414 protein-coding genes, 2 tRNA genes and 7 pseudogenes (2 of these 423 only partly in view) are annotated in these 461,373 nt (G+C 69.8%); 181 read left to right on the top strand and 242 right to left on the bottom strand.

Translation table 11 applies throughout. The features are described from left to right. Nucleotides 1–167 carry the 3' portion of a hypothetical protein gene (locus OG587_RS01555; protein ID WP_329086103.1) on the top strand. It extends 274 nt beyond the left edge of the window, so 167 of the gene's 441 nt are visible here — the last part of the coding sequence; the start codon falls outside the window, past its left edge; it ends in the stop codon at nt 165–167. A gap of 2 nt (nt 168–169) precedes the next feature. Further along, the gene (locus OG587_RS01560) at nt 170–1,642 is read left to right on the top strand and encodes a cation:proton antiporter (protein ID WP_329086105.1); all 1,473 of its coding nucleotides are present in this window, start codon (nt 170–172) and stop codon (nt 1,640–1,642) included. Nucleotides 1,643–1,769: 127 nt separating this feature from the next. Here the strand turns inward: OG587_RS01560 and OG587_RS01565 are convergent, their stop codons facing one another. The 4 genes from OG587_RS01565 to OG587_RS01580 all read right to left on the bottom strand — a co-directional run bounded on the left by OG587_RS01565 (nt 1,770) and on the right by OG587_RS01580 (nt 5,474). Then, on the bottom strand, nt 1,770–3,248 hold the full coding sequence (locus tag OG587_RS01565) for a CYTH and CHAD domain-containing protein (protein WP_329086107.1): 1,479 nt from the start codon (nt 3,246–3,248) through the stop codon (nt 1,770–1,772). 160 nt (nt 3,249–3,408) lie between these two features. Next, a complete protein-coding gene (locus OG587_RS01570) occupies nt 3,409–4,638 on the bottom strand; it encodes an MFS transporter (RefSeq protein ID WP_329086109.1) in 1,230 nt (409 codons plus the stop codon). A gap of 199 nt (nt 4,639–4,837) precedes the next feature. Then, a complete protein-coding gene (locus OG587_RS01575) occupies nt 4,838–5,062 on the bottom strand; it encodes a hypothetical protein (protein ID WP_329086111.1) in 225 nt (74 codons plus the stop codon). 67 nt (nt 5,063–5,129) lie between these two features. Next, on the bottom strand, nt 5,130–5,474 hold the full coding sequence (locus tag OG587_RS01580) for a MerR family transcriptional regulator (protein ID WP_329086112.1): 345 nt from the start codon (nt 5,472–5,474) through the stop codon (nt 5,130–5,132). A 59-nt stretch (nt 5,475–5,533) separates the two neighbouring features. Between OG587_RS01580 and OG587_RS01585 the strand changes: the two genes are divergently transcribed. Then, complete coding sequence (locus tag OG587_RS01585; RefSeq protein ID WP_329086114.1) at nt 5,534–5,656, top strand: hypothetical protein; 123 nt, start codon at nt 5,534–5,536, stop codon at nt 5,654–5,656. Nucleotides 5,657–5,820: 164 nt separating this feature from the next. Next, nucleotides 5,821–6,882: an alkene reductase gene (locus tag OG587_RS01590; protein ID WP_329086117.1), complete on the top strand. Its 1,062-nt coding sequence runs from the start codon at nt 5,821–5,823 to the stop codon at nt 6,880–6,882. 156 nt (nt 6,883–7,038) lie between these two features. On the opposite strand, the gene OG587_RS01595 is transcribed toward OG587_RS01590, so the two are convergent. Then, nucleotides 7,039–7,803, bottom strand: a complete 765-nt coding sequence (locus OG587_RS01595) for a trans-aconitate 2-methyltransferase (protein WP_329086119.1) — start codon at nt 7,801–7,803, stop codon at nt 7,039–7,041. A 56-nt stretch (nt 7,804–7,859) separates the two neighbouring features. Between OG587_RS01595 and OG587_RS01600 the strand changes: the two genes are divergently transcribed. Continuing rightward, nucleotides 7,860–8,456, top strand: coding sequence for a MarR family winged helix-turn-helix transcriptional regulator (locus tag OG587_RS01600; RefSeq protein WP_329086121.1), 597 nt, complete (start codon nt 7,860–7,862; stop codon nt 8,454–8,456). 371 nt (nt 8,457–8,827) lie between these two features. Here the strand turns inward: OG587_RS01600 and OG587_RS01605 are convergent, their stop codons facing one another. The 3 genes from OG587_RS01605 to rsmA all read right to left on the bottom strand — a co-directional run bounded on the left by OG587_RS01605 (nt 8,828) and on the right by rsmA (nt 12,856). Continuing rightward, nucleotides 8,828–10,639 carry an ABC-F family ATP-binding cassette domain-containing protein gene (locus OG587_RS01605; RefSeq protein ID WP_329086123.1) on the bottom strand — a complete coding sequence of 604 codons (1,812 nt, stop codon included), beginning with the start codon at nt 10,637–10,639 and terminating at the stop codon, nt 8,828–8,830. A gap of 261 nt (nt 10,640–10,900) precedes the next feature. After that, the gene (locus OG587_RS01610) at nt 10,901–11,803 is read right to left on the bottom strand and encodes a 4-(cytidine 5'-diphospho)-2-C-methyl-D-erythritol kinase (protein ID WP_329086125.1); all 903 of its coding nucleotides are present in this window, start codon (nt 11,801–11,803) and stop codon (nt 10,901–10,903) included. A gap of 180 nt (nt 11,804–11,983) precedes the next feature. Further along, a complete protein-coding gene (gene rsmA, locus OG587_RS01615; protein ID WP_329086127.1) occupies nt 11,984–12,856 on the bottom strand; it encodes a 16S rRNA (adenine(1518)-N(6)/adenine(1519)-N(6))-dimethyltransferase RsmA in 873 nt (290 codons plus the stop codon). Nucleotides 12,857–13,081: 225 nt separating this feature from the next. On the opposite strand from rsmA, the gene OG587_RS01620 reads away from it, so the two are divergent. From OG587_RS01620 to OG587_RS01630, 3 genes are all read left to right on the top strand, one after another. Next, nucleotides 13,082–15,127, top strand: coding sequence for a serine/threonine-protein kinase (locus tag OG587_RS01620; RefSeq protein WP_329086128.1), 2,046 nt, complete (start codon nt 13,082–13,084; stop codon nt 15,125–15,127). Continuing rightward, complete coding sequence (locus OG587_RS01625) at nt 15,124–16,563, top strand: FG-GAP-like repeat-containing protein (protein ID WP_329086130.1); 1,440 nt, start codon at nt 15,124–15,126, stop codon at nt 16,561–16,563. The genes OG587_RS01620 and OG587_RS01625 overlap by 4 nt, the downstream gene beginning before the upstream one ends. Nucleotides 16,564–17,235: 672 nt before the next feature. Then, the gene (locus OG587_RS01630) at nt 17,236–17,886 is read left to right on the top strand and encodes a uridine kinase family protein (RefSeq protein WP_329086132.1); all 651 of its coding nucleotides are present in this window, start codon (nt 17,236–17,238) and stop codon (nt 17,884–17,886) included. An 888-nt stretch (nt 17,887–18,774) separates the two neighbouring features. On the opposite strand, the gene OG587_RS01635 is transcribed toward OG587_RS01630, so the two are convergent. The 4 genes from OG587_RS01635 to OG587_RS01650 all read right to left on the bottom strand — a co-directional run bounded on the left by OG587_RS01635 (nt 18,775) and on the right by OG587_RS01650 (nt 23,678). Next, nucleotides 18,775–19,296 (bottom strand): hypothetical protein, encoded by a 522-nt coding sequence (locus OG587_RS01635; protein ID WP_329086134.1) that lies wholly within the window; start codon nt 19,294–19,296, stop codon nt 18,775–18,777. Nucleotides 19,297–19,597: 301 nt separating this feature from the next. Continuing rightward, nucleotides 19,598–20,458 (bottom strand): TatD family hydrolase, encoded by an 861-nt coding sequence (locus OG587_RS01640; RefSeq protein WP_329086136.1) that lies wholly within the window; start codon nt 20,456–20,458, stop codon nt 19,598–19,600. Between the two features lie 69 nt (nt 20,459–20,527). Beyond that, complete coding sequence (gene metG / locus OG587_RS01645; protein ID WP_329086138.1) at nt 20,528–22,309, bottom strand: methionine--tRNA ligase; 1,782 nt, start codon at nt 22,307–22,309, stop codon at nt 20,528–20,530. A gap of 97 nt (nt 22,310–22,406) precedes the next feature. Then, nucleotides 22,407–23,678, bottom strand: a complete 1,272-nt coding sequence (locus OG587_RS01650) for a glycosyltransferase (protein WP_329086139.1) — start codon at nt 23,676–23,678, stop codon at nt 22,407–22,409. 101 nt (nt 23,679–23,779) lie between these two features. On the opposite strand from OG587_RS01650, the gene OG587_RS01655 reads away from it, so the two are divergent. Continuing rightward, entirely contained in the window at nt 23,780–25,564 is a 1,785-nt protein-coding gene (locus tag OG587_RS01655) for a hypothetical protein (protein WP_329086141.1), read from the top strand. Here OG587_RS01655 and OG587_RS01660 read toward each other — a convergent pair. After that, nucleotides 25,512–27,041: a dolichyl-phosphate-mannose--protein mannosyltransferase gene (locus tag OG587_RS01660; RefSeq protein ID WP_329086142.1), complete on the bottom strand. Its 1,530-nt coding sequence runs from the start codon at nt 27,039–27,041 to the stop codon at nt 25,512–25,514. The two genes, OG587_RS01655 and OG587_RS01660, sit on opposite strands and share 53 nt — an antisense overlap. Before the next feature lie 54 nt (nt 27,042–27,095). Continuing rightward, on the bottom strand, nt 27,096–27,950 hold the full coding sequence (rsmI, locus tag OG587_RS01665; protein ID WP_329086144.1) for a 16S rRNA (cytidine(1402)-2'-O)-methyltransferase: 855 nt from the start codon (nt 27,948–27,950) through the stop codon (nt 27,096–27,098). A gap of 97 nt (nt 27,951–28,047) precedes the next feature. Between rsmI and OG587_RS01670 the strand changes: the two genes are divergently transcribed. The 4 genes from OG587_RS01670 (at nt 28,048) to OG587_RS01685 (ending at nt 33,423) form a co-directional block, all read left to right on the top strand. Continuing rightward, entirely contained in the window at nt 28,048–29,664 is a 1,617-nt protein-coding gene (locus tag OG587_RS01670) for a dolichyl-phosphate-mannose--protein mannosyltransferase (protein WP_329086146.1), read from the top strand. 110 nt (nt 29,665–29,774) lie between these two features. After that, nucleotides 29,775–30,989: a hypothetical protein gene (locus OG587_RS01675; protein WP_329086148.1), complete on the top strand. Its 1,215-nt coding sequence runs from the start codon at nt 29,775–29,777 to the stop codon at nt 30,987–30,989. 358 nt (nt 30,990–31,347) lie between these two features. Beyond that, complete coding sequence (locus OG587_RS01680; RefSeq protein WP_329086150.1) at nt 31,348–32,547, top strand: AI-2E family transporter; 1,200 nt, start codon at nt 31,348–31,350, stop codon at nt 32,545–32,547. 231 nt (nt 32,548–32,778) lie between these two features. Next, on the top strand, nt 32,779–33,423 hold the full coding sequence (locus OG587_RS01685) for a hypothetical protein (protein WP_329086152.1): 645 nt from the start codon (nt 32,779–32,781) through the stop codon (nt 33,421–33,423). 64 nt (nt 33,424–33,487) lie between these two features. Here the strand turns inward: OG587_RS01685 and OG587_RS01690 are convergent, their stop codons facing one another. The 15 genes from OG587_RS01690 to OG587_RS01760 form a co-directional block, all read right to left on the bottom strand. Further along, complete coding sequence (locus OG587_RS01690) at nt 33,488–34,600, bottom strand: Gfo/Idh/MocA family protein (RefSeq protein ID WP_329086154.1); 1,113 nt, start codon at nt 34,598–34,600, stop codon at nt 33,488–33,490. A 59-nt stretch (nt 34,601–34,659) separates the two neighbouring features. After that, a complete protein-coding gene (locus tag OG587_RS01695; protein ID WP_329086155.1) occupies nt 34,660–35,508 on the bottom strand; it encodes a carbohydrate ABC transporter permease in 849 nt (282 codons plus the stop codon). Next, nucleotides 35,505–36,446 carry a carbohydrate ABC transporter permease gene (locus OG587_RS01700; protein WP_329086156.1) on the bottom strand — a complete coding sequence of 314 codons (942 nt, stop codon included), beginning with the start codon at nt 36,444–36,446 and terminating at the stop codon, nt 35,505–35,507. The genes OG587_RS01695 and OG587_RS01700 overlap by 4 nt, the downstream gene beginning before the upstream one ends. Nucleotides 36,447–36,481: 35 nt before the next feature. Continuing rightward, nucleotides 36,482–37,792: an extracellular solute-binding protein gene (locus OG587_RS01705; protein ID WP_329086157.1), complete on the bottom strand. Its 1,311-nt coding sequence runs from the start codon at nt 37,790–37,792 to the stop codon at nt 36,482–36,484. A 96-nt stretch (nt 37,793–37,888) separates the two neighbouring features. Next, a complete protein-coding gene (locus OG587_RS01710; protein WP_329086159.1) occupies nt 37,889–39,388 on the bottom strand; it encodes a xylulokinase in 1,500 nt (499 codons plus the stop codon). Between the two features lie 103 nt (nt 39,389–39,491). After that, nucleotides 39,492–40,589 carry a zinc-dependent alcohol dehydrogenase gene (locus OG587_RS01715; protein WP_329086161.1) on the bottom strand — a complete coding sequence of 366 codons (1,098 nt, stop codon included), beginning with the start codon at nt 40,587–40,589 and terminating at the stop codon, nt 39,492–39,494. A gap of 206 nt (nt 40,590–40,795) precedes the next feature. Next, the gene (locus OG587_RS01720) at nt 40,796–41,626 is read right to left on the bottom strand and encodes a class I fructose-bisphosphate aldolase (protein ID WP_329086163.1); all 831 of its coding nucleotides are present in this window, start codon (nt 41,624–41,626) and stop codon (nt 40,796–40,798) included. 297 nt (nt 41,627–41,923) lie between these two features. Beyond that, nucleotides 41,924–42,940: a zinc-binding dehydrogenase gene (locus tag OG587_RS01725; RefSeq protein ID WP_329086165.1), complete on the bottom strand. Its 1,017-nt coding sequence runs from the start codon at nt 42,938–42,940 to the stop codon at nt 41,924–41,926. Between the two features lie 150 nt (nt 42,941–43,090). Next, a complete protein-coding gene (locus OG587_RS01730; protein WP_329086166.1) occupies nt 43,091–44,056 on the bottom strand; it encodes an acetylxylan esterase in 966 nt (321 codons plus the stop codon). A gap of 43 nt (nt 44,057–44,099) precedes the next feature. Next, nucleotides 44,100–45,035 carry an amidohydrolase family protein gene (locus OG587_RS01735; RefSeq protein WP_329086167.1) on the bottom strand — a complete coding sequence of 312 codons (936 nt, stop codon included), beginning with the start codon at nt 45,033–45,035 and terminating at the stop codon, nt 44,100–44,102. 10 nt (nt 45,036–45,045) lie between these two features. Continuing rightward, nucleotides 45,046–45,711, bottom strand: a complete 666-nt coding sequence (locus OG587_RS01740) for a type 1 glutamine amidotransferase domain-containing protein (RefSeq protein ID WP_329086169.1) — start codon at nt 45,709–45,711, stop codon at nt 45,046–45,048. Between the two features lie 34 nt (nt 45,712–45,745). After that, nucleotides 45,746–46,786, bottom strand: a complete 1,041-nt coding sequence (locus OG587_RS01745) for a phosphotriesterase family protein (protein ID WP_329086170.1) — start codon at nt 46,784–46,786, stop codon at nt 45,746–45,748. A 363-nt stretch (nt 46,787–47,149) separates the two neighbouring features. After that, nucleotides 47,150–47,590, bottom strand: coding sequence for a DJ-1/PfpI family protein (locus tag OG587_RS01750; RefSeq protein ID WP_329086172.1), 441 nt, complete (start codon nt 47,588–47,590; stop codon nt 47,150–47,152). Between the two features lie 35 nt (nt 47,591–47,625). Further along, on the bottom strand, nt 47,626–48,099 hold the full coding sequence (locus OG587_RS01755; RefSeq protein WP_329086174.1) for a GlcG/HbpS family heme-binding protein: 474 nt from the start codon (nt 48,097–48,099) through the stop codon (nt 47,626–47,628). A gap of 25 nt (nt 48,100–48,124) precedes the next feature. Further along, the gene (locus OG587_RS01760; protein ID WP_329086176.1) at nt 48,125–48,874 is read right to left on the bottom strand and encodes an SDR family NAD(P)-dependent oxidoreductase; all 750 of its coding nucleotides are present in this window, start codon (nt 48,872–48,874) and stop codon (nt 48,125–48,127) included. 199 nt (nt 48,875–49,073) lie between these two features. Here OG587_RS01760 and OG587_RS01765 point away from each other — a divergent pair, with 199 nt between their 5' ends. Both OG587_RS01765 and OG587_RS01770 read left to right on the top strand, forming a co-directional pair. Then, nucleotides 49,074–50,195, top strand: a complete 1,122-nt coding sequence (locus OG587_RS01765; RefSeq protein WP_329086178.1) for a C45 family peptidase — start codon at nt 49,074–49,076, stop codon at nt 50,193–50,195. Between the two features lie 89 nt (nt 50,196–50,284). Continuing rightward, complete coding sequence (locus OG587_RS01770; protein WP_329086179.1) at nt 50,285–51,019, top strand: FadR/GntR family transcriptional regulator; 735 nt, start codon at nt 50,285–50,287, stop codon at nt 51,017–51,019. Nucleotides 51,020–51,251: 232 nt separating this feature from the next. On the opposite strand, the gene OG587_RS01775 is transcribed toward OG587_RS01770, so the two are convergent. The 3 genes from OG587_RS01775 to OG587_RS01785 are packed head-to-tail and all read right to left on the bottom strand — an operon-like array spanning nt 51,252 to nt 52,679. After that, complete coding sequence (locus OG587_RS01775; protein WP_329086180.1) at nt 51,252–51,578, bottom strand: hypothetical protein; 327 nt, start codon at nt 51,576–51,578, stop codon at nt 51,252–51,254. A 16-nt stretch (nt 51,579–51,594) separates the two neighbouring features. Then, nucleotides 51,595–52,035, bottom strand: a complete 441-nt coding sequence (locus OG587_RS01780; RefSeq protein ID WP_329086181.1) for a hypothetical protein — start codon at nt 52,033–52,035, stop codon at nt 51,595–51,597. Continuing rightward, a complete protein-coding gene (locus OG587_RS01785) occupies nt 52,032–52,679 on the bottom strand; it encodes a hypothetical protein (RefSeq protein ID WP_329086182.1) in 648 nt (215 codons plus the stop codon). Before OG587_RS01785 ends, OG587_RS01780 begins: the two co-directional genes overlap by 4 nt. Nucleotides 52,680–52,830: 151 nt before the next feature. On the opposite strand from OG587_RS01785, the gene OG587_RS01790 reads away from it, so the two are divergent. The 8 genes and pseudogenes from OG587_RS01790 (at nt 52,831) to OG587_RS01825 (ending at nt 59,492) form a co-directional block, all read left to right on the top strand. Then, entirely contained in the window at nt 52,831–53,610 is a 780-nt protein-coding gene (locus OG587_RS01790; protein ID WP_329086184.1) for a GntR family transcriptional regulator, read from the top strand. 262 nt (nt 53,611–53,872) lie between these two features. Continuing rightward, nucleotides 53,873–54,352: a hypothetical protein gene (locus tag OG587_RS01795; RefSeq protein WP_329086186.1), complete on the top strand. Its 480-nt coding sequence runs from the start codon at nt 53,873–53,875 to the stop codon at nt 54,350–54,352. A gap of 125 nt (nt 54,353–54,477) precedes the next feature. Continuing rightward, nucleotides 54,478–54,786, top strand: coding sequence for a 4a-hydroxytetrahydrobiopterin dehydratase (locus tag OG587_RS01800; RefSeq protein ID WP_329086188.1), 309 nt, complete (start codon nt 54,478–54,480; stop codon nt 54,784–54,786). A gap of 175 nt (nt 54,787–54,961) precedes the next feature. Continuing rightward, on the top strand, nt 54,962–55,129 hold the full coding sequence (locus OG587_RS01805; protein ID WP_329086189.1) for a hypothetical protein: 168 nt from the start codon (nt 54,962–54,964) through the stop codon (nt 55,127–55,129). A gap of 60 nt (nt 55,130–55,189) precedes the next feature. Further along, nucleotides 55,190–57,931 (top strand): helix-turn-helix transcriptional regulator, encoded by a 2,742-nt coding sequence (locus OG587_RS01810; RefSeq protein WP_329086190.1) that lies wholly within the window; start codon nt 55,190–55,192, stop codon nt 57,929–57,931. A gap of 3 nt (nt 57,932–57,934) precedes the next feature. Continuing rightward, nucleotides 57,935–58,813 (top strand): alpha/beta hydrolase, encoded by an 879-nt coding sequence (locus tag OG587_RS01815; protein WP_329086192.1) that lies wholly within the window; start codon nt 57,935–57,937, stop codon nt 58,811–58,813. A 13-nt stretch (nt 58,814–58,826) separates the two neighbouring features. Then, nucleotides 58,827–59,144, top strand: a pseudogene (locus OG587_RS01820) (S1 family peptidase); the annotation flags it as partial. A gap of 27 nt (nt 59,145–59,171) precedes the next feature. Continuing rightward, entirely contained in the window at nt 59,172–59,492 is a 321-nt protein-coding gene (locus OG587_RS01825; protein WP_329093701.1) for an RICIN domain-containing protein, read from the top strand. A gap of 77 nt (nt 59,493–59,569) precedes the next feature. Here OG587_RS01825 and OG587_RS01830 read toward each other — a convergent pair whose 3' ends face one another. Next, on the bottom strand, nt 59,570–59,704 hold the full coding sequence (locus OG587_RS01830) for a hypothetical protein (protein ID WP_329086194.1): 135 nt from the start codon (nt 59,702–59,704) through the stop codon (nt 59,570–59,572). A 17-nt stretch (nt 59,705–59,721) separates the two neighbouring features. Continuing rightward, nucleotides 59,722–60,537 carry an NAD(P)H-binding protein gene (locus OG587_RS01835; protein WP_329086196.1) on the bottom strand — a complete coding sequence of 272 codons (816 nt, stop codon included), beginning with the start codon at nt 60,535–60,537 and terminating at the stop codon, nt 59,722–59,724. An 85-nt stretch (nt 60,538–60,622) separates the two neighbouring features. On the opposite strand from OG587_RS01835, the gene OG587_RS01840 reads away from it, so the two are divergent. Then, nucleotides 60,623–61,522, top strand: a complete 900-nt coding sequence (locus OG587_RS01840) for an AraC family transcriptional regulator (protein ID WP_329086199.1) — start codon at nt 60,623–60,625, stop codon at nt 61,520–61,522. Nucleotides 61,523–61,642: 120 nt separating this feature from the next. Here OG587_RS01840 and OG587_RS01845 read toward each other — a convergent pair. After that, a pseudogene (locus OG587_RS01845) lies at nt 61,643–62,835 on the bottom strand (RNA-guided endonuclease InsQ/TnpB family protein); the annotation flags it as partial. Between the two features lie 349 nt (nt 62,836–63,184). On the opposite strand from OG587_RS01845, the gene OG587_RS01850 reads away from it, so the two are divergent. The 7 genes from OG587_RS01850 to OG587_RS01880 are packed head-to-tail and all read left to right on the top strand — an operon-like array spanning nt 63,185 to nt 71,048. Next, nucleotides 63,185–64,528, top strand: coding sequence for a purine-cytosine permease family protein (locus OG587_RS01850; RefSeq protein WP_329086203.1), 1,344 nt, complete (start codon nt 63,185–63,187; stop codon nt 64,526–64,528). An 11-nt stretch (nt 64,529–64,539) separates the two neighbouring features. Next, nucleotides 64,540–66,099: a hydantoinase/oxoprolinase family protein gene (locus tag OG587_RS01855; RefSeq protein WP_329086205.1), complete on the top strand. Its 1,560-nt coding sequence runs from the start codon at nt 64,540–64,542 to the stop codon at nt 66,097–66,099. Further along, nucleotides 66,092–67,180, top strand: coding sequence for a DUF917 domain-containing protein (locus OG587_RS01860; protein WP_329086206.1), 1,089 nt, complete (start codon nt 66,092–66,094; stop codon nt 67,178–67,180). Before OG587_RS01855 ends, OG587_RS01860 begins: the two co-directional genes overlap by 8 nt. Continuing rightward, nucleotides 67,177–68,280 (top strand): DUF917 domain-containing protein, encoded by a 1,104-nt coding sequence (locus OG587_RS01865; RefSeq protein ID WP_329086207.1) that lies wholly within the window; start codon nt 67,177–67,179, stop codon nt 68,278–68,280. Before OG587_RS01860 ends, OG587_RS01865 begins: the two co-directional genes overlap by 4 nt. Before the next feature lie 4 nt (nt 68,281–68,284). Continuing rightward, nucleotides 68,285–69,352: a DUF917 domain-containing protein gene (locus OG587_RS01870; RefSeq protein ID WP_329086209.1), complete on the top strand. Its 1,068-nt coding sequence runs from the start codon at nt 68,285–68,287 to the stop codon at nt 69,350–69,352. Next, nucleotides 69,349–69,495, top strand: coding sequence for a hypothetical protein (locus tag OG587_RS01875; protein WP_329086211.1), 147 nt, complete (start codon nt 69,349–69,351; stop codon nt 69,493–69,495). The genes OG587_RS01870 and OG587_RS01875 overlap by 4 nt, the downstream gene beginning before the upstream one ends. Next, nucleotides 69,492–71,048, top strand: coding sequence for a helix-turn-helix domain-containing protein (locus OG587_RS01880; protein ID WP_329086214.1), 1,557 nt, complete (start codon nt 69,492–69,494; stop codon nt 71,046–71,048). The genes OG587_RS01875 and OG587_RS01880 overlap by 4 nt, the downstream gene beginning before the upstream one ends. On the opposite strand, the gene OG587_RS01885 is transcribed toward OG587_RS01880, so the two are convergent. Further along, a complete protein-coding gene (locus OG587_RS01885; protein WP_329086216.1) occupies nt 71,045–71,308 on the bottom strand; it encodes a hypothetical protein in 264 nt (87 codons plus the stop codon). The genes OG587_RS01880 and OG587_RS01885 overlap by 4 nt on opposite strands. A gap of 350 nt (nt 71,309–71,658) precedes the next feature. Between OG587_RS01885 and OG587_RS01890 the strand changes: the two genes are divergently transcribed. Genes OG587_RS01890 through OG587_RS01905 form a run of 4 tightly spaced genes read left to right on the top strand, consistent with a single transcriptional unit; the run spans nt 71,659 to nt 76,852 of the window. Next, complete coding sequence (locus tag OG587_RS01890; protein WP_329086217.1) at nt 71,659–72,015, top strand: YbaB/EbfC family nucleoid-associated protein; 357 nt, start codon at nt 71,659–71,661, stop codon at nt 72,013–72,015. Next, the gene (locus tag OG587_RS01895) at nt 72,012–72,350 is read left to right on the top strand and encodes a hypothetical protein (protein ID WP_329086219.1); all 339 of its coding nucleotides are present in this window, start codon (nt 72,012–72,014) and stop codon (nt 72,348–72,350) included. The genes OG587_RS01890 and OG587_RS01895 overlap by 4 nt, the downstream gene beginning before the upstream one ends. Nucleotides 72,351–72,362: 12 nt before the next feature. Next, nucleotides 72,363–76,133, top strand: coding sequence for a hypothetical protein (locus OG587_RS01900; RefSeq protein WP_329086220.1), 3,771 nt, complete (start codon nt 72,363–72,365; stop codon nt 76,131–76,133). Then, nucleotides 76,130–76,852: a hypothetical protein gene (locus OG587_RS01905; protein WP_329086222.1), complete on the top strand. Its 723-nt coding sequence runs from the start codon at nt 76,130–76,132 to the stop codon at nt 76,850–76,852. Before OG587_RS01900 ends, OG587_RS01905 begins: the two co-directional genes overlap by 4 nt. Nucleotides 76,853–77,098: 246 nt before the next feature. Here the strand turns inward: OG587_RS01905 and OG587_RS01910 are convergent, their stop codons facing one another. The 6 genes from OG587_RS01910 to OG587_RS01935 form a co-directional block, all read right to left on the bottom strand. Next, nucleotides 77,099–83,764 (bottom strand): discoidin domain-containing protein, encoded by a 6,666-nt coding sequence (locus OG587_RS01910; protein ID WP_329086225.1) that lies wholly within the window; start codon nt 83,762–83,764, stop codon nt 77,099–77,101. After that, complete coding sequence (locus tag OG587_RS01915; RefSeq protein ID WP_329086226.1) at nt 83,761–86,379, bottom strand: glycoside hydrolase family 2 protein; 2,619 nt, start codon at nt 86,377–86,379, stop codon at nt 83,761–83,763. Before OG587_RS01915 ends, OG587_RS01910 begins: the two co-directional genes overlap by 4 nt. After that, the gene (locus OG587_RS01920; RefSeq protein WP_329086229.1) at nt 86,376–87,206 is read right to left on the bottom strand and encodes a carbohydrate ABC transporter permease; all 831 of its coding nucleotides are present in this window, start codon (nt 87,204–87,206) and stop codon (nt 86,376–86,378) included. Before OG587_RS01920 ends, OG587_RS01915 begins: the two co-directional genes overlap by 4 nt. Then, a complete protein-coding gene (locus tag OG587_RS01925; RefSeq protein ID WP_329086230.1) occupies nt 87,203–88,096 on the bottom strand; it encodes a carbohydrate ABC transporter permease in 894 nt (297 codons plus the stop codon). Before OG587_RS01925 ends, OG587_RS01920 begins: the two co-directional genes overlap by 4 nt. A gap of 63 nt (nt 88,097–88,159) precedes the next feature. Continuing rightward, a complete protein-coding gene (locus OG587_RS01930) occupies nt 88,160–89,479 on the bottom strand; it encodes an ABC transporter substrate-binding protein (protein ID WP_329086232.1) in 1,320 nt (439 codons plus the stop codon). Nucleotides 89,480–89,628: 149 nt separating this feature from the next. After that, entirely contained in the window at nt 89,629–90,492 is an 864-nt protein-coding gene (locus tag OG587_RS01935) for a LacI family DNA-binding transcriptional regulator (RefSeq protein ID WP_329086234.1), read from the bottom strand. A 96-nt stretch (nt 90,493–90,588) separates the two neighbouring features. Here OG587_RS01935 and OG587_RS01940 point away from each other — a divergent pair, with 96 nt between their 5' ends. Beyond that, on the top strand, nt 90,589–91,818 hold the full coding sequence (locus OG587_RS01940) for an ROK family transcriptional regulator (RefSeq protein ID WP_329086236.1): 1,230 nt from the start codon (nt 90,589–90,591) through the stop codon (nt 91,816–91,818). Between the two features lie 45 nt (nt 91,819–91,863). Continuing rightward, nucleotides 91,864–92,463, top strand: a complete 600-nt coding sequence (locus OG587_RS01945; protein ID WP_329086237.1) for a hypothetical protein — start codon at nt 91,864–91,866, stop codon at nt 92,461–92,463. A 353-nt stretch (nt 92,464–92,816) separates the two neighbouring features. On the opposite strand, the gene OG587_RS01950 is transcribed toward OG587_RS01945, so the two are convergent. Genes OG587_RS01950 through OG587_RS01995 form a run of 10 tightly spaced genes read right to left on the bottom strand, consistent with a single transcriptional unit; the run spans nt 92,817 to nt 105,823 of the window. Continuing rightward, the gene (locus OG587_RS01950; protein ID WP_329086238.1) at nt 92,817–94,904 is read right to left on the bottom strand and encodes a golvesin C-terminal-like domain-containing protein; all 2,088 of its coding nucleotides are present in this window, start codon (nt 94,902–94,904) and stop codon (nt 92,817–92,819) included. Nucleotides 94,905–94,907: 3 nt separating this feature from the next. Further along, nucleotides 94,908–95,825 carry a dihydrodipicolinate synthase family protein gene (locus tag OG587_RS01955; RefSeq protein WP_329086239.1) on the bottom strand — a complete coding sequence of 306 codons (918 nt, stop codon included), beginning with the start codon at nt 95,823–95,825 and terminating at the stop codon, nt 94,908–94,910. Beyond that, nucleotides 95,825–97,429, bottom strand: a complete 1,605-nt coding sequence (locus tag OG587_RS01960; RefSeq protein ID WP_329086241.1) for an FAD-dependent oxidoreductase — start codon at nt 97,427–97,429, stop codon at nt 95,825–95,827. Before OG587_RS01960 ends, OG587_RS01955 begins: the two co-directional genes overlap by 1 nt. After that, nucleotides 97,426–99,504: an MGH1-like glycoside hydrolase domain-containing protein gene (locus OG587_RS01965; RefSeq protein ID WP_329086243.1), complete on the bottom strand. Its 2,079-nt coding sequence runs from the start codon at nt 99,502–99,504 to the stop codon at nt 97,426–97,428. The genes OG587_RS01960 and OG587_RS01965 overlap by 4 nt, the downstream gene beginning before the upstream one ends. Beyond that, complete coding sequence (locus tag OG587_RS01970; RefSeq protein WP_329093703.1) at nt 99,501–100,277, bottom strand: ABC transporter ATP-binding protein; 777 nt, start codon at nt 100,275–100,277, stop codon at nt 99,501–99,503. The genes OG587_RS01965 and OG587_RS01970 overlap by 4 nt, the downstream gene beginning before the upstream one ends. Beyond that, nucleotides 100,270–101,328, bottom strand: a complete 1,059-nt coding sequence (locus tag OG587_RS01975; protein ID WP_329086244.1) for an ABC transporter ATP-binding protein — start codon at nt 101,326–101,328, stop codon at nt 100,270–100,272. The genes OG587_RS01970 and OG587_RS01975 overlap by 8 nt, the downstream gene beginning before the upstream one ends. A gap of 11 nt (nt 101,329–101,339) precedes the next feature. Beyond that, the gene (locus OG587_RS01980; protein WP_329086246.1) at nt 101,340–102,860 is read right to left on the bottom strand and encodes an ABC transporter substrate-binding protein; all 1,521 of its coding nucleotides are present in this window, start codon (nt 102,858–102,860) and stop codon (nt 101,340–101,342) included. A gap of 28 nt (nt 102,861–102,888) precedes the next feature. Beyond that, entirely contained in the window at nt 102,889–103,764 is an 876-nt protein-coding gene (locus OG587_RS01985) for an ABC transporter permease (RefSeq protein ID WP_329086248.1), read from the bottom strand. Continuing rightward, entirely contained in the window at nt 103,761–104,690 is a 930-nt protein-coding gene (locus OG587_RS01990; RefSeq protein ID WP_329086250.1) for an ABC transporter permease, read from the bottom strand. Before OG587_RS01990 ends, OG587_RS01985 begins: the two co-directional genes overlap by 4 nt. Beyond that, nucleotides 104,687–105,823, bottom strand: coding sequence for a LacI family DNA-binding transcriptional regulator (locus OG587_RS01995; protein ID WP_329086252.1), 1,137 nt, complete (start codon nt 105,821–105,823; stop codon nt 104,687–104,689). The genes OG587_RS01990 and OG587_RS01995 overlap by 4 nt, the downstream gene beginning before the upstream one ends. 144 nt (nt 105,824–105,967) lie before the next feature. Here OG587_RS01995 and OG587_RS02000 point away from each other — a divergent pair, with 144 nt between their 5' ends. After that, nucleotides 105,968–106,819, top strand: coding sequence for a phytanoyl-CoA dioxygenase family protein (locus OG587_RS02000; protein ID WP_329086254.1), 852 nt, complete (start codon nt 105,968–105,970; stop codon nt 106,817–106,819). A 10-nt stretch (nt 106,820–106,829) separates the two neighbouring features. Continuing rightward, the gene (locus OG587_RS02005) at nt 106,830–107,780 is read left to right on the top strand and encodes an AraC family transcriptional regulator (RefSeq protein ID WP_329086256.1); all 951 of its coding nucleotides are present in this window, start codon (nt 106,830–106,832) and stop codon (nt 107,778–107,780) included. 248 nt (nt 107,781–108,028) lie between these two features. Here the strand turns inward: OG587_RS02005 and OG587_RS02010 are convergent, their stop codons facing one another. Then, nucleotides 108,029–109,327, bottom strand: a complete 1,299-nt coding sequence (locus OG587_RS02010; protein WP_329086258.1) for an epoxide hydrolase family protein — start codon at nt 109,325–109,327, stop codon at nt 108,029–108,031. Nucleotides 109,328–109,390: 63 nt separating this feature from the next. Between OG587_RS02010 and OG587_RS02015 the strand changes: the two genes are divergently transcribed. Further along, entirely contained in the window at nt 109,391–110,350 is a 960-nt protein-coding gene (locus tag OG587_RS02015) for a helix-turn-helix transcriptional regulator (RefSeq protein WP_329086259.1), read from the top strand. 22 nt (nt 110,351–110,372) lie between these two features. Here OG587_RS02015 and OG587_RS02020 read toward each other — a convergent pair whose 3' ends face one another. The 3 genes from OG587_RS02020 to OG587_RS02030 all read right to left on the bottom strand — a co-directional run bounded on the left by OG587_RS02020 (nt 110,373) and on the right by OG587_RS02030 (nt 113,395). After that, nucleotides 110,373–110,579, bottom strand: a complete 207-nt coding sequence (locus tag OG587_RS02020; RefSeq protein ID WP_329086261.1) for a hypothetical protein — start codon at nt 110,577–110,579, stop codon at nt 110,373–110,375. A gap of 14 nt (nt 110,580–110,593) precedes the next feature. Beyond that, entirely contained in the window at nt 110,594–112,063 is a 1,470-nt protein-coding gene (locus tag OG587_RS02025; RefSeq protein WP_329086263.1) for a condensation domain-containing protein, read from the bottom strand. A 471-nt stretch (nt 112,064–112,534) separates the two neighbouring features. Continuing rightward, nucleotides 112,535–113,395, bottom strand: coding sequence for an NAD(P)-dependent oxidoreductase (locus OG587_RS02030; protein WP_329086264.1), 861 nt, complete (start codon nt 113,393–113,395; stop codon nt 112,535–112,537). A 73-nt stretch (nt 113,396–113,468) separates the two neighbouring features. Here OG587_RS02030 and OG587_RS02035 point away from each other — a divergent pair, with 73 nt between their 5' ends. Further along, nucleotides 113,469–113,876, top strand: coding sequence for a MerR family transcriptional regulator (locus OG587_RS02035; RefSeq protein ID WP_329086266.1), 408 nt, complete (start codon nt 113,469–113,471; stop codon nt 113,874–113,876). 120 nt (nt 113,877–113,996) lie between these two features. Here OG587_RS02035 and OG587_RS02040 read toward each other — a convergent pair whose 3' ends face one another. The 6 genes from OG587_RS02040 to OG587_RS02065 all read right to left on the bottom strand — a co-directional run bounded on the left by OG587_RS02040 (nt 113,997) and on the right by OG587_RS02065 (nt 123,304). Next, the gene (locus tag OG587_RS02040; protein WP_329086268.1) at nt 113,997–114,404 is read right to left on the bottom strand and encodes a hypothetical protein; all 408 of its coding nucleotides are present in this window, start codon (nt 114,402–114,404) and stop codon (nt 113,997–113,999) included. Nucleotide 114,405: 1 nt separating this feature from the next. Next, nucleotides 114,406–118,830, bottom strand: coding sequence for a polymorphic toxin type 27 domain-containing protein (locus OG587_RS02045; RefSeq protein WP_329086271.1), 4,425 nt, complete (start codon nt 118,828–118,830; stop codon nt 114,406–114,408). Between the two features lie 48 nt (nt 118,831–118,878). After that, nucleotides 118,879–119,760 carry an FG-GAP-like repeat-containing protein gene (locus tag OG587_RS02050; RefSeq protein ID WP_329086272.1) on the bottom strand — a complete coding sequence of 294 codons (882 nt, stop codon included), beginning with the start codon at nt 119,758–119,760 and terminating at the stop codon, nt 118,879–118,881. Between the two features lie 298 nt (nt 119,761–120,058). Then, a complete protein-coding gene (locus OG587_RS02055) occupies nt 120,059–121,198 on the bottom strand; it encodes an NAD(P)/FAD-dependent oxidoreductase (RefSeq protein ID WP_329086274.1) in 1,140 nt (379 codons plus the stop codon). A gap of 274 nt (nt 121,199–121,472) precedes the next feature. Further along, nucleotides 121,473–122,888: an MFS transporter gene (locus OG587_RS02060; RefSeq protein ID WP_329086275.1), complete on the bottom strand. Its 1,416-nt coding sequence runs from the start codon at nt 122,886–122,888 to the stop codon at nt 121,473–121,475. A 26-nt stretch (nt 122,889–122,914) separates the two neighbouring features. Further along, nucleotides 122,915–123,304: a RidA family protein gene (locus OG587_RS02065; protein WP_329086277.1), complete on the bottom strand. Its 390-nt coding sequence runs from the start codon at nt 123,302–123,304 to the stop codon at nt 122,915–122,917. Nucleotides 123,305–123,372: 68 nt separating this feature from the next. Between OG587_RS02065 and OG587_RS02070 the strand changes: the two genes are divergently transcribed. Further along, complete coding sequence (locus OG587_RS02070; RefSeq protein ID WP_329086279.1) at nt 123,373–123,975, top strand: CGNR zinc finger domain-containing protein; 603 nt, start codon at nt 123,373–123,375, stop codon at nt 123,973–123,975. 237 nt (nt 123,976–124,212) lie between these two features. On the opposite strand, the gene OG587_RS02075 is transcribed toward OG587_RS02070, so the two are convergent. From OG587_RS02075 to OG587_RS02110, 8 genes are all read right to left on the bottom strand, one after another. After that, the gene (locus tag OG587_RS02075; protein ID WP_329086281.1) at nt 124,213–127,008 is read right to left on the bottom strand and encodes a glycosyl hydrolase family 95 catalytic domain-containing protein; all 2,796 of its coding nucleotides are present in this window, start codon (nt 127,006–127,008) and stop codon (nt 124,213–124,215) included. Between the two features lie 203 nt (nt 127,009–127,211). Then, the gene (locus OG587_RS02080; RefSeq protein WP_329086283.1) at nt 127,212–127,616 is read right to left on the bottom strand and encodes a DUF5360 family protein; all 405 of its coding nucleotides are present in this window, start codon (nt 127,614–127,616) and stop codon (nt 127,212–127,214) included. Further along, nucleotides 127,600–128,148: a TetR/AcrR family transcriptional regulator gene (locus tag OG587_RS02085; RefSeq protein WP_329086284.1), complete on the bottom strand. Its 549-nt coding sequence runs from the start codon at nt 128,146–128,148 to the stop codon at nt 127,600–127,602. Before OG587_RS02085 ends, OG587_RS02080 begins: the two co-directional genes overlap by 17 nt. Nucleotides 128,149–128,530: 382 nt before the next feature. Further along, nucleotides 128,531–132,310, bottom strand: coding sequence for a type I polyketide synthase (locus OG587_RS02090; protein WP_329086287.1), 3,780 nt, complete (start codon nt 132,308–132,310; stop codon nt 128,531–128,533). A gap of 48 nt (nt 132,311–132,358) precedes the next feature. After that, nucleotides 132,359–133,402, bottom strand: a complete 1,044-nt coding sequence (locus OG587_RS02095) for a ketoacyl-ACP synthase III family protein (RefSeq protein ID WP_329086289.1) — start codon at nt 133,400–133,402, stop codon at nt 132,359–132,361. 19 nt (nt 133,403–133,421) lie between these two features. Further along, on the bottom strand, nt 133,422–133,697 hold the full coding sequence (locus OG587_RS02100) for an acyl carrier protein (protein WP_329086291.1): 276 nt from the start codon (nt 133,695–133,697) through the stop codon (nt 133,422–133,424). Further along, complete coding sequence (locus OG587_RS02105; RefSeq protein ID WP_329086293.1) at nt 133,694–134,704, bottom strand: ketoacyl-ACP synthase III family protein; 1,011 nt, start codon at nt 134,702–134,704, stop codon at nt 133,694–133,696. Before OG587_RS02105 ends, OG587_RS02100 begins: the two co-directional genes overlap by 4 nt. Nucleotides 134,705–135,115: 411 nt before the next feature. Next, nucleotides 135,116–136,438 (bottom strand): cellulose binding domain-containing protein, encoded by a 1,323-nt coding sequence (locus OG587_RS02110; protein WP_329086295.1) that lies wholly within the window; start codon nt 136,436–136,438, stop codon nt 135,116–135,118. 554 nt (nt 136,439–136,992) lie between these two features. Between OG587_RS02110 and OG587_RS02115 the strand changes: the two genes are divergently transcribed. Next, nucleotides 136,993–137,211 (top strand): hypothetical protein, encoded by a 219-nt coding sequence (locus tag OG587_RS02115; RefSeq protein ID WP_329086297.1) that lies wholly within the window; start codon nt 136,993–136,995, stop codon nt 137,209–137,211. A gap of 64 nt (nt 137,212–137,275) precedes the next feature. Here the strand turns inward: OG587_RS02115 and OG587_RS02120 are convergent, their stop codons facing one another. The 4 genes from OG587_RS02120 to OG587_RS02135 form a co-directional block, all read right to left on the bottom strand. Beyond that, nucleotides 137,276–137,437 (bottom strand): hypothetical protein, encoded by a 162-nt coding sequence (locus tag OG587_RS02120; RefSeq protein WP_329086299.1) that lies wholly within the window; start codon nt 137,435–137,437, stop codon nt 137,276–137,278. A gap of 210 nt (nt 137,438–137,647) precedes the next feature. After that, complete coding sequence (locus OG587_RS02125; RefSeq protein WP_329086300.1) at nt 137,648–138,250, bottom strand: response regulator transcription factor; 603 nt, start codon at nt 138,248–138,250, stop codon at nt 137,648–137,650. Between the two features lie 17 nt (nt 138,251–138,267). Next, nucleotides 138,268–139,386: a sensor histidine kinase gene (locus OG587_RS02130; RefSeq protein ID WP_329086301.1), complete on the bottom strand. Its 1,119-nt coding sequence runs from the start codon at nt 139,384–139,386 to the stop codon at nt 138,268–138,270. Between the two features lie 26 nt (nt 139,387–139,412). Further along, nucleotides 139,413–139,646, bottom strand: coding sequence for a hypothetical protein (locus OG587_RS02135; RefSeq protein WP_329086303.1), 234 nt, complete (start codon nt 139,644–139,646; stop codon nt 139,413–139,415). Nucleotides 139,647–139,808: 162 nt separating this feature from the next. Here OG587_RS02135 and OG587_RS02140 point away from each other — a divergent pair, with 162 nt between their 5' ends. The 6 genes from OG587_RS02140 to OG587_RS02165 all read left to right on the top strand — a co-directional run bounded on the left by OG587_RS02140 (nt 139,809) and on the right by OG587_RS02165 (nt 145,533). Then, the gene (locus OG587_RS02140; RefSeq protein ID WP_329086305.1) at nt 139,809–140,693 is read left to right on the top strand and encodes an ABC transporter ATP-binding protein; all 885 of its coding nucleotides are present in this window, start codon (nt 139,809–139,811) and stop codon (nt 140,691–140,693) included. A 39-nt stretch (nt 140,694–140,732) separates the two neighbouring features. Then, nucleotides 140,733–141,452, top strand: a complete 720-nt coding sequence (locus OG587_RS02145; RefSeq protein ID WP_329086307.1) for an ABC transporter permease — start codon at nt 140,733–140,735, stop codon at nt 141,450–141,452. A gap of 63 nt (nt 141,453–141,515) precedes the next feature. Next, entirely contained in the window at nt 141,516–142,247 is a 732-nt protein-coding gene (locus tag OG587_RS02150; RefSeq protein WP_329086308.1) for a CPBP family intramembrane glutamic endopeptidase, read from the top strand. A 264-nt stretch (nt 142,248–142,511) separates the two neighbouring features. Continuing rightward, nucleotides 142,512–143,663, top strand: a complete 1,152-nt coding sequence (locus tag OG587_RS02155; protein ID WP_093175770.1) for a tyrosine-type recombinase/integrase — start codon at nt 142,512–142,514, stop codon at nt 143,661–143,663. After that, nucleotides 143,660–143,995: a helix-turn-helix domain-containing protein gene (locus OG587_RS02160; RefSeq protein WP_093175773.1), complete on the top strand. Its 336-nt coding sequence runs from the start codon at nt 143,660–143,662 to the stop codon at nt 143,993–143,995. Before OG587_RS02155 ends, OG587_RS02160 begins: the two co-directional genes overlap by 4 nt. Next, the gene (locus tag OG587_RS02165) at nt 143,992–145,533 is read left to right on the top strand and encodes a hypothetical protein (RefSeq protein ID WP_329086312.1); all 1,542 of its coding nucleotides are present in this window, start codon (nt 143,992–143,994) and stop codon (nt 145,531–145,533) included. The genes OG587_RS02160 and OG587_RS02165 overlap by 4 nt, the downstream gene beginning before the upstream one ends. A 30-nt stretch (nt 145,534–145,563) precedes the next feature. Here the strand turns inward: OG587_RS02165 and OG587_RS02170 are convergent, their stop codons facing one another. Next, entirely contained in the window at nt 145,564–146,193 is a 630-nt protein-coding gene (locus OG587_RS02170) for a class I SAM-dependent methyltransferase (RefSeq protein WP_189122621.1), read from the bottom strand. Between the two features lie 234 nt (nt 146,194–146,427). Here OG587_RS02170 and OG587_RS02175 point away from each other — a divergent pair, with 234 nt between their 5' ends. Next, a complete protein-coding gene (locus OG587_RS02175; RefSeq protein WP_329086316.1) occupies nt 146,428–146,763 on the top strand; it encodes a zinc-binding dehydrogenase in 336 nt (111 codons plus the stop codon). A 295-nt stretch (nt 146,764–147,058) separates the two neighbouring features. Here the strand turns inward: OG587_RS02175 and OG587_RS02180 are convergent, their stop codons facing one another. The 6 genes and pseudogenes from OG587_RS02180 to OG587_RS02210 all read right to left on the bottom strand — a co-directional run bounded on the left by OG587_RS02180 (nt 147,059) and on the right by OG587_RS02210 (nt 151,692). After that, nucleotides 147,059–147,745 (bottom strand): hypothetical protein, encoded by a 687-nt coding sequence (locus tag OG587_RS02180; RefSeq protein WP_329086318.1) that lies wholly within the window; start codon nt 147,743–147,745, stop codon nt 147,059–147,061. Further along, the gene (locus OG587_RS02185; RefSeq protein ID WP_329086320.1) at nt 147,738–148,325 is read right to left on the bottom strand and encodes an RNA polymerase sigma factor; all 588 of its coding nucleotides are present in this window, start codon (nt 148,323–148,325) and stop codon (nt 147,738–147,740) included. Before OG587_RS02185 ends, OG587_RS02180 begins: the two co-directional genes overlap by 8 nt. A gap of 139 nt (nt 148,326–148,464) precedes the next feature. Further along, a pseudogene (locus tag OG587_RS02190) lies at nt 148,465–148,554 on the bottom strand (TetR/AcrR family transcriptional regulator); the annotation flags it as partial. A gap of 208 nt (nt 148,555–148,762) precedes the next feature. Continuing rightward, nucleotides 148,763–149,959 (bottom strand): tetratricopeptide repeat protein, encoded by a 1,197-nt coding sequence (locus OG587_RS02200; RefSeq protein ID WP_329086321.1) that lies wholly within the window; start codon nt 149,957–149,959, stop codon nt 148,763–148,765. After that, nucleotides 149,953–151,338 (bottom strand): AAA family ATPase, encoded by a 1,386-nt coding sequence (locus OG587_RS02205; protein WP_329086322.1) that lies wholly within the window; start codon nt 151,336–151,338, stop codon nt 149,953–149,955. The genes OG587_RS02200 and OG587_RS02205 overlap by 7 nt, the downstream gene beginning before the upstream one ends. 228 nt (nt 151,339–151,566) lie before the next feature. Further along, nucleotides 151,567–151,692 carry an imine reductase family protein gene (locus OG587_RS02210; protein WP_329086324.1) on the bottom strand — a complete coding sequence of 42 codons (126 nt, stop codon included), beginning with the start codon at nt 151,690–151,692 and terminating at the stop codon, nt 151,567–151,569. A gap of 102 nt (nt 151,693–151,794) precedes the next feature. Here OG587_RS02210 and OG587_RS02215 point away from each other — a divergent pair, with 102 nt between their 5' ends. The 3 genes and pseudogenes from OG587_RS02215 (at nt 151,795) to OG587_RS02225 (ending at nt 152,947) form a co-directional block, all read left to right on the top strand. Further along, nucleotides 151,795–152,448, top strand: coding sequence for a Pr6Pr family membrane protein (locus OG587_RS02215; RefSeq protein WP_329086325.1), 654 nt, complete (start codon nt 151,795–151,797; stop codon nt 152,446–152,448). A gap of 155 nt (nt 152,449–152,603) precedes the next feature. Next, a pseudogene (locus OG587_RS02220) lies at nt 152,604–152,773 on the top strand (transposase); the annotation flags it as partial. Between the two features lie 42 nt (nt 152,774–152,815). Further along, a complete protein-coding gene (locus OG587_RS02225) occupies nt 152,816–152,947 on the top strand; it encodes a hypothetical protein (protein WP_329086326.1) in 132 nt (43 codons plus the stop codon). Between the two features lie 82 nt (nt 152,948–153,029). Here OG587_RS02225 and OG587_RS02230 read toward each other — a convergent pair whose 3' ends face one another. Both OG587_RS02230 and OG587_RS02235 read right to left on the bottom strand, forming a co-directional pair. Next, on the bottom strand, nt 153,030–154,013 hold the full coding sequence (locus OG587_RS02230) for an asparaginase (protein WP_329086327.1): 984 nt from the start codon (nt 154,011–154,013) through the stop codon (nt 153,030–153,032). Then, complete coding sequence (locus OG587_RS02235; protein ID WP_329086329.1) at nt 154,010–155,458, bottom strand: purine-cytosine permease family protein; 1,449 nt, start codon at nt 155,456–155,458, stop codon at nt 154,010–154,012. Before OG587_RS02235 ends, OG587_RS02230 begins: the two co-directional genes overlap by 4 nt. A 337-nt stretch (nt 155,459–155,795) precedes the next feature. On the opposite strand from OG587_RS02235, the pseudogene OG587_RS02240 reads away from it, so the two are divergent. Both OG587_RS02240 and OG587_RS02245 read left to right on the top strand, forming a co-directional pair. After that, nucleotides 155,796–156,260 (top strand): annotated as a pseudogene (locus tag OG587_RS02240) (transposase); the annotation flags it as partial. Nucleotides 156,261–156,375: 115 nt separating this feature from the next. Further along, a complete protein-coding gene (locus OG587_RS02245; protein ID WP_329086330.1) occupies nt 156,376–157,935 on the top strand; it encodes a PucR family transcriptional regulator in 1,560 nt (519 codons plus the stop codon). A gap of 38 nt (nt 157,936–157,973) precedes the next feature. Here OG587_RS02245 and OG587_RS02250 read toward each other — a convergent pair whose 3' ends face one another. The 7 genes from OG587_RS02250 to OG587_RS02280 all read right to left on the bottom strand — a co-directional run bounded on the left by OG587_RS02250 (nt 157,974) and on the right by OG587_RS02280 (nt 162,787). Beyond that, entirely contained in the window at nt 157,974–158,840 is an 867-nt protein-coding gene (locus OG587_RS02250; RefSeq protein ID WP_329086332.1) for a polysaccharide deacetylase family protein, read from the bottom strand. Between the two features lie 8 nt (nt 158,841–158,848). Next, nucleotides 158,849–160,006, bottom strand: a complete 1,158-nt coding sequence (locus OG587_RS02255) for an NADH:flavin oxidoreductase (RefSeq protein WP_329086334.1) — start codon at nt 160,004–160,006, stop codon at nt 158,849–158,851. Nucleotides 160,007–160,013: 7 nt separating this feature from the next. After that, complete coding sequence (locus tag OG587_RS02260; protein WP_329086336.1) at nt 160,014–160,658, bottom strand: urea carboxylase-associated family protein; 645 nt, start codon at nt 160,656–160,658, stop codon at nt 160,014–160,016. 137 nt (nt 160,659–160,795) lie between these two features. After that, nucleotides 160,796–160,927, bottom strand: a complete 132-nt coding sequence (locus tag OG587_RS02265) for a hypothetical protein (protein ID WP_329086326.1) — start codon at nt 160,925–160,927, stop codon at nt 160,796–160,798. A 349-nt stretch (nt 160,928–161,276) separates the two neighbouring features. Then, the gene (locus OG587_RS02270; protein WP_329086337.1) at nt 161,277–161,936 is read right to left on the bottom strand and encodes a dihydrofolate reductase family protein; all 660 of its coding nucleotides are present in this window, start codon (nt 161,934–161,936) and stop codon (nt 161,277–161,279) included. Beyond that, nucleotides 161,936–162,442 (bottom strand): SRPBCC family protein, encoded by a 507-nt coding sequence (locus tag OG587_RS02275; RefSeq protein WP_329086339.1) that lies wholly within the window; start codon nt 162,440–162,442, stop codon nt 161,936–161,938. Before OG587_RS02275 ends, OG587_RS02270 begins: the two co-directional genes overlap by 1 nt. A gap of 3 nt (nt 162,443–162,445) precedes the next feature. Continuing rightward, a complete protein-coding gene (locus OG587_RS02280; protein ID WP_155354941.1) occupies nt 162,446–162,787 on the bottom strand; it encodes an ArsR/SmtB family transcription factor in 342 nt (113 codons plus the stop codon). A 263-nt stretch (nt 162,788–163,050) separates the two neighbouring features. Here OG587_RS02280 and OG587_RS02285 point away from each other — a divergent pair, with 263 nt between their 5' ends. From OG587_RS02285 to OG587_RS02295, 3 genes are all read left to right on the top strand, one after another. Beyond that, nucleotides 163,051–163,800 (top strand): ADP-ribosylglycohydrolase family protein, encoded by a 750-nt coding sequence (locus OG587_RS02285; RefSeq protein WP_329093704.1) that lies wholly within the window; start codon nt 163,051–163,053, stop codon nt 163,798–163,800. A 1-nt stretch (nt 163,801) separates the two neighbouring features. Beyond that, the gene (locus tag OG587_RS02290) at nt 163,802–164,773 is read left to right on the top strand and encodes a zinc-binding dehydrogenase (RefSeq protein ID WP_329086342.1); all 972 of its coding nucleotides are present in this window, start codon (nt 163,802–163,804) and stop codon (nt 164,771–164,773) included. 429 nt (nt 164,774–165,202) lie between these two features. Then, on the top strand, nt 165,203–166,429 hold the full coding sequence (locus tag OG587_RS02295; RefSeq protein WP_329086344.1) for a glycosyltransferase: 1,227 nt from the start codon (nt 165,203–165,205) through the stop codon (nt 166,427–166,429). Between the two features lie 222 nt (nt 166,430–166,651). On the opposite strand, the gene OG587_RS02300 is transcribed toward OG587_RS02295, so the two are convergent. From OG587_RS02300 to OG587_RS02315, 4 genes are all read right to left on the bottom strand, one after another. Next, the gene (locus OG587_RS02300; protein WP_329086346.1) at nt 166,652–167,968 is read right to left on the bottom strand and encodes an FtsX-like permease family protein; all 1,317 of its coding nucleotides are present in this window, start codon (nt 167,966–167,968) and stop codon (nt 166,652–166,654) included. Further along, on the bottom strand, nt 167,965–168,627 hold the full coding sequence (locus OG587_RS02305) for an ABC transporter ATP-binding protein (protein ID WP_329086348.1): 663 nt from the start codon (nt 168,625–168,627) through the stop codon (nt 167,965–167,967). Before OG587_RS02305 ends, OG587_RS02300 begins: the two co-directional genes overlap by 4 nt. 267 nt (nt 168,628–168,894) lie before the next feature. Continuing rightward, nucleotides 168,895–169,845, bottom strand: coding sequence for a hypothetical protein (locus tag OG587_RS02310; protein WP_329086350.1), 951 nt, complete (start codon nt 169,843–169,845; stop codon nt 168,895–168,897). After that, entirely contained in the window at nt 169,842–170,174 is a 333-nt protein-coding gene (locus OG587_RS02315; RefSeq protein ID WP_329086352.1) for a PadR family transcriptional regulator, read from the bottom strand. Before OG587_RS02315 ends, OG587_RS02310 begins: the two co-directional genes overlap by 4 nt. Before the next feature lie 579 nt (nt 170,175–170,753). On the opposite strand from OG587_RS02315, the gene OG587_RS02320 reads away from it, so the two are divergent. Next, the gene (locus tag OG587_RS02320) at nt 170,754–171,035 is read left to right on the top strand and encodes a hypothetical protein (RefSeq protein WP_329086353.1); all 282 of its coding nucleotides are present in this window, start codon (nt 170,754–170,756) and stop codon (nt 171,033–171,035) included. Beyond that, nucleotides 171,032–171,373, top strand: coding sequence for a hypothetical protein (locus tag OG587_RS02325; RefSeq protein ID WP_329086355.1), 342 nt, complete (start codon nt 171,032–171,034; stop codon nt 171,371–171,373). Before OG587_RS02320 ends, OG587_RS02325 begins: the two co-directional genes overlap by 4 nt. Before the next feature lie 39 nt (nt 171,374–171,412). Here OG587_RS02325 and OG587_RS02330 read toward each other — a convergent pair whose 3' ends face one another. The 5 genes from OG587_RS02330 to OG587_RS02350 all read right to left on the bottom strand — a co-directional run bounded on the left by OG587_RS02330 (nt 171,413) and on the right by OG587_RS02350 (nt 175,173). Continuing rightward, the gene (locus OG587_RS02330) at nt 171,413–171,976 is read right to left on the bottom strand and encodes a type VII secretion system-associated protein (protein ID WP_329086356.1); all 564 of its coding nucleotides are present in this window, start codon (nt 171,974–171,976) and stop codon (nt 171,413–171,415) included. Next, the gene (locus tag OG587_RS02335; RefSeq protein ID WP_329086358.1) at nt 171,973–173,046 is read right to left on the bottom strand and encodes a scabin-related ADP-ribosyltransferase; all 1,074 of its coding nucleotides are present in this window, start codon (nt 173,044–173,046) and stop codon (nt 171,973–171,975) included. Before OG587_RS02335 ends, OG587_RS02330 begins: the two co-directional genes overlap by 4 nt. 63 nt (nt 173,047–173,109) lie before the next feature. Beyond that, nucleotides 173,110–173,271: a hypothetical protein gene (locus OG587_RS02340; protein ID WP_329086360.1), complete on the bottom strand. Its 162-nt coding sequence runs from the start codon at nt 173,269–173,271 to the stop codon at nt 173,110–173,112. Next, on the bottom strand, nt 173,268–174,071 hold the full coding sequence (locus tag OG587_RS02345; RefSeq protein WP_329086362.1) for a hypothetical protein: 804 nt from the start codon (nt 174,069–174,071) through the stop codon (nt 173,268–173,270). Before OG587_RS02345 ends, OG587_RS02340 begins: the two co-directional genes overlap by 4 nt. Before the next feature lie 637 nt (nt 174,072–174,708). Further along, nucleotides 174,709–175,173 (bottom strand): GNAT family N-acetyltransferase, encoded by a 465-nt coding sequence (locus OG587_RS02350; RefSeq protein ID WP_329086364.1) that lies wholly within the window; start codon nt 175,171–175,173, stop codon nt 174,709–174,711. A gap of 26 nt (nt 175,174–175,199) precedes the next feature. On the opposite strand from OG587_RS02350, the gene OG587_RS02355 reads away from it, so the two are divergent. Further along, nucleotides 175,200–175,727 carry a CGNR zinc finger domain-containing protein gene (locus tag OG587_RS02355; RefSeq protein ID WP_329086366.1) on the top strand — a complete coding sequence of 176 codons (528 nt, stop codon included), beginning with the start codon at nt 175,200–175,202 and terminating at the stop codon, nt 175,725–175,727. Here OG587_RS02355 and OG587_RS02360 read toward each other — a convergent pair. The 3 genes from OG587_RS02360 to OG587_RS02370 form a co-directional block, all read right to left on the bottom strand. Beyond that, the gene (locus tag OG587_RS02360; protein ID WP_329086368.1) at nt 175,706–175,936 is read right to left on the bottom strand and encodes a hypothetical protein; all 231 of its coding nucleotides are present in this window, start codon (nt 175,934–175,936) and stop codon (nt 175,706–175,708) included. The genes OG587_RS02355 and OG587_RS02360 overlap by 22 nt on opposite strands. A gap of 307 nt (nt 175,937–176,243) precedes the next feature. Continuing rightward, nucleotides 176,244–177,158 carry a CU044_5270 family protein gene (locus OG587_RS02365; RefSeq protein WP_329086371.1) on the bottom strand — a complete coding sequence of 305 codons (915 nt, stop codon included), beginning with the start codon at nt 177,156–177,158 and terminating at the stop codon, nt 176,244–176,246. A gap of 35 nt (nt 177,159–177,193) precedes the next feature. Beyond that, complete coding sequence (locus OG587_RS02370) at nt 177,194–177,784, bottom strand: RNA polymerase sigma factor (RefSeq protein ID WP_329086374.1); 591 nt, start codon at nt 177,782–177,784, stop codon at nt 177,194–177,196. Nucleotides 177,785–178,206: 422 nt separating this feature from the next. Here OG587_RS02370 and OG587_RS02375 point away from each other — a divergent pair, with 422 nt between their 5' ends. Next, a complete protein-coding gene (locus tag OG587_RS02375) occupies nt 178,207–181,266 on the top strand; it encodes a S8 family serine peptidase (protein ID WP_329086376.1) in 3,060 nt (1,019 codons plus the stop codon). 132 nt (nt 181,267–181,398) lie between these two features. Here OG587_RS02375 and OG587_RS02380 read toward each other — a convergent pair whose 3' ends face one another. The 3 genes from OG587_RS02380 to OG587_RS02390 all read right to left on the bottom strand — a co-directional run bounded on the left by OG587_RS02380 (nt 181,399) and on the right by OG587_RS02390 (nt 183,330). Beyond that, nucleotides 181,399–181,923 (bottom strand): hypothetical protein, encoded by a 525-nt coding sequence (locus OG587_RS02380; RefSeq protein WP_329086379.1) that lies wholly within the window; start codon nt 181,921–181,923, stop codon nt 181,399–181,401. A gap of 157 nt (nt 181,924–182,080) precedes the next feature. Beyond that, nucleotides 182,081–182,719 carry a DUF6461 domain-containing protein gene (locus OG587_RS02385; protein ID WP_329086381.1) on the bottom strand — a complete coding sequence of 213 codons (639 nt, stop codon included), beginning with the start codon at nt 182,717–182,719 and terminating at the stop codon, nt 182,081–182,083. Nucleotides 182,720–182,919: 200 nt separating this feature from the next. Beyond that, nucleotides 182,920–183,330: an Imm10 family immunity protein gene (locus OG587_RS02390; protein ID WP_329086383.1), complete on the bottom strand. Its 411-nt coding sequence runs from the start codon at nt 183,328–183,330 to the stop codon at nt 182,920–182,922. A gap of 246 nt (nt 183,331–183,576) precedes the next feature. Here OG587_RS02390 and OG587_RS02395 point away from each other — a divergent pair, with 246 nt between their 5' ends. Together OG587_RS02395 and OG587_RS02400 are read left to right on the top strand one after the other, a co-directional pair. Further along, entirely contained in the window at nt 183,577–184,029 is a 453-nt protein-coding gene (locus OG587_RS02395; protein ID WP_329086384.1) for a hypothetical protein, read from the top strand. Between the two features lie 681 nt (nt 184,030–184,710). After that, entirely contained in the window at nt 184,711–189,018 is a 4,308-nt protein-coding gene (locus OG587_RS02400; protein WP_329086386.1) for an nSTAND1 domain-containing NTPase, read from the top strand. A 565-nt stretch (nt 189,019–189,583) separates the two neighbouring features. Here OG587_RS02400 and OG587_RS02405 read toward each other — a convergent pair. From OG587_RS02405 to OG587_RS02420, 4 genes are all read right to left on the bottom strand, one after another. Then, nucleotides 189,584–190,276 carry a WD40 repeat domain-containing protein gene (locus tag OG587_RS02405; protein WP_329086387.1) on the bottom strand — a complete coding sequence of 231 codons (693 nt, stop codon included), beginning with the start codon at nt 190,274–190,276 and terminating at the stop codon, nt 189,584–189,586. Between the two features lie 394 nt (nt 190,277–190,670). Then, nucleotides 190,671–191,546, bottom strand: a complete 876-nt coding sequence (locus OG587_RS02410) for an SDR family NAD(P)-dependent oxidoreductase (protein WP_329086389.1) — start codon at nt 191,544–191,546, stop codon at nt 190,671–190,673. Between the two features lie 126 nt (nt 191,547–191,672). Beyond that, nucleotides 191,673–193,148 carry an MFS transporter gene (locus OG587_RS02415; RefSeq protein ID WP_329086391.1) on the bottom strand — a complete coding sequence of 492 codons (1,476 nt, stop codon included), beginning with the start codon at nt 193,146–193,148 and terminating at the stop codon, nt 191,673–191,675. Between the two features lie 92 nt (nt 193,149–193,240). Continuing rightward, nucleotides 193,241–193,687, bottom strand: coding sequence for an Rrf2 family transcriptional regulator (locus tag OG587_RS02420; RefSeq protein ID WP_329086393.1), 447 nt, complete (start codon nt 193,685–193,687; stop codon nt 193,241–193,243). A gap of 1,241 nt (nt 193,688–194,928) precedes the next feature. On the opposite strand from OG587_RS02420, the gene OG587_RS02425 reads away from it, so the two are divergent. Further along, nucleotides 194,929–196,170 (top strand): barstar family protein, encoded by a 1,242-nt coding sequence (locus tag OG587_RS02425; RefSeq protein ID WP_329086396.1) that lies wholly within the window; start codon nt 194,929–194,931, stop codon nt 196,168–196,170. Nucleotides 196,171–196,289: 119 nt separating this feature from the next. Here OG587_RS02425 and OG587_RS02430 read toward each other — a convergent pair whose 3' ends face one another. Both OG587_RS02430 and OG587_RS02435 read right to left on the bottom strand, forming a co-directional pair. Then, nucleotides 196,290–197,432, bottom strand: a complete 1,143-nt coding sequence (locus tag OG587_RS02430) for a WD40 repeat domain-containing protein (protein ID WP_329086398.1) — start codon at nt 197,430–197,432, stop codon at nt 196,290–196,292. 257 nt (nt 197,433–197,689) lie between these two features. After that, complete coding sequence (locus OG587_RS02435; RefSeq protein ID WP_329086400.1) at nt 197,690–198,460, bottom strand: GntR family transcriptional regulator; 771 nt, start codon at nt 198,458–198,460, stop codon at nt 197,690–197,692. Between the two features lie 115 nt (nt 198,461–198,575). Between OG587_RS02435 and OG587_RS02440 the strand changes: the two genes are divergently transcribed. The 4 genes from OG587_RS02440 to OG587_RS02455 all read left to right on the top strand — a co-directional run bounded on the left by OG587_RS02440 (nt 198,576) and on the right by OG587_RS02455 (nt 201,851). After that, entirely contained in the window at nt 198,576–199,106 is a 531-nt protein-coding gene (locus OG587_RS02440; RefSeq protein WP_329086402.1) for a hypothetical protein, read from the top strand. Between the two features lie 547 nt (nt 199,107–199,653). Beyond that, nucleotides 199,654–200,010 (top strand): hypothetical protein, encoded by a 357-nt coding sequence (locus OG587_RS02445; RefSeq protein WP_329086403.1) that lies wholly within the window; start codon nt 199,654–199,656, stop codon nt 200,008–200,010. After that, nucleotides 200,007–200,852, top strand: coding sequence for a reverse transcriptase domain-containing protein (locus OG587_RS02450; protein ID WP_329086405.1), 846 nt, complete (start codon nt 200,007–200,009; stop codon nt 200,850–200,852). Before OG587_RS02445 ends, OG587_RS02450 begins: the two co-directional genes overlap by 4 nt. A gap of 114 nt (nt 200,853–200,966) precedes the next feature. Continuing rightward, a complete protein-coding gene (locus OG587_RS02455; RefSeq protein WP_329086406.1) occupies nt 200,967–201,851 on the top strand; it encodes an IS3 family transposase in 885 nt (294 codons plus the stop codon). A 58-nt stretch (nt 201,852–201,909) separates the two neighbouring features. Here the strand turns inward: OG587_RS02455 and OG587_RS02460 are convergent, their stop codons facing one another. The 3 genes from OG587_RS02460 to OG587_RS02470 are packed head-to-tail and all read right to left on the bottom strand — an operon-like array spanning nt 201,910 to nt 203,303. Continuing rightward, nucleotides 201,910–202,404 carry a YxiG-like protein gene (locus OG587_RS02460; RefSeq protein ID WP_329086408.1) on the bottom strand — a complete coding sequence of 165 codons (495 nt, stop codon included), beginning with the start codon at nt 202,402–202,404 and terminating at the stop codon, nt 201,910–201,912. A 9-nt stretch (nt 202,405–202,413) separates the two neighbouring features. Next, the gene (locus OG587_RS02465; protein WP_329093705.1) at nt 202,414–203,088 is read right to left on the bottom strand and encodes an HAD family hydrolase; all 675 of its coding nucleotides are present in this window, start codon (nt 203,086–203,088) and stop codon (nt 202,414–202,416) included. Nucleotides 203,089–203,093: 5 nt separating this feature from the next. Further along, nucleotides 203,094–203,303 carry a hypothetical protein gene (locus tag OG587_RS02470; protein ID WP_329086410.1) on the bottom strand — a complete coding sequence of 70 codons (210 nt, stop codon included), beginning with the start codon at nt 203,301–203,303 and terminating at the stop codon, nt 203,094–203,096. 26 nt (nt 203,304–203,329) lie between these two features. On the opposite strand from OG587_RS02470, the gene OG587_RS02475 reads away from it, so the two are divergent. Next, the gene (locus OG587_RS02475; RefSeq protein ID WP_329086413.1) at nt 203,330–203,452 is read left to right on the top strand and encodes a hypothetical protein; all 123 of its coding nucleotides are present in this window, start codon (nt 203,330–203,332) and stop codon (nt 203,450–203,452) included. A gap of 256 nt (nt 203,453–203,708) precedes the next feature. Beyond that, complete coding sequence (locus OG587_RS02480) at nt 203,709–204,242, top strand: site-specific integrase (RefSeq protein WP_329086415.1); 534 nt, start codon at nt 203,709–203,711, stop codon at nt 204,240–204,242. 669 nt (nt 204,243–204,911) lie between these two features. Here the strand turns inward: OG587_RS02480 and OG587_RS02485 are convergent. Together OG587_RS02485 and OG587_RS02490 are read right to left on the bottom strand one after the other, a co-directional pair. Continuing rightward, nucleotides 204,912–205,505: a hypothetical protein gene (locus OG587_RS02485; RefSeq protein WP_329086416.1), complete on the bottom strand. Its 594-nt coding sequence runs from the start codon at nt 205,503–205,505 to the stop codon at nt 204,912–204,914. After that, the gene (locus OG587_RS02490) at nt 205,502–206,053 is read right to left on the bottom strand and encodes an RNA polymerase sigma factor (protein ID WP_329086418.1); all 552 of its coding nucleotides are present in this window, start codon (nt 206,051–206,053) and stop codon (nt 205,502–205,504) included. The genes OG587_RS02485 and OG587_RS02490 overlap by 4 nt, the downstream gene beginning before the upstream one ends. A gap of 275 nt (nt 206,054–206,328) precedes the next feature. Here OG587_RS02490 and OG587_RS02495 point away from each other — a divergent pair, with 275 nt between their 5' ends. Beyond that, complete coding sequence (locus OG587_RS02495) at nt 206,329–206,820, top strand: hypothetical protein (protein ID WP_329086420.1); 492 nt, start codon at nt 206,329–206,331, stop codon at nt 206,818–206,820. 281 nt (nt 206,821–207,101) lie between these two features. Here OG587_RS02495 and OG587_RS02500 read toward each other — a convergent pair whose 3' ends face one another. After that, entirely contained in the window at nt 207,102–207,416 is a 315-nt protein-coding gene (locus OG587_RS02500; protein ID WP_329086422.1) for a helix-turn-helix domain-containing protein, read from the bottom strand. Between the two features lie 72 nt (nt 207,417–207,488). Here OG587_RS02500 and OG587_RS02505 point away from each other — a divergent pair, with 72 nt between their 5' ends. Further along, on the top strand, nt 207,489–208,412 hold the full coding sequence (locus tag OG587_RS02505) for a hypothetical protein (protein ID WP_329086424.1): 924 nt from the start codon (nt 207,489–207,491) through the stop codon (nt 208,410–208,412). After that, nucleotides 208,409–210,202: a hypothetical protein gene (locus OG587_RS02510; protein WP_329086426.1), complete on the top strand. Its 1,794-nt coding sequence runs from the start codon at nt 208,409–208,411 to the stop codon at nt 210,200–210,202. The genes OG587_RS02505 and OG587_RS02510 overlap by 4 nt, the downstream gene beginning before the upstream one ends. Before the next feature lie 244 nt (nt 210,203–210,446). Here the strand turns inward: OG587_RS02510 and OG587_RS02515 are convergent. From OG587_RS02515 to galU, 7 genes are all read right to left on the bottom strand, one after another. Beyond that, nucleotides 210,447–210,523, bottom strand: a tRNA-Ala gene (locus OG587_RS02515). 57 nt (nt 210,524–210,580) lie between these two features. Then, nucleotides 210,581–211,318: a divisome protein SepX/GlpR gene (sepX, locus tag OG587_RS02520; RefSeq protein WP_329086428.1), complete on the bottom strand. Its 738-nt coding sequence runs from the start codon at nt 211,316–211,318 to the stop codon at nt 210,581–210,583. A 124-nt stretch (nt 211,319–211,442) separates the two neighbouring features. Continuing rightward, nucleotides 211,443–212,096 carry a GNAT family N-acetyltransferase gene (locus tag OG587_RS02525; RefSeq protein WP_329093706.1) on the bottom strand — a complete coding sequence of 218 codons (654 nt, stop codon included), beginning with the start codon at nt 212,094–212,096 and terminating at the stop codon, nt 211,443–211,445. A gap of 47 nt (nt 212,097–212,143) precedes the next feature. Next, nucleotides 212,144–212,617, bottom strand: coding sequence for a MogA/MoaB family molybdenum cofactor biosynthesis protein (locus OG587_RS02530; protein ID WP_329086429.1), 474 nt, complete (start codon nt 212,615–212,617; stop codon nt 212,144–212,146). A 167-nt stretch (nt 212,618–212,784) separates the two neighbouring features. Beyond that, entirely contained in the window at nt 212,785–213,279 is a 495-nt protein-coding gene (gene moaC, locus OG587_RS02535; protein WP_329086430.1) for a cyclic pyranopterin monophosphate synthase MoaC, read from the bottom strand. Next, entirely contained in the window at nt 213,276–214,463 is a 1,188-nt protein-coding gene (glp, locus tag OG587_RS02540; RefSeq protein ID WP_329093708.1) for a molybdotransferase-like divisome protein Glp, read from the bottom strand. The genes moaC and glp overlap by 4 nt, the downstream gene beginning before the upstream one ends. Nucleotides 214,464–214,468: 5 nt before the next feature. Then, the gene (galU, locus tag OG587_RS02545; protein WP_329086432.1) at nt 214,469–215,368 is read right to left on the bottom strand and encodes a UTP--glucose-1-phosphate uridylyltransferase GalU; all 900 of its coding nucleotides are present in this window, start codon (nt 215,366–215,368) and stop codon (nt 214,469–214,471) included. Between the two features lie 25 nt (nt 215,369–215,393). Between galU and OG587_RS02550 the strand changes: the two genes are divergently transcribed. The 3 genes and pseudogenes from OG587_RS02550 to OG587_RS47025 form a co-directional block, all read left to right on the top strand. After that, nucleotides 215,394–215,975 (top strand): 5-formyltetrahydrofolate cyclo-ligase, encoded by a 582-nt coding sequence (locus tag OG587_RS02550; RefSeq protein WP_329086433.1) that lies wholly within the window; start codon nt 215,394–215,396, stop codon nt 215,973–215,975. A gap of 246 nt (nt 215,976–216,221) precedes the next feature. After that, nucleotides 216,222–217,727 carry a potassium/proton antiporter gene (locus OG587_RS02555; RefSeq protein ID WP_329086436.1) on the top strand — a complete coding sequence of 502 codons (1,506 nt, stop codon included), beginning with the start codon at nt 216,222–216,224 and terminating at the stop codon, nt 217,725–217,727. Nucleotides 217,728–217,788: 61 nt separating this feature from the next. Then, nucleotides 217,789–218,031, top strand: a pseudogene (locus OG587_RS47025) (FmdB family zinc ribbon protein); the annotation flags it as partial. Nucleotides 218,032–218,045: 14 nt separating this feature from the next. On the opposite strand, the gene OG587_RS47030 reads toward OG587_RS47025, so the two are convergent. Continuing rightward, on the bottom strand, nt 218,046–218,285 hold the full coding sequence (locus OG587_RS47030) for a hypothetical protein (protein WP_443075653.1): 240 nt from the start codon (nt 218,283–218,285) through the stop codon (nt 218,046–218,048). A 351-nt stretch (nt 218,286–218,636) separates the two neighbouring features. Between OG587_RS47030 and OG587_RS02565 the strand changes: the two genes are divergently transcribed. Beyond that, nucleotides 218,637–219,446, top strand: a complete 810-nt coding sequence (locus OG587_RS02565) for an S-methyl-5'-thioadenosine phosphorylase (RefSeq protein WP_329086440.1) — start codon at nt 218,637–218,639, stop codon at nt 219,444–219,446. Between the two features lie 216 nt (nt 219,447–219,662). Further along, on the top strand, nt 219,663–220,268 hold the full coding sequence (locus tag OG587_RS02570) for an RcpC/CpaB family pilus assembly protein (RefSeq protein ID WP_329086442.1): 606 nt from the start codon (nt 219,663–219,665) through the stop codon (nt 220,266–220,268). Between the two features lie 22 nt (nt 220,269–220,290). Here OG587_RS02570 and OG587_RS02575 read toward each other — a convergent pair whose 3' ends face one another. Beyond that, nucleotides 220,291–221,247: a D-alanyl-D-alanine carboxypeptidase family protein gene (locus tag OG587_RS02575; protein ID WP_329086444.1), complete on the bottom strand. Its 957-nt coding sequence runs from the start codon at nt 221,245–221,247 to the stop codon at nt 220,291–220,293. Between the two features lie 251 nt (nt 221,248–221,498). Continuing rightward, a complete protein-coding gene (locus OG587_RS02580) occupies nt 221,499–222,341 on the bottom strand; it encodes a hypothetical protein (protein WP_329086445.1) in 843 nt (280 codons plus the stop codon). Between the two features lie 259 nt (nt 222,342–222,600). Here OG587_RS02580 and OG587_RS02585 point away from each other — a divergent pair. Together OG587_RS02585 and OG587_RS02590 are read left to right on the top strand one after the other, a co-directional pair. Further along, nucleotides 222,601–222,673 (top strand) — tRNA-Arg (locus OG587_RS02585). 447 nt (nt 222,674–223,120) lie between these two features. Then, nucleotides 223,121–224,062 (top strand): recombinase family protein, encoded by a 942-nt coding sequence (locus OG587_RS02590; protein ID WP_329086447.1) that lies wholly within the window; start codon nt 223,121–223,123, stop codon nt 224,060–224,062. Here the strand turns inward: OG587_RS02590 and OG587_RS02595 are convergent. The 4 genes from OG587_RS02595 to OG587_RS02610 form a co-directional block, all read right to left on the bottom strand. Beyond that, on the bottom strand, nt 224,016–224,423 hold the full coding sequence (locus OG587_RS02595; RefSeq protein ID WP_329086449.1) for a TSUP family transporter: 408 nt from the start codon (nt 224,421–224,423) through the stop codon (nt 224,016–224,018). The genes OG587_RS02590 and OG587_RS02595 overlap by 47 nt on opposite strands. Before the next feature lie 317 nt (nt 224,424–224,740). Continuing rightward, nucleotides 224,741–225,613, bottom strand: coding sequence for an SAM-dependent methyltransferase (locus OG587_RS02600; protein ID WP_329086451.1), 873 nt, complete (start codon nt 225,611–225,613; stop codon nt 224,741–224,743). A gap of 35 nt (nt 225,614–225,648) precedes the next feature. Then, nucleotides 225,649–227,274, bottom strand: a complete 1,626-nt coding sequence (locus OG587_RS02605) for an FAD-dependent monooxygenase (RefSeq protein WP_329086453.1) — start codon at nt 227,272–227,274, stop codon at nt 225,649–225,651. An 83-nt stretch (nt 227,275–227,357) separates the two neighbouring features. Beyond that, entirely contained in the window at nt 227,358–227,966 is a 609-nt protein-coding gene (locus OG587_RS02610) for a TetR/AcrR family transcriptional regulator (RefSeq protein ID WP_329086455.1), read from the bottom strand. 96 nt (nt 227,967–228,062) lie between these two features. Between OG587_RS02610 and OG587_RS02615 the strand changes: the two genes are divergently transcribed. Continuing rightward, nucleotides 228,063–228,431, top strand: a complete 369-nt coding sequence (locus OG587_RS02615; RefSeq protein ID WP_329086457.1) for a DoxX family protein — start codon at nt 228,063–228,065, stop codon at nt 228,429–228,431. A 412-nt stretch (nt 228,432–228,843) separates the two neighbouring features. Here the strand turns inward: OG587_RS02615 and OG587_RS02620 are convergent, their stop codons facing one another. The 3 genes from OG587_RS02620 to OG587_RS02630 form a co-directional block, all read right to left on the bottom strand. After that, on the bottom strand, nt 228,844–231,930 hold the full coding sequence (locus OG587_RS02620; RefSeq protein ID WP_329086458.1) for a Tn3 family transposase: 3,087 nt from the start codon (nt 231,928–231,930) through the stop codon (nt 228,844–228,846). Between the two features lie 347 nt (nt 231,931–232,277). Then, the gene (locus OG587_RS02625; RefSeq protein ID WP_329086460.1) at nt 232,278–234,170 is read right to left on the bottom strand and encodes a hypothetical protein; all 1,893 of its coding nucleotides are present in this window, start codon (nt 234,168–234,170) and stop codon (nt 232,278–232,280) included. A gap of 223 nt (nt 234,171–234,393) precedes the next feature. Beyond that, on the bottom strand, nt 234,394–235,152 hold the full coding sequence (locus OG587_RS02630; protein ID WP_329086462.1) for a helix-turn-helix domain-containing protein: 759 nt from the start codon (nt 235,150–235,152) through the stop codon (nt 234,394–234,396). A gap of 313 nt (nt 235,153–235,465) precedes the next feature. Here OG587_RS02630 and OG587_RS02635 point away from each other — a divergent pair, with 313 nt between their 5' ends. Then, on the top strand, nt 235,466–235,729 hold the full coding sequence (locus tag OG587_RS02635; RefSeq protein ID WP_329086464.1) for a hypothetical protein: 264 nt from the start codon (nt 235,466–235,468) through the stop codon (nt 235,727–235,729). 213 nt (nt 235,730–235,942) lie between these two features. Here OG587_RS02635 and OG587_RS02640 read toward each other — a convergent pair whose 3' ends face one another. Continuing rightward, complete coding sequence (locus tag OG587_RS02640) at nt 235,943–237,781, bottom strand: protein kinase domain-containing protein (RefSeq protein ID WP_329086466.1); 1,839 nt, start codon at nt 237,779–237,781, stop codon at nt 235,943–235,945. A gap of 344 nt (nt 237,782–238,125) precedes the next feature. Here OG587_RS02640 and OG587_RS02645 point away from each other — a divergent pair, with 344 nt between their 5' ends. Next, the gene (locus OG587_RS02645) at nt 238,126–238,356 is read left to right on the top strand and encodes a hypothetical protein (RefSeq protein WP_329086468.1); all 231 of its coding nucleotides are present in this window, start codon (nt 238,126–238,128) and stop codon (nt 238,354–238,356) included. A 28-nt stretch (nt 238,357–238,384) separates the two neighbouring features. Here the strand turns inward: OG587_RS02645 and OG587_RS02650 are convergent, their stop codons facing one another. Further along, nucleotides 238,385–238,813 carry a hypothetical protein gene (locus OG587_RS02650; RefSeq protein ID WP_329086470.1) on the bottom strand — a complete coding sequence of 143 codons (429 nt, stop codon included), beginning with the start codon at nt 238,811–238,813 and terminating at the stop codon, nt 238,385–238,387. Between the two features lie 756 nt (nt 238,814–239,569). On the opposite strand from OG587_RS02650, the gene OG587_RS02655 reads away from it, so the two are divergent. Both OG587_RS02655 and OG587_RS02660 read left to right on the top strand, forming a co-directional pair. Continuing rightward, nucleotides 239,570–240,661: a winged helix DNA-binding domain-containing protein gene (locus OG587_RS02655; protein WP_329086472.1), complete on the top strand. Its 1,092-nt coding sequence runs from the start codon at nt 239,570–239,572 to the stop codon at nt 240,659–240,661. A 288-nt stretch (nt 240,662–240,949) separates the two neighbouring features. After that, nucleotides 240,950–241,267 carry a DUF427 domain-containing protein gene (locus tag OG587_RS02660; protein ID WP_329086473.1) on the top strand — a complete coding sequence of 106 codons (318 nt, stop codon included), beginning with the start codon at nt 240,950–240,952 and terminating at the stop codon, nt 241,265–241,267. On the opposite strand, the gene OG587_RS02665 is transcribed toward OG587_RS02660, so the two are convergent. Beyond that, nucleotides 241,165–241,671: an alpha/beta hydrolase gene (locus tag OG587_RS02665; RefSeq protein ID WP_329086474.1), complete on the bottom strand. Its 507-nt coding sequence runs from the start codon at nt 241,669–241,671 to the stop codon at nt 241,165–241,167. The genes OG587_RS02660 and OG587_RS02665 overlap by 103 nt on opposite strands. Between OG587_RS02665 and OG587_RS02670 the strand changes: the two genes are divergently transcribed. Then, on the top strand, nt 241,559–241,942 hold the full coding sequence (locus OG587_RS02670) for a transposase (RefSeq protein WP_329086475.1): 384 nt from the start codon (nt 241,559–241,561) through the stop codon (nt 241,940–241,942). The two genes, OG587_RS02665 and OG587_RS02670, sit on opposite strands and share 113 nt — an antisense overlap. Before the next feature lie 151 nt (nt 241,943–242,093). Here the strand turns inward: OG587_RS02670 and OG587_RS02675 are convergent, their stop codons facing one another. Further along, nucleotides 242,094–242,624 (bottom strand): hypothetical protein, encoded by a 531-nt coding sequence (locus OG587_RS02675; protein WP_329086477.1) that lies wholly within the window; start codon nt 242,622–242,624, stop codon nt 242,094–242,096. A gap of 136 nt (nt 242,625–242,760) precedes the next feature. Here OG587_RS02675 and OG587_RS02680 point away from each other — a divergent pair, with 136 nt between their 5' ends. Further along, nucleotides 242,761–243,003: a hypothetical protein gene (locus OG587_RS02680; RefSeq protein ID WP_329086479.1), complete on the top strand. Its 243-nt coding sequence runs from the start codon at nt 242,761–242,763 to the stop codon at nt 243,001–243,003. Between the two features lie 161 nt (nt 243,004–243,164). Here OG587_RS02680 and OG587_RS02685 read toward each other — a convergent pair whose 3' ends face one another. Next, nucleotides 243,165–243,983, bottom strand: coding sequence for a class I SAM-dependent methyltransferase (locus OG587_RS02685; protein ID WP_329086481.1), 819 nt, complete (start codon nt 243,981–243,983; stop codon nt 243,165–243,167). A 210-nt stretch (nt 243,984–244,193) separates the two neighbouring features. Here OG587_RS02685 and OG587_RS02690 point away from each other — a divergent pair, with 210 nt between their 5' ends. Continuing rightward, on the top strand, nt 244,194–244,490 hold the full coding sequence (locus OG587_RS02690; RefSeq protein WP_329086483.1) for a hypothetical protein: 297 nt from the start codon (nt 244,194–244,196) through the stop codon (nt 244,488–244,490). Nucleotides 244,491–244,743: 253 nt separating this feature from the next. Here the strand turns inward: OG587_RS02690 and OG587_RS02695 are convergent, their stop codons facing one another. The 3 genes from OG587_RS02695 to OG587_RS02705 are packed head-to-tail and all read right to left on the bottom strand — an operon-like array spanning nt 244,744 to nt 247,114. Continuing rightward, nucleotides 244,744–245,187 carry an acyl-CoA thioesterase gene (locus tag OG587_RS02695; RefSeq protein ID WP_329086485.1) on the bottom strand — a complete coding sequence of 148 codons (444 nt, stop codon included), beginning with the start codon at nt 245,185–245,187 and terminating at the stop codon, nt 244,744–244,746. Nucleotides 245,188–245,200: 13 nt separating this feature from the next. Then, nucleotides 245,201–245,575 carry a YybH family protein gene (locus tag OG587_RS02700; protein WP_329086487.1) on the bottom strand — a complete coding sequence of 125 codons (375 nt, stop codon included), beginning with the start codon at nt 245,573–245,575 and terminating at the stop codon, nt 245,201–245,203. Between the two features lie 45 nt (nt 245,576–245,620). Beyond that, complete coding sequence (locus OG587_RS02705) at nt 245,621–247,114, bottom strand: FAD-binding protein (protein WP_329086489.1); 1,494 nt, start codon at nt 247,112–247,114, stop codon at nt 245,621–245,623. Nucleotides 247,115–247,477: 363 nt separating this feature from the next. Between OG587_RS02705 and OG587_RS02710 the strand changes: the two genes are divergently transcribed. Beyond that, nucleotides 247,478–247,753 (top strand): hypothetical protein, encoded by a 276-nt coding sequence (locus OG587_RS02710; protein ID WP_329086490.1) that lies wholly within the window; start codon nt 247,478–247,480, stop codon nt 247,751–247,753. 88 nt (nt 247,754–247,841) lie between these two features. Here the strand turns inward: OG587_RS02710 and OG587_RS02715 are convergent, their stop codons facing one another. From OG587_RS02715 to OG587_RS02735, 5 genes are all read right to left on the bottom strand, one after another. Then, the gene (locus OG587_RS02715; RefSeq protein WP_329086491.1) at nt 247,842–248,036 is read right to left on the bottom strand and encodes a hypothetical protein; all 195 of its coding nucleotides are present in this window, start codon (nt 248,034–248,036) and stop codon (nt 247,842–247,844) included. An 88-nt stretch (nt 248,037–248,124) separates the two neighbouring features. After that, entirely contained in the window at nt 248,125–249,348 is a 1,224-nt protein-coding gene (locus OG587_RS02720; RefSeq protein WP_329086493.1) for an acyltransferase domain-containing protein, read from the bottom strand. A 308-nt stretch (nt 249,349–249,656) separates the two neighbouring features. Further along, the gene (locus tag OG587_RS02725; protein ID WP_329086495.1) at nt 249,657–250,427 is read right to left on the bottom strand and encodes a 3-oxoacyl-ACP reductase family protein; all 771 of its coding nucleotides are present in this window, start codon (nt 250,425–250,427) and stop codon (nt 249,657–249,659) included. After that, the gene (locus OG587_RS02730) at nt 250,424–251,425 is read right to left on the bottom strand and encodes a 3-oxoacyl-ACP synthase III family protein (protein WP_329086496.1); all 1,002 of its coding nucleotides are present in this window, start codon (nt 251,423–251,425) and stop codon (nt 250,424–250,426) included. The genes OG587_RS02725 and OG587_RS02730 overlap by 4 nt, the downstream gene beginning before the upstream one ends. A 13-nt stretch (nt 251,426–251,438) precedes the next feature. Beyond that, nucleotides 251,439–251,717, bottom strand: coding sequence for a phosphopantetheine-binding protein (locus tag OG587_RS02735; RefSeq protein WP_329086498.1), 279 nt, complete (start codon nt 251,715–251,717; stop codon nt 251,439–251,441). 553 nt (nt 251,718–252,270) lie between these two features. On the opposite strand from OG587_RS02735, the gene OG587_RS02740 reads away from it, so the two are divergent. Both OG587_RS02740 and OG587_RS02745 read left to right on the top strand, forming a co-directional pair. Next, nucleotides 252,271–254,226: an AAA family ATPase gene (locus tag OG587_RS02740; RefSeq protein ID WP_329086500.1), complete on the top strand. Its 1,956-nt coding sequence runs from the start codon at nt 252,271–252,273 to the stop codon at nt 254,224–254,226. 2,697 nt (nt 254,227–256,923) lie between these two features. Continuing rightward, nucleotides 256,924–257,316: pseudogene (locus tag OG587_RS02745) on the top strand (BTAD domain-containing putative transcriptional regulator); the annotation flags it as partial. Between the two features lie 43 nt (nt 257,317–257,359). On the opposite strand, the gene OG587_RS02750 reads toward OG587_RS02745, so the two are convergent. The 10 genes from OG587_RS02750 to OG587_RS02795 all read right to left on the bottom strand — a co-directional run bounded on the left by OG587_RS02750 (nt 257,360) and on the right by OG587_RS02795 (nt 265,992). Continuing rightward, nucleotides 257,360–258,076, bottom strand: a complete 717-nt coding sequence (locus OG587_RS02750) for an indole-3-glycerol-phosphate synthase (RefSeq protein WP_329086502.1) — start codon at nt 258,074–258,076, stop codon at nt 257,360–257,362. Beyond that, complete coding sequence (locus OG587_RS02755) at nt 258,076–258,780, bottom strand: phosphoribosylanthranilate isomerase (RefSeq protein ID WP_329093709.1); 705 nt, start codon at nt 258,778–258,780, stop codon at nt 258,076–258,078. The genes OG587_RS02750 and OG587_RS02755 overlap by 1 nt, the downstream gene beginning before the upstream one ends. Before the next feature lie 2 nt (nt 258,781–258,782). After that, entirely contained in the window at nt 258,783–259,919 is a 1,137-nt protein-coding gene (locus OG587_RS02760; RefSeq protein ID WP_329086504.1) for an acyl-CoA dehydrogenase family protein, read from the bottom strand. Nucleotides 259,920–259,929: 10 nt separating this feature from the next. Beyond that, entirely contained in the window at nt 259,930–260,304 is a 375-nt protein-coding gene (locus OG587_RS02765; RefSeq protein WP_329086506.1) for an ectoine synthase, read from the bottom strand. A 13-nt stretch (nt 260,305–260,317) separates the two neighbouring features. Continuing rightward, a complete protein-coding gene (gene trpA / locus OG587_RS02770) occupies nt 260,318–261,124 on the bottom strand; it encodes a tryptophan synthase subunit alpha (protein ID WP_329093711.1) in 807 nt (268 codons plus the stop codon). 1 nt (nt 261,125) lies between these two features. Then, on the bottom strand, nt 261,126–262,172 hold the full coding sequence (locus tag OG587_RS02775) for a hypothetical protein (RefSeq protein WP_329086507.1): 1,047 nt from the start codon (nt 262,170–262,172) through the stop codon (nt 261,126–261,128). 3 nt (nt 262,173–262,175) lie between these two features. After that, complete coding sequence (locus tag OG587_RS02780; protein ID WP_329086508.1) at nt 262,176–262,436, bottom strand: phosphopantetheine-binding protein; 261 nt, start codon at nt 262,434–262,436, stop codon at nt 262,176–262,178. Further along, nucleotides 262,433–263,971, bottom strand: coding sequence for an AMP-binding protein (locus tag OG587_RS02785; RefSeq protein WP_329086510.1), 1,539 nt, complete (start codon nt 263,969–263,971; stop codon nt 262,433–262,435). The genes OG587_RS02780 and OG587_RS02785 overlap by 4 nt, the downstream gene beginning before the upstream one ends. A gap of 732 nt (nt 263,972–264,703) precedes the next feature. Continuing rightward, nucleotides 264,704–264,835 carry a hypothetical protein gene (locus OG587_RS02790; protein WP_329086513.1) on the bottom strand — a complete coding sequence of 44 codons (132 nt, stop codon included), beginning with the start codon at nt 264,833–264,835 and terminating at the stop codon, nt 264,704–264,706. Between the two features lie 323 nt (nt 264,836–265,158). After that, entirely contained in the window at nt 265,159–265,992 is an 834-nt protein-coding gene (locus OG587_RS02795) for an NmrA family transcriptional regulator (RefSeq protein WP_329086515.1), read from the bottom strand. Between the two features lie 82 nt (nt 265,993–266,074). On the opposite strand from OG587_RS02795, the gene OG587_RS02800 reads away from it, so the two are divergent. Further along, a complete protein-coding gene (locus OG587_RS02800; protein WP_443075409.1) occupies nt 266,075–267,016 on the top strand; it encodes an AraC family transcriptional regulator in 942 nt (313 codons plus the stop codon). A 190-nt stretch (nt 267,017–267,206) separates the two neighbouring features. Here the strand turns inward: OG587_RS02800 and OG587_RS02805 are convergent, their stop codons facing one another. Next, entirely contained in the window at nt 267,207–267,527 is a 321-nt protein-coding gene (locus OG587_RS02805) for a hypothetical protein (RefSeq protein ID WP_329086519.1), read from the bottom strand. 240 nt (nt 267,528–267,767) lie between these two features. Between OG587_RS02805 and OG587_RS02810 the strand changes: the two genes are divergently transcribed. Genes OG587_RS02810 through OG587_RS02820 form a run of 3 tightly spaced genes read left to right on the top strand, consistent with a single transcriptional unit; the run spans nt 267,768 to nt 268,779 of the window. Continuing rightward, nucleotides 267,768–268,244: a hypothetical protein gene (locus OG587_RS02810; RefSeq protein ID WP_329086521.1), complete on the top strand. Its 477-nt coding sequence runs from the start codon at nt 267,768–267,770 to the stop codon at nt 268,242–268,244. Continuing rightward, nucleotides 268,241–268,393, top strand: a complete 153-nt coding sequence (locus OG587_RS02815; RefSeq protein WP_329086522.1) for a hypothetical protein — start codon at nt 268,241–268,243, stop codon at nt 268,391–268,393. The genes OG587_RS02810 and OG587_RS02815 overlap by 4 nt, the downstream gene beginning before the upstream one ends. Continuing rightward, the gene (locus OG587_RS02820; RefSeq protein ID WP_329086524.1) at nt 268,390–268,779 is read left to right on the top strand and encodes a hypothetical protein; all 390 of its coding nucleotides are present in this window, start codon (nt 268,390–268,392) and stop codon (nt 268,777–268,779) included. Before OG587_RS02815 ends, OG587_RS02820 begins: the two co-directional genes overlap by 4 nt. A 9-nt stretch (nt 268,780–268,788) precedes the next feature. On the opposite strand, the gene OG587_RS02825 is transcribed toward OG587_RS02820, so the two are convergent. Then, nucleotides 268,789–269,403, bottom strand: coding sequence for an SDR family oxidoreductase (locus tag OG587_RS02825; RefSeq protein WP_329086526.1), 615 nt, complete (start codon nt 269,401–269,403; stop codon nt 268,789–268,791). A gap of 678 nt (nt 269,404–270,081) precedes the next feature. Here OG587_RS02825 and OG587_RS02830 point away from each other — a divergent pair. After that, nucleotides 270,082–271,044 (top strand): hypothetical protein, encoded by a 963-nt coding sequence (locus tag OG587_RS02830; RefSeq protein ID WP_329086528.1) that lies wholly within the window; start codon nt 270,082–270,084, stop codon nt 271,042–271,044. A gap of 332 nt (nt 271,045–271,376) precedes the next feature. Then, nucleotides 271,377–271,853, top strand: a complete 477-nt coding sequence (locus OG587_RS02835) for a hypothetical protein (RefSeq protein ID WP_329086529.1) — start codon at nt 271,377–271,379, stop codon at nt 271,851–271,853. Between the two features lie 442 nt (nt 271,854–272,295). Here OG587_RS02835 and OG587_RS02840 read toward each other — a convergent pair whose 3' ends face one another. From OG587_RS02840 to OG587_RS02860, 5 genes are all read right to left on the bottom strand, one after another. Further along, nucleotides 272,296–272,760, bottom strand: coding sequence for a VOC family protein (locus OG587_RS02840; protein ID WP_329086531.1), 465 nt, complete (start codon nt 272,758–272,760; stop codon nt 272,296–272,298). A 93-nt stretch (nt 272,761–272,853) separates the two neighbouring features. Beyond that, a complete protein-coding gene (locus OG587_RS02845; RefSeq protein WP_329093713.1) occupies nt 272,854–273,342 on the bottom strand; it encodes an SRPBCC family protein in 489 nt (162 codons plus the stop codon). Continuing rightward, a complete protein-coding gene (locus OG587_RS02850; RefSeq protein ID WP_329086533.1) occupies nt 273,342–273,737 on the bottom strand; it encodes an ArsR/SmtB family transcription factor in 396 nt (131 codons plus the stop codon). The genes OG587_RS02845 and OG587_RS02850 overlap by 1 nt, the downstream gene beginning before the upstream one ends. 383 nt (nt 273,738–274,120) lie before the next feature. Further along, a complete protein-coding gene (locus OG587_RS02855; RefSeq protein ID WP_329086536.1) occupies nt 274,121–274,807 on the bottom strand; it encodes a DUF305 domain-containing protein in 687 nt (228 codons plus the stop codon). Nucleotides 274,808–275,131: 324 nt separating this feature from the next. Then, on the bottom strand, nt 275,132–276,190 hold the full coding sequence (locus tag OG587_RS02860) for a helix-turn-helix domain-containing protein (protein WP_329086538.1): 1,059 nt from the start codon (nt 276,188–276,190) through the stop codon (nt 275,132–275,134). 976 nt (nt 276,191–277,166) lie between these two features. Here OG587_RS02860 and OG587_RS02865 point away from each other — a divergent pair. Beyond that, on the top strand, nt 277,167–278,267 hold the full coding sequence (locus OG587_RS02865) for a lytic transglycosylase domain-containing protein (protein ID WP_329086539.1): 1,101 nt from the start codon (nt 277,167–277,169) through the stop codon (nt 278,265–278,267). Between the two features lie 66 nt (nt 278,268–278,333). Here OG587_RS02865 and OG587_RS02870 read toward each other — a convergent pair whose 3' ends face one another. Both OG587_RS02870 and OG587_RS02875 read right to left on the bottom strand, forming a co-directional pair. Continuing rightward, on the bottom strand, nt 278,334–278,627 hold the full coding sequence (locus OG587_RS02870; protein ID WP_329093715.1) for a helix-turn-helix domain-containing protein: 294 nt from the start codon (nt 278,625–278,627) through the stop codon (nt 278,334–278,336). Nucleotides 278,628–279,300: 673 nt separating this feature from the next. Then, nucleotides 279,301–279,672, bottom strand: a complete 372-nt coding sequence (locus OG587_RS02875; RefSeq protein WP_329086541.1) for an STAS domain-containing protein — start codon at nt 279,670–279,672, stop codon at nt 279,301–279,303. Between the two features lie 152 nt (nt 279,673–279,824). Here OG587_RS02875 and OG587_RS02880 point away from each other — a divergent pair, with 152 nt between their 5' ends. Next, nucleotides 279,825–280,187 (top strand): MEDS domain-containing protein, encoded by a 363-nt coding sequence (locus tag OG587_RS02880; protein WP_329086542.1) that lies wholly within the window; start codon nt 279,825–279,827, stop codon nt 280,185–280,187. A gap of 45 nt (nt 280,188–280,232) precedes the next feature. Here OG587_RS02880 and OG587_RS02885 read toward each other — a convergent pair whose 3' ends face one another. The 7 genes from OG587_RS02885 to OG587_RS02915 all read right to left on the bottom strand — a co-directional run bounded on the left by OG587_RS02885 (nt 280,233) and on the right by OG587_RS02915 (nt 287,770). Further along, nucleotides 280,233–280,850, bottom strand: coding sequence for a class I SAM-dependent methyltransferase (locus tag OG587_RS02885; RefSeq protein ID WP_329086543.1), 618 nt, complete (start codon nt 280,848–280,850; stop codon nt 280,233–280,235). Between the two features lie 132 nt (nt 280,851–280,982). After that, nucleotides 280,983–281,801 carry a glycerophosphodiester phosphodiesterase gene (locus tag OG587_RS02890; RefSeq protein WP_329086545.1) on the bottom strand — a complete coding sequence of 273 codons (819 nt, stop codon included), beginning with the start codon at nt 281,799–281,801 and terminating at the stop codon, nt 280,983–280,985. Nucleotides 281,802–282,123: 322 nt separating this feature from the next. Then, nucleotides 282,124–282,717 carry a GNAT family N-acetyltransferase gene (locus tag OG587_RS02895; RefSeq protein WP_329086547.1) on the bottom strand — a complete coding sequence of 198 codons (594 nt, stop codon included), beginning with the start codon at nt 282,715–282,717 and terminating at the stop codon, nt 282,124–282,126. Beyond that, on the bottom strand, nt 282,714–284,186 hold the full coding sequence (locus tag OG587_RS02900) for an APC family permease (protein WP_329086549.1): 1,473 nt from the start codon (nt 284,184–284,186) through the stop codon (nt 282,714–282,716). The genes OG587_RS02895 and OG587_RS02900 overlap by 4 nt, the downstream gene beginning before the upstream one ends. Before the next feature lie 30 nt (nt 284,187–284,216). Further along, nucleotides 284,217–284,852, bottom strand: coding sequence for a GOLPH3/VPS74 family protein (locus OG587_RS02905; protein ID WP_329086551.1), 636 nt, complete (start codon nt 284,850–284,852; stop codon nt 284,217–284,219). 558 nt (nt 284,853–285,410) lie between these two features. Then, nucleotides 285,411–286,184, bottom strand: a complete 774-nt coding sequence (locus OG587_RS02910) for a MerR family transcriptional regulator (RefSeq protein ID WP_329086552.1) — start codon at nt 286,182–286,184, stop codon at nt 285,411–285,413. 386 nt (nt 286,185–286,570) lie between these two features. Further along, entirely contained in the window at nt 286,571–287,770 is a 1,200-nt protein-coding gene (locus tag OG587_RS02915) for an esterase-like activity of phytase family protein (RefSeq protein ID WP_329086554.1), read from the bottom strand. Nucleotides 287,771–288,412: 642 nt separating this feature from the next. Between OG587_RS02915 and OG587_RS02920 the strand changes: the two genes are divergently transcribed. The 5 genes from OG587_RS02920 to OG587_RS02940 all read left to right on the top strand — a co-directional run bounded on the left by OG587_RS02920 (nt 288,413) and on the right by OG587_RS02940 (nt 293,814). After that, nucleotides 288,413–288,664, top strand: a complete 252-nt coding sequence (locus tag OG587_RS02920) for a hypothetical protein (protein ID WP_329086556.1) — start codon at nt 288,413–288,415, stop codon at nt 288,662–288,664. A gap of 118 nt (nt 288,665–288,782) precedes the next feature. Further along, the gene (locus OG587_RS02925; RefSeq protein ID WP_329086558.1) at nt 288,783–289,799 is read left to right on the top strand and encodes a glycosyltransferase family 4 protein; all 1,017 of its coding nucleotides are present in this window, start codon (nt 288,783–288,785) and stop codon (nt 289,797–289,799) included. Nucleotides 289,800–289,989: 190 nt separating this feature from the next. Then, a complete protein-coding gene (locus OG587_RS02930; RefSeq protein ID WP_329086560.1) occupies nt 289,990–291,129 on the top strand; it encodes a glycosyltransferase in 1,140 nt (379 codons plus the stop codon). Next, on the top strand, nt 291,126–292,181 hold the full coding sequence (locus tag OG587_RS02935) for a glycosyltransferase (protein ID WP_329086562.1): 1,056 nt from the start codon (nt 291,126–291,128) through the stop codon (nt 292,179–292,181). Before OG587_RS02930 ends, OG587_RS02935 begins: the two co-directional genes overlap by 4 nt. A gap of 148 nt (nt 292,182–292,329) precedes the next feature. Further along, the gene (locus OG587_RS02940; protein WP_329086563.1) at nt 292,330–293,814 is read left to right on the top strand and encodes a glycoside hydrolase family 130 protein; all 1,485 of its coding nucleotides are present in this window, start codon (nt 292,330–292,332) and stop codon (nt 293,812–293,814) included. 106 nt (nt 293,815–293,920) lie between these two features. On the opposite strand, the gene OG587_RS02945 is transcribed toward OG587_RS02940, so the two are convergent. Continuing rightward, complete coding sequence (locus tag OG587_RS02945; RefSeq protein ID WP_329086565.1) at nt 293,921–295,045, bottom strand: M12 family metallopeptidase; 1,125 nt, start codon at nt 295,043–295,045, stop codon at nt 293,921–293,923. Between the two features lie 157 nt (nt 295,046–295,202). Between OG587_RS02945 and OG587_RS02950 the strand changes: the two genes are divergently transcribed. Further along, entirely contained in the window at nt 295,203–297,407 is a 2,205-nt protein-coding gene (locus tag OG587_RS02950; protein ID WP_329086567.1) for a LuxR C-terminal-related transcriptional regulator, read from the top strand. Nucleotides 297,408–297,588: 181 nt separating this feature from the next. Here OG587_RS02950 and OG587_RS02955 read toward each other — a convergent pair whose 3' ends face one another. Beyond that, nucleotides 297,589–300,216 (bottom strand): CHAT domain-containing protein, encoded by a 2,628-nt coding sequence (locus OG587_RS02955; RefSeq protein WP_329086569.1) that lies wholly within the window; start codon nt 300,214–300,216, stop codon nt 297,589–297,591. Between the two features lie 277 nt (nt 300,217–300,493). On the opposite strand from OG587_RS02955, the gene tnpB reads away from it, so the two are divergent. The 5 genes from tnpB (at nt 300,494) to OG587_RS02980 (ending at nt 305,288) form a co-directional block, all read left to right on the top strand. Next, nucleotides 300,494–301,870, top strand: a complete 1,377-nt coding sequence (gene tnpB / locus OG587_RS02960; RefSeq protein WP_329086571.1) for an IS607 family element RNA-guided endonuclease TnpB — start codon at nt 300,494–300,496, stop codon at nt 301,868–301,870. 87 nt (nt 301,871–301,957) lie between these two features. Next, nucleotides 301,958–303,418, top strand: a complete 1,461-nt coding sequence (locus OG587_RS02965) for a S8/S53 family peptidase (protein WP_329086572.1) — start codon at nt 301,958–301,960, stop codon at nt 303,416–303,418. A 66-nt stretch (nt 303,419–303,484) separates the two neighbouring features. Continuing rightward, nucleotides 303,485–304,063: an RNA polymerase sigma factor gene (locus OG587_RS02970; protein WP_329086573.1), complete on the top strand. Its 579-nt coding sequence runs from the start codon at nt 303,485–303,487 to the stop codon at nt 304,061–304,063. Next, a complete protein-coding gene (locus OG587_RS02975) occupies nt 304,060–304,494 on the top strand; it encodes a hypothetical protein (protein ID WP_329086574.1) in 435 nt (144 codons plus the stop codon). Before OG587_RS02970 ends, OG587_RS02975 begins: the two co-directional genes overlap by 4 nt. Before the next feature lie 203 nt (nt 304,495–304,697). Beyond that, a complete protein-coding gene (locus OG587_RS02980) occupies nt 304,698–305,288 on the top strand; it encodes a hemerythrin domain-containing protein (protein ID WP_329086576.1) in 591 nt (196 codons plus the stop codon). A gap of 205 nt (nt 305,289–305,493) precedes the next feature. On the opposite strand, the gene OG587_RS02985 is transcribed toward OG587_RS02980, so the two are convergent. Together OG587_RS02985 and OG587_RS02990 are read right to left on the bottom strand one after the other, a co-directional pair. Further along, nucleotides 305,494–306,723 (bottom strand): iron-containing redox enzyme family protein, encoded by a 1,230-nt coding sequence (locus tag OG587_RS02985; RefSeq protein ID WP_329086579.1) that lies wholly within the window; start codon nt 306,721–306,723, stop codon nt 305,494–305,496. A gap of 247 nt (nt 306,724–306,970) precedes the next feature. Continuing rightward, the gene (locus OG587_RS02990; RefSeq protein WP_329086581.1) at nt 306,971–312,694 is read right to left on the bottom strand and encodes a non-ribosomal peptide synthetase/MFS transporter; all 5,724 of its coding nucleotides are present in this window, start codon (nt 312,692–312,694) and stop codon (nt 306,971–306,973) included. Between the two features lie 312 nt (nt 312,695–313,006). On the opposite strand from OG587_RS02990, the gene OG587_RS02995 reads away from it, so the two are divergent. Next, nucleotides 313,007–313,462 carry a hypothetical protein gene (locus OG587_RS02995; protein ID WP_329086583.1) on the top strand — a complete coding sequence of 152 codons (456 nt, stop codon included), beginning with the start codon at nt 313,007–313,009 and terminating at the stop codon, nt 313,460–313,462. A gap of 258 nt (nt 313,463–313,720) precedes the next feature. Then, entirely contained in the window at nt 313,721–314,191 is a 471-nt protein-coding gene (locus OG587_RS03000; RefSeq protein ID WP_329086584.1) for a MarR family winged helix-turn-helix transcriptional regulator, read from the top strand. Nucleotides 314,192–314,386: 195 nt separating this feature from the next. Here the strand turns inward: OG587_RS03000 and OG587_RS03005 are convergent, their stop codons facing one another. Next, on the bottom strand, nt 314,387–315,322 hold the full coding sequence (locus OG587_RS03005; RefSeq protein WP_329086586.1) for a sensor histidine kinase: 936 nt from the start codon (nt 315,320–315,322) through the stop codon (nt 314,387–314,389). A 286-nt stretch (nt 315,323–315,608) separates the two neighbouring features. Here OG587_RS03005 and OG587_RS03010 point away from each other — a divergent pair, with 286 nt between their 5' ends. Beyond that, complete coding sequence (locus OG587_RS03010) at nt 315,609–316,586, top strand: NAD-dependent epimerase/dehydratase family protein (protein ID WP_329086588.1); 978 nt, start codon at nt 315,609–315,611, stop codon at nt 316,584–316,586. 304 nt (nt 316,587–316,890) lie between these two features. Here the strand turns inward: OG587_RS03010 and OG587_RS03015 are convergent, their stop codons facing one another. Both OG587_RS03015 and glyA read right to left on the bottom strand, forming a co-directional pair. Continuing rightward, nucleotides 316,891–317,250: a DUF3140 domain-containing protein gene (locus OG587_RS03015; RefSeq protein WP_329086590.1), complete on the bottom strand. Its 360-nt coding sequence runs from the start codon at nt 317,248–317,250 to the stop codon at nt 316,891–316,893. A 436-nt stretch (nt 317,251–317,686) separates the two neighbouring features. Then, complete coding sequence (glyA, locus tag OG587_RS03020; RefSeq protein ID WP_329086592.1) at nt 317,687–319,024, bottom strand: serine hydroxymethyltransferase; 1,338 nt, start codon at nt 319,022–319,024, stop codon at nt 317,687–317,689. A 414-nt stretch (nt 319,025–319,438) separates the two neighbouring features. Here glyA and OG587_RS03025 point away from each other — a divergent pair, with 414 nt between their 5' ends. From OG587_RS03025 to OG587_RS03040, 4 genes are all read left to right on the top strand, one after another. Next, nucleotides 319,439–320,050 (top strand): TetR/AcrR family transcriptional regulator, encoded by a 612-nt coding sequence (locus tag OG587_RS03025; RefSeq protein WP_329086594.1) that lies wholly within the window; start codon nt 319,439–319,441, stop codon nt 320,048–320,050. A 275-nt stretch (nt 320,051–320,325) separates the two neighbouring features. Then, nucleotides 320,326–322,059, top strand: coding sequence for an ABC transporter ATP-binding protein (locus OG587_RS03030; RefSeq protein WP_329086596.1), 1,734 nt, complete (start codon nt 320,326–320,328; stop codon nt 322,057–322,059). Nucleotides 322,060–322,163: 104 nt separating this feature from the next. Next, entirely contained in the window at nt 322,164–324,053 is a 1,890-nt protein-coding gene (locus tag OG587_RS03035; RefSeq protein WP_329086598.1) for an ABC transporter ATP-binding protein, read from the top strand. 631 nt (nt 324,054–324,684) lie between these two features. After that, nucleotides 324,685–325,545, top strand: a complete 861-nt coding sequence (locus tag OG587_RS03040; protein WP_329086600.1) for an NAD(P)H-binding protein — start codon at nt 324,685–324,687, stop codon at nt 325,543–325,545. Between the two features lie 14 nt (nt 325,546–325,559). On the opposite strand, the gene OG587_RS03045 is transcribed toward OG587_RS03040, so the two are convergent. After that, nucleotides 325,560–326,750: a hypothetical protein gene (locus OG587_RS03045; RefSeq protein WP_329086602.1), complete on the bottom strand. Its 1,191-nt coding sequence runs from the start codon at nt 326,748–326,750 to the stop codon at nt 325,560–325,562. 407 nt (nt 326,751–327,157) lie between these two features. Here OG587_RS03045 and OG587_RS03050 point away from each other — a divergent pair, with 407 nt between their 5' ends. From OG587_RS03050 to OG587_RS03065, 4 genes are all read left to right on the top strand, one after another. Beyond that, nucleotides 327,158–327,529: a ClpX C4-type zinc finger protein gene (locus OG587_RS03050; RefSeq protein ID WP_329086603.1), complete on the top strand. Its 372-nt coding sequence runs from the start codon at nt 327,158–327,160 to the stop codon at nt 327,527–327,529. 92 nt (nt 327,530–327,621) lie between these two features. Further along, nucleotides 327,622–328,476: an NAD-dependent protein deacetylase gene (locus OG587_RS03055; RefSeq protein WP_329086605.1), complete on the top strand. Its 855-nt coding sequence runs from the start codon at nt 327,622–327,624 to the stop codon at nt 328,474–328,476. Between the two features lie 102 nt (nt 328,477–328,578). Beyond that, on the top strand, nt 328,579–328,863 hold the full coding sequence (locus OG587_RS03060; RefSeq protein WP_329086607.1) for a hypothetical protein: 285 nt from the start codon (nt 328,579–328,581) through the stop codon (nt 328,861–328,863). Between the two features lie 28 nt (nt 328,864–328,891). After that, complete coding sequence (locus OG587_RS03065) at nt 328,892–329,626, top strand: phytanoyl-CoA dioxygenase family protein (protein ID WP_329086608.1); 735 nt, start codon at nt 328,892–328,894, stop codon at nt 329,624–329,626. Between the two features lie 78 nt (nt 329,627–329,704). Here OG587_RS03065 and OG587_RS03070 read toward each other — a convergent pair whose 3' ends face one another. Beyond that, nucleotides 329,705–330,730 (bottom strand): endonuclease/exonuclease/phosphatase family protein, encoded by a 1,026-nt coding sequence (locus OG587_RS03070; RefSeq protein WP_329086610.1) that lies wholly within the window; start codon nt 330,728–330,730, stop codon nt 329,705–329,707. Between the two features lie 649 nt (nt 330,731–331,379). Here OG587_RS03070 and OG587_RS03075 point away from each other — a divergent pair. After that, nucleotides 331,380–332,273: an alpha/beta hydrolase gene (locus tag OG587_RS03075; RefSeq protein WP_329086612.1), complete on the top strand. Its 894-nt coding sequence runs from the start codon at nt 331,380–331,382 to the stop codon at nt 332,271–332,273. Nucleotides 332,274–332,489: 216 nt separating this feature from the next. On the opposite strand, the gene OG587_RS03080 is transcribed toward OG587_RS03075, so the two are convergent. From OG587_RS03080 to OG587_RS03090, 3 genes are all read right to left on the bottom strand, one after another. After that, nucleotides 332,490–332,948 (bottom strand): tetratricopeptide repeat protein, encoded by a 459-nt coding sequence (locus OG587_RS03080; RefSeq protein WP_329086614.1) that lies wholly within the window; start codon nt 332,946–332,948, stop codon nt 332,490–332,492. Nucleotides 332,949–333,040: 92 nt separating this feature from the next. Beyond that, nucleotides 333,041–334,252 (bottom strand): MFS transporter, encoded by a 1,212-nt coding sequence (locus OG587_RS03085; protein WP_329086616.1) that lies wholly within the window; start codon nt 334,250–334,252, stop codon nt 333,041–333,043. A 225-nt stretch (nt 334,253–334,477) separates the two neighbouring features. After that, nucleotides 334,478–334,864 carry a winged helix-turn-helix transcriptional regulator gene (locus OG587_RS03090; RefSeq protein ID WP_329086617.1) on the bottom strand — a complete coding sequence of 129 codons (387 nt, stop codon included), beginning with the start codon at nt 334,862–334,864 and terminating at the stop codon, nt 334,478–334,480. A 59-nt stretch (nt 334,865–334,923) separates the two neighbouring features. Between OG587_RS03090 and OG587_RS03095 the strand changes: the two genes are divergently transcribed. Continuing rightward, nucleotides 334,924–335,331, top strand: coding sequence for a YybH family protein (locus OG587_RS03095; protein WP_329086619.1), 408 nt, complete (start codon nt 334,924–334,926; stop codon nt 335,329–335,331). 135 nt (nt 335,332–335,466) lie between these two features. Here OG587_RS03095 and OG587_RS03100 read toward each other — a convergent pair whose 3' ends face one another. Continuing rightward, entirely contained in the window at nt 335,467–336,234 is a 768-nt protein-coding gene (locus tag OG587_RS03100; RefSeq protein ID WP_329086621.1) for a MerR family transcriptional regulator, read from the bottom strand. Between the two features lie 347 nt (nt 336,235–336,581). Here OG587_RS03100 and OG587_RS03105 point away from each other — a divergent pair, with 347 nt between their 5' ends. Both OG587_RS03105 and OG587_RS03110 read left to right on the top strand, forming a co-directional pair. After that, nucleotides 336,582–336,917 (top strand): PadR family transcriptional regulator, encoded by a 336-nt coding sequence (locus OG587_RS03105; protein ID WP_443075420.1) that lies wholly within the window; start codon nt 336,582–336,584, stop codon nt 336,915–336,917. Then, nucleotides 336,917–337,855 (top strand): HAAS signaling domain-containing protein, encoded by a 939-nt coding sequence (locus OG587_RS03110; RefSeq protein WP_329086623.1) that lies wholly within the window; start codon nt 336,917–336,919, stop codon nt 337,853–337,855. The genes OG587_RS03105 and OG587_RS03110 overlap by 1 nt, the downstream gene beginning before the upstream one ends. A gap of 303 nt (nt 337,856–338,158) precedes the next feature. Here the strand turns inward: OG587_RS03110 and OG587_RS03115 are convergent, their stop codons facing one another. Together OG587_RS03115 and OG587_RS03120 are read right to left on the bottom strand one after the other, a co-directional pair. Beyond that, nucleotides 338,159–338,662, bottom strand: coding sequence for a calcium-binding protein (locus OG587_RS03115; RefSeq protein WP_329086625.1), 504 nt, complete (start codon nt 338,660–338,662; stop codon nt 338,159–338,161). A 207-nt stretch (nt 338,663–338,869) separates the two neighbouring features. Beyond that, nucleotides 338,870–339,652 carry a hypothetical protein gene (locus OG587_RS03120; protein ID WP_329086627.1) on the bottom strand — a complete coding sequence of 261 codons (783 nt, stop codon included), beginning with the start codon at nt 339,650–339,652 and terminating at the stop codon, nt 338,870–338,872. Between the two features lie 713 nt (nt 339,653–340,365). Here OG587_RS03120 and OG587_RS03125 point away from each other — a divergent pair. Next, the gene (locus tag OG587_RS03125; protein ID WP_329086628.1) at nt 340,366–341,091 is read left to right on the top strand and encodes a dienelactone hydrolase family protein; all 726 of its coding nucleotides are present in this window, start codon (nt 340,366–340,368) and stop codon (nt 341,089–341,091) included. 201 nt (nt 341,092–341,292) lie between these two features. On the opposite strand, the gene OG587_RS03130 is transcribed toward OG587_RS03125, so the two are convergent. Continuing rightward, entirely contained in the window at nt 341,293–342,366 is a 1,074-nt protein-coding gene (locus OG587_RS03130; RefSeq protein WP_329086629.1) for a phosphotransferase family protein, read from the bottom strand. Nucleotides 342,367–342,368: 2 nt separating this feature from the next. Beyond that, nucleotides 342,369–342,839, bottom strand: coding sequence for a glycine-rich domain-containing protein (locus OG587_RS03135; RefSeq protein WP_329086631.1), 471 nt, complete (start codon nt 342,837–342,839; stop codon nt 342,369–342,371). Nucleotides 342,840–343,110: 271 nt separating this feature from the next. Here OG587_RS03135 and OG587_RS03140 point away from each other — a divergent pair, with 271 nt between their 5' ends. The 3 genes from OG587_RS03140 to OG587_RS03150 are packed head-to-tail and all read left to right on the top strand — an operon-like array spanning nt 343,111 to nt 344,918. After that, the gene (locus OG587_RS03140) at nt 343,111–343,524 is read left to right on the top strand and encodes a hypothetical protein (RefSeq protein ID WP_329086633.1); all 414 of its coding nucleotides are present in this window, start codon (nt 343,111–343,113) and stop codon (nt 343,522–343,524) included. Beyond that, nucleotides 343,493–344,035, top strand: a complete 543-nt coding sequence (locus tag OG587_RS03145; protein ID WP_329086634.1) for a DUF6879 family protein — start codon at nt 343,493–343,495, stop codon at nt 344,033–344,035. Before OG587_RS03140 ends, OG587_RS03145 begins: the two co-directional genes overlap by 32 nt. A gap of 25 nt (nt 344,036–344,060) precedes the next feature. Beyond that, entirely contained in the window at nt 344,061–344,918 is an 858-nt protein-coding gene (locus OG587_RS03150; RefSeq protein WP_329086635.1) for a helix-turn-helix domain-containing protein, read from the top strand. 22 nt (nt 344,919–344,940) lie between these two features. Here OG587_RS03150 and OG587_RS03155 read toward each other — a convergent pair whose 3' ends face one another. Next, nucleotides 344,941–345,690, bottom strand: a complete 750-nt coding sequence (locus OG587_RS03155; RefSeq protein WP_329086636.1) for a DUF429 domain-containing protein — start codon at nt 345,688–345,690, stop codon at nt 344,941–344,943. A 46-nt stretch (nt 345,691–345,736) separates the two neighbouring features. Next, the gene (locus tag OG587_RS03160; RefSeq protein ID WP_329086638.1) at nt 345,737–348,781 is read right to left on the bottom strand and encodes a DUF3427 domain-containing protein; all 3,045 of its coding nucleotides are present in this window, start codon (nt 348,779–348,781) and stop codon (nt 345,737–345,739) included. Between the two features lie 369 nt (nt 348,782–349,150). Here OG587_RS03160 and OG587_RS03165 point away from each other — a divergent pair, with 369 nt between their 5' ends. Next, on the top strand, nt 349,151–349,507 hold the full coding sequence (locus OG587_RS03165; protein WP_329086640.1) for an effector-associated constant component EACC1: 357 nt from the start codon (nt 349,151–349,153) through the stop codon (nt 349,505–349,507). Further along, entirely contained in the window at nt 349,504–351,186 is a 1,683-nt protein-coding gene (locus tag OG587_RS03170) for a caspase, EACC1-associated type (protein ID WP_329086642.1), read from the top strand. The genes OG587_RS03165 and OG587_RS03170 overlap by 4 nt, the downstream gene beginning before the upstream one ends. Before the next feature lie 68 nt (nt 351,187–351,254). On the opposite strand, the gene OG587_RS03175 is transcribed toward OG587_RS03170, so the two are convergent. After that, nucleotides 351,255–351,467 (bottom strand): DUF397 domain-containing protein, encoded by a 213-nt coding sequence (locus OG587_RS03175; RefSeq protein WP_329086644.1) that lies wholly within the window; start codon nt 351,465–351,467, stop codon nt 351,255–351,257. Nucleotides 351,468–351,478: 11 nt separating this feature from the next. After that, nucleotides 351,479–352,330, bottom strand: a complete 852-nt coding sequence (locus OG587_RS03180; protein ID WP_329086646.1) for a helix-turn-helix domain-containing protein — start codon at nt 352,328–352,330, stop codon at nt 351,479–351,481. A gap of 335 nt (nt 352,331–352,665) precedes the next feature. On the opposite strand from OG587_RS03180, the gene OG587_RS03185 reads away from it, so the two are divergent. From OG587_RS03185 to OG587_RS03225, 9 genes are all read left to right on the top strand, one after another. Then, nucleotides 352,666–353,139, top strand: coding sequence for a hypothetical protein (locus tag OG587_RS03185; RefSeq protein ID WP_329086648.1), 474 nt, complete (start codon nt 352,666–352,668; stop codon nt 353,137–353,139). Then, nucleotides 353,136–353,588: a hypothetical protein gene (locus tag OG587_RS03190; protein WP_329086650.1), complete on the top strand. Its 453-nt coding sequence runs from the start codon at nt 353,136–353,138 to the stop codon at nt 353,586–353,588. Before OG587_RS03185 ends, OG587_RS03190 begins: the two co-directional genes overlap by 4 nt. Beyond that, entirely contained in the window at nt 353,545–354,150 is a 606-nt protein-coding gene (locus OG587_RS03195; RefSeq protein WP_329086652.1) for an ATP-binding protein, read from the top strand. Before OG587_RS03190 ends, OG587_RS03195 begins: the two co-directional genes overlap by 44 nt. Before the next feature lie 174 nt (nt 354,151–354,324). After that, nucleotides 354,325–355,575: a methyltransferase, FxLD system gene (gene fxlM, locus OG587_RS03200; protein ID WP_329086655.1), complete on the top strand. Its 1,251-nt coding sequence runs from the start codon at nt 354,325–354,327 to the stop codon at nt 355,573–355,575. Between the two features lie 148 nt (nt 355,576–355,723). Further along, nucleotides 355,724–356,932, top strand: coding sequence for a hypothetical protein (locus tag OG587_RS03205; RefSeq protein WP_329086657.1), 1,209 nt, complete (start codon nt 355,724–355,726; stop codon nt 356,930–356,932). A gap of 248 nt (nt 356,933–357,180) precedes the next feature. Next, entirely contained in the window at nt 357,181–357,693 is a 513-nt protein-coding gene (locus OG587_RS03210; protein WP_329086658.1) for an RNA polymerase sigma factor, read from the top strand. Then, the gene (locus OG587_RS03215; RefSeq protein ID WP_329086660.1) at nt 357,690–358,613 is read left to right on the top strand and encodes a hypothetical protein; all 924 of its coding nucleotides are present in this window, start codon (nt 357,690–357,692) and stop codon (nt 358,611–358,613) included. Before OG587_RS03210 ends, OG587_RS03215 begins: the two co-directional genes overlap by 4 nt. 68 nt (nt 358,614–358,681) lie before the next feature. Then, nucleotides 358,682–358,975, top strand: coding sequence for a hypothetical protein (locus OG587_RS03220; protein WP_329086662.1), 294 nt, complete (start codon nt 358,682–358,684; stop codon nt 358,973–358,975). Between the two features lie 379 nt (nt 358,976–359,354). Continuing rightward, nucleotides 359,355–359,795 (top strand): ester cyclase, encoded by a 441-nt coding sequence (locus OG587_RS03225; RefSeq protein WP_329086664.1) that lies wholly within the window; start codon nt 359,355–359,357, stop codon nt 359,793–359,795. A 177-nt stretch (nt 359,796–359,972) separates the two neighbouring features. Here the strand turns inward: OG587_RS03225 and OG587_RS03230 are convergent, their stop codons facing one another. After that, nucleotides 359,973–360,416 carry a hypothetical protein gene (locus tag OG587_RS03230; protein WP_329086666.1) on the bottom strand — a complete coding sequence of 148 codons (444 nt, stop codon included), beginning with the start codon at nt 360,414–360,416 and terminating at the stop codon, nt 359,973–359,975. Nucleotides 360,417–360,586: 170 nt separating this feature from the next. Between OG587_RS03230 and OG587_RS03235 the strand changes: the two genes are divergently transcribed. Further along, nucleotides 360,587–361,315, top strand: coding sequence for a winged helix-turn-helix domain-containing protein (locus OG587_RS03235; RefSeq protein WP_329086668.1), 729 nt, complete (start codon nt 360,587–360,589; stop codon nt 361,313–361,315). 68 nt (nt 361,316–361,383) lie between these two features. Here the strand turns inward: OG587_RS03235 and OG587_RS03240 are convergent, their stop codons facing one another. The 7 genes from OG587_RS03240 to OG587_RS03270 all read right to left on the bottom strand — a co-directional run bounded on the left by OG587_RS03240 (nt 361,384) and on the right by OG587_RS03270 (nt 369,301). Further along, nucleotides 361,384–362,844, bottom strand: a complete 1,461-nt coding sequence (locus OG587_RS03240; RefSeq protein WP_329086669.1) for a serine/threonine-protein kinase — start codon at nt 362,842–362,844, stop codon at nt 361,384–361,386. Between the two features lie 288 nt (nt 362,845–363,132). Next, nucleotides 363,133–363,780 carry a TetR/AcrR family transcriptional regulator gene (locus OG587_RS03245; protein WP_329086671.1) on the bottom strand — a complete coding sequence of 216 codons (648 nt, stop codon included), beginning with the start codon at nt 363,778–363,780 and terminating at the stop codon, nt 363,133–363,135. Between the two features lie 267 nt (nt 363,781–364,047). After that, on the bottom strand, nt 364,048–364,893 hold the full coding sequence (locus OG587_RS03250; protein ID WP_329086672.1) for a class I SAM-dependent methyltransferase: 846 nt from the start codon (nt 364,891–364,893) through the stop codon (nt 364,048–364,050). A gap of 376 nt (nt 364,894–365,269) precedes the next feature. After that, nucleotides 365,270–366,106 carry a hypothetical protein gene (locus OG587_RS03255; protein WP_329086673.1) on the bottom strand — a complete coding sequence of 279 codons (837 nt, stop codon included), beginning with the start codon at nt 366,104–366,106 and terminating at the stop codon, nt 365,270–365,272. A gap of 421 nt (nt 366,107–366,527) precedes the next feature. Then, the gene (locus tag OG587_RS03260; RefSeq protein ID WP_329086675.1) at nt 366,528–367,160 is read right to left on the bottom strand and encodes an AAA family ATPase; all 633 of its coding nucleotides are present in this window, start codon (nt 367,158–367,160) and stop codon (nt 366,528–366,530) included. 158 nt (nt 367,161–367,318) lie between these two features. Next, nucleotides 367,319–367,702: a VOC family protein gene (locus tag OG587_RS03265; protein ID WP_329086677.1), complete on the bottom strand. Its 384-nt coding sequence runs from the start codon at nt 367,700–367,702 to the stop codon at nt 367,319–367,321. A 222-nt stretch (nt 367,703–367,924) separates the two neighbouring features. Further along, on the bottom strand, nt 367,925–369,301 hold the full coding sequence (locus OG587_RS03270; RefSeq protein WP_329086679.1) for an alpha/beta fold hydrolase: 1,377 nt from the start codon (nt 369,299–369,301) through the stop codon (nt 367,925–367,927). A gap of 266 nt (nt 369,302–369,567) precedes the next feature. On the opposite strand from OG587_RS03270, the gene OG587_RS03275 reads away from it, so the two are divergent. The 3 genes from OG587_RS03275 to OG587_RS03285 all read left to right on the top strand — a co-directional run bounded on the left by OG587_RS03275 (nt 369,568) and on the right by OG587_RS03285 (nt 372,375). Beyond that, nucleotides 369,568–370,149 carry a MarR family winged helix-turn-helix transcriptional regulator gene (locus OG587_RS03275; RefSeq protein WP_329086681.1) on the top strand — a complete coding sequence of 194 codons (582 nt, stop codon included), beginning with the start codon at nt 369,568–369,570 and terminating at the stop codon, nt 370,147–370,149. Nucleotides 370,150–370,173: 24 nt separating this feature from the next. Next, nucleotides 370,174–370,659: an SRPBCC family protein gene (locus OG587_RS03280; RefSeq protein WP_329086683.1), complete on the top strand. Its 486-nt coding sequence runs from the start codon at nt 370,174–370,176 to the stop codon at nt 370,657–370,659. 225 nt (nt 370,660–370,884) lie between these two features. Then, entirely contained in the window at nt 370,885–372,375 is a 1,491-nt protein-coding gene (locus OG587_RS03285; protein WP_329086686.1) for a glycosyltransferase family 39 protein, read from the top strand. 98 nt (nt 372,376–372,473) lie between these two features. Here OG587_RS03285 and OG587_RS03290 read toward each other — a convergent pair whose 3' ends face one another. From OG587_RS03290 to OG587_RS03325, 8 genes are all read right to left on the bottom strand, one after another. Then, nucleotides 372,474–372,698: a hypothetical protein gene (locus OG587_RS03290; RefSeq protein ID WP_329086687.1), complete on the bottom strand. Its 225-nt coding sequence runs from the start codon at nt 372,696–372,698 to the stop codon at nt 372,474–372,476. Nucleotides 372,699–373,106: 408 nt separating this feature from the next. After that, nucleotides 373,107–373,913 (bottom strand): SDR family NAD(P)-dependent oxidoreductase, encoded by an 807-nt coding sequence (locus tag OG587_RS03295; RefSeq protein WP_329086689.1) that lies wholly within the window; start codon nt 373,911–373,913, stop codon nt 373,107–373,109. A gap of 370 nt (nt 373,914–374,283) precedes the next feature. Further along, nucleotides 374,284–376,269, bottom strand: coding sequence for a discoidin domain-containing protein (locus tag OG587_RS03300; RefSeq protein ID WP_329086691.1), 1,986 nt, complete (start codon nt 376,267–376,269; stop codon nt 374,284–374,286). A gap of 232 nt (nt 376,270–376,501) precedes the next feature. After that, entirely contained in the window at nt 376,502–377,491 is a 990-nt protein-coding gene (locus tag OG587_RS03305) for a substrate-binding domain-containing protein (protein WP_329086693.1), read from the bottom strand. Nucleotides 377,492–377,529: 38 nt separating this feature from the next. Next, a complete protein-coding gene (locus OG587_RS03310; RefSeq protein WP_329086695.1) occupies nt 377,530–378,588 on the bottom strand; it encodes an ABC transporter permease in 1,059 nt (352 codons plus the stop codon). Between the two features lie 166 nt (nt 378,589–378,754). Then, complete coding sequence (locus tag OG587_RS03315) at nt 378,755–380,497, bottom strand: sugar ABC transporter ATP-binding protein (protein WP_329086698.1); 1,743 nt, start codon at nt 380,495–380,497, stop codon at nt 378,755–378,757. Further along, a complete protein-coding gene (locus OG587_RS03320; RefSeq protein WP_329086700.1) occupies nt 380,494–381,909 on the bottom strand; it encodes an aldehyde dehydrogenase family protein in 1,416 nt (471 codons plus the stop codon). The genes OG587_RS03315 and OG587_RS03320 overlap by 4 nt, the downstream gene beginning before the upstream one ends. 65 nt (nt 381,910–381,974) lie before the next feature. After that, nucleotides 381,975–382,757, bottom strand: coding sequence for an IclR family transcriptional regulator (locus tag OG587_RS03325; protein ID WP_329086702.1), 783 nt, complete (start codon nt 382,755–382,757; stop codon nt 381,975–381,977). 310 nt (nt 382,758–383,067) lie between these two features. On the opposite strand from OG587_RS03325, the gene OG587_RS03330 reads away from it, so the two are divergent. After that, on the top strand, nt 383,068–384,933 hold the full coding sequence (locus OG587_RS03330) for a CASTOR/POLLUX-related putative ion channel (protein ID WP_329086704.1): 1,866 nt from the start codon (nt 383,068–383,070) through the stop codon (nt 384,931–384,933). A 311-nt stretch (nt 384,934–385,244) separates the two neighbouring features. On the opposite strand, the gene OG587_RS03335 is transcribed toward OG587_RS03330, so the two are convergent. Then, on the bottom strand, nt 385,245–386,336 hold the full coding sequence (locus OG587_RS03335) for an alanine racemase (protein WP_329086706.1): 1,092 nt from the start codon (nt 386,334–386,336) through the stop codon (nt 385,245–385,247). Nucleotides 386,337–386,683: 347 nt separating this feature from the next. Between OG587_RS03335 and OG587_RS03340 the strand changes: the two genes are divergently transcribed. Further along, nucleotides 386,684–387,100: a VOC family protein gene (locus OG587_RS03340; protein ID WP_329086708.1), complete on the top strand. Its 417-nt coding sequence runs from the start codon at nt 386,684–386,686 to the stop codon at nt 387,098–387,100. Between the two features lie 85 nt (nt 387,101–387,185). Here the strand turns inward: OG587_RS03340 and OG587_RS03345 are convergent, their stop codons facing one another. Further along, nucleotides 387,186–388,847 (bottom strand): alpha-amylase family protein, encoded by a 1,662-nt coding sequence (locus tag OG587_RS03345; protein ID WP_329086711.1) that lies wholly within the window; start codon nt 388,845–388,847, stop codon nt 387,186–387,188. 117 nt (nt 388,848–388,964) lie between these two features. On the opposite strand from OG587_RS03345, the gene OG587_RS03350 reads away from it, so the two are divergent. The 3 genes from OG587_RS03350 to OG587_RS03360 all read left to right on the top strand — a co-directional run bounded on the left by OG587_RS03350 (nt 388,965) and on the right by OG587_RS03360 (nt 392,462). Further along, nucleotides 388,965–389,351: a hypothetical protein gene (locus OG587_RS03350; protein ID WP_329086713.1), complete on the top strand. Its 387-nt coding sequence runs from the start codon at nt 388,965–388,967 to the stop codon at nt 389,349–389,351. 126 nt (nt 389,352–389,477) lie between these two features. Further along, complete coding sequence (secD, locus tag OG587_RS03355) at nt 389,478–391,754, top strand: protein translocase subunit SecD (protein ID WP_329086715.1); 2,277 nt, start codon at nt 389,478–389,480, stop codon at nt 391,752–391,754. Nucleotides 391,755–392,105: 351 nt separating this feature from the next. Then, complete coding sequence (locus tag OG587_RS03360) at nt 392,106–392,462, top strand: four-helix bundle copper-binding protein (RefSeq protein ID WP_329086717.1); 357 nt, start codon at nt 392,106–392,108, stop codon at nt 392,460–392,462. Nucleotides 392,463–392,666: 204 nt separating this feature from the next. Here the strand turns inward: OG587_RS03360 and OG587_RS03365 are convergent, their stop codons facing one another. Continuing rightward, the gene (locus OG587_RS03365; RefSeq protein WP_329086719.1) at nt 392,667–393,638 is read right to left on the bottom strand and encodes a GlxA family transcriptional regulator; all 972 of its coding nucleotides are present in this window, start codon (nt 393,636–393,638) and stop codon (nt 392,667–392,669) included. Between the two features lie 72 nt (nt 393,639–393,710). On the opposite strand from OG587_RS03365, the gene OG587_RS03370 reads away from it, so the two are divergent. From OG587_RS03370 to OG587_RS47035, 3 genes are all read left to right on the top strand, one after another. Continuing rightward, the gene (locus OG587_RS03370) at nt 393,711–394,916 is read left to right on the top strand and encodes an MFS transporter (RefSeq protein WP_329086721.1); all 1,206 of its coding nucleotides are present in this window, start codon (nt 393,711–393,713) and stop codon (nt 394,914–394,916) included. A gap of 222 nt (nt 394,917–395,138) precedes the next feature. Continuing rightward, entirely contained in the window at nt 395,139–395,354 is a 216-nt protein-coding gene (locus tag OG587_RS03375) for an EF-hand domain-containing protein (protein WP_329086723.1), read from the top strand. A gap of 701 nt (nt 395,355–396,055) precedes the next feature. Then, on the top strand, nt 396,056–397,729 hold the full coding sequence (locus OG587_RS47035; protein WP_443075424.1) for a tRNA ligase subunit PheS family protein: 1,674 nt from the start codon (nt 396,056–396,058) through the stop codon (nt 397,727–397,729). A gap of 27 nt (nt 397,730–397,756) precedes the next feature. Here the strand turns inward: OG587_RS47035 and OG587_RS03390 are convergent, their stop codons facing one another. Beyond that, nucleotides 397,757–399,082: a hypothetical protein gene (locus tag OG587_RS03390; protein ID WP_329086726.1), complete on the bottom strand. Its 1,326-nt coding sequence runs from the start codon at nt 399,080–399,082 to the stop codon at nt 397,757–397,759. A gap of 484 nt (nt 399,083–399,566) precedes the next feature. On the opposite strand from OG587_RS03390, the gene OG587_RS03395 reads away from it, so the two are divergent. Continuing rightward, nucleotides 399,567–400,313: a sensor histidine kinase gene (locus tag OG587_RS03395; protein WP_329086727.1), complete on the top strand. Its 747-nt coding sequence runs from the start codon at nt 399,567–399,569 to the stop codon at nt 400,311–400,313. 275 nt (nt 400,314–400,588) lie between these two features. Here the strand turns inward: OG587_RS03395 and OG587_RS03400 are convergent, their stop codons facing one another. Next, nucleotides 400,589–402,433 (bottom strand): sensor histidine kinase, encoded by a 1,845-nt coding sequence (locus OG587_RS03400; RefSeq protein ID WP_329086729.1) that lies wholly within the window; start codon nt 402,431–402,433, stop codon nt 400,589–400,591. A 177-nt stretch (nt 402,434–402,610) separates the two neighbouring features. Here OG587_RS03400 and OG587_RS03405 point away from each other — a divergent pair, with 177 nt between their 5' ends. Further along, nucleotides 402,611–403,270, top strand: coding sequence for a response regulator transcription factor (locus tag OG587_RS03405; protein ID WP_329086731.1), 660 nt, complete (start codon nt 402,611–402,613; stop codon nt 403,268–403,270). 55 nt (nt 403,271–403,325) lie between these two features. On the opposite strand, the gene OG587_RS03410 is transcribed toward OG587_RS03405, so the two are convergent. Next, the gene (locus tag OG587_RS03410; protein ID WP_329086733.1) at nt 403,326–403,727 is read right to left on the bottom strand and encodes a LytR/AlgR family response regulator transcription factor; all 402 of its coding nucleotides are present in this window, start codon (nt 403,725–403,727) and stop codon (nt 403,326–403,328) included. Between the two features lie 371 nt (nt 403,728–404,098). On the opposite strand from OG587_RS03410, the gene OG587_RS03415 reads away from it, so the two are divergent. Further along, the gene (locus tag OG587_RS03415; protein ID WP_329086735.1) at nt 404,099–404,731 is read left to right on the top strand and encodes an IclR family transcriptional regulator; all 633 of its coding nucleotides are present in this window, start codon (nt 404,099–404,101) and stop codon (nt 404,729–404,731) included. Nucleotides 404,732–404,854: 123 nt separating this feature from the next. Here the strand turns inward: OG587_RS03415 and OG587_RS03420 are convergent, their stop codons facing one another. Further along, nucleotides 404,855–408,121, bottom strand: a complete 3,267-nt coding sequence (locus OG587_RS03420; protein WP_329086738.1) for a helix-turn-helix transcriptional regulator — start codon at nt 408,119–408,121, stop codon at nt 404,855–404,857. 379 nt (nt 408,122–408,500) lie between these two features. On the opposite strand from OG587_RS03420, the gene OG587_RS03425 reads away from it, so the two are divergent. The 15 genes from OG587_RS03425 (at nt 408,501) to OG587_RS03495 (ending at nt 427,502) form a co-directional block, all read left to right on the top strand. Continuing rightward, complete coding sequence (locus tag OG587_RS03425) at nt 408,501–409,958, top strand: amidase (RefSeq protein WP_329086739.1); 1,458 nt, start codon at nt 408,501–408,503, stop codon at nt 409,956–409,958. A 139-nt stretch (nt 409,959–410,097) separates the two neighbouring features. Continuing rightward, nucleotides 410,098–411,414 carry a Na+/H+ antiporter NhaA gene (gene nhaA, locus OG587_RS03430; RefSeq protein ID WP_329086741.1) on the top strand — a complete coding sequence of 439 codons (1,317 nt, stop codon included), beginning with the start codon at nt 410,098–410,100 and terminating at the stop codon, nt 411,412–411,414. 290 nt (nt 411,415–411,704) lie between these two features. Further along, nucleotides 411,705–412,874, top strand: coding sequence for a homogentisate 1,2-dioxygenase (locus OG587_RS03435; protein ID WP_329086742.1), 1,170 nt, complete (start codon nt 411,705–411,707; stop codon nt 412,872–412,874). Between the two features lie 65 nt (nt 412,875–412,939). Beyond that, complete coding sequence (locus OG587_RS03440; RefSeq protein ID WP_329086744.1) at nt 412,940–413,980, top strand: hypothetical protein; 1,041 nt, start codon at nt 412,940–412,942, stop codon at nt 413,978–413,980. Continuing rightward, nucleotides 413,980–415,116 (top strand): fumarylacetoacetase, encoded by a 1,137-nt coding sequence (fahA, locus tag OG587_RS03445; RefSeq protein ID WP_329086746.1) that lies wholly within the window; start codon nt 413,980–413,982, stop codon nt 415,114–415,116. The genes OG587_RS03440 and fahA overlap by 1 nt, the downstream gene beginning before the upstream one ends. Before the next feature lie 112 nt (nt 415,117–415,228). Continuing rightward, on the top strand, nt 415,229–415,666 hold the full coding sequence (locus OG587_RS03450) for an NfeD family protein (RefSeq protein ID WP_329086747.1): 438 nt from the start codon (nt 415,229–415,231) through the stop codon (nt 415,664–415,666). Nucleotides 415,667–415,670: 4 nt separating this feature from the next. Continuing rightward, nucleotides 415,671–416,759, top strand: coding sequence for an SPFH domain-containing protein (locus OG587_RS03455; RefSeq protein WP_329086749.1), 1,089 nt, complete (start codon nt 415,671–415,673; stop codon nt 416,757–416,759). Between the two features lie 231 nt (nt 416,760–416,990). Beyond that, entirely contained in the window at nt 416,991–418,019 is a 1,029-nt protein-coding gene (gene tdh, locus OG587_RS03460; protein ID WP_329086751.1) for an L-threonine 3-dehydrogenase, read from the top strand. A 55-nt stretch (nt 418,020–418,074) separates the two neighbouring features. Continuing rightward, nucleotides 418,075–419,247, top strand: a complete 1,173-nt coding sequence (locus OG587_RS03465) for a glycine C-acetyltransferase (protein WP_329086753.1) — start codon at nt 418,075–418,077, stop codon at nt 419,245–419,247. Nucleotides 419,248–419,417: 170 nt separating this feature from the next. Continuing rightward, the gene (locus OG587_RS03470; protein WP_329086756.1) at nt 419,418–420,914 is read left to right on the top strand and encodes a S1 family peptidase; all 1,497 of its coding nucleotides are present in this window, start codon (nt 419,418–419,420) and stop codon (nt 420,912–420,914) included. Nucleotides 420,915–421,083: 169 nt separating this feature from the next. Next, nucleotides 421,084–422,568, top strand: a complete 1,485-nt coding sequence (locus tag OG587_RS03475; RefSeq protein WP_329086758.1) for a S1 family peptidase — start codon at nt 421,084–421,086, stop codon at nt 422,566–422,568. A gap of 313 nt (nt 422,569–422,881) precedes the next feature. Then, nucleotides 422,882–424,387, top strand: coding sequence for a S1 family peptidase (locus OG587_RS03480; protein WP_329086759.1), 1,506 nt, complete (start codon nt 422,882–422,884; stop codon nt 424,385–424,387). A 384-nt stretch (nt 424,388–424,771) separates the two neighbouring features. Then, nucleotides 424,772–425,773 (top strand): YVTN family beta-propeller repeat protein, encoded by a 1,002-nt coding sequence (locus OG587_RS03485; RefSeq protein ID WP_329086761.1) that lies wholly within the window; start codon nt 424,772–424,774, stop codon nt 425,771–425,773. Nucleotides 425,774–425,898: 125 nt separating this feature from the next. Continuing rightward, the gene (locus OG587_RS03490; RefSeq protein ID WP_329086763.1) at nt 425,899–426,813 is read left to right on the top strand and encodes a LysR family transcriptional regulator; all 915 of its coding nucleotides are present in this window, start codon (nt 425,899–425,901) and stop codon (nt 426,811–426,813) included. A 524-nt stretch (nt 426,814–427,337) separates the two neighbouring features. Further along, nucleotides 427,338–427,502 carry a DUF397 domain-containing protein gene (locus OG587_RS03495; protein ID WP_329086766.1) on the top strand — a complete coding sequence of 55 codons (165 nt, stop codon included), beginning with the start codon at nt 427,338–427,340 and terminating at the stop codon, nt 427,500–427,502. Between the two features lie 191 nt (nt 427,503–427,693). Here the strand turns inward: OG587_RS03495 and OG587_RS03500 are convergent, their stop codons facing one another. Together OG587_RS03500 and OG587_RS03505 are read right to left on the bottom strand one after the other, a co-directional pair. After that, nucleotides 427,694–428,011: a hypothetical protein gene (locus OG587_RS03500; RefSeq protein ID WP_329086768.1), complete on the bottom strand. Its 318-nt coding sequence runs from the start codon at nt 428,009–428,011 to the stop codon at nt 427,694–427,696. A 2-nt stretch (nt 428,012–428,013) separates the two neighbouring features. Further along, nucleotides 428,014–428,172: a hypothetical protein gene (locus tag OG587_RS03505; protein ID WP_329086770.1), complete on the bottom strand. Its 159-nt coding sequence runs from the start codon at nt 428,170–428,172 to the stop codon at nt 428,014–428,016. Nucleotides 428,173–428,220: 48 nt separating this feature from the next. Here OG587_RS03505 and OG587_RS03510 point away from each other — a divergent pair, with 48 nt between their 5' ends. Continuing rightward, complete coding sequence (locus tag OG587_RS03510) at nt 428,221–428,886, top strand: maleylpyruvate isomerase N-terminal domain-containing protein (protein ID WP_329086772.1); 666 nt, start codon at nt 428,221–428,223, stop codon at nt 428,884–428,886. 8 nt (nt 428,887–428,894) lie between these two features. Here OG587_RS03510 and OG587_RS03515 read toward each other — a convergent pair whose 3' ends face one another. Next, the gene (locus tag OG587_RS03515; protein WP_329086774.1) at nt 428,895–429,614 is read right to left on the bottom strand and encodes an aspartate/glutamate racemase family protein; all 720 of its coding nucleotides are present in this window, start codon (nt 429,612–429,614) and stop codon (nt 428,895–428,897) included. 20 nt (nt 429,615–429,634) lie between these two features. Then, nucleotides 429,635–431,215: an NCS1 family nucleobase:cation symporter-1 gene (locus OG587_RS03520; RefSeq protein ID WP_329086776.1), complete on the bottom strand. Its 1,581-nt coding sequence runs from the start codon at nt 431,213–431,215 to the stop codon at nt 429,635–429,637. A 346-nt stretch (nt 431,216–431,561) separates the two neighbouring features. Here OG587_RS03520 and OG587_RS03525 point away from each other — a divergent pair, with 346 nt between their 5' ends. Continuing rightward, on the top strand, nt 431,562–432,182 hold the full coding sequence (locus OG587_RS03525) for a helix-turn-helix domain-containing protein (protein ID WP_329093719.1): 621 nt from the start codon (nt 431,562–431,564) through the stop codon (nt 432,180–432,182). Here OG587_RS03525 and OG587_RS03530 read toward each other — a convergent pair. Beyond that, entirely contained in the window at nt 432,166–434,001 is a 1,836-nt protein-coding gene (locus OG587_RS03530; RefSeq protein WP_329086778.1) for a hypothetical protein, read from the bottom strand. The genes OG587_RS03525 and OG587_RS03530 overlap by 17 nt on opposite strands. Next, nucleotides 433,986–434,741: an ABC transporter ATP-binding protein gene (locus OG587_RS03535; protein WP_329086779.1), complete on the bottom strand. Its 756-nt coding sequence runs from the start codon at nt 434,739–434,741 to the stop codon at nt 433,986–433,988. Before OG587_RS03535 ends, OG587_RS03530 begins: the two co-directional genes overlap by 16 nt. Nucleotides 434,742–435,214: 473 nt before the next feature. Between OG587_RS03535 and OG587_RS03540 the strand changes: the two genes are divergently transcribed. Next, nucleotides 435,215–435,589, top strand: coding sequence for a hypothetical protein (locus tag OG587_RS03540; protein ID WP_329086781.1), 375 nt, complete (start codon nt 435,215–435,217; stop codon nt 435,587–435,589). 323 nt (nt 435,590–435,912) lie between these two features. On the opposite strand, the gene OG587_RS03545 is transcribed toward OG587_RS03540, so the two are convergent. The 7 genes from OG587_RS03545 to OG587_RS03575 all read right to left on the bottom strand — a co-directional run bounded on the left by OG587_RS03545 (nt 435,913) and on the right by OG587_RS03575 (nt 440,815). Further along, entirely contained in the window at nt 435,913–436,650 is a 738-nt protein-coding gene (locus OG587_RS03545) for an SRPBCC family protein (protein WP_329086783.1), read from the bottom strand. Nucleotide 436,651: 1 nt separating this feature from the next. Next, entirely contained in the window at nt 436,652–437,281 is a 630-nt protein-coding gene (locus OG587_RS03550) for an ArsR/SmtB family transcription factor (protein ID WP_329086785.1), read from the bottom strand. A gap of 261 nt (nt 437,282–437,542) precedes the next feature. Next, complete coding sequence (locus OG587_RS03555) at nt 437,543–437,941, bottom strand: hypothetical protein (RefSeq protein WP_329086787.1); 399 nt, start codon at nt 437,939–437,941, stop codon at nt 437,543–437,545. Beyond that, on the bottom strand, nt 437,938–438,318 hold the full coding sequence (locus OG587_RS03560; protein WP_329086790.1) for an SgcJ/EcaC family oxidoreductase: 381 nt from the start codon (nt 438,316–438,318) through the stop codon (nt 437,938–437,940). The genes OG587_RS03555 and OG587_RS03560 overlap by 4 nt, the downstream gene beginning before the upstream one ends. Before the next feature lie 116 nt (nt 438,319–438,434). After that, complete coding sequence (locus OG587_RS03565) at nt 438,435–439,037, bottom strand: PadR family transcriptional regulator (RefSeq protein ID WP_329086792.1); 603 nt, start codon at nt 439,035–439,037, stop codon at nt 438,435–438,437. 159 nt (nt 439,038–439,196) lie between these two features. Then, nucleotides 439,197–440,336: a hypothetical protein gene (locus tag OG587_RS03570; RefSeq protein WP_329086794.1), complete on the bottom strand. Its 1,140-nt coding sequence runs from the start codon at nt 440,334–440,336 to the stop codon at nt 439,197–439,199. A 23-nt stretch (nt 440,337–440,359) separates the two neighbouring features. After that, entirely contained in the window at nt 440,360–440,815 is a 456-nt protein-coding gene (locus tag OG587_RS03575) for an ATP-binding protein (RefSeq protein WP_329086796.1), read from the bottom strand. 222 nt (nt 440,816–441,037) lie between these two features. Here OG587_RS03575 and OG587_RS03580 point away from each other — a divergent pair, with 222 nt between their 5' ends. Together OG587_RS03580 and OG587_RS03585 are read left to right on the top strand one after the other, a co-directional pair. Then, nucleotides 441,038–441,874 (top strand): helix-turn-helix domain-containing protein, encoded by an 837-nt coding sequence (locus OG587_RS03580; RefSeq protein ID WP_329086797.1) that lies wholly within the window; start codon nt 441,038–441,040, stop codon nt 441,872–441,874. Continuing rightward, nucleotides 441,862–442,074 carry a DUF397 domain-containing protein gene (locus OG587_RS03585; RefSeq protein ID WP_329086799.1) on the top strand — a complete coding sequence of 71 codons (213 nt, stop codon included), beginning with the start codon at nt 441,862–441,864 and terminating at the stop codon, nt 442,072–442,074. Before OG587_RS03580 ends, OG587_RS03585 begins: the two co-directional genes overlap by 13 nt. Nucleotides 442,075–442,296: 222 nt before the next feature. Here OG587_RS03585 and OG587_RS03590 read toward each other — a convergent pair whose 3' ends face one another. Continuing rightward, nucleotides 442,297–443,124 (bottom strand): SRPBCC family protein, encoded by an 828-nt coding sequence (locus tag OG587_RS03590; RefSeq protein ID WP_443075431.1) that lies wholly within the window; start codon nt 443,122–443,124, stop codon nt 442,297–442,299. On the opposite strand from OG587_RS03590, the gene OG587_RS03595 reads away from it, so the two are divergent. From OG587_RS03595 to OG587_RS03610, 4 genes are all read left to right on the top strand, one after another. Then, complete coding sequence (locus tag OG587_RS03595) at nt 443,023–443,469, top strand: MarR family winged helix-turn-helix transcriptional regulator (RefSeq protein WP_329086804.1); 447 nt, start codon at nt 443,023–443,025, stop codon at nt 443,467–443,469. The two genes, OG587_RS03590 and OG587_RS03595, sit on opposite strands and share 102 nt — an antisense overlap. Before the next feature lie 49 nt (nt 443,470–443,518). Continuing rightward, nucleotides 443,519–444,751 (top strand): epoxide hydrolase family protein, encoded by a 1,233-nt coding sequence (locus tag OG587_RS03600; RefSeq protein WP_329086805.1) that lies wholly within the window; start codon nt 443,519–443,521, stop codon nt 444,749–444,751. Nucleotides 444,752–445,086: 335 nt separating this feature from the next. Next, nucleotides 445,087–445,296, top strand: coding sequence for a hypothetical protein (locus OG587_RS03605; RefSeq protein ID WP_329086807.1), 210 nt, complete (start codon nt 445,087–445,089; stop codon nt 445,294–445,296). 3 nt (nt 445,297–445,299) lie between these two features. Then, the gene (locus tag OG587_RS03610; RefSeq protein WP_329086809.1) at nt 445,300–445,644 is read left to right on the top strand and encodes a DUF1036 domain-containing protein; all 345 of its coding nucleotides are present in this window, start codon (nt 445,300–445,302) and stop codon (nt 445,642–445,644) included. A 281-nt stretch (nt 445,645–445,925) separates the two neighbouring features. Here the strand turns inward: OG587_RS03610 and OG587_RS03615 are convergent, their stop codons facing one another. From OG587_RS03615 to OG587_RS03645, 7 genes are all read right to left on the bottom strand, one after another. Continuing rightward, complete coding sequence (locus tag OG587_RS03615) at nt 445,926–447,884, bottom strand: GTPase family protein (RefSeq protein WP_329086811.1); 1,959 nt, start codon at nt 447,882–447,884, stop codon at nt 445,926–445,928. Continuing rightward, on the bottom strand, nt 447,881–449,749 hold the full coding sequence (locus OG587_RS03620; RefSeq protein WP_329086813.1) for an ABC transporter: 1,869 nt from the start codon (nt 449,747–449,749) through the stop codon (nt 447,881–447,883). Before OG587_RS03620 ends, OG587_RS03615 begins: the two co-directional genes overlap by 4 nt. A gap of 261 nt (nt 449,750–450,010) precedes the next feature. After that, on the bottom strand, nt 450,011–450,709 hold the full coding sequence (locus OG587_RS03625) for a response regulator transcription factor (protein WP_329086815.1): 699 nt from the start codon (nt 450,707–450,709) through the stop codon (nt 450,011–450,013). Between the two features lie 200 nt (nt 450,710–450,909). Continuing rightward, nucleotides 450,910–451,482 (bottom strand): hypothetical protein, encoded by a 573-nt coding sequence (locus OG587_RS03630; RefSeq protein ID WP_329086816.1) that lies wholly within the window; start codon nt 451,480–451,482, stop codon nt 450,910–450,912. 37 nt (nt 451,483–451,519) lie between these two features. Next, a complete protein-coding gene (locus OG587_RS03635) occupies nt 451,520–452,809 on the bottom strand; it encodes an ABC transporter permease (protein ID WP_329086818.1) in 1,290 nt (429 codons plus the stop codon). Further along, the gene (locus OG587_RS03640; RefSeq protein ID WP_329086819.1) at nt 452,806–453,606 is read right to left on the bottom strand and encodes an ABC transporter ATP-binding protein; all 801 of its coding nucleotides are present in this window, start codon (nt 453,604–453,606) and stop codon (nt 452,806–452,808) included. Before OG587_RS03640 ends, OG587_RS03635 begins: the two co-directional genes overlap by 4 nt. Beyond that, complete coding sequence (locus OG587_RS03645; RefSeq protein WP_329086821.1) at nt 453,603–454,784, bottom strand: efflux RND transporter periplasmic adaptor subunit; 1,182 nt, start codon at nt 454,782–454,784, stop codon at nt 453,603–453,605. Before OG587_RS03645 ends, OG587_RS03640 begins: the two co-directional genes overlap by 4 nt. 147 nt (nt 454,785–454,931) lie before the next feature. Here OG587_RS03645 and OG587_RS03650 point away from each other — a divergent pair, with 147 nt between their 5' ends. Beyond that, on the top strand, nt 454,932–456,803 hold the full coding sequence (locus tag OG587_RS03650) for an efflux RND transporter periplasmic adaptor subunit (RefSeq protein ID WP_329086823.1): 1,872 nt from the start codon (nt 454,932–454,934) through the stop codon (nt 456,801–456,803). 156 nt (nt 456,804–456,959) lie between these two features. Here the strand turns inward: OG587_RS03650 and OG587_RS03655 are convergent, their stop codons facing one another. From OG587_RS03655 to OG587_RS03670, 4 genes are all read right to left on the bottom strand, one after another. Continuing rightward, entirely contained in the window at nt 456,960–458,348 is a 1,389-nt protein-coding gene (locus OG587_RS03655; protein WP_329086825.1) for a HAMP domain-containing sensor histidine kinase, read from the bottom strand. Beyond that, nucleotides 458,348–459,055, bottom strand: a complete 708-nt coding sequence (locus OG587_RS03660) for a response regulator transcription factor (RefSeq protein WP_329086826.1) — start codon at nt 459,053–459,055, stop codon at nt 458,348–458,350. Before OG587_RS03660 ends, OG587_RS03655 begins: the two co-directional genes overlap by 1 nt. 34 nt (nt 459,056–459,089) lie before the next feature. Continuing rightward, complete coding sequence (gene lhgO, locus OG587_RS03665; protein ID WP_329086827.1) at nt 459,090–460,280, bottom strand: L-2-hydroxyglutarate oxidase; 1,191 nt, start codon at nt 460,278–460,280, stop codon at nt 459,090–459,092. A 70-nt stretch (nt 460,281–460,350) separates the two neighbouring features. Continuing rightward, nucleotides 460,351–461,373 carry the 3' portion of an NAD-dependent epimerase/dehydratase family protein gene (locus OG587_RS03670; RefSeq protein WP_329086829.1) on the bottom strand. 3 nt of this gene lie beyond the right edge of the window, so only the last 1,023 of its 1,026 coding nucleotides appear in the window; its start codon lies beyond the right edge, outside the window; it ends in the stop codon at nt 460,351–460,353.

Raw genomic sequence — 461,373 nt, forward strand, 5'->3', positions numbered from 1 at the left:
CCGTGTCCCTTGTCGCCATGGGGGCGCTCGCCTTCGCCATCGTGCCCTGGGCGGGCGCGCTCGGCACGGTGTCCGTACTCGGCTGCGGCGAACTCGTCCACGCGGCCGTCGTCCTGCGCCGGCTCACCCCGGGACGGTCACAACCCCAGCCCACACCAGGAGTGTGACCATGCGTCCGGAAACGCCGCTCGAAGAGACGGAACAGCGGCTCATGCCCGCGCCCGCGCGAGGTGTCGCGGTCGCCGTCGGCCTGACCGCGGCGGCCGTGCTGCTGCTCGTCGTCGTCGGGCTCTCCGTGTCGCCGTCCGCGGCCCACCAGGCGACCGCGGGCGCGGCGCACGCCTCGTCCCCGATCCAGCTGGCGGCGAGGCTCTTCCTCGCGATCGCCGTGATCGGCGGCCTGGCCTCGCTCGGCGGCATGCTGGCCAGGCGCGTCGGCCAGCCTCCGGTGATCGGCGAGATCATGGCCGGCCTGGTCCTCGGGCCGTCCGTGCTCGGTTCGCTCGCCCCGGGCGTGGTGTCCGCCGTCCTGCCGGCCACGATCCTGCCGCACCTGAACCTCATCGCCCAGGCCAGTCTCGCGCTGTTCATGTTCACCGTGGGCGCCGAGTTCGACCACGGCGTGCTCGGCCGCCAGCGGGGGGTCATCGGAGCGGCGAGCCAGGCGATGATGGTCGTCCCGTTCGCCCTCGGCGTGGTCGCCGCGCTGCCGCTGTTCGACATGTTCGCGGGCGATTCGGTCGGGCTCGTCCCGTTCGCCATCTTCGTCGGCACCGCGCTGAGCGTCACGGCGTTCCCCGTACTCGCCCGGATCGTGCAGGAGACCGGGCTGGGCGGCACCCGGCTCGGGTCGCTCGCCATGATCTGCGCGGCCGTCGCCGACGTGCTCGCCTGGTGCGCGCTGGCCGTGGTGCTCGCCATCCTCCGCGCGGAGGGCGCGTCCGGCGTGGTGGTCGCGCTCTCGCTCACCGCCGCCCTGTGCGCGGTGCTCCTCCTGGTGGTGCGACCGGCGTTGCGAACCCTCGCACTGCGGTACGCGCACGTGAGACTGCCCGCTCCCGTCTGCCTCGGCCTGGTGCTCGGCCTCGTCTTCGCGCTGGCCTCGATCACCGACCTGATCGGCGTTCACGCGATCTTCGGCGGTTTCCTCGCCGGTATCGTGCTGCCGCGCGAGGCGAGGGCGCTGGGCACCATGCCGGCCCGCCTGGGCACGTTCAACCAGGTACTGCTGCTCCCGGTCTTCTTCGCCTCGATCGGCCTCCAGGTGGACGTCCGGTTCGCCGTCACCCATCCCGGGGTGCTGCTGGGCGGCGCGCTGCTACTGGTGGTCGCGATCCTCGGCAAGCTCGGCAGCGCGTGGCTGGTGACCCTGGCCGGAGGCATGCCCCCCAGGCTCGCCCTCGGCCTCGGGGTGCTGATGAACGCCCGCGGCATCACCGAGATCGTCGTGCTCAGCTCGGGCCTCAGCATCGGCGTCATCAACGGCAACGCGTTCACCGTACTGGTGATCATGGCGCTCGTCACCACCGTCATGACCGTTCCCAGCCTCCGCCTGCTCGGCCTCACCCGGCCGGCGGCAGGGCGACCTCCCGCCTCGGAACGCCAGGTCATCGCGACCGGCGAAAAGGAATTCCCGCTATGACGATCACTTCCCTGGTCACCGGCGGTGCCGGGCTCAGCAGCCTCACAACCGGGCCCACCCGGACCCAGAGGAGTTTCACGACCGGGCCCGCCCGGCCCCACCCGGACGAGGCGAACGGCCGGGAACGTCAGAGGAGCTTCGCGACGGCGGCCCTGGTCTCCTCCCAGACCCGGGGGAACTCCTCCCACGCGCGCGCGGCCCCGGCCCGCTCCACCCCGGTCAGCACGCCGTAGGTGAACGTGTCCTCCCCGACCAGGCGGGCGTTCGCGGCCTCGGCCGCGAGCCGCTCCTGCGCGACGACGCCGTCCATGTGGGTGCCCAGCACCTCCTGGACGGCCTCCGCCCGCTTGGCCAGCTTGTTCATGCCGAGCACCTCGGCGGTGTAGCGGGCCCGCTTGGCCGCCTTGCGCACGTCGTGCATGGCGATCTCGCGCTCGGACTCGTTCTCGATGGCCTGGGCGGTGTCGTAGGTCCCGGTGACCCGGCGCCAGCTCTTGGCCGCGACGACGTCCAGGGTGTCGGCGGGCTTCCCGGCGGCCTTGGTGAGCACCGGGGTGCCGGTCAGGTCGTCGAGGGCGTCGAGCAGGGCGAAGTAGCGCTCCCCGCCGAGGGTGTCCCTGATCCGGTCGAGGGCCTCGTGTTCGTCGTCCAGCAGGTCGGAGCTGAGGCGTGCCCTGACGGGCCCCACGATCAGCGCGTCGTCCAGGCTGTCGAGCCTGCGCGCGAACCGCTCGCGGATGACCTCCAGGTCACGGGCCTCGCCGAGGACCGTACCGAGCCACTTGAGCTCCTCCTGAAGGTTCTCGGTCCCCTCGACGACCGTCCTGAACGACTTCAGCGCGCTGCGGAGCCGCCGGGCGGCGACGCGCATCTGGTGTACGGCGTCCTCCTCCGCCTTCCTGACCCGAGGGTCCTGCGCGAGCAGCGCGCCGACCTGGGAGGTGAGGTAGCCGACGACGACCTCGCCCGCCGACCCGGGAGCGGTCTCGGCGCGCGGGTGCTCCGAGACCGCTCCGGCGCCGCCGAGCAGGCGCGCGAGCTTGCTGGCCGAGTCGGCGGGGGTGGCTCCTGCCTTGCCCAGCCGCTTGCCGACCTTCCTCAGCAGCTTCTCGTCGCCCTCCAGCAGCTCCGCCTCGACCTCGCGCCAGCGCTCGACGTGGGGTTCGTCGCCGAACACGGTGCCCTTGACCCGGTCGTCGGCGATCTCGACCAGCCCCACCCCGGCGCCGTTGACCAGGGTGGTGACGGCGCGGCGGGTGTCCAGCTCGGCGATGGGCCCGAGCGGGGCGCCCCGGGTGTAGGCGAGCACCAGGTCCGCCAGCTCGGCGGGGACGATCTTCGCGCTCCGGGTCAGCGGATGGGTGATCTCCTGCCGGACGCCCTTGGCCTTGGGAAGTTTGAGGTGCCAGCCCGGATCGGTGCCGCCCCTGCGTCTGCGCAGGGTGATCCCCCTCGCGGCGAGCCTCAGGTCGGGCGTGTCGAAGTAAAGGGCGACCAGCTGGTGGGTTTTCGGCCCCACCACCTCCGTCGAGCCCGGCAGGCCCGTGAGGTCCGGCAGCTGGTAGTCCGCCGATACGTCGAACTTGTCCTCAATTTCTATCGCCACAGGTCATCCCCTGATTTGCCCAGATATCTACCATGTCTTCGCAGTATTTATTGATGCCCTGTTATCCGTCCAGGAACCCCAGTCGATTGCCTCCGAGGTCACCGGGACGGCCCTCCGGCCGGGCGGCGGGTCACAGGGGATCAGCCGGGCAGGCGACATGTCACGGATCGGGGGCCGCGTTCTCCGGATGCCTCCCGCGTACGGGGGTGAAGAGGGCGGTCACCGCGATCAGCAGGCAGCCGACGCCCGCGAGGACGAAGACCGGGGTGGTGCCGTAGCGGGCCGCGCCCCAGGTGAGGACGGCCGCGCCGACGGGCCCCATCGAGAAGTGGATGGTCCAGAACGCCGAGGTGACCCGCCCGAGCAGATGGTCGGGGGTCACCTGCTGGCGCAGGGACATGGAGCAGATCCCCGCGACGCTCACGCAGCCGAGATAGAGGGCCACGATGACGGCCACCCCCCAGACGGAGCCCGCGAACCCGACGGCGACGATCGCGAGCCCGGCCACGGCCTGCGCGCCGATCCACGCGGGGCCGAACCCCACCCGCCTGCGCAGGCGCGCGACCAGGAGGGAGCCGATCACCGTGCCGACCGCGGCGATGCCGAGGACCACTCCGATGGCGGAGTCCGGCTGGCCCAGATCGTGCTTGAGCCGGTAGATCACGAGGTCGGTCAGGCCGAGCGTCAGGAAGATGAAGAACGACAGCAGGACGGTGAGGACGCGCAGCACCGGATGGCGCCACAGGAACACCGCCCCTGCCAGGATCTCGCGCCACGGCCGCTCCCGCGCGGCGGGTGCCGCGGGCCCGCCGGTGTTCCGGGGGATGCGGATCAGGTAGACCCCGATCGCGGACACCGCGAAACTCACCGCGTTGACGCCGATCGCGGCGGTCAGGCCGAACGCGCCCGCCACCACCCCGGCCAGCATCGGGCCGAGGATCCCCGCCGCCGCGGCGGTCGCGTAGAGCTTGCCGTTGGCGTCGGTGACGCGCCCGTCGCCGACGAGGTTGCGCACCGCGGTCACGTAGGTGACCTGGAAGACCATGCCCACCGCCTCGGCCAGCGGCAACACCACGTACAGCAGCCAGATGTGCGGCCCCGTCGTCCAGGCCAGCGGGATCAGCGCGTACAGGACGAGCCTGACGAGGTCGCAGACGATGAGCAGCGTGCGCCGGTCGAACCGGTCGACGAGGACCCCGGCGAACACTCCGGCGACGACCGAGGCCGCGCCCGAGACACCGGTCAGCAGGCCCATCTGCGCGACGGATCCCGTCACGTTCAGGATGAGCAGGGGAACGGCGATGAGAGCGAACGAGTCACCGGCCACGGAAAGGGTCTGCGCGCCCCAGAAGACGCCGAAGTTACGATCCCGCCACAGAGGCCGGGGCACTCCCGGTTCGGAACCCGCCGCTTCCTCCACCGGCCCCCTGACGCTCGTCCGACACATCGCCGTGTCGCATTCTCCGGCCGGCCATGACCGCGTCCGCGCGGGAGCTTGTGAACCGGCCCGCATCCACCGAATCACACCGTCCACGGCCGGATCAAGAAATCTTCCGATATCGCCGGACAAGGACACCGGCGGCCGGTGCTCACCTCCGGGTGACCGTGAAGATCCTGCGGAAGGGGAAGAGCGTGCCGTACGGGCCGCGCGGGTAGGCCTCGCGAAGCGGGGCGGCGCAGTCGGCGAGGAAGGCGGTGGCCTCGACCGGATGCAGGCGGTCGAGCACGGGGCGCAGGGCGGTGCCGGTGATCCAGGCGAGCACGGCGTCGTCGCCGGGCAGGACGTGCAGGTAGGTGGTCTCCCACGCGTCCACCCGGCAGCCCAGGCCGGTGAGCAGGCCGAGGTAGACGGCCGGGTCGGCGCGTTCGCCCCTGGGACGGCTAGGGCTGCGCCAGGTAGTCGGCGAGGGTGCCGCGGCTACGTTGGAGGCCGTCGATACGCTCGTCCATGACCGCCAGCTCCCGGTCCATGAGGGCCCGCAGGTCCGCGCACCAGTCGAACCCCGGCTGCTCGCCCCGGGTGCACGGCAACACCACACGGATCACCTCGGTGGACAGGCCCGCGTTCAGCAGGGCGCGGACCTTCCGCACAGTGATCACCGAGTCCTCGTCGTAGTCGCGGTAACCGTTCGAACCGCGCCTCGCGTCAAGCAATCCCTGCGCCTCGTAGTACCGCAGCAACCGCGGGCTGACCCCGGTACGCCGGGACAACTCCCCGATCAGCATGTGACCCCGCCCTATCCGAGGTTGACCTTCCAACTGATGTCAGGCCTTAACGTCGCCCCATGAGCAAACATTCCGCGCACGTCGTCCGCGGCATCGGCGTCGGGCTCCTGCTCGCGCACGGTGGTGACGGCGACATCGACGGCGACATCGCCCGCGCGCGCACCGCGATCAGGCCGGATTGACCCGGCTCCGATAGCACCCCGCACAGCGAATCCTCGCCCGTCCCGGACGAGGTGGCCGACGAACTGATCGCCGGGACCGTTGTCCCGTTCACTCGATCTCGCCCCCAGGCCGCGGCGGGCACCTCATCACATACATGCATGCCACTGCAACTTTAAGGAGAACCGTGAACTCCCCTCTGCTCGAGCCCTACCGCGGCCCCGCCCTCCATCTGCCCAACCGGGTGGCCATGGCCGCGATGACCCGCTCCCGCGCCGACGACACCACCGGCGTCCCCACTTCGATCATGGCCGAGTACTACGCCCAGCGCGCCACCGCCGGCCTCATCGTCAGCGAAGGGATCTGGCCGCACTTCCTCGGCAAGGGCGGACCCGGCGTCCCCGGCCTGACCGAGCCGGCCCACGTCGAAGGCTGGCGCCGGACGACGCAGGCCGTGCACGCCGCCGGCGGTCGCATCTTCGCCCAGTTGTGGCACGTGGGCCGGGTCAGCCACCCCGACATCCTCGGCGGAGAACAGCCGGTCGCCCCCTCGGCCCTGGCGATCTCGGAGGACCAGATCTTCACCGCCTCCGGCCTGAAGGACTACGTCGTCCCGCGTGAACTGTCCACGGCCGAGGTCGCCGAGGCCGTCGAGTTTCACGCCGTGGCCGCCCGCAACGCCGTCGACGCCGGTTTCGACGGAGTCGAGATCAGCGCCGCCTATGGCTATCTCATCGCCCAGTTCCTGTCCGACAGCGCCAACCTGCGTACCGACGGCTACTCCGACCACGTCCGCTTCGCGGTCGAGGTGGTCGAGGCCGTCGCCGCCACGATCGGAGCGGACCGGACCGCGTTGCGCATCTCCCCCGGCAACGCGCTCAACGACATCATCGAGAACGATCCGGCCGCGCGCTACCACCGGCTGCTGGGCGCGCTCGACGAAATGGGCCTGGCGTACCTGCACGTGGTCCAGTCAGGAGAGTACGCCGCCCTGGAAGATCTGCGCCCCCACTGGAACGGCACCCTGGTGGCCACCTACGACGGCCCCGAACCCGGCGGCCGGGAACAGGCGGAAGAGGCGCTGCGCGCCGGCCTCGCCGACGTCTACTCCTTCGGACGGCTGTTCCTGGCCAATCCGGATCTGCCACGGCGCGTCGCCCTCGACGCCCCGCTCAACCCGGTGCGCGAGAGCGGCATGTACGGGGGCGGCAGGGAAGGGTATCTGGACTACCCCTACCTCGTCGGGTAGACACCGGGAGGGCATTGGCCGACCAGTCACCCGGGATCGCCTACAGGGGCGGCGGTTTCCAGGTGCTCGCCGACCAGGGGCTGCGTGCACCTCGTCGAACAGGGTCGCCGGTGTGTGCCGAGAGTGGTCAAGCGCGCAGTGCTCAACAGCCGCCTCTCACCTCCGGGCGACCGCGAAGATCCTGCGGAAGGGGAAGACCGTGCCGTACGGCCCGCGCGGGTAGGCCTCGCGGAGCAGGGCGGCGCAGTCGGCGAGGAAGGCGGTGGCCTCGACCGGATGCAGGCGGTCGAGCACGGGGCGCAGGGCGGTGCCGGTGATCCAGGCGAGCACGGCGTCGTCGCCGGGCAGGACGTGCAGGTAGGTGGTCTCCCAGGCGTCCACCCGGCAGCCCAGGCCGGTGAGCAGGCCGAGGTAGGCGGCCGGATCGTCGACCGGGGAGGGCCGGACCAGGTCGCCCAGCCGGTCGCGCCACTTCGTACGGCACAGCTCGCGGACCAGGGCGTGGCTGGGGGCGTCGAAGTTGCCCGGGACCTGGAAGGCGAGCCAGCCGCCGGGGTTGAGGGCCTCCACCCAGCGCGGCAGCAGCTCGCGGTGCTCGGGCACCCACTGCAGGACGGCGTTGGACACGATCACGTCGACCGGGCGCTCCGGGCGCCACCGGGTGACGTCGTCGACGGAGAAGCTCAGCGAGCCGCCCGCGGGGGCCTTCTCGATCATGGCGGGCGAGGAGTCGAAGCCGTGGACGCGGGCGCCGGGCCACCGCCTGGCGAGCTCGGCGGTGAGCTCGCCGGTGCCGCAGCCCACGTCGACCACGTGGCCGGGCCGCTCCGCGGCTATCCTGGAAACAAGATCGAAGAACGGCCGCGAACGCTCGTCGGCGTAGCGGCCGTAGACCAGGGGATCCCACATATCTCTTGACATCAAGATAAGTGATATCCGGCAAGGTATCTCGATGTCAAGACAGATACACTCGCGTCATGACCCTGCACCACGCGGACCAGGACTCCGGGCGACCGCCTGTCGCGAAGGACGAGACCGCCGCGGCCGACGCGATCGACAGGGACCTCGACAGGGACGAGGTCGACCTGCTGGTCGCCGCCTGGCGTCAGGAACGCCCCGACCTCGACGTGGAGCCGCTCCAGGTGCTCAGCCGGGTCTCCCGGCTGGCCCGCCACCTCGACCGCGCCCGCCGGGCCTCCTTCGCCGAGCACGGCCTGGAGACCTGGGAGTTCGACGTGCTCACCGCCCTGCGCCGGGCCGGGGAGCCGTACGAGATGAGCCCGGGAGCCCTGCTCCGCGCGACGCTGGTGACCTCGGGGACGATGACCAACCGGATCGACCGGCTGACCGCGGCCGGGCTGGTCAGGCGGCGCCCCGACCCCGAGGACCGGCGCGGCGTCCTGGTCTCCCTGACCGACGCCGGGCGGACGCGCGTGGACGGCGCCTTCGCCGACCTGCTGCGCCGCGAGCGCGATCTCCTGTCCGGCCTCGGAAAACGCGAACAGCAGGCCCTTTCCGGCCTGCTGCGCACGCTACTCGTTCCTTTTGACGCGACCGGGAGTGGAGCTCCCTGAATCCGGTCACGCTTTGATTTTCGAACCGCGACCGGGGCCGCCGAACACCCCGCCGCAACGTCGGTAAAAACGCCGGACAAGATATCGGATAACCGCCCGACAACGATGTGCGGATCGAATGTCAGGCTGAGCGAATGCGGTCAGAGATCTGGCGAGACCTCACGGCCCGGATGGTGAACCGTACTTTTCGGGAAGTGCGGCCGGCAGGCGACCGATCCGCTACGCGGGCCGCCGATACTCGCCGACCATCGGTTGAAGCGCTCCCCATGGCTAAAGCCAGGGGTCCGCGCCCGGCATCTCCGATCGAGCGCTTCCGGCGCTCGATCGACCTTCGGTCCGGCCACAGACCACTCGTCGCAATCCGGCGGGGCTCAGTCGCCCAGGCGGTCGGCCAGCTCCAGCCACTCGCCCTCGATCGACTCCTTCTCCGCGAGGATCTCCTTCAGCTGCGCGTCGAGCGAGGCCAGCCGCTCGTAGTCGGCGGCGGCGTCGGCCATGGACGCGTGCAGCTTCGCCTCGCGGCCACTCAGCTTGTCGAGCTGGCGCTCCATCCGGGAGAGCTCCTTGCGGAGGTCGCGCTCGTCCTTCGCGGACAGGCCGGGAGCCGTCTCCTTCGCTCCGGTGGACGAGGTCGCCGAGGCCGTGCCGGACACCGCGCCGGACGCCGCCCGCGCGGACAGGGCCGCCCCCGAGGCGCGGCGGGCGAGGTATTCGTCCACGCCGCCGGGGAGCATCGACAGCTTGCGGTCGCCGAGCAGGGCGACGGTCCTGTCGGTGACCCGCTCCAGGAAGTAGCGGTCGTGGCTGACCAGGATCAGCGTGCCCGGCCAGCCGTCGAGCAGGTCCTCCAGCTCGTTGAGCGTCTCGATGTCGAGGTCGTTGGTCGGCTCGTCGAGCAGCAGCACGTTGGGGTCGTCCATGAGGAGGCGGAGCAGCTGCAGGCGGCGCCGCTCGCCACCGGACAGGTCGCCGACGACCTTCCACTGCGCGTCGCCCTTGAAGCCGAGGCGCTCCAGCAGCTGGGAGGCGGTCCACTCCTTCTTGCCGACCTGGATGAACTTGCGGATCTCCTCGACGGTCTCCAGCACCCGGCGCTCCGGGTCGAGCTCGCCCAGCTCCTGCGACAGGTGCGCCAGGCGGACCGTCTTGCCGCGTACGAGCCTGCCCGAGTCGGGGTGCACGGTACCGGCGAGCAGGCGGAGCAGCGAGGACTTGCCCGACCCGTTCACGCCGATCAGGCCGACCCGGTCGCCGGGGCCGAACTGCCAGGTCGAGTGGTCGAGGACCATCGGGCCCTGGCCGGGTCCTCCGGCGTGCAGGGTGACGTCCTCAAGGTCGTAGACCGTGCGGCCCAGCCGGGCGGCGGCGAACTTGACCAGCTCGACGCTCTCCCTGGCGGGAGGCTCGTCGGCGATCAGCGCCTGGGCGGCGTCGATGCGGAACTTGGGCTTGGACGTACGCGCGGGCGGGCCCCGGCGGAGCCAGGCGATCTCCTTGCGCATCAGGTTCTGGCGGCGGGCCTCGGTGGAGGCCGCGACCCGGGCGCGCTCGGCCTTGGCCAGCACGTACGCGGCGTACCCGCCCTCGTAGCGCTCGACCGCGCCGTCCACGACCTCCCACGTCCTGGTGGAGACCGCGTCCAGGAACCACCGGTCGTGGGTCACGACCACCAGCGCGGTCCTGCGGCCCGCCAGGTGCCTGGCGAGCCAGTCGATGGCCTCGATGTCGAGGTGGTTGGTGGGCTCGTCCAGGATGATCAGATCGTGCTCGTCGATGAGCAGCTTGGCCAGGGCCGTGCGACGCCGCTCACCGCCCGACAGGCTCCCGGCGAGCGCCGTCAGGTCGATGTCGCCGAGCAGGCTGGCGAGGATCTCGCGGATGCCCGCGTCTCCCGCCCACTCGTGCTCGGACCTGTCACCGAGAACGATCTCGCTCACCGAGCGCGCCGGGTCGAGGTCGTCGCCCTGCGACAGCGATCCCACCTGGAGCCCCCGGTTATGGGTGACCCGTCCGGTGTTCGGCTTGAGGTCACCGGCTATCACCGAGATGAGAGTTGTCTTGCCGCCGCCGTTGCGGCCGACCACACCGATGCGGTCGCCCACCTCGATGCCGAGGGAGACGTCGCTGAGCAGGGGCTTGGGACCGTAGGAGTGGGAGACCGACTCAAGATTGACCAGATTCATCGCCACACAAGCGTATCCGCTCCCGACCGGCGCGACCCCCATCGGAAAAACGGCCCCACCCGCGCGACCCCTCATCGGGGAACGGCTCCCGCCACGCGACACCTGTCGGGAGAACGCCCCCCGGGGACCCTTGTCGGAAACGCCCCCGGCCGCCCCCACGGGAAAACGGCCTCGCTCGCGCCCCTCATCGGGGAACGGCCCGAGGGAAGCCCCGCCTCCGCCCGTGCGACGGTCCGGCCCCGGTCGTCGGGGCACGAACGGCTACACGATCACGGGGCCGGGGACGGGGCCGTGGGCGGTGATGACGTCACGCGCCACCCCGGTGTCCTTCAGGGAGGCGGCCAGCTCACCCGCGTGGGACTCGGAGCGGGCCAGGAAGGCGCAGGTGGGCCCGGAGCCGGAGACCAGCGAGCCGAGGGCCCCGTATCCGCGTCCGGCGTCCAGGGTCCGGGCCAGGGAGCCGCGCAGCATCACGGCGGCCGGCTGCAGGTCGTTGCGGAGCTCGGTGCCGAGAGTTTCCGCGTCCCCCTCGCGGAGCGCGGCCAGCAGCGGCTCGGCGGCCTGGGGCCAGGCGACCCGCTCGCCGGTCGCCTGGCGGATGCGGTCGCACTCGGCGTAGACCGTGGCCGTGGACAGGCCGCCGTCGGCGAGCGCGAACACCCAGTGGAAGGTGCCCGCGACGTCCAGCGGGGTCAGCCGCTCGCCCCTGCCGGTGCCGACGGCCGTACCGCCGAGCAGCGCGAACGGGACGTCGCTGCCGAGGTCGGCGGCGATCTCCATCAGGTCCTCGAGCGGCAGCCCGAGGCCCCACAGCTCGTTGCAGGCGACCAGGGTCGCGGCGGCGTCGGCGCTGCCGCCCGCCATGCCGCCCGCCACCGGGATCGACTTGCGGATGAGCAGGTTCACGCCGTACGAGCGGCCCGCGTGCCCGGCCAGCGCGAGCGCGGCCTTGATCGCGAGGTTCTCGTGGTCCTCAGGCACCTGGTCGGCGGACTCGCCCTCCACCCGGACGCTCATCCCGGTCTTCGCGGTGGCCGTGACCTCGTCGAAGATCGAGACGGCGTGGAAGACGTTGACGAGGTCGTGGTAGCCGTCATCCCGCAGCGGCCCGACGGCAAGCTGCAGGTTGACCTTCGCGGGCACGCGGACGGTCACGGAGTTCATGCGTCCCCCATCGAGGCTCGCTCACTGGGCAAAACGAACTTGAAGTGATCAACGTCCTGTGACGTGCCGGGCTTACCCCGCCCTGAAGGACGGGGCCTGCGCCCTTTAACGAGTCTGGTCACGACCTCAGATCGTAACGGGATCCTTCCGCCGCGCATGCGAACGGACCGGCGAATCACGCTACGCACCGCTTTCCGCCGTGCTTTCCGCCGTACGGTGCTCGGCGATCCGCGCGAAGTCCTCGACGGTGAGCTGCTCGCCGCGCTCGGAGGGGTCGATCCCCGCGGCCCGCAGCGCCCGCTCGGCGGCGGGGGCCGTACCCGCCCAGGAGGCGAGGGCCGCGCGGAGGGTCTTGCGGCGCTGGGCGAAGGCGGCGTCCACCACCGCGAAGACCTCCTCGCGGGTGGCCACGGTCGTGGGCGGCTCCCGCCGGACCATCGCGACCAGGCCTGAGTCGACGTTGGGGACCGGCCAGAAGACCGTACGGCCGACGGGACCGGCCCGGCGGACGTCGGCGTACCAGGCGGCCTTGACCGAGGGGATGCCGTACACCTTGGAACCCGGGGCGGCGGCCAGCCGGTCGGCGACCTCGGCCTGGACCATGATCAGGACCTTGTTCAGCGACGGCTGCGTCTCCAGCAGGTGCAGCACCACCGGCACGGACACGTTGTAGGGGAGGTTGGCGACCAGCGCGGTCGGCCTCTCCTCCGGCAGATCCGCGGGCAGCACGCGCATGGCATCGGCGAGCACCACGGTGAGACGGTCGGCGAGCTCGGGGGCGTGCCCGGCGACGGTCAGCGGCAGCTGGGCGGCGAGAACGGGGTCGATCTCCACGGCGATCACGCGGCGGACCTCGGGAAGCAGCGCGAGGGTGAGCGAGCCCAGCCCTGGGCCGACCTCGATGACGACGTCGCCGGGCTCAAGCCCGGCCACCCGCACGATCTTGCGGACCGTGCCCCCGTCGATCACGAAGTTCTGGCCGAGCTTCTTCGTGGGACGAATATTGAGCTTGTTCGCCAAAATACGTATTTCCGCTGGACCAAGAAGACTCATGCTGGTTCCCCGCACGGCGGCTCGAACCCGGCATCCACCGGTCCGCTGTGGTCTTTGACTCGTTTGCCTCGATCACCCAAGGTTGCTCTCCCATGCCATCCGACCAGTTTCCCGCACCGAAGACGATGCAAAGACGCCTGTTGAAGCGCGAGGGGTTCCGTTGTGGATAACGTTGCCGTACGGGGGCCCAACGGTGAGAAGGGGAATCTTCCCGGTGAAGAGGACGTGAACCAGCCCGGTGTGGAGGGGCTGCGACCCGCCGACCCTGAGCAGATCGGGAGTTACCGCCTGCTCGGACGTCTCGGCGAGGGCGGGATGGGAACCGTCTACCTGGCGCTGGCGCCGACGGGACGACCTGTCGCGCTCAAGGTGGTGAAGGCGGAGTTCGCGATCGAGGACGGCTTCGCGGCGAGGTTCCACACGGAGGTCGAGAACGCCCGGCGGGTGGCCTCGTTCTGTACCGCGCAGGTGCTCGACAACGGCAACGACGACGGCCGCCCGTACATGGTCACCGAGTACATCGCGGGCACGCCGCTGTCCCGCCAGATCATCGAGCACGGCGCCCTCGAGCAGGGGACCCTGCACGGCGTCGCCCTGGGGGTGGCGGCGGCGCTGGCCGCGATCCACGTCGCCGGGCTGGTGCACCGGGACCTCAAGCCCGCCAACGTGATCCTGTCCATGTCGGGGCCCCGCGTGATCGACTTCGGCATCGCCAGGGCCCTCGACTCCACGCACAGCTTCACTCGCTCGGGCGAGGTGCTCGGCAGCCCCGGCTGGTGGGCCCCCGAGCAGGTGCGCGGCCTGGAGATCACCCCGGCCGCCGACGTCTTCGCCTGGGGCTGCATGGTCGCGTACGCGGGCAACGGCCGCCACCCCTACGGGCGGGGCGACATGATGACCATGGCCACCCGGCTGCTCACCACCCCACCCGACCTGGGCGCGCTTCCCGCCCCGCTGAACGACCTGGTCCGCCTCGCGACCGAGATGGACCCCTACCAGCGGCCCAGCGCCCAGGACCTGCTGATCGCCCTGGTCGGCGGCGGGATCGCGGCACCGGCCGCTCCGGCTCCCGTCCGGGCCGACCCGCCGACGCTGATCGCCACGGACATGCTGAACGAGTCCTGGGAGCCGCCCGCCAACGTGGAGCCCGACTCCACCCAGACCCTCAGCGCGCTGAACCTGGAGGCGGGGTTCGCCGACCCGGCCACGGCGCCGACGCCCATCCCCGGACTGCTTCCCGGCTGGGATCCGGCGGCCTCGGCCTCCGTACCGGCCCCGTCCGCCCCCGGGGCGCCCCCTTCGCCCCCGGAGAGCCCGGCACCCTCGGCACCCGGTCCGTCCACCACACCGGCGGCGGCCCCCGGGTCCCGGACGACACCGGCGCCCCTCACGGCGCCGACCGCACCGCCGGGGTCGCCGGGGCCGCAGACGGCACCGGAGCGGACCCCGCCGCCGAATCCGCTCCCGTACCCCATGCGGGCCGAGCCCACGACCTCACCGTCACGCCCGTTCACGAGCCCCCTCCAGGCCCGGCCGTCCGGCCAGGAACCGAGGATCGCACCGGGCCAGGCGCCAGGGCGGGCACCGGGCCACGCGTCGGCTCAGGCGCAGGGTCAGGCGCAGGGTCAGGTGCCCACCCTGCCCCCCTCGCCCCTATCTCCCCTGTCGCGTCCGTCGCCCTCGACCGGCCTCCAGGACCCACCCGGATCGGACGCGCCGGACACCGGGCGATCGGCGCCCCGGCGGCGCTGGCTGTTCGCCGGGCTGGCCGTGCTCGCGGCGCTGGCCGTCACGGTCGTCGTCCTGCTGAACACCGGTGGGGGAAACGCGAACGGCGACCAGGGGCAGGCGCGGCCGGGCACCACCGGCGACCTCGCCGGTACCGGCGGCACCGACGTGGGCCGCACGATCACGACCGGCTCCTTCATCGAGGACCCGCGGCTGATCATCCCGCGGACCCCGGCCTGCGGGCTCACCTCCTACGGGAACGCCACCCCGGTGAACGGCCGGTTCTGCACGGTCCCGCTGACGCTGATCAACACCGGCGCGGAGCTGGTCCCGCTCGGTGACACCACCGCGATCACCCTGACCGACGATCGCGGCGGGACGCACAAGCCCGAGAGGGTGTCGACGGCCCTGCCCGCCGCCCTGCCCCCCGGGACGAAGGTGGAGGCCGTCCTGGTCTTCGACCTGCCCCCGGCCCGCAGGCCCGCCAAACTGACCGGCGTGGTGATCGAAGGAGGCAGGAACATCGAGGTGAGGTTGTCTTGAGGCTGCTACTCTCCCTCGCGGCGACGGCCGCGATCACGCTCACCTCCACCGGGGCCGCCGAGGCGCTCGCCACGCCCGGTGGAATCCTCGCGGCCGGATCCGGCGCCGCTCCCGCCGCCTCCGCCGCCTCGCCCGCCGACTGCACCGGGGCGGGCGTGAGCGACTTCGACGGCGACGGTCTGGAGGACGCCGCGGTCGGTGACCCGTTCGCCAACCCCGGCGGGCTCGCCGGAGCGGGGGCCGTCCACGTGCTCTTCGGCCGGGGAGAGAGCGGGAAGGCCGTGACCGTCCCCGAGACGAAGGCGGGGGACGGCTTCGGGTGGTCGGTACGGCTGGCCAAGGTCGACGGCGACGGCTGCGCGGACCTGCTCGTCGGCGCCCCGTACGCGGACGTGGCGGGCTCCGCGGACGCGGGCGCGGTCTACGTGGTGTACGGCGGCCCCGGGGGCAGGACGGCCCGCCTGGTCGCCCCGGAGCCGGAGGCCGACGCCCACTTCGGCTGGTCCCTGACCTCCGGCGGGACGATGGTGGCGGTCGGAGCCCCGCACGAGGACGCCGAGGGTACGGCCGACTCCGGCGCGGTCTACCTCTTCGGCACCGCGACGCCCGGCACGGGCCGGCGGATCTCCCAGGAGACCGGGGGCGTGACGGGCAACGGCGAGGTCGGCGACATGTTCGGCTGGTCACTGGCGATCGGCAGGCTCGGCGGCACCCGGGACGAGCCGGATCTCGCGGTCGGGGTGCCGTACGAGAACGACGACGGGGCGGGCCGCCAGGTCAACGCGGGCAAGCCCGACTCCGGGTCGATCGCGGTGATCTACGACGTGCGGGAGCCCAGGGACGAGTACGGAAGCAGGAAGTGGGACCTCCGCGAGGTGGCCCGGTCCGAGGCGGGCGACCGGTTCGGCTACGCGATGGCCTACGCCGAGCGGGACGACATCGGCTACCTCGCGGTGAGCGCACCGCTCGGCGACGGCGGGGCGGTGAAGGACTCCGGCCTCGTCCAGCTGTTCCAGGCCTCCGGCACCCGGGTGGTCACCCCCCTCGCCACCTTCCACCAGGGCTCCGAAGGGGCCCCGGGCGAGGGCTACGGGTTCTCGCTGGCGTTCACCGGCGAGGGTGGCGAGGGGGAGGTCAGGCTCGCCGTGGGCGTGCCCTTCGACGCCGACGGGCAGGGCGGCGTCCGGCTGATCACGATAGGCGAGCAGGGAACGGGCAGGCTGGTCACCCAGAGCGGGACGGGTGACCACTTCGGCTGGTCGGTCGGGTTCAGCGGTAACCGGCTGGTCGCCGGTGCGCCCGACAGGGGAGGCGCGGGAGCGGTCGTCCTGCTGGGCCGCAACGACACCGAGGGCGTCCAGCTCTCGCCGGGCACCGGCAAAATCCCCGCCCTCGAAGGCGCAGCCTCCGCCGACTTCGGCGCCGCCGTGGGTTGAGACTCCCGGCTCGGTCCCGCCCCGAGCCGAGATTCCCGCCCTCGGCCTCACCGTGGGTAGGCTGTGACGCGCGCGTCACACTTTCAGGCACCCCGCCGGGGCGATCCGAGGCGACTTCCTCGACCTCCTCGCTCACACTCGCCGGTTCTTCTCTAAGGTCTCGCGTCGTCCGCCAGCTCGTCCACGGACGACGGCCAGCGGCACTCCGGTGTGCAGGACGGTGGTGGCGGCCGCGACTCGCGCGGCGTGAGGAATAACCCCGCAGTTCCCTGAGCCCTCCATCGTCGCCATAGCTCCAGGACCTGGGCGTTCTCCGTACAGAAGGCGTCGGTCCAGCAGTTGGCTATGTCGGTGACTACGAGAACCAGATATCAGCCACTTTGAGAGCCGGGCTACGGTCCTGGGACCAGATTTGTGTCGGCGAGTCTGGGAGCCACTCCGACCTTCCTCGTCGCCGAGTATGGCCGTCGCTCGCCCCACCTCCTGGTAGGGACTTGAGGACTATGGCTTGAGAAAGTCGCGCTGAGGGTGATCTCGTGGATTGTGAAATGGATCGAGCGTCGCCGGCAGACACCGGCATGGCCTCTGGACCATGACGTCGATAAGGTTGGGCGGCGGCGGTCCGTCCGGGCAGGCCGGACCTGTGTCCTCGCCTCCAGAGACAGGTTGTCGATGCGTCTACATGCAGGCGAGACCGAGGCCGTCGGCTGGCGGGTGGTGACCGTGCTCGACGCCGTCCGGCAGCTGCGCGACGCATCACCCGACGTCACCGGACGTCCGCGGGTGATCGCGATCGACGGCCGGGGCGGCGCCGGCAAGACGACCCTGGCCGAGCGGCTACGCAAGCTGGTGCCCAACTCCGCCATCGTGCACACCGACGACATCGCCTGGAACCACGCCTACTTCGACTGGGGCGCCGTGCTCGCCGAGAACATCCTGCGACCCCTGCACCGGGGTGAGGCGGTGGACTTCCGCCCCGATGCCTGGATCACCCACGACCGGCCCGGATCGATCACCATCCCCGCCGGTGCCGACTTCATTTGGGTCGAGGGCACCGGCGTCATCCGCGAAAAGCTCGCCCCCTGGTTGGACGCCTCGGTATGGATGCAGGGTGACCTCGACGAGCAAGGGCGCCTGTTGGTCGTCCGCGACGGTGACTCCCCCGAGCAGTTGGAGCACGTGGCGAACTGGCTGCTGGAGGAACTGCCGTTCCTGCTGCGAGAACAGCCGTGGGCCCGAGCCACCATGATCGTCGCTGGCCCTCCGCAGATCGACCACGACCCGGACACCGAGTTGGTCGTCGCCCCGCCGACCAGCCCTTAGCCGGCCGACCCACCCGCAGAACGCGGGTGAGCGGTTGGCGGACGCCGAGACGAGATCCTCGGCCTGAAGCCGGAACACGCGCGCGCTTTTTCCGAGCGATAGTCCTCAAGCCCCAGGCAGTTGTCCCTCGCTCCGCTCAGGCCGCTCCACCTGGACCTGGGGCTTCGTCGACAGCGGGGTCGGCACCTATGGAGTAAGGCCAGGGACTGCCATCGGGCAGGCCAAGCTATCGAGGTGGCTCCCAAACTCACCGACACGGCTTCCCGAACGATTCGATCAAGTGAGCCAGTCAGCAATATTCGGCTCTGCTTCTCACCGACATAACCAAGGCAGTTGAAGGGATCTCGGGATCGGTGAAGCCTTTTCCTCTTCGTTGAGGTTTTTGTAGTGGTGGTGAAGACGAGGAGGCGCGTGGCCGGCCTGCCCATGGACGCCTTGGTCCGGTGTCGAGCGTTGCCCTGACAAAGAACGCCTGCTCACGCGGGGGTCGGCTCCGTACACCAGCTCAGGCGTCCCAGCCACTCGCCGGGCCGGGCCGGCCGCCGTCGCCTTGTCATGAGCACCGCCTGGTACCGGCTGGCCATGAACGGCCTTGGGTTCCGGTGAACCCAAGGGCGTATAACCTCCCAGGCCACCCCAGCGGTCCAGCGTCAACCCTTGGGTTCACGCGAACTCTGGGCTTTCTGGGGGCATGACGAGCATCCGAACGAAAAGTCCCGTTAGCGGGTGGCTCCAGATGGCGAGAGCGCTGCCGGGCGGCCAGGTTCGCTGGATCCCGCGCGGGACGCCTGCCCCGTAGCGACTCCGGGCCCCGGGCGCGGCGTGCTCCTGATCGTCATCGACCGGTACGACCTCAATGCCGGGTGTGGCCTTCACATCGGCCGAAGGTCACTTCTCAGCAGGGCTTTGGGGTTGCCCCGCCGCTTCCTTTCTGCGGCGATGGCGTTCTTCACAGTCAGCCAGCAGCTTCGCGGGGAAGATACCGGCAGCGACCCGGGACCGCAGGTCCGCGATCGCCTCCTCATCCCCCCGGTTGGCCAGCATCCACGTCAACTTCTCGGCCTCCATGAACCCCCAGTCCTCGGGGTCACAGTATTCAGCCTCCATCCGGTCTTCGTGATCCAGGGTGTTCAGGTACTCCTGATGAAGACCTTCCGGGTTCTGCCACACGATGTCCGAGAACTTCCATGTCGACACCGCATCGTCCAAGTCGCCGTCCTCGACCTTCAACTCAGCCAGCCGCCTCGTCGTGGGTCGGGAGTCGCCATAGGCTTCGGCCCACACCCGCAGCGCGCCTTCCCTGTCGCCGCTCTTGGCGAGCAGTTCTCCTAACCGTCCTGCCGCGTTCTTGTCGCCGGCCTCGGTCCGAGCCCGTAACTCCGTGATGTGATTCGGGTATCGATGTTCCATTGCCAGGTCACCTCATCCGAGAACCCTGGGAGCGCGGCAAGAGCCGCCGCCCACTCAAGGTACGTCCGCGCGCTGTTCCCTGCCAGTGGCCGATGGCCTTACCGAACGGCGGGACCGACTGTGACGCGCGCGTCGCAGGTAGGCACTCCCGACCTCGCCATGGGCCAAGCCTCCCGGACCGGTCCCGCCCCGAGCCGAGATTCCCGGTTTCGGCCTCGCCGTGGGTAGGCACTCCCGACCTCGCCGTGGGCCGGGACCGCACGGATCCCGGGTCCCGCCGTACGCGGGAGCCGAGCCCCGGTCACCAGGAGCCGAAGACGGTCTCCCCGTTGGCGCTGACGGCGGTGGCGAGCTCGGTGAGGTCGGCCCCCCTGACCTCGGCGAGGCAGCGCAGCGTGAGCGGTATGAGGTAGGGCGCGTTGGGCTTGCCCCGGTGGGGGGTGGGCGGCAGGTAGGGCGCGTCGGTCTCGACGAGGATCAGCTCCTTCGGCGCGACCCGCGCGGCCTCACGGAGGTAGGCGGCGTTCTTGTAGGTAACCGGACCGGAAAATGACATGAAATATCCGGCATCTGTGCACTGTTTCGCCATTCCCGCGTCACCGGAGAAGCTGTGGAACACCACGACCTCGGGAGCGCCCTCCTCGGCCAGCACGCGCAGCACGTCGTCGTGGGCCTCGCGGTCGTGGATCACCAGGGCCTTGCCGGTCCGCTTGGCGATCTCGATGTGCGCGCGGAAGCTGGCGTGCTGGTCGTCCTTCGACGCCCAGTCGCGGTAGTAGTCGAGCCCGGTCTCCCCCACCGCCCTGACGTGCGGCAGGCGGGCCAGCCGCTCGATCTCGGCGAGGGTCTCCGGCGTCGAGGCGTGCGCCTCGTTGGGGTGGATGGCCACCCCGGCGTAGACGTCCGCGTGGAGGGCGGCCGTCTCGGCGTTCCAGCGCGAGGACGGCAGGTCGTAGCCGATCGTGACGAGCCGCGTCACGCCGACGGCACGGGCCTCGTCGAGGATGCCCTCGACGCTCGTCCTGGCCGCCTGCGCGGCCTGGGCCACCGGGTCCCCCGAGGACGCCTGGCGGTTGCCCACCATGATGTCCAGGTGGCAGTGGCTGTCGAACACCTCTGCCGGCAGAGGTCTGGGCGCGGCGGGAAGATTCGGCGTGCTCACGGCGTCCAACCTACCGAGAAGCAGGTGCGGCCCGCGCCCGGCACCGGGCGGGCGCGGGCCGCGATCGTCCTACTCGGCCAGGCGGGCCAGCTCCTCCTCGACGATCTTGGGGTCCAGCTTGACGAACAGCGGGGTCGGCGGGGCCAGCGGGAAGCCCACCCGGATCGGGAACGGCTCCCAGCGCGCGGCGCCGTCGTAGGAGCCGGTGATGATCGGGTAGGTCCGGCCGTCGTCGTCGGTGACCTCCTGGATCTCCGGCATGCCCGACCAGACGCCGGTGCCGCCGAGCATCGCGTAGATCTTGTTGGAGGAGTTGGGCAGGATCGGGGTCAGCAGCGTCTTGGCGTCGTCCACGACCTGGAGGGCGACGTGCAGGATGGTCTTCACCCGCGCGGGGTCGTCCTTGATCTTCCAGGGCTCCTGCTCGGCCAGGTATCGGTTGGCCTCGCGGATGACCTCGAACGCCTCGTTCGTCGCGTTCTTGAAGCGGCAGTGCTGGAGCTCGGCGGCGACCTTCGGGAAGGCCCCTCGGCTGCGCTCCAGCATGGCGCGGTCGGCGTCGGTGAACTCGCCCGCCTCGGGGATGACCCCGAAGTTCTTGGCGGCCATCGAGATCGAGCGGTTCACCAGGTTGCCCCAGGCCGCCACCAGCTCGCCGTTGTTGCGGTTGAGGAACTCCGACCAGGTGAAGTCGGTGTCCTGGTTCTCCGGGCCCGCCACGGCGATGTAGTAGCGCAGCGCGTCGGCGTCGTAGCGCTCCAGGAAGTCGCGCACGTAGATGACCACCGAGCGGGAGGAGGAGAACTTGCGCCCCTCCATCGTCAGGAACTCGCTGGAGACGACCTCGGAGGGCAGGTTCAGCGCGCCGAGGGAGCCCGGCTCGCCGTCACGGGCCCCCTGGCCGTTGTAGCCGAGCAGCATCGCCGGCCAGATCTCCGCGTGGAAGACGATGTTGTCCTTGCCCATGAAGTAGTAGCCCAGGGCCTCGGGGTCCTGCCACCACTGACGCCAGGCCTCGGGGTCGCCGGAGCGGCGGGCCCACTCGATGGAGGCGCTGAGATAGCCGATGACCGCGTCGAACCAGACGTAGAGCCGCTTGTTGGCCTGGTCGTTCCAGCCCTCCAGCGGGATCGGCACGCCCCAGTCGAGGTCGCGGCTGATCGCGCGGGGGTGCATGTCGCCGAGCATGTTGAGGGCGAACTTCAGCACGTTGGGCCGCCAGTCGCCCTCCTTGGAGCGCAGCCAAGACGCCAGGACCTCGGCGAACGCGGGCAGGTCGAGCATGAAGTGCTCGGTCTCCACGAAGACCGGCGTCTCGCCGTTGACCTTGCTCACCGGATTGATCAGCTGGATCGGGTCGAGCTGGTTGCCGCAGTTGTCACACTGGTCGCCGCGGGCGCTCTCGTAGGCGCAGATCGGGCAGGTGCCCTCGATGTAGCGGTCGGGCAGGGTGCGCCCGGTGGAGGGCGAGATGGCGCCCATCGTGGTCTGGGGGAAGATATAGCCGTTGTCGTGGAGTCCCTTGAAGATCTCCTGCGTGACCGCGTAGTGGTTTTCCGTGGTGGTCCGGGTGAACAGGTCGTAGGAGAGCCCCAGCGCCTGGAGGTCCTCGACGATCACCCTGTTGTAGCGGTCGGCGAGCTCTCGGGCGGTGAGGCCCTCCTTGTCGGCCTGGACCTGGATCGGGGTGCCGTGCTCGTCGGTCCCGCTCACCATGAGGACCTTGTTGCCCGCCATCCGCTGGTAGCGGCTGAAGACGTCGGACGGCACGCCGAATCCGGAGACGTGCCCGATGTGGCGAGGGCCGTTGGCGTAGGGCCAGGCGACCGCGGTCAGGATGTGCTGGGACATGGTGCAAGCCTAAGGGACGCGACCCCGGGCCTTGGTGCTGTCACCCTTCTCCGGGGCCTTCCGTTTCCCGGGGTCCCACCCCGGGCCGCCGTGACGCTCAGGGCAGCTGCGACGACACCGGCGCGGCACCGTCGGCGGGGGTGGCCACCGGCTCGCCCGCGGCGGCGCGGCTGACGGCCTCGGCGGCCTCCTCGGCGGCGGAGGCGGCCACGTCGATGGGCGTCTCCTTGGTACGGCGGATGCCGAGAATGCTGATGAACAGCGCCGCGAAGATCGTCTGGAAGCTCACGATCAGCGCGGTGGCCGAGGGCACGACGATGCGCAGCGACTCCGAGGGGATCAGCGGGCCGAAGCTGCGCGTCTGCCAGTGGACCAGCGAGGCGACCAGGCCGCCCAGACCGCCCAGGGCGAGCAGGCCGCCGACGATCAGGCCCCTCTCCAGGCTCACGATGTCGACGAGCTTGCGCACCCTCCTGTCCTCGGGAAGGAAGCCCTCCTCGGCCGCGTACACCTTGGTGAACAGGGCGAACAGGGACGCCTGGAAGCCGATCACCACCATGGCCGAGGCGCCGACCAGGGTGTCGACGTCGAAGGCGAGCTTGCCGATGTAGACCGGGCCGAAGGTCAGGGCGGCGCCCGCGACCAGGCCGAGGGTCATCAGGACCAGGCCGGGGATGAAGAACAGCCAGCGCGGGCTGTAGAGCATCAGGAAGCGCAGGTGGCGCCAGCCGTCACGCCAGGAGCGCAGGTGCGGCGGGCGGGAGCGGCCGTCGGGCGACAGCGTGGTGGGCACCTCGCGCACGTCCAGCCCGGACAGCGTCGAGCGGACCACCATCTCGCTGGCGAACTCCATGCCGCCGGTCTGCAGGCCGAGCTTGAGGATGGAGTCGCGCCGGAAGCCGCGCAGCCCGCAGTGGAAGTCGCCGATCGCGCTGGGGAAGAACAGGCGGCCGATGAAGGAGAGCACCGGGTTGCCCAGGTAGCGGTGGAGCGGGGGCATGGCGCCCGGCGCGATGCCGCCCTTGAACCGGTTGCCCATCACCAGGTCGGCACCGTCACGGAGCTGCTCGACGAACGGCAGCAGGGCGGTGAAGTCGTAGGAGTCGTCCGCGTCGCCCATGATGACGTAACGGCCGCGCGCCGCGCGGATCCCCCCCATCAGCGCGTTGCCGTATCCCTTGGCGTCGACGTGCACGACCCGGGCTCCGGCCTCGCGCGCGAGCTGCTGTGAGCCGTCCGTGCTGCCGTTGTCGGCGATCAGGACTTCCCCGTCGATCCCGTGCTCCCGCATGCAGGCGAGCGCCTTGCGTACGCAGGTCTCCACGGTCTCCGCCTCGTTCAAGCAAGGCATGACCACGGTCAGTTCCACGTCTCAACCCTTCACTCACTGCACAAACCAATCTCACCATGATGCCCTCTACAGTCCCCTGCCCGGGTCAACTCCCTGAAACGGCTGGCATCCTGTAATGCATGGTGACCGTCGCCGACCGCCCTCGCCTGGACGCGCCTCCGCCCGACCGGGTCGCTCGCCTGCGGGCGTTCCTCTACCGGCATCGCCTCTTCGTGGGTGCCCTCGCGCTGGCCTTCCTGCTGCGTGTGGTCACCATGCTCGGGTACGGCCCGGCCCAGTGGTTCAACGACTCCTACGAGTACGTCTCCGGGGCGGTGAACCCCGACCGGCCCAGCGCCCTGCGGCCGAACGGTTACTCCTTCCTGCTCCTGCTGCTGAGGCCGCTGCACAGCTTCGGCCTGGTGGCCTTCGTCCAGCACCTGATGGGCCTGGGCGTCGCGGTGCTGATCTACTCCCTGCTGCGCGTCAGGTTCCGGCTGCCCGGCTGGGGGGCGACGCTGGCCGCGCTGCCGGTGCTCTTCGACGCGTACCAGATCCAGCTCGAACACCTGGTCATGTCCGACGCGATGTTCATGCTGCTGGTCGTGGGGGTGATCACGCTGGTGCTCTGGCACCGGCGGATGTCCTGGCGGCTCGGCGCGGTGATCGGGCTGCTGCTCGCCCTCACCGCGCTCACCCGGTCGATCGGCCTGCCGATCCTCGTGCTGGTCGTGATCTACCTGATGGTGAAGCGCACGGCCTGGAAGACGATCGTGGCCATGGTGGTCGCGTGCGCGCTCCCGGTGACTGGATACATGGCCTGGTTCGCGTCCGCGCACGGCAACTTCGCGATGACCAACAGCGACGGCGCGATCCTCTACATGCGGACGGCGCTGTTCGCCGACTGCCGGAAGATGAAGATCGACCCTCGCGAGGAGCTGGAGCTGGCGCTGCTGTGCATCAGCGCGCCGCCGGGCCAGCGCGGCTTCTCCGGGCAGAAATACCTCTGGTGGGCGCAGAACGGCCAGCGCTTCCACGCCTTCGGGGTGGGCAGCACGTTCACCCCCGAGACGAACAAGACCGCGGGCGCGTTCGCCCAGCGGGCCATCCTGTCCCAGCCGCTCGACTATCTCAGCCTCGTGGCCGGCGACTTCTTCCGCGCCTTCCACTGGGGCCGGCCGCGCTTCCCCGACTTCAACACCTACCGGCAGTACGAGTTCCTGCCGGAGACCAAGGTCCTTCCCGCCTGGTCGTCGTACCGGGGCAGCACCGACACCGACGCGCAGAAGTACGACCCGGGCCTGCGGACCGCGCCGATCCAGGGCAAGATCCGCGTGATCGGCACCGACGTCACCGACCCGTGGGCCGGTTTTTTGCAGGTCTACCAGCGGATCGTCCGGCTGCCCGGCATCGTGCTCGGCGTGCTGCTGCTGATCGGGCTGGCCGGGGTGGCGGTGCGCTGGCGGAAGCTGGGCGGGCCGGTGCTGCTGCCGTGGCTGGCCTCGTTCGGCCTCATCCTGGCCCCGGCGGCGACGGCCGAGTTCGACTACCGCTATCTGCTGCCCGCGGTGCCGCTGGCCTGCCTGGCGGCGGCGATCTCGCTGCGCCACGGGTTCTCCGGGCCCGCCACCGCCGCGCCCGCCGCCGTCACCCCCGGCGACGTCGCCACGGGCGACATCACGTCGGGCGCCGTCACGAGCGGCGACGCCACGGGCGACCCGGCCGAGGGCGACCCCGCCACGACCGGCCCGGTCATGATCGGCCCCGCGGTGCCGCCCGCCGTCGCGAGCGGCTCCGACGCGACCGCCCCCATCACCCCCGGACCCGCGAACCCCGGACCGGCCACACCCGGACCGGCCACGCCCGGACCCGTCACACCCAGCTCCGGAACAGCATCCGCGCCCACCACTGGGAGTGCGGGATGAGCTCGGCGACCAGCACCGGATAGAGCCACCCGAGATTGATCAGCGCGAGGAGAGTGAAGGCCCCGACGACCGCGGCCCCCACCGCCCTGCGGTTGGGCGCGGCGTCCGCCCGCCCGATGATCAGCCCGGCGGCCAGGGTCAGCGCGAGGATCATGAAGGGGAGCATCGTGATCGCGTAGAACAGGTACATCGTCCGGTTGTCGGCGAGGGCGTAGTAGAACCAGGGGAGCCAGCCGGCGGCGTAGCCGAGGAGCACGGCTCCGGCCCGCCAGTCGCGGGTGGCGACGTACCAGGCGATCATGGCGATGAGGGCGGCCAGGCCCCCGTACCAGATGACCGGGGTACCGACCCCGAGCACCGCCTCGGCGCAGCTGCCGGCGCCGCATCCGGTCTTGTCGGGCGGGTAGTGGAACGCCACCGGGCGGGAGAGGAGGGGCCAGGTCCAGGGGGCCGACTGGTAGCTGTGCCCCTCGTCCAGCCCGGTGTGGTAGCCGAGCACCTGCACCTGGTAGCTCAGCCACGACCGGATCGAGTCGAAGACGAAGAACCCCGGTCCCTGCGAGGTCGCCTGGGCCCAGTTGCGGCCCCAGCCCAGCGGCGAGGCGAACCAGCCGGTCCAGGAGGCGATGTAGGTGACGGCGGGCAGCAGGCCCATCACCAGCACGACGCCGGTCAGGTCCCTGTTCAGCGCCCCCGCGTACGGTCTGCGCAGGCCGATCGCCCGGCGGGCGCCCGCGTCCCAGACCAGCGACATCACCGCGAAGGCGACGAGGAAGAAGACCCCCGACCACTTGACCGCGCAGGCCGCGCCCAGGCACAGGCCCGCCGCGATCCGCCACGGCCGCGCCCCAAGGCCTGGCCCGTGGTCGCTGAGCGGCGAGGTCTCGTACCAGGCCACCAGCCGTCCCCTCGCCCAGTCGCGGTCGGCGACCAGGCAGGCGAAGGCCGCCAGCACCCAGAACATCAGGAAGATGTCGAGCAGCGCGGTGCGCGACAGCACGAGGTGGAGCCCGTCCAGCGCGAGAAGCAGCCCGGCCAGGCAGCCCAGCATGGTCGAGCGGGTCATCCGGCGGGCGACCCTGGCCAGGATCAGGATCGACAGCACCCCGACCACCGCACCGGCGAACCGCCAGCCGTAGGGGTTCATGCCGAAGATCTGCTCGCCCAGGCCGATCATCCACTTGCCCAGCGGCGGGTGGGCCACGTAGAGCGGGCAGGGGTCGGCCTCCGGCGGCGTGCACTTGACCAGGAAGTCGGTCTTTCCCGCGATGATCATCCGATCGGCGATCGGGTCCTCCACGGTGCCGAGCGAGGCCCGCTCCACCCCGTAATTGATCAGCGTCCAGGCGTCCTTGGCGTAGTACGTCTCGTCGAACACGACCGCGTGCGGCCGCCCGAGATTGACGAAACGCAGGACCCCTCCGAACGCCGCGACCAGCAAAGGTCCCAGCCAACCCCAGGCCACGCTTCCCTGCATGGGCGGCAAGAGGCGATCCCGTATCAATCCCATTCGGGCAATTATGGTGATAAATCAGCCGCGATGGACAGCGTCATAAAGATCGCGTTTGGGAATTCCCGCCGCCTTCGCCACATCCACGATCGCCTGCTTTCTCGGCACCCCCGTCTCCTCCCGGCGTGCCACCTCCTCGACCAGGTCCCCGATCACCGGCGGCAGGGCCTGCCCGGCGTACCCCGCGACGACGACCGTGATCTCCCCCCTGACACCCCCGGCGGCCCACTCGGCCAGCTCCCCGAGACCGCCCCGCCGCACCTCCTCATACGTCTTGGTGAGCTCCCGGCAGACCGCCGCCCCCCGGTCGGCGCCGAACGCCTCCGCCATCGCCGCCAGCGCGACGTGCAGCCGGTGCGGCGCCTCGAAGAAGACCATCGTGCGCTCCTCCTCCGCGAGCGCCGAGAGCCTGCGGGAGCGCTCACCGGACTTGCGCGGCGGGAAGCCCTCGAAGCAGAACCGGTCGCTGGGCAGCCCCGAGACGGCCAGCGCCGTGGTCACCGCGGACGGTCCCGGCAGCGAGGTGACCGTGATCCCCGCCTCGACCGCCAGGTGGGTGAGGCGGTAACCGGGGTCGGAGACGCCGGGCATGCCCGCGTCGGTGATCACCAGCACGGTCTTGCCGTCCTGGAGGGCCTGGAGGAGCTCCGCGGCCCGCCCGGCCTCGTTGGCGTCGTAGTAGGAGACGACCCGGCCGCCGATCTCCGCGCCCAGCTCACCCGCCAGGCGGCGCAGCCTCCGGGTGTCCTCCGCCGCGACCACGTCGGCACTCTCCAGCGCCAGCCGCAGCCGGGGCGAGGCGTCGCCCACCTGCCCGATCGGAGCCCCTGCCAGCACAAGCCTGCCGTTGTCCGTCACCGCTCCATCCTCCCGCATTTCGGATGGCCCCCCGGCCTGGGGAGAAGTTCCAGAATTGGGCATCCGGCAGATTTTTCCTGAGCTGGGGGCGGTGAGAGGACCGTACGATGTCCGGGTGGCCGTGACCGACTTCACCAATCAGGCGCCAGAGCAGCCGGAGCCCAAGCCGCCCGGCGGGTGGCGGGGCTCGGCGCGCGACCGGCTGGTGCCGCCGATGCCCGGTGGCGCCCTGTGGGGCTGGCTGGGTCCGCTGCTGGTCACGGCGTTCGGGGCGATCCTGCGCTTCACGAACCTCGGCCATCCGCGCGCGGTCATGTTCGACGAGACGTACTACGCCAAGGACGCCTGGGCGCTGCTCAACTTCGGTGCCGAGCACAACGTCGTCAAGGACGCCGACAAGATCCTGATGGGGGGCGGCACCGGGATCTGGCAGCAGTGCGCGCCCGCCGAGCTCGACAAGTGCGCCTCCTACGTGGTCCACCCGCCGCTGGGCAAGTGGATGATCGGCCTGGGCGAGCAGATCTTCGGCATGAACCCCTACGGCTGGCGGTTCGCCGGCGCGGTGGTCGGGGTGCTGTCGATCCTGATCCTGGCCAGGGTCGCCCGCCGGATGACCCGCTCGACCATGCTGGGCTGCCTGGCCGGGTTCCTGCTGTCCCTCGACGGCCTGCACTACGTGCTGTCGCGCACCGCGCTGCTCGACATCTTCCTGATGTTCTGGGTGCTGGCGGCCTTCGCCTGCCTGGTCGCCGACCGCGACCAGGCCCGGGAGCGGCTGGTGGCCTGGTACGAGACCTCGCCGATGAGTGACCACGGTCCGTGGCTGGGGGTGCGGCCGTGGCGGATCGCGGCCGGTCTGTGCCTGGGCGCGGCCTGCGCGGTCAAGTGGTCGGGGGTCTTCTTCCTCGTCGCCTTCGCGGTGATGTCGCTGGTCTGGGACGCGGGCGCCCGCCGGGCGATCGGCCTGCGCAGACCGTACGGCGGGGTCTTCAGCAAGGACCTGCCGAGCGCCCTTCCGGCCCTCGCCCTGCTGCCCGCCGTCACCTACATCGCCTCCTGGGCCGGCTGGTTCGCCTCCGCGGGCGGCTGGGGCCGCAACTGGGCGCAGGCGACCTCGCAGGGCCCGGTGTTCTTCGTCTTCGACTCGTTCCGGTCGTGGCTGAGCTACCACTTCCAGGTGCTCGGCTTCCACACCGGGCTGGCGACGCCGCACAACTACGAGTCCGACCCGTGGAGCTGGCCGCTGCTGCTGCGCCCGGTGGCGTTCTTCTACGAGAGCCCCAAGGGCGCCTGTGGCGCCGACAGCTGCTCGCAGGCCGTCCTCGGGGTCGGCACCCCGGTCATCTGGTACGGGGGCCTGGCCGCCCTCATCGCCATGATCGCCTGGTACGTCGCCACCCGCGACTGGCGGGCCGGAGCCGTGCTCCTCGGCTACTCCGCCGGCTGGCTCCCCTGGTTCTACTGGGCGATCGCCGACAGCCGGACCATGTTCCTGTTCTACGCGATCCCCATGGTCCCCTTCATGATCCTGGCGATCGTGCTCGCGGCCGGGCTGATCCTCGGCCCGGTGAGCGCCCCGCAGGGGCGCCGGATCGTCGGCGCCGCGGTCGTGGGAGCCTTCGCCCTGCTGGCGCTCGTCAACTTCTGGTGGCTCTACCCGGTGCTCACCGCCGAGATCATCCCGTACGCCGAGTGGAGTTCACGAATGCTTTTCAAGAAGGGCTGGATCTGAGCGTCCGCATATGAGCCACTTAGAAGACATTTCCTAGGGTAGGCACCGTGCAGGATCCATTACGTCACGTTCATCGTCAGAGCAGGCCCGCATACGGCAGACTTCGAAGCATGCCTGCACCGGACGTGGCCGCACTCCTGTTGGAGCTGGAGCGTTCCGAGCCCGCCTCCGCCGAACACGCCCGCAGCGCGATCGACTGGCTGACCGGCGGCGAGCCACTGGAAACGATCACCGAGCTCAACGTGTGCGAGTTTCTCTGGTACACCCTGCCCTCCAAGGTCACCGGAGACCGCCCGGCGATCGCCCGCGCGCTGGGCCGGTTGCTGCGGCTGGGCGGCCTTGAGCGCTACGCCGCCCTCTGCTCGTCGTCCACGACCACCCAGATCCTGCGCACCTACGCGCGCCTGGGCGAGGACGCGGGGATGGCCGCGTACCAGGCCGCCCTGGACGCGACGGGCGTGCTCCCGCCCGACGTGCCCGAGCTGCGGTGGAGCTCGATCATGGGCCCCGAGGAGCTGGGCGCGCACGGCGCCTGCTCGGCCGCGCTGGAGCTGGCCATCGTCTCCGGTGAGCTCGTCCCCGACCCCGCCGAGCGGCAGAAGCTCACCAGCCACTGGCTCACCACGTCCCGCCCCGAGCTGGGCGGCGACAACTGGCTGCACCGGGTCCAGGGCGAGCGGCTCAACCGCTGGGTCCTCGGCCGGGGCACCGCCTGGCGCGAGCTCGCCCAGCCCTTCGAGGTGCGGCTGCACGCGCCCATCCCCGCACCGGACGAGGCCCACCTGGGAGCGCTGCGCTGGCTGCTGACCGTGGGCCGCCGCCCCGGAGGCATTCCGCTGACCCAGCGGCACAACCTCGCCCGTTCCGTGCTCGCCGAGAGCACCTGGAGCGGCGCGGAGCTCGCCACCGTCCGCGAGGTGGCCCAGGGCCAGATGGGCGCGCTGCGCCAGACCGGCAGGCGTCTGGTGACCACCCCGGCGGGCGAGCGCCTGCTCGGCGACGCCGACCTGCTCTGGGAGACCGCCGCCGCGGCCCTGCTCGCCCCCGCGTCGGGGGAGAACGGCTTCCGCGCCTCGGCCAGGGAGGTGGCGCTGATGCTGCTCGCCGACGGCGCCCCCGCCGACCTCGACCACGTCACCGCCGTGATCGACTGCGCGGAGTGGCAGACCCTGGAGGTCGACGCCTCGCTCACCGAGCTGGGCAAGCGCCTGGACGCCTTCGGCCTGCGCGTCGACGGCCGCCTCACCCCCGCCGGCCGCTCCGCCGCCCTGGCCGCGCTCCGCGGCCACGCCCTGCGCCCCCGCCAGTACGTCAACATGACCTGACGGCGCCCCCGGGGCCCCATCCCGCTCGGAACCATGCGGCGACCAGGGAAAGTACGGTGGGCGGAAGCCGACTATCTCTCCATGGAAAGGGCAGTGGCTGCTGGTGCCCGAGCCCATCTCCGCTGACCGCGCCACAGCGGCGGCGACATCCCCGCCCGCCCCCCGCGTTCCGTCGACGGAGGCGGGCGCCCCGGCTTCACCCGCCGGAGCCGCCGAACCCGCCACATCGCCCGGCTCGACCGGATCCCCCCGGCCGGCCGAGCCTGCGGGATCGGCCGGACCGGCTTCACCGGCCGGAGCCGCCGCGGCCGCCGCGCCAACCGCGTCAGCCGGATCGACCGGGGCCGGACCGGCCGCCGTGCCCGCGGACCCCGCCGAGCACGAGCCGATCCTGACCTCCGCGGGCCCCCTGGTCCTGCCGGACACCCCGCCCGCGGGCCCCGGCGGCTCCGCGGGCGCGGCGGCCGCATCCGCGAGCACGACCGCGCCCCCGGGGGCCGCGTCGGGTCTCCCGTTCGGCCGTCCCGGTCGCGCGATGAGCAACAACCCGTTCGTGTTCGGCTTCACCGCCGCCCTGGGCGTGCTCACCGCCTGGTGGCTGGTGCAGGCCGTCGCGAGCGCGAGCTCGGTGCTGATCCTCATCATCGTCTCGCTCTTCCTGGCCATCGGCCTGAACCCGGCCGTCGAGGTCCTCCAGCGGTGGAACGTCCCGCGCGTGGGGGCCATCACCATCGTCTTCCTGGGCGTCATCCTCGTCTTCGTCGGCTTCGGCCTGGCCGTGGTGCCCCCGCTGACCACCCAGTCCACCCAGTTCGTCGACCAGCTTCCCCAGTACGTCCAGGAGCTGCAGAACAACCCGATGATCCGCGACCTGGACCAGCGCTTCCAACTGCTGGAGAAGCTCCAGCAGTACGTGACGAGCGGCGACTTCGGCACCCAGATGTTCGGCGGCGTGCTCGGCATCGGGTCGGTCCTCATCGGGGCGGTCTTCAACTCGCTGACGGTGCTGGTGCTGACGCTGTACTTCCTGGGCTCGCTGAAGTCGCTCAAGAAGATGGCCTACCGCCTCGTCCCCCGGTCCCGCCGGACCCGCGCGACCCTGCTCGGCGACCAGATCATCGACAGCATCGGCGGCTACGTCGCCGGGAACCTGATCATCTCGCTCATCGCCGGTGTGACGACCTTCTTCTTCCTGAGCATCATGCAGGTCCCGTACGCCCTGGCGCTCGCCCTGATCGTGGCGCTCACCGACCTCATCCCCCTGGTCGGCGCCTTCATCGGCGCGGGAGTCGCCTCCCTGGTGGGGTTCTTCGTCTCCCCGACCGTCGGCATCGTCTGCCTCGTCTTCTTCACGATCTACCAGCAGATCGAGAACTACTGGATCGCCCCGGCCGTGATGAAGAGCTCGGTCGACGTGCCGCCGCTCGCCACGATCGTGGGCGCCCTGCTGGGTGGCGCGCTGCTCGGCGTGGTGGGCGCGCTGCTCGGCATCCCGCTGGTCGCGGCCATCCTGCTCATCCTGCGGGAGGTGGTCCTGCCCCGGCAGGAACGCGCCTGACCGTCGCGGGACGTGACCGCACCGGGACCTCTCCCCGTCGCGTGTCCTCCGGGCCTCGGGGGCCCTCCGAGACCCGGGCCCCGGGGTGTCGTCGTGGCGGAGCCGTGACCCTCACTCATCCGTACACAACGCCACAAAAAGATTTTTTCCCTCTTCGCCGCAAAAATACATAGATCGCGGCAGCATGCGATAAAAGATCACTTGTACCTATTGTCTCCCCTTGGGGTGTACGTGAAGAAGCACCTTCGACTCCTCGCGACCCAGCTGCTCGCCGCGGCCCTCGTCCTTACCGCCTTCTCCGGCCCCGCCCGCGCGGAGACCCCCGAGAGCGACCCCCAGCTCGCCGCCGAGTGGCAGACGGCGTGGGACACCTACAAGTTCTACAAGAACACGCCGCCCCTCCCCGGATCAGGACGGAGCCGGGCGAAGGACAGCATCTCCATCACGATCGACGCCCCCGTCAAGCACGTGTTCTCGGCGTACTCGAACATCAACAACCACCTCGGCATGCACTCGTTCCTGAAGCGGGTCGTCACCCACAAGGACTGGACCCAGGCCGGTAAGCGCAACATCAACTTCACCGCGGTCGAGGAGATCCCGTACGAGGGCTCGATCGTCGTCAGCAACACGCACGCGCAGCAGCGCATCGACAAGGCCGGCCTCTACTACGAGACGGACACCTGGTCGCTGCCCAACGTCGTCACGCACCAGAAGATCGTCTTCAAGAAGCTGACCCCGGAGAAGACCCAGGTCACCGAGTACCTCACCTTCGACGCGGACACCGCACTGATCGACTTCGTCGTCGCCGGCGGCGTCTCCTCCCACGAGGCGACGCAGGCGGGCCTGAAGCAGGCCATCGAGAACGGCGACCTCTGACCCACCCCGGCCGGGACGCGCCCTCCAGGCGCGTCCCGGCCGTCTCCCCCACCGCCGGAGCCGGTCACCAGGCGAAGGTGGACTCCAGGTCGAGGACCCGGCCCGCGCGTGCCGACTCGTGGGCCTTGAGCATGATCTCCAGTGCGTGCCGGGCCACGTCGGCTCCCATCACCGGGGTCGCCGTGCCCGCCACCAGGTCGGCGAGGTGGTCGACCAGCAGGGCCCGGCGCAGCCTGTCGACCCGCTGCTGGGCGGGCTCCAGGTGGACCAGGTCGAGGTCGACCCAGCCGCTCAGTCCCCCGGCCGCGTCCAGCCGGAACAGGTCGATGCCGCGCCCGCCGTTCTGGTTGAGGTTGTTGGGCAGGTTGAGCGTGCCCGACCGGCCGAACACCTCCAGCCGAGGCCCCTTGGCCGCGTTGACGTTGAACGTCCCGTCGATCACCGCGAACGTGCCACCGCCGAAGTCCAGCATGATCAGGGTGTTGTCGTCGGTGGTCACCGTGATCTCCTTGCCCGCGTACGGCCCCGAGCGGACCGTGCGGGTCGGCTCGGTGATCGCGGAGAAGGCGCTCACCCGCCTGGCGGGACCGAGCAGGCCGAGCGCCTCGTGGATCCCGTACACGCCGACGTCCATGAGCGGCCCCGAGCCCTCCTGGTAGAACCAGGTCGGGTCGGTCGGCCAGTTCATCATCGAGGCCGGGCCGCCGTGGGACGCGCGGATCTTGGCGAACGCCACCTTGCCGATGACGCCCTCGCGGATGAGCCGCGCGGCCTCGATCCGGGTGGGGTAGAGCATGTTCGGCGGGGAGCAGACCACCCGCAGGCCCCCGGCCTCGGCGGCCTCGATGATCGCGTCGGCGTCGGCCATCGTGGTGGCGAGCGGCTTCTCGGTCGCCAGGTGCTTCCCGGCCCGCAGGATCCGCAGCGAGGTCGCGCCGTGCGCCGGGATCGGGGTCAGGTTGAGCACCGCGTCGATGTCGGACTCGGCCAGCATCGCGTCCAGCGAGCCGTACACCTCCGCCGCACCGAAGCGCTTGGCGGCGTCGGTGGCGCGTTCCTCCACCGGGTCGCAGAGCGCGACGAGGTCGACCTTGTCCTTGATGTGGTGCAGGTTGGGCAGGACGCCGTAGTCGACGGTCGCGATCGCGCCCACACCGAGCACTCCGAGCTTCAACACTGTGTGAATCCTTTCTTGGCGTACGGGGAGTACGAGGAGGGGCCCGGCGCGGGAGGGTCCTAGCCCTTCACGGCGCCCGCGACCATGCCCTGCATCAGGCGCTTCTGGACCAGCAGGAAGAAGATCACCACCGGGATCGTGAAGATCACGCTCGCGGCCATCACCCCGCCCCAGTCCGAGTAGTAGCTGGAGAAGTACTGCTGCAGCGCGACCGGCAGGGTCTCCCGCGAGGACTGCTGCATGTAGGTGGCCGAGAACATCAGCTCGTTCCACGAGGTGATGAACCCGTAGATGGAGCTGGCCGCCAGCCCCGGCCAGACCAGCGGGAAGACGACCAGCCGGACGGCCTGCATCCGGGTCGCCCCGTCCACCATCGCCGACTCCTCGATCTCCACCGGGATGTCGAGGTAGAAGCTGCGCAGCATGTACGTCGCCAGCCCGACGGTGAGCGCCAGGTGCGAGATGACCAGGCCCTGGTAGGTGCCCAGCAGGTCGGTGTTGCGCAGCACCACGAACAGCGGGATGACCAGGACCGTCTGCGGCAGCATCTGGATCGACAGGATCACGATGAGCAGGTGCCTGCGCAGCGGGATCTTGAACCGGGCCAGCGCGTAACCGGCGAGGAGCGCGATCAGGCCGGTGATGACCGTGGTAGCCCCCGCCACGATCAGCGAGTTGAGGAACTGCCGGGGCACCGCGCCCTGGAACAGGGCCGTGTAGCGGTCCAGGATCGGATCCGTCGGCAGGAACTGCGGGGTCCTGGTGAAGATGTCCGGATCCGGCTTGAGGGAGGTGACCACCATCCAGAAGAAGGGGAAGAGGCTCACCACCACGATTCCGGCCATCGCCACGTAGAGGAGGACCCTGGCCGGGTGCCGCCGGGTGTCGTCGTGCGCCACCGCGCTCACTTGTCCTCCTTCGTCAGCCTGACGTAGATCGCGGTGATACCGGCCAGCAGCACGAACGTGACGACCGCCATCGCCGCGGCGGTGCCCTGGTCGAGCACGGTGAACGCCTGCAGCCAGGTGAGCAGCGAGAGCACCTCGGTACTGTGACTGGGACCGCCCGGCGGGGTGGTCATCACCACGAAGTGGTCGAACGACTGGTACGCGAAGATCGTCGACATCACGCCGAGGATGGTCAGCAGCGGCTTCATCATCGGCAGCCGGACCCGCAGCAGGCTCTGTGTGAAGGTGGCCCCGTCGACCCTGGCGGCCTCCAGCACCTCGCCCCGGGTGGCACGCAGCCCGGCCAGCATCGAGATCGCGATGAACGGCACCGAGTGCCAGACCACCGCGATCGTGATCGCCACCAGCGAGGTGAACCCGCTGTTGAACCACGCGTACCCCTCGAACTGATCCAGCCCGATGCCGACCAGCAGCCAGTTCGCTATGCCGTACTGGTCGTTGAAGATCCACTTCCAGACGATGCCGGAGGCGACCCTGGGCATGGCCCAGGGCAGCAGCACGATCACCGTGACGACCCGCGCCATCCACGGCCCCGCGTCGAGCACCAGCGCGACCGCCAGGCTGACCAGCAGCGTGCCGCCCACGCAGACGATCGCGAAGATCGTGGTGCGCAGCAGCGCGGCGAGGAAGTACGGATCGGTGAACAGCTCGCCGTAGTTGGCCAGGCCGTTCCACGGGCCGGTGCGCAGGTACTCGCCCTCGTGGAAGGAGAGCCAGATCGTCCGGACGATCGGGTAGCCGACGACCCCGATCACGACCACCAGCAGCGGCGCGAGCAGCAGGCCGGGCAGCCCGTGCCGGTCGAAGCGGAACCGGGGGCGCCGACCGGCCGGGGGCGGTGTCCCCGGGGGTCCGCCCCGGGGGGCGGGCGCGTTCACACGCGCCCGCCTACCGAGTTTGGAAGCGGTGGACGTCATTGCTTGCCGATCGCCGCGTCGATCTGACCGGCCAGTTCCTGCATCGCCGCCTCGGGCGTCTTCTGGCCGTTCATGATCGCCTGCATGGCGTTCACGATCGCGCCGGTCCCCTCGACCTTGCCCCAGGTCGCCACCGGCGGGATCGAACGGGTGTGCGGCGCCTGCTCGGCGTACGCCTTGAGCAGCGGGGTGGAGAACGAGCCGGTCGTACGCTCACGCTCCAGCGCGTCCGTGGTGGCCGGCAGCAGGCCGATCTTCGTCGTGACGGAGACCAGGTTGTCGGTCTCCAGCATGAAGTCCACGAAGCTCTTCGCGGTCGCCTTGTTCTCGCAGCCCTTGAAGATGGCGAGGTTGCTGCCCCCGGCGAAGGTGTCGTTGTTGCCACCCGGACCGCTGGGCAGCGGCGCCGTGCCGAGCTGCTTCTCCATCTCGGGGTTCTGCGCCAGGATCGTCTTGAGGTCCCAGCTGCCGCCCACCATCATCGCGACCTGGCCCAGCGCGAACGCCTTGGCCGCGTCGGCGCCCTGCCAGGTGACCGACCCCTTCGGCGAGAGGTTGTGCTTGGTCAGCAGCTCCGCGTAGAAGGTGAACGCGGCGGTCGCCTCGGGCGAGGCCACCTGGGCCTTCCAGGCGCCGCCCTCCTGGGTGGCGATGTCACCGCCCCACTGCCAGACCATCGGCAGGTAGTACCAGGCGTTGCCGCCGATGATCCCGTAGCCGTTGACACCCGGGTTGGCCTTCTGCACCGTGGTCGCCGCCGTCAGCAGCTCGTCCCAGGTCTTCGGCGCGCCGAGCCCCTCCTTGTCGAGGAGGTCCTTGCGGTAGATGAGGGCCCGGACTCCGGTGTCGTAGGGCACCGCGTACGAGACGCCGTCGAGCACGGTCGAGTCGATCATGCTCTGCGTGTACTTGCCCTTCATGGACGTGGGATCCTGCGCGATCGGCTCCAGCGCCTGCAGTCCGGCGAACTCCGGGCTCCAGGTGTTGCCGATCAGGGCGACGCAGGGCACGGTCCCGCCCGCGATGCTGGTCAGGTAGGTCTGGTGGGCGTCGGCGCCGAGGAACCTCAGGTTGACCTTGGTACCGGCGTGGGCGGCCTCGTAGTCCTTGGCGAGCTGGACGATCGTCGGCTGCTGGGTGGTGCCGATGGGGTCGCCCATCCACACGTCTATCGCACCGGTCACCTCTCCGGCGGTCCCGCTCGCGGCCTCGGGGGTGTCATCCCCGCAGGCGGACACCGTCAGCAGTAACGCCACGGCGGTCGCGGTGGTGGTGACCTTGACTGCGCTTCTCCACGGTCGTTGCATTTTCACTCCTGGCATGGCTGTCTCGGTAGCGTTGTATGAGCGCCCCCGCGCGCTTGCTCCTGTTGTCGTCGCGCAGCACAGTCCGTGAGGGCCGGGCTACCGGTGACGCCCACGTCCGGGGACCGGCCGTGGAGGTTCGTGGGGTTCCCAGCGGTCGGCGTCGGCCGCGACGGCCAGCGCCTCGACCCGCAGGAACTCGTCGTAGAGCGGTTGGTAGTCCTTCACCAGGCCCGGTTCGGCGGGCACGGTCCTGACGGCCCGCACCCACCGGTCGCGGCGGTCCGCCAGGCCTGAACCGCCCTGGCCCTCCTGACCTTCCTGACCGCCGAGGTCGACGGCGGTGGCCGCGATGAGCGCGCCACCGAGCAGCCCCGCCTCGGTCGTCTCGGGTACGGTCAGGTCGCGGTCCAGCACCGCCGCGAGGACGCGCAGCCACAGATCGCTCCGCGCGCCTCCTCCGACGGCGACGAGCTCGGCCGGGTCGCGGCGTTCCAGCTCGACACCGGCGATCGCCCGCAGCCACATCGCGGTGCCCTCCAGCACCGCGCGGGCCAGGTCGGCGCGGCCGTGGGCCAGGGTGAGCCCGAGCACCGCGCCCCGCGCGGCGGGCCGTGGCCCGTCGCCGCGTTCTCCCATGAGGTGCGGCAGGAAGACCACGCCGCGCGCCCCTGGGGGGACCTCTCCGGCCGCCTCGGCGAGCGCACCGGCCCCACCTCCACCGCCGTCGTCGTCGGTGACGAGGCCGGCGAGCCAGTCCAGAGCGGAGCCGGTGGCCGTGGCGGCGGCGAAGCAGAGCGGCTCCGCCAGGCGCGCGGCGGCGGACGGTGACGCGAACCCGCCGATCGCCCCGGCAGTGCCGAGGTAGACGCAGGCCCTGCCCGGCAGGACGGCCGCCGAGCCGAGCAGCGTCGCCATCCAGTCGCCGGTACCGACCGCGACCGGCGTACCGGCGACCAGCCCGGTCAGGGCCGCGGCGGCCTCGGTCACCTCGCCCGCGATGTCGAGCGGCCCGCGGATCGGCGGGAGCCTGTCCACCGTGATCCCCGCGTGCGCGGCCGTCGCCGGAGACCAGGTGCCGGTGGCCGCGTCGACGAAACCGGTGCCACCCGCCTCGTAGGCGTCGGTGCCCACCGTCCCGGTCAGCCGCAGCCGCAGGAAGTCCTTGACCGGCAGGTACCAGCGCGTCCTGGCGGCGGCGCCCGGGTTGCCTGCCGTCCACCAGCGGATCCGCTCGACACACGAGCCGGACGCCGCCGCCGGTGGGGCGTCCGCCAGCGGTCGCTGGTCCGGCCAGAGCAGCGCCGGTCCGGTCACCGCGCCGTCGTCGCCGACCGGCACCAGGGTGTGCATGAAGCCGCAGAGCGCGACCGCCTCGATCCGGCCGGCCGGCACCGGCCCTTCGAGGACCTCTCCGACGCACTCGACCAGCGCCCGCCACCAGCCCTCCGGGTCGGCCTCGGCCGCCACGACCTCGGGGTGGGCGACCGCGGTACGGCGCCGGGCCTGCCGCAGCGGGCGTCCGGTGTCGTCGAAGACGGCGGCCTTCGTACCGCTGGAACCCTGGTCGACGGCGAGTACGTAACGGCGCTGGGACAACGGGATCACCTCCTTCGGTGGGCGAGGGCTTCGCGGGGATCTTCGGTGGGCGGGGCTCTGAGGGACCTTCGGTGGGCGAGGGCCTCGCGGGGCTGCGGGCGGGTCAGGGTTGGATGATGACCTTCATGGCGAGCGAGGCGTCCTTCTCGTCGGCGGCGACGAACGCCTCGCGTATCCGCTCCAGCGGGAACCGGTGGGTGATCAGCGGATCGGCCGCCACCGCGCCGGAGGCGACCAGCTCCAGCGCCGTGACGTACTCCGACCCGCCCCGGTGCGTGCCGTAGCTGTTCGACCAGTGCAGGGAGACCTCCTTGACGTACGCGAGGTGCGGGTCGAGCCGGGGCGGCGTGGCGAAGACGCCGAGCACGCAGACCTGCCCGCCGGGGGTGACCAGCTCCACGGCCTGCTGGAGCGTGACCTGCGGGATGGCGACCGCGTCGACCACCACGTCCGCGCCGCGCCCCTCGGTGAGGGCGGCGACGGCCTCGGCGGGGTCCTCGGACCCCACCAGCACCACCTCGTCGGCGGCACCGGCCCTGAGCGCGAGGTCGAGCGACTCCCGGCTGGTGCCGGTCAGCAGCACGCGTAGCCCGTGGGAGCGAGCCACCTGGCCCATGGTGAGCCCCATCGTCCCGGCCCCCAGGATCACCATGACCCCGCCCGGCGTCTCCGCCAGGGCGGTCTCCACCAGGTTGTAGGTGTGGACCCCGCAGGCGTAGCAGTCGAGGATCGCGCCCGCGCCGAGCGAGACGTGGCCGGGCAGCGGGTGGGCCCGCTCCGCCGGGCACAGGTCGTACTCGGCGAAGCCCTCGCTCGTCACGTGCCGGTCGCCGACGTACCCGCGCCTGCGGCACAGGTGGGCACGCCCGGCCAGGCACGGGGGGCACTCGCCACAGGCGATCAGGTGTCTGGGCTCGACGGCGACCCGCTGTCCCACGGCGAGCCCGGTGACCCCGGGACCGAGCGCGGCGACCTCGCCCGCCAGCTCGTGCCCGTCCCGGCCGGGGGCGTCGGCGCTGTGCTGCCACGGGCCCAGGCCGCGGAAGGCCAGCACGTCGCTGCCGCAGATCCCGGCGGCGCCGACCCGGACGAGGACCTCACCGGGTCCCGGCAGGGGGACCGGCACGGACTCGACCCGGATGTCCCGGCCGCCGTGGAAGACGGCGGCGCGCATCCGTTCGCCTGTGGGCTCGGTGGTCATCGGCTCCCCTTCGGTCGGGTCGGTCGGGCCTGAGGTCCGCTCAGTCGGTCACGTCAGGTCTCGTCAGGTCAGGTCGGTCGGGTCGGTCGGGTCGGTCGGGTCGGTCAGGTCGGTCGGGTTGGGTCGGGGCGGGTCCGTCGGGGCGTGGGCCGGTCGGCTGTGGGGGTGATCCGCCGGGTCGTGGATCGGCCGGGCGTGCGGGGTGTTCAGAGCGGGGCGTTGAGGTGCTTGGCGGCGGCCCGTACGCTGGCGCCGCCGTGGACGATCTCCACCAGCGCGGCGACCATCCGGTCCGGGCGCTCGGCCTCCACGATGTTGCGGCCGTAGACGACACCCCGGGCACCGGCCTCGACGGCGTCGGCGGCCATCTGCAGGGCGTGCACCGGAGTCGGCTTCATCGGGCCGCCCAGGGCCAGCAGCGGCACGAGGCAGCCGTCCACCACACCGCGGAACTCGTCGACGGTGCCGACGTACTGCGCCTTGACGAAGTCGGCGCCGGCCTCCGACGACAGGCGCGCGCCGTTGGCGACGTTGGTCACCGTGTGCGCCTCGACATCCTTGAACGACACCGGGATCGGCTCGGCCATCACCGGCATCCCGAAACGGTCCGCCTCCGCGCACAGCTCGCGCAGCTCGCCGAGCTTGGTGACCTGGGGGTTCCCGGGGAAGACCTTGAGTTCGAGGGCGTCGGCACCCCACCGCACGGCCTGCTGGACGCCGTAGCCGGCCGACGGGATCTCGCTGTCCAGCGCCAGGATCAGGCCGGTGCCGCCGAGCTCGTCAGAGGCCGCGCGGGCCAGTCCGATGGTGGCGAGGATCGCGTCGACCCCGCCGTCCACGATCCGCCGGACGGCCGCCCTGCCGTCCGCGAGACCGGGGGCGACCCCCTTGATCCCGGCGTCCATCGCGGCGATGACGGCCCTGCCGTCGCGGGCGAAGACGTGGTGCATCCGGCGGCGCGGCCAGGAGGCGGTGGAGGCGGTCGAGGTATCCGGCTGTCCGTTGGTCTGGAGGGATTCGGCGAACGACGTGGTCATGACTTCCTCAGGCGGTCGGAGGGACGAGCGGTGCGTCATGTCGAGGTGGTGCTTCACGGGCCCGGCGCCGAGGGCGGCGGGGGTGCTCCGCGCGGGGCCGGTAAGTGGTGTCGGTGGGGGGCGGGTACGAGGGGGTGGTGCGAGGTGTTCGTGGAGGTGCGGGTACGAGGGGACGGTGCGAGGTGTTCGTGGAGGTGCGGGTACGAGGGGACGGTGCGAGGTGTTCGTGGAGGTGTGCCACTAGGGGACGGTGCGCGGTGTTCGTGGAGGTGTGCCACTAGGGGACGGTGCGCGGTGTCAGTGCCCGGCGACGACGAGCGACTTGAGCCCCTTCTGTTGCCGGGTGGTCTCGAAGGCGTCGACCACCGAGTCCAGCGAGAAGCGGTGGCTGATCAGCGGGGCGACGTCGACCATGCCGAACCCCAGGAGGCGCAGGGCCGTGGCGAAGTCGTCCGGGATGAAGTCGTGGCTGCCGGTGATGGCGACCTGGTCGTAGTGGGGGACGTCCGGGTTCAGCTCGACGGTCCCCTTGGGGTGGGTGCCGGCGAAGAGGTTGACGGCACCGTTGCGGGCGACCAGCTCGAAGGCCGACGAGATGACAGCCGGGCTGCCGACGGTGACGATGACGACGTCGGCGCCGCGCCCCTCGGTGAGCGCGCGGACGGCCTGCCGGGTGTCCCCCGCCGAGGCGTCCACGACGTCGTGGGCACCGAGGGCGGTGGCGGTGGCGAGCCGGTCGGCCTTCATGTCGGCGACGATGACCCGGGCGCCGCGGGCGCGGGCCACCTGGGTGTGCAGCAGTCCGATCGGGCCCGCGCCGACCACCAGGACGTTGCGGGCCAGCGGTACGGCGAGCCCGCGGTGGGCGTTGACGACGCAGGCGAGGGGCTCGCAGAACGACGCCGCCTCCAGGCTCAGCCCGTCGGGCACGGTACGCAGCTGGCCGACCGGCATCACGGTCGCCTCGGCGAACCCGGCGATCGGGAACTTGACGAGGTTCTCGCAGAAGTTGGCCGCGCCCCGGGCGCACTCGTGGCACCGGCCGCACACCCCGCGCCAGTCCAGGACGACGCGGTCGCCGACGGAGAACCCGCCGGTCGGGCCGCCCCCGAGTTCGGTGATCACTCCGGCCACCTCGTGACCGGGGGTCCACGGGTCGCGCTTGGCCGTACCCGAGCCGGTGTAGCTGCGGATGTCGCTCGGGCAGACGCCGGAGGCGTGGATCTCGACGACCGCCTCACCGGATCCGGCGCGCGGGTCCGGCACGTCCTCGATACGCAGGTCGTCATGTCCGTAGAGCCGGGCTGACTTCACTCCGGCCTCCTTTCCCCAACCATCCAGGCTGTCCGCTTGTCTGGCAGGATTGAATCCTGGCTTCCGATGCCAGAGCCGAGCAAGACCCTGGATGTTGCTAATTTGTCACGACATAGCCCTCAAAGAGGCTTTTGTCATAGATCGAGCTGTTTAGCCGAATAAATCGTGCAAAACCCGGATCGTTCGGAGCTGGTCCTGGGGTCCGCCGCCCTCGTGGTTGTTGTACGGCCACACGGTGATGTCCTTCTCGCCCCCGTACACGTTGTAGGCGGCGAAGACCGTGGACGGCGGGCACACCCCGTCCATGAGCGCCACCGAGAACGAGCCCCGGCAGGTCGCCCTCGTCGCGAAGGACGTGCCGTCGAAGTAGGCCAGGGTGGCGAACGCCGTCTCGTGGCCGGTGCGGTGGATGGAGCACCAGCGGACGATCTCCGCGTACGGCTCCCTGTCGGTGATCGCGGTGGCCCGGCGGAACGCGCTGAGGAACGGCACGTGCGGGATCGCCCCCGCCACGTCGTCCCTCAGCCCGGCCGCGACCAGCGACAGCGCACCGCCCTGGCTGCGCCCGGTGACCGCGATCCGGCCGCCGTCCACGTCGGGATGAGCCGCCGCCGCGTCGACGGCCCGTACGGCGTCGACGAACAGTCGCCGGAAGTAGTAGTCGTGCGGATCGGTGATGCCGCGCGTCATGTAGCCGGGCACGGCGGGGCCACTCGCCGACGGGTCGGCCGTGTCACCCGCCCGCCAGCTGCTCCCCTGCCCCCTGGTGTCCATCACGAAGTGCCCGAACCCGGCCGAGGCGTAGGCGAGGGACTCCAGCGGGATGCCTCGCCCGCTGCCGTAGCCGAGGTACTCGACGACCGTCGGCAGCGGACCCGGCCGGGCCGCCGGGAGTATCAGCCACCCCTTGATCGGGTGGCCGCCGTAACCGGCGAACGTCACGTCGAAGGCGTCGACCGTGCGCAGCTCGCCGTCGTACCGGGTGAAGACGGGGTCGAGCGGGAAGTGCCCCGCCTCCTCCATCGTCAGCGCCCAGAACTCGTCGAAGTCGGCCGGCTCGGGGCCCGGATAGCGGTACGCCCGGAGCTGCTCCAGGGGGAGGTCGAACTGCGGCAACGTGTCACCTCGTCTCGGTTCTTGGAAGCGCCTGCTTGAAGATCTAGTTCGTGAGGGTGGGGAAGAGTCGCGCCGGGTTCTCCCTGGCCACGGTGTCCATCGGCCCGGCGCCGAGCACCTCCGCCGCCTCCGCGAGGCAGGCGCGCACCGTGCGCTCGTCGACGAACGGGAAGTCGGAGCCGATCAGCAGCCGCTCGGCGCCGACCAGCCGCTCCACCGAGCCCAGCGCGTACGGTGTGGTGGCGAGCGCGATGTCGTAGTGGAACGAGCGCATCGCCCCGTGGACGCCGCCGTCGCCGACCCGGGCCAGCTCGGGCAGCGGCTCGGCGATGGCGAGCCTCCCCGCCAGGTACGGCGCGGTGCCCCCGCAGTGCGAGAAGATCCAGGTGATCCCGGGGAACCGGTGGTGGACCCCGTTCAGCGTGAGGTTGACCAGCGCCCGCGTGCTGTCGAAGACGTACTCGATCAGGGACGGCCGCAGGTCGATCTCGGCGGCCGGGTAGTGGGCCGGCAGCGTCGGGTGGACGTGGACCACCGAGCCCCGCCGGTCGAGCTCCTCCAACACCGGGTCGAAGGCCGGGTCGCCCAGATAGCGGCCCGCGTAGTTGGTGAGCAGCCCGACCCCGACGAACGCCTCGCCCGCCGCCACCCGGTCCAGCTCGGCGAGGGCGTCCTCGACGGAGGGCAGCGGCAGCGCGACGAAGGCGCGGAACCGCCGGGGATGCGCGCCGACCGTGGCGGCCAGGTCGTCGTTGGTCTTCCGGCACAGCTCGCGGGCCAGGCCGGCGTCACCGAAGTAGAACCCCGGTGAGCCGACCGACAGGACCGCGAGATCGATGCCGAGCCGGTCCATCATCGCGAGCGAGTCCGCCGCCGACCAGCCGGGCAGCGGGATGCCGGGCTGCGCCCCGATCCCGAGCCCGGCCAGGCGGCTCATGTAGTCCGGGAAGATCGCGTGATGGTGGACGTCGATGCGCATCGTCGGCCGGTCAGGCGTCGAGGACCGCGTAGGCCCGGTAGTTGGCCGACGCCGGGCCCGCGGCCCGGTTCTTGAGCACCGCGCTCGCCGTGTAGGCGGGCGACGAGGCGGGCGGGTCCGCCGCCGCCGGCAGGGCGCCGCCCTTGGCCGGTTCCCGCCCGGCCAGCGCGTCCTTGATCGCCGCGCAGAACTGCGGCAGGTCGTTGGGGAGCCTGGAGGTGATCAGGTTGCCGTCGACGACCACCGGCTCGTCGGAGTAGCGCGCCCCGGCGTTGATCACGTCGTCCTTGATGGTCACGACGCAGGTCGCGGCGCGTCCCTTCACGATCCCCGCGGTGGCGAGCAGCCATCCCGCGTGGCAGATGGCCGCCACCAGCAGGCCCTTGGCGTCGGCCTCGCGGACCAGGTTGACCATGTCGGGGTTGCGGCGCAGATACTCCGGTGAGAAACCGCCGGGGATGATCAGCGCGTCGTACGCGTCGAGGTCGACGTCGGCCACCGTCAGGTCGGCCCTCGCGGGGTAGCCGAGCTTGCTGGCGTACACCTCCGAGACGGAGGGACCGACCACCCGCACGTCGGCGCCCTCCTCACGGAACCGCAGCACCGGGTACCAGAGCTCCAGCTCCTGGTACTGATTTTCCACTAGCACGATGATTCGCGCCTCGGTGAGCTGCACCGGACTTCCTCTCTTCCACTGCTTACTGCGCGGGTCAGACCTTGATCGACAGGATGCGGCGCGGGTTGTCGACGAGGATCGCCTGGATCTGCTCGTCGGTGACGCCCTTGCCCTTGAGCCGCGGGACGAAGTGGGTGAACAGGTAACCCAGGTCGACCCGCTCGTTGGCGAGCTGCGGGTCGGACTCGGTCACGTCGGAACGCGGGTTGTAGAACCAGCGGTCGAAGGAGAGCACGATCTGGCTGCCGAAACCGTCGTCGAGCAGGCTCACCAGCGCGGTGGCCATCAGCTCGTCGAGCTCCTCGGCGGTGTCCACCCGCCACGGGATGCCGATGTGGTCGATCTGCACGTTGGCGCCCCGGTTGAGGATCTCGCGCAACTGGACGTCGTTCGGCTCGACGAACGCGTGCCCGATGATCACCTTGGCGGGGTCGGCCCCCTCCTCCTCCAGGATGTCGAGCTGCTCGATCCCCGGGTTGGTGACCCGGTAGTCCATGGGGTCGGTGTGCGTGTTGACCGCGCAGCCGACGATCCTCGACGCCCGCCCCGCGGCCCGGATGACCCGGTCCTCGACCTCGTGGATGCGCCGCCCGTTGGGACCGACCGGGCTGGGCATCGGCGTGACGCTCTCCTGCCCGGTGGCGATCTTGATGGCCCCTGCCCTGTACGGCGTCTGCTGCCAGGCGAAGACCATTCCCTCGGTCAGGTCGCGGACGAAGAAGTCGGTCAGCTCCTCCACGGTCTGCCGCCGCCAGTAATAGGGAACGCCCATCCGCTCCGGGAAGAACCCGGTGATCGCGATGACGTTCAACCCGGTACGGCGGGCGACCTCGGCCATCAGCTCGGGGTGCCGCCCCACCTCCGGCGGGGTCATGTCGACCAGCGTGCCGTAACCGTGGTCGGCCATGCCCTTGCTGACCTGCCCGGCGATGAACGAGACGTTGGCGTCGTAGTCGAGCACCGTGCGGTGGTCGAGCTCGGCGCCGGGGTATCCGTAGAGCAGGTGCTCGTGGGTGAGGACGACACCGGACTTCTCCGGCGACACGTCGCCCAGTACGGTCCTGAAAACTTCCATGGGGGCTACTCCAACCTCGTACGACTACGGTCGCGCTCGCTTCGCGCCCGGGTGACGCGTGGGTGATCTCGGCGGACGTCCGGGCGATGTGGTGACGGTCGGCCGACCGGCGGCCGGCCGGTCGGTCGAGCGGGCTCGGTGATTCAGACGGACCGGCGATCAGGCGGGTCTGGGGTTCGGGCGGCTCTGTGGTTCGGGCGGCTCTGTGGTTCGGCCGAGTCTGTGGTTCGGCCGGATCGATGACGCGGGACCGCGGTTCAGGCGGGTCTGCGGCTCGGATCTGCGGTTCAGATGGATCGGTGACGCGAGTCTGCGGCTCGGATCTGCGGTTCAGGTGGATCGATGACGCGGGCGGGTGGGCGATCAGGCGGGCGCGGCGAGGGCGGCCCGCACCGCGCCGAAGAAGGTGGCGAGGTCGTCGGTGCCGGCGGCCCTGACGATCCGGTCGCTCGCCCCGGGCAGTGCCGTGCCGACGACCTCGGCCCCGTTTCCGACTGCGGCGACCAGCCCGCCGGCCGCGTGCACCGCGGACACCAGGGCGATCTGCTCGGCCGAGGCGGCGGGCCCCTCACCGGCGGCCACTCCCGGGACGACGATCAGCCCGACGCCGGCCGGGTCGACGTCCGAGGACGCGGTGTCCGGGACGACCGGGTAGCCGAGGATGCTCTCGCACCCCTCCGGCCCGGCGGCGACGATGTGAACGGTCGCGCCCTCCTCGCGGCCGCGCAGCACCGGATACCAGAAGTCGAGTTCCTGGTATCGGGGATAGGCGAGCACAACGACGTTCTGCTGGGCCAGTGACATGAACTCTCCCGAATGTTGTCTGGCTGCCTGGCAGGCTAGTTGGTGGGCTGAAGTGTGACAAGGCCTTCTATTTCGTCCAGTGGACCGAGGCCGGCACGCAGGCCGGCGACGGCGCACGCCAGGTCGACCGGCGGTGCGGCGCCACTCACCCCGATCCCGCCGACCAGCCGTCCTCCGGCACGTAACGGCAGGCCACCGGCGAGGATCACGATGCGACCGCCGAGCGCGGAGGTGAGTCCCCAGTCGGCGCCGCCCGGCCGGGTCACCTCGCCCCACGCGTCGGTCCTGGCGTCGAACGCCGCCGCGGTGAACGCCTTGTCGACGGCGAGCTGCAGGGCAGCCGGACCGGCTCCGTCCATCCGTACGGCCAGGAGCACCTGCCCGCCGCGGTCCACCACGGCGATGCCCATCGGCTTGCCCTGGCGCAGCGCCTCGCTCTCGGCACCGGCCGCGAGCCGGCGGACCAGCTCCAGCGACGGGGTGAGCTCGGTACGCAGGTCTTCGGTCATCGCGCTCTCCGAACGAGAAGGGGGATCAGGACGCGAGCAGGCCGCCGTCGACGACGACCGCCTGTCCGGTGAGGTAGCGGGAGCCGGGAGAGACCAGGAAGGCGATCACGTCGGCGACGTCTTCCGGGCGCCCCTGCGCGCCGAGCGGTATCCGGGCCCGCAGCGCGTCGAGGGCGCCTTCACGCCCCCCGACGCGCTGCCAGTACGGGTCGTTGAAAGGGGTGTCGATCCAGCCGGGGCAGACACAGGTGACGCAGGTCCCGTCCGGCCCCATCGCCACGGCGAGCGACCTGGTGAGCGCCACCAGGCCACCCTTGGAGGCGGCGTAGGCGAACGACCCTCCGCCGCCGCGGAACGCGGCCGTCGACCCGGTCAGCACTACCCGGCCGTGCGGCGAGGCGGCCAGAGCGGGCGCGGCGGCCTGCGCCACGAGGAAGGGGGCCCGCAGGTTGAGGGCCATCGTGCGGTCCCACTCGTCGACCGTGAAGTCGGGCAGCGCCGTCTCGACCAGCAGCCCGGCGCAGAACACGACGGCGTCGAGCCGGCCGTGCGCGTCGAGCGCCTCGGCGACCGCCTGGCCAGGACCGTCCGCGGTGGCCAGGTCGCAGTAGCCGGCCGTTCCCGAACCGGGATGGTGGGCCTGTGCCTGCACGACCTCCGCGGCGCCCGCCGGGTTGATGTCGGCCACGTGGACGTCGGCTCCCGTGGCGCGCAGCCGGGCCGCGGTGGCGGCACCGATGCCACTGGCGCCGCCGGCGATGAGGACGGATGTCACGTTTGTCCCTCCAACCTGTCTGACTGCCTGACATCATGACCCTAGATATCGGCGTATGACAAGGCATAACACCCATAAAACCCATATTTGACACCCATAACCCCTCGGGTCACAATCAACATGTCCGGCAGCCAGGCATCCTGATTCCCTGCCTGCATGACGTATCGGAGTAGAGCCACAAGAGGGAGCGGTCTCTTCCATGCACCGCACGAGCGGCATCGCGTTCCCGGTGGTCCGCGTGACCGGACCCCCCGCCGAGCGGGGTCGGCAGTACGGCATACAGGCCCGCGACGGAATCCGTCGCTCGCTCTCGGCCTACGAGCGGGTCTTCGAGCACTACGCGGGCTGGGACTGGGCCACCGTCCGGCGGCACGCCGGACGCTTCGCCCCGATCGTCGATGACTTCTCCCCGGCCCTGCTCACCGAGATGCGCGGCATCGCCACCGGCGCGGGCGTGGAACTGGACGACGTCCTGGCCCTCAACACCCGCAGCGAGATCATGTTCGCCGCGAGCGGCCAGAAGGACGGCGCACCGCCCATCCCGCACGAGTGCACCTCGTTCGCGCTGCTACCGCACCGGTCGGCCACCCACACCACGGTCATCGGCCAGAACTGGGACTGGCTCCTGCACGCCCAGGAGACCTCGACGGTCCTCGAGGTGACCCGCGACGACGGCCCGTCCTTCGTCACCCTGGTCGAGGCCGGGTTGCTGGCCAAGGTCGGCATGAACGAGACGGGCGTCGGACTGTGCACCAACACCCTGGTCAGCGACGGTGACGAGGGGCGCAGGGGCGTGCCGTACCACGTGCTGCTGCGGGCCGCGCTGGACAGCGAGTCCGCCCGCGCGGCGGCCGACGTCATCTCCTCCGCCGACCGGGCGCTGTCCGCCAACTACCTCCTCGCCGACGACACCGGCTTCGCCGTCGACCTGGAGACCGCCCCCCGCGCCGACGGCGTCCGCAGGCTGACCCCGCAGGACGGCCAGATCACCCACGCCAACCACTTCCGGTGCACCGACCTGACCGGCGAGGATGTGTACGCCCGGCGCAAACCGCACACCGTCGCGCGGCTGCGCAACGTCACCGAGAGCCTGAGCGCGGTGAGCAGCCTGTCGGTGGACGACCTGCGGACGGCACTCGCCGACCACAGGGACCATCCGTCGAGCGTCTGCCAGCATCCCAACGAGACGGTCCACGTTCGCGAACGCACCGCCACGATCGCGGGCATCATCATGGATGTTTCCCGTCGCACCATGCATCTCGCCGCGGGGCGGCCCTGCGTGGCACGGTGGGAGACAAGACATTTGGCACCGAAGCCGTGAACGGCGTGATCTCCCCCATCGGCCGGCCAGCGGTGAGTACGATGGCCGATCGAGTCGATGTCTGGCAGCCTGGAAAGGAATTGTCCGGAATGAAGGTTGTCCCGGTCGCGCACCGGAGTGCGGCGGAGCATGTCCGCTCCCAGCTCATCGAGCTCATCGAGTCGAGATACTTCGCGGTCGACGACAGGCTGCCGTCCGAGGCGGACCTGGCCCAGTCGTTCGGGGTCAGCAGGTCGGTGATCAGGGAGGCGCTGCACAGCCTCAACGCTCTCGGCCTGACCAAGTCGTACGCCGGCAAGGGCACGTTCGTCGCCGCCACCCAGGTGCAGTCCCAGCTGCTGATCGGGCGCTACCTGCCGGCCCAGCTCAACGAGGTGCGCCGCCACTTGGAGGTGCCGGCCGCCCGGCTGGCCGCCGAGCGCCGTACGCAGGAGGACATCGACGGGCTGGCCGAGCTGATCGAGGAGTTCGACCGGACCGACGACCCGGCCGAGCGGATCAAGGTCGACGCCCGCTTCCACATCGGCATCGCCCAGGCGACCGGCAACCCGCTCTTCTCCCGGCTGGTGGAAGACTTACGGGCCGTGCTCCAGGACCAGGCGCTCGCGGTGTCGGCCTCCCCCGGCCGTGCGGCCCAGGCCCGCGCCGAGCACCGCGCGATCTTCGAGGCCATCAGGGACGGGGACGCGGAGCTGGCCGACCTCTCGATGCGTCGCCACCTCGCCGCGGTCGCCTCCGTCGCCGCCGCCTCCTCCGCCACCTCCGACGCGGCCACGCCGGAAGCGGTCGCCTCCACCCCGGGCGGCCTCGACAGCGAGGGCTGAGCCCCCGCGGGGGCCTCACCCCTCGTCGGCGATGGGCCGGAGCCTTCCTGAGTGCCTAATATGCGGTGTTCCCGCCGGGAGAATGTGACGGGAACACCGCGGCGACCGGCGACGCCTTGCCCGAGGCGTCATCCGGTCGCGCATGGCCCCGCGAGCGGCCCCTGGTCGCGCACCACCGCTCGCGGGAGTCGGACGGCGGCACGGGAGTCGATCCCTCCGTGGCGCCGACTGCTCACTGCGGGCTGTCCGGCTCGGTGTAGTGCTGCCCGAGCTGTTCGGCGATGCGTCGGGCGACCTTTGGCAGGTCGTCGGCCGGGGCGTGGTCGGCAGGTTGTTCCAGGTGGATGGTGCCCCAGCAGAAGAACATGCCCTCGCGATCGGCCCAGACGGTCAGCGTGTCGTTGCCGATCACCAGGCGGGGCTGTCCCTCGTCGTAGACGATGGCGGGGTAGATCCGGTGGCTGTGCAGCTCGGTCCGCAGGTGCTGGAGCGCGGTGACGGCGCCGCGCCGCAGGGCGGCCGCGCTCAGCCGTCCGCTCACTGGCGTGCCGGGGAACATGGCTAACTCCTTTCGGTCAGCGCGGGACGACATCATCGGCGTCGTCGGGCAGGAGGGCATCGGCCAGCAGCGGCAGCTCGCTTCCCAGCACGCCGGTGGCGGGGCGGGCGCGCAGGATCGCGTAGTGCTCGGCGAGCTGCTCGGCGGCGAGGGGCAGCGTCAGCTCGGAGCTGAGCAGCGGGCTGCCGGAATTGCTGAGTTCGGGGCTGGTCCACCAGAACGTCTCGCCGTCGGTGTAGGCCAGGAGCCCGAGGAAGACGGACACGATGGCGTTGCCGGAGCGCAGTTCGTGGACATCGGCCTCGATGCCGTAGACGTCGCCCAGGATGGCGGCCAGGTCTCCGGCGCGCTGCAGGGCGGGCGACGGTTCGGTGGTCGACGGCGTGGTGGCGCACGCCTGGGAAGGGGACACACCGCCGCGCCTGCTCATGGGTGCGCCCTGCGGGGTCGCGTTCATGCCGCGGCCTCCCGCCGGTAGGGCTGGTGCCGTAAGGGCGGAGGGATGTCCGGGGAGTGGCCCCGGCCGAGGGCGACGGCGGGCCTCGGCCGGAGGGTCTGGTGCTGGTGCTCGGGCGGCGCCGGCAGCCGGGTGAGCGGTGGCCGGGCGGCTGGCTGGCCCGTGCTCGGGGGTGGGGCGCTGTGCTCGTGCGTGCGGGCTGCGGTGCGGGCCCGGCGGTGGGCGAGGGAGTCGCGGGCGAGCGCCAGGCGGGCCGCCCGGTCCTGGCGCGTTTCGATCGGCCGGTGCGGGCGGGCGGCGGGGGTTGCCGGGCGGCGGGTGTCGGTGCGTCCGGCGGGCCGGGTGCGCGTCGGCGTCGCCTCGGGGTCGGCCTGGCGGGGCGCGGGCACGAGCGTCGGCTGTGCGGGCTCGAAGGTCGGCAGGGTCCCGAGGCCGAGCTGGCGGCGTGCGCTGAAGCGCTCGGCCATCAGGACGCCGGACGGCTGCACGTACTCGTGATCGGCGATCTGGCCGGGGCAGCCGTGCGCGTAAGGGGCGTGTCCGCAGTCGGCGCATCCCATCGGCAGGGGCGGGGCGTCGGCGAAGCAGCCGCAGGCAACTTCTCCCGCTGTTGGCCGATCGAGGACGACACTAGGGTTGCTCATGGGTCAGGACCACCTCCTGATCAAGGGCCCGTCCGGACGTCGCAAGCACCGGGCGGGTCCGCTGTGAAAGTGTCGTAGGACACTAGACGTTAAGGGAGGTCGAGGCGACCGTCAAGGAAATGGCGTACGACACTTAGGTAGGGTGTTTCTCATGCACATAGATCAGCATTCGCCCGCACGTCGCATAGCGGCCGATCTGCGGGCCGACATCACTGCCGGCCGCTTGCCCGCAGGTGGGAAGCTGCCGTCCGTTCGGGATCTTGCCGATCGCTACAGCGTGTCCCGCAATACGGCCAGCAAGGCATTGATCCTGCTCAAGACGGAAGGATTGGTGGTCACCCGGCACGGCTCGGGTGCCTACGTACGCGAGTCGCATCCGATTCGGCGCCTCGGACCGGACCGTTACGCCCGGCACCGCTGGGAACGGACCACGGTCGAAGTGTTCGCCACTGAGCAGCTGGAAAGCGGATCGGCCCAGCAGCAGGGACATCAGACGCAAGACGTCTCTCTGGTCGCCGCCGACGAGCTGACCGCCGCCGCACTCGGCGTCGAGGTCGGATCTTCTGTGTACGAGCGGGCACGCGTCATGACCCGCGACGGCATCCCCACTCATACGATGACCTCGTACTACCGGCCCGGCGACGTCGAAGGCACACCCCTGGTCGATTCTTCACCGGGAATCGCCGGGCAAGGCGGTGGGTTCCGAGTGCTGGCCGACAAGGGCCTCTCGCCCCACGAGATCGCCGAAGAACTCCATGCTCGAATGCCCACGGCCGACGAGACACTACTTCTCGATCTTCCGTCAGGTGAACCTGTCGTCGAGGTGCGCCGGGTGACTCGTACAGCTGACGGCAGGGTGGTCGAGTATGCCCGGGGCGTGCACGCGGCGAGCCGGTTCGTATGGTCGTACGCCTTCACCATCCCTGACTGATGCCTCCTTTGTGAAGCGCACGGCGGGCGCTCCTGTGCCGTTCATGTGTGCCCTCGCACAACGCGGCGGCGTACGCCTGGAAAGCTTGACCGCCGCCGCGGACACGGCCGGGCGGGTGCGGTCCGATCGAGTCCGCGTTCAGCCGCGCGAGCTGCATGCAGAGATCGCGACGCGGCGAGACCCTGTGATGGCTGGCCTGAGAGAGCAGATTCAGGAGACACTGGCGCGCTGAGAAGATCGCCGTCGATCAGGAGACGCTCTGATGGTGCGTATCGGTGTGACCGGCCACATGAACCTGACCTCGGATACGGCTCGCCTCGTGTCCGATGCGCTTCGCTCGCACCTGGAAGCGGTGGCCGATGACGTGACAGGAGTGTCCTGCATCGCTCGCGGGGCCGACTCGCTGTTCGCCGAGGCCGTCCTGCAGTCCGACGGCGCGCTCGAAGTCGTCCTGCCGTCCCGGGACTACCGGGAGGCCAAGGTCAAGCCAGATCACGCTGAGCAGTTCGACCGGCTGATAAGCAAGGCCGCCCGGGTCCGTGTCATGGATTTCGACCACGCCAACCGGGACGCGTACGTCGCGGCCAACGAGGCGATGCTGGGTTCGGTCGACGAGCTCGTGGCGGTGTGGGATGGCGAGTCGCCTGTGGATGCGGGCGGGACGGCGGGCGCTGTGGCAGAGGCCCGGCGTCGTGGCGTGCGGGTGGTCGTGATCTGGCCCGAGGGTGCCGCCAGGGAGTGATCGGCGTCCGGCGGGGCTTCGCTTTCACCACATGAGCCGGTACGGGGCCGGGTGACAACTCCATTCCCGTACCACTGGTTGGCTGAGATCATCTCTCAGTTCGCTTAGCCCCCCTGGAGATGCCGATGACCCCTCAGCCATTGTCCGAAGAGGAGATCGCCGCCCATCTGGCCGGGCTGCCGGGATGGGAGCGCGAGGATCACACCATTGCCCGCACCTTCGAGCACACGTATCACGAGTGCGTACATCTGGCTGTGTACGTCGCGGCCAAGGCTCGCGAGATCGGCCACCACCCTGACATCCACATCACCTGGCAGCGGATTCGGTTCGTGATCACCACTCACGACGCCGGGAACCGCCTCACGGCCAAGGACTTCGAGCTTGCCCGTCACATCGACACGATCGCTGTTGGCCACGGCGCCGAGGGGATCTGATCACACCGTGCTTCGTGCGGCGCGACGGCGCACGCCTGGGAAGAGAGATCGCCGCCGCGGACCCGGCCTCTCGGGCCGGACAGAGCCCACGACGAGATCGGTGGCCAGCGCCGTGATCGGACCGGCGCCGAGGCCGACGACGGGGAGTGGCCGCCCCCCGCCCGCGGCCAGCTCCTTGCGACGAACATCGCAGACCAACGTGGTCGTCGAGCTGACCGAGCCGGTCATCGTGGTCCGTCCCCTCGGCCGCCGTGCCGAGGCCACCACGATCCGCTTCTTCACCGACACCCCGGACGCCGTACTGAACGCGCTGCGGCCCTTCCCGCACCACAGCGCCTCCTGACGCCCCGGCCTCCGCTCCGTGAGGACGGGGCGGCGCGGAGGTCTCCTACAGTGGGTATTCGTGCTCTACGGCAGATCTGCGGAAATCAGCGCGCTCGACGAGGTGATCGCGCGGGCTCGCGACGGCTCCGGCGGCGCGGTGGTGCTGCGGGGCGAGGCGGGCGCGGGCAAGACCTCCCTGCTCGACGCGGCGGCCGGGCGAGGCGGCACGATGCGCGTGCTGTGCGCCACCGGTGTCGAGCCCGAGTCCGACCTCGCGTTCGCGGCGCTGCACCAGGTGCTGTGGCCGGTGACCGGCTCGCTCGACGCGCTCCCCGAGCCGCAGCGCGACGCCGTGCGCGCGGCCCTGGGACTCGCCGCGGGCAGTGCCGGCGATCGGTACCTGCTGGGCGCCGGCGTGCTCTCGCTGCTGGCCGAAGCCGCCGCGCCGGACGGGCTGGTCTGCGTGGTCGACGACTTCCAGTGGATCGACCGGGCCTCGGCCGACGCGCTGCTGTTCGCCGCCAGGCGGCTGGGGACGGAAAGGATCGCGATGCTGTTCGCCGTGCGCGGGGACGCTCCGGTCAAGGGTGTGCCGCTGACGGTGAACGTGCGTGGCCTGCCCGGGGCCGCGGCGGCCGAGATGCTGGAGTCCCGCCACGGTGTATCGCCCGGTGTGGCACGGGAACTCATCACGCTGACCCGCGCGAACCCGCTCGCCCTGGACGAGATCGCCGCCCGCCTGACGCCCGCGCAGCTCGCCGGACGCGAACCGCTGCCCGACCCGCTGCCCGGTGGTACCCGGCTGTTCGGCGATCGGGTGGCCGCGTTGTCCGCCTCCGCCCGGCTGCTCGCCCTGGCCGCCGCCGTGGAGACCGACCTCACCCCGGTCCTGCGCGCCACCAACCGGCTGGAAGCCGACCCCGACCTGGTCCTGCGCGCCACCGACCGGTTGTCCGCCGGGCGGACGGTACGGCCCGGGGACGACCCGGGGGCCTGGACCGGGCGGACGGCGCTGGCCGAGCTGGAGGAGTCCGGGCTGGCCGACCTGTCCGGCACACGCGTGCGCTTCCGCCATCCGCTCGTCCGGTCGGCGGTGCACGAGGCGGCCACCCCCGCCGACGTCCGCCGGGTGCGTGCCGCACTGGCGGAGGTGACCGAGGGCGACAGCCGCGCCTGGCACCTGGCCGGAGCCGCCGTGGGCCAGGACGAGCGGGTCGCCGCCGAGCTGGTCGCCGCCGCGGAGCGGGCACGCGACCGCGGCGGGTACGGCACCGCCGCCACCGCCCTGGCCAGGGCCGCCGAGCTGACCCCCGAGCCGCGCGCCCGTACCACCCGCCTGAAGGACGCCGCCGTCGCGGCCTGGCTCGGTGGCCGCCCGGGGCAGGCGGAGTCGCTGCTGGCCGAGGCCCGCGACCGGGCCGGCGCGGACGCCGGCCTCGCCATGGAGATCGCCCAGCTCCGGGGCCGGTTCGAGCTGAACTCCGGCGACGCCGCCGAGGCCGTGCGGATCCTGGCGGCGGGCGACAGCCTGGACATGCTGGCCGATGCCGTGGAGGCCGCCTCGTACGTCGGCGACACGGTGGCCATCGTCGAGCTCGGGCGGAGGGCGGCGGCGTACCCCGAGGGGTTCCTGCGGGACACGGTGGCCGGGATCGGCCTGACGCTGGACGGCGACGCTGCCGGGCCGGGCCTGCTGCGGCGGGCACTGGCGCGGGCCGGCGAGCTGGGGGAGGCGGCGGAGTACCTGTGGGCGACGGCCGCAGCCAGCGCTCTGGGCGAGTCGGATCTGGCCACCGAGATGGCCGTCCGGGCCGGGCGAGTGGCCAGGGTGTCGGGGATGACCGGGCAGCTGCCCGTGGTGCTGGAGTTCGTGGCGACGGCCGAGCGCATAGGCGGTCGGCTGGCGCTCAGCCAGGCCGTCTCCGAGGAGGGCTTGGCGCTGGCCCGGGAGGCCGGCTACGAGAACACGGTGGCGGCGCACCTGGCCAACCTGGCGGTGCTGGCGGCGCTGAGGGGCGAGGAGGAATCCTGCGAGCGGCAGGCCCGCGAGGCGCTGGCCATCGCCGTCCCGCACCGGGTGGGTCTGCGGGCGGGAGTGGCCGCGTACGCGCTGGCGCTTCTCGACCTGTGCCTGGGCCGCTACGCGGCGGCGCACGACCGTTTCACGGCCATCACCGCGGCGCGGCCGGGCGCCGGACATCCGACCGTGGTGTGGCGGATGGCGCCGGACCATGTGGAGGCCGCCGTGGGCGCGGGCGACGAGGCGGCCGCGCGGGCGGTGCTGGAGGCGTACCGGCGGTGGTCGGCGCATGCCGCGACGCCCGAGTCGCGCGCTCTGCTGGCCCGCTGCCGAGGTCTGGCCGAGTCGTCCGAGGACGCCTTCGTCGAGGCGTTGCGGCTGCACACCAACCCGTTCGAGGCGGCCAGGACGGCTTTGCTGCTGGGTGAGCGCCTGCGCCGCGCGCAGCGGCCGGGCGAGGCGCGGGCGCATCTGCGGAGGGCGTGGGAGACGTTCGAGCGAGCGGGCGCGGGGCCGTGGGCGAGGCGCGCGCGGGGTGAGCTGCGGGCGGCGGGCGAGAGCGGGCAGGCCCCGCGCCCGGCCGTGCTGGACGCGCTCACCCCGCAGGAACTGCGTATCGCGGGCCTGGTCGCCGACGGGTCGTCGAGCAAGCAGATCGCCGCCCGGCTGTTCCTGAGCCCGCGCACGGTCGAGTACCACCTGTACAAGATCTATCCGAAGCTGGGCATCGGCTCCCGTACGGAACTGGCGCGACTAGTAGTTCTACAGAAGGCACCCGTGACGGGACAGGACATGCTCTGAGACATGCATGACGTGAACATCTGGAGTGAAGAGTTCGGCGCCGCGACGGATGCGCCGATCCTGTTGATCATGGGGTCGATGTCACAGGGCGTCCTGTGGCCGGACGAGTTCGTCGGCCGTCTCGTCGCCGGAGGCCGCCGGGTGATCCGGTACGACCACCGTGACACCGGCAGGTCGGACACCGTCGACTTCGCGGCGGAGCCGTACACGTGGGACGACATCAAGAACGACGTCTACCGCGTGCTGGACGCCCACGGCCTGGAGAGCGCGCACCTGGTCGGCCACTCGGCGGGCGGGCTGCTCGGCCAGTTCGTCGCGGTGGAGCGGCCGGAACGGGTGCGCTCGCTGACCGTCATCGGCTCCTCACCACTCGGCGGCGGCGAGGGTCAGGTGCTCATGCGGGCTCTGATGGGGCAACCGCAGCCCGAGGGGAGCCTGCCCGAGCCGACGCCGGAGTTCGTGGCCTTCTACCGCGCGCTGATGGCCGCCGCGCCACCGGAGGACCGGCGCGCCCGGATCGACGGCATGATCGCCGAGCAGCGCCTGCTGCACGGAACCGGGCTGCCGTTCGACGAGGACGCGGCGCGCCGGCTGCAGGAACGGATCCACGACCGGGCCCGCGACCTGTCGGCGGTGGCCAACCACCGGCTGGCCGCGGCGGCCAGACCGGACTTCGAGCCGGTGGGCGTGCTGCACCGGGTGAAGGCGCCCACGCTGGTCGTCGAGGGCAGCCACGAGCCGGTCAAGCCGGGCCACGGCCCGATCATCGCCGAGCGGATCCCGGGGTCGCGGCTGATGATCGTGGCGGGCATGGGCCACACGCTGCCGCCGGAGGTGCACGAGGAGCTGGCCGCCGCCGTCCACGCTCATACGGCCGGATGACGTTCGCCTGGGCGGCGGCAACATCGCCGTGGCGGGCTCCCAGGAGGCCGTGGTGGGCGCCTCCATCTGCCGGTCCGGGCGCACCACCGGCTGGCGCTGCGGCGTCATCCAGGCCAAGAACGTGACCGTCAACTACTCCGGGTCGCTGGTCCACGGGCTGACCCAGACCTCGGCCTGCGCCGAGGGCGGCGACTCGGGCGGCGCCTGGATCACCGGCGACCAGGCCCAGGGCGTCACCTCCGGCGGCTCCGGCAACTGCTCGACCGGCGGTAACACCTTCTACCAGCCGGTCAACGAGATCCTCGGCGCGTACGGCCTGACCCTGACCACCACCGGAGGGAGCGGCGGCGGCCGGCTCATCGGCTGGCAGGACAAGTGCATCGACGTACCCGGCAGCAACGGCGTCGCGGGCCAGCGCCTGCAGCTGTGGGACTGCAACGGCACCGCAGCGCAGAACTGGACGTTCCCCGGCGACGGCACCGTCCGCGCCTTCGGCCTCTGCATGGACGTGGCCTGGGGCTCCACCGCCAACGGCGCCGCCATCCAGCTCGCCACCTGCAGCGGCAACCCGGCACAGCAGTTCGTCCTCAGCGGCGCCGGCGACCTGGTCAACCCGCAGGCCAACAAGTGCGTGGACGTCACCGGCTGGGGTGGCGCCGGCACGCCGTTGCAGCAGTAGGAGTGCAACGGCGGCGCCAACCAGAAGTGGCGGCGAGGCTGACCGTCCGCGGGACACCGCCGGGGCGGTGAGCGTCCTCACCGCCCCGGCGCCGCGCCGGCCCTGCCCCCGCCGGACAGGCCGATGAACACACTGCCGGACACGCGATGAACGCCCCCGCGCCGCACCGCGCCGACCCGTCCGCCGCCGAACAGGCCGATGAACGCCCTCATCGCCTGTCCGGCGGGCGTCACGACCAGGCGCCGGTGGCGGCGATCCGGGTCGCGTAGGACTCGAACGCGATCGGCGGGCGGCCGAGCACCCGCTGGACCCCGTCGGCGGGCTCGGCCGTGTGACCGGCGCGGTGCAGGGCGAACAGGGCGCTCAGCGCGTCGACCACGACCTGCGGGTACCCCTCGGCGAGCAGCTGGGCCCGGTAGGCCTCCGGGGTCAGCTCGACGTACTCGATGGGCCGGCCGGCGGCCCGCGCGATGATCTCGACGGCCGCGCCGAAGGTCATCCCGCGCGGTCCCGACAGGTCGTACGTCAGCCCCGCGTGCCCGTCCCTCGTCAGTGCCGCCACGGCGACCGCGGCGACGTCGTCGGCGTCGATGAACGGCTCGGGCACGTCGCCGATCGGCAACGCCAGCCTCCCCGCCCGCAGCGGCGCGTACCACAGGTCCTCGTCGAAGTTCTGATTGAAGTTGTTCGCCCGCAGGATCGTCCACTCCGCCCCCGAGTCGCGTACGGCCCGCTCCGCGGCGGCCATGCCCTGCCCGAAGTCCTCACCGACCAGGTCCAGGCCCCGGCCGGACAGCACCACGAAACGCTTGACGTCCACGGCCCCCTCGACGAAGTCGCGGATCGGGGTGGGGTCGTCGGGCGCCACCAGGTACACCGCCTCGGCGCCTCGCAGCGCGTTCTCCCAGGTGGCGGGCTCCGACCAGTCGAAGCGCACCTCGCTGGAACGGGACGCGGGCCGTACCCGCTCTCCCTCCGCACGTAGCTGCCGCACCACTCGGCGGCCGGTCTTGCCTGTCGCGCCCAGAATCAGGATCTCGTTCATGGCACCCAGCCAATCGCACGGGGAGCCGACCGCACATGGCCGTGCGTACGCCGCGCCTGTCCGATCGTCCCGTTATCGTGGCGCCATGGATCCGTACGACGACCTGTTGCGGAGCGTGCGCGGCGAGGGTTCCGTCTTCGGCGCGTCGGTGCTGTCGCCACCGTGGGCGCTCAGGTTCGCCGACGGCCCCTCCCTGACGCTCGTCGTCCCCCTGCGCGGCGAGGGGTGGATCATCCAGGGAGACGACGCCCGGCAGGTGCGGCCGGGCGAGGCGGCGATCGTGCGCGGGCCGGAGCCCTTCGTGTTCGCGGACACCGACACCCCGCGCCCGGCGCTGGACGTCCACCGTGACGGCGCCGTCGCCGGGGACCTGACCGGTCGGACCATCCTGCTGACCGGGTCGTACCGGGTCGGCGGCGAGGTCGCCCGCCGCCTGGTCCGGGTGCTGCCCCCCGTGCTCGTCGTGCCGGACGATCACGACTGCAGCAGCATGGGCGCGTACCTCGAGGCACAGATCCTCTCCGGTCGCCCGGGTCACCAGATCGTGCTGGACCGGCTGCTCGACTGGCTGCTGGTGTGCACGCTGCGCGACTGGTTCGACCGGCCGGAGGCGGTCAGTCCCGGCTGGTACACCGCCCTGAGCGACGACGTGGTCGGCCCGGCCCTGCGCGCCATCCACGACACCCCGGCCAGTCAGTGGACGCTCGCCTCCCTCGCCACCGCCGCGAGCGTCTCGCGCACCACCCTGGCCAGGCGGTTCACCGAACTCGTGGGCGAGCCGCCGATGACGTACCTGACGGAGTGGCGGATGGCGCTCGCCGCCGACATGCTGGCCGAACCCGCCGCGACGGTCGCCACGGTGGCCCGCCGGGTGGGGTACTCCGACGCGTTCGGCTTCAGCTCGGCGTTCAAGCGCGTCCTGGGCGTGAGCCCGAGCGCCTACCGCACCGGCGACGGAGCTCGCTCCTCCCTGTGGAACGCCTGACGGGAACACCTCTCCAAAGAGACATCCGGCCGTATCGATCGGACGATGTGAGCCCGCCGTGCGCGCGGCGAGGATGCTCCGCTTGACCTCCTCCCCCTCGTAAACGAGGGGGATTCCCACGGTCGCCCGTGAGGCTTCCTGCTTCATCGCCGCTCGCCCGCCAGAGAGGACTCTCTGTGAGGTCTTACACCGGCTCCACAGGCGTTTCACCTCTCCGCCAGCCCGGCGGCGAGGATGTTCTTCGCGGCGTTGACGTCCCGGTCATGGACGGCGCCGCAGGCACACACCCAATCGCGGACGCCCAACGGCATCGACGCGGTGATGCTCCCGCACGCCGAGCACAGCTTCGAGGAGGGGAACCACCGGTCGACGACCAGAAGTTCCCGCCCGTACCAGCCCGCTTTGTACTCCAGCATGGACCGCATCTCCCGCCAGGAGGCATCCGAGATGGCGCGGGCCAGGTTGTGGTTCTTCACCAGGTTGCGCACGGTGAGGTCTTCGATCGCGACCGTTTGGTTCTCACGGACGAGACGAGTGGTGACCTTGTGCAGGTGATCGCGGCGCCGATCACTGATGCGGGCATGCACCCGGGCGACCTTGAGCCTGGCCTTGGCCCGGTTCGCCGACCCCTTCTCCTTGCGGGCGAGGTTTCGCTGAGCCCTGGCGAGCTTGCGCCGGTCGGCCCGCTCATGCCTGGGGTTGACGATCTTCTCCCCGGTGGAGAGCGTCGCCAGCGCCGTGATCCCCGCGTCCACCCCGACCACGTTCGCGGTCGAAGGGAGCCGCCGGATGGGGTCCTCGCAAAGGATCGAGACGAACCAGCGGCCCGCCGCGTCCTTCGACACGGTCACCGTGGACGGCTGCGCCCCCTCGGGAAGGGGACGCGACCACACGATGTCCAGCGGACCGTCCATCTTCGCCAGCGTGAGCCGGCCGCCCCGGTAGGTGAACGCCGAGCGGGTGTACTCGGCCGAGTGCCGGGACTTCTTACGGGACTTGAACGTCGGGTACCTCGCGCGCTTGGCGAAGAAGTTCGCGAACGCCACCTGCAGATGCCGCAGCGCCTGCTGCAACGGCACCGACGACACCTCGTTCAGGAAGAGGAGCTCATCGGTCTTCTTCCACTGCGTCAGCGCGGCCGACGACTGCACGTAGGAGACCCTGCGACCTTCCAGCCTGTAGGCGCGGGTCCGCTCCTCAAGAACCTTGTTGTAGACGAGACGGGCGCAGCCGAACGTACGAGACAGCTCCGCCGCCTGCTCATTCGTCGGATAGAAGCGGAACTTGAACGCCCGCTTCACGATCTGCGCCACGCCTCATACCCTGCCGCAAGATCAGCTGACTGTGGACGTGTATTCGATTTCGGCCCCGTGCGACACCGCGCCGCGTTTCCTCCCCGGCCTGAAGGCCGGGGTATCCACGCTGGAGATATTCGATGACGAGGGAAAGACGAGCCACCCCCGGACCTCCGCCGACCGAACCTCCGCCCGTTGCCTTCCGGCCGGTCGCCAACCGGTCCGCCACCGCCGTGCACCATGCACAGCCTGCGGCAATGGCTTGTGCATGTGGCACCGTGACGGGTTCCGGGCCGCTTCCTACACTCGGCGCTACCACAGTCTGGCCAAGGCCAGCAGGCGCTCCCCGCCCCCTTCGGAGGCAACCATGGCTTCTCTCGGTACCGACGACTACGCGATAGCCCGAGTCCCCGCCCGCGCCCGATACTCCTGGGTGTCCGTCGCGGTCCAGCGATTCGGCCAAATCTCCGCCCTCAGCCAGTTCCTGCTCGGCGCGACCCTCGGGTTCGGCATGGACTTCTGGGGTGCCTTCTGGGCTCTCACCTTCGGCGCGGTCATCCTGGAGGTCGTGGCCATCGCGCTGGGCGTGATCGGCATGCGGGAGGGGCTGACGACCTCCATCCTGGCCCGGTGGTGCGGCTTCGGCCAGGCGGGGGCCGCGCTGATCGGCCTGGCCATCGGGATCAGCCTGGTCGGCTGGTTCGGCATCCAGTCCGCGGTGTCGGCCGAAGGGCTCCACGAGCTGATTCCGGCGCTGCCGGTCTGGGCGTGGTCGCTGCTGTTCGGGCTCGCGGTGACCGCCATCGTCGTCAAGGGCTTCCACTCGATGGCGTGGACCGCCTATCTCACGGTGCCCGCCTTCGTCCTGCTGGTCGCCTGGTCGGTCGGCACGGAACTGTCCAGGCACTCGCTGTCCGAGCTGGCCACCGCCGCCCCCGCCGGCCCGGCGCTCACCCTGTTGCAGGGCACGACACTGGTCGCCGGCGGGTTCATCGTGGGCGCGGTGATCACCCCCGACATGACCCGGTTCAACCGGTCGGTCGCCGACGTGGTCAAGCAGACCCTGCTGGGAATCACGCTCGGCGAGTACGTGATCGGCCTGATCGGGGTGCTGCTGGCGCACGCGATCAAGTCGGCGAACATCATCACGATCGTCACCTCCACCGTCGGCTGGGTCGGGGTGCTGATCATCGTCGTCGGCACCCTGAAGATCAACGACTGGAACCTGTACTCCTCCGGGCTCGGCCTGGTGAACTTCGTCGGCTCCGTCTTCGGCCGGAAGGTCAACCGCGCGGTGGTGACGCTGCTCCTCGGCGTGGTGGGCAGCGTGCTGGCCGCGGCCGGCATCCTCGGCAGCTTCACCGACTTCCTGATGGTGCTCGGGGTCGCCTTCCCGCCGATCGCCGGCATCATGATCGCCGAGTACTTCGTGGTCAGAACCTGGCGCCGGGAGCTGGACGACACCAGGGCCTCGGGCGGGATACCGGCTCAGGCGCCGCGCTGGGTGCCAGCGACCTTGGTGATCTGGCTCGCGGCGAGCCTGATCGGACAGTTCGTGACGTGGGGCCTGCCCAGCATCAACTCCCTGGTCGTCGCCTTCGTGCTGTACGTGGTCGCGGGCAAGCTCGGCCTGATCCGGGGGTACGGCACCGCACACACCGAGACCGCCGACGAGGAGCCGGTCACGGCCCCCACGCCGTCGGCCGCCTGAAAGGACCTGATATGCGGATCGGAATCGACGTCGGCGGCACCAACACCGACGCCGTGCTCATGGACGGGCAGAGCGTCCTGGCCGCGGTCAAGACCGCGACCACTCGCGACGTGACGAGCGGCATCACCACCGCGCTCGCCGAGCTGCAGCGGCAGCGAGCCTTCGATCCCGTGCTGGTGGACGCGGTGATGATCGGCACCACGCACTTCATCAACGCCCTGATCGAGGCGGACCGGCTGGCACCGACCGCCGCCGTCCGCCTCGGCCTCCCCGCGACGGCGTCGCTGCCGCCCATGGTCGACTGGCCGGAGCGGCTGGTGACCGCCATCTCCGGCCGGGCCTACCTGTGCCACGGGGGACACGAGTTCGACGGGCGCCACATCTCGGAACTGCGCGAGGACGAGATCCGGCAGGTGGCCGAGGACCTGCACCGGCACGGCATCCGCAGCGTGGCGATCTCCAGTGTCTTCTCCCCCGTCAACGCCGAGTTCGAGCAGCGTGCCGCCGACATCCTCAGCGAGCAGCTGCCGGGACTGGCCGTGTCCCTGTCGGCGGAGGTCGGCCGGATGGGACTGCTGGAACGGGAGAACGCCACCATCATCAACGCCTCACTCCGCGAGCTGGCCACCCAGATCGTGGACGGGCTGGCGGCCTCCCTGGAGGGGGCGGGCATCCACGCGCCGCTCTACCTCAGCCAGAACGACGGCACCCTGATGGACGTCGACTTCGCCCGCCGCTACCCGGTGGCCACGTTCGCCTCGGGGCCGACCAACTCGATGCGCGGCGCGGCGTTCCTGTCGGGTGTGGAGACCTGCGCGGTCGTCGACGTGGGCGGCACGACCAGCGACATCGGCCTGCTGCGGCACGGTTTCCCCCGGGAGGCCACCACCGAGGTGAGCGTCGCCGGCATCCGCACCAACTTCCGGATGCCCGACGTGCTGAGCCTCGGCATCGGCGGGGGCAGCCGGGTACGGGAGGAGGACGGCACGGTGACGGTGGGACCCGACTCGGTCGGCTACCGCCTCGCCGAGGAGGGGCTGGTCTTCGGGGGGTCCACCCTCACCGCCACCGACGTGGCGGTGGCGGCCGGCCGCGCCGCGATCGGCGATCCCGGCGCGGTACGGAAACTGGACCCCTCGCTGGTGAGGGCGGCGCTGGAGCGGATCGCCCGCGACATCGCCGACACCATCGAGCGCATCCGCACCTCCCCCGACCCGCTGCCCGTGGTCGCGGTCGGCGGCGGGTCGATCCTGCTGCCGGACGAGTTCGGCGGGTCGGGGCCCGTACACCGGCCCGAGCACTTCGCCGTGGCCAACGCGATCGGCGCGGCCATCGCGCAGATCGGCGGGGAGGTCGACCGGATCTTCCCGGTGGAGCCGGGACAGCGGCAGGCCGTACTGGACGACGCCAAACAGGAGGCGGTGGACAGGGCGATCGCCTCGGGGGCCAAACCGGGCAGCGTCCGGGTCGTCGAGGTGGACGAGGTTCCCCTCGCCTACCTGCCGGGGAACGCCACGCGGATCCGCGTCAAGGCGGTCGGGGACCTGAGGCTGGAGGCCGGCCGTGGCTGAGCGACTGATCACCGAGGCCGGCCTGGACGACCTGGCGGCCGGCGCCGCCATCCTCGGCACGGGAGGTGGCGGGGATCCGCACATCGGCCGGATGCTGGCGCGGGCGGCGATCCGGGCCGGCGGCCCGGCCCGGCTGGTCCCGCTGGAGGCGCTACCCGACGACGCGGTCACCGTGGTGGTCGCCATGATGGGCGCCCCCACGGTGATGCTGGAGAAGGTGCCCTCCGCCGAGCAGGCCGCCCTCGCGGTGCGGGCGCTCGCCACCTACCTGGGGAAGTCCCCGACACACCTGGTGTGCGCGGAGGCCGGCGGCGTCAACGCGCTGGTGCCGCTGGTGGCCGCCGCGGAACTCGGGCTGCCCGTGGTCGACGCCGACGGGATGGGACGCGCCTTCCCCGAGCTGCAGATGGTGATGCCCACGCTGTACGGGCTCGCCGCCACCCCGATGTCGATCGCCGACGAGAAGGGCAACCAGGGGATCTTCGACACGGTGGACAACCACTGGGCGGAACGGCTGGCCCGGTCGGCCACGATCGACATGGGCTGCTCGGCGATGATCGGTCTTTTCCCGATGACCGGCGCGCAGGCACGCGAGGCGCTCGTCCCCGGCACCCTGTCCCTCTGCGGTGAGCTGGGCCGGACCGTCCGCGAGGCACGCGCCGCGCACCGCGATCCGGTCACGGCGCTCGTCGCCCGGCTGGGCGGGGCCGAGCTGTTCGGCGGCAAGGTGGTGGACGTCAGCCGGCGCACCGAGGGCGGATTCGCCCGTGGCGAGGCCGTCCTGGAGGGATCCGGGGACCGGCAAGGTGAGCGGATGGTGCTGCGGTTCCAGAACGAGAACCTCGTCGCGGTCCGCGACGGGACCGTGGTGGCGACCGTCCCCGACCTGATCTGCGTGCTCGACGCCGAGACCGGCACCGCCGTCACCACCGAGACGCTGCGCTACGGGCACCGGGTGCGGGTCATCGCGGCGCCCTGCGACCCGCGCTGGCACACCCCCGCCGGGCTGGAACTGGTCGGCCCCCGCTACTTCGGCTATGACCACGACACCGTCCGCGTCGATCCGGGAGTGCCCGCGTGAGCTACACGATCGACCGCCGCGACCTGGCCGACCTCGCGCGCGGGGCGGCGCTGCTCGGCACCGGAGGCGGCGGTGACCCCTACATCGGGCGGCTGCTGGTGGAGCAGGCGCTGCGCACCGGACCCGGGACGATCACCGTGCTCGATCCCGGCGAGCTCGGCGACGACGACCTGGTCATCCCGACCGCGCAGATGGGCGCCCCGACGGTGATGGTGGAGAAGATCCCCCGGGGTGACGAGGCGGTGACGGCGCTACGGGCGCTGGAGAGGCACCTGGGACGGCGTGCCGACGCGACGATGCCGATCGAGTGCGGCGGCATCAACTCGATGATCCCACTCCTGGTCGCGGCCCAGACGGGGCTGCCCGTGGTGGACGCCGACGGGATGGGACGCGCCTTCCCCGAGCTGCAGATGGAGACGTTCTCGGTGTACGGCGTACCGGGTTCCCCCCTCGCCCTGGCGGGCGAGAACGGCGAGACCGTGATCGTCGACACCGGCGCCGACAACGGGCGCATGGAATGGCTCGCCCGCGGGCTCGCGATCAGGCTGGGCGGGGTCGCGCACATCGCCGAGTACGCGATGAGCGGCGCGGACGTCAAGCGCACCGCGGTCCCGAACACGCTCAGCCTCGGGCTGCGGATCGGCCGCGCGCTGCGCGAAGCGCGTGACGAGCACCGCGACCCGGTGTCCGCGCTCGCCGACACCATGGCCGGCACGCTGTACGACAAGGTCCGGGTCCTGTTCCACGGCAAGGTCGTGGACGTCGAGCGGCGTACGGTCGCCGGTTTCGCCCGCGGGCGGGCCGCGCTGGCCGCGTTCGACGGGAACGGCGAGCTGGAGCTGGTCTTCCAGAACGAGAACCTGGTGGCGCGGGTCGACGGGGAGGTGCGGTGCGTGGTCCCCGACCTGATCTGCGTGCTGGAGGCCGACACCGGGGAACCGATCACCACCGAGGGACTGAGGTACGGGCAGCGGGCCGTCGTCGTCGGCATCAGCACCCCCGGCCTGATGCGCACCCCGGAGGCCCTGGCGGTGTTCGGCCCGGAGGCGTTCGGTCTCGACGTGCGGTTCCGCCCGGTGGAGGATCTCGTGTCACTCTGAGTACATGCCTATCCGCTATCTCGGCGAACCGGACATCGACCACCTGGCACGCGGTGTGACGCTGCTCGGTTCCGGTGGCGGCGGGCAGACCGAGACGGCGGCCCGGCTGCTGCGGCGGAGCCTCGGGGCCGGCCGGATCGAGCTGCTGGGCCGCGACGAGCTCGACGGGGGCCACGTGGTGCCGGTCGGGCTCGTCGGGGCGGTGTCGGTGTTCACCGAGAGGCTGCCCTCCGGCGGGGAGTGGGCGCCGGTGCTCGCCGCGATCGTGGAGCGGACGGGGATCGACCCGGTCGGGCTGATCCCGATCGAGGCGGGCGGGATCAACGGCATCGTGGTCTTCGTCGCCGCCGTCGAGCTGGGCCTTCCGGTGGTCGACGCGGACCTGCAGGGCCGGGCGCTGCCACGCCTCGACCAGATGTCGGTGGCCGCGCTCGGCGAGCCGCTCACCCCGCTGGCCATCGGCGACGTCAGCGGCCGGCTGCTCGTGCTGGACCGCCTGTCCGCCCCGGCCGCCGAGCGGATCGTGCGGTCGGCGCTCAGCGAGTTCGGCGGGTGGGCGGCGATCGCGATGCGCCCGCTGCCGGTGGCGTCGCTGGACCGCCTGACCATCCTCGGCTCGCTCAGCCGGGCCCTGAGGCTCGGAGCCCACCACGCGGCCTGGACCCGGACCGCCGACCCGCGCGAGGTCGCGGCGTCGCTCGGCGCCCGCGTCCTGGTCACCGGCCGTGTCGTCGAGGTGGTCCGGTACCGGGCCGAGGCGGGGTTCGGGCGCGGCTCGGTGATCATCCGGGCGGACCGAGGGGGCAGCCTCGTCCGGCTGGAGATGGAGAACGAGTATCTGCTCGCCCTCGTCGACGGCAGGCCCGTGGCGTCCACCCCGGACATCCTGTGTGTCGTCGACCGTGCCGGCGGGCTGCCCGTCTCCTGCGACACGGTGCGCGGCGGTGCCGAGGTCGTCGCGCTGCACCTTCCCGGGCCTCCGTTCTGGTGGCGTCCCGAGGTGGTGGGCGCCGTCGCTCCGCGCGCCTTCGGACTGGACATCGAGCCGGTCCCACCCGGGGAACCGGCATGAAGGACATCACCACCGGGCCCGCCTTCTCGGCCGGCCCCAGGAGAGACAGGACGGACACCACCCTCTCGGCCACCCCCAAGGGAAACAGAACGGACACCACCACCGGACCCATCGTCCTGATCGTGCTCAAGGGGGAGACATGACGGACGCCACCCCGACCCTGCGCGAGCTGCTCGGCCACCCCCTGCTGGCCGCCGCCGCGCCGCTGTCCGGAGACGGGGACCTGGATCGTCCCGTCACCGGGATCACGCTGATCGACCCAGCCGAGGCCGGACTCGCCGGGACCGACGAGATCGCGGTGTGCCCGGTCCTGCCCCCGGGGTACCTCAGCGGCTGGCGGCTGGACGTGACGATCCGCCGCCTGCACGACCAGGGGGCCGCGGCCCTCGCCCTCCCCGTCACGGTGCCCGGCGAGACACTCCTGGACAGCAGCGGCCGCCTCGCGCGGCACCTGCGCCTGCCGGTCCTGGGCATCGGCGCGGCGCCACTGCGGTGGGCGGGGGCGGCGACGGCGCTGGTGCACGCTCCCGCCGTGGACGCGGCCGACCGGCTGCGCCGCGCGCACCGCGCGCTCACCCGCGGCCTGCTGAGCCCGCAGGACGTGGCCCGGGTGCTCACCGGGATCCTGGACCGGCCGGTGGGGGTCTTCGGCCCGGACGGGGCGCCGATCACGCCGTCCTTCGGCCTGCCCGCCGATTTCACCCCCCACGCCGCGGTGCCGCAGATCCTCATCGAGGGGGGCAGGACGACCGTCGCCGTACCCGTACCGGGCACGACGAGCGGGACGGTCGACCTGTGGATGGCGGTCGCGCTCGGGTACGCGCCGACCACCTGGGCCCGCAGTGCCCGCGACGTGCTGCAGGCCGGGACCCTCGCCGTCCAGCACTGGCAGGCGACCCGCCGCGTCGTGCTGGAACGCGACGCCCGGTTGCGCGCCGGCCTGTTCGGCGACCTCCTGGAGGGGAGGCTGGAGGACGGCGGCACCCCGCAGGGGCGCGCGGCCGAAGCCGGCTGGCGCCTGGACGGCTGGCATGTGGCCTTCCATCTCGCCGTCCTCGGACAGGTCGACCTGCTGCGGCACACGGACGCGGTGGCCGCCGCCATCACGGCGGAACATCTCGACGCCACCCTGGTGGAACGCGGTGACGGCTGGTCGGCATGGACGACCAGCCGGACCGAACCGGGCCAGGACACCAGCCGTGACCTCCTCGTCGCCCTCCAGCGGATCCGGCACCGGCTCGCCACCCGGTTCGACTGCGCGATCGGGGTCGGCCGCGGCTACCTCGACGCGGGCGGGCTGACCAGGAGTCTCGCCGAGGCATGGGACGCCGCCAGGCTCGCCCGCGGGCGACCGCAGACGGGCCGCCTGGTGCACATCGACCGTCTCGGCCTGGCCCAGCTCCTGGTCGCCTGGGCGAGCACCGAGACCTTCGCCCCCACCGCGACCCGGCTGCTCAGACCGCTGGAGGCGCAACCGGGCGAGCTCGTCGCCACGCTCTCCGCCTACCTCGACGCCGGAGGATCGGCCGCCGACACCGCGGCGGTTCTCGGCGTGCACCGCAACACCGTCGCGGCGCGGCTGCACCGGATCGAGGAGTTGCTCACCGTCGACCTGCACAACCCCGACGACCGGCTCGCCCTGCACCTGGCCTGCAGGGTCACCCTGGACCGGCAGACCGACTTCCCGGATGCCTAGCTGTCTCGTCTGGTGAGGATCACCACGTCACGCGCCACCTGCAGCTGCACCCGAGCGCGTTCCGCCTCCCTGGCGGTCGCGATCTGCCTCCCGGCTGCGGTACCGAGTAACCAGGCGACGCTCACCGCGGCGACGGCGAGGACCAGTCGCTGCCCGGCCTCGCTCGCGGCAGGGGACCGGATGCCGGCGAACACGCGGCGCAGCAACAGCCGACCTCGGAACCGGGCCCGCAACGCGTCCCCGTCGTACCGGCTCAGCACGCGTCGGTCGCCTGTGCGCAGGTACCCGGCGGTGACCGCCGCAGCCAGCTCGGGCTCACGCCGATGTCGTCATCGTCCGGGATATCGTCCGGGATAGGGAGAACGGGTGGGCGGTTTCGCGGTGGACGTCGTCACTCTCTCGGCGGATCTCTCGCCCTACCGTGTGCTCAGGGGTCGCCGTCCGAGCCGCGGCCTGTCCCAGGCCGTGCGGGCAGATGATCTTTACGTTACTCAAAGGTTGATCGCATGTGGCCGGATGGCCACATGCGTGTCACTTGAACTCAATAGTTTTGCCCTGGCCGCAGTCCCGACACGAGGGGTGGATCACCGTGGGGGAGCCGTTCCGTTTGATGCTTGACGAGCTGACCGCGGAGTACGAGCAGCAGGCGCGCCGAGTCAAGGACGCCTACGGCACGCTCGCCGACCTGGAGGTCACCGCGCGGTCGGACGACGGAATGGTCACGGTGAAGGCGGGACCGCGCGGAGAAGTGCGGGCCATCGAGCTGAACCCCAGGGTCTACCGCAAGCTGTCCCCGGCGGAGCTCTCACATGCGATCATGACACAGATCGACCGGGCCACCGCGGCCGTGGCGGCTCGTACGAAGGAGCTGATGGGACCCTTGGTCCCTGACGACGTGCCGGTCGAAGAGCTGCTCGGCAAGGGGGCGGTTCTTGAGCCGTTCGTGTCTCGAGCGGGTCGGGCATGACCCGGGATGGATACTTCGCCGAGTGGGAGGCACTGCGGCGCGCGAGCTTGGTCGTCAGGGATCGCCGCGACGGAGTGGCGGAGGCCAAGGAGGCGCTCCGGCAGGCTTTCGACCGGGATCGGGCCGCCCTGGGCCACGACGCGTACGGAGTGGAGCTGGCCAGACAACTCCCCGGGATCGAGGAAAGGATCTTCGCCGCCTTCGACGCGTACCTTGCCGAGCTCGACGGGACGAGTGAGGGCCTGAGCACGTCCGCGGCCAACTACCAGTCGGTCGAGCTCGCTGAGCGGAAGAGGTACGACCACATGGACGTCTCGCCTACGCCGACGATCTGACAGTGGTCGGAGGTGAAATTCGACGGGTGTGTGGTGCCGGAGGCGCTGCGGCCGTACGTGGACTGGGTGACCGGGATGGCCTGGCCGGAAGGGGAGGCGCAGGGCTGCTTCCGGATGGCCGACGCCTGCGTGGTCGCGGCGCACCGGGTGGTGGCCGGGACTACGGCGGAGGCCGGCACGGCGAAGCTGATCGGTGATCGATGGGACGGCGCCGCCCACGAGGCGTTCGTCAGGCACGTCGAGCAGAAGGTGGGCGGCCGGCAGGCCGGCCTGGTCAAGCAGCTGATCGACGCGGCGATCGCGCTGAACGGCGCGGGCGTCGCCATCCAGTACGCCGAGCGCATGATCACTCTGGTCGTGTTGCTCCTGCTGGCGGTGTTGCCCGTGGTGATCTGGCAGGCGCCCTGGTTGCTCAGGTCGGTCCTTCAGGTCGCCCGGATGACGGTGCTGCAGATCGCGAAGTACACCGCGATCCTGATCGCCGTCTTCGCCGGGTTCGGTGCGGCGCTGGATTTCGGGACGCAGTACTCCCAGGTGCAGGGGGGACGGCGGGATGAGATCGACGTGCGCCAACTGGCGACCATGGCACGCGACGGCGCGATCAACGGGTTACTGACCGGCCTGCTGGGCGGAGGCCTGGGCCGGCTGGCCACGCCGGCGCTGCGGGCGGGAGTGTCGCGGGCGGAGGCGGCGCTGGGAGAGAAGCTGCTGGCTTATCTCACGGGTACCCTGCCAGGGCACGCGTTGCAGTACGGCGTCGCCGGGGCGGCGACCACCGCCATCAGCCTGACGTTGGACGATCACCCGCTGGACTGGGACCTGATCCTCAAGAGCGGGGTCGCCGCCGCCCTGGGCGCCGACGGTCAGCACCTGATCGCCCCGCGCCTCCGCCCGGAGGACGCGGTCCCACCCCCTGCCGGTTTCGGTGCGATCGTTCCCGATCCGGCACAGGGCCACGCCCGGGTCGCCGTACGCGGCGACGCGACTCCCGAAGCGGAAGGCCACACTGCCTTGAGCGGTGGAGTGGACCGGTCTGTCCCTTCAGGTACGGACGGTCAGGGCAGCGTCCGGACGCATGCCGTACCGGACCGCGACTTCACCGGGTATGCGACGGGGCGCTCCGAGCACGGCGCCACCAGGACGGCGCCGCCGGCAGAGGAGCGGGGCCGCCCCGCGTCCGCGGGCACGCCAGGTGCGCCTCGTACGACGGTGCCCGGGGAGCCGGCCCTGCCGCACCGCGCACCAGCCGGGCCGGACAAGACCGGCGGCGGTGCCCCTCCAGCGCCTCAGCGGGACGCGTCAGGCGGTGCGCCGCCGCCTCGTGGGAAGACACCGGCCGATGAAACCTCGCTCGGCCAGGCCGAACGGTCGCCTGACCACGGCTCGCGGCCGGACCGATCCGCCGGCCAGACCGCGGTCGCGTCCCCCTCGCCGGCCCACCACGGACCGGCTGCGGACACCGCGCCCCCGCCCGCCAACCCTGCGGGCGCCACGCACACCCTGTCCCGCGTCCCGTTCGCCTTCGAGGGGTTCTTCACCGATCCCCGATGGGCGGCCGACGTCGAACGGTTCGAGCAGCGGCTGGGCGCCCACTACTTCAATGATCCACAGACCTTGGAGGCGGCCCGCACAGCGGTGCGGAGGATGCGAGACGTCCTCACAGAGCTCACCCTACGGGCGCCGGACGAGAGCCCCGCCGCCTTCGCACGACGGGTCGAGCAGGTATTCTTCCGCGACGACGCCCCAAGCAGCGCTGGACAGGTCGGCACCCGAGTCAGGCTCGACGAGCTGCTCGCACACGGAAACCTGCGGGAACTCATGACGGCCTTCTACAACGCCGCCTACTTCAACGAAGGCCATCCGCGGACCCTGACGAAGGCCATCCTCGACGTCTTCGACAGCGACCTTTGGGAAAAAGCGCGGGCTGCCGGCATGGACCTCGACCGGCTGGTACAGGCGCAGCGGCAACTGGACGGCAACATCCACCGGGTGATCCTCGGAAAGCTCGACGAATGGCTGACGGGCACATCGCGGTTCACCCGCGACGCGCTGCAGACCGGCAACGTCCTTCTGATGTCCGAGCGGAGCTTGCGCGACCTCGCGGACGCGCTCCAGAGCCAGGCGCGCCGGCAGGACCGCAGCCCCGAAGAGCAGCAGCGGCTCGGGCTCATCACGACTCCGGCCCACTACGAGGGCCTGCGTACGCCTCTCGGCCGGTTCGAGCGGGCGTTTGTCGAGTCGCTGGTCGACGGGCCCCTGCGCCCGGGCGATCCGCTGCCTTGGCGCGAGGGCCGTACCGCACACGAGAACACCTCCGGCCGATGGGCCAGACTGACCGCCGACGACGGTCACAACGTGATCGACGGTGTCTCGCTGACGACCACCAGGATGATGGTGGCGGCCGAGCTCCTCGGCCTGGACCTGGTCGCGAGGGAGCGTTTCCTCGGCGCGTTGATGGGCTGGATGCTGCCGGGCCTGGATCACTCCCTGTTCGAGATCGTACGGGGCGCGCAGTTCGCCGACCTCGAACACCTGGCCGCCTGGCCATCCGCCCGCGCCAGCGCGGTGGACCTGTACCGCGGCCTGCCGGGCATGGACCTGCGCACGTTGCGCGCCGAGATCCTTCCCGACGGACTGTTCCCGCACGAGGCCGGATATCTCCACCGCGCCACCGATCCCGACGGCTTCGCCGAGACGCAGTTCGCGGTGGTGCGGGACATCGCCGAACGACTGGGGGAGCAGCTCGGCAGCGGGCGCGTCACCGATCCGGCGCTCGCGGAATGGCTACGCCGCAATGGTGCCGACCCGCTGGACCCGGCCAGTGTGCGGGCCATCGGGGAGCGGCTGTCGCCGGGACACATGATGGCGCTGACCGTGTACACCCGGCCCAGCCACGATTTGATCAACAACGTGACGCGGACGAGATTGTGGACCGCCGGCGTGTCCGAGGCAGCCGTACAGAAGGTCATGGATCTGAAGGTCGAGAGGCGGCTGGCCGGCTATCTCGGAGAGCTCGCCGAAGGCAGTGGCAAGGGGCGGGCGCTCTCGTTCCTGCTGCGGCCGTTGCTGCACGAGGGTGATGGTCCCCTGACCCCCAAGTCACCGCTGAACCCGACGGCCCGGAAATGGGTGGACGCCGCTCACGCGATGGAGGAGGCGAAACGTGAAAGGGAGGAGCATCGGGCGGCAGGCCGCAGGGCGGAGGCACGACAGGCCGAGAACCGGATCCGGGAGGCCCGCAGCGTGCAGCGCGCGGCCTGGCGTGAGATCCGCGAACGCCTCGGCGAGGTGATGCCGCGCCTGTCCACCGAGATGCGCTGGCACGCCGACATGGCGTACGACGCCCTGATGCAGCTTCCCCCCGTCGGATCCCCCGACAAGCCCGTGCTCACCTTCCGGGGAGACTGGCTGACCCCGGTGCACTCGCCCATCTACGGATCGAGGTTCTTCCCGCACGGGACGACACGCGAGTTCCTGAGCCTGAGCCGGAGCCTGGAAGTAGCCGTGAAGTACGTTTCGAAGAACCTGGTGGGAGAGCAGGGCGTGCTGGTCGTCTGGCAGCTCACCGGTGGCAACGGGCGGGATATCTCGATCTTCGCCAGCCACCCTGAGCAGCAGGAGGTCCTGCTGCCACCCCACACGCGCGGCCGGCAGGTGCGCAACCCGGAGCTGGAGGCGCAGATCCGCGAATCACTGGACCGGACCGCGGAGGACCTGGTCCGGCGAGGCGAGCTGGACAAGGTTCCGGACAGGTACAACATCCTCATCATGGAGGAGGAATGACGGGCGGCGACATGGCCGCCGAGTCGCGCGAGCCCGACGAGGCGGTCAGGCGGACCTTCGAGGGTCTGCACCGGCTACTGCTGCGGCTGGCCGGCCGCGTCCCCGACGAGTTCGTCTCCCACGCCAGGTCCATGCTGGCCGAGGGCGACCTGGACTACCTCCCGGACGCGCTGTCGGGCGCGACGGCCGGCCTCGGAGTGTCATTGACGATGGCTGACGCCGAGCTCCTGCGTGATGTGCTCCAGGCGCTCGGAGGCGGGGAGAATCCGGCCGCGATGGAGCGGACACCGATCTCCGACGTCATCCCGGAGACAGGTCACCTCTTCGCCCCGGCGTTGCCGGAGGTCCTGGCGTCCGCCGGGACCTCCGTACCGGCCGCTCTTGACCTGGAGGGTGACCTGGGCGGGCTGACCGATCTCACGGACGATCTCGTGGTCGACGCCCTGATCGAGCACGCCGGCGTCGTCGCGGTCTGGCGGGCCTGGCGGTTCGGGCCGGGAGAGCCGCCACAGGCATGGCGGCGCGTCTACCTCGCCGAGGTGGAACCCGGCATCCCGGCCTGGGAGCTGACCATGGACGCCCAGCGCGAGCTGGTCCAGATGCGGGTGGCCGCTCCACAGGTCGAGGTGTACTGGAGCGGTGACGACCTGCCGTCATACCACCGGAGGGCACGCACCGCCGCCACGCTCCTGTGGCGGCGTCCGGAGGACGCGTCGTAGACGCCATGCCGACGGCGGCCGGCTCACAGTGACCGGCTGAGCCGGCGCCGCATTCGGACGATGTGCCATGAAGCCATCCGTCCCCTGAGCGCCGAACAGGCGTGCGACAACCGGTCGATGAGGTGTTCCCCGCATCGAGATCCGATGGGCTCCGAGATTACGAAAGGGGTGCCCCGCGGATCGCGGGGCACCCCTTGGTGAGGTTTCGTCAGGAGGGATGCCGGGGCGGAGGCCCGGCACCCCCGATCAGGTCTGGACGGGCGTGCCGCCGTTCGCCACGATCAGCGCGTTGGCGTCGCGGATGAGCGTCGCCCGCACCGCCGCGTCGGAGACGGTCTTCGGGTCGTTGACCGCCTCGATGAAGCGGGTGAGCTTCTTGACGATCTTCTTCTTGTCGCGCTCGCGTTCCTTGTCCTCGGAGACCATGACCTTGGAGATCTTGTCCTGGAGCTTCGCGGCGCCGGTGGGCGACAGCTGGCTGACGGCCTGGAAGCGCTCGATCAGGGCGGAGATCTCGTCGGTCGAGGTGACGGTGGTGAACTTCACCGACTGCTCGTACGTGCCGCCGGACTGGGTCGCGACGGTGACGGTGAGCGTGTGCTCGCCCAGGGCCAGCGTGTGGAGCCGCTGGACGGTCCCGGACGTGAACGGCAGGCCGTCCAGCGTGCCGGTCACGGTCTTGACGCCGGTGCCGGCGACCTCCCAGGCGATGGTCACGTCCTGGCTGTTGCCGTACTCGGTGCCGTCCGTGACGCCGGAGATGAGGATGGTGGCCCCGCTGTCCGGGAGAGCACCGTAGACCTTCATCTCGTATATCGAGTAGCCCCACTGGCCGGACTTCGCGGTGCCCTGCATCCGGATGTACCGGGTGTCGGTGTTCAGGTCGACGAGGTCCGTGCCGCCGTTGCTGTTGGTCTCGGTGAACCTGTCGGTCCACGTCTCGCCGTCGGGAGAGGTCTGCACCTTGTATCCCTTGGCGTAGGAGTCCTCCCAGTCGATGGCGACCTGGTGGACCGTGTACGTGTCACCCAGATCCACCTGGAGCCAGTTGTCGGCCGACTCGCTCGCGCCCCAGCGGGTGGTGCCGTCGCCGTCGAAGGCGGCGATGGCCGTCTGCTGGGCGTTGGACGCCGACGACGCGGTGGCCGTCTTGCCGAGGGCGATGTTCGGCGCCTCCTGGCCGTAGACCTCCATCTCGTGGAGCGAGTAGCCCCACTGGCCGGACTTCTCCACGCCCTGCATCCGCACGTGGCGGCCCAGCGCGTTCACCGGGATCTTCTCGGTGCCACCGGAGGAGTTGGCCTGGGTGTGGATGTCCTTCCAGGCCGTGCCGTCGATCGACACCTGGAGCTTGTAGCGCTTGGCGTAGGAGTCCTCCCAGCGCAGGTCGACCTCGTTCAGGGCGTAGATGCCGCCCAGGTCCACCTGGAGCCAGTTGTCGGCGCTCTCGCCGGCGGCCCAGCGGGAGACAGGGTCGCCGTCGAACGCCTTGGCGGCCGACTGGTCGGCGCTGGACTGCGAGAGGGCGGTCGCGGTCTTGTTCAGGGCCAGGTTGACCCGCGACGTGTCCTTCAGGGTCAGGTCGAGCGTGACCGTCTGGTCCTTCTTCAGGGGAAGGACGCGGGCGATGTCGCCGAGCGGCGAGTTCTGGATCTGGATACCGGCGCCGGTGATCTGCTCGATGCCGGCGCGCTGGATCAGGGTGAGGTTCTGGTCGACGTCGGAGGTCAGCGTCACCTTCACCTTGTGGGTGTCCATGTCCCAGTCGAGGTCGTCGATGGTGAACCGGCTCTTGCCCAGCATGCCGGAGATGGAGCCCTTCTTCAGGCCCTTGGGCAGCGCGGGAAGCAGTTCCAGCGTGCCGGGGTCGGTCGTGGCCAGCATCTCCATCATGATCGTCGGCACGGAGTTGACGACGTCGGTGGCGAACACGCCCTTGTTGTTGTAGTGCGACGTCGACAGGCTGCTGTAGTAGTAGTCGTCCCTGGCGAACCGCATCAGCTTCGCGTTGACGGATTCGGCGTTGTTCAGGTTGGCGGCGATCAGCGCACCGTGCAGCAGGCCGTGGCCGGCGTTCTCGTAGCTGCCGCCGTCCTTCTTCTGCAGGAACACCTTGGCCGCGTCGTACAGCGCCTTGTCCTTCTCCGGCGTGACCTCTCGGTACGGCCAGACGGGCATCAGGCCGCTGGAGTGCCGGTGCTGGTAGGCGTTCTTGTTCGCCAGGTCGGGCCAGGCCCACTCGGCCAGCGCGCCGTCGTTGTTGATCAGGTACGGCGGCAGGTTGTCGAGCTTCTCCTGCCAGAGCGCGATCTTGTCCTGGTCCTTGCCGAGCGTCTTGCTCGTCTCGATCAGGGTCGACAGTGCGAACCGGGCGCCGGCGATGTCGTACACCGAGTTGACCGAGAGCGGCACGCCGCCGGCCGGCCGGTTCTCCGGCGAGATGGACCCGGAGAAGATGTACTTGCCGTTGGCGTCCTTCTCCACGAGGAAGTCCTCGTAGAAGTCACCCATGTCCCTGATCAGCGGGTAGTACTGCTCCTCCAGGAACTTCCTGTCGCCGGTGATCTGGTACTGCTCCCAGAACGGGTAGAGCAGCCACGACTCGCCGCCCGTGACGTACTGGTACGGGTAGTCGAAGTTGATGTTGGAGATGAGGCCTTCGCCGTTGGGCGTGTTGCCGCCCGTCAGCATGCCCCGCGTGCCGAGCAGCTTCTGGGCGTTGGTCCGGAAGTCCTTCTGCCACGCCTTGTTGATCGACCAGTAGCCCGCCATCACCTCCGGCAGGTTGCCGATGTTGCCGCCGGAGATCTGCAGGTTGAGGTTGGCGTCCAGATGGTAGTAGCCGTCCCAGCCGACGTTGCTGTCACCGGTCCAGTTGCCGAGCAGGTCGGGCGGGGCCGTCGCGCTGCTCGAACCGATCAGGTGGTAGCGGCCGGAGTTGAACATGCGCTCGAACAGCGCCAGGTTCGGCGTGGTCGCGGTCTTCTGCTGGGCGAGCAGTTCCTCGTTGGACTTCGAGCGGTCCTCGGGGGCGGCCCCGAAGTCGACGGAGACGCGGTTGAACATCTCGCTGTGCTTGGTCACGTGGCGGTTCAGGAGCGTCGGGTAGTCGCCGGAGAGCGCCGCCAGCTTCGTCTGCAGGAGCTTCTTGTTCCAGTCCTGCTCGGCGGGCACGCCACCCTCGTAGGTGCCGTCGTAGCGCTGGGTCAGCGACAGCAGCGTCACGTAGGTCGCGCCGGTGACCTGCACGTCGGTGCCGGCCATCGTCTTGACGCCGTCCGTCACGATCCGCGTGACGCCCTCGTACCCGGCGTTGTAGCTGCCGTTCGGGTACTTCACCCGCAGGTTGAGGTAGTCGACGGTGGAGGCGTTGACGGCCGTGATGCCCTTGTTGAGCAGGTTCATTCCGGGGTCGATGGACAGGCCGAGTTTGACGTCGAGCTTCTGCCCGGCCGGGGCCGGCAGGTGCTGGACGGTGACGCCGTCGGTCTGCGACACGAAGGCGTCGCGCTTCCAGTCGCCCTTGTCGTCGGTCCAGTTCACCGAGACGACGCCCGAGGAGTAGTCGGTGGACCGGACGTAGTTGACGACCTCGCCGGCGGCCGGCGTCTGGAGGGTCATCTTGAAGCCCGGGTGCTTGCTGCCCTCGCCGCCGCCCTGGTAGCCCTGCACGTCGGCCGCGAGCTGGTTGGCCTCCTGATACTTGCCGGCGATCAGCAGGTCCCGGATCTTCTTGATGTTCTCCTGGCTGACGGTGTTGAACGTCCGGTGGGGACGGTTCTCCGACCGCGCCATGAAGAAGTCCCGGTCGGTGAAGACGACCGTCTCGTCACGCGGGTTGCCGAAGACGATGACGCCCTGCTTCCCGTCGCCCGCGAGCAGGCCCTCCTCCCAGTCCGCGTAGGCACTCGGGTAGGAGGTGGACAGCGCCCTCGTCGCCGGGTTGCCGGGCGTCGTGAAGGTCTTCGTCAGGCCCTGGCTCTCGTTGCCTCCTGCGTCGAGCGCCGTCACCTTCACGGTGTAGGTCCGGCCGACGGCCAGTCCCGTCACGGCGTAGGTGCGCGCGTCCGCTCCCAGCGTGTCCTTCAGCGCCTGGCCGAGGTAGACCTTGTAGCCGGTCACCGCCTGGCCGTCGGTCGCGGCGGGCCAGGTGAGCTTCGCTCCCGCGGCCGTCACCTCGCTCACCTGGAGCTGCGCCGACGCCGGCCAGTTCGGGGCGGTGTCGGCCGGCTTCACCTTGCCGTACACCTCGAACTCCCAGAGCGACAGGCCCCACTGGGTCGCCGCCTTGGTGCCCTGCACGCGGACGTAGCGTCCCTCCGCCGGCGAGTCGAGCGTGATCTCGTCCGTGTGGTCGCCGGTGGGGGTGGAGTCGTCGTGGGAGTGGACGTCCTTCCAGGTGCTGCCGTCCTCCGACGTCTGGATCTTGTACGTCGAGGAGTAGGCGGCCTCCCACTTGAGCACGACCTTGTCCAGGACGTACGACTTGCCGAGATTGACCTGGATCCAGTGGTTGTCCCCGCCGTTGGAGCCCCAGCGCGTGGCGGTGTTGCCGTCGAAGGCGCGGAACGCGGAGCGGTCGTTCTGCGGCTGGCTGTTGGTCTCGCCGCTGCCGTCGTTGGACTGCGACGACGCCGTGTACGCCGACGGCGGCAGGTTCAGCGCGATGTTGACCGGGACCTCCGGCACGACGGGGGTGCCGTAGATCTCGAACTCGTACAGGGAGTATCCGTACTGCGTCTGCGGCAGGACGCCCTGCATGCGGACGTAGCGTGCCTTCTTGCGGATCTGCACGGTCTCGACGCCGCCGGCGCCGGTCGTGGTGGAGAAGGCGTCCTCCCACTGCTCGCCGTCGCTCGAGATCTGGATCTTGTACGCCTTCGCGTAGGCCGCCTCCCAGGACAGGACGGCCCTGGACACGTCGTACTCGTCGCCGAGGTCGACGTGGATCCAGGCGTTGGGGTCGTTGCTGTGGTCGCTCGACCAGCGCGAGGAGCCGTTGCCGTCGATCGCGTTCTCGGCCGGCAGGTTGGCGTCCTCGTAGGAGGCGACGGCCTTCGCGTCGGGGTTGAGTGACAGGTTGACCGGGACGTCGGTCGGCGGCGCCGGCGGCTCCGGCACGGTCTGGCCCGCCGGGGGCCACAGCGTGAAGGAGTTGGCGCCGTCCTTCGCGGCGGCGAACGGTCCGGCCATGACGTTCGCGGCGTTGACCGGCTCACCGAAGAAGTCGGTGGTCACGTCGGCGGCGATGCTCTCGCCCGCGAGCGGGATGATCCCGACCCTGGCCTTCGTGGCGGGCGTCAGGCCGCTGATGCCGGAGGCGTCGAGGTCGAAGCCGAGCTTCATCTCCCGGTTGGTCGCCGTGACCTGGACGTCGGACAGGACGCCGGTGGAGTTGCCCTCCTTGACGTGCGTCTTGCCTGCCGCGTCGTCCGGCAGCGTCGAGCCCTGGACCACGTTGTTGTACCAGAAGAACTTCTGGATCGGGTTGGGCGCGTTCGTCTCGTTCATCGTGCCGGGCGCGAAGTAGTAGTTGTCCCTGCCGCCGCCGTCCACCGCGATGCGACCGTTGTCGATGAACATGTTGTTGGCGTACACGACGCCGGTGGCGTCCAGCATCCGGATGTCGCTGTTGCCGATGAAGACGTTGTTGTCCACGAGGATCGGGCCGTGGACGGCCTCCGCGTAGTAGCCCCACGGGCTGTTCAGGACGATGTTGCCGGTGACGCGGACGTTCTGGTTGCCCCAGTCCGTCCAGATGCCGGCGGAGTTACCGCCCTTGGAATTCTTGAGGTAGTTGCCCTTGATGAGCCCCTCGTTCATGTAGTGAACCTTGATCGGGGCCGTCTCCGCGCCGCTGAACTCGCCGCGGTAGTTCGTGTCCTCGATGAGGTTGTACAGAATGTCGGAGTTCCAGGAGAAGACACCGGCGATGCCGGACTGGCCGGACTTCGCGATGTAGTTGTTGCGGACGATGTGCGAGCCGTACTTGGCGGTGTCGCGGAAGTGCGTCCGGGTCTGGCCGGGCCGGTTGCCGGCCCATTCGTCACAGCCGAGGCCGATGTCGATGGCGATCGTGCGCGCGTTGACAACGGTGTTCTGCTCGATGATCCACTTCAGGCCGCCGTTGACGCTGATGGCGCCCGCCTGCCGCCGGGAGGGGCTGCTCGGGAAGTCGGAGTAGGTACCGGCCGCGTGCTTGACGGTGAACCCGTGGACGGTGATGTAGCCCAGGCCCCACGCGTCCGGCGCGAACACCTGGCGGCGCACGTTGATCTCCGCCAGCTTGGCGTTCGGGTCGGCGCCGTCGAAGTTGGCGTAGATGGTGGTGTTGCCGCCGGACACCTCGGTGAACCAGGTGCCCGCCGCCGACTGCACGTTCGCCAGCGACGCCTTCTCGTAGTAGGCCTGCTCGTTCAGGTAGACGTCACCCGCGGTGTAGCCGGGGAAGGTGCCGTCTCCGCCGCCCTGCGGCTGCCCGGTGGCGTAGGGGTTGTAGCCGCCGAAGAAGGTGGCCGGCAGCGTGACCTTCCATACGTCGCCGCTGTGCTGGGCCCAGGTGTCGATCTCCTCCGAGCCCTTGATGACCACCTCGCCGTCACCGGCGTTGGTGTAGGTGATGCGGCTGGTCTCGCCGTCGCCGCCGCGCGCCGGCTTGACCGTCTCGCGGTACAGCCCGGCGTGGACGACCACCGTGTCACCGGGCTGCGCCTCCTGCGCGGCGTGGTTGATCGTCAGGTACGGTTCGGCCGCCGTACCGGCGTTCGTGTCCTTGCCGTCCTTGGCCACGTGGATCTGGCGGCCGGCCTGGGTCACCTGCACCGCCGCGATCGACGGCACCGCCGCCGCTGTGACCACGACGGCGCTCAGTATCGCGCCGAGCGCGATTCTCAGGGTCCTTCGGAGTTTCATGAGGTTCCTTTGTTGCGGATCGACTTCCCTATGGGGCCGGTGACCTCGCCGAAGGACCGGACCGACAGATCGAACAGGGCACTGGGGAGGGCGGCGGCGCGGTCCGAGGGGATCGCGCCGCCGTCTCGACGGGTGATGCGGAATACGTGACTCTCGCCCGGCAGGAGCGTGACGAGGGCGTCGTCCACGACGAGCGAGGGCGGCTCCAGGCCGAGCGGCTCAGCGAACCGGTCGGCGAACACGCACACGTCGCGCAGCAGGGTCACCGCGGTGACCGCGACGTGCAGTGCGCCGTCGACGACGGTGACGTCGACGGTGCGCTCGGGTCGCGGGGCCGCCAGCTCCCGCTCCGGGCGGTAGGTCCAGGTGGTCCGCACCCCGTCGGCGTCGACGACGAGCATCTCGGCCCGCGGGTCGGCGGGCAGGCCGACCGCGGGGTCGACGGCGAGCCGGACGAGGCCGTCGGCCGGGCAGGCGGCCCGCACCCGCGTTCGCGCGTGCTCGTGGCCGTCCAGCCCGACCCGCCGCAGGAGGACGTCGGGACGCCAGTCGGCGTCCGCGTCGTTCACGAGCACGAGCACGAGACCCTCGTCGCCGGTGGGGTCGTGGGTCGGTCCGGGGCTCACCGGCTGGATCGTGGCCAGCCGGGGGGCGAACGAGTGGCGCAGGGCGTGCCAGAGGGGCTTCTCGATGCCCGCGCCGTCGACGGCCGACCAGCTGATCACCGGCCAGCAGTCGTTGAGCTGCCACACGACGACCCCGCCGCAGCGCTCGCGCGAGCGCAGCCACTCGACGCCGGCCGAGACGGCGCGGGCCTGGACCACCTGGGTCGCGAAGTGCCAGTCCGCGTCGTCGCGGGGGGTGGGCACGTGCGGTTGGAGGCCGCGGGTCAGCTTGTGCACCCCGTCGATCGCGCGCAGGTGGTGGCGGGTCTGCGGCGAGTCGGGGCCGGGCGTCTCGCCCACGACGACGCGCTCGAGCGTGGTCCACGCGGGGGGAGCGCACCAGCCCATCTCCGCGACGAACGCCGGGTCGTGGTAGCGGTAGTGGGCGTAGTCGCGCTCGTTCCAGGCGTCCCACAGGTGGCTCAGGCCGTGTGTGTCGTCGAGCGGATCCCGGTCGACGGTGCCCGACCAGGGCGAGTTGGGCACGTAGGGCCGTGTCGGGTCCAGTCGGGCCAGGACACCGGGCAGCACGTCGAGGTAGTAGCGCGCCCCCCACCCGCGCACCCCGACCTGGTCGGCCCACCCCCAGTGGTGCCAGCCGAGGACCGTCTCGTTGCCGCCGCACCAGAGCACCAGGCTCGGGTGGGCCGACATCCGCGCGACGGCCTGTTCCGCCTCGGCGGTCACCAGCTCGACCATCTCGTCGTCCTCGCTGTAAGCGGCACACGCGAAGAGGAAATCGTGCCATACCAGGACACCGCGCTCATCACAGGCGTCAAGGAACTCTTCACTCGCGAAGTGACCGCCGCCCCAGACGCGCAGGAGGTTCGCGTTCCCCGCGACGGCCTGGTCGATCCGGTGCGCCACCCGTTCGGGCGTGGCACGGCTGGCGAGGGTGTCGTCGGGGATCCAGTTGTAGCCGCGCACCCGCACGGTCCGGCCGTTGACGACGAGCGCCCAGCGCGTCCCGAGCGGGTCGGGGGTCTCCTCGACCGCGACGCTGCGCAGGCCCACCCGGACGGCGGTGGAGTCGAGCACCACACCGGCGTGCTCGAGCTCCGCGTGCAGGCGGTACAGCGGCTGCGCGCCGAGGCCGACCGGCCACCACAGGTCGGGGTCGTCGACGCGCAGGACGATCACCGCCTCGTCTCCGGCGACCGTGCCGGTGACCGACCCGGCCCGCCGACCGGCCGGGTCGGTCAGCTCGACGCGCACCTGCGAACCCTCGGGCGCGTCCACGCGCACGTGCGCCGTCACGTGGGCGACGGTGTGGCCGGGGTCGAGGTGGACGAGCGGCCGGACGTGGTCGATCCGGCCGGTGTAGGTCTCCAGCCGGATGTCGCGCCAGATACCGGCGGTGACGTAGTGCGGCCCCCAGTCCCAGCCGAAGTTGGCCGCGGCCTTGCGCACGTGCGCGTAGGGCTCGTCGTACGGGCTCGGCAGGGGGCCGTGCGCGCGTTCGTGCTCGCGGGCGGCCTCCCACGCCGAGGCGAAGCGCACCTCGACGAGGTTGTCGCCCGGCACCAGGACTTCGTCCACCCGCCACCGGTACGCCAGGTGCTGGTCACGCGCGACCCCGACCCTTCGGCCGTTGACGTGCACGTCGGCGATCGTGTCGAGGCCGTCGGCCACGAGGTCGGTGCGGGCCCCGGGCGTCGGCGACCACTGGAGGTGGCGCCGGTAGATCCACTGGGAGTGGCCGACCCACCGCTGGGCCAGCTCGCCCCACCCGACGTCGGGATCGGCGAGGAGACCGGCCGCGAGGAGCGCCGTGTGCACCTCGCCGGGCACCTGGGCCGGGATGACCGCCGTACGGACGGCCTCCGGGACACCGTCGAGGACGCTGTCGGGGACGCCGTCCGGGCCCGCCGACCAGGTCAGCTCCCACTCACCACCGAGGTCGAGCCGGGTGGCGGCGGAGGTGGTTACCTGCGTGGTGATCTGCGTCATCCCTTGACTGCCCCTGCGGTGAGTGCTTCTTGCATACGACGGTTCATGATCGAATAGACGACGTACACCGGCAGGACGGTGAGCACGGTGCCGGCGGCGAGAACGCCGAGGTTGGTCGCGTCGGAGACGAGCGTCGGCAGGGCGACCTGGACCGTCCGCACGTCCGGGCTGGTGCCGGTGATGGTCAGTGAGAACAGGTACTCGTTCCAGAAGGTGAGGATCTGCAGGATCGTCACGCTGACGACGCCGGGCATCGCGATGGGCACGAAGACCTGGGTCAGCAGCCGCCAGTGCCCGGCGCCGTCGAGGGCGGCCGACTCCACCAGTGCCTGTGGCACCGTGCGCATGAACTGCGTGAGGAGGAGCACGGACAGCGGAAGCGCGCTCGCGGGCAGGAACAGCATCTGGAACTCGCGGGTGCCGTAGAGCCCCATCTCGATCGCCAGGACCACCGTGGGGATCAGCGCGGCGAACGGCGGGATGAGGAACCCGGCGGAGAACGTGCCCGTGATCACGCGGGCGAGCCGGTTGTCCGTCCGGGCCAGCGCGTACGCCGCGGGCACCGCGAGACCCAGGGTCAACGCGACGGCCACGAACGAGACGAGGACGGAGTTGAGCAGGGCGCGCCCCAGGTCGGCGGTCTGCCAGGCGGTGCCGAAGTTCTCCCACAACCAGTTCGCCGGCAGCGCGAACGGCCGGGTGAAGATCTCGATGTTGGACTTCAGGGCGCTGATCGCGAGGTAGTACAGCGGGGCCCCCAGGACCAGCGCGTACGACCAGGACAGGACCGTCGCCAGAGGGGTGCGGGTGCGGCGTGGCTCGCTCATCGGGAGTCCTCCTCCGAGCCGCGCAGCAGCGCGCGGATGAGAAACATCCCGGCGACGCCGAGAAGGAGCAGCGCGACGCCGACCACCTGGCTGTAGCCGAGGTCCCGCTGGGAGAAGGCCTTGGCGTAGACCAGGTACGACAACGTGGTCGACGAGGTGCCGGGCCCGCCCTTGGTGAGCAGGAGGATCAGGGCGGCCGAGGTGAACAGCGTCCAGAGGAACTGCAACATCGCCAGCGTGCGGACGTAGTCCTTGACCATCGGGAAGGCGATCCGCCACATGATGCGCAGCCGTCCGGCGCCGTCGATCTGGGCCGCCTCGATCACCTCGGCCGGCAGGCTCGCCAGGCGGGCGGAGAACAACACCGCGGTCCAGCCGATGCCACGCCAGAGGTCGATCGCGATGAGGCTCGGCAGCGCGGTGCTCGGGTCGGCGAGCCAGGCGGTGGCCCAGGAGTCGAGGCCGATGCCGCGCAGCAGGCCGTTGACCCCGCCGTTCGGGGACAGCACCCCGTAGAAGATCATCCCGGTCATGGAGATCGAGATGAGGCCCGGCGAGAAGTAGAGCACCGACAGGATCCGGTAGCCGCGCGGCTTGGTGGTGAGGTGGTAGCCGAGCATGAAGGCCAGCGGGATCATCACCGGGATCGCGATGGCGACCTGGATCACGCTGTTGCGCACCGCGGCGTGGAACGTCGGGTCGGCGAGGACGCGTCCGATGTTCTCCAGGCCGACGTACGTGGGCTCGTACAGCAGCCCCTTCCACCGCAGCGTGGCGATGACGAACATGGCGGCGAGCGGGCCGACCGAGAAGACGGCGAACCACACGAGAGACGGGGTGGTCAGCCAGAGGACCCGGGGCGACCGCACGCGGGGGCTGGTCAGTGACATCGTGCGTTTCCTTCGGGCAGGGTGGGGCCGCCGCGTGCGGCGGCCCCACTCGGCGATCGGACCTCAGCCCTTGGTGGCGGTGTCGAGGCTCGCGCAGATCTCCTGCGGGGTCGCCTCGCCGTAGGCTCCGGTCAGGACCTGGGTGATCGGGTCGGACGCGGAGCCGATCCAGACGTCGGGCAGGACCGCGTAGTCGACCTCGGCGTCGAGGCCGAGCGAGGCCTTCAGCAGCGGGTCGGTCGCGGACGAGGCGAAGTCGCCGGTGACCGGGGGCAGGATGCTGGCGTCCTTGACGAAGTCGCCGACGGTCGGCTGGTCGTAGAACTTCGTCACGAGCCGGCGGACCTTGTCGAGCTTGTCGGGCTCGGCGCCCTGCTTCGTGATCATGAATCCGACGCCGGTGAAGCCCTGGTAGGCCGTCGGCTTGGGGTAGGCCGAGCCGTCCGGGACGGGGAAGCCGCCGAGGGCCGTGCGCGTCTCGATCCCGGTGCCCGAGGCCTTCGACTCCGTGTACGCCCACGAGCCCGCGGACATGATCGCTGCCTTGCCGGAGTAGTAGGAGGCGTACATGTCGTCGGCGCTGAGGCCGGCGACGTTGTCGACGAACACCTTGGCGTCGCGCAGGTCGGTGAAGAGCTTGATGCCGTTCACGACCGACGGCGTCGCGCAGTAGCCGCCCTCCTTCATGACCTTCTGCATCGTCGCGGCGTCGGTGAACGACTGCGCGATCTGGTAGAAGAGCTTCTGCCCGCTCCAGTCGTTGCCGCCGACGGCGACGGGCCCGACGCCCGCGGCGCGCAGCTTCTTGGCTGCGGCGATGAGCTCGTCGGTGGTCTTCGGGACCTCCGCGACGCCGGCCTTGGTCAGCAGCTCGGTGTTGTACCAGAACGGCCAGCTGAACCCGGAGAACGGCAGGCCCTGGATCTGGCCGCCGGCGACGCCGCCGACCCGCCACTCGTCGAGGGCCTGCGGCTTCATCTTGTCGGCGAGGCCCCAGTCCTTGACGTACTGGTCGACGGGGACCGTGACGCCCGCGTCCAGCCAGCCCACCGTCTTGTCGAACAGGTTGACGATCACCAGGTCGGGGGACTTGCCCGCCGCCACGGCGGTCTCCACCTGGTCGTCGATGGCCTCGAGGCCCTCGGTGAGGTTGATCTTGATGCCCGTCTCCGCGGTGAACGCGTCGAAGACGCGCTTCTGGGCCGCGGCGGCCGAGTTGCCCGCCGTCCAGCGGGTGACGACGTCGATGGAACCGCCGTCGCTCGCCGCGGGCGCCGGGCCCGCCGCCGGTTCGTCGGAGCCGCAGGCGGCGAGGGAGAGAAGTAGGGCTCCGGCGGCGAACGCGGCCACCCCGCGTATGGCCCGAGGCGTGGTGCGGTGCATGGGGCTTCCTTTGCTCATGTTCCGGGGGGTGGTCGGGAAGCGTGTGTCCCGGGAGTTACTCGTGGGTTGCGTGGAGATTGCGGAGGCTGCTCGCACCACAGCGTGCAGGACATGAAGTCCGAAAGTCAATAAGAAAGATTAGTAATCTATTAAATGCTCGAGCCGCGGACGACGAGCGTCGCCGGCGCGGCCGTGATCACACGCGGCGTCACCCCCGCGAGAACCTCGGCCACGATGTCGCCGACCAGCTCACCGAGTGCCTGCACGTCATGGCTGACGGCGCTGAGCGGCGGCTCCGCGAGCTGGCAGAGAGCAGAATCGTCCCACGCCACCAGGGACAGGTCGGAGGGGACCCCCAGACCGAGACGGCGCGCCTCGTGGAGCGCGCCGAGCGCCATGACGTCGTTGTCGAAGACCAGCGCCGTCGGCCGGTCGTCGATCCCCGCGAGGGCGGTGACGGCACGCACCCCGGCCGCCTCGGAGTAGTCGCCGTCGAACGTCGTCGTACGCACGCCGTGTTCCGACGCGACGGCGTGGAACGTGCGGCGGCGGATGATCGTGTGCGCCATCTCCGCAGGCCCGGCGACATGGCCGAGATGCGTGTGCCCGCCCGCGACCAGCGAGGCGACGACGTCGCGCATGGCCACCTCGTCCTGCGTCCACACCGCCGGCAACCCCCCGGCGGTGACCGGGTCGCCGATGACCACGGCCGGCATGCCCAGCTCGCCGACGAGCGCGACCCGCTCGTCGCCGGGAAGCAGGTCGATCAGGATCACCCCCTGCACCTGCCCCTGGGCCGCCCACGCGCGCATCCGGTCGCTCGCCTGCTGGACGGTGGCGACCACCTGGAGGAGCACGGGCACACCCAGCGGGACGAGGACCCGCTCCATGCCCGCGATGAACTCGTGGAAGAACGGCTCGGCGCCGAGGACCTCGGCGTCGCGTACGAGGGCGAGACCCACCGGCGCGCCCGTCCGCGGACGTGTCTCCGTGCCCGTCCATGCCGCGACCATCGGTGCCCCTCCCTCGTGCGCTGCCTGCGTGAACTAACCTCGTGCCCTGTAACGTAGTGCCGCCGTACCTACGGCCGGGGCGAGAGGCGGTTGAGCGTGGCCCGACGAGAGTCCGCGGCCGCAGGGCCCGGGAGCCGTGCGCTCGTCGTCGACCTCATCCGGTCCTCCGGGCCGATCAGCCGGGTGGAGCTCGTCGAGGCGACCAGGTTGACCCAGCCGACGATCTCCAACATCGTCCGGCGCCTGATCGACGACGGCGTCGTGCGCGAGACCGGCGCCACGGTCGCGACCGGGGGCAAGCCACGGACCCTGCTCGTGATCAACTCCCGATCAGCATACGGCGTCGGGATCCGCGTCGGGGCCGACACCATCACGTGCGTCGTGACGGACACGCGTGGCGGCACGATCGGGCGCGAGCTCGTCTCCGTGACTCCCGCCGAGGGGCCGGAGGACATCGTGGCCCAGCTGGCCGCGCTCTACAACGACGTCACGCAGGGGCTGGGCCTGTCGCCGCAGAGCGTCGCGGGGCTGGCCGTCGTCGGCCCGGGTCCGGTCGACGTGGCACGGGGCAGGTTCCTCGCGCTCCCGGGGCTGGAGCGGTGGGCCGACCTCGACCTCGGCCAGGCCCTGACCCTCAGGCTGGGCGTGCCGGTGCTCGTCGACAGCGACGCCGCCGCGGCCGCCGTGGGCGAGTTCTGGGGGCGGCAGGTCTCGCGGGAGCGGACCTTCGGATGCCTCTACATGAACTCGGGAATCGGCTCGGGGGTCGTCCTCGACGGCGCCCTCCATCGCGGCGCCAGCTCCAACGCGGGCGAGATCGGGCACGTCTCGGTGCTCCGCGACGGTGAGCGGTGCCGCTGCGGCGGCCGGGGCTGCCTCGAGCTGTACGCCGCGCCCTCCGCGCTCGTCGAGCGTGCCCGGTCCACCCCGGACCTGGCGGGCCGCCTGGGGATCCGTCCCGACGACCCGGACGCGCGGGCGTTCGACGTCCTCGCCCGTGCGGCGATCTACGGCGACGGACAGGCCCGCGCGCTGGTCGACGAGTCGGCCCTGTTCCTCGCCGACGGCGCCCTGACGCTCGCCAACCTCTGGGACCTCGACACGCTCGTGCTCGCGGGGCCGGGCTTCGCCATCGCCGGTTCGCTCTACGTGAGCGAGATCCGCCGCCGCCTCGCGGAGCGGGCCTTCTCACGGGCGGTGCACACGGTGGAGGTCGACCTGTCGAGCAACCCCCGCGACGCCGCGGCCATCGGCGGGGCGGCCCTCGTGCTGCAGGGATCCGTCGCGCCCGGCCACGGGCCACAGGTCGCCGCGCCACAGGCGTAGACGGGGAGTCACCTGATCTCGAACGAAACGCCACTGCTGCCGGACGTGGTTCGGGCCTACCCGTTCTCCTGGGACTTCGGTTTCATCTGGCCACCGGAGACAGAGGAGAGCGAGGAGAATCTGACCTACGCGCGGGCCGTGCTCGAAGCGTGCCTGCCCCCGGTCGCGCTCGCCTCGCCCGAGCCCCCGGAGCAGCCGATCGTCTACGAGTACCGGGACGACGACCGCCCCGAGTGGCTCGGGATCCGGACCATTCTGCGCGAACGCATGCCGTACGCCCGGCACGTCACCGCCGAGCGCATGGCCGATGCCAAGGCCGAGTGCGCCCGCCGGAGCATCGACACCACGGACTTCGAGGAGATCTGGACCCGGCGCGTCATCGCCTGGATCGCCGAGCAGACCCTGTACTGGTGCGGCCTCATGGTCGATGACGAAAAGGCGCTCACCCCCTGGCTCATGGACCTCGCGGAGCTGTATGTGCGACGGGGGATGGCCGGCGAGAAGGGCGTGGGGGCGCTCTGCCGCACCAAGGCCGTGCCCGAGAGCCGCGCCGCTCTGGCGCGACTGGCCACGCATGAGGGACTACCGGACGAGATCCGTGAGCTGATCCTGTACGAGCTCCGTTCATGCCCCGACCGCCGGTAACGCCCGCTCCAGCCGCCTCACCTGCCGTACTCGCCGCGCTTCTCCGGCCGGCCGCGATCCCGCGGACGGCATGCACGGAGCGGGAAGACCGACTCCAGACCGGGGTGGTCAAGGACAGGACGGCGGGTCGGGGGCGCTGTGAGAGTTCTGGCGGCGTCCGTCACGTCCCGCCGCCCCCGGGTGGCGGCGGGACGTTCCTCACCTGACCGCCGCGACCGCCTGAACGACCCGGCCGACCCGGACGACCCGGACGACCCGGACGACCCGGCGCGGCCGACCGGGCTCGGGCCGTGGCGCGTCGCCCGCGTCCAGGTCGCCGGCAGGCCGTCGCCGCGTGCTCGGTCGCCGCGTGCTCAGGGGAGCAGCCGGACGGCGTCGGCGATGACGAATCCGTTGGCGGCGTTGCTCAGCTCGATCCTGGCCGGCCCCGCGGTCATCCGGTACTTACCGAGCGACACCCAGGAGCCGCCGCGCGGCTCCGTCGTCCCGGGCTTGCGCTGATCGATCCGTACCACGCTGGTCCCGCCAGCGTGGACGATGGTGAAGGGCGCGTTGCTCGCGCGGTTCTCGTGCGCGGTGTACGAGACCTGAACCTCGTAGTCGCCGTCGTGCGGCACCACCGGCCGCCACCGGACGACCCGCTCGCCCGTGCCGGCGGGCGCCGAGCGGTAGTTACCGCCCCGGTAGCCGGCCACGCCCGTTGCCGCCGACCAGACGCCGCTGACCACCTCGTAGCCGAGTTCGTCGTTGTCGACCACCACCTCGCCGCGCACGTCGGCCTGCGACGGCGCGTCGATCAGGCTCAGCGTGTCCAGCGAGACCAGCCTGCCGCCCCCGCGACCCACCCCGGACGCGGTGAACCGGATCTTGTGCTGGCCGGCCTTCAGCTGGACGGCGCCGAGTTGCGCGACGTCGTAGCCGTCGGCCCGGTCCGCCGTGGTGTCCAGCACCGCGTTCGGGACCCGGCGACCGTCGACCGTGACGGTGACCAGACCGCCGGCGGCGACCCGGAAGTAGCGAAGCAGCAGTTCGTAGGACTCCGTCGTCGGGACGTTCACCGTGTACTCGACGTGGGCGCCGGTCTGGTTCGAGGTGAACACCGCCCGGTTTCCCCCTCGTGCCACCGGATCCGCGACCGTCGACACGGTGCCGCCGGTGGCCTGTGCGCCGGTCGAGAGGTCGACGAGGCGTTCGTTGTAGCGGGGGCCGGTGCGCAGGTAGTCCCGGCCGTCGGTCAGCCATTCGAGGGTGAAACGGCAGAGGACCACCCGGCGCGGGAAGCTCGGGTTGTCGCCGTCGCAGCCGTAGACCAGCAGGATCGTACCGTCGGAGAGCCGGGCCAGCTCGGAGTAGTACGACCGGCCCTCATTGATCACCCGGCTGTAGCGGAACGAGTGCGCCTCGTCGTAGCTGATCGAGACGGTCATGTTGGTACGCACCGGCGAGTCGGGGCGGCTGAACAACACCCGGCTCGGTTCGGACGCGCCCGGTCCGCCGGTGTAGCGCAGCAGGCTCGCGTCCACGGCGTTGAACGTACCGGTGGACCCGTCCAGGCGCGGCGGTGACCAGGTCAGCCCGCGGTCGGCGCTGACCGACACGATCCGCTGCCGGTTACCGCCCGCCGCGGCGCGGCCGTTGACCAGCACCGTGCCGTCGGATCGTTGGACCACCCTGGCCTCGTTGATCGGGTAGGCCACGGAGACCGGCACCTCCGCGGTCGTCTGCCAGGTCTCGCCGTGGTCGTCGCTGTAGATCGACGCCACGCCGTAGTACCGCTGCTCGACGGTGTTGCCCATGATCACCCGACGGTGGGAGCAGTTGAGCAGCAGCCGGCCGTTGTCCAGCTGGATGCCGTGGCCGGGGCCGGGGCCGTGCAGCGCCCAGTCGTAGGGGAAGTGGTCGAACAGGCCGGACATCTCACGCGGCTCGCTCCAGGTCCGGCCGCCGTCGGCGCTGGAGATCATGTAGAGGTCGCCGATGTCGCCGGAGCAGCCGGTGTTCTCCGGCAGCAGGATGGACAGCATGTAGAACAGGAAGATCCCGCCGGTGACCCGGTCGACGACGAACGTCGGGTTGCCCCACGACTGGCCGTCGACCGAGGCGACCAGCGTCTGCGTCGGCTCCCAGGTGTCGCCGCCGTCATTGCTGCGACGCATCACCAGGTCACGGGGGCCCGCGTCGCACACCTCGTGCCGTCCTTCGGTGGCGACGAGAATGGTGTCGTCCGGCAGCACGGCCAGCCCGTGGACGTGGTAACTCTCCAGCGGGTCCACGGTGTTGTCCCACAGCGTGGTCTCGTCGAAGGGATTCCGCGGCCGCCAGGGGGGCGCCGCGCTCGCGGGTGAGGCCGTGCCGAGCGCGGTGGCCAGTGACGCCGCGGCGACCCCGATGCCGAAGGTCCTGCGGCCGATGTTGACACGGCGGGGATCTGGTTGTGCCACGTGCTACCTCCGAGGTAAGAGATGTTTGTCGTCGTTGCCGAGTAAGACGATCAGGTCGCGCCGTTCGGCCTCGGTGCACGGCGCGAAGGGCGCGGCCACATGCGGCGGGCACAGCCCGAGGTGGTCGAGCACGGCCTTGATCGCGGGCACTCCCGGCCGTACGGAGTGCAGGGCGAGCAGCCGGTCGAGCACTCGCTGCGCGTCCTCCGCGTCGGCGTCCCGCCCGGACTCGTGGGCCGTGACGAGCTCGACGGCGAGCCGGGGCGCCAGGTTGGCGATGCCCGGGACGATGCCGTCGGCGCCGAGCCGCAGCGCCGCGAGCAGGTGGTTCTCCGCCCCCTGGCTCACGCCGAAGTCCGGCCGGCTCCTGGCGGCGGAGACGATGTGACGCAACAGGTCCAGGTCGCCGGAGCTGTCCTTGATGCCCACCACGTGCGGCATCGCCACCAGCCGGTCGATCGCCGCCGGGCCGAGCGGGTTGCTGTAGCGCGGCGCGTTGTAGGCGACCAGCGGGATGCCGAGATCGGCCAGGGCCGCGTAGTGAGCGGCGATCTCGTCGTCGCGGTGCCGGAAATAGATGGGTGGGCTGAGCACGAGCGCGTCGGGCCTGGCCGGTGCGACCGCCGCCGCGCGCTCAAGCGCCTCCGCGGTGCCGGCCGCCGTGACGTTGCACAACACCGGCCCGCCGGTGAGTTCGCGCCACTGCCTCGCCATCTGCTCGGCGAACCCGGCGAGCCTGGAGACCGGCAGCAGCGGGCCCTCCCCGTTGCTGCCGAACAACATCAGGCCGCGCGCACCCGCCGCGGCGAGCCCCTGGAGCAGCGCCGTCGCCGCCGCCGCGGACGGTGTTCCCGGCTCGCTCATCGGGGTGACGACGGGGATCATCACCCCGCTGAGGAGCCGCCGGCCGTCGGTCCCCATCAGTACCCCTTGATCTCGGGCCAGGCGAGCTCGACGCCGTCGGCGACCAGCTCGTCCTGGAACGCCCGCAGCTGGTCGCCGTCGGCGTGCACCTGCTCGGGTTCCAGCCCGTGTTCGAGGCAGTACGCGGCGAGCGTCCCGACGACCTCGCCGATGTTCCACTCCACCGGATGCAGGCGGTAGCAGCCGTTGGTGATGTGGGTGGTGCCGATGTTCTTGGCCGCCGGCAGCAGGTTGCGCAGCCGGACCGGAAGCAGCGCCCCGAGCGGGATCTGGAACGGACAGCTGGCGACGTCGATGTAGGTGTCACCGCCGGTCGAGGGATGCAGGTCGATGCGGTACATGCCGATCCCGACGGAGTCGGGGTAGCTCACCGCGCCGGCCTCGCCGCGCACCGTCATCGACAGGTCCTGCTCGACGATCCGGTAGCGGGCGGCGATCCGCCGGGACTCCCGGATGTAGGGCGCCTTGGCCAGCCCGTCGGCGGTGCCCATCACGTCGCCGCGTAGCCGGAGTCCCGGCCAGCCGGTGCCGCCGTCCGGACGTGGCACCTCTGTCTGCAGCCAGTAGAGCATGCTCATGCTCAGCTCGCGGGCGCCCGCCAGGTGCTTGTCCCGCTCCTCGTCGCTCACCCCGATCAGCGGGCCGGGCAGATAGTCGATCATCGGCCAGTTCACGATGGTCACGTCGCTGTCGACGAATCCGGGCCGGAACACGTCGCGGGACAACACCCTGCGGAACGCCCACAGCTCCTTGTCCCCGGGATCCGCGCGCTGGTCGGCGACGACCGGACCGGACTCGGCGTTCGGGATGAACTCGCGCCGCACGGTCTCGAGCGTCCTCGGGTCGGGCGCGCTCAGGCTGAGCAGCGGGTTCGGCCACTTGGGCGGCTGATAGCGCGCCCAGTCCGAATAACCGGCGGGCCGGTCGATCGTGTGGTTCTCCCCGGCCCGGTGCTCGACCGCGAACACCCACGAGAACGCCTGCATGTTCGCCGGCTGGGCCTCGTCGGGGGCGTTCGGCTCGCCGGTGTCGTGCCGGGACTCGAAGCCGGTGACGTGTTCGGCGCCGGTGAGCGGCAGCAGGTCGCCGAGCTCGGTGGCGTCCACGACGTACGGGGCCGTCACGTCGAACCGGTGTCCGTCCGCTCCCTCGACGGTGACGGCGTGGATCCGGTCACCGTCCACGGTGGCGCCGACGACCTTGCAGCCGTACAGGATGCGCAGCCGGCCCGCCGACACGTACGGCGCGACCATGGCGTCGAGCACGGCGGCGGCGACCTTGGGCTCGTGGCACAGTCGTGAGACCCGGCCCTCGCCGGGGTTGAGGTCCGGGCGGGCACGTGCCCGGTCGGTCAGCGGGTACCACGCCCGGTAGTGGTCCCGGATCGCGTCGCGCAGCCCGCGATAGCTGCGGGTGCATCCGAACTGCTCGATCCAGGTGTGCTCGTCCGGCGGCACGCCCTGGCTGGTGAGCTGGCCGCCGATCCAGTCGGTCTCCTCGACGAGAAGCACGGACCGGCCCCTGCGCAGTGCGGCCAGTGCGGCGGCGACCCCGCCGAGCCCGCCGCCGGCGACGACGATGTCGGCCTTTGTCTCTGTCACGCGAGCGTTCCCCCATCGTTGTCGTGATGATCGTTTCGGTACAACCTGAAGCGCCTCGGCTCCTCGGTGACCGGCACCCGAACCGGGTCACCGGCTCCGGGTGGGCTGACGTGGAGATCGCCGGTGCCTCTGGCGATCCCGGTGACCTCGTCGGCGGTGCGCCGATAGGCGGTGACCACGACGCCCGGTGCGGCGTCGAGCAGCGGGCGCCCGTCCAGCGTCACGGTCAGCCGGTCGCCGGCGACCACGGCGAGCCGGCCGTCGCCGAGCGGCAGGTTGGCCAGTTCCGCGGGCTCCCCCGGGTGGGCGAACCGCCAGCCGTCCCGCCGGGCGTCGGCGAGCTCGCCGTACGCGAGGTAGGCGAGCAGACCGCCCCAGGCCATCAGCCCGTCGGAGCGCGCCTGGAACGCCCGCACGTCCTCGCCGGAGGTGGCCGGATAGTTCTCGCGGACGTGGCTGTGTTTGTCCCATTCGGCCAGGAAGAGCCGCAGCAGCGCGGCGACCAGCGGGCGGCTCACCTCGGTGAGGTCGTAGCGGCGCAGGCCCTCGATCGCGAGGAAGGCCATCGGCGCCCAGATGCGCCCGCGCCAGTAGGTGGCCGCGTAGCCGGGATCGTCGCGGGCGGCGCTGGGCAGTGGCGGATCGCCGCCGAGCGTCTCCGGTCGCAGCAGCCGGGCGACGAGGCCGGCGGCCCGCTCGGCGTCCGGCATCCCGGCCAGCAGCGGGTACAACATGGTCGGTGAGACGTGTGGGTCGTGTTCTCCGTCGGCCCGCAGGTTCCGGTAGCCGCCTCGGCCGGCGTCCCACAGCAGCGGGTCCGCGGTCGCCCGCGCCGCCGTCGCCTCGGCCCGCAACCGCTCCGCCACCCCGCTCTCGCCCAGTACGTCGGCGATCCCGGCGAGCGCGTCGGCGTCGGCGATGTGCAGCGCGACCAGCCCGACGTCGGCGAGGTCCATCGTGTGCGTGTCCGGGTCGTAGGCCGCGTCGTCGTACATCGGCGAGTCGTCCAGGCCGGACTCCCGTTTCGCCCGGTCCAGGGTCGCCGCCTCGGGGTCGCCGGCGACGGGGTCCGAACCCCAGGCGAGCAGGCCGTGCGGGCCTCGGCGCGCCCGCGGCCACCAGTCGTGCCAGGCCAGCAGCGCCAGGAACGTGTCGGCGAGCAGCGCCCGGTCGCGGGTGTCGTCCGACAGCCCACTCGCCAGGTACGCCTTGAGGACGGTGAGCGCCCCCACCGGGGGTTGCGACCGGTCGGCGGTGGTGCCCCTGTCGTCGGACACCCGGTTCGGGACCATGCCCGCCGCGTCGGCGAAGGGAAGGATCTGGCCGAAGATCTCGCGGGCGTAGTCGCGGTCGACGGTGGAGGCGACCAGTCCGGTGAAGTAGGTGTCCCACGCGTGCAGCGCCCAGCTGCCGTAGAAACCCCTGCGCCGCTCGGAGACGAAATCCCGGGAGGTCGGCGTGAGCACCCGGCCGAGATCCGGCGCGTAGATCGTGTTCCAGGTGACGGCGCGGGTCGCGGCGGCGGCGGCGTCGCCGAGCCAGCCGCCCGACCTCGGCGCGGTGCGCTCGGCCTCGGCCCGCCGTCGCGCCAGCGTCGCGGCCACGTCGCCGGCACCGCCGGGCACGCCGTCCGGAGCCACGTACAGATCGACCTCGTCGGCGAACTCCAGCACCCGTCCCTCCGCCGACTCCCACACCAGGCCCTCCGGTGGCACCGAACCGTCGACCCGCCAGAGCTCACCGCCGACCCGCAGGAGCCCGCCGTCGGCGGTCACGCCGGTGTCCCGCCATCCGTCAAGGGCCACGAGCACGCCCGCGCTTCCCCGGGCCCGGACGTACAGCGCGTCGGTGGATCCACCGGCCATGACCAGGTGCAGCCGGCAGCCGCCCGCCTCGACGGTGACCTCCGCGTAGCTCCCGTCGACGGTGTGGTGCCCGAGCCTGACCAGCCCGTCGCGCCAGGTGAACCCGTCGAGGGGGGCACCGGGCACGCCGAAGCGGATCCGCAGCCCGGACGGGAGGTGCACCATACCGGTGTGGGTTGTGACGTCCCAGGTGTTCCAGCCTGCGGTCATGCTTCAACTCCCAGGTCGAGCGCGGCGTCCAGCAGTGTTTTGGTGTACTCGTGCCGGGGTGCGCCGAGCACCTCGCCGGTGGGACCTTCCTCGACGACGATCCCGCTCCGCATCACCGCGACCCGGTCGGCGATCTGGTGGACCACGCCCAGGTCGTGCGAGATGAACAGCAGCGCGAGCCGGTGGCTGCGCCGCAGGTCCACGAGCAGCCGCAGGATCTGCGCCTGTACGGACACGTCGAGGGCGGAGACCGCCTCGTCGCACACCAGCAGTCGTGGCCCGACGGCGAGCGCACGCGCGATGCTGACCCGCTGGCACTGGCCGCCGGACAGGTCACCGGCGCGGCGGCCGGCCACGTCACCGTCGAGACCGACGTCGGCCAGCACCCGGTGCAGCGCCTCGGCCCGGTCGCCCGGCGGTGCCGCAGCCGGATGCGTCCGCCAGGCCTCGCCGATGAGCGCGGCCACGGACATCCGCGGGTTGAGCGACGAGCGCGGGTCCTGGAAGACCATCTGAACGGCGCGCTGCGACTCGGGCGGGCGCCGGCCGGCCGGGCCGAGCGGCTTCCCGTCGAAGGTCACCGACCCGGAGTCCGGCCGTTGCAGCCCGACCACGCAGCGGGCGACCGTGGTCTTCCCCGAGCCGGACTCGCCCACCACCGCGAGCGTCTCCTCCGGCTCGACCCGCAGGCTGACGCCGTCGACGGCGACCAGGCCGCCCCGGCGGCGGCCCCGGCCACCGAAGGTGACCCGCAGGTCGGACACCTCAAGCATGCCGCTCACCGTTGAACACCTCCTCGGCGAAGTGGCAGGCGCTCCACCGGCCCGGCGCGACCTGGCGGGCCGCCGGCACCTCGACGCGGCACCTGTCCCGGGCGAGCGGGCACCGCGGGTGGAACGCGCACCCGGACGGCCGGTTGGCCGGTGTCGCGGGCGTTCCGGGAAGCGGGTCGGCGAGCGCGGTCCGGGTACGCACCGCCGGCACGCTCGCCACCAGTGCCCGCGTGTAGGGATGCGCCGGGCGCCGCAGCGCCGCGCCGGCGGGCCCGCGCTCGGCGACACGTCCGGCGTACATGACCACGACCTCGTCCGCGACGTGTGCGACCACCCGGAGGTCGTGGCTGACCAGCAGCATCGCCAGCCCCTGCTCCCGCTGGATCGAGCGGAGCAGGCGCAGGATCCTGGCCTGCACGGTGACGTCGAGCGCGGTGGTCGGCTCGTCGGCGAGAAGCAGCGACGGGTTGCCGGCCAGGGCGAGGGCGATCATGGCGCGCTGCCGCAGCCCACCGGAGAGCTGGTGGGGATAGTCGTCCATCCGCCGCGCCGGCTCCGGCACCCCGGCGCGGTCGAGCAGGTCGATCACCGCGCGCCGGACCTCGGCCCGCGGTTGCCCGGCCCGCCGCAGGATCTCGCCCACCTGCCGGCCGACGGTCAGGCTGGGGTTCATCGCGGCGAGGGGGTCCTGGAAGATCATTGAGATCTCGTGTCCCCGGACCCGCCGCCGGTCGGCACCGGCCCGCAGGAGGTCCTCCCCGCGCCACACCAGCTCACCGCCGGTCGTGGCGCGGTCGGGCAGCAGACCGATCACCGCGAGCGCGGTCATCGTCTTGCCGCTGCCCGACTCGCCGATCAGGCCGACCGTCGTGCCCGCGGGCACGTCGAACGACACGCCGTCCACGACGCGTACCGTGTCCCCGGCGTCCCCGGCGTCCCCGGAGCCGCCGTCCGGACCTGGCAGGTCGACGATCAGCCCGTCGACCCGCAGCAGGGGGCCGTCCGGCACCGGGCTCGCCGCGCCCGCCTCATCCGGCCGCCGCGCTGTCATCCGGCCGCCCATCACGTGCCGGCGAGCTGGACGCGGGAGAAGTCGGGCAGCCCGCTCGGTTCCGGCACGAACCCGGAGACCCTCGGGCGCCAGGCGTAGGCGAGGTTCACCGTCATCGGGTACATGCCGACCGCGTCCCGCCAGATGATCTCGCCGGCCTGGGCGTAGAGATCGGCGCGCTCGGCCTCGTCGGCGCTCGCGCCCGCCTTGGCCAGCAGCGTGTCCAGCTTCTTGTCGCAGTAGCCGGTGCGGCCCGCGGCGCACGGGTAGAGCCGGCCGAGGTTGCTCGCCGCGTCGTAGGTCGGGGTCGCGAGCTGCTGGAAGTTGATGTCCCAGTTGAGGGCGAGCAGATCCTTGGTGAAGACCGCCTTCTCCTTCTCCAGCACGTCCACCTGCACGCCGATCTCGGCGAGTCCGGACGCCACCGCCTGGACGAACGGACGGAACTCGGCGTCGGAGAACTGCAGCCGCAGCTTGTCGCCGAACGCGAAATCGGCGGCCTGCAATGCGGCCTTCGCGGCCTTCGGGTCGAAGCCGACCGGCTCCTGCTTCGCGTAGCCGAGCACCGGGGGCGCCACCAGGCCGTCGGACAGGGCACCGGTCTCCGGATACAGCTGCTTGATGATCGTGGCGAAGTCGACCGCCTGCCACAGGGCGCGGCGCACCTTGGGGTCCTTCAACGCGGGAATCGAGGAGTTGAACCACATGGTGAACACCGCGGTGCTCGGCACCGTCTTGACGGTCACGCCGTCCGCGTCGCGCAGCACCGGCAGCTGGTCGTCCGGAATTCCCCAGACAACGTCCACCTCGCCGGTGCGCAGCGCGGTCAACCGCGACGAGAGCTCCGGGATGTTGCGGATCTCCAGGTGCTCGTACTGCGGCGCGCCGCCCCAGTACTTCTTGTTCGGGGCCATCGCCAGCACCTCGCTCGGCGCGAACCGGTTCACGGTGAACGGGCCGGAACCCACCGGATGCTCGAAGAACGCGGTGTCCTGGGCCGTGACGGCGCCCGGGATGACGTAGAACAGGCCGAGCTTGCGGGGGATCGACGCGTCCGGGACCGGCGCGGTCAGCGTGACCTCGTCGGCGGCCGGCGCGGTCATCTTGTAGCCGGGGAAGTTGGCGGCGTTCGGGCCGTCCAGCGTGATCATCCGATCGAAGGAGGCGACCACGTCGGCGGCGGTCACCGGCTTGCCGTCGGAAAACGTGACGCCGGCGCGGAGGTGGAACGTCCACTCCGCCGCGGTGGCGCCGGCCTCCCACTTCTCGGCGAGGTCACCGGCCACCTTGCCGGCGGCGTCCGGCCGCACGAGCCGGCTGAAGATCGCTTGCGCGGCGAGCTGCGTGCCGGTCGTCGCGCCCTGGGCTCCGTGCGGGTCGAGGCTCTCGATCGGGTAGGTACCCGCGGCCGTCAGTTTCCGGCCGGTCTGGCCGGTCTGGCCGCCGCCCGCGCCGCCGGTGGTCGTGGCGCAGCCGGTCAGCAGCAGGATGGCCGCGACCGCGACCGCCGTTCTCTTGCGGAACTCGGTCATCGAGTTCTCCCATCAGGAAAGGGGGGTGTCATGGCCGGTGGCCACGGTGCCCGTACCGGGCGGTGAGCTGGTCGCCGAGGATGCCCATATTGATGATCAGCAGGGACAGGGCGATGCCGGGGAGCGTCGAGATCCACCAGGCGGTCTCCAGATACTGCTGGCCGTTCGCGATCGTCTGTCCCCACGACACGGCCGTGGTCGGCAGTCCGATACCGAGGAAGCTCAGGCCCGCCTCGGCAAGCACGACGAGGGCGAACTCGAGCGTGGCCAGCGCCACGACCGGGCCGACGGTGAAGGGCAACACGTGCCGCACGATGATCGACCGGGCCGGCACGCCCATCACGCGGGCCGCGTCGACCCACGCCCGCTCGCGCAGCGACAGCGCGACGCCGCGGGTGACCCTGGCGAAGGAGATCCAAGCCGTCACCGACAGCGCGAGGACCACCACCAGGACGCTGCGGGCGAACACGCCGGCGATCACGATCGCGAGCAGGATCGCCGGGAACGCCTGCAGTACGTCGGTGATCCGGGCCAGCACCGCGTCCAGCCAGCCGCGGGCGTAGCCCGCGACGACGCCGACCGCGACCCCGACCACGCATGCGACCAGCACCGTCGTGAGCCCGATGGTCAGCGATGTGCGGGCGCCGTAGACGATCTGGGCGAGGATGTCCCTGCCGAGCGCGTCGGTGCCGAGCCAGGCGACGTCGCCGGACGCGACCCGGGTGCCGGGGGCGAGCAGCCGGTCCGGCAACGGGGTGTGCACCGGGTCGTAGTCGATGACGAGCGGCCCGATCACCGCCACCAGCACGTACAGGGCGATCACCACGTACGGCACGCGGGCCGGCGCGCCCCGGTGCCACCGGCGCGTCGCGACCTGTCGGGGCAGGACCACGGCCTGGCTCATGACCCGGCCTCCGTCCGGATGCGCGGGTCCAGCCGGATGTAGAGCACGTCGGCGACGATGTTGAGCACCATCACGATGCCGGCGATCAGCAGGGTCACCGCCTGCACCACGGTGTAGTCGCGGTTGGCGACCGAGTCGACGACCAGTGAGCCGAGCCCCGGCCAGGCGAAGACGTTCTCCACGATCACCGCGCCGCCCATGAGCGCGCCCATCTGAAGCCCGACGATCGTCACGACCGGGATGAGCGAGTTGCGCAGCGCGTGTCCCAGCAGGACCTGTCGTTCGGTGAGCCCCTTGGACCGTGCCGTCTGGACGTACGGCTCGCGCATCGCCTCGGTGACGCTGCTCCTGGTGAGGCGGGCGACGATGGCGGTGAACGGGAGGGCCAGGGTCACCGCCGGCAGCACCAGGTGCGCGGGCGTGCCGACCCCGGCGCTGGGCAGCAGCCGCAGGCCGAGCGCGAAGGTCAGGACCAGCATGATCCCCACCCAGAACGTCGGAAAGGACTGCAACGCGATCGTCGCCGCGGACACCACCCGGTCCACCACGCCGCCGGGCCGGCTGCCCGCGACGAGCCCGAGTACGAGACCGGCGGCGACGGCGACGGCCGTCGCGGTGAGCGTGAGGTCGATCGTGGCCGGCAGCCGCTCGATCACCGCCTCCATCGCCGGGCGGCCGAGCCGGTAGGACTGGCCGAAGTCCAGCCGGAGCACGTCGCCGAGGTAGCCGAAGTACTGCTCGTACAGCGGCCGGTCCAGTCCGAGCGCCGCGGTGAGCCGCTCGATCTGGTCCTTGCTCGCGTCCGGGCCGAGGAACACCGTCGCCGGGTCGCCCGGCGCGGCGCGCACGATGACGAAGATGACCGAGGCCGCGCCCCACATCACGAACACGCCGATGAGCAGCCGGCGTACCACCATGCGGGTCATCGCGACCGCGTCCGGCCGGGAGCGGGACCGTCGGGAACGGTGCCGTCGGGAACGGTGCCGTCGGGAACAGGGCCGTCGGGAACAGGGCCGATGGAATCGCCGGGCACGAAGCTGCACGGCACGGTGACCTGCCGGGGCGCGCCGAGCGGCGCGTCGAGCAGGTCGATCAGGAGCTGCACGGCCGTGCGCGCCATCTCCGCACGGGGCAGGGAGAAGCGGGTCCAGTTCCGCAACTCCGGAGTCCACGACGGCGGGTCGCCGAGCAACGCGATCGAGCAGTCGCCGGGGAAGCGCACCCGGCCGGCCGCGCTGGTCGCGTCCAGCGCGGTGGTCAGCCTGTTGTCCTCGCTCGGCTCGACGAGGATCGCGGTGACGCCGGCCGTGCCCGTCCACTGCTCGACGGACTCGGGCGACAGGTCGGTGGGGTCGGCGAGCTCGCGGATCAGCGACTCGTCCACCGCGATCCCGGCCGCCGCGAGGCCCTGCCGGTACCCCTTCTCACGGTCACGGGTCGGCTCGGTGTCCTCGGCCGCGCGTAAGTAGAGGATTCTCTCGTGTCCCAGGCGGACCAGCTCCGCGACGAGGTCGCTGGTGGCCGTCACGTAATCCGCTCCGACGTAGGACAACTCGGCGCCGTCGAGCTCGCGGCGGCCGATGAAGACGAACGGGAAGTCCTCCAGGACCAGCTCCGCCAGCTCCTCGCGCCGCACGTGGCGGCCGAGCAGCACACAGCCGTCGGCGAGCTTCAGGCGGTTCACCCCGCCGGTGTAGATCGCCTGCTTGCCCGAGCCCACCGAGGTGAACAGCAGCAGGTCGTAGCCCTGCCGCGCGGTCTCCTCCTCGACGCCCATCAGGAACGGGAAGTAGAAATCGCGCTGGTCGGTCGGGAAGACGGGCTCGAACGTGTACAGGCCGAGCAGGTAGTTACGACCGCCCCTGAGGCTACGGGCGGCGACGTTGGCCGAGTAGCCCAGCTCCGCGGCCGCCGCGAGGACCGCCTGCCGCGTCGACTCGGCGATCTGATCGCTGACCGCGCCGCCGCTGAGGACGAGCGACACGGTCGCCTGCGAGACATCGGCGCGCTTCGCGATGTCGACCTGGGTGGCCCGCCGCTGCCGTGGAGGTGGAGCCATATCAACTCCTACTTAATACGTATTAGGAAGTGGGTCGGATGTTAATAACTGATTTCAGGACAAGTCAATAGGTGACAAAATTCGCCATCCAGCTGCGTGCCGGCACCATGGCTGGAACGCGGTCGCGACGGTGATGATGGAGCGGTGACGAACATCGATCTGAAGACCCGGTACGAGCGCGACGGCTATCTCATCCTGGAGCACGCGTTCGACCCCGGCGAGGTCGGCAAGCTGGTCGAAGAGGCCGTCCGCATCTGCCGTGGCGAGCTCGGCACCGTCGAGGGCGCGCTCCCCGCCGGATCCACCGACACCGACGACGACGTGCTGCGCAGGTTCCTGTGCGTCCACTACCCGCACAAACTTTCCGGCCTGATGCTCGCCACGATGCGCCATACGGCGATCACTTCGGTCCTCACCTCGCTGATCGGTCCGAACATCAAGGCGATGCAGTCGATGTTGTTCATCAAGTCCGAGGGAGAGCCGGGGCAGGCCTGGCACCAGGACGAGATGTTCATCCCGACCCGGGACCGTTCGCTCGCGGCGGCGTGGATCGCGCTCGACGACGCCACCGTCGAGAACGGCTGCCTCTGGGTGCTGCCGGGATCGCACCGCCCCGGCGTGCTCTACCCGAACCGCGAGCACGACGACCCGCGCTACGACTGCACCGTGGAGTCGTACGACTTCCCGTTCGACGACTCCGACGCGGTGCCCGTCGAGATCGCGGCCGGCTCCGTGCTGGTGTTCAACGGCTACCTGCTGCACAAATCGCTCCCCAACACCGGCCGGCACGGCTACCGGCGGGCGCTGGTCAACCACTACATGAGCGCGGAGTCCCTGCTGCCATGGGCCGCCCCGTCGGAGGGGACGGCCATGGCACAGGCGGACTTCCGGGACATCGTCCTTGTCGCCGGCACCGACCCGTACGCGTACAAAGGTCTTCAGGAGGTACGCCGACCGCGAATTCGCCTGAACCGGGACGGCGGCTGCGACAGATGACGACCGACAAATGATCTCCGTCGACCTGGCGGCCCGCCTCGGGCCAAGCGTCGCGGACTACCCGCCCGGCTCGGCCTTCGGTCCCAGGGTCGCCAGGTCGTACCAGTTCGTCTGGCTCCTCCAGGGCAGCGCCACCTGGTTCTGGGACGGCGTCGTACTACCGCTGGCTCCAGGCGAGTTGCTGCTCATCCGGCCGGGAATGCGCGACTCGTTCCGCTGGGATCCCCGAACCCCGACCCGGCACGCGTACGTGCATTTCACGCTCACCGGTCATGCGCAGGCCGGCTGGCCGCTGCTGCGGGACCTGACCGGCCGGCACGACCCCATGGGCGCCCTGTGTCAGTACCTGCTCTGGCTGGGCGCCGAGTGCCCGCCGGGGTGGAGGGTCCAGGCCCGCGAGACACTCCGCCTGCTGGTGCTGACCTTCCTGGCCGATCCCGCGCCGACGGCCCGTACACCGGCGGCCCTGCCGGAACCGGTCGTCGCGATGATGCGCGCGGTGCGCGAGCACTGGTCCGACGGTGTGGCCAGGCCGATCCCGATGGGGCGACTCGTCTCGGCCGCCCAGGTCTCGCCGAGCACACTGTGCCGCACGTTCCGCCGGCGGTTCGGCGTCGGCCCGGTCGCCGCCGTCGAGCTGCTGCGCCTGGCCAGGGCCGAACCGCTGTTGTGGCAGAGCAACCTGTCCATGCGGGCGATCGCCGTACAGTGCGGCTTCGCGGACGCGTACCACTTCTCCCGCCGATTCCGCGCGATCTACGGGATGGCGCCGACCACGTTCCGCGTCACCGCGCCGGAGACCGCACCACCGTCACCGGTCGAGTCCGCCGGCCTGGCCGTGCTGCGGTCGCTCCTTCCCGGTGCCCACAACCACCTCGCCGAGGCCGGAACGCCGGGCACAGGCGGGCGGCCCGGGGAGCTCGGATCGGCACCGTACCCGCGAGCGCACCCACATCCGTAGTCATCCGTGCGGGCCGGCGGAGCCTACGGTGGTTCACGGCGAGCTCGTCGTGGAGCGCGACACGTCGCCACCGGAGCACGTACGCTCTCCGGTGCCTCCGGTGCCTCCGGTGCCTCCGGGCATCGGCGCGGTCGGCGCCCACGACGGCAGGCTGTCGGGACCGCGGATCCGTCCGCGACGTGGACCACGCCGCCGCCGGTCGATGTCACGGGACGGCGTGGCCGTGGGAGCCGTGGTGGGCGCCCTGCTCAGCGCACCTTCTCGAAGAAGGCGCGCACGTCGTCGGCCAACAGGTCCGGCGCCTCCATCGAGAGGAAATGGCCGCCCCTGCCGAGCTCGGTCCAGTGCACGACGTTGTGGTCGCGCTCGGCCCATCGGCGGATGGTGACGTCATGGGCGGAGACCAGCACCCCGGTCGGCACCACGCCGCGCCGGGCCGCCGCCCAGCCGCCCGCGCCTTCGTCCACGGCGTCCACAGCGTCCGCGGTGTCCGCGGTGTCCGCGGTGTCCGCAGCGTCCACGGTGCCGTCGCCGGAGCCGGTGGCCCAGTCGGCGTCACCGGCTCCGGTGGCCCAGTCGGCGCCGGTATCGCCCCAGGTGGCCGCGGAGATCTCCTCGTAGTAGATCTGCGCCGCCGGTCCGGCCGTGCCGGTCAGCCAGTACAGCGAGACGTCGGTCAGGATGCGGTCGCGGTCGACACTGTCCTCGGGCAGCCCCTCCTCGGGGTCGGTGAGCTCCTTGAACTTCTCCACGATCCAGGCGAGCTGGCCGACAGGCGAGTCGTGCAGTCCGTACGTCACCGTCTGCGGCCGCTTGGAGTTGCACTGCAGGTAGCCGTCGTTGAAGTCCTGCATCGCCTGCCAGCGCCGCTGCTCGGCCTCGGACAGACCGTCCATCTCGCCCTCCTCCCCCACCGGGAAGGTGATCATCGCGTTGACATGGACGCCGACGACGTGGCCGGGGGCCTGCACGCCCATCTGCGGGGCGACCCACGAGCCGGTGTCGTAGCCCTGCACGCCGTAGCGCTCGTACCCGAGACGGGACATCAGCCGCACGAGCACGCCGGCCATCTTCGCCGCGTTCATGCCCGGCCCGGCCAGCGGGGTGGAGAATCCGAACCCGGGCAGCGACGGGATCACCAGGTGGAAGGCCGTGGCGGGGTCGCCTCCGTGCGCGCGGGGATCCGACAGCGGGCCGATGACGTCGAGGAAGTCCACGACCCCGCCCGGCCAGCCGTGCAGCAGCACCAGCGGCAGGGCGTCCGGTTCGGGTGAGCGCACGTGCAGGAAATGCACGTTCTGCCCGTCGACGGTGGTGACGTACTGGGGGTGCTCGTTGATCGCCGCCTCGTGCGCCCGCCAGTCGTAGCGGGTGCGCCAGTACTCGGCGAGTTCCCTCAGGTAGCCCACCGGCACCCCGCGGCTCCAGCCGACGCCCGGCAGTTCGTCCGGCCAGCGGGTGTTCGCCAGCCGGGCTCGCAGGCCGTCCAGCTCTGCCTGCGGAATGTCAATACGGAAGGGGCGAATGCCCTCGTTCGGGTTCGTCATGCCCCTGACGCTAGAGTCCGCTTAGGATGGATCCGGTCCTAAGAATCCGGCAATCTTGAGAACGTGCCGAACACCTCCATGCGGCTGCTGAGACTGCTGTCGCTCCTGCAGACCCGTCACGACTGGTCGGGAACCGAGCTCGCCGACCGGCTGGGCGTCACCACGCGCACGGTCCGCAGGGACGTGGGGCGGCTGCGCGAGTTCGGCTATCCCGTGCACGCCACCCAGGGCACCGCCGGCTACCGGCTGGGTGCCGGTGCCTCGCTGCCGCCGCTGCTGCTCGACGACGACGAGGCGGTCGCCGTGGTGGTCGGGCTGCGCACGTCCGCGGGCGGCTCGGTCTCGGGTCTTGAGGAGACCTCGCTGCGGGCGCTCACAAAACTCGAGCAGGTGCTGCCGTCCCGGCTACGCCACCGGGTCAACACCCTGCACACGGCCACCGTCCGGGTCGGCGGGACCGGCCCCACGGTGAGCTCGGACACGCTGATGGTGATCGCCGAGGCGTGCCGCCGTCACGAGCGGCTGCGCTTCGACTACACCAGCCCCCGCGGCGGCGGTACGGTCCGGTGCGTCGAACCGCACAGCCTGGTCAGCTTCGGCCGGCACTGGTACCTCGTGGCCTGGGACACCGGCCGCGACGACTGGCGCACCTTCCGGGTGGACCGGCTCACCCCCCGCGTCCCCACCGGCCCGCGCTTCGCCCCTCGGCCGCCTCCCGGCGGTGACGTCGCCGCCTACCTGTCGCACCGGCTGTCGTCGCAGACCTGGCCGTGCCGGGCGACCATCACCCTGCACGCGTCAGCCGAGGCCGTGGCCGACCGGGTCTGGCCGGGCATGGGCGTCGTCGAGGCCGTCGACGACCGCAGCTGCCTGCTGCACGTCGGCGCCGAGACCCCGTCCGCGCTCGTCTGGATGATCACCTCGGTGGACGTCGGCTTCACCCTCACCGACGGCCCGCCCGAGCTCGCCGACGCCCTGCGCCTCCAGGCCGCTCGCTGCCTGCACGCCGTACGAACGACCTGACCGTGCGCTGCCCGCACGCCGTCTACCAGAACCTCACCTCGGGATGGCCGGTGGACGGCCCGTCCAGCAACGGCTGACGCCGGCCCTTCAGATGCAGGTCGAGGAAGGCGGTGACGTACGCGCGGGTGATCTTTATGGAGCGCTCGCCGCCGACCGGGTACTCCGGCAACCCGAGCTGCGGCTGGAGCACCGCGTAGTCGATGAAGCTCATGTGTGAGGTTCGGGTCACCGTGCCGATCGTTTTCAGTCGGCGGCCCGCACGTAGTCGCCGGGGGCGACCACGCCGTGGCGTCCTTCGCGCAGGACCGCGTCGACCACCGCCTCGGCGGCCGCGGAGACGTCGGTGTCGCGCCCGACCTGGGCGATGAGCTCGTCGCCGACGACTTCGATCCGCGCGACACCGAGGCCGAGGGCGAGGTCCACTACGGCCTGGACACCGGCGAGGTCGACCCAGCACGAGCGGGCACGCACCCAGCCCGGCCCTCGTTCCGCCGGGGGGATGCCGAAGTCGGCCGGATCGACATCGCCGTCGGCGGCGGCGACGATGAGGCTCTCGACTCCGCCGAGGATGCCGGCGGTCTCGTCGGCGGTGGCCAGGCGGGCGTCAAGGCTGAGTCCGCAGCCGAGCTTGCCTTCCAGCCGGTAGACGTCGAACTCCGCGGGGGCGCCGAACACGCGGTCGCCCATGCCGGACTCCACGCCGGCCCCCGGCAGGATCGCACGCGAGTGGCCGGTCGTGTTGTTGACGACCACGTCCCGGTGACAGCGCATGCCGCGGGCCCGTTCCGCCTCGCCCTTCGCCTCGGTCAGCCGAACCGGGTCGTACCGGCCGTACTTGTAGGCCGCCAGGGCCGCGGCGTTCGTCTGGGAGACCGACCGCAGGAACGAGGGCGACGCGGTGAACGGGATGATCGTCTCCTGGGCCACCGTGCCGACGTAGTCGCGCAGCTCCGGGGAGAAACGGTTGTTGCACAGGCAGTTCAGCTGGCATCCCGGGGCTCCGGTCCAGTTCGTCAGGAGCGCCGCGAACGCGGCCATCACGACTGCCGGCGGCCGCACACCGGTATTCGCCACGATGTGGGCCACCGCCTCCGCGGCGGGCCGGGAGCCCAGCAGGACGTGATGATGGCCGCGGGCGTCGGGAAAACGGAAGGGCAGGCCGAGCGCGCACAACGGCTTCTCGGCCACCTGGCGGGCCCAGTACCTGACCGAACCCTCCAGCCGGCGCTGCCCGGCCGAGGTGAGTTCGTAGGTGGCCTGATCGGCGGGATGGTACGCGGCGGGAGGAAGCGACCGGCCCGCCAGCAGGGCGGCGAGTTCGGCGCGCAGAATCGTCATCGCCATCAGGTCCGCCGCCACGTGCGACACGTGCAGGACGACCAGGAACGGAGATCCCGACCGGGTCACCACGCTCGCCCTTATCGGGAAGTCGACGGCGGGATCGAAAGCCCGGCCAGGCGGGAACCAGTCCTGGTGAGTGCCCGTGGCCTCGACCACCTCGGCGACGAGCGTTCCCGACGCGTGCACGAACTGCTCACCGTCCCGTAGGAGGGTCCGCAGCGCCTCCTGGCGGCCGATCAGCGCGCCCAGAGCCGCACCGACCGCGTCCATGGTGCTTCCCCGGGGCACGCGCACCATCGTCGACAGGATGTCGGCCGGCCCCGGCAGGTCCGGACTGATCCACTCCAGCACGTTCTTCTGACCGACCGTCATGGGCCACCGCCCCGACCGGGTACCCGAGAAGCAGACCTTCAGGTCGTTCACCTCCGACCACTACCGGTCATCGCGGTCTGCCTCGCACGGGGACCACACAAATCCTGGCGCGTATTTCCCGAGAATCACCGGGTGCGGTCCGACAGGGGTGACGGGCCCGGCGGGCCGACCACCGCGTCGGTGATGTCCGCCGCGGTCGAATGGCCCGCTCAAGCCCGCTCCTTCACCCCACCGCGTTGCCATCGAGACGCGCGCGGATATGGCACTCGACTAAACTCTTGGCTGAGTGTCATATTGAGATTCGTCACCGATCGACCCTCTCCCGATATCGGTGGGAGAATGTTAAGGAGCGCCATTGGGGACGTCAAGACGTCAGGCGATATTCAGCTTCTTCTCTTTTCTCCCTCGGGCCGGCACTTCCCCGGTTCAACCCCATGGGGCGTGGAAACGGCCTCCCGGTGCCGGGATCGGTCAGTCGTTGCCGGGTTTGCCGAACTCTTCGATCAGCACGGGATACTGCTCCCCACCGTGACCGGCGGCGATCGAGCGGTCGGCCATCGCCTTGATCAACCTCGGCAGTTCGGCGTTGACCCCCACCGCCTCGCTCTCCTCGATCAGGTGTGCCATCGCCCGCGCGTCGGTCTCCAGGGCCGACACCTCGGCGGGGAAGGAGCCGCTGTCGATCTGCTCGGCGTATCCGGGCAGCCATCCGGCCACACCGGCGGCGACCTGCCGTGCGAACGGCGCGTACGTCGCGGCGTCGACACCGGCCGTCCTGAGCAGGGCGGTGCCCTGGAGCCAGGCGTTCAGGACGCTCCACATCATGGCCAGGCCGGCCACGTCGTACAGGGACGCCAGCCCGTGGTCCGCGCCAAGGTAGGTGACGGTGCCGAGCGCGTCGAGCGTTGACCGGTGCGCCTCGAAGTCCGGCTGCGGCCCGCTGTGCAGGATCACCGCCTCGGCGGTCCCGATCCCCGACGGGATGGCCATGATGGCACCGTCCAGGTAACGGGCACCGCGCCGCTCGGCCCATCGGGCGGCCTCCCGGGCCTGGGCCGAGTCGCCCGAGGTCAGATTGATCAACATCGTGCCGTCCAGCTCGATGTCGCTCGCGCCGAGCAGCTCGTGCACGGCCTGGTAATCGGTGACGCAGATGATCGCCAGGGAACCCGCCCTGAGCGCGTCGCCGACCGTTGGCGCCAGTCGTGCCCCATTGGCCACCAGCTGGTCGGCCTTGGAGGTCGTGCGGTTCCACACGGTTGTGGGATGCCCGGCTTTCAGGAACGCGCCGGCGAGCGCCTGGCCCATCAGTCCGAGTCCGATGACTGTCACAGGTGTATCGGTTTTGTGGTTCATGGCAACATCGTCAACGTTGATACCGGTGTGAAGGTCAAGTGAGGTTTCTATGCAAATCGGGGAATTAAGTCGCCGGGCGGGCGTCAACACCCATCAGTTGCGCTACTACGAGGCCCAGGGCCTGCTGGAGGCGGAGCGCAGCGCGAACGGTTACCGCGAGTACGACGAGAACGCCGTGCTGCGGGTGAAGCAGATCCGCCACCTGCTCGGTGCCGGCCTGTCCTCTGAGGACATCGCGTACCTGCTGCCCTGCGCGGTCGGAGAGGTCCCTGAGCTCCTCGGGTGTCCCGACCTGCTGGCCGCGATGCGGTCACGGCTGCGGCGAATCGACGATCAGATGAACAGGCTCGCTCGATCCCGCGACGCTCTCACCGACTACATTGACGCGGCCGATCGAATGGCCGGCGAGAACTATCCCCCCTTTGACGGTACCGACCACAAGCCCGTTCTCGCCTGAGCCGTCCATCGGGTTCTCGGCCAGGCTGAATCGCCCGGCTTCGGTGTCGAGCCGGCCTGCCGTGTCCGACCGAGCAGGGCGGCCCTGCCGGGCCCGGTGTGGTCCGGGCCCGGCAGGGGGTCACTCCACGATGCCCCACTGTGCCGGGTAGTCCGGCGGCCAGGGCTTGGTGAAGTCGAACAACCACTCACGATCGGCCGGCGGGTACTCCGTCTCGCGCCAGGCCGGCTGGCCGCCGACGACGAAGTTGCCGCCGTGCCGCTCGATCATCCACGTCCACCGCTCCGCGTCCGCCTCGAGACCGTGCCGCTCGCGCAGTTCGGCGAACTCGGCCGCCGAGGCACGCCGGACGTGCAGTCCGTCCTGGTAGATGGGCTTGAGCAGCATCAGCTCGACGTGGCCGATGTACACCTCGATCATCGTGGTGGTCCGATCCACCGCCACGGCGTCGCTGCGCAGCAGCAACTGCCGGTGCGACGGGTCGAAGCGGACCACGCGGAAGAGCCGTCCCTCCCTGGTGAACTCCATCTCACGACCCCGGAACCAGAGGCGGCGGCGGCTTCGGGAACACCCTCGTAACCTTCCCGCCCTGGGTCATGTGGAACTCGATCGACTCCCACGTGCGGTAATCCATCCGGAGCGCCCGGCGCAACTCGGTCATCTCCCACGCGGTCCCGAGGCCGTTCCTCGGATCCGCCACCCTCCGCCAGTCCCCCCCGGGCACCGTGTCACCGCGCGCCAGCAGGGACGTCACCGCCTCGTCGGCGGTCGTGGCGCCGGGAACGCCGTCCAGGCTGACGCTCACCCGGATGGAGGGATTGCTCGCCGCCTTGGTGGCGGCGACCATCCAGATGGGCCGTCCGTCGCCGTTCGGGTACGACACGGCGAACGCCCGGTTGTTGAAGGTGAACGCGCCCGCCATGCCCTTGGCCAGGTTGTCGGAGTAGGGGTTGATGCCCAGGACGACGTGGTCGCCGGCCTTGACGACGTCGGTGAGACAGTCGTTGTGCACCAGGATCGGGGTCGAACCCGCGTACACGTAGTACGTGTGGTCGGTCTCGACCTCGAAGTTGTACACGTCGACCGGCCCGTCATCGACCGACACCTCCCGGACGCGGTTGGCCCGGCCGGACGGATCCTGGAGCGCGTCGCCGGGCCGGAGGTCCTGCGACTCCGTCCAGCCCTTGCCCTGGACCCAGAACCGGTGGCCCTGGCTGGCCGACAACGTGCCGCTGTCCGCGGTGATCCGCACCAGCGAGTCCACCGACCGGTGGAACAGCTTGACGACCTTGCGCAGGGTGCGTTCGCCCGTCGAGGGATCGGCGGACCAGACCCGGTCGCCGACCCGGACGTCCTCGATCTTGCGTGGACCGTGCTCGGTGTCGACGAGCGTGCCGGCCGGGAAGCAGCGTCCGACCGCCAGCGCGTTGCCCGCGGCCTGCTCCAGGCCGGAGACCGCCTCGGCCGGCAGCGCCGAGTACCGCAACTGGAACAGCGCCTGGCTGAAGCCCGCCCCGCTGCGCATGGCGGTACGCATGGACAACGCGTACGTGTACCCGGCCTTGATCACCGGCGGGATGACGATCGAGCCGATGGCCCAGACGCAACTGGTGGTCGACCCGCCGTCCTGGCCCGACACCTTGCGCCAGCAGCTGACGTAGTCGTGCACCAGCGCCCTGCCCAGCCCCGCCAGGAAGTTGGTGACCAGATCCTTCCCGTTGAAGTGGGTGCGCTTGGTGTAGCGGACGTCGAGCGGACCGCTGCCGAGATAGTCGAGCACCAGCGGCCCGGTGCAGTCGGCGATGTCCCTGTCGGGTTGGGAGCAGGTCTCCAGGTAGTAGTCCTGCGTCCCGTAGAGGTGGTACTCCAGATCGATGTCGCAACCGTTCGTACCGGTGCAGAGATCTTCCAGGGGGGTGATGTCGTACCGGGCGTCGTCGCTCGGCAGACTGATCAGGTTGGGTATGCCGGTCGGGCCTGCCTCCGAGGCCCGGTCGGCCTCGCGTTGCTGCTCCGCGACCGCCTCGGCGCGTTCGGCGGCCGCCTGGGCCTCCTCGGCGAGCTCGCGGGCGCGGGCCGCGGCGGCCTCGGCGGCACTGGCGTCCGCCTCGGCCCGGGTGGCGACGTCGCGTGCGGAGGCGGCATCGTTCTCGGCCGCGGTGGCGGCGGCGCGTGCGGAGGCGGCGTCCCGCTCGGCCGCGTCGGCCGAGTCATCGGCCTCCCTGGCGTGTCCCTCGGCGGTGTCGGCCGCCGAAGCCGCCGCCGCCGCGTCCGCGGTGGCCTGGCGGTCGTACTCGACGGTGTCGGCCTCGGCCTGCACCGCCGCCTTGGCCGCCGTCTTCGCCTCGGCCGCCGAGGCCTGGGCCCTGGCGAGCGAGGTCGCGGCCTTGGCCGCGGAGTCGGCCGCCTGGGCCGCCGCGGTGGCCGCGGCCTTGGCGTCCGCGGAGGCCTGGGCGGCCAGCGCCGCGGCCTCGGCGGCGGCCTTGGCCGCCTGTGTCGCCTTGGCCTGGGCGACGGCGGCCTGCTGGGCGGCGAGCGTCTTGGACGACTGGCCGGTCAGCACCGCGAGGCCTGCCGAGGCGTCGGTCTCCTTGTACGGGGAGCCGAGCTCGATCGCGTCGTTGGCCGGCTTGATCACCTGGGCCGCGGAGTCGCGGGCGGCGACCGCCGCCTGGGCGGTGGAGTAGGCGAACCCTGCGGTGCGCACGGCACTGACGTGGGCCGCGTCGGCCTCCTTTCGTGCGGCGACGGCGTTCGCCTTGGCCGTGGCCGCCTGCGCCTTGGCGGTGTCGGCGTAGATCTTGGCCAGGCGGACGTTCTCGGCCGCGGCCTCGGAGGCGTCGATGGCGTCGGCCGCCGCGGCGTGCGCCTTCTTGACGGCGGCGTTGGTGATCGCCACGTCACGCTGGGCCGCGTCGGAGGCGGCCCGGGATCTGGAGGCCGCGGCATCGGCGCGGGTGGCCGCCTCTCGGGCGGCGGTCGCGGCCGCGGTGGCCTGGTTGGCGGCGGCGCGGGCGTCGGTGGCCGCGACGGTCGCCCGGTCGGCCGCGGCCCGCGCCTGGGTGGCGGCGGCCCGCGCGGCCTGCGCGGCGTCGGTGCCCTCGACGGCCGCGGCGTGCGCCTCGCGAGCGGCCGCCTTGGCCGTCAGGGCGTCCCGCTCGCTCTCGGCCTGCACGGCCTTGTCGCGCGCGCCCTTCGCCTTGCTCTCGGCCTCCAGCGCCTCGTTCTTCTTCTGCGCCGCCGTGCCGCCCGCCGCCTCGGCGTCGCCGAGCGCGGTGGCCGCCGCCCGCCGCTGTTCCTGGGCCCTGGTCTCCGCGGCCGCGGCGTTGGCCCGCTCCCTGGCGGCGACGTCCTTCTGCGTCTTGGCGTTGTCGCGCTCGGCCTCGGCGGTCGCCCGCTTGGCCCTGGCGTCCGCGGCGGCGTTCTTCGCCGTCAGCTCGGCGGCCTCCGCCCTGGCCTGGGCCTCCTTGGCCTTGGTGGCGTTGGTCGCGGCCTCGGCGGCCTGTGCGGCGGCCCCGTCGGCGGCGGCCTTGGCCTGTGCCGCGGCCTCCTCGGCGGCGATGCGCCGGAACTCGGCCTGCGAGGCGTGCGCCTGCGTCTCGGCCAGCGCCATCAGCGTCTTGCTGTTGGCGGCCGAGGCGCGGGTGGCGTCGGAGGCGGTCTCGGTGGCCTTGGCCACGGCCTGCGCGGCGGCGGCCGAGGCGCGGGTGATCTGGACGGCCTGCTGGCCGTAGAGCAGGCCACGGCCCCTGGGCAGCCCGGCGCTGTCGGCGATGGCGTACGCGGCCTGCTGGGCCGCCACGGCCGTGGCGGCGTGCGCCTTCGCGGACTGGGCGGCCCTGGAGGCGACGAACACCCGGCCGAGCGCCATCGCCTGCGCCTTGACGATGTCGTTCTTGACCTTGGTGAACTCCGCCGCGTCCGGGAGGTCCGTCGTCTGCTTCAGCCAGTACGCCTGCCAGTCGGCGAGCCGTACCGCGATGATCGACTGGCCGAGCGCCTCGCCCAGGGCCTGGGTGGCCACCTGGAGGTCGGTGTTGGCCTGCGCCTCCTCCCTCAGGATGGTGTCACGCTGGGCGCGCTGGCCGTCGACCTCCTGCTGCCACTCCGCCGAGGCCGTGGCGAACTCGGCCGTGAGAACGTTGCGCGGGTCCTGCGGGTTGTCGGTGCTGCAGGAGGCGTAGCGCGCCTTCAGGTTCTCGACGTCGATCCGGAACTCCATGCTGTCCGGGTCGGGCGCGCTGGTCGGGAACCCGCCGGCGGACAGGAAGGCCCGCGCGTCGTCGGCGTACATGGGATGCATGAAGGTCATGTCCTCCCAGGCGCGCCATCCCTCGTAGTCGGGGTGCGGGAAGGTGTCGGGGTAGCGGACCGCGGCGATCGCGTTGACCGCGTCCGCGGACTCCTTGCTGGCCAGCGGGGTCTGGTCCTGGTAGAAGTCGCTTTCGTCCTGCCAGAACTGGTTGGCGATCCAGCCGGACAGGCCCACCTTGGTGAACGGGCTGTCCTTCCGATCGACCCACTGGAACCCGGTGTGGGTGTAGCCAGGCGGGGGCGTGACGTAGAGGGACTCCTGCCACACGTCGCGGCGTCCGTCCAGCTCGTCCATCTTGGCCGAGGCCCGATCGCGGTCCGTCTCGTAGGCGGCGCTCAGCGGCGTCCCCTCCCAGTAGTCGGGAGCGGCGGCCCGCAGCAGGTCGGCGTCGGTGCCGCCGAGCCCGCCGCGGGCGACGGCCTTCAGGTCCTGGCCGCCCTTGCGCTGCACGACGGTGAGCAGGCACAGGGCCTCGCGCACCTCGACGGCGTGGGCGAGGTCGTACTCGGCGGTGCCGGCGTCGGCGAAGGCGGCGGCCGGGCCGGTTCCGGGCAGGGGTACGAATTGCGCGCCGGAGACGATGACGGCGGCGGAGGTCAGGGCCGCGGCGGTTGCCCGAAGCCGCCCTAGAAAGGTCATATGGGGAGGCATGTCAGCCGTTTCTCTGAAGCGGGGGTCGCGAGGGGATCAGAAGAAGGCATTGAAGGCGTTCCAGCCGGAGGTGCCGATCTGCACCCGGGCGGCGAACGGAGCGGAGGAGACGCCGGTGCCCTTGAAGAGCCACAACGCGCCGGCGGAGTCGCGGGCGATCAGGTCGGCCTTGCCGTCCCCGTTGTTGTCGCCGGTGGAGACGAGCGCGGTGTAGGCCTCCCAGCCCGTACCCGCGCTGACACGGGTGCCCAGGATCTGGTTGGCGACGATGCTGCCCGTCCCCGGATAGAGGTAGAGGGTGCCGGTGGTGGTCCTGGCCAGCAGGTCGTTCTTGCCGTCGCCGGTGTAGTCGCCGTACCCGGCCAGGGCGTTCATGCTGTTCCAGCCCGTTCCGGCCTGGGCGCGGGTCGACAGGCCCCCGTCGGAGCGCCCGGGAATGAGCCAGAGGACGCCGGCCGCGTCCCGCGTGATGATCTCGGGCGCGGCACTGCTGCCCATGTTGCCCGGGGTCATCATCAGGTTGTAGATGTCCATGCCCGAGGCGACGGGCATGGACGCGGTGCCGCGCTCGGCGGTGTAGTAGAGCCAGCCGCCCAGGCGGAGGAACAGGTCGTTGCGGGTGCCACCCTCGGAGGTGGTGGCGCGCAGGATCGCGGTCGCCGCGGAGAAGCCGCCGCCCAGGTCCACGGCGGGCTGCAGGCCGCCGGCACCCTTGGGCTCGTACGACAGTAGATGGCCGTCACTGCTCCTGCGTACGAACAGGGGCAACATCGGCGCGGCGGCGGCCGTCTGAACGGCCTGCCCGGAGGTGGCCACCGCGGGCGCGGGCGCGAGGACCGGGTCGGCCACCGACAGGGCCGCTAACAGAACCGCCGCTAGCAGGGCCCGCTGGATGGAGGTGATGAACGTACTCGTCATTCGATGCAGACCTCACAGGAGTCGGATCTTTCTTGAGCGGAAAGACGCGAACGAGGATGGGAATGTGACAATCCGTGGCCGTTAGGCCATCCCCCGCGAGCTCGGCACTCTCCGGATCAGCGCAGCCCTCGCCTGGGGTTACGCCCGGTATGAGGTCGCGCGACCGGGAGATCGCGCTCGACGGGAGATCAACTTTAGGACACCCTTTTGACACTTCTAACAGGGGGTGTGAAGGCGCCGACCCCCCTCAGGGGCGTCCATGAAACCGTCGGCTCCGTCACCGGCGAGCCGGGCGGCGTCACCGGTGAGGGTGGTCGGTCGCCGGGTCCGCGAGCCGTGGGCCGACTTCGGGAAACGAGCCGTCGCCGAACAGGATCCGCGCCGCCAGGGCACGACCGGCGCGACCGCGCAGCACGGTCACCGCCGCCTCCGCCGCGGCAGGGGACCGGATGCCGGCGAACACGTGGCGCAGCAACAGCCGGCCTCGGAACCGGGCCCGCAACGCGTCCCCGTCGTACCGGCTCAGCATGCGCTGGTCGCCGGTGCGCAGGTACCCGGCGGTGACCGCCGCGGCCAGCTCGGACATGCGCAGGCAAGGGTCCAGCCCACCGGCCGTCAGCGGCGACACCGCGCCCGCCGCGTCCCCGACGAGCAGCCCGGCGGGGCACGCCAGCCGTCGCAGCACGCCGCCGACCGGGATCGGACCACCTCGGCGCTCGACCGGACCGGCCGGCGGTGTGCTGCCGGGCGCGTCCGCGGCAAAGGCCTCCAGCAGGTGGCGGACGCCGGTGCGCATCGCGTCCGGATATCCCGCGACGCCGACATGCGCGTACCGGCCGTCGTCGATGACCCATCCCAGGTACCCCGGAGCGATCCGGGGATCCAGCACGCAGTGGAACGCCGGGGTGGTCGTACCCGACGCGATCGGGTGGACGATCTCGGCACCGACGAGGAAGCGCCGGTTGACATCAAGGCCGAGATCACGGGCCACCCGGGAGCGGGCGCCGTCCGCGCCGACGATGAACCGGGCCGTCACCGGTTCCGCATCCGCGAACCGCACAAAACCCATCGACGCGTCGACATACCGTACGCCCAGCAGGACCCGCGCCCCGGCCGACTCCGCCGCGCGGCGCGCGTGCTCGTAGACGGCCGCCATGTCGGCCACACGGTACTCGTCCCGGTCGCTGGTGAGCCGGATCGGTGCCCGCCGCGACGGCGGATACAGCAGCACGTCCCGGATGCCCGGTCCGAGCAGGTGATCCGGTACGTCGAAGTCGTCGAGGGTGCGGCGCACGAAGATCCCCGTCGTGCGGATGCCCGTCGACAGCGACCTGCGACGGTCGACCACCATCACGTTCAGTTCCCGTCGCGCGAGCAGGCGGGCGGTACGCAGACCGGCCAGGCCCGCCCCCACGACCAGTACGTCCACTGTCCGCATACCTTGCGACGGTAGAGGCGACGCCTCATCCGTGCGATGGTCTGCACGCTACCCACTCCATACCTCCACACCGTCGCCACACTCAGGACCGTGGACCGCTCCTCCGCCGAGAGGTGGCCGCAGAACCGGCGTCACGCTCCTCGGAGCCCGCACCGAGAAGACTCCGGGGCGCTCACTCAGCGTCACACATCGACGTGGACGGCACACCATGTCGTTCCCTTCCGGGACGCCCCGGGGACGACCGCCTCGCTTTCCTTGACGACGATCGCGCGCGTCAGGCACCTCCCCTCGTGGTCTTCGGAAGAGCGAGCACGGCCACCGCCCCGGCGGCCACAACGCCGGCGCAGGCCCAGAACGCCAGGACGTACCCGGGGGTGGTCAGCGCGCCGGTGTGGGCCGTGGCCAGGGTGGTCAGCGCGGCCAGGCCGAGCGAGCCGCCGATCTGGCGGGAGGAGTTGAGGATTCCGGAGACCAGCCCCGCCTCGCCGGGGCCGACCCCGGCCATGGCGGCCATCGCGATCGGCGCGGAGCTGAGGCCCATCCCGCCGGTGATGAGCACGCCCGGCAGCACGATGCCGGTAAGCAGGCCGCTCTCCGGCGTGATCGTGGCCTGCCAGGCGAAACCCGCCGCCGAGATCAGCGCGCCTGCGGCCAGCAGCGGACGCAGGCCAACCCGGCCGATCAGCCGCGGCGTGACCTTGGAGGCGACGATGATGGCAAGGGTGTGCGGCAGGAACGCCAGACCTGTCTGGAGCGCGCTGTAGTGCAGTACCCGCTGCAGGTAGAGAGACAGGAAATACCAGACCGCGAAGCCCGCGGCGCCCAGCAGGAACTGTACGAGGAGCGCGCCCGACACCGAGCGGGCCCGGAAGACCCGCAGCGGCATCAGCGGTGCCCGCGCGAACCTGGCCTGCACCAGGACGAACGTGGCCAGCGCCAGCACGCCCACACCCATCGGGATCAGCGCACGCGCCGAACCCCAGCCGTAGGCGGGGGTCTGCAGTAGCCCGAACTCCAGCGCCGACAGCCCCAGCGTCACCGTGATCGCACCGGTCAGGTCGAGTCTGCGGGTGCCGGGGTCGCGGCTCTCGGCGAGCAGGCGCAGCGCGGCGATGATCGCGACCGCCCCGATCGGCGCGTTGATCAGCAGGATCCAGCGCCACGAGAGGTAGTCGGTGAGCAGCCCGCCCGCGAGGGACCCCACCGCCCCGCCGGCCGCCCCGACCGCGCCCCAGGTGGCGATGGCCCTGGTCCGCGCCGGCCCGGCGGGGATCGCGGTGGTGAGGATCGTCAGCGTGGCCGGGGAGACCACGGCCGCGCCGAGCCCCTGGATCGCGCGGGCGGCGATCAGCAGCTCCGGCGTGGTGGCGAGCCCGCCGGCCAGGCTGGCGATCGCGAACACGGCCAGGCCCGCGACGAAGGTACGCCTGCGGCCGTAGAGGTCGGCCGCCCGGCCGCCCAGCAGCAGGAACCCGGCGAAGGTGAGGATGTAGCCGTTGACCACCCATTGCAACCCCTCGGCGCCCAGACGCAGGTCGGATTCCATGGCGGGCAGCGCGACGTTCACGATCGCCACGTCGAGGACCATCATGAACTGCGCCAGACAGACCAGGCCGACGATCGGCCAGGTGGGGGCGGGCGGCTTGGTGGCGCTCCGCCCGGAAGGTGAGGCGTCAGCTACGTTTGTCATGATCCGATGTTTTCGCCCTCGGGGTGTCACACGACGGCGACGGCGTCGATCTCGACGAGGAACCCGGGGCCCAAGCCGGCCACGACGTGGACCGTGATGGCCGGGGGCGGGTCGGCCCGGTTCCACACCTCCTGGAAGGCGGCCACACCCTCGTCGAACGTGTGACCGGCCACCACCGCGATGCGCCAGTGCACGATGTTCGCCAGGCTCGCCCCTTCGCTCTCCAAGATGGTCGCGAGGTTGCGGAAGGTCTGCCTGGCCTGCTCCCCGACCGTGGGACCGACGACCTTACCGTCGGCGTCGACGCCGTTCTGCCCGCCGATGTAGATCGTCTTCGTCGGCTGTTCGACCACGACGGCCTGGCTGAACGCCGGGCTGCGGTGGAGTCCTTCGGGGTTGATGTGCCGTACACCCATGTGTCGCCTCCTAAAATAACGAAACCAGTTATAGCGGTTTCGTGTGCGGCACCAGTTATAGTGGTTTCATGCGAACGAGCACAACCGGACGGGTGCTGCACGACCCCAAGGGCGGGTCCTTCCGGTTCGACGCCGGCGCCGTCTGCCTGGACTTCGCCCACACCGGCGGCGAGGGTCAGTACGCGGTGTTCGAGACCCTCCACGAGCCTGCCGACCTCGGCGAATGGCTGGCCCAGCCACCGCTGGCCGCGGTCGTGACAATCCCGGTGACGACCCACGAGCTGACCACGGCCAAGGCCCTCCGCCAGGCGATCTGGGACGCGGCACACGCTCGGGCGGCGCGTCGCCCCCTCCCCCCCGCCGCGACCGCGACCATCAACCGGGCCGCGACCGCGGCGCCGCTGATCCCCGAGCTCGCCGCCGACGCCACGACCGCGGGATGGGCACCGCCGGTGCGGGCGACGCAGGTGCTGTCGACGCTGGCGCGGGAGATGATCGAACTGCTGTCCGGGCCGCTCTCCGGGCGCATCCGCGAGTGTGCGAGCGACAACTGCCCGCTGGTGTTCGTCGACTCCTCCCGCCCCGGCGCCCGGCGCTGGTGCGCGATGGAGCGCTGCGGCAACCGCCACAAGCTCCGGGCTCTCCGCGCCCGGCAGGCCACGGACCCGTGACGCGGCCTCAGGCACGGTGAATGGGGAGGCCGTCTCGTCCAGGCCTCGCGCGACGCGCCGGTTCGTGTCTCCTCGGCGCTGCGCACCCCGGTGGTGTCGCCGTTCGAGTCCGCCGACGACATGCGCCGACTCGGATCGGGCCCTGTACGGGCCGGGTTCCTCGATCATGCCGGGACCATGCCGGGCGAGGGCGCCATCCCCGGGCGGTCACCCGCCCGGGGATGGGCCAACGTCATCTCAACTCGTGACGGTGAAGGTGTCGACGTCGAACAGGTTGCCGGCACCTCCCACGAAGACCAGGTACAGCGGCCCGGAGGCCGACCCGCTCAACGTGGTGGAAACCGTCGTAAAGGTATCCCAGCCACCCGTCGGTGACACCGCGACCGACCCCAGCAACGTCCCGGTGGCCGATCCCGACCGGATCTGGATCGTCCCACCGGACCCGCCGGACGACACCCTCGCGCTGAAGGTCCGCAGCCCGGCGGTGTTCACCCCGGAGTACGCGGCCCAGTCACCGTTGTCGATGTAGCCCACCGTGGCGCCGCCGCTGGCGCCCGCGTGGCCGGCCGGCTGCACGCCCAGCTGCGAGGTGAACGCCTCACCCTCCACCGTCTGGCTGCCGGTGCCGCCCGACTGGAAGGTGATCGTGTACGTCTTGCCAGCCGTGGTGTTCCAGCTCAGGGTGTCACCGGTACGCGTGGCGGTGACCGTCGCGCCCGTCTCGTCCTTGACCTGGTAGGTGCCGGTGGCGGCGGCGGTCCTGACCTTGATCGGAGCCGTCTTGCCGGTCCGTACGGTGATCGTCGCGGCCTTTCCGGCGCTCCAGGCGGTGTCCACGGTGACGTCGCCCCTGGCGCGCAGGCCGGTCACCGAGCCGGTCGGCCACGCGGCCGGCAGCGCGGGCAGCACGTGCACGGTGTCGTGCTGGCTCTGCACGAGCATCTCGGCGACACCGGAGGTCGCGCCGAAGTTGCCGTCGATCTGGAACGGCGGGTGGGTGTCCCACAGGTTGTCCAGCGTGGAGGACTTGAGCTGCTCGCTGAGCAGCTTGTGGGCGCGGGTGCCGTCGAGCAGCCGGGCCCAGAAATTGATCTTCCAGGCCTTGGACCAGCCGGTGCCGCCGTCGCCGCGCGCGTTCAGGGAGACGCGGGCCGCCGCCGCCTCGGCGGTGCCGGGCAGGATCTGGTTGCCCGGGTGCAGGGCGAACAGGTGGGAGACGTGCCGGTGGGTGTCGGTCTGGGAGTCCCAGTCGGTCTTCCACTCCTGGAGCTGGCCCCAGCGACCGACGCGCAGCCCCGGGTCGAGCCGGGACAGGGCGGTGCTGACCTCGTTCTGGAAGGCGGTGTCCACGCCCAGCGTGCGGGCGGCGGCCAGCGCGTTGGTGAACACCTCGCGCACGATCTGCTGGGACATCGAGGCCCCGGCGGAGAAGTCGCCGTTCTCCGGCGAGTAACTGGGCGAGACCACGAGCCGGTTGTCGCGTGGGTCGGTGTGCAGGAAGTCCAGCCAGAACTCGGCCGCGCCCTTGATCGCCGGGTAGGCGGTGTTGCGCAGGTAGTTCACGTCGCCGCTGAACCGGTAGCTGTCGTACATGTGCTGGGTCGTCCAGGCGGCGGCCTCGGGGAACCAGAACGACTGCGGGTAGCTGTGCACGCCGGTGAAGCCGTAGGGGTTGGTCTCGTTGTTGACCACCCAGCCGCGGGCTCCGTACATGTTGGTGGCCGTCACCCGGCCTGGAGCGACCATGCTCGCGATGTACCTGTTGTACGGCCGGGTCGTCTCACGCAGGTTGGTCTGTTCGGCCGGCCAGTAGTTCATCTGCAGGTTGATGTTGACGTGGTAGTCGGCGTCCCAGGGTGGGTTGACGACGTTGTTCCACACGCCCTGGAGGTTGGCCGGGAGGATGTCGTTCTCCCGTGAGGAGGAGATCAGCAGGTAGCGGCCGTAGGCGAAGAACATCGCCTCCAGCGCCCGGTCCTGGGTCGAGGAACCGCCCGTGTAGTTGCTGCGCAACGTGTTCGTCGGGACGGTCGGGTTCGTCTGGCCGATGTTCAGCTTCACCCGGTCGAACAGGTTCTTGTAGTCGGCCAGGTGCGCGGCCTTCAGCTCGTCGTAGCTCTTGGCCGCCGCCGTGGTCACCCGCGAGGTGACCCCGGCCTGCGGGTCGGTGCCCCGGTAGGTGGGGTAGCTGTCGGAGTAGTTGGTGCCCGCCGACAGCACCAGCATCACGCTGTTGGCCCCGGAGACGGTGACACGGTCTCCGGAGTCCGTTCGGGTGCCGCCCTGGTTGACCACCTGTACCTGGGCATCGAACCGCATGCCGTTGTTGGCGAGCTGGCCGCGGATGCTGAGCCGTCCGTTGGAGGCGGTGACGGTCTTGTCGGTACGCGGTGAGGTGTGCCGCAGCGTGAAGGAGACCCGGCCTGTCTGGTTGGCCGAGATCCGGGCCACGATCACGTTGCCGGGGTTGCTGGCGAAGTACTCGCGGGTGTACTCGACGCCGCCCGCCGTGTAGCCGACCCTGGCCACGGCCTCGCGCAGGCTCAGCTCTCGGCGGTAGCCCGTGGTGCTCGACGGCGGGTTGGCGAAGTCGAGGAACAGGTCGCCGAAGGTCTGGTAGGAGCCAAAGTTGGTCTTGCCCTGACCGAGCGCGTTGGCGACGGTCTGCGGCGTGATCCTGCCGTTCTGGTCGATCTGTGCCTGCATGTTGTCGATCGCCCCGGGGCGCGGGGAGGTCCAGTTGCCGAAGTTGTAGCCACCGGAGGCGCCGGGACCGCCGGTCCACAGGGTCTTCTCGTTGAACTGGATCTGCTCGGAGGCCACTCCGCCGAAGAGCTTGGCGCCCAGGGGGCCGTTACCGATCGGCAGCGCCTGTGTCTCCCAGTTGGTAGCCGGCGAGTTGTACCACAGGGTCAGGTCGTCGGTCGCGGGCAGGGCCACAGCCTGCGCCGAGATGGGCGCGTTCATACCGGCGAGCATCGCGATCACACCTAACAGTGCGATGCCCAGTCTGGGGCGCGGGAACTTGATCACACAAATTCCTCCGATCAACAAGGGGGGTAGACAAGGAAATATCACCGAAACAAGGCCGAAACAAGACTTCACATCCGATGTCTCTTGACCTGTTGGTCGGACCCACCCGTCGACTCAGATGTCACCCAGGACGAGATGACCGTAGTTTGGACACCCATCGGCATGTCTGGATCGCGCGTCTCCACCACACGGTGGGCTTCCCCTCACAGCTCCTGCCGATCCCTCGTGTGAGCCGTGAGACGGATGATCCCCGGGACGGGGAAGAACATGAGATAAAGGTTCGGTATCCACCAGGCCAGGGAGAAGTCTCCGCGCAGGGTCCAGAACGCGATCGCCATGAGCCCGGAGGCCATCGTCAGCACAAGGGAGACCAGCATCAGCGACGGGCCGCTCGGCGAGCCACGGCGCAGAAGGTGGAGGCTGGTCAGGCCGGTGACACTGGCCAGCAGGTCGATCCAGAGAAAAGACCAGTTCCAGTCGACCATCAACGGGTTGGCGTAGTCGGCGAACGCCAACTCCGGGGGGATCAGGCCCAGGCCGATGACGGTGAAGTAGACCACGAAGCTGAGGTCGGTCACCAGCATCAACGCCTTAGTGACGCGCAGCACGGTCGATCGCCTCCATGAGATAGTGGCGAGTCCGCTCGTGCAGTTCCGGCCCCGGTTCGCTCAGTCCGAGCAGCCTGACGGCCCACCAGCCGTCGACGGCCAGTCGTACGGCCGTCGCGGCGGCCGGGTCGATGCCGTCTTCGGTGAGCCGGGCCTGCCAGGCCGCGAACCGCTCGCGGAGCGGCTCCAATCCGGCCGGATAGACCAGCACGCCTGCCAGAAGTGCCGCGGTGACGCGGTCGGCGGGAGCGGTCGTGGTGTGGCGTTCGGGGATCGTGGCCTGGACATAGGCACGCAGGAAGTCACCCGGCCCGTTGCCCGCCTGGGCCAGCGCGTCGTCGAAGGCCTTCGTCAGCCGCTCGACCATGGCGATGACCAACGCCTGCTTGGTGGGGAAATGGTAGAACAGGCCACCTTTGGAAACGCCTGCCCGCTGGGCGACGGCCTCAAGTGTGAGCGACTCAGCCCCTTCGGAGAGCAGAACCTCAGCGGCGGCGTCGAGCAGCCGATCCTTCGAACTCGGTCTTGACATAGCCATAACTATACCGGCTGACCGGTACAGTTTCGCCAGTGACCGACCCCGAAAACAACGCGCGTGTCCATGCCACCGCGGCGGCTCCGGCCAACCGCCGTCCATGCCACCGCGGAGGCTCCGGCCAACCGCCGTCCATGCCACCGCGGAGGCTCCGGCCAACCGCCGTCCATGCCACCGCGGAGGCTCCGGCCAACCGCCGTCCATGCGACCGCGGAGGCTCCGGCCGACCGCGAAGGCAGGGGCCCGCTCATGACGCGGCACCACAAGCCGGCTGACGTATCCCGAGAAGTCGGGATACGTCAGGGCCTCCGGCAATCCCGGCGCGGTTCAGCCGGGCGGCCCGAGGGGATCGCCCCCTCGGGCCGCCCGGCCGGCGGCATCAGCCCCCGATCGCGAGGATGCCCTCGGGAACGGTCTCCGCCGCCACGTCCGGTCTCGGGGTCGCGAGAAGCTCCACCAGGTGGTTCGCGATCGCGGAGATGGTGGGCTGCTGCCACAGCAGGGTCGCGGGGAGACGGCGGCCGAAGCGCTTCTCCAGGCGCCGCCGGACCATGACGGTCATCACCGAGTCCAGCCCCTGCTCGACAAGGGGACGCCGGGTCGCCAGGTCCTCGGGGGCCAGCCTCATCACGGCCGCGATCTCCGCGCGGATCTCGGGCAGGACGCGCTCGCGCAGGTCCTCGGGCGCCAGACCGGCGAACGACTCCGCGGGCCCCCCGAGATCCTCCTCGGCCGGGACGGGCGCGTCGATCACCGGATAGCGGAGTCCCGCGAGGTGTCCCACCCCCCGGCCGTCCACGTCGGCCAGGAGCACCCGGACGGTGTCTTCGGCGGCCGGGTCCACCGCCGCGTTGATGATCACCGTCGAGGGTGGCGTGCCGGTCAGCACCACCTCGTCGATGTGCACGACCATGCGCAGCACCGGATCGCCGGGGAACACGCAGGGCGCCACGGACATCGCCGCGTCCAGCGCCGGCGCCCAGCTCCCCGGCTCCTCGGTGCGGACCGTGGCCCGCAGTACGCCGTCTCCGCCCAGCAGCGTCTCGATCGTCCAGTCGAAGCCCGTCGAGGGCACGCCCACGGCGGCCAGCCGCTTGTGCACGAACCCGGGATCGATCGGGGCGAGGGCGCCGGCGTCCGGCAGCACGTCCGGTTTCACCTGGCCCGGAGCGGCCACGTCCGCGGTGACGTGCACCAGCCAGGCGGGTTCGGGCTCGTCGGGGCCGGCCGGCGTACGGGCCGCGAGCCGTACCGCCGGAGGCTCGTGCACGACCTGGACCTGCCTGCGTTGCGCGGTCATCAGCGGATGCGTCATCTCCACGTCGGTGAGCGTGACGTCCTCGTCCTCGACCGCGTGCAGGAACGTGTTGACCAGCACGGCTGCGGGCACGATCTCGACCCCGTTGAGGGTGTGGCTGCCCGGGTAGGGCCGGTTGGCGTCCTCCACGCTGGTCCGCCACACCCGGGTCCGGCTGCCCGCGAGGCTGTTCCCGGCTCCGAGCAGGGTGTGGGAGTGCACGTCGTGCCCTCGGTTGTCGTCCCCGATGTACGCCTCGCGCCAGTGACGGCGGTGCTGCCAGGCGTACGGCGGCAGATCGGCCAGGCCGCCGGACGGCTGCAGCCGGCTCCAGTCCACGTCGACGCCGTGACAGTGCGCCGTGCCCAGCGCGATGAGGAAGGTCAGCGGCTCCGGCTGGTTCCGGCGCAGTGACGTGCCGACGAACACGTCCTCGAACCCGTTCTCCGAGAGCGTCTCGGTCACCGAGTGCGCGACCACGGGGTGGGGGGAGATCTCCAGGAACACCCGGTAGCCGTCCTGCGCCGCGGCCGTCGTCGCCGCGACCAGCCGCACGGGGTCCCGAAGGTTCGCCGCCCAGTACGCGCCGTCCAGGACGGGCGTCGACCGGGGGTCCGCCAGCGCGGTCGTGTACATGGGGATGCGAGGCGCCCCGAACGAGAGATCGGCGGTGGCGGCGGCCAGTTCGACGGCCAGGGAATCCATGTGCGGGCTGTGGAAGGCGACATCCGACGCCACCCGCCGCACCACGATGCCCTCGACCGGCCACTCGTTCACCACCTCCTCGACCGCGGCGACGTCGCCGGACAGCACGGTGGAGCCGGGTGCCGACGAGATCGCGGCCACCAGGTCGGTACGGCCGGCCAGCCTCTCCGCCGCCTCCTCGAAGGACAGGTCGACCATCACCATGGCCCCCTTGCCCTCGGCCTGGCGCAGCAGCCGGGAACGGCGGCAGATCAGGCGGGCGCCGTCGGCGACGGTCATCGCGCCGGCCGTCACCGCCGCCGCGATCTCGCCGACGGAGTGGCCGATGACGGCCTTCGGAGCGACCCCGTACGCGTTCCAGAGCCTGGCGAGGCCCAGCTGCATCACGAAGATCATGGTTTGCACGCGGTCGATGGTGTCGAGATCGCCGTCGGCCAGGACCTGCCGGGGAGAGAAGCCGATCTCCTCGACGAAGATCGGCTCCACCTCGTCGACCAGGGACGCGAACTCCGGCACGGCGAGCAGCTCCCGCCCCATCCCGCGCCACTGGCAGCCCTGCCCGGAGAAGACCCAGAGCGGCCCGGGGCCGAGCTCGGGCAGCACGTCACCGGTGAGGACGGCCTCGGCCGGCACGTCCTCCGCGAGCCTGCGCAGGTTGGCCGCCAGCTCGTCCGCGTCCGCCCCGACCACGACGGCGCGACGGGCCAGATGGGTGCGCCGGAGCGCCAGCGTGTGCCCCGCCGACGCCAGGTCGAGCCCCTTCCCGAGGTGGTCGGCGAGCTTGCCCGCGTACTGCCGCAGAGCCTGCTCCGACGCGGCCGACAGCGGGAACAGCCGCTCCCCCGTCCCCTCGCCCCGGGGCGCTTCCTGGGCCGGAGGAGCCTGCTCGAGCACGATGTGCGCGACCGTGCCGCCGTACCCGAAGCTGGAGACGCCCGCCCGGCGGGGGTGGTCGCGCTCCGGCCAGGCCGATTGTTCGGTCACCACGCGCAGGCCCGAGGTCTCCCATGAGATGGCCGGGTTCAGGGTGTCCAGCACGCTCGGGGGGATCTCACCGCGGTGGAGGGCGAGCACCGCCTTGATGACGCCGGTGATGCCGGCGGCGCCTTCGAGGTGACCGATGTTGGACTTGACCGAGCCGATGAGGCACGGGTCGCCGGAGGGCCGCCCCGTGCCGTACACGGAGGAGAGCGCCCCCGCCTCGAGCGGGTCACCGAGCCGGGTCCCGGTGCCGTGCGCCTCGATGTAGTCGACGGTGGACGGCGCGACGCCCGCCTGCCGGCAGGCCCGGACCATCACGCGTTCCTGGGCCTCCCCGCACGGCGCCATGATGCCGTTGGTGTGCCCGTCCTGGTTCACGGCGCTGCCGATGACGAGCGCGAGGATCCGGTCACCGTCGCGCTGCGCGTCGGACAGCCGCTTGAGCACGACCACGCCGCAGCCCTCGCCGCGTCCGTAGCCGTCGGCCGACGCGTCGAACGACTTGGACCGCCCGTCGGGGGCGAGTGCTCCGGCCGTACCGAGCGTGAGGGTCTGGCCCGGGGTGACCAGCAGGTTGACGCCGCCGGCGAGGGCGACGTCGTTCTCGCCGAGCCGCAGGCTCTGCGCGGCCAGGTGCAGCGCGACCAGCGACGCCGAGCAGGCGGTGTCGATCGCCATGCTGGGTCCGCGCAGGTCCAGGGAGTAGGAGATGCGATTGGCGACGGCGCAGGTCGCGGCGCCGATCCCGGTCCACGCCTCGATCTGGGGCAGGTCCTCCAGGAGGCGGCCTCCGTAGTCCGCGGTGCAGACCCCCATGAACACCCCGGCGTCGGTGCCGGCCAGCTCGTGCGGCGGCAGGCCGGCGTTCTCCAGGGCCTCCCACGCGGTCTCCATCAGGATCCGCTGCTGCGGGTCCATCAGCTCGGCCTCGCGGGGCGACAGGCCGAAGAACTCCGCGTCGAAGCCCTCGATGTCGCTCAGGAAGCTGCCGTGACGCACGGCGTCACGCAGTGCGGCGGCGTGTTCGGGGCTCCGGTTCTCGTACGGGCGCCAGCGTTCGGCGGGCAGCGGCCGGGTCGTGTTCCGGCCGGCGCGCAGCAGGTCCCAGAACTCGTCCGGTGAGCGGACGTCGCCGGGAAGGCGACATCCGATCCCGACCACCGCCACTGGTTCCACCCGGACTCCGCGCGGACTGTCGACCATCTGCGTTCGTTTCCCTTCGGTTCAGGCCCACTGAGGATTTTCGATGATCTTGATCACGGCGCTGGAGACGGTCACTCCCGGCCCGGTGCCGAGCATCAGCATGTGGTCGCCGGGACCCAGCTGCCCGGTCATGAGCAGGTGGTCGAGGGAAAGGACCTGGTCGCTGGCCCCGCAGTGGCCGATGGTGCGGCCGTAGTCCCAGGTCGAGCGGGACATGGGCAGGTCGAGCATGGCCATGCACCGCTGTTCGACGATCTCTTCGGAGTAGTTCATGAACGCCACCCGGGTGAGAGCGTCGGCCTCGATCCCGCTCTCGGTCAGCGCGCGCTCGACGACCTCCACCATCGCCCGCTGGATCTTGAACAGCGCCGCGGTGGCCTCGCCCTTGGGCATGACCTGCTGCCGGAACTGCTCGTTCCTGGCCGCGAAGCTCATCCGGCGCCCGACCGTGACGCCCGGGGGGAACAGGGGTTCGCTGCCCCGGTGCAGTTCCTCGGCCTCGGTCACCGTCGTCGTGCAGACCGACATCAGGCGCGCGAAACCCGTCTCCCTGGTGAGCACGAGCGCACTGGCGGCGTCCCCGCCGACGTAGCCGGGGCCCATCCGCCACCGGTCCATCAGCGGGGTGCCGTAATTGTCGGCGGCGACCAGCAGGGCGGCCTGCCGGCCGGGAGCGGCGTCCAGGTGGCCGGCCGCGAGTTCCAGCGCGATGAACATCCCGTTGCAGCCCTGCCGGATCTCGGTGGCCAGGACGTCCCCGCCGACGAGATGACGCTGCAGGTAGGAGTGCGGGGGCCAGCCGTCCGGCCCCTGGTGCCACGTCGAGGCGTACAGGAGGAGATCCAGGTCGTCCGGCGCCCGCCCGCTGCGCTTGAGCGCGCTCCGCGCCGCGTGCAGGGCCATCTCCGGAGCCGGTACGTCACCGGCCACCGCCGCCCCGGCCAGGTTGTGCAGCTCGACCTCCTCGGCCGGGTACCAGCCCTTGGCGACGGCTTTCTCGACGCTGACGACGGTCCGGGGGAGGAAGGCTCCCACCCCGCTGATGTACGTGTTCGCCAACTGCATGACTCTGTCCTCGCCCCGGCTAAACGGATTCGAGTTCTCTGACCATCGCCACGATGGTCACGACGTCCCGGAAGTTCTCGGGGTCGAGCTTCGCGGCGGGGATCGGGACGCCGACGTCCCTCCGGAGGAAGTTGAGCAGCCGCGCCGTCCGCAGGGAGTCCAGGAGACCCGACACCAGGAGCGGGGTCGTCTCGTCGACCTTGACGTCGTCGCTCTCCAGGACGAGGTTCTCCTGGATGAAGTCGACCAGCCTCTGCGTGAGCTCGGTCGTGCGCGTGTGCGTGAGCTCGGTCATGCGCGTGCCTCGCTCGTGACGGGAGAGGTGGCGAGGACCCTGAACGCCGCCGCGGCGACGGAGGTTCCTGAGCCGAACCCGACCATGAGCAGGTGATCGCCGGCCACGAGCCCGCCGGTCGCGATCAGATGCTCGAAGGCGATGAACTGGTCCACCGCGCCGCAGTGGCCAACGCGCCTCCCGTAGTCCCAGGTCGTCTGATCCTCGTCGATGCCCAGCCAGGACATCTGCCCGTCCAGGTCCTCGCGGCGGCCGTGCGGCAACGCCACCCGCGTGATGTCGGCGAACCCGATCCCGGCCTCGTCCAGGGTCTGCTCGACCTGCTGCATCATCGTTTTCTGGATCGTCAGGTGGATCCCGGTTCCCTGCGCCTTGAGCAGCCGCCGGCGGAATTCCTCGTGCCGGTCTCCGAAGCTCAGCCCTCTGCCGACGGTGGCGTCCGGGGGGAACAGGGGGTAGGCGCCGTCGTTGACCGCGTCGGCCTCCGGGATCACCGTCGCGTTCACCGACAGGAGCTCGGCCATGCCGTACCCCTTGCCGAGGACGAGCGCGGCCGCGGCGTCGCCGATCAGCGCCCCGGGGGTCATCCGCCAGCGGTCCACCAGCGGGGTGCCGTGGTTGTCCGAGGAGACGACCATGGCCGTCTCGCGGCCCGCGTCGGCCTGCAGATAGCTCGCCGCCAGCTCGAGCGAGCTGATCATCCCTACGCAGCCGCTCCGGATCTCGAACGCCGGCACGCTCCCGCCGAGAAGGTGCATCTGCAGGTAGTGCTGGGGCTGCCAGCCGTTCGGGCCCTGGTGCCAGACCGACGGGTAGAGCAGAAGGTCGAGATCGCGCGGGGAGGACTCGCCCCAGCGGTCGTACGCGTCCAGGACCGCGAGCCGCGCCATCTCGGGCGCGGGCATGTCGCCGGCCACCGCCGCGCCGATCTGCTGGAACCTCTCGACCTCCTCGGCCGGGTACCAGCCCTCACGAACCGCCTGCTCGACGCTCACACTGTCAGGCACATAAACGCCGAGACTCCTGACGAACATATTGGATGTACGCACACGTCCCCTAACTCATCAACTCATCGACGATCCCGGACAACGGCCTTCGGGCAGCGGAGGGCGGCTTATCCGATTTATTTCGGGCCCCGGGATATCAAGCGGCCCCCGCCCGGTCCGTGAAAACAACGGAAAACAGGCCGGCGAGCTGTCAGGGGCAAGAATAGGGGCGGCCCGTCGGATAAAGCAATATGAGTGCGAACGGCCCGGCCAGCGACATTCCGTGATCAGATTCAAACGGAACGTGTCGAGTTCTGGAAATGCGCCTTTCCGCTCCATCTCGCGGTTTCTCCGAATGTAATGGCTCAGGATCCGGACGACGAGAGAACGGTGCCGGGCCGTCGCCGTTCGGCTCAGGCCCGGCGCGTCGTCTCAGGCGGGCACTCTCGTGCAGACGGTGTTATTGAGCTTGAACTGGGCCGGAATACCGTTCGTCCCGGTTGCGGTCGCCGCGAAGCCGAGGCTCCGACTGGAGCCGGGGCCGATGTAGGAGTTATGGCCGGCGTCGCGGACGGTCACCTGAGCGCCGACCTGGGTCACCGTGGCGTTCCAGGCGGTCGTGATCTGCTGGTTGCCCGACCAGGGCCACGTCAGGGTCCAGCCGTCGATGGGGGTCGTACCGGTGTTCCTGATGGTCACGCTGCCGTTGAAGGCGCCGTCCCAGACGCCGGTGGCGTAGGTGACCTCGCAGGAGGTGCCCAGCTTGAGCCCGCCGCGCAGGAAGGTCGCAAAGTTGGCCCAGGTGGGGTTCAACGTGCCGGTGCCGACGGTCTCGGCGCAGTCGGTGGTGGTGCGGACGGTCTGCATGCCGTACTGGGCGGGGTCCATGATCTGGGGCATCATGTGGTCCGCTGCGGGCACCGAGACGAACGTGGCGTCGCCGCACTGGGCCTTGATCCTGTTGTAGAGCAGGACGCTCTGCCCGTGCGGCACGAGGAAGTCGGCCTGGCCGTGCAGGAACATCAGCGGCGGGTCGTTGGCGTCGGCGTAGGTCATCGGATTGGCCTGGGCCACCGTGGCCGGGCAGGTCTGGATCGGGCAGCCGACCAGGAGGGATTCCGGGGAGGCGGGAGAGTTGTGGTCAAGCCCGCCGGTCGGCAGGTTCTGCGCGTTCATCTGCAGGAAGTCGGTCGGGCTGTAGAAGGCGATTCCTGTCTGCACGGCGCTGGAGACGCCGGTCGTGCCGACGGTGCCCTCCATCGCCGCCACGCCGCCGGACAGGGTGGCCATCTCCGTCAGCCAGCCGCCCGAGGAGTCTCCCATGATCGCGAAGCGGTTGGGGTCGAGCTGGTACGTGGCGGCGTTCGCGCGCAGCCAGCGGATGGCCGCCTTGATGTCGTGCACCTGGGCCGGGAAAATCGCCTGGGCGCTGGACCGGACGCTGACGCCGGCCACGGCGAAGCCCAGAGGATTGAAGATGCTCGCGATCGCGTCCGTGCCGGCCTTGCCGTCGTCACTCGTCCACGCCGAGCCGGTGTGCCAGATCAGCAGCGGCCGGGGCGTGATGCCGGTGGACGGCAGGTGGAGGTCCAGTAGATGCCCCCTGCTACCGGCCGGTTGTGCGGGAGCGTAAGCGATGTCAGTGATCACCTGCGTGGCGTGAGCCGGTGGCGCGAAGGCCACTGGCACACCGACGGCGGCCAGCACGGTCATCACCATGCCGACAATCATGGCCGTGCGGATTCGAGCTTGCATGGTGCGACTCCGGTCGGGTCGGATGATCGCCGCGTTCCCCGGTGACCGTCCGTGTCTTCTCCTGTGCCGGGGCAGCCGCGATCAACACGCCGACCTTAGCGCCTGCGAGAACAACGTCCTGCTCGAGTGTCGCGGCTTACATCGATATGGGCGGGGCGACGATATGACACGTAAGTGACGATGGTCAAAGTTTTCCTCATATCGTTTCCAGCGAACAGGAAGAGCGGCATAAATCGTACTTTATAGATCATCTGGTACGAAGACCCTACAGATCATCCATGGCATGCACAGGCAGTCGGATACGCGCCTACGAGGTCTTTCAAGGCCGCCATGTCTGGAATTGGACGACGACCGATACCCCCGAGAACAGGCGACCCGGGAAGCGGTAACCGGCTTTACCGACGGTTAACACCCGTGAAACACCCGCTACCCGAACGACAACGTCGGCGGAAGTTTCGGTCCCCTCCTGCAACCAATTCGGGCATGACAATTTTCCTGGCGCGTGGTGGGTGATAATGTCCACCTTCATGATCTCCACAGTCACAGGAGGACGAATGCGAAAGGTACGCGCTGTTCTCGTCTCGGCCGTCATGGTCCTCGGAGTGTCGCTGACGATCGGCGCCGCCCCGGCACACGCCGAGAGTCTGGCCGGCGTCTTCAGGGACCACTCGGAGTGCGAGCGGATTGGAACCCAGGGCGTCAACCAGGACTGGTGGGACGACTATTCATGCGAGTGGGAGGACCGGTACCGCTATTACTTCCTCTACGCGTGACCTCGTGAAACGCACGCGCCCCCCGGCTCTGAGCGGGTGAACCGCCCCGGCTTCGATGAGGACCTCAGGGGTTGACTCCAACGGTCTCGCCGGGCTGGTGTCGAGCGTGGTGGAAGGCTTCGTACTCCTCCGGCGGGACGTTGCCGACCGAGGAGTGCAGGCTGGTCGTGTTGATCGCGGCCCACTCGGTCGGGTAGTCCGGGCGGGCCTGTTCGACCATCCGCACCGCGCTTACGCAGCTCCGCCGGACAGGGGGACTTGGCTGCCATGACTCGATCCTCTCAAGAGAACGAGCCTCCACCGAAGCCGGAGCGCTTTCCCCAAACCCGGGCATGTACTTCCACAGACGACCGGCACAGTCCGAGAGAGCGCTCTGAAGCACCGAGTCCGATCCCTGCCGACCCTTAACCGGGACGTCGTTCCCCACCGTCGGCGCTCACAGCCAGTCGTGTTCACGCGCGTACCGCGCGGCTTCGTGCCGGGTCCGGGTCTGGGTCTTCTGCATCGCGTTCGAGAGGTAGTTGCGCACCGTACCCTCTGCCAGGTGGAGTCGGGTGGCGATGTCGGCGACCGAGTAGCCTTCGCCGGTCGCTCGCAGCACGTCGATCTCGCGGTCGGTGAGCGGGCAGTCGTCAATGACGGCGAGGGCGGAGACGTCCGGGTCGATCCATCGCTTGCCCTCGTGCAGAGTCGTGATGACCGAAACGATGTGCGCCGGTTCCGCGGACTTGCTGACGAAGCCCTGGACCCCGAGCTTCAGTGCCTTGCGCAGCACTCCGGGCCTGGCATGGCGGGTCAGCATGAGAATCACCTGCTCCGGCCGCGCACGGCGGATCTCCGCGACGGCAGCGAGTCCATCCATACCGGGCATCTCCAGATCGATGACGAGCACATCGGGCAGGTGTCGCAGCGTGGCCCGGACGGCCGCCTCCCCCTCTTCCGCTTCGGCGAGCACGGTGATCTCGCCCTCAAGGGGGAGCAACGCCGCCAGCGCTTTGCGCAGGAGTGCCTCGTCGTCGGCGAGCACCACGGTGGTCATAATCGTCCTTCCCCGCTTTAGAGGGCAGCGTCCGAACGACCGTACGGGAATGCCGCAGCCGTCAGGAAATGCCCGTCTTTCTGTTCCACCGTCAGTTCGCCTCCGTTGCTCATCACTCGTTCCTTGAGCGTGGCGAGCCCCCGCAGTTCGGGAAGCGGAGCCTCCCGCGCGCCGTCGTTGACGATGGCGATGCCCGACTCCGACAGGGTGATGCGCACCTGCTCGGCTTGCGCGTGCCGCAGGATGTTGGTCGTCGTCTCCCGCAGGACCTGGCCGAGCAGCTCGCCCGTGTGCGCGTCGACCTCGGCCTCACGGTCGACGCGCACGCGGATGCCCGCGGCCTCGAAGAGGTTCTTCGCGTTCTCCAGCTCCGCGGACAGGTTGAGCCGCCGCTGCGCGTAGGCGAGCTCCTTGGTCTGGGTGATGGTGTCGCTGACCAGGGCGTGCACCTCGCGCAGCTCCTGCTCCACTCGTTCGGCGTCGCTGTGCACCAGCTTCTGGGCCAGCGCGATCTTCAGCTTCACCACGTGCAGCGTGTGGCCCTGGATATCGTGCAGATCACTGGCGAAACGCATGCGCTCCCGGATGACGGCCAGCTCCGCCTCGCGTTCTCGTGCCTCCTCCAGCTCCGCGACGAGGCCGTAGAACCTCTGGTTGGGGAACATGAGGCCGGTCAGCACCGCGGTGACGCCCGCGGGAACGATGACGTATTCGATCAGAACACCGGAGACGTCCTCCTGTGTGACCAACAGCCTCGCCGCGCCTACCGCGGCGACGTAGACGATCAGCGCCAGGGCCGCCCGGCCCCGGTGGCGCGGCAGCTGGGGGACGGTGAGGGAGCCCACGATCAGAATGCCGTAGAACGCCGAGTCGCCGTCCACCACCAGAACCCCGAGGGCCCATACGGCCGCGGTGATGATCAGGCAGGGGAGCGCGACGCGGGAGATGTCACGCGCCGCCCACTGTACGAAGGTCACCAGGGCCGCGACCACGCCCAGACCCAAGATGATGGCCTGCCACCAGGTCTCGGCGTCCGTCGCCACCAGCAGCACCCCCACGAGGGCGAGCAGCGGGAGGAACATGACGAGATTGAGTCCGCGCAGCCGTCCCCGCGTCCTCTCGGTGTGCTCGGACATCGTGTGTGACCCTACCCGGGCCGGCCTCACCGGTCCTCACCCGGCCGCGGAGTCGTCAGGCTGAGCGGCGGACCAGCCGGAGCGCTCGCCACGATGAGGGCCGTGGCCGTCCACATCAGCCACCGGCCGCTCTCCGACCACGACTCCACACCGTCAGGCATGAGACCGGCGCCGAGGTGGTGGAGGAAGAACGCCGCGCAGACCACGAGGAAGACGGTCATGGTGACCGTCAGCGGAACGCGTAGGGCTTCGGTGTCCATGGGTGGCTCTCCGGGAGAGAACAGCAGAGTCTGCCCAGTATTCTTCCGGTTCCGTGGTGGCACCAGTGACGCTGCGTCATATGTTCACCCAAGAAATGTCATGGCGAGGTCATGACATGGTCGCACTGCCCGGTGAGCGCGGCGGCTGCTGGAATCAACGGCATGTCCTCGACACCAGTCATAGACGTCGAACGTCTGAACCTCACCTACGGCGACTTCCACGCCGTGAAGGACCTGTCCTTCCAGGTACGGCCCGGAGAACTCTACGCGCTGCTCGGCACGAACGGGGCGGGGAAGACCTCGACCCTGGAGATCATCGAAGGCCACCGTACGGCCACCTCGGGCACCGTGCGGGTCTTCGGGAAGAGCCCGCGTGACCGGCAGGCCGTGCGGCCCAGGATGGGCATCATGCTGCAGGAAAGCGGATTCTCGCCGGACCTGACGGTGAGGGAATCGGTCCGGCTGATCGGAAAACTCACGCAGCGCACCGACCGGGTCGAACGCGTGCTCGGCATCATCGACCTCACCCGCAAGGCCGGCACCAAGGTGTCCCAGCTCTCCGGCGGCGAGAAACGGCGCCTGGACTTCGCCACCGCCGTGTACGGAACGCCTGAGCTGATCGTCCTGGACGAGCCCACCACCGGTTTGGACATCCAGTCCCGAGACGATCTGTGGGAGGTCGTGGACAAGCTGCGCGAAGACGGCTCCACCGTCGTTCTCACCACGCACTACCTGGAAGAGGCGCAGCAGCGCGCCGACCGCGTCGGCCTCATGCACAAGGGGACCTTCTACCGGGAGGGGACCGTCTCCGAACTGACGCGGATGCTGCCGGCCGCCATCCGCTTCTCCCTCGCGGCCCCCGCACCGGCGCTACCGCTGCAGGCCACGAGCGAAAGTGGCGGAACGTTCCTCATCGAGACCCTCAGCTTGCAGAAGGACCTGTACACCCTGCTCCGCTGGGCGCAGGACCACGCGGTGGAGCTGCGGGAACTCCAGGCCGGACCGACCCGGCTCGACGACGTCTTCCGTGCCCTCGGCAGCGACTAGAGCACTCCCGGAACTCTCCCAAGGAAAAGGACCTTCGCCATGCTCTCGATAGCTCTCAGCGAGCTGATCCAGATCTTCCGGAACCGGTTGGTTCTGGTCACCAGTCTCATCATGCCCGCGGTGGTCAGCGCGGTCTTCATCTACCAGCACGAAGGCTTCGCGGCCCTGGGCAGCCTCGGATACATCGCGGCGGTGGTCATGTTCACCATCGGAGCGTTCGGGCTCTACACCACCGCGGTCACCACCCTGGCCTCACGCCGGCAGAACCTCTTCCTCAAGCGGCTGCGCTCCACCGCGGCGAGCGACACCGCCATCCTCTCCGGGCTGCTCCTCCCGATCACCGTCATCTCGCTGGTCCAGGTGGCCGTGATCATGACCGTGCTGGCCGTGGTCACCGGCGAGCCGGACAATGCTCTCCTCCTGGCGGCGGCCGTCCTCTCAATGGTGATCATGATGCTCGGCCTGGGACTGGCCACGGCGGGAGTGACGAACTCCCCCGAACACGCCCAGGTGACCACGCTGCCCATCAGCCTCGGCGCCATCGCCGTGGTCAGCTGGGTGGGGATCACCGGCACCGAGGAACTCACCCTGCTCAAACGGCTGCTTCCGGGCGGCTCGGCCACCGAACTGGTCCTCAACGCCTGGAACGGCGGCGTTCCCGTCACGGACTCCCTGATTCTCCTGGTGCCCACGCTGGGCTGGGTCGTTGTCGCCGTCGCGCTGGCTTCCCGGATCTTCCGCTGGGAGCCGCGCCGATGACGACGCCCGGCGTACGTCATCCATGGGCGCGGCTAACGCAACCAACCGAAGGAGTTCACCACCATGTCGACTGACCATTCCGACCAACCGCGGCAGCCGGCCTCGGCCGGCACCACCTCTCCGGCACGCCCGGGCTGGCCCGAGATCGTGGTCGGCCTGCTCGCGATGGCGGCCGCCACGGCCGTGGCTCCGTTCTTCGGCCCGCTGGGGCTGGAGTTGGACGCGGTGGTGTACGGGCTGACCCTGGCCGCCTGGTCGGGCATCGTCTGCCTCATCGGCTTCGCCGCGGCCGCGCTGATCCGCATCCGCTCCTGGGGCGCCTTCGGCGTGCGCCGCACCACCTGGCGCTGGATGGGCATCGGCGCGGCCGCGGGCGTGGTCGCGTTCGTGCTCAAGGGCGTGGTGAACTATGCCGTCATCACCCTGATCTCGTTCGACGCCGATCCCCAAGGCCCGTACCACGACGCGGCCGGCGGCGGCGTGCTGCCCCTGATCCTGACCTTCGCCTTCCTGGCCGTCCTCACCCCCCTCGGCGAGGAGTTCCTCTTCCGCGGTGTCGTCACCAACGCCCTGCTGCGCTACGGGCCCGTCGTCGGCGTCCTGTCCAGCTCGGTGGTCTTCGCCCTCTTCCACGGCATCAACCTCGCCATGACCACGGCGCTCGTGGTGGGCATCATCGCCGCCGAGGTGATGCGCCGCAGCGGATCGATCTGGCCCGCGGTGGCCCTCCACGCCGTCCACAACATGGGCCTGCCGCTGTTCGTACTGATCACCGGAACCACCGGGCTCGGCTGATCGTCACGTTAAAGACCATGATCACGTGCCTTTGGCGCCACTTTTCGTTCCGATGTTCCAAGCGCCGCCAATTGCATCGGATGCGAACTCGCGACAGGTGGAGAATCTGCCCGGAGAGGGGAGCAATCACGCTGTGGACCTGCGTACTTGAGCAGGATTCTGGCCGCGACGATACCGGTCACGAGGGCCTTGCTGCGACCCGTGCAGGGGGCTGGCCTGGGACTCCGCCGACGACTCGCATAGGATGCGGTTTTCTCGCATCTGATGCGAGTCGCGGAGGGTGGTGAACCGGTGGGGTTCAACGGGTCGATACCGGGGGCGGCCGGGCTGCACCTGGTCGACGGGGTCGCGTTGCTGCGGCCGGAAGAACAGGTCTTCGCGGCGATGCTGACGGGGTTCGCCAACCAGCAGCTCGCGCGGAATCTGGCCCGGACGACCGTGGAGGGCCGAGAGAACACAATCAAGGCGTTCGCGGACTACGTGAACACCTACCCCTGGCACTGGACACCGGCGATGGTCGACGAGTGGCTCGGTGACCTGCGCTCGCTGCGGGACCTGAAGCGCTCCACGATCCGCTCGTACTCCGAGGCCGTGCGGGCGTTCTGCCACTTCATCACCGATCCGCTCTACGAGTGGACGGCGACCTGCGAAGAGCGGTTCGGTACCCACCCGGTGCAGGTCGTGCACGAGTGGAACACCGCCATGCACGTCCAGGACAACGAGGCGGACGCGAAGAAGCGCGCGTTCACCAAGGCCGAGCTGCACGCCTTCTTCGCGCACTGCGACGACGAGGTCGCCCGCATCCGGGCCTTCGGCCGCAAGGGCTGGCTGCCCGCCTTTCGCGACGCGACCCTGTTCAAGACCGCCTACGCTTTCGGACTGCGGCGCAACGAGACGCGGATGCTGGACGCCGCCGACTTCGGCCGCAACCCGCACGGCGGCGAGTTCGGCGTGTACGGCCGGTGCCAGGTCCGGTTCGGCAAGGCCAAGAAGGGCTCGCCGCCCAAGCGCCGCGGGGTGCTGACCGTGTTCGACTGGACTCCGGACGTCCTGGACGAGTGGTTCACCGAGGTCCACCCGCTGTTCGGCACCAACGACAACCCGGCGGCCTGGCCTTCCGAACGGGGCCTGCGGATCGGCTGCCAGCGGCTCAACTCCCGCTTCATCGCCTACCGCAAGGCCCTGGGCCTCGACGAGGGGCTGGACTTCCACTCCTTCCGCAGGTCCTACGTCACCCACCTCATCGAGGACGGCTGGGACCCGCGCTTCGTCCAGGAGCAAGTCGGCCACGAGCACGCCAGCACCACCTCGCTCTACACCTGCGTCTCCTCGGACTTCCGCACCCGCACCCTGCGGCGGCACCTGGATGCCACCATCGCCGCGGCCCTTGGGACCCAGACCGGGAGGCAGGCATGAAACGCAAGGTCGGCTACACGTGGCGGCTGCGTGAGGTCATGGCCCAGCACCAGATTTTCACCGCCACCGAACTGGTGCCACTGCTGCGCGAACGGGGCATCGACTTGTCCGCCTCCCAGGTCCACCGCCTGGTCTCCGGCACCCCGGAACGCCTGTCGTTGCAGGTCATGGCCGCGCTCTGCGACATCCTGTCCTGCACTCCGGCCGATCTGGTGGACACCACCGCCGAGAACGCCGGGGTCCGCAAGACCGCCACCGACAACCTGCCCGCACCGCCCGCGAACGTCGCGAAGCTGCGGCCCCGCGCGGCCCGCATCCTGCCCGACGCATGACCCGCACCTACGCCACCGGCGAGCAGTACGAACGCCGGTACGTGGCCGAGTGCTGCCGCTGCGGCCGCCGCAGGCACAAGGCCGGCACCTGGCCGGATGGATACGTCTGCCGCACCTGTTCGGACCGCGCCGTCCGGACACGGGGTACCTGTCCGGGATGCGGCCAGGACCGGGCCCTGCCTGGGCTCCGCCCCGGCGACGGAGTCCCGATCTGCACCACCTGCGCCGGCTTCTCCCGAACCTTCGACTGCTCACGCTGCGGCTTCGAGGGCAAGCTCCTGGGCGGGCGGCTGTGTGAGCGCTGCACGCTCAGCGACCGCCTCACCGCGCTCCTGGACGACGGCACCGGCCGCATCCGTCCCGCGCTGGTCCCGCTGTTCAACCTGCTGGTGGCGATGGAGAAGCCCGGCAGCGGACTGGCCTGGCTGGCCATGCGCCGCAGCCAACCGGCGAACGCCTCCCGATTGCTGCAACAGCTCGGCCTCGGCCAGATCTCGCTGACCCACGACGCCTTCCACGAGCTCCAGCCCTGGCGAACCGCCGCTCACCTGGAAGAACTCCTGATGACCAGCGGAGTCCTGCCTACGGTCGACAAGTACCTCTGCTCCTTCCAACGCTGGCTTCCCGGGCATCTGGCCAGCATCACCGACTCCGAGCACGTCAAAACGATCAGGCTCTTCGCGACCTGGCGCGTCCTCCCGCGGCTGCGGGCCCGCGCCGAGCGAAGCCACATCACACCCAGCGTCCGGAGGTTCGCCGCCGAACAGATCAAGTACGCGACCGCCTTCCTGCAATGGCTCGGCCAACGCAACAACAGCCTCGCGTCCTGCGGCCAGATCGACATCGACGCCTGGTGGGCCGAGAGCAGCGAACACGGCCGCACTTGCCTGAGGGCCTTTCTCAGCTGGGCCATGCAGACCCGTAACTGCCCACGCTCCCTGTCCATCCCCGCGATGAAGGTCTCCCGGCGGGCCGCACTGAGCGAAGACGAACGCCTCGACGCCCTTGGCCGACTGCTGACCGACACGGAGATTCCGATACGTCTGCGTGTCGCGGGGGTCATCGTGCTCCTCTATGCGCAGCCCGTGAGCCGCATCGTCCGGCTCAGCGTCGACGACGTGGTCCACGACGGCGACACCCTACTGTTACGGCTCGGTGAACCCGCCTCGCCCGTTCCCGCACCGGTCGCCGCTCTGCTGCTGGAGCACATAGCGAACCGCGACAACATGAACACCGCCACCAACCCCGCCTCCCGATGGCTCTTCCCGGGCCGCCGGGCAGGACAGCCAGCCCGCCCCGACCACCTGTCCGCGCTCCTGAACGAGGCCGGGATCCCGGCCTCCGCAGCACGTGGCGCCGCCATCCGCCAGCAGCTCCTCGAACTGCCCGCTCCCGTCGTTGCCGACGCTCTCGGCTACCACAACAAGACCACCAGCCGCCTCATCAGAGAGACCGGCGGGACATGGAGCCGATACGCCGCTGGCGATCACACAAGGTCACCGACAAGCCGGCCTCCTCGGGGAGCCGGCGACAGTTGACTACGAGAGCCCACAGCAGAAGGCCATTCTCTAGCGGAGACGGGCCAGCAAGTGGGCGTCCAGGAAGCCCCGCTCGGAGGCCGGGTCGTGGAGCAGCCGCGCGAATGTGGCGAACCCAGCCCCGGCCAGCAACTCGGCGAAGCGGTCCGCCGGCCAGCTATAGGCGGGTGTCACCTTGTGGTCGAAGCGGACCGGCTCGGGCGCGTCGGTTCCGAAGAACGAGACCAGGAGAAGGCCCCCCGGCGCCAGGACACGCGCCTGCTCGGCGAGCAGCGCGGGTAGTTCCCCAGGAGGGGTGTGAATCATCGAGTAGTGGGCCAGCACGCCGCCGAGCGCGCCGTCCTCAACTGGGAGTTCCTCCATCCGGGCCTCATCGAACTTCAGCGCCGGATGGGCCCGCCGAGCGTGGTCGACCATGGCCGGAGAGAGGTCGAGCCCGAAGGCATCCAGCCCCAGGTCGTGCAGCATGGCCGTCAGATGTCCGGGCCCGCAGCCGACATCCGCCACCCGCGAATTCCCCGTCCCACGCACCAACTCGGCGAAGGTGCCGATCATGTTCCGTGTGAACGGCTGCGTCTCCAGTCGGTTAGCGAACATCGACGCATATAACTCGACGACCCCGTCGTAGGCCGTCCTGGTCTCGTCCTGGTGCTTCGCCACGGGAAGGAAGTTAGCACCCCCCATTCTCAGCTGTTCTCCGGCCCGGTGCCGAATCCTGCGCCGTCGTATCGGACTCGCTCGGCTACCAGGACAAGGCCATCACCCGGTGGCGCGACAAGCCGCTGGCGACCACAGTCAGTCACCAGCTGACTGGACTCCCCGGGGAACTGGCGACAGTTGATTAGGCGATCACACCAGTATCACTATCGCCGCGTGCCGAAGGCGGCATGTCGGGTGACCGCGATCGCGGTGAGCGGGCTGTCGAAATCGTTCGGCGGTGAGGTGACGGCGGACGGCGGCCGCTTCTCCGTCCACGGTGCCTCCAGCGGCGAGGTCACGGCGATCGACCCCGTCCGGGCGCGACGGCACGGAGTCGAGGCGATCGGGATCGAGCAGCTCTTCGGTTTCGGGCCGAAGATGCGGCACTGGGCCGAGCAGGTGATGTCGGAGGCGGTGGCGGGCCGGATCCGGCCGATCATCGGGCAGACCTTCCCCCTGGAACGCGCCGCGGACGCGCACGCCGCGATCGAGTCGCGCGGCGCCCTGGGCAAGACCCTGCTCCTGATCTGACAGCGCCCCACAGTGTCCCCGTCGAGCCGCACACCACGATCAATCAGCCGGAACGACCGGACGGACCTCGTCTGTTCCATGGCTCGACGCGGACGCGGACTCCAACCCGGGCACGTACTTCCACAGACGACCGGCACGGTCCGAGAGCGCCCTGAAGCCTCGACTCTGATCCTGCTCCGCGGCTCCCAAACCAGGACGAACCCAAATTCAAGCTCATCACCCAGGGGCCGTACGGGTCACCGGAGGGCAAGGTGGTCACCCGGCTCGGCGGGCGGCGCTTCCAAGGGACAGGCACCTATTCTCCGAGGACAGAGGATTCAGGGATGGAGGATTGGACGACCCTCGGGTCGTTTACCGGCAGGCAAGTGGCTACGGGACCCTCTGCGACCTTGAAGTCCCACCCGCCCTCCGTATCGAAAGAGCCCGCGAAGGTCACCACCAAAGTCTGGCCGGACTTGATCCGGTCCCGGTGGAGAGTGAAAGAGAGCACGTCCGGTCTTGAATGCCACTCGGTCAGGGCCCTGTTCTCCTTCTCCGGCCAGTACCGGGCGCGTGGCTCCTTGCACATCTTTCCGGTCGGCAAGAGGTCCACCACCGTCGGTACGCCGAAGGCACGCAGATCCTCCTGCAGCCTCTTGTGGAAGTCCTTGATGTAGAACCTGTCCCTGAACTCGATGGTGATCGTGCCGTCAGGGTTCTTGATCACCGCGTAGGCGGGTACCGCGGATCCGATCAGTGTCGGCGCGACCAGGCTCGCCACGACGGCCATCACCGCCACGGCGCCGCCCAGCGCGAGTCGCCGGCCGCTCAGTCCTGGTAGTCCCGGCGTTCGAGCAAGCCCCCGCGCTGCTCGACCGGCGAGAGGGAACCGCGTCCATAGCGGCTTTCGGGTGGCTTCTTCAAGGAGCCGGAGTCGCTGGCGGGCCAGGGAGTCCGGCGGCTGGTGTTCCAGCTCTCTGATGAGGGTCTTCAGCTCATCCATCGATGTCCTCCTTCAACGGGTTGACGCCGCCCAGTGCGTCGCGCACCTTGCGACGGGCTCGGTTGAGCCGTGATTTGACCGTGCCTACCGGGATGTCGAGTGCCCGGGCCGCCTCCTCGTAGGTCATGTCGCTCCAGGCGACGAGGAGCAGCACGTCCCGGTCTCCTCGCGACAGCAGCGAGAGTGCGTGGAGCAGGGCCGGCCGTGACCCCTCGGCGGTGAGGTCGTGCGTGATCGCCTCCTCCGGCCCGTCGACGCTCTGGACGGGGTCCTGCCGTTCCAGCGCGCGGTAACGGCTGACCTCGGTCCTGCGGTACCGGGTGATGAGCTTCGTCGCGATTCCGAACAGCCACGGCCGGGCATCGCGGTAGGAGAGGTCGTAGGACCCACGCCTTCGAAACGCGATCAGGAACGTCTCTCCGACGAGATCCTCGGCGACTTCGGGGCCGAGCCGGAAGGAAACGTACCGGTAGAGCATCGTGCTGTAGCGGTCGAACAGGGCCGCGAACACCTCTGGATCGTCGAGGGAGCCCGCAATGGTCCCGGCGTCATCCACCGCGTCCAGCGTGTCAGTCACCATGGAGGACCTTGTCCGGTCATGAGAGCCCTTTCTACGATGTCGTCGGCTATGTCTTGCCACGACACCCTTCAGGTGTTCACGGATCGGCACCTCGACTCCCACGATGTCCGCCGCTCCTCTCGTGCGGTGCTCAAGAAGACAGGTCATCCCGGTTGGTGAAGTGGTTGGAGGCCGTGCCCGGAGGCACCGCCGCCTCCGCGTCGACGGCCCGGAAGGTCAACCCCCGCGCCGCTCCTGCGCGACGTCCTCGGGTACGCGGCCGGAGAAATCGCCGAACCGCTCGACACCTCGGTTCCGGCGGTCAACAGCGCGTTACAGCGGGAGCGGATCCGCCCGCCGCGGTGCACCGCGGCGATCTGGAGGCGGTGGTGGCCGGGCGAGGTGGAGCGGGAGGTACGGCGGGTGCACGAGCGGTGGCCCGCGAAGCCGGTCGCGTCCTAGACCTCCCCACGGGGGCGGAAGATCTTCCGTACGCCCGCCGCGATCCAGATCGTGGCCAGCGCGGCGTAGGTCACGAGGAGGGCCGGAGGGAAGACGGAGGTGACCACCGCGCCGAGGGCCGCCAGCGCGAGGAGGATCGCCCAGCCGTACAGGACGCGCCGCCCGGCCGGGGAACCGGTGTGGGCGGCCTCCTGGACGGGGGTGATCAGCGCCATGGTCGCCGCCCCGGCCAACCCGAGCCCCTCCTGACCGAGCCCGACACCCAGGCCGAGCAGGGGCGCGCCCACCCCCAACAGGCCCAGGCAGAGCATGGACACCCGGGCCGCGGCGCCCTCGAACAGCAGCCGGGTGGCCCTGGCCCTGGCCAGGCGGAGCGTGGTCCAGGACTCGGCGATCCACGCCGCCCAGTGCAGCAGCGCGATGATCACGAACACCAGGATGACCGGTGGCAGCGCGGGCAGCAGGAACACCAGCCTCCAGCCGCCCACGAACCGCCGCCGCAGCCGCGACAGCGTCCGGTGGACCGGATTGCGCTCCTTCAGCGCGAACACCAGATAGTCCCTGGCCGCTTCGAAGCCCGGATCCAGGCGGAGCACCTCGCGGAAGGACTCGGCGGCGGCCCTCGGGTCACCGGCGGCCAGCGCGGCGCGGCCGTGGGCCCAGTGCGCCCGCGTGCTCTCCGGGTCGTTGCCCACGGCCTGGGCGGCGGCGGCCCTGGCCTGCTCGTGCCGGCCGAGCATGGTCAGCGCGATCGCCAGCAGGGCGGCCAGGTCGGCGTCCTGAGGCTCCAGCCCGAGGCCGCGGCCGGCGCACTCGGCCATCTGGGCCCAGTTGCGCCGCATCATGTGCACGCGCGCCAGCAGCTCCCAGGAAGGGGCGTACTCGGGCTGGAGGGCGAGGCCGGCGGCGGTCGCGCGGGCGGCCTCCTCGATCAGCCCCGCCCGGTAGTGCACCTGGCCGGACAGGTAGTGCGGCATCCAGTCGTCGGGCGCGAGCCCCACCGCTTCGCGCGACTCCTCCAGTGCCTCGCCCGTACGGCCCTGCTGGACCAGCGCCAAGCCCAGCAGCGCGTGCGCGCCGACGTGCTGGGGCTGCTCGGTGAGGACGCCGCGCAGCTCGCGCTCGGCGTCCACGGGGCGGCTCATCTGCAGTAACAGCCGTGCCCGCGCCAATGGGTCGCCTGTCTTCACCATTTGCGCTGGATCCAGGGCATGAGCTCGTCCCAGGCGCCCGACTCGTTGGCGTGCATCACGTAGTTGCGCGCGGTGGCCATCCACTCGCGCACCGCCGTGGGCCTGGCCGCCTTGGCCGCGGCCAGCAGGTCGCGGGTGGACAGCGGGATCGTCCGGCCCGCGCGGATCGACTCATGCAGCTTGACCTCGACCGCCCGGTCCACCAGGCCCTTGAGGTCGGCGCCGACGAACTGGTCGGTGACCTTGGCCACCGCGCCGAAGTCGACCTCCTCCAGCGGCTTGTCGCGGCACAGGATGCGCAGGATCGCCGCGCGCGCCTCCGCGTCCGGCGGCGGTACGAAGACGAGCTGGTCGAACCGGCCCGGACGGCGGAACGCCACGTCGATGTACCAGGGCGCGTTCGTGGCGGCGAGCACCAGGACGCCCTCGTTCGCGCTCTGGTCGACACCGTCCAGCTCCGACAGGAACTGGTTGACAAGCTGCCGGCTGTGCGTTTGCCGCATGTCGGAGCGGCGCGCTGCCAGCGCGTCCACCTCGTCGAAGAACAGCACGCAGGGCCGGTGGCGGCGGGCCAGGTCGAACGTGGCGCGCAGATTCCGCTCGCTGGAGCCGACGTACATGTCGAGGATGTCGGCCAGCCCGACGCTCACGAACGCCGCGCCGAGCTCGCCGGCGGCGGCCCTGGCCAGGTGCGTCTTCCCGACTCCCGGCGGCCCGTACAGCAGGACGCCGCCGCCGGCGCGCTTGCCGAAGGCGGCGAACAGCTCGGGCTGCTGGACGGGCAGCAGCAGCTTGACCCGGAGCGCCTCCTTGACCTCGTCCATCCCGGCGACGTCGGCGAAACTGGCGGCCGACCGCTCGACCTCCGCGGTGGACTGCTCGTGGGTGGCCGAGGAAGGCCCCATGTACGCGGTCCCGGCGGGCTGGGGCGGCGCGGGCGACGCGGGTGGCGCGGGTGGCGCGGTGTCGGCAGGCAGCGGGATCACCAGGCGGGCCGCCAGGTCGGCGTCCGCGACGGACGGGTCACGCGAGACCGCCTCGTGGTAGCGGTAGGCCGCCTTGTGCACGCTCCCCTCGCCCAGCAGGGCACGGGCCGCCAGCACCCCCACGCGCGGCGGGTATCCGTCCACGGCGAGCAGCGGCTCCAGCGCGGACAGCGCCTCCCCGTGCGAGCTCTGCCGGACGAATGCCTCGGCCAGCCCGGCCGTGATGTCCGGATCCTTGGGCGCGAGCACGAGCGCGGCGCGGAACTCGGCCTCCGCGTCGGCCAGATACCCGTTGTTCAGTAGCTGCTCGGCCAGGTGCCGGCGCAGGGGCAGGTTGTCCGGGGAGAGGCGAGCGGCCTCGCCTAGCGCCTTCAAACCGGGGTCGTTGACCACGTTGCCCGATCCCTTCTGTTGCGATATCGGTGGTTCGGAACTAGTCAAACTACCGAAATCGGACTCAGGCGGTGGTCTGGACGTCAGCTTTTGTCGCGCGTACCACCGCTCAGTACCTGGTCGGTGCGGGCCGCCGGCTCCACGTCCTTGGGGCATCGATATGGGTATAGCCCTTTTCGGCCTGCCTGGCCCGGGTGTACGCGACAGGCGCCTCATAGGCGACACCGGTCAGTACGCAACGGGCTGTCCGGCCAGTTCGGCGTCGACACCCACCGCCTCGCTCTCCTCGATCAGGTGTGCCATCGCCCGCGCGTCGGTCTCCAGGGCCGACACCTCGGCCGGGAAGGAACACAAAGGTCGACTCGATCGCGGCCAGGGTCCGGCCTTTGCTTTCGGCGTTCCAGCGATCGGCGAACTGTTGGTCGGTGTGATGCGTCCTGTGCGACCCTGATCCCCATGATCTGGGTGACGGTGTACCGCTTGATGCTGATCCTGGCTGCGGTGGTCGGCCTGATCCATACCTGGATGGCCCTCGGCAGCCCGCTGAACCCGCTCGTGCTCTTCACCGTGCAGAGCAATCTGCTGCTCACGGGGTTCTATTCCTGGCAGGTGGTCAGCAGGCGGCGCCCTCCTGCTGAGCTTAAGGGGGCGGTGACGCTCTACATCGTGATCACTGGGCTGGTCTGGCACTTTCTGCGCATGCGCGGAGCCAGCCCCCTCGAGCACCTCTCCCTTCACGGTCACGGTCTGGGCAACTTCCTTCTCCACTACGTGACGCCCGTCATGGCCGTGATCGACTGGCTGTTCTTCGATCGGATCGCTTCTCGGCCGAAATGGGCGGCCGCTCTCACCTGGCTGGTCTATCCGATGGCCTATCTGACCTTTGCCCTGGTCAGAGGTGCCCTGCTGCCTCCAGATGCGTGGAAGCGGTATCCCTATCCGTTTCTGGATGTGGACACATTCGGGTACGGCGGGGTGGCGCTCATGGCGCTGGCGCTGGCCGTCTGCTTCGTACTGCTCGGCTATGGGTTGATCGCCCTGCACCGCTTGGTCAACCATGCCGGTCGTACGGCCACAGTCTCCATATCTTCATCCCCCGGAAACCCCTGAAACGACAATCCGTCTCTCGCCCCACAGCGCAAGGGGCTACGACGGCGAGAAGAAGTACCAAATAAGAACTCCTAACAGAATGAGGCTGGCCGAGTCCGCGAACATGATCGGTCGTTGAACCGGATGTGAGGAAGGGCGAGCGGCCACCGTAGACCGTGCCCGATGGGCTCTGGCAACGCATCGAGCCGTTGCTTCCGACTGCTTCCGACTGCTTCCGACGATCGGACGCCGCTACCGCGACCCCGAGCGCAAGTGGATCGACGATCGTCAAGCATTGTGCGGGATCTTGTCCGTGCTCTACACCGCGATCCCGTGGGAGTTCTTGTCCCAGGAACCGGGCTTCGGCTCGGGCGTGCATCGGTGAGCGGTGGAACAGACGCTCGCCCCGCCGCACTGGTTTCGCCGGTTACGCATCCGCTGGGAGATCCGCGACGACATCCACGAAGCCTTCATGATCCCGGCCTCCGCCATCATCTGCCGGCGCCGCCTCAACCACTGACCACATTCTGTTAGGAGTTCTAAGCGAGCAGGGCTCCGACCTGGGATCGGATACCAAGATTAATCTCATCGCCAACCCCGTTTCAGAGGTCGAGGTGCGGCCGTAGCCGGGCCAGAGCCCTCTCGGTCCGTGACTCGGCCGCGAGGGCCGCCGCGAGCAGGATCCGGGCCTTGGGCGCGCGCAACGATCCGGCGAACACGGCGCCCGCCTCGGCGAGGTCGACGCCACCGCCCACACCGTACACCGGGGTCACCGGTCCCTGCCGACAGCGGGAGGTGACGAGTACGGCGATGCCGTCGGCGACGCATGAGCGGATCTCGCGGAGCACCCCGGGAGTGGGATTCCCCGCGCCCATCGCCTCCAGGACGAGGCCGCGGGCGCCCGCGGCCCTGCACGCCGCGACCTGCACACCGTCAGCGTCCAGGTAGACCGGCACGATGTCCACCCGTGCCGCCAAGTCGCCCAGTTCGGTCAGGTCGAATCCGCAGGGCCGCACGGGGCGGGCGGAGACCCGGACCCGGTCGCCGAAGACCTCGCCGATCGGCCCGTGGCCGGGGGAGGCGAACGCCTCCGGCGAGAGGGTGTGTGCCTTGGTCGCGTGCCGTGCGGAATGGATGAGCCCAGTCATGGTGATGAGCGCGCCGAGTCCGCGCGCCGCTGGGTCGGCGGCCACCCGTACGGCGTCGGCGATGTTGCGCGGGCCGTCCCCGTCCGGTTCGGCCGCGTGCCGCTGGGCGCCGGTGAACACCACGGTGTGCTCCGGGGAAAGGAGCAGATCGAGCAGGTAGGCGGTCTCCTCCATGGTGTCGGTGCCGTGGGTGACGACGACGCCGTCCACGGTGGGGTCACGGAGCTCGGCGAGTACCTGTCCGGCGAGGCGCAGCACGTCGGCACGGGTGAGGTTGAAGCTGTGCGCGAGCATCACTTCGCGGATCTCGGTTGTCACGACCGGTCCGGCTCCGATGACCAGTTCGGAGCCGGGGACCGTTACGCTGACCCCGCCCCGGCGGTCTGGGCGGGAGGCGATCGTGCCGCCGGTGGTCAGGACGCGGATTCGCGCGCTCACCGGGGCGACACCGCTTCACGCATCACGTCCTGGACCCCCGCCGACTTCCTTCGGCCCCGAATGGCGAACAGGTAGTACAGCCCGCCCGCCACCAGGCTTCCCGACAGCCAGGAGAAGTCGGTGTCGCCCAGCGCCCGCGCGATCGGTCCCTGTGTCGCCGGGACGGTTCCGAACTGCCAGCTCCACGCGGCAACCAGTCCCAGGCCCAGGCTGATGAGCGCTCTGTGGTTCACCGGGCCGTAGGGCGAGGCGTCGTCGCGGTACAGCGACGGCACGTCCGCTCTGCCCCGGCGTAGGATGAAGAAGTCCACCAGCACGATGCTCGCCCACGGGCTGATCCATACCAGGATTGAGACCATCCACTGGTCGAAGGCATGGGCGAAGCTGTCGGCCTGGACGAACACCAACAGCACAGCCGATGCCACCGTGCCGGCGATGAGGGTCACCTTCCATCGTTTGACGCGTACGCCGATCGACAGTGCGGCCAGGGAGCAGGAGTACAGGTTCAGGATGTTGGTGGCGACCGGCCCGTGCATGATCAGCATCAGGACGGGGATCGCCATCACGCCGAACGCGTCGATCACCAGGCCGGAGGGGTCGGTGCCGCTACCCGCGCTGGCGAGGCACGCGCCGAGCGCGGCCAGCCACACCGTCGGCACGTACGTGCCGAGCGCGGTCGACCAGAACACGGATTTGTCGGAGGCTCGGACCTTGATGAAGCGGCTGTAGTCCGCGGAGTACGGCAGCCAGCTGATGCCCCAGCCGATGCCGATGGCGGTGAGGAGCTGGGTGATGGCGGTGATTTTGGCCGCAGGGGTGGTCGCGGTGGCGGCGGTCCAGTTCGGATCGGACTGGCCTAGCGTGAGCACCGTCATGATCATCATGACCAGTACAGTGATTGGCACCGTGTACTTCTCGAAGGTGCGAATGGCGTAGAAGCCGTACAGCGCGAGTCCCAGCTGAGCCGCCATGATGACCGCGGCCACCAGATATTTCAGACCGGTGCCGCCGTGGATGCCCATCTGGCCGAGGACCGCCAGCACCAGATCGAGCACGACCCAGGTGTTGACGCCGACCCAGCCCATGGTCAGCAGGCCCTGCACGACCCCGGGCACGATCGCACCCCTGCGGCCGAACGGTGCGCGGCTCAGCACCATCTGGTTCACGCCGGTGCGGTGGCCCATGACATTGAACAGTCCGAAGATCGCGCACCCGGCGAGGTTGCCGATGGCGATCACAGCCAGGGTCTCCAGCAGGCTCAGGCCGAGCGTGACGCCGAGCGCCCCGAGCACCCAGTTGATCGGCGCGATGTTGGCCCCCGACCAGATCCAGAACTGCTGCCACGGCGTGGAGTCGCGGGCCTCCTGGGGAATGGGCTCGATGCCATGCTCGTCGAAGCGGGACGTGCCCTGCACCGCGCTTCCGGCAAGATCATTGGCTGACATGGGGCTTCCTAAAAGTGTGAGGCGGTCCGGGAGGACCGGATGCGGCTGATGAGTGGTTGCCGTCGATGGCTCGGAAGGAATGGCCGCCCGGTCCGGGACGCTCCGACTGCTGATTGAGAACTGCGGTCATCGCTGGTTGAGGACCTGTCGGCGGAGTGTTCCTTGGGCCACGGAAATGCTGGTCACGGTGGAACGGAGCCATGGGCTTGAGTTCGTCTCACGCGCGGATATGGGTCGGCCTCGATGCCGGCAAGGGGCATCACTGGGCGGTGGCGGTCGACGACAACGGTGAGACGCTGTTCCCGACGAAGGTGATCAACGATGAGTCGCAGATCCTCTGGCCCTGGACGAGCGGATCAAGGACAACGACCGGGAGATCCGCGAGACCTTCCGCTCCGACGAGCGCGCCGAGAGCATCGAGTCGATGCTTTGTATGGGCCCGATCCCGGGTGCCGAGTTCGTCGCCATCGTCGGCGACCTGTCCGGCTACCGCGATGCCGGACGTCTCGCCTCCCACGCCGGCTTGGCCCCGGTGCTCCGGGACTCCGGCCGCCGGACCCGCAATTACCACCGGCTCAAGCGCTACAACCGACGCTTGCGGCACATCTTCTACCTGGCAGCCCAGACCGCGATGATGAGGCCCGGCCCCTCGCGGGATTCCTACCTCAAGAAGCGATCCGAGGGGCTGCCGCATACCCAGGCTCTGCTTGCGCTCGCCCGCCGCCGAGTCGATGTGCTGTGGGCCATGCTGCGTGGCAAGAGGATGTTCACCTCCACCCCGCCGGTCACGCAGGCGTCTTGACACGATCATTGAGATTCCTTCCCTTGTGATGCGCACCACATAAGCACTCGCGGTGACTAAATAGGGAGTGGATGAATCTATAGATATTCAGCAAAATGCTGGATAGATTTACAGGATGTTCACACTCGGCGCCCTCGTGCGGACCCTCTCCCTGGAGCTGCGAGTACTCGTTTCCGGCCCGCCCGGAGCGATGGAGGCGGAGGCGACATGGATTCACACCACCGAACTGCCCGACCCCTCCAACTACGTGCGCGAGCGTGAGCTCGTGCTGACCAACGGCCTGTGGATCGGCCAGGTGACGCCGGCGGAGTTCGTGGCGAGCATGAAGCGGGCGGGAGCCGCAGGAATCATGTTCGGCCTACTCGCGACCACCCCGGCGACGCCGCGGGAGCTGGTGGACGCCTGCCGGGAGGCGGACCTGCCGCTGCTGGAGATCTCGCCAAGGGTGCCGTTCACCGCCGTCTCCGAGATGGTCGCCGCCATGTACGCCGAGGAGCGCCAGAGCGTGCTGGTCGGCATGGTGCGCAGGGGCGACGCACTGGCCAGGGCGATCTCGCGCGGTGCCGGCGCCTCCGGTGTGCTCCAGGTACTCAGACGCGATCATGATTTGCCGCTCGCGGTGGTCGACCGGATGGGCCGGCTGCTCGCGGAGGCCGGAGCCCGTCTCGATACCGAGCAGCTTCAGGCGGTGGCCAGAGGACTGGCCCGCCGGCCACCGGCGTTGGAGCTGGAGCTGGGGCCCGCCAATCGTGCCACTCTGTTCCTGGTGGGAGCGGTCGGCGATGTCGACGCCGCGCTGATCTGCCTTCGCCCGGTCAGCGCTCTCGATCGGATCGAGCAGGACGCACTGGAGCAGGCGGCTCGCTTCCTCAGCCTTGAGGTGGCCAAGCAGCAGGCGGTGCAGGCAATCGAGCTGCGTTTCGCCAGCGAACTGCTGGAAATGGTGCTCTCCGGCGGGCGGCGGGCGGCCGAGGTCCCTGGCAGGCTGCAAGCGTTCGGCGTGGACGCCGGAGGCCCGCTGGCCGTGTGCGCGATCGCCTTCGCCGAGGGCGAGGCGGCCACGCTGCCCGGTCTCGCCGAGGTGGTCGGGGAGTTCTTCGTGACCGAGGGGATTTCGGTCGTCGTGGCGGGCGGTACCCAGGACGTGGTGACGGTGCTGTCCTGGCGATACCCGGAAGACGGGCTGGCGTCACTGACGGAGCGGCTGGCCGAGACCGTGGCGCGACGATTCCCCGGCCGCCGCCCCGTGGTGGGTCTCGGCGGCGTCGCCGCCGACTCCGCCGGTCTGCGAGAACCCCTGATGCGGTCCCGGGAGACGTGCCGGGTGCTGCGCCGCAGCCGCAGCGGGGCCGTGGTGCGGACCTTCGCCGAGCTGGGCACGCACCGGTTGCTTCTCGGACTGCAGGACGCAGGAGCGCTGCGCGGCTTCGCCGACGTCGTGCTCGTGCCGATACGCGAGCACGACGCCAGGCGCGGCGGGGAGTTGGAGGCGACGTTGCGTGCCTTTCTGGACTACGACGGGCACTGGGCCGCGACCGCTGCCTCCCTGCACATCCACGTCAACACGCTGCGGAACCGGCTGACCAAGATCATCGAATTGACCGGCCGGGACGTGAGCCGTACCGAGGATCGGGTGGATCTGTTCCTCGCCCTTGAAGCCGACGCGATGGGCTGACCCCGACGGGAGGGTCCATGAGCGGGCTCCCGTTGATGCTATGCGGGATAGACCTCTGGATCCACCGCCGGCGCCCGGTGCGGGCGCGTGGCAACCCCCGGGTCGGCCGCTGCCGCCTCGGCGACGTCGCGGCAGCGAGCGAACCGCACGTCCCCGCACGTGAGCGCGTACTCGATGAACCGGCGCAGCGCCTGAGCCCGGCCGGGACGGCCCGACAGGAAGGGGTGCACGCACAGGTTGAACAGGCACCGGTAGTACCGCATGCCGTCCAGCTCCGCCCGCCACAACTCCAGCACCTTCGTCGGCGACTCGATGACCGACCCGATGTGCGGCGCGGGAAGGTAGGCGTACTGCTCCCAGTCGTCCAGCGACCAGTGCACGGGCAGCTCGACGATCTCGCCGGATCCGGCGGAGATCCGATATGGCCGGTCGTCGCCCATCAGCGACGAGTCGTAGAGCAACCCGTACTCGGCGACGAGTCCGGCGGTCTGCCAGGTCGCCTCCCACAGTGCCGCCCGGTGCCCGGCGATCTCGATGCCCTGGTCGGTGAACACCTCAAGCGCCCGCACGAAGTCCGCCCGCTCCTCCTGCGGGGTCATCGACGTAGGCGGCCGGTGACTGTATGAATGGTGCGCCACCTCGTGTCCCCGCTCGACGATCGACCCCGCCAGGCCCGGACGATGCTCGGCCACCCAGCCCGGCACGAAGAACGTCGCGGGGACCCCGAGCTCGTCGAGCAGGTCCAGAATGCGGGGCAGCCCCACATCCGGCCCGTAGGCCTGATGCGACATCGTGCTCGCGTGCCGGGCGTAGTCGCGGCCCTGCGCGAGGATCGGCGTCTCCGCATCCACGTCGAAGGTCAACGTCACGACGGCGGCGGCCCCGCCGTGCCAGGTCTCGCTCATGTCCACCATCATGCTCGCGGACTCAGACCCCGGCCCCGAACCCCTGCCGCCCGCCACCGGCGCGCGTTGTCCAGCGTCGCCATGGGCTGCAACATCATGTGGTCGAAGTCCTCCAGCGCCGCCCCCTCGGCCAGGCGACGGGGAAGGTCAGGGTTGGCCAGCGCCCACCGGCCGACCGACAGGACATCCGCGTGCCCGTCGGCCAGCACCTGAGCCGCCTGCGCCGGCTCGTGCATACCGCCGTTGGCGATCACCGGAAGGCCGCTCACCCGGCGGGCCAGGCCGGTGATCGTGACACCGCCCTCCAGCCTCGCGGTCTCAATCCAGTCCCGGCCCTCGCTGGCGATGTGCAGATAGGTCACGCCCGCGTCGGCCAGCGCCGTGAAGATGACCCCCGCATCGTGAGCGCTCCCAGGCCACCGGTAAGTGAAGTCGTTGACCTTGGTCTGGGACAACCGGATCCCGACGCAGAAGGACGACCCCACCTCCGCGCGGATGGCCGCCACCACCTCCGCGGCCAGGCGGACCCGATTGGCGATCGGACCGCCGTAGGAATCGTCGCGCCGGTTGGTGTAGTCGGTGAGGAACTGGTCCAGCAGATAGCCGTTGGCCCCATGCACCTCGACCCCGTCGAACCCGGCCTCGCGCGCGTTCACCGCCGAGGCCACGAAGCCGCGCACAGCCTCCTCGATATCGGCCGGGTTCATCTCCCGAGGCGTCGCCCACCTTCCGTGACCGCCGTACTCGGGCATCTTCTCCCCGAGCGGTGGCACGGCGGACGGGCCTGCGGTGTCCTCCCGGTAGTGGCTGCCCTGAGACAGCGCACCCGCATGCATGAGCTGCAGCACGATGGGCGACCCCGCGGCGTGTACCCGGTCGGTGGTCTCCCGCCAGGCCGCCACGTGCGCCTCCGACACGATTCCCGGCTGGTTGAGATACCCCTGGCTGTAGACGGTGTCGGTGTAGGTGCCCTCGGTGATCACCAGCCCGAACCCGCCGCGGGCGAGCTCGGCGTAGTAGTCGGCCATCTTGTGGGTCGGGGTGCCGTCCGGGGTGGCCGAGACCCTGGTCATGGGCGAGACCGCGAGCCGGTTGGCCAGCTCCAGATCCCCGATCCGTCCCGGCTCCAGCGACGGGTGCCTCACACCGGGGGTGGAAATGCTCATGATGTCCTTACTCCTTGAACTTCGTGACGGCCGGGGTGTTCCCGGTGGGCAGCACGTTGACTGCCAGCGACGTCGGGCCGCTCCCGTTGATCTCGATCAGGTCCTGGGGGCATGCGGAGACCACCACCACACAGTCCATGGCCGCCTCGAAGGTGATCGCGTCGCCCGGTCGGCTGGTGGCGGGCAGCCAGCGCAGCTCTCCCGACTCCCGCACCGGGATTCGCATGAACACGTTGACCGGCTGGGGGGTGAAAGCGACGGCCAGGTCCAGCGAGGCAAGGGATCGGCGCAGGTTCTCCGCACACGAGGCGTGAGCCCCCTGTACGCCGAGCGCGGCGTAACGCATCGGATCGCAGGCGGCGATCAGCATGTCGTGCCAGCCCGGGGAGGTGTCGGAGACCAGGGTCAGGATGGGGCGGCGGCGATCGGTGACGAACTGCTCGCCGACCGCCGGGAACAGGCGGCTCGTATGACTGCGCGTGTGCGAGGCACTGAGATGCTCGGTCACGTCGTCGGCGCCGAAGGCGAACAGATCACCCACCTGCCCGCCTTCGAGGTCGACCACGCGCACCCGCTGTCCGGCGGCCACCGTGACCGCGCGCCCCTCGCGAGCGGGCACGGCCACTCGTTTCTCAACCGTTGTCGACTCCATGCTCAGCAGCAAACCACCGGACCGGCCGGACCGGCCATAGAGCTTCCCACCACATTCAGGAGAAACGATGGAGATATCTCTAGAAGGAAACCAGTCGTAGAGGAGGAGGGTGTCTTAGAACTCCTAACAGAATGTGGTCAGTGGTTGAGGCGGCGCCGGCAGATGATGGCGGAGGCCGGGATCATGAAGGCTTCGTGGATGTCGTCGCGGATCTCCCAGCGGATGCGTAACCGGCGAAACCAGTGCGGCGGGGCGAGCGTCTGTTCCACCGCTCACCGATGCACGCCCGAGCCGAAGCCCGGTTCCTGGGACAAGAACTCCCACGGGATCGCGGTGTAGAGCACGGACAAGATCCCGCACAATGCTTAACGATCGTCGATCCACTTGCGCTCGGGGTCGCGGTAGCGGCGTCCGATCGTCGGAAGCAGTCGGAAGCAGTCGGAAGCAACGGCTCGATGCGTTGCCAGAGCCCATCGGGCACGGTCTACGGTGGCCGCTCGCCCTTCCTCACATCCGGTTCAACGACCGATCATGTTCGCGGACTCGGCCAGCCTCTCAGAGCGTCGAGGATCTCACCGCGCTGCTGATCTCGGCGGAGAAACGCTGAGGTCGAGACGGTTACCGCTCCCGGACTGCGTAGGTCAGGTGGGTCACCCGCTGCGTCGGCTCCGCGCGGACCGGCTCCAGGGCCACGCGGCCCGCGTCCACGCCCTCGAACAGGCGGATTCCGGAGCCGAACAGCACGGGTGAGAGCGCGATCGAGAACTCGTCGATCAGGCCGGCGTTCACGTACTCCAGGATCGTCGCGCCGCCGCCCGCGACGCGGACGTCTCGGTCGCCGGCGGCCTCGCGGGCCTGGTCGAGCGCGGTCTCGATGCCGTCGTTGACGAAGTGGAAGGTGGTCCCACCCGGCCGCTCCCAGGGGTCGCGCTTCTCGTGCGTCACGACGAAGACCGGCGTGTGGAACGGCGCCTCCTCCGGCCACGCCTGCTCGCCGGCGTCGAACATGCGCTTGCCCATCACGCTCGCGCCGGTGCGCTCGAACGTCTCCCGCGCGATGTCGTTGTCGCGCCCTTCCTCGCCGCCTTCGCCGAGCTTCAGGTTCTCCCGGAAGAACCGCTGCGGGAATATCCACTGCTGCAGTTCCATCCACTGCGCCGCCCAGCGCTGGAGCCGCGGGTCGTCCTGCCGCTCAGCCGAGATGAACCCCTCCAGCGACTCCGGCGCGATGAAGCCGTCCAGCGACATGGACACGCTGAAGAACACCTTTCCGGCCATCAGTCCTCAGCTCCCTTCCGAACGATCTCGGTGACGTAGGCAGCCAGGTTGCCCAGGGTCTGCCGGCCGCCCTCGATCGCGTGGTACTTCTCGACCGCCTCGTCGTGCAGCTCCTTGGTGGGGAACACCGTGCGCATCTCGATCCGGGTCGCCGCGCCGTCGGGCGCGAACGTGAGGACCGACTCGAAGGCGTTCGGGTCGCCGCGGGACTCACCGTGCAGCAGCGCGATCCGCTCCGGCGGGGCGATCTCGGTCCAGGAGATCCACTCCTGGTAGTCCGTCCCGTCCGGGCCGTGCATCACGAAGTCCCACTCCCCGCCGACGCGGAACTCGAACGCCCGCGTGGTGGTGGTGAACCCCTCCGGTCCCCACCATCGCGACAGGTGCCGGACTTCGGTGAACGCTTCGAACACCAGCTCCCGTGGGGCACTGATGACCCGGGAGATCACGATCTCGCGGTCGGCCGTCGCTGACTGCGCCGGCGCGTCCCGTCCTGTCACTTCCATCGGTCACTCCTCCTGTCTTGCCTGCTTGAGGTCCTGCACGTACGCGTCCAGCCGGTCGAAGCTCTCGTTCCAGAACCGCTCGAACCCGCCGGTCCACTCGTGGATCGGTCGCAGCCCGCGGGCGTCAAGGCCGTACAGGCGCTGCTTGCCTGCCTTGCGGTCCCGCACCAGCCCGACCTCCCGGAGCACCCGCAGGTGTTTGGACGCCCCCGGCTGGGTCATCCCCAGCTCCTGGGCCAACTCGGTCACCGGCCGCTCACCCGCCCGCAGCAGCGCCAGGATCTCCCGGCGCTGCGGCTCGGCGATCGCGTTGAAAACGTCCGACGTCGTCGCTGCTCGTGCCATGGGCGCCATCATATGCCCATATCGGTATGCGTCAAGCCGGAGGAATCAGGCGGGTCTTGTCAGATGATGATCGTGACCCTTGTCAGCGGCCACGGAAAGCCGAATGCCGTCAGATGCCGTCTGAGGATCTCGGCCGCGCCCTCGTGCCAGTGGGGTCGCTGACTTTTTGGCTGACTCCGCTCAGCCCTCTACGGATTGGTTCTCCCTGTCGGCCACGAAGATTTCGCGCCGCGGCAGCTCGGTAGCCTGCCGTTGTGGATCACATGGAGCGTGTCGCCGGGGCGGTCGTCGGCTCGGCGGTGGGCGATGCTCTGGGCGCCCCTTTCGAGTTCGGCTCACCGGGCGCGTTCTCCACTCGCTTTCCGACACCTGACGCCGGAGTCGAGATGTGCGGGGGCGGCGGCTGGGACACCGGGGAGGCCACCGACGACACACAGATGGCCATCCATGTGGCCGAGTCTCTGCTGGAGTACGGCGGCCTGAACCTGCCCGACATCTTCACCCGCTTCCAACGCTGGGCGGCCGACGACCCCAAGGACATCGGACCGCGGACCGAGGACGTTCTGACCCGCGGCCTGCCCTGGGACCAGGCCGCCACCGCTCACTACCGCACCAGCCACCGCGCCGCAGGAAACGGCTCACTGATGCGGGCCACCCCCTCTGCGGTCTACTTCGCCGCCGACGGGCGGCAGGCCACCATGGACGCCGCCCGCCGCATCGCCGCTCTCACCCACGGCGACCCCGCAGCCTGGGAAGGCACGGCGATCTTTCACGACCTGGTGCGCCTCGCCCTAAGCGGCGCGGACCCCTTGAAGGAGCTCTCGCAGACCCTCGCCGCCGTCCATCCCCATTTCCCCGGCTCCCGGGCGTCATCTCCGCTCCCCGGGGGTGTTGGGGCAGGTCGAGAGCGGGTTCGGGCGGACGTGGCTCCCGGCCGCTTGACCTCGATCGGGGTTGAGGTTGGAGACTGCTCCGCGCCGGTGTCGGACAGTCAGGTATGGGAGAGCGGCTGACATGCGAGTTGTAAGGGTCACGCGTTTCGGAGGTCCCGAGGTGCTGGTTCCGGGCGAGGCGCCGGAGCCGGTCGCCGGACCCGGCCAGGTGGTGGTCGACGTATCCGTCGCGGGCATCACGTTCGTCGAGACGCAGATCCGGCGTGGCGTCGACAAGTGGCACGACAGGCCCGAGCTGCCGTACGTGCCGGGCGCTACGGTGGCCGGCCGGGTGAGCTCGCTCGGGGAGAACGTGGATCCGGACTGGTCCGGACGACGCGTCATCGCCGGCACCGGGGAGAGCGGTGGCTTCGCCGAACGTGCTGTGGCCGCCGTGGAGGACCTGATCCCGGTGCCGGAAGGGCTGGGACTGCCCGAGGCCGTCGCCCTGCACACCGACGGCAGCACCGCGTTGGGCCTGGTCGAGGGAGCCCGGATTCTTCCCGGGGAGTGGGTGCTGGTCGAGGCGGCGGGCGGCGGTGTCGGCAGCCTGCTGGTGCAACTGGCCCAGGCGGCCGGCGCCAGGGTCGTCGGGGCCGCGCGCGGTGCGCGGAAGCTGGACCTGGTTCGCGACCTGGGCGCGGAGGCCGCGGTCGACTACTCCGATCCCGACTGGGCGAGCCGGGTACGCGAGGCGACCGGCGGTGCGGGCCCCGACGTGGTGTTCGACGGGGTCGGTGGGGAGATCGGCCGGGCCGCGTTCGAGGTGACGGCGGACGGCGGCCGCTTCTCCGTCCACGGTGCCTCCAGCGGCGAGGTCACGGCGATCGACCCCGTCCGGGCGCGGCGGCGCGGGGTCGAGGTGATCGGGATCGAGCAGCTCTTCGGTTTCGGCCCCCGGATGGGGTGGTGGGCCGATCGGGTGATGTCGGAAGCGGTGGCGGGCCGGATCCGGCCGATCATCGGGCAGACTTTCCCACTGGAACGCGCCGCGGACGCGCACGCCGCGATCGAGTCGCGCGGCGCCCTGGGGAAGACCCTGCTCCTGATCTGACAGTGCCCCACAATGTCCCCGCCGAGCCACAGGGGGGCGATCCGGCTCGTGATCGCGGGCAACGGGGCGGTCCGACCGCGGCCGGCCTTCGGCTTCCGCTCGAACAACGTCGGTGTCCGTCAAGCCAACGTTTTCTACAAGGACACGTTCTTGTAACCCGCGCGAGGAGTACTTGAGGGGCCGTCCGTGGACGCGTCGCATCCTTGTCGGGCGGCCTGTCGGCGAGACCATTCACTGTGAACCGACACCGCCGTTTGTGCCCCAAGAGTTTCGAATACGCATGGGAAAAATACACGATCCAGCCTTTACGCATTATAGACTCGACGACTACCGTCCTGGACGGGGCGACACGCGGATGCTTCGCATTAATTGGAGCCTGGAATGCGCGTCCTTATCGTTACGGATTCATTTTCGCCGAGAATGGACGGGGTGGCGGTCTCCGTCGACTCTCTGATTCACGGCCTTATTTCCGCCGGCCATGATGTGGGAGTGGTTTTTCCGGGGCGACGCTCGGAGTACGAGGTGGACGAAATAGGCACCCAGCGGTGGTGCGTGTCTTCGTTCAGGACGCCGTTGGACGGATATCCACTCTCCCTGACCTCCGCTGAAAGCATCGCCCGAATTATTCGTGTTTTTGGACCGGATTTCATCTCCGTTCAGACCATTGGCTCTCTCGGGGTGGCATCCCTGCGCGCATCGCATCGGCTGGAATTACCTGTCGCGCTCTCCTGGCATACGGATTTCGAGTCCTACCTCAATAAATATCGGCTGGCATGGCTGTTCATACTTCCCGCATACATCGCCCTGAGGGGAGGAGGTGTTCGGTTATGCCGCAACTTGACGAGGAAGGTAGCCGGCGCCGGTAGGTCCGGTGTTATTCGGGAAATCCTCGCGTACGTGGCCGATGCCGCTGATCTGGTGGTTGCCCCGTCCGCCAGAACCGCTTCCTACCTGAAGGGCCTGGAAGCCGAGCGGCCTGTCTTCGTGCTGTCCACCGGCGTCGAAGAATCAGAACTGAGGGGAAAAACACCACCGGAGGAGCTGGTCGAGTCCATCGAAGCCACTTCGAAGGGAAGCCGCATCGTCTATGTCGGCCGTCTGAGCCGGGAGAAGGGAATCGATTTTCTTGTTGAGGCGTTCAGGCACGTTATAGAGCGCCGGCCACAAGCGACTCTCATCCTTGTGGGCCCATGCGAAGACCCGAAAACGTGGCTTCGACTGCGTGCGGCGCAAGTGCGTTTGGGAGCGAACCTTCTCGTGGTGGGCCCCGTGGAGCGTCGAATGCTGTCGGACCTCTACCGCCGAGTTGATGTCTTCGCCACCGCCTCCGTTACGGAGACACAGGGAATCACGGTGTGGGAGGCCGCCCTCGCGGGACTACCCATCATCGCCAGAGACGACTTTCTCGATGAAGATGTCTGTAAAGAGGTCCTGGGCGGCTTGCGGACACCGGAAGAATTCGGGGACGCGATTGTGAGTCGCATCGATCGGGACAACCGGGCCGGGGAGACCGGCAGTATGCGAGTGGGGCCCACCGGCACCGACAGAGCGCGACTGCTCGTGGCGGCGGTCGACCATGTGCTGTCCGGTGAAACCGGCGGATCAGCCCGTCCTGGGCCGTGGTTTCCTCGAGACGGAGCCTGGCGCGAAGGATGATGACGTGCGTGTGTACGTCTATGCCTCGGGCAGGTGCGTCGACCTCCGGGCGCAGGTCGCAACCGGGGTGCGGCAACTGAACAGGGTGCACTGCGACTGAGTGGGCGGGCACACGTTCGCCGGTGTGATGCGCCGGGAGATCGGCGCGTCGGCGGATGAGGTGCCCGGCCAGAACCGGACTCATCCACACCCTCACCCCATGACGACATCACGCCTTCAAGGTCAGTCGTTGGGCCGAAGCGACCCGTGTCGTGCCTTTCGTGTGGAGACCAGTGCTCCGACCAGGCCGCTCACGGCGCAGACCAGCACCAGCCCTGCGTACTGTGGCAGGGAGTAGGCGAACCACGGCCGGCCGGTTGCGGCCTTGCCGAGCGCGGTGAGCGATGCGGCGGCGATGCCCGTTCCAAGCAGCGTCCCGGCGCACGTCACGGTCAACGTCTCCCAGCACACCATCCTGGTGAGCTGCCGCGGCTTGGTCCCCAAGGTGCGCAGCAGCCGGATCTCCTCGGTCCGTTCGGCCATCGTCATGGCCGTCGCGTTGAGCACCGAGATCACGGTGTAGGCCACCGCCGATCCCACCAGCATCGGGACCGCCCACGCCGACGGCCCGGTGCGGGTGACGCCCGTCGCCGCGTCGCCGGTCGCCACGGTGAACAAGAAGGTGCAGGCGAGCGCGATGGTCAACATCACCGGGGACGCGACCGCCATCGCCCGGCGGGGCTGGGTGACCAGCGAGGACCTGGCCAGCATCCCGGCGCCTGGGTCGAGCCGGGCCGCCACGGCTCCGAGCAGCCCGCCCATCCCGCGCAGCGCGACGGGGCCCAGCGCGGACGCGCCCACGCAGAGCGCCATCGTCGCCCCCAGCCCGGTCGGCACCGCGGCCGCCGCTTTCACCTGCGGCACCAGGAACAACAGCACGATGCCCCCGGCCAGTGCCACCCCTCCGGCGACTGCCCTGGGCCAGGGCAGCAGCCGCCGCTGCGCCGCGCTCTCCCGCAGCACCTCCAGCGGTCCCACGCCTACCGCCTTGCGTGCCGCGGCCCAGGCCGCCAGCAGCGTCACCGCCACCCCGACCACCAGCGCCAGGATGAACGGCCCCGTCGTGACCTCCACCGGGACGCCCGCCGGCGCCAACCCGGTCATCCGCATGAACCCCGCCATCGCCGCGGCGTACGGGACGGCCAGCACGCAACCCGCCGCGCTCGCCAGCACGGCCACCACCAACGCCTCCGCCGTGATGAGCCTGCTCACCTGCCGCGGCGTCATGCCGACCGACCGCAGCAGCGCCCACGTCCTGCGCTGCCGCAGCACGTGCAAGCTCAGGATGCCCGCGATCACGAAGACCGACACGAACCCCGACACCGCGGCCGACAGCACCAGCAACCCCATGACGCCGTTCAGCTCGTCGCGCGTTCCGGCGCCGGCGACCACCAGGCCACTGCCACCCACCAGCATCACGGCCAAGAGCACCGCCGCGAACGAGGCGGCGAAGCCCATCCGATTGGTCCGGACGTTGTTCCAGGCGAGTACGAGTGTCACCGGTGGCCGCCCAGCCGCATGCCGATCTGGTCGACCGAGGGCCTCTCCAGGACGTCGACGATCCGCCCGTCTGTCAGGAACAGCACGCTGTCCGCCCGGGCCGCCGCCTCCGGATCGTGCGTGACCATCACCACCGTCTGGCCGAACTCATCGACCGCCTCCCGCAGCAATGCCAGCACCTCGTGCCCGGTGCGGCGGTCCAGCGCCCCTGTCGGCTCGTCGGCGAACAGCACTTCCGGCCTGCCGAGCAGGGCACGGGCGATCGCCACCCGCTGCTGCTGTCCACCGGACAGCTGCGCCGGGCGATGTCCCTCCCGCCCGGCCAGACCGACCCGGTGCAGCAACTCCCGCACGCGTGACGGGTCGGGCCGCCGCCTGGCCAGCCTGCTGGGCAGGATCACGTTCTGCCAGGCGGTCAGCGACGGCACCAGGTTGAAGGCCTGGAAGATGACGCCGATCCGGTCGCGGCGCAGCACCGCCAGTTGCTTCTCCCCCAAGCGGGTGATGTCCTGCTCGGCGATGCGAACCACGCCAGAATCCGGCCGGTCAAGCCCCGACGCGCACTGCAGCAGTGTGCTCTTCCCCGATCCCGACGGGCCCATCACGGCCGTGAAACTGCCGCGCGGGAACCCGACGCTGACCTGGCCAAGCGCCGCCACCTCGGTAGCACCTTTCCCATACGTCCTGGTCACTCCCTCAAGGAGGACCGCATGATCATTCATGATCAGTAGCGTGCCGCAATGCGTCCGTCATCGTCCATCAGGCATCACCCCGATTGGTCCCTGACGCCCCCAACCCTGAGAGCGCGGTTGGGACCCCTTCTTGACCCGTTCGCAAGGATCTTGAAGTGTGCCAATGACTGCCAGTACCATGCCGTTCACAGTGTGGAGTTGCCGGCTGCGTGGCGTGAAGGTCCTTAGATCACCTCAGTGATCAGTTGCCGAAACGATCGGACCGCTCCGGCGCCAGGTCAAGGCAGCCGCGGCGGCGAAGGCCAGGGCCGTGCAGCCGATCTGTGCGAGGGCCGCGGAGGTGGATACGAACGGCAGGTCTCCGAGGTCGCCGAGGACTGCCGCGGGCAGGAACAGGAGCAACGCCGCCCGTCGCCCCACGACCGATCGGCACGCGTATCCGGCCGCCAGCGCCACCACGACCAGCCATGGCACGGGTGCCCAGGTCACGATGTCGTGGTGGACCATCACGTTCACCCAGCGCACAATGGCCTTACTGGCAGTCAGTCCTGCCAGCGCGAGCGGCCCCCACAACAGGAAGGCGCGCCAAGGGATGAGCGTGATCGCACGGTGCGCCGCGGGGATGAAGGCGATGATGACCGCGGACACCTCGGCCAGCAGGACGGGGCCGGGGCTCGGGAACATCAGCGCGTCCAGCTCCAGCAGGTACGGGTGACCGACCCAGTAGAGATAGAGCGCGAACGCGACTGCGCCGAGCACGGCGATCCACCAGCGGCCGAGGAGTACGGCCAGCACGGGCACGGCCGCGACGACGACCGTCTCGGGCACGAACGGGATCCAGGTCGGTCGCTCCAGCACGGCGGCGACGCCGCGGATCTGCAGGGACCCGGCCGCCAGCACGAACTCGGTCGCCAGCACGCTGGCCAGAATCAAGAACGGCCACAGCGCCAGGGCGACGGCCAGCCCGTCCCGCCAGACGGGCGCGGAGACCGGCCCGAAGGCCCGCCGACCGTGCACACGCAGCGCACCCCACAGCAAATCGGCCGCGTCTGCCGGAGCCGGGCGGGTCTGACCCGGCCGCGCCCCCGCAAGCAGCACACTGATCATCTCCTCCTCGTGCCGCGCCCGGTGCTCGCGCGGATAGCAGGCCAGGAAGCGCCGGTAACGGGCTTCGAGCGGGCTCATGCCGTACCTCCCAGGCCCGCGGCGTGTAGGCGCACGGTGGCCGCTCGCGCGTGCCGGCGCATCCGCTCGGCCTCCGCCGCCAGCCTGGCCGCGCCGTCGCCGGTCAGCCTGTAGTAACGCCGCACCCTGCCGTCCACGATCTCCTCCCGGTCCTCGGCGATGAGGCCCTCTTCCTGGAGGCGGTCGAAAGCGGCGTACAGGGTACCGGCGCGCAGGCGAACCTGACCGCCGGAGATACGTTCCACATCAGTGATGACGCCGTACCCATGCTGTGGACCGGCGGCGAGCGCGGTCAGGATCAGAAAGGTAGGCTCCTGCATCTGCCTCATGTGATCAATATATACTGATCATCTATATATTGAAATTGGACACCCTAAGTCAGTGTGATCGTTTCGATACCGGGCCGTTCGGCTCGGCAGGCGTCAACGTTGATGGCCGCGGACGGACCTTGAATGCGTTAGTGACTGCCAATACCACGCCGTTTACAGTGTGGAGTTGCCGGCTGCATGGCGTGAGTGCGGCAGGCGGGTATGACTGCTTCTCCCGTGGGAGACGATGGTGATGTCACTGTTGGAACGCGTGGCCCAAGCCGAGGCGACCGCACGGCAGCAGGCGGACGAACTACGGGCACAACCGGCCGCCGTCGAAGAGCAGTATCGGCGAATTTCGACGGACATGCAGGTCAGAGACGCCGCGAGGACTTCGGGCGCAGGTTGGGGGAACCGCTGGGCCGCATTGAACGCGGCCAGTGGGATGGTGCGCTGCTGCGGGCGTGCGATAAAGGTGACTATGCACGAAAACGGGCAGCGCATCGGCGAGATGCTGGCAGAGGCCGTCCAAGGACTCGCGCGGACGGCGGAGCCGCGCGCGGACGCCGCCGTCCAGGGCAGCGGCGAGGCGGCGGGCAGGTGCGGGCCGTCGCCGGGCAGGACGGGCGGTTGCACGAGCTGCACCTCAACCCCCGGGTCATGCGGATGGCATCGGAGAACCTCGCACAGGAGATCCTCCTGGCGGTCAACGCCGCGCTGGACGACCTGCGGGCGGGCGTACCGGGGCTGGAGGCGGCTGAGCTGACGGATCCACAGGAGCTCGCCAAGACGCTGGGCGGCGTGCACGCCGACGTGATGCGGCGGATGGACGAGTTCGCCGACGGGGTCGAGCTGGTCGTACGGCGGCTGGAGGAGCGGTGAACGGGCGCTTCGACCAGGGGATAGATGTCTCCCACGCCGACCTGCGCGGCACCGGCGCGGGGCTGGTTGAGACCGGCACGACCTGGCTGGAGGCGGTGGGAGCGTTGCGCGCCCATCTCGAAGGTGAGGGCGACCTCTGGGGCGAGGAGACCGGGAGCATGGTCAAGGCCGGCTACCTCGCGGTCACCCGGAAAGCGCTGGAGGTGTACGAGGAGCTGGGAGAGCGGCAGGTGACCTCGGGCGACGACGTGCACGTCATGGAGGCGGACTACCGGGACACGGAGCAGCGCAACCTGGAGGACGCCGCATGGAACAAATTGGCCATCGAGCGGCTGTGATGGCCGGGGCCGCCGGGAGCTGATCGGCTGGGAGAAGCGTCAGCGGCGAAGCTCGTCGGGAGCGAGGAGAACGCCCGCCGGCCCTTCGGGGTTGACGACGACGCCGACGTCCGGCGGCAGCAGCGCGACCAGGTCGCGGCCGCGCAGGCGCTGCCAGCCCGTGGCACCGTCCGGCAGGGCGTGCGGCAGGTTGGCCTGGGCCGTGTAGGCGAACGCCGCCCGGCCCCCGCCCGTGTCGAACACCGGCACGCCGCCGCCTGGGCCGGCGGCCACGATCACCTCCGCCTCCAGCAGCAGCGGGACGAGGTCGAGGTCGCCGGCGTAGCCGGCCGAGGCGAGTTGCACGACACGGTCGAGCGGATCGGTGGGCTCGGGGTGGCCCAGCGCCACCGGCGAGGGCCGGTAGCCGGGGTTGTGACGAAACTCGCCGGTGATCTCGCCGCGCCCGTCGACCTGCCAGGCTCCGACGATGCCGTACGGCGGGACCTCGCCCTCGGGGTCGAAGAACGGATCGACCGCGTACATCCAGGAGTCCGGGCGCAGCCGTGCCTGCCTCCGCAGATCGTCGGTGACCGGCGGCGGGGGCGGCGGGGCGTCGTTCACGGCGATCCTCCTGACGGCACTCCCGGATGGCCCGGGTAGGGGTTGTAGTGCGGGTTGGGGATGAAGTTCTCCGGCGTCCTGGGCACCCCCCGCGGCCAGGCGCCGGAAACATACCTCCGGTGCACGCCGCCGGGGAAGGCGATCTCGCGCTCGTAGGACAGATGGGCGGCGTTCTGTACGGTCTCCTGGACGTCGATCCCGCCGGGGGCGTCCACCTCGTAGACGTGGCGGCGCGGGAACGCGCCGTCGATGTCCATGCGGGTGCTGGTCCCGACGAAGGCGGACGGCCTGGCCTTGAGCACGTAGTCGGACAGGTTGGTCATCGACGGGTCGCGCGGATGGAGGCCCTGCTCGAAGACCACGTCCGGAGACCTGTCCGAGCCGCGGTAGAGCGGCTCGCGATCACGGCGCCAGATGGGGTATGGCGTGATGCTCTTGACGTCGACGCTCTTGTCGGCCGCCGCTTCGAGGTAGTTGTCGGGGCCGCGCACGGGCGTCGGCGGACGCTTGCCGGGCGGGAACGCACCGGCCCCCACCCTGCCTGGCGGCTTGCGCAGCAGCACGGAGGCGCGATCGAACAAGCGCAGCGCGCTGCGTTCCAGCAGGTCGACCATCTTGTGGATGAGCTCCCGCGCGGCCGTACGAGCGCCGCCCACGACGGCGGGAACGGCCGCCAGCGAGGCGCCGGCCGTGGGCCCCGAGGCCGCGGCCAGCTGCGACAGGCTCAGGGCTAGCCGGACAAGGACGACGATCAGCGCCACCTTGACGGCGAGCACGATCACGGCCGAGAGCTGCAGCGCGCCGCCGATGAGCAGCGCGGCGGTGATCGCATCGCCGGAGCGGCCCGAGGTGTCGCGCCAGTCGCCGCCGAACGCCCGGACCCCCTCGGAGTCGTTGCGCGTGGTGGTCCGGGCGGCGTGCGTGGCGGCGGTCGAGGAGACGCGCACCGCCGTCGCCGCGAAGGAGATCCACTGGGTCCCGGCCTCATGCAGCTTGACCTCGTCGATCAGCGGCCACGAGACGACGAGGTTGAGCAGCGTGGCGAGCTCGGGCGGCGGCTGCAGCGCCACGATGCCCTCCTCGCCACGGGTCCCTACGCGTGATCACCCCGACGATCATTGTATTGGGGGTGTTCACAAGTGTGGTTGAGCAGCGATGATGACGCTCACGGAAAGATCGCTTCCCAAGGTGCTCTTGATCGTTTCCCAGCTGGGCATTCGAGGGTATTGCCAGGCCATCGCCGCCGACACGAGCGCGGCGGCGATGGCCGACAACGCGACTGTTCGCCGGCTCATGCCCCCAATGTGGTCTGGGCGGCCGGTTGGTGGCGCGGGGCGGCGAGGTCGTGGGCGGAGCGGGCCAGCCAGATCATCATCAAGACGCTCGAGACCACACCGAGAGCCTCGACAGCGCTTTCCTCCTCCCGGAACGGCAATGACGCCAGCACCAGAAAGATCGGTGTCAGCAGGGCGGCGATACCGTATGCGACGGTCGCCGTCCCCCAGCGGTCGTCGTACCCTTGGGCCCGCAGGACCAGCACCGTCCAGACCAGGCCGGCCAGGCCGCAGATCGACTCCGCCGCATCCGGGACGGGCCAGCCGACGAGGTCGAGTACGCCGATGACGGTGAAACCGCCGTACCCCAGCACCCCCGCGCCCCGCATGTACGGCCGGTCGCCGCCCAGCACCCGCATGAACAGCAGCACGACCACCCACATCACCGCAGAGATGATCACCGTCGTATCCGCCCAGACCAACAACGCGGTGACGTGGAGCAGCCACGTCGTAGCCATCGCGACGTAGAGCGCCACGCGCAACCGCAGGGTGTTCCGGTCCTGCTGGGGTGGCGGCCCCGCCGGCGGCCCGCGCAGGATCTGCCAGATCCCCCATGCCCAGGACAGCCCGGCCAGGACCAGGAGGAGCAGGTTCTGCCCCGTCGCCGCGACGCCTTCGGTCACGGTCGCGGACAGCGTCAACCCCCACAACGGACCGAGGTCGCCAGAGATCAGGGCGACGACGACGGCGACCGTCAGCGCGGCCCCGTACAGACCGGTGACGAGCAGGGCGGGCAGGGCTGAACGATGACGACGTAACACGGGACGCTTCCTGGGGATTCGGAGGGGAGGGGAGCAAACGCCTCACCCTACAATCGATCATGAGAAATGGCGCCAGGCGGAGAGCGCGCGTCCGCGGGCGTGTAGAACGCCACAGCGCGGCAATCCACTGAAGGCTTCGACGAAGGAATGGTGGCCGCATCGGTACGGCTGACATATTCGCACTCCTGCTGACGGGGACCATTTAGCCATCAGCCCAGTGGGCTATGGGGCCGGGCCAAGTGGACGGGACAGATCGGTCGTCCACGAGGGGATCACTCACGCCCTGCCTGGCCGGACCGTGTCCGTCCTGCGGGGGGAACCTCAGAAATCCCGCCCGATCAAGCGATCGGACGGGATCTCGTCAACCGTTCTTGAGCCAACTCAAGAACAGCTCCCTGGTGGGGTGTTCACGAGTACGGCTGAGCTGTGCGAATCCGAGGGTTCGATGATCGCTTCCCGGACACCGGCCAGAGGAAGTAGCTGAGCCGCCGACAGCAGCAGGCCCAGTTGGGTCGTGTTCAGCTCCAGGTCTCGTTGCAGGTGGACACTCATCGCGCCGATGCCCTGCACGAAAACGCGGCCGCGGCCTGAGTGAAAGTCGCGACGCCCAGAATGACCCAGCGGTATTGCGATGTCTTCACGGCTTCCAGCACAACAAGGGATCGGGGTGGTCGGAGAAGCCGAGCTGCCGGTAGAGCGGTTCCGCCTCGGGGGAGGCGGTGAGGTCGACCCGTACGGCGTTGCGGTCACGGAACCAATCGAGCAGGCCGAGCATGATCGCCCGGCTGTACCCACGCCGCCGGTACGACGGGTCGGTGACCATGCCGATGACGTGGCCGATCCTCCCGTTGCGGGAGTGGGGGCCGGGGAACCACTGTTCGATCGTGCCGATGCCGCAGGCGGCCAGGCCGGTGTCGCCGTCCACGACCAGGATCTGGCAGTCGGGTTCGGTCAGCTTCTGCTTGAAAACCCGTGCGAGTGCGTCGCGCCAGTCGTCACCGGCGTTCGCGGGGTTGAAGAAGTCGCCGCCGAGGTCGTCGAAGAGCAGTGCCCGGAGGCGGACGAGTTCCGGAATGTCGCGCTCTGTTGCTGTTCGCGTCATGACGTACAGGCTGATGTAATGAGCTTGTGCACCTCAACCCTTACGGCGCGGACGTGGTGAACTTCGCCGCGGAGCTGGCGAACCGCCCACCGGCGAGCGCCGACGAACTCGCCGACCGCTGCCGCACGGCCGGTCTGGTACTGGAACGCCCCGTCGAACTATCAGATCTCGACCAGACCTTCGCCGTCATCGACGTCTGGACGAAGGTCGTCGACGCCACCGGCGAGCGCGCGAAGGCCGAGTTGGTCAACGAGATGCTGGCCCGGTCGGCCGCCTACCCCCGGCTGACCGACCACGCTCATGGTTGGCACCTGCACTATCGCGACGACCTGCAGCCGCTCGGCGCGGTGCTGTTCGCGCTGATCTCCGTGGGCACGGCGATGCACCTCGTCAGCCGGGGCATGGACCGGCTCGGACGGTGTGCCGCCGCCGGTTGCGAGACGATCTTCGCGGACACCTCACGCACCGCACGGCAGCGTTACTGCTCCCATCCGTGCGCCAACCGGGATGCGGTACGCCGCCACCGCGCCCGTCAGTCCACGCCCCCCACCTGACTGGCCGGCAGGCGACGGGAGCCGGCGTCGACGGCCGGCAGCTCGTCGCGGGTTCCGGTGGCGATCGTGCGGTCGTCCTGGCGCATGGCTGACCCGCAATTCAGATCACCTTGTCGCAACACCCGGCCCGGAGCCGACATCGCCATGCCCAGCGACGCGAACTCCGACCTCCACCAGCGGCCCGACACCACCCAGGCCTTCCCAGACACCCACTTCGCCGCTCCAAACTAGGACGAACCCAATTCGGAAACTCCCGAAACGACGGGATCCCGCCCGATCTCGATGATCAGACGGGATCCCGTCGACTTCAGTCCAGCCGTCTCAAGAACGGCCCCTTGGCGGGGTGCTCACGAGTGCACTTGACCTGAGGCCGGCGAGGCAGCAGAAAGATCGCTTCCCAGATTCTCGACCTTGGATGTGGTTGTGCGATCAGACGGCGAAGCGTGCCGTTCTCGTATTCTCCGTGGTCGTCACCGGCGATTTCGTACCATGGCACGCGGCGTTGCCGGACACCCTCTACGGTCGGTCCCCCGGCCTGTCGACGACCTGGCTCTCCAGATGCGCGGTCCACACCGTCGGTGTGCCTGCTTTGACCGTCCCGACTCTCTCGCTGAAGAACGTGCGATCGGCGACGGTCTCGCCGTACGTTCCCAGGAACCGGTAGTCCTCCGGGCTGACGATGATCTCGGACCGTTGCCAGGCCCCGGTGTAGACGAACGCGTTTCCGTGGCGGCCCGTCGCGTCGACGGCGTCCTGCTTGACCGAGACTCCATTGATCATCGGGAGCGCGCGGAACAGCGCCGCCCTTACTTCGGGAACGAGCGGTTGCCCGCTCATGAGCTGGTGGATCGTCTGGAAGAGTCGCTGCTCCATGGTGCTGTCGGATTCGTCGTCCACGGGGGTCACAGGCTTGCCGGAGAGCGCCGCCCGCATCCTGGTGAGCATCTCCTCTGGAGTCACCGGAGCCTCGGCGAGGGCGGTGGCGGTGATGCCGGGACCGGTTTCGTGGTGGACGAGCCTGCCCGTCCCGTCGTCCAGCGCCGTCTGCTTGCCGTCCGCGCTGTTCCACCGTTCGAGAGTGATGCGCTGCTCCAGGTCCACCTCTGGCCTGGGCTCCTTGAGCAGCGGGGCGATGATCTCCTTCGTGTACAGCCATTTGCCCGGTGAGAGAACGATCGCGTCGGGATCGGTCTCGGCGGCCTTGGCGGCCCGTTCGCCGAGCTCTCCGACATTGGCGATGGGGACGATGACCGGCTGGTCGGCGTCCCGCGTCACGGTGAAGCCCACCACGGTGGCCACCGCGAGCGAGGCGGCCAGGACGAGGCGCCAAGCCAGGCGGGGCCTGCGTTGGCGCCTGACGGTGAGGGCCGGCTCGCGCATCGCATGCAGCAGCTGGGCGCGGGCCGCGTCACGTGCCTCATGCGTGATCAAGGGCGGGTTATCGCGAAATTTCCTGATCTTGTCCATCATGCGTCCTCTGCAGTCGGATCTTCGTCACCGAACGCGGCCCTGGCCTTCTTACGGGCGCGGTGCAGGCGCGAGCGCACCGTCCCGATCGGGATGCCGAGTGCCACAGCCACTTCCTCGTAGGCCAGGTCGCCCCACGCCACCAGCAGGAGCACGTCGCGATCCCGCTGCGACAGGGCCGCCAATGCCTTGGCCAGCCGGCGCTCCTCCTCCTGCGCGGCGACACGGCCGACCACCTCATCGGCCATCAGCTCCGGCAAGGGGTCAACTCCGGTACGGCACAGCGCCCGCAGGAACCGCTCCTCGTTGCGCCGGTGCCTGGCGATGAGGTTGGTCGCGATGCCGTACAGCCAGGGTCTGGCCAGCCGGTGCGTCAGGTCGTAGGACTCCCGCTGGCTGAAGGCGACCAGAAATGTCTGCGCGGCGATGTCGTCGGCGGCCTGGGAGCCGAGACGGCGGGAGACGTAGCGGTGGATCTGGTCGATATAACGGTCGAACACGCCGGCGAACTGCTCCGGGACGTCATGAGACCGGCGGATAAGCTCCGCGTCGTCCGCCTCGACCATCTCCTCGGCCTGCGTACTTGTCATGCCCGCTGTTTCCCGATGGGCCGGATCGAGTTCACGCTCGTCGAAATGACAGATAACCAGCGCCACGCCCTGACAGGAGAATCGTCGACGTTGCGGCCGGGCAGCCGACACAGCGTTCTCTCCGGTGGGCGACGGTGTCCTGCGGGGGCATCGGGCGCTACCCGCGCGCCGGGCCCAAGAACGACCGGTGCTCCAACCTCGCGAACTCGCGAACTCGCGAACTCGCGAAAGCAGACAACCGCGAACTCGGCAGCGCTCTTCGGGCAACAGGGGAGCAGATCATTCCCTATTTTCCCGAGAGGCAGCTCATGACCTTAAGCAACCCGCTCATCGCCACCCTCTTAGCAGGAACGATCGGATTTACGCCGGTACCGGGTGAGCATGTCCACATCCAGCAGCCAAGCACCCGGCAGACGAGCAGCGTGACTTTGATCACCGGTGACCGGGTCGTGGTCACCGGAAATGGGTATCGCGTGGAGCCCGGCCCCGGCAGGCAGGTCGGGTTCATGAAGCAGGTGCGCGAGGGCCACCTGTACGTGATCCCGTCCGATGCCAGGGCCCTGGTCACGGAGGGGGTGCTCGACAGGCGGCTGTTCGACGTCACGCAGCTCTTGGAATGGAGATACGGGGACGCCGGCAGGACCGACATCCCGCTGATCATCCAGTCGGCCAACGGCCCGATGCCCCCGCCCCGGGGGACGCGACAGACCCGGCAGCTCGCCGGCCTGGGCATGACCACGCTCCGCGTGCCCAAGGCGAGCGCGGCCCAGACGTGGAAGGACCTGACGGACGGTGCCCGCACTCTGACCGCGGGGACGACGAAGCTCTGGCTGGACGGCCGCCGCTCCTTCGGCCTCGACCAGAGCGTCAAGCAGATCGGCGCCCCCGAGGCGTGGAAGCAGGGGATGACCGGTAAGGGTGTCACGGTCGCCGTGCTCGACTCCGGTTACGACCCCGACCATCCCGATCTGAAGGGTGTGGTGGCGCAGGAGCGCAACTTCAGCGAGGATCCCGACATCCGCGACACCCTCGGTCACGGCACCCACGTCGCCTCGACCGTCGCCGGGGCCGGGGAGAAGTACCGGGGGGTGGCGCCGGACGCGAAGCTCGCCATCGGCAAAGTGGGCGACGCCTCCGGCCTGACCGAATCCGCCATCCTGGCGGGGATGGAGTGGGCCGCCGTCGAGGTCAAGGCCAGGGTCGTCAACATGAGCTTCGGTGGGAGTGACACCCCGGAGCTCGACCCCTTGGAACAGGCGGTGAACGCGTTGTCCGCGCGGACGGGCACGCTGTTCGTCACGGCTGCGGGAAACAGCGGCGGGCTGAGCCCGGTGGACAGTCCTGGCAGCGCCGACGCGGCCCTCACGGTGGGCGCCGTCGACAGGGAGGACAGGACGGCTCCCTTCTCCAGCACCGGACCGCGTGAGGGCGATCACGCGATCAAGCCGGACGTCACCGCGCCGGGTGTGGGCATCGTGGCCGCCGCGGCCGCCGGCACCGCCGAGGGCTCCCACGTCGCGATGAGTGGCACCTCGATGGCCACCCCGCATGTGGTCGGAGCCGCGGCGATCCTCGCCCAGCGCCACCCCGAGTGGACCGGCGAGCAGCTCAAGGCCGCACTCATCGGCAGCGCCGCGCCCTCGGCCGGCGCGACGCCGTACCAGCAGGGCGCCGGGCGAGTGGACCTGGTCCGCGCGCTCGCCCAGCGGGTCGTGGCCGAGCCGGGCAACATGTGGGCCGCCTTCCCCTGGGATGGCTCAGGCGATCACGTGACGACCAGGACCATCACCTACGCCAACTCCGGAGACGCTCCCGTCAGCCTCGACCTCACCGCCGAGGGTGAGGTGCTGAAGCTCTCCACCCGGCGGATCGAGGTACCCGCCAGAGGACAGGTGTCGGTCACGCTCACGATCGACGCCAGGGGAAAGGCCAAGGGCGACTATCCCGGGACCGTCACCGCGAGGTCGGGCGAGACCGTGATCCGCACCCTGGCCGGCGCGTACGTCGAGCCGGAGTCCTACGACGTGACCATCAACACCATCGGCAGAGACGGCGAACCCGTCAGTTCCTACACCCAGATTTACGACCCGAAGACCGGCGCCGTCCACGAGCTGGCCCTCGCGAACGGGGTCGCCAAGGTCCGGCTGCCCAGGGGCGAATGGGGCCTCTATTCGGAGATCGACGAACGGGCAACCGGGAGAACGATCGCCCACACCACGCTGAAGGTCGACAGCGGCGACCAGCGGGTGACAGTGGACGCACGTCAGGGCAAGCCGGTCCGGGTCTCGCTTGACGACCCGACCGCGGCGCCCAGACGTGGCTTCGACATGCAGCTGGGTCAAGGCCGGTGGGGCATCGCCTGGTCGACGAGCCTGGACGTCAATGCCAGGTTCTTCGTCGTTCCCGTGCGCCGGGCGGGGCTGCACTACATGCTCGGAACCCTCTGGCACAGCAAGGACCTGTCGCCCAGCCCGTACGTCTACCACCTCGTCGATCACCACACCGACGGGATCCCTGAGGATCCCACGTACGCCGCCAGGCAGCAGGATCTCGCGAAGGTGACGGCGACCTACCGGGCGTCTGGGGTGGCGGCCAAGGGCACCCCGCTCTTCGGGCCCCGCTTTCGCGACGCCGAGCCCCTGTTCATGTCCGAGCCCCCCGAAGGCATTGACCTGCCCGGCACGCTCACGCACTATCGGACCCCCGGGTTGATCTGGGACAGCTGGCTCGAGGTCGGCACGTCCCTGATGGTCGACGGCGGCAAAGCCATGAAGCGCGGGCACACCCAAGAGGTGTGGAACGCAGCGGTGAGCGGCCCGTCCCTCGCCAGGCCCAGCGGCAGCCGCACCGGCGACGAGCTGACCTTTTCCGCCGGCAGGCTCTTCGCCGACGGCGTCGCCGGAAGGACCGGTGTGGACGCCACGGCCACCGGCACCGCCACTCTCATCCGAGACGGACGGGTACTCGCCAAGACAGATCTCGCCCAGTGCGCGCTCGACCGGCCGCAGACGTGCGGGCTCCAGGCCGACCTGCCGGCGGAGTCCGCCGCGTACGTACTGAGCACGTCGATGCGGAGGCAGGTGCCGTACTCGACGCTGTCCACGGCTGTGCACAGCGTCTGGACGTTCCGGTCGGCGAGCACGGCGAAGGAGCAGCCGTTGCCGCTGATGGCGGTGCGCTTCGCCCCTTCCGGGCTCGACGACACCAACCGCGCCAAGCCGGGTTCCGCGACTCGGCTGCCTATGTGGGTCGAGCGAAACCCGGGAGCCCTCAAGGCGGCGGTGCAGTCCGTTCAACTGGAGATGTCCTCCGACGACGGCACGAGTTGGCGCCGGATCCCGGCTGCCCCGACTCCCTCGGGATGGACCGCCGCGGTGCCCAACCCGAAAACACCGGGATTCATCTCGCTTCGGGTGACGGCGACCGACGCCGCCGGCACCGGCCTCACGCAGACGATCATCCGCGCCTACGCGGTCGGATGATCACGTAGCCTGTCCACGTCCGTCCAGGCCGGGCTGGGCTGGGCTGGGCTGGGCTTTCCCTCGTAACGTAGAGACATCGCTCTGCGCGCGGCACACATCGGCGTGGAACCGGGAGGTCGTGCATCGTGGGGTTCAGGGCCCCCCGGTCCAGATGTACCAAGGACCCTTAAAATGCTCGTACCAGAGTTCGTCCGGGCCCGGTACCCGATCCGGGATGTAGGCGAAGCCGTAGCTCTTCCATCCCCATGTGATCGAGGTGACCATGAACTGCGTTCCTCCCGGGATCTTCTCCGTGTAGCCCACCCGATACAGGCCCCGCCACCGATCATGGCTATCGTCGTCGTCGCGCACCGACCGGGCGTAGCGCTCCAGGCTCGATTCCGACAAGGCGAAGCGCATGTGCAGGGGCGCGTCGACCGTGACCAGCAGCACGGTGCCCAGTACCAGTACGAGCGGGACGAACATCCAGGGCGCCCGCCCCCGCGCGCCTTCACCCAACAGTGCGGACCAGGTGATGGCGAGCGCCAGCCAGTACAGCACCAGCAGCAATGCCCCGAAGGACAGCCCGGGAGTGCTCACCTCAAAGAGCGTCAGGAGCGAGGCGAGTCCGATGGCGCCGGTGAAAAGCAGGGCGAGGGGTTTGCGAGCCAGGCGCATAGGGCGATCTTGCCCGATACCAGGACCAAGCACATCGGTCCCACCATCAGTTCCGGGAAGCCAACCCGCGGACCACTCGGGGGGCGTTTACAAGTGTGGTTGAGCAGCGACGATGATGCCCTGACGAAGATCGCTTCCCAGCCAAGCGTTCAGGGGTTCAGCGTGCTGCGTCGGGCATACGGACCGTTGTATACGGGTGTGGTTGCTCCAGCCACTCGCTGGTCAGCCTTGCTCCTGTGGTGTGGTCGATGACTGCGAGCATGGCGGCTTTCCAATCGTAGTCCTCGTCGCGTTCCTCGAAGTCGACGAAGAAGTCTGTCATCTCCTGCAGCTCAGGCCATCGACCGATGCCGGCATGGTCTTCCGGCCTCCCGGGACCGAACGCGTCGATCGTCAGGATGAGCTCGCCTCCGGCCGCGAAACTCAGCCGATTGTGACTGTTGACGTTCCACCAGGCGCTGTAGACCCGGGCTCCCTGACTGAGCCGCTGGAGTACGGCGGGGCTTGATCCGAGGTAGTCGATCTCCAAGAGCATGGCGGCGGAGCCGCACCAATCGACGAGCACGGGATAGTCATCGTCGTAGGGGAGCATGACGGCGCTGAGCGGTGCTGCCTCATGAAGCTGGTATGACGTGTCCCCACCGAGCCGGGCGGCGATCTGGTCCAGGGTGAATGCTTTCCCGCTGTCTGGGACCACCACTGTCCAGCACATGGCCACGTCCAGCCAGTGCCGGCTGGAGCGGAGTTGCCGGTAATGCTCGTGCAGGTTGGCGGCCGGCGGCTGTCCGGTGTTCACACATGGCTCCTTCGCTCGGCGGGAACAGATCCGGGAACAGATCTTCGAGGTCCTCGCAGAGACTGCACGGGACTGGTGGATCGTCTGTGTCGCTGCTATGACCAGGGGGCGTTCACGAATGGTGCTGCCCTGGGTTGGAGCAGATGCTCCAAAGATCGTTTCTCTGGTGAGGCGAAACGTCATCTCGCCTCACTGGCTCTTCAAAGGTCTAGAACGTGTGGCCGCGCGTCGGCGCGGCCGTAGGAGAGGACGCGCCGCAGTCCCTGTCGCAGTTGCTCGACAGATTCTTGGTCGACATCGAGAGTCACCTCGACTTCGGGTTCGGCCAGATCAAGCGCCTCGAGGTCGTCGGGGTCGAAAACGACGCGCAGCACGTTGTCGCTGAGCCTGATGTCACGGACGGCGCCATAGGCGGTTCCTTGATTCGCGGTGACGACGCAGTGGGTGTCCATACCCAAGGCGATGTCTTGGTCGTCAGGTTCATAGGTGCAACACTGAAAGATCAGCACCATGCCGTCACCATCCTGGGTCTCGCTGACCCCGGCGGACAGGCATTCCCCCTCCAGGTCTTCATCGGCTCCGGCGGCCTGGGCCGTGAATATGATCGTCATGGCGGGAAGGGTAGCGGCAAGCCAGGACAAATCCGCAGGTCGGTAATGAGCCGCGCAATACGCTGTGGCGCGCGAGCAGTAGGGGGTTGAAGACTTCGCCCGACTGTCCACAGTGCCGACAAGCAAGGATCTTGAAGCGCGCTAGTGACTGCCAGTACCGCGCCGTTTACAGTATGAAGTTGCCGGCTGCATGGCGTGCATGCGGCAGGCGAGCATGGCTGCTTCTCCCGTGGGAGGACCCGGGCGGTGCTCGTCTGCCTGATGGTCTCGATCCACCACAGCGGCAAAGCCACCCTGGCCGAAGCCTGGCGGCTGGCCGCCTTCTGTCTGTCCCCGACCGCCCGCGAGCATCTGGGACTGGACGCCGACCGGCCACCTGCCAACGATCCGCACGCCTGCCTGGCCGACAACCGGCGCTTCCACCGCGCCTTCGACCGGCTCACCGGCCTGCTGGATGTGGCCCGGCACGACCGCCGCACCCGCCTGCCGAAGAACCGGCTCGCCCATGGGCGCGCCGCCCAGACCATCCTGGTCGCGTTGCTCGTCACCGTCGCCAACGACCACTTCCTCGACCAGTGGCGCCACACCCACCAGCCCCCAGACAAGCCCGACACATCCGCCGACATCTTCCAGATCCCAGCAGAGCGCCTCGACCGCTCACCGCTCACGGGCCGGAGCAGGCCACCACCCGTCCCATAACCCGCACTTCAGATCACCTTGTCGCAACACCCAGCCCGAAGCTGGCATCGCCATACCCAGCGACGCGAACTCCGACCTCCACCAGCGTCCTGACATCACCCGGGCCTTCCCGGACCCCTGCTCCGCGGCTCCCAAACTCAGGACGAACCCGATTCGGAAGCCCCTGAAACGACAAGATCCCGCCTGATCTCGATGATCAGACGGGATCCCGTCAACCTCAGTCCAGCCGTTTCAAGAACGGCCCCTGGTGGGGTGTTCACGAGTGGGTGTGGCCTGCGGTTGAGAAGAGGCTGCGAAGATCGCTTCCCGGAAAGACATTGATCGTTTCCCGCCTCCGCCGCCTCACGAGGTTCACGTCGGTTCAGTCACGCATGGCATGGATCAGTACAGGCATTGCGACCGGCAAGGCGATTTCTTTGAGCACTCCAGCGCCGGGATATAACGCGCGCAACGCGTGGGTGTTCGCGGTGGCCATCTTTCCCGACGGCACCTGGCTCGCCACCGCCTCCCACGGCCACACCGCCCGGCTCTGAAACGCCGACGGCGGCACGGCTCGCAGTCCGGCCAGCAGGGCGGTCAGCCACTGCCCGCCGTGCCCGCTGACCCGGGCAACAGTCACATGTCAATGGCGATGATCCCGTTTTTAAAGCGTGCAGGTGCTGCGGTTGCGATAGTGGCGCGATGAGCGCTGATCTCCCCAATGACCACGCGGAGTTGATGCGCGACGGCGTGCGGGTCCGGGTGGCGCGGCTGGCGAAGGCGGCCGGGACCGGCGCACGCCGCTGGTCGCCGCCGGCGCTGCTGGCGGTGCTGGCGGCAGGCGCGTTCGGCCCGCTCCTGCTCTCCGGCCTCGGCGCTGCGGCGCTGGTCTCGGCCGCGGTAGGGGCTGCGACCGCGGTCGGCGGCAACGTGCTGACCGACGTGCTGAAAGCAGGCGTCACCCGGATCGGGCCCAATGGTGGCAAGCCCCCGGCCGAAGGGCTGGAGGCCGAACTGGAGCGGCAGTTCCAGCAGGTGCTGGAAGCCGGCGGCCAGCAGGCCGACCTGCTGCGTGAACAGCTCGCCGACATCCTGCGGCAGAGCGGCGCGGTGGGTGCCGCCATCGAAGAGGCGATCCGCAGCGGCGACCGCGAGCTGCAGGCGAGCCTGGCCGCCGGTCTGGCGCGGCTGGGTGAAGAGTTCGGCGAGTTCGGATTCGTACTGGCCGAGCTGGGGGTTCAGCTGCGATCGATCCGCGAGGGCGTGGACCGGCTCGGCGCCGAAGGGCAGCTCGCCACCGGCATGCTGTACCGGCAGGCGACCGACACCCGGCTGCTGCTTGAGCAGGTGGCCGCCATCGAGCGGCGCACCCGCCCGGACCGGGCCGGCACCGGGCAGAAGGCTGAGGCACGCTGGCGGGACGGGTCCCCCTACCGGGGGCTGATGCCGTTCACCGAGACCGCCGCCGAGGTGTTCTACGGCCGCGAGACCGCCACCGCCGAACTGGTCAGCGCGCTCTCCCGGCAGCTGGGCGGACTCGGGCTGCTGCTAGTAACCGGCGCATCCGGAGTCGGGAAGTCCTCGCTGCTGCGGGCCGGGCTGATGCCGGCGGTCGGGCGCGGGGAACTGTCGGAGGCCGCCCGGCACTGGCCACGACACACTCTCGACCGGCCGACCAGCTCGCCGCTGTCGCGCCTTGCCATACTGCTGGCTGGACTGGCCGGTTTGGACGCCCCCACGGTGCTGGAGCGCCTGGCCGGCAGTCCCGAGCGCGCGCATCTGCTGGTGCGGCAGGCAGTCGAGGCCGACGCCCGCCGCCGTGGTCTGCCCGCGCAGGCCGTGGCCGAATGCAGGCTGCTGCTGGTCCTCGACCAGTTCGAGGAGATCTTCACCCTCCAGCGCAGCGACGACCGGCCCGAGGCGCAGGCGGAGCGGGAGGCGTTCTTCACCGCGCTGCACAGCGCCGCCACCGTTTCGTGCGGGCCGGGCGACGTCCCCGCCGCGCTGGTGGTGGTCGCATTACGGGGCGACTTCATCGACCGGTGCGCCGAACACCCCCAACTCGTCTCAGCGCTGCGGGGCAATCCGTTCGTCCTCGCACCGATGGGGGAGAGCGACCTTCGGCGTACGATCACCGGCCCGGCGGACGCCGCCGGGCTGGACATCGAGCCCGGCCTGGTCGACGCCGTGCTGGCCGAGCTGCGCACCCGGCCCGGCCGTTTCGAGGCCGGCGCGCTGCCGCTGGTGTCCCAGGCCATGTTCACCACCTGGGAGCACCTCGAGGGCAATCGACTGACCAGCCGGGGCTACGCCCGCACCGGCGGCGTCACCCACGCGGTCGCCACCAGCGCCGAGGCCGCCTACCGCGAGCTGGACGCCGAGGGCCAGGAGACCGCCCGGCGGGTGTTTCACCAGTTGACGCTGGTCTCCCGAGACGGTGTGCTGACCCGCCGTGCCGTGCCCCGGACCGCCCTGCACGCCGGGGGCGGTGGCGAGCGGGGTGAGGTGGAGCGGGTGCTGGAGGTCTTCGCCCAGCGGCGGCTGCTCGTGGTCGACACGGAGTCGGTGCAGGCCGCTCACGACGTGCTGCTGACGGCGTGGCCCCGGCTGCGCGGCTGGCTGGAGGCCGACCTGGCCGGACACGCCCTTTATGGCGAGCTCGTGGACGACGCGGCCGAATGGCATCGCCGCGGCCGGCAGGCCGCATACCTGTACCGGGGGGAGCACCTGGCCAACCTGCTGGAGATGCTGCCCCGCTGGCAGGCCGACCCCGACCGCTACCCCGCTTTGCCGGGCGTGCCGCAGGAGTTCCTGGAAGCGGGAAGCAGGAGCGAAAGCCGCGCCGTCTTCCGGCGCCGGACCCTGCTCGCCACCTTGTCCATCCTGCTGGTGGTGGCCCTGGCGGCCGCGGGAGCCGCGGTCCGTTCCGAGCAGCAAGCGATCCGGCAGCGCGACACCGCCGTCGCCCAGGGCCTGGCCGCGAAAATCGAGCGCCTCACTGCAGATCCCGCACTGTCGGCGTTGCTGGCTGTGGCGGCCTGGCGGATCAGTCCTGAACCCGACGAACTCCGCGCCAGCTTACTCACCGTCCTTAGCAATCCTGGACGTGCCGTCCTCACCGGAAACGGCACGAGAATATCCGCGGTGGCGTTCAGTCCTGACGGCCGCACCTTGGCCGGGGCCAGCGGAAGCAGAGACGACGGGTCACTGCTGCTGTGGGACGTCGCCACCCGCAAACGGATCGGCGCTCCCCTCACCGGCCACACCGATGGAGTGGCCTCGGTGGCGTTCAGTCCCGACGGCCGGACCCTTGCCAGCGGCGGCTACGACCATACGCTGCGGCTGTGGGACGTTGCCACCCGCAAGCAGATCGGCACCCCCCTCACCGGAGACGGCTTCGGAGTGGAGTCGGTGGTATTCAGTCCCGACGGCCGCACCCTCGCCAGCGGAGCCGGAGAGACAGTGCGGCTGTGGGACGTCGCCACCCGCAAACAGATCGGCGCCCCCCTCACCGACCACACCGATGGAGTGGCCTCGGTGGCGTTCAGCCCCGACGGCCGCACCCTCGCCAGCGGCGGCTACGACCATACGCTGCGGCTGTGGGACGTCGCCACCCGCAAACGGATCGGCGCCCCCCTCACCGGCCACACCGGTGCAGTGGTCTCGGTGGCGTTCAGCCCCGACGGCCGCACCCTCGCCACCAGAAGCAACGACGGGTCACTGCGGCTGTGGGACGTCGCCACCCGCAAGCAGATCGGCACCCCCCTCACCGGCCACACCGGTGCAGTGGTCTCGGTGGCGTTCAGCCCCGACGGCCGCACCCTGGTCAGCACCAGCGACAAGTCGGTGCTGGTGTGGGACGTCGCCACCCGCAAACAGATCGGCACCCTGCTCCCCGGAGACGGCTTCGGAGTGGAGTCGGTGGCGTTCAGCCCCGACGGCCGCACCCTCGCCACCGGAAGCAACGACGGGATAGTGCGGCTGTGGAACGTCACCACCCCCACCCTGATCAGCTTCCCCACCGACGCGGGAGACAGGATCTCGGCGGTGTTCAGTCCCGACGGCCGCACCCTGGCCACCAGCGGCAACAAGTCGGTGCGGCTGTGGGACGTCGCCACCCGCAAACAGATCGCCACCCCCCTCACCGGCCACACCGAGTCGGTGGAGTCGGTGGCGTTCAGCCCCGACGGCCGCACCCTCGCCGCCGGAAGCAACGACGGGTCGGTGCGGCTGGGGGACGTGGCCACCCGCAAACAGATCGGCCCTCCTCTCACCGGCCACACCTGGCCTGTTGCCTCGATCGCGTTCAGTCCCGACGGCCGCACCCTGGCCACCAGCGGCTACAAAGAAGGGGCGGTGCGGCTGTGGGACGTCGCCACCCGTAAACAGATCGGTACTCCCCTCACCGGCTACAGCGGTGCAATGGTCCCGGTGGCGTTCAATCCCGACGGCCGCACCCTGGCCACCGGCGGCGACAGAGACGGGTCGGTGCGGCTGTGGGACGTGGCCACCCGCAAGCAGATCGGCCCTCCTCTCACCGGCCACACCTGGCCTGTTGCCTCGATCGCGTTCAGTCCCGACGGCCGCACCCTGGCCACCAGCGGCGACAGCGACGGGTCGGTGCGGCTGTGGGACGTCGCCACCCGCAAACAGATCGCCACCCCCCTCACCGGCCACACCGAGTCGGTGGAGTCGGTGGCGTTCAGTCCCGACGGCAAAACGCTTGTCACCGCAGGTTCTGACCGGACACTGCGGCTGTGGGACGTCGCCACCCGCAAGCAGATCGGCGCCCCCCGCATCGGAGACGACTACGGAATAATCCGGGTGGTGTTCAGTCCCGATGGCAAAACACTCGCCACCGCAGGTTTTGACCGGATACTGCGGCTGTGGGACGTAGAAATCCCCAATAACCTGCCTGAAGCCCTATGTGCGATCGCCGCCCGCTCACTCACCCCGGCCGAATGGGCCCAGCACATTCCTGAAGTTGACTTCCGAACGACTTGCCCCTGACAGCCACACGCGCGTACCACCAGGCCACTACCACGGCGCCGCGTTTGGGGTGTTCACGAGTAGGTCTGGCCTGGGGCGCTGAAGGTATCTCGAAGATCGCTTCCTGAGGCGACGGAGATCATTTTTCGGCCGTAGTAGCGGGCGTCAGCCGTGTTCCCGGGCACGATACTGTGCCCGCTGGGCCCAGCGGGCCGCGCGGTCAGCCCTGCGAGCCGCTCGGCGTTCTCGATGCCCCCGCCAGACTCGGCCGAGTACGGCGGTGGCCTCAACCGTTCTTGGGCTAACTCAAGAACGGCCCAAAATGTAGGGTGGGATTTGCCTTCGGCTTCCTGGGGTGCCTCGAAGGTTCCGGACATGTGGCCCGTTAGGGTCGAAATCGCCTGGAGGGGTAGAGCGTGCCGAAACCGTCTACCGCAAGCAACTCCGACCGGTGATGTTGGAAGGCGCCGAGGCAATGGACCAGCTCTTTCCAGATGACTGATCTCCACAAAGTTGATCTACTCTGAGATCCCCAACAGCGGTGATGCGTTGATTCTTTGAGAACACCGGCCTCGATGGTCGTGGCTCATCGCGTGTAGGCACCCAGGTCCCTCATCCACACGGCACCGTCACCATCTCCCGTAACGGCGACCGGTCGGCCGTCTACCTCCCCAACCGCCACCGCATAGACACTATTGGCGTATCCCATCGGTTCGCCCAACGGCTTGTGCGTGGCCAGGTCCCACACCCGCATGTTCTTGTCTTCGCTGCCGGTGACGGCGACCGATCGACCGTTCACCTGCCCGACCGCCACCGCATCGACGAAGCCGGTGTGTCCTGTCATCGGTTCACCAATGGGTTGGCGCGTGGTCAGATCCCACAGCCGTACAGGGACCTTATGAGTGGCATCACCCCAGTCACCGCCGGTGACGGCGACCGGTCGGCCGTTCACCTGCCCGACGGCCACCGCATGGACAAAATCGGTACGGTTGGCCACCATCGGTTCGCCGATGAGTTTGCGCGTGGTCAGATCCCACACCCGTACCTTGCCGTCATAGCCGCCGGTGACGGCGACTGGTCGAGCGTTCACCTCCCCGACCGCCGCCGCCAGAACACCGTGGGGATGTCCGCTCATCGGTTCGCCAATGGGTTGGCGCGTGACCAGGTCCCACACCCGCACAGTGCCGTCATCCACGCTGTTACCACCGGTGACGGCGATCGGCCGACCGTTCACCTGTCCGACCGCCACCGCCGAGACGACGTCATTCTGAAACAACAAGATCCCGCCTGATCGCGATGATCAGACGGGATCCCGTCAACCACAGCCCAGCCGTTTCAAGAACGGCCCCTGGTGGGGTGTTCACGAGCGACCTTGAGCTGGGGCGAAACTGCCCACGCGAAGATCGCTTCCCGCGCAGGCAGTGATCGTTTCCCAGGGTGGGTTCCACCCGGGGACAGCCTGGAGGCCGGGCGGCGGCCGGAGTGCTGCCCGGTCCGGGGACGTGGAGGAGACCATGGCCGGCACCGCACCTCAGACACTGCTCCGAAGACGGTGGCCCACCGGATCGGATACACGTCGGAATTCGCCTTCGGCGCCGCCTTCGGACGAGAGCACGGCCTGACACCAGGTGCCTACCGACGACGTGACCGCCGAGTCGGGCGAGGACGGACCGTCATGGCACATCGCCCCGCGGGCCGCCGTTGAGCATTGCTCCGGCGATCATCTTGCTGCGCAGCAACTCTCGCGTGAGGGCGTCCAGCCGCGCCGCGGCGCCCTTGTCAAAGGACAGGTGCAGGAGGCTGATACGTCTACTCTCCACAAAGGCGCTCAGTGGTTCGCGGGGCGGAGCGTTGATAATTGCGATGATCGGGACGATCCCCACCTCAACCGGCTGCGCGATCCTCTTCATTTCGGCGACATAGGCCGCGGTGGAAGCGTCGAACTCACCCGCGAAACCGGTCCGCGTTCCGCCTGGGAACAGGAGCACATAGCGAGTACGGTATCCGCGATGCTCGGCGGCGAACGAGACCCCGAGGAGGTCGTTCAGCTTCCCGCCCTGGAACATGGCCGACCAGCCGTCGTAGCCGTGTTCCATCCCGAGGTCATCCCACTGGATGCTCCCCGCGCTCACACCGGGGCCGGCGATGTTCATGACGACAGGATCGTCGGCCTTCTCCATCTGGTCGACCAGGCCGTATCCGAGCAGGAACCGGCTCAGATAGTACAGCGCGAAATTGTGCTCGAACCCTTCGGAGGTCACCGTGCGATAGGAACGGAAGTATCGCGCGCACAGCACGAGAACGTCCACCACCGCGAACCTTGCTTTGATTTCCCCGATGGCTCGTTGGTTTTCGCTGACGAGGCTGAGGTCCGCGCGTATGAAGAAGGCCCGGCCGCCGGCACCTTCCTTCTCCGCCGCGTTGAGAAACCTCTTCCCCTTCGCCGGATCTTTACCGATGACGATCACTTGGTCGCCCCGGTCGAGGTAGGTGTACGCGAGCGCCTCCCCGATACCCGAGGTGCCTCCTGACACAACAATCGTTTTCAACGCGATCCTCCTCGGAATACAGGTCTCGGAATACAAGTCGCCGTCCGGAAACTCCGTCACACCGACTCGGGAACGTAGGCGACGTCCGGATCCTGGCCGTCTCCGGCCGTCTCGGTGATTCTGTGATCATGGGCTACCGGCGGTTTCCCGACCCGCGTCCTGGTGGACCTTGTCCGCGTCGTGAGGCGGCGTGGCCACGGGGGCGGGACGCATCCGGAACGCGACGATCAACGTGAGGACGACGACCACGGCCATGGCCAGGAAGGCGTCGGAGAAGGCGGCGCCTTCCTGGCCGGGGTACAGGGGGTTAATGGCGGCGCTGCCGCTTTGCTGCCTCGCGGTCACCAGGACACCGAACAGGGCCGGGCCGGCGCCGGCGCCGAGGAACTGGGCTCCCTGGAGGATCCCGAGGCCGACGCCGACCTGGTCGGCCGGCAACGCGCTCGCCGCGGCGCTGATGAGCGGGGTCATCACGAAGATGAAGCCGACACTGAGCCCGAGAATCCCGGCCCCCGCGGGAATCACCGACGCACCTCCCGTGAGGGCCGAGAGGAACAGGGCGAACAGCCCCATGAGCGCGAGGCCCGTCAGCACCAGGGGGCGGGTGCCGATGCGGTCGGCGAGGCGGCCGATCAGCGGCGAGACGACGGCGACGGCGGCCCCGGCCGGGATCATGACCAGGGCCCCCGCCCCCGGGCCGAGACCGTTGACGTCGACCACCAGCAGCGGAACGAATACCAGGCCGCCGAGGTTGACGATCATGGCCAGGAACGCGACGACGACCGCGGTCCGATAGACCCGGTTGGTGAACAGCGCGGGCGGGACGAACGGCTGCGCGACGCGGACGGTGCGCCACCCGAAGAGCGCGATCGCCACGACCGCCACCATGAGGCTGCCCCAGGAGGAGGGGGCGGCGAAGCCGGCGACCTGCGCCTGGGTCATGCCGAACAGGACCAGCCCGGCGCCGAGGCCCAGGAGGATGCCGCCGAGAAGGTCGAACCGGCCCGTACCCGCCGGGGGCTCGCCCGGTAGCACGCGCAACGCCGCGGGAAGCAGTACCAGCGCGACCACGAGCATGAGCCAGAACAGCGCGGGCCATCCGAGGAACTGGCCGATCCCGCCGCCGATGGCCGGTCCGGCGGCGGTGCCGATACCCGCGGCCGCCGAGACGACGCCGATCCCCATTCCTCGTTTGTCCTGCGGCATCAGCCTGGTGACGGCGATGATCGAGAGCACGGGTATCGCGGCCGCGCCCACCCCCATCACGATCCGGCCGAGCACGAGTACGAGGAGATCCGGGGCGAGCGCGCAGACCAGGCTCCCGGCGGCGTAGGTCAGCAGGGCGAAACCGAACAGACGCCGCAGGCTCACCCGGTCGGAGACGCGGCCGTAGAAGGGGATGCCGACCGAGAACATCAGCAGGAAGCCGGTGACGACCCACGCGAGTTCCGCCTCCGAAGCCCCGAACTCCGCTCCGATCGACGGGAGCATGAGATTGACCATGTCGCTGGCGATGACCGTGGCGAGCATCGCCGGCATGAGCACCGCCAGCAGGGCCGGCCCTGAGCCGGTTCGTTCGGTTGTGGTCGACGTGGGTGTCATTCGACGCGTCCTCCGCACGGCATTTACTGCCACTGTCGTAGTTACAGTTAGGGCAAAAGAAGGGCGGAGGGCTTGCCTCCGCCACTGCTCAGCTAGCGATTGGGTAACGCGAGTTCACGCTCGATGTCCAGCACCTGCTGGAGTAGGTGGGCGATGGTCGTCCGGCCGAGCCGTTCTTCCATGGCCCGTTCCGCGTCCCGGAACTCCACCTCCAGCAGGGCCTGGATGTTGCGCCCGACCTCGCACTCGGCGCTGGGCGGATGGGCGTGCCGCGACAGGACCGGCCCCGCCTCGACGGCGCTGTACGCGTCGTAGAGCGTGATCTCGCGCGGGGCGCGGGCAAGGGACCAGCCGCCACCGCGCCCTTCGGTGGACCACACCAGGCCCGCGTCCCGCAGGCTGCCGAGAATGCGCCGCACGAGAACCGGATTGCTCGCCAGGCTGTCCGCGATCTCCGCGGAGGTCAGCGAGTGCTCACCCCAGCGCGCCAACATCGTGAGCGCGTGAATCGCGACCGCGCTCCTGCTGCTGAGACCCACTGTGACCCCTTCGCGTTCCGCCGCGGCACCGATCGAACTGCAATGAGACTAGTTACAGTTTGATTGCTCGTCAATCCGGCCCTGATGCGCAACCGGCGCAACCGCAGGGTGCGAGGCCTGGCCGGCGAGGTGATCAGCGGAACGCCGTAGCCGGCGAACACCTCCCGGACTTCTTTCACCGACGCGCCCGCCCGCTCAGCGATCCGGGTCTCGAGTAGCACGTCATCCTCAGCCACGAGCCCCCACCTCAACCTCCTCGATGTTCGCCTGCGCCCGCGGCTTCTCCAGGCGTGCCCGCGCACGGATACCGACCGACCCGATCCTCTCGCCACGAGCGGCATCGGCATACTCGCGCTGCGGATACTGCCGCTGTTTGAGTTGGCTGCCCCCAGCCCCTCGGCCAGGGCCACGACGAGGCGAGTCCCACTCTCTGCGGGGTGTTCATGAGTGCCGCGACCTGGGGCTGGTGAGATAGCGGAAAGATCGCTTCCCAGTTTTCTGATCTTAAAAGTGGTTCTGCGGTGGGACGGTGAAGCGTACTGTTCCCCGGCCATCCGGCCGGAGACCTGCCAGGGCTTGGTTTCCTGCCCTTGGGACATTCGCTGACTCAACCCGCGAGAGGCCCGGCGGCTGCTCGTCATCGTCGCCAACGACCACTTCCTCGATCAGTGGCGCCACATCCACCAGTCCCCAGACGAGCCCGACACATCCGCCGACATCTTCGAGATCCCAGCAGAGCGCTTCGACCGCTCGCCGCTCACGGGCCGGAGCGGGCCACCACCCGTCCCATAACCCGCAAACCAGATAACCGTGACGCAGCACCCGGCCCGGCGTCGGCTTCGCCCTGCCCAGCGACGCGAACTCGGACCTCCACCAGCGCCCTGACACCACTCGGGCCCCTCCAGACACCAGCTCCACAGGTCCCAAACCAGGACGAACTCAATTCGGAAACCCCTGAAACGACAAGACCCCGCCTGATCTCGATGATCAGACGGGATCCCGTCAACTTCAGTCCAGCCGTTTCAAGAACGGCCCCTGGTGGAGATGAGGGGATTCGAACCCCTGACCCCTTCGATGCGAACCCCGGTGGGGCGCATCGCTTCCGATCAACGGATGCTATCCAGTGCCATCAGGTGCCACGGCGGTGACGTCCGTTGATCTCGGCTGCGCTCCCGTGTCAGCGGGTCCGCTGACTTTTCGCTGACTCCGCCATAGCGGCGAAGCGCCGCTACCGCCTAGCTGTGCCCATCGGTTCTCCAGCATTAGGATCTGTCGCGATGACGACTTCCGCTTTGTCGGGCGCGCGGTGGCTATTGCTGGACGATTACACCAGTGAGGTAGACGTCACGCCGGGCGTCTGCCACGACATCGACGGGCTCTTCGTGGACCTTGAGCCCGTCCCCCCACCTGAGATCTTCAGCCTGCTCGGCTGCGATCCGGCGGGTCCGCTGCTGAAGGCGCTGCGGCATATGGGGACCGAGCGGGCGTGGCTGCCCAGCATCGCCCTCGTTCCCGTCCACCGGCCGCAGCAACGGCCCGCCAGGTGCCGGCAGCATGAGCATGGGTGTACGTGCGACGAGGAGCTCATCGACGTCACCGTGGTCGACCAACGCCCGTCGGCGGCGCGGGCGGGCCTGGTGGACCTCGACTTACGCGGATACATCCGACTGCTTCCGGAATGGGGATTTCCGGAGGAGAAGCCCGACGTGATGGGGTTCCGCCTAGCTGCGCTCAACAACGAAAAGCTCGGCGAGTGCCTGGATGTCACCGGAGTCTTCCGCAAGCGCCCCGCCGCGCCCGTCCGGCCGGTGACACTGATCGGCTTCCGTCCCGAAGCGCCGCTGCCGGAGGTTGTCGAGGGACGCAGGATCACAGCGTCCGTCGTGGCCGTCCAACGTGACGGACGCATCGCCGGAGGGGCCGGGGTGCTGTCGGCCACCGTCGTCTCGGTCTGCCCGTCGAGGTTGGGTGACGGCCTGCTGGACATCGCCCTCGACGGCGGGATAGAGGAACCACTGCCGAGTGGCACCCGCGAAATCTTCCAGATGTGGTACGACGGCGGCCCGGCCGAGCCCAACTTGTGGGCATGCTACGACCGGCTGCTGCGGCACGAATGGTCTGGCCTGGCGATCAGTCACCGTCTTCAGGGCCTGCCTGACAAACCGGCTGGAACGACCTATCACCTCGACGGCCGTTTCGTCACCGATATCGATGCCTTCTACTGCGCCATCGGCGAGGCGATCAACGGTCCCGGCGGCTACTTCGGCTGGAACCTCAGTGCCCTCGACGACTGCCTCGGCCACGGATGGGGCGCCGCCGGCCCGTTCCGGCTGGTCTGGCACCATTCCGACGTGGCCCGCCGGCATCTCACCCCTGGTTATGACCGGCCGGGCCACCGCCTGCGCGACTGGGGGCCGAGCGTCGAATTGAACGACCTCCTGGAGATCTTTTCCGAGCACGACATCGAGGTCGAGCTTCGCTGACCAAACCGCTGGCCGCCTCTTGTCGTTCGAGCCGGCATGGCCTCACCACCGCCCGCCGTGCGTGATGAGTCACCGTCAGCGCCAACGGGGCAGAACGAAGATCAAAGGTTGAGGCCGAGCTAAGAGCCCAGACTCCAGACCCGTATCGCCTTGTCCCTCCCTCCGGAGACGATGACGGGGGTCCCATCGCCACGCTTGCCGATCGCTACGCCGAGGGCACCGCCGGAATGACCGCTGAACGGTTCTCCGACCGCGTCTCCCGTGTCCAGATCCCACACCGACACATTGCCATAGTCATCACTGTAGACAATGACGGAGGAACCGTCGCCGCGCTGTCCCACCGCCATGTCCGCAAAGCCGCTGGATTGAACCTTGATGGAATCACCGAGAGGTTTTCCGGTGTTCAGGTTCCAGACCTGTATTCTTCCATCCATATCGCCTTCTTCGAAAGGCCAGCCTGGAGAGTCGACGGAAACAAAAACCGGGGTTCCGTCACTGCGCTTGCCGGTTGCCAGACCTTGACCGAAACATTCGGCACGGCAGCGGGTGAGAGGTTTGCTGAGGGGCTTCCCCGTGTTCAGGCTCCAGATGCGCACCTCTCCGCCAGTATTGCCTGTGACGACGACAGGCGTACCATTGCTGCGCTTTCCGGTCGCCAGCTCGGTGGTAGTAGTAAGACTTTCGGCGAAGGATCTCTTGATGGGTTTACCCGTATTCAGATTCCACAGACCGACAACCGATGACATTCCCCCTGCGGTAGCGGCAATGACAGGGGTGCCGTCGCCGAGCTTCCCCGTCGCCACCGCCCACATGATGTCTCGTTTAGACACAATAGGCTTACCGATAGGTTTCCCGGTATTCAGGTTCCAGACCCGTACCGTACTGTCATCTCCACCGGACACGATGACCGGTGTACCATCGCTACGCTTTCCGGTCGCCACACTCCAGATTAATTTGGAATGCCCTTTCAAAGGTTTTCCAATGGGCTTTCCGGTATCCAGGTTCCAGATGTGTATGGTTTTGTCGTAACCGCCGGAGACAACGACCGGGGTGCCATCACTGCGCTTGCCGACAGTCACCGCCGTCACGGTGCTCGTGTGCCCTTTGAGGGGATCACCGATCAGGGTGCCGAAGGGAGGGATGTCAGCCAGGAGCGAGGGCTTCACCGCGCTACCGGACAGTCGACTCGCTGAGAGATCGACCTTGGATGTCACGCCTCTCACCGACAGGTTCGGTGAACCAACGGTCAACAGCACGCCCATAGCGACCGCTAAGAGCCTGGGTCTACCCCGGAAGGTGCGGCCCACCGCCATATCTACCTCGTATCCCGGCGCCCGCCGCGGCATCATGTCGATCATTGATTGCCGTCAGGTTAGTCACTGCGTTCATGTCGCAGGAAGAGGGCGGCGCTCACAAGTCCCCGATCCCACTCGGGACCGCCGCTCAACTTTCCGTCGGCCGGCTCTCCCAGTCGACCGCGAAGTTCCCGCGGCGGGGCAGGGGCCCTCCCTTGTTAGGGTCATTCGCTAGTGCGTTCGCCTACTGGGCCGGAGTACCCGAGTTGCGAGGTCTCAGCTGGGACCACGATGTCGGCGACCTCGACCGGCCGGCCGTCGGCGAGATAGGCGCGCTGGATCGTCAGCACGATGGACCCTGGCGAGATGCCGAGACGCTTGGCCTCTCCCGGAAGAGCGGCGCGTGCGCCGACATCTTCGGTCCAGTCATCGACGATCACGCCGATCTCGGCCATCCGGTGCGTCACTCCATGGCCGGCCAGCGGCCCGTCCTCGGGCATCGCCACGATCGTGCCTTTGGTCAGTTGCAGCGGCTCGTAGGAATCCGACAGCATCCAGACCTGACCGTCGGCCCGGAAGACGTACCGGGTGTGCATGACGTCATCGCGGTCATCTTCAGGCTCGTCGAGAGCGAGCCGGGCACGCACTTCGGGCGACGCGCGCACCGTGGCGGATTCGTACTCCCAGCTTCCAGCCTTCGCCTGCTCAAGCATGCTCGCGGCGAACGGTGAGCCAGCCTTCCGCTCTCGATACCAGGAGCGGGAAATCCTCCGTACCGGTTGGCGCTCCCTCACGAAGGTGCCCGCGCCGGGGCGGGAGATGACATGCCCTTCCTGGGCGAGCTGGCGGATCGCCTCACGGATGACGCCCTCGGCTACGCCGTGCTCGGCGGCCAGGTCCTGACGCGCGGGCAGGCGGGTTCCTGCGGGAAGTTCGCCGGTGACGATTTGCCGCCGGATGAGGGCGACGAGCTGAAGGTACCTGGGCTGATCCACTTCACCAGGTTGACATCCGGATATCCGGCTTGCAAGCTGTACATCCGACTAGCGAGCCGGATCGCTCTTCCCCTGATGGTGATCCATTCCGACCTACTCACAGGACTACGCGCCATTGCCCGGCAGCGTCGACACAGCCGTACAGCACGCTCGCACCATCGCCAAGCAACACCAGCCTGACCGCACCGACGACGCCGCACAGGTGGTGCACGCGATGGTCTCCGACTCCCTCACCCGAACCGAACAGGGCAGCACGATCCGCCTCATCACGACCGTCGCGCCGAACTGCATCCGCTTCGAAGTCCGCGACCCGAACACACCGAAGCCAGGTACGCCCACACCCTCGGACGCATGGCGGCTGGTGTCCGCACTCGCTGACCGGTACGGATCCCGCGGTACCCGAGACGCCCACATGTCATGGGCCGAGCTGTACGTCCGACAGGTGGCACCCGTGGAGTTCGACATCAACGCCAGCACTCTGGGCAGCTGGGTGAACCGGCATCGGATCGTGAGCACCCAAGCCGAGCAGCGGCTGGTTTCCGGGCCGGAGCGGGCCCGGATCCGGGAGTTGGAGCGGGAGAACGCCGATCTGCGCGAGAAGCTGGCGTTCCTGAAAAAAGGTGCGCCACGAACGCTGGCGGCGTAGCCGGATAGGCGGCTACGGCAATAGCGGCGCTATGCGGAAGATGGAGGATAGATGGCCCTTCGGAACCGCCCTGCGGGGGGAGGTTCCAAACCACCTCATGCTGCGTTAGCTGAAGACTGTCGTGGTGAGCGATGGGGAAAAGGCGTCCAAGAGGCGTCAGGTGGGGATCAGGAAGTCGATTGCTGTTGACGCGTCGTTATTGAATCAGGTGGCATCAGAACCGGGCGTTACTTTTTGAGTCCGGGAGGAGCCTGGCGGGGGTCCCGCTGACTGGCCAGGTGGTGTCCGGCGTGGAGGCGACGAGAGCCTGATCTGCGGCTTTCGCATGGAACGTGGGAAGGCTCGCTCCGATACGACCGTCTGGGTAAGGCGGTGAGAGGGAGCACTCCAAGCGACCGAACCGTAAGGGGTTGAGTACCGTCGCGGAGCGCGCTGGCGGACCGGCTCGTAGTAGTGCCGAAGCTCTTGTAACGAGGGTGGAGCGAAGGGGCCGGATCGTCCGTGGTTTGTTCACATCGCCAACCGGGCGATGCCTGGGAGGAGCTTCGTGAGCGAGCTGAAATCACAAGACAAGCCGTTTGGTATCCCTAAGTGGGCGGTGTGGGAGGCGTATCAGCGAGTTAAGGCCAACAAGGGCGCTGCCGGAGTGGATGGTCAGTCGATCGATGATTTTGAACAGGATCGGGATAAGAACCTGTACAAAATCTGGAATCGGATGTCGTCGGGGAGCTACTTTCCGCCCGCTGTGCGGGCGGTGGAAATTCCCAAAACCGGCGGCGGGGTGCGTGTTTTGGGCGTGCCGACCGTTGGCGACAGAGTCGCGCAAACGGTGGCGGCCATGGTCTTGGAGACGAAGGTCGAGCCGATCTTCCACCCGGACTCCTATGGAGGTATGACTGGGTGATTGATTTGGACATCCAGAAATTCTTCGACAGCGTGCCGTGGGAGCTGATGCTCAAAGCGGTGGCGCGACACCTGGATCCCGAGCAGCGGTGGGTGCTGTTGTATGTGGAGCGGTGGCTCAAGGCCCCGATCCGACAGGCCGACGGCACCGTGGCCGAGCGGGCCATGGGAACTCCGCAAGGCTCGGCGATCTCACCCGTGCTGGCGAATCTGTTCATGCACTACGCGTTCGACACGTGGATGGCCCGCAAGTTCCCGGCCATCCCGTTCGAGCGGTATGTGGATGACGCGGTGGTGCACTGCAAAACTCAACGTCAGGCTCAGATGCTGGTCACGGCAATCGGCGAGCGGATGGCGGAGGTCGGGCTGCATCTGCACCCGGCCAAGACCAAAATCGTGTACTGCAGGGGCGGGAGACGCATCGGCTCGTATGAGCACACTGCGTTCACCTTCCTGGGCTACACGTTCCGCACCCGAAGCGCCAAGGACAAGAACGGGCGAGTCTTCACCTCGTTCATGCCCGCGATCAGCACTGAGGTCCTCAAGCGCCTCGGCGCCGAAGTACGGCGCTGGCGACTGCATCTGCACAACACCTACACGCTGGACGAACTCGCCCGATGGATCAATCCCATCGTGGCGGGCTGGATGAACTATTACGGTCGGTTCTATCGGTCGGCGATGTATCCCTTCCTGCGACGCATCAATGCCTATCTGGTGCGCTGGGCTCGCAAGAAATATCGACGGTTGCGGACCTTCAAGAAAGCCCACGCGTGGTGGAAGGCGGTTACTAATCGTGACCCGCTGTTCTTCGCGCAATGGCGCTGGGTCCACTCGTTTTGGTGATCAGGATGATAGGAGCCGTGTAACGGGAGACTGTTACGCACGGATCTGTGGGAGCCCGGGGGTGCGATTCCCCCGGGCCACCCGACCGGCCGCCTTCTTCGCGGCCGAGAGTCGATGACGCTCGCCAAGTACGAGCTGATCGACGCGGAGAAGGCTTGTCACTCCATCGCCCGGATGTGCGCCTGGCTGGGGGTGTCTCGCTCGGGCTACTACGAATGGCGTGAGCGGCCGACCTCGGCCACCGCGCAACGCCGGAGGCTGCTGGCAGCCGGGGTCGCCGAGATCTTCACCGACTCGCACGAGACCTACGGCTACCGGCGCGTCCACGCAGCCCTGCGGCGCCGCGGCGAGCACTGCTCAACCGAACTGGTCCGCGCCTTGATGCGCGAGCAGGGCTTGGTCCCGGCCCAGGTACCGGCGTTTCGGCCGACAACCACCGTGCACGGCGACTTCCGAGGCATCCCCGACCTGGTCAACCGAGACTTCACCGCCACCCGGCCGGGGACCAAACTGGTCGGCGACATTACCTATATCCGCACCTGGGAGGGCTTCCTGTACTTGGCCACCGTGATCGACTGCCACAGCAAGGTGGTCCTTGGCTGGGCGATGGCCGACCACTACCGCACCGACCTGATCAAGGCCGCGATCCGGATGGCCGTCGGCACCGGCCTGCTCCAACCCGGCGCGGTGTTCCATACCGACCGCGGCTCGAACTACACCAGCGACGAGTTCGGCCGTTTCCTGACCGGCCTGGACATCCGCCGCTCGGTCGGCCGCACCGGGGTCTGCTACGACAACGCGATGGCCGAGTCGTTCTTCAGCGCGCTCAAGAACGAATGGCTGCACCGCTTCGTCTTCACCACCCGAGCCACGGCAAGACGGCAGGTCATCCGCTACATCGAAGGGTTCTACAACCGCCGGCGCCTGCACTCGGCGCTCGGCTACCGGCCACCTTTGGAAGTACTCAACGAGTCCCTTTCCACCCAAACAGCCGCCTAGGCTACGCCCATAAGACCGGCTGTCCGGAATCACCGTGGCCCCTCACTTGAGCTTCGTGCTAGGTAGCACTCGTGTCGTCCTTCACTACGAAAGGTGCGTAACCGGCCGAGAGCTCGGTCACCTGTAGGTCGGAGAACACCAGCGTGGTGTTGTGGCCGTCGTTGGTCCCGAACCGGACCTCGTGGAAGTCGATGCCGAGGGCTTCGGCCCACTCCTCCGCGCGTGCGGAGTCGGGGATGATCTCCGCGCCAGGGTAGAGCCACTGGCATCGCGCACCCCACAGATACCCCTCCAGATCATGCGTTTTCGGATCAGCGAGAAGACGATCATCGAGAGACTCCCTCCACTGCTCTGGAAGAATCGCCGTACGCGCGTACGCCTCCACGCAGTATCGAAAGAGATAACGGAGGTGGACAGGTGCGATCCCCGACCGCGGGTCGGCCGACACATAAATGATCATCTCGTAGTCGCGCATGTAGTCGGTGTACGCGTGATAGATCAACGCATGGTCGAACACCTCGTCCAGAGCATGCTGAAGATCCGCGACATCCATAGCTACTCCCTACGCCACCGCTGCACAGGCAACTGCGAGCTCGTGCATGCTCCTGACCACCGCATCCCCGGCCTCGGCGAGACTCACCTCTTTGCCGCGCTCGTTGGCGTAGGCGATGCTGTGAGTTCCGGCGTTAACCGCGGCCTGCATGTCGAAATCGGAATCTCCGATCAGCACGGCTTTCCCTGGTGACACGTCGACCATCTCACAAGCTCGGAGCCCTGATCGGGGATGCGGTTTCATCTGAGCGGGACTGCCGATTGGACGGCCCACAACTCCGGCGACCCGGCCCTTCAGATCGGCCAAACCGAGAAACGTCTTGATCGCCGGTTCGGAGTTATTGCTCACGATCACTACCGGACGGCCTGTCTCAGCACAGGCTTCGAGTAGTTCCCGAACCCCGAGCGTGATTTCGGCGCAGCCTGCGGCCTCGATCTCGTACGCCATGAACACAGTCTCCACCTTGTCGAGTAGGCCGGGCGCGAAGTCTGCCGTACGGCGCAGCACCTTGAGCGGGTCGTCCAGCTCCGCGACATCCTGGGGAAGTTCTGCTCCCTCGTCCTGAAGCAGCTGCTTGAGCCGGGCCGCGATCATGGGTGCCGGCAGGCCGGCGAAGACGCTGCATACCGGGCCGTCGAAGTCGAGAAGGACGGCGCGGGACCGCCGGAAGATCTCTGACAGCATCTCGCTCACAGCTCGATTTCCCGGCTGATCGTGATCCACATGCTCTCAAACCAGGTGCGGACCTGGGCGACGTACTGCGACTGCATCGACGAGGCGTCCTCGGTCACCTGGTAGTGGAACAGCACCGCGTCCTTGCCCATGACGTCGTACAGCTCGTGTGGCTCGCCCTTGATCCGCACCGCGTGCTTGGCCACCGGGTAGAAGCCGAAGAACACCTGATTCCCGGTTGATCACATAAAACTTGAACGCCGGGGTCGTCTGGTGGACGCGCACCTCGACGGACGCCGACTTCACCAGTCCGAGGTCCGCCAGCTCGTGGACCGCGTCCGCGATGGCCTGGGTGCTGCGCTGCTGGATGCGGTGAGCGCGTGCCCGGATCACCGGGTCGTCGCTGAGGTCGTCGGCCCGGCACGGCAGGGACATCGGCTGGTCCATGTCCAAGACCAGGATGCGGATGCTGATGGACTCGGGTGTGAGCCGTCCGAGACGGATCTTGTCCAACGGCTCCTGGAGCATGCCCTGAAGCGTCTCGCCGGAGAAGCCAGCGAAGTCGATGGCGACGTTGGTCGTCTCGAAGGCGTGCTCAAGGCGTCCGAGGGGACGGCGCTGCACGCCTCACCGTGCTCTCGCTGCTGCTCGGGGCTCGTACGGAGGAACTGCGGGCGCTCACCTGGTCACACGTCGACCTCGACGGCACTCCGCCTTCCATCATGGTCTGGCACTCAGTCCGGGAGGGCGGCGACACCAAGACCCGCAAGTCCCGGCGCACGCTGGCCATGCCGAAGCGCTGCGTGGATGCTCTCAAGCTTCACCGCGAGCGCCAGAACGTGGCCCGCAAGGCGGCAGGCGCAAGCTGGCAGGACAACGACCTCGTCTTCGCCTCCAAGGTCGGCACAGAACTCGACTCCCACAACGTCCGCCGCTCGTTCCGGGCCGTGCTCAAGAAGGCTGGCCTGAACGAGAAGGAGTGGACGTCCCGCGAGATGCGCCACAGCTTCGTCTCGCTGCTGTCCGACTCTGGTATCCCGTTGGAGAACATCTCTCGCCTGGTCGGTCATCGCAACACCTCGGTCACCGAGACGGTCTATCGCAAACAGCTCCGTCCGATGCTTCTGGAAGGAGCCGAAGCCATGGATCGGATCTTCCCGGACTGATCACGGCATGCGATCATCGTCCAGCTTGGTCCGCCTCACGAAGGATGATCAGTGGAACCTCAGCCTCGCCCCCATATGTTTCCGCTGACCCTCGGGTGGGCGATTCTCGTTCTCGGCGGATGCGGAGCGGTCGTCACCGGCGCCGACAACGACGCCATCCCCTTCTTGATCGCTAATTCCGCTGTCGGGCTGGCCTGCATCCTGGCCGCCGTCGTGATGGCAATCTCAGGACGCGACTCCCAGTAGCGGGGCTAGTCACTCAGTTGGTCACTCAGCAACGCAAAAGGCCGTTCCCGATTGCTCGGAAACGGCCTCTGACCTGGTGGGGCGTTCACGAGTAGGCGTGACTTGGCCGAACTGGGGACCTTGGAAGATCGCTTCCCAACACGACGATGATCGCTTCCCGAAAGGCTCATACGGTGAATGTTCACCCAGCCCCTAGCGATCTTCGGTCGCACCGCGTTCCCCGAGGTGGAAAACTTCATGCGTGTGGCGGAGGAGGGGGGCCCGCGTCGCCTGGAGGCGACCACGGCCGGGGGACGATCCTCGTATCCGCGTGCGGCCCGGTCCGCTCGCAGACCGGGCCACGGTCGCCGCCTCTGGCCAAGCCCGCGCCCTGGGTCGTGGTGCCGGACTGGACGGTAGCGCGGGCATCGCCCTATCGGAGGGCTAGCTCCCCGCAGGCGGCTGTCCTGATGTGTCGCTGCCATCATCGTCCCACTGTGGGTCGTCGATGACGACGCACGGGCCGACATCGCCGGGGATCAGGAGCGTGGCGAGCTTCCAGAACACTTTTCCGGTTACGGGGGGCTCCTTCTCATCGTCCTGTTTGCCGGAGAACTCCAACACCAATGTCTTGTCCTCGTCGATGAGCCGAGGCTTGATATCCAGCCCGCCCTCCCGCATGGTGACGAGCCCGTCCGGAGCCAGGACGCCGCTCTTTCCTCTGTTCTTCTCGCACTGCTTGCCGGACTCGAGGTACGTGATGTCCGCTCTGACGCCCGCCGCCCGCAGGTCCCGCTCCAGTTGATCGGCGTCTTTGAACTCCCGAATCTCGACCCCCACCGTGCCGCCCGCCTTCTTGCTCACCGCGTACGCCGGGCTCTCCGTGCCGGCCATCAGCGGTACGGCGATGGCCGCCGCGGCGGCGAGGCCGGCCACCGCCGCTCCCACGGAAATACGGCGAACAGTACGGCGACGGCGTTCGTCCCGCGCGGCGAATTCGACTTTCAGATCCATCAGCAACTGCTCCTCGAAACTCATGTGCCGTTTCCTTCCGTGACGAAGGGCACTTCCTTGAGCGTTCGGCGCGCGCGGTGCAGCCGAACCATGGCGGTCCCCGACCGGATGCCGAGGGAGCTCGCGGCTTCGGTGACCGTCAGCTGATCGAGGACGACCAGCTCCAGCACGGCGCGTTCCCCCTCGGGCAGCTCGGCCATGGCCTGGAAGGCCCGCCGGGCAGGCTCCTCCGCGTCGATGCGCTGCTCCAGCCGGGCGATGTCGTCGCTGTCCAGCGGCCGCCGCCTGCTTACTCGGTCGGTCAGCTGGGACTCCCTCAAGGCCCGGCGCCGCTCGGCCGAGAGCGTGTTGCGTGCTACGCCGTACAGCCACGCGACTTCGCTGCCCCGTCCCGGTCGGTAGGTGTGAGCGGACTCCATCACCGCCAGGAACACATCCGCCACCAGGTCTGCGACCAAATGGGGGTCATCGGCCCGGCGGGCGAGGAATCGCGAGATGCCTTCGACGTGCCGCCGGTAGAAGGCTTCGAACGCCACGGAGTCTGTGGCGAACTCCGCCTGTTTACGACGCACCGGCCATGCTCCCTTCGTCGATCTACACCCATACTTGGTATGAAGCGATCAAAGGCTTACAAGCCGACGTCAACGGCGAGCCACCCGGCGGCTCTGTAGTCGCAAGCGGAGAGCTGTGCTCGGCTGTGCGTCGGCTGTGAGGGGCCCGCTGCAGATGTGTCTCTTCACGTGAGCCGCAAAGCCATCTACAGTTACGTTTTGCAGGCATCATGTGACTCTTTGCAATCACAGGTTTCTGCGGGGTTGCGCACGGCGCCAGTACGTGGAGGTCGGGCATGACGTTGGGCGAAGCATCGCTGCTGGAGCGGCTGGCTGCGGACGAGGAGTCTGTCCGCGGGCAACTTGAGTCGTTGCGTGAGCAGGTGGCGGCCCTGGAAGCTCGACTGAGCGACCTGGACACCGCCCGAAGGATAGTCACACCGCTGCTGGCCGGGCATTCCCCCGCCAAGCAAGCGCCTTCTGGCGGAACGCCTGATGCCCCGACGCACACCTCGCCAGAGGAAGCGGCGCCGGCGCCGAAACCGGTCGCCGGGCTCGACAAGCAGGTCGTTGTGATCATGGCGAGTTCCGGGCGGACAATGCGTGCCAAGGAAGTGGCTCAAGCACTGGGCGAGCCCGACGTGCGGGGGCGGGTGGAGACCACCCGAGCACGGCTCAAGCGACTGACGGCGCTGGGCTGGCTGACCCAGCACGAGCCGGGCCTGTTCTCCATCGCCGCGGGCATCAATGGCCACGCGCTGGAGGGAGTCGCCAACGACGAGGCATAGAGCATGGGACACATCGCAGGTCAGGCGCTCAGCAACGACGGTCGTACGGGCGCCGGGCCAGACGAGCAGGGTGCCGCCGAGATTAGGCCCTCGACGGCACCCGAGGTTGCGTGAGCACCCTCCAGGTTCTAACTGACAGTGTCTCGCGCACTCCCGAGAGTAACTCGAATAGGGGCCTTTGGGGAGGCGTCGAGCCTGGATTTCGCCTGCCTGCGATCGGCAGGGCAGCGCGGGAAGGATCGACGATGCCCTCACCAGAGCAAGAACGGATCCGGCGCGGGTCAGCTTCCACCGGTCCCGGTGGGAGAAGTGGGCCACAGCCGGACGGCCAGGCCGACCTCCAGTTGGGCGATGGTGGCCACATCCGGCCAGCAACGCCCGACGACCACGTCGTTGACGGTCTGCCGGTTCACCCCACTAACCTCCGCCAGCCGGCGGAAACTCAGCCCCCGCTCGGCCATCACTCCTTGCAGAGCCGCGGCGATGGCCTGGACGACGGCGGCGGCCGGATGGCCGGACAGATCCGCGTGGGGCCAGTTCTCCGGGTCGTCGGCCAACTCCCGGGGAGAGCGGGAACGCCCGCGTCCTCCGACCATGACAAGCGGCTCCTTTCGGTAGATGTCGTCGCCCTCCGTAACGGCAGGTTGTTCTGCCGCTATGAATGGGGTGTGACCCTCGACGCGGAAACCTCGGCCACGATCAACGGCTACCGGCCGCAGAATGCTCCGCTGGAATGGGAACAGATTGCCGGGCACGTGCGGATGTTGGTCGCCGCCAGCGCCGACCGCTCCCCCTACCGAGTGCAACGACTGCTCACCGCGACCACCCGCCTGGCCGTGTGGTGTCACCGCTCCGGCCTGCCGGACGACCCGGAAGTGTGGCTGCGGCACGAGACGATCGACGCGTTCGTCCTGACCGGCTGCACCGACCTGGCCCCGAGTTCGGCACAGACCTACCGCAGCTGGCTGCGGCACATGCGCGCCACCCTGGCCTGGCTGGAACGCGGCGAACAGGCCCCGCCGCCAATGAAGGCCCCCAAGACGGTCAGCCCGCCATATTCGCCGAATCAGCTCGGCCGTCTTCGCGGCTGGGCCGAACACCTGCCCGGTCAGGCCAGAGGCGACGCGCTGGCGCTGATGGCACTCGCCTTCGGCTGCGGCCTGACCTCCGGAGAAGTGGCCGCCGTCCGCACCGGGCATCTGCGCCACCTGGACTGCGGCGCGGTCGTGGTCGCCGTCCCCGGCACAGACCGGTTGATCGTCTGCCGCGCGACCTGGGAGGACGTCCTGGCCCACGCCGCCGACCGGCCCGGCGACGCCTTCATCTTCCGGCCCAGACGCGCCGCCCGGCACGCCAAGAACCTGTTCAGCTCCTGGACCGCCCGCCACACCCCGACCGCCGGCCTGCCCGCCCTGTCGGTGCGCCGGCTGCGCTCCTCCTGGATCGTCGAACTGCTGAACGCCCGCATCGACCTGGGCGTGGTGGCCGCCGCGGCCGGAATGAGCACCTCCGCACTGGCTCGCTACCAACATTTCGTCCCCGCCCTGGACCAGCCCACCGCGGTCGCGCTACTGCGCGGCCGCGCCAATTGAGTACGGCGAAGCCACGCGCCTGGCCGCCACGCACCACCCGAGCCCGAACCACGCGACCCCGTCCTCCCACCAAGCAGACAGCACAGATCCCCGACGCCGTCGTCAGTCACTACGCCCGACTGCTGGACGACTCCGGCATCATGCCGCTGATCGACGCCGAACTCGGCCCACGCCCCGGACCGACGGGAGTGCCGATCCGGGCCGTGCTCGTCTGCCTCATGGTGTCGATCCACCACAGTGGCAAAGCCACCCTGGCCGAAGCCTGGCGACTGGCCGCCTTTTCCCTGTCCCGGACCTCCCGTGAGCAGCTGGGACTGGACGCCGACCGGCCACCTGCCGACGATCCGCACGCCTGCCTGGCCGACAACCGGCGTTTCTACCGCGCCTTCGACCGGCTCACCAGCCTGCTGGACCCGGCCCGCCACGACCGCCGCACCCGCCTGCCACAGCACCAGGCCGACCTGCTCGCCACCGCCTGGCAAGACACCGATCCCGACCACACCCGCAAGCGGGAACTGCTGCAGGACATCGTCACCGCGCTGGTGCTCACTCCGGTGCGCTGGGCCAAAGGCCGGGGCTACCTCCGTCACTTCCGCGGCGACGTCGGCATCGACACCACCGCCACCCCGGTCTTCGCCCGCCCACCCCACGTCCGCCGCTCCACCGGAGAGCTGATCGCCTCCACCGAGATCACCGCAGGCTGGCACCACTCGGCCGGAAACGGCCCACCCGAGTACGGCTACAGCGCCACCCTCACCGTCGCCGCCCGCACCCGCTCCGTGCTCGGTTCCTTCCCGCAACTGGCACTCGGCCTGGTCCTCGACACCCCGCACAAACGCATCGGCGCCGACGCCATCACCACTCTGCGCCCACTGGCCGAGCTCGGCCTGCCCGCCGCGTTCGCCGTCGTCGACCGCGCTTACACCGACCAGCAACCTGCCCACTTCGCCCAACCCGCACGCGAACTCGGCTACAAACTCGCTCTCGATTACAAAGTGGATCAGCGGGGAGTGCAGGGCAGCGCTCACGGCGCCCTGCTCATCGACGGTTCCCCGGCCTGCCCGCTGATGCCCGCCCGGCTCGCGCAGGCCACCACCGGCCTGGACGACACCGCCATCCGCACACCGTCGGAAGAGCTCACCGCGCTGATCGCCGCGCGAGAGCCGTATCTGCTGCGTCTCAAGCAGAGCGCGAATACAGGCGGCAGCATCCGCTTCCAATGCCCGGCAGCAGGCACCTCCCCGTCGGTCACCTGCCCCCGCTTCGACCGCCTCCACCAGCGCGGGCCCATCCGCGCCACCGCTGTCGACCTGACCGACGCCCGGCAGAGAGCCGCCCACGTCGCAGCCAAACCCCGCGTGCTGCCCCCGGCACCCGACCACAAAACCCGCGATCTGCCGAAGATCTGCCACCAGCAGACCATCACCCTGCACCCCGGCGACCTGGGCCACCTCGACAAGTTCCGCCAAGACCTGGCTTACCTCAGCCCTTCGTGGCGGGGGACGTACTCCACCGTCAGGGCGATGACGGAGGGACTGAACGGCCGTCTCAAGGGCCACGACCTCGACCTGAGTGACCCGAAGAACCGGCTCGCCCACGGCCGCGTCGCACAGACCATCCTGGCCGCCCTGCTCGTCGCCGTCGCCAACGACCACTTCCTCGACCAGTGGCGCCACACCCACCAGCCCCCAGACGAGCCCGACGCATCCGCCGAGACCTTCGAGATCCCAGCAGAGCACCTCGACCGCTCGCCACTCACGGGCCGGAGCCGACCACCGCCCGTCCCATAACGCGCAATTCAGATCACCTTGTCGCAGCACCCAGCCCGGAGCCGGCATCGCCGTGCCCAGCGACGCGAACTCAGTCCTCCACCAGCGACCAGACACCACCTGGACCTTCCCGGGCACCTGCTCCGCAGCTCCCAAACCAGGACGAACCCGATTCGGAAACCCCTGAAACAACAAGATCCCGCCTGATCGCGATGATCAGACGGGATCCCGTCAACTTCAATCCAGCCGTTTCAAGAACGGCCCCTGGTGGAGATGAGGGGATTCGAACCCCTGACCCCTTCGATGCGAACGAAGTGCGCTACCGGACTGCGCTACATCCCCAAGACGTGGACTAGATTAGCAAACTTCCGGGGGCGCTCGCGCCATCCGGGGCGCGGGTCAGTCGCCGACCGCACGGCGGGGTGTCTCCGCGTACTGGTCGAAGATCTCGTCGCGGTGCGCGGCCAGGTCGATGATCTCTGCCACGGGGCGCTGGGCCTCCAGCAGGGCGGCGCGGCGGCGGGCGCGCTTGGCACGTTCCGCGCGGGCCTGGGCGACGGCTCTGCGCCGCTCGGTGTCGATCTGGACCGTGACCCTGAGAATGGCCACATAGGCGCCCAGGAGCACCACTGAGGGCGCCACACCCCACCAGGGGATGACCTGAACGGCGGCCGTCACCACGGAGGCGAGCAGGAGCAGCACGCACCAGAATGTCAGGCGCCTGCGCTTGGCCACCTGCGTGGCCCGGCGGCGGAGTTCCGCGCGGCGGCGCTCGGACGCGGCCCTACCGGTGGCGGGCCTGCCGGTCGTGGGCTTCCCGGCCGGGGGCCGGACGGGCGGGGCCTCGGTCCCGGTCTCGGACGCGGCCTGGGCGCCCGGTGAGGCTTCCTCGGCATCGGGCGACGGAACGTCGTCTCCCAGCGGAGACGGCGAGGACGGGTCGGCGGAGGACACCGGCAGGGGCTCGGCGAGGGTCTCGGCGGAGTCCTCGTCGATCGCCCGCTCGTCGTAGGCGTACGGCTCGACGTCCTTGTGGGTCTCGGCGAGGGTGTTGCGGTCGCGGTGCAGCCACATGGGCACGAGCACGCACAACCACATGACGACAATGGCCAGATAGAGAACGACACCGCTGCTCACGGCCACCTCCGGGCAGCGTGAGGACACGGGTGGTCTCCCGGCGTCCTCAATCTGCTCATGTCACGCACCGTAAGACCGCGTGTCACTATTTGACGAGCATTCGATGCGGTGTGTCGCGAGATCTTCAAACCTCTTCATGGGGAGTGCCGCCGTGGGCGGCCGCCTCACGTGCCCGTCGCCACCGCACGAGCAACCCTCTCGGCGCGTCTTCGACCGTGAGTGCGTAACAGATGTGGTCGCGCCAGGCACCGTCGATGTGCAAGTGCCTGCGTCTGATCCCCTCTTCCCTGAAACCAAGCTTTTCAACCACTCTGCGGCTCGCGTGGTTCTCTGGGCGGATATTGGCCTCGACGCGGTGCAGCCCGGTGGTGAAGAAGCAGTGGTCGACGGCCATCGCGACCGCGGTGGGGGTGATCCCGCGACCGGCCAGCGCGCCGTCCACCCAGTAGCCGATCTGGGCCGACCTGGCGGAGCCCCAGACGATGGCACCCACGGTGAGCTGACCGGCGAAGGCGCCCTCGTAGGTGACGACCCACGGCAGCGCGAGCCCCTGCCTGGCCTCCCTGCGGAGCGTCCCGGCCATGGAGATGTAGGGACCGAGACCGGTCCTGAAGAGGGGGGTCTCGGGGTTGCTCGGCTCCCAGGGGCGGAGCCAGTTCGCGTTACGCAGCCGCGACTCCCGCCAGACGCGCACGTCTCGCAGCCGCAGCGGCCGAAGTCCTACCGGGCCTTCCGTCAGGGTCACCGGCCAGCCACGAAGTCGATCCACGCCCTCCATCATCCCCCCAAGAGGGCCCGCCGTGCCATGGAAGCCGGGCAGGCGGATCAGCGGGGGTGATCTCCTCCCCGGATCTGGTCCACGGCGTGCCTCAGCACGGGAGACAGCACGCCCATTCCGTCGCGTACCCCTCCCGAGGAACCCGGCAGGTTGACGATCAACGTGCCGCCGGCCTGCCCGGCGAGCCCGCGGGACAGGATCGAGGTGGGCACCCTGTCGCGGTTGACGTGGCGGATGGCCTCGGCGATGCCGGGAACCTCTCTGTCGATCACCCGCCGGGTCATCTCCGGGGTGAGGTCCGCCGGGGTCAGGCCGGTGCCGCCGGTGGTGACGATCACGTCGTATCCCTCGGCGACCCCGGATCGCAGTGCCGCCTCGACCGGATCGCCGTCGGGGACCACCTCCGGGCCGTCCACGTCGCACCCGGCCGCCGCGAGCAGCTCGGCCAGCAGCTTCCCCGAGGTGTCCTCGTACGTCCCGGCGGCGGCCCGGTTGGACGCGGTGATCACCAGAGCTCTCATGGGGTCATCCTCCCAGCCTCTCGGAGATCCGGCCCCTTGGAAATCTGGGAAACGTCGGAAACGCCGGGCTCTCGGGGACTCCGGTGTCGTCGCGACGAGAGTCCTCGTCGGGACGGGAGGTCCTCATCGGGGCGGGTGGTCAGGGGCGGAAGGTCAGGGGCGGGGGGTCAGGGACGAGTCCAGATCCCCGTCTTGCCACCGGTCTTCTCCTCGACACGGACATCGGTGATCACGGCCGCCGGATCGACCGCCTTGACCATGTCGATCAGGGCGAGCGCGGCGACGGATACCGCGGTCAGCGCCTCCATCTCGACGCCGGTACGGTCGGCGGTCCTGACCCGTGCGGTGATCTCCACGCCGTCGTCGGCCACGGTCAGCTCGACCTTGACCCCGTGCAGTGCGATGGGGTGGCAGAGCGGGATCAGGTCGGGGGTCCGCTTGGCGCCCATGATCCCGGCGATCCGCGCGGTGCCGATCGCGTCGCCCTTGGGGACCTCGCCCGACCGCAGCAGCGCCACGGCCCCGGCGGACAGCAGCACCCTGCCGGTGGCGGTCGCCGTACGGAGGGAGACGTCCTTGGCCGAGACGTCCACCATGCGCGCCGCGCCGGTCTCGTCGATGTGGGTGAATCCGGTCACTTCACTCTGGTCCCGCTCGTTCACAGGGGGATGACCTCCACGTCCGTACCCTCGGGAAGCTCGGTGACGTTCTCGGGCACCACGATCAGGGCGTTGGCCGCGGCCAGGGCGGCGAGCTGGTGGGAACCCTGCCTGCGCACCGGGCCGACGGTACCGCCGGGACCGAGCACGCCGCGCAGGTAGGAGCGCCTGCCCTCGGGCGAGCGGAGCGGGCCCGTGGTGACCGCCCGCACGGTCGGCGTGGGCTCCTCGGGCAGGCCGCCCATCTTGCGCAGCGCGGGCCGGACGAACAGGACGAACGATACGAACGACGAGACCGGGTTACCGGGCAACGCGAAAATCGGTATCTGGTCCTCGCCGACCACGCCGAAGCCCTGGGGCATGCCCGGCTGCATGGCGACCCGCTCGAAACGGACCGTGCCGAGCGGGCCGAGGGCTTCCTTGACGGGCTCGTACGCGCCCATCGAGACGCCACCGCTGGTGATCACCAGATCGGCCCGCAGGAGCTGCGCGTCGAGCTGGTCGAGGAACTCCGCGGCGTCGTCGCCGACGACTCCCGCCCGGTAGCCCTCGCCGCCCGCCTCGCGGACGGCGGCGACCAGGGCGAAGCTGTTGGACTCCCAGATCTGGCCGGCCCCCAGGGGAAGTCCCGGCTCGACCAGCTCGGCTCCCGTGGATATCACGACCACCCGCGGGCGGGGCCGTACGAGAACCCGGCGTCGGCCGACGCCCGCCAGCACTCCGAGCTGCGCGGGCCCGATCGGGGTGCCCACGGGCAGGACGACGTCGCCCGCCCGCACGTCCTCGCCGGACCTGCGGATGGCGTTCCCCTCCCGCACCGGGCGGCCGATCACGACCTGCGCGGTGCCGCCGTCGGTCCACTCGACCGGGACCACCGCGTCGGCCCCGGCGGGCAGCGGGGCCCCGGTCATGATCCGCATGACCATGCCGGGGCCGATGGCCTGCAACCGGCCGTCTCCGGCCGCGATGTCGTCGATCACCGGGAGCGTCACCGGGGCACCCTCGACGTCCTCGGCCCGCACGGCGTAGCCGTCCATCGCGGAGTTGTCGAAGGGAGGCAGCGCGACCGGAGCCGTGACCTCCTCGGCCAACGTGGTGCCCAGCGCCCGTTCCAGCTCCAGTTCGAGCGGGGCGAGCACCCGCACGGTACGCAGGATGTCGGAGAGGTGGTCGTCGACCGATTTCATGGAGTTCATCGCGAGGCCAGGAACTCCTTCAGCCAGGGCATGAACTCGGGTGCCAGGTCAGGGCGCTCGGCGGCGAACTGCACCACCGTACGCAGGTAGTCGAGCTTGTTGCCGGTGTCGTAGCGGCGCCCTCTGAACAGCACCCCGTGCACGGGGCCGCCCTCGTCGGCGCCGCGCCCGGCGAGGGTCCGGAGGGCGTCGGTCAGCTGGATCTCGTTGCCGCGTCCCGGCGGGGTGTTCTCCAGGACCTCGAAGACGGCCGGGTCGATCACGTACCGGCCGATGATGGCCCAGTTGGACGGGGCCTCGTCCGCGGGGGGCTTCTCCACCAGGTCGGTCACCCTGACCACGTCGTCCTCGGCGGTGGGCTCGATGGCGGCGCAGCCGTACAGGGAGACCTGCTCCCTGGGGACCTCCATCAGCGCGATGACGCTGCCGCCGTGCGTGCCGCGTACCTCGATCATGCGCTTGAGGAGCTCGTCGCGGTGGTCGATGAGGTCGTCGCCGAGCAGGCAGGCGAAGGGGTGGTCGCCCACGTGCTGCTTGGCGCACAGGACCGCGTGGCCGAGGCCGCGCGGCTTGCCCTGCCGTACGTAGTGGAGGATGGCCAGGTCGGCGGGCTCCCGCACCTGGGAGAGGCGCTCTTCGTCGCCCTTGGCCTCCAGGATCTCCTCGAGTTCGAGGGCGCGGTCGAAGTGATCCTCTATGGAGCGCTTGTTCTTCCCCGTGACCATGAGAACGTCGAGCAGTCCGGCGGAGACGGCCTCCTCGACGACATACTGGATCGCGGGCTTGTCGACGATGGGCAGCATCTCCTTGGGGGTCGCCTTGGTCGCCGGAAGAAAGCGGGTGCCCAGACCCGCTGCGGGAACGACGGCTTTCGTCACAGCTTCGAAGTCGGCCATAACCGAAACCATAGTGGAGGGATCTGTGGACAAGCTGACGCTGCGTGCCACGATCGAGGCCGCACGCGCCTCGATCCCCGACGAGCAGCGGCATGCGGCTTCCGTCCGGATCAGGGAATCCCTGCTGGAGCGGCCCTGGGTCCAGATGGCCGGGCTGGTCGCGTGCTACTGGTCGATCGGGACGGAACCGGCGACCCACGGGCTGGTCTTCGCCCTGTGGAAACACGGCGCGACCGTGATCCTGCCCGTGCTCCGCGACGACGACGATCTCGACTGGGCGGTGTACGACGGCCCCGACACCCTCGCCCCCGGCCGCTTCGGGATCATGGAACCGGTCGACACCCGGCGCGGGGTCGACACCGTCAGAACCGCCGCCCTGGTGATCGTGCCCGCGCTGGCGGTGGACAGGTCCACCGGGGTACGGCTGGGCCGGGGCGGCGGCTCCTACGACCGGGCGCTGGCGAGGGTCGGCCCGAATGTGCCCACGGTGGCGCTGCTCCACGAGGGTGAGCTGCTCGACGGCGTGCCCGCCGAGCCCCACGACGTCGCGGTCCGCTACGCGGCGACCCCCGAGGGGATCTTCAAGACCGCCGCGGCGGGAGTGTGACCGACCGAGGGAGCATCGGCATGATCGGCCGGCGGAGCGGGAGTGTTACCGGCCGGTGGAGCGGAGCCATGACCGACCGGCCGGATCGGAACGTGACCGACGGGATCGGGATGTGACCGACCGGCGGGATCCCCGCCGGGCGCGGGGCTGAAGGCGCCGGGATCGTGACAGGGAGTGCGCGCCACCCGTGCGTGGCGGCCCTTCCGAATGCGACACAATGGTCCCCGGAGTCAGAGAGGGGACCAGATGGGACTGGACGTCTGGCTGCTTCTCGGTGCCGGAACCGTCATCGCGGCCATCGTCGCGGTGCGTGTCGCCCATCGGAGCGGGCTGCCCAGCCTCCTGATCTTCCTGGGCTTCGGGTTGCTCATCGGCGAGTCCGGGTTCGGGCTGCAGTTCGAGAACCCGCAGCTCGCGCAGCAGATAGGCCTGATCGCGCTGGCGATCATCCTGGCCGAGGGTGGTCTGACCACCACCTGGAGCCACGTCAAGGGAGCCATTCCCACCGCCCTGGTGCTCGCCACCGTCGGCGTGGGAGTGAGCATCGCGGCCGTCGCGATCCCGGTGCACCTGATCCTCGGCATGGACTGGCGGACCGCGCTCCTGCTCGGCGCGATCCTCGCCTCCACCGACGCCGCCGCTGTCTTCTCCGTACTGCGCCGCCTGCCCCTGCCGCCGCGCCTCGCGGGCATCCTGGAGGCCGAGTCGGGCCTCAACGACGCGCCCACGGTGATCGCCGTCATGCTGCTGAGCGCCGCGACCTCGCCCAGCCTGGGGGTGGCGCTGTTCGAGGTGCTCTTCGAGCTGGTGGTGGGCGCGGCCGTCGGCCTGGCGGTCGCCCCGCTCGGCGCGTACGCGCTGCGCCGCATCGCGCTGCCCGTCTCCGGCCTGTATCCCATCGCGGTGCTCGCGCTCGCGTTCGTCGCCTACGCGGGAGCGATGCTGCTCCACGGCAGCGGCTTCCTCGCGATCTACCTCGCGGCACTGGTCATGGGCAACTCGCGGATGCCGCACCGCGCGGCCTCGCGGGGCTTCGCGGAGGGCGTGGCCTGGCTGGCGCAGATCGGCCTGTTCGTCATGCTCGGGATGCTGGCCAGCCCTTCGGAGATGCCATCCGCGATCGTCCCCGGCCTGGTGGCCGGACTGATCCTGGTCGCGGTGGCCCGCCCTCTGTCGATCATGGTTTCCGCGCTGCTGACCCGGCTGACGGGCATCGACCGACTGGGCTGGCGTGAGCAGGCCTTCCTGTCGTGGGCCGGGCTGCGCGGCGCGGTGCCCATCGTGCTCGCGACCATCCCCTGGGCTGCCAACTCCGTCGAGGACGGCACCGCCAAGCTCGTGTTCAACGAGGTCTTCGTGATCGTCATCGTCTACACCCTGCTGCAGGGGCCGACGCTGCCGTTCGTGGCGAAACTCCTCAAGCTGACCACGCCCGACGAGGCCCGCGACCTGGAGGTCGAGTCGGCGCCGCTGGAGGAGCTCAACGCCGATCTGCTCCAGGTCAGGGTGCCGCCGACGTCCAAGCTGCACGGTGTGGAGATCTTCGAGCTACGGTTGCCCACGGACGCCCAGGTGACGCTGATCGTCAGGGACGGCCGGACGTTCGTCCCCACCGACTCCACGAGAATCAGGATCGACGATCAACTCCTGGTTGTGACCACGGCCGCCTGCCGTGACATGGTGGAGCGCCGAATGCGCGCGATCAGCCGCAAGGGTAAGCTCGCCGGCTGGTTCGGCGAGCGGGGTACCTGACCTGGGCCCGACCGCGTCCGACCGGAGGTTCGGCTACGTCTGATCGGAATTCGGCTACGGAATGCGGGGACTCCGGCTCGCGTTTAAGCTTGTCAGCTGCATACCATTAGCAGTCGCGCCACTAGAGTGCCAATCGGCGCGCGGATCACACGAGGAGGAGAGCGTGCCCACCTACCAGTACGCCTGCACTGCCTGTAACAACCAGTTCGAAATCGTCCAGAAGTTCTCCGACGATGCTCTCACCGAGTGCCCGAGCTGCGCGGGCGACCTGCGCAAGGTGTTCTCCGCGGTCGGCATCGTCTTCAAGGGCTCGGGCTTCTACCGGACCGACAGCCGGTCCTCGTCGTCGAGCACGGTGACTTCCGCGAACGGGTCGTCGAGCTCCTCAGGCTCCTCGGACTCCTCCGGCTCGTCGTCGTCCTCGTCAAGTTCGTCCGATTCGTCGTCTTCATCTTCGTCGTCGTCTTCGTCGAACTCGTCGGATTCCAAGCCGGCGAAGACCGCGAGCAGCCCGGCCGCCGCGGCTTCCTGAGCCGCGCCCCCGGAACCGGCCACCACCCCCTGTCCCCGTCCTCACCTCCTCCGCTCCTTACACCCCCATCGCCTCCTTCGCTCTCCCGCCCTCTTCACCCCCTCGCCCCCGAACCCCGCTCCTCAGTCGGCCGTTCATGGGCGGCCTGACCGGCCGCCCCGGGCCGTGGCCTCCCACCCCGCCCTTCCATAGGCCGGCACGGGACGGACGAGCCCTCCGCGTCTGTCGCCGGTACCCCGGGCGGCCCGCACGACCTCCGATCGACACCCCGCCGCTCCCGCCGCTCCCGCCGAGGGCGGCTACCTGGCGAATACAGTTATCCACAGGCTGTCACCGGGGCTCCTCAGAGACCGGTCCGTGGCGCTAATCTCAGCTTCATGGTCACTCGCGCGGACATCGGGGTCATCGGCGGCTCGGGCTTCTACTCCCTGCTCGACGACGCCACAGAGGTCGAGATCACCACGCCGTACGGCCCGCCAAGCGACGTCGTCACCGTCGGCCGGATCGGGGAGCGCTCGGTCGCCTTCGTTCCCCGCCACGGTCGCGACCACCGCTTCCCACCACACCGCATCCCCTACCGGGCGAACCTGTGGGCACTGCGTTCCCTCGGTGTCCGCCAGGTCCTGGCCCCCAGCGCGGTCGGCTCCCTGCGTGCCGAGATCGGCCCCGGCGCCCTGGTCGTCCCCGACCAGCTCGTCGACCGCACCTCCGGCCGCGTGCAGACCTACTACGACGCGGGCGGCGTCGTCCACGTCGCCTTCGCCGACCCCTACTGTCCCTTGGGCCGTGCGGCGGCCGTCTCCACCGCGGGTTCCTCCGGCTGGGAGGTGGTCGACGGCGGCACCCTCGTGGTCATCGAGGGCCCGCGCTTCTCGACCCGCGCCGAGTCCCGCTGGTTCAGCGGCAACGGCTGGTCGATCGTCGGCATGACCGGCTTTCCCGAGGCCATCCTCGCCCGCGAGCTGGCCCTCTGCTACACCACGATCTCCCTCGTCACCGACCATGACGCCGGGGTCGAGGCGGGCGAGGGGGTCACCCACGAGGAGGTCCTCTCCTTCTTCGCCACCAACGTCAGCCGCATGCGCTCCCTCATCGGCGACGTCGTCGCCGCGCTCCCCGAAGAACGCACCTGCTCCTGTCCGAACGCCCTGGACGGCCTCAAGCTCCCCTTCGACCTCCCCGGTTGATCGGATCGCGGCAGCGCCGGGGTCACCGCCATGTGCGCCACCCGACAGGAAGAGCTGAATCTCCCGCTTCCTGTCCACACCATCCGGCCCCGGCCCCGGTAAGGATCCCCTGAGCGGGGTCTCCCACCCATCACGGGCACCGCCCCGCCACTCGGCGGGGCGTCCTCCCCACCCACTTACGGGCACCGCGCCGCCCGACTCCCCCTGGAGTCAGCCATGCGCGCTCTGCGCCGTTTCCTCGGCCGCCGTCACCGTCTCATCGCCACCGTCGTCGCCGCCCTGGCGATGGGATGCGCCGTACTGGCGCTGCGCCCGGACACCGCCTCGGTGACCGTCCTGATCGCCGCCAGGGATCTTCCCGGAGGTGTGCTGGAGGCGGCCGACCTGATACCGGCTCCGCTGAGACCCGGTACGGTCCCCGACGGCGCCCTGAGGCCCGGCACGCCGTTCGCGGGAAAGATCCTGACGGGTCCCGCGCGGCGCGGGGAGCCGCTGACCGACGTCCGCCTGCTCGGTCCCGGCCTGCTGGCCGCCCACGGCCAGGGAACGGTCGCCACCCCCGTACGGGTCGCCGATCCCGAGACCGCGCGCCTGCTCTCGCCGGGCGACGTGGTGGACGTACTCGCCGCCACCTCGACGTGGGACGGCACCGCCCCGGCGACCGTCGTGGCCGAGGACGTCGCGGTCCTGGCCACACCGGGCGGGGAGTCGGAGCGAGACGCGCTCGTCGTGCTGGCCACCACGTCGGCCCAGGCGACCGAGCTGGCCTCCGCCCAAGCGGGCGGGCGGCTCTCCATCACGATCGGCCCCCGCACACGGTGATCCGCCCTGCCCGCGACAGGACTTACAGCAGGGAGCCGATCTTGGGGTCGTACTCCCAGTGCCAGGGCTCGAAGGGGCTGACGTAGGCCCACTTGGGGTGGATCCAGCCGAACTTCTTGCCGTTGGTCTCCAGCCAGTTGAACTCGGCCGAACGGAAGCGCTCGACGCCCCCGCACAGGTCGACGGCGAGTCCCAGACCGTGGTTGCTGCGGCCCGGGACCGCCGCCAGGCCGGGGCGCGTGTAATAGACCGACTGCTGCTCGGCCAGACTCCGGTAGCTGTCGGTCACGCACATCGGCCTGCCGAACTGCCGCTTGTACGACTCGTTGAGGCTGATGAACGCGAGCGCGGCGTCCCCCCGCAACTGGTTGCCCCGCTGCTGGAGCGGGCAGAGGTAGGCCTGCGGGATGAGGCCGTTGGGAAACTCGTCCATCGAGGTCGCCCTGGTCGGGTCGCACCCGGCCGCCGGCCGCCCGTTCTTGTTGATCTTGACGCCCAGCTTCACCAGCGCCCTGGTCAGAGACTGCACGATCTTCTGCGAGCGCGTCCTGAGCGTCTCGATCTCGGCACCCATCTGCGCCTCCGCGAGGAGATTGCCCGCCCGGAGCTCCTGCGCCTCACCCGCGAGACGCTCCTGCTCCACCTGAAGGCGGCTACTGTCCTCAAGGATCAGGTCGCGCTCGGCGACGAGCTGGGTGACACCGGCCATGGCGCGCAGGGTGTCGGCGTCAGAGCCACCGGACAGGAATCCGGCCACATCTCCCCCGACGGGCTGCTGGTAGAGGAATCCGACCAGATCCGACAGTGGCTGCCGCACCTGGGCGAAAGCTCTCTCGGCCACCTGCAGCTCCCGCAGCTTGACGGAAAGCTCCTTCTCCGAGGTGCGGATCTGGGTCCGCCGCTGCTCCAGGGCCTTGGTCGCGTCCTCAAGATCCTTCGCAGCCTTCTCCGCCTCACGACGCAATTCTGTGAGATTCACCGGCTCCGCGGCAACGACGGCCTGAACCTCCGCCGGCGCCCGCTGCGCGGCAGCGGCTCCCGGCAGGAAGGAAGTCATCGTCGCGACGACGGCGATCAGACCCGCTGATCGACGAGGTGGCACGTTCGACCCCTCCGTTTGCGAACTCGTGACCTGGGTCAGGCACGCACGCTACTACAGCTGACCAAGTGCACGGGCCAGACTCTCCACAGCCGTTATGCACCGAACACCCCTTTTTGTGACTGGACAAGTCAGACTTCTTGCCGCGCGTGCTTCTTGCAGACCTCCCAGAGCCACGTCCCCCTCCACTCCCCCGGACACCCGTCCCGGGGCTCAGGCGGCACAGACGGCGATGTCCGCTCCACCGGAGACTCAGGCGCCACAGACGGCGGCATTGCCACCTTCCGTGGCCCTCTGGGGGCCTGCGGACGGGTCTTTATGGGAACGACCGCATCTGGCTCGCCCGCATCGTCCGTGCCACCGATCTCACGTGGACCGCTCGGCCGACCGATCTCACCCGGGCCCTCCTCCGCACGGCGCACTCCCGACCTCGCCGCCACGGGCACCCACCCCTCGTACACCCGATCCGGCCGCAACGGCGGAGGCACCAGCCTCGGCCCGAACATCCGGCTCCGCACGGGCCCGACCACGACCGGCACCACGGCCACCGCTTCTCCCCGGCCCTCCGAGTCCTCCGGATCCTCCGGGTCCTCCTGGGCCCCCTCGCCCCCGGAGTCCCCTGGGTCTTCGGGCGGCTCCTCGTCCGGCGCCCCCACAAGCCCCCCGACCCCCAGCCGGGACGCCGCGCCGCTCCAGGCTCCCTCACCTTCCCGGAATCCCCGCCGCTCCCCGTCCCCCACCCAGAGGGCCTCGTCTCCGTGAAGCCGCTCAGCTTCTCCGGCTTCCGAGGCTCCCCCGACTTCCCCTGCCTCCCCGGATCCCTCGGTCTCCCCTACCCCTTCGGCCTCTCCGGTCTTTTCGGCTTCCCTGCCTCCGCCGGCCTTCCCGGGCCTTTCAGCCTCCCCAGGCCCCTCAGGCTCCGCACCGGCGTCGGCCATCTGGACGGCGGCCTCGTAGCCTGTGAGCTCGGCCACCAGTAACCCCCCGGCCAGAAGCGCGGGCGCCAGCATCGCACCACACAGCACCACCGGCCGCAGGGCGCGATGCCCGCGAATGCGCTTCCGTCGCCTGTCGATCACGGACCGTGACACTAACCTCGCCCACCACCGCACACCCGCCCACTTGCCGCCCTTTTACTCCAGGCCAGCGAACCGATAACCCATCGTCTACCCCCAACTCCCCCTCCGAGCGCGCAACCACTCGCCACTTTCGCTACTCTTACTAGGAGCCCCTGCCTCCGTAGCTCAGGGGATAGAGCACCGCTCTCCTAAAGCGGGTGTCGCATGTTCGAATCATGCCGGGGGCACTCTTCCGACCAGTGATCATGCCTCTGACCTGGGTGTGCTCTTCTGCTTGTTCCCCAGCTCTGTGCAGCCGTGTGCCACCATAGGCAGCTGTATGTCAGCGGCTGCGGGATATGCGTGGGATGGATCTCGGGGTGTTTCTGCAGGTCGTCCCTTGCCGGAACGGACCAGAGCCGAGTGATCCCAGACAGGGGGCCGCTCTTTGGTCAGACTGTCAACGCAACTTTGGTTGACGATGATTCGAACTAATCGGCCCCCCACTCGGGTCCGTGCCACCAGCCGCAAAGTAACTCTGTGTAACGACAGTGACGGTGTGTGATTCGCAGAAATGGTCATTTCTGTGAAGGGCTCCGGCGACCTGGACGCGCGCACCCCCGCCCAGGTCGCCTTTCGCAGAACATCTCGCAAAAAGCCCGGTTTCTGAGAGGGTCTTCTGAGAGACTCCGGGCATGGAGATCACGTCGGAGTCGGCGACGAGCACGGTTGAGCGGCACGCCTGCCCCCGGTGCGCCGTCCCGGCCGGGAGTGTGTGCCGGACCCAGGGGGGCAAGGTCGCGCCGAAGTACCACACCGCCCGGTTCATCCTGGTCCCGGCGTTGCGTGAGGTGCTGGAGGTCGCTGTCCCCGCCGACCGGCTTCCCGGCAGGCCGTGGACGCAGGGCCCGCCGCTCCAGGCCGCCGTTGCGGAGGCTGGCAGTCAGGCGATCCGGATCGGGTACGCGCGCTGTTCCACCGCGCAGCAGGAACTGGCCAGCCAGATCGAGGCCCTGGAGAAGGCAGGCTGCAGCCGGATCTTCTCCGAGAAGATCTCCACCCGGATCAAGGTACGGCCGGAGTTCGAGACCGCCCTGAAACTGTGCACCGATATCAAGGGCGCCGCCCCGGACCAGGCGGTGATCCTGGTCGTGCACGAGATGAAGCGGCTGGCGCGTAACGCCGCCGAGCTGATGATGCTGGCCGCCACCCTGCAGGCGGCCGGGATCCAGCTGGAACTGTTGAGCGGGCCGCTGGTCGGCGTCTATGACCCGAACGGGATGGGCTCGATGCTGTTCGCCATCTTGGCCGTCGGCGCCCAGCTCGATCGCAACTACATCCGCGAGAAGACCCTGGAGGGCCACCAGGCGGCCGCGGCCAAGGGCAACCACAGCGGCCGGCCGAAGGTCTTCGACGAGGACATGCTCACCTTCGCCCTGGCATTGCGCGACAAGGGCGTGCCGGTCCCCGACATCGCCACGAAGCTGACGATCAAGACCGGGATCAACGCGGGCAAGAACCCCTCGCTGGCCTCGGTCTACCGCGCTCTGGCCGAGGCCGACGCCCTGGCCATCCGCCACAGCCCGAAGCTCAGCGGGATTGAGGGTGTTCTGGAGGGGCGTGGCGGGCCAGCTTGACCGCCGACTTGACCGCCGAGATCAGCAGGACGGCGGCCAGCACGGGGATGAGGACCAGGTCAGGGATCACGCCGAGCAGCAGCCCGCGCAGCACCGCGCCCGTGACCGAGTCCGCGGCCAGGACCGCGACGAAGCGGAGGTTAGCGCCCAGGACGGCGAAGCTGCCGTCGCGGCTGTAACGGGCGAAGGCCACCAGCATCGTGGGCAGGGACACCAGCAGCGACAGGCTACCCGCGGTCTTGATGTCCACGGAGTGCAGCAGCACGATCGTGGCGATCAGCAGCTCCCCGCCGGCCACGCCCATGATGGCGGCCACCACACCGACGCCGAACCCGGCGAGCACCCCGGCCGCCGCCTGCACCGGGCAGGGCCAGCGAACCCACCGTGGCAGTGTGGGTGAGTACCAGGGCGGCGGCCATGACCACCATCAAAGTGGCCAGCACCTTGTACAACGGGGTTGAGGAACCTGCGGACAGCCGTTGGCGCTGAGATTGATCTTGGGGTTGGGGCGGTCAGCGGCGGTCCGGCGTTTCAGGTGCCGGGCCGGGGTCGGTCGCTGATCCACTCGTTGCGGATCGCGTTGGCGGCGAAGGATCGCAGCGCGGACAGGTGCTTGTTCCACGTCGCCGGGGCCCGGACAACATCCTTTGAGCTCCTTCACACCGCAACCAGCCCGCGTCAGCGAGGCCCGGGGAGGTGTGCCGTCGCCAGCCAGCCGCGTCCGGCGTCGGCACGGGCAGGATCGAACGCGGGCGGAATCGGGCGTTCGCAGGAGGCCGCGACCTCGGCGATGTCCCTCACGACAGGCTGCCAGCCGCGCCGGGCAAGCCAGGCATCCAGGTTCTCGGCAGGGCCGCCTCGCCACAGCCCGACGAGTTCGGCGGAGATGTCCGCGCGGGCGGCGCGGAGCAGCTCCGAGTCCTCCGCGTGGTCCAAGGCGAGCACGCTTCCTGGGGCGGAGACGGCGGTGATCCGGTCGAGGAGCAGGTCGGCGGCTTCGGGGGGCAGAGCGTAGAGGATGCCCTCGGCCAGCCAGGCGGCCGGTCGCTCCGGGCTGAAGCCGGACTCCGCCAGCGCCTGTGCCCAGTCCTGGCGCAGGTCGGTGGCGACCTCGACGCGGTGGCACGCGGCGGTCGCGCCGCGGTCGTCGAGCACAGTCGCCTTGAACGCGAGCACGTCGGCGAAGTCCAGCTCGAAGACCTTGGTGCCGGGCGGCCAGGCGAGCCGGAACGCGCGGGCGTCCATGCCGCACGCCAGCAGGACCACCTGGTCGCACCGTTGCGAGGCCGCGGCCAGCAGCGCGCGGTCGAAGAACCGGGTGCGTACGGCGACCTGCTCGGCCATCATCCGCAGGAAGCGCGCGGTCGACGGAGAAGGGCCGGCGGACCAAGGGGTGGAGGCCGGATCGACGGCCGCCAGGAAGTGCTGTGCGTAGGGGTCGTCGAACAGCCGGTCCGGGCGGTCGCTCTCTAGGGTGCGCAGGAGAGCTACGCCCAAGGCGGTGGCACCGATTCCGGTCAGGCTCTCGGGGAGAGTCGGTTCTCGTGTCACGGGGTTGTTCAGCTCCCTTTTCTCGGCAGGCGGCGTCACGGGCGGGCGCCCAGGGCGCGAAAGTAGTCGTTCACGGGTGCGAAGTCGACGTTGTCGCCGCGGTAGCCCACGTACTTGTCCGGCCGGATCACGTACAGGCTGGGGCGGCGCACACCGTAGCGGTTGTGCGCCTCGCTGCGCAGGTCGGCGAAGACCCCGTCCATGGGCTCGTGCGGCAGGTGGCCGCGGGTGATGACATGGACCTCGCCGTGCCCGGCCATCGCCTCGCGTGCGGAGGCCTGCCAGGCGGCCAGGATGGCGGAGCCGGTCGTATCCGCCGCGAACAGGACGAGGTGGTGGCCTGGCGTCCGGAGGATGTGCCGGAGCGCCACCGGCCCCTCACGGTTCTCGACGTAGGCGTCCCGTACCAGCTCGCCGGCTTCCGGTCCGGTACAGGCGAGGTCACTCCATGCCCTGGCTTGCGACTCGTGCCAGCGTTCGAAGACGAGGTCACTGTCGCGGTAGTGGACGAGGTGTTCGCCGAAGGCGTTCGACAGCCGTTGTTGCACAGGGTTGAGCCTGCCGAACAGGCGCAGCGCGTGCCGCCTGGCCCTGCGGGCGACCAGCGTGCTGCCGGTGGCGACCTTTGTCGTGGCCGAGGTCGCCTCGACCACGGCCTTGACCACGGGCCACCGTTCGGCCTGATAGCTGTCCAGGAGGGACTCCTCGGCGCGCCCGGTGACGACGAGCGCGAGTTTCCAGCCCAGGTTGTAGGCGTCTTGCATGCCTGTGTTCATGCCCTGGCCGCCCACCGGGCTGTGGCTGTGCGCGGCGTCGCCGGCTAGGAGGACCCGGCCCTGGCGAAGCCGGTCGGCCAGGCTCTCGCGGGCCACGAACGACGAACTCCACTGCAGGTCGCGTACGCGAGAGTCCAGGGGCGTGCGTTCGGCGACGTAGGCGGCGAAGTCGTCCAGCCCTGGGGTCTGCGGCGGTCGATCGTCCGGCGTGCTGGCCAGGATGCGCCAGTAGCCCCCGATCATGGGGAAGACCGCCACGAGGCCGGACTTGCCGAAGTAGACATGGAAGCGGTCCCGCGTGAGCGGCCAGTCCACGGCGACGTCGCCCAGGATGAACCCCCGCTTCAGGTCGGCTCTCTGCCGGGTGATTCCCGCCCTCTCGCGCACGGTGCTGTGGGCGCCGTCGGCGCCGATCAGCCACCCGGTTTCGCACCGTTCGCCGCGACCGTCCTCGTGACTGAGTTCCACGCTGACGCATTTTTCGCTGGCCTGCTGCCCGACCAGGCGGGTGCCCCATTCGACGGTGACCCCTAGCTCCTCCGCGCGCTCGCGCAACAGGGCCACCGTCTGCCACTGCGGGATGCACAGGTCCAGCGGGAATGGGGAGTCGACGGCTGTCACGTCCATCTCGGCCAGGGTCGTCGTGCCCTGGTAGAAGTTCAGTGTGTGCAGCGGGACGCCTCGTTCGATGGCGGCTTGGGCCAGCCCGAGATCGTCCAGCATCTCCAGCGATCTGGCCACGATCGACACCGCCCGGCTCTCCCGGTGGTCCGCGCGCGCGGCGTCGATGATCCGTGGGATCACTCCCCGCCGTGCCAGGTCGATGGCCAGCACCAGGCCGGTCGGCCCCGCGCCGACGATGAGAACGTCCGCTTTTGTAGTCACAAATCCACCCATGTAGAACGAATGATCGTTCTTTTTAGAAGAGCACGGTTGAGCCGCGACCGTCAAGAGCGAATGTTCGTTCTCTATCGGGCGGCTTGCGCAGGCGCCGACATCAGGGCTCGCATGCCGTTCCTGAAGGCCGCCGAATCAGCGTGGCCGTACACCGCGCGGCGCACCAGGAACCCGTCGATCAGGGCTATCAGGACATCGGCCACGTGCTCGGCCGGGACGTCGGCGGGAAGCAGCCCGCGCTGCTGATGCTGCGACACGAGAGCGCCGACCACGCCGCTGGCCTGCGCCATGACCTCCTTCAACTTGGCGCTCAGCGAAGGCGAACGCAGGGCCTCCGACCAGACCTGGACCAGCAACTGGGCCGACTCCCGCGACCCGGACAGCGGAGGGCGCTCGACCCCCAGCACGAGATCAACGATGTTGTCCAGGTCCGGCGGCCCGATGGTGTCGTGCGCCTCGAACGCCGACGCGACCTCGGCGAGAGCCTCGGCCGCGATTGCGGCGATGATGTCGTCCTTGCTCTCGAAGTAGCGGTAGACGGCGCCGGCCGACAGTGCGGCCTCGGTCAGCACGTCCTGCATGGACGTGGCATGGAAGCCATTGCGGATGAAGCAGCGCCGGGCGGCGTCCAGGATCTGACGGCGGCGGGCTTCCAGGTGCTCCTTGGGCATGCGTGCCATGGGATCCAACGTAGAACGAACGTTCGCCCTTGACAAATTCGCCCTTCCGGGAATAGAGAAGGAACGTTCGCTTTCTATGTTGTGAAGGGTTGTGCCATGTCATTTGCCGCCAACACCTTGAGCGCTCTGGTCGCTCTCGTCTTCCTGCTCGCCGGTGCACAAAAGGTCCGGCTACAGCGTTCGGTGACAGCCAACCTGCTGAGACTAGGAGTCGGCCCGACGATGACCCGCTCGATCGGCGCCCTGGAGGTCGCCGGCGCGCTCGGGCTCGCAGTCGGCCTCTGGTTCAAGCCGCTCGCCGTCGTGGCCGCGACCGGTCTCACACTGCTGCTGATCGGCGCGGTGGGATTCCACCTCCGTGCCCGCGACTTCACGCACCGGCGCAACCGCTCCCACGCCGTAGCGCCCGTGGTGCTGGCCGTGGTCACCGGAACGACGACGGCGTTGTTGCTCGCGTCTTCCTGAGCCAAGAGCGGGCGGCGCCGTTACCTCATGGCGACGTGACGTCAAGGCCGACGAACCCAAAGCTCCGGCGATCCGTGAGGTAGCCGGGCTCTCGTGGTTGAAAAGGTGGTTCGGGAATCCGGCAGAAACGGGCCGCCGGAGCGCTCCTGCCCCGGTCAGAGCCGCCCGCCCAGCACGCCGACCGCCGCTGCGGCGGCGGCCAGCGGCATCGAGCGCACCGCACGGGCGGACGTCATGCTGTCGTTCGCGGTCATGGCCAACCACACTCCTCACTGCCCGCCCTGGGTCTGTGGTCGGGGAGTATCAAGGATCGCGCATCCTCGCGCACGCTCCGGCTCCGGTGGGTGCACGGACCTGGTTCCCGCTGCGTGGCCAGCCGCCAGGGTGGGCGGCGATCGAGCCCCGGGAGCGGTCATGTGGGCTGGCCGACCTCCACCTCTGGGCCCGGTCCGAGGTCTGGACCCCCGAGGTCTGGGCCGAGGTCGAGCCGTTTGCTCATGTCGAGCTCGAACTTGCCGTACAGGTTCAGATGGGTCCAGAACAGGGCTGACAAGCCGCGCCGGTCGGCGTCGGTGAGTTTCTTGCTCCATTTGGGCTCGGCCAGGACGATCTGCACCATCCTGGTGTTCAAGTAGACGATCGCGGCTTGGACCAGGTGGAGCGCGAGGGCGGAGACCTCGACGTGTTCGCGGTCGTCGCCGGTCAGGTCGCCGGCCTTGCCGTAGAAGATGTCCTTATTGGCGGAGTTCCAGTTCTCCACCACGTTGAGGCCTTCGTGGATCTCCCGGCGCAGGTGTTCGTCGGCGAGGTAGTCGCAGATGAACACGGTGCGGATCACTCGCCCGAGTTCCTCGATCGCCCGGTAGGTGGGGTGCTTGGGGCCGCCGCGGGTGAAGCGGCGCAGCATCTGATGGGCCTCGGCGGTGCCCAGCCGCAGCACGGTCGCGTACTTGATCATCTGGTCGTACTGGTTGGCGATCAGTTCCCAGTCGATCGTCTTGCCCGACAGCACGGTCTCCAGCCGCGACCAGGTCTCACCCTCGGTCAGGCCCGGCCGGTACAGACGGGCAGAGCCGATGTTCTTCAGCCGCGGCAGCAGCTTGAAATCCAGCAAGTGCGAGAACGCGAAACCCACGATCGAAGCTCCGTGGGTATCGGTGTACTGGCGGTCGATCTCGGCGCTGGTCAGGTGGCGCAGCAGGCCCTCGATCATCGAGGCGACCTCGGAGTCGGTGGTGGAGCGCACCTGGCTGTAGATGCACACGTTCTTGCGCTCGACGTGCCAGTACACCATGATCCCGGCGCCGCCGTAGCGCTGGTGCCACTCGGTCATGAAGTTGGCCGACCAGGAGCCGAACTTGCGAGAGTCCGACGCGCACGCTGTACCCGGCCCCCACAGACCGGTGTCGCGCACCTCCAGGGTCTTGTTGACCACGGTGCGGATCGCGGCGCGCAGGTTGTCGCGGTTGACGAACAGCCGGCGGGTACGGCGCAGCGCCACCTCGGTGTCGGCCTCCATCCCGGCGGTCACCGCGGTGCCGTCGGCGACCCGCTTGATGCCCATGTTGGTGCCCAGCCCGAACGTGCACAGCAGCAGCCGGCGGCGCAGCACCTGCGGGTCGGTGACGGTGCGCGTGGCGACCGAGGTGAACTCCCCGGTGAACTGCGTGGCGTGGTCGACGTTCTTGATCAGGTCCAGCAGGTCGATTACGCCCCAGCGGCGGGCGATCTCTGCCTTGAGAGCCTCCAGGTTCTCCGGCTCGATCTGCTTGCCCAGGGACGGGACGCTGATCCACGCCTCGCTCTTGCGCTTGGTGATGCTGACCCCGCCGGTGGTGTTCTTCTTCAACCCCTTGTTCAGCCGATCCAGCGCCGCGACGTGCCGCTTCTTGAGGTCGGCGATGAAGTCGGCCGGATCGCGGGGCTTGGCCAGCGCCTCGTAGTGCACGTCCCGGTTGTCCTCGAAATCGGGCGGCAGGTCCTGGTCGGGGTTGCGCCAGGTGTTGGCGCCCTCCACCCAGATCTCCCGGCGCCGGATCGCCTTGCGCAGCGCCACCAGCACGCACAGCTCATACGGGATGCGCTCGATGAGGCCGGTGTCGGGATCGACGACCGCTTCGCGCCAGTCCTCGGGCACCACGTGCTCGGTCGGTACCCTCTCGGCGGCGGCGTAGAACTCGGCATCGGAATCGGCGTAGCGCTCCAGCAGGCCCAGGGCGTCCATCACCGGCTTAAAGGTGTCGTTGCTGGAGCGGAAACTCACCGCCCGCAACAGCTTGGGCAGCCCGCGCCGGTAGTGGTGGGAATAGGAGCCGCGCAGCTTGGTCCGCACCCGCGTGTTGAAGACCTTCTCATTCGCCTTGGCCTCGGCGATGATGTCCTCCAGCGTCCGCTGGCCCACTACCGGATACAGCGCCTTGCGGACGATCTCCTCGGGCAGCTCCAGCGCGGCGGTGGCCAGCTTCACCAAGATGCTGTTCTTGCCCTGCACCCGCCGGAACTCGGCGTTGAGCTCGCCTTCGACCTTCTTCTCCGCCCGCACACTGATCTTGTGTACGAGGTGGACCAGCAGTTCCACCAGGGCGTCGATCAGCTCCGCCTGCCGCACGTGGCACAACGCGGCCAGCAGTGTGATGCGGATCGGCGCAGGGGCCGCCTCGAAGTCGGAGGGGTACATCTTCATCGCCCGCGCCCGCCACCCGGCCACCACCTTCTCCGAGACCCCATCGAACAAGGTGGCCGGCAGACCGATCGCCTTGACCCGCTCCAGCTTCACGATCTCGGCCAGCAGCGTGTCCAGCTGGAAGGACCCCGGATCCTCCTTCAGTTCCTGCAAGAACGCACGCCGCCCGCCCTCGTCGGCAGCGGTGGCCTGCGCCTGCTCCTCCCGCTCGGGGGCGCCATCACCCGCAAGCGAGGCGCCGGGAGCCGGGGCGGGGGGAGGTGTGGGGGCGGTGATGAGCTCCTCCAGCTTGTCGACCGAGGTGGCCGATAAACGCTCCAGGGTCGCGTGGGTGAAGTTCCGCTCGAACATCGACTCGGCTGAGCCCAGGGCGCGTTCGATCCGGGTCGTCTTCGGCGGCTCGATCCGGTCTTCGCGACAGCGCGCGAGTAGTGCGCCGCGCAGCCGGTCCCGCGACATCTCCACCGGGCAGATCTTGGTGGACAGCCAATCGGCGAGCTTGTCCTCATCGCTCACCGTCGGCTCACGGAAGTCGTGGAACTTCCTGATCTGCGCCCGGTGATACTCGATCGTCCGCCCCGACCAGTCGTAGGAGGCGAACACCGACGGCTCGACTTTGACCTGCCCGGCCATGAAGTCCACCGCGGCCCTCGGAATGTCCTCTCGGCGGGGAAAGCGCGCCTCCAGCTCGAAGAACTTGAGCATCAGGGCGAAGCCGAGCCGTGTGGCTCCGGACTTGTTCGCCAGCAGAGCGAACTCCTCCTCATCCAGCGTCCAGCACTCGATCAGGTCCTCTAGCTCCCACTCGCGCCGCATGCTCGCACCCTGTTTCTCCCCGAGCTCCGCTGAAGGTCAGGAAAAACATGATTGGTAACCGTCCGGCTACCGATCGGTATGTCAGAGCCGTGATCGCGACGTAGCGGACTTGAAACGCAACACTCTGTTACTTTGCGGCCAACCATAAGCGGACAGAGCCTGACCACATCGTTCAATGGCCATCACCAAGAGTTACTTTGCGGCTGGTGACACGAACCCGAGCGGGGGCCCTAATCGAAGACTCGAAATGAAGGATCGCGTGAATTCGGAGCGCAGGCCGCGCCCCTGGGTGCAGTCTGAGGTCCCAGGGGCGCGGCTGCGTCAGTTCGACCGCGACCTTCCCGTGCCTACTTCTTCGGCACGTACAGCCGGATGTTGTCGATGCGGGCCTGGCCCTCACCGACGTTCGTGTACGGCTCACCGATGACGAAGTAGTCGGGGTAGGCCGAGCCGGCCGGCCACTGGTTGTCCCACGTCTTGGAGCCAAACGCGCCCTGCGCGGTGTGCGACGTGTTGAACTGGCCGTCGTACTCCTCGGCGTCCACGTTGTAGTGGAAGATCGGGACGTTCGCCCCGATCACGCCGGCGTCGTCGTCGATGAAGCCCCGGGTGAACCGGTAGGTCTGCTTGCCGACGTTCTTGAAGACGCCGCTCACCTCAAGCGTGTAACCCGCCTCGGTGCGCTCGATGGCGAACGCGTAGTCCTTATGGGGCATCAGCTCGGGCTGCAGCTCCACGGCCGACTTCTGCACGCCGGAAACCGGCCGACGGTCGCAGCTCGTCACGAACGTCTGCGACTGACCGAGCGAACCCGTGAAGTAGAGCATGTTCACCGTGGTGCGGTTGCTCGTGTCCCAGGGGTACTTCTCACCGGTCAGCGAGTTGCAGACGTCGTAGCCGTTCGTGTTCCGGGACGGGGCCGGGCTGAACTGGTCCATGAGCACCTTGCGGTGCCAGTGGTACATCGCCAGGTTCCGGGGCATCGCCGGGAAGTCCAGGATCGACATGAAGTGGAACGCGTTGTACGCCTCGTTGCTGTCCTCCCGCACGGAGCGGGTGGCGCAGGGGTCGGCCGGGTCGATGTCGTTCGGGTTGCCGACCCAGGGGTAGAACGTCTTGCACTCCCCGAGGGTGTACCCGTTGTACTTGCCGTCGTAGAACAGCGAGCCGTTACGCAAGCCGCCGAAGTCGAGCGTCTTGAGGTCGTACTCGATGCGGTAGTACTTCGGCAGCGGCTCGGTGTTGCGGATGATCGCGCCACCTGTGTAGTGAGGCACGGCGATCTTGGCGACGGCGCCTACGGTCTCCAGCTTCTCCGTCTTGATCGACGGACGTTCGGCAGTGTCGGTATAGCTGTCGTCGACTCGCCCGCCGCTCTCGCGCGTGGAGAGGGACGCCGTGAGCCAGCCGTCCTTGCCGAACTCGGTCTCCTGCCGGTAGGTCCGCATGGTCGCCATCGCCGCGTCGAACTTGGGACCGAGCTGAAGGCGGTAGAGGTCGCCGTTGTCGTCGTTGAAGTCGTCGACCGGTTCGCTGTAGTCGTCGAGCACCCATGGGCTCGCCTCAGTGCGGATCTTCTTCTCGAACGGCTCGTCGTACTTGAGCCGCCAGCGGATGGGGGTGGGTTCCGGCTCGGGATCGGCGGCCGCGCACGGCGGGGTCACGCCGTCGTCTTCCTGGATGATCGTCAACTTCACGCTGTGGAAGGTCACCCCGGTCGTGCCCGCCTCGACGCGGAAGTCGGCGCCGCCGTTCTCGCGGTTGGCGAACCGGGCGTCCATCAGCTCGAAGCCCGCCGTCTTCCACGTGTTCGACCCGGTGCGGTTCACCGAACCCGTCCCGGCGTACGCGCTGCTGGTCGAGTCGTACTGGACGCGGAATGTGGCCCCGCCCTCGTCGAAGTACTCGACTTGCAGGCACGCGACGAAGGCGCCATCGAAGGCGACCGCGTCGTCGACCTGGAAGTACATGTGCTGCGCCGGCGCCGAAGTCTGCACGGTCTTGCGTGCGCTCAGCCCGCCAACCGTCACGGGTGCGGTCGTGCCGTCACCCTGCTCGATCTGGCGGAGACCGTTCTCCTCGTTGACCTCGCCCAAGATGATCGAGGCGCTGGGCCCGTCCGCGGCGGCCGGCGTCGCGGCGACCGGCGTCGCGGCGAGGAGCAGAGATGCCCCCAGGGTGACCACGCTCAGGGCCGCCACGGCCGAGCGACGTCTGCGATTGCGAGTTGTTGCTCTCATTGCGCTTCCTTCTTCGTTGAGCAAGGCGTCCGTTCGTGCCGCTTCGGGCCTCGGGGCCGCGCGTGAGGCGCGGCCCCCGTCACGGGTGCCGATGTGCGCTGGTTCGGTTCACTCGTCGGTCACGCTCGCGCGCGGTAACTCCTTCCCGCCACCACCGGTGAGCACGAGCGTCGCGGTCGCACCGGACTCGACGGGTGCCGAGAGTTCGTGCGAGACGTACGCGTCACCCGTGAGTCGCACTCGTCAGCGTGCTTCCGGTCGAGTCGTCGACCAGGGCGGCCGTCATGTCCTGGCCGATGAGGGTTGTGAACACGTTGGCCGTGACCGACACACCTTCGTCGTCGTGGGCGAACCCGACGTGCGCGGCGCCGTCGGCGATGCCGTCGCTACGCCACTCGCTCATCTTCTTGATCTTGTCGAGCACGAGATGCCGGTCGGTCGGTGTCTGCGGGTGAGCCGGCTGCTCGACGTCGGCCATCCAGCGGTAGGCCGAGTCGTACCGGATGGTGTCGACGTTCGTGACGATGTCCATCGTCGGCGAACCCCAGGTCGACTCCTCGCCCGGTGCAAGCGTGGTACAGGTCCAGTACTCGTAGCTCTTCGCCGTGTCCGCCGGGTTGTGCAGCGCCACGGACATGTCCACAGACGGGCTGTCCTTGAACACCGTGTAAGGGACCTCGGCTTCGATCTGCGTGGCCCCGTACCCGAATCGGCTGGGCCGGTCGGGGTGGTCGATCGTGTCCTTCTTGGTCATCGTGATGTCGACGAGCCGGTACCGGCCGCCGCCGTCCTTCTCCAGGACGCCGAGCTCAAGCAGGGATGCGGCGTAGCGGTGGGCCGTGCTGACCGCGACATGGGACGCGGCTGCCGGATCGTACAGGCTCGCACCCGCTGTGCCGGCGGACGCCACCGTCTCCAGCAGCTCGAACGCCTTGGTCGTACTCGACGACTTCCTCGTCGTCGCCATTCCTGTCGTCACCATTCGAATAACTCGAATCCTCTTCGATTTCGTACCTGATCACAGCCTTGATAAATGCGAGACACTTTGTCAAGGGTTTCGATTCGTGGACTTTCCTGGCTGATCGACGGATTCCTCACCGGGCATTCGAGCATGTCGAATCGACGGTTCATCTCGACACCGGCGTGGGCCGTCGACGGTCGCGGCCACGGTGATGGGCACCGCGGCAACTGGTTACGCCGCTTGTCGCAAGGGGAGACAGACCCCCGCCGCACGTCGAGCGCGAGCCCGGTCACCGGCAGGCGGCGTTCGAAGGACGTCAGGCGCACGCTTACTCGTGACCAACCCTGAGGTCCACTCGGTGGACTTGGCCACCAGCTGCGTTGTCAATGGCCGGTTGCCAAGTGAATCAGAACAACTTGAGGAGGGCCTTGCATTAATTGTGAAAGGCCTCCAGATCGCCGTAGAGCGGGATTTCCCCGATCTCGTCCGCGTGGCAATAATGCTCCTCCGCAACCTTTATCAGCAGAACCCTTCGGAGGTCGCGGAGACGTGGCGCAAGGCGACCTCAACTGAACCGCCGGAGTGGATTACGCAGTGATCATCTTGGCGCAGAGGGTGGGCCCGTCCATCAAGCAAGCGAAAACCTTCAGCCAGCCCTAAGCCACGCCGCACGCCCGATCCCTAATTGCGAGGAGCATTGGTAATGGCTCTCCCCTCGTACGGGTAAACCCTGTCGATAACCCACAGCGAGATCAGTACGCCTCCATCATCAACCGATCAATCAACCCGGCTAACGTACGTGGTCACCGCACTAGCTCCGGCGAAGGCACCAGCGGCCGGTGGACGGGTGTATGGCCATGATCATGGCGGCGGCCGCCGAAACGGCCGTCAGCGGGCCGACAACGAAGGCGATCGCTGCGACGGATGGTGGCCCTCCAACCAGAAGGTATTGCACGCTGACGCTCATACCGTGCAGAGCCGCCGCGCCACCGGTTGCCGCGATCATCCAGCGTCCAGCCATCTTGTGCTGGAACAGCAGCAGCGCGCCCGTTGCGAGGAGGACCGCCTCCACAATGCCCACCGCCATATTCACCGCGATCAACTCGGTTGGCGCATCGGGGTCTTGGAGGTATTCGACGGTCTTGGAGACCAGGTACAGGAGCCCTGGAAGGCACAGCAGGGCCAGTGTTACCGCGGCGGTTGTGGTGCCGACACCGTGGCTGATCGCCACCGGGTGGCCCGCCCCGGGGGGCCGGGGCGGCCGTTCCTTGCGGCTCAGTTTGCGGATGGCCGACTTCAGGAGCGTGTGGATCAGGGGGACCTCGTCGCCGGTCAGGTCGGCGGCGACCGCGTCGACGGCCGCGTCGGCGTCCTTGCCCGAATAGCCGAGGCCGACCAGAGCGGCGTGAAGCTCCTCGCGCCAGGGCCTGCCGTCCCGCAGTGCCTCGCAGTAGTCCTTGGCCTCCTTGAGACCGAGACCGGTCCGCTGCCGCACGAGCGTGATCGCTTTGATCAGCTTGCCCTTGGCGATCAGCTCCTCGGCACCGGCGCGTGTCTCGGCATCGACTACCTGGCCAGGACCGCCGGGCGAACCCGGCAGGCCCGGCATGCCGGGTCCGGCCGCCGGCACTGCGTACCCGGCCGCTATGGCGTCGACGAGCTCCTTGGCGTCCTTCAGGCCGAGATCGGTCCGCTGTCGCACGAGCTTGATCGCTTCGACATTCTTCCCCCTGCCAATGAGCTCGCGTACCCGCGCCTCGACCTCGGACGCCAAGGCCGTCGAGGTCTGCACCAGGCGTTCGGTAATCATCGTCGCGATCGGCGGCGGGGGCCATTGGGTGATTGTCTGGGTGGGGTTGGTGAGTTCCTCGAGGAGGTCGGCCACGCGGGCGCGGTCGCCGGGGTCTTTGGCCAGGCAGCGCCTCACCAGATCCGCCAGGTGGGCGGGCATGCCGGTCAGGTCGGGTCCGTCGTGGACGATGCGGTAGACGATCGCTTGAGCCGGGCCTGTGCCGAACGGGCTGCGGCCGGTGGCGGCGAACGCCAGGACAAGTCCGAGGGAGAACACGTCACTGGGTTGGCCGATCTCGTGGCCGCGCGCCTGTTCCGGGGACATGAACGACGGGGTGCCGACCACGACGTGGGAGAGGGTGTGGGAGGTGGCGTCTAGTGCGCGGGTGATGCCGAAGTCGATGACACGGGGGCCGTCGGCGGCGAGGATCACATTGGAGGGTTTGAGGTCGCGGTGCACCAGGTCGCAGGCGTGGATCGCGCCGAGCCCCTCGGCCAGTCCCGCTCCCAGCACTGTGATCGCCTCCGCAGGCAGCGGACCGTGCGTCGCGACAGCCTGATGCAGGGACGGGCCGGGGATGTAGGCGGTGACCAGCCACGGCGGGTCGGCATCGGGGTCAGCGTCGACCACCTGGGCGGTGTAAAACCCGCCGACCCGGCGGGCGGCCTCGACCTCCTGGGCGAACCGGCGCCGAAACCCGGCATCGTCGGCCAGCTCGGGCCGCACCAGCTTGACCGCGACCGGGCGGCCGCCACGAGAGCGTCCCAGAAACACCTGCCCCATCCCGCCACCGCCCAGCCGCCCCTCCAGCCGATAGGCCCCCGCCTGGCGCGGATCACCCTGCCGCAACGGCTCCATCCGGACACCTCTTTCCCGAAGAACATCGTCGTGGGTTCGACCGGCCTAGATCCTTTCAGGAAGGGGCGGCAAACGGGGGTGTGACGATCTATCCGGTGGGCCGTCCCATCCGGGGTGGGGGCGTCACCTCGCCGCCAGCGCGCCAAGCGCAGGCCTCCCACCTCTCGGACTGCCGCCGGACCCTTGGGGATCCGGTAGTAATCGCTGCAAAAGCAACGGAAATGCTGGTCAGAGCCTCAGCGAAGGGTTTTCCAGAGCGAACCGACGTTCGCGCCGTGGAAGCCGCAGGCGTGGTGGTGGTCCCTGAGGATGACGCGGAAGCGTCGAGGGCACATCGGGGGCACATGGCGTCGGAAGACCGTGGCAAGCACTGTCAACTGACGGCAGCGTTCTGGCAGCTCAGAAGCGACTTCCCTGATTTCGCCGCAGGTCACGGGCAGGCCGAATTAGAACCCGGCCTACCGGCCAACTCCATCGACGCCGGGTTACATCACTTCAAAGTGATCATGTCCATGCCCGGCGCGAACTCGCCCAGGAACGGGGCGGCATCCGCCGAAGACACCTGGCCGTTGTGAGTTCCAGCCGGCCCACTTGCCGGCTGTGCTACGGACTCCTGCGCGAGGATCCTTCTGGGGGCGCGATGGCGGGCAATTGCCCGATGGGAGCAACCAGCTCACCCGTGTGCGGACAGAACCACGCCGCCTCGTCGCGTTCAACCCTGGCGACCAAGGGGTGCGAATCGGGATGCGACGGGCAGTGCGGCCACACCGCGGACAGACCCGCGGTCCATAATGCTTCCACCGCCCACTCCTGCACCTGATCTGCGAGCCGGGCCACCTGCTCGGCCGGGTCCTGTCCGAGTACCGCGGAGACGCCCTGCCCGCTGCCGTCGGGGGCATAGAAGCCGGCGACCGCCAGCCCTTCCCAACGGTCGGGGTCGGCGGGGGCCTCGCGGATGTCGGGAGGTACAGCACAGTTCGTGCGCAGGTCGCGGCATACCGGTTCCAGCGCAGTCAGGAGTTCCTTGTGCACGCCACCATCGTAGATCGGAAGAGGGGCGCCGAAGCGGGCTTGTGCCGTATGCGCGTCGCCGTAGATAGTCTGAATGACGTCCTAGCAGGTCAAGCGACGTTCGATGGCTCGGTGGACAGGGTTCTGTGAACCGTCGGCACTCTGACGCTGGGAGTAAACCGGACGTACGACATCGGATCGAGTCGCACGGCCTCCTACCTCCGGATCTTGACGACTCCGGTGCCCAGTCCGCTTGCCATCGGAGGACATGGCGACCGAGTCGCTCACAACGGAGCATGTACGGAATGATCAAGAAAGGAGTGATCGTCTCGCGCATAGTCTGGGCAGCTCAAAGCGGTATTCCAGGTAGAAGAACAGTCGCACCCCTAAAGCGGGTGTCGCATGTTCGAATCATGCCGGGGGCACTCTTCCAACCAGCGAAAACGTCCTTGACCTGGGCATTTATTGATCACAGACAGTGGATCAAGAGCAGTCGTAAGCCACTGTGTGCAGCCGCAGGCCAATGATCGCGATACATGCGCGATATGATCTTGAGAGTATCTTCCCAGGTCAGCTGGCACCAATACGGCCCGAGAAGTCCAGCCTCCTCGGTGCTCCGCCAGGCTGACACCCGATCCTGGAAGGCCAGATGTTCCAGGACTATGTGCACTAGCTCAACATCAACGTCCAGCATCCTGACCGCACTGCGCACCCCACCTGGCCGTCACGCCCGGCTGCCGCGGCGCGTCTGTCGGGGTCGCTTCCTAGGATATAGGGATGATTGATCAGCGCCAGGTGATGAACTTCCGCGTTCAGGCGCAGCAGCTTGACCGAGCCGAGGGCACGCTCGGAAACACCGCAGTGCTCGATATCGGGGCGCAGGAGACCGGTCCGGACGGCGGCAGGTGGGCGCTGGCCATGCGCGGGGTCGATGTGGCGGCGTTGTCCGTGGAGGATCTGATCCTGCTGTGGACTGTGCGAGGTGCTCCCCACCTTTACCGCCGCGCTGACGTGGGGAAGGTGGCGGCCGCGGTCGAGCCGTTCTCCGACGCTGACGCGGGCAAGCGCATCTACGACGCCGCCAGGCCGTTGAAGGCGGCTGACATCGGCAATCTGGCTGCCCTCGACGAGGTAGCCGCTCAGATGCGAGCCATCGTCACCAAGCCGATGGCCAAGGGGGACGTCTCCGGGCGCTTGGCCGAGGTGATGCCCGAGCCGTATCTGCGGTTCTGCCGATCATGCGACGCTACCCACCTCCACGAAATGCCGTTCCGGCTGGCCGCCGTGCGGGCCGGGCTGGAGCTGCAACTCGACACGTCGCCGCCGGTCCTGCAGCGCACCGCGGGGTTCAAGAAGGCCGTCGCCTCGGGCGACAGATTCGACCTCATCCGCGCGTACCTTCGTCTGCTCGGCCCGGCCACCCCCAAACACGTGGCCGACTATCTCGATACCACGGTCAAGGATGTGAAGGCACGCTGGCCCGAAGACGTGATCGAGGTGACGGTCGGCGGCGAGGCGCGCTCGCTCCTGGCCGCCGACGAACCGGCGCTGGAATCGGCCGACGCCACGGCAACGCGCCTGCTCGGCCCGTTCGACCTTTTCCTCCAGGCCAAAGACCGGGCAACCCTGGTGCCGGGCACGGCCCACGCCAAGGAGTTGTGGCCGGTGCTGGGTCGCCCCGGCGCCGTCCTGGTCGACGGTGAACTGGTCGGCACCTGGCGTCCCCGCAAGTCCGGCAAGACATTGAAGGTCGCCGTTCAGCCGTGGCACAAGCTGCCCGCTACCACGCGCGATGACATCGTCGAACAAGCTGAACGCCTCGCCGCGTACCGCGCCGTTTCCCTCGCCGGCGTCGAATTCACCACCTAACGAATGATCAGGCCCGTCAGAGTGCTGCAGCCGTCCGAAGTCGGAGACGTTGACGTCCACCCGCTCCGTGCCGGGATTGGCGGTAGGTCCGCGATCCGTGACCGACAGGGGGGTGGGCGGCCGTCGGGGAACTCGCTCCCCGAAAGTAGCGAGGCGTACGAGCGCCGGCCGTTCCGCACTCATCTGCCGCGAAGCGTTACGCTGGCGGTCGCGGGGGACGTTTGATGGGATCGGTCTATGAACACACGAGGACATGAAATCGAGGTCACGCCTGTATCGGATCAGGTCGTGGTGCGAGTCAAGGACGTGGTCGTCGCAACCTCCTCCCGGCCGATCGTGCTCACCGAGACGGGCTGTCCACCGCGGTACTACCTGCCGTCGGCGGACGTGAAGATGGACATGCTCAGATCATCGACAACGACGTCGCACTGCCCGTTCAAGGGCGACGCCGCCTACTGGTCGGTTCAGATCGGTGACGGTGTGGCCGAGGACGTGGTCTGGTCCTACCCGGAGCCGTTCCCGAGGGTGAAGGAGATCGCCGGATTGCTCGCCTTCTGGGCCGAGAAGCCAGGCGTCACGCTCGAGGTGAATGGGCAGGCCGCGTAAGCGTCGCGGGTTGCGACCGCCGCCACGCTCAACAGACTGTCCGCCCTGACGACGCTGAACATCCGCTTCTGTCGCGGACGGCACCTACGGAATGCCACGGCAAGCGGCTCGAGCCAACGCCCGGTCGGCAAGTTCTGCGCGTTCATCTGCAGGAAGTCGGTCGGGCCGCAGAAGGCGATTCCTGTCTGCACGGCGCTGGAGACGCCGGTCGTGCCGACGGTGCCCTCCATCGCCGCCACGCCGCCGGACAGGGTGGCCATCTCCGTCAGCCAGCCGCCCGAGGAGTCTCCCATGATCGCGAAGCGGTTGGGGTCGAGCTGGTACGTGGCGGCGTTCGCGCGCAGCCAGCGGATGGCCGCCTTGATGTCGTGCACCTGGACCGGCAAAGAGATCGTGTACGGCATCACCAGCCTGCCCGCCGACCTGGCCGGGCCCGCTCATCTCAACCATTACGAGCGGGCGCACTGGGGAGTGGAAAATCGGCTCCACTGGGTCCGCGACGTAACTTTCCGGGAGGATCACTCCCAGCTCAGGACAGGTACCGCACTCAGAGCGCTGGCCGGCTTCCGGAATCTGGCGATCAGCACCATGCGCCTGGCCGATCGAGCCAACATCGCCCACGCCCGCCGCGACCTCCTCGACCGCGATGCCGCATTCGCCGTCTACAACATCTGATCAACATGCCGGAACTGGACATGGCGAATCAACGCCGGGGCCCTGCACAGCATCCTGGGGATGCTCACCCCCATCGAGTACGAGACGCTCTACCCGAATTTCCAGTCGGCGTAAGAGTCAACCAAGCCGACTCCACCGAACTCGGGGTACATCAGCTCAACCACCAGTGCTTGCCCACGGAGAGGAAACGACCGCTGTTGTCCGTCAGATTTGGCTCGTTCATCAGGAATTCGATGGACGGCGGAGCGTTCTCCAGTATGCGCAGGCATCCGCTGTAGGAGCCCGCGACATACCAGCGCCAGGGCACCATGGTGCCGCCCAGCGTGCGACCGTCGGGAACGCTGCCGTTGCTCTCCAAGCGCACCTGTCCCTGCCGGACGCGCATCAGCAGTGCGAACTGCCGCAGCCCCGGTGCCGGCCAGCCTCCCGTCGTGGGCGCGTTCACCGGATCGCCGTCAGGTCCCTTCACCGCGCCCGCGCCGGGTTGAATTTGAACCGATCCTGTCGTCCGGAAGCTGAGAAGGTCATTCGGCAGGTATCCCGGCGGGCTCGTATAAGGCAAAAGTCCGGTGCTGGGCATATTGAAGGCGTTCTGGTACGAGCTCAGCTCGTACAGGCATCTTTCCAGCGGGTTCACCGCTCCCGCGGCGGCCGGAGTAGCGGGAATGACGGCCAGCGGCACAGTAGTGACCAGTGTGAATACCACGATGGCCAGCGACCGGCACCGACCACCAAAAAAGCATGACCATATGCCATATACCTCACAGCGGGAAAGGAATGTCAACGGTAGGGAGAAGGCGGTATCCCCCGGGACGGCCGTGGCGATCGAGCAGGCCCGGAAGGAGACGAGCGCTCGGGTCGCCGAGGCCCGGCGTCTTGTTCGTGAACAGGTTGCACGTGCCGCCGTTCGGGTCGCCTCGTCGGCCGGCAGAGCGGTCTTGACCGCCGTCGGGTGGGTCATGACACAGGTGACGGCCGAGGAACGGCTCCGCCCTTCGGATCACGACACCGGAGGTGCCCTGGACGGCAATGCCGCACTATGCGAATATACGTTCGATTGACGAAGATCGTCAGCGGAAGCGAGTCCCCCGGTCATGTCGGGGTGCTCGCTTCTCCCCTTCTCATCCAGAACGGAGTGCATGTGCGCCCATCAACCTCTGGTCGTTCTCCTCTATCCCGCCGATTAGTCGCCTTGGCCGGATCCCTGCTCCTGACGGCGGGCCTAGGGAGTGTCTTCAAAGTCCCGTCTGCCCGGCCCTGCGTGGTGCGCAGGTCCCCAGGGCGTTCCGGGAGGGACGGGCTCCGCGGTATCGCGCCGCGCCACGAACACGAACTCCCTGCCCGGCCGGTCGGGTGCGTCGCGTACGTCCTCGACGACGAAGCCGTGCTCGTGCAAGTCCCGCTCGATCTCCGTACGTTCGCGGAAGCGAAGTGTCGATTCCGAGGTCAGTACGTCCCCGTCCGCAGCGAACACGTGCGTACCCCGGAAGCTCACCAGCGGCAGGCTCACGTCCGTCAGCTCGGCCCAGGTCTCGACGTGGCCGACGCCCGCAATGTCCGTCATGCGGTACGTGGTCTCGCGCGTCCACTCCGCCCACTCCTCCCACACGCGCCGCGCCGGATCGCGCGTCTCGAAGACAAACCGCCCGCCGGGCCGCAGCGCCTCGTACGCGCCGCGCAGCGTCCTACGCCATGCCTGCGGATCGGCGATCGCCTGGGCGACGTTCCCGGTCATCGTCACCAGGTCGATCCGCATGGGCGGCAGATCCCCCGCGTCACCGTCGAGCCAGCGCACCCGCTCCGCGCCCGGCTTGCCACGCGCGACGTCGACGGACGCCCGCGCGGGATCGATCCCGGTGACCGTAATCCCGCGCTCGGCGAGCAGCAGCGCGAACACGCCCGTACCGCACCCGATGTCCAGCACGGACCGCGCGCCGAACTCCTCCGCCATCGCGAGATACGCGTCGAGATCGCTGCGGTCCGGATCGAGCGGGTCGTAGATGGCGGCGAGGCGCGGATGCCCGAAAGTTGCGTCAACCATGGAGGCGAACATATGTGGCCCCGAGCCCGCGCGGCCACCACCACCCCGCATCGGATGGTCCATGGCGATGAATCACCCGATGATGATCCCGCACATCTAAATCACTTTGAAGACACGGCCTAGAGCCGGGTCACCGACGCCACCCGGACCAGTCCCACGTATCCACGGGCACCCCAGACTCCGGGAAGCTGACGATTCAGGGGATCCACCGTGCAACGACTCGCGCTCTTCGACCTGGACAACACCCTCGTACAAGCTGTCATCGGCGCCGACTCGGGTCTGATCGCAGTGGGATCGGCGGGCGCGCCCGGCTCGGAGGACAGTGCGGCCTGGCTCTCCAGGGACGGCCGGGAGTGGCAACCGCAGACGCTCCCCGATGGTCTTGGCGGGCAGGGTATCCAGCGGCTCCATGCCGTCGCCGCCTCGGGTAAGCAGTTCGTGGCGCTTGGCCGATCCACGACCTACAGCTCCGACCACCTGACGCTGTGGAGAACCCGGGCCGAATAGATCAACCGGCGCCTGCGAGTGCCGGATGCTTATCCGTGCGGGTCGTAGGGGTAAGAGACGATCTCGGTTCCCAGCCTGGGCGTCCCGAACCCAGGTCGGGCCTCAGACGGCGACATCCCACCCGAGCGACCGCCGGTGGAAGGCGGCGAGCGTCGGCGGTGGAAGGCGGCGAGCACGGTCGCGGTCACCCACATCGCGGGTCGTTCACCGAGAGCCGTGCCCCATGCCTATCCTCCGACGTCGCCGCCAGTTCTCACCCCGCTCGCTCAGGTGTCGCGCCGGAGAGCACGTCGGGCCGTGTGGCCAGCTCGTGCAGCGTGGCGCGCGGGTCCGGGAGCAGGCGGCGCGTGACCAGGTCGAGCAGCCCGATCACGCAGTCGATCCGGGCGACCGGAATTCCATCGGGGGTGTGGAAGCGCTGCATGAGCTCGACGAGCTTGCCCTGCCCCCCGCTGATGGCGCAGCCCACGTCGACCTCGTCGCCGGCCCGCAGCTCGCGCTGGAACCGGACGGTGGCCTTGAGCAGCACCGGGCCGATACCGGCTTCACCCAGGACGTCCGAGGTGAAGCCGGCTGCTTCCAGGAACTGCCAGCGGGCGTGCTCCGCGTACTGCATGTACACGGCCTGGTTGAGATGACCCTGCCGGTCGAGTTCGTAGCCCCGCACCTGGATGCGGACGCTGAAAGGATTCCCCATGCCGACCCCGCCTTCAGGCCCCGACCGGATCGTCGAAGACGATCCGCCACGTGCCGTCCGGCTGCTGGCGGGACACCACGGTGCCCTTGCCCCTGAGGTCGATCGGCTCGCCGGCCTCGTCCTTTCCCGTGAGGTGCCAGTCGGCGTGCGTCATGGCGATGTCGCCGGACCGCATCGCGCTGGTCAACGTGATGTCGGCTGCCGTGATGACAGCGAACATCGCCTTCAGGGACTTGGCGACGGCCTCAAGCCCCACCTCGTGCGTGCCGTCCGGCGGCGTGACGAGGATGCCGTCCGGATCGAACAGGTCGAGCATGGCCTGCGGGTCGTTGGCGTTGAAGGCCGCGGCGATGAGGCCTGGGATGTCTTCCGGGCGTTGTGCCGGCATTGCGGGGTCTCCTTACTGGAGGGAACGGGGTGGACCGTCAGTGGGTCAGCCGAAGATCCCCTGGCCCGGCGTGAGGATCGAAGCCGGGTCGTATCGGCGCTTCAGGTCGACGAGATGGTTCCAGCGCGACCCGTAGTGGGCCCGCCAGTCGGCACGGGTCATCGAGGGCACCGAGCCGACGAGGTACCGCTTGGCTCCGAGCGCGACGGCCCGGTCGTAGAAGCGGCGGTTCTGCGACAGCAGGCCCGGGATGTCAGGGTGGTTCGGGGCCGGGATCCGGATGAGGCTGACCTCGAAGAACTCGTTCGTCTGGCACCGGGGCAGCATGAAGCTGGGCCGGGTGAGCGACCGGGTGTCCATCGGCGAGATCCGGACCGGGCCGGGGCCCATCTGGGTGGCCGTCAGCTCGCCGAGCACGGTGTCGAGGTAGGCCGGGGTGTTCCTGGAGCCGACGAACATCATGAGCCACGGCTTTTGGCTGCTCCAGAACCCGGCGGCCTTGAGGGCCGCCCAGTTCGGGTCGAAGCGCAGCAGCCAGTCGCGGAACGGCAGGTCGGCCGTCGGGCCGGCGGTCGCCTGGGGCGAGAGCACGGCCTGTACGGCGGCGACGTTGGGCTGGGCGGGCGCCGAGTAGAAGATGCCGAGCGCCAGGCGGTAGGTCCAGCCGCCACCGGGCTTGGGCTCGGCGTAGCCGTTCTGGTCGTCGACCACGCCGGCCCGCATGATGGCCATCGAGTCCCGCAGGAAGGCCGCCCGGTCGGTGTAGGTGAACTCGAGCGAGCGGGCGGTCGTCTTCGCCGGGATCAGCTTGATGCCGACCCGCACGATGATGGCGAACTGCCCGCCGCCGACGAGGACGGCCTCGAACAGCTCGCGGTTCCTGTCGCGGGAGCACGTGACCAGCTCGCCGGTGCCCGTGACCACCTGGAGCCACTTCACGTTGTCGGCCTGCGAGCCGTAGCGCTGGCTGGTGCCGCCGAGGCCGCCGACGCTCAGCGTGCCGCCGATCGACAGGTGGGCGAAGTCGTTGTAGACGGGCAGCGTCTGGCCGGACTCGAGCGCCTGCAGCGCCAGCGTCGACCAGGTGACGCCGGAGTCGACGTCGGCGATGCCCTGCGAGATGCTGTGGATCGAGCCGAGCGGCTTGGGGTCGATGGCGATGCCGCCGTCGACCAGGGCCTGCCCGTAGTGCGAGTGCGACTCGCGGTCCTCGGTACCGGTCCCGCTCTGGCCGTTGACGGCTATGGGGATCCGATTGTTGCGGGCGTAGCGAACGACCTTCTGGATGTCGTTCACCGAGCCGGGGGTCAGGACAGCCTGGGGCTGCCGCGTGAACAGGTGGCCGAAGTCCTCGGTGAACGCCGACGGGTCGGCGGGGAGGACGAGCGTGCCGTCGAGGGGGGGAACCGGCTGGATGCCTGACGTCGAACCGGAGGTGGTGGCCCACGCTTGGGTGGTGGAGTTCCACCCCAAGACCGTCGCGCCCGCTCCAACAACCAGGCCGGACAAGATTTTCCGGCGGGTAAGCTCGGTGTGCATGCCTTGTTAGTACGCCCGGAAGCGCAAAGAGAGCGCAAGCCCACGCTGCGTCGCACCCGCCCCACGTGGCCATGGAGCCCGTCGAGGGACCGCTCCTCGGGGCCTCGGCCGGAGTCGGGGAGTGGCCTCGAGAACGGCCTGAGCACGGCTCGGCGTCCGTCGCGCAGCGCGTGGAACACAGGCTGGACGGGGAGTCACGGATGCGGATCGAGGACGTCTGGGGGCGCGGGCACACGTACGGTCGTCGTCGTTGGGGGCCGCGCTCGTGCTCTCCCGGCGCGGCGGCCACGCACGGCTGCGGTCCGTCGCGGCGCACGCGGACGCGGGCCTGGAGGGGCTCCATCGCGGCGACGAGCCGTCGGGGTGACGTCCGTCGTGGGCGGTCTGGTGTACGGCCTGGAGGGCCTTCACGGCGGGTTCGGGCCGGCGCCGTTCCGACACCGGATGCCGATTGACTTCGGCGCGGCCGAGCAGACGTTCCTGCGCGAGCACGGCATCTCGTTCGGCATCGCGCGGTCCGTCGCGGGCCGGCGGGTGGTGGTCGAGCGGGCGTTCGCCGACGCCGGGGCTCGACCTCGCCGACGCCGAGTGGGTGGTGCCGCCGCGCTTCGGGCACCGCAGGCTCGCCTACGCCAGTAGGGCATCGACGAGGCACGCACCACCTGGGCATGGAGCCGCACCGTCGGTCACCTCGGCGCGGGCGACCGGTTCGCGAGCCTCGCCCACCTCATCGACAGCGGCCGGCCCTGCTCGTCGGGCGTGGTGAGGTCGGCGCAGGCGCGTTACAGGTCCCCGACGAGACAGGTCCCCCGGCGAGCCGCTCGGCGTCGATCCGGTGGGCGAACTCGCCGAGCTCGGCGCTGCGGGCGACGTCAAGGGCGGAGGACCCGGAGGCGAGACCGACGCGGGCGAGGTCGAGCATCAGCCGTGGATAACGCCCGGTGGAGTCGAACAGCTCGGGCTCGCCGACGGGTCGTGCCCCGGCACGACGGTGTGCGCGCCGGACCCGCTCACGACGCCGTTGCCGGTTGGTCGTCGAGCACGAGATCGTGGCCCTCGCGCCACAGGGCCGCGGCGACCTTGAGGGTCGCGGAACGGTCGGACTGGTCGCCGGGCAGCATGGACAGCACCGCGCTCCCCCCGGTTCGCACCACGCGCTGCTGGAGGGCGAGGGCGGACAGGGTGCGGCCCGGTCCGCACTCGACGAGCAGCCGATCCCCGCCGTCGAGCAGCGCGGTCAGTGCGGGCCCGAAGTGGACGGTGTCGGCTATCTGACGGGCCCAGAATCGCGCGGAGCCCGCGTCGTCCGCTGTGAGCGACCGCCCGGTGTAGCCGGACCGGACGGGGAACCGGGCCGGCCGGGGCGACGCGTCGAACGCCAGCTCGGCCGCCGCGACGGCCGGTTCCATCGCCGGGCTGTGGAACGGGGTGGTGGCCGGGACCGGCCGTACGGTCACCCCGTCGAAGGCGAGGCGGGCCGCCACGGCGGCCAGCTCGGCGCGCGGCCCGGCCAGCGTCGTCCGCCGTGCGGCGTTCACGGCCGCCACTCCGACCTGTCCGGACAGGTACGGGCCGAGCGTGTCGACGGACGCGGCCACGGCGAGCATCCCGCCGGGCGGAATCGGTGCGGCGGCACGCACCCGGCCGCGCATCAGTGCGACGGCCTCCGCGACGGTGAACACCCCGGCCAGGGTCGCCGCCACGACCTCGCCCGCGCTGTGCCCCAACGCCTCGGCCGGCGTGACGCCCCAGCTCAGTAGCAGCCGGCCCAGCCCATGGTCGACGGCGAACAGCAGCGGCTGGGCACGGCGCACATCGTCGATCGGGATATCCGGACCGGCGCCGGTGCCGAGCCAGTCGGCGCGGATCGCCTCGCCCTCGGCCCCCCACGCCCCCAGGACGTCGTCGACGGCTGCCTGGAACACGGGTTCGTCGCGGTACAGCCCGGTCGCCATCCCGTGGTACTGGGATCCCTGGCCGGGCAGCAGCAGGACGACCGGCCGGGGCCCGTCGACCGGGACCCGCCGCACCGGGGCGGCCGCGAGGTCGTCGAGGGCGCGGGCCGCCGTCGTGACCACCGCCCCGCGCATCGGCCCCGGAACCGGACGGGGCGCCGGAGCCCCGGCGCGCAGCGCGTCGGCAACCCTGGCACGGGCCGCACGTTCACCCGCCGAGTCGGCCCCCGCCCAGCACAGCAGCCGAGCCGCACCGTGCGCGATGTCGGTGACCGTCATGTCGCTGTCCTCCCTGGCTTCGCCGCTCTGAGGCGACCGCGAACGTCGGTCGGCGACGACCGCACCGCCTTCCAGTCGGTGGTGACGACCGCACCCCTTCCAGCCGTCGGCGACGACCGCACCCCCTTTCAGTCGGTGGGAGGCGACCGCGCCCCCCCGACCTGTGTGCAGGCCTGTCCCGGGCGGCGGCGCGGTCGCCTCCCACCGATGTTGACCAAAGTGCTTGATCAACGAGTGCGGTCGGAACCGGCCCGCGTCCGCGGCCGGTCCGCACCGACAAAGCCACCTCCCGCGCGGACGGGTGCACCTCAGGTGAGGGAGATCCCACCGTCGACGCTGAGCACCTGCCCGGTCACATAGTCGTTGTCCAGGAAGACGCCGATGGCGGGCGCGACCTCCTCGGGGGTGGTCAGCCGGGGTACCGGCAGGTTGGCGGCGAGGCTCTGGCGGAACTTCTCGGTGGCGTTCGCCGTCATCCGCGTCTCCATGAACCCGGGCGAGATGGCGTTCACCGTCACCCCGCGCCGACCGCACTCGGTGGCCAGGGTGCGCGTGAGCGCGATCACTCCGGACTTGGAGGCGGCGTAGGCCGTCTGGCCGGATGTGGCGACCAGGGCCGACGGCGACACCACGTTGATGATCCGCCCCCACCGCCGCTTGACCATGGACGGCAGCATGGCACGGCACATGTGGAAGGTGCCCATCAGGTTCGTCTGGATGACCTCGCCCCACACCTCGGGCGACTGGCCCATCATCAGCGCGTCCTTCCGGATGGCCGCGTTGTTGACGAGGATGTCGACCTCACCCAACTCCTCGGTGACCCGGCGGTGGAGGGCGCTGACCGAGTCCCAGCTGCCCACCTCGGCCTGGACGATGATCGAGTCGTTCGTGAGGCGCTCGCTGACCTCCCGGGCGCCGTCCTCGGCGCGGTTGTAGTGGAGGGCGACGCGGCACCCGAGCCTGTCGAGCTCGATCGCCACGGCGGCACCGAAGCCTCCGGACGCGCCGGTCACGAGGGCGATCGGCTTCTCCGGGCGCTGCGCCGAGATGGGGCGGGCGCCCGCGGCGGGGCCGGTCATGACCGCCACTCCGTCGGCTCGCCCGCGCCCCACTCGATCAGCGCGGTGACCCACACCATGCCGGCACCGAACGCCGCGAACATGATGCGATCGCCCTTCTGGATGCGCCCGGCGTCGAGCGCCTCGGCGAGGGCTATCGGCATCGACGCCGCCCCGGTGTTGCCGTAGTACTCGATGTTGGTGATCAAGCGGTCCCGGGGCACCCGGCTGTGCTCGAGGATCGAGTCGATGATGCGCATGTTCGCCTGGTGCGGCAGCAGGTGGTCGATGTCGTCGGGCCCGAGGTTCGCCGCCTTGAGCGTCCGCTTCACCGAACCCACGGTGAAGCGGACGGCGTTCAGGTAGATCTCGTTGCCCTTGATCTGCGCGTAGTGCAGATTCTGGCGGAGCGTCTCCTCGCTCGCCGGCAGCCGGCTGCCACCGGCCAAGATCTTGAGGCTCTCGGTCTTTGTGCCGTCGCACCCCATGTCCCACTTCTGCAGCCAGCTGCGGTCGTGGGGCGCCAGGACGACCGCACCGGCCCCGTCGCCGATCAGCACTCCCAGGTCCCGGTCCTCGGGGTTGACGACGAGCGAGTGCGTGTCGGTCCCGATCAGGAGGATCGGACGGGGGTCGATCGCCATGAGCCCGGCCGCGACCACGAAGCCGTAGGCGAAGCTGGCGCACTCGGCGTTCACGTCGTGGGCGCCGCCCGCCGTGCCCAGTTCGCGCTGCACGAACGCGGACGTGGCCGGCGACAGTTGCTCGGGCGTGCCCGAGGCGAGGATGAGGTGTGAGATCTCGTCGGGTCGCAGGCCGGCGTGCTCGAGCGCCCGCCGACCGGCCTCGACGGCCAGCGAGGCGGTGGTCTCGCCCGGTCCGACGATCCGGCGCTCCCGGATGCCGGTGCGCTGCACGATCCAGTCGTCGTCCACGTTGAAGCGCGTGGCGAGCTCCGCGTTGGTGAGCCTGCCCTCGGGTAGGTACTTGCCCCACCCGATGATGCCGATGCCAGACACCGTGGCTCCGCGGTCAGGCGTCGCCGCCGGTCGCGGAGGCGACCGGGGTGACGCCGTGGGCGGCCAGCACCTGCTGGTGGATGACCCGGAAGGTGACGGTGTCGTTGACGCTCTCAACGATCGACTCGTCCAGTCCCAGGTCCGGGTACCGCTCCTGCATGTCGTAGACCCACTCCATCAGGTCGAGTGAATCGACCCCGGACGTGGTCAGCGGCGTGTCGGGGTCGAAGCCCTCGATCCGGCTCACGGCCACCAAGCGGTCGACGAACACCTCGAGTGTGGGAAGCTGCATGGCACGCTCCTCGTCATCGTGATCGGCTTATCGACTGGCAACGTATGAGTGCCGGCGCAAGCGTTTCGCAAGCCCACGGCCTCAGACGGCGAGCACGACCCGACCGACCTGCTGCTCTTGCGGACGTGTTCGCACTGTCGGGCGAAGATGCCCGTGAGCGTCCCGGCGTGCGGGCTCACGACGTCGACGGTGCCCGCCGAGCTCGTGACGGACCCGGCGGCGAGGCCGCTGCCGATCGCTCCGCCCACGGCGTGACCGCACCCTTCGGATGCCGGTGGGCGTGCAGGGCGAGCCCCGGCAGCCGCTGCTGATCGCTCCGCCCACAGCGTGACCGCACCGGCTCATCCACATCCTCGGCCTTGGCCCACCCAATCGGTCGTAATCGTCGTCACAGGGGCGATCTCACGGGGGCGATCGCCACCGTAGGCGCGCAACGGGCGTGCAAGTCGGCAGCCCGGCGGTACCACCGCGGTCCCCGCGGGCCGGTACCCCGCTGGTACCACCACGTCGGATCCTGCCCACACAGGCACTTCCAGACTGGGGGGTAACTTTCATGGATTCCGAGATCGAGTTATTGGGGCCGATCGCCGTGCGGTACGACGGCACCGTGCACCATCTTCAAAGCGCACAGGCCCGGGTGGCGTTCGCACGCCTCGTCCTCGCAGGCCCCGAGGGGGTGACGCGGGACGAGCTGGCCGACGTCATCTGGCCCGGGAGTCTTCCACCCACATGGGCGTCTGCCCTGCGCACGCTGGTCAGCCGGCTGCGGGCGTTCGTGGGCGCACTACAGGTCGAGCCGGCAAACCCGCTGGTCAAACGGGGTGGCCGTTACGTGCTCGCGCTGGGCGAGGGCGTGCTGGTCGACATGGAGGACGCGACCCGATCGGTGGCCGCAGCCCACGAGGCGCTCAACGCGGGCGACGTGGCCGCCGCCGACCGGCTGGCCACCCGGGCGGCGGATCGGCTGCGTTTCCCATTCCTGTCCGAGCACGAGGGCGGCTGGGTCGCCGAGCGGCGCGAGCACCTGACCGAGTACCTGGTCACGGCCCTCGAGATCGCCAGCCGGGCGGCGATGTGGTCGGGGGACCACGCGCGGGCCGCCCTTCTCGCCGAGGAGGCGACGGCCCGGGCCCCCGAGCGTGAGAGCGCCCACCGCTGCCTCATGGCGGTGCGCGAGGCCATGGGAAACCGGGGCGAGGCCCTGCGGGCGTACCAGCGGCTGCGCCGGTACCTCGCCGAGGAGCTGGGCGTCGACCCCTCGCCCGAGACCGAGTCCGCCTACCTGGCGCTGCTCGGCCCGTCGTCGGTGTCGGCCGCGCCCAGCGGCGGTCCGGCCGTCGGGCGCCGTCCGGTCCCGTTCGTGGGGCGCCACCACGAGATGGCGACGGTGGCCGGCGCCTGGGCCCGAGCCGTACGCGGTCGCCGGCAGTTCGTGCTGGTCACGGGTGAGTCGGGCATCGGCAAGACGCGCCTGCTGCGCGAGACCGGGGCGATGATGGCCGCCAGGGGCGGGCTGCTGCTGGTCGGCCGGTGCGACGAGGGCGCGATGGTCCCGTACCAGCCCATCGTGGAGGCGCTGGACGGCTACGTCGCCGCCTCGCCCGACGACCCGCTCGACGCCGTCTCCCCCGCCGCCCGGGGCCCGTTGCGCCTGCTGCTCCCCTCGCTCGGGGGGCCGTGCCCGCCCGGCGAGCTGCCCGAGCAGCCGATCCTGTTCTCGGCGCTGACCCAGCTGCTGCTGGTGGCGGCGAGCGAGCAGCCCTGCGCCGTTCTGATCGACGACGCCCACTGGGCCGACCCGCAGACGGTGGCGCTACTCCGGCACCTGCTGCGTACTACCGCCGACGCCCGACTGTGCGTCGTCGTCGCCGCCAGGAACGACCTGCCGGCATCCGCCCGGAGACGAGTGTGGGCCGGCCTGGACGAGGCGATGCTCCCGGTCGAGCACGCCGGCGACGGGACCGAGGTGGCCCTCGGCGGCCTCGACCTCGACTCCACCCGGGCGCTCGTGCACAAGCTGGGGACCGGCGCCGTCGCCGCCGCCACGGACGCCGGCCCGGTCCGCCGGGCGTACGCCCGCAGCGGCGGAAATCCGTTCATGCTCCTCGAGATGCTGCGGTACCAGGCCGGGCTCGACGCGGTACCACCGGCCGTCGCCCGGCTGGTGGCCGCCAAGCAGGCCGTCATCGGCCAGGACGCCACCCGGCTGCTCCAGGTCGCGGCCGTTACCGGCGCGTCCGTCGCCTTCGACGCGGTGGCGGGCGCCGCCGGCCTGGACGCGCTGGCGGCCCTGGACGCGCTCGAGGCGCTGCTGGAGGTCGGGATCCTCGCCGAGGTGACCGCTGCGGGTTCCCAGTACCCCGACCGACCGGCGATTTATGAATTTCGCCACGATGTCGTTCGCCAGGCGGTTTACGAACAAGTGAGCGACGCCCGACGTCGCCACGTCACTTCTTTGCAGCGGATGGCATCTGGGCCCCGCTACGATACCGACCTCAGTTCGTGTTAGCCTTCGGCGGAGTAGATCTCCATTTCAGCTGACATGAGAGGAGACGGCCTCTATATGGCTCGATTACCTTTCGTTCCGCGTCAGCGGCTTGTAGAAGAGATACTCAACGCGAGACACTCGGTCCTCATCGAGGCGGGCGGAGGGTTCGGCAAAAGCGTCCTGATCGGGCAGGTCCGCGCCCGCGCCGGTGGTGGCCTCGAGGTACGCCTGCCGCGCGATCACCCGGTCACGGTCGACGAGCTGACATCCGCGATCCTCAACGTAGCCGAGCAGCGGACCGGCTGGCCACGGACCCCGGTCGCCGGTGCCGCCGGGCGGGTCGGCGAGTTACTGACCGCGTCGACGGGGCCGGGCCTCCTGGTCGTCGACAACGCCGAGGCGCTCACCGACGACGCCGCGGCCTGGCTGGCCGACCTGGCGCAGGACGGCACACCGCCCCTGCGCATCCTGGTCAGCAGCCGCCTGCTGCCCGCGCCACTCGCGGCCATGGAGTTCCGCGGCACCGCCGAGCGCTTCAACACCCAGGACCTGCGCCTCACGCAGGAGGAGGCCACGGCCCTCGCCCGCCTTGAGGTCGGCGACGAGGACGGCGAGCGGCTCGCCACCACCCTGCACGACCTGTCGGGCGGCTGGGTCGCGCTGCTGCTCGTGATGCTACGCAGGCTCGCCCGGGCGTCCGACCGCATGGAGGCCGCCACGGTACTGCTCCGGTACCCCGGCCTGATCCGTCAGCTGATGGACCACTACGCCGCCGACCTCGACCCGGCCGACCGCTACCTGCTGACCCAGGTGGCCGCGTTCCCGATGGTCAACGACAGCCTCGTCGAGGGGCTGGGCGAGCCGGGGCTGCTGCGGCGCCTCATCCGGGCGGGCGTTCCGTTCGCCGTCGGCGCCGACGGCTGGTCGCGGCTCTGCATCGAGCTGAAGGAGGGGCTGGCCGCGCTCGCACCGCTCGATCCGGCCATTGCCCAGAGGGCCGCCCCGCTGCTGATATCCCAGGGCGCCGAGCTGGCCGCGGCCAGCCTGCTGGTCGACAGCGGCGACCCCGAACAGGCGGCCACGCTCATCGCCGAGCTGCCCACCTCGCGCATCAACCAGCTCGACCCGGTCGAGTTCATCCACCTGATGGCCCGTCTCGGGCCCGCGGCCCAGGCCGCGCCCCAGGTGCTGCTGCACCTGGCCCGCACCCACCGCAACGTCGGCCAGCTCGCCGAGGAGGGCGAGGTCATCGGCCGGGCCCTACGCGTCGTGCGCGAGCAGAACACCGACGACGATCTCGCAATCGAGGTCGAGGGCGAGTGGTTGATCCAGCGGGCGCTGCTGCACGACCCAGACGTGCTCGCCCAGGTCGAACGGCTCCTCGACACGACCGCCGAGGGCACCCGCGCCCAGGCCAGCCTGCTCGAGGCCCTGGGCGTGGCCCTGTCCGACTGCCCCGACGGGCCGAGCCTGCGCCGGGCCGAGAACGCCCTGCGCCAGGCCGCCATCACGTGGGGCGAGCTGGGCGAGCCCGCCCGCGTCGCCGCGGTCCAGCGGGGCCTCGCCACCCAGGTCCTGTCCGCCCTGGGCAAGAGCGGCGAGGGCGCCCTGCTGCTGCGCCGGCTCGGCACCACCAGCGACACGCAGTTCGACCGCATGCTGTGCCTGGTCATGGAGGCCCGGCTGCTGGCGCTCAGCGGCGAGGCAGAGCGGGCGCTTGCCATCCTCGACGACGCCATGCCGCTCGCCCAGCTGCTGCGCATCGACTGGGTGACCGGCCACGCCGCCTGGACCCGCCTGATCGTGGCGGCCAACGACCACGACGCGTCCGGGGTGCTCGAGCAGCTGGCCCGGGCCGAGGCCCATCTCGGCCAGATGATGATCCACGACGGCGGCGGCCTGCTGTTCCTGTGCGAGGCCGCCGACGCCTGCGCCGTGGTCGGGGCCGACGCGCCCGCGGCCCGGCTGCTCGCCGCCGCCCGCGAGCACCGCATCGAGAACCCGATGACCCTGGCGCTGACCGAGGCGTTCATCGGCGCCCGCCGGGGCGAGCCCGAGGCGGCCGACGTCCTGCAGCGCATGCTTGAGGACGGCGAGATCGCCCCCGGCCTGCGGTGGAAGGCCGAACTGCTGACGGGCTACGTCCGCCACGCCGCCGGCGACATCGACGCCGCCAACCAGTGCCTGCTGGTCGCCCTCGACCGGGCGGCCAGCCTCGGCCACCCCGACCTGCTCGACCGCCGTGAGCGTCGCGTGGTCGGCATTCTGCGGTCGGCCATCCGGCTACCCCCGGCGGTTGTGACCGGCGCCTCCAACGGCGCCTCCTCCAACGGGGCCTTCAACGGTGTCCCTGCCAACAGGGCCTCCTCCAACGGCGCCTCCAACGGTGTCCCTACGAACGGCGCCTTCAACGGTGCCCCTGCCAACAGGGCCTCCACCAACGGCGCCTCCAACGGTGCCTCCGCCAACGGCTGCGGCTACGAGGTGCGGGTGCTGGGCGGGTTCGAGGTCCGCCAGGGCCACGGTGTGCTTCACGGAGCCGGCCGGGCCAGCCAGCTGGTGAAGCACCTCGTGCTCGCAGGCGGGCCTGTCCGGGTCGAGACCATGGTCGAGACGCTGTGGCCGGGCGAGAAGCCAGGAGTCGGCCAGCGCCGCCTCAAGAACGTCCTCGCCCGGGCCCGGGCCACCTACGGCTCGCTCGTCACCCGCAGGGGGCAGATGCTGTGCCTGTCCCCGTGCAAGGTCGACCTGCACTCGTTCGAGGACCTGGCCCGGGCCGCCGCCGCGACGCAGGACAACGAGCGCGTCTCCCGTGCCCGCGTCGCCATCGCCGCCTTCGCCGGGCCGCTGCTGCCCGACGACCTCTACGACGACCTCATCGCCCAGCGCCGCGAGGTCGTCCGCCGGCGGGCGCTCGGCCTGATCGACGTCCTGCTGACGGCCGCCCACGAGGCGGGCGACATGGAGGAGGCGATGGACCAGCTCGAGTCGGCCATGAAGCTCGACCCGTACGACCAGGAGCGACCCTTGCGGGTCGCCCGTGCCCTGGTCGCAGACGGGCGGTACCTGGAGGCCAACGACCTCACCGCCCGGGTGATCGCCGCCGCCGACGAGCTGGGGGTTCCCTCCGCCGTCGAGTGGGACGAGCTGACGCTCAGCCCACTCGACGGGGCGCGGACGACGCATGACGCAGGTCGTCCAGCTCCTCGCACCATGACTCGAGGCGGTCGGCCCGCAGCAGGTGGGTTCCTACCAGCAGTCCGGCGTAGCCCGCGTTGAGCAGCTCGGCGGCCACCCACGGGTCGTCGATACCGCTGGCGCTGACGGGGCACGGCGACCCCGTCCGCCGCACGGCCGGCAGCAGCCGGCGGCTGCGGTCCACGTCGGCGTCCCCTCGCTCGCGGACGCGGATGTCCTTGTTGTTGACGGCCACCACGCACCCCTCGCACGACGGGAGGGCCTCGACCTCGGCGGGATTGGCCACCTCGATGAACGGGGTGAGACCGAGCGCGAGGGCGCGCTCGGCCAGCCGCGCCAGCGCGACCCTCGGCAGCAGCGCGGCCGTGAGCAGCACCGCGGACGCACCGAGGTCGCTCGCCGCCTGCAGCTGGCCCGCGTTGGTGACGAAGTCCTTCTGCAGGACGGGCAGCTCGGTGCACCTGACCACCTCGGCCAGCAGGCCGACGTCGCCCCCGAACCAGCGGCCGGTGACGACCGACAGGCAGGGAGCGCCGGCGGCCTCGTAGCGGGCCACGATCTCGGCAGGCGACCGGCCGCGGAACAGGTCCTCGCCCTCGGCCGAGCGGGGTTTCAGCTCCATGATCACAGGACGATGGGCGCCCATCAGGGCGTCCACGAACGATGGCGCCATCAGGCGACCTCCTCCACGTCGGGGACAGCACACCAGTGGTGCCGGATGCTGCTGACGCTGTCGGCGCAGAACGCTCCCGTCTGGTCCCGTGCCGCCGTGTCGACGTCGACACCGACGAAGCGGGGGTGGGCAACCACCTTCTCGTAGCGCGAGCGGTTGGCGACCGAGATGCCCCCGGCGACGAGGAACGGCCGAGTGGTCGCCTCGGCCAGGTCGATCACCACGTCGGAATCGAGCGACAGGCCGGTACTCCCGACCCGCCCTGCCGCGCTCGTGGCGTCGAACAGGAACACGTCGGTCCCCGCCCGCTCGTACGAGGCCAGCAGCGGGCGCTCGACACAGGCGTCGCCGGTGACGTGGAGGACCTTGACCACCGTGGCCTCCGGCCATCCCCGCTTGAGCGCCGCCACCACGCCCGGGGGCTGGTAGCCGTGCAACTGCAGCCATCGCACGCCTGCGGTGCGGGCGGCGTCGAGGATGGCGTCCGGGTCCCGCAGGAACGTGACCAGCATCGGATCCGGTGCCGGCCGCGCCGCGGCCACCTCGGCGGTGCGGCACGCCTCCGCCAGGGCGGCGAAGCGGCTGAGGGACAGGTCGGCGGGGCCGCCCGGAACCCCGTACCACAGGCCGATCAGGTCGGCGCCCGCGGCCCCGAGCAGGGCGACGTCGTCGCGGCTGGTGGCGCCGCACACCTTGAGCAGCATGGTCACAACCCCAGCATCGAGGAGATCCGGTTGTACTGGATCTCCGTCGTGCCCGAGTAGATGGTGCTGCCCACGGCGTTGGCCAGCTCACGGTCGAGGCCGTACTCCGACATGTAGCCGTTGCCGCCGAAGATCTGGATGGCCGCCAGCCCCGAGGCCACGTTGGCCTCGCTGGTCAGCAGCTTGCTGATCGCCACGTCCATCGTGACGTTCTCGCCGGCTGCGAGGCGCTCGGCCGTGTCGTAGAGCCAACGGCGCGCCGTCTCGAGCCGGATGCGCATGTCGACCAGCTTGTGGGAGATCGCCTGGAACGAGCCGATCGGCTTGCCGAACTGCGTGCGCGTCCGGGCGTACTCGAGGCAGCGCTCGAACCGGTGCTGCATCTCCCCGACGTTGATGATGAAGGAGCAGAGGATCTCCCACTTCATGACGTGCTCGAGCAGCATGAACCCCCGCCCGACGCCGCCGATCGCCCGGTTGGCGGGCACCCGGCAGTCGTCGAAGTACAGCTCGCTCATCGGCGAGGACGCGAGGCCCATCTTCTTGAGCGGCTGGCCGGCCGAGAAGCCGGGGGTGTCCGTCTCGACCAGGAAGGCGGTGATGCCGAGCGCCCCGCCCTCGGGCCGGGTGCGGGCGTAGACGACGACCACATCGGCGATCGGGCCGTTGCTCACGAAGCTCTTGCTGCCGTTGAGCACGAAGTGGTCGCCGTCCCGGACGGCCATCGTCCGCATGCTCAGGGCGTCCGACCCCGTGTCGGGCTCGCTGATGGCGTGGGCGCCGATCAGCTCGCCCGAGCACACTTGGGGCAAGTACCGGTCCTTCTGCTCGGCGGTCCCGAAGTGCTGGAGCGGGACCCCCGTGCTGCAGATGCTGGTGGCGACGGAGAAGCTCAGCCCTCCGTCACGGCACCCCTCGCCCAGGGCCTCCAGCACGAACATGGTGGTGAGCAGGTCGACGCCGGCCCCGCCCCAGGCGGGGTCGAACGGCAGGCCGAGTATTCCCGACGAGCGGACCAGCTTCCACGCGTCCCACGAAAAACTGGTCCCGGCGGCGTCGTGCTCGGTGACGGCAAGGTCGCGGCACCACCGCTCCATGCCCTCGCGCAGTGCGAGCTGATCCTCGTCCCAGGTGCGCATGCCCGCGGCCTCAGTAAGCGGAGGGGCCGGCGGCGTCGAGGCTGTGTCGCTCGTCGCCCCGGAGGGCGGGCGAGAACACGCACACGAGGCGCAGGTCGGCGTCCGGGTCGGCGATGAGGTAGTGGGCGTCGTGCTTGTCGAGCGCGTAGAGGGTGCCCGGGGTGATGCGGTGCGTCGTGCCGTCGAGGTCGACGACCTCGCCGGAGCCGTCGATGCAGTAGCAGGCCTCCAGGTGGCTGCGGTACTCGAGCAGCGACTTGGTACCGGCCGTCACCGTGGTGTCGGTGACGGAGTAGCCGAGGCCGTCGGCCTCCAGCAGGAAGCGGCGGCTGAGGCCGTTACCCCAGTCGACGGTGGTGACGTTTTCCAGGTTGCGCACGATCATCGGATTGATCCTTTCAGGGGTGGGGAACCGGTCGGAGGGACCGGGGATGGTGGTTGGGACGGAGGTTGGTGACGAGGGCGGCGAGGTCGGCGACGACGTCGCCACCGCCGGTGAACGACGCCTCGGCGCAGGCGACGACGGTGCTGCCGACGACGGCGGCGTCAGCACCGGCCGCGTGCACCCGCTCGACGTCGGCCGCCGTGCGCACCCCGAAGCCGGCCGCGATCGGCGCGTCGGTCAGGGCCCGCAGGGCGTCGATGGGGGCGCGGAGCGCCCCCGGGTCGGGCGCCGGGCCGGCGCCGCTGGCGCCGTAGTGCGTCACCAGGTACACGTAGGCCGAGGCGTGGGCCCCCGCCTCGGCCACGACCCCGGGGGGCGAGGACGCGTAGCACGTGGTGACGACGGGCAGCCCGGCGGCGCCGGCCCGGTCGTAGAACTCCGGGCGGACCCGGGGCGGTGCGCCGTGGAGCAGCGCCCCGGCCGCCCCGGATTCGGCGATGGCCGTGACGACCTGCGCCATCGAGCGGGGACGGACCGTGTGCGCCCAGTCGGCGAGGACGACCACCCGCAGGTGGCGGTGCCGGCTCCGGGAGCGCTCGACGAAGGCGAGAGCGTCCTGGAGATCGGTCCCGGCCGCGAGTGCCCGGTCGGCGGACCGGCGGATCACCGGCCCGTCGCTGATCGAGTCGGGGAACGGCACCCCCAGCTCCAGGACGTCGACCTCGTGGTCGTCCAGCATGTCGGCGATGTCCTCGAGCACGTCGAACGGCGGGTCGCCCGCATTGAGGAACACGGCCAGGCCCGGCGGGCGGGGAAACATGTCAGCCACCGGACGCCACCCCGCTCACCAGCGGTGACGGTGCCGACCCGCCGGCTCGCACGGCGTCGATCAGGTCGCGCACCGCGCCGTCCCGCATCGCCGCCATCGCCGAGGCGATGGCGGGGCGCCAACCGGTCTCCCGCTCGGCCGCGATCGCCAGGGCGGCGGCGTTGAGGGCGACGGTCTGGGTGGCCACCTCGCCCGCCCGCCCAGACACGACGTCCAGGAAGTGCTCGATGACCCGGTCGGGCTCGGGCACCGGTGCCAGGTCCGACAGGGTGCCGTCGGCCGTGTCCAGGTTGCGACGGCTCAGCTGGAACTCGGGCATGCCCGCACCGGGGTGGACGACGTTGTCGGCGAAGCTGATCAGCTCGTCGGCACCGATGTCGTTGGTGCACAGCCAGACCTCGCGGTCGTCGACCGCCGCCGCCAGCCTTTGGGCCAGCGGCAGGAGCCCGGGGTTCGACAGGCCCGTGAGCTGGCGTGTCCCCGGCAGCGCGGGCAGGAACGGGCCCAGCGTGTTGAGCACCCGGCCGTATGGCCGCATGGGCAGCGGCATGATGCGCCTGGCCAGCACGGTCAACTCGACCGGGTACACGAAGTAGCCGGCGAAGGCGATGCCGTGGCGGGCCAGCGACGCCGCCGTCTCGTCGTACGACTTCGTGAGCGGGATGCCGAGCCGGACGAGCAGGTCGATCGAGCCGTACTTGCTGGAGTAGGCCCGCGACCCGGTCTTCACGATCTGCGCCCCGAGCGTGGCGGCGACGAAGGCGGCGGCGGTGGAGACGTTGAACGTCGATACGCCGCCGCCCGTGCCGACCACGTTGACCGCCCCGGGGAAGGAGGAGACCGGCCCGGTGCGGCGCGCGTGCAGCGACCGCACCAGGTTGGTGAGCGTCTCGGGGACCACATCGAGGCTGAGTGCCGCCATGAGCGACGCCGGCTCGCCGGGGTCCAGCGTGTCGGCGCTCAGCTCGTCCCAGAAGGACGACCACGTCGCGGTGTCGACCGGGCGACCGGCCAGCAGGGCGGCGAACGCGTCGTGCATGGGTCAGCTCGCCTCGACCGGGACCGACACCCGCGCCACGAAGGCGTCGATGGCGTCGATCGTGCGGAAGTTGTCCGGGTCGAGGGCCGCGTCGTCGACGGTGATGTCGAACTCGGTCTCGATCCAGGCGATGAGCTTGAGCAGCCCGAGGCTGTCGACCACGCCGTTGGCGAGCAGGTCGTAATCGGTGGCGAGCTCCGACGCCTCGACGTCGGGCATGAACTCCTTGATCAGGAAGCTCTTGATGAGGACCTCGTGCTTCATCGTGCTGTTTCCTTTCTGGCGACGGTCACCTCGGGGTGAGGGGACCTGGGGGTCTGGCCGAGGGACTGGCCGAGGGACTGGCGGTCGACCTTGCCGGTGGACGTGCGGGGCAAGGGGCTCTCGGACAGGTGGAGGGTCGACGGGATGGCCGCCGTAGGCAGGTGCTGGGCGCAGTGCCGGCGGAGGCCGAGCGTCTTGACGGTCGCCCCCGGCACCCGGCGCAGGACCGCGTGCAGCAGGTGGCCGGCGACGGGGTCGGGGACGGCGAGGACCACGGCCTCGGCGACCTCGTCGTGGTCGAGCAGCACCTGCTCGACCACCGCGGTGTTCACCCGGGTGCCACGCACCTTGACCTGGAAGTCGTTGCGCCCCTCGAGGTGAAGGACGCCGTCGCCGTCGCGGCGCACGACGTCGCCGGTCCGGTAGAAGCGGGTGGCGGCGCCCGGCGGACGGCCCGCGGGGGCGTCCACGAACGGACCGGGCGCCGCCGGGTCGGCACCGAGGTAGCCGGCGGACTGGAACGGCGTGGCGACGACCAGCTCGCCCCGCCCCGGCCCCGTGACCACGGCGCCGTCATCGTCGAGGACGACCGCGTCGACGCCGGGCAGCGGCGTGCCGAGCGGGACGCCGTCGGTCGGCAGCGCGTCCCGGTCCACCTCGTGCAGGAAGCTGTCGTTCGTCTCGGTGCAGCCGTAGACGTTGTAGAAGCGGCTGCCGGGGAACACGGCGGGCAGCCGGGCCAGGCAGCGAGCGGGCATGTGGTCGCCGGTGAAGAGGACGTGACGGACCGACGTGAGCTGCCGGGCCGGATCGCCGGCGGCGTCGACCAGCAGCTGGTGGGCCATCGGCACGGCCTGCACGACCGTCACGGCGTTGTCGTCGATGGTGTCGAGCAGGTGGCGCCCGTTGGTGGCGGCGTCCGGGTCGACGAGGACGACCCGGCCACCGTGGTGGAGCGTGGCCCAGACGTCGAGGAAGCAGAGGTCGAAGTTCAGCGGGGCGTAGTTGAGAACCGAGGACTCGGGGCCCAGATCGAACCGGGCGGCGGCCCAGTCGGCGAAACGCTCGACCGCGCCCGCGGTGAGCGGCACCAACTTGGGGAGGCCCGTGGACCCCGACGTCGTGAGCACGAAGGCGGTGTCGTCGGGGTTCACGGGGATGGCGGGAGCCGGGGCCGGCGCGGCACCGGCTCGGGCGGGGCCGACGTCGTCGGCGCTGACGACGTGGCGGCACCCGGCCCGGGCCAGGAGGCGTTGCAGGGTGGCGGCGGGCAGGGTGGCCGAGGGAAGCACCACCGGGAGGCCCGCCCTCAGGCACGCCAGCACCATGGCGATGGTCCGGGGTGTCTTCGTGGCGGGCACGCCGATCGGCTCGCCGCCGGTCGTGTCGAGTAGGTCGAGGCGGGCCGACGCGTCGGCCACGAGGTCGGCAAGTTCGCCGTAGGAGGTGTGCCTGCCCCTCGCCACGAGAGCCGTGGCGTCGGGGCGGGCGTCGACCTGCCGGGCGAACGACGTCCAGAGCTGAGTAGGTTTCATCACCGGCATCGTGCGGGTGTCCCCGCAACATCACCGCAAAGCCGCCCCGCCCCCGTGCCCACCGGGTGGCGTCACCGGGGCCGCCGGTGGGGTGGCCACGAACGTTCACCGGGTCCTCGCGACCCCAGGCCAGGGCCCCGGCGAAGTCGTCATGTGACGGCGTAGGTGGTCGGGGACCGACCGGTGTCGCGGGCGCGGTGGCGTAGCCCGGCGGCTGATGTCGCCCCGGTCCTGTGGACACCTGATCGCTTGGGACGATGTGTCCTGGGAGGAGTTCACAGGTGCCGATGTCGCGTCCGCCGTACCCGCCGGAGTTCCGGCCGCGGAGGGCGGAGTCGGTCCACGCCGGCCGGACGCCCACCGGCCAAGGAGTTCGAGCCGGCCGCGCGGTCGATCCGGAACCGGGTGGTGCGGGCCGACCGCGATGAGGGCCGCCGCGAGGACGGCCTGACCGGTGCCGAACGGGAGGAACCGGCCCGGCTGCGGCGGGAGGTTCGTCAGCCGCGAGAAGAGCGGGAGACCTTGAATTCAGGGCGGTTCTCTTCGCCCGGGAGACGGATCGGCCGAAATGAGGTACCGGCTGATCGACGCGAAGGAGAACACACCACGATCGATCCCGCTGCGCTGCCGCACAGTCGCAAACCCCGGCCTGTTCACACAGCCGGGGCGACTTCATCCTCCCCGGCGGACGAGGTCCGCCTCAGGCGACGTGTCCGACGCCAGGGGGCAGGCTCACACGGTCTCGAACATGCGCCAGAAGTAGTTCCTGCCGCCGATGAGGATCCGGGCGTGCCCTGCCTGGCCGCGAGCGCCGGCGGCGGGGCGGTCGGCGGTCAGGTGTGAAGGTGTCCAGGTCAGCGTCACGAGAGCCTTCTGCTCTCGCCGGGGGCGGCAACGCTGATCCTGGACATCCTCCACTCTCACCGACGCGCGCCGCACCGCACCGAGATCTCGGATTGGTCATCCAGGCGCAACGCCAGTGACTTGAGCTGTTTCCGCAGCCAGTGCCGCAACAGCTGAGCGGCACCTGCTTGCGTCGTAGTCGCGGTATTCGGACATCTACTGTCATCAGAGCCCCTTGGTGCGCATGCAAACCGCACAGCACAGGGCGCGTGAAACACCACCCCGTGGGGCCTTGGAACGGGTTCTGACCTGCGATAACAGGTGCCAGGTCACTGGTGTTGCGACTAGATGGCCTTCCACACGCCGGTGGGGGCGATCTCGGCCACCCAGTCCGCGAAGTCGCGGGGCTTCCGGTTCAGGGCACGCTCGACGCCGTCGGCCAGCGAGCTGTTCCGGCCGTCGAAGAACTCGGAGATGAGCGTGGCCAGCGGCTCGGCGAACTCGCGCGGGGCACCGTCGTTGACGATGGCGTCGGCGAACTGCTCCCGGGTGATCGGCTCGTAGCGGAGCTCGCGGCCCGTCGCCCGGGCGATCTCGGCGACGCCTTCGGCGAAGGTCCACAGGCGGGGACCCGTCAGCTCGTAGCGCTCGCCCACGTGGCCGTCCTCGGTGAGGGCCGCCACCACGACGTCGGCGATGTCGTCGGCGTCGATGAACGGGTCGGCGTTGTCGCCGGCGGGCAGGGCCAGCACGCCGTGGCGCAGCGGCTCGAGGAACACGCCCTCGTCGAAGTTCTGGTTGAACGAGGCCGGGGCGACGATGGTCCACTCGACCGGGAGGCCCGTCACGGCCTCCTCGCACCGGACGGCCTCGTCCTGGTTACGGGCGGACAGGAGAACCAGGCGGTCGACGCCGGCGTCGACCGCCAGCCGGGCCACGGCGCCGATGGCGTCGCTGGCGCCCGGCCACTCGACCTCGGGGTAGTACATCAGGTAGGCCGACTTGACGCCGGTGACGGCACCGGCCCAGGTGGAGGGGTCCTCCCAGTCGAACGGGGGCTCGCCGGTGCGGGAGCCGACCCGCACGTTCACGCCTCGCTCGATCAGCCTCTGGGTCACCCGGCGGCCGACTCGGCCGGTACCACCGAGAACCAACGTGATGTGCTCGTTTGTTGTCATGGCTTCAGTTTGAACGCCACGCATCTGGATGGTCCATGGCCGAGATGCCGGAATGCATATCCGATCGTCTACACTCGGAAGGGTGGACTCACTCGCAGGGTTACTCGAGGGACCGCGGGCCAGCGGTGCCTTCCTCCTCCGCATCGTACTGGACCCCCCATGGTCGATCCGGGTCCAGGATGGGTCGCCGCTGTGCCTCGCCGTCATGCTCAGCGGCGAAGCGTACTTCGAGCCCGACCACGGCAAACCGGTGCGGCTGCGCCCGGGCGACGTCGCCATCGTCCGCGGGCCGGACCCCTACATGATGAGCGACGACCCGGCGACCCCGCCGCAGGTCATCGTGCACCCCGGCCAGCAGTGCCTCACGCTCGAGGGCGTCGAGCTGCGCGAGCAAATGGCACTGGGGGTGCGCACGTGGGGCAGCGCCCCCGACGGGTCGGTGCAGATGCTGCTCGGCGTGTACGAGGAGGTCGGCGCCGTCGGCCAGCGCCTGCTCGACGTGCTGCCGCCGCTGCTGGTCGTGTCCGCGGACACGTGGGACTCGACGCTCATCCCGGTGCTGGCCAGTGAGGTCACCAAACAGGGGCCGGCCCAGGGTGTCGTGCTCGACCGCCTGCTCGACCTGCTGCTCATCTCGGTGCTGCGGGTGTGGTTCGACCGGCCCGAGACCGAGGCCCCGGCCTGGTACCGGGCCCACACCCACCCGGTGGCCGGCGAGGCGCTGCGCCTGTTCCACGAGGCCCCGGCGAACGACTGGACGCTGGCGCGGGTCGCCGCCGAGGTCGGCGTGTCACGGGCGACGCTGGCCGAGTCCTTCCGCAACGCCGTCGGCACGCCGCCGATGACCTACCTGACCGAGTGGCGCCTGGCCCTCGCCGCCGACCTGCTGCGCCAGTCCGACGCCACGCTGAACGCCGTCGCCCGGCAGGTCGGCTACGGCAGCGGGTTCGCCCTCAGCTCGGCGTTCAAGCGGGTGTACGGCATCAGCCCGCAGGCGCATCGCAGCACCGCGCCGGCACAGTGAGCGCGGGGGTCGCCGGCCCGGCGGGCGTCATCCGCCCGACGACCAAACATGCCTCGGTCGCCGGCCCGGCGGGTGCCGTCCGCCCGACGACCAAACATGCCTCACCCGGCGGACGTACGGGCGGACGACACCGAGCAGGCGTGTCCGTTGGTGGACGGATACCCGAGGGCGGCATGCACCCCAGCGCCCCCTAGGGCCGTTTCCCGAACGGGGTGTCCACGGCGGCGTCGACCGCGGCCCGGGCCACGAACGCCGACGGGATCGGGAACCTGCGCTCCTCGCGCCGCTCCGGCCCCTGGTTCGCCGAGCGGCGTGCGACCTGGGCCGGGAACCCGGCGGCGCCGAGGCCACATCGTCGGGCACGAACCCGAGCCACGGCAGCGTACGGAGCCACCGGCACGCCCAGCCGGCCCACTGAGCGCCACCCACGACCTGGATCGACGAACGCCAGGTCAGCCGACGTCGGCGTGAAATACCGGATCGACTCGTCCGCCACGGCGGAGGCGGTCATCCCGACATCGGAACATGACAAGGATCATGACAACAGCCGGTGGCCAAGAGTGCGAAAACAGCACTAAACGATCAAGTGGCCGCCATTGCAGCAGGACAACCCATAGACATCATATGAACCATTTGTCAGACTCATCGTTACAGCACAAAGATCACAGAAAAGGATCTTGGACAAGGGTATCTCTCAATACGGGCGGCCTTCGGCCGAAAGACCGGCACTGAGCTGGGCGGATGCGGGGGGGTGAGTGCGGTGGCGTGGGTGAGCGCCCTCGGCCCCTCCCGGGCGCCGGTCGACTACCGCCTCCAGGACGCCGACCACACCGCCGGGCAGCAAGCCCCGCCCCGCCCGCGGCGGACCGGCAAGCCGTGTGCGGAGATGCCCGACTGGGCCCTCGCCCACGTGGTCAATCCCAAGCCGACCGTCCCACGACGCCGGGCATGGTGGCCGCGATGCCTGTCCCGCACCACCTCCGAGCGCCCCGACATCGTGCCCGATGCCTGCGCGCCGAACGAGGAAGAACCGCCCCGCAGCCGACCGGCCGCACTCCTGCGCACCGAACACCCGATCGTCACCGTGCCGGCATCGGCGCCTGACGGCATCACCCGCCGGCAGCTCGACCAGCTCGACGCGTTCAACCGCACCCCCGCCGGAGTGCCGGTGAACATGCTTCGCCATCCGCGCGAAGCGGGACTGATCCGCTGCCAGGACAATAAATGACCGATCGCCGTATGAACGACACGCACACCACAGCGCGCGAAAAACCCGCGGCTCACCCCGGCAGCGACAAGAAAGGCGGCCCGGCCGGGCGCCCCCCCTGCTTCGTCGACCTGACCACCATCATCAACATAAGGGAGAACGCCGTATGAGCGCGCCCAGTGACACCGACCGCCTCCTGCGGGACCTGGAACGCGAAGGCCTCGTCTTCCACCTCGGCATCGGTGACGCCACCACCGTGTGGTTCGCCTCCATATTCCGCGAGAACGTCATCGCCGACCGGCTGGCGATGCTGCCCGAGGAGCCCACCGTCAGCGTCGCCACCGCCGCCGCGGTGCTCAACGTCCCGCCCTCCCACGTCATCGCCGAGGTCCACGCCACCACCCTGGCCGGCCACGACGACGGCCAGGAGATCCGCGTGCAGCGTGAGGCCCTGGCGCAGCGCATCACCTCCCTGGGCCTACCACCCCGCCCGGCTGTCCTTCCCGAGCCCCCCGAGCGCCCTGACAGCCCCGCAGACGGGCCCGTGGTCCCGTAGCCGCCGGCGTCACAGTCCGGCGCCGCCGGTCGCGTCGATCACCCTTCCGGTCACCCAGCGGGCGTCGTCGGAGGCGAGGAACGCCACGATGTCGGCGATGTCCTCCGGCCGCCCGACCCGGCCCAGCGCGGCCAGCGACGCGGCGTGGGCTTCGGCCCGCGCGTTGCCGCGCAGCCATCCCGCGTTGACGTCGGTGTCGACGATGCCGGGGGCCACCGAGTTCGCCGTGATGCCCCGCGGGCCCAGTTCCTTGGCCAGGTTGAGGGTGAAGGTGTCCAGGGCGCCTTTGGTGGAACCGTAGGCGATGATCTCCGGCATGGCGAGACGGGCCGCGCCGCTGGAGATGTTCACGATCCGCCCGCCGTCCCGCAGCCGCTCCAGCCCCTCCTTCACGACGAAGAACGGTCCCCGGACGTTCACCGCGAAGACCTCGTCGAAACCCTCCTCGGTGAGCGCGGCCAGATTCGTGCTGCGGCCGATGCCGGCGTTGTTCACGATGATGTCGACGCCTCCGCCGGGCGCGTGCCGTCCGATCCGCGCGTCGAAGGCGGTCCAGAGCGCGGTCGCGTCGCCGTGCACGCCCAGTTCCGCCTGGATCGCGAAGGCCCGGCCGCCCCCCCTCACGGATCTGCCCGACGACCTTCTCCGCCGCGGATTCGTCGCGGGCGACGGTGCAGGCGGCGAACGCCGTACACACAGCCCGTCCTTGAAACCGGTCGCGGGACCGGCCAGTTCGAACGCCACGCCCACAGCCTCGAACCCCGCGCCGCAAGTTCGTCCATCTGCTTTGAGGAACGGGGCGCTAGACCGGCATCCTGGGATTTCCGCACCATACGCCGCGGCCAAGGGCGGCCAGTCTCTGCAGTCGCTGACCGGCGGCTTGGAGCGACATGCGCCTCTCGGCTGTGCGCGTCAACGCTGTCACGCCGAGCCCAGACGACACATTCATTGACAGGAGCACTCTTTCCAATCACAGTTCGCATCAGGACCGGTTGCTGGCCGTAAAACCGGCGTCTCTGCCCTGAAGGGGGAGGCGATGAGTCCTGGCAGTGTTCGGCTCGCCGGCAATATCCCGGACGGGGAAGGCCTCATCTACTACGTGGTGTGTTCTAGCCATGGAGAGGTGGAAGAGCGCCGCAGCCTGGGAGTGTCATGTCCTATGGGGCACGTGCCCAAGCAGGTGAAGGTCAGGTTGCGCTGCCCGACGTGTCGCTGGGTGGATCCGGAATCGAACTGGCACAGCCACAAGCCCAAGTGTCGTGATGGTTACCACGAGCTTGTAGTGCTGGAATACTCCCCCATATGATCGACAGTCTGTTCGACCGGGCCGCTTCGGTCCTCGAGCGGCGTTTTCTACGCAATGCCTTTCTCCCGGTGCTGCTTTTTCTCCCTGTTACGCTCGCTCCTTGCCTCTTGCAAGGCGGCAACCTCGAAAGAGGGCTCGCGGCGTGGGAAGGGCAGACGCTCACCTTCAAGTTCCTGGCCGTGATCGGCTATTTCACATTCTGCTGGTTCAGTGCGGCGATCGTGGCGAGCCAGTGGCGGAACATCATCCGGCTCTTCGAAGGTTATCCCGTGGCACGCTTCCCCTGGCTTGAGAGCATAGGGGTGCGGTGGCACAGTGCTCGGTCTGCTGAGCTCGTCGACCTGGTCGAACGAGAGCGTGATCGCATGAGCGCGAGCGAACTGCGTTACTGGGCCTATCCCGAAACCGGTGTGTTGCCAACTCGGCTGGGCAACGTGTTACGCGCCGCAGAATTCTACCCAATACGCCGGTACGGTATCAGCCTGATCACAGTGTGGCCGCGTCTGCATAAGGTATTGCCGAGGGAAACCGCCGAGGACGTGGAAGACGCTCGCGCCACCATGGAGTTCCTCCTCGTTCTGTGCCTGTGGCTGGTGGCGTTCGCGGCACTCAATCCGGTTCTTGCGGTCCTGCTCGGCACTTCAATGCCTCTGTCTATTCTGCTGTTCGCCCTGGGACTCGTACTTGCCTACTGGGCATATCTGTCCGCCATTCCCGCGGCGGCAGAGTACGGCGAACACTTACGGGCGGCGTTTGAGGTGCACCGACTCAAACTGCTCGAGCAGCTCAGGTTGCCGCAGCCCGACACCCTCCTCGCGGAACGCGCACGATGGGAAGACCTGGATCGTTTCATCCTGGAAGGCGCGAGTCCCGGCTGGCGTTACGAACCAGATGCGGGTAACGAACTGCGGATACGAATCGTTACCAGTGAGCATGGCAGGACGGACGACGAGCAATGATCTCTGATCCGGCCAGATATCCACCTGAGGACCCGGGCGACGGCGATGAACACGCAGCGGTTTCTGCTCCACCGGGGGATTCGCCACCTCCCCGCGCAGATGAACCTCGGGTGCTGGTGTCCAACACCTCGAGCGCTCCGGAGCCGCCGCCCAACTCCGGCGCGTCACCCAACGGTAGAGGAAGCTCGGGTCAAATCCTCACGGAGGACGGCCCCTCGTCCCAGCGCCCCCGAACAGTTCGCGGGCCGTTCTCCGGATTCATTCTCGCCGTTGCCGTAACCGGCGCGGTTATTGCAGCTGTGTGGAGCCTGGTAACCAATCGTCAGGTGCCCGTGTTCATAGTCGCGTCGGATCTCCCTGCTTACCACGAGGTGACACTGAATGACCTGACGATGGACACACGGGCAGCGCTGGGTGAGAACGACTACGCCACACTGCCAGTCGATGGACGTATCACGCTTAAGGCAATCGAGAAGGGGGAGCCCCTGCTGAATGCCGATCTATCGCCTAGCATTCGAGGATTGGTAAGCGGTGACCTCAGGGTGGTCGGACTCGACGTGACCCGTGGCGACGTCCTGGGCGGGGCATTACGGAGCGGGGATCCGGTCCTCGTGTTGCTGATCGAGAAAGGGTATCCGCCGAGAGAGCTCCGAGCCGTGGTGCTATCGGCGTCCTCCGCAGGAACGACGACAGCCAATTGGTCATTGGTGCTCGCGATGAACGGGCGCGAGGCCCGCAGCCACGCGGCAACGCTGGCCAGGAACGATGTGCTCATCCTTAGAGACCCGAAGGCTACGGCACCTCGCTGAGGTTTTTCATCCTGATGGCCTGGTACGGCAGGCCTGCGGAGAACGGTGCCCCCGGTGGAGCCCGCAGGAGCTTGCAACGAAGTGATCCACTGGCTGCGGCCAACCTGCGCCGGGGTCGATGAGGTGGACATCGGGGTTTGACAGCAGATGCCAGACGATGGCCGGCAAGGAAAGACCACCGCGACGATCGCGCGTTCCTTGCCGCAACGGCGGGTGATACGCCGACAGTGTTCGCCCGAGTACGATCACCCGCGCCCGCACGGTCCAATCGCCTGGGGCGTGCCGCGCTCCAGCCAGCTTACGGATCTTGCGTTCCTCGTCGGCGTCCAGCGGCGGGCGCGCGAGCAACAGCCGATGTGGAAAAACCCTGCCATGGGCCGCGAAGCCTCGAAGGGGCTGCTTGGTCCTGGCTCTGGACACGGGCTTGCCGTCGAAGGCGTCCCTAGGCACGCCAGGGCATGTGCTGGAGGGTCCAGGTGTTGCCGTCCGGGTCGGCGAAGGCGGCGTAGTAGACACCGCCCAGGTCCTCAACGGGCCCCACGTCCGCACCGCGGTCGAGGAGTGCCGTACGGGCCTCCTCGATGTCGCTCACCACCAGGTGCAGGCCGCGCAGCGTGCCGACCGGCATGTCGAGGGACGGGACGCCCTCGGTCAGGGTGATCGAGCAGGCCGAGCCCGGCGGGGTGAGCTGGACGATTCGCACCCCCTCCGCGGGCCGCACGTCGACGTCCACCTGGAAGCCGAGGCGGTCGGCGTAGAAGGCTTTGGCCCGGTCGATGTCCTTGACGGGCACCGGGACGAGTTCGAGGAGAAACGTGCCGGGAGGGACGGGCGGTGCGGTGAGGTCGGTCGGGATATCGGCGATGTCGGCCGGGATCTCGGTCTGCGTGGGCTGGGCGTCGGTCATCACAGTTCGCCTTTCAAGTCGGTCATTGCGGCTCGCCGTTCACGGTCGGCCGTTACAACTCGCCGTTCACGGTCGGCCATTGCGGCTCGCCGTTCACGTCGTCTCGTTGAGCATCTCGGCGAGACGGTCGTACGCCTCGCCCGCGCCGCGTTTCATGGGGGTACGGAGCACGCCGTCGCGGGCCTCCCGTGAGGGGTAACGCACCGTGGTGGTCATCGCGGTCCGGCCGTCCCGCTCATCGAAAACGGTGGTGACGAGGGCCTCCCCTTCCTCCCAGCCGTCGTGGACCTCGCTCTGGACCAGCCGTCCGGGCGCGGCGACCTCGTGGAACACCCCGCCGTGGCCCAGTTCGGCACCCTCCGGCCCGCGCGACACGAAGCGCCAGACACCGCCTGGACGCAGGTCGATCTCACAGACGACGAGGTGCCAGCCGCGCGCGCCGTGCCATCGCCGGAGCAGCTCGGGCCGGGTGAACGCGTCGAAAACGAGCCGCCGGGGCGCGGCGAACGTCCTGGTGAGCACGAGGTCGGTGTCGGACACCGCCCGCACCGTCAGACCTTCGGCCTGCTCCTGCCGTGACATCACGGGCTCTCCCGTTCGGCGGGGTTCGCTCCACCGGGCCAGGGGGGCTCCCGTTCGGCGGGGTTCGCTTCGCCGGTCCCAAGCTCACCGAGCAGGTCGTCCAGCCTCTGGTAGCTCTCCTCCCAGTAGGAGCGGTAGTTCGCCAGCCAGTCCATGGCGTCCCTGAGCGGGCCGGCCTCCAGCCTGCGGGGCCTGCGCTGCGCGTCGCGTCCGCGAGAGATCAGCCCGGCGCGCTCCAGTACCCGCAGGTGCTTGGAGATGGCCGGCTGGCTCATCGCGAACGGCGCGGCCAGCTCGGTCACCGTGGCCTCGCCCTCCATCAGCCGGGCCAGAATCGCTCGCCGGGTCGGGTCGGCCAGCGCGGCGAACGTCGCGTCGAGAACGTCGGCAGCCACTTTAATTACCTTCCAGTTCTATAACTAGATGGTTTTTTACCGTGCTGGACTTGGCCCTGTCAAGGACCTCGGACGTGGCGTATACGCCGACAGGGTCCCGCCCCCTGACCCACCGGACGGCAAGGCGGACGGAGCCGTGCTCCGGTGCGCCGCCGTCCGGGTGGTGGACGCCCCCGACATCCTCCACTCACGCGTGGAGACGCCGCGCTCTCAGGACCGCGCTCTCAAGGACCTACCGCCGCGTCGTCCCAGCGCTCGACCAGGGCTTCACCGACATCATCCAACGTCATCGACGGATTTCCGGCACAGGACACCGGGCGAGCGCCACGGAGCGGGCGGCGGTGACGACTGACCGTCTCTCACCGGCTGGGAGACCGCCATGCCTAGGCCACGGCTTGCGTGACCGGCATGATCAGGCCGGTAGGCCTCTCCTTTGGCTCACCGGCAGGTCTCTCCTTCGACTCGGTCGCCAGCTGACGCTGCATCTGGGATATCTCGGCATGCTTGGTGTCTCGCACCTTGCGGGCGAACACCGCGACCCCCTTGTGCCGCAGGGACCCGTGTCTGATCAGTCGCTGGGACATCATCACCGCCACCTTGTGGTGCGGGATCATGCCTTTCAAGAACGTCTTGTTCAGCGTGTCACCCGACAGCTTCGACAGATCACGCATCATCGGCTGATAGCCGACCATCGTGGAGCGCCCCGGGTACCACTTGGCCAGCCACGCCTTCATCGTCGCGATCTCAGCGGTCTGCGTGGCCACGACCCTCTCGCCCAATCGGCGCATTTCCGGTGCGCTGGAACGCCGAAGCTGCATCGCGGCGGCGACGGTCTCCCGATCATGAGCGATCATCTGCGCCAGGTAGTCGAACTCACTGTTCGAGTCCATGTTGTCCACCCAGCCCGTTGACTGCTTGTCCGGGTCCGCCGGAGCGTAGGACGGCTTGTCCGGGTCCGCCGGAGCGTAGGACGGCTGGACCGACGGAATTCGATCCTCGATCGCAGCCGCCACGGTGATACCCACCGACGCCACGGTCACCAGGATTGATCCGAACAGGATCTTCCTCATCTCCGGCCTCATGTCTCCTCCCCCGGACAGCCATCCCTTTCTCCCCATATCTCAGGATGACTCCGCCCCCCTCGGTAAAAACAGGGCTGTTCGGCGCATCGGCTCAGGACCAAAGGCCCTCAGTTCGCGTTCTCGAGGTGATCATGAGGCTGTCCTGCCGGGGAGCAGGGATGATCGGCGGTTTCACCTCCTGATCCGACCGATGAGCGGTGGGCGCCGATCGAGCCGCATCACCTCGGTCCCGTCGCCGCCGTACGACGGATGCTCGCCCCAGCCGGAACCGCCAGTGGCGATCCGCTGAATCCAGGCGAGAGGCCTGAATGGTCAGCTCACGCGTACACACCTTTGGAGCGGGACCGGCCAGTGCGCGGTGGCCGTGTCCGCCGAATCTCGCAGGCTGCGCCGGTAGGCCGCGGGGGGTATGCCGTAGGCGGCGCGGAATGCCCGGTTGAAGTGTGATTCGCTGCCGAAGCCCCAGCGGGCGGCGACGGCGCGGACCGGCAGGGTGTCCAGTACGGGATCGGCCAGGTCGCGTCGGCAGCGTTCGAGCTGGCGCTGCCGGATCCAGCGCCCGACACTGAGGTCCTGCTCCTCGAAGAGCCTGTGCAGGTGCCGGGTGGAGAGGTGGTGAGCGGAGGCGATCATCGAAGGGGACAGGTTCGCGGCTCCCAGGTTCCGCTCGATGAACGCCTGGACGCGCATGACCATGAGCCCTCGCGGATCGTTCGGCGACGTTGCCGCACGCGCGTCGAGGTCCTGGGTCAGCAGGGTCGCGAGGAGGTCGAGGATGACCGTGGAGATCCGGACGGCCTCCTGGGGTGGGAACGGATCACGTTGCTGGACCAGTTGGAGAAGAAGCCCGGACAGCAGCGCGCCGACTCCCTCCCGCGCCGGCAGCCGTACCCCCAGGAGTCGTTCGACCTCGGCGCGGGGGACCGGGAGGACCTCACAGGGAAACTGCAGGATCAGGCTGTCATCCAGGTTCGCCGAACGTCCACCCGGGATGGGCGCCCCGGGGCCGTCGACCGGCGTCCAGGCGTGGAAGGGCCGGGAGGTGTCGTACAGCAGCAGTTCCGCCGACCCGAGGTCGGCTTCATGGTCTTGCTGCTGTGCTCCCGGCCGGGCTCTGAGGGTCAGCGAGAGCTGGTACATGCCGGGGCCGGACTGGCGGATCCGGTGCTGGGCGCGTCGTGTCTCGAATGACGTGCATCGCACCCGTGACAGTCGCGTGATGCCGAGGTCCACGAGACTCATCTCGGCCCAGAGGTCGTCGGCCTCGGGGCCGGGGCCGGGGCCGGGGCCGCCGATGGAGATCACCGATTGCGCGACCGCCTCCCGCCAGTCGAGACGCTTACCGGCGGGCAATTCATAAAGCCGTGTCATGTAAGAACGCCCCCACCTTCCCGTACTAACGTTTAAGAGATGGCACATTAGAAGTCGAGAGAGTCGGCAGGCCGTCGATCCGTTCCCGATGACCGGCCTCGACGGTGTGTGATCGTTCGGCCGTTCTCCCGGTACGGTGGCACCGATGTGTCAGGAGCAAGTCCCGGTCGCCCTCCTGCATCTCCTACCGTCGCCCCCTCGTCTCCAGCGGATGGGGAAAGAATGCTTCGAGCCTGTATATCTGCGGTATATCGTCTTACCGAATCTCTGGGTGACCGGCGGCGGGCGACCCCCGGTTTCGCGTCGCGACTCCTCCGCAGCCAGGACGATCGTTTCCGCCGACCACGAGCGGGAGAGGGAGGGCTGTCCACGGGGTGGCCCCAAGACGCCAAACCCCATCTTGACCAGGCAATATACAACCGCTATATACGTGGCGGATATGGTCGGCACATCGCTCCGGAAATACGCGACAAAGGGAAACGGGCCATACTCGGCGAGTTTCCGGCAGCAGCCGTGCCGACCACGTCGCTTATCGATGAGTTACGCCACTCGCCCGTGTTCGGCATCTCCCGGTTCACGTCTGGAACGATTGTGGCCGGCCCTTCCGGCCTGCTCGCCTCTCCCGATATGCGAAAGAACCCGTCGCTCCCCGAAGCGGGGATGCGTCGGCGCGGGGTTTCGATGTACCCGCCGGGGCCGTTGCCGTACGGCTCTCGGGCTCTCCACGGAAACTCAAGCCATCCGAATCAGCCGGTCGGGTCCTCCGGAATCGGACAGCACGTCCTGCCCGAGGTTCATCCCACGCCGGCCCGGCGTGACGGCCACGGCCTCTCCACCGGGTGCGCCATTCGGTACGACGAGTCTCGTTGTGTGGGAAAGCGGGCTGAGCGGTCGTCGCTCGGGTACGTTGGGGCCGATGAACGATCAGCACGCGGAGGTTTCACGGCCGGAGCGTGACCACCGGCCGAATGGGCGGATGACGCCCGCGCGACCGGACGCCTCGGGGGGCAGGTCGCCGAACGTGCGCACGGGCCGGTCGCGCGGGAGGCCGATACTCGCCTCGCTCGTCGGCCTGGTCGTCGCGATCTCCGGCTGCGCCACCTCGCAAAGCGCCGCCTCGCAGGACTCCGCCGCACAGGGCGCCGCACAGGATGCCGCCTCGCAGGGCGCCGCACGGGGCTCCACCCCGCAGAGCGCCCCCTCGGAAAGCGCCGCCGCGTCGGCGGCCCCCGGCCAGAAGACGACACCGCCGTCGGAGACGTCACCGGCGAAGGAGTCCGCGCACCAGACGACGCCCGCGGGTCAGGTGCCCGCCCTGCCCTCCCCGGAAGCGGCGATCCCCACCGATCCGTCGCGACTGGCCCGTTCCCTGACCACGACCACCGCGGAGCTCCGGCGTGCCATCGACGCCTGGAGGCGCGACGGCGATCCCGGCAGGGGAAGTCCTCCTGAGCCGGTGGTGCTGCTGGCCCTGCACCAGCAGCGCATCTACCGCTACCTGGTTCTCAACCCGAAGATCGCCTCCCGCACCTACGCCAAGCTGCCGAAGGCCCTGGCCGGGCAGGCGAAGGACAACGTGACGGCCGGCCGGGATCTTCGCTCCCTCGTCCGGCCCATCAGCGGGGCGGCGAAATTCCGTGTACAGCCGGCCAAGCCCGCCGACTTCCTGCTCGGCCACTTCCGGCACGCCGAGCGGCGGTTCGGCGTGGAGTGGGAGGTGCTGGCGGCGGTGATGTTCGTCGAGACCAAGTTCGGCCGCGTGCGGTCACCGAGCCACACGGGCGCCAAGGGCCCCATGCAGTTCATGCCGGGAACGTGGGCCGCCTACGGCATGGGCGGTGACATCCAGGACACCCGCGACTCCCTGCTCGCCGCGGCCAACTATCTGCGCGCGTCGGGGGCACCGCGCGACTACCGGCGCGCGCTGTACGCCTACAACCACTCCCAGGCGTACGTCAACGCGGTGTTGCTGCACACGCGCCAGATCAAGCAGGACATCAGAAACTACTACGCCTACTACAACTGGCAGGTGTTCGTGGTCACCACCCGTGGAGACCGCCGCCTCACCGGCCCCTGAGCCCACGTCCCGCACCGCTGCCGGACGGGGGCCACCGCCGGAAAGCCGATATGAGGGCCGGGCCCCTCACGCCGGGCGGTCGCCGGTGCTGTCGGGGTGTTGCCGGTCTCGGGCCCGCCGGAGTTCGGTGTTGATGCGCAGGGCCTCAGCTAGCTGGTCTTCCAGGATGATGATGCGGCAGGCGGCGTCCAGGGCGGTGCCCTGGTCGACCAGTTCGCGGGCGCGGGCGGCCAGGCGGAGCTGGTAGCGCGAGTAGCGGCGGTGGCCGCCCTCGGAGCGCTGCGGCTCGATCAGTTTGGCGGTGCCCAGGTTGCGCAGGAACGCCGGGGTGACGCCGAGCATCTCGGCGGCCCGGCCCATGCTGTAGGCGGGATAGTCCTCGTCGTCGAACCGGTGACCGGACGTCGTCCCCGAGGCTCCGGGGAGACTCTCGGCTGCGGGAGCCCTGTCGGTGGCCTTGGGGGGCCTGGAGCCCGAACGGGCGTCCGACACTGTCTGTCCTTGATCCATATAACCTTCCCGGAAATGCCGACAGGGGCCCCGGCGCGTTACGCGCCGGGGCCCACGAGGTTCAACACCATCTATCGGCCCTGAGGCCGATTCACTGCTTCCGCATTGGCCGCCCGATGGGGGCGGGGATGCGGGGATCGCGTATGCGTGACCGTAGACCACCGTCCAATCCGTGGAGCCGCGGCACCCGTGCGGCGAATGTCAGCCGACGACGGGCGATCCTGATGGCGTTCAACACTCCCTTCGCTCTTTGCTGTCCCTGTTTCCTCGACCTCATCTATCACGGTGGCAGTGCGTCCACGGCCGGGACCCTTCACCTGCGTCGGCCCTGGCACATCCGACCTTCTGCCGTTTACCGCGTCTACCGCTGTCCACGTTCGTCCGGGCAGCTCGTCGTCATGCCGTTCTGCGCTGCCCTCGTGGATCCGTTCCTTGCTATGCCAGAAACCTTACGTCCATCTGATGCGAATGTCTACCTCGACCACTATAGATTTTCGATCCTCGGGAGAGCGGGGGCGATACCTCACTCCGCGGGGAGCAGGTCGGCGACGGCCTGTTCGACGCTGTCGCGCAACTCGAAGCGGGGCAGCAGGCCGGTGCGCCGCAGCAGGTGCAGCAGCCCATCGGGGACGCCCGCGAACAGGAGCCGGCCGGTGGTGGTGTCCTGGACGCGCTGCCGGGTGTGGGCCAGGACTCCCAGGGCGGTGGAGTCGTAGAAGGTCAGCCGTGACAGTTCCAGCACCAGGCGGGGACCGGCACTCATCTCCCAGACCGCGTCGACGTGTCCGGTGAGCGTGGGCGCGGTGATGAAGTCCAGGTGCCCACCGGCCTCCAGCACGCTGCAGTGCCCGTGATGGGTCACCCGTACCCACAACTCCTGCCGGTGATGATCCACCCAAGCCCTCCCCTGGCCGCGTACCGTTGGCGGACCCCCGCGATACCCAGATCGAGGGCGGCGATGCCCTTCGGCTCGGACCAAACATGATTCCGTCGGCGCATGTCCCGGCCTGGCCGCCGCGAACGCCCCGGCCGGCCTGGCCGGACGCGGTGACCGTCGGGGCAGCCGCCTCAACGGCCAACGGGCTCTCCTCGGGCGGGGGTGGCCTGTATAGGCTTGCGCGGAGAAAGCAGCAAAATTCCCGAAAAATCACCTTTTCCTATGAGCTGGTGATGGGTGAAGTGATGCGCCATGTCAAGGACGTGAAGCTGGGCGATCACCTGTGTCTGGCGTTCTCACATGAGGACGAGCAGCGTGAGGTGGCTTCCGCCTTCGTCGCCAGGGGGTTGGAGCGCCGGGAGCGGGTGGTGTACTTCGCCGGCGGCCCGGCGGATGAGCGGGTGCGACGCCGGCTGGAGATCCGCACCGATCAGCCCGGCACCCAGGTCCGTCTTCACCTGTCCCGTACCTGACCTCGATCCCTGACAGCACGCGGAGGCCCGTCCGCACGACCGGCGTCACCGGGGGCGGCGGGCGAGATACACCAGGGCGGGTGGGAGGTTGCGCCACACCGTCCGGCTGAGCACGACCTCCTCGAACGTCGTACGGAGGTCACGGAGGTGCTCCCGCGCGGGGGGCGCCCATCGCGTCCAGCGGTAGGCGAACTGGGTGAACACCCCGTCGGGGGACAGCGAGCCGGCCACCAGCGGCAGCAACCGCACGCCCTCCACCGGCCGGAACGCCACCCAGGGCAGCCCGCTGACCACGACGTCGGCGGACAGGCCGCGCTCGGCCATCAACCGGGGCAGATCGGCCGCGTGGGCGTGCACGACCTCGACCCCGGGGAAGCGACGGCCGAGAAGCCCGGCGAGGCGCGGGTTGAGCTCGATGGCCAGATGACGGCCCCTGCCCCCCAGGCGATCCTGGATGACCTGGGTGAACGCCCCGGTGCCCGGCCCCAGCTCCACGATCGTCGGTTCTCCGCGTTCGGGTATCGGCACGACCATCTGCGCGCCGAGCCGTCGCGAGCTCGGAGCGACCGTGGCGGTCAGCAGCGGGGATCGCAGGAACTCGCGGAGCAGGGAGGTGCCGCCGGAAACGTCGGCGACGTCGGCGACAGGGCTGGTCGGTCTCACCGTGCGTGCTCCAGGGTCGTGGCTTCCCGTTTTCGCCCGCTCATGCTCTCAACCGTTCGCCCGCCGTCGTCACATGGCCGGGATGAACAGTGAGGGACATCTCCCGGTCGACGTCCCCTCTCGCAGGGGAGGTCAGCGCATCAGGTCGGGCCTGTTGGTGATGATGCCGTCCACCCCGTGGGAGATCATGCGTCGCATGACCGCCGGATCGTCCACGGTCCAGGTCAGGACCTCCATGCGGTGGCTGTGGACGCTCCGGACGTACGCCGGGGTGAGGGTGTTGTACGGCGGGTTGATCTGGTCCGCGAACCTCGCCAGTCCCGGGAGCTCGGCGACCTCCGGCGTGCCGATCAGACCGATCGGGACCTCGGGCATGATCTGGTGGAACGTGCGCATCGAGTCCCAGTCGAACGACTGCACGACGAGTCTGCCGGGCACCAGCCACGAGGGGTGGCGGCGCAGTTCGTCGGCGACGCGGGCCTCGATGCCCGGGTAGAGCCGTGGCGCCTTGATCTCCAGCAGCAGGCCGAGGCGGCGTCCGCCCATCGCGCGCAGCGTTTCTCCGAGCGTGGGCACCGGTTCGCCCCCGTACTTCGAGGCGAACCACGAGCCCGCGTCCAACCTGCGGATCTCCGCGAGCGTGAGGTCACCGACCCGCCATGGGGCCCGGCCGGGGAAGACCCTTTCGACGTCGGTGGTACGGGCCAGCGTCGTGTCGTGCATCAGGACCAGCTTGTGGTCCTTCGTCTCCTGGACATCGAGCTCGAACATGTCGGCGCGTTGCTCGTCCGCCAGTTCGAAGGCGGCGACGGTGTTCTCCGGCGCGTACGCGGACGCCCCGCGGTGGGCGACGTTGACAGGAGTCGACGGCGCCGCGGCGGTCGCGGGGAAGACGACCGCCGCCAGGATCGTCAGTGTGGTCGTGACAGTGAGGCCGAGTCGTCGGAACATGAGTCTCCTCGGTGTGGAGAGCGTCCTACGATCCGAACTTGACAGCCTCGCATGACATCGAGTTGATGAAGGAGTGGCTCGCCGATGCCGGGTAGATGAGCAATCGGCTCAGCTCGGCCACGCGTTCCGCGCGTCACGGTGGCCCGGACCCCATGGGCCGCGAGGGCCGGGGAGAACCGTGCGGGCCGGGGAGAACTGTGCGGGCCGCGAGAACACCGGGGCCCGAACCGCCTCCGCCCCCGACCCGCGACGGGGGCGGAGGCGGGGGCAGAAGGGGGGGCAGGGGCGGAGGCGAAGGCTCCCCTCATCGGGGTGCTGCCGGTCAGGGGTTCGGCGGGCGCCACATCGGGAGCATCGGCGGGCCGTCGGGCATGAACATCGGGTCGCCGAGGTCCTGATAGCCGTGGCGCAGGTAGAGCCTGCGGCTGCGGGTGCTGCTGGCCTCCAGGTACGCGGGTATCCCCGCCTCGTCGAGTCCGCGGTGGTACTCCTCAAGCAGCCGGGTCCCCGTCCTCCGCCCCTGGTGTCCGGGGAGCACGGCGAGGAACGCCAGGTAGTGGTGCGGGTCGTGGGGGTGGCGCTTGTCCATCTCCTCCCCCATCCGCTCGATGCGCTCCACGTGCGGGCCGGCGAACGCCTCCACCCGGGCGGCCCGGTCCGGGATCTCGGGGAGCGGCTCGACGCCCTTGTGGAACCACACGGCCACGGCCGACATGTCGGCCGTCGCGTAAACCTCGCCGTGGATGAGGGCGCTCTCGGTGATCATGGAGAAGAAGGGGGGCATCACCTGGCGGCGGTCGTCGTCCGGCGGGATCATCCAGGCCGAGATCTCCTGCTCGTGGAAGGAGGTGGCGATGATCGCGCCGATGGCGTCGGCGGCTCCGGGGGCGTTCCGAACACGAATGATCTCGGTCATTCGGTCCCTCCCACAGCCGCCTGGGCGCCCAGCCCGATGTTGGCGTACACCTTCGGCCGTCTGGCCCGCAGGCTGAGTCCCCACATGACGCCGAAGCCCGCGGCGACGAAGTAGACGGCGGGCATGATCCAGCGGAGCGGGGAGTCGGGGGCCACGCCGAGCACGATGTCGAAGTTGGCCATGACGAGCACGATGACCACGACCAGCAGGACCGAGGAGATACCCGGGGCGATCTTGGTCCGCCAGGCGTTCTCCCCATTGGGGTTCTTGGCGAAGAAGACCAGCACGGAGAGCGAGGTGGCCGCCAGCATCATGAGCAGTCCCAGGCCGCCGAACGACCCGACGGTGAAGAACAGCTGGACGACCGGGTCCAGGCCGAAGATCGCGTATATGACGATCGTGACCAGCCCGATGACACTCTGCGCCACCGAGCCGTTGACCGGGGCACCGGTCCGGGGGGAGGTACGGCCGAAGGCCGCGGGCAGGACCCTCTCCCTGCCGAGGGCGAAGACGTAGCGGGAGATCGTGTTGTGGAAGGCGATCAGCGCGGCGAAGAGGCTCGTCACGAACAGGAGGGAGCCGATGGTGGCGATGGTCGCCCCCAGGTGCTGCCCGGCCAGGTTGAACAGGAGGGCCGAACTCTGCTCGCGCGAGGTCTCGACGATCTTGTCCGAGCCGATCGGCACGGTCATCGCCCAGGACGAGAGGGCGTAGAGGCCGGAGATGACGGCGAGCGCGATGTAGGTCGCGATCGGCACCGTACGCCTCGGGTCCTTGGTCTCCTCGGAGAACACCACCGACGACTCGAATCCGGCGAAGGACGCGATGCAGATCGCGACCACCGCGCCGATCCCGGGGACGAAGAGGTTCGACGGGGCGAAGACGTCGAGGCTGTAGCCCGAGGCCGCCGGGTTGATCAGGTCCGCGATGTCGAACACGACGACGACGGCTATCTCCGTCAGCAGCAGGACCGACAGGACCTTACCGTTCACGTCGACCCGCATCAGGCCGAGCACCCCGGTCAGCGCCCAGGCGACCAGCCCGATGACCCACCAGGGCGGGGAGCTTCCCAACCAGTCGGCGATCAGCGGCTGGGCGGCCGCACCGATCATGCCGTAGAGACCCACCTGGAGCGCGTTGTAGGCCAGCAACGCGACCCACGCGGTCGCCACCCCCACCGGCCTGCCGAGGCCTTTCGCGGTGTACGCGTAGAACGCCCCGGCGTTGACGACGTGGCGGGCCATCGTCACGTAGCCGACGGCGAACAGGCCCAGGATGGCCCCGAGCAGGATGAAGGCGAGCGGCACGCCGGTCACGCCGGTCGCGGCGTAGGCGGCGGTCACCGAGCCACCGATGACGGTCAGCGGTGCCGCCGCCGAGATGACGAAGAACACCACCGACGGCACACCGAGGCGGTCCTGGGCGAGCGCCTCGGAAACGGCGCTGACCCTTCGTTCTGTCACGGGCATGGGGGGATCCTTGAGATGAGGGGGGTGGGTTCACCGGCGGCTGATGACGGAGTCACCTACGGCAGCCTCGGTCTGGGCGATCAGTTCCTGGAGCGGCGCCGGAAGGGTGGCGATCGTGTCGGAGAGATATCTCGGGTTCTGCTCCCACAGGACGAGCTGGTTGCCGCCGGTCGCGACGAGCAGCCCCAGCAGGACGCGGTCCTGGACGTTGAGTGGCTCACGGCGCTGGATCGCCAGGTTGACGCGTCCGCCGGGCCACGCCGCGATGTTCACGTCGACCGGCACCCGCCTCCGCGACGGACGCCTGCCGGGCGGGCGCAGCAGCCCGTCCGCGGTCATCCGGGCCGCCACGTCGGTGAGTGCCGTACGGGCGAGGAACTGCAGCCAGGTCCGGAAGCGATGCGAGGGTTCGGCGACGATGTGGTCCAGGGCGGTCCTGGCGAGCGCGTCTTCGGGCGGCGCCGCGTCGAGTGCGACGAGCCGTATCTGTCCCGCCGCCAATCCCACGGTTATCCGCCCGGCGAGCATCAGTTCTCCCAGGACGGCGGCGGCCAGCCCCAGACCGGTCAGGCGGGCATGAAGCCTCATCCGGCCGGTCGCGTTGTCATGCATGACAAAGAACAGATCGTTGGCCAATCGGGTTCCTGAAAGATCAACTCCAACCACGAACGGCGATCGTATAGCCAAATCATTAAATTTGTCATTACGCGAACAAAGTTCTAGCGTCGGACATAGATCGACTAGACGAAAACCGAAGAAACGGACAGATAGCCAGCAGCCTGGAGCTATGACGAGAGGCGTATCGACGGCTCCGGCGAATCCAAGAATTTACATATTTTTGGCCAGCCACGGACGGGCGCCGGGAAGTGTCCATCAAGGCTCGCCGGAGCCGGAACAACCCCGGTCAGACGGCTTTCGAAAGCACGGCCCGGTGAATCCCGATGAGTCCTCTTGGGGTTTTAATACGGGCGTTTTTGACAGTTTGGGACTGACGTAATGCCGCGCGGGCTTCCACCTCTCCCGCCACGGTGGTAGCGGGCGAGGGCCGCACCTTCGAGGACGGGCATCTCGAACACCTGCCCGTGACGGGCCACGATGCCGAGGAGCGCTCCGGCGACGGCCTACAGGGCTCCCATGCTCGTCGGGTAGGCGGGCCCGCCCGGCGCCCCCGTCCGGTGCGCGCGAGGCCGACCTCGACCACTTCGGGGTCGTCGGCGGCCGCGTTCATTCCTGGTCCTCCAGTTTGATCATCAGATGCGTCACCAGCCGGTCCTGTGGCGTGGTGGCGGGGTTGGAGACGTAGACCTCGCGCAGCGGGCCGAGGGGCGTGTGCCCGCGCTCGCCCGCCCAGGCGAGCAGCGCGTGCACGGTGAGCGAGATCTGGTCGTACGCCCCGATGTGGGTCGCCGAGGCGTACCGGCCGCCCGGCAGGACGTCCGGGGAGGTCCCCGGGACGTCCCCGGACGTCTCCAGCGCGACGGCCACGGCCACCTCTTCCTCGAGGTCGAGGGGGAACAGGCCGACCAGCAGCCCGTCCGGCGCGCCCGCCGCCGCGAGCAACCGGGCCACGCACGCCGAGGTGACGGGACCGATCCGCTCCTGCGGCGCGGTGTCCCGTACGACGACCACCCTCCGGGCGGGCTCGCGGACGACGGTCACCTCCGGCCGGGGCAGGCCCTCGAAGAGGATGCGCTCCAGCGCGGCGAAATTGCGCTCGCGGCGCGCCAGGTCGGCCTCCATGCGGTCGCGTACGCCGCCGAGCACGCCCGCCTCGCCGGACAACACCCGCCCGATCGAGGGCAGGGGGACGTCGAGGGAGCGCAGCAGGCCGATCAGCATCGCGGCGCGTGCCTGGTCCGGCCGGTAGTAGCGGTAGCCGGTGTCCGGGTCGACGTACGCCGGGGTCAGCAGGCCCAGCTCGTCGTAGTGGCGCAGTTGCTTGACGCTGAGCCGGCACAGCCGGGCGAACCGCCCGATCGACAAGTGTCCCTCGTTCACGTCATCAGCATGGCCCCTCCCACAGCGGGAGGGACCAGCCGGACCGTCGTCGTCTCCCGATCTCCCCGTGGGACGCCGGGACCGGCCGCGGGACAGGGGGCGGAGGACCCGGTCGTGTGCCGGTCGTGTGCTGGATCGCGGCGTTTCCCGTGACGGCGGGACAGATCTCCTGTGACGGCGGGACAGGTTTCCCGTGGCAACGTGGCAACGGGAGAGCAGGAGAACGGGACAGCGGGACAGCGGGACAGCGGGACAGCGAGCGTGGCCGGGACCCTTGTCGCGGGTCCCGGCCACGCCGGAGTTCTTTCTCGATCGGGTCGCCGTCACCTCGCGGTCAGCGGCGACACCGGTCATCTCGTGTTATTTCAGTGTTATTTCAATGGCCGTCAGCAGCCCCGGGCGGCGAAGGCCAGGAACTGGGTGACCTCGTCGCTGTCGAAGTTGTCGTCGGAGCCGATCACCAGCGTGCACTCGCCGCTGCGCAGGCGCGGCCCCCAGGCGAGGCTCTCCAGGTTCTGTACCGGTGACCGCACCGTGCTGAGGTCGGAGACGAGACGCTTGGAAACCGGGCGGTAGGGGCGCCCGGTGGCCAGGCTGTCGCGGGCCAGCACGTTCGTGGCACCGCGCAGGTCGATCTCGTACAGCTTGGCCTTGTAGTTGACGCCCTCGATCCAGGAGCGCTCAAGGGCGAGGTAGCGGTTGTCGTCGATCGCCAGGATCTCCGAGACGCCGCTGTCGGACTTGCCGTTCGCCGGGATCGGCGCCGCCGGGAGCTTGTCGATCGGGTAGGCGTACTGGCCGCGCGGCCGGCCGTCGCGGCCCCACACGGTGATGCGGGCCGGGGCGCCCTGGGCGACGGTCGGCGGCGCGCCGTCCTCGTACCTCGGGCCCTCCGTGACGGCCGCGATGGTCCGCTCCGTGGAGGTCAGCCCCTCGAACCCGAAGTTGCGCCGGGGGCCGCTGGTGGTGCCGGTCATCTTCAGGTTGCCGGGAATCCGCAACTCCCCCAGGTGGCGGCCCTCGGTGCCGGTCCAGCTTACGGACAGGTCGGACACCGGGATGTTGGGATTCTCCGTGTCCGGCCGGTCACCCTCGTTGGCCCACAGCAGCCTGCGGCTCCACCGGTCGTAGCGGATCGTCTCGGGATCGGCGGACCTGGGCCGGCCGTAGGCCGGGTAGGAGCTCCCGCCGGGACGCCGCAGGGTGGTGACCCCGGTGAGGTTCACCCCGGTGAACGCCCCGGTGGCCGGGTTGATGTCGAGACGGCCGGTGTAGAAGCGGGCCGGATTGTAGCGCCACCGGTCGTCTGAGATGAAGTACCAGGTGCCGGTGCGCGGGTCACGGTCGAGACCGGAGAGGCCGCCGACGGTGGTTCCCCGGAACCGCATCTTGTGCGGCAGGCGCTGCTCGCCGAGAAGGCGGGTGATCCGGAGCCCCTGCGGCGGAGCCGCGACCTCCGCCGAGGGCTGTGCGGCCGCTGTCGAGGGTTGCGCGACCGCCGTCGACGCCTGCGCGCCGGCGGTCCCGAGGCTGACCGCCGTCGCGAGCGCGGCCGCGAATGCCGTCATTCTTCGCGAATTGGTCATATGACTCTCCTCTTCCCAGAAATGATCCCGAAAGAACTGGCTGGAATATGAGATCGCGGATTGCCGAAAATTTCCATGAGAATCAACGCCTCAATGCCCATTGGCCGCTCAATGACAGAGCAGAACAAGTCATTTGTCATGCATTTCCCGTCACTAAGTCGATGATCGGGGCAAGGTGCTTCAAAGCATGCGAGCGCGGACGTCGGGGACGACGTCGTACGAGCAGCTCGCGCCTCGAACGCCTACGCGCCCGGGGATCCGGTGGCACCCGCGACCGCCGTGTCCGGGGTGGATCCGGCCGGGTGGAACGCGTCCGCACGAGAACGGTGCGCCATTTCCCCGGCACGCGAATCGCACCGGATTGGATGGCGATCGGCCTGTCATGACACGGAAATGCCATCGTGACGCGCGAAAGCCGATTCCGGGGTTTATTTCTCGATCGCGGTAACGCGTGCACGAATGCAATGCGCCGGTGGTCGATCTGTCCTGCCGGCCTTCTTGTCCTGGTTCGACGGGTCGGCAGGTCGGCGATCATGGTGGTCGTTCGTCCGCCCGGGGTGGCCTCCGGCGTGAGGAGTACGCTCGATGGGACGCCGACAACTCCGCCGGGTCTACTCCATACAGGCATCTGGACGGCGAAACATGGCGGATACCGAACCCACGTGCGAGCTGCACCTGCGGATCTCCGGGCAGCCCCACGACCTGATGCTGCGCCTGCACGGCCCCGAGCCCACCGAGGACGAGCTGGCGGGCTGGATGCGAGAGGGGTCGGTGATCAGGCTCCAGGTCACCGAAACCGCCGGGCGGACACCCCACACCATGCTGGTGAATTTCGGCAGCGTGGTTTTTGCCTGGCTCTGTCCTTATCAGTCCGGTAGAGGGGTGAATCTGTGAGATTGAGAGAGGACCGGAAACGGGTCCGCGCCGGATCCGGTGACCTGTGAAGACGACCCCGGCGAAAGCGGCTCCGACGGAGGTGGCTCAGCCGGAGGCGGCTCACTCGAAGCCGCGGGTGACCCCGCTGAAGGTGGCCCTGCTGGGACCGATCGCCTGGCGTACGCCGCCGCGCCACTACGGACCGTGGGAGCAGGTCACCAGCCTGCTCGCCGAGGGACTGACCGCCGGGGGCGTCGACGTGACGCTCTTCGCCACCCTTGACTCGATCACCTCGGGGACGCTCGACGGGGTCTGCCCCACCGGGTACGCCGAGGATCCGTCCCTCGACGGGCGGGTGTGGGAGGCGATGCACGTCGCGCACGCGCTGGGGCGTTCCGCCGAGTTCGACCTCGTCCACAGCCACCTCGACTGGCTGCCCCTGGCCTTCGCGGACCACTGCCGCGCCCCGCTGCTCACCACGGTCCACGGGTTCTCCGGGGCGGGGATCCTGCCCGCCTACGCCCGTGCCCGATCGGCCTACGTCTCCATCTCCGACGCCGACCGCTCCCCCGAGCTCGACTACGTCGCCACGGTCCACCACGGCATCGACCTCGGCCTCCTGCCCTTCGACCCCCGTGGCGGCCGGGGGCTGGTCGTCTTCGGCCGGGTCCACCCCGACAAGGGGACGCACACGGCGATCGAGATCGCGCGACGGGCCGGCCTGCCGCTGACCGTCTGCGGGATCGTCCAGGACCGGAGCTACTTCGAGGAGCGGGTCGCCCCGCACGTCGACGGCGAGCGGGTCAGGTTCCTCGGCTCGGTCGGGCCCGAGCGGCGCGCCGAGATCCTCGGCGGAAGCGCGGCCCTGCTGCATCCCATCGCGTTCGACGAGCCCTTCGGCCTGTCGGTGGTCGAGTCGATGGCCTGCGGCACCCCCGTGGTCGCCTACCGGCGCGGGTCGATGGCCGAGGTCGTGGATCCGGGTGTGACGGGCTTCCTGGTGGACACCGTCGAGGAGGCGGTCTCCGCGGTTTCGCGCGTCGGCGCGATCGACCGGGCGGGTTGCCGTGCCCAGGCCGAACGCAGATTCGGCGTGGACAGAATGGTGGCCAATTATTTACGCGTCTACCGCGACATAGTGGACCGAGCGTAATGCCCTGATACTGTCGGAGTGACGTAGCCCCCGCGATCCTCTGCGGGGTCGCGGCAGCCGGGCCCCGATGAGGACGGCCCCCGGCGCCAGGCTTCAGCTCCATCCGTCACCACGCTGACCGATGGACGTCTTCACCGCGTGAGGTCCGCGTCCGTGATCCGGAGCGGCCGATGACCGGAAGGCTTGGCAGTTGGCCTGTACATACGGATTTCTCAGCACCCACCCGCCCACACAGTGCGGGCTGGCCACCTTCAACTCCGCCCTGGCCGCCCACCTCACCGAGGGTGGCACCCGCGGCGGGATCGTTCGTGTCACCACGGACGTCGACGACGAGCGCCCCGTGCCCGGGGTCGTGCACACCTGGGCACCCGGGGGGCACGAGAGCTGGAAGGCGGCGACCTCCGCCCTGGAGCGGTTCGACGTCGCGGTGGTCCAGCACGAGTACGGCATCTACCCCGGCACGGACGGCCAGGACGTCCTGCCGCTGCTGCGGCATCTCATGGTGCCCAGCATCGTGGTCCTGCACACCGTGCTGACCCGGCCGACCCCCCGGCAGCGACGGCTGCTCGAGCAGATCGTGGACGCCGCCGGCGCGGTGGTCACCATGACCGGTACCGCCCGCGACCGGCTGCTCGCCGGCTACCACGTCAACGCGGCCAAGGTGTCCGTCATCCCGCACGGCGCCGCCGACCACATGCGCGTCCCGGCCCAGCGCCGCCCGCGGCCGCACCTGCTCACCTGGGGACTGATCGGCCCCGGCAAGGGCATCGAGTGGGCGTTGCAGGCGCTCGCCCTGCTGGGGGACCTCTCTCCCTCTCCCACGTACACGATCGCGGGCAAGACCCACCCCAAGGTGCTCGAACACCACGGGGAGGCCTACCGCACCCGGCTGCAGCGGATGGGGACGCGGCTCGGCGTGTCCACCTCCGTGCGGTACGACCCGGTCTACCGCGACCAGGCCTCGCTGATCCGGCTGATCCGTTCGGCCGACGTGGTCGTGCTGCCGTACGACTCGCACGAGCAGGTCACCTCCGGCGTCCTGATCGAGGCGGTGGCGGCCGGGGTCCCGGTCGTCGCCACGTCCTTCCCGCACGCCGTGGAACTGCTCACCGACGGGCCCGGCCTGCTCGTACCCCACGGGGACCCCGCGGCGCTCGCCGCGGCCGTACGCCGGATCCTCACCGAGCCCGGCCTGGCCGAGGACCTCAGGAACCGTACCCACGCCCTGGTCCCGACCCTGCTGTGGCCCGCCGTCGCGGCGCGCTACGAGGACCTCGCCCGGGGCCTCCTCGCCGGACGCCCGGCAGCCGCGGCGGTGGCCCTGCCGTGACCCCCGCGACCCCCGTCCCCCCCGCGGTCGCCCCCGCCGTCCCCGGCTTCAGGCACCTGGCACGGCTGAGCGACGACACCGGCCTGTTCGAACACGCCAGGCACGCCGTCGTCCGCCGCCAGCACGGCTACTGCACCGACGACGTCGCCCGCGGGCTCGTCGTGACCAGCCGCGAACCGGCGCCGACCCCCCGGGTCCGGCGGCTCGCGGAGTGCTACCTGGCCTTCCTCACGCACGCGCAGGACGGCTCCGGCGCGTTCCGCAACCGCCTATCCCACGACCGGCGCTGGGCCGACGAACCCGGCCTCGGCGACTGGTGGGGACGGGCGCTGTGGGGCCTGGGCACCGCGGCGGCCCGCAACCCCGCCCCGTGGATCCGCGACGAGGCCCTGATCTCCTTCACCCTCGGCGCCACCAGGCGGTCCCCGCATCCGCGCGCCATGGCGTTCGCCGGGCTCGGCGCGGCGGAGGTCCTGCGCGTCCTGCCGGGCGACGCCCCGGCCGCGGCCCTGCTCGCGGACGCCGCCCTCGCGGTCGGCGTCCCCTTGGCCGATCCCGACTGGCCGTGGCCGCAGCCGCGGTTGACGTACGCCAACGCCGCCCTCGCCGAGGTGCTCATCGCGGCGGGCCACCTCGGCGGGAACGCCTCGATACTCGCCGACGGCCTGCGGATGCTCGCCTGGCTCCGCGACATCCAGACCAGGGACGGGCGGCTGTCCGTCGTACCCGTCGCCGGCTGGCGGCGGCACGCGCCGCGGGACCGCTACGACCAGCAGCCGATCGAGGTCGCCGCGCTCGCCGACGCCTTCGCCACAGCGGGCGCCGTCACCGGCGACCCCTCCTGGCAGGCGGGGGTGTGGCAGGCGTCGGCGTGGTTCCAGGGCGCCAACGACCGGGGGACGGCGATGTGGGACACCGCGACCGGAGGCGGCTACGACGGCCTGACCCTGGACGGCCCCAACCTGAACCAGGGCGCGGAGTCGACCATCGCGCTCATCTCCACCATGCAGCACGCCGAACGTCTGATGAGCGAACGGAGTGAGGTCCTCTGAAGGCATCGTGCCCTGGTCACGGAACCGGTGGGAATGATGTCATGGATGTCATGACGGGATATGGCGTGCCCCCCACCCGGCGCCGCGTCCCGGCCACGCTTCCCGGAGGGCACCGCGTCCCGGCCGCGAGACCCGCGGACGAGGTGCCATGACCATCCGGGACCTGGCCACCCGGCTCGACCAGAGCCTCGCCCCAGACCCGCGAAGAGTGATCATCAAGCTGTTCGTGCCCGGCGAGGACGCCGCCCTGGCGCGCAGCCGGGCCTCCGGCCTGATCGAGCGCATCACGCTCCTCGGCCACGACGAGACCGCCGCGCTGCTGGAGGAGACGCTGCGGGGGTTCGGCGACCGGCACCGCGACCTCGCGACGACCTTCCTGCACCACTACGACCTGGTCCGCTACCGGGTTCCGAGCCATCTCGACCTGCGACCGGCGGCCCGTCTCCTGGTCGGCGCCTACTTCAGCCACGAGTACGCGGTGGAGGGCGCCGCGCTGTGCAATCCCTCGATGGTCGCCCACCCCGACCAGTCCGGCCTGAGCCCGGGACAGCTGCGCGTGGTGATCAGCACGCGGCAGATCGGCGAGGGCCACCTGTCGTCCATCGGCTTCGCCACGGCGGTGCTCGGCCCCGGCGACGAGCTCGTCGTCGCCGACCGCTCGGGACCGCTGACCACCGGCCCCCGGCACGGCGTCCCCCACCGGCGCGACCTGCTCGCCGCCGCGCTCGCCGACGAGGACTGGGACAACGAGGTCTCCGCCACCGTGCTTGGCTCGCTGCCGGAGCTCTTCGACGACGATGACTTCGAGCGGGCGGTCACCCGGCTCCCCACCGACCTGCTCACCCGCACCACCACGCACGGCACCGTGGAGGAGCTGCGCCGGGCGACCGCCTCCGACTACGCCGTGACCTTCCCCGCCGACGTCCCCCTCGAGCGGCGGGTGCTCTGGCCCGCCACCGCGGCCGAGAGCAACGGGATGGAGGACGCCCGTTTCGTGAGGTTTGTCGGCGAGGACGGCACGCCTTCGTACCGCGCCACCTACACCGCCTACGACGGGCGGCACATCCGCTCGCGCATGCTCGCCAGCGATGACCTGCGCACCTTCGAGGTCACCCCGCTGCGCGGGCCGGCCGCCGCCAACAAGGGGATGGCGCTGTTCCCGCGTCAGGTGGGCGGGCGCCATCTGGCGCTGTGCCGCTCCGACGGCGAGACCATCGGCCTGACCTCCCTCGACGAGGACAGCAGGTGGCGGCGGCCGGTGCCGCTGCACACCCCCCGCAGCGGCTGGGAGCTGATCCAGGTCGGCAACTGCGGCTCCCCTCTGGAGACCGAGTCCGGCTGGCTCGTCCTGACCCACGGCGTCGGCCCGATGCGCCGCTACGCCATCGGCGCGCTGCTGCTCGACCTGGACGAGCCGCACCGCGTCGTCGCCGAGCTCCCGGGCACGCTCCTCACCCCCGGCGACACCGAGCGCGAGGGGTACGTGCCCAACGTCGTGTACTCCTGCGGCGGCCTGCTGCACGCGGACGCCCTCTGGTTGCCGTACGGGGCGAGCGACGCCCGGATCGGATTCGCCCGCGTGACCCTCGCCACCCTTCTGGGGGCGATGCGGTCGCCGCCGGGAGCCGGGTGAGGCACGGCGGGTCATTCACCCGGACGGCGACGCGCTCTCTCCCGCTCCGGGAGGCTCTCCGCGGGAGCCCCGCGGATCTGGCCACAGTTCCCCGGCGGCGCGGGCCTCACCAGCACATGACTGCGGCCTGGCCGGGTCCCCAGCAGGAGTGGACCCGCGCGCGGAGGACGTAGCGGCGGTCCCTGAGCAGGTGGACGCGGAGGGACGCGTTGTGCGGGTGCCCTCCGTCGTCGTCGCCCGCCAGGTAGCGCAGGTCGCCGCCGACCTCCTCGAACAGCACCAGCACCGTGTCGCACTCGCCGAAGACGCCGACGGTGTAGTCACGGGTCGCGCGAGGGGTGATCACGAAGTCGCGCTGTTCGCCCGCCTCGGTGCCGAGCGGGGCGGAGCGGAACGGCGACAGCTCGGGCGGCGGCTCGGCGCCCGGGAGCGGGTACCAGCGGCGGGCGAACGCGGCGTCGAGCTCGGAGACGGTGCCCGGCGGCGCGATCCCCGCCCGGTAGCACGGGGGCTCCAGGATGAGCCCCGGGCCGAACCGGTATCCCATGACGGACAGCGGGTCCCACACCGGGCCGTTCGCCTCGCTCTCGTCGAGCCTGCGGATGACGTTGTGGAACGTCCGCGACCTCGGCCAGAGGTTCGGCGGCCCCGCGAAGTCCTCGTAGACGGCCTCCTCGTCCCAGAGGATGCCCGAGTACGGGCTCTGGTGCTCGTGGACCATGCCGATGACGTGGCCGATCTGGTGCAGCACGGCGCCCCGGCCGTGCGGCCCGGTGAGATCCCAGCCGAAGTTCACCGTGCGGGAGGCGGTCCCGACGCGGAGCGCGTCGCGTCCCACGGCCGACCACGATCCGGCGTCCCGCCGGAACCCGATCCGTACCTCCGCCTCGGTATGGTCGGCGACCTCGGCGAACTCCAGCCCGATGCCGAGGTCCTTCCACTCCTGGAAACCCCGGCGCACGACCTCACGCTGCTCACCGTCATACCGCCCGCCGTCGCCCCGCGCACCGCTCCCCTGCCCGCCGTCGCGCTGCCCGCCGTCCCCCTGCGCACCGTCGCGCTGCCCGCCCAGGAAGCAGTAGTGCAGGACCGTACCGTTCAGCCACGCCCGCCGCCCCGAGAGCAGGGCCTCGCGCCGCCTCCCCTCAAGCCCGTCCGGCGGCGCGTGAGCGGGGTACGGCGGGAGCGAGCAGTGCCGGACGCGCTCGCCGTCGTCCGCCCTCATCGGCATTCCCGCAGCCTGGAGACCCCCGCCTTCGGGCATGGTGAGGAGATCAAGGAAACCGTGTCCACATGCCACGACACTGGAGATGGAATCCCGGACGCGCATGAGTAGGGGGTACTCAATTCCACGTGTATCACGGACGGGCGGCCCGACTCATACCGCTGTGAGAAACCCACGGTCCCCCTGGCCGTTCACGGCCAGGACTGAGGAACTCGATCTCGTACGGCGAAACCTGGCGGCCGGTCGCCGGGGCGTCGTCGTGACCGGCGCGGCGGGGAGCGGCAGGAGCCGCCTGGCCGCCGAGGCCGTACCCGAGGCTGTGACCGAGCCGCTCCACGCACGGATCACCGGAACGCCGGACACCCGGGACACCCCGCTCGCCGCCTTCGCCCCCCTCCTTTCCCGCCCCCCGCGCCTCGCGGAGCTCTCCGCCTCCCCGGGGCCGGCGCCGTACCTCACGAAATCCTCCCCGCGCCTCACGGGGCTTCTCTGCCCGCCGGACCCCGTCGAGGCGCTGGACGGGGTACGCGTGCTCGTCGTGGACGACGCCCACCTCCTGGACGACTCCTCGGCCGCGATCGTCCTCCGTCTGGCGCTCAGGGGGCGCACCCGCCTGCTCGTCACGGTCAGGGAGGGCGAGCCCGTCCCCGAGGACGTCTCCAGGCTCTGGGAGGAGGACCTCCTGCCCCGCATGGCGCTGGCCCCCCTGACGGAGAGCGAGTGCGGCGAGCTGCTGTCCCGCGCGGTGGGCGGCTACGTGGACACCCTCACCGTCCGGCGCCTGCACCGGGCGAGCCGCGGCGATCTGCGGCTCCTGCGCGAGCTGGTCGTCGCCGTCCACGCCGGGGGAGACCTGAGCCACGTGTCGGGCACGTGGACCTGGCGGGGAACTCCCCCGATGACGGCGCGCGTCAGGGAGCTGGTGGAGGACACGATCCGCGACGTCGGCGGGGAGGAGCGGAGGGCGCTGGAACTCATCGCGTCCGGCAGGCCCCTCAGGCTCATCACGTCCGGCGAACCCCCGGAACCCAACGCGTCCGGCGAACTCCCGGAACTCACCACGTCCGGCGAACCGCCGAAGCCCAACGCGTCCGGCGAACCCCCAGAACCCATCGCGTCCGGCGGGCCGCTGGACGCGGGCGCCGAGGTGGCCTTCGCCGTCCTCGAACGTCTGCGGGCGAAGGGGCTGGTCACCGTGGACGACCGGCTGTCGATCCGGCTCGCCCACCCGCTGCACGGCCCGGTGCTCCGGGCCGCCGCGGAGCGCCCGCGGACGGGCGGGCCGTCCGGCGCGCGACGGCTCCCCCGGGCCTCGGCGCTGGAGGCCGAGTGCGAGGAGCTGGCCGCGCACGCGTACGCGGGAAGGCTCTCGGGGATACCGCGCGGCACCGGCGAACGGATGGCCGAGGAGGACATCGGCTGGGACGAGCCCGCGATGCCGGAGTTCTGCGCGCGGCGGGCCCGGGTCGCCCGGCTTCGCGGGGAGACCCGCGAGGCCATCGCCTGGAGCCGCGAGGGGCTGCGCCGCGCCCCCCACCACCGCGGCTGCCTGGCCGAACTCGCTCACGCCTCCGCCTACATCGGCGACCTGACGACGGCGTGGCAGGCCCTGTCACGCGGTCCGGCCCCCGACGGAGACATACGGGCGCGCATGTGGCCCGCCACCCAGGACCGCTCCCCGGCACACCCAGCACACCCGGCACGCCCGCTGTCCGCGGTGGCCCCGGGGGACACGCGGTCGTGGGCGCTCGCCACCGAGCGGGCACGGACCTGGACACTCGCCGCCGAGGGGAACCTCGACGGGGCCCTGCAATCCGCGCTGCGCGCCGCCGGGGACGACCCGCTCGAAGACGACCTCTTCGCCCTGCACGACGTGGTGCGGCTCGGTACCCCCGAGCTGGTCGTCGAGCGGCTCGGGGAGCTGGCCGACCGCGCGGAGGGGGACCTCGCCCCCCTGCTGGCGTGGCACGCCCGCGCGCTGGCCGGGCGCGACGGGGAGGCCCTGGACAAGGTGGCGCGAGGTCTCGCCGACCTCGGCCTGCTGCTGCACGCGGCGGAGACGTTCGCGCACGCGGCCCTCGTCCACGACGACCGGCGTGCCTCGCAGACCTCCAGGAACCGGGCCTCCACGCTGGCGAGCGCCTGCCAGGGGGCGCGCAGCTCCGCCCTGGTCAACCTCGCGCTGCCGAAGCTGACCGCACGCCAGCGGCAGATCGTCAGCCTCGCCGCGGCGGGCCTGACCAACCGGCAGATCGCCGAGCAGCTCACGGTGTCGATCCGTACGGTGGCCAACCACCTGTGTGACGCCTACGCGCGGCTCGGCAGCAGCGACCGCGCCGGCCTGGGAAAGCTCTTCACCGTCGGCTGACGCGGCTCACCAGCGGCCGGAGACGCATGAGCCGGGACACCCGCACGGGACACCCGGACAGGACACGCGGGCAGGACACGCGGGGCGAGAACCCCGGCGGACGCGGAGGTCCGGCGGACGCGGAGGTCCGGCCGTCCGGCTCCACCGGGCGGGGGTGCCGGCCCCCGCCCGGCCAGGGGTGTCAGGCCCCGCCGATGGCGGAGAAGGACCAGCCGGTCGCCCGGTTGAGGTCGTCGCCGGGCATCGCCAGCCGCGCGTCGCGCAGGGCCTCGGCCATGCTCAGGCCGCGCCGCAGCCCCTCGTGCAGGGCCAGCATCAGCGGCACCACGGCCTCGTCGTCGACGGGCACCGAACTCGCCACGATCCCGGCCGTACCCAGCGGCAGCAGCGCCGCGGCGAGGCCGAGCAGCTCGTTCGCGCCGACCGGCTGCAGCCTGCCGGAGTCGCAGCTGGACAGGACGATCCGGTACGGGGCACTGTGCAGCCGTTCGAGGTCGTGCACCGTGAGCGGGCCGTCGTCCATCCTCAGGGAGGAGAACATCGGGCTGTCGGAGCGGAAGGTGCCGTGCGCGGCGATGTGGGCGAGCCTGCTGCCGTCGAGCGCCGCGAGCACGGCCGGGGCGACCGCGGTCCCGGACTCCAGCACGGTCGCCTCCCCGTACCGCGCGGCCAGGAGCGGGATCTCGGCACCGCCGGTCGCCAGCCCCGGCCCCCTGACCAGCACGACCCGCTCCGTGGACGGCGACGGCTCGATCCGCCGGGCGCGGAGCCAGGCGCTCGCGGACGGCGACACGCTCAGCACCCGCTCGCCCAGCGCCGGCAGCAGCGCCCAGGGGACGCCGTGCAGCCTGCCCGGCGGTACGACGACCACGGGGCCGTCCCCGAGGTGGCGCACGGCGGGGCCGAGCAGCGACTCCTGGAGGCGGCGCCCGCCCGCCTCCAGGACGGGCAACCTGCCCTCCGAGCCCCCGTACGCGATCCGTCTGAGGCCGGCGCGGGCGTGGTCGGCGTCGATCGCCGCGTCGGCCAGCCGCCCCGCGGCGAACCTGCGCACCCTCCCCCGGCCGCAGAGCAGGACGTACAGCTCCCCGTCGACGGCGACGATCTCGATCAGCCACCCGTCGCCCAGCCCGTCGAGCAGGAGACCCGCGTCGAAGCGGTGCCCGTCGAAGCCGCCCGCGCTGCGGGTGCGGAGCGTCCGGGCGCGGATCTCCCTCTCCAGCCGCCGCTGCTCGCGCTCCAGCGCGGGGACCGGCACGCCTCCCGGCCGCGCCGTGTCGACCCGGCTGCTGATCTCGCGGAAGGCCGTCACGTCCCGCAGCAGCTCGGGATCGTCCGGGGGCCGGGTGGGCGGGACCGCGAGCACGGTGGCGCGCCAGCGTTCGCTCCAGCCGAGGAACCTGCGGGGGCTCCCCCCGGCGAGGGTCGCCCGCTGCGCGAGCACGGCCAGCTCGGCCCCCTGCGCGGTGGCCCGCGCCCGCAGCTCCGAGGCGCCCAGGGTCATCCTGTGCTCGTCCAGCAGGTCGAGCCCCCGGCGGCAGGCGTCCAGCACGCCGCGCGTACGCCCCGCTGCGGCCGCCCTGAGCGCCTGCGCCACCCAGCCGTCCACCCGGGCGAAGGCGGGCCCGCGCGCCCTGGTCCTGGCCGCGGCGGCCAGGTGCCGTTCCGCGTCGGCCTCCCAGCCGAGGGCGAGGGCGGTGCGCCCGGCCAGCAGCGAGGCCTGGACCGCCTCGGGGGAACGCAGCTCCGCCAGCCGTACCGCGACCTCGGCGGCGTCGCGCACCGAGCGGCCGGAGACCTTTCCCGCCGCGAACCTGGCCTGGACCAGCACCAGCCGGGCGTGGGCCTGCCACCAGTCGCGGCGCTGGCTGGAGAACAGCCGGATGGCCGTGCTCGCGCGGGCGATCGCCGCGTGCGGCTCACCCGCCGCGATCGCGGCCCGCGCGGCGATCAGGAGGAGCTCGGCGCTGCGGGTCGTCTGCCCTCCCATGCGGTTCAGCTGCTCCGTGGCGGCGTCGGCCTCCTCCAGCGCCTCGCGCGCCAGCCCGGCCGCCAGGAGCACCCCGCACCGCCGGATGTGCAGGACGAACATGGGCGTGCCGAGGGCCTCGTACCGGCTCGCGGCCTCGTCGAAGAGATGGAGCGCCGCGGGGAGGTCACCGGACCGGAACGCCGCCAGCCCGCGGCTCTCCACGGCGTCGGCCTTGTCGTGCTCCTGGTCGGTGGTGTCCCACAGCTGCTCGGCGGCGATGAAGTCGGCCTCGGCCCGCTCGACGGATCCCATGGCCAGGTGGACGGTCGCCCTGAGCGTGAGCGCCCGCGCGGTCCAGATCGTGTCCTGGGCCCGGCGCAGGGTGGGAATGGCCCGCCGCAGGTCGTCGAGCGCCTCGCGGTGCCCCCCGAGAACCCACCAGGCGTAGCCGCGGCGGAACAGCACGCGGGCCCCGGTGACCCCGCTGCCCCTCTCGACGGCCGCCTCCAGCGCGGCCATCCCCTGCCTGGTGCGGCCCGCGTGGATGAGGGCGGCTCCCAGGGTCGCCAGCACGTCCGCCTCGCGGTTCGGGGAACCGGACCTGGCGGCCAGGACACGGGCCTGCCGGAGGTGGCCGATCGCCACCACGAGGTCGCCGAAGTCGCGCTGCCAGATGCCGATCACCTGGTGGGCGACGGAGGCGTCGTGCGGGGAGGGGGCGCCCGACAGCACGGCCCGCGCTCCGGCCAGCGCGTCCGCGGGGCGGGCGAACACCAGGGGCAGGAGATCGAGAGGGTCTCCCGCGAGCGGCGGGATCCGCGAGCTTCCCCCGGTCACGGATCGATGTTAGACGTGGTGTGTTCAGGGCGTCCATGCCGAGAAGCCCTCCGAGGACAACCCCCGCTCCCGTTCGTACCGGGAAACTCGCCCGGGGTGACGAACTGCTCAGCTTTTCGATGGGTTGTGGGAACCCCTCGGAGCGTTTGGACCGGTTCTCCAGGGTGCGCCAGATGATGCCGGGGCGGGCGCATGCCTTTTCGCTGCTCAAGTAGTCATTGATCGTGATTCTCGCGGTAAGTTTATGGTCAACGACTTAGCGTGATGGGGAGGGTTGATGCGGGTTCACCAGGCCTACCGCTACGCCCTCGACCCCACCCCCGAGCAGGCGCGTCTGCTGGCCTCGCACTGTGGTGCGGCGCGGTTCGCGTTCAACTGGGGCCTGGCCCGCATCAAAGCCGCGATGAACCAGCGTGCGGCCGAACAGTCCTACGGCATCGCCGATGAGGTGCTGACCGAGGTGCCGTGGTCGCTGTACTCCCTGCGACGCGCCTGGAACGCCGCCAAGGACACCGCTGCCCCGTGGTGGGCGGAGAATTCCAAAGAGGCCTACAACACCGGCCTGGACGGCGTCACCCGGGCGGTGAAGAACTGGGCCGCCTCACGCAAGGGCGCGCGGGCAGGCAAGAAGATCGGTTTCCCCCGGTTCAAATCCAAGCACCGCGCCCTCCTCTCGTGCCGGTTCACCACCGGCACCATCCGCGTGGAGGCCGACCGCCGTCAGGTGACGCTGCCCCGGCTCGGCACCATCCGCACCCATGAGTCGACCCGCAAGCTGGCCCGCCACCTGGAGCGCCGGACCGGGCGCATCCTGTCGGCCACCGTCCGCCGTGAGGGGGGCCGCTGGTTCGTGGCGTTCACCTGTGAGATCGACCGCACCGACCGCACCGACCGCACCCCGGCCAAGCCGGACGCCGTCGTCGGCGTCGATCTGGGGGTGAAGGACCTCGCGGTGCTGTCCACCGGCGAGGTCATCGCCAACCCCCGGCATCACCGCTCAGCGCTGAAGCGGTTGCGCAGGCTGAACAAGCAGCTCGCCCGCCGCGTCGGCCCGCGCACCCCGGACGGCGGCAGGCGACAGGCCTCGGCCCGCTGGGCCAAGACCAAGGGGGCGCTGGGCAAGGCGCATGCCCGCGTCGCCAACCAGCGGCGTGATGGCCTGCACAAGCTCACCACCCGGTTGGCGGCCACCTACGGCACCGTGGTGATCGAGGACCTGAACATCTCCGGGATGCTCGCCAACCGCTCCCTGGCCCGCGCGGTCGCGGATGTCGGGATGGCCGAGGTGCGGCGGCAGTTGTCGTACAAGACCGGGTGGAGCGGTGGCGGGCTCGTGGTCGCCGACCGCTGGTTTCCCTCCAGTAAGACGTGTTCGGGATGTGGCGCGGTGAAAGCCAAACTCGCCCTGTCCGAGCGTGACCACAGCTGCATCGAGTGCGGTCTGGTCCTGGACCGGGACCTGAATGCCGCACGTAATCTGGCCGCTCTTGCGGCCGGCGTCGCCCAGAGTTGCGGGGAGACGGTAAACGCCCGTGGAGGAGCGGTAAGACCCGGCGTTCGCGCCAGGCCCGCACCGGTGAAACGGGAACTCCCGCCAGGGAGAACGCTGCCCCGGCAACGCGGCAGCTCGCTGACCCTCACAAAGAAACACTGAGAATCAACGAACGGTGTATCACCGAGGTGTCCGGTGGCTCTTAACCCAGGGTGACGTCAGGACACCTCCGAGACAAGGATGGCGAATATGGCACCAGACAAGCTCCCAGACAGGTTCCAGGAGCAGTTCGACCAGATCCAGGACGCCATGGGAGAGAAGGTTGTGCTCGCGGCGGGTTTCGAGGGCTCCCAGCCCATGTACCTCTACCAGAAGGGCTACGTCCTCGCCCGCGCGGAGGAGGCCGGAGAGATCGCCGACACGATCCAGAAGGCGTTCAGCCGGGATCGCGGCGGCAGCCAGACCGGGAACGTGAAGGTGGAGGAGGAGAAGAGTCCGGGCGGCGTGCTCAGGATTCGGGTCGGGGAACCGGACAGGAGCGAGCGCTACGGTGACCGGGACGTGTCGGACGCGCTGAAGGCCGTCGAGCACCTGGAGCGTGACAGAAATCGCCGCATGGTGTCCAGGAACCACATCGTGTCCATCGCGGTGAACTGCTGCCCCGGCGACGAGCCGGTGCCGGTGGCCCGGTGCGAGCCGCCCAACCCGGCGGTGGCCAAGTCCTCCGGCCAGGGGAGCGTGCCGGTGTCCGTCCTCGTGGTCGACACCGGCCTGGTGGAGAACTACAAGTCGCACCCGTGGATGCACCGCGTCAAGGGCGACGGCAAGGAGATCGAACTCGACGAGGAGGGCATCCTCAAGCAGTACGTCGGGCACGGCACCTTCATCGCCGGGCTGGTCAGCGCCGTCGCGCCCGACACCGACGTCACGGTGCACGGGACGCTCGTCAACGCGGGCGCCATCTGCGAGAAGGACCTGGGTGACAAGCTGCTCGGGGGAATGCTGCCGACGGGGAAGTGGCCCGACATCATCAGCCTGTCCGCGGGGACGACGAGCATGCACTCGGAAACGCTCCTGGGGCTCGAACGCTTCATGAACGCGCTGATGACCCACCCCGAGACGCTGCTCGTGGCGGCCGCGGGGAACAACGGCAACGACGTGAGGTTCTGGCCCGCCGCCTACTCCGACCACCCCGGCTACGCCGGTGCCGTCGTGTCGGTGGGGGCACTGAGGAAGGACGGCGCGGACCGCGCCTGCTTCAGCAACCACGGGCCGTGGGTGACGACGTACGCGCCCGGTGAGCGCCTGGTGAGCGCCTTCACCGCGGTGGACCCCACTCCTGCGGCGTACGACTACCAGCACTCCACCTTCCCGCACTGCCGGTACGGCTTCCACTACGACTGCACCTGCCAGTTCCCCCCGCACCGGGGCGAGCTCACCGAGAAGATGGAGAAGTCGCCGACCGCCATCCGCGACCGGGTCGTGTTCGACGGACTGGCGGAGTGGAGCGGCACCTCCTTCTCCACCCCCCTGGTGGCCGGCATGATCGCCAACTACATGATGCTGAACAAGGGGATCGGCTCCCGGGAGGCCGCCAGAAAACTTCTGGACGAAACCCCCATCGGCATCCTGCAGAGCATCCCCACCCCTGCCCTCATTCCCACCACCTGGACACCTCAGAGCGTGCAAAGTGTTCCGGTCACACGCTGAAAACCAGTGCGGGCGGATCGGCCCTCCGGCGTACGATGACAGTCCCGAAAGCAAGGGGACGTCACCGTGGATCGAGACTCGATTGGCATCCTCTTCCGCGCCGCGGTGGAGGGGGACGACGCCGCCGCGTGGAAATCCCTGGTGGAGGGCCTCAGCCCCCTCGTGTGGTCCGTCGTGCGCGCCCACGGGCTGAGGGACGCGGACGCGCAGGAGGTCTACCAGACGACCTGGTTCCGGCTCGCACAGAACCTCACGCGGATCCGCGAGCCCGACAGGGTCGGCGCGTGGCTGGCCAGCACCGCGCGGAACGAGTGCATCAAGGTGATCAGGGCCGCCCGGCGGGTCTCGCCGAGCGGCGATCCGGAGATGTTCGACCGCGTCGTCGACGACCGCACGCCGGAGCAGGCGCTGATCGACTCGGAGGACGCCGAGAGAGAGCGGGAGCGGGCGCGAGCGGCCTGGCAGGCCTTCCAGGAGCTCGGTGAGAGCTGCCAGCGGTTGCTGCGCCTGCTCACGGCCTCGCCGCCGTTCAGCTACCAGGAGGTGTCGGCGACGCTCGGCATCGCCGTCGGGAGCATCGGGCCGATCAGGCAGCGCTGCCTGCGACGGCTGCGCGGCCTCATGGGCAAGCGGGGGTTCCAGTGAGCGACGACGAGCTGGAGGCGGAGCTGCGCCGCGCCATCGAGCTGTTCGATCCCGTTCCCTCGCATCTCCTGCAGATCGCGGTCGAGGCCTTCACGCTGCGCACGCTCGACGCCGAGCTGGCCGAGCTGGTCTTCGACTCCCTGAGCGGGCCCTCACAGGTGCGGGGTGAGGGGCAGCCTCGCATACTGACCTTCCAGGGCGCCGGGCTCACCGTCGACCTGGAGGTCACCGTGACCGCCACCGGCGGCCGTGTGGTGGGCCAGCTGATGCCGCCGCGCCACCTGGAGGTCGAGGTCCTCGGGGGCCGTCCGGTCACGCTGGCGGCCGACGACCTGGGCAGGTTCATCTACGAGGACGTTCCCCCGGGGCCGTTCAGCCTCCGCTGCCGTCTCGGGGACGCGACGGTCGTCACCGAGTGGATCACCGTCTGACGGCGGCTCACCCGGCACCCGCGGTCCCCGGATCGCGACACGCGTGCGGCCGGGTGGAGTCGCCGTCCGGCGGGCGGCCCGCGCGGTGGGCCCGGCTCCCGGCGTCCGCCCGTCCGTGACACCGCCGCGCCGGCGTGCCGCGCCGGTCCCCGGGTTTCGGTGCCCAGGTGGGGGTAATCCACCTGGTGGACGAAGGGGGATCCATGAACGACCGTCAGACCGTGCCCGAGCCGATGAGCGAGAACGACGTCGTGGACCTGCTGGTGCGCCAGCACGCGACGATCAGGGATTTGTTCGACGAGGTCGAGGAGGCCTCCGCCGGGACACAGCGGTCCGAGGCCTTCCAGCGCCTCGTACGGATGCTGGCCGTGCACGAGACCGCCGAGGAGGAGGTCGTGCATCCCTACGCGCGTATCACGATCGAGGACGGGAACGAGGTGGTCGACGAACGCCTCGCCGAGGAGAAGGAGGCGAAGCAGCTGCTCGTCGACCTGGAGAAGCTGGGCACCGGGCACCCCGAGTTCTCCGAGCATCTCCAGGTGTTGCGGGCGGCGGTGCTGGCCCACGCCCGCGCCGAGGAGCGCTACGAGTTCGCCCGGTTGCGCGCCCGGACGAGCGTGGCCGAGCGCCGGGCCATGGCGGCCGGGGTGAGGGCGGCCGAGGCGCTGGCGCCGACCCACCCGCACCCGGGTACGGAGTCGGTGGTCATGAACCTGCTGTTCGGGCCGCCCTTGGCGATCGTGGACCGGACCCGCGACGCGATCCGCCAGGCCATGCGCGGGCAGGGCGGCTGAGGTACGGCCTCTCCCCCGCCGATCCCGTCGGTGGTGGTCGACCACGAGACCGGGATCGGGGCCGGGACCGGGGTCGACCGCGAGACCGGGGAGCGGGATCGGGCCGACCGCGAGACCAGGGGCGGAGTCGGGACCGAGAGGCGGGATCGAGGTCGGGACCGGGGTCGACCGCGAGACCAGGGGGCGAGGTCAGGGCCGGGGCCGGTCACGACCTCGTCGCCGCACCCGCCTCCCGCAGTGACGAGGTGCCGCGACGCCAGTGGCTCATGACGTGCTCGGCGAAGAGCCGGTCCAGGGTCAGTGCGCAGGCCGCCCCGTACAGGACGTCGCCGGCCCGTGAGGGGTGTAGCGTCGCGAATTCGCCGCACATGTCGTGCGCGGCGGTCTGCTCGTGGACGGCGTCGGCGCGTACGTGCTCGTCGTGGAAACGACTCGCCGCCTCGTCCCCGCCCAGCCTGCGCAGGCCCAGGGAGTGGAGGTGGTCGGGGACCGAGGAGGTCATCTCGAACGCCGCCAGGTGGCCCAGCAGCGCTCCGAGGTGGCGCCGGTGCAGCTCGAACAGCGACAGGGTGTTGGAGACCGCCAGCGTGATCGCCGGGACCCGGTCGAGGTAGGCGCCGTAGGAGTCGTCCATGTCCAGTTCGCGCATGGTGGTCCGAAACAGCTCCGAGCGCATCCGCTCGGCACCCCCGCCGTACGCGCCCGCCTGGATCTCCGCCGGCGCCGCCTTGGTACGGCCGCTCAGGCGGGGAATCGCCGGGGTGTACGGGTCGGCCTCCTTGAGGTGGTGTATCGACCGGTGCGCGACGAACTCACGGAACTGCGCGAGGTCGGCCTGCCGCTGGAGGAACCCCGCCAGGTCGGGGCCGTCGACGGCGGCGGCCACCAGCTCGGCCAGGGCCTGGCACGTCTGCTCCGGCCGGGAGGCGGGTGGGTACGGCACCGCCCGCGCCAGCCCCTCTTCGAAGCGCGCCTCCAGGATCTCCCGTACCTCCAGCAGGGAGGGGTTCCACTCCCACCGATCGTCCACGCCGTCGAAGCCCCGGTAGTACAGCTCGTAACAGACGAAGAGCGCCAGCTGCACGTCCTCGTCCACGAGGACCGGGCCCGCGAAACGGGCCGGGAACGACAGGAGCGGGAGCGAGAGGAGGCCGAAGCGGTGCGGCGGGCGTGCCAGCCGTTCGAAGAGCAGGGAGGTGATCGGGCCCCGCACGGCGGGCAGCGCCGGGGCCCTGCCGGCCTTGGGGCTCGGGAGGCTCCGCTTCGAGCGCGACGGGGACGGGGGGAATTCGGAGAGTCCCGGGGGCACCGGGAACCCGGAGGCCGCCGGGTGCCCGCCCGCGACCCCGGGTGGATCCTTCACCGTGATGCCGTCGTCGTGGACGTCGGCGATGCGCCGCCCGTAGTGAGCGGACGCGTCGAACCCGCGCGTCATGCGTCCCCCCGTTCGATGACCCCCAGACCGATCCGATGCCCGCCCCGGAGCCCGCGAAACGCCGCCAAGATCATTGCTTTCTCTCGATGAGCTGCAGAAACAGCTAAATACGCAGATATTCCAGGGCCCTGGAGGTACCCCTGCCGTCCGGTCGGAGGGGACCGCGCCCGGAGTCGTCGTGCGAGAGGAGAACGGTCTCCAGGCTCCGCCGCCGGTTTCCCGGCGCGGTCGCGTCCCACCCCGCCGGTTACCTCCTCGACCTGCCGCGCGAGGCGGTCGACGCCTGGGTCTTCGAGCGGCGTCCTGCCGCCGCCCCGAACGCGCTGTCACGGCGGGCCTCGATCGCCTCCAGGCCCACCTGGTCGTCGGGGAGGGCGTCGGGCATCTCGGTGTCGAGCCGCACCAGCCGCCTGACCCGCAGCGACCCGGCGACGACCAGCGCCATCCCGAGGGCGCAGACCAGGTAGAGCAGCCCGATGCCCCGGCCGGGTCCCACCCCGATCACCGCGCCGACCGTCGCGGCGAGAGGGCCGCCGGGGACGAGCAGCGGGTCGAGCAGGGCGGCGCCCAGCGGGGCCACCAGCCCCATGCCGATCGGCAGGGTCGACCAGGCGACCAGGGTGTTCAGCGCGAAGACCCGGCCGTGGTAGCGGTGCGGCACCTTGATCTGGACGATCGTGGTGTAGATCGAGTTCATGACCGTGAGGAAGAAGGTCAGTGCGAACGCGCCGATCCCGATCGTCACCAGCGACGGGCTGAGGCCGACGACCACGCTCCCCGCGGCCATGGCCAGCGTGGCGACCAGTACCCCGCGGAAGCGCCGCTTGGGAGGGCCGCCCCACAGTGCCATGGTGAGCCCACCGAGCAGCACGCCGAGGCCGCTCACCACCGAGATGCGGCTGACGTCGGCGAGCGTCGCGAAGGAGAGCACCAGCGGGGACACCAGCAGCAGGAGCGGCGACAGGAAGATGTTGAGCACCGCGAAGAAGCCGAGCATCGAGCGCAGGCCTCGCTCGTTCCAGGTGTAGGTGAACCCCTTGGCGATCTCGGTGGTCAGCGGCTCCCTCGGCCGCCACGGCAGCGTGTCGGGAAAGCGGACGAGGAGCACGACGGCGATCGCGAAGACGTAGCTGGCGACGTCGATGGCGACGATGCCGCCCAGCCCGATCCAGGCCAGCAGACCGGCGGCGATCAGCGGCACGACCAGCTGCGCCACACCGCCCGCCATCTGGGTGACGCCGATCGCGTGGCCGAGGTAGTGCTTGGGGACGAGCTGCGGGACCGCGGAGTTGTAGGCCAGCCGCTGGAAGCTGCCCGCGACCGACAGTGAGATGACCAGCAGGTAGATGTGCCAGAGCTGGAGATCGCCGAACAGGATGATCCCGGCGAGCACCGCCTGGATGGCGGCCGAGGCGCAGTCGGCCAGCAGGATCACCCGGCGCCGGTCGCCCCGGTCCACGATCGCACCGGCCAGCGGCGAGATCAGCAGCCCGGCGAGGTTGAGCACGGCCAGGATGGAGAACTGCGTCACCGAACCCGAGTCGACCAGCACCGTGAGCGGCAGCGCCCATCCGGTGAGCGCGGAGCCGATCATGGATATCTGCTGGCCCGCGGAGAAGGTGAGAAAACGCCCCATGCTCGGCTGTACGGAATCCTTCTCGGCCTTCGGGCCCGGCGTCCTGGCGACCCCGTGGACCCACCAGGTGTCGTCGGGCCCGCGTTCCGGTGGCGCGTCCAGCCGGTCGTGGATCTGCAGGATCCCGGCCAGCTCCTCGGCGCGGTAGCGGAGGAAGAAGTGCCCGCCCTCGTCGAGGACGACCAGGGCCGCGGTGTCGGCGATGAACCGCCACTCCCTGAACCGCTCCTCGTAGAAGTCGGTCGCCGGGTCGCGCTCACCGATCACCGAGACGACCGGGGCGCGCAGCCGGACGCGGTCGGGGGTGTCGAACAGGTCGGTGAAGTACTTCTCGGCCGCCTTGCCGTCGTGGCGCATCGTGCGGACGATCCGGTCGGCCACCCCCGGGTCGAGCTCCTCCAGGTCGACGCCCCGGGCCTTGAGCCAGTTGATGTCGCCCTGGCTGCGGCGCAGGCTCTCGAACTCCCCGATGCGCGACAGGGTGCGCATCAGGCCGCGGGGACGGGCGAAGGGGAAGATGGCCCCGATGTAGACGGCCTCGACCTCGCGTCCCGCCGCCTCCACCCGCCTGGCCAGCTCGGTGGCGAGACCGGCACCGACCCCGCAGTGCCCGTAGATCACGACCGGGCCCTCGACGGTCCGCAAGATCTCCTCGGTACAGCGCCTGGCGACCTCGTCGAACTCCTCGGGCTCCTCGTCCAGCCCGACGTCGTTGCCCGGGATGGCGACGGCGTAGAGCGCCTGGTCCTCGGGGAGCGCGTCGGCGAGCGGCTGGTAGACGATCGCGCTGCCCGAGCCGTACGGGACGCAGACGTAGCTGCGCGTCACCGTACGGCTGGGGGTGAGCCGCTGGAGCAGCGGGCGGACCCCTCCGCCGCCGGGACCGCCGACGAACCCGGCCAGCTCCCGTACGGTGCGGAAGGAGAACAGGTCCACCAGGCCGACCTGCGGGCCGCCCTCGGGCAGTGCCCTGCGCAGCTTGGCCACGACCTGGATGGCCAGCAGCGAGTTGCCGCCCAGGTCGAAGAAGTCGTCGCCCGCGCCGACGCGCTCCACCGAGAGCACCTGCTCCCAGACGGCGGCGATCGCCCGCTCCGCGTCGTTCTCCGGCTCGACGTACTCGGCGGCGCCGGGGCTCTCCGGGACGGGCAGCGCCCTGCGGTCCAGCTTGCCGTTCGGCGTCAGCGGCAGCGCGTCCAGGGTGACGAACATCGAGGGGACCATGTAGTCGGGCAGGGTCGCACCGAGGGCGACCCGCACCCGGGCGGTCTCCGGCGGCTCGTCCGCGACGAGGTAGGCGACGAGCCGCCGGTCCCCCGGCACGTCCTCCCTGACGATCACCGCGGCGTCGCGCACCCCCGCGCGCTCCCGCAGCGCCGCCTCGATCTCTCCCAGCTCGATCCGGAGGCCGTGCAGCTTGACCTGGTCGTCGAGGCGGCCGAGGAACTCGATCGTGCCGTCGGGCAGCCACCGGGCGGCGTCGCCGGTCCGGTAGACGCGGTCGCGGCCGAGGGGGAAGAACCGCTCGGCGGTGAGCTCGGGCCGCCGGTGGTAGCCGAGGGCGACGCCGATCCCGCCGATGTGCAGCTCGCCGGGTACGCCCACCGGGACCGGGCGACGGTGCGGGTCGAGCACATGGAGCGCGATGTTCTGGATCGGCGCGCCGATCGGCACGCTCGTCCTGCCCGCGAGCGCCTCGGCGGTGCAGTGCCAGGAGGAGACGTCGATGGCGGCCTCGGTGGGGCCGTAGAGGTTGTGCAGCTCGGCGCCCGGCAGGGTCGCGAGGCAGCGCAGGGCCAGGTCGACCGGGAGCTCCTCGCCGCTGCAGATGACGCGCCGCAGCGAGGTCAGGTCCCGTACGCCGTCCTCCGACAGGAAGATCCCCAGCATCGAGGGGACGAAGTGCGTCGTGGTGACGCCCTCCGAGGCGACCAGGTCTCGCAGGTAGGCCGGGTCGCGGTGCCCGCCGGGCTCGGCCAGCACCATCCTGGCGCCGGTCATGAGCGGCCAGAAGAACTCCCAGACCGACACGTCGAAACCGGCGGGAGTCTTCTGCAGGACGACGTCGTCCGGGGTCAGGCCGTAGCGCCTCTGCATCCAGTCGAGGCGGTTGACGATGCCGCGGTGACTGTTCGGCACCCCCTTCGGCCTGCCCGTCGAGCCGGAGGTGTAGATCATGTACGCCGCCGCGCCCGGCCCGTCCGCGCCGTCCGCCCCCGGCCCGTCCGCGCCACCTTCGTCCCCCGGCCCGTCCGCGCCGTCCACACCGTCCGCGCCCGGCTCCGCCGCACCACCCGCACCCCCCGGCCCGTCCGCGCCGCTCGCACCCCCCGGCCCGTCCGCGCCGCTCGCGCCCCCCGGCCCGTCCGCGCCGCCCACGGCACCCGGAGCGATCCCGCCGACGCCGACGGGAGCGTCGGCGTGCCCGGACGCGGCCCAGACGGCGGGGGTGTCCAGCGCCCAGACGGCGGGGTCGTCCGGCACCCGGAGGGCGGGGGCGTCCGGCACCCAGACGGCGGGGTCGTCCAGTGCGAGGACGATGGCGTCGTACCCGGTCAGCCGGTCCGCCAGGTGCCGCTGGGTCAGCACCACGGCGGCGCCCGCGTCGGAGAGCATGAAGGCGAGCCGGTCGGCGGGGTGGTCGGGGTCGAGCGGCACGTAGGCCGCCCCCGTCTTGAGCACGCCCAGCAGCCCGGTCACCAGTTCCGCCGACCGCTCCGCGCAGACCGCGACCAGCGAGCCCGGCCCCGCCCCGGAGCCGCGCAGCACGCGGGCCACCCCGGCGGCCCGCTCGTCGAGCTCCCGGTAGGTCAGCGACTCGCCTCTGAAGGTGACCGCGAGGGCGTCGGGGCTCCGCGCCACCTGGGCCTCGACGAGGCCGTGCAGCGTCGCCCCGGCGGGGAGGTCGGCCGCCGTGGCGTTCCACTCCTCGGTGAGAAGGCGTCGCTCGGCCTCCCCCAGCAGCTCCAGCTCGCTCACCGGGACGCCCGGCCGGGCGACGGCGTCCCTGAGGAGGTTCTCCAGGTGCCCGGCCATGCGCTCGACGGTCGCGGCGTCGAACAGCGCGGTCCGGTAGGTGAAGGTGGCGGTCATGCCTCCGTCGGCGGCGGGGACCAGGTAGAGCTCGATGTCGTACCGCGCCGAGCCCGGCGCCATCGCGAAGTCCTCCGCCGCCAGGTCACCGGCGGCGCCTGCGGCGACGGCGAAGTCGTGCATGGAGAAGAGCGCGTCGGCCAGCGGCTGCCTGCTCGGGTCCCGGGGCACGTCGAGCGCGTCGACCAGCCGCGTGAAGGGCAGCTCCTGGTGGTCGAGGGCGTCGATCACCACGTCGCGGGTGCGGGTGACGAGGTCGGCGAAGCCGGGGTCGCCGTCGAGGCGGGCGCGGAGCACGAGGGTGTTGACGAACATGCCGACCACGTCGTCCAGCCCGTCCCTGGTCCGCCCGGCGACCGGCGTGCCGACGGCGAGGTCGTCCCGGCCGCAGTAGCGGGCGAGCAGCACCTGGAAGGCGGCGAGCAGGGTCATGAAGCGGGTCGCGCCGCGCTCGGCGCCCAGCCCGGTCAGGGCGGTGACCAGCTCGGGGTCGAGCCGGTGGACGTGGGAGGCGCCGTCGAAGGTCAGCCGGGGCGGGCGGGGCCGGTCCGAGGGCAGCTCGGCGCGGGGCAGCCCGGCCAGTTCCCCGCGCCAGAAGGTCAGCTCGCGCTCGAACGACCGCTCGCGCTGCCAGAGCGCGAAGTCCCCGTACCGGACGGCGGGCGCGGCGGGGGCGTCTCCCCGGTACATCGCGAGGAGGTCGGCGAAGAGCAGTTGCGTCGACCTGCCGTCGGCGGCGATGTGGTGGACGAACAGCGCCAGGACGTGCTCGTCGTCCGCGATCCTGATCAGGGTGGCGCGCAGCAGCGGCCCCTCGGCCAGGTCCAGCGGCTCGGCACTCTCGGCGCCGATCAGCTCGGCGGCCTCCGCGTCCGTGGCGGCCTCGGCCAGGCGCAGCGGCACCGGCGCGGCCGGGACGACGTGGACCGCGGGCCGCCCGTCCTCCGTCGCGGGGAAGCGGTGGCGCAGGCTCTCGTGCCGGTCCGGCAGCGTGGCCAGCAGGTCGCGCAGCCGGTCGGTGTCGAGCGGGCCGCGCAGCCGCACCGCGACCGGGAGGGTGTAGGTGGAGGTGCCCGGGGTGAAGTGCTCCATGAACCACAGGGGTTCCTGGACCGGGGAGAGCGGGGGAGGCGTGCCCTCGGGCCTGCGCGGGATCTCGGGGCGTTCGGTGTCGACGGCCCCGCCCCGCAGCCTGCGCCTGAGCAGATCCCGCCTGGCATCGGACAGATCGGCGACGGACATGGCCTCATCCCCCTGTGACGATGTCTCCGCGGGTACGCCGGGACGGCGCGGCGCCGGGGTGAGGGGGCGCGGCGCGCTCACGATGAATCCACAGAAACCATCGGATGCGCACCCCAGTGTGCGCAGAACAGAAAAGAAGGTATCCCGAGGGGATCAACGACTCCACCAAGGTCCACTGGCCACTTCCGGCAGCGGAAAAGGGGTGACGCCCCTCACCAGGATCCGGTGAAAACGCCGGTGAAAACATGGTGCCCCGGCGCGTGGGAACGGGGGAAGCTCCGGTCTCTCGGTACGGGAAGGTACGGTCAGCTCATGTCCGAGCGCAGCATGCCGCACGACCTCGCCGCCTGGGCGTGCCCCCACGGGCAGGACGCTCGCCGGGGTTGCACGACCTGCTACGAGGAGTCCAGTGACGCCGACGCGTCGAATCCCTTCTGGGAGGTCGCCGCGTGGTTCATCACCTCGCGGCCGATCCCGATCAGAACGCTCCAGGACGCGCACCACCACGGCCGCCAGTTCGCCCTCGACCAGCCGTCCACGCCGCTGGTCTACCTCCTGACCGGCCGCGCCCGAGCGGGCGACAGCGTGCAGGCGATCGCGGGCGTCGTCGGCTTCCTGCTGCACAACCGGCACGTGGTGGCGGACTTCACCGTGACCGAGACCCGCGCCACCCGCCGCTCGCCCGGCACCGCCGCCGCGCCCAACGCGACACGCCAGACCGACAAGTGGCTCCAGGACCAGCGCCGCCCCGACGGACGCGCACGGTAGGAGCGCCACCGCCGCGCCGCGGACGACGAACGCGGCGACCGCCCGATCCTCCGTAACGCACGCATCTCCAGCACATCGCGGACGACGAACGCGGCGACCGCCCGATCCTCCGTAACGCACGCGCCTCCAGCACGCCGCGGACGACGGGTACGGCGACCGCCCCGCCCCTCCGCGACGGATGTGCCGCAGATGACAGGTACGGCGGCAGTCCCTAAGCTCGACAACACCATTGTCGAAGCGTCGAGCCGGGAGGCGATCGTGGCGGCCGACCCTCCGGGCTTCGAGCTCCCGCTCCGGCTCTTCCTCGGCTTCCGGGTGCTCATCGACGAGCTCCACGCGGAGCTCGCCCGCCAGGGGCACCCGGACATGCGGCCGATGCACGGCTTCGTCCTTCAGGCGATCGGTTCCGAGGGCACCACGGCCGTGGAACTCGGCCGGCGGCTGGGCGTCTCCAAGCAGGCGGCGGGCAAGACGGTCGACACCCTGGAGCACCTGGGCTACGTCGAGCGCGGCTCCGATCCCGGCGACGCCCGCCGCAAGATCGTGCGGCTCACCGAGCGGGGCGTCGACAGCCTCGTCCGGTCGGCGCGCATCTTCGAGGACCTGCGCGCGGGCTGGGCGAGGACCCTCGGCGAGGACCGCCTGCGCGCCCTGGAGTCCGACCTGCGCGCCGTGACCCCGGAGGACGTCTTCCGCCTCGACGTCCCCGGCTGGTTCGGCGGCCACTGACCGTCCACGAGAGCGCCGGGCTCGTCCGGCTGATCACCGGTATCAGGGGAAGACCGCGAAAGGCCCGTCTAGTGCGAGGTTCCTCAAAGCAGGTCGCGAACAGGCGATCGAGAACCCAAGGTTGCTGGGGTGGCCTTTCCCGCCCTCAACCTTCCGGGCCGGTGGGGATCTGCACTTCCAGTGAGGAACGCAGCACTAGGGGACGTCGAAGTACACGCGGACGGTGGTCCCGCCCTCCCCGGTGTGGACGCGGACCAGGTCGCCGAGGAGGTTGGTCACGAGCAGTCCCCGCGAACCCCGCTGCCGGGAGTCGGCCGGGCGGCGTCCCGCGAGGGGATCGGTGATGTGGCCGGAGTCGCTGACGTCGAAGACGACCCGGCGGCCCTCTGTCCAGATCCGTACGACCCCGGAGCCACCTCCGTGTTCGAGGCTGTTGGCGGCCAGCTCGCTGGCGACCAGCCGCAGGTCCTCCAGGCGTTCCCCCGACAGGCCCGTCCGCTCGGCGTACCGGACGGCGAAGGCGCGCACCCGCCACAGGTCGTCGCCGCCGAAGGGGAGGACGTCGACGTCCAGCGGCTCGGGCAACGGCCCGCCGCACTCGCGGATGACGCGTTCCGGCGCGTAACCGGCGCTGACACGCGACCCCGAGCCGTCCACGAGGACGGGATGGGCCGCCTCGGCGAGCTCGATGATCCCGGCGCCCAGCCCGTCGATGTCGTACGGGCACAGGATGGTGGCGTCTCGCCCCGAGAAGGCGAGATTGATCAGCGCCTCGTGCTGCAGGCACGCGCCGTGCTCCGTCGGCGACCGGTCCGGCCAGACCGGCTCGCCGACGACGCGGACCCTGCGCCCCGGGTGGAGATCGGCGAAGGCCAACAGGACGGCGGGGATGATGCGCCCGGGGTTGCGGCCGACCTCCTCCATGTCGAGGAAGCGCACCTCGGCGGCCACCGCGCCCAGCTCCGCCCGGATCAGCTTCAGGTTCTGCCCCGGCACGGCGACCGCGACCGGCTCTCCGGCCTCGATGCCCTCGCGGACGAAGGGCACGGTGCCGTCCAGATACTGCCGGGCACCGCGGTAGAACAGTGCCGGATGGACGAACGGCTCCACCTCGGCGGTCGTCGCACTCACGGCGTCTCCATTTCGATCGGGGAGGGACTAGATCCGATCAGGACAAGTATGGATATCAGGCAGTATGGCGAGCGGTACGGGAACCATCTGCTCTTGGGGAAAGGTCACACGCGGTCCGCACCGGTAACCATGCCCCCTCTCACGTCGATGAATGTCACCCCGGACCGGCGGAGATGCCGGTCCAGCCGCCCGTGACCGGCTCGTCGGGCTCGTCCGGCCCGTCCGGCTCGCGGAAGCGCGGGACCGCGATGTGAGCGCCGTCGCCCGATTCGGAACAATGACGGGTATGCGAATCCTGATCATCGGCGGCACCCGGTTCGTCGGCCGGCACATCACCGAGGCCGCGATCGCGGCCGGGCACGAGGTGTCCCTGCTGCACCGCGGCCGGACGGGCCCCGGACTGTTCCCCGAGGCCGAGCACCTGACAGCCGACCGCGACGGCGATCTGTCCGTCCTGCGCGACCGGCGGTGGGACGCGACGATCGACGTCAGCGCCTACCTCCCCTCACAGGTGACCTCGCTCTCCGGCGCGCTCTCCACCGGCCAGTACACCTTCGTCTCCAGCACCGCCGTCTACCGGGCGCCCGAGACCCGGGGCTTCACCGAGGACTCACCGCTGGCGGAGATCGACGGGCCGGTCCCCGAGACGGTGACGGGCGAGACGTACGGGGCGCTGAAGGTGCTGTGCGAGCGGGCCGCGGCGGAGGCGTTCGGGTTCCCGACGCTGGTCGTGCGGCCCACGTACGTCATCGGCCCGCACGACTACACCGGCCGCTTCACCTACTGGGTCAACCGGATCGCGCGGGGCGGCGAGGTCCTCGCGCCCGGCGACCCCGGCGATCCCATCCAGGTCATCGACGCCCGCGACATGGCCGCCTGGATCGTCTCCATGGTCGAGGAAACGCACCCGGGCACCTTCCACGCGGTCAGCCCTCCCCCGCCGTTCTCCTTCGGCGACATGTTGGAGGCGATCGCCGCCGAGGTCGGGCCGCCGGGAACCACCCTGACCTGGGTCGGGCAGGACTTCCTGCTCGCCGAGGGCGAGACCGGCCGGTCACTGCCCCTGTGGTCCGAGGGCGATCCGTGGATGTCGGTCAACACCGCCGACCCCGCCGCCGCCCGCGCCGCGGGGCTCGAACCGCGCCCCCTGGGGCAGTCGATCCGCGAGATCCGCGAGGCGGAGTCGTCCTTCTCGACGGACGCCACCCTCACCCCCGCCAGGGAGACCGAACTGCTGTCCCGCTGGTCCGAACGCGGCGCCTAGTGCTGCGTTCCTCACTGGAAGTGCAGATCCCCACCGGCCCGGGAGGTTGAGGGCGGGAAAGACCACCCCAGCAACCTTGGGTTCTCGATCGCCTGTTCGCGACCTGCTTTGGGGAACGTCGCACTAGGGCAGGCTCCCGGCCATCGGCCCCTGCCCATCGCCTTCGGGCCACCGGGCCTTCCACCGGGTCCTGGCCGTCGGGTCCCGGTCGTCGGGTCCCGGCCATCGGGTTTTGGCCATCGGGTTTTGGCCATCGGGTTTTGGCCATCGGGTTTTGGCCCTTGGCCTCCGGCCGCGCCCGGGGTCAGCCCCTCAGCCGCGACTGCCGGAGCGGGTTGTGCCCGACCTCCAGCAGTGCCCGCCGCCGGTCGTCGTCGTCCTCGTCGACCATCCCCTCGGCCAGCGTGTCCTCGACGCGGTCGACGGCCTGCCGCATCGTCTCGACGTCGTCGGCGGTCAGGTCGGCCTTCCGCTTGCCGAGAACCTGGAGCACCTGGCGCCCGAGCGGCGGCATGGCCGCCTCGGGGCTCACGGCGTCGGCCCCGTCCTCCGACGCCGCGGCAGATGCCAGCAGGAAGGCCCTCAGCTCCTCCGATGTCATGTTCACGACCTCGTGGAACTCCTGCCACACCAGGTCGAGGATCAGATCCGATTCGTCGGCCACCGTGCTCTCCTCTCATGCCGGGCCGGTACGGCCACGCCCCGGACACGAACCGGCCACCGGCAGGACCTCCCGCTGACGGGAGTGCGCGCGGCGGCGGGCGCACGGCCCGCCCTACCCCGGCTTCCGTCCCGTTAACACGCGAACCGTGGCACGGGCGGGGAAAGGGACCCTCATCGTCAGGCAAGCACCCTCGGACGAGGGCCGCTCACCGGTCGGGTGGTCCCCCTCCCGGACAGGGCCGCCCGGTGACCCGCCAGGCCCTCCCGGACAGGGCCGCCCACTGACCGGCCAGGGCACTCCCCAGGGCCGCCCGCCGACCGGCCACGCACCATCAGGCGCGGCCGACCACTGACCAGCCGAGCACTCCCAGACAGAACTGACCACTGACCGGCCAGGCCCTCCCGGGCAGGGCCGCCCGCCGACCGGCCACGCACTGTCAGGCGGGGTTGTCCACCGTGAAGCGCACCCCGGAGAAGCGGCTCCGCCACTCGGTGACCTCCGGCGCCACGGTGCCCGGGTCGACGTTCTCGTCCAGGCCCCGGGCGATGAACGAGGCCAGGTCGGGCATGTCCGCCTCGGTCATCCCGAGCCTGACGATCTCCGGCGTACCGACGCGCAGGCCGTTCGCGTCCCCCTCGACCTCCTCCGTCGGCAGGCCGATGCCGCAGGCGAGAAGGTTGGCCTCGCGCAGCCGCCGGGCGGCCCGCTGGCCGCCGCCGTAGCGGTGGGCCAGGACGGCGAACTGGTGGGAGCGGGTACATCCGCGGTCGGCGGCGAAGACCGGGACTCCGAGGGCGAGCAGCTCGTCCGCCAGCCGCCGCGCGGTCGCGACCATCGCCCGCGCGTAAGCGGGTCCCGCGGCCTTCCAGTCGAGCATCGTCATGGCGAGCGCCGCGGTCTTGCCGGCGTCGAAGTTCGCGGTCAGCCCCGGATAGGCGATCGCGTCGAGCCGCTGGGCCAGCTCGGCGTCATCGGTCACGATGAGCCCGCCCGCGGGACCGCCCAGGCTCTTGTACGTGCTCATGGTGATCAGGTGGGCGCCCTCGTCGAGCGGCTGCGGCCAGGCCCTCCCGGCGATCATGCCGCACAGGTGGGCGGCGTCGAAGAGCACCCGGGCGCCGACCGAGTCGGCGATCTCGCGGATGCGCGCCACGGGGTGGTGGAACAGGTTGAGGCTGCCGCCGATAGTGATCAGCTTCGGCCGTACCCGCCCGGCGAGCTCGCGCAGGGCGTCGACGTCCACCGTGTAGCCGTCGGAGGTGACGGGGGCGGGAACGGTCTTCAGCCCGTACAGGCCGGCCGCGCCCGGCTGGTGGTGGGTGACGTGGCCGCCGATGCTCGCCGGAGGGGCGATGATCGTGTCACCGGGCTCGCAGGTGGCCATGAACGTGTAGAGGTTCGCGAGCGCCCCGGAGCCGACGCGTACCTCGGCGTAGCCCGCGCCGAAGACCTCCGCGGCCAGCTCGGCGGCGACGATCTCGATCTGCTCGATCGCCTCCAAGCCCATCTCGTACTTCTCGCCCGGGTAGCCCAGCGACGGCCGCGACCCGAGGTTGGCCGAGAGCAGGGCCTCGGCCCTCGGGTTCATGATGTTCGTGGCCGGGTTGAGGTTGACCGACTCGATGTCGTGGATGCGGTGGTTGTCGGCCACCAGCCGTTCGATCTCGCTCTGGACCGAGGAGGCGCTCTGGTCCGTCACGGCCTTCAGGACGGACCGGACGCGATCCTCGGTGGCGGCGGGCACCCAGGGGCGGTGGGCGAGGGCACGGGGCATCGGGTGTTCTCCTGGCCGACAGGCAGACGGCTGTCGCGGTGATGTCAGGGTGTCTGCCACACGACGTTAGATCGCAGACGACGCCCGGCGCATCGGGTGAAAGACGGGCTTTCTAGCTGCTTTTTCCTACATTTGCCGGAAAAAGACAGCCCACTTCTCCAGGAAAGATCACTTCTTCCACAGGGACCCCAGGCGCACCTTCCGCACCCCCCGGACCGGCGCCCCCGCGGGCCGCACGACCACGCCGCACCAGAGCCGCGAACGGGACCACACCAAAGCCGCGCGACGGAACCACCCCAGAGCCGCACGACCAGATCGCACCGGAGCCGCGCGACCAGACCACACAAAGGCCGCCCAAGCGGGCCGCATTAAATGAGTGAGCTACTCACTCACTCATCGGCTAGGATGCCCGACGTGACCTCGACCTCCTCCCAGCGGGCCGCCCCCCTGCCCCCCGACGAGCGGCGCGCGGCGCTCATCGCGTCCACCCTGTCGCTCGTGCTCGCCGAGGGCCCCGGCGTGAGCACCCGGCAGATCGCGCAGGCCGCGGGCGTGGCCGAGGGGACGATCTTCCGGGTCTTCACCACCAAGGACGAGCTGGTGAACGCGGCCATCGCCAGCGCCTTCGACTCCTCCCCGTTGCTGAGCGAGCTGGAGGCCATCGACCGTACGACTCCCCTGGACGTCCGGCTCGTCGCGGCGGTCGAGATCCTGCAGCGGCGGACCGCGCGCATCTTTCGTCTGGTGGACGCGATAGGGCTGGGAGCCGTCGAAGCCGGTCGCAACCACCAGAACCTCTCCGAGGAGAGCGCCCTCACCAGGCAGGCGCTCACCGACCTGATCGAGCCCGCCCGCGAGCGGCTACAGTGCGAACCGCGTGAGGCCGCGCGCCGGCTGCAGCTGCTGACCATCGCGTGCAGCCATCCCCGGCTCGTCGAGAACGACCCGATGGCCACCTCGGAGATCGTCTCCATGCTGCTCGACGGGGTACGCCTGCGCCCCACCGCCCCCGAACCGCTTCCCTGACCCAACCGGTCCCGCCGACCTCGCCGACCTCCCGATCCCGACCTCCCGATCCCCCTGCCTCGCCGACCTCCCGATCTCGACCTCGCCGACCTCCCGATTCCCCTGCCTCGACGTCCTCCTTGACCTCAACCGAGGTTCACATCGCAGGCTGACCCTCACCACTCCCTGGAGGAGATCCCCATGATCCCGGCTACCGGGGCGACGGGCGAGACCGGCCGGCGGCCGGATCCCCGGCACGACGCCCCTCCCCCGGCCACCCCACGTGAAGAGTCCTCATGCTGACCCGTCTGCTCCGTACGTACCTGCGCCCCTACTCGTGGGCGCTGACCGCCGTGGTGGTGCTGCAACTGGTCGGTACCATCGCCTCCCTGTACCTGCCCAGCCTGAACGCCGACATCATCGACCAGGGCGTCGCCACCGGCGACACCGGCTACATCCTGTCCGCCGGCGGCTGGATGCTGCTCGTCTCCCTCGTGCAGATCGCCTGCTCCATCGCGGCGGTCTACTACGGCTCCCTCGCGGCCATGGGGTTCGGGCGGGACGTCCGCTCGGCCGTCTTCCACCAGGTCGGCGGGTTCTCCGCCAGGGAGGTCTCCCAGTTCGGGGCCCCCTCGCTGATCACCCGCGGCACGAACGACGTGCAGCAGGTCCAGATGCTCGTCGTGATGACCTGCACGATGCTGGTCGCCGCCCCGATCATGGGCGTCGGCGGCATCGTCATGGCACTGCGTCAGGACCTCGGCCTGTCATGGCTCATGCTGGTCTGCGTCCCCGCGCTGCTGGTCTCGATCGGCCTGATCATCGTCCGCATGGTTCCCCAGTTCCGTGCGATGCAGGACCGCATCGACCTGGTCAACCGGGTGCTGCGCGAGCAGCTCACCGGCATCCGCGTGGTGCGCGCCTTCGTCCGCGAGCGCGAGGAGACCCGCAGGTTCGCCGAGGCCAACCAGGCGCTGACCGACACGTCACTGCGCGTCGGGCGGCTGACCGCGCTCATCTTCCCCACCGTGATGCTGATCCTCAACGTCTCCAGCATCGCCGTGCTCTGGTTCGGGGCCGCGCGGGTGGACAGCGGCCAGATGCAGGTCGGCGCCCTCACCGCGTTCCTCATGTACCTGATGCAGATCCTCATGGCGATGATGATGGCCACCTTCATCTCGATGATGATCCCGCGCGCCGCGGTCTGTGCCGAGCGCATCGTCGAGGTGCTCGACACCGACTCGTCGGTGACACCGCCCCGCGACCCCGTACGGCAGGTGAGCGAACGCGCCGAGCTGGAGATGCGCGACGTCGAGTTCCGCTACCCGGGCGCGGCGGCACCGGTGCTGTCCGGCATCTCCTTTCGCGCGACCGCGGGACAGACCACCGCCGTCATCGGCAGCACGGGCTCCGGCAAGACGACGCTGATCTCCCTGATACCCCGGCTGTTCGACGCCACCTCCGGCACGGTGTCGGTCGACGGCGTCGACATCCGTGACCTCGACCCCCAGACGCTCTGGACACGCATCGGCCTGGTGCCGCAGAAGCCGTACCTGTTCAGCGGGACCGTCGCGAGCAACCTGCGGTACGGCAACCCGGACGCGAGCGACGCGGAGCTGTGGGAGGCGCTGGAGATCGCCCAGGCCCGCGACTTCGTCGAGGCGATGCCGGAAGGCCTGGAGGCGCCCGTCGCGCAGGGCGGCACGAACGTGTCCGGCGGGCAGCGGCAGCGGCTGGCCATCGCCAGGGCGCTGGTCAGCAAGCCCGAGATCTACCTGTTCGACGACTCGTTCTCGGCCCTCGACCTGGCAACCGACGCGCGGCTGCGGGCGGCCCTGCGCCCGCACACCGCCGAGGCCGCCGTCGTCATCGTCGGCCAGCGGGTCTCCACCATCGCCGACGCCGACCAGATCATCGTGCTGGACGACGGCGTGATCGTCGGCCTGGGGACCCACGACGAGCTGCTGGATTCCTGCCCCACGTACCTAGAGATCGTCGAGTCCCAACTAGCCGCGGAGACCGCAGCATGAGCGACCGGCCCACGACGACCACCCAACCGCGACCTCCGGCCGGAGGCGGAGGCTTCGGGCGGGGCCCCTTCGGGGGAAACGCCGGGATGCCCGCGGAGAAATCGATGACCTTCGGGCCGTCCGCGCGACGGCTGATGCGGCGCCTGGACCCCGACCGCCCGAAACTGCTGGCCGTGATCGCCCTCGCCGTGACCAGCGTGGTGCTGAACGTCGTCGGACCGAAGATCCTCGGTCACGCGACGGACCTGATCTTCACCGGGGTGATCGGCAAGCAGCTGCCCCCGGGGACGACCCCCGAGCAGGCGATCGCCGCCGCCCGCGCGGCGGGCAACGACAACTTCGCCAACCTGCTCGCGGGGATGGACTTCGTACCGGGCCGGGGCATCGACTTCGGCGCGCTGGGCACGGTCCTGCTGTGGGTCCTGGGGATCTACCTCGCGGCGTCGGCCTTCGCCTGGATCCAGGGCTACATACTCAACGACGTGGTGCAGCGCACCGTGTTCCGGCTGCGCGAGGACGTCGAGGACAAGCTGAACCGGCTCCCTCTGCGGTTCTTCGACGGACAGCCGCGCGGCGAGCTGCTCAGCCGGGTCACCAACGACATCGACAACGTGTCCCAGACCCTGCAGCAGACGATGAGCCAGCTGCTGACCTCGCTGCTGACCGTGATCGGCGTGCTGGCGATGATGTTCGTGATCTCGCCGCTGCTCGCGCTGATCGCCCTGATCACCATCCCGCTGTCGATGGTCGTCACCGCGCAGATCGCGAAGCGCTCGCAGAAGCACTTCGTCGCGCAGTGGGCCCACACCGGCAGCCTGAACGCGCACATCGAGGAGGCGTTCACCGGCCACGAGCTCGTGAAGGTGTTCGGACGCCGTCCCGAGGTCGAGGAGGTGTTCAGGCAGCGGAACGAGGAGCTGTTCAAGGCCAGTTTCGGCGCCCAATTCGTCTCCGGGATCATCATGCCGATGATGATGTTCATCGGGAACCTCAACTACGTCGCCATCGCCGTCGTCGGCGGCGTGCGGGTCGCCACCGGGTCGATGAGCCTGGGCGACGTGCAGGCGTTCATCCAGTACTCGCGGCAGTTCACCCAGCCGCTGACCCAGGCCGCCTCGATGGCCAACCTGCTGCAGTCGGGGGTCGCCTCGGCCGAGCGGGTCTTCGAGCTGCTCGACGCCGAGGAGCAGGCCCCGGACCCCGCGACCCCGGTGCCTCCCACCGTCAGGCAGGGCCGCGTCGAGTTCGACCGCGTGTCCTTCAGCTACGACCCGGAGCAGCCTCTCATCGAGGACCTCTCCCTGGTGGCCGAACCCGGGCACACGGTCGCGATCGTCGGCCCGACCGGCGCGGGCAAGACCACCCTGGTCAACCTCGTCATGCGCTTCTACGAGCTGGACTCGGGACGGATCACCCTCGACGGCGTGGACATCACCGCGATGCGCCGTGACGACCTGCGCTCGCACATCGGCATGGTGCTCCAGGACACCTGGCTGTTCGGCGGCACCATCCGCGAGAACATCGCCTACGGCAACCCCCAGGCCACCGAGGAGCAGATCCAGGCCGCCGCGCGGGCCACGTTCGTCGACCGGTTCGTACGCACCCTGCCCGACGGCTACGACACCGTGATCGACGAGGAGGGGAGCAACGTCAGCGCCGGGGAGAAGCAGCTGCTGACCATCGCCCGCGCCTTCCTCGCCAACCCGTCCCTGCTCATCCTGGACGAGGCCACCAGCTCGGTCGACACCCGCACCGAGGTCCTGGTGCAGCACGCCATGGCCGCCCTCCGCTCGGACCGCACCAGCTTCGTCATCGCCCACCGGCTGTCCACCATCCGCGACGCCGACCTCATCCTGGTGATGGACGCGGGACGCATCGTCGAGCACGGCACCCACGACGAGCTGCTCACCGCCCGGGGCGCCTACCACCGCCTGTACTCGGCGCAGTTCAGCGGCGCCGTGGTCACGGACGGCGAGGAGGCCGCCGTACGCTGAACGCCGCCTGACGCCCGGCGCCACCCGCGCGGTGTACGCGCGGATGGCTCACCGGGAGACGCTGTACCGAGCGTCGCACCGTACCGAGCGTCACGCCGTACCGGGCGTCGCGGCGTGACGGGCGTCACGCCGCGACGGCGGCGAACCGCGGACACCGTGTGACGACGGCGAACCGCGAACACCGCGGGCGGACCGGGACCGGACCGCGCGGTCCGGGACCCTCCGATCCCGAACCGCGCGGCCGTTCACCCGGTCGGATCCGCCGCCGGCCGGGGCCACCCGGACAACGACGGACCGCCGGGAGCCTGACGCCCCCTCACCGGAGATCCGTAGCCCCCGCACCGTCGGATTGGTCGATCCAGAAAAACATCGCCCGCGCCTCGCTCGGCCCGCGACCATCTCCCGCACCGCACCGCACCGCACCGCACCCGCCCGGCCCGCGACCATTGGCCGGAACCCGCCCGGTCCGGCCCAGCCCGGCTCGCGGGCGCCCGGCTCCGGCATCGTGCCAGGACACACCGACCAGAACGCCCCGCCCGAAAGTGCCCGACCCGTGCCGCGTCTCCTTGACTTCAACCAAAGTTGAAGTTGCAGGCTGGTCTGGACATCCCCACCGACGAAGGAGATCCGCATGATTCTGGTCACCGGAGCGACCGGCAAGGTTGGCGGGCAGGTCGTGGCCCAGCTCCTCGACGCGGGCGTCGCCGTGCGCGCGCTGACCCGCGACCCCGCGTCCGCCACTCTCCCGGAGGGCGCCGAGGTCGTACGCGGCGACCTGGCCGACCCCGCCACGCTGGACGACGCCCTGGACGGGGTCGAGTCGGTGTTCCTCGTCTGGCCCACCTTCTCGGCCGACCACGCGGCACCCGCGGCCGTCGAGACGATCGCCAAGCACGCGCGCGGCATCGTCTACCTCTCCGCACGCGGCGTTCCCGATCCCACCCCAGGCGCGCCCGAGCAGGACCCGAACTCGATCCTCGGCTCCCACGCCCTCATGGAGCGGCTGATCGAACGGTCCGGGCTGGAGTGGACGTTCCTGCGGCCCGGCGGGTTCGCCGCCAACACCCTGATGTGGGCCTCGCAGATCCGGGACACCGGCACCGTCCGCTGGCTGCACGGAGCCGCTTCCAGGGCACTGATCCACGAACGGGACATCGCCGCCGCCGGGGTGAGCGTGCTCACCGGCACCGGCCACGCCGGGGCGAGGTACGTGCTGAGCGGCCCCGAGACCCTGACCCAGATCGAGCAGGTGACCGCCATCGGCGAGGCCATCGGCCGGCCGATCCGCTGGGAGGAGCTCCCGCCCGAGATCGCACTGCGCGGGCTGCTCGACCAGGGCTGGTCACCCGCGGCGGCGGAGGAACTGACCGGCGCGTACGCGCGGATGGTGGCATACCCCGAGTCGACCACCTCCGCGGTGGAGGAACTCACCGGGAGACCGGCCACCCCCTTCCGGCAGTGGGCGGCCGACCACGCTGACGACTTCCGCTGACGCGCTCCGACCGGCTAGTCATCCTCGATTCCCGGCAACACCGAGAAAGAGACGAGCCGACGGAGAGAACGCCGTGTTCCGCGAATGTCGAGATCGCCGGTGGCGGTGACCTGAAGACCGGTCCCGTGTGCTCGCACCGCCAGCTTGTAGTCGGATTCGTCCAGCTCGACGCGGAACCTTCTCGCGCTCCCCGTGTCATCGTCGATCCCTTGTATGACCACTTCACCCTTACCGAACTTTCCTTCCCGGAAGAGGCGAACCACCAGCCCGATAACCGTGACACCCGCCCTCGGTTGTCTCGTCCGCAAAAAATCTGCGGCCTCCCCCAGGATTCTTTGCTGACCAGGCGTGATCCTCAAGCGTGTGGGCTCGCGGGACCCCGCGGCGAGCGGTGACTGCGAGAAGCGAATCTGATACACGTCATGATCCGGCCCACCCAGACAGCTCAACGCCTCCAGTTCAGTGGCGTTGGCGGCCCCCTGACCGGGTTGCCCGAAAGACGACAGCGGCTTGTCCCCGTCGCCGACCTCTTGCGCGAGGCGTTGAGCCTTCTGGGCCGCGGCGAGCATCCGGCTCGTCACCCTGCGACCGAACGGCAGGGGACGAACATCCAGCAATGGCTCCTGACCGGATGTCGGCGACGCCGCCGTTTCCGTATAGGCGTCTTCCAGCGGAAGGGACAGGGAGAGAACGAAGCTTCCCGGCTGCGTGGAGATTCTGGCCTGAGCGGCATAGGACTCCGCTCGTTGCGGACGGCGGGGAGGAAGAACCAGAGAATCGGCGTCCAGGGCCACGGCCGATGCGATCACGTAGTTCCGCAGCGCGGATATGGCGGAATGCGCCACCAGCAGAGGAGCTTCTCCAGCTGGAGCGTTCGGTGTCAGCCGCACGGACACATTGTCCGCACCACCGAAACTCATGTCCGCGGCCACTTCCTGTGGAAGTCGTCGCTCCACGTAGGCCAACACCCTCAATGCCTCATTGATACGACCGGCGTAGTCACGAACTTCCTGGCTGACCGGAAGGACGACTCGCACGTTCGTTTCCGCATCGGACAGGCGGGATCGCCACAGTGTGGTCCGGCCGTCATCGTCGTCGAGTACCCATCCGGCCCCCCTGAGATAGCCGGCGAAAACGGCCAGCGAGGGGACCGCCTTATTTCCCTCCCCGGGGACCTCACCCGGCCCGCTCATGACGTTCCCCATGCGTCCACGTCCGGTACGGGAGTCGACCTGCGGACTCCATAGGTTCTCAACATCAGGCGAAGCCCGCGGCGATCCAGGGTGTGAGCGGCCGGAAGACGTACGACCTGGGTCTTGGCGTTGTCGGATGCCGGCATGCCCTCCAGTGAGACCCATGCCCCATGCCCGACCAGAAGCGTTCCGTCCGCGTGCAGGCGCACATTCTCACCGCCCTCCGATACCCCGATGACGGCAAGTATCCGCCGGATCGCATGATCATCTCGTCTCAACACGTCATAGGTCTCGATGTCCAGGCGAAAGCCACAGGGGAGATCCGCCACCCCAGGGGTAACCCCCTCTTGTCAGGCCACCCCTGACGGCGTAGATTCACGTCAGGTACGACCTGACAACGATCATCCCGGGAGGACCACATGCCGGCTCCGTCTCTCGCCGATCAGGCGATTCACTGCTCTTTCTGCGCGAAAGCCAAGGACGACGTGGACAGGGTCGTCGCCGGCCCCGGCGTGTACATCTGCAACGAGTGCGTGGAGCTGTGCAACCTCGTGCTCGGCGCGGCGTCCGAGTCCTCGACGTCCGCCGAGATCCCCTGGCCGGACACCATGACCGACGAGCAGATTCTCGAACTTCTGCCTCGCATCGCGTCGGTGAGCGCCCAGGTCGACGCGAACCTGCGGATCTGGGTCGACCGCCTGCGTGACCGTGGCGTCACGTGGTCCAGGATCGGCGCGGCCCTGGGGATGGCACGGCAGTCAGCCTGGGAGAGGTTCTCCGGGGAGGAGTGAGAGGAGGAGTCCTCGTCCCATCTCACGCCGCCATGTCGAGCACCGCCACCCCCTGAGTCCGCCCGGCATACGGGGTGAGGCAGCATGGAGGGGTGAGCGAGGGTACGAGCACGCTGGCGGGGCTGCTGGCCGGGGGCGACGTCGTGGTGCTGAGCGGCGCCGGGATATCGACGGAGTCGGGGATCCCCGACTACCGGGGGCCGGGCGGGACCATGACCCGGCACACCCCCATGACCTACCAGACGTTCACCGGCGACCCGGTGGCCAGGCGACGTTACTGGGCCCGCAGCTACATCGGGTGGCGGGCGATGACCCGGGTGGCGCCGAACAGCGGCCACCACGCGGTCGCGTCCCTCCAGCGGCGGGGCCTGGTGTCCGGCATCGTGACGCAGAACGTCGACGGCCTGCACCAGGCGGGCGGCGCCCGCTCCGTCATCGAGCTGCATGGCAACCTGCGGGAGGTGGTCTGCCTGGGCTGCGGCCACTCCAGCCCGCGCGAGGAGCTGGACCACCGCCTGACCCAGGCGAACCCGCGCTTCGGCGCCCTGCCCACCGCGATCAACCCGGACGGCGACGTCGAACTGCCGGACGAGGAGATAGACGGTTTCCAGGTGGTCGGATGCCGGGCGTGCGACGGAGGGATGCTCAAGCCAGACGTCGTCTTCTTCGGGGAGACCGTCCCGGCGGAGCGGGTGCGCGAATGCTTCGCCCTGGTGGAGGGAGCGCGCCTGCTCCTGGTCCTCGGGTCGTCGTTGACGGTGATGTCGGGCCGCCGGTTCGTGCTGCACGCCGCGAAGCGCGGCATCCCCGTGGCGATCGTCAACCAGGGCCCGACCCGCGGTGACGGCTACGCGACACTCACCGTCGACGCTCCCCTGGGCACGGTCCTTCCGGAACTGGTCCGCCTCATCGACACCGGGGCGGTGTCCACCAGCTCACCTCACTGATCCGCGCCGATCCGCCGGTAGGAGACCGATCCACCGGTACGGGACTTGATCCGCCGGTGCGAGCGGGGCCGTGCGACGGCCCCTGTGCGGCTCACGGAGCAGATGGCGGAGCGGCTGAAGGCGAAACTGGCCGGGACGCGCCGGCCGCGCGAGGTGCTGGAGGCCATCCTCACCGAGTCCATCCCGACCGACGAACGCAGCCGGACCTTCCACCTCGCCTACACGTCCTACGCGGTGCTGGCCATCACCGACAAGGCGCTGGCCGCGCACCCCTTCCTGGCCGCACCGGACGCGATGGAGGCGTTCGTGGCCGGTCGGCTCGCCCAGGCGCGGGACGACGGCGGAGAACCTCGCCGCGTACGCCCGGTGGAAATCCCGTGGAAGTGAATGCGGAGAGACCGCTAACGTGCTCCGCATGCACCCGTTCGACACAGAACAGATCCAGCGCTTCGTCTCCGACGGGTTCGTCAAGCTGGAGGCCGCGGTCCCCCGCGAGGTGGGCGATCAGGCCCGGGAGCTGCTCTGGCGGCAGACAGGGCTCTCCCCCGACGATCCGGCGGGCTGGACCGAGCCGGTGGTCTGGGCCACGGACCTCACCGGTGAGGGTGCCCTCGGGCAGACGGTCCGCTCGCCCCGGCTGGCCGGGGCGCTCGACCAGATCTGCGGCGCGGGTGGGTGGGCACCGCGTTACACGGTCGGCATGGTCCCGATCCGCTTCCCCAACGTGCCGCCCGCCGACGACCGAGGCTGGCACATCGACGCCAACTTCGGCCGTCCCGACGGCACCTGGGCGGTCAGCGGCAGGCCCGAGACCATGCTGCTACTGATCCTGTTCTCCGACATCGGCCCGGACGACGCGCCGACCCGGATCAGGGTCGGCTCCCAGCGCGACACGGCCGGGGCACTCGGCGACGGGGTGTTCGACTTCATCGAGGCGGGCGGCATGGTCGAGCGGGCCAGCACGGAGCGGCCGATCGCCCACGCCACCGGGCAGCCCGGAGACATATACCTGGTGCACCCGTTCACCGTGCACGCCGCGCAGGAGCACCTGGGCACCGAGCCGAGGTTCATGGCCCAGCTCCCCGTCATCCTCACCGACCCGCTCTCCCCCGAAGGCTCGACACCGCTGGCGCGAGCCGTACAGAGCTGACCGGTTCCGCCCGCGACCCGCCCGGCCTAACGGTCGCCGCTCGTCCGGTCCGGCACGAACACGGCCGCCCGCCGGGTGTCAGAGCTCGACGCGGGCCATGAGCGGCAGATGGTCGCTGCCGGTGGCGGGCAGGGTCCAGGCGGCGACGGGGGTCGCCGTACGGGTCATGACGTGGTCGATACGGGCGAGAGGGAAAGCGGCGGGCCAGCTGAAACCGAACCCCTGCCGCGTCGAGACCATCCGGGAGGTGAGCGGGGCCAGGCCACGGTCGTCGAGGGTGCCGTTGAGGTCACCCAGCAGGACGACCCTGTCCAGTGTTTCCGAGGCGACGGCCGCCCCCAGCTTGGCGGCGCTCTCGTCCCTGCGGCCGGACCCGAAACCGTCCGACGGCCGGATACGGATCGAGGGAAGGTGGGCGACGTACACGGCCACCTCACCGTGTGGCGTCCGCGCGGTCACCCGCAGTCCGCGGTTCCAGTCGGGCCCGACGTCCGCGGGCCTGATGTCCACCGGCCGCGAGTCCGCCAGCGGATACCTGGACCAGAGGCCGACGGTGCCCACGACCGCACGGTGGGGGTGGCCGGACGCGAGGACGTCCTCGTAGACGGGCAGGGCGTCGGGCGTCAGTTCCTCCAGGGCGATGAGGTCGGCCCCGGCCCGCGCCAGGGCCCGCGCCGTCCCCGCGTGGTCGGGATTCTCCTCGCCGACGTTGTGCTGGAGCACGGCCAGGTCGCCCGCCGCCCCCCGGTCGGCGGGCAGCGACCGGCCGCCGAAGACCACGCCCCAGACCACCGCGGGCAGCACCAGGGACACCGTCGCGAGGGCCGAACGGCGCAGCAGTGCCGGCCCCAGCAGTACGGGAACGGCCAGGCCGACCCAGGGCAGGAAGGTCTCCAGCAGGCTGCCGAGATTGCCCACGGTGTTGGGCACGACGGCGGGGAACGCCAGCAGCCCCGCCACCAGCACGGAGACCGACGCGAGAACCCACCCGCGCGTCCGGGGCTTCCCGGATGTCCCGCCCGGCACGTCCCGGCCCCACGCCCGGTAGCCGGTACGACGGGCGTTCCTCTCCTCGCCGCCGGCCTTCCGATCTTCAACGCTCATGCACCCGACCGTACGGTCACCGCGGCCCCGCCGGGCCTCCTCCGGCAAACAGCGCCGAGCTTCCACCGAGCGGACAAAGCGGGACTTCCTCCGGCGAACAGCGCCGGACTTCCTCCAGCGAACAGAGCCGGGCCTCCTCCGGCGAACAGCACGGCGGAAACACCGCGCCTTGACAGCGCTCGTCGCGAAGCCCTGTAATGACGTGCATGTCGCGTGCCACCGGCCGGGAGGACGGCGGTGGCATGGAGGCGCCGTAGCAAGGGATGACGTCGTGACTTCACACTTCACAGGCAGCGCCTGACCGCACAGCGCCCGCGCGCCGTCCCCGCGCCCGGTGGTGCTTGAGCGCCACCGTCACCCGCGAGCCCCTCACGAATCCAACGGGCTCGAATCCAACGGGTCGGTGACCGGCTGACGTCCCGTTGTCCCCGCGTGGTCATCGAGACCTCATGCCCTTCATGTCCGCGACCGGCTCGGCGCGCGATGGCTTCGCGCTGCCCGCACCACGGGCCCATCACCACCACCGCGCGCGTACGGCGTCCTCACCCACGCCACCAGCGCGCACCCCAGCGACCTCACCCGCGCCCGGAGCAGGCCGGACACGCCCGAATGCCGCCTGCCCGCCCGCTTGCCCGAAAGGGAGCACATCGTGAACATCACACGCATCCCCAGCACGCCCGCCGACAGCGCCGAGGCCCTGTCGGAGCTCAGGACCCTGCACTCCCGTCCCCCCGCCCTGCCCGCCGACGCCGACCTCACGCCCGTCCTGCCGCGCACCGGCGGCGTTCCCGGCACCTGGATCACCGCGGGCCGGGCCGCGGTCGAGAAGGGGGTGACGATCTACCTGCACGGAGGCGGATTCGAGTACAAGAACCCCCACCTGGAGCAGGTCATGGCGTACCGCCTGTCCCAGACGACCGGTCGCCCCGTTCTGGCGGTGGACTACCGGCTCGCCCCCGCCCACCGGTATCCGGCCGCGCTCGACGACGCGGTGGCCGCCTACCGCGGCCTGCTCGACCAGGGCGTGCCCGCGTCACAGATCATCCTGGCCGGTGAGTCCGCCGGGGGCACGCTGGTGCTGTCGGCGCTGCTGGTGCTCAAGCAGGCGGGTGATCCCCTCCCCTCGGCGGCGCTGGCCGTCTCCCCGCAGACCGACCTCACCCTGTCCAGCCCGTCCATCGACGCCAACGACGGCCAGGACATCGTCAACCGGGCCGTGCTCGACCACGTCCGCACCCAGTATCTGGCCGGGGAGCGACCGGACCTGGCGCCCCAGTCCCCCCTGCACGGCGACCTCCACGGGCTGCCGCCGCTGCTGCTCGCGGTGGGCTCGAAAGAGGTGATGCTCGACGACGCGCGGCGCTTCGCCGAGGCGGTCTCCGCCGCCGGAGGGGACGTCCGGCTCGACATCTACGAGGGCATGCCGCACGCCTTCCACGCGACCGTACTCCTCCCCTCCCCGCCTCCCGTCGCCACCACCCTGCTGCGCCGCGTCACGGAGTGGGCGCTCGAGCACCGCGGAGTTCGGCCCGAGCCACGCTGAACCAGGGCGGGAAAGACATGTACCGGGCCGTCGTCTCCTCCGAGTACGGCGGTCCCGACGTACTCCGGGCCGTCGAACTCGACGCACCCCGGCCCGGACCCGGCCAGGTCCGGATCGCGGTACGCCCGGCCGAGGCTACCGGTCGAGTTCCCGGCCGTTCCGGGGCTGGACACCGCCGGCATGGTTGATCTGATTCGTTCGCGGGAAATCGAGTCGTCACACCGTCGTCAGGCGATCGGCGAGCCGGTCCAGCCCCTGCCTGATCATCTGCCCGTAGCCGTCATCACCGAGTACGTCAACGGTGGCGCGTCCGCGTTCGAGGTGGTCACGCGCCCGGTCGAGATCGCCGAGCCTGCGGTAGGCGTCGCCCAGGTTGAGGTGCAGGGAGGGATAGAAACCGCTCACGGGACCGACGACACCCGCCTGCCGAGCCCGCTCGTCGGTCACCAGGTCGGCCGCCTCCAGGGCGCGAAGGTCCCAGAGCAGCTCCTCCTTCACCTCATCCTGGACGTCGGCCATCGAGTGGGCGAGAGCGCACCGATGCAGGGGATCGCCCGTCACCCCGATCTCCTCCCACAACTCGGAGAACAGCTCCCGGGCGGCCTCTCGCTCACCCCGCTGGCCCAGCTCGACACCTTCGCCGATCCTGGCCATCGTCACGTCGGGCTCGGTCATCCGGTCTCCTCAGCAGAAGGGCAACAGTGATCGGCGACTGTAACGGCCACCACCGACACAAACCCGCCCCGACCACCCCGACCGCGCCGGTCTCACCGTGGTCGCGCCGCTTCGGGTGCGGCTCGGCCGGCGGTGACCGTCAGCACCATGAGGATCGCGATCGTTCCGCCGAGCACCATGACGGTCGAGGGGGAGGCCGCGTCCACCACGACACCTCCGAGCAGAGCGCCGATGGCGATGGTGGCCTGGAAGGATGAGGTGAAGAGGATGGAGGCCGCCTCCGGCGCGTGGGGGGCCGAGGTGGAGAACCAGGTCTGCGAGCAGACCGGGACGGCGCCGTAGGCCAACCCCCACACGATGAGCAGCACGATCGCACCGATGTCTCCCCTGCCGAGGACCGGAAGCAGCAGGGTCGCGCCGGCGAGCATGCAGCCGCTGACGACGAACGTGGCCCGCAGGCTCCGTGTCACCGTCACACCCGCGATGAAATTACCGACGATGCCGGCGATGCCGTACGCGAGCAGGAACGTGGTGATCAAACCGGGGCTCACCCGAGTGACCTGCTGCAGGAAAGGGGTCACATAGGTGTAGGTCCCGAAATGCGCCATCACTATGAGGAACGTCAGAACAAGCCCGACCCGGACACCGGCACTGCGAAACAGGTCGCCAAGGACCGCCAACCGCGTCACCTGGACGGCGGGCAGCGGCGGCACCAGCACGATCAGCGCGAGAAACACCCCCACCGTCATCACTCCCATGACGACGAAGGCCGTCCGCCAGCCCGCGAGGTGCCCGATGAGCGTGCCCGCGGGTACGCCCAGCACGGATCCCAGCGGGACCGCGGAGAAGATCACCGCGGTCGCCGTACCGACCCGCTCCGTCCGCACCAGCCGTACGGCGAGGCCGGCGCCGATCGACCAGAAACCACCGATGACCAGCCCGACCAGAACCCGGGAAATCACCATGACCCAGTAGGCAGGTGCGGCAGCCGCGAGGAAGTTCGCGACGGCCAGGAGGAGCATCAGGGCGCACAGCATCAGGCGCCGGTCGAGTCGCCCGGTCGCGACGGTGACCGCCGGGGCGGCGATCGCGGCCAGAATGCCGGGAATCGTCATCATCAGACCCGCCGCACCGTCGGAGATGTCGAAACTGGACCCGATGGACGTCAGCAAGCCGATCGGCAAGATCTCGGCGGTGACGATCGAGAAGATCCCCGACATCACTGAGACAACGGCGAGCCAACCGATCAGTGGTGATCGGGCCGGCACGGCGGAGGCGGCGGTAGAGGTGGTGATCGTGGGCACGCGCCCAGTCCAGCAGCGATCGCCGCCACGGGCTGGCGGGTTTGAGACCTCACCATTGGAACCCGTGGCGAGTGGCCCCGCACCCCACGCCGACCGGGTTTCCCTCCGATCGGGAGCGGCACCCGTCCCGAGACAACCCGGTCGGGGTTCGGAGGCCCCCGCCAGAAGCGTCACCCTTTCGACGCCGCCCGGCGGACCAGGCGGAGCCACGCCCCGAGCTCACCGCTACCGGGTCTCGGCCTGCGGGGACGTCCCGTGCTGCGCGCCCCAGTCCCACAGCGCCTGGAGGACGGGGCCGAGGTCACGCCCGTAAGGGGTGAGGCTGTAACGCACCCGGGGCGGCCAGCCGGGCCGGCGGTGGCGATCGAGCACACCGGCCTCGGTCAGATGCGCCAGCCGATCGGACAGCACCTTGTCCGACAGTGCGGGCAGTGCCTGGCGAAGCTCGCTGAACGTATGGTCGCCCCGCAGCAGTTCACGGACGAGCAGGGTCGTCCAGCGCCCGTGCAGGGCCGCCAGGGTGATCTCCACCGGACATGACGGGGTGGGTTCGGTGACGTCCGCGCGAGGGTCGTCGGGCAGGCCCGGATGACCAACCGTTTGGTGAGCCACGAAGGCGCCTCCTAGCGTTGCCGCGTATGACTTCTACCTGACTAGATGGAAACGAGTCGATGATGCGACAGCTTGCCGAACGTCCCGAGGACGTGCCCGCGGTCTTCGCCGAGCGGTTCAACCGCGGTGACGCGGAGGCCGTGGCGGAAATCTACGAGAGCGGGGCGGTGTTCGTCCCGGAGTCGGGCGCGCCACTGACCGGGCAGCAGCTCGACGCCGCCAACGGCCACTTCCTGGACCTGGGACTGCCGATCACCGTCCGGCCACGGCAAGTTTATACCGCGGGTGACCTCGCCCTGCTGGTCGTCGACTGGGTCATCGACGGCACGGACCGCGACGGCTGGCCCGTGCACATCCAGGGAACCGCCACCGACGTCGCCCGACGCGGGCAGGACGGGTACTGGAGGTACGCCATCGACAACCCCTTCGGCGTACGGACGGAAACCGACGGTCAGGGGGACCATTGACGGCTGCCGCCGTTCGTTCACCCCGCCGGCCGGTGTGCGCCGGTTCGACACAGCGACGCATGGCCCGGCGAGCCCGCTCGACCTCACGATCCTTGTGAAGGATCTGCAGTTCCTTCACCCCTCATCCGGCGAGGTTCAGCTCAACCGGGCGTGCGCGTACGCGGCCATGGCGTCGCGCATGTACGCGGCCAGGCCCTCGGCGATCCGCTCGTAGTTCGCCCTGAACCGCTCGTCGTCGACCTGCATCTGGCCCAGGTGCGCGTACTCCGTCGCGGTCGGCGTCCAGAATCGGGTCATCTGCCGGTGGTGGACGTCGAGCTCGGCGAAGACCGCGGGGTCGTCGGCCGGGGTGCCGGTGGCCATGAGCTCGGCCATCCGGATCATTCCCGCCGTCGCCTCCTGCCCCATGCGCTCGATCTCCTGCGGAGTCACGGTGTCCAGGAGCTCCTGCTGCCCGGACCGCTCCCAGTGTCCCGGCCACCGCTCGCGGGCCTCCGCGCCGTACCGCGCCCCGTCGAACCCCTCGAACAGGTTCTCCGGCCTGCTGATTTTGGACATGTCACCCTTCCCTTCGTTCTCCTGAAGTTCGGTGATGGTGCGGGCCACCACGCGGGCCACCGCGTCCAGCCGGTCGCGCTCGCCCAGCAGCCGCCGGTGGTGCTCGCGCAGTGCCGCCACCGGGTCGGTGTGCCGGTCGACGATCTCCCTGATCTCGGCGAGACCGAGGTCGAGCTCCCGCAGTACCAGGATCTGCTGCAGCCGCAGCAGCTGGTCCTCCTCGTAGTGGCGGTAACCGTTCCCACCGACCCAGGCAGGTGTCAGCAGCCCGATCTCGTCGTAGTGCCGCAGGGTCCTCGACGTCACCCCGGACATCCGCGCCACCTGTGCGATCGACCACGCCATGGCCAGCCCACCTGTTTCCCGCCATCACCGAGCCGGTTCTTCCGGCTCGTCCACGACGGTAGATGTTGACGCAACGGCAAAGTCAAGCCGGGAACGTACGGGCGAGGACCGGCCCGGTGACCAGCCACGGTCCGGAACCCACGTGTCGGCATCTCCTGCCGACCGGTACGACTCCTTCACCGCTCTCGGCGAGGGAGGCGACGATCGACGGGCCGACAACGTCCTCGATTGACGGGGCAGCCCGTCGAGGAGAGCGGTGGCGTCGCGCCGGGCCCGTCCACGCACGTGATCGGCGCGTATGGGGCAGCGTTGGACATTAGTGTGTGCCGCACAGTATCGTGTCGTTCGTGACCTCAGAAGCCCTGATCCTCAGCCAGGCCCAGGAGCTGCGGCGCGGCACGGTGGTGCTGGCCTGCCTGGCACTGCTCCAGAAGCCGCAGTACGGCTATGCGCTCCTTGAGACGCTCAACGACGCCGGAGTCACCGTCGACGGCAACACCCTCTATCCGTTACTACGCCGGCTGGAGAAGCAGGGTCTGCTCACCAGCGAGTGGAACACCAGCGAGTCCCGACCACGGAAGTTCTACCGGGTCAGCCCCGAGGGCTCCCAGGTGCGCGCCGTTCTGGTGCGCGAGTGGCAGGACCTCGTTGCCTCGATCTCACGACTGACCAAGGAGAGCTGATGAGCACGAACACGCTGACCGAGCGCTACGTGCACGAGGTCGTCCGGCGGATCCCGGCCGACCAGCGCGACGAGATCGCCATGGAACTGCGCGCCACGATCGTCGACACCGTCGAGGCGCGCGACACGACCGACCCGAAGTCGGCGGAGCGCGAGGTGCTCACCGAGATGGGTGACCCGATCCGGCTCGCCGCCCGTTACGCGGACCGGCCGCTCTCGCTGATCGGGCCCGAGCTCTACCCGACGTACACGCGACTGCTGGTGATCCTGCTCGCCACCGTGCTGCCGTTGTTCGTCGCCGCGAGCGTGGTGATCGACGTCCTCGACGGCAACGACCTCGGCTCGGTGATCGGCGGCGGCGTCGGCGCGCTGCTCACCGTCGGCGCCCAGATGATCGCCTGGCTCACCGTGATGTTCGCCCTGGTCGAGCGGTTCCGGCGCCGTAACGGCGCTGTCGCCAGCATCCCCACCTGGACCCCCGACGACCTGCCCGATGTCCAACGCCCGGACAAGCCCGTCGCCAAGGCCTACGCCGCGGCGGTGTGGGAGATGCTACTGATCGGGCTGATCGTCTGGCAGCACATCGCGGAGCCCTACCGGGCCGACGGTGTCCGGCTGCAGGCGCTCGACCCGGGGCTGTGGTCGGGCTGGATCTGGCCGATCCTCGTGGGCCTCGCCGGCCTGACGGTGCTCAACCTGATCCGGGCCGCGCGCGAATGGACCATCACCCTGGCCGCCTGGCACGCGGTCGCCACGGCGTTGTTCGCGCTGCCCCTGGCCTGGATCCTCTACCGCCACCAGTTCTTCAACCCGGACTTCCTGACGGCGCTCGACGGAGTCCTGTGGGTGCCGGACGCGTTCTACACCGTCACCATCCTTGGCGTGCTCGCCGTAAGCGTGAGCGAGGTGTTCAAGCGCTTCCGCGAGACGCGCCGGTGAGCATCGCGCCGGCGGCCGTGGCCGAGCCTGACGCGGGAGACGGCAGGCAGTGGTGTGAAGGTGAGGCGGGCCCGTCACCAGCCCTGAGCTGTGCCGATTACGTCGGATGCCGGATCGGTCATAGCGGCTGATTCACGACCAAGCAGCACGCGCGAAAGGCGAGGCTAGTAACAGCTCTCCTTCACGTTGATGGTGACGGGGACGGACTGGCGGCTGTGCTGCCGGTGAGGCTGGACGCGAAAAGGCCGGGCGTCCCATCGGACGCCCGGCCCGCCACCGGCCCCCTCCCGCAAGGCCGGTCGCTCAGAGCTCGCAGTTCTCCTCGATCTCGCCGGTGCAGGTGTCGATGTTGGCGCCGCCGTCGGTCGTGTCGTTGCCGCCACGGCCGTTCAGGAAGTCGTCGCCGGTGCCGCCGACGAGGACGTCGCGGCCGCTGCCGCCCCAGAGGGTGTCGTTGCCGGCCGAGCCGAAGATCTCGGTGAACCGGTTGACGGTGTCGTTGTTGACGATGTCGTCGCCCTGGCGCATGTTGACCATGATCGTGCCGGCGTTCTTGCAGCTGACCCCGCCGGAGATCGGCTGGCAGTCGGTGTCGCTGGAGGTGACGCCCGCCCCGGTCACCTTGATGACGCCGCTACCGCCCTCGGCCAGGGTGATCAGGTCGGATCCGGTCGTGCCGGTGACCGACAGGCCGCCGAGGCTCACGGTCACGGCGATCGGCGCGGCCGCCTGGGCGGGAGCGGACAGGGACACCATGCCGGCCAAACCGGCGATGGTGAGCGCGAGGGCGGCGATGTGACGACGCATTTCATTCAGTCCTTCGATTCGGTGATCCCGGCCCCCGTCGGGCCGATGACCCAAGGAAAGCGCCTCGCCCCCCTCCGGTCTGTGTCGAAGTGCGCGCCTGGTACCGGCCCAAATACCTACGGGACGAACGCCCACCCGGGACACTCCGTCGTTCTCACACACATCGAGCACGCCGTAACTCGCTGAGATCACCTCGATAGGCTCACCTCATTTCTGAGGCGCCTTGCTTTTCCTTTCCGTCCACGGCTCGTACGTACTGTCCCCTGGGAGCACCCAAACCTCCACGTCAGGCCGGGCAATCGTCCGCAGCCGCATCGCCGTGCCGGTCGCCTTCGAGACCCGGTAGATCGCCACCCCCGTCCCGGTCCTCGATCGGACGATCACGCGTCCCGCCTGGTCGAAGTCGAGGTCGTCGATGTATTGCCCACGCGGCAACCGCACGGTCACCGTGCCGCTCACGCGGCCGGTACGCAGGTTGAGCAGGCGCAGCTGGCGGTACTTGGGCCACGTGCCGACAGGTATCGCCGCCGTGACGTAGTCATTCGCCAACGCCATCGGCGACAGCCTCGTCTTCAACCGCATCCGGGTTCGCAGCCCTCGGTCGAACACCGTCAGCCATTCCCCTTCCAGTAGCAGCCGCTTGCCGTCCGGGCTGAAACCCCCGAAGCCCCACGCATCCGTCCCTCCGGGAGATGGCAACACCTTGCCTGTCCGCAGGTCCGCGAAGACCCCCATCCCCGGCCCCGAGGTCCCTGTGACCACATAACTGCCGTCGTCCGACACCAGCGGCCACTCCTCGTAGATCGTGAACGCCGTGAGCTGCCGTGACACCACCCTTTCCTTGCCGTTCAGCGTCCGCTCGACGAACCGTCCATCCGATTTCCGGAAATAAAAGAAATGCCGCCCATCCCCGCTGACCAGGAACGGCGCCCGCTCACCGGGATTGACCGCGTCATCGGGCGCCACGGCGAGCGCCTGCGGCACCTCCACCACGTTTCCGTTGGTCAGCACCAGTTTCCAGGTCTGTGTTCGCTGCGCGTACGCGATCGTGACCGGCGTGGCAGCCGCCGCAGGCTGTCCGCTCAGTGTTACGGCGGTCAGGAGGAGCGTTGCGAGAGCTGTCCGAAATCTCATATTTCATGATATTCCAGGGGATTTTCAGAAGAGCTACGTTGGCGGTTGGGGTCACGTTCGGTTGCGACATGAGGTCGCACGCCTTGAGTGATTACGTGGAAGTAGGCTCGACGATGTCGAGAACGTAGTCCGGGTCGGTGTCCGAGACCTGTCCCCGCTCTGACGTGCGCTGCGGGTAACTGCGGGGTGCGAAGCTCAGGGAAAAGCCCAAGGGTGCCCGTTCCGTCCGGGGACTGGCTATGAAGGTGGATCCGAGAGCCATGTGTCGGTCGGTTTGAGAGCCACTTGCTGATCAACTGCCTTGGAGTGTTGGTGAAAACGAGAGCCATGCCCGTGGGTCTGGGGCATGGCTCTCGTGACGCTTTGTGAGGGGTAGGGCCGGAATACCTGCCGCGAGGGTCGGTCTCCAGCACCGTGGCCAGGGCAGGTGATCCGATAACACTGCCGCGGGAACGGGGTTTGTGACGGATCTTGTGAGCCGTCGCCGCATTTCAGAGGCACACCCGCGCTGTTCTGTCAGCGGTGAACACCGGCCCGACCGGGCTCGACGATCACTACAGTCCAGTCTCATGACGACGATCACAACGCGCACGGTCGAGTACCCGGCCGACGGCTTAACAATGATCGGGCACCTCGCGCTCCCGGTCGGTGTCGACCGCCGGCCCGCGGTCCTGGTCGGGCCCGAGGGGCCGGGGCTCAGCGACGTCGAGCGCCGCCGAGCCGATGCGCTCGCCGAGCTGGGATACGTGGCGCTGGCCTTCGACATCCACGGCGGGCGCTGGTTCACCGACCCCGAGGAGATGCTGGCCCGTTGCATGCCGCTGCTCGCCGACCCCGACCGGATGCGGGGCATCGGCCACGCGGCGCTCGACGTGTTGCGAGCCGAACCGCGGACCGACCCCGACCGGATCGCTGCCGTCGGCTACGGCACCGGGGGCGCCATCGGGCTGGAACTCGGGCGCGACGGCGTCAACCTGCGCGCGATCGGGACAGTCAACGCACTGATCACGGGCCGACCGGGCGAGGCGGCGCGCATTCGCTGCCCGGTGTGGGCCGGGGTCGGGTCGGAAGACCCGATCATGCCGCCCGCGCAACGGGACGCGTTCACCGCCGAGATGCAGGCCGCGGGCGTCGACTGGCGCCTCGTGGTCTACGGCGGTGCCTTGCACGCCTTCCACCACCCGCCGGTCGACCAGACCGTGCTCCCCGGCGTCGGCTACCACCCACGGCACGCGCAGCGAGCCTGGCGCGACGTCGTCGACCTGCTCGCCGAGTGCCTGCCCGTGACGGAGTGATCTGGTCAGTCCATCGTCGGTGGGTGGGGGTCAGACGGTCTGGGTTTCGGTAGCGGGCTCCAAATGACCGTGTGTCGAGGCGTTCGAGTTCGCGGATGAGGTTCCGGGTTCGCCGTTTGGGGTCGGTGCGCAGTTCGTAGAAGTCGGGGCCGAGGTCGTCGTATCGGGTGTCGGGGTCGCTGAGCAGTTCCCAGATGATGGTCAGCAGGGTGCGGGAGACCGCGACGATGGCTTTGCGTTTACCGATCCGGCGGGAGAGCCGCCGGTAGCGTTCGCCGATGCGGGTGGGGGTCCTGGACGCGCCGATGACGGCTTCGCCGAGTACGGCGGCCAGGTAGGGATTGCCTTTGCCGGTGTGGTTATGACGGTCTGAAATGGCCCCCGCTCGCCCATGCGGTGGTGCAGCCATGCTCGCCCTGCCTCGGCGGCTCGCGCACGGAAATCGCGTCCTTCCACAGGGCCGAACCGGGCCTTGTAGAGACGGAACAGCGTCCACAGCGCAGCCAGAGCGGTAACGGCGTTCGCGGGTGCGGACCGCCACGCCGGTACTCGGACGAGGAGCGCCTCGGTCTGCTCCGGGGTGTGGCCCGCCTCGATGAAACGGGGGGCGAGCATGACAGCGTCCACCCACGCGGCACCGCGCACCGCGAACGCCCAGTCGATGGCATATGCCCTGCCGTCATCGATCCGGAAGTTACCGGCGTGCAGGTCGTAGTGGAGGAGGGTGTCGCCGTCCAGCGCATCGGGGCTGAGCTTGCCGAGCGCCGTCTCGTACATGGCCCGGTGCGGCAGTTCCTCGGCGGGAAGAGCGAGCAGCCGCGCGGCCTTGGCCTGGAGCATCGCGACGTTCGCGGCGACGTCCGGAACATCGCCACGGCCTGGGCACGGGGTGAGCGCCTCGTTCAGGACGGTCAGGATGTCCAGTACGAGCGGCACGTCCGGCGAACCGGGCGACAGGTCGGCGTCCCGGCCGTCGACGTACTCGTGGAGCAGCACGATCCATCCCTCCACCTCACCGTTCCACAGCAGGTGGGGCGCGGGCAGGCCGAGCGGCAGGACGGCACCCGCCTGTCGCTCCCGCGCGTACAGCGACGCGGCCGGACTGGCGATGGAGACGGCCTTGAGGAAAACGGTTCCGCCGTCCTCGGTGTGCAGCCGGGCGGCGAGGCCGGGCATGAGCCCCTTGGTCACCGGGTCGGCCTTGAGGACCTGGCCGATCCGCTGCTCGACGGCGTCGCGCACGTTGCTGGGGAGGTCGTCCCACTGTGGTCTCACGGTCAGCTCTCCCTCGGGTCATCGGCACAGCCCGCATAGCACTGGCTGCATTCGCTCGCAGAAATCCACAGCTTGGGGACAACCGGCAGGCCAGCGGCTCGCATGGCCTCGACGGTAGCCCCGATCGCCGCCACGAGATCGTGAATCGCGTCCTCGGGGGTGTCGACGGGCGCGTGATGAATGAACCGGCCGGCGACCTTGGCGCAGAAGTCCTGATACTCGCGGGTGTACGCCAGGAAGGCGTGCCAGCCGACGTCCACCTGCTTGGAGGGGGACAGACGCGCGTCCGGGTTGAGCCCGCACGCGACCAGAAACGCCAGGGCCTGCTCCATGACGCACGCGGCGTCCTCCGCAGGGATGTCCTCCTCGCGGGCGATGCGATCGATCAGAAATCCGAACAGTTCCTCGGGGATGAGGATACGAGGGTCGGCCAACTCATCGTCTGTGAGCCGAGCCGTTGTAGCAGCAGCCATTGCAGCCTCCGTTACACGGGCGATTCTTGAGGGAATCTCGCGCGGTGACGCGGCCTCCGCAGGAGAGGGGTGACAGTCGAGTGAGCTCGACGTGTCCGCAGTGAGCGGGAAGGAGCGCGTGCCTTGACGTTAAGGGGGCTTCCTACCTGCGGCTCAAGGAGTTTGAGCCCCTTTGCGGAACAGCTCGCGCGGCGGGCATCGCCCCTGCGACGCTGTGCAAACTCGCGCAAAGTCCTTGAGGTGATATCGCACCGCACGCAGGCTCGGTGGCGTGGTCATCCGCTTTCCAATCGGAGGAGAAGCCCCCGTGACGCTGCGTTTCCTCGGTAAGGACACCATCGACGGCGGTTCGCCGACGCTGTTCGAAGACGGCGACAGATACGTGCTCCAAGGATGGATCGTCACCGATCCGGCCGTGCTCAGCTGGTTCTACCTCGCTGACCACGAGACCGTCGCCGAAGTGCCGAAGGAGCTCATGACGTTCCTGCCGGAAGGCACAACCGTCCCCACCGGATCGCCTCTGGTGCTCGATCGCGGCGAAACGTACGTGTTCCAGGGCCCGCTCATCGCCGACCCGGTAGTGCTCGCCCAACTGGACCTGCCCGGCCATGAGACAGTGATCGAGATCCCGAAGACCGTGCTGGAGGTGACCCGTGACCTGGAGCCCCGAGGCGCTGACGTTTGACCAGTGGACCGCGATGTTCCGCTCGTGCGAGCGGTCAGCGGTCCATCTGGAGATGCGTGACCTGTACGCCGTATCCGCCGAGGACCCGATGTTCTCGGCGTGGAGAGCGGGCCACCGCGACGACCCTGCCGACGAGGCATCGTGGTGGCGGCCGTGGCTGAGCCTGATGCGGGAGACGACCGGCAGAGGCGTGGAGGTCAAGCGGGCCCGGATCGTGTCGGAACCGGTGACCGAGTACATCCGCTTCGAGTACGACGTCTCCTTCACCAACCTCGTGGCGGGCGAGCGGATACGGTGGCTTCCCCGGCGCCTGGCGTCCGGGATCGCACTGCCCGGCAACGACTTCTGGCTGTTGGACGGGGAGCGGGTGCAGTTCAACCACTTCACCGGAGACGGCGACTGGGCCGGGGTGGAATGGTGCGAAGAACCCGATGTGGTGAAATTATGCGCGGCGGCGTTCGACACGGTGTGGGCATCGGGAACCGACCACGGCGACTACACGCCCGCCTGATCACACGCCTCTGTCCGCACGATCGGTGAGCAGCGTCATGTCATCGCCGTCACACGCCGTCACTCAGGCCAAAAAGGCCCTGGGCGCCCGCCTGCGGGAGATCCGCCTCGCCGCGCGGCTCACCGGGCGTAACCTCGGCGACCTGGCGGGATGGCACTCCTCGAAGGTATCGAGGATCGAGCACGGCCGACAGACGCCATCCGAGAACGACATCGGCGCTTGGTGCCGTCACTGCGAAGCCGATGACCAGGCCGGTGACCTGGTCGCGTCACTACGCACCATCGACGAGATGTACGTCGAATGGCGTCGAATGCAGCGCACTGGTTTGCAACGACTTCAGCAGGCCGCAATTCCGCTGTACGAGCGGACCCACTGTTTCCGCGTCTACGAGCCGTCGCTGATCCTCGGACTGTTCCAGACGGCTGAGTACGCGCTCGCTCTCATGCGCGCCGTCGTCGCGTTCCGGCAGATTCCCGATGACAGCGCCCAGGCGGTCGAAGCCCGCATGCAACGGCAGAAGATCCTCGACTCCGGTGGCCGTCGTTGCGCGGTCATCCTGGAGGAAGCGGCACTACGAACCCGAATCGGCGATGCCGAAGTGATGGCCGCCCAGCTCGGCCACCTGCTCAGCGTGGCCTCGCGCCCCAACGTCAGCCTCGGGATCATCCCGATCCGCGACCGCGTCATGTGGCCCCCCAACGGATTCTGGATCTTCGATGAGGAACGAGTCCTGGTGGAAACCCTGTCCGCTGAACTGGCCGTGACCCAACCACGGGAGATCGCGCTGTACGCCAAGGCGTTCGCCGAGCTCGCTGAACTGGCGGTGTACGGCGCGGCAACCCGGAGGTTGATCACCTCGGTCATCGCCGCCTTGGACACATGACAATCTGCCCCATAGATCCTGCTCAACCAGCCGGGCGAAGATCGCTCAGAGGTCCGGTGGGGAGTGCGATCCATCCTTCGGAGCGCGCCGAACAAACTTGGTCCGGCGCCGGAACGGTCACCAGCCCCTGAGATGCAGCACGGGCGATGAGTGCAGCGATGACGGCGTCTATCGCGTCATCGGACGCCCGGCAGATCTGTTCGTGGACCCCCAGGTCTAGCCATGGCGCCGCTCTCTGGAGTTCATCGACTAGCTCCGCTAGTCCGCCACGATTCGCTAGACGTTTATAGCCCTTGTGGGGCAAGCCCCAGCATTTGAGCGATGCCGCAGGATAAACCTCCACCACAACACCGGTGCCACTGCGGTCGACCGGCTGCCCCTGCTGGGCAAGGTCGGCGAGTAGGGCCGCGCAGCGCATGGCGGTGTGCCCGATGCGATCGGCGGAGACACTCAGGGGTCTGAGTGCCAGCTCCGAGGTCACCTGGTCAGTGACTCGGAGGGCAAGCTCTCTGCGCCAGTTAATGCCTGCGATGCCGCTGGGCACCTCAACGTGCCCAGCTCGGTGAGCCGCGATAAAATCAATGAACTTGTCCGGCCAACCGAGCGGGCAGTCGATACCGGCCTTGTCCGCGCTCTTGATCGCCTCGACGATCAGATCATCGTCCGCCTGAATTTTGAGATCGCGGACTCGGGCACCGTCGGCAGACCAATCGATCCATGCCACCGCGGTCCGGTCTGCTTCCGCCGCAAGATCGACTCCTATCGTTAGCATCCTCCCACGATAGGAGCCCAGTCAATCACCAACGCGTCGCCTCTACTCAGGTAGCCGCAAGGCTGGCTTGATGGAAGATGTCTGCGGGGAGAGGGGATGCCAGTTGCCAGAGGATCTGCATTGGCCGGTCGCCTTCGGACGACACGTAGGTCATGGGTCCGGCATAGAAGAACGGTGGAGCGCCGAGAAAGCCGTCCTCCTCTTTAGACTCGCGGAGGAAGAGGTGCACGGTCGAACTGCCGTTGACATAGCGCTGGCCGGTCGGTGACGACGTCCGCGTGGTGCTCTGTGACTCCCAGTGGAAGAGCGTCGGGCTGATGGCCCGATCGTTGTACATAGTGGTTGGCGAGAAGCCCTCGGTCTTGCGCAAGGTTACGAAGAAGGCGTCGGCTCTGGTCTCAGGAATCCACTTAACCCCCTCGCGGACGTTGCCAGGACGGTCGACACCGAAAGCTGCCAGTGCTTCGTTCTTGGAGTATCGAGCGTGCAAGCGCAGCGGCAGACCAGGGATCTCACGAGTAACCCGATGCATGCGCTCTTCTAGGATCGACGACACAGCGCGTAGTTCCTCGGCACGATGAGGATGGTCGGCCAACAGTCTCAGGACAGCGTCTCCTCCATCGAAGGACACGTTTCCACCGAGCAAAGCCACGTGCAGCATCGCGAGTAGACGAGGATCGACAGTGGCATCATCACCACGGAGCTGGGCCAGCCGCAAGGGATCGTCTACATGGAGGAGACGGCCAATGGCCCGGCCGAGCTTACGGTCGGTTTCCTCGTCAGCCACAGGACGGTTCTTGGCTCGGCGCCGCAGCTCAGCCCAACCTCCCCTACCGGAACGATAAAGGTCTTCGAGTTCGTGACCTGTCTCTGCCAAGAATTCAGCGAGGGAGATTTCAGGCATCGAGCGGAGCTCAGCGATCAGGTCGTTCCACGAGAGACGGAGCGCGCGGCGTACGTTATCGAGGACCATCTCAGTTACTACGTTGTCGAGCTGGAGGTGACATCCAGCAGGGAGCGTGGGGTTGGCCAACGCTCCGGGAAGCTTACGGCGGGGCACTCCCGTGAGCGCAGATAGTCGCAGGTCAAAGCGGAATTCGGCACGCTGATGTCCAACAAAATCCAGGGCAGTGAGACATGTCTTGTCTGGATCACGCCGTAGACCACGACCGAGCTGTTGCAGAAAGACCGTGGCACTCTCCGTAGGACGCAGAAAGAGGACAGTTTCCACCTCTGGGATATCTACACCTTCGTTGAAAAGATCCACGGTGAACAGTATGTTGACCTCGCGTTTCCTCAAGCGCTGTACGGCGTGGCGGCGCTCATCGCGTGACGTTTCGCCAGTTACAGCCAGAGAGGGGATACCGTGCTTGGCGAATTGATCAGCCATGAATCTGGCGTGCTGCACGCTCACGCAGAAACCAAGGGCGCGCATCTCGCCCGGATGGGCAATTTTATCTTGCACCGCTTGCAAAATGAGACGGACTCGGGCGTGGTTTCCGGTGTATAGGTTACTGAGGGCCTTTTCGTCGTAGTGTCCACGGCGCCAGGCTACGTCGGCCAGCGACACTTCGTCGTGGATGCCGAAGTAGTGAAACGGGGCGAGAAGCTGCTGCTCAAGCGCCTGCCAGAGGCGCAGCTCGTAGGCGATTCGCCCGTCAAAGAACGCTCCAACATTGATACCGTCGGTTCGCTCAGGAGTAGCGGTCAGACCCAGGAGGTAACGCGGCTGAAGATGCTCTAGCAGGCGTCGATATGTAGGAGCCTCCGCATGGTGGAACTCATCCACAATCACCATATCGAATCGGGTCGGATCGAGCTCATCGAGGTTGATGTTGGCCAACGACTGAATCGAGGCGAAGACATGTCTCCACTTCTTCGGTTGGTTTCCGGCGACGAGCTTCTCTCCAAACTCTCCATCCCGGAGCGTCTGCCGGAAGGTGGCCCTGCTCTGGTTCAAGATGCTTTCGCGGTGAGCCACGAACAGCACACTGTCGGCCTTCCCCGCAGCAGCCAGCCGTCGATAGTCGAGGGCAGCGACCACGGTCTTGCCAGTGCCTGTCGCCATGACAACCAAGTTGTGCGTACGGCCATGCACCTCGCGCTCGGCTTCCAGCTCTTCCAGCGCCTCGGCCTGATACCAGCGCGGGAGTACATCCAGCGTGGCGATCTCCAAAGGAAGCTCAGCCGGGGTCGACCCGCCTTCGCGCCTGAGCGCCTCAGTTAGCCGAGCCCCATCGCGGGCCGGATCGTAGCCTTCGAACGCCGGATCAGCCCAGTACTGCTCGAAGGTAGCGGTGAACGTCGAAAGCAGATGAGCCTGTTCAACCTGAGAGAGCCGCACGTTCCACTCCAGGCCGTCCAACTGCGCGGCCTTCGACAGGTTGGATGAGCCGACGTAGGCGGTCGAGAAACCGGTATTCCGGTGAAACATCCATGCTTTGGCGTGAAGCCTGGTGCTGAGCGTCTCGTAAGAGATCTTGACCGTGGCCCCGAGAGCAACCAGACGATCCAGCGCGGTCCTGTCTGTGGCCCCGATGTATGTCGTGGTGATCACCCTGAGCTCACCACCTCTGGCGATGAACTCCTTGATCGGCCCTTCGATGAGACGCAGGCCGTACCACTTAATGAAGGCGCAGATCAGATCGACCCGGTCGGCGGTCGCGAACTCCCGCATGACCTCGGTGCCGATGCTCGGCTGACCCCGCCCGTTCACGAGGAGAGCACTGGCAGACAGCGGAGTCTCAGGCCGGATCAACGGCTCCGGCCGTCCAGGCACTCCCGATGGCTTCCGTACCTCGGTGAGCAACTGGCCGGGTTGCGCTATCTGTTCCCCTTCATCCTCAGTGTCGAGGAACGCCCTGATGATCGCCTCAGCGACATGATTCGCTCGGTCGATCTGCTGCTCGGGGGTCTTGGCTGCACGTAACGCATGACGCGTCAGGCCGGCAATATGCCGGACGAGATAATCCTCTGCCTCCACGCGATCAACAGGCACAACCTTCGCCAACTCACTTGGAACCGCTTGCAATCGTCGACCAAGAGCGTGAGTGACGAGTTGCTCGTAGACGCCAGGCGTGAGATCACTCATAGCCCAGCACCCTAAGCCATAACCGCGATGTTTGTCCCAGCGATGCATCCATCATCCACTTAATAGTGCATCTGTCGCTTTTCTGTTGGCTGATCAAGCGGAACGCTTACACGTCGTGCGACATCCCCGAAGGCGGAGGGCCCACAGCAAAAGGCCAAGGACCGCACGGACAAACCTGCTGGTCAAAGGCGCAAGTGAGGCCAGCACTAGCCACCGTGTCCAGTGCAACGAATCAGACATCACTCCACTTCGGAACAAATCTGCGGATATCATGTGATCTTAGTAGGATCTGACGTGAGGCGTCTTTTCGTACTCGTCATACACAAGTGCCACTTCAGCACTTCCTTAATTCAAAAAAGAGGAGACGACATGACCGCAAATACCATCCACATAGGCATGAGCGGCGAAGAGGCGGAAAAAGAACTACAGTCTTTTTATAATTGGCTACGGGATGATGAAGACATTCGGCAGCACGCGCAAGTGGCCTTGCGATGGAGCCCACCCAAAGAAAGCGAGATGGGCACCGCACTAGAGGCTATCGAACTAGTTCTAAGCAATAGCTTCGAGGTAGCCAACCTCACATTAGCTTATCTTGCTTGGCGGTATACGCGCAGAGAAAAGCCTAAGGTGACATTCAAACATGGCGATCTTGAAATTACTGTCGATGGCGACGACGAGGAAACCGTGAAGAAAATAATTCGCTCCTTCAAAGAGGACTCCGAGTGAAGCTTCCCGATCCTCGCTTGTCGCGTGCAGTCCTCATCGGAACAAGCAAATATAGCCTCGATAATATGCCGGACTTACCGGCCGTAGCTAACAATCTAGCAGCCATAAAAGAGTCTCTTTGTGACCACAGAACGTGGGGACTTCCACCGCAAAACTGCAAAGTTATTTCGGAGCCAACTACGCATTCCGAGATGGTTGATCCGATCGTAACGGCGGCCGGGGAAGCGACTGATACATTATTTGTCTATTTCGCAGGGCACGGGTTAGCTGACTCAGAAGCTGGAGAACTATATTTAACGCTCACCAACTCGGATAGCGATTTAAGGCGTGTTTCTTTTACGGCTGTCGCCTACGATCACATCCGGCGAGCAATAGTGCACAGTAATGCTAAGCGGCGAGTAGTCGTACTGGATTGCTGTTACAGTGGATACGCCCTTGGGGCTATGTCCGGCCACGAGAACAACATGTCGGACCAGGCGAACATTGAAGGCACATGCGTAATAACTTCGGCCTCGAAAACAAAGAAATCCCTAGCACCCCCTGGAGAGCTATACACGAGCTTCACAGCCGAACTTGTCGAGGTTTTCAAAAACGGAATTGAGGGGCATCCAAGGCGCCTGTCACTGGACAAGATATTTAGCCATATTCATCGAGCCCTGCAATCTAAAGCACGGCCATTGCCGCAAATACTCAATCGCAACACGGCCGGACATTTAGAGCTCATCAATAATCGAGCCGTTATCTCTCCAGGGTCAAATCCTCCCGGCTACGGGCCTGTCCCTGGCATTGAAGTAGGAACAGAATTTCCCGATCGGAAAGCACTGCATGACGCGAAAGTTCACCGCCCTCTGCAAGCTGGGATTTGCGGAACTCAAAGCGCAGGCGGTGCAGAATCGATCTGCATATCAGGCGGCTACAAGGACGATCAAGATCACGGTGACCTCATCATTTACACAGGTCACGGCGGTAGAGACCCTGATACTAAGAAGCAAGTATCTGACCAGCAGGCAAACCATCCAGGCAATGCTGCCTTGATCTCCAGCCAAATGAGCCGATTGCCCGTCCGCGTAATTCGTGGGGCAGACGCAGGAACTGAACATTCTCCATCTAGCGGATACAGCTACGATGGCCTGTTTACCGTCGCCGACCACTGGTCCACAATCGGCTTAGACGGCTTTAGAATTTTACAGTTTCGCCTAGAAGCCCTGAATGACGAATCAGATACTGAATATCCAAGCACGGAGCATCAACACTCTCAGCCACACATTGCTCCCGACCGATGGGAACGAATCTCTCGCGGCATTTATCAAGATCGACAGCTGTCTGAGCGAATTAAAAAAATGTATGACAATGAGTGCCAGATCTGCGGCATAGCACTCGAAACGATTGGAGGGATAAGGTACGCCGAGACTACTCATATTCGCGGCCTAGGCATCCCTCACAATGGCCCAGATACATTGAACAATATTCTATGCCTATGCCCCAATCATCGCATACTCTTTGATCTTGGGGCAGTCACGATCGACGACAACCTCCAAGTTGTCGACAAGATAACCGGAGAACTCATCGACGACCTTCGAGTAACTCCAAAGCATCGTGTCGACCTCAGTTTCATTAGGTATCATCGGGATCTACACAAAACGACACTCACTCAGAGTGATCATCGTCAATCTCCCTAGCCGCCATCCATGCCCCCCACTCGTCGGCCAATTGACTTCGCGCCGCGAAGACCTTAAACGCCTTCCAGTTAATGGCTCAGACCATCAAATAGTCCACTCTTGACGCTGCCGACGAATTTACGCCATTCATCGCCAGCGAAACTCAGCACTGGCCCATTCGGATCCTTACTGTCTCGTAAAGAACAGCCTCCGCCAGGAAGAGCTGCTGTCTCTACACAGTTGTCCTGCTGAGCACTCTGACTACTCTTGCGCCAGATGAGCCCTGAGGGGATTCGATCCACAGTCGTCGCCTCTATTTCTGCTGTAGCTGATCAGCCAAGGCAGCCACGTAGCGTACGGACTCCTCGACGGTCAAGGCTGCCGCCACTACTCGGTTAAAAGTGAGCGTATACGCCTGAATCTCCTCTGGTCGCTCCAGGAAGAGATTGTCTGTCGGTGTCTCCAAGTAGACGATCGACGGATCCAGTTCGCCCATGAAGTCCAAGATGACGAACCCGCTCCCCATCGCCGCATGTGCACCGATTGAGTCAGGTAGCACCTGGACAGCGATGTTCGGTCGCATCGCCATGTCAGCAAGATGGCCGAGCTGTTCCGCCATGACCTTCGGACCACCGACCATCTTCCTCAGCGCCGCCTCGTCGATGACGGCCCAGATCTGCGGCGGGTTGTCACGGCTGAGGATCGCCTGCCTGGCCAGACGTGCCTCAACACGTCGTTGGACGGCGGTTTGATCGAGAACCTGCCCGGCTTGAAAGATCGCATTGGCGTAGTCGGCCGTTTGTAGCAGGCCAGGGATGGTCACGAGCTCGATGGTGCGGATCTGGGTTGCCTCTGCCTCGAAGCCGGGGAGGCTGCCACCGAACACGTCCTTGTATTTGGCCCACCAGCCTCTTTCCCGGGACTGCCGGGCGAGATCGAGTATCGCCTCATGTACGGCAGGGTCGACGACGTTGTAGAGGTCGAGCAGGAGCCGAACGTTACCGATATCCGGCAGAACCCACTTATTTTGCTCCATGTGGGTGAGGCGGCCACGTGACCATTCCAAGCGCCTGGCAACCTCATCGTGGGTAAGGCCCGCCTGCTCGCGTAGCCGGATGAGCTCGGCGCTCAGACGCCGCCGTTTGACGGTCGGACTACCGGTCATCTGCCCTCTTCTCGCACGTTAAGTAAGCGAATCACGCAATCTGCCCGCCGAAACTAGACAATACCGGCGATGAAATTTTGGCCTTGAAAATTCTGCGACCGGCCGCCACTATGTGAAGAGTATCCATCACTGAGAGTGATCTAGGTGCGGCTCTCACTTAACGCATCTTTTGAAACTCAGGGAGCAGTCCCTCGGAGATGGCGGCCCGATGCAGGCCGGGAGAGAGCTCGGTTCGTCCGGTGCCATCACCAGGCTGAGGACGCTCCAGAAAACGGTTCTGCCAGACGAATGGCGTCGTCTGGCAGAACCTCAACCGCACGTTGGAGGTGCGACCTGTGTCCAACCCTAATAGAACCCCCAAGATCATCCGGGTCCGCTGGCATGCCGAGCAGCCGCCCTCGCCCCTCGGTTGCCGCTGGTGTGGCCATCCCCCGTACGCGCACGACGCCGCCAGCCTGCCGCATCGGCCCGGTCACCTGTGGGAGCAGCCCACTCCGGCCCAGGTCCGCACCCGGATGACGGCCCGGCGGCACCTCGGGCTCTGCGGTCGGCTGCCCTCGGCCGTGCCCCCGGCACCCCCAGTGCCACCCGCGCCCACCGTACCCACCCCGCCGAACCCGTTCACCATCGTGACCGCGCGTCCGACAGGCCGTCCCTTCGCGGGTTCTCCCGTGGGCAGGGGACGCCACGCGCGACCGGCCGCGATGGCCGCGCCGCCGTACGGACAGTCGCCGTACGGGCGGGAATCGCCGGGGGTACGGCTCTGGCCGGGCAGGCGCGAGTCGTACCGGAAAGGGGTGACAGCATGAGCCCGCCACCCGTCGAAGCGGCCACCGGAACAACGGAACACCTTCCCGCTCCTCTCTCGTACGAGCCCGAGGAAGAGGACACCGTCGCGCTGGCGCTCCGGTTCGCAGACTGGTGTCTCTGGTACGGCGAGGCCACCGAACGCTGGTGGGCGCTCTCCCCCACCTGGTGCCGGGAGCGCGTCGGCCTGGTCGAGGCCGATACCTCCGCCGAACTGGCCGCGCGGATACGGCACATCGAGGACTTCCGTCCCCACCTCATCCCCGACCGGCACCAACGGCCACGCCATCCCCTCTCCAGGGCAGAGCAGCATCCCACGGCGCGGCCCGAAGTCCTCGGCGGGAGTGTCAGGGTCGCCGGAAGCGACGAGAGCACCATGGGCATCACGGGTAAGGGAGGTGACCGGGATGGCCGCGCGGCTCCTGTCCGTACTCGTCGGCGTGTTCGCTAACCGCTTTCGTCCAACAGCCGGCGACGTCATGGGACCGGCCACCACCATGTGGTCGCCGCACCTGGGCCGAATTCCCGGCTGGTCGACCTTCCCGGGGCCCACACCGGTGATCTCCCAGCGCTTCCCGGCCACACGCGACCAGGTCAGGCCCGCACGGAACTTCGTCGCCGAGATCCTCGGCGACGACCACCCGCTCCGCGACGACGCCATGCTCCTCACCAGCGAACTCGCCACCAACGCCGTCGAACACTCCACCACACCACGCGAAGACCGACCGTACGAAGACCGGCCGCGCGAAAGCCGACCGCCCAACCCCGAACCAATCGACATCGACGTCGAACCGAGCGATCGGTCCGAGGAGTTCGTTGTCACGGTGGCCTTCCTCTCCCACGGCGTCATCATCACCGTCCAGGACACCGGCTCCACCCAGATCCCCTGCACCAGGAACTCCGGCCTGGACTCCACCGGCGGACGAGGGCTCGTGCTCGTCAACGACCTCGCCACCCGCTGGGGCTTCCACCGCGACCCCACCGGAACCGTCATCTGGTTCGAACTCACCTGACAGACCGGCGTGGCGGCGCGAGCCTGGAGGAGCCGCGCCGCCACGCCCTCGACCAGTGGGGGCGTCCGGACACCACGCCTGGATGTTTCATGAAGACGCCATACCGGCTGAGGAAAGAGGCCACGATCGCCGTGGCGGCGATCGGCCGCCCTCGCCAACCCTCGAAGGAATCCGATGATGACCACACGGCAGACGAACGCCGACGCCGACTCTCCCTCCGCTGAGCTGCTGCGCGAGGCTCTCATCCAGCAGTTGCGTAAGCGAGGGTTCATCCACGGCGACCGGGTCGCCGACGCGTTCGCGGTGGTGGAGCGGCACGTGTTCGTTCCGGAAGGTACGCCGCTGGAGGCCACCTACAACGCGGACGACTCGGTGGCGACCAAGACGGATGAGCACGGCATGATCATCTCCTCGATCAGTGCCCCGTTCATCCAGGCCCGGATGATCGAACAGTCGGAGCTCGGGCCGGGAATGAGCGTGTTGGAAATCGGTTCGGGTGGCTGCAATGCCGCACTCCTCGCCGAGGTCGTCGGCCCGGAGGGGCGTGTGGTCAGCGTGGACATCGACCCGGAGGTGACCGACCGGGCCAGGGCCCTGCTGGAGGCGGCCGGGTACGGCGATCGGGTCACGGTCGTGCTGGCCGACGCCGAGCACGGTGTGCCCGCGTCCGGGCTGTTCGACCGGATCATCGTGACGGTGGGCGCGTGGGACCTCCCTCCGGCCTGGCTGGGACAGCTGGCCAAGGACGGAGTGATCGTCGTGCCGCTGCGGATGAACGGGATCACCCGCTCGATCGCGTTCCGGCGCGTAGGAGACCACCTGGTGAGCACATCCGCTGAAGTGTGCGGGTTCGTCGCGATGCAGGGTGATGGGGAACACTCCGAGCGGGTCTTCCGGCTTCCCGGCGCCCAAGGCTGCCATGTCAACCTCCGGTTCGACACCGGGGTGCCGGAGAATCCGAGCCTGCTTGACGGCGTACTCGCGACCGAGCGCGCCGCGGTGTGGTCCGGCGTCACGATCGAACACGGGGTTTCGTTCGCCGACCTGCACCTGTGGTTCGCCTGCTTCCTGCCCGGCTTCTGCAAGCTCGCCGTGGACGAGGGAACCGAGCTGGCCGAGGAGCGCGGGAAGTGGTTCCCCTTCGGTGTCGTGCGCGGTGACTCGTTCGCCTACCTGGCAATACGTCCGGCCCTGGAGAGTGCCGGAGTCGAGTTCGGGGCGCGCGCCTACGGAGCGCATGGTCAGGAGGCCGCGACCGCGATGGTCGAGCGGATCCAGGCGTGGGATCGGCGAGCCCGAAGCGGTCCGGCCCCCACGTTCGTCTTCTGGCCGTCCGGTAGCGACCTCACCCAGGTACCCGAAGGCGCGACGGTCCTGGACAAGACCCATGGTCTGGTCACGATCTCCTGGCCCGCGACGAGCTGAACAACGCGCGGGCCAGGATGCACCACACCCACCCCCTTCGACGAACGGCTACCCAGGGGCCATCCGGTCGAGGGCATGCCTGGTTTTGTCGGACGTTTGCGGCAGGCTACCCGCGACCGGCCGGAGTTGGATCTATAGAGGGACGCAGATGGCACGCATGCTCCGCAGCATCGACGAAGAGGTCTACGTGGAGTACGGGATGTTCGCCCTGGCGGGCACCGACCTCGAGGAGTGGAGCAGCCCGGAGGGCTACCACTTCGTGGCGGATGTCCGGATGGAGGCGTGGGACGGCGAGCCGCCGAGTCCCGAAGGTTCCTGGACACCGGTCGACCAGGTGACCTTCGTGGCGGACAGCGGTGTCGTTCACCTGTCCCTGATGATGGAGGAGCGTGGCCACGACTTCCTCATCGGGCCGCCGTGTTTCGAGTACGGCATGACGCTGCACTTCGAGCCGCTCACCGAGGACGGCGAGCCGGACGAGGAGATGGACGAGGACGCGGATGGCCCCGAGGAGCGGTGGCTGCTGCGTTTCTGGCCGATCCGTGACGCGTTCGATCCGCTGGTGCACTCGCTGGCCGCGTCGTACATCGTGCCGATGCCGAAAGAGTATGTTCCCTTGCCGCTCCCGCCTGAGCTGCTGCCTCCGCCGGTCAGGCCCCAGTCGGTGCCCGTGCCCCTGACGGTCGCCCAGGACTGGGTCTCGATGTGGGTCGATCCTTCCCGGCCGACCTTCGAGGAGTGGCTGAGCACGATGGAGGAGGGGCTTCGCGGGAAGGGCATGACGATCCACGAATGGCTGCGGGCGCAGGGCGTCGAGATCGAGGACGGGGCCGAGGTCACGCCGAAGAGCGTCGTCCGTCCTGAGGACCGCCCTGGCCGGTTCGCCGATCCCCTCGTCGACCGGTACTACGCGCGGCAGGAGGCCATCGGATTCCTGCCGCACCGTTTTCCCGACTGGGAACCGCACGAGCAGGAAGAGCGGCTGCGGGAGATGTCCGACGAGGAGCGCATCGCCGAGGAGTTGAATCCGGAGAACTCCCGGACTTTCTCCATGCCCTACGAGGGCAGGGGATTCCTGTCGCCGGGTCTCAGCTGCCGCCTCTGGCGGTGGGAGGACGACATCATCGGTGGAGAGCCGTTCGACGGCAGCCTCACCGTCGATCGGCAGGTGCACGTCCGCTATCCGCACAGTCGCCAGATCTTCGTCTCGGGCATCGTGACCGTGCTCCGCCCGGAGCGTTACAACGGACGCGCCGACCACTACGTGGTCAGGGACGCCGAACCACACGAGGCGGCCCGCGTCCTGTGCTCCGAGGCCACCTGGCAGGACCGGCCGGAAGGAGAGCCCGGCCGATAGTACGACCCGGAAACCGCGGGTCCACCACCGGGCGATCATGACGCGTCTCACGAGTTCGTCCGAACCGCCGCCATCCGGCTCGGACTTCGGGGGGCAGATGTGCGCGGCCTGTTCACGAGTTCGAGCGATGTGCCAGGACATGCCGAACCTGGAACCAACCGTACGAGTCGGGTCATGGCGGGCTGCAACGTCCCGAAAGGTGCCGGACACTAATCAAGGTGTCCGGCACCCTTCGGCTAGGAGACCCTGTGACACAGCGAGATCGCTTCGAAGCGGTCTATGACGCGCACTACCCGGCGATACATCAGTACGCCGCCCGCCGTACCCGCTCCCCCGACGACGTGGCCGACGTCATCTCCGAGACGTTTCTCACCGCCTGGCGGCGCATCGGCGACGTGCCCGAGGGCGAGCGGGCGCTGCTCTGGTTGTACGGTGTGGCCCGCCGCGTGCTGGCCAACCAACAACGCGGTACCTCACGCAGAGCCGTACTGGCCGACCGGCTCCGTGACGAGTTGATCGCCGACCGGCCGACCACACCGGTCGATCTGGAGTATGTCCGCGCCGCCTTCGACCAGTTGCCCGAGCGTGACCGCGAGGTCCTGGCACTCGCCTGCTGGGAGGGATTGACCAGCGAGCAGATCGCCAAAGTCATGGGGTGTACGGCTATCACCGCCCGGACCCGCCTGCACCGGGCGCGCAAACGGCTGGCGGCGGCGCTGAAATGGCAGCGGTCCTCAACGATCGTGATGGAGGAAGCATGAATGACGTCGACCGCCTGGTGAAAGCCATCGACCTCGCACCGTACGCGCCGGAGCAGGGGCGTGGCGCGCGCGAGCTGCGCGCGGCGATCATGGCGACTTCTCCTCCGCGCCGCCGGATGTCCTGGCTTGCCGGAGGCGGAACCTTCGGCCTGGGGCGGGCCCGTTGGCCCGTACTGGTCTCGGGGGTCGCCGCCCTGGCCGTGGCCGCCGCGATCGGTGTCGGCCTACCGGCGGGTGGTCCGGCCACCGAGTACGCCAACGCGGCCGTCTCCATCAAGAAGGCCACCGGCCATTTCAGCGTCACCATCACCGATCCGACGGCCGACTATCGGCGCTTCGAGGAGGCCTTCCGCGCGGTGGGGCTCAACGTCACGGTGAAGGTCATCCCGGTGGCGCCGGAGAGGGTGGGCACGCTGGACGGCCCGATCGTTCCCGAGGGCTTCAAAGGACCGGGAACCATCGGGGTACAGCACACGGAGCCCTGCTCATCCGCCTTCTGCGGCAAGGTCTGGATGCCCGCGGACCTCTCCCAGCGGGTCGTCTTCGGGGTGGGCCGCCCCGCCGCACCGGGCGAACCCTATGCCTCCGGCCCTGGTTACGACCCCTCGGGAGAGGAGGCCCTGGACGGCTACACCACGCACGGCAAGACGGTCGCGGAGGTACGCGCCGAGGTGCGACGACGCGGGCTGAAGGTGGGCTACCGCCTGCTGTGGATCCTTGCGGACACCGCCGAGCAGACCAGTTCCTTCGACCAGACCGTCCCCGCGGACCGGGTCGAGGACGACTGGATCGTCAACGGCTCCCGCGACCACAGCTCCGACACCGTCGATCTCTTCGTCATCCCCGGTCCCGGCGCCGGCCCCGCCCCCGATCCGCTGCGGGCCTCCACTCCTGAGTGGTACGCCGACCTCACCGACTGAGAACGCACCGGTAGGCACTGCTCACTCCCGGCCGGAACGCACCGTGTCGATGCCCCGCGGGTTCGCCCGTGGGGCATCGACAGAAGAAGGACAGTGACGATGAGACCTACTGCCTGGTCACGGCCGGTCAGGCGACCACGTACAGCGGTGTCGTCGAGGTCACGTTGCAGGAGAAGGTGCTGCGCGTCGTCCTGGGGCCACGGGCGCGGGAGGAACTGGGCTTCGACGACCCCGAGGGCGAAAGCGGCGGGGGCGGGCAGGGCGATCCTGATACCTTCCGGATTTCGCGGCCGGTGGGCGGACGCATCGCGGGCTCGTTGAACGTGCTCAGCGGGCGGGATCCGGGCCGCCGGGGAGGATAACCTCGGGTGACTTGCCACATTTGTCACGTTCATCATGTTCGCCACATTCACCACGTTCGCCACAGGAGAGCCACAGGAGAAGGGTGACCGAGGTCCGGTGGATCATCGCTTCGCCGGTCAAAGACCGGGGCTATAAGTTCTTTTGGCCTTGCTTGCACCGTTATGGGATGACCGAAAAATCGCGGCATCTTCCGTGATGCGAATACAACGTCATCGGGACCGATGGCTGACTCACCGGTGGGTAGCGTGGAAAGAGCGCCGCCGAGGCTCCCGAGACCCGGCTCGATGTCGCCTGAGCGCCGCGACGCATGGCCTCCCGATCGCATTCGGGAGCCGCAAAGTCCAGCGCCTCACCCCGCATCAGCGAAGGGTCGTCGTCATGCCCAATGCCTGGCAGATCAAACGCCGGCTGTCCGAGGCGGTCAACACCCATGATCTGCACCGAGTACTCGGGTTCTACAGCCCGGACGCCGTCCTCGTCTCACCGACGGGCATAGCGGAAGGACATGAGCAGATCGCCTGGGTCTACGAGCAGCTCTTCAAGGGTTTCCCTGACCTTCACCAGACGATCTGGATGGAGGTCCCCTGCGACGATCCCGTGGTCGCGGAATGGACGTTTACCGGCACCCACACGGGGTCCTTCCTTCTGCCTGACGGGCGCGAGGCGGAAGGGACCGAACGTCGCATCATCGTCCGCGGTTCATGCGTGTCCTACGTCGCCGACGACATGATCATTACGCACCGGGAGTACTTCGATCAGCTGGAGATGTACAGCCAGCTCGGCTTCGGCCTGGCCAGGCTCGATCTCCACGCCGCGTAGGTCAGACGCTCACCCTGGAGCGGTAGGCGTCACCGATCCGGAGATGCGCGCCGGGCGGGCGCCGCCACCCGGCTTCGGGTCCTGGAAGGGGGACAGCGGCCGGTCCACCGTGTGGACCGGCCGCTGTCTCGACGAGAGACGAGAACAGACCTCGCCTGGCTCAGGACGAGCGAGACATCAGGCGCCGTAGAACCACTTCGACGTCCAGATCCTGATCCACTCGCCCGGCGGGTAGACGCGGCCGTTGGTGACGATCCAGCGGGTGTTGGATCGCACGCAGTCGACGTCGGGCCAGTGCGGGGATCCGTAGGCGTTGGAGTTCTGCCCGCTGGGCAGGTCGCGGTAGGGGCCCTTCGCGCCGCAGTAGAAATGGCTGCTGGCGTCCCGGCTCAGTTGCAGCGTGGAGCCTGTGCGGTTGTAGGCGATCCCGCAGGGATTGGTGATGCCGCCGCATGAGGTTCCCAGCGTACCGACCTCTCCATCGCGGGGTTCGTCGGTCATCACCAGTGCGTCCTTCGGCGGCACCGGGTCGGCGTGGGCGCTCGGCGTTCCCGTGAGCATCAGAAGCAACGCCGTGCCCCCCAATACGGCGGCTCCCGCCCGCGTACGTGCTGCGAACATGCTTTTCCTTTCGTGAAATTGTTTTTCCCGCATGCCGTTTCGGTCCCCACCGAATGGCAACTGTCAGCGCGTTGGTCCCCCTGAGATTCAGCGCTGACAGGAACATCGTTCGGCATAGGATGGGGTTCTGTGAACCTGGAAGATTCCAGGGTGCTGTGAGGGCGGGATGGATGCGGACGATCCTCTTGCAAGCCGATGGCTCCGACACCGAACCGGCCGTCGTCGAACTTTCTCCAGGCCACGAGGTCATTTTTGGTCGCGGAACGTCGAACGCCCCGGTCGACTTCCTGCTGGACCATCCGGGAATATCCCGGCGGGCCGGGATCATCCAGGCCGTGGAGGATTACTGGCTGCTCACCAATCTCAGCCACGACTCCACCCTGGTCGTGGAGAATCCCGAAGGTGGAGGGGAGTTCCTCAAGGTAGCTCCGCGGCGGGCGGCGGCGCCCGTGCCGTTCGAGTTCGCCCGCGTGGTGCTCCCGGTGGCGGGCGGCGCCTGTTCGTTCCTGGTGTTCGCCTCACAGCACAGCTTCATCGACCCCGACGCGCCCGAGACCTCGGCGGTCGGCGAGCCGACGGTCTCCGGCTTTCCCCTCGACGAGACCGCGAAATACTTCCTCGTGCTGATCGCGCTCTGCGAGCCGCGCCTCCGTGACTGCGCGTCCTCGGTCATCCCGACGGTGCCGGAGGTGCTGGAGCGGCTGCGTGAGGTTCCCGGCTGCGCGGGACTGACCCGGGCCGCGGTCAACTTCCACATCGACTATCTGGCACGTACGAAATTGCGCGTCAAACCGTCGTCCGGTTCACGCAAGGCCGACTGGCAACGCGCCGCGCTGGTCTCCGTCGCGCTGCGCTTCGACCTGGTGCGGGAGGAGCACCTGAAACGGCTGGGCACCTGATCACGGCCGACATCCGGCCCGGCCTCCCACGTGATCATGGCTGGTACTCGGCCCGGCCTCCCATCTGATCACGGCTGGTATTCGGCCCGGTGCTTCCGCACCCGTTCGACGAACGCCCGGAAACGTTCGGGAACCCCGTTCTCCTGGCGGATCACCTCGTCGGAGGAGCGGAACGCCGCGGCTCCCAGCAGGCCGGGATCTCCGGGCACCCTGGCCAGCAGGGGTAGCCGTACGCACAGATAGCGGCCGACGGCGGGGATGCTGTCCTCGGGTGACAGGGGCGGGGTGGGGACGACGCCGCGGCGGTCGGCGGGCAGGTAGTACTGCAGCACCGACGGCGTCCAGCGCGCGAGGCCGTACTCGTTCTTGGCCGCGTCGAACAGCTTCGCGTCGAAGTTGCTCTCCGCCTTCAGTATTCCGGCGACCAGTGCCGGGCTCAGCCCAGGCTCGCCGCACATCGTGCCGGCTTCGACGATCAGCGCGCGATACTCCCGGGGGATGTCGGAGTCGGAGCGCAACCAACGCCCGAACGGGTCGGCCAGGGATGGGGCGACCATCCCGGCCCCCGAGGCGCCGGCGAGCACCAGAAGGGCCGCGGCCAGCGCCCCCGCCATCCGGGTGCCCGTTCGCCGGGGCGAGGCTCCGACGGTGCCGGCCAGCATCCGCGCCCGGTAGAGCTGGCGGGCCGCGGTGGGCCGGACCCTCGCGTCGGGGGTCAGGCAGTCACCCACCCAGGAACGCCAGGCCTCGGGAAGCGAGACCGGAAGCGTCAGAGGGCGCTCGCCGGCCGCGTACTCGGCGGCGGCGACGTAACGTGCGCGAGCGGTCGAGGCACTGAAGGGGAGATGGCCGGTGAGCAGTTGGCACGCCGTCACGCCCAGCGCCCAGACGTCGGCCGAGAATCGCACGGCGTGCCCCCGTTCGCTCACGGGTTCGCCCCAGCGCTCGGGGGGCACGTGGTCCGCGGAGCCCACCGGGGGGAGATAACCGTGAGTCCCGTCCATCTCGGTGGTCAGGCCGAAGTCGGCGAGGCGTACCGAGCCGTCGGCCATCATGAGCACGTTATTGGGCTTGAGATCTCCATGCACCCATCTCTCGGCGTGCATGTACGCTATTCCCTCGCAGATCTCGGCGATCAGTCTTGGCGCGTCGGGAACGGGAGCCCCCGCTCGAATCAGATCGGCCAGCGACCGTTCCGCCAGGTCCATGACCAGAACGCACGCGCCGTCGAGTTCGGGATTTCCGGCGTCGTCGACGACGAGCGTTTCGCGTAGCCGGATCAGCCGGGAATGCTGGAGCCTGCTGTGCAGGCGTATTTCCCGCTGCGTCATCTCCCTGAGATATTTCAACTGCCGCCGGGTGACCGTGCCCGTGGGCAGAAACTTCAACGCCGAGCGCGTCGCCCCCTCACCGTCTCGAACTCCCAGGTAGACACTCGCCCAGCTCCCCGTGGCGATGGGCCTGCCGACCCGCCAGTCACCGACTCGATACCCTCGGGGAACACTGACCGCCCATCCCTCGGTGTTCACCAGCCTCCTGCCTTCCCGACGTTTTCCGGCCGAGATCATCAGAGCACGATTTCTGAGATTATTCATCACGACCGGCACGGGTGTGCGAAGCCGGAAAAGTTCCGGCCCGTTTCCGGCGGAATCTCGGATGACCGGGTTCGGAACCGCGAGAACGACACCTCGCCGTATCAGGTGGTCGGCGGCAGGGAGGCATCCCATTTATTGGAAAATCCTCCGGCCGCCGAGCTTTTCACTTCCTACCCCTCCGGACATTCGACGGCGCCGATATCGCCGCGCCGGGAATCGGTTCTAGAGGGTACGGGCCGGGCCTATGCCGTTCAGCACCGTGGTGAGCAGGTCCTCGACGAAGCCGGAGGGGATCTCCAGCGCGGTCGCCGCGCCGCCGCGGAGCAGGTGGGGCAGGACCAGCTCGTGACAGGCGCCGATGATCATCGTGGCGGCGGCCTCGGCGTTGGCGTCCGGGGCCAGACGGCCGAGATCCCGCTCGGCACGCAGGTATACGGCCAGGTCCGCGCGTAGTCCCCGGCCGCCCGCCATCGGGTTGGGCAGGTTCGCGAACCGGATGAGAACCTCGGGCTGGGCGAGCAGGCCCGCGAAGGAGGGCAGGATCGCGGCGTGCAGCGCCAGCCCCCGGGTGAGGTAGACGCGCAGGTTGTCCTCGACCGTACCGCTCCCGGCACGGATGGGCAGCTCGCCCAGCTCGCGCTCGACGGTCTGGACGTGGGCGTGCAGGGCGAGCGCGAGCAACTCTTCCTTGCCCGCGAAGTGGTTGTACAGCACGCCGTCGGCGACCCTGGCCTCGCGGGCGATGTCGCGTACGGTGAGCCCGGCGGTGCCGCGCTGGGCCATGAGGCGTTCGGCGGCGGCGATCAGGTGCTCGCGCAGGCTCCGGTCGCCCTCACCGTCACGCAGGGCGGCTGCTTTTCTCGGTGACATCACATCGCATCGTAGTGACCATCGGAGCCCGGCCGCCGTCGCCGCGAGGATCGCGAACCGGTGAACGACCGGCCCCCGGCGGGCGGATCGGGCGAGCCGTTCAGGGGCGGGGTGGGTGAAGCGGTCCGGGTCGGGGTGAGTGAAGCAGTCCGGGGCGGGGTGAGTGGACCGGCCAGGGACGGGTGACGGACCGTCGAAGACGGACGGCCGGAAGCCAGGACCGGAGTAGACGGACCCGGTCAGGGTCGGGTGACGGACCGCCGAAGGTCAGGGGCGGGTCGCGGTGGTCAGCCAGGCGGCGCCGCGCAGCCGTACGGCGCCGGGCTCCTCGTAGGGCCGCAGCGCCACCGTGAGCGCGTCGAGGGCGCGGGCCGCGGTGACCTTGTCGACCTGGTCGAGGATGAAGCGGACGGGCCCCCACGCTCCGAGGAAACCGGCCGCGTCGGCGGCGTCCCGGCCCCACACCTGGGGCGCCTCGACAGGCGTGGAGGTCACCTTCTCGAAGCCCGCGCCGGTGAGCACCTCGCGGACGCGGACCGGGTCGGCCAGCGACTCCGGTCCGGGAGTGCCGGGCCCGGCCGGGGCGGGGCTCGGCGGCAGGTGCTCCGCCATCGCCGCGAAGACGGCGCCCAGGTCGTTCTCCTCCATCCCCCGCAGGGACAGGATCACCAGGCGCCCGCCCGGTCGCAGCGCGCGGCCGATGTTGGCGAACGCGGCGACCGGATCGGCGAAGAACATGATCCCGAACCGGCTCACGACCACGTCGAAGCGCGAGGCCGGGAAGGGGTGGACCTGGGCGTCGCCCTCCTCGAAGGTGACGTTGACGACCCCCTCGTCGGCCGCACCGGCACGCGCCCGTCGCAGCATCGGCGCCGACAGGTCGATCCCGGTCGCGTCTCCGAGTCGCGCCCGCCGGGCGGCCAGCCGTGTCAGCTGCCCGTTGCCGCACCCGACGTCGAGTACGCGGTCCCGGTCGCCGATGTCGGCCGCCGCGAGCAGGTAGTCGTTGAACCCGCTGTTCACGGCGTCATACCGGGCCTGGTGATCGGCCCAGTGGGTGCCCTCGTAACCGTTCCACGCCTCCGCCTGCTCGGTGTTGACGATGGAAAGCATCGAATTCCTCCCGTGGTGGCATCCGGGTGCCACCGGGCGGCTTCACCGGCTCCGGGCGACGACACCCTCATGATGAACAATCGTTCATGAACGCTCGTTCATCATGAGGGTGTCGGATGGGAGGTGTCAACGGCTGGGCGGAGACCGGGTACCGGCCGACGGGTCGGAAACCACCTTGGCGAGGACAGCTACACCGGGCCCCCGCTATGTCACCGAAGAACCCCTCGACGGCTACAGGAAGGTGATCCGCGGTGCCTGCGTGGCCCGTACGGCGACCCTGAGAGGAGAGTTTCGACTCTGGTGAAGACCGATGCGCTGGAGGTTTTCGGGTTTTCGTGATGCCGGACGACGATGGAGGGCGCGCGAATCGTTGCGTTCAGCTCTGTCGTTTCAGAGTTCCGATGAACGCGTTTATTTTTACGGCAAGAATATCCGTGTCCGCCTGGATACCGATCGTTTCATGGTCGGCGATCCGGACTTTCATCGTCAGGTCCGACAGACACAAGTCCCCTGCTTGGAGGTTGTCCGAGGTCTCTGTGCTGCTCTCCTTCAGCATGATCTGCCCATCCTCGACCTCGGACAGTTCCCATGAATGCGAGCAGCCGGTCTTCTGACCGCTGGAATCGACCCAGTCAACGGCACGTTGTTCCGCGACGACGTCCCCGACCTTGCCTCGTTTTATGATTATCTCGTCGATCCCCTTCTCTCCCCCGGAGGTGGGAAGTTTCATTTCTACCTGGCCTTTCCAGGTGCCGATATAGTCCTCCGGGATGTTCTTGCCACTGGTGGTGATCGACGAAGAGCCATCGTCCAAAGGTTTGTCATCCGGAGGTTTGCCATCCGAAATGAAAAGGGAGATTATGGCCACTAGAAGGGCCAGCACCCCGGTGATGGCGGCGATGACGCCTGCCCGCTCCCCCGTGTTCTGACCGAAGAACCGAGGCCACGACATGCGCTTCCCGCCCTTGCCGGGGCCGGGCGGTGAAGGGTCGCTCGTCGCTTCGCCACCGATCACGGGTTTCTGAGTTTCAGGCCCGGAAGAGCTCGCGGCCGAACCAGGCCCGCGATCAGGTGCGTCCGCTTCGGCCCGGTGATCGTGGCCCTCCGGGCGATTGGCGGTTTCCCCGGCAAGGGGGGTGGGACTCTGCGACTCAGGCTTATCGTGACCCGCTTGGCCGGTCGGCGCCCGCAGGTCGTCTTCGAATCGTGACATCTCCGATTACCGGTCGTCGAGGGTCGCCGTACCAGAAATTCGCATCGGTCATTTTCTCAAGCCGGTCAAAAATAATCAAGAGCACGACCGGATCCGAGCAGCTCACCGGATCGAAACCTGTGAGACTCTCTGATATCGGCTGTTGGATTTGCGGTTGAGTTCTCGCGGGGGCCACGGTTCTGCGCCGCCTGCGCGAGCGCGGCTTGGGGCATGAGGTTCGGCTCGGCGCCACCGCCGGTTCTCGTATCGATGCCGTCGATACCTTCGTTACCTCGTGCGGGTGCCGAGAAAACCGGCTCAAGCGGTGCGCGGACGTTGAGGACCGGCCATTCGTCCTTCGTCGATGCGGATCCGCCAGGCGGATCGGGATGCCTTCCGGGGTGACTCCGTAGCCGGTGGGTCGCCGTGTCACCACCTTCGCTCAGTCGAATCGGATGTGCTTGACACCCGTCCACGCACGCCGCAGGCGGCCTCGTAGCGCGCTGTCCGTGTTCGGGGCGAGCGTCAGCCCGGACGAGGCGGCGATGTGGTCGGCGACCCCCGAAATCGTGAGGCGGTCGGTCCACACGTGCTCGGCGAACTCCGCCTCGCGCAATCGCTCCAAGCACAGGTCGACTTTGGAGACGGCGAAGCTCTCCAGGCGCAGGGCGGCGCTCTTGCCGGCCACGAACTGCGCGACATGCCCGAAGCCGCGCTCGCGCAGGCGGCGCAGCACCGTCTCCCGGCCGGCCAGTAGCGCGAAGTGCCTGACGTCGTGGCCGCGTTCCCGCAGCCGGCCGACGGTCTCCTGGAAGTACGCGGACTCCACGACCGTCATCGGTGCGATCACCGTGCCGTCGTGCTTGGTGAGAGCCAGGTCCAGCACCTCGTACACGCCCTGCCGCCATGCCGGAAGGTTCTGGAAGTCCTCGCGCAGCGGCGGCGGCATCATCCGGTGCAGGCCGAAGCCGACGTGTTCGGGGTCGCAGACGACACTTCCCGGCAGCCGTCGCCGGAGCTCGTACGCGGTCTGCGTCTTGCCTCCGCCGAAGGGGCCGTTGATCCACAGAAGCATGCGCCGAGCCTACGGGCCCACGAGTTCGGCCCGCGCGGCATCACCGCCAACACGTTCGCCCCCGGCCCGGTGGCCACCGACTTCGGCGGGGGAAGTGTCCGCGACAACGCGCGGCTTCGCGCCGTACTGAACGGCCAGACGGCCCTGGACCGGGGGTTCTAGCCGCTGCCGTACGGGCGGGTGAGGATCTCCAGGAAGTGCCCGTCGGGATCCAGGAAGTAGACGCCGCGCCCGCCGTCACGGCGGTTGATCTCTCCCTGCCGCTCGCGGGCCGGGTCGGCGTAGTAGGTGATCCCGGCCCGCTGAATCCGCTGGAAGATGACGTCGAAGTCGTCCTCGGACACCAGGAACGCGTAGTGCTGGGAGACGATCTCGTCCCGGTCGCTGTCCGCGAAGTCCAGGGTGACGCCGTTGACGGTGGTGACGGGGAGGAACGGGCCGAAGGGCGCTCCGACCTCCAGGCCGAGCATCTCGGCCATGAACTCGGCGGAGACCCGCTTGTCGCGGGCCATGACGATGGTGTGGTTCAGTTCGACGGACACGATCGGATTCCCCCAGCCTTCCCGGGCCTCTCACGAGCGAGATCCCAGGTCCTCGTACGTCCCGCCCGGGTGATGACGGCGTTTGGTACCGGAACGCGATGATAGGCAGCCCTCGCCGTCACCGCCACAGCGAACCCGGCGACGAGCCGGAACCGAGGAACCCGCGCGAGGAGATCGTTGATCATGCTTTACCGGATCGGCGCGTGCGGCTTCAGCCCGGCGTCAGCACTTCGTCCCCGCCGCGGGCAGTACGCGGTCGGTGAGGTAGCGGTCGATGTGGTCACGGGCGCAGGGGTTGGAGGCGTGGAGCGTGTGGCCGGGACCCTCGTGCCGGACAGTGACGCTGCCCGGTACCTGCTTGAGCACCCGCTCCACGGCGTCGGACTCGCCCCAGGCACCCGCGCCGAGCATGGGTGGCAGGCCCTTCGGCAGCGGGGCGGGCGGGTTGGTCACCCGCACCGGCCAGCCGACGCAGCCGAGGGTCCCGGTCGCCAGGGTGTTGGCGGTGCCCGTGTTGGGCGCGATCTCGCGCAGCCGGGCGATCGTCGCGTCCAGCTCGGCGCGGCCGGCGGGACGGGGCCAGTCGACGCATTCGGTGACGCCGGTCGCCTGGTCGGGGTAGCGGGCGCCGCGCGCGGGGACGAAGCCGGAGGCGTCACCGCCGATGGCCGCGCGGATGTCCCTCGCCAGCTTCGGCCACGCCTCGGCGCCCTGCCTGGCGGAGCTCACCGCGAAGGCCTGCAGGTCGCGTCCGTCGTACGCGATGCCGGCCTGCCTGGCGGGGATCGGCGCGCGATCGGCCCTGGCGACCAGCTTGCGCCACTTCGCGGGTACGACGTCCCGGCATTTCCCCGAGGCGCACCAGTCGAAGAAGCGGCCGATGGCCTCCTCGTTGCTCCCGGCCATCTTCTCCAGCTCGCCGACCCAGTCGGCGGTGCTGTGGTTCCACGTGCCGTCGAGCACCATCGTGCGCACCTGGCCGGGGAAGAGCCTGGCGTACGCCTGCCCGTAGAACCCGGCGTAGGAGGCGCCGTAGAAGTTGAGCTTGGCGTCGCCGAGCGCCTTCCTGATCGCCTCCATGTCCCTGGCGTTGTCGGCCGAGCTCATGTTGGCGAAGAACTCGGGGTCCTTGTTGCGGCAGGCCTCGGCGTAGCCGCGGTTGGTGTCGGAGAGCCGCCCGAAGTCGGCGTCGTCCTCGGGGAACTCGGGCAGCGGTACGCGTGTCCAGGTGCACGGCAGGCCCGTGCTCAGGCCGCCGAACTGCTCGCCGTAACCCCGCGTGTCCCACGTGACGATGTCCATGCGCTCGCGGAGCTTGGCCCACTGGTTCCCGGACTGGGTGATGGCGATCCCCGGCCCGCCCGGCCCGCCGTAGGCGATCAGGACGGAGCCCTCGGAGGTTCCGGTGGCCTTCAGGCGGCCCAGCTTCAGTGTGATCTCGCGGCCGGCGGCCTGCTGCCGGTCGACGGGGACCCGCAGGTCGGCGCACTCCATCCCGATCTTGTCACCCGGGCAGGTGCTCCAGTCGAGGGGATCGGCCTGTGGTGCCTGCGCGCCCGAGCCCAGGAGGGTCAGGGCGATGGCGATTGATTTCAGCATGACGGCCACGATCTCCGAACGACCACCCCGGCCACATCGGATCCCGGTCTGATTCCGGAGACGGCGAATCAGACCGGGGGATGTCATCCCACGACGATCACGACCGCCATGCGAGCGTCCAAGGCCACGGTGACCTCCCGGTCCAGGGCCTGTGCGGACAGACAGATCCTCCGACGTCCGAAGCCCGTCCTCGTCACCCCTCCCCTGCCGATACGGGATTCCGCATCGACAATTTAGCGAAGTAGGTATTAAAGTATGCCTTCATCATGAAGGACGTACATAAATCACCGACAGAGTTCGACCGGGATCCCGGCGGCTCCCTCTTCGATCCTGGGGCGAGGGCGGCGATGGCCCGGTTCACCGCCGGAGACGACACCCTCGCTCTTGAGGCGGCGACCGCCGTCCGCACCGCCTTCCACGCCGTCGAGCGCATCCGCGCCCACGGAGCTCAGGGCCGCGGGCTGAGCTCGGGGGCGCTTGACATCCTGATGCGGCTGAGCGCCTCGACCGACGACGGAGTCAGCATCGGCGACCTGGCCCAGTCGGCCGGAGTGAGCTCCCGCAACGTCACCGGGCTGGTCGACACCCTCGAACGCGACAGGCTGGTGCGGCGGGTCCCCGATCGTCACGACCGGCGCTCCGTCCTGGCCCAGATCACCCCCGCGGGACAGGCGTGGATCGAATCCTTCCGCCGACCGACACAGGCCGCGATGGCGGCGATCTTCCGCGACTTCACGCCCGACGAGCTGACCCAGCTGCGGCACCTGTGCCTGCGCCTCGCCGAGAACCAGCACCGGCTCTCCCGGCACCTGAGCCAGAACGACGGCACGGACGACACCCGGCCGTGAGCCGAGCAGACAGGAGAGCGGGAAATGGCTTCCATCCGTACAGAAGTCGTGATCAACTCCAGCCCGGAGCGAGTGTGGGCGGCGATACGCGACGTGGGCGCGGTGCACCGGCGTCTCCTGCCGGACCGCGTCGCCGACACCCACATCGAGGGCGACGTCAGGATTCTCGTCTTTCCCAACGGGAAGGTCATCCGCGAGCTGATCGTCGATGTCGACGACACGACTCGCCGATTCGCCTACGCGGTGGTCGAAGGCGCGCAACCGGCCATCACGCACCACCACGCCTCGTTCCAGGTCTTCCCTGAAGAGTCCGGCCACAGCCGACTTGTCTGGATAACCGATGTGCTGCCGGACGCGCTCGCGGCGGAGATCCGCGCGCGCGTCGAACGGGGGGCGGCGGACATGAAACGAACGCTGGAGGAAGCGGAGGAAGCGGAGGGAGCGGAGGAAGCGGAGGAAGCGGAGGAAGCGGAGGAAGCGGAGGGAGCGGAGGGAGCGGCCGCGGGTTAGGTCACGCCGAACGCAGATCGCCGTCGAAGACCCTGTCCGGGAAGGGATCACCCCTCGCGCCGCACGACGGGCGGATCGGGATCACTCCCCGTCCCGGACGACGGGCGGATCAGGATCACCCCTCGTATCAAACGGCGGGCGGATCAGGATCACCCTTCGTACCCGATGACGGACAGATCGGGATCGCCTCTCGCGTCACCGGCGTCGAAAGCCGATGATGAACGGGTGTCCGCTCCCTCCGCCCCGCGCACGACCGCCCCGGCCGCCCCCTTCGCCGGGCGGCCCGTCGGCGCGGTCGCGCTGGCCACGCTCGCCGTGCTGCTGGTCGCGAGCCCGCGCTACGGCTACCACCGGGACGAGCTGTACTTCCGGATGCTGGGTGAGCGGCCCTCCCTCGGATACTTCGACACCCCGCCGCTGACCCCGCTGATCGCGCGGGCCTCGGTCGCCGTGTTCGGCGACACCGTGGTCGCCCTGCGCGTCGTTCCCGCCCTGATCGCGTCGCTCGTCGTCGTCCTGGTCGCCCTCCTGGCCCGGGAACTCGGCGGCGACCGGAGGGCGCAGATCGTCGCCGCGGCGGGAATCGCCACCACGACCCTGCTCTTGATCGGCGGCCACTCCCTGCTCACCCTCGGGGTCGACCTGCCGCTCTGGGTCGCGGCGGCGCTGTTCGCCGTACGGGCGCTGCGGGGCGACGGCCGCTGGTGGCTCGCGCTGGGCGCCGTCGCGGGGGTGGCGACGTACAACCGGCAGCTGATCGTGTTGTTCCTGGTCAGCCTGGGCGTGGGCGTGCTGGCGGCGGGGCCGCGCGACGTGCTGCGGGACCGCAGGCTCTGGCTCGGCGCGCTGCTGGCCCTCGTGGTCGCCGCGCCCAACCTGGTCTACCAGGCGACCCACGGCTGGCCGCAGCTGGTGATGGCCGGGGCACTGGAGGCGGACGAGGGCGCCGACAACCGCCTCGCCTTCGTACCGCTGCAGATCCTGCTGCTCGGCCCGCCCCAGGCGGCCCTCCAGGCGGTCGGTGCCGTACGGCTGTGGCGGGAACCCCGCCTGCGCTGCCTCGCCCTGGCCTACCCGCTGGCCTGCGCGCTGACGCTCTACTCCGGCGGGCGCCCCGACTACGTGGCGGGCCTGCTCGTGCTGCTCTTCGCGGCGGGGTGCGGCCCGGTCAGCCGGTGGATGTCGGGTACGGGACGGCGTGCGCTGGTCGTCGGCGCCCTGGCGGTCAACGCGGTCGTCTCCGTCGTCGTCGCGCTACCGGTGATCCCTCCCTCGGCCCTGGAGGGCACCCCGGTCGCCGGGATCAACGAGGTGGCGCGCGAGTCGATCGGCTGGCCGGAGTTCGCCGCGCGCGTCGCGGCGGTGGTCGGCGGGCTGACGCCCCAGGAGCGCGCACGGACCGTACTCCTCACCGACAACTACGGCGAGGCCGGGGCGCTGGACCGCTACGCCGGGGAGTATGGCCTGCCCGAGGTCCACAGCGGGCACAACGAGCTCTACTGGCGCGGGCCGCCGTCCCCGTCCGCGCGGATCGCCGTGGTCGTGACCGACTCCCCCGGCGGCTACGCCCACGCGTTCACCGCCTGCGAGGAACGCGGCAGGATCGACAACGGCGTCGGCCTGTCCAACGAGGAGCAGAACCTGCCCATCCTTGTCTGCCGCGACCCCCTGCGCCCCTGGTCACAGCTCTGGCCAGAGATGCGGCACCACAGCTGACATTCCGCCGCCCGCAAGGTCGGCGTCCCGTTCGGCCCCTTCATCTGGAGGTCCGAGGCTCGTCACTCCGGTTGGTCGCTCCGGTTGGTCGCTGAAACTCACGCCTCCCGGTCGGCGAAGGCGAGACCGCGTTCGGCGAGGGCATCGCGCAGCAGGCGGATGGCCTTGGGACCAACGCCGTGCAGCCGCAGGAGCTCCCGCTCGGTCATGGAGGCCACCTGGGCGAGCGTCGTGTAACCGGCCGCGGACAGGGCCCCACGCGCAGGACGTCCGATGTTGGCGGGGATGTCGGTGGGGGCGTCGTCCTGGTCGCGGGTCGTCATGATGCCTCCTTGCGGAACGGGTGGTCGGTCGCCCGGCGTCACGGGGAACACCTCGCCGTGAGGGACCCCGCCTCGCGGGGACCCCACGCCGCAGGCACCCCACGACGCCGGTTTCCCGCGCCGCGGGCACACCACGCCGCAGGCACACCGCGTCGCGGGGAACACCGCGTCGCGGTGCCGCAAGTCTGGCATTCCCCTACGACGAAAACGGCGAGACGCATGCGCTGAACGTCATGATCATCTGGTTGAACGGGACGCTCGGTGCCGGCATCTCGCCGACGCCGGCCGCGCGGACCATCGCGGCCAAGGTCGGCGTGGAGCCCACGGACATCGGGTGACCACGAACATCAGGTGACCACGAGCACCGGGTGAGCTGGGGTAAGCCGATGCCCACCGGGGCCGGGTGTGTCAGATCTCCTTGAGGAACCCGGCGTCGACGGCGAAGTCGGCGCCGGTGGTGCTCGCCGAGCGCGGCGAGACGAGCAGGGCGATCACGTCGGCGATCTCCTGCGGCTCGACGAGGCGGCCGGTGGTCAGCTTCATCATCTCCACCGCGACACTGTTCATCACAGTGTCACGGTCGGTCCCCGCCTGCGCGGCGATGATGTCGGCCGCGCCGCCCTCCTCGGTCCACCACGCCGTCCGCACGGGTCCCGGAGACACGGTGTTCACCCGGATGCCCTGCGGCGCGAACTCCTCCGACAGCGCCTTGGTGAGATTGTTCAGACCCGCCTTGGCGGCGTTGTAGTCGACGTTCATGGGGGCCGGAAGCCGGGCGCCGCCCGAGGACACGTTGACGATCGAGCCACCGCCCCGCTGGAGCATCACCGGGACGGCGGCACGGACGGCCCGTACGACCGAGAACAGGTTGAACTCGAACATCGCCCGCCAGTCGTCGTCGTTGGGGGCCAGGAACGAGAAGCGCGGCAGGGCCACACCGGGCGGCGGGCCACCGGCGTTGTTCACCAGGATGTCCAGGCCGCCGAACACCTCCACGGCCCGCGCCACGATCTGGCCCGGCGCCTCGGGGTCGGTCAGGTCGGCCGGTACGTGGAGAAGGTCGGCGCCACCGAGCGCCTCCAACTCCGGGGTGCTCTTGCGCGAGGCGGCCACGACGCGGGCCCCCTCGTCGAGCAGGGTACGGGTGACGGCCAGGCCGATGCCCTTGGAGGCGCCGGTGACGACCGCGACACGGCCGGAAAGCTGCAGGTCCATGGAATTGCCCTTTCGTCGTCGGGCCCCGTATGGCGGGAGGGGCCCTGCACGTGGGCAAAGCTATGGCGGGCGTGCGACTTCGGGCTGGCGAGATTCAGACCGGCAATTCACGCGGGATTCGGACCGGCAATTCACACCGGATTCAGACTGACGACTCACGCGGGATCCGGACCGGCGACTCACACCGGTCACACCGGATTCGGATCGGCGCCGCACGCAGGATCCGGACCTCTCATCCGGCGTGGGCGCTCCGGCGACCGTCCGGCTGCTGGCCGTCCGGGCGCCCGCCGGGTACTCGCGCCCGGCGGGCGGAGCGCCGCGGCGGGGGTTTCCCGCCGCGGCGCGTGCCGGTCCTGCCGGGCAGGACCCGTCAGCTGGCATAGGCCTCCAGTTCGAAGACGCGGGCCGCGGCATCGCTGTCGCTGGTCGGGGTGAGGACGTTGAGCCGGACGTACCGGGCGGTGACGGGTGTGAAGGTATGGGTGGTGACGTTGGCGGTGTTGCCCCGGGCGCTCACGACGTTCGTCCAGGTGGTGCCGTTGGTACTGACCTGGAGGTCGAAGTCGCGGGTGTTCCAGCTCGCCTTCTCACCACCCGCACCGGAGTGGCGCACCACGAACCGTCCCACCTGCGTGTTCGACTGCAGGTCGACCTGGAGCCACTTGTTGGCGCCCAGCGCGCACCACTTGTCGGAGTTGCCGGCCGTCCAGCTGCCGTTGACGGCCTTGGCGGGAGCCTCGGCGGCCGCGCACTGGTTGCTGGCGGTGGCCGGCTTGTTCAGCGCGAGGTTGGTGACCGGCGGCGTCGTCTGGGGAACGTAGAGACGGATGTCCGTCAGGCTCGCGCTGCCCTCGTAGACGTTGGTGTAGAGGTCGCCGATCACGAAGTAGTCGGGATACTGGGAGCCGGCCGGCCACTGGTTCGGCCAGGACGCGCTGCCGTTCACGTCGTTCTGGACGAGGGTGGCGTTGTAGCGGCCGTCGTACTCGCCGGGCTTGACGTTGTAGTGCCAGATCGGCGCGTTGTTCACGATGAAGGGGCGGTGGAAGCGGATCGTCTTCTGCCCGACCCGGGCGAAGTTGCCGCTGGCCTCGAGGACGTAGCCGGTGGCGTCGCGCTCGATGGCGAAGGTGTAGGACTGGTTCGGCATCAGCTCGGGCTGGATCTCGGCCGCCGACGACAGCTGCTGCTCGGCCACACCGCCGGAGCAGTTCGTCATGAACCACTGGGAGTTGCCCGCGAGACCGCCCTGACCGGGGGTCCAGTTGGGCAGGCCGCTGATCCACATGTTGACCGTGTTGAAGTTGCCGTCGCGGTAGTTGTAGTACTGGTTGGTGTTGGAGTTGCAGACCCGCCCGCCGGTGCCGCTGCCGACCCGGTCGGGGTGCTGGGAGAAGGAGTCCATCAGCACCTTGCGGCGGTAGTGCCAGAAGTGGTTGTTCCTCGGGGCGGGGTTGGCGAAGTCCACGATCGACATGAAGTGGAAGCCGTTGTAGCCGTACGGGCCCGACCGCACGTCCTGCCACTCGCAGTAGGGCGCGGCGGCGTTACCGCTCCAGCCGGGGCTCCTGGAACCCTCGCCCCAGGGGTGCTGGGTCTTGCATCCCTGGGTGCTGTAACCGTTGACCTTGCCGTTGTACTCGATCGAGCCGTTCCGCTTGCCACCGAAGTCGATGGTCTTGAGCTTGTACTCGACGCGATACTGGTCGGGCAGCTTGTTGGTGGGCCGGAAGATCGCCCCGCCGGTGTGGTCGGGCACGTTCAGCACCGCCGCGGGCGCGCCGCCCACCGTCGCGGTGGTGATCGACGGCGGCGACTCGATGACGCCGTCCTTGTTCCAGTCGCGGGCGGAGAGCGAAGCCGTCAGCCAGCCGCCCTGGCCGACCGGGAACTCCTTGCGGTAGGTGGCGAAGGAGTTGAACGCGGTGGTCCAGGCCGGCCCGTAGTCGTTGCGGTACCACTGGCCGGAGTCATCCATGATCGTGTCGAACGGGGTGGTGTAGTTCTCCCTGACCCACGGCGCGTTGCCCGTGTTGATGGGGGCCGAGAAGTTCTCGGAGTGCAGCAGGGTCCAGTCGACGGCGGCGGCGCTGCTCGCCGCGCCCGCCTTGCTCTCCGCGCCCGCCTTGGCCTGCGCGCTCGGCGTGCCCGACGTGCCCGACTTACCTGACGTACTCGGGCTGCTCGGAGTGCTCGGAGTGCTCGGGCTGCTCGGGCTGGGAGTACCGGCGCCGGCCGGCGCGGCGGTGTCACCCGTAGCGGGGGTGCTGACCCCGAACGAGGTGAGTGCCACGACGGTCGTGGTGACCGCGGCGAGGGCCGCCTTGCGCGCGGCCCCTCTGACGTTTCTTCGCATGGGTTACGTGCCTTTCACTCGACGAGTAAGGCGTTGCTCGTGCCTGAACGCGCCCCGCGTCCTCGCGGGTGTCCGCACCTCCGTTCCGATACCGGGCGAACACGGGTGGCGTCGCCGACCGCCACCCGGCCGCCGTGCAAACCGGCCGTACTCCACGAGCCGTTCCCCCGAACGGCCGCGGATCAGAAAGGGTTAGAACGAGTTAGAACTGGCTGGAACAGGTCGGAACGGATTAGAAGCCGCCGTTCGGGTCGAAGTACTCGGCCGCGTTCTCCTTGGTGACCCTCGGGGAGGGCACCACGGTGTCCTTCTCGACCTTGGCCCCGCTCAGGATCTCGACCGCCCGGTCCAGGCCCTTGGCGCCGATGATGTCCGCGTCGTTCAGACCGGTCACCAGGTAGTTGGTGCCGTCGAGGATCGCCTTGAGCGCCTCGGCCTGGCCGTCGACGCCCGCGATGATGATCTGCTTGGCCTTGCCCGCGTCCGCGATGGCACGCTGCGCGCCCAGGCACATCGCGTCGTTCTCGCAGAACACCGCGACGAGATCGGGGTTGGTCGCCAGCAGGCTCTCCATCACGGTGAGACCGCCGTCGGATCCCCAGCCGCCGAAGTCGGGGGCCTCGACGAGCGTGATGCCCGCGGTGCCCGCGAGCACCGACTTCACGCCCTCGGTACGGGCCAGGCCGATGCTGTTGTCGGCAGGACCGCCCTTGATGATCGCGACCTTGCCGCCCTTGGGCAGCTTCTCGGCGAGGAACTGACCGTTCTGCACGCCGATCGCCTTGTTGTCCGGGCCGATCCAGCTGGTGTACTCGCCGGTCTGGAACTTGCGGTCCACCAGGACCACGGGCTTGTTCGCCGTCTTGGCCGCGTTGAGCGCCGCGGGCGCCGACTCCAACGGGCCGCCGGAGATGATGATGGCGTCGACGTTCTTGCTCAGCAGGTCCTCGACGTTGGAGGCGAGCTTGGCCGCGTCACCGTTGGCGTCGGTGCTGATGATCTCGATCTTGCCCTTCTTCTTGGCCTGGGCGGCGATCGCCTTGTCCATGCCGCTGAAGTAGGGGCCGCTCAACATGAAGTTGGCGACGCCGATCGTGTAGGAGCCGTCACCGGAGGCGGCGGCGGTGGCGGTGGAGGGCTCGCCCTCGCTGGACGAGCAGGAGGCAAGGCTGAGAGCGAGAAGGCCGGTGGCCAGCAGGCTGCTGAATTTCTTAGTGTTCATTTCGATATACCTCGGGGGGGTGTTGTGGAGCGGGTAAGTCAGGTGCGCACCTGGTTGGCGCGCTGGACGAGGATGACGGCGATGATGATCAAGCCCTTGAGCACCTGTTGCCAGAAGCTCTGCACGCCGTACAGGTTGAGGAGGTTGTTGATCAGTACGAGGACCAGGACGCCGCCGAAGGTGGCCTTCGCGGACCCGCGCCCGCCCGCCAGGCTCGCCCCGCCGATCACGCACGCGGCGATCGCGTCGAGCTCGAAGGCCACCCCGACGCTCGGCTGGGCGATGCCCACCCGGCTGGCCAGGATGACGCCGGCCAGGCCGGCGCACGCGCCGCTGATGGTGTAGGCGAGGATCACGTGCCTGCGCACGTTGATGCCCGCGAGCCTTACGGCCTCGGCGTTGCCGCCGATCGCGACGATGGAGCGCCCGGCCGGGAAGCGGGTCAGGAACAGGCCGCCCGCGATGAACACGGCCAGCATGATCACGGTACTCAGCGGGATGGGACCGACCATCGCCGAGCCGAGGGTGAGGAACGCCGGGTCCTCGGGGGTGATCGGCACCTCGGAGTAGACGAACGCCAGTCCCCTGACGGTGGTCAGCGCCGCCAGGGTCACCACGAAGGGCGCCAGCCCGAACCGGGCGACCAGCATGCCGTTGACCAGCCCGAACCCGATCCCGCAGGCGACGCCCACGATCGTCGCCATCGGGATGGGGAGGCTGGAGACGAGACCGGCGGTGATGATGCCGGAGAAGGCCACCACCGACCCGACCGACAGGTCGATGCCGCCGGTGAGGATCACCACGAGCATGCCGTACGCCAGCAGGCCGGTGGTGACCATCTGCTTGAGCAGGTTGGTGAGGTTGGTCGGGGTCAGGAACGTGTCGGAGGTGAGCGCCGCCACCGCGACGAGCGCCACGAGGAGCGTGACGAACGCGACCTGCGCGGTGACGTCCCGGCCGGCCAGGACCAGCCGGGGCAACCTCCCGGGGCCCGGGACCGCCGGACCGGCGGGCACCGGGGCGGAGGAGGCCGCCCCCTTGGGGTTCGGAGCGGTGGAGGCCGAGGTCCGCGCGGGCCCCGCCGGTTGCCCGGTCACGCGATCCCTCCGGGCCGGGCGGGCCGCCGGGTCGTCCGGTCCCTCCGGGCTGGGCAGGTCATGTCGTTGCTCCGGGTTGGCCCGGTCATGTCGTTGCTCCGGGCTGGCCCGGTCATATGGTTGCTCCGGGCTGGCCGGGTCATGCTGTCCCTCCGGGCTGGGCGGGTCATGCGGTCCGCCCGATCGAGTGGGCGAGGATCTCGTCCTCCGTGGTCTGGTCGGAACGCAGATCGCCGGTGATGCGCCCCTGGTTCATCACGAGGACCCGGTCGGTGGCGCCGAGCACCTCCGTCAGGTCCGAGGAGATGAGCAGGACGGCGAGGCCCTGCCGGGCGAGGTCGTCGATCATGCGGTAGATGTCGACCCTGGCCGCCATGTCCACGCCGCGGGTCGGCTCGTCGAGGATGAGCACGCGCGGCTCGGCCAGCAGCCACTTGGCGAGCACGGCCTTCTGCTGGTTGCCGCCGCTGAGGTTGACCACCGGCATCGAGGCGCACCCCGAGGGCTGGATGCCCAGCCGGTCGATCATCTCGGCGACGTTCCTGCGCCTGCGGCCCGTGTCGATCAGCGGGCCCCGGGTGGCCGAGTACAGGGTCGTGAGCGTGATGTTGTCGAGCACGCTCATCCCGAGCACCAGGCCGGTGCGCTTGCGGTCCTCGGTGACGAGTGCGAGCCCGGCCGCGATGGCCTCGGCCGGCGTACGGAAGCCGACGGTGCCGGACCGGCCGCGCCACCGCCCCGCGGACGGGGACTCGACACCGGAACCGGCGCCCTCCCGCTCCACCGACCCGGCACGCTCCCCGTCCACCGACTCGGCGCCGGATCCGGAACCGCCACGCTCCGGATCCGCCGACCCGGCGCCGGACCCGCCACGCGACCGATCCGCCGGCTCAGAACCGGAACCGCCACGCGACCGATCCGCCGACCCGGCATCGGAACCGGCACGCGACCGATCCGCCGACTCGGCGCCCGACCGGACACGCACCTGGCCGGCGGACGCGGGCTCGGCGCCGAAGACGCACCGGGCCAGCTCGCTGCGGCCGGAGCCGACCAGGCCGAACAGGCCGACGATCTCCCCCGAGTGCACGGAGAACGAGACGTCCTCGAACTCGCCCCCGCGAGTGAGCCCGGAGACACTGAGCCGTACCTCACCGTGTCCCGCACGCCGGTCGGGATAGATCTGTTCGAGGCGGCGGCCCGCCATGAGGCGGATCAGCTCGTTCTCGCCCGTACGGGCGGGTTCGGTCGTCTCGACGATCCTGCCATCCTTGATCACCACGATCGAGGTGGCCAGTTCCAGGACCTCCGCGAGCCGGTGGGAGACGTAGACGACCAGCACTCCGCGTTCCTGTAACCGCCTGATCAGCGCGAACAGCGACTCAAGGTCGCTTCCGGCCAGTACGGCGGAGGGCTCGTCGAGCACCAGCACGCGCGGCTCGTCCACCAGCGCCTTGGCGATCTCCACCATCTGCTGCCTGGCCACCGTCAGGCGGCCCGCGACGGTACGCGGGTCGATCGCGCCGAAGCCGATGCTCTCCAGCAGCTCCCGGGCGCGGGCGTGCGCCGCCGTCCAGTCGATGAGCCCGCCGCGCTTCCTGGGGAAGTGCCCCATCAGCAGGTTCTCGGTGACCGACAGCTGGGGTACCAGGGTCAGCTCCTGGTAGACCGTGCGGATGCCCCGGGCGTGCGCGTCGTGCGGCGAGCGCAGCTCGACCCGCTCACCGTCCATCCACATCTCGCCCGCGCTCATGGACTGGGCGCCGGCGAGGATCCTGATCAGGGTCGACTTGCCGGCCCCGTTCGCGCCGACCACGGCGAGGACCTCGCCGGGGTGGCCCACGAGGTCCACCCCGTGCAGCACCTCGACGCCGCCGTAGTCCTTGCGGACGCCCCGGAGCTCCAGGCTCATCCGAACGCCTCCATGACGACGACCGTCTTCTGCCGGGTGAAGTCGAGGACGGTCTCGTGCAGGCCCTCGCGGTAGCCGCCGGTGTCCTTGGTACCGCCGAAGGGCAGGTTCTCGGCGCGCAGCGCGGTGGAGCCGTTGATGACGACCCCGCCGACGTCGAGGCGCCGCGCGATGGCGAACGCCCGCGAGACGTCCCGGGTGAAGACCGCGGCGTGCAGGCCGTACGGGGACTCGTTGGCCATCCGCACCGCGTCGAGGGGGTCGGCGAAGCGGGCGACGGGCGCCACCGGGCCGAAGATCTCCTCGGCGAAGGTGGGGCTGGTGGCGGGCACGTCGACCAGCACGACCGGGTCGACGAACGCGCCGCGCCTGCCGCCCCCGGCGGCGAGCCTGGCGCCCTCCCCGACGAGCCTGCCGACGGCGGCCTCGACCCGCTCGGCGGCCTCCTCGGCGATGAGGGGGCCGACGTCGGTCTCCTCAAGCAGCTGGTCGCCCACGGAGAGCTTCGCCGTCTGGCCGAGCAGCGACTCGACGAAGGCGTCGTGGATGCCGTCCTGGACGTAGACGCGCTTGACCGCGCAGCAGATCTGCCCGTTTCCCCTGGCCAGGCGGCCGAGGACGACGGCGCGGGCGGCCTCCTCGGCGTCGGCGTCGTCGCAGACGATGAGCGCGTCGTTGCCGCCGAGTTCCAGGAAGACCTTCTTCAGTGTCGCGGACCCGAGGCGGGCGATCTCGCGGCCCGCCGCGGTGCTGCCGGTGAGGCTCACCGCCGCGATCCCCGGGAGCTGCGCCAGCGCCTGGGACACCTGGACGCCTCCGGCGACCAGCTGGTGGGCGTGGGCGGGCGCACCGGCCCGCTCGACGAGCTCGGCCACCCTGACCAGGGCGAGCGGGCAGCGGGCGGGCGGCTGGACGATCACGGCGTTGCCCGCGGCGAGGGCCGCGGCGGCCTTGTGCGCGTACAGCTCGACCGGGTAGTTGAACGGGACCAGTGCCGCGACGACGCCGAGGGGCTCGCGCATCGTCACCGCGAGGTGCCGTTCCAGGCCGGGTACGGCGTCGAGCGGGATCTGGCGGCCGAAGAGCCTGGTGGCCTCGCCCGCGTACCCGCGGAAGATCCGGATCGCGGCGTCGACCTCGCCCCGGGTCTGCTGCACGGGCTTGCCGTTCTCGGCGGCGAGCAGCGTGGCGAGGCCGTCCCGCTCGGCCTCGATCAGATCGGCCACCCGGCGCAGGAGGTCCGCGCGCTCGTGGGCGGGCATCGCCGCCATCGCCCGCTGGCCTTCCTGCGCGGCCTCGACCACCGCGGCCACCCGTTCCGCGCTCGCCGCCTCCACCTCCCCGAGTTGCTCGCCGGTGCCGGGGTTGCGGACGGTGATGACGGAGGCGTCCGACGAGGTGAGAGCGGACATTCGTTGCACTTCCTTCCATACAAGCTTTGCGTTACGAGCTTCACGCCCCGTTGGGAGGGGCGGGATCAGGCGGGTTTGCGGGTCCTGGGAGCGGCGTAGCCGATGCGGCGGCCGATGTCCGCGGCCATCCCGAGCGCGACCGGCGCCAGGCGGTGGCAGTCGCCGAGGCTGAACCTTCCGGCCGGTGCGGACACGCTGAACGCCCCCACCGGGCGGCCGGAGGCGTTCATGATCGGCAGGCCGATGCAGCGCACCCCCTCCTCGTTCTCCTCGTCGTCGATCGCGAAGCCCTGGTCTCGTACGGTTTCGAGCTCGGCGAGCAGCGCGTCGCCGGTGAGGCTTCTGGGGGTGCGGGGCTCCGTCTGCGCGGCCAGGATCTCGGCGCGGCGCGGCTCGTCCAGGAAGGCGAGGACCGCCTTGCCCATCGCGGTGCAGTGCAGCGGTACGCGGCTGCCGATCCTGGAGACCAGGCGCACCGACTTGGCGCTCTCCACCTTGTCGACGTAGACGATGTGGTGGCCCACCGGGACGCCGAGGTGGACGGTCTCACCGCTGATCTCGACCAGCTCGGCCAGGTACGGCTGGGCGGCGGCGCGGAGCCCGTCCTCCTCCAGGTAGCGCCCGGCGAGGGTGATGAGGGTGACGCCGAGCCGGAAGGCGCCGGCGGCGTCCCGCTCCAGAACTCCCAGTTCCAGGAGCGAGATGGCATAGCGGTGGGCGGTGCTGACGGCGACACCGGTGTGCGCCGCGAGTTCGCCCAGGGTCATTCCGGACTGACCGCTTCCGGACACCGCACTGATCAGCTCAAATGCCTTATCGACGCTTGATGACTTCCTACCGCTCTTCATTCGAGTTACTCGAATCTATTTTCAGATATTTGTAAGATTTTGCGATAGTTACATTGGCGATAACCCCTGTCAACCCTCGCGCACAAATACCTCCCGTACCGAGTTAGGTAGGCACAGTCGGACTTGTAGCTATAAACAATGACAAAGCGCCACAATCAGACATATGTCCCACCAGAGCGTGTGCCATCGTCCGGGCCGGCCCTGCGGGCTCCCCTCCGCCGGACGCGATCCCGTCCACCCGACCTTCCCTTCGGCGACCTGTAGTTTTTGTACACTTGTTGACTCTGCTTTACCGACGGGGAGGAATTCTGTGCCGAGGGCGACGTTCCGAGAACGCCTGCGCTACTGGTTCGACAACACGATGTCACGGGGTACAACGGCGCTGATCGGATGGCTCGCCCTCATCTCTCTCGGCCTGATCCTGCTGGTCACGGCGCTGGGCCTGTGGCTCACCCCGGACGAGGCCGCGAAGCACAACGGCGCCCCCGGCATGCTGTGGATGACGCTGATGCGCGCGCTGAGCCCGGGGAAGGTGGCCAGTGACACCGGCAGCGCGCCGTTCATCGCCCTGATGTTCGCCGCGTCGCTGGGCGGGCTCTTCATCGTCAGCGCCCTGGTCGGCGTCCTCTCCAACGATCTCAAGAGCAGGTTCGAGGAGCTGCGCAAGGGCAGGTCCCGGATCATCGAGACCGGCCACATCGTGGTCCTGGGCTGGTCGGAGCAGGTCTTCACGATCGTCAGCGAGCTGGTCCAGGCGCACGCGAGCGACCGCAGATCGGTCATCGCGATCCTCGCCGACAAGGACAAGATCGCGATGGAGGACGAGATCCGGCAGTTCGCGGGCGAGACCGGCAGGACCAGGCTGGTCTGCCGGACCGGGCGGCCCACCGAACCGACCGACCTCGACCTGATGAACCTGGCCGGGGCCCGCTCGGTGGTCGTCCTCTCCCCGCAGGGCGAGGACCCCGACGCGCACGTCATCAAGACGCTGCTCGCCCTGGCCAAACGGCCGGACACCCACCCACCGGTGGTGGCCGCCATCGCCGAGAGCTCCAACATGGCCGCCGCGCGTCTCGCCGGCGGCCAGGAGGTTCACCTCGTCGACTCCGACGACACCGCCGCCCGGCTCATCGTGCAGTCGTCGCGGCAGTCGGGCATGTCCGTGGTCTGCATGGACCTGCTCAACTTCAGCGACGGGGAGATCTACCTTCGCTCCGACCCCGACTTCACCGGCATGACGTACGGCGAGGTGCTCCCGGCGTACCAGACCGCCACGGTGATCGGGCTGCGCCGGGCCGGCGCGGCCATGCTGAACCCGCCCATGGACACCGTGATCTCCGCCTCCGACGAGATCATCGTGATCGCCCACGACGACTCGATGATCCACCTGGCCGCCGGCATGCCCTCGGCCCGCGAGGAGTCGATCGTCCTGGTCGAGCACACCAGGCCGGGCCCCGAGCGCACCCTGGTCCTCAACTGGAACGGCCGGGGCCGCCGGATCATCCGCTATCTCAACGGCTACGTCGCGCCGGGCTCGGTCCTGGACATCGCCTCCGACCACCCCGGCGCGGCGGTCGACTCCGAGGCTCTGTCCAACCTCACGGTCAACATCAAGGAGTGCGACACCTCCGACCGCTACGCGCTGGAGTCGCTCGGCCTGGGCCTCTACCAGCACGTGATCGTGCTCTCCGACGACCGCTACAGCCCCGGCCACGCCGACACGCGCACGCTGATGACCCTGCTCCAGCTGCGCGACATGCAGTCCTCACTCGGCGAGCGCTACTCCATCGTCAGCGAGATGCACGACGAGAACAACCGGAGCCTGGCCGAGGTCACCAAGGCCGACGACATCGTGATCAGCGACACGGTGATCGGCCTGCTGCTGGCCCAGCTCGCCGAGAACCGGCATCTGGCCGAGGTGTTCGGCCGGCTCTTCGACTCGGGGGGCTCGGAGATCTACCCGCGCCCGGCCGAGCGGTACGTCCGCCCGGGGGCGCCGGTCGACTTCGCCTCGGTGATCGAGTCGGCCCGGCGCCGTGGGGAGACCGCGATCGGCTACCGCCTGGCGGACCGCGTGAACGAGGCCCCCCACTTCGGCGTTGTCCTCAACCCGGACAAATCACGGCCCCTGCGCCTCGGCACCGGCGACTCGGTGATCGTCCTGGCCGAGCGCTGACCCGCCGGGGCGAGGGCCCTACTGGGGGGCAGTGATCATGAAAGCGAGCCCGAGCAGCACTACGACGGGGATCAGCCAGACCACGGCCTCGATCGCGAACTCCTTGTACACGGTGAGCTTCTCCCTCTGGACGCTTGGGACACTGCCTGACACATGAAAACGACGATGCGCAGCATATGCGTACCGGAGGGAGTCCTCGTACCCGGGTCGGAGCCCGCCGGAGGCTTTCCCGGCTCGGCGCCTCTCTCCGGTTGCCCGGCTCGGGTCCTTCTCCGGCTCTGCGCCTTTCCCGGCTCGGCGTCCGCCGGCTCCTATCGGCTCAGGTAGTGGAAGCTCGGCTTCGGGTGCATCAGGAAGTCGTGGTGGGAGATGTTCCAGGCGTAGGCGCCCGCCATCGTGAACTCCACCAGGTCACCGGGCTTGAGGGCGACGGGGACCCGGCGGGCCAGGATGTCCTTGGGAGTGCAGAGCTGGCCGACGATCGTGATCGGCTCACCGGCCTCCGTCATGACCAGGGGCTGGTCGTGGCCCTTGGTGGCGGGGGTGCGGATGTGGTGGGTCCCGCCCGCCACCACCGCGAACAGCTCGCCGTGCACGCGCTTGACGTCGATGACGCGCGTCACGTATCTCCCGCAGTAGACGGTCAGCGAGCGTCCCGGTTCGATCCGGAGCGTCTCGCCGGGGCGACGGAGCGCGGCCAGGCCCCTGCCGTAGGCCGGCCAGTCGAACCGGTCGTCGGGGTCGGCGTAGGAGACGGCCATGCCGCCGCCGAGGTTGATCTCGGCCACCCCCAGCGTCCGCGCGTAGTCCAGGACGGCCGCCGCCAGCTCCAGCATCCGGCTCGCGTCGAGCCCGCTGGCCAGGTGGGCGTGGATCCCGCGCAGCCGTACGGCCCCCTGGGGCTCCAGCAGGGCGACGCATTCGGCGATCCCGGCGGGGTCCATCCCGAACGGCGTGGCACCGCCGCCCATCGCCAGCGAGGCCCCCTCGATCGGGATGTCCAGGTTGACCCGCAGCAGCACGTCCGCCGAGCGGCCGGACGCGAGCAGGCGGCGCAGCTCGCCGGGGCTCTCGACGTGCAGCCGGGTCACGTCGCCGAACAGCTCGGCGTCCGTCTTGCCCGGCCCGCCCAGCGCGACCGGCGTGTCCGGGAAGTGTTCCCGCACGTGCGCGAGCTCGCCTCCCGAGGCGACCTCGAAGCCGTCGACGTACGGGGCGAGCATCCGCATCAGCTTCGGGTCGGGGTTGGCCTTCACCGCGTAGTACAGCTCGACGTCTCCCAGCGCGGCGCGGATGGCCTTGACGTGGGCGTCGAGTTCGACCAGGTCGTAGACGTATGCGGGCAGCGGCCCGGCCAGGAACGACTCCGAGGTCTGCGGCTGCGCCGCGACTGTGGCTGTCACTGCGTTCTCTCCAATCGTGGCGGTACAGGACGTCAGGCGAGCGGGAACCGGGTCTCGACGATCAGGTGGCGCTCGGGTGTGACGACGGTCGTGACCTCGGCCACCTCCTCGTCCACGATCTGATCGGTGTGCTGAACATCCAACACGCTTCGTCCTGGCGGTTCATCGATACGGGGCCGTGTCGGGTGAAAGTCGAAGGCGCGGTGGGGTCCGGAGGAGGTACGACGCCGTTCATCGGTGCGAGGACGGGTGAGGCGGCCGGAGGACACCCCGAATGGCAGGGAATGCCGGAGGCGGGTGGTCGTGCTGTCGTGGTCGGGACATCCGCGATCGCCTTGGGAGCCGTCATGACCGTTCGAGAGTTGCGCCTGGTCGTCACCGCCGCCGACTACGACGAGGCGCTGCGCTTCTACCGCGACGTGCTCGGGCTGCCCGAGCGGGCCGCGTACTCCTCGCCCGACGGCCGGGTGACGATCCTGGAGGCGGGCCGGGCCACCCTGGAGATCGCCGACCCGTCGCAGGCGGAGTTCATCGACCGGGTCGAGGTGGGGCGGAGGGTGGCCGGGCACATCCGGGTGGCGTTCGAGGTGGACGACTCGGCGGCCGTCACCGCCGAACTGGCCGGGGCCGGGGCCACGGTGATCGCCGACCCCGTCCGGACCCCGTGGAACTCGCTCAACTCCCGCCTTGAGGGTCCGGCCGGGCTACAGCTCACGCTCTTCACCGAGCTGGGAGAGCCCGCCGATCCCCAGGACGCCCCTTAGTCCCGGTCGGCCCCAGCCCCTTGGCTCCGGCGGGCTTCCCTGCCTCGGCCGGGCCGTTCGGAGCCGGGGTGATCTCCGGGTCGGGTCACCCGCTCTTGGCCGAGGTCTCCTCCGGTGCCGCGTCGGGGACGGAGGCACGGAGCCAGCGGGTGCCGTACGGCTCCAGCGTGAACCTCACCCGGCCGTCGGAGGGCAGGTCGAGGGTGCCGTCCACCAGCAGGTCGACCAGCGTCTCGCAGTGGTCGAGCTTCTCGAGCACGAGATCCACCTTCGCCTCGCGGTCGGCGAAGTTGTGGACGGCGACCACGGTGCCGCCCTCGGCGTCGGCCCGGTGGGCCAGCACGGCCACGTCACCGGCGTCCAGGATCTCGTACGCGCCCCAGGCCAGCTCGGGCGACTCCCGGTAGCGCTCGACCAGGAGCATGATCCACCGAAGCAGCGAGTCGGGGTCGCGGCGCTGGTCTTCGACGTTGACGTTGCGCGGCCCGTACCTGCCGGCAGGTGAGGGGACATCGGTCTTCGGATCGGGCGAGAAGCCGCCCTTGGCCGACCACTGCATCGGGACCCGGACCGCCATCCGGCCCTCGGCCTTCAGGTTCTCGCCGAGGCCGATCTCCTCGCCGTAGAAGAGCACCGGCGTGCCCGGCAGGGAGAACAGCACGCTGTAGGCCAGCTTGAGCCGCCGCATGTCGCCGCCGAGCATCGGGGGGAGGCGGCGGCGCAGGCCCCGGTCGTACACCTGCATGTTCTTGTCGGGGCCGAAGGCGTCGAAGACCTCGTGCTTCTGCGCCTCGGTGAGCTTGTCCAGGGTCAGCTCGTCGTGGTTGCGGACGAACATCGCCCACTGGGAGTCGTCGGGCGGCTCCGGCCGGTCGCGCAGGGCCTCGGCGAGGGCTTCGGGGTTCTGCCGGGCCATCGACAGGTGGAAGCGCTGCATCGCGATGAAGTCGAAGCACATGGTGACCTCGTCGCCGTTCCCCGCGTCACCGAAGAACCTCATCAGGTCCGGGTACGGCAGGTTGACCTCGCCCAGCAGGATCGAGGTGCCGTCGCGGCGGTTCATGAAGGCGCGCAGGTCGGCGAGGAACTCGTGCGGGTCGCCGCCGATGCCCTCGATCAGGAACGGCACCGCGTCCACCCGGAAGCCGGACAGGCCGAGCTCCATCCAGAAGCCGAGGATGCGCGCGATCTCGTCGCGGACCTGCGGGTTCGCCGTGTTCAGGTCGGGCTGGAACCTGTAGAAGCTGTGGTAGTAGTACTGGCCGGTCTTCTTGTCCAGCTCCCAGAGGCTGTCCTCCTTGTCGGGGAAGACGATCGCCTTGGGGTCGACGGGGCCGGGCTCGTCCTGCCAGACGTACCAGTCGCGCTTGGGAGAGTCGCGGCTGGAGCGGGCCTCCTTGAACCAGGGGTGCTCGTCGGAGGTGTGGTTGACCACCAGGTCGGCGATCACCCGCATGCCCCGGTCCCTGGCGGTGCGCATGAACTCCACGAAGTCGCCGAGGGTGCCCAGGCGGGGGTCGACCGAGTAGAAGTCGCTGATGTCGTAGCCGTCGTCGCGGCTGGGGCTGGGAAAGAAGGGCATCAGCCAGATGCAGGTCACCCCGAGCCGGTCCAGGTGGTCGATCTGCTGGGTGAGGCCCCGGAAGTCACCGATGCCGTCACCGTTCCCGTCCTTGTAGGTCTCCACGTCCAGGCAGTAGACGACGGCGTTCTTCCACCACAGATCAGCTGTATAGGTGAGTCGCATGCGTCCGCACTACCCTCCCTTGGGGTGTTTATGAGATAACGCGGACATTGGCGCGGCGCCACCGAGATCACGAAGCCTCCGGCACGTTACGGTGGACGGGACGGCCAGGAGGAGACCATGCGACAGCTGAGGCGCGGCGCGCCCTTCGGCTGGCTGCTCGCCCTGCTGCTGCCGATGCTCGTCTCGGGAGGGCTGGGCGGGGGCGGCGCCGCCGTCCTCCTGCGGCACGCCACCGTCGCCCAGGCCTCCGGCGAGCACCAGCGGCTGTCTCGCCCGGTCTCCGACGGCGGGCACAGGAACGCCCTCGTCACCGGCCTCTCCGCCGCCGGGATCGGCCTGGGGGGCGGGGGCGGTCACCCGCTCGCGACCCCACCGGCGGACCTCCGGCGGCTCTCCCCCGCCACCGGCCGGACCTCGCGCCCGGCCCGCGACGACGACACCCGCTCGCTCGCGGCCCTGCTCGTCAGGCCGGGGCGCGCACCGCCCGCCTCCACAGCCGGCTGAACCACCCGAAGCCACTCCGGGCCTTCCGCCGTACCCGGAAACGCCCTTCCCGGCTTTGAGAGCCACCGTGAAGGCCCCTCCGGCATACCCAAGGACCAACCTTTCCCCCAGCCTGTGGAGGCTTCCATGTCGCGTGCCCCGGTGGTACGCGCGGTGGCGGCGCTCGCCGTCATCGCCACCTCGCTGTTCATCGCCCTGACCATGTCGCCGCGCCTCGGTCTCGACCTGCGCGGCGGCACCCAGCTCGTACTGGAGACCAGGGACTCACCGACCGTCAAGGCCGACGCCGCGGCCACCGACCGCACCCTTGAGGTACTCCGCCGCCGGGCCGACGGCCTGGGCGTGGCGGACGCGCCACTGTCCCGCTCGGGCGAGCGGCGCATCATCGTGGAACTACCGGGCGTGCAGGATCCGACCAAGGCCGCCGAGGTCATCGGCAAGACCGCGCAGCTCACCTTCCACCCCGTCCTCGGCGTCCCCGACCCGACGGCCGGGACCCAGCCGAAAAAGGGCGAGCAGATCCTGCCCGACGAGAGCGGAGCCCCGCTGCACGTCGGACCGGCCGCCCTCACCGGCGACGGCGTCAGCGGCGCCGCGGCGGGGATCGACGCCCAGCAGGGCAGCGGCTGGTTCGTCACCGTCGACTTCCGCGACGGGGGACGCGCGGAGTGGGCCAAGCTGACCGGCCAGGCCGCCTGCAACCAGGCGGGTGACCCCAAGCGCAGGGTCGCCATCGTGCTCGACTCCAAGGTGATCGTCTCACCCCAGGTGAACGAGGACGTGGCCTGCGACGTCGGCCTGTCCGGCGGCTCCACCCAGATCACCGGCACCTTCACCTCGGAGGAGGCCGCGAACCTGGCCCTGCTGATCAAGGGCGGCTCGCTGCCGGTACCCGTCGAGATCATCGAACAGCGGACCGTCGGCCCGACGCTCGGCGCCGCCGCGATCACGGCCAGCGCCCAGGCGGCGGTCATCGGCATCGCGCTCACCGCGCTGTTCATCGTCGTGACCTACCGGCTGGTGGGCCTCATCGCCGCCTTCGCCCTGGCCTGCTACGCGCTGATCTCGTACGCGGCGATGGTCGGGCTCGGCGCCACGCTCACCCTGCCAGGACTCGCGGGCTTCGTCCTGGCGATCGGCATGGCGGTCGACGCCAACGTGCTGGTCTTCGAACGGGCGCGGGAGGAGTACGCGGCGGAGCCGAAGTTCAGGGGCGCGCTGGAGAAGGGCTTCCGCAACGCGTGGAGCGCGGTGGCCGACTCCAACATCACCACGCTGCTCGCCGGGGGGCTGCTGTTCTTCCTGGCGTCCGGGCCGGTACGCGGTTTCGGCGTCACGCTGAGCATCGGCGTGATCGCCTCGCTGATCACCGCCATGGTCATCACGCGCGTCCTGGCCCAGTGGGCGGTGAGCCTCCAGGCCGTGTCCTCGCGGCCCAGGCTGACCGGCCTGTCCGACATCGGCCGCGTCCGCACCTGGCTGAACGCCCGCAAACCGGACCTGATGAGCCGCCGCGTGGTGTATTTCTGGGTCACCTGCGTGCTGGTGGCCGTCTCCGCGGCGGGGGTGGCGGTGCGGGGGCTCGACTTCGGCGTGGAGTTCACCGGGGGCAGGCTCGTGGAGTACTCCACGAGCACCCCGATGACCGCCGACGCCGCCCGCGAGCTCGTCAGCGGGGCGGGGTTCCCCAACGCGGTGGTGCAGTCCTCCGGCGAGGACATCTCCGTACGGACCGGTCAGATCAGTCCCGCCGACGTGGTGCGGATCGAGAGCGCGCTGGAGAGCGGGGGCGGGCAGGTCGTCAAGGAGCGCGACGAGCTCGTCGGGCCGAGCCTCGGGGACGAGCTGCGCCGCAACGCGCTGATCGCGCTGGGTGTCGCGCTCGCCGCGCAGCTCGCCTATCTCGCCTTCCGGTTCCGCTGGACGTTCGGGCTGGCGGCGGTGCTGGCCCTGGTCGCCGACGCGGCGATCGTGGTCGGCGCGTTCGCGTGGCTGGGCAAGCCGGTGGACGGGGTGTTCCTGGCCGCGATGCTCACCGTGATCGGCTACTCGGTCAACGACAAGGTCGTGGTCTTCGACCGGGTCCGCGAGCTGTGGGGAGCACGGCCGAAGACCTCGTTCGCCGAGGTGACGAACACCGCGATCCTGCAGACCGTTCCCCGTACGGTCAACACCGGCCTGGGTGCGCTGTTCATCCTGGCCGCGCTGGCGGTGCTCGGCGGCGACTCGCTGACCGACTTCGCGGTGGCGCTGCTGATCGGGATCGTCGTCGGCACGCTCTCCTCCGCGCTGGTCGCGGGGCCGCTCGCCATCGTGCTGGAGAAGCGCAGGCCCGGCGCCCCGCCACGGCCCAAGCGGAGGGGACCGGCGCCGGCCCGCGAGGGTTCGGGCGCGGTGGTCTGACCACGGTGAATCCGACGGCGGTGACCTGACAGCGGTGACCTGACGGCGGTGGCCCGGTGGAGACGGGCCGGTGGAGACGGGCCGACCACGACGGTGGCCTGGTGACACCCGGCCGACCACGGTGGCGGCCCGGTGGCGGCCGGGGGGGAGGCGGTCCGACCAGGGGAGTCGGACCGCCTCCCCCTTTTCCTACTAACCCTACAAATGATGGGTGAATTTATCCACAAAACTATTCCCATCTGTGGCTAAAGGCAGAACTTCTCGGCAGGCAGCGGCACTCGACAGGGGCACAACACTGTTGCGAGATCTTCGGCCGTTGAAGTAGAGCGGTCACGAAAACGGGGAGAAAGCATGAGCCAGGCGGTAAAGATGAGCCCTCAGATGCAGAAGTGCATCGACGCGTGCATGGAGAGCCACAGCCGTTGCGAGCAGACCATGACCTACTGCCTCATGCAGGGGGGCCGGCATGCCGACATGGCGATGATGGGTCCGCTCATGGACTGCGCCGACATGACCCGCATGTGCGCGGACATGATGATGCGCCAGTCGCCGATGGCGATGGAGATGGCCGCGATGTGCGCGAAGGTGGCGAGCAAGTGCGCCGAGGCATGCATGTCCATGGGCAGCGACGCGATGATGAAGGAGTGCGCCAACGCGTGCCGGGTGTGCGCCGAGGCGTGCCAGGCCATGGCCGGTGCGCGAGCCTGAACCGTCCGACCGGTCCTCGCCGGGCCGTCCACGTCGGCGGAGGGACGACGTGACGGAACGCGGGACGACGTGAAGGGACGCGAGGCCGGAGGGGCGCCGCCGATCGAATCGGCGGCGCCCCTGCCATGGCCGGGCCCGGGACGACCGGAAGCCGGAGAGGGTCCCGTCCATCGGTCGTGATCGCGGCGGAACCGCCCGGGATCTTCAGCGGAAGGAGCGGCGGTAGGCGGCCGGGGTGGTGCGCAGGGCGGTGTGGAAGCGGCGGCGGAGGTTGACCGCCGAGGAGAGGCCGACGCGGGTGGCGATGGTCTCGACGGGCAGGTCGGTCTCCTCCAGCAGGGCGCGGGTGGCGGCCAGGCGGCGTTCCAGCAGCCAGCGGGCGGGTGGGACACCGAGCTGGTCGGCGAACTGGCGGGTGAGGGTACGGGGGGAGACGCCCGAGTAGGCGGCCATGTCCTCGACCGTGGTCTGGTCGGGCAGGCGCGAGAGGAGCCATTCGAGCAGGGGGGCCAGGGAGTCCGGCATGGGGCCGGTGGTGGGGAGGGGAGGGTACTGGCGCTGGCAGCCCTCGCGGTGCGGACCGGCGGCGAGCTGGCGGCCGATGCGCATGGCGTGGGCCGCGCCGTACTCCTGGAGGACCTGGTGAAGGCAGAGGTCGAGGGTGGCGGCCGAGGCTCCGGCGGTGGCGACGTCGCCGTGATCGACGTAGATGACGGTGTCGTCGGGGATGACGCGGGGGTGGCGGGCGGCGAGTTCGCCGGAGAGTTCCCAGTGGACGGAGGCGCGGCGGCCGTCCAGGAGGCCCAGGGCGGCGGGGATGAAGATTCCGGCGCAGACGGCGACGATGCGGGCGCCTCGGGCATGGGCTTGGGAGACCGCGTGGAGTACGGCGGGCGAGGGGGTGAAGGTCCAGCCCGCGATGAGCACGGTGTCGGCGTCGTCGAGGGCTTCGAGGCCGCTGTCCACCTGGATGGGGACGCCGAGGGTGGTGGGCAGGGAGCCGGGGTGTTCGGCGCACTGGCTGAAGCTGTAGTGCTGGGGGATGTCGGGGCCGTGGTAGCCGAAGACGGCTGAGGCGGAGGTGACCGGGTAGAGCTCCTGGTTCGGGGCGACCAAGGCGACCACGCGATGCGGGCTGGAGGACGTCGAGGGCGTTTCCGGGCAATCCAGGGGCATGGCGCAAATGTACCCAATGATGTCATTTGGGACACCGGTGCTCTGATCTGGAAAAATCCAGAATTGGGGCTCATGTGGACGAGGAGTTTCACCCTCTACTTCGTGGCCCGCACGATCTCGCTGCTCGGTGACGCGATGATGCCCGTCGCCTCGGCGCTGGCGATCGGGAAAGTCTATGGGATCGCGGGCGTCGGCTACGTGCTCGCGCTCTGGACCGCGTCGGCCGTGCTGGTCATGTTGTTCGGCGGGGTGGTCGCCGACCGGATCGGCGCCCGGCGCTTGATGATCGGCGCGGACGTGGTCAGGGTCGTCACCCAGGGGGTCGTGGCCGTCGCCTTCCTGGACGGTGCTCCGCCGTACGCCCTGTTGCTGGTGACGGCGTGCTTGTCGGGCATGGCCGCCGGAGTGTTCGAACCGGGCGTCAACGGCATGGTCTCCCTGGTCGCCAGGGATCCGCAGCGGGCCAACGCGACGCTGAAGATCGCCGAGGCGGTCACCCATCTGATGGGTCCCGCACTGGCCGGAGTCCTCGTCGTCGTCGCCGGGCCGGTCTTCGTATACACGGTGGACGCCGCGACGTTCCTGGTCAGCGGGGCGTGCCTGCTGCTGGTCCGGGTCACCGTCCCCAGGCCGGAGCCCTCCGACGTGCTGAGCGACCTGCGAAGAGGCTGGGAGGAGTTCAAGGCCAGGAGCTGGATGTGGTCGGTCATCCTGGTCTGGGTGTTCTGGGGCGTTCTGGTGATCGGGCCGTACGTGCCGCTGTCGTCGCAGGTCATCGGGGCCGACTACGGCTGGGTGATGGCGGCGCTCGGCCTCGGCACCGTGCTGGGCGGGCTGGTGGCGATCAGGCTCAGGCCGCGCAGGCCACTGGCGGCCGGGGCGGTGGCGCTGAGCGGGTACGTGGCGGTGCCGCTGACGGTCGCGCTCGGGCTGCCGCTGCCGCTGCTGATGGCCGGGCACCTGCTCGGGGGGTGCGCGCTGGCGTTCTGGTCGGTGATGTGGTCGACCAGCGTGCAGACGCAGATCGCGCCGGACGTGGTGAACCGGGTCAACGCCTACCAGGTGGCCGGGTCGGTCGCGGGCATGGCGGTCGGGCAGGCGCTGGCCGGTCCGGTCACCACGCTGGTCGAACCGCGCGTCTTCATGCTGGGGTCGGCCCTGGTGACGGTCGGCGTGGTGGCGGCGCTGCTGTTGATCAAGCCGGTCAGGCGGCTGGGCCGGGAACCCCAGGAGACCGGAGGCCGGCCGATCCCGGTCCCGGCCGCCTTGTTGACGTAGTCGGCATCGCCTGCGGCTGGACGCGGGCGGCGAACGACGGCGGGTCATCCTCGGCCGCCCGCCGTGCCGGTGGCGACATTCGGGAGGACGAACGCCGTCGCGGACCCGCCGTACGGCGCCCCCCTGCACGCGTATCCCTATCCGATCAACCGGAGGATGCGCCTCGAATCCCGCTAGTGTGCTTGGCGTCTGATTTCCCTGCTGCCGAAGGCGGATGCAATCGTGGCGGACGACTACGCGACGACTTTTAAGATCGTTGATGTTGACGGTGACGGCCTCATCTCGGTCCCCGAGCTGACGAGGCTCATGGAGGTGCTCGGCCAGCCGATCACCCCGGAGGCGGCCGCGGCGGCCGTCGCCAGGATCGACCAGGACAGCGACGGCCTCATCTCCCTGGAGGAGTTCGCCGGCTACCTCGCCCAGACCCGGGCGGGCTGACCTTCGGGACCCGACCCGGGCACCCGAGAACCCGGACCGGCCTGACCTTCAGGCCCCGACCCGGACACCCGGACCGGTCCGACCTCCTCCGGATCCGATCCGGACGCCCCAGGCCCTGACCGGTCAACGAACCGGACCTGATCGAGGCACCCCGCCCACACCCGGGCCGGGCGCCCCGATCGGGTCCGGCCCCGCCGTCCCCGATCCCACCGGCCTCACCCCGGTCAGCCCCGCCCTCGCCGGTCCCACCCGGCCGCCCCCGGTCTCGCCGACCCCACCGGCCCTGTTGGATCCCGCCGGAAATCCCCGCCGGGAAAGCGGACGTACGGCGCCGATCCCCCACTCACGATCGGGCGGCCTCCCCGCCCCCCGGCTCCGCCACCGACCTGGCGGCATGTTGACTCGTCATTGACCGGGCAATAACTTTGGGTAGTCACATGAGCGCACAGCGTAGCGAAGGCTCGGAGTGACGTGTGAACGCCGATGTTCCCGAACGGGCGTCGCACACCGATCCCTTTCCAGAAGGTGATCTCGCGTCTCACGCGTGAGGTCGTCCGGTCGCCACGATCCGCGCTTCCGCTCGCTTCCCGTCACATCCCGGCCGGAAGGCGATCCGGCGGCTTTCGCCTGACCGCCTCGTGAGCAGCCCTCCTCGGGAGAACGCGGGAAGCACCCACAGAGGAAGAAGGCAGAAGCAGTTGATGAGGAGCGCATCCAGCGGCCGCGCCGGGAGCGCGCCGCATGACTCGCGTGGGGCCCGGCATCCGGTGACCGTCATGGCCGAGCAGATAACCGATGTCTTCCTCGACCTCGGCTACCGCGTCGCCGAGGGGCCCGAGGTCGAGGCCGAGTGGTTCGCCTTCGACGCCCTCAACATGGACGACCGCCACCCCTCCCGCGCCCCCGAACGCACCTTCTACGTCGAGGACCCCTCGGGTCCCGGCCGGAGATCGGGCCTCGTGCTGCGTACGCACACCTCACCGGTGCAGGTGAGGGCGATGCTCGGCACGCCCCCGCCCCTCCGGATGATCTGTACGGGCCGCGCCTTCCGTCCCGACGCGGCCGACGCCACCCACAGCCCGGTGTTCAACCAGGTCGAGGGCCTCGCCGTCGACCTGGGCCTCACCATGGTCGACCTGAAGAAGACCCTCGACCACTTCGCCACCTCCATGTTCGGCAGGGGCACGGCGACCCGGCTCCGCGCCCGGCGGTTCACCTACACCGATCCGTCGGCGGAGGTCGACGTGGAGTGCGCGGTCTGCCGTGACGTCTCGGAAGAGGATCCCCGGGAGGGCACCCCCGTGGAGGGCCCCGCAGAGGGCCCTGCGGATCCGTGCGGGACGTGCGGCGGCGAGGGCTGGATCGAGTGGGGCGGGTGCGGCATGGTCCATCCCCGGGTGCTGGCCGCCTGCGGCGTCGATCCGCACAAGTACGGCGCCTTCGCCTTCGGCATGGGCATCGAGCGCACGCTGATGCTCCGGCACGGGCTGAGGGACATGCGCGACGTCGTCGACGGCGACATCCGCTTCCCCCTCGGAATGGACGAGTTCGCCCCCGGCAGGCCACGGCCCAGGGCCTTTCCCCGGGCCACGGCCACGACGCGGGCCGTACCGGCCGCGCGGGCCGTACCCGACATGGAGACCATCCCGCTGGCGCGCGGCCACGGTGCCAGGAGTGTGCGGAGACGGGAGGCCGGTGGAGGGCTGTCCCGATCGCAGAGCCTGCGGCGGCGGATCGGGCACGCGCTGGCGGGAGCGGGATACGTCGAGACGCCGGGTTTCCCCTTCGTCTGCGACGCCGTGTGGGACGCCTTCGGCCTCGCGGCCGACGACCCGCGCCGCGCCACGCTGACGCTCACGAACCCGATCAGCCCGCGCGAGCCGTCGCTGCGCACCACGCTCCTCCCCGGGCTGCTGACCGCGCTGGGCCTCAACCTCACCCGGGGAAACCACGATCCGGCGCTCTTCGATCAGGGGGCGGTCTTCGCGCCCCGCCCGAGCGACGGCCTCCCGCCCCTCCCCCGGGCGGACCACCGCCCCACCGACGACCAGCTCGCCGCGTTGAACGCCACCATCCCGGTCCAGCCCCGCCACCTCGCCGCCGCCCTGACCGGCGAGTCGTCGTGGGCCCGCGCGGTCGACGCCGCGCGCACGGCGGCGCACATCATGGGGGCCGGACTGGTCACCCGGCCCACCGAGTACGCGCCCTGGCTGCCCGGCCGCTGCCTGGAGCTACTCGTCGGCGAGACCGTGCTGGGCCACGCGGGCGAGCTGCGCGCCGGTACGGTTCAGGCGCTGGGCCTGCCCTCGGGGACGAGCGCCATGGAGATCGACCTCACCGCGATGGAGCACCTCACCGACCTCGGGAGCAGGTGACTCCCGAGGTGGCTCGCCGGCGGGGTCTCAGGCGGTCGTGAGATAGATCTGGCCGAAGACCTCGGAGAGCTTCTTGATGTCGGTGGTCATGTCCGTCTCGGGGCCGGCCGGGTTGTAGACGGCGGCCAGGCGACGCTGGATCGGGTTGAGCTTCTTCAGCTGGTCCCAGGCGGTCAGCCGGGTCACGGTGCCCTGGGCGTTCTGGACGCTGGTCCACACGTTCACCTGCTGGGCGGCGCCGTCCTTGACGGGCACCGACAGCCGGGAGGCGACCTTGGTGTCGGTCACCTGGCCGACGAGCCCGGTCTCCTCCGCGGCGATCTGGGCCAGGACGTCCCACGACCGGGCGCGGACCTGGATCCACTGGTTGAGGTGGGCCTGCTCGGCGTTGATCTTCCAGGCGTCGTAGCCGCCGTACAGCAGGCCGCTGTCCAGGGAGAGCTGGTCGACGCGGCCCGCGATCAGGGGAGACTCGATCTTCTCGGGAGCGAGCAGCGGGTACCGCTTGCGCATCTCGGCCTTGCAGGTGTCGTTCGCGCCGCAGGCGAGCTCGGGCACCACGGTGTGGATGCCCAGCCGCTTGCCGGGCGCGACCTGGCGGAGGGCGTCGGAGGCCGCGGTGACGAACGCGGTGATCTCCTCGTCCGTCTTGAACGTGGTGTTGTAGCCCAGCTGGGAGGTGAACCGGATGCCCGCGACCTCGGGGCGCGCGGCCAGCGCGCCGATGCGCTTGACGGCGGCGGCGAAGGTCTCGGCGCCGGCCTTCCAGTCGTCGGCCAGCTCGGTGTCGACCCAGACCCTCAGCTGCACGGCCTTCGCCGCGGTGATCGCCTGACCGGCCGGAGTCTGCGCCGCGGCCGCGGCCGCCGCCGGGTCCGGGGCACCGGTGGGGGTCGGCGTCGGGACGGGAGTGCCGGTCTGCTCGGATCCGGCGACCGTGCCGTCGCCGCCCTCATCGTGCCCGTCGACCGAGCACGGCTGGCCCGCCTCGCACTCGGGCAGGCCACCGTCTCCGGCCCCCTCGGGGAAGGGCGAGTTCTCGTCGCCCTCGGAACCGCCACCGGGCGCCTCCGGGCAGACCGACCCGGCGGCCGAGCAGTCGATGAACTTGCCGTCGCTCGGGGTGGCCTCCTTGAGGTTGGCGTTGTCGTCGGCCCCCCAGAACAGCGCGACCCCGAGGGCCTCGTCGGGCTTGGCCAGCCACTCGCAGACGACGTAGGCCGGGGTGTCCGGCCCCAGCAGGTCGTTACAGCTGCGGGGGTCTTCCTGTGAGTATGCGGCCCCGGGTGTCAGAACACCGACGAGCGCGAGCGTGGCGCCCACGGCGAGAGCCCGGCGCAGTGTAAGTCGCATGTCCTGAACTCCCCGGAAAGCTGGGCAAAACGATCGATCCGCACTTTACCCAGATCACGATGGGCTCGACAGCCTTGGTCAAGAATCATCAGCATTCCGATACCTCCCGCCGAACCCGTACCGGTCGTCACGCTGGACACCTCGACCACGCCGGGTGGACGGATCCCGGCCGCGGGCGGCGGATGGTACTCGGGAGAGGGCGGCGGCGCATTACGGCTGGCGGGAATGCCGGGAGCCCGGCTGGCATGAAGGGGCAAACGGAGGCTGCCAGCGCAGACGGCGGGCGGCGTGGGCGGCATCATGAGGCGATGGGCAACCGTCCAGGGCTGGAAGGTTCCCCCCCGGCCGTCGAGCCGCAGGCGAGAGGCTCCATCGCCGTCAACGAAAGCGCACTCATCGACGCATACCGAAACGGACTTCCATGTCGCCGCGTGCCAAGGATCTGAGTAACGGGTTCCACGGCCTTCCGAGGTCAGACGAGATCATGCATCTCGCTCTGGCCACCGGCAACCTGCTGAACCGGCTGGAGAACGCCAGGAGCCGGATCGACAAGTCGCTGACCCAGCAGCGCCGATTCGTGTCCGACGCCTCACACGAGCTGTTCACGCCGATCGCCGGACTCAGAACGCTTCTGGAAGAGGCGCGGCTGCACCCCGAGGAGACAGATCTGGACGAGCTTCTGGAGGACGCGCTGGAGGGCGTCGACCGGCTCCAGACGATCGTCACCGACCTGCTGGTGCTGGCGAAGGTGGGGGCGAACACACCTGACGCGTTCGTCAACGTCGATCTGGGGGAAACGGTGCGCGCCGCGGTCTCGCGGCGCGGAAACGGTGTCCCCGTACGGCTGCGGCTCGCTCCCGGGGTGAGGGCGAACGTCGTCGACGCGGAGATCGCCCGCCTCCTCGCCAATCTCCTGGACAACGCCCAGCGCCACGCCAGGCACGCGGTGCTGGTCGAGGTGTGCCGGAACGGCCGGTACGGCGAGCTCGCCGTCGCCGACGACGGTGACGGCATCGCCGCCGCCGACCGAGAAAGGATCTTCGAACGGTTCACCCGGCTGGACACGGCCCGCTGCCGCAACCGGGGAGGCACCGGCCTCGGCCTCACGATCGCCCGTGACATCGCCGAAGCCCATCGGGGAACCATCAACGTGGAGGACTCCGCCATGGGCGGCGCGCGGTTCATCCTCCGCCTCCCGCTCGCCGGTCACCAGGTGTCCGAACACCCCTGACGCCGGAGCCTCTCGTCGGCGTACCCCTGGTGTGCGGGCCACTCACCGGCATGACCCTGACGTCGGCGTCTCTCCGGTAGGCATCTCTCCGGTACGGGGCCGCTCAACGACCGGCCGTCGCGGGCGAGCCGCGGTCACCCGTCCCCGCCCCGCCCCTCACCGCCCCGCCCCTCACCGCACCGATCGACGTCACCACGGAATCGGCACCGTCATGGGATCGGCACCATCACGGGACCGGCACCATCACGGGACCGGCACCATCGAGACCGGCACCGTCACGGGACCGGAACCGTCACGGAGAGCGACGTCCCCTCCGCCTCGGTGCTCACGACCGTCAGCTTGCCGCCGAGCGTCTCGACGCGGTCCTTGAGCCCGATGAGCCCCGACCCCTTGCCGTAGTCGGCTCCGCCGCCTCCGTCGTCGCGGATCGAGAGCCGGACGGCCGCTCCGGCCACGCTCAGGGTGACGCACACCACGGAGGCGTTCGCGTGCTTCACCACGTTGGCCAGCGCTTCCGCCGCCGTGTAGTAGATGGCCACCTCGACGCGTTCCGGCAGGCGCGGGACGGAGTCCAGGTCGAGGTCGACGGGAACGGCGGAGCGGCGTGCGAGCGTCTTCAGCGCGGGCACGAGCCCGCCCTTCGAGAGGATCGCCGGGTGGATGCCCCGGGAGAGCTCCTGCAGGTCGCTCATGACCCCGGTCAGCCCCTGGACCGCGTGGGACAGCTGCCCTCTGAGCTCGGTCATCGGCGGCGGCACGCCGGCCTCCGCGGCGCGCAGCTCGAGCCCGAGCGAGACCAGGCGCTGCTGGGCTCCGTCGTGCAGGTCGCGCTCGATGCGCCGGCGGGTCTCGTCGGACGCCGCGACGACCCGGGCGCGGGAGGCGGCGAGCTCGGCGCGGGCCTGGGCGTTCGAGATGGCGGTCGCGACCAGCTCGGTGAAGTCCATCATGCGCTCCTCCACGCCTTCGAACCTCGGTTCCCGGGCGCTGGAGAAGACCAGCATCACACCCCACAGGGACCCGTCGACGATGACGGGAGAGCCGACGGCGGAGGTGACCCCCATTTTCCTGGCCCATGTCGCGATCTTCCCGACGTTCTGGTCGTAGCTCGCCCTTCGCGTCGGACGCCCCGTCCTCAGCACGGTGGCCGAGACGCTCACCTCGTTGAGCGGCCACTGCGAGCCGATGGGCAGCACTTTCTCCACGCCGTCCCGGCAGCTCCACGAGCCCAGCACCGTCACGTGGCCGGGATCGTAACGGCTGATCGCCACGTGGTCCGCCCTCATGAGGGAGCCCATCTCGAAGGCGACCGCGTTGAACAGCTCCGTCGAGGAGATGCCCCGCGCCACGAGTGTCGCGACGCGCCGCAGCGCCGCCTGCTCCTGCGCGATCCGGCGGATCTCGTCACGGCTGGACGCCAGGACGATCTCGATGTTCTCGCGATCACGGGCCGCCCGCAGCAGCGCCTCCAGGGAGGGCACCATCCGCTCGCGCAGGCGCCTCCGTACCGCCTCGGGAACGCGGACGGGCAGGACCAGCGTGCCGATCCTGACGCCGTTCTCCATGAGCGGCAGCGCCTCTCCGTGCTCTTCCGCGGGGACCTCCCCAAGCCGGATCTCCAGGTTCGGCGCCCCCAGAGCCCGTGCCAGGAGACGGGAGGCCGGTCGCAGCGCCGCCTCCAGATCCTCCGTACGCAACAGGATGTGGGCCAGTTGCGCGATGAGATCCGCCTCTCGACGGCGTTTGTCCGCCTGGATGCCCAGTGAGCGCGCCAGTGCCGCGATCGAGCTGGTCACCAGCCCGACGAAGAGGAAGACCGGGAGCGGGGTCCAGAGCCAGCGCGTCCCGTACGAGAAGCTCCACACGGGCGGGAGGTTGAAGTAGTTGAAGGCGACCGCGCTGGCCGCCAGGGTCACCACCCCCAGCCCCAGCCCCCACTCGATCGAGATCAGCAGAACACCGAGCAGGTAGATCCCCTCCAGGAAATCACCCGATGTCACGCGCTCCAGCAAAATGGACAGCAGGGCTTCCGCCGCGATGCAGATGGCGCCGGAGATGATCCCCATCACGAGGGGCGGGCGCTTTGTACGCAGCAATAACGACAAAAGCCGTTCGCGCATAGAGACTAAGATACTCGCAGGTCAAAGGGGTGATTGACGGTTCTCGTCCGATCGTATTCCGGCCTGACGGCGTGTGGACGACTACCCGGAGCAGTCGAGATGTAATTCCTTTAACCCCGTATGACCATTCCTGTAACAAAAATCCGGCGGGGAATACGTGGCGAAGGGGCGAGAGCCGTGAGCGAGGAGCGGATACGGATAGCGCTGGCGGACGACGACGTGCTTTTCCGCGAGGGGGTGGCGAGCCTCATGTCGCGGTCGGGCTTCGAGGTCGTCGGCCAGGCCGGAGACGCGGTGGAGATCCTCACCCTCGTCCGGCTGCACCGGCCCGATCTCGTCATCCTCGACATCCGGATGCCCCCCGCCCACACCAACGAGGGTCTCGACGCGGCGCGGGTGATCCGCGAGGAGTTCCCGGAGACGGGGATTCTCCTGCTGTCGGCGCACATCGAGGTGGAGGAGGCGATGGAACTGCTCGCCACGGGGCACCGGGTCGGTTACCTGCTCAAGAGCCGGGTGACCGGTGTGGACGACTTCGTGGAGACGCTTGAGCGCGTCGTCCAGGGCGGCTCGGTCGTCGATCCGAGTCTCGTGCGAGAACTCATCAGGACCCACCGCAGGGACGATCCGCTGGAGCTTCTCACCGCGCGTGAGCAGGAGGTGCTGTCCCTGATGGCCGAGGGACGCTCCAACTCCGGCATAGCGCACAAACTCTGGATCACCGAGGGGACGGTCGAGAAGCACGTGCACAGCATCCTGTCCAGGATGCGGATATCGGGGACGGAGGACGACCATCGCCGCGTTCTCGCCGTACTGACCTTTCTCGACGCCCACTGAGAGACCCGCCCGGGGGCGTACAGGCCCCGATGGGGCCCGGAGAGCCGGCCCGGTGTCACGGGAGGCGCACGGGTCCGTCGAGATCCCCCTCCCCACCGGCTTTCCAGAGAATCTCACGGATGGCCGCCCCGGAAAGGGCTGATTTCGAGAGGAACGCGATGGCGGGACTGACCGCGATCATCTCCGCGAAGTCCTTTTCCGCGTACGTCGAGATCAGGATGACGCGCGGAGGGCGGAGTCGCACGGCCACGAGCCGCCGGGCCACCTCGAAACCGTTCTCCTCACCGAGATCGATGTCGACGAGCGCGACGTCCGGCCGGACGTCGTCGATCTGCCGGAGAGCGTCGCCACTCGCGGAGGCCGTGCCGACCACGGTGATCCCCTCCCCCTCGAGCAACGCGCGGGCGGCACTGCGGAAGTGATCATTGTCGTCGACGATGAGGCAACGTATGGCCACATGTCGAGGATCCCAGGAAAACGGCTCCGGGGCATTGCAGCTAGCGGGAAACCCGGGGGATTGTCCGCACCTGAGCAGCTACGGGGCTTCCGCTCCGCAGCTGAGCGACGGCGGGGTCCCCGGGCCGGGCCGGAGCAATGGCGAGCTTTCCGGACCGGAGCGGCAGCGACGGCAGCGACGATCGGAGCGTGGTTCCCGCCCAACGGATGTCCTGGACGGCAGGCGACGATCAGGGCACGGTTCTCACCGGCAGGCGTTCCGAACGGTTCTCACCGGCGGGCGTTCCGGACGACAGGCGAGTTCCCGTTCGACGGGCGTCGCGGATACCGGGCGATAATCGGGACATGCTTCCAGCCCAGCGGGCCTCCTAGATGCCGGCCGAATCCTCGCAGACCCTGGAGCGCGGCCTGCGGCTGCTGCGCCTGCTCGCCGACGGGCGGCGGGGCCGTACACCCACGGAGCTGGCGGCGGAGCTGGAGCTGAGCCGCCCGGCGGTGTACCGACTGCTCACCACCCTCCAGAGCGAGGGCTTCGTCCGCCGGGACGGTGACGGACGGGTCCACCTGGGCTTCGGGGTCCTCGTCCTGGCCCGTGCCGTGCAGCCGCTGCTGCGGGAGGGGGCCCTTCCGACCCTGCGCAGGCTGGCGGAGGAGGTCGGGGCGACCGCGCACCTGACGGTGGCCGAGGGCGACGACGGCCTGGCCGTGGCTGTGGTCGAACCCTCCTGGACTAACATGCACGTCGCCTACCGTGAGGGCTCCCGCCACCCGCTGGGCCGGGGCGCCGCGGGGCTGGCCATCCTCGCCCTGCGCGAGGGCCGCACCGGCTATCTGGTCTCCGAGGGCCAGCTCCAGGAGGGCGCCAGAGGCGTCGCCGCCCCCGTGCCCGGCATCCCCTGGCTGGAGGCGTCGGTGGGCGTGGTCGCCTTCACCCAGCTCGACCCGGGCACCGTGGGCCCCCGGGTCGCCGCCGCCGCCGCGGAGCTGTCCGGCTCGCTGACCTGACGGCCCTCTCATCGCGGAATCGACGAGGGACGGGCGATCACCCGCCACCTGCCGGCCGCCCTGCCCTCCGTCGGCTACCCGGCGGTCGCCGACGGCACCGACGTGATCCGCGAGCCCTGCCCTTCAGGGATGATCGCCGAGCAGGTGGGCGATGAGCTCCGCCCGGTTGGTGAGGCCGAGCTTGGCGAGGATGCTGCGCACGTGGCTCTCGACCGTACGCTCGCTCAGCACGAGGCGTTCTGCGACCTGCCGGTTCGACAGCGCCCGCGCGACGAGGCCCGCCACCTCGCGTTCCCGGACGGTCAGTGGGTCGGCGGCGCGATGCCGGGCCTCGACGTCGGCCAGCAGCCGGTCGGCGCGGGCCAGCGGCCCCGGCAGGTCCAGCCGCCGCGCCGAGGCGGCGGCGCGGACGGCGAGCGCCGCCGCCTCGGCGTGATCACCGGTCGCTCCCCGGCGCCGCAGCACGTCGGCAAGGGCGAGCCAGGTGTGGACGAGCCAGGGCCGCGCGTCGAGCCGGAGATTGATCTCGGCCGCGGCCCGCAGCGTCTCAGCGGCCTCGTCGAGCCGTCCCATGACGGCGGCCATCCGGCCGAGGGCCCGCGCCGAGGAACCTCCGCAGAAGCTGTCCGCGTTACCGGGCAGGCCGCCGGCGGAGGCCCAGGGCAGCCACAGGGCGTACGCCCACCCGGCGGCCTCGGCGTCGTCGAACGCCTCGACGAGCTCGGTCAGATGCTGGAGGATTCCCATCCCCCGCACCCCGTGCGCCGGCTCCCGCAACAGCAGGCGCAGGTGCTCGTACCTGGCGAACGCCTCCTCCGGGGCCCCGTCGAGGTGGAGGCACAGGGCATGGGCGGCCTCGATGGCGGGGATGGGGGGAAACACCGTGAAGGACTCCCGGTAGCCGGTGGGCAGGTCGCTCCGATCACCGCGTACGAGCGCGACGAGCTGCCCGAAGACGTCCGTGATCACGGACGCGAGAGGATCGCCCGTCCGGACGGCGATCTCCCCCGCCTCCGCCGACCGGGAGCGGGCCTGTTCGAACCGGCCCGCCAGCGCCTCGCGCGCCGCCGACACGCGCAGGTGGTACCAGCGGACCCGGAGCAGGCGCGTGGTGGCGGCCAGCTCGCCGAGCCTGGAGATCTCGTCGTCGACCGCGGCGAGATCGACCAGCTGGTAACCCGCGTCGACGCGCCAGACGTGGCCACGTACGGCGGCCATCGGCCTGCCGGCGCGCAACGCGATCCGGATGGCGAGCTCACCGATCCGCAGGCGCTCGGCCACGTCGTCCGGCCCGTCGAGGACCGCGACCCTGGCTCGCCCGGCGTCGAGCAGCGCGACCGGATCGCCGCAGGCCTCCGCCAGCCGCAGGACCTCCGCCGACTCCTGTACGGCACCCGCCGACCTGCCCGCCTCGACTTCCAGACATGCCTTCCGCGCGAGCAGGCGGGAGCGGGCGACGGCCACCTCAGGGGTGGTCATGACACAGATGTCCTCGCCGTGAACACCGTGAACGCCCTCGACACCGTCCGCACCGCGAGCGCTGTGAGCGGCTCCGGTGCCGATACCCGCGCCGTAGGCGGCACCGGTGTCGTGGCCGGCGCCCAGGTGAGGGGCGATATCGGTGTGACGGGTGGTTCCTGTCATGGTGTCGAGGGCGGACAGCGCGCGATCGCACAGGGCGACCGTCCTCCTGACGACCGACGGATCGCCGACCCCGCAGATGACGAGCGCGGCGGCGGTGAGCAGGTCGGGCCGCCCCGCGGACTCCGCGGCGTCCGCCGCCTCGCGGGAGTGCCCGGTGCTTCGCGGAATCCACCCGGCGAGGTGTTCGGCGGTCGCGAGCTCGACGAGGAGCTCCGCCCGCTCGGCCTGCCCGGCTCCCACGCGGCCGAGCACCTCCAGAGCCTGGTCGAGCAACCGGGCCGCCTCCTCCGGAGCCAGTGACCGCAGTGCGTGCGCGGCGGCGGTCCGCGTCCAGCGCACCGTGGCGCGCAGTGCCTCGGCGTCGTCACCGGCCTGTCTCCAGTGGGCCGCGATGCGGGCGGCGTGGGCGAGATCCGCGCCCAACCGCCGGTGCAACGACTCTGCCGCTCGCCGGTGTAACTCGGGGGCGGCCGGTATCGACTCCGCGACGACCCCCTCACGGACCAGGGCGTGGGCGAACCGGTATCGGGGTGGTGCGTCACCGGTACGGGTGAGCAGGCCGGCCCCGGCGAGCGCGTCGAGATGGCCGGACACCGCGGCGGGGGGCAGTTCCTCGACGTCGGCGAGCAGCGCGGGGTCGAGGTCCTCGCCGAGCACCGCCGCCGTGCTCGCCGTGTCCCGTACCGCCGGATCGAGCCCGTCGAGCATCTCTGCGACGAGAAGGCGCAGATCCGCCGACGGCAGCGAGGGAGGCCGCTCCCCGTCGCCCGTCCTGTCGCCGGGGCCGGTCTCGTCGAGTATCCGCGCCATGACCGACACGAGCAGCGGCAGTCCGCCGGTGCGCTCGTGCACCGAGCGGGCCACCGAACGGGCCCGGGGGGCGCCACCCGGCAGGACCGCGAGGTATCGCTCGACGTCCGGCACGGTGAGCGGCGCGAGCGGAACGGTCCGTGCCGCACGGCTGCGGGCGACCTCGGCGAGGGTCCCGGCGACCCCGGCGGCTCTGGCGACCCGGCGAGTGGTGACCGGCCCGGCGACTCGTCCGGCAGCCGACCCGGCGGGTTGCCTGGCGGCTCGCCGGGCGGTGGCGTTCCTGTGGGTCACGACGACAAGCAGCCGCGAGTCCGCGGCCTCGACCGCGACGTGGCGGAGCAGGGCCAGCGACGCCTCATCGGCGTCGTGGAGGTCCTCGATCACGACGACGAGTCCCTTGGCGTCCTCCGCGGCCCCGATGAGAACGTCGGTGAAGGCGGCCAGCCGCCGGAAGCGCGCCGCCGCCGACTCGAACGCGTCCCCGGCGGGCTCGAACGCGCCCATCACGTCGGCTCCCCCGGCAACCCTGGTGACCCCGGCGATCCCGGCGATCCCAGTGACCCCGGCAACCCCGGCAACCCCGGTGACCCCGGCAACCCCGGCGATCCCAGTGACCCCGGCAACCCCGGTAACCCCTGCGCCCCCTGCGACCTCGACGACCCCGGCGGGGAGCGGCCTCGGGGAAATCCTCCCGATGACGCGCAGCCACGGCCACAGCGGCGGGGCGCCCTCCTCGGCGAGGCAGCGGCCCCACAGTACGGCCGCCTCGCCCGCGACGGCCTCCTCCACCAGCCGCGACTTGCCGATTCCCGCCGGTCCCGAGACCAGAACGACGCCGCCCCTGCCCTCGCGAGCAGCCTCGATCGCCTCGCGCAGCAGCGCCGTCTCGCGCTCGCGCCCGACGAAGGCGTCCGGACCGCGTCGGATGTCCATCCCTCAAGTCTGACAGCGCGGGCGGCGGAACACCGGTCCCTCGACCGCGGATCGGCGGGCTCCGCCCCCGGTCCGGTACCGGATGGCGAGCCCCACACCCGGCCCGGCACCCAATACCGGCCTCCGCGCCCGGCCCGGCACCGGATACCGAGCTCCGCCCCCGGCCCGGATCCGGTGACGATGCCGGATCCGGTACTGCGGATCCGGTACCGGTGCCGGTTTCAGTACCCGCGTTCAGTACTGCCCCGGATGACCACGACGCGTGCCTGATCCAGGCTCGACACACCGGCCGATCATCGGAGCCGGACGACACGACGCCGGAACAACGCACAGACACGAACAACGCACAGGCACAGAGACAGAAAAGGAAGGAACGCCGGTGGAACTTCACGAGTACCCGCAATACGACGCCGTCGGGCTCCGTGGCCTGATGGAGGCGGGTGAGGTCACCGCCGCGGAGGTCGAGACCGTCGCCCGGGAGGCCCTTGAGACGGCGAACGCGGAGGTGAACGGTCTCGCGCTGCCGCTGTTTCCGCAGGCCCTCGACCACTCCGCCGATGGACCGCTGGCGGGGGTACCGTTCCTGATCAAGGACAACGGCCCGGTGGCGAAGGGTGTGCCGTTCTGCTGCGGGAGCCGGAGCATCGAGGGGGTCGTCGCCCGGCACGACACCGATCTGATGACGCGGTTCCGTGCCGCCGGGCTGGTCACCCTGGGCATGACCACCGTCCCGGAGATGCTGATCAGCTTCTCCACCGAGTCGGTCAGGTACGGGCCCACCCTCAACCCGTGGGACCCCACCCGCGGCGTGGGCGGTTCGAGCGGGGGAGCCGCCGCCCTGGTCGCGGCCGGTGCCGTGCCCATCGCGCACGGCAGTGACGGTGCCGGGTCCATCAGGATCCCCGCCTCGTGCTGCGGGCTGGTCGGCCTCAAGCCGAGCCGGGGCAGGACCCCGTGCGGGCCCGACGTGGGCGAGTCGCTGTTCGGGCTCTCCTACGAGCTCGGGCTGACCCGTACCGTCCGCGACACCGCCCACTACCTGGACGCCGTCCAGGGGCCCGGCATCGGCGACAAGTACACCGCCCCGCCCCCCACGCGCCGGTACGCCGACGAGCCGGGGGCCGATCCCGGCGTGCTGCGGGTGGCCGTGACCACGCGGGCATGGTCGGGTGTCGCGGTGGACCCCGAGGTGGCCGCGGCGACCGTCGCGGTCGGCCGCGTACTGGAGAAGGAGGGACACTTCGTCACCGAGGCGAGCCCGGCCGTCGACTGGGACACCGTCATGGGCGCCATGGTGCCGTCCGCGACCCTCGCCGTCGCCGCGCCCCTGCTCACGGCTCTGCGACCACCGGACCCGGCCAAGGTGGAGGCCGTCACGTCGCGGGCCTTCGAGGAGGCGAGGGAGCTGAGCGTCATGCGGCTGATGGGAGCCTTCGACGCGCAGAACAGGGTGAGCCGGTCGGTGGGGGCCTTCTTCACCGGGTACGACCTGCTGGTCACCCCGACCCTGGGTCGCCTTCCCGCGCCGCACGGCACCCTGCGGTACGACGACCCCGGCCACACCGTGACGAGCTGGCTGGAGTCGATCTTCGAGTACGGGCCGTTCACCGCGGTGTTCAACATCTCCGGCCAGCCTGCGATCAGCCTGCCGCTGGGCTGGAGCGAGGAGGGGCTGCCGATCGGGGTGCAGCTCGTCGCCCCCTACGGCCGCGAGGACCTGCTGCTCCGGGTCGCCGCCCGGCTGGAGCAGATCATGCCGTGGAAGGACCGGACTCCCGCGCGGCACCTCGGAAGAGATCATGCCGTGGGAGAACCGGACTCCCGCGCGGCACCTTAGAGGAGATCATGCGGTGGGGGACCGGGCTCCCGCGCGGCACCCCCCGCCGGGTTGCGGTGAACCCGCCGGTAGGGTGAACGCTGGTGCGCCGGGAAGTCTGGTCGGCAGTGGCTGACCCGACCCCTGAAGTGGAGCACTCATGAGCGGCACCTCACCCGGCACGCCTCGCCTGTTCAGCCGAGGTTCGTGGGACGAGGCCCGCCGCGTCGCGGACATCCTGCGCGGGGAGACCGTCGGCGGAGCCCTGCTGCTGGCCGGTGCGGTGGCGGCGATGATCTGGGCGAACTCCCCGTGGTCGGGATCCTACGAGGCGCTACGCGCCGTCACGGTCGGACCCGCGGCCCTGCATCTGGATCTGAACCTGGCGGCCTGGGCCTCCGACGGGTTGCTGGCGATCTTCTTCTTCGTGGCCGGGCTGGAGCTCAAACGCGAGTTCGTCGCCGGTGACCTGCGCCAGGCACGGCGGGCCGCGGTGCCGGTCGCGGCCGCGTTCGGCGGCGTGATCGTCCCGGCCGTGCTGTACCTGCTCGTCACCCTCGCCACCGGCGCCGACGGCGGCGCGGCGAGAGGCTGGGCGATCCCGACGGCCACCGACATCGCCTTCGCGCTGGCCGTGCTCGCGGTCATCGGCCGGTACCTGCCCACGGCGCTGCGTACCTTCCTGCTCACCCTGGCCGTGGTCGACGACCTGCTGGCCATCGTCATCATCGCGATCTTCTACACCGCGAGCCTGTCACTACCGGCGCTGCTGGGCGCGCTGGTGCCGCTGGCGATCTTCGCCGTACTGGTGCAGCGCCGGGTGCGCGCCTGGTGGCTGCTGCTGCCGCTGGCCGTCGCGACCTGGGCGCTGATGCACGCCTCCGGGGTGCACGCCACCGTCGCCGGGGTGCTGCTGGCCTTCACGGTGCCGGTCGTCCGCGGCGAGCGGGCCGGTGGCCCGGACGCCGGGCCCGGCCTGGCCGAGCACTTCGAGCACCGCCTGCGACCGCTCTCGGCCGGGGTGGCCGTGCCGGTGTTCGCCTTCCTGTCGGCGGGGGTGAGCCTCGGCGGCCTGAGCGGCCTGGCCACCGCCCTGACCGACCCGATCGCGGTGGGCATCGTCATCGGGCTCGTGGTCGGCAAGCCCGTCGGAATCATGATCGCGACCTGGCTGGTGGCCCGCTTCACCCGCGCGGACCTGGACGAGAGCCTGGCCTGGGTGGACGTGGGCGGGCTGTCGGTACTGGCCGGGATCGGGTTCACCGTCTCCCTGCTCATCGGGGAACTGGCCTTCGGGGCCGGCAGCGAGCGCGACGCCCACGTCAAGGTGGCGGTCCTGACGGGCTCCCTGATCGCGGCCCTGGCGGCGGCGCTCATCCTCCGCCTGCGCAATCGCGCCTACCGGCGCATCCACGAGGCCGAGACCGCCGACCGCGACGGCGACGGCATCCCCGACGCCTACCAGCAGCGTCCCTGAGAAACCGCGTCCGGCGGGCCTGAAGCCCAGGAGGCGGTCCCAGGCCCGCCTTCGCGGCCTTCGCGACCTTGGGGCCTTCGCGGCCTTCGGGCCTTGGGGCCTTCGGGCCTTCGGGCCTTCGGGCCTTCGCGACGGCGGTCGAACCGGCCGACGGCCCCGCGTCGCGTTTCCCGCGCGACCTCCGCCGGGGGTCACCGGGACGACGTTTGACATCTCCCCACTCCCTGACGGATGGTTGTTCGTATAGAGGACATATACGTCCGATAAACGGACAGATCTGGGAGAAGCGGATGCCGTACTACCGGGTCGTGGGGGAGATCCCCCGCAAGCGGCACGTGCAGTTCCGGCGGCCCGACGGCGGGCTGTACGCCGAGGAGCTGATGGGCGAGGAGGGGTTCTCCAGCGACTCGTCGCTGCTCTACCACCGCCACCTCCCCACCGCGATCGTCAAGGCCGAGGCCGTCGAGCCCGACGGGTCGAGAAGGCTCAGCCCCAACGTGCCCCTCTCCCCCCGCCACCTGCGCACCCAGGACCTGCCGACCGAGGGCGACCTGGTCTCCGGGCGCGGGCTGATCGCCGGAAACGCCGACGTCCGCATGTCGTACGCCGCGAGCGAGGAGCCCAGCGGGCTCTACCGCAACTCCATGGGCGACGAGTGCGTCTACATCGCGAGCGGGCGGGTCAGGTTCGAGTCGACGTACGGGGTGATCGAGGCCGGGGAGGGCGACTACGTCGTCGTCCCCACCGGGACGATCCACCGGTGGGTGCCGCTGGGGCGCGTCACGGCCTTCACCATCGAGGCCGCCGGCCACATCCGGCCGCCCAAGCGCTACCTGTCCTCGTACGGCCAGTTCCTGGAGCACGCCCCCTACTCCGAGCGCGACCTGCGCACCCCGCAGGAGCCCCTGATCGCCGAGGGCGAGGAGGTGCCGGTGCTGGTCCGCACCCGCGGCGGGCTGACCCGGCTGGTCTACCGCGACCACCCGTTCGACGTGGTCGGCTGGGACGGCTGCCTCTACCCGTACGCGTTCAACATCAACGACTTCGAGCCGATCGTGAAGCGCACCCACGCCCCGCCGCCGGTGCACCAGACCTTCGAGGGTCCCAACTTCGTGATCTGCTCGTTCTGTCCCCGGCCGCTCGACTTCCACCCGGACGCGATCCCGATCCCGTACAACCACCACAACGTCGACTCCGACGAGCTGATGTTCTACGCGGGCGGCGACTACACCGCGCGCAGGGGCTCGGGCATCGACGTCGGCTCGGTCTCGCTGCACCCCGCGGGGTTCACGCACGGCCCGCAGCCGGGTGCCGTCGAAGCCGTCATCGAGGCGGTACGCCAGGGCCACACTCAGACGAGCGAGCTGGCCGTGATGGTCGACACCTTCCGCCCCCTCGATCTGGGCCCGGCCGGGCTGTCGGTGGAGGACCCCGCGTACGCGTGGACGTGGGCCCGTTGACGGACACGCCCCCGGGCACGACCCCGGACACGGTCTCGGGCCCGCCACGGGGTAGGGGCAGAGCCATGAGCACAGACACGGGAACGGGAACGGGCGCGAGTGTGGACGGCGTGGGCATGGGAACGGCGGCGCTCTTCCGGGCACTCGTCGACGACGCCGGGCTGTTCCCGCCGACCGGGCTGCCGATGGCCGAGGCCCTGGAGCGGCACAGGAACGACCTGGCGGGCAACGACCCGGTGCTCACCCACCGGTTCCTCTGCCCGGCCGGACGCCTGGCGGAGCTCCGCGACCACCTGACCTTCCCGATCCGGCTCGGCCTGATCCTGGACACCCCCGACGTCCCGCCGTTTGAGGACGTCGCCGTCGAGCTGGTCGAGGTGCGGCAGGCGCCGGGCGAGAGCCCCGGGGCCGTGTCGGAGCGGCTGGCCGGACGGCTGCCCGGCGGTGCCCGGCTGTTCGTCGAGGTGTCTCCCGGCGACCGCGCCTCCCTGCCGCGCGACGGTACGGGCCCCGGCCTGAAGTTCCGCTGCGGCGGACCGGCCGCCGGAGCCTTTCCCAGCGCCGCGGACCTGGGCGCCCTCATCGCGCACTGCGCGGGACACGGCGTACCGTTCAAGGCGACCGCGGGGCTGCACAACGCGGTCCGCCACTTCGATCCCGCGCTGGGCGTCGACCGGCACGGCTTCCTCAACCTGGTCCTCGCGGTCTGCGCGGCCGTGGAGGGCCGCGACCCGGTGCCGGTGCTGAAGCTGACCGACGTCGGCGAGCTGGTTCGGCTGGCGCGGGCCGTGCCCGACGACACCGCGGCGCGTGCCAGGGAACTGCTGGTGTCGTACGGGTCGTGCGACACGCGCACCCCGATCGAGGATCTGGTGGCCCTGGGCCTGATCGCACGGCGCCCGCCCGCCCCCGCCGGCGCGGCGGCCACCGACGGGACGACCGCCGACAGGGCAACCCCCACCACGGCGACCACCGACCGAGCGACCCTCAACACGGCGACCACCGGCGGAACGACCCCCACCACGGCGACCCTCGACACCGCGACCACCGGCGGAACGACCGCCCCCGATCCGGCGACCCCCGGCACAGCAGAGGAGAACGTGTGATGTCTTGGGGCCTGGAGAACCTGCCCTACGGAGTCTTCTCCCGCCACGAGGGGGAGACCCCTCGCGTCGGCGTCCGCTACGGAGACCACGTGGTCGACCTGGCCGGGGCCCTGCACGACGAGGTGTTCGCCACCGGCTCGCTCAACGCCTTCATGTCCAGGGGCCCGGCCGCGTGGCGGGACACCCGGACCCTGATCCAGAACAAGCTGAGCACCGACCGGGCGGTGGTGGAGCCGCACCTCGTCCCGCTCGACCGGGTCACGCTGCACCTGCCGGTCGAGGTGGCCGACTACGTCGACTTCTACTGCTCGCTGGAGCACGCCACCAACCTGGGCCGGATGTTCCGCCCCGACGAGGAGCCGCTCAAGCCGAACTGGCGGCACCTGCCGGTCGGCTACCACGGCAGGGCCGGGACGGTCGTCGCGTCCGGCACCCCGGTCGTCCGGCCTTCCGGGCAGCGCGGCGCGGGGGTCTTCGGCCCGTCCGCCAAGCTGGACATCGAGGCGGAGCTGGGATTCGTCGTCGGTACCCCGACGGCCCTCGGCGACCGGGCCGGGCGGTTCGAGGACCACGTGTTCGGCGTGACCCTGGTCAACGACTGGAGCGCCCGTGACATCCAGGCGTGGGAGTACGTCCCGCTGGGCCCGTTCCTCGGCAAGTCCTTCGCCACCTCGATCTCGCCGTGGATCACCCCGCTCGCGGCCCTGTCGGAGGCGCGCGTCGAGGGCAGGCCGCAGGATCCCGAGCCGCTCGGCTACCTGCGCCGCGAGGCGCCGTGGGGGCTCGACCTGAGGCTGGAGATCTCCGTGAACGGCGAGGTCGTCTCCCGTCCCCCGTACCGGGACATGTACTGGACGCCCGACCAGATGCTCGCCCACATGACCGTCAACGGCGCCGCCCTGCGCACCGGCGATCTCTACGCCAGCGGTACGGTCTCCGGCTCCGGGCCGGGCGAGCGCGGCTCGCTGATCGAGCTCACCTGGAACGGGACCGAGCCGCTGAAGCTGCCCGACGGCTCGGCCAGGACCTTCCTGGAGGACGGGGACACCGTCACGATCACCGCGACCGCTCCGGGACCCGGTGGAACCGTGATCACCCTGGGTGAGGTGTCGGGAAGGATCGAGCCCTCCCGGTAGCCCCGGCGACCGGCCTGAAGGCCGGGCCTGTCAGCGATCCTGTGGAGGACATACGGTGGAGGAAGGAACCTCCCGGACGACCGGAGCGTTGTACAGCTAGGAGGGCCGGAGCATGGAGTACTGGGTCATCTGGTTGATCTTGGCGGTAGCACTGGGAGTCGCCGAGATACTCACCCTGACCACCGCTCTCGGCCTGCTCGGGGGTGCCGCCCTCATCACCTCCGTCGCCGCCGGGCTGGGGCTGCCGGTCCCGCTGCAGCTCGTGGTGTTCGTCGCCTCCCTGGTCGCCGGGGTGACCGTGGTCAGGCCCATCGCCAAGCGCCAGCTCAGCATGCGGCAGCCGCGGAGCCAGCGGTTCGGGATCCAGGCGCTCGTGGGCAAGCCCGCGTACGTCCTGCGCGAGGTGACCGGCAGGGACGGCCGGGTGCAGATCGGCGGCGAGGAGTGGTCCGCCAGGGCCTACGACGAGACCCTGGTGATACCGGCGGGGGCGGTCGTCGACGTCATCGAGATCGAGGGCGCGACCGCGCTCGTGTATCCACGGGAGTGACACCATGGACGCTCTGCTCATAGCCGGACTGCTCATCGTCCTGTTGGCGGTGTTCACCGTGATCCGTTCGGTGCGCATCGTCCCCCAGGCGCGAGCCCGCAACGTGGAGCGGCTCGGCCGCTACCACAGCACGCTGAAGCCCGGCCTGAACTTCGTGATCCCCTACATCGACCGGGTCTACCCGATGATCGACCTGCGCGAGCAGGTCGTCTCCTTCAAGCCCCAGCCGGTGATCACCGAGGACAACCTGGTCGTCGAGATCGATACGGTCCTGTACTTCCAGGTCACAGACCCCCGGGCGGCGGCGTACGAGATCGCCAACTACATCCAGGCCGTGGAGCAGCTCACGGTCACCACGCTGCGTAACGTCGTCGGCTCGCTCGACCTGGAGATGACGCTGACCTCGCGCGACACGATCAACAGCCAGCTGCGCGGGGTGCTCGACGAGGCGACCGGCAAGTGGGGCATCCGGGTCAACCGGGTGGAGATCAAGGCCATCGACCCGCCGAAGAGCATCAAGGAGGCGATGGAGAAGCAGATGCGCGCCGAGCGGGACAAGCGCGCCGCGATCCTCAACGCCGAGGGCCAGCGGCAGTCGCAGATCCTGACCGCCGAGGGCGACAAGCAGAGCGCGATCCTGCGGGCCGAGGGCGACAGGAGCGCCGCGATCCTCAAGGCCGAGGGCCAGTCGCAGGCCATCGACGAGGTCTTCCAGGCCGTGCACCGCAACGACCCCGACCCCAAGCTGCTGGCGTACCAGTACCTGCAGGTGCTGCCCGAGCTGGCCAAGGGCCCGAACAACACGTTCTGGGTGATCCCCAGCGAGGTCACCTCCGCCCTCCAGGGCGTCTCCAAGGCGTTCACCGAGGCGCTGCCGCAGTCGGCGGCCACCCGCGAGGCCCCCAGGGTCAACGAGGCGGCGGCCGAGGAGCGGATGCTGGCCGAGAAGGCCGCCGCCGAGGCGGTCGCCGAGGCCGCCGAGGCCGATCTGGGCCCCCGCCAGCTCAACGCGCCCCCCGCGCACCTTCCCGGCGACGACCTCCTCGGCACGAAGACGGGGGCGCAGGAGGAGCACCGCCGCCCCGGCTCCTGAACCTTCCGGCCTCCCCCTTGGTCCTTCCGCCCGGTGGTCCGGGCGGGAGGACCGTTTTCATGATCAGGGCCGCTCTCCCGGCCGGTTTGAGGAGAAATGTGTGGGTAGCTCACTAGGTCTCGGGGTCCGGGCGTGAAGCAACGCTGTGGGTGGGGTTAAGAAAACCGCGATGGACACCCCCGAAGGCGACCGGGCACAGTGCGTATGGTCGGAGCTGAGGGGGAATCCGCTATGAAGGCGCTGGTCAAGGAGAGGGCCGAACCCGGCCTGTGGCTGGCCGACGTGCCCGAACCGTCCGTCGGCCCCGGTGAGGTGCTGATCAGGGTGCTGCGCACCGGGATCTGCGGCACGGACCTGCACATCCGGAGTTTCGACGCGTGGGCCCGGCAGACGCTGCGGACGCCGCTCGTCATCGGCCACGAGTTCTGCGGCGAGGTCGTCGAGGTGGCACCGGGCGTGGAGGACATCACCCCCGGTGACCTGGTCAGCGGCGAGGGGCACCTGGTCTGCGGCAAGTGCCGCAACTGCATGGCCGGACGGCGGCACCTGTGCCGCAGCACGATCGGGCTGGGGGTGAACCGCGACGGCGCCTTCGCCGAGTACGTGACACTCCCGGCCTCCAACGTCTGGGTGCACCGGGTCCCGGTCGATCTCGACGTGGCCGCGATCTTCGACCCGTTCGGCAACGCGGTGCACACCGCCCTGACGTTCCCGATGGTCGGCGAGGACGTGCTGATCTCCGGCGCCGGGCCGATCGGGCTGATGGCCGCCGCGGTGGCCACCCACGTGGGCGCCCGCAACGTGGTCGTCACCGACGTCAGCCCGGAGCGGCTGGAGCTGGCCCGCAAGCTCGGGGTCACCCTGGCCCTGAACGTCGCGGAGACGTCCGTCCAGGAGGGCATGGACGGGCTGGGCATGCGAGAGGGCTTCGACGTGGGCCTGGAGATGTCCGGCAACCCGAAGGCGCTCCGCGACATGATCGCCTCCATGTCGCACGGCGGGAAGATCGCCATGCTCGGCCTGCCCGCCGAGGAGTTCGCCGTCGACTTCGCGACGATCGTGACCTCGATGATCACCCTCAAGGGCATCTACGGCAGGGAGATGTACGAGACGTGGTACGCCATGTCCGTGCTCCTGGAGAAGGGCCTCGACCTCTCCCCCGTAATCACCGACCGCTTCTCCTACCGCGACTTCGACGCGGCCTTCGACACCGCCGCCGGAGGCAGGACCGGCAAGATCATCCTGGATTGGACGGCCTGATGTCCGACACCGTCCACAGCGGAACCGGCAAGATCACCTCGGATTGGACCGCCTGATGTTCGACAATCTCCGCGACGACTTCCGTACGACCCTGAACGAGATCGCCGAGGCCGGGCTGCTCAAGCCCGAACGGGTCATCACCACCCCGCAGCGCGCCGGGATCGCGGTCGCGGGTGGCGGCGAGGTGCTCAACTTCTGCGCCAACAACTACCTCGGCCTGGCCGACCACCCCGAGGTGGTCGCCGCCGCCCAGGAGGCCCTCGACCGCTGGGGCTTCGGCATGGCGTCGGTCCGCTTCATCTGCGGCACCCAGGAGGTGCACAAGGAGCTGGAGGCGCGGCTGTCGGACTTCCTCGGCCAGGAGGACACCGTCCTGTACAGCTCGTGCTTCGACGCCAACGGCGGCGTGTTCGAGACGCTGCTCGACGACCGCGACGCGGTGATCTCCGACGCCCTCAACCACGCGAGCGTCATCGACGGCATCCGCCTGTCCAAGGCGCGGCGCCTGCGCTACGCCAACCGCGACATGGCCGAGCTGGAGGCGCGGCTCAAGGAGTCCTCCGGCGCCCGGCGCAGGCTGATCGTCACCGACGGCGTCTTCTCCATGGACGGCTACGTCGCGCCGCTGGACGAGATCTGCGACCTGGCGGAGCGGTACGAGGCCATGGTGATGGTCGACGACTCGCACGCCGTCGGCTTCGTCGGCAGCGGCGGCGGGGGCACCCCCGAGCTGCACGGCGTGCGGGATCGGGTCGACATCCTCACCGGCACGCTCGGCAAGGCGCTCGGCGGGGCCAGCGGCGGCTACGTGGCGGCGCGCGGGGAGATCTGCGAACTGCTCCGCCAGCGCTCGCGCCCCTACCTGTTCTCCAACTCCCTCGCCCCGGTGATCGCCGCCGCCTCACTGCGCGTCCTCGACCTGATCAGCGGCTCGGACGAGGCCCGGACGCGGCTGCGCGCCAACACCGAGCGGTTCCGCACCGGCATGACCGAGGCCGGGTTCGACATCCTGCCCGGCGACCACCCCATCGTCCCGGTGATGATCGGCGACGCCGCCGAGGCCGCCGCGATGGCCGAACGCCTGCTGGAGCTGGGCGTCTACGTGATCGGCTTCTCCTACCCCGTGGTCCCGCACGGCCAGGCCCGCATCCGGGTCCAGCTGTCCGCGGCCCACTCGGCCGAGGACGTCGACCGCGCGCTGGAGGCCTTCGCCACGGCCCGCGGCTGAACACCCTCGGCGAAACCCGCCGGAAATCGTCGTCCGCGTGGCGTTCGGCTTCCATGACCGTGACCGGCGTCGGCTGAATTAAAATCGTGCGTTGCCCACATAGCATGATCAATCCGTGATGTGCGGCGCTCTCCCCTCTTGCTTGGACAGCCGAGGTCGAGGAGAGACCGATGCCCCGCAGACACGCCGCCATCACGGGATGCGTCCTGGCGATCACCACCCTTACCGCGACGGCCGTCCCGACCGGCGACCGGCCCCTTACCGCCGACGTCACAGCCGCCGCGGTGAAACCGCCGCCGGGAATGCTCATGGCCCTTCAGCGCGACCTCCACCTCACCGCGAAACAGGCCCAGGCCCGGCTGCTCAACGAGACCCGCCAAGCGGAGGTCGAAACGCAGCTTCGCAGAAGGCTCGGTGACCGTTTCGGTGGTTCGTGGCTTGTCGGAACCATCGCGGAGACTCTCATGGTGGCCACCACCAACCCCGCCGACCTTCACCAGATCGCCGCCGAGGGTGCCCGGGGCAAGGTGGTCACCCGGTCGCTGCCCCAACTCCAGGCACTCAGGGCGCAGACGGACGAGGCCCTGGCCGCTCACCCGCTCGCCGGGGGGAATGTGCGTTACGTCGACGTGCGGGCCAACCAGGTCGTCGTCCTGTCCGACAAGCCGACGGCGACCAGGGCCGCCCTCAAGACCGCCGGTCTGCAACCGACCGCGGTGCGAGTGGTGTCCTCCCCTGAACGCCCCCTGCCCCTGTCCGATCTGGTGGGCGGCGAGGCTTATTACGTCGGTGCCACGACCCGCTGCTCGGTCGGCTTCCCAGTGGTCCGCGGTCTTCAGAACGGTTTCGTCAGTGCCGGTCACTGTGGCACGGCGGGGATGACCACCACCGCCGGCGCCGACCGGGTCGCCCAGGGGATCTTCCAGGCATCGATATTCCCGCTCCACGACTTCGCCTGGATCGCCGTGAACAAGGACTGGACGCCCAGGCCGGTGGTGAACAGTGGCAGCGGGGCCACCGTGAACGTCGCCGGTTCCAGGGTGGCCATCGAGGGGGCGTCGGTCTGCCGGTCCGGTTCCGCCACCGGCTGGCACTGCGGCGCCATCCGGCAACGCAACGCCAGCGTCGTCTACAGCCAGGGCACCGTCTCCGAGCTGACCCGGACCACCGTCTGCGCCGAGCCCGGCGACTCCGGCGGCTCCTTCATCGCCATCGACCAGGCCCAGGGCGTCACCTCCGGCGGCTTCGGAGACTGCGGCGCCGGTGGCGTCACCTACTTCCAGCCGGTCAACGAGATCCTCACGACCTACGGCCTGTCCCTGGTGACCATCCACGGTAATCCTCCCCCGCCGAGCACAGGCACCTGCACCGGCTACCCGCACACCGCCGAAGGCACGCTTCCCGTCGGGAGGACCGACTACCGGCTGGTCGACTACCAGTCGACCGCCGACGGTGTCCACTTCGCCTGCCTGGCCGGTGTCGTCGGCACTGACTTCGACCTCTACCTGCAAAAACAGGACGGCCAGAATTGGGTCACCGTCGCCGCCGCCGAAGGACCGACCCCCAGCGAGAAGATCGACTACACCGGCACGCCCGGCCACTACCGATACCGCGTGGTCGCCTCCAGCCGCTCCGGCGCCTACCTCCTGGGATACAAGGTGCCGTGATCCGCCCGATGGTCCTCGCTGGAAATCGTCGTCCGCGTGGCGTTCGGCTTCCGTGACCGTGACCGGCATCGGCTGGATTAAAGTTGTGCGTTGCCCACATAGCATGATCAACCGGTGGTACGTGGCGCTCTCCCCTCTTGCTTGGACAGCCGAGGTCGAGGAGAGACCGATGCCCCGCAGACACGCCGCCATCACGGGATGCGTCCTGGCGATCACCACCCTTACCGCGACGACCGTCCCGGCCGCCGCCCGGCCCCTGACGGCAGGTGCCGAGGTCGTGGTGAAGCCGCCGCCGGGAATGCTCACGGCCCTTCAGCGCGACCTCCACCTCACCGCGGAGCAGGCCCAGGCCCGGCTGCTCAACGAGAGCCGCCTGGCGCCGGTCGAAGCGGAACTCCGCACGAAGCTTGGTGACCGTTTCGGCGGCTCCTGGTTCACCGGAACCATCGCGCAGACCCTCGTGGTGACCACCACCGACCCCGCCGACCTTCCCCAGATCATCGCCGAGGGCGCCCAGGGCGAGGTGGTCACCCGGTCGCTCCCGGACCTCCACAAGGCCTTGGCGATCACCAACACGTCCCTGTCCAGTGCCGAGGGAAAGGTGCGCTTCATCGATGTGAAGAACAACAGGGTCGTCGTCCTCACCACGGACGCCCTGGCCACCGAGGACGAGATAGAGGCCAGCGGGGTGAGCGGGCGCGTCGTGCAGGCGGTGCAGTCCGGCGAGACTCCGCGACTCCTCAGCGACCTGGCGGGCGGCGACGCCTACTACATCGGCGTCGCGTCCCGCTGCTCGGTCGGGTTCTCCGTGACCAAGGGGACCCAGAACGGTTTCGTCAGCGCCGGTCACTGCGGCACGCAGGGCAAAACCGCCACCGGCTTCAACCGGGCGCCACTCGGTGTCTTCGAGGGGTCGACCTTCCCTGACGATGACTTCTCCTGGATCGCGGTGAACAGCGACTGGACGCCCAAGCCGTGGGTGGGCAACGGCGCGGGTGACGTGGTGAACGTCTCCGGTTCCAGGGCGGCCATCGAGGGGGCGTCGGTCTGCCGGTCCGGCTCGACCACCGGCTGGCACTGCGGCACCATCCTGCAGCTCAACACCAGCGTCGTCTACGGCCAGGGCACCGTCTCCGAGTTGACCCGCACCAACGTCTGCGCCGAGCCCGGCGACTCCGGCGGCTCCTTCATCTCCATCGACCAGGCCCAGGGCGTCACCTCCGGCGGCTCCGGAGACTGCGCCTCCGGCGGCGTCACCTACTTCCAGCCGATCGGTGAGATCCTCACCACCTACGGCCTGACCCTGCTGACCACCGCCACCCCCCCTGGCACGGGCGCGGACACCTGCACCGGCTACCCGCGCACCGTCGAGGGCACACTGACCGAGGGTGGTTCCGCCTACCAGCCGCGCGGTCGTCGCTACCGCTCGACCGTCGGCGGTGTCCACTCCGGCTGCCTGAACGCCAACGACGGCACCGACTTCGACCTCTACCTGCAGAAGTGGAACAACCGGAGCTGGGTCACCGTCGCCACCTCCGAGGGGCCGAACCCCGACGAGAAGATCGACTACACCGGCACGCCCGGCTACTACCGATACCGCGTGGTCGCCTCCAGTGGCTCCGGCCCCTACAGCCTGGGATACAGCACCCCGTAACCCGCCCGAGTCCCACCTCCTGCCGCTTCGACCCCCTCCCGGTCCGGCCTCACCGCCGAGATACGCGGCCTGTGGCATCGACGGGGCGGCAGGGGGTCCGGGGTGGCCAAGACCCGATCGACGGTGTCCCCGTCCGGGTCCCGGGATGCTCCGGCGAGCGTCGCCGGAGTCACCCCCGCGTGGCGTACGGCTTATGGAGCCGTGACCGGCATCGGCTGAATTAAGGTTGTGCTGCCCGCATCGCGTGATCAGCCGGTGGTGTGAGGTGCTCTCCCCCCTCTTTCTTGGATAGTCGAGGTCGAGGAGAGACCGAATGCCCCGCAGACACGCCGCCATCACGGGATGCGTCCTGGCGATCGCCGCCCTTACCGTGACGGCCGTTCCGGCCGTCGCCCGGCCCCTGACGGCAGGTGCCGAGGTCGTGGTGAAGCCGCCGCCGGGGATGCTCGCGGCCCTTCAGCGCGACCTCCACCTCACCGCGGAGCAGGCCCAGGCCCGGCTGCTCAACGAGGTCCGTCTGGCGCCGGTCGCGGCGCAGCTCCGCGAGGAACTCGGCGAGGACTTCGGCGGCTCATGGCTCACCGGAGATCTCGCACAGACCCTCGTGGTGGCCACCACCGACAAGGACCACACTCCCCAGATCGTCGCCGGAGGTGCCCGCGCCGAGGTCGTCACCCGGTCGTTGGAGCAACTCAACACGGCCCTCGACAAGGTCGACACGGCTCTGTCCGACCACCTGGGCGGGCCGGTGCGCTATGTCGACGTGAGGAGCAACAAGGTCGTCGTCCTGTCCAATGTGCCGTCGACAACCCAGAACGTCATCCAGGCCAGCGACGTGGACCCGGTCACGGTGCGGGTGGTGTCCTCCATCGAGCAGCCCCAGCTCCTGTCCGACCTGGTGGGCGGCAACGCCTACTACATCGGCACCTCGGAGCGCTGTTCGATCGGCTTCTCCGTGACCAAGGGGACCCAGAACGGTTTCGTCAGCGCTGGTCACTGCGGCACGCAGGGCAACACCACCAGCGGCTTCAACCATGTTGACCAAGGCGTCTTCCAGGCGTCGACCTTCCCGGACAGTGACCGCTCCTGGATCGCGGTGAACAGCGACTGGACGCCCAAGCCGTGGGTGGGTAACGGCGCGGGCGGGACGGTGAACGTCTCCGGTTCCAGGGTGGCCATCGAAGGGGCGTCGGTCTGCCGGTCCGGCTCGACCACCGGCTGGCACTGCGGCACCATCCAGCAGCTCAACACCAGCATCACCTATCCCCAGGGGAACGTCGCCGAGCTGACCCGGACCAACGTCTGTGCCGAGCCCGGCGACTCCGGCGGCTCCTTCATCTCCATCGACCAGGCCCAGGGCGTCACCTCCGGCGGCTCCGGAGACTGCACCTCCGGCGGCGTCACCTACTTCCAGCCGGTCGGCGAGATCCTCACCACCTACGGCCTGACCCTGACGACCACCAGCGGATCCACCCCGCCGCCACCACCTCCGCCGACGACCCCCGGCACGTGCACCGGCTATTCGAGGACCGTCACCGGCACGCTGACCAACGGCCAGTCCGTCTACCAGCCGAACAACCGCTACTACCAGTCGACCGCCGGCGGCCTTCACTCCGCCTGCCTGGACGGCGCCGACGGCACCGACTTCGACCTCTACCTGCAGAAGTGGGACAGCCGGAAGTGGATCTCCGTCGCCACCGCGGAAAGCCCGACCCCCGACGAGAAGATCACTTACACCGGCACGGCCGGCTACTACCGATACCGCGTGGTCTCCTTCAGCGGTTCCGGTGCCTACACCCTGGGATACAGCGCGCCATAACCCGCGGCCCAGGAAGCTGATCCCGGGACGTGGACGACGACACGGGCCGAAAGCAGGGCGGAGTTCCGCGGAACTCCGCCCTTTCGTCCGGACGAGCAGGGACGGAGCACAGTCGCCACCCGCGCGCCACGCGGCGGCGAGTCGACCACGGCCGCTCTCGGCCCGGCTGCCGTCGAGCGATGAGTCGATCAAGCAAATGGCCGCAGGGGTTCAAGTCGGTGTGTTGTTTTCCGGACACAATGTCATACGGACGTAGAACGGAACCTCGTAGTGTCGTTGGAGGTTCTGGTGCTTCGACTTTGGATGAGAAACGCAATTGAGAATCACCGTCGGAAGCCATCCAGTCGATTCCAGGGACGCGGGCGATGCCGGGTCCGTCCGCCCATGGCCGCGATGGCCGTCGCGGCGGGGTTCGCGATACCGGCGGCCATGGCCACCCCGGCTGCGGCGGCCCCGCAACCCGTGAGGTTCATCTATGTGGCCAACACGCAGTCGGACTCCGTATCGGTGATCGACACCGCGACCAGCAAGGTCACCACCACCATCCCCGTCGGACGCAACCCTCTCGAAATAGCGATCTCTCCCAACGGCGCCCGCGCCTACGTGACCAACCAGGGATCGGACACCGTGTCGGTGATCAACACCGCCACCAACAAGGTCACCGCCACCATCCCCGTCGACGACTACCCGCTGGGGATCGTGGTCTCCCCTCGCGGCACCCGCCTCTACGTGACCAACACGCAGTCGGACAGCGTGTCGGTGATCAACACCGCCACCAACAAGGTCACCACCATCATCCCCGTCGGACACCACCCCTTCAGGGTCGCGATCTCTCCCAACGGCACCCGCGCCTACGTGACCAACCAGGACTCGGACTCCGTATCGGTGATCAACACCGCCACCAACAAGGTCACCACCACCATCCCCGTCGGACACCACCCCTTCGGAGTCGCGATCTCTCCCAACGGCACCCGCGCCTACGTGACCAACCAGGACTCGGACACCGTATCGGTGATCAACACCGCCACCAACAAGGTCACCACCACCATCCCCGTCGGACACCACCCCTTCAGGGTCGCGATCTCTCCCAACGGCACCAATGCCTACGTGACCAACCTGGACTCGGACACCGTGTTGGTGATCGACACCGCGACCAGCGTGATCATCGCCACCATCGCCGTCGGCCGGAATCCCTTCGGAGTCGCGATCTCTCCCGACGGCACCCGCGTCTACGTGACCAACCTGAGCGCGGACTCCGTGTCGGTGATCGACACCGCGGCCAACAAGGTCACCGCCACCATCTCCGTCGGCGACGGACCCTTCGGGATCGCGGCCGGACGCGCCGTCCACTGGAGCCGCGCCTCGACCAAGGTTCGGCAGGCCTGAGGGAGCGTCCGCACCACTCAGGTTCACACCGGCGTCAAGGCCGGAACGGCTCGCCGATCGCCTGTCCGCGCACCTCTGACGGACCTGCGTCGCAGCTCACGGACGGCCTCGGCGAGAATGAACGCGTGATAGACACGCGGCGGCTCAGGACCCTGCGTGCGGTGGCCGACCACCGCACGGTCACCGCCGCCGCCGCGGCACTGCACCTGACCCCCTCGGCGGTCTCCCAGCAGCTCGTCGCCCTGGAACACGAGGTGGGCCACCGGCTGCTCGACCGCGACGGCCGGGGCGTGCGGCTCACCGCCGTCGGACGCATCCTTCTCGACCACGCCAACGAGGTCCTCGCCCAGCTGGAGCGGGCCGGGGCCGACATCGCCGCCTACACGACCGGTACGGCGGGCGAGGTGAAGGTGGCCTCCTTCGCCACCGCGATCGGGCTGGTCGTGGCTCCCGCGGTCGGAGCCCTGCGGGGCAAGGAGCCCGGCATCCGGGTGCGCGTCCTGGACGCCGAGGGCGACCAGAGCCTCACCATGGTCCTGGACGGCGCGGTGGACGCGGCCGTGGCCGTGGAGTATCGCGGGGCCCCGGCCGAGGACGACCGGCGGCTGTCGCGCATCCCGCTCTACTCCGAGCCGTTCGACGTGGTGCTCCCCCGAGGCCACCGCCTCTCCGGGGGCGAGGTGACGGTCGCGGACCTGTCGGGCGAGACCTGGATCGGCCCCTATCCGGGCAACCCCTGCCACGACGTGATCGCGCTGGCCTGCGAGCACGCGGGCTTCACCCCCGAGTTCGCCCACTCCTCCGACGACTTCAGCGCGGTGGTCGCGCTGGCCGCCGCCGGAGCCGGGGTGGCGATGGTGCCGCGCCTGGCCCTGCGCGGCACCGACCTGTCCGGCGTGGTGATCCGCCCGGTGCCCGGCCCCGAACGCCGCGTCTTCGCCGCCGTACGCCGAGGCGCCGAGCGGCATCCCCTGCTCGTCCCGCTGCTGGACGCCCTCCAGGACACCGCGACGCCCCTGCGCCCGACCCCACCCCCGTGACGAGGACGCCCGGTGAGACCGCGGACGCCTTCGGTGTGTACGAAACGCCGCGGTGCCCGTCGTCCGCGCCTTCGAGTTCCGGAGGCGACGGGGGTTCCCCGCCGTCGTCCGTCCACGGTCCCGTCAGGACAGGCCACCGGTGTCAGTGACGGTGTCGATGTCGGTGACAGTGACGGTGTCGGTGTCGGTGACGGCCTGTCGCCACCACCATCAGAGCGACCGCGGCGATCGACCCGGCGATCACTGCCTGAAACACCAGATCCATATCACCCACTCCATCCCAAAGATTCCCTATGGGGCTTTTCGTGGAACAGAGGGCTCATGGATGCGTCACGAATTACATACTTCCCGGAAAACGCTTAACCTGACCGCACCCACCCTCCAGGGCGGATCCTCCCGACCCGCACGACCCGGGCGGACGCCCCTGGGGAGTGGGCGCGCTTCGGGTGGCGCTACGAGGACGCCTCCGGCCGGAGCCTGCACCGGGATGGACATGGTGCACGTCACCGTTGAGGGCGACATCGATGAGATCCGGTGACGACGCGAGCAACTGCGTCGAAGTCGCCAACCTGTCCAACGGCCACCGAGGCGTCCGCGACAGCAAAAACCCCACCGGCCCCGCCCTCATCCTCACCCCCGCGACATGGGCCACCTTCGCCAACAGCATCAAGCACGGCGACTTCGGCTGACTTCACGACGTTCAGGCGCACGTTCCCCGACGAGCCCTTCGGTCACCCTGCCGGAGGGCTCGTCAACGTCCCGCAGGAGTGAAAGCTCGGTGCGTGTTCGAGAGGTGATCGCGAGGTCGTTCCGTGACGGAAGATGAGACAGAGGATGACGCGACAGCACGCGCAGGTAGTCGACGGCGTCAGCCCTCTGATCAGCGTGGGCGGCTGAGGGCGGCCTCGGCCAGATCCGTCCATTTCCCGGCCGAGGAGTGGGGCACGACCACCCAGTCCTTCATCGCCCTGCCCTGCCCTGAGGGGTCGAACAGGGACGCCCCGGCCAGCTGGAGCGCGGCTGTGTGTTCGGGGGTGTCCCTGACCAGCCGGAACACCATCGCGCCGTCGCGCTGCAGGCTCGCGAACACCTTCCCCGCCTGATCTTTGAGCGCGGGACTCCCCATCATCCTGGAGATCCCTACACCCAGGTCGGCCAGCTCGGCGCCGACCTGCTTGAAATCCTCTTCCGCGCTCATCGTCAGTCGGTCCCAAACTCCATGGCGTGGTCGAGCGGCTTGTCGTGGTCGGGGCTCTTCCCGCGTGACGCGGTCGCCTCGACCCCGCCTTCCGGCAGCACGGCGATCAGGCTAGTCGTCCTGTCGGCATCGATCAAGGCCGGATGCGGGGTGCCGACCATGCCGAGTCCCGCCCAGCTACTCCCGCCACTGCCGATATGGTTCCCGGCATGCCCGTACCAGCTGAGACAGGACCATCCCCCGTGACGGCGGATGATCTCGACCTGGCCGTCCGGCTCGCCGTCGGCGTCCTCCGGGAGGTGCCCGCGGCGGCCTGGGACGACAAGGCGGGTTCCCTGGAGTGGGACCGCTGGGAGACCGTCGAGCACCTCGCCGACGACCTCTTCTCGTACGCCGCCCAGATAGCCCCCAGGACACCGCCCCTGGACGGGGTCGTGCCCTTCGCGTGGGAGCGCCGGAGGCCCGGAGGGCCCGCGAACGCCATCCACGCGGACCGGGCTGCGGGACCGGCCGGGCTGTTGCAGGTGCTGGAGGCGAGCGGCGCGCTGCTGGTCGCCATGGTGCGTACGACACCGGCGCGGGTTCGCGCCCACCACGGCCACGGGGCGTCGGACCCGGAGGGGTTCGCGGCGATGGGGATCGTGGAGACCCTGGTGCACACCCACGACCTGGCCGAGGGCCTCGGACTCGCCTGGACCCCGCCCGCCGACCTGTGCTCACGGGTGCTCGCCCGGCTGTTCCCGAACGCCCCGGAGAGCGACGTCCCGGAGGGCACGGACCCCTGGCAGACCCTGCTGTGGGCCACCGGCCGCACCGAACTTCCCGGCCGCCCGCGCCTGACCACCTGGCGCTGGTACGGCGCACCCCGGCCGTAAGGGATACGTCAGACGGAGAAGTCGCGGAGCAGGCCCGTGTACCTCTTGGGGCCCGGTGGGGCGAACTCGCCCCGGGTGCTCGTCCGCAGGCCCAGGGAGACCAGCGACTCGACGAGCTTGGTCGCCACGGCCACGCCGTCGATCACGGGGACGCCGATGGCGCGGGAGACGTCCGCGCAGAACGAGGCCATGCCCGCGCAGCCGAGCACGATCGAGTCGCATCCGTCCCGCTCCACGGTCTCGGCGCAGAGGGCGGTCACCACCTTCCGCGCGTCCGAGGACGGGTCGTCCAGCTCCAGTACGGGGATGTCGCAGGCGTGCACCCCCCGGCACGCGCCCGCGAAGCCGTACCGGGCGGCGAGGTCCCAGGCTCGGCCCGTGGTCCTGGCGAGGGTCGTCACGACGCTGAAGCTCCGGCCGACCAGGACGGCGGCGTGCATGGCCGCCTCGGCGATCCCGACCACCGGTCCCGAGGCCAGCTCGCGGGCGGCGTCGAGGCCGGGGTCGCCGAAGCAGGCGATGACGTACCCGTCCGCCCCCGCCGCCTCGCCCACCGCGATCTCCGCCAGCAGGCCCGGCACGGCGAGGGCCTCGTCGTAGTGGCTCTCGATCGACTCGGGGCCCATCGCCGGGTTGACCGCCGTGACGACGGTGGACGGTGCCGCGACCGCCCGCGCGCACCGGCCGATGTTCTCGGTCATGGCACGGGCGGTGTTGGGGTTGATCACCCGAATTCCGACGCGGGTCATCAACCGGCCAGGGTCGTGCCGTCCGACACCCGCTCGGCGTCGCGGTCGAGACCGCCGATCCTCGGCGACATCCGCTCCAGCACGGTGAACGCCACGAACCCGAGCCCGCAGCCGACGAACCAGCTGTAGTCGGCGATCCAGGTCACGTCGGCCGTGGTGAGCTCCAGGTCCAGCAGCATCTTCGGCGCGAGCACCGACGCGATCGCGGGGACCCCGCTGAACACCGTCGCCCAGACCGCGTTGGGGTTGTAGCCGCCCCGGAAGAAGTAGCGGCCGGCCGGTTCGAGCGTGAACAGGTCGTCCACCCAAACCCGCTGGCGGCTCACGATGTAGTAGCCGGAGATCAGGATCCCGAACAGCGGCCCGATCAGGGCGCCGAGGATGCCGAGCGTGTAGTGGATGGCGTCCGGGTTGCTGTACCAGTTCCATGGCGTGAGCAGCACCGAGCCGACCGCCGCGATCATGCCGCCGGTCCGCCAGCTGATCTTCTGCGGGTTCACGTTGGAGAAGTCGAACGCCGGGGAGATGAAGTTCGCGACGATGTTGATGCCGATGGTCGCGATGACGAAGGTGAGCCCGCCCAGCAGGATCGCGAACGGCGTGTCGATGCGCTCGACCGTGTGGATGGGGTCGGTGATGAGCTCGCCGAACACGGGCACGGTCGCCGACGCGGTGATCACCGTGAGCAGCGAGAAGAACAGGAAGTTGACCGGCAGCCCGAGGAGGTTGCCCTTCTTCACCGACGCGAACGACCTCCCGTACCGGGAGAAGTCACCGAAGTTCAGCATCGGCCCGGAGAAGTACGAGACGACGAGGGCGATCGCGCCGAGCATGACCGGGATGGACGCGCCGAAGTCGAGGTTCTCGCCCTCGGAGAGGTCGAGGCTGATGTTCTCCCAGCCCGCCTGGCTCACCAGGTAGACGGCGAGCACGACCATGACGACGTACACGGCGGGCCCGGCCCAGTCGATGAACCGCCTGATCGCCTCCATGCCCTTCCAGAACACGGCCGCCTGAGCCACCCAGAGGATGGCATAGCAGATGTAGCCGAGCGCGGACAGGCCGAGGAAGCCGCCCTCGTTCAGCGCCGCCGACGCGGGCCAGAACTTGAGGAAGATGATGATGAGCGACTGGGAGGCGAGGTAGGTCTGCACCCCGTACCAGGCGATCGCGATGAGCCCGCGGATGACGGCGGGGATGTTCGCGCCGCGCACCCCGAAGATCGCCCGGTTGATGACCGGGTACGGCACGCCGGTGACCTGGCTCGGCTTGGCGACCAGGTTGCAGAACACGTTCACGATGACGATGCCCGCGAGCAGGGCGAACAGGACCTGCCAGCTCGCCAGCCCGAGGGCGAACAGGCTGCCCGCGGTGACGTAGCCGCCGACGCTGTGCACGTCGGACATCCAGAAGGCGAAGATGTTGTACGAGGACCACGTCTGCTCGCGGAGCGGGGCGAGGTCCTCGTTCGCGAGCCGGGGGTCGTAGCCGGGCTTGATGAGACCGGCGCCGACGGGCATGCCTGCCGCCTCGACGACGTCGTGTAGTTTCGGCTGGGACGGTGCGCTGTGTTCGGTCATGGTCGGCTTCCGTGGGGGGTACGGTGCGGGAACCGGTGTGTCCCGCGTGGGCGTGCCAGGGCGGAAGGTGCTCGGGGATCGGTTCGAGGGATCGACTCGGGGGATCGACCCAGGGAATCGGCTCGAAGAATCGGCTTCGGAGGATCGGCGAGAATGGTGTGTCGGCGGAGCCGCGGCAACCGCTCGGGGCTGCGTGACGAGCTGTGGCCGAGGTCGTTACCGGGGCTGTGGCGTGGGCTGTTAAGTGGTCACTTAACAGCTGTCGTCAATGTATGCCTTGACACCCGAGCCCTAATTTCGCCCGCGTAAAGGCCTTGTGACAATTGGTGTGGAGGCCGTGACAGCCATGACCCCGGAACCCGGCACGGAGATCGAGGCGATCACGAACGAGCACCTCGGCCGGAGGCTCCGCGAGCTGCGGCTCCGGTCGGGGATGTCGCTGCGTGCCCTGGCACGCGAGCTCGGCATCTCGGCCAGCGCGGTCTCCCAGATCGAGCTCGGCACGATGCGGCCGTCCGTCAGCAGGCTCATCGCCTTCGTATCCGCGATCGGCGTGCCGCTCGCGGCCGTGTTCGACACCGCGGAGGTGACCGGCGCCGGCCCGGCGGGGCCGGACACACCCGCCGGCCGGTTCGCCATCCGGCGCTCGTGGGAGGTCGCCCCCATCCGGCTCAGCGGCGGCGTCACCTTCCGCAGGCTCTCGCCCACGCCGTCACCCGACGTCGAGTTCTTCGAGTCGACCTATCCGCCGAGCTCGACCTCCAACGCCCACGGCCACTTCCTCAAGCACGAGGGCTACGAGGTCGGGACCGTGACCCGGGGCGAGCTGACCATCGACTTCGAGTCGGAGGTCGTCACCCTCGCCGAGGGCGACTCCATCACCTTCCCGTGCAGCCGCCCCCACATCATCGGCAACCGCTCGGAGACCGTCACCGCCGTCGCGACCTGGCTCATCGTTCACCACTGAGTTCACCACTGAGTTCACCGCTGAGGTCACCACTGACCGTCGGCGGCTCCTTGCGGCGGTAGGAGAGGACCACGCCCGTCGTGTAGATGGCCACCCCCAGCAGGACCATGAACACGATCGTGGGCCACTGCAGCCACGACGGCAGGTAGAGGGCCAGGAACCACGCGCGCGTCGGGCTCTCCGACACCTTGAGATAACCGGCCAGCAGCCCCTGCGGGAACAGCGGGATCGCGCCGACCGTGAAGCAGATCCCGATGATGATCTGCTTGTGGCGCGGCAGCTCCTCGAAGGGGAGCCGCCCGCCCGCGCCCGGTTTGGGAGCCGGTCGGCGGCCGGTGCGCATCGTGTCGAGCAGCTCGGGCCCCTTCGCGAGCAGCCGTCGTTCGGCGAGCAGCCCGAACCACCGGTAGCAGAGAATTCCCGTCAGGGCGCCGACGGCCACCCCCGCCCAGCCGAACAGCCCGGCCGCGATCGCCGCGGGGGCCGCGGTGAGGGCCGCCAGCGCCAGCACCGCGTACACCATGCCGGTGACCGCGCCGTCCTCCTCCGTGGAGCGCAGCGGGTTGCCGCCGCGCCGGTGCGGGTCGGTGCCGGGGATGAGCCCGTACACCGAGACCAGGGGGACCAGCCCGGCACCGCCGCCCAGCAGGGCCAGGAGGACGGCGAGCAGCATGGGCCACGGCCCGCCGGTGACCACGGCGAGAGAGACCGTCAGCACGAGGGCGACGGGCGCGACGGTCAGCAGCCACGCGTGCTGACGGCCGCGGACGTCGCTCGCGCCGGGTGTCATGAGCGTGAGCCACAGCGCGGTGCCGTCGGTGCCGTAGAGGTTGGCCGACATGGCCGCGGCCATCACGACGAAGACCGGCCCCGCCCAGGGCAGCATCCCCGTCCAGCCCACCAGCAGCGGGGCCGCGGCGAAGGACACGCCGTAGGCGAGGGCGAAGGTCAGCTGGTGCGTGCGCACCAGGTCACGCGACCAGGTACGCAGTTCCTTGGCGAGTACGGCGCCGGAGGCGGTGGTGGCCCGGATCGGTCGGCGTCCCCTCGTGGCCGCCCTGGACGCCCCGGCCCGGCGGGTGAGCAGCGCCGCCCACGCGGCCAGCAGCAGGACGACCAGCAGCGCCATCCCGCCGAGGGCCGCCGCGACCCTCGGCCAGTCGGCGGACGCGGCGGCCTCGACCGCGACCGTCCCCCAGCCGGAGGGCAGGTAGCGGGTCGCCGCCGTCACCACCGGCGGGACCCCGGCCGTCTGCCCGAGCGCCATGAAGACGACCCAGATCTGGCCCAGGAAGGCCAGGATCAGGCCGTTGGTCAGGCCGGCCCCGACCGCGCCCACGCGGGAGCGCAGGGCCATGCCGAGCAGGGCGACCGCGACCCGGGAGAGCAGGACGAACATCGTGAGCTGGAGCAGCAGCGCGGGGAGCGAGACGAGCGCGGCCGCGACACCTTGCCGTACGCCGAAAACCGCGAGCCCGCTCAGGGCGAGCAGGCTGATCACGGGCGCCACCCCGACGAAGGCCGCCACGAGCAGTCCCGTGGCCAGGCGGCGCGGTCGCAGGCCGAGCAGCGTGAAGTACTCGGGGCGGAGTGTCTCGTCGCCGCCACCGGCGAAGACGGGACCGAAGATCCAGCCCAGCATCCAGACCGCGTAGACGGCCGGGAGCAGGTCCGGCCAGGAGAAGGCCACGAAGATCGTGCCGGCCGCGAGAACCAGGCCGACCAACGCGCCCATCACGACGAAGCCTGCCCGCTGCCCGCTCATCGAGTGACGGAGCACGGCCACCTTCATGCCGACCATGGTCAGTTCGACAGCCACGTCAGCTCCTTCACCCCGCCGTCGGCGGTGCCGACCAGGTCAACGAAGGTGTCTTCGAGGGAGCCGGTGCCGCGGACCTCGTCCAGGGTCCCCGCGGCGGCCACCCTGCCCTTGTCGATCACCGCGACGTGGTCGCAGAGCTGCTCCACGAGGGCCATGACGTGGCTGGAGAGCACGATGGAACCACCACCGGCCACGAAACCGCGCAGGATCGTCTTGATCGTCGCGGCGGACACCGGGTCCACGGCCTCGAAGGGCTCGTCGAGCACGAGCAGCCTCGGCGCGTGCAGCAGGGCGGTGGCCAGGCCGATCTTCTTGCGCATCCCGGTGGAGTACTCGATGACGAGCGTCTTCTCCGCCTCGTCGAGCTCCAGTACCGACAGCAGCTCCTCGGCGCGCTGGTCGACGGTCTCGCGCGGCAGCCCGCGGAGCAGCCCCAGGTAGGTCAGCACCTCCCTGCCGGTGAGCCGTTCGGGCATGGCCATCCCGTCGGGCAGCACGCCGACCAGCGTCTTGGCTGCGGCCGGGTCGGACCAGACGTCGGTGCCGAAGATTCGCGCGTGGCCCTCGTCGGGACGCAGCAGGCCGACGGCCATGGACAGGGTGGTGGTCTTGCCGGCGCCGTTCTGGCCGACGAGCCCGTAGAAGGAGCCCCGGGGGATGTTCAGATCCACGTGGTCGACGGCGACCTTCTGCCCGAAGGTCTTGCACAGGCCGTGGATCTCAAGTGCTGCGGGCATGGAGTACTCCGGAGTACGGGGTGGAGAAATGCCGGTTCACGTGCGGTGACCGAAATCAAGAAATATGAGCTTTGAGAACTTACAGCGGCGACAGCGGCGTGTACCAGACCCGCCGGGAGCGGTTGCACAGCGGCCCGCCTCGCGCCCACCCGGAGGTGGCGGACGCGAGGCGGGCCGGACGGTTCCCGACGGTCAGACCGGCCGGGGGTCAGGGGGTCAGGGCGCGCAGGTCTGCGGCTGCCTGCGCCCGGCAGGGCGCACCGGAACAGGGACGGGTTGATCACCGACGGCGGGCGCCACTCCCGCGAGGCCTGCTCGTAGGCGTACGCGTAGGCCAATTTCGGATGGGTTACTATCCGCCACGGACTCGGAGTGAGGGGTCCTCCGGTCCACCGGCCGCCGTCGAACGACACCGGCCCGCGCCGTGCGAGCCACGTGAGCGGACGGGATCCGGCCGACCTATCCTGGGAGAGGTGGAAGAGAACCGGGCACGACGCATCGTTGACGCGCTGCGCGATCGTGGCATAGACGGGCACCTGGCGAGGGTCGGCGTGTACCAGTTCGGGATACGCGTGTCACTGCCCGACGGGCGTGAGGCGGAGTGGGACACCGACGGCACCGCGGGCCTCGAAGCCCAGGTGATGCGGAACGGGATGCTGGTCGGTTTCGTCCCCGTGATCGAGGGGTCCGAGGACTTCGACGAGCAGCAGGTCCTCGACGCCATCGCACGGACCGACTACGACCAGCCCATCGCCAGGCAGCGCGCGCAGGCGCCGCCACCGGCCGAGCCCCTGCCCCGCATCGGCGGCGTCTTCCGCCGCTTCTTCGACGGTTTCCGCTACCGGTGACCGCGGCCTGACGGTCGTTTCTTCAACGGCTTCCGCTCTTCCGCTATCGGTGACGGCGGTCTGATGGTTGTTTCTTCGACGGCTTCCGCTCTTCCGCTACCGGTGACGGCGATCTGACGGTTCGACGCCGATGTCCGGCGTTCGCCGGACATGCGTACGCCCGCCGCCCGCCGCCCTTCGGTGGAAGGGTGACGGGCGGCGGGCCGCGGTAGCTCAGGCGGGTGGCTCCGCGAGATTCACGGCCGGGCGAACGGCCGAGCGAACGGCCGAGCGAACGGCCGAGCGAACGGCCGAACGGCCGAACGGCCGGGCGGCCGGGCGGCTCAGGCGTAGACGGACGCGAGCCACGCGCCCCAGGTCCGCTCGGCGTCGGCCTGGTCGACGTCGGTGAAGATGTGGTGGCCGGTCATGATGACGCCGCCGCCCCCGACGAACCGCAGCAGCGCGTCATCGGTCCGCACCCCCAGGAAGCCGGGGGCCAGCACCGTGTCGACCACGCCGTCGACGGTCTGGCCCTCGACCGTGAAGTGCACCTTGTCCCCCTCCTTGACCTGCTCGGACAGGCCCACGGCGCGGGTGAGACCGGCCCAGACCAGCTCCTGGTCGGGCTGCTGCGGGCCGAACGCGGCGACCGGCACGGCGGTGCGGCCCGGGAAGTGCTCCAGGTAGCGCGCGAGGGTCTGCAGGTAGAGCGGGTTGCCCTTGCGCAGCGCGTCGTACTCCGCCTCCCAGTCGCCGGTCAGGATGCCGCTGTGCACGAACCGCAGCACGGTGCCGCCGCCGTCACGGCCCTCGACGAGGTATTCGAACGCCATGAACGCGCCCTCCTCGTCGGGCGCCGAGCGGTAGCCGAACCGGTGCGGCGGCTCCCAGGCGGTGACCGTGGACTCACCGGTGAAGCCGGGCATCGCCATGGACGCCTTGCCGCCCTCGCGGGGCTCGATCTCGTTCTTGCCCATGAACCACGAGTCGACGCCGGGGCCGGTCGCGATCGCCGCCCAGACCTGCTCGGGGGTGGCCTGGAGGTCGACGTCGTGGGTGAGACGGAATTCGTGCGACATGTCAGGACTCCTTGGTGTCATTGCCGCCCGCGTCGATCTGCGGTGCGGTATCCGAGCGCAGGCTCGGGTGGATGGCGATGATGACCCGGTGGTCACGGCCGCCGGGGGTGTGTTCGTCGTGGTAGCGGCTTGCCAGCGCGGTGATCGTCGCGGTCAGCTCCCGGGTGAACGCGGCGCGGTCGGTGGCCGAGGCGAACCGGACGCTGCCGTCGAGCGCGAACGTCGTGGCCGACCTGCCGACGCGGGCGGCGCCGCCGAGCAGCGCGCCCACCTCCGTGACCAGCCGGGCGGCGATGGCCAGCAGCCAGCGTACGGAGAGCCGGTCGGGTGAGCGGGCCGGGTCGGGCTGGAGCGCGGAGAGCGCCGACGGCGAGATCACGAACGACGCGGCGACGGCCCGCAGCACCCGTTCGGTGACGTTGCCCCTGCGCCGCTCCTCGATCAGCTTCACCAGGCCGTGGGCCTGAAGGATCTTCAGGTGGTAGTTCACCTTCTGCCGGGGCAGCCCGATGATCGCCGCCAGGCTGGTCGCCGAGTGCGGCTCCACCAGCAGCGCCAGCAGCCGCGCCCGAATCGGGTCGAGCGCCGCCTCGGCGGCCCCGGCCTCTTCGATTACCCCGACTTCGAACATACCCCGACGATACGTGCCGACGACTTCTATTGTCAATACAAAAAAAATTGTCGGTGCGGGCGGACACCGCGCCGGCGACGCGACCGCTGGGGCGACGACCCGCGCCGCGCCCTCCGCGCCCTCCGCGACTGACGCCGAACCACCCCGCCGGCCGCTCCCGTCCCGGAGTGCGCGCACAGGCACCACCACCGGCCGCGCCTCCTGCCCCGCGCCGGCGACATCCTCCCTCAGCCGGTGAGATCGCGCGGTGTCACCGGAGCACTAGACCAGATGGGTCGAACAGCCCAGGCGCTGTCCCACCTGGACGAGATTCTCGGCGAACCCCTGCCGCGTCCTGTCGGCGAAGCCGACGAAAAAGCGGTTGGCCAGCGGCACGCCCCACCGCATCCACTGGGCGACGTTGAAGACCCGGTGCACGAGCATCGCGCCCTGCGGGTGCGGTTCGACGCTCCACTCGCCTCGATACCACCAGCCGCCCTGGAGGGAGATGGTGTGGCCGATGACCTCCACGGTGGAGGTGTGACCGGGCAGATCCTCGACAGTGAAACGGCCGGTGCGCCGATCGTCGGGCAGCAGTGCGCCCGCCAGGTCGTCGAAGACCACGGCGACCGGCGCCTCGACGATCCCGGCGACCTCGGTGATCAATTTCCTCCCTGTCACCGGGCCACCCTGGTGTTCTGGAAGGAGGCGAACCGCCATCCTTCGGGCGTGCCGACGGCGGTGAAGGAGACGATCGACTCGCGGAGCTCGCCCGCCAGGTCGGTGCCACCTTCCGAGATCACCAGGACCGCCGTGTCGGCCAGCGGTTTGACCTTGATCCGGTCGTTCGGGAGGGACATGGTGGAGCCCTTGAGCGGGCCGTCGAAGAGCCAGCGATGCGAGGACTCGATGGCCACCCGCCCTTCGCTGTGCGTGCCGTTGAAGACGATGTAGTCGGCGTCCTCGGTGAAGAGGGCGGCGTAGGCGGTGGCGTCGCCCGCGTTCCACGCCTCGGCGAGGCGGGTGAGCAGGCCGGTGATCTCCGTGTTCACGGACATGGCGCGATTCCTCATGGTCGCGGCGCCTATCCTGGAGGTTGTGAGTCCAGACAGGGCAGGCGCCTTGTTGGGATGTCCGGCTGCCAGGGTGTTGGCGCACCCTGGCAGCCGCTTTCTCATGGGCCGTCGAGTGTCTGCGACAGCAGGTCCTGCCTGACGGTGCCCGACCAGTCGAGCTCCCCGGATTCCAGGCGGGCGATGACGCCCCGCACCCAGGCCAGCTCGGCCTCGTTCAGCGTGCGCTCGTAGTCGACCTCGATCATCAGGATGTCGGGCAGGCCGCTGTCCTTCATGACGCGTAGGTGAGCGTTCATCCCGGCCAGCAGCCCTTCGATCGTCGCGGCCCTGGTACGCAAAGCGCGCAGCGCGTCGGGCACCTGCAAGGTGCCGACGAGGGAGATGGCCGCGGTGAACGTACGGCGGTCGGGGTTGGGGTTCTCAAGGAGCGCGCGGAGCCTGGTCGACAGCTCTCCGCGGCCCTCGTCGGTGATCTCGTAGACCGTACGCTCCGGCCGTCGACCGTCCCTGCTGGTCTCGACCGGGACGATCAGATCCTCACCGGCGAGCTTCTCGACCGCGTGGTAGAGGCTCCTGGGCAGCCCCGTCACGTAGTCCTTGTGCGTGTCGACGATGAAGCGGTGGAGTTCGTAGGGATGGCTGGCGCGCACCGAGAGCATGGCCAGCACGGTCAGGCCGACCAGATCAGGGCGTCGCGCCATGATGATGCCTTTCTCTATATTGCGTTATGCACTATAGCAGAAACAACGAATACCCCATCGTGGTGCTGCTACCGGCGCGGATCCCAGCCGTGGCCTCACGATGTCACCGGAGCGCCAAGAAGTCCTAACAGAATGAGAGGTTCATCCGATGCGTGGTCATCAGCGAAGTAGGCCCGCAGCGAGGGAATCCGCCTCTGCGACGTGTCGGCCTGTACGGTACGGCTGCCACTCCTGCCGGATTCGCTGGAGTTCTCCGTGGACGCGGGCCGACGCGATCCCCTCCAGGTCTTGCCGAAGATCGACCACTGTCGCCGCTGCCCGTTCGATGTCACCGCTGCTCAGGTGGGCGCGAGCGCACCGCAGGCCGATCATGGCGCGGGTGCGTCGTTCCACCGGGCGCCGGGTGTCCATGGATGCGGCGTAGTGAGTTGCGGCACCAGCGTGGTCGCCGAGCGCGGTCAACGACAGACCGGTCTGGTGCTCCAATGATTCGCGCCGGTAGTTGCCCGTCCACTCCGACTCCGGCAGGGAATCCGCGCGCTCCAACTGTGCCTCCGTACGCCGCAGCAGCGCCAGAGCATCCCACCGGTCCGCAATCCCGGCGTGTGCCTCCGCTTGCATCCCAGTGACCCACGCCATGGTGCGCTGCGGACCGCGGCCACCAAGAGCAGACGCGGCAGCATCAGCCAGGGCGAGCGCCTCCTGGTTATGGCCGAGCTCGCGGGCCTGAACCGCCATCGACCGCAGCGCCGTGGCGCGCAACGTCCGGTCCCCTGCCTCGTCCGCCAACCGGACCGCTTGGATGTAGTAGCGCAGCGCGATCCCGTTGACGCCGGCATCCATCGCCATGTACGCCGCCAGGTAGGTGAGCTCAGCCGCTGCACGAAACAACTCCGGCCTTGCCTTGCCCGCGGTGCCCTGCAGGAGCGGCGCGACATCGTGCACCAGGTAGGCGGCAACGGCTCGGCGACCGTGGCCGCCGCCGTACAGGTCATCTAGGTCGCCGAACTGACGGGTCGTGGCGCGGATCCTATCCACATCCCCGGCGCCGGCCCGGCGCGCCCTGGGCTGCGATGGAGTCGACGGGCGGGGCGCGGTCAGCCCAGCCAGGGAGAAGGCGCCGGCGGTCAGCACGGTCCGACGGTTGAGCATGTCGTCCTCCCCGAGGGTGGTCAGTCGGGCGACCAGATCACCGCGCCACGGGTCATCGGCTGGCCCGGGGACCGTGGGAGTGGCCGGCCAGCCCAGAGCCTCGGGGCCGAGATCAGGGCGGCGGAGGCGACGGCGGAACGCCTCCACGGCAGCACCTATACCCTCTCGTACTAAGCGGTCCCGTCGCCGGATTCGTCATAGCGGGGCGGATTCGCGGGGAGTTCGCACCACACGATCCGGCCCGGCCCCCGTTCTCGGGAACGGTGGCCCCAGCTCCCTCCCGACAGCGCGCTGACGATCGCCAGGCCCCGGCCGCCCTCCGCCAGGAAGAAGGCAGGGTCCGGGCGGACGCGCGGGTTTTCGGCGGTCAGGCCCGCGTCCGCGACCTCGATGCGCAGCAGGTCGCCGTACGTCACCAGCCGCAGGACCAGCGGGTCGGCGCCCGGCCCCGCGACCCCGTGCCTGGCGTGCCGGACCGCGTTGGTCACCAGCTCCGACACGGCCAGCCGCGCGTTCTCGTAGGCGGGATGATCCTCCCCGAGCCATTTACGGACTTCGTCACGCGCCCGTGAGGCGGATTCGGGATTGCCGGGCAGACATATCTCGCTAAAGGTCTCCGGGGTCATTGGCTCGCCTCCCCCGGTCGAATTCGACCGGTTCTCCGTCTCGCTCGGGCCATTGGCCGAGGCACCGCCGTGTCTTTGACGTGGCTCTCACACGGTCGCAAACGGCCGGGAAACCGGAACGGAGAATCGTGTTCGCGATGTGTTCACAATCGCGGGAACCCTCTCGCGCGACCGTACGAACACCCAGGACAATGGGCCGAACACGACGAGAGGAGCCCGGAAATGCACGCCCCCTCAGAACCGGATCCATACGAGTCTCCGCGCATTCAGTTCGGTACAGAGCTACGCAAATTCCGACTTTTGGCGGGATTTACTCAGCAAAAGCTCTGCATCCCGCTCCACATCTCGATCAGCCACCTGAGCATGATCGAGAACGGCCACCGGGCACCGACCCTGGAGCTGGCACGCGGGGCGGACCACCTCCTCAACACGGGGTCGGCGCTCACAGCCCTGCTCGACCGCCTGAACCGCGCCGCGACCCAGCTTCCCCTTTGGTTCCGCCCCTGGCTGGAGTTCGAACGCGAGGCGGAGGCGCTGCGCATATGGGGACCGCTGCTAGTTCATGGCCTGCTCCAGACCGAGGACTATGCGCGAGCCATCCTGAGCCGCGAGCCCGACGTCACCGTCGAGCAGGTCGAAGAACGGGTCGCGGCCAGAATGGACCGGCAGAACATTCTGAAGCGGTTGACGCCCACGATGCTCTGGATCGTCCTGGACGAGGGCGTTCTCCACCGGCCCATCGCCAGTCCAGAAGTGATGAAGGGCCAGTTCGAGCACCTTCTTGAGGTGGGGGAAAATCTGCGCGTCTCTCTCCAGATAATTCCTTACAAGGCGTGCAGTGCGGTTGGCCTGCTGGGCGGTTTCGTCGTCGCGGAGATGCCGAGAAGCGCGGCCCCCGTGGCCTACATCGACTCCCAGAGCACGGAGGATCGAGTAACCGATCGGCCCGAGGAGGTGAAAGGGCTAGCATTCAAGCATGACGTGATCCGGGCGGATGCTCTGTCCCGGCACGAGTCGCTCGGCATGATCAAGGAGATGGCGCGGAGATGGACGACCTGACCCAGGAACTCGGCAACGCCCAGTGGCGCAAGTCCACCCTGTCGGGAAGCGACGGAAGCGACTGCGTCGAGGTCGCGAACCTGTCCGGCGGACACCGAGGCATCCGCGACAGCAAGGACCGCAACGGCCCCGCCCTCATCCTCACTCCCTACCAATGGGCCGCCCTCCTCAACAGTGTGAAAAACGGCGACCTCGCCTAGCTTCGGGACACCGGCGATGTCGTCCTGCTCGGTGATGAAGAACCGGCGGCCATTCCAGCTCAGCCCCGGGGGCGCCGATGTCCGGCGGCCGGGCTTCCATACCTTCGCCGACCATGTGTACGCCCACCGCCCACCGTCCTTCGACGGAAGGGCGGCGGACGGTGGCTCAGGCGGACGCCTCTTCGAGGACCCTTGCCTGGACGGCGGCGGAGGTCGAGCGGTTCAGGCGTAGACGGACGCGAGCCACGCGCCCCAGGTCCGCTCGGCGTCGGCCTGGTCGACGTCGGTGAAGATGTGGTGGCCGGTCATGATGACGCCGCCGCCCCCGACGAACCGCAGCAGCGCGTCATCGGTCCGCACCCCCAGGAAGCCGGGGGCCAGCACCGTGTCGACCACGCCGTCGACGGTCTGGCCCTCGACCGTGAAGTGCACCTTGTCCCCCTCCTTGACCTGCTCGGACAGGCCCACGGCGCGGGTGAGACCGGCCCAGACCAGCTCCTGGTCGGGCTGCTGCGGGCCGAACGCGGCGACCGGCACGGCGGTGCGGCCCGGGAAGTGCTCCAGGTAGCGCGCGAGGGTCTGCAGGTAGAGCGGGTTGCCCTTGCGCAGCGCGTCGTACTCCGCCTCCCAGTCGCCGGTCAGGATGCCGCTGTGCACGAACCGCAGCACGGTGCCGCCGCCGTCACGGCCCTCGACGAGGTATTCGAACGCCATGAACGCGCCCTCCTCGTCGGGCGCCGAGCGGTAGCCGAACCGGTGCGGCGGCTCCCAGGCGGTGACCGTGGACTCACCGGTGAAGCCGGGCATCGCCATGGACGCCTTGCCGCCCTCGCGGGGCTCGATCTCGTTCTTGCCCATGAACCACGAGTCGACACCGCGACCATCCCCGGCGCCCGGCGGGCGCAGATTGCATAAGCAACTTAAATAAATCAGTGATACATTCGGGTCATGGCACCGGAAAGACGGCAAGATCTCGACGCCGAGGATTTCGCCGGCGTGCTGGAGGAGTTCAACCGGAACTTCATCCGGCTCCCCAGAACCGAGAAGCACAGCTTCACCACGCTGTCGGTCCTGCACACGCTGGCCCACAAAGGCCCCATGCGACTGACCGCGCTGAAGGTGACCGAGCAGATCACCCAGCCCGCCATCACCCAGCTCGTCAGCCGGTTGGAGCGCGACGGACTGGTGGAGCGCCGCCCGGACCCCGAAGACCGCCGCGCGGTGCTCGTCCAGGTGACCCCGGCCGGTGCGCGGATCGTCCAGACCCGCTACCAGGAACGCATCCGCCGGCTCTCACGGCTGATCGAAGCCCTCACCCCCGAGGAACGCCACGCCATCGGCGGCGCCCTGCCCGCGCTGGCACGGATGGCCGCGCTCATGGACGCCGAGCGCTGATCCGCAGCGCGGCCGCCCCTCATATCCCGCATATCCCGGAAGGAACCCCATGGCAGCCACGACGCGCTTCCCGCTGGAACCCACGCCCATTCACGTCCCTGACACCATGCTGGACGATCTCAGGGCGCGGCTGCGGCTCACGAGGTGGCCCGACGACGTGGGCAACCACGACTGGTACTACGGCGTCAGCCGCGACTACCTCCAGGAACTCGCCGAATACTGGCTCGACCACTACGACTGGCGCAAGGCCGAGGCCGCGATCAACGCCTACGAGCACTATCGGGTGAGCGTCCAGGGCGTTCCGGTCCACTTCATGCGCAAACCCGGCGTCGGCCCCAACCCCACGCCGCTCATCCTCACGCACGGCTGGCCGTGGACCTTCTGGCACTGGTCCAAGGTGATCGCCCCTCTCGCCGACCCCGCCGCCTTCGGCGGCGATCCGGCCGACGCGTTCGACGTCATCGTCCCCTCCCTCCCCGGCTTCGGCTTCTCCTCGCCGCTGCCGGATCACCCCGACATGAACTTCTGGAAGGTCGCCGACCTCTGGCACACCCTGATGACCGACACTCTCGGCCATCGGAAATACGCCGCCGCCGGATGCGACATCGGCGCCCTCGTCACCGGCCAGCTCGGCCACAAGTACGCCGACGAACTGCACGCCATCCACATCGGCTCCGGCCAGAAGCTCACCTTCTTCAACGGCGACCGGGCCTGGGACTTCAGCGGCGGCCAACCGATCCCCGAGGGCCTGCCCGAGTCCGTGCGCCGGCGGATCGTCTCCCTGGAGCGACGCTTCGCCGTCCACCTGGCCGCCCACGTCCTCGATCCCAGCACCCTCGCCTACGGGCTCACCGACTCACCCGTCGGCCTGCTCGCCTGGATCCTGGAGCGCTGGGCCACCTGGAGCGACAATCAGGGCGACGTGGAGAACGTCTTCTCCAAGGACGACCTCCTCACCCACGCCATGATCTTCTGGGTGAACAACACCATCGGCACCTCGATGCGCTACTACGCCAACGCCAACCGCTATCCCTGGACCCCCTCCCACGACCGTCAGCCGGTCGTCGAGGCCCCCACCGGCATCACCTTCGTCGGCCACGAGAACCCGCCCGGCGTCACCACCACCGAGCAGCGGATCGACAACTGGCTCTCCAGCGGCCGCGCCGAGTGGTACAACCACGTCAACCTCACCGCCCACGACGACGGCGGCCACTTCATCCCCTGGGAGATCCCCGACCGCTGGGTCGACGACCTGCGCCGCACCTTCCGCGACCGACGCTGAACCATGCCGTCGTAGGCGGCAACGATGGGGCCGGTGTCAACGACGATCACGCCTCGCGACCGTGCCCCTCACGCAAGATCTCCTCAGTGCGTTCGGCGACGTCGTCCTGCTCGGGGGCGACGGGCCCGAACCAAACAGGCAGTCGTTCCCGCTCAGACTCACCCTGACCGGAGTGAATGAGACGATCTTCCGCCCGGAGCCCACCGTCTCGTCGAGACCGTCCCACCGCCCGCTCCACGCACCTGGAAATGAAAACGATTCTTTACACGGCCTTGGAGGTGACTGTATGTTGTCAATCAATCACTCTACGAACTCGACGAATGTAGGTGAACCACATGCCGGACAACGGCACCGAACGCCCCCCCGATCCCCGGGTGGCGTTCGCGGGCGCGACGTCGGCCGACACGGGCGAGACGAGCGAGCGACCGGGGGCGGCCGACCGCGCCGCCGTCGTCGCGAAGACCGACGACCACCTGCCTCCCCTGGCCGACGAGCCGATCGACGACAGACCCCTCGCCCTGCGATTCACGGAGCCGGAGGAGTAGATCATGCAGCTGCACTTCCGCAACCGCTACACCTCCAAGGTGTGGGTCGCGATCATGTTCTACAGCCCCGACGGCTGCCGCGACTACGGCCAGTGGGGCACCCGGGGCTGGTGGCCCATCGATCCCGGCGGTGAGGCGTTCGTCCTCAACACCAGCAACCGCTACGCCGCCTACTACGCCGAAGCGGCCAACGGAGCCGTCTGGACCGGCCCCTACGGCCCGATATACGTCTATCAGAACGCCTTCGACTCCTGCATCAACATCGGCAGCACCTCCGCCAGGCTCGTCGGCACCCGACTGGTCGACATGAACGGCTATTCGAGCTACTACGTGAATCTCACCTCCTGACGCGCTCCCCCATGTGACGCGCCGACCGGCCCCGACCGGCTCCGCGCGACCGCGAGGCGGACGCGGATGAGCGCCTCCTGAGAGACGGATACCGATTCCCTCCTCAGGATCCGTCCCCCTACGCACGGGAGGCGCTCGATCCCAGCCGGCATCCTCGGCATCCTCAGCGACGGCCCGTTCCCAAGCCCGCCCGAAGCCGCCCGTCGCACCCGCGAGCCCGATGCCCGGTCACCACGAGCGTCCCGCTCTCGCCGGGACCCACCCGTTCAGCACGGTTCGGACTATCTGCGGGCGCCGTCTCCGGCCACCGCGACCGCCTCGGTGAAGTGCTGATACCGGGTCAGCTCCTCCGCCACGGGATCCAGCACCAGCTCGCGGCCGACCTTGTCGACGCTCGATCGCAGCGCCTTCGCCGCCCTGCGGGCCCGGCGCCGTCCGCCGAGCCAGGCGGCCACCCGGGAGAGCAGCGCGATCAGCAGGCCGAGCAGGACGCCCCCGATCAGCAGCGTGGTGGGCCAGGGCAGCTCTCCCACGGTCGGCATGTAGAGCTGCGGAAGCCGGAGATAGTCCAGGGCGACCAGGGCGAGCAGCCAGATCCCTCCGGCGAGCATCGTCGCGAGCACCAGCCACTGCGCCAGCCCGGCCACCCGCCACCACAGGGGCCGTCTGGAGACCCCCAGCGAGGTGGTGGCCACCGCCTTGTCCAGGCCGTCCTCAAGCTCGTCCCCGTGTGACCTCGCCGCCTGCCGCACGGCGGCGGCCCACGGCGCGGGAAGCCCCGAAGCGGCGGCCCCGGCGGCCTCGCGGATCGCGGTGTCCATCCGGGAACGCTGGACGACGGTCGCGACGGGGATGGACGTCCTTCCGACGACGCCGCCCGGCTCCGACGGCTCCCCTGACGCCCCCGACTTCCCGGCGGACCGGCTCCCGGCGTCCAGGCGAAGGCGGCGGAGCGGATCGGGCCGCAGGCGGCGGATCCATCGGGTGGGCGGCCATCCGGTGGCGGCGATCGAGCGGTGCCGGTGGGACTTGGCCACGGCCTCGACGACGACCGGCACCCCGGCGGCCTGCGACAGCGCTTCCCTCAGCGGCCTCGCCAGGCCGTCCGGCCTGCTCGCGACGTCGGGAGGGGTCTCGCCGGGGGCGATACCGGACGCCTGGAGGAGCGCGTCGGCGGCCATGCCCGCGTCGGCGGCGAGGCGGGCGGACCAGGACCGCCGGTCGGCGACCCGGGAGGTGAGCAGCGAGCGCAGCTCGGGAACGCCCGCGCCGGTACGGGTGGACACCCCGACCACCGGGACACCGGTCAGGCCGTCCTCGTCGAGGAGCCGCCGGAGGTCCTTCAGGCACCGCTCGGCGGCGGCCGGGGAGAGCCGGTCGATCTGGTTGAGGACGACGACCATGACCCCCCGGTGCCGGGCCAGCGGCCGGAGGTAGCGGTCGTGGACGGCCGCGTCGGCGTACTTCTGCGGGTCGAGCACCCACACCAGCAGGTCGACCAGCTCGACGAGCCTGTCGACCTCCAGCCGGTGCGACGGCTCGATCGAGTCGTGGTCGGGCAGGTCCAGCAGAACCAGCCCGGCGGCCTCCCCATCCATCCCTGGCACCTGCCCGGACACACCGGACGGCTGCCCGGACACACCGGACGGCTGAACGGAGACATCAGACGCCTGCCCGGAGACACCGGAGGGCTGACCGGAGGCGTCTGACGGCCGGACGGCGGCCACGGACGCCGGACCGCCGGAGGCAAAGGGGACACCCGCCGTCCCGTCGGCCCTCTCGTTCGTCCCGGACCCGCTCGCTCCGGCCGACCGCCCGATGCCGGGCCGGGGCTCCTCGCCGTTCCCGTGCCACGGGCCCTGAGCAGCCTGGCCGGAGGCGTCGAGGAGCTCGTGGCGGCGGGGGATCTCCAGCCAGTCGAGCAGCGGCCCCGCCCCGGTGCCCTCCCAGAGGGCGGCCTGGGCGGTCGAGGTGGTCGGGCGGGTGACGCCGACCGTGGCGAGCGAGGTGCCCGACAGCAGGTTGAACAGCGAGGACTTGCCGCTACCCGTGGCTCCCGCCAGCGCGACCGCGGTGTGGTCGACCGACAGGCTCGCCCGTACCCCGGCGCGGGAGATCACCGAACGCGCGGCGGCGACCGCCTCGGCGTCCAGCCTCCCGTCGGCCAGGTCGGCGGCACGCGCCAGCGCCGCCAGCCGGTCGTCCAGCGAGACCGTCTTCTCTCGTCGCAGCAGCTTCACGCCTGGCCCGCCTCTCCCGCGCCGGTGGCGCGCGGGACGCCGTCGGGCGCACCGGTCGCGTGTGGAAGGCCGTCGGGCGGTCTCCGGGACTCCTCCACCGCCATCGGGACGGAACCCGCCGGGAGGGCGGCCCGGCGGTCCGCGACGGGGAGCTCGCGCAGGTGCTCGCGTACGGCGTCGGCGGTGGCGCGGAGGGCGGGTGCGGTGCCCTCGGGGGGCTGTACGGCGTCCAGCAGGTCGGTGAAGCGGTCGGCGTCCCCGCCGAGGAGGATCGCCACGCGGGCACGCAGGTCGGAGCGGGCCTTGACGGTGAGGTCGCGGACGGCCTGGTCGCCGAAGACGGCCTCCAGGACCTTCTGGCTGAGCACGCTGGTGCCTCCGGCGATGCCGACCTCGATGCCGGTCAGGCCGCCGGTCGAGGCGAACACCGCGATCATCAGCAGCAGCCCGGCCCCGTTGAGGCCGAACGAGGTGACGCGGGCGGTGGTGCGCTTGTCCGCCCCCTCCTCGCGGACCAGGTCGAGCACGTACGACTGCCAGCCCCTGACGGCCTCCTCGGCCCTGGCGGGCAGGTCGGCGGAGGCGCGGCCGAGGCGCCCGGCGACGGCGACCCCCTCGCGTTCGAGGAGGGCGCGCCCCGAGGGGTGGGAGGACCACGACTCCAGCAGGCGCTCGGCGGCGCTGTCGGCCGAGGCCCTGATCAGCGCCTCCACCCCGCTCTCCAGCGCGGTCCGCAGCTCGCTCTCGGGCGCGGGCCGCCCGGTGACGAAGGCCACGACCCGGTCCCTGAACCTGCCGACCCGGCTCTCCAGGGAGCGCATCAGGTCGCCGGTCCCGATGAAGTCCTGCCAGCGGGCCAGGACCTCGCCGCGCAGCAGCGACCCGTCCCGCATGCCCTCGTCGAAGGAGGCGAGGCCCACGGCGTAGGCGGCGTCCGCCATCGAGCGTAGCTCCTCGGCCCCGGTGTGCTGGCGGTCGACCGCCGCGGCGAGCGCGGGTACGCGGGTGGAGAGGCTCTCCAGCGCGCCGGACAGGGTCTGGCGCACCACCTCGGCGCGGGAACGGGAGTCGGCGGCGATGGCGATGAGCCAGTCGGCGATCGGCTGGACCGCCTGGCGCGGCAGGCGGGCGTTCTCGTCGGGCAGCACCAGCTCGGGCACCTCGAACAGGTGCGTCCCGCCCAGGCCGTTCGCCTCCAGCAGCCGGTTCAGGTCCTTGCGCACCACGCCCATGGCCTCGGGAGGGACCCTGGAGAGGACGACGGCCAGGGCCGTGCTCCGCTCCCTGGCCGAGCGCAGGAAGCTCCAGGGGACCTCGTCCGCGTACCGGGCGGCGGTGGTGGTGAAAAGCCACAGGTCGGCGGCGGCGAGGAGCTGGGCGGCCAGCTCGCGGTTGGCGGTGACGATGGAGTCGATGTCGGGGGCGTCGAGCAGGGCCAGGCCGGGCGGGACGGCCGCGGCGGTGACGACCCGGAGCGTGCCGGGCTCGCCCCTGCCGCTCCCGGTGACGCGCGGCAGGCCGGGCAGGACGTGCTGGGCGGTGAACCACTCGCGGTCGACGGGGCTGGTGACCAGGGTGGGGGCCATCGTCGTGGGCCGCAGCACGCCCGGCTCGGAGACGTCCTCGGCGACCAGGGAGTTCACCAGCGTGGACTTTCCCGCCCCGGTGGAGCCGCCGACGACGGCGAGCAGCGGAGCGTCGATCGCGCTCAGGCGGGGGATCAGGTAGTCGTCGAGCTGGCCGGTCAGCTCGCGCAGTGCCCGGCGGTCGGCCGCCACGTCGCCGATCGCGAGGGGGAACAGCTCGCGGTCGAGGTGCCGCCGCAGCTCCCGCAGCGTCTCCAGAAGACCGTCGTTGTCACCCATACGGTCGATCCTGCCCTACAGGCGCCTCTGTAGACGCGTTTGGCCCCACCGCTCGACCGGGTTACGGGGGCGAACTCGGTAAAGCGGTGGGGCCCAGCCCTCGGACCTCATCCGGGGGCCACTGTGAGCTCGTCTCCCCCGCAGCTGGAGGCGAGCCCGAGCCCATCGGATGCTTCCGAGGTGATCGGGGGTCGTGCAGTGTCTATTGGAACACACAAAGCTCAGAAACGGGTCAGCTGAAGCTGAATATCAGCTGAAAGTTCAATCACTGTGGGGTGGTCGCAGCACATAGCCCACTCCACGGAGGGTGTGGATGAGCCGGGGCTCGGCCGTGTCGACCTTCCGGCGCAGATACGAGACGTAGGACTCGACGACCCCGGCGTCACCGCCGAAGTCGTAGTTCCAGACGTGGTCGAGGATCTGCGCCTTGGACAGCACCCTGCCGGTGTTGACCATGAAGTAGTGCAGGAGCTTGAACTCGGTCGGCGACAGCCGCACCGGGACGCCGGAGCGCCAGACCTGGTGCGCCTCCTCGTCCAGCTCCAGGTCACCGACCTGTAGGCGTACCGGCAGGTCGAGGTCTCCCCTGGTACGGCGGAGCACGGCCCGGATGCGGGCGAGGACCTCCTCCAGGCTGAAGGGCTTGGTCACGTAGTCGTCGGCCAGCCGCAGCCCGGCCACCTTGTCGTCGGTGCCGTCCCGCGCGGTCAGGAAAAGCACGGGCATCTGCCCGCTCATCTCCCGCAGCCGTCCGGCCACGGCGAAGCCATCCATGTCGGGCAGCATCACGTCCAGGACGACCAGGTCGGGGCGGATGCGCTCGGCGAAGTGCACGGCCTCCCGGCCGTCCACCGCGGTCACCACCTCGAACCCGGACAGGCGCAGGCTGGCCGAGAGCAACTCCCTGATATTCGGTTCGTCGTCCACGACCAGCAATCGGGCTTCCACTCTGTCCAGCACACCCCGAGGCTCGCCCACCTCGCTGGAACACAGCTCAGCCAGGGCTGAACGTTTCCTGAGAACCCTCTCAGCACCGCTCCCGGGAAACGGCCCGCCGCACCGGCCGTCACCGCTCCCGGCAGCCGGTTCACCACCGCTCTTCGGAAACGGCCCGCCGCGCCGCCCGCCACCGCTCCCAGGGACGGCCCCCGCTTGCCGGCTTACCGGCGCCCGGCGCCCTCGTTGATGACGGTCGCGGTCACCGAGCCGTCATCGGCCGTGGCGCCCCGCACGACCACCGCGCCGCCGGGCTTGAGGTCGCTGACCTTGCCCTCCTTCGCGACGCGTACGGATGTCTCGTCCGTGGTGTTCACGGTCACGACCGAGCCGTCCGCCGTCTGGACGTAGACCTTGCCGCCCTCGACCCGCTGCACCGTGCCGGCGGTCATCCCGCCCCGGCCGCCACCGCCCTGACCGGCTTCCTGGTCGCCCTGACCCCGCTGACCTCCTTGACGGCCCTGGCCGCCCTGCTGGCCACCGCCGAAACCGCCGGCACCCGCGCCGGCCTGCCGTATGGCCGCCGCGGGGACACCTGACGGGCCGCCCATCGCCTTCTGCGCCTGGATGCCCACGATCACCCCCGCCACGAGCATCACCCCGGCGCCCAGCACGAGGGTGAGCCTCGACAGGCGGCGCGGCGGCCGGGCCGCCAGCTCGCTGTCCAGGTCCCCCCGGAACGGGGAGCTCTCCAGAGTTCTCCCCGCCGGAACCGTCTCGTCGGCGTTGCCGCCCATGTCTCTCTCCTTGCCTATGCCGCGTAAGCCGTACGGGTCACTCGTGACGCAGGGCCTCGATGGGCCGGAGCCTGGCGGCCCGGTTGGCCGGGTAGCCGCCGAAGAACAGCCCGATGCCCACGGAGACGCCGAGGGCCAGCGCGATCGAGGACGGTACGAGCACCGGTGAGATCCCGGCGATCGTGAAGCGGGTGCCGGCGAACGCGATCGCGACGCCCGACAGGCCGCCCACCAGGCTCAACACCGTCGCCTCCAGCAGGAACTGGCCGAGAATGGCGCCCCTGGGCGCGCCGATGGCCTTCCTGATGCCGATCTCCCTGGTCCGTTCGGTGACGGTGACCAGCATGATGTTGGTGATGCCGATGCCGCCGACCAGCAGGGAGATGGCGGCGACCGCGCCGAGCAGGGCGGTGAAGATCCCGACGGTCGAGCTGACGGTCTCCTGCAGGGTCGCCTGGTTCAGGATCCGGTAGTCCGCGACGCCCGTCGGGGTGATGCCGTGCCGCTGGTTGAGCACGGCGGTCACCTCGTCCTGCGCGGAGTCGGTCGTGTCGGCGCCGGTCGCCTGCACGATGATCGAGCCGAGCGCGCCGAACCCGGTCAGGCTCTGCTGCACGGCGGGCAGCGGCACGACGGCCACGTCGTCGGCGTCCTGCATGCCCGACGAGCCCGACTCCTTGAGCACCCCGATCACCGTGAACGGCACCCCGGAGACGCTGACCGGCCTGCCGACCGGATCGGCCGTGCCGAACAGCTCCTCGGCCACGGTCCGCCCGATGACCATGACCTTCCTCGCGGCGAGCACGTCGTCGTTGACGAAGTAGGTGCCGCTGTCGACGGGCTTGTTCGTGGCCTCGAAGTAACTGGGGTAGGTGCCCACGAGCTGCGCGATGGTGTGACTGGCGCCCTCGTGGACGGCGGTGGCCGCGTTCGCGGTCACCACGGGCGACACGCTCCGCACCGAAGGGACCAGCTCCCTGTCGGTCAGCGCCTTGGCGTCCTCCAGGGTGAGCTGCCTGGCCTGGGTACGCGGGCCCTCGTTCTGGCCCCCGGCCGCCCGGCCCCCGCCACCACCGCCGCCACCTCCTACGAAACCGCCGCCCCCGCCCCCGCCCCCGCCTCCGGCGAAGGACGCCGAGACGGTGAGGGTGTTGGCGCCGAGCCGCTGGATGGACTGCTGGATGCTCTGCGAGGCCCCCTCACCGAAGGCGACCAGCAGGATCACGGCCGCCACCCCGATGAGGATGCCGAGGGTGGTCAGGAAGCTGCGCAGCTTGTTGGCGGCCAGCCCGCGGAGCGCGAACCTCAGGATCTCGAGCCGGCTCACGCGCTGACCTCCGGCATGTGGGGCGAGAGGCCGTCAGTGGGAGCCTCCGGCGTGCGAAGTGGGAGGCCGGCGGGAGCCTCCGCCATGCGGGGCGGGAGGCCTCCGACGGGGGCCTGGCGGCGGTCCTCGACGATCCGGCCGTCCACCAGGCGGATGACCCGTTTGGCGTGGGCGGCCACGTCGTCCTCGTGGGTGATGATCACGATCGTCCTGCCCGCGACGCTCAGCCCGTCGAGGATGCCCAGCACGTCCCCGGTGGAGGCGGTGTCGAGGTTGCCGGTCGGCTCGTCGGCGAGCAGCAGGGCGGGCGCGGTGACCAGCGCCCTGGCCACGGCCACCCGCTGCTGCTGGCCGCCGGAGAGCTCGTTCGGCTCGTGGCGGACCCGGTCGGACAGGCCGACCTGCTCCAGGGCCGCCAGGGCGCGGGCCCGGCGGTCGGCGGCGCCGACCCCGCCGTACGCCATGGGCAGCTCGACGTTGGCGAGCGCGCTCATCCGGGGAATGAGGTTGAACGACTGGAAGACGAACCCGATCTTCCGGTTGCGGAGTACGGCGAGCCTGCGCTCGTCCAGCGAGCCGACGTCGGTGCCGTCGATGCGGTAGTCACCGGAGGTGGGCACGTCCAGGCAGCCCAGGATGTTCATGAGTGTGGACTTGCCGGAGCCCGAGGCGCCCATGATGGCGACGTAGTCGCCCCGGTCGACGCTGAGCGACACCCCGCGCAGCGCCCGGACCTCGGCGTCCCCCCTGCCGTACACCTTGATGATGTCCGTGAGGGACAGGACGGGGACGGTCATCGGCCGTTCCCTCCCCCGGCGGGGCGGATACCGCCGTTGCCGCCCCCGCCGTTGCGACCGCCACCGCCGCCACCGCCGCCGCCTCCGAGGCCGGGGAAGCCGCCTTGCTGGGTGGTCTCCGTGGGCACCGGGCGGACCACCTGGTCGCCCTCGGTGAGCCCGGATCTGATCTCGGTGAGCGCGTCGCCCTTGATCCCGGCCTCCACCTGGACGGGCAGCTGGCGGCCGTCCCGCAGTACGGTCACCGTGCTCCGCCCGCCCGCCGTGGAGATCACCGTGGAGGAGACGGCGAGCACGTTCTCGGCGCGCTGGACGACGACGCCGACCGTGGCCGTCTGGCCGAGCCTGACCTCCTTCGGCACCTCGGTGAAGGAGATCGTCACCGGGTACTGGACCACGTTGTTGCTGGTGGTGGCGGTCGGCTGGATCTGGGTGACCTTCCCGGAGGCGGTGACCCCGGTGAGCGCGTCGAACCCGATGGAGGCCGTCTGGCCGACCTTGAGCCTGGTGACGTCGGTCTCGGTGAAGGTACCGACGAGTTCGAGCCTGCGGGCGTCGGCGAGGTCGATGAACCCACCCGAGGCGTTCGCCGCGCCGTTCGAGTTCGCGGCGTTCCCGGAGCCCGCCGAGTTGTTCGCGTTGGTCGCGGTCTTGGAGGCGGCACCCGAGGAGCCGCCGACCGTGCCGTTGACGGCGGTGACCGTACCGGCGAACGGCGCCTTGATGACGGTGCCGTCCACCGCGCGTTTCGCGGACCGGTAGGTGTTCCTGGCCGTGACGTACTGGGCATAGGTCGCGGCGGTCGAGGTGTCGTCGTCCGCGGTGTCGAGGGCGGCGGCGGCCGCGTCCAGGCTCTCCTGCGCCGAGTCGTCGTCCAGCCGGGCGAGGATCTGCCCCGCCGTGACCTTCTCCCCGACCTTGACGTAGATCTTCTCGACGGTGCCGTTCGATCCGAAGGCCAGCGACCGCGCGCGGGCACTGGCCACGGTCCCCGAGGCGGAGACGGAGGCGGAGACCGTGGCCCGGGTCACCGGCACGGTCCGCACCGCGGCGTTGGCGGCGTTGGCGGATGAGGCCTCGCCGCCGAGGGAGGAGTAGGCGATCACCACTCCGCCCAGCAACAGGACCCCCAGGGTCCCGTTCACGATCAGCGCTCCGCGCTTGGTCGACAGCTTCACAGCGCCTGACCCTGGCGCATCAGGCTTGGGCCCACCCCGGCGAAGGCTGAAGGTTTCCTGCAGACCGTGTCGTACCGTCCTCGATGCACAGCAAACCTTCAGGGACCTGTGAGCATGCTGTGAATCAGGCGGTCCAGGATGGCCGCCATGAGACCGACCCATCTCCCGAAGAACCTGCGCACGGGAGGGCTCGCCCTGGCCGCCCTCGTTCTGGTGGGCGCGGGGGCGATCGTCGCGTTCGACGGCGGCTCCGACCAGGCCCCCCGAGTGGAACTGGCGTCCGCCAAGCGCGGGACGGTGACCGCCGCGGTGTCGGCCGCGGGCAGCACCGTGGACGACGGCACCCGCGACCTGGCCTTCGGCGGATCGGGGACGGTCACGAAGGTCTACGTCAAGGCCGGGGACAGGGTCGACAAGGGGGACGTGCTCGCCAGGATCGGCTCCGAGCCCGCACGCGAGCGCTACGCCGCCGCGAAGGCGCAGCTCGCGGCGGCCGAAGAGGCACTGGACACGGCGGGAAGCACGCCGGAGAGCACGGGCACGACCGAGGCCAGGCAGCAGACCGGGGGCCAGGGCGGGGAGCGGACGGCGGACCGGTCAGGAGGTCAGACGGGATCCGACCGGTCGGGTTCCGCCGGGCAGAACGGCTGCGAGCCCACGGCGACGCGGCCTCCGGGAGCGGGCGCCACCTCCACCCCGACCGGGGCGCCGGGGCCCGCGCGCACACTCTCGCCGTCCCCGGCACCCACGCCGACCGGATCGGCACGGACGATACAGGTCGTCCCCGCGGGCGGGATCGTGCCCGCCGGGTACAGCTTCACGACGGCACCCACCCCTACCCCCGTTCCGGTAAGAAACTCCGCGTCCACACCGGCGCGGTCCTCGGCCTCGGCGCCCGCGTTCGTCAAGACCGCGACGCCCGCGACCATACCGACCGCGACACCGACGCCGACCGCGACGGCGGGGCCGGGTGGCGGCTCTCCCCGGCCCGCGCCGACGGTCACGGTCACCGTGACGTCCGCCCCGACGGTGACCGTGACGGCCACCGCCACGGTCACCGTGACCGCGAGGCCGGACGGGCCGCCCGCGACCACCGGCCCCACGGGCCCGTCCTCGGGTCCGTCGACCGGCCCCGATGAACACCCCGGGCCGACGGCGAGCCCCACCCGCCCCACCGGCACGGCCGTACCGACCGCCACCGCCAGGCCCACCGCCACCGGATGCCCCACCCCGAAGCCGAGCGCGAGCACGGGAACAGGAACGGGAACGGACCGGGGCACGTCCCCGAGCAGGAACACCGGACAGAACACCCAGCAGGGTCCTCAGCAGGTTCCTCAGCAGAACGGCGGGGCCGGGCGGGGGGCGCTCACCGTGGAGCAGGCCGAGGCCCGGGTGAAGCAGGCTCAGGCGGAGCTGACCGATGCCACGGAGGAACTCGCGGGCGTGCGGATCGTCGCCCCCGCCGACGGCACCGTCATGTCCGTGGCCGGGGCGGTCGGCGACAGCGCGGGCACCGGCGCCTTCCTCACCCTCGGGGACCTGGACGAACTCCAGGTGGAGGCGCTGTTCACCGAGTCGGACATCGGCAGCCTGAAGCCGGGACAGCCGGCGGCGATCACCCTGGCCACGCGGCAGGGGGAGAAGTACACGGGCGCCGTGACGGCGATCGCTCCCACCGCGACCACGAGCGACCGGCTGGTGAGGTACGGCGTCACGATCGCGTTCGACGAGCCCCCGGCGGACCTCCTGGTGGGCCAGACCGCCTCGGTCACCGTGACCGTCGCCGAGTCCGCGGAGACGCTCTACGTCCCGGCGCAGGCCGTACGGACCAGGGACGGGGTCTCCAGGGTCACCGTGCAGGGCGGCGTCGAGCGGGTCGTGGAGACGGGGGTCCGCGGCGACCGGTACGTCGAGATCACCTCCGGGCTGTCCGAGAGCGACCGGGTGGTACTGCCCGGCGCGGCCGGAGGGGAGTTCCCCGACAGCAGCTGGCCGGACCCGGGAACCGGCGCCCCCTGAACCGGACGGCGACCGATCGAACCAGTCGAATTAACCGGATTTAGTGGGACTCGATCGGATCTGGAGACAAGAGTCGGTCGACTCCAGGAACGAGCTCGGCCCACTCCGGAGCTCGGTCCGCTCCGGGAGCGAGGCGGCCGGGCGGGGAGGCGAGGTTCAGTCGGATTCTGAGGCGAGGGGGAGGATCACCCGGAACGTCGAGCCCTTGCCCGGTTCCGACTCCACCGCGACACGGCCGCCGTGGGCCTCGACCATCGCGGCCACGATGGCCAGGCCGAGACCGCTCCCGCCGTCCTCGGGAGCGCGCCTCCCCCGGGCGGAGTCCGCGCGGTAGAACCGCTCGAAGACGCGCTCGCGCTGCTCGGGGGTGAGGCCGGGCCCCTCGTCGGCGACCTCGATGACGGCCATGTCGCCATCGCCGGAGAGGATCACCCGTACGGGGGTGCGCTCGGGGGTGTGGGTGAGCGCGTTGGTCATGAGGTTGCCCACGACCTGGCGGAGCCGTACCTCGTCGCCGGAGACGATGAGCGCGGAGCCGTCCACCGAGAGCGTGACATCGCGGTCCGGGGCGAGGATGCGGGCGTCGTGGACGGCGTCGGCGGCGATGGCGAGCAGGTCGACCGGGCGCATGACCATCGGCCGCTGCTGGTCGAGCCGGGCCAGCATCAGCAGGTCGTCGACGAGCAGGCCCATCCTGACCGCCTCGGACTCGACCCGGCGCATCAGCGGCGTGGCGTCGATGCCGGGCGCCTGCCGGTAGAACTCGGCGAAGCCCCGGATGGAGGTCAGTGGGGTGCGCAGCTCGTGCGAGGCGTCCGCGACGAACCTGCGCATGCGCTCCTCCGAGCTGCGGGCCGAGGACTCCGACTCGGAACGGGCGCGGAAAGCCGTCTCGATCTGGGCGAGCATGCCGTTCAGCGACCGGCCGAGGCGGCCCACCTCGGTGCGCGGGTCGGCGTCGGGGACGCGGCGGCCCAGGTCTCCGGCGGCGATGGCCTCGGCGGTGCGCTCGATCTCCTCCAGCGGGCGCAGGCTCCTGCGGATGATCACCACCCCGACCCCGGCGAGCATCAGCACCAGGCCGCTCCCGCCGAGCAGCTCCACCAGCGCGAGCTGGCCGACGATCTGCCGTACCTCACCCATGTCCACGGCCACGATGAGGCTTCCGCCGGTGTCCAGTGAGGTCACCCGGACCCGCCAGTCACCGTTCTCGAACGGGTGGGCGCCCTGGCCGGGGGGCATGTTCGGCCCCGGTTTGCCCTCCACGTCGATGCCGCTGAGCAGGACGAGGGTCCTGCCGTTCTTGCCGCGGAGCTCCAGCCTGGCGTCGGACGGCATCGTCTTGCCCATCAGCGCGACGGAGTTCCGGTTGTTCATGCGGCGCAGCGCGGAGTCGACGGTCATGTCGATCTGGCTGTCGACGCGGTCGATCAGGTAACCGCGCATGATCGAGACGCTGCCGATGCCGATGAGGGCGAGCGCGATCGTGAGCAGGACCAGGATGACGCCGATCAGCTTCACCCGCAGGGGGGTCGCGTTGAGCATCAGGGGGCCGGTGGTAAGCGCAGCACGTATCCGACACCGCGCAGGGTGTGGATCAGTCTCGGCTCGACATTGTCGATCTTGCGGCGTAGCACGGAGACGTAGGACTCCACGATCCCGACGTCGCCCCTGAAGTCGTAGTCCCACACGTGGTCGAGGATCTGGGCCTTGGACAGCACCCGCCCCGCGTTCGCCATGAAGTAGCGCAGCAGCTTGAACTCCGTCGGCGACAGCGCCACCGCCTTGCCCCCGCGCCACACCTCGTGGCTCTCCTCGTCGAGCTCGACGTCGGCGAAGGTGAGCCGGGGCGGCCTGGGGACGAGGTCGCCGGAGCCGGTACGGCGCAGCACGGCCCGGATGCGGGCCACGACCTCCTCCAGGCTGAACGGCTTGGTCACGTAGTCGTCCCCGCCCGCGGTCAGCCCCCGGATCTTGTCCTCGGTGGCGTCACGCGCGGTGAGGAAGACCACCGGCGTGTCACTGCCGCCGCCGCGCAGGCGCCGTACGACGTCGAAGCCGTCCATGTCGGGGAGCATCACGTCGAGCACGATGAGGTCGGGCCGGTGCCGCTGGACGGCGGCGACGGCGTCCGTGCCGTTGCCCGCCGTGTTGACGCCGAACCCGGCGAACCTCAGGCTCGCGGCCAGAAGCTCGAGAATGTTGGGCTCGTCCTCGACGATCAGCAGACGGGCTTCGGGTGAGTCGGTCACTGGTCTATTTTCACCGGCCCACATGAGAAAGCAGTTAACTGGTCAACACAGAGGCTAACCCCACAATATGCCTGGCAATCGCCAAACTTGACGTGGCGGCCGGTGAGGGGGCGTTGCGCACGAGGGCGACGCGGCCGTGCACGTCGATCGCGAAGTCGTCCAGCATGCCGCCCCGCCCGTCCACAGCCTGTGCGCGCACGCCTCCGGCGGTTTTGACCAGGTCGGCGCCGGTCAGGGCAGGGACGTAGCGGCGCGCGGCCCGCAGGAAGGATCCTTTACCCATCGAACCGGCCACCTCCCTGATCCCGGTCCGCCAGTGCCTGGCCGCCAGCCGCCGGGTGCCCCGCCAGGCCAGGATCCGGCCCAGGTCGGCGAGGTCGACGTCCCGCCAGGAGTAGCCCTCCAGCGCCAGCGCCATGACCGCGTTGGGGCCGACCAGCACCTCGCCGTCGATCCTGCGGGTCAGGTGCACGCCGAGGAACGGGTAGCGGGGGTCGGGAACCGGGTAGACGAGCCCGCGGACCAGGTTCTTCGCCTCCCCGGCCAGCGCGTAGTACTCGCCGCGGAAGGGGACGATCCGTACGTCGCCGGGGATCCCCGCCATCCGCGCGACGGTGTCGGTGCCGAGCCCGGCGCAGACGATCACCCGGTCGAAGTCCAGCGTCCGCTCCCCCGCCGTGACGCTCACCCCGCTCGCGGTCTCCCGTACGGCGCGCACCGGGTGGGACAGCAGCACCGATCCGCCGCTCTCCTCCACGTCCAGGGCCAGGCGCCGGGCGACGGCGGGGAAGTCGACGATCGCGGTGTGCGGGGAGTGGACGGCGCCCACGCCGACGGCGTGCGGCTCGATCTCGCGCAGGGCCAGCGCGTCGAGCTCGGCGATGCCGGGAACCCCGTTCGCGCGGGCCCGCTCGGCGATCCTCCGCAGCTCGGGCCGCTCCGGCCCGGTGGAGGCGACGACGAGCTTGCCGACCTCGTCGTACGGGATGCGGTGCTCGGCGCAGTACTGCCTGAGCAGCGCCACGCCCTCCCTGCAGAGCCTGGCCTTGAGCGAACCGGGACGGTAGTAGATCCCCGCGTGGACGACACCGCTGTTGTGCCCGGTCTGGTGGGCTCCGACGCGGTCCTCCTTGTCGAGGACGGTCACGGTGGCCCCGTAGGTCAGCGCCGTCTCCCTGGCCACGGCCAGCCCGACGATTCCCGCGCCGACGATCCCGACCTTCATCGCCGGCTCCTCCCTTTCCCCGTGGGACCTTCCCTACGGGGTGGTCGCCTCCGTCAGGACAGGAGGCGCGTCACCGCGTGACACTACCCGCCAGCCTCCCGACCTTGTCGGTGGTGAGATGTCCTTCCTGGGCCAGCCAGCGCAGCGAGTCGGCGACGGTCTCCTGGACCGGCCGCAGGCCCACGCCGAGCGCCTCCAGGGTCGGGGTGTCGTACGTGCGGACCATCGTGACCATCATCTCGACGGCGTCCCTGGTCAGCGGGTAGTCGATCTCCTTGATCAGCTTCATCACGTCGCCCACGGCCGCCGCGCCGCGCAGCACCGACCGGTGGATCCTGAACCTCCGGCAGCGGTTCCCCGTCACCTCGTCGCAGACGTCGGCGAGCTGCGCCCAGGTGAGGTAGTGCCCGCCCAGCATGAACCGGCGCGGCCCCCGCCCCGGTTCGAGGCAGCGGGCGAGCACCACGGCCAGATCCCGTACGTCGACGATGTTGGCGCCGCCCGCGGTGATCGGCCAGCCCTGTTCCAGCCCGGCGCGCAGGCCCTCCACCATCGCGTCCAGCGAGGGCTGGTACGGCCCGGTGACCCCGGCCGGGTAGACGATCGTGATCGGCATCCCCTGGTCCTGGAGCCTCCTGGCGTAGCGTTCGGCGGAGATCTTGCTCCTGCCGTACTCGTTCCTCGGCGTGGAGAGCGGACTCTCGGTCGTGATCACCGGCCCGGCCGGGGGCACGAAGACACTAATGGTGGAAATGTGCACGATCGGGTCGAGACCGAGTTCGACGGCCTGCCCGAGGACGTTCTTCGCCCCGGTCACATTCGTACCGTCCAGGTCTCCTGCCCGGCCGATGACCCCGATTTCCGCGGCGGCGTGAATGACCGCGTCGCACTGTTCGAGCCCGTCCCGCACGGCCGCCGCGTCGCGGATATCGGCCCTGTGCAGGGGAACCTCTTCCGTCACCCCGACGGCGGCGAGCACCTCGCGCGTTTTCTCCGGATCGCGTATGAGAAGACGCGGCTCATGCCCGTCGGCGAGGAGCGCGGCGACCGCATGCGAGCCGACGAAACCTGATGCTCCGGTTATCAGAACGCG

It is taken from the genome of Streptosporangium sp. NBC_01469 (genome assembly GCF_036227305.1).
GTDB lineage: Bacteria > Actinomycetota > Actinomycetes > Streptosporangiales > Streptosporangiaceae > Streptosporangium.

What these genes read in the sequence shown, in the direction of transcription:
- OG587_RS02260 (WP_329086336.1), bottom strand. Translation starts at nt 160,658, where the DNA reads ATGGAGTCGACAACGGTTGAGAAACGAGTGGCCGTGCCCGCTCGCGAG.
- OG587_RS03500 (WP_329086768.1), bottom strand. Translation starts at nt 428,011, where the DNA reads ATGAGCGCGGAAGAGGATTTCAAGCAGGTCGGCGCCGAGCTGGCCGAC.
- OG587_RS01965 (WP_329086243.1), bottom strand. Translation starts at nt 99,504, where the DNA reads ATGACCGCAGGCTGGAACACCTGGGACGTCACAACCCACACCGGTATG.
- OG587_RS02670 (WP_329086475.1), top strand. Translation starts at nt 241,559, where the DNA reads ATGATCGCGAAGCGGTTGGGGTCGAGCTGGTACGTGGCGGCGTTCGCG.
- OG587_RS02380 (WP_329086379.1), bottom strand. Translation starts at nt 181,923, where the DNA reads ATGCGCCTGGCTCGCAAACCCCTCGCCCTGCTTTTCACCGGCGCCATC.
- metG (WP_329086138.1), bottom strand. Translation starts at nt 22,309, where the DNA reads ATGTCCCAGCACATCCTGACCGCGGTCGCCTGGCCCTACGCCAACGGC.
- OG587_RS01750 (WP_329086172.1), bottom strand. Translation starts at nt 47,590, where the DNA reads ATGTCACTGGCCCAGCAGAACGTCGTTGTGCTCGCCTATCCCCGATAC.
- OG587_RS02995 (WP_329086583.1), top strand. Translation starts at nt 313,007, where the DNA reads ATGTCCGAGCGCAGCATGCCGCACGACCTCGCCGCCTGGGCGTGCCCC.
- OG587_RS02665 (WP_329086474.1), bottom strand. Translation starts at nt 241,671, where the DNA reads ATGCCGTACACGATCTCTTTGCCGGTCCAGGTGCACGACATCAAGGCG.
- OG587_RS03215 (WP_329086660.1), top strand. Translation starts at nt 357,690, where the DNA reads ATGAATGACGTCGACCGCCTGGTGAAAGCCATCGACCTCGCACCGTAC.
- OG587_RS03450 (WP_329086747.1), top strand. Translation starts at nt 415,229, where the DNA reads ATGGAGTACTGGGTCATCTGGTTGATCTTGGCGGTAGCACTGGGAGTC.
- OG587_RS02870 (WP_329093715.1), bottom strand. Translation starts at nt 278,627, where the DNA reads ATGGGCCGGGCCGCCGAGATGCTCGGCGTCACCCCGGCGTTCCTGCGC.
- OG587_RS02095 (WP_329086289.1), bottom strand. Translation starts at nt 133,402, where the DNA reads ATGCAGTTGGCGAACACGTACATCAGCGGGGTGGGAGCCTTCCTCCCC.
- OG587_RS01595 (WP_329086119.1), bottom strand. Translation starts at nt 7,803, where the DNA reads ATGTCAAGAGATATGTGGGATCCCCTGGTCTACGGCCGCTACGCCGAC.
- OG587_RS03510 (WP_329086772.1), top strand. Translation starts at nt 428,221, where the DNA reads ATGCCCGTACCAGCTGAGACAGGACCATCCCCCGTGACGGCGGATGAT.
- OG587_RS02755 (WP_329093709.1), bottom strand. Translation starts at nt 258,780, where the DNA reads ATGCTGCTCAAGGTGTGCGGCGCCACCAGCCGCGACGACGTCGCCCTG.
- OG587_RS02270 (WP_329086337.1), bottom strand. Translation starts at nt 161,936, where the DNA reads ATGGCCGGAAAGGTGTTCTTCAGCGTGTCCATGTCGCTGGACGGCTTC.
- OG587_RS03125 (WP_329086628.1), top strand. Translation starts at nt 340,366, where the DNA reads ATGACGACGATCACAACGCGCACGGTCGAGTACCCGGCCGACGGCTTA.
- OG587_RS02715 (WP_329086491.1), bottom strand. Translation starts at nt 248,036, where the DNA reads ATGCTCGACCTCGCCCGCGTCGGTCTCGCCTCCGGGTCCTCCGCCCTT.
- OG587_RS03260 (WP_329086675.1), bottom strand. Translation starts at nt 367,160, where the DNA reads ATGCTTCTGTGGATCAACGGCCCCTTCGGCGGAGGCAAGACGCAGACC.
- OG587_RS02110 (WP_329086295.1), bottom strand. Translation starts at nt 136,438, where the DNA reads ATGCAAGCTCGAATCCGCACGGCCATGATTGTCGGCATGGTGATGACC.
- OG587_RS03470 (WP_329086756.1), top strand. Translation starts at nt 419,418, where the DNA reads ATGCCCCGCAGACACGCCGCCATCACGGGATGCGTCCTGGCGATCACC.
- OG587_RS03320 (WP_329086700.1), bottom strand. Translation starts at nt 381,909, where the DNA reads ATGTCCGCTCTCACCTCGTCGGACGCCTCCGTCATCACCGTCCGCAAC.
- OG587_RS02530 (WP_329086429.1), bottom strand. Translation starts at nt 212,617, where the DNA reads ATGAGAGCTCTGGTGATCACCGCGTCCAACCGGGCCGCCGCCGGGACG.
- OG587_RS03160 (WP_329086638.1), bottom strand. Translation starts at nt 348,781, where the DNA reads ATGAGTGATCTCACGCCTGGCGTCTACGAGCAACTCGTCACTCACGCT.
- OG587_RS02340 (WP_329086360.1), bottom strand. Translation starts at nt 173,271, where the DNA reads ATGAGCCGGCGAACAGTCGCGTTGTCGGCCATCGCCGCCGCGCTCGTG.
- OG587_RS02140 (WP_329086305.1), top strand. Translation starts at nt 139,809, where the DNA reads ATGTCCTCGACACCAGTCATAGACGTCGAACGTCTGAACCTCACCTAC.
- OG587_RS03095 (WP_329086619.1), top strand. Translation starts at nt 334,924, where the DNA reads ATGATGCGACAGCTTGCCGAACGTCCCGAGGACGTGCCCGCGGTCTTC.
- OG587_RS03325 (WP_329086702.1), bottom strand. Translation starts at nt 382,757, where the DNA reads ATGAAGAGCGGTAGGAAGTCATCAAGCGTCGATAAGGCATTTGAGCTG.
- OG587_RS02735 (WP_329086498.1), bottom strand. Translation starts at nt 251,717, where the DNA reads ATGCAGCTTCCCACACTCGAGGTGTTCGTCGACCGCTTGGTGGCCGTG.
- OG587_RS02525 (WP_329093706.1), bottom strand. Translation starts at nt 212,096, where the DNA reads ATGGAGGGCGTGGATCGACTTCGTGGCTGGCCGGTGACCCTGACGGAA.
- OG587_RS01765 (WP_329086178.1), top strand. Translation starts at nt 49,074, where the DNA reads ATGCACCGCACGAGCGGCATCGCGTTCCCGGTGGTCCGCGTGACCGGA.
- OG587_RS02055 (WP_329086274.1), bottom strand. Translation starts at nt 121,198, where the DNA reads ATGCGGACAGTGGACGTACTGGTCGTGGGGGCGGGCCTGGCCGGTCTG.
- OG587_RS01580 (WP_329086112.1), bottom strand. Translation starts at nt 5,474, where the DNA reads ATGCTGATCGGGGAGTTGTCCCGGCGTACCGGGGTCAGCCCGCGGTTG.
- OG587_RS02555 (WP_329086436.1), top strand. Translation starts at nt 216,222, where the DNA reads ATGGGACTGGACGTCTGGCTGCTTCTCGGTGCCGGAACCGTCATCGCG.
- OG587_RS02245 (WP_329086330.1), top strand. Translation starts at nt 156,376, where the DNA reads ATGTTCACACTCGGCGCCCTCGTGCGGACCCTCTCCCTGGAGCTGCGA.
- OG587_RS02130 (WP_329086301.1), bottom strand. Translation starts at nt 139,386, where the DNA reads ATGTCCGAGCACACCGAGAGGACGCGGGGACGGCTGCGCGGACTCAAT.
- OG587_RS03550 (WP_329086785.1), bottom strand. Translation starts at nt 437,281, where the DNA reads ATGTTCGAAGTCGGGGTAATCGAAGAGGCCGGGGCCGCCGAGGCGGCG.
- OG587_RS01955 (WP_329086239.1), bottom strand. Translation starts at nt 95,825, where the DNA reads ATGGGGACCGACGGCCGGCGGCTCCTCAGCGGGGTGATGATCCCCGTC.
- OG587_RS02945 (WP_329086565.1), bottom strand. Translation starts at nt 295,045, where the DNA reads ATGCCGATGAGGGCGGACGACGGCGAGCGCGTCCGGCACTGCTCGCTC.
- OG587_RS03115 (WP_329086625.1), bottom strand. Translation starts at nt 338,662, where the DNA reads ATGCGTCGTCACATCGCCGCCCTCGCGCTCACCATCGCCGGTTTGGCC.
- OG587_RS02985 (WP_329086579.1), bottom strand. Translation starts at nt 306,723, where the DNA reads ATGACGCGCGGGTTCGACGCGTCCGCTCACTACGGGCGGCGCATCGCC.
- OG587_RS01970 (WP_329093703.1), bottom strand. Translation starts at nt 100,277, where the DNA reads ATGCTTGAGGTGTCCGACCTGCGGGTCACCTTCGGTGGCCGGGGCCGC.
- OG587_RS02060 (WP_329086275.1), bottom strand. Translation starts at nt 122,888, where the DNA reads ATGACAAACGTAGCTGACGCCTCACCTTCCGGGCGGAGCGCCACCAAG.
- trpA (WP_329093711.1), bottom strand. Translation starts at nt 261,124, where the DNA reads ATGTTTCCCCGCCCGCCGGGCCTGGCCGTGTTCCTCAATGCGGGCGAC.
- OG587_RS02740 (WP_329086500.1), top strand. Translation starts at nt 252,271, where the DNA reads ATGGATTCCGAGATCGAGTTATTGGGGCCGATCGCCGTGCGGTACGAC.
- OG587_RS03400 (WP_329086729.1), bottom strand. Translation starts at nt 402,433, where the DNA reads ATGCGCGAACGGCTTTTGTCGTTATTGCTGCGTACAAAGCGCCCGCCC.
- OG587_RS02005 (WP_329086256.1), top strand. Translation starts at nt 106,830, where the DNA reads ATGATCTCCGTCGACCTGGCGGCCCGCCTCGGGCCAAGCGTCGCGGAC.
- OG587_RS01635 (WP_329086134.1), bottom strand. Translation starts at nt 19,296, where the DNA reads ATGGAACATCGATACCCGAATCACATCACGGAGTTACGGGCTCGGACC.
- OG587_RS02485 (WP_329086416.1), bottom strand. Translation starts at nt 205,505, where the DNA reads ATGAGTTTCGAGGAGCAGTTGCTGATGGATCTGAAAGTCGAATTCGCC.
- OG587_RS02695 (WP_329086485.1), bottom strand. Translation starts at nt 245,187, where the DNA reads ATGGGGAATCCTTTCAGCGTCCGCATCCAGGTGCGGGGCTACGAACTC.
- OG587_RS03315 (WP_329086698.1), bottom strand. Translation starts at nt 380,497, where the DNA reads ATGAGCCTGGAGCTCCGGGGCGTCCGCAAGGACTACGGCGGCGTCGAG.
- OG587_RS03650 (WP_329086823.1), top strand. Translation starts at nt 454,932, where the DNA reads ATGAGACCGACCCATCTCCCGAAGAACCTGCGCACGGGAGGGCTCGCC.
- OG587_RS02565 (WP_329086440.1), top strand. Translation starts at nt 218,637, where the DNA reads ATGGTCACTCGCGCGGACATCGGGGTCATCGGCGGCTCGGGCTTCTAC.
- OG587_RS03305 (WP_329086693.1), bottom strand. Translation starts at nt 377,491, where the DNA reads ATGAACACTAAGAAATTCAGCAGCCTGCTGGCCACCGGCCTTCTCGCT.
- OG587_RS02155 (WP_093175770.1), top strand. Translation starts at nt 142,512, where the DNA reads ATGCGAGTCGCGGAGGGTGGTGAACCGGTGGGGTTCAACGGGTCGATA.
- OG587_RS01935 (WP_329086234.1), bottom strand. Translation starts at nt 90,492, where the DNA reads ATGGTCGCGGCATGGACGGGCACGGAGACACGTCCGCGGACGGGCGCG.
- OG587_RS03505 (WP_329086770.1), bottom strand. Translation starts at nt 428,172, where the DNA reads ATGGTCGGCACCCCGCATCCGGCCTTGATCGATGCCGACAGGACGACT.
- OG587_RS01735 (WP_329086167.1), bottom strand. Translation starts at nt 45,035, where the DNA reads ATGCGCATCGACGTCCACCATCACGCGATCTTCCCGGACTACATGAGC.
- OG587_RS03110 (WP_329086623.1), top strand. Translation starts at nt 336,917, where the DNA reads ATGAGCACGAACACGCTGACCGAGCGCTACGTGCACGAGGTCGTCCGG.
- OG587_RS02725 (WP_329086495.1), bottom strand. Translation starts at nt 250,427, where the DNA reads ATGACCGGCCCCGCCGCGGGCGCCCGCCCCATCTCGGCGCAGCGCCCG.
- OG587_RS01890 (WP_329086217.1), top strand. Translation starts at nt 71,659, where the DNA reads ATGCTTGACGAGCTGACCGCGGAGTACGAGCAGCAGGCGCGCCGAGTC.
- OG587_RS02495 (WP_329086420.1), top strand. Translation starts at nt 206,329, where the DNA reads ATGACGTTGGGCGAAGCATCGCTGCTGGAGCGGCTGGCTGCGGACGAG.
- OG587_RS03050 (WP_329086603.1), top strand. Translation starts at nt 327,158, where the DNA reads ATGCCGGCTCCGTCTCTCGCCGATCAGGCGATTCACTGCTCTTTCTGC.
- OG587_RS01910 (WP_329086225.1), bottom strand. Translation starts at nt 83,764, where the DNA reads ATGAAACTCCGAAGGACCCTGAGAATCGCGCTCGGCGCGATACTGAGC.
- OG587_RS02890 (WP_329086545.1), bottom strand. Translation starts at nt 281,801, where the DNA reads ATGTTCCGACGACTCGGCCTCACTGTCACGACCACACTGACGATCCTG.
- OG587_RS02570 (WP_329086442.1), top strand. Translation starts at nt 219,663, where the DNA reads ATGCGCGCTCTGCGCCGTTTCCTCGGCCGCCGTCACCGTCTCATCGCC.
- OG587_RS03575 (WP_329086796.1), bottom strand. Translation starts at nt 440,815, where the DNA reads ATGACCCCGGAGACCTTTAGCGAGATATGTCTGCCCGGCAATCCCGAA.
- OG587_RS02965 (WP_329086572.1), top strand. Translation starts at nt 301,958, where the DNA reads ATGGCACCAGACAAGCTCCCAGACAGGTTCCAGGAGCAGTTCGACCAG.
- glp (WP_329093708.1), bottom strand. Translation starts at nt 214,463, where the DNA reads ATGAAATCGGTCGACGACCACCTCTCCGACATCCTGCGTACCGTGCGG.
- OG587_RS01770 (WP_329086179.1), top strand. Translation starts at nt 50,285, where the DNA reads ATGAAGGTTGTCCCGGTCGCGCACCGGAGTGCGGCGGAGCATGTCCGC.
- OG587_RS03600 (WP_329086805.1), top strand. Translation starts at nt 443,519, where the DNA reads ATGGCAGCCACGACGCGCTTCCCGCTGGAACCCACGCCCATTCACGTC.
- OG587_RS03395 (WP_329086727.1), top strand. Translation starts at nt 399,567, where the DNA reads ATGCATCTCGCTCTGGCCACCGGCAACCTGCTGAACCGGCTGGAGAAC.
- OG587_RS02050 (WP_329086272.1), bottom strand. Translation starts at nt 119,760, where the DNA reads ATGACGAGTACGTTCATCACCTCCATCCAGCGGGCCCTGCTAGCGGCG.
- OG587_RS02135 (WP_329086303.1), bottom strand. Translation starts at nt 139,646, where the DNA reads ATGGACACCGAAGCCCTACGCGTTCCGCTGACGGTCACCATGACCGTC.
- OG587_RS01980 (WP_329086246.1), bottom strand. Translation starts at nt 102,860, where the DNA reads ATGACCGAGTTCCGCAAGAGAACGGCGGTCGCGGTCGCGGCCATCCTG.
- OG587_RS02025 (WP_329086263.1), bottom strand. Translation starts at nt 112,063, where the DNA reads ATGACGGTCGGTCAGAAGAACGTGCTGGAGTGGATCAGTCCGGACCTG.
- glyA (WP_329086592.1), bottom strand. Translation starts at nt 319,024, where the DNA reads ATGCCCCGTGCCCTCGCCCACCGCCCCTGGGTGCCCGCCGCCACCGAG.
- OG587_RS02180 (WP_329086318.1), bottom strand. Translation starts at nt 147,745, where the DNA reads ATGGATGAGCTGAAGACCCTCATCAGAGAGCTGGAACACCAGCCGCCG.
- rsmA (WP_329086127.1), bottom strand. Translation starts at nt 12,856, where the DNA reads ATGAGTCTTCTTGGTCCAGCGGAAATACGTATTTTGGCGAACAAGCTC.
- OG587_RS01610 (WP_329086125.1), bottom strand. Translation starts at nt 11,803, where the DNA reads ATGAACTCCGTGACCGTCCGCGTGCCCGCGAAGGTCAACCTGCAGCTT.
- OG587_RS02465 (WP_329093705.1), bottom strand. Translation starts at nt 203,088, where the DNA reads ATGCTGTCAGAGATCTTCCGGCGGTCCCGCGCCGTCCTTCTCGACTTC.
- OG587_RS03655 (WP_329086825.1), bottom strand. Translation starts at nt 458,348, where the DNA reads ATGCTCAACGCGACCCCCCTGCGGGTGAAGCTGATCGGCGTCATCCTG.
- OG587_RS02100 (WP_329086291.1), bottom strand. Translation starts at nt 133,697, where the DNA reads ATGACCGAGCTCACGCACACGCGCACGACCGAGCTCACGCAGAGGCTG.
- OG587_RS02040 (WP_329086268.1), bottom strand. Translation starts at nt 114,404, where the DNA reads ATGGAGTTCACCAGGGAGGGACGGCTCTTCCGCGTGGTCCGCTTCGAC.
- OG587_RS02400 (WP_329086386.1), top strand. Translation starts at nt 184,711, where the DNA reads ATGAGCGCTGATCTCCCCAATGACCACGCGGAGTTGATGCGCGACGGC.
- OG587_RS47035 (WP_443075424.1), top strand. Translation starts at nt 396,056, where the DNA reads ATGAGGAGCGCATCCAGCGGCCGCGCCGGGAGCGCGCCGCATGACTCG.
- OG587_RS03560 (WP_329086790.1), bottom strand. Translation starts at nt 438,318, where the DNA reads ATGTCCGTGAACACGGAGATCACCGGCCTGCTCACCCGCCTCGCCGAG.
- OG587_RS03620 (WP_329086813.1), bottom strand. Translation starts at nt 449,749, where the DNA reads ATGGGTGACAACGACGGTCTTCTGGAGACGCTGCGGGAGCTGCGGCGG.
- OG587_RS02590 (WP_329086447.1), top strand. Translation starts at nt 223,121, where the DNA reads ATGGAGATCACGTCGGAGTCGGCGACGAGCACGGTTGAGCGGCACGCC.
- OG587_RS01975 (WP_329086244.1), bottom strand. Translation starts at nt 101,328, where the DNA reads ATGACAGCGCGGCGGCCGGATGAGGCGGGCGCGGCGAGCCCGGTGCCG.
- OG587_RS03295 (WP_329086689.1), bottom strand. Translation starts at nt 373,913, where the DNA reads ATGGACCTGCAGCTTTCCGGCCGTGTCGCGGTCGTCACCGGCGCCTCC.
- OG587_RS03275 (WP_329086681.1), top strand. Translation starts at nt 369,568, where the DNA reads ATGAAGGACGTACATAAATCACCGACAGAGTTCGACCGGGATCCCGGC.
- OG587_RS02290 (WP_329086342.1), top strand. Translation starts at nt 163,802, where the DNA reads ATGCGAGTTGTAAGGGTCACGCGTTTCGGAGGTCCCGAGGTGCTGGTT.
- OG587_RS03585 (WP_329086799.1), top strand. Translation starts at nt 441,862, where the DNA reads ATGGACGACCTGACCCAGGAACTCGGCAACGCCCAGTGGCGCAAGTCC.
- OG587_RS02460 (WP_329086408.1), bottom strand. Translation starts at nt 202,404, where the DNA reads ATGGATGTCGCGGATCTTCAGCATGCTCTGGACGAGGTGTTCGACCAT.
- OG587_RS03180 (WP_329086646.1), bottom strand. Translation starts at nt 352,330, where the DNA reads ATGACCGGTAGTCCGACCGTCAAACGGCGGCGTCTGAGCGCCGAGCTC.
- OG587_RS03270 (WP_329086679.1), bottom strand. Translation starts at nt 369,301, where the DNA reads ATGCTGAAATCAATCGCCATCGCCCTGACCCTCCTGGGCTCGGGCGCG.
- OG587_RS02610 (WP_329086455.1), bottom strand. Translation starts at nt 227,966, where the DNA reads ATGGCACGCATGCCCAAGGAGCACCTGGAAGCCCGCCGCCGTCAGATC.
- OG587_RS03535 (WP_329086779.1), bottom strand. Translation starts at nt 434,741, where the DNA reads ATGCCCGCAGCACTTGAGATCCACGGCCTGTGCAAGACCTTCGGGCAG.
- OG587_RS03100 (WP_329086621.1), bottom strand. Translation starts at nt 336,234, where the DNA reads ATGGCGTGGTCGATCGCACAGGTGGCGCGGATGTCCGGGGTGACGTCG.
- OG587_RS02010 (WP_329086258.1), bottom strand. Translation starts at nt 109,327, where the DNA reads ATGACGAACCCGAACGAGGGCATTCGCCCCTTCCGTATTGACATTCCG.
- OG587_RS03255 (WP_329086673.1), bottom strand. Translation starts at nt 366,106, where the DNA reads ATGTCACGATTCGAAGACGACCTGCGGGCGCCGACCGGCCAAGCGGGT.
- OG587_RS03605 (WP_329086807.1), top strand. Translation starts at nt 445,087, where the DNA reads ATGCCGGACAACGGCACCGAACGCCCCCCCGATCCCCGGGTGGCGTTC.
- OG587_RS03415 (WP_329086735.1), top strand. Translation starts at nt 404,099, where the DNA reads ATGCCGGCCGAATCCTCGCAGACCCTGGAGCGCGGCCTGCGGCTGCTG.
- OG587_RS02150 (WP_329086308.1), top strand. Translation starts at nt 141,516, where the DNA reads ATGTCGACTGACCATTCCGACCAACCGCGGCAGCCGGCCTCGGCCGGC.
- OG587_RS03045 (WP_329086602.1), bottom strand. Translation starts at nt 326,750, where the DNA reads ATGGGGAACGTCATGAGCGGGCCGGGTGAGGTCCCCGGGGAGGGAAAT.
- OG587_RS02070 (WP_329086279.1), top strand. Translation starts at nt 123,373, where the DNA reads ATGCGAACGAGCACAACCGGACGGGTGCTGCACGACCCCAAGGGCGGG.
- OG587_RS03465 (WP_329086753.1), top strand. Translation starts at nt 418,075, where the DNA reads ATGTTCGACAATCTCCGCGACGACTTCCGTACGACCCTGAACGAGATC.
- OG587_RS01875 (WP_329086211.1), top strand. Translation starts at nt 69,349, where the DNA reads ATGAAGGACATCACCACCGGGCCCGCCTTCTCGGCCGGCCCCAGGAGA.
- OG587_RS02455 (WP_329086406.1), top strand. Translation starts at nt 200,967, where the DNA reads ATGACGCTCGCCAAGTACGAGCTGATCGACGCGGAGAAGGCTTGTCAC.
- OG587_RS02655 (WP_329086472.1), top strand. Translation starts at nt 239,570, where the DNA reads ATGATTGATCAGCGCCAGGTGATGAACTTCCGCGTTCAGGCGCAGCAG.
- OG587_RS01775 (WP_329086180.1), bottom strand. Translation starts at nt 51,578, where the DNA reads ATGTTCCCCGGCACGCCAGTGAGCGGACGGCTGAGCGCGGCCGCCCTG.
- OG587_RS02615 (WP_329086457.1), top strand. Translation starts at nt 228,063, where the DNA reads ATGTCATTTGCCGCCAACACCTTGAGCGCTCTGGTCGCTCTCGTCTTC.
- OG587_RS03345 (WP_329086711.1), bottom strand. Translation starts at nt 388,847, where the DNA reads ATGCGACTCACCTATACAGCTGATCTGTGGTGGAAGAACGCCGTCGTC.
- OG587_RS01745 (WP_329086170.1), bottom strand. Translation starts at nt 46,786, where the DNA reads ATGGAAGTTTTCAGGACCGTACTGGGCGACGTGTCGCCGGAGAAGTCC.
- OG587_RS01985 (WP_329086248.1), bottom strand. Translation starts at nt 103,764, where the DNA reads ATGAGCCAGGCCGTGGTCCTGCCCCGACAGGTCGCGACGCGCCGGTGG.
- OG587_RS03525 (WP_329093719.1), top strand. Translation starts at nt 431,562, where the DNA reads ATGACCCCGGAACCCGGCACGGAGATCGAGGCGATCACGAACGAGCAC.
- OG587_RS02820 (WP_329086524.1), top strand. Translation starts at nt 268,390, where the DNA reads ATGAGCGCGCCCAGTGACACCGACCGCCTCCTGCGGGACCTGGAACGC.
- OG587_RS01830 (WP_329086194.1), bottom strand. Translation starts at nt 59,704, where the DNA reads ATGAGGGCGTTCATCGGCCTGTTCGGCGGCGGACGGGTCGGCGCGGTG.
- OG587_RS02630 (WP_329086462.1), bottom strand. Translation starts at nt 235,152, where the DNA reads ATGGTGACGACAGGAATGGCGACGACGAGGAAGTCGTCGAGTACGACC.
- OG587_RS02760 (WP_329086504.1), bottom strand. Translation starts at nt 259,919, where the DNA reads ATGCGCACCTGGGACGAGGATCAGCTCGCACTGCGCGAGGGCATGGAG.
- OG587_RS02235 (WP_329086329.1), bottom strand. Translation starts at nt 155,458, where the DNA reads ATGTCAGCCAATGATCTTGCCGGAAGCGCGGTGCAGGGCACGTCCCGC.
- OG587_RS02860 (WP_329086538.1), bottom strand. Translation starts at nt 276,190, where the DNA reads ATGACACGGCTTTATGAATTGCCCGCCGGTAAGCGTCTCGACTGGCGG.
- OG587_RS03300 (WP_329086691.1), bottom strand. Translation starts at nt 376,269, where the DNA reads ATGCGAAGAAACGTCAGAGGGGCCGCGCGCAAGGCGGCCCTCGCCGCG.
- OG587_RS01990 (WP_329086250.1), bottom strand. Translation starts at nt 104,690, where the DNA reads ATGACCCGCATGGTGGTACGCCGGCTGCTCATCGGCGTGTTCGTGATG.
- OG587_RS02830 (WP_329086528.1), top strand. Translation starts at nt 270,082, where the DNA reads ATGATCGACAGTCTGTTCGACCGGGCCGCTTCGGTCCTCGAGCGGCGT.
- OG587_RS03485 (WP_329086761.1), top strand. Translation starts at nt 424,772, where the DNA reads ATGGCCGCGATGGCCGTCGCGGCGGGGTTCGCGATACCGGCGGCCATG.
- OG587_RS03230 (WP_329086666.1), bottom strand. Translation starts at nt 360,416, where the DNA reads ATGTTCGCAGCACGTACGCGGGCGGGAGCCGCCGTATTGGGGGGCACG.
- OG587_RS01790 (WP_329086184.1), top strand. Translation starts at nt 52,831, where the DNA reads ATGCACATAGATCAGCATTCGCCCGCACGTCGCATAGCGGCCGATCTG.
- OG587_RS02200 (WP_329086321.1), bottom strand. Translation starts at nt 149,959, where the DNA reads ATGGTGAAGACAGGCGACCCATTGGCGCGGGCACGGCTGTTACTGCAG.
- OG587_RS02145 (WP_329086307.1), top strand. Translation starts at nt 140,733, where the DNA reads ATGCTCTCGATAGCTCTCAGCGAGCTGATCCAGATCTTCCGGAACCGG.
- OG587_RS02805 (WP_329086519.1), bottom strand. Translation starts at nt 267,527, where the DNA reads ATGACCGCCTCCGCCGTGGCGGACGAGTCGATCCGGTATTTCACGCCG.
- OG587_RS03435 (WP_329086742.1), top strand. Translation starts at nt 411,705, where the DNA reads ATGCCGTACTACCGGGTCGTGGGGGAGATCCCCCGCAAGCGGCACGTG.
- OG587_RS03565 (WP_329086792.1), bottom strand. Translation starts at nt 439,037, where the DNA reads ATGGCGCGACGCCCTGATCTGGTCGGCCTGACCGTGCTGGCCATGCTC.
- OG587_RS01855 (WP_329086205.1), top strand. Translation starts at nt 64,540, where the DNA reads ATGCGGATCGGAATCGACGTCGGCGGCACCAACACCGACGCCGTGCTC.
- OG587_RS02920 (WP_329086556.1), top strand. Translation starts at nt 288,413, where the DNA reads ATGGCGGATACCGAACCCACGTGCGAGCTGCACCTGCGGATCTCCGGG.
- OG587_RS01655 (WP_329086141.1), top strand. Translation starts at nt 23,780, where the DNA reads ATGGTGACCGTCGCCGACCGCCCTCGCCTGGACGCGCCTCCGCCCGAC.
- fxlM (WP_329086655.1), top strand. Translation starts at nt 354,325, where the DNA reads ATGATGACCACACGGCAGACGAACGCCGACGCCGACTCTCCCTCCGCT.
- OG587_RS03350 (WP_329086713.1), top strand. Translation starts at nt 388,965, where the DNA reads ATGCGACAGCTGAGGCGCGGCGCGCCCTTCGGCTGGCTGCTCGCCCTG.
- OG587_RS02940 (WP_329086563.1), top strand. Translation starts at nt 292,330, where the DNA reads ATGACCATCCGGGACCTGGCCACCCGGCTCGACCAGAGCCTCGCCCCA.
- tnpB (WP_329086571.1), top strand. Translation starts at nt 300,494, where the DNA reads ATGCGGGTTCACCAGGCCTACCGCTACGCCCTCGACCCCACCCCCGAG.
- OG587_RS01925 (WP_329086230.1), bottom strand. Translation starts at nt 88,096, where the DNA reads ATGTCACTGACCAGCCCCCGCGTGCGGTCGCCCCGGGTCCTCTGGCTG.
- OG587_RS03135 (WP_329086631.1), bottom strand. Translation starts at nt 342,839, where the DNA reads ATGGCTGCTGCTACAACGGCTCGGCTCACAGACGATGAGTTGGCCGAC.
- OG587_RS03610 (WP_329086809.1), top strand. Translation starts at nt 445,300, where the DNA reads ATGCAGCTGCACTTCCGCAACCGCTACACCTCCAAGGTGTGGGTCGCG.
- nhaA (WP_329086741.1), top strand. Translation starts at nt 410,098, where the DNA reads ATGAGCGGCACCTCACCCGGCACGCCTCGCCTGTTCAGCCGAGGTTCG.
- OG587_RS02065 (WP_329086277.1), bottom strand. Translation starts at nt 123,304, where the DNA reads ATGGGTGTACGGCACATCAACCCCGAAGGACTCCACCGCAGCCCGGCG.
- OG587_RS03390 (WP_329086726.1), bottom strand. Translation starts at nt 399,082, where the DNA reads ATGCGACTTACACTGCGCCGGGCTCTCGCCGTGGGCGCCACGCTCGCG.
- OG587_RS03070 (WP_329086610.1), bottom strand. Translation starts at nt 330,730, where the DNA reads ATGAGCGTTGAAGATCGGAAGGCCGGCGGCGAGGAGAGGAACGCCCGT.
- OG587_RS02430 (WP_329086398.1), bottom strand. Translation starts at nt 197,432, where the DNA reads ATGGGCGTGCTGTTGACCGTTGGTTCACCGAACCTGTCGGTGAGAGGC.
- OG587_RS03520 (WP_329086776.1), bottom strand. Translation starts at nt 431,215, where the DNA reads ATGACCGAACACAGCGCACCGTCCCAGCCGAAACTACACGACGTCGTC.
- OG587_RS02255 (WP_329086334.1), bottom strand. Translation starts at nt 160,006, where the DNA reads ATGAGCATTTCCACCCCCGGTGTGAGGCACCCGTCGCTGGAGCCGGGA.
- OG587_RS01585 (WP_329086114.1), top strand. Translation starts at nt 5,534, where the DNA reads ATGAGCAAACATTCCGCGCACGTCGTCCGCGGCATCGGCGTCGGGCTC.
- OG587_RS03280 (WP_329086683.1), top strand. Translation starts at nt 370,174, where the DNA reads ATGGCTTCCATCCGTACAGAAGTCGTGATCAACTCCAGCCCGGAGCGA.
- OG587_RS02350 (WP_329086364.1), bottom strand. Translation starts at nt 175,173, where the DNA reads ATGACGCGAACAGCAACAGAGCGCGACATTCCGGAACTCGTCCGCCTC.
- OG587_RS02700 (WP_329086487.1), bottom strand. Translation starts at nt 245,575, where the DNA reads ATGCCGGCACAACGCCCGGAAGACATCCCAGGCCTCATCGCCGCGGCC.
- OG587_RS02625 (WP_329086460.1), bottom strand. Translation starts at nt 234,170, where the DNA reads ATGAGAGCAACAACTCGCAATCGCAGACGTCGCTCGGCCGTGGCGGCC.
- OG587_RS03595 (WP_329086804.1), top strand. Translation starts at nt 443,023, where the DNA reads ATGGCACCGGAAAGACGGCAAGATCTCGACGCCGAGGATTTCGCCGGC.
- OG587_RS01785 (WP_329086182.1), bottom strand. Translation starts at nt 52,679, where the DNA reads ATGAGCAACCCTAGTGTCGTCCTCGATCGGCCAACAGCGGGAGAAGTT.
- OG587_RS01905 (WP_329086222.1), top strand. Translation starts at nt 76,130, where the DNA reads ATGACGGGCGGCGACATGGCCGCCGAGTCGCGCGAGCCCGACGAGGCG.
- OG587_RS02845 (WP_329093713.1), bottom strand. Translation starts at nt 273,342, where the DNA reads ATGTCACGGCAGGAGCAGGCCGAAGGTCTGACGGTGCGGGCGGTGTCC.
- OG587_RS02285 (WP_329093704.1), top strand. Translation starts at nt 163,051, where the DNA reads ATGGAGCGTGTCGCCGGGGCGGTCGTCGGCTCGGCGGTGGGCGATGCT.
- OG587_RS02895 (WP_329086547.1), bottom strand. Translation starts at nt 282,717, where the DNA reads ATGACCGAGATCATTCGTGTTCGGAACGCCCCCGGAGCCGCCGACGCC.
- OG587_RS03040 (WP_329086600.1), top strand. Translation starts at nt 324,685, where the DNA reads ATGATTCTGGTCACCGGAGCGACCGGCAAGGTTGGCGGGCAGGTCGTG.
- OG587_RS03195 (WP_329086652.1), top strand. Translation starts at nt 353,545, where the DNA reads ATGGCCGCGCGGCTCCTGTCCGTACTCGTCGGCGTGTTCGCTAACCGC.
- OG587_RS01815 (WP_329086192.1), top strand. Translation starts at nt 57,935, where the DNA reads ATGCATGACGTGAACATCTGGAGTGAAGAGTTCGGCGCCGCGACGGAT.
- OG587_RS02165 (WP_329086312.1), top strand. Translation starts at nt 143,992, where the DNA reads ATGACCCGCACCTACGCCACCGGCGAGCAGTACGAACGCCGGTACGTG.
- fahA (WP_329086746.1), top strand. Translation starts at nt 413,980, where the DNA reads ATGTCTTGGGGCCTGGAGAACCTGCCCTACGGAGTCTTCTCCCGCCAC.
- OG587_RS02185 (WP_329086320.1), bottom strand. Translation starts at nt 148,325, where the DNA reads ATGGTGACTGACACGCTGGACGCGGTGGATGACGCCGGGACCATTGCG.
- OG587_RS03480 (WP_329086759.1), top strand. Translation starts at nt 422,882, where the DNA reads ATGCCCCGCAGACACGCCGCCATCACGGGATGCGTCCTGGCGATCGCC.
- OG587_RS01995 (WP_329086252.1), bottom strand. Translation starts at nt 105,823, where the DNA reads ATGGCTCCACCTCCACGGCAGCGGCGGGCCACCCAGGTCGACATCGCG.
- OG587_RS02390 (WP_329086383.1), bottom strand. Translation starts at nt 183,330, where the DNA reads ATGACGATCATATTCACGGCCCAGGCCGCCGGAGCCGATGAAGACCTG.
- OG587_RS03580 (WP_329086797.1), top strand. Translation starts at nt 441,038, where the DNA reads ATGCACGCCCCCTCAGAACCGGATCCATACGAGTCTCCGCGCATTCAG.
- OG587_RS03165 (WP_329086640.1), top strand. Translation starts at nt 349,151, where the DNA reads ATGACCGCAAATACCATCCACATAGGCATGAGCGGCGAAGAGGCGGAA.
- OG587_RS03245 (WP_329086671.1), bottom strand. Translation starts at nt 363,780, where the DNA reads ATGTCACCGAGAAAAGCAGCCGCCCTGCGTGACGGTGAGGGCGACCGG.
- OG587_RS03065 (WP_329086608.1), top strand. Translation starts at nt 328,892, where the DNA reads ATGCACCCGTTCGACACAGAACAGATCCAGCGCTTCGTCTCCGACGGG.
- OG587_RS01755 (WP_329086174.1), bottom strand. Translation starts at nt 48,099, where the DNA reads ATGACCGAAGACCTGCGTACCGAGCTCACCCCGTCGCTGGAGCTGGTC.
- OG587_RS03155 (WP_329086636.1), bottom strand. Translation starts at nt 345,690, where the DNA reads ATGCTAACGATAGGAGTCGATCTTGCGGCGGAAGCAGACCGGACCGCG.
- OG587_RS03475 (WP_329086758.1), top strand. Translation starts at nt 421,084, where the DNA reads ATGCCCCGCAGACACGCCGCCATCACGGGATGCGTCCTGGCGATCACC.
- OG587_RS02840 (WP_329086531.1), bottom strand. Translation starts at nt 272,760, where the DNA reads ATGACCGACGCCCAGCCCACGCAGACCGAGATCCCGGCCGACATCGCC.
- OG587_RS02160 (WP_093175773.1), top strand. Translation starts at nt 143,660, where the DNA reads ATGAAACGCAAGGTCGGCTACACGTGGCGGCTGCGTGAGGTCATGGCC.
- OG587_RS01840 (WP_329086199.1), top strand. Translation starts at nt 60,623, where the DNA reads ATGGATCCGTACGACGACCTGTTGCGGAGCGTGCGCGGCGAGGGTTCC.
- OG587_RS01895 (WP_329086219.1), top strand. Translation starts at nt 72,012, where the DNA reads ATGACCCGGGATGGATACTTCGCCGAGTGGGAGGCACTGCGGCGCGCG.
- OG587_RS03495 (WP_329086766.1), top strand. Translation starts at nt 427,338, where the DNA reads ATGAGATCCGGTGACGACGCGAGCAACTGCGTCGAAGTCGCCAACCTG.
- OG587_RS02750 (WP_329086502.1), bottom strand. Translation starts at nt 258,076, where the DNA reads ATGGCGCCATCGTTCGTGGACGCCCTGATGGGCGCCCATCGTCCTGTG.
- OG587_RS02500 (WP_329086422.1), bottom strand. Translation starts at nt 207,416, where the DNA reads ATGGTCGGAGGACGCGGGCGTTCCCGCTCTCCCCGGGAGTTGGCCGAC.
- OG587_RS01605 (WP_329086123.1), bottom strand. Translation starts at nt 10,639, where the DNA reads ATGAATCTGGTCAATCTTGAGTCGGTCTCCCACTCCTACGGTCCCAAG.
- galU (WP_329086432.1), bottom strand. Translation starts at nt 215,368, where the DNA reads ATGGCCGACTTCGAAGCTGTGACGAAAGCCGTCGTTCCCGCAGCGGGT.
- OG587_RS01835 (WP_329086196.1), bottom strand. Translation starts at nt 60,537, where the DNA reads ATGAACGAGATCCTGATTCTGGGCGCGACAGGCAAGACCGGCCGCCGA.
- OG587_RS02980 (WP_329086576.1), top strand. Translation starts at nt 304,698, where the DNA reads ATGAACGACCGTCAGACCGTGCCCGAGCCGATGAGCGAGAACGACGTC.
- OG587_RS03225 (WP_329086664.1), top strand. Translation starts at nt 359,355, where the DNA reads ATGCCCAATGCCTGGCAGATCAAACGCCGGCTGTCCGAGGCGGTCAAC.
- OG587_RS02705 (WP_329086489.1), bottom strand. Translation starts at nt 247,114, where the DNA reads ATGCACACCGAGCTTACCCGCCGGAAAATCTTGTCCGGCCTGGTTGTT.
- OG587_RS02720 (WP_329086493.1), bottom strand. Translation starts at nt 249,348, where the DNA reads ATGACGGTCACCGACATCGCGCACGGTGCGGCTCGGCTGCTGTGCTGG.
- OG587_RS01600 (WP_329086121.1), top strand. Translation starts at nt 7,860, where the DNA reads ATGACCCTGCACCACGCGGACCAGGACTCCGGGCGACCGCCTGTCGCG.
- OG587_RS03440 (WP_329086744.1), top strand. Translation starts at nt 412,940, where the DNA reads ATGAGCACAGACACGGGAACGGGAACGGGCGCGAGTGTGGACGGCGTG.
- OG587_RS02280 (WP_155354941.1), bottom strand. Translation starts at nt 162,787, where the DNA reads ATGGCACGAGCAGCGACGACGTCGGACGTTTTCAACGCGATCGCCGAG.
- OG587_RS02125 (WP_329086300.1), bottom strand. Translation starts at nt 138,250, where the DNA reads ATGACCACCGTGGTGCTCGCCGACGACGAGGCACTCCTGCGCAAAGCG.
- OG587_RS02250 (WP_329086332.1), bottom strand. Translation starts at nt 158,840, where the DNA reads ATGAGCGAGACCTGGCACGGCGGGGCCGCCGCCGTCGTGACGTTGACC.
- OG587_RS02620 (WP_329086458.1), bottom strand. Translation starts at nt 231,930, where the DNA reads ATGCGGCGCGAGTGGGAGCTAGAGGACCTGATCGAGTGCTGGACGCTG.
- OG587_RS01560 (WP_329086105.1), top strand. Translation starts at nt 170, where the DNA reads ATGCGTCCGGAAACGCCGCTCGAAGAGACGGAACAGCGGCTCATGCCC.
- OG587_RS01870 (WP_329086209.1), top strand. Translation starts at nt 68,285, where the DNA reads ATGCCTATCCGCTATCTCGGCGAACCGGACATCGACCACCTGGCACGC.
- OG587_RS03630 (WP_329086816.1), bottom strand. Translation starts at nt 451,482, where the DNA reads ATGGGCGGCAACGCCGACGAGACGGTTCCGGCGGGGAGAACTCTGGAG.
- OG587_RS03290 (WP_329086687.1), bottom strand. Translation starts at nt 372,698, where the DNA reads ATGACGACCCGCGACCAGGACGACGCCCCCACCGACATCCCCGCCAAC.
- OG587_RS02900 (WP_329086549.1), bottom strand. Translation starts at nt 284,186, where the DNA reads ATGCCCGTGACAGAACGAAGGGTCAGCGCCGTTTCCGAGGCGCTCGCC.
- rsmI (WP_329086144.1), bottom strand. Translation starts at nt 27,950, where the DNA reads ATGCGGGAGGATGGAGCGGTGACGGACAACGGCAGGCTTGTGCTGGCA.
- OG587_RS02415 (WP_329086391.1), bottom strand. Translation starts at nt 193,148, where the DNA reads ATGACACCCACGTCGACCACAACCGAACGAACCGGCTCAGGGCCGGCC.
- OG587_RS03360 (WP_329086717.1), top strand. Translation starts at nt 392,106, where the DNA reads ATGAGCCAGGCGGTAAAGATGAGCCCTCAGATGCAGAAGTGCATCGAC.
- OG587_RS03190 (WP_329086650.1), top strand. Translation starts at nt 353,136, where the DNA reads ATGAGCCCGCCACCCGTCGAAGCGGCCACCGGAACAACGGAACACCTT.
- OG587_RS02765 (WP_329086506.1), bottom strand. Translation starts at nt 260,304, where the DNA reads ATGATCGTGCGCAACCTGGAAAACGTCACCACCGTCGACTGGGGTAAC.
- OG587_RS02085 (WP_329086284.1), bottom strand. Translation starts at nt 128,148, where the DNA reads ATGTCAAGACCGAGTTCGAAGGATCGGCTGCTCGACGCCGCCGCTGAG.
- OG587_RS01920 (WP_329086229.1), bottom strand. Translation starts at nt 87,206, where the DNA reads ATGAGCGAGCCACGCCGCACCCGCACCCCTCTGGCGACGGTCCTGTCC.
- OG587_RS02115 (WP_329086297.1), top strand. Translation starts at nt 136,993, where the DNA reads ATGCGAAAGGTACGCGCTGTTCTCGTCTCGGCCGTCATGGTCCTCGGA.
- OG587_RS03370 (WP_329086721.1), top strand. Translation starts at nt 393,711, where the DNA reads ATGTGGACGAGGAGTTTCACCCTCTACTTCGTGGCCCGCACGATCTCG.
- OG587_RS02215 (WP_329086325.1), top strand. Translation starts at nt 151,795, where the DNA reads ATGATCTGGGTGACGGTGTACCGCTTGATGCTGATCCTGGCTGCGGTG.
- OG587_RS02310 (WP_329086350.1), bottom strand. Translation starts at nt 169,845, where the DNA reads ATGAGCCCGCTCGAAGCCCGTTACCGGCGCTTCCTGGCCTGCTATCCG.
- OG587_RS02795 (WP_329086515.1), bottom strand. Translation starts at nt 265,992, where the DNA reads ATGACAACAAACGAGCACATCACGTTGGTTCTCGGTGGTACCGGCCGA.
- OG587_RS02815 (WP_329086522.1), top strand. Translation starts at nt 268,241, where the DNA reads ATGACCGATCGCCGTATGAACGACACGCACACCACAGCGCGCGAAAAA.
- OG587_RS02865 (WP_329086539.1), top strand. Translation starts at nt 277,167, where the DNA reads ATGACGCCCGCGCGACCGGACGCCTCGGGGGGCAGGTCGCCGAACGTG.
- OG587_RS01705 (WP_329086157.1), bottom strand. Translation starts at nt 37,792, where the DNA reads ATGCAACGACCGTGGAGAAGCGCAGTCAAGGTCACCACCACCGCGACC.
- OG587_RS03035 (WP_329086598.1), top strand. Translation starts at nt 322,164, where the DNA reads ATGACCTTCGGGCCGTCCGCGCGACGGCTGATGCGGCGCCTGGACCCC.
- OG587_RS03420 (WP_329086738.1), bottom strand. Translation starts at nt 408,121, where the DNA reads ATGGACATCCGACGCGGTCCGGACGCCTTCGTCGGGCGCGAGCGCGAG.
- OG587_RS03010 (WP_329086588.1), top strand. Translation starts at nt 315,609, where the DNA reads ATGCGAATCCTGATCATCGGCGGCACCCGGTTCGTCGGCCGGCACATC.
- OG587_RS03250 (WP_329086672.1), bottom strand. Translation starts at nt 364,893, where the DNA reads ATGCTTTCCATCGTCAACACCGAGCAGGCGGAGGCGTGGAACGGTTAC.
- OG587_RS03365 (WP_329086719.1), bottom strand. Translation starts at nt 393,638, where the DNA reads ATGCCCCTGGATTGCCCGGAAACGCCCTCGACGTCCTCCAGCCCGCAT.
- OG587_RS03640 (WP_329086819.1), bottom strand. Translation starts at nt 453,606, where the DNA reads ATGACCGTCCCCGTCCTGTCCCTCACGGACATCATCAAGGTGTACGGC.
- OG587_RS01930 (WP_329086232.1), bottom strand. Translation starts at nt 89,479, where the DNA reads ATGCACCGCACCACGCCTCGGGCCATACGCGGGGTGGCCGCGTTCGCC.
- OG587_RS01715 (WP_329086161.1), bottom strand. Translation starts at nt 40,589, where the DNA reads ATGACCACCGAGCCCACAGGCGAACGGATGCGCGCCGCCGTCTTCCAC.
- OG587_RS02035 (WP_329086266.1), top strand. Translation starts at nt 113,469, where the DNA reads ATGCAAATCGGGGAATTAAGTCGCCGGGCGGGCGTCAACACCCATCAG.
- OG587_RS03080 (WP_329086614.1), bottom strand. Translation starts at nt 332,948, where the DNA reads ATGACCGAGCCCGACGTGACGATGGCCAGGATCGGCGAAGGTGTCGAG.
- OG587_RS02915 (WP_329086554.1), bottom strand. Translation starts at nt 287,770, where the DNA reads ATGACCAATTCGCGAAGAATGACGGCATTCGCGGCCGCGCTCGCGACG.
- lhgO (WP_329086827.1), bottom strand. Translation starts at nt 460,280, where the DNA reads ATGAAGGTCGGGATCGTCGGCGCGGGAATCGTCGGGCTGGCCGTGGCC.
- OG587_RS01630 (WP_329086132.1), top strand. Translation starts at nt 17,236, where the DNA reads ATGCGTCTACATGCAGGCGAGACCGAGGCCGTCGGCTGGCGGGTGGTG.
- OG587_RS02045 (WP_329086271.1), bottom strand. Translation starts at nt 118,830, where the DNA reads ATGACCTTTCTAGGGCGGCTTCGGGCAACCGCCGCGGCCCTGACCTCC.
- OG587_RS02315 (WP_329086352.1), bottom strand. Translation starts at nt 170,174, where the DNA reads ATGAGGCAGATGCAGGAGCCTACCTTTCTGATCCTGACCGCGCTCGCC.
- OG587_RS01800 (WP_329086188.1), top strand. Translation starts at nt 54,478, where the DNA reads ATGACCCCTCAGCCATTGTCCGAAGAGGAGATCGCCGCCCATCTGGCC.
- secD (WP_329086715.1), top strand. Translation starts at nt 389,478, where the DNA reads ATGTCGCGTGCCCCGGTGGTACGCGCGGTGGCGGCGCTCGCCGTCATC.
- OG587_RS03030 (WP_329086596.1), top strand. Translation starts at nt 320,326, where the DNA reads ATGCTGACCCGTCTGCTCCGTACGTACCTGCGCCCCTACTCGTGGGCG.
- OG587_RS02685 (WP_329086481.1), bottom strand. Translation starts at nt 243,983, where the DNA reads ATGGTTGACGCAACTTTCGGGCATCCGCGCCTCGCCGCCATCTACGAC.
- OG587_RS03545 (WP_329086783.1), bottom strand. Translation starts at nt 436,650, where the DNA reads ATGTCGCACGAATTCCGTCTCACCCACGACGTCGACCTCCAGGCCACC.
- OG587_RS01675 (WP_329086148.1), top strand. Translation starts at nt 29,775, where the DNA reads ATGCCTGCACCGGACGTGGCCGCACTCCTGTTGGAGCTGGAGCGTTCC.
- OG587_RS01720 (WP_329086163.1), bottom strand. Translation starts at nt 41,626, where the DNA reads ATGACCACGTCGTTCGCCGAATCCCTCCAGACCAACGGACAGCCGGAT.
- OG587_RS03455 (WP_329086749.1), top strand. Translation starts at nt 415,671, where the DNA reads ATGGACGCTCTGCTCATAGCCGGACTGCTCATCGTCCTGTTGGCGGTG.
- OG587_RS01915 (WP_329086226.1), bottom strand. Translation starts at nt 86,379, where the DNA reads ATGACGCAGATCACCACGCAGGTAACCACCTCCGCCGCCACCCGGCTC.
- OG587_RS02370 (WP_329086374.1), bottom strand. Translation starts at nt 177,784, where the DNA reads ATGACAAGTACGCAGGCCGAGGAGATGGTCGAGGCGGACGACGCGGAG.
- tdh (WP_329086751.1), top strand. Translation starts at nt 416,991, where the DNA reads ATGAAGGCGCTGGTCAAGGAGAGGGCCGAACCCGGCCTGTGGCTGGCC.
- OG587_RS02785 (WP_329086510.1), bottom strand. Translation starts at nt 263,971, where the DNA reads ATGAAACCTACTCAGCTCTGGACGTCGTTCGCCCGGCAGGTCGACGCC.
- OG587_RS02990 (WP_329086581.1), bottom strand. Translation starts at nt 312,694, where the DNA reads ATGTCCGTCGCCGATCTGTCCGATGCCAGGCGGGATCTGCTCAGGCGC.
- OG587_RS03340 (WP_329086708.1), top strand. Translation starts at nt 386,684, where the DNA reads ATGACCGTTCGAGAGTTGCGCCTGGTCGTCACCGCCGCCGACTACGAC.
- OG587_RS01880 (WP_329086214.1), top strand. Translation starts at nt 69,492, where the DNA reads ATGACGGACGCCACCCCGACCCTGCGCGAGCTGCTCGGCCACCCCCTG.
- OG587_RS02645 (WP_329086468.1), top strand. Translation starts at nt 238,126, where the DNA reads ATGGCGTCGGAAGACCGTGGCAAGCACTGTCAACTGACGGCAGCGTTC.
- OG587_RS01795 (WP_329086186.1), top strand. Translation starts at nt 53,873, where the DNA reads ATGGTGCGTATCGGTGTGACCGGCCACATGAACCTGACCTCGGATACG.
- OG587_RS02855 (WP_329086536.1), bottom strand. Translation starts at nt 274,807, where the DNA reads ATGAGGAAGATCCTGTTCGGATCAATCCTGGTGACCGTGGCGTCGGTG.
- OG587_RS03235 (WP_329086668.1), top strand. Translation starts at nt 360,587, where the DNA reads ATGCGGACGATCCTCTTGCAAGCCGATGGCTCCGACACCGAACCGGCC.
- OG587_RS02640 (WP_329086466.1), bottom strand. Translation starts at nt 237,781, where the DNA reads ATGGAGCCGTTGCGGCAGGGTGATCCGCGCCAGGCGGGGGCCTATCGG.
- OG587_RS02775 (WP_329086507.1), bottom strand. Translation starts at nt 262,172, where the DNA reads ATGCACGACGCGTTCGCCGCCCTGCTGGCCGGTCGCCCGGTCGACACC.
- OG587_RS01780 (WP_329086181.1), bottom strand. Translation starts at nt 52,035, where the DNA reads ATGAACGCGACCCCGCAGGGCGCACCCATGAGCAGGCGCGGCGGTGTG.
- OG587_RS02275 (WP_329086339.1), bottom strand. Translation starts at nt 162,442, where the DNA reads ATGGAAGTGACAGGACGGGACGCGCCGGCGCAGTCAGCGACGGCCGAC.
- OG587_RS01660 (WP_329086142.1), bottom strand. Translation starts at nt 27,041, where the DNA reads ATGCAGGGAAGCGTGGCCTGGGGTTGGCTGGGACCTTTGCTGGTCGCG.
- OG587_RS01850 (WP_329086203.1), top strand. Translation starts at nt 63,185, where the DNA reads ATGGCTTCTCTCGGTACCGACGACTACGCGATAGCCCGAGTCCCCGCC.
- OG587_RS03060 (WP_329086607.1), top strand. Translation starts at nt 328,579, where the DNA reads ATGGCGGAGCGGCTGAAGGCGAAACTGGCCGGGACGCGCCGGCCGCGC.
- OG587_RS02780 (WP_329086508.1), bottom strand. Translation starts at nt 262,436, where the DNA reads ATGAAGCACGAGGTCCTCATCAAGAGCTTCCTGATCAAGGAGTTCATG.
- OG587_RS03205 (WP_329086657.1), top strand. Translation starts at nt 355,724, where the DNA reads ATGGCACGCATGCTCCGCAGCATCGACGAAGAGGTCTACGTGGAGTAC.